The organism is Sorangium sp. So ce1335 (assembly GCF_051521615.1).
Taxonomy (GTDB): domain Bacteria; phylum Myxococcota_A; class Polyangia; order Polyangiales; family Polyangiaceae; genus Sorangium.
In genome coordinates this window covers 4289899-4751271 of the sequence record NZ_CP150363.1, presented here as the reverse complement: position 1 = coordinate 4751271, position 461373 = coordinate 4289899, and the positions used below count along the sequence as shown (strand labels likewise).

Here is a 461373-nt window from a genome sequence, read left to right as displayed (position 1 = left end):
GCGGTATTGCCCGCCGGCAGGCCGAAGAGCCGATCGAGGTTCTCGTCCCAGTCGAGGGCGCTCGTGGCCGGGTCCCACCGGAACGTACCGGTCGCCGAGGCGTCGAGCGCCGCGCGGAGGCGCTCTTCCTTCTCCGCCAGCGCGCGCTCCGCGCGGGCGCGCTCGATGGCGATCGCGGCGAGGCGCGTCGCGATGCGGACGACCTCCTCGTCGGCGGCCGTCGGTGCGCCGGGCGCCGACCTGTACACCGCCCAGGTGCCCAGCACCTCGCCTTTCGAGGAGACGATGGGGGTGGACCAGCAGGCGCGCAGCCCGAGCGGCAGGGCGAGGTGGCGGAAGTCCTCCCAGAGCGGGTCGGCCGCGATGTCCTCCACGACGACCGGCGCGCGGCGGTGGGCGGCGGTGCCGCACGATCCGGCGCGCGGGCCGACGAGCAGCCCGTGCACGGCCCTGTTGTAGGCATCCGGCATGCTCGGCGCCGCGCCGTGGAGCAGGCGGCGGCCGTCGTCGCTCGCGAGCAGGACGCTGAAGCGCCGGCCGGCCGAGTGCTCCTCGGCGTCGCGGCACAGCGTGTCGAGCGTCTCCTCGAGGCTCTGGTGGAGGGCGATCCCCTCGAGCACCTTGCGCTGCCACGCGAGGAGGGTCTGCTGCCGGCGCTGCAGCGTGGCGTCCATCATCGAGCCGAGCATGCGGACGGCCTTCCCGTCGGCGTCGCGCAGCACGAGGCCGCGATCGTAGATGTACGCGTATTCGCCGTCGGCGCGGCGGAAGCGGTACTCGTCGCTCCACGTCGTCGCGGTGCCGTCGATGGCGTCGTGGATGCCGCGGGAGACGCGATCGAGATCGTCCGGGTGGATGCGGCTCGTCCAGCTCTCGGGTCCCGGATCGAGATCGTCGAGCCGGTAGCCGAAGGTGCGCTCGAAGTTCTCGTTCCACCAGACGGTGCCCGCGGTGAAGTCCCAGTCCCAGAGGGTGTCGTTCGTGGCCTTGGCGAGGAGGTGGAAGCGCTGGTCGCTGAGGCGCAGCATGTCCTGCGCCTTCCGGCGCGGCGTCACGTCCTCCAGCGCGCCCTCGTAACGCAGGACGCGCCCGGTCGCGTCGCGGATGGCGCGCGCGGTGATGCTGACCCACACGCGCGTGCCGTCGAGGCGCACGAACTCGACCTCGTGGCCGTAGATGGCGCCCTCGCGATCGAGGATGTCCATGATCTCCTGCCGCCTCCGCGGGTCGGCGTAGAAGCGCGGTACGGGCAGATCGAGGAAGAGCGTCTGGTCGGCGTAGCCGAGGAGCCGCGCGAACGCGCGGTTCGCGTCGATGAAGCGGCCCTCGGGGGTGGTCGTGAACAGGGCGACGGGGCAGCCGGCGTAGAACGAGGCGAGGCGATCCTCGCTCGCGCGCAGGGCGAGCTCCGCCTCCGCGCGCGATCGCTCCGTTGGGTCCTTGGCGTCGGGTGGGGTGATGCGCAGGTCGTGGGTCATTCGGCGGGCTCTCGCGGCAGGCCCCTTCCCTTCTGAGCGCGGGCACCTGCGGTGGCAAGCGCGATGCGGCCGTCCGCGTCGATCGGCGTCCGCCGCGGGACACGGCCGCGCCCGCTGCGCCGCGCCGCCGCCGCCGCCGCCGACCCGGGTCGGTTGGGTTCGACCCGACCCGGGTTGGTCGTCGACCGACCCAGGTTGGTCCCGGTGGTTCGACCCGACCCGGGTTGGTCGTCGACCGACCCGGGTTGGTCCCGGTGGTTCGACCCGACCCGGGTTGGTCGTCGACCCGGCCCGGGTTGGTCCCGGTCGACCCGACCCAGGCTGTAATTACGGGTGAAGTTACGTAGCTTACGCCGCCGATCCGACCCAGGTTGCGGTCCGGCAGCTTACGCCGCCGATCCGACCCAGGTTGCGGTCCGGCTGGGGTCCACCCCACCCGGGTTGGTCGACCCGACCCGGCTTGTGATTACGGGTAAGGCGGCGTAGCTTACCCCGACGATCCGACCCAGGTTGAGGTCCGGGGCGCCGGAGGGTGCTGCCGCCGCCAACAGCGTGCCGCGCGGATTGGGGTGGCGGAGATGGCGGATAAACTGGCGGCCGCCACCCCTGGGCCGGAACAAATCCTCCAAAACAGCGGCCAAAACAGCGGGCACGGCTTTTGATGATGCGTGCGGGCATGAGCCAGCCCCGCGAGATCGTTCCCGGCGCTACCTACATGATCACCCGTCGCGTCCTGCGCCGGCACCTCCTATTTCGCCCCGACGCGGCCATCACCCAGCTCCTCACCTACGCCCTCGCCGTATCGGCCCGCCGATACAGCATCGAAGTCCATGCGCTCTGCGCGATGTCAACCCATCTGCACCTCATCGTGACCGACGTGAGCGGCGTCCTCCCGCGCTTCTTGCAATTTTTCCATCGCATCGTAGCGCTCGGCACAAAGGTGCTCCGGAAGTGGGAGGGCCCCGTGTGGGACCACGAGGCCACGAGCGTCGTGCGGCTCCTCACGCGCGCGGCCGTGGTGGAGAAGACCGCATACGTCCTAGCGAATCCTGTGGCGGCTGGCCTCGTCCCACGTGCGTGCGAGTGGCCGGGAGCCAAGGTAGATGTTGACGATCTCGCTCGCGGCGCACTGAACGCTGCGAGGCCCTCAGTATACCTCGATGCGGCAAACCCACAGTGGCCAGAGGCCGTGACGCTCCCTCTTGCACTGCCGCCGGCCATCGAGCAATCCGGTGCGGAGAGCTATCGCCAAGATGTGGCCGCCGAGCTCGAACGACTCGAAGCGCAGTTCCATGCAGATATACGGCGAAAAAATCTCCGCTTCGTGGGCGCAAAACGCGCCAGCGCAATCTCCCCCTACGAGCGGGCCACGAGCTCCGAGGCGCTGCGCGACCGCAATCCGACGTTCGCGGTCGGCCGCCAGCAGGGTGGAGCGTGGCGAACCGCTGCTGCCGCTGTGCGGACGTTTCGTGCGGCATACCGGGCGGCGCTCGAACGATGGCGGGCCGGCATGCGTAGCGCTACGTTCCCGGTGGGAACGTGGTGGATGCGCACGTTTCACGGCGCCAACGTCAACGACGTCGCACTTACAATGTAGACACCACGCACGTATCCAACACATCGCCTGGGCGATAGTTCACGCGCCGTCAACATGAACGCGCGTCAGAAGGAAGCGATGCGGGCTACAACTCATGTCGCACACACGACGCCATGAGTACGCGTGCGACCTGCTACGCCGAGCGCGAGCGTGGCTGTAGTATAGATTAAGCTATCCGGGCCGCACGCGACCGACTTGCACCGTGCATGCCGGGAGCGCAACCCAATCCACGGCGTAACCGGGGTTACTGGTCAACCAATCAAACGGGGTCGGCTGTGGTCCAAGCGAACTGGGGTGGGTAGCGGGTCGGGTCGCAACCCGAGTCATCTCAGCGGTCAGCGTGGTCGGGTCGCAACCCGAGTCATCTCAGCGGTCAACGTGGGTTGGATCAGCTAACCTAGCTAACCTGGGCGCGTCAGTCCGCCGGGTCAGCTCGGGGTTAACGTGGGTGGGTCGGCCGACCCGCCCAGGTTCAACCCGAGTCGGGTCAACCCGGGTCAACCCGGGTCAGTCCCGGGACGACAACCCGAGTCGGGTCAACCCACAACCCGAGTCGGGTCAACCCACCTGGTCAACCCACCTCGCCGCGCTTACCGCCGGTGCAGCCGCTGGAGCCGCCTCACGAACTCCGGCTTGAACACGCCGTCCACGCGGAGCGAGTATCTGAAGAACGGGTCCGCCTCGACTCCATGGTAATCCATGTCGTTGAACCAGTAGATCGGCGCGCGCACGATCGTGCGCTCCTCCCCTTCCCTGTCGCACACATAGAACCGCTTTCCGCCGCGTGGCGCGAACGAGATGGACTGCGCCGCCCCGAGCGCGCTCCCCGGCTCGGTGTCGCGGTGCGCGGGCGCGTGGTCGTTCGCCTCCAGGCCGAAGATCACGCACCGCCCGATCTCGACGAACGGCAGGCTCCGGATGAACTCGACCGTACGGGGAAACACCGCCCTCGCCTCCTCCGAGAAGTCCTTGCCCGCGCCGGAGTGCTTGTCTTCCCAGCGGTCGTTCTCGAGCAGGTGATAACACACCTTCCACGGGAAATAGACGCCGTAACGGTACTTCAGATACAGCATCTGTGCCCGCGTCAGCGGGTGTTCGGTCTCATCGCCGAACGTGTACTCCCGCCGCCGCTCCAGGTCGAAGGCGGACGGGTCGTCCGAGAGCGCGACGAACTCCCGGAACTCCTCGCGCGAGAAGCCGCCGATGACGTGCCCGTAGTCCACGTACGGGTCCTCCTGCACCCAGGGCGCGACGACGCCCATCCATTTCAGGCTCCCGCCCGTGTACGAGGGCTCCACGCGGCAGAGGCCGAGCACGATCTCGCGATCGAGCGCCGCGAAGCAGGACGTGTCGATCAGCGGCGACAGGTCGATGTACGGCCGGCCCCACAGGCCGCAGAGCTTGCTCACGCCGCCCCCCCGCCGAGCGCAGCGAGGTACCTGCGCGCGACCATGGCATCGAACGCATGCACGCCGTCCTCCACCGTGGCGTACACCGACGGCGCGTACCCCGGCGCGCGCAGCCCGCGCTGCTGCCGCTCGCAGATCGCGCGGTCTTCCCGGTTCACGGTGTCCCAGAACGCGAACACGTCGCCCGGATCGAAGCCCGGGACGAACGCCGCGGGGTGGAAGTACGTATCGGCGACCACGAGGGTCCGGTCCGGCGCGCGCGGGGTGAGCCGGTAGGTGAGCAGGTAATCCGGCTGGAGGCTCGTGAGCAACCCCGGAAAGAGCATGGCGTCGCAGACCCGCCGCCGCTCCGCCTCGGGGACGATGAGCGGCCGCGCGCCGCGCGCCGCGCTCGTCGACACCGTCTCGGCGCCGGGCGCAAGCTCCATGATCCCGCCGAGCCACGGCCCGCCCCCGCCCCACGAGACCGCGTCGTCGCACGGGGTCAGCCGCTCCAGCGCGGGGTGCACGCGCGGGAAGTGGTGGGATTCCTGGAAGTTCTCGGCGCAGAGCTTCCAGTTCGCGGCGACCTCGTACTCCACCCGCCGCCCCCGCCGCAGCGAGCGCAGCCCGGGCCGCGCGAGCCACGGCGGCGCCTCGAAGGCCGCGCGATCGAGCTCCGGCGCCCCGGGGTCGAGCGTCACGAAGAGGAAGCCGAAGCGGGCGCCCGCGCGCGCCCCGAGCAGCCCGTGCGCGCCGCGGTCGAAGCCGGGGGGCGCGTGCGGCGCCGCGCGAAGCGCCCCCGAGAGCTCGTAGGTCCAGCCGTGGTACGGGCACGCGAGGCGATCGACCCGGCCGCACGCGCCGTCCACCAGCGTCGCCGCCCGGTGGCGGCAGACGTTGTGGAACGCGCGGATCTCCAGATCGGCGCCGCGCACGACGAGCACCCCCGCCGGCGTGAGCGGCGCGAGCAGCCACTCCCCCGGGCGGGCGATCTCGTCCTCGCGCCCGACGCAGAGCCAGGAGCGCCCGAAGATCTCGGCCTCATCAAAAGCGAACACGCCCTCGTCCCAGTAGGCGCGGGCGGGCAGCGGGCGGGCGCTGTGGAGCGGCGCGAGCACCGCGCGGAGATCGTCTGGGGAGAGAGGGAGCCCCGGCAAGCGGCGCGATGCTACCAGAACGCGCCCCCGCGGGCCCCCCGCCGCTCAGGGGGCCGGCCGCGCGTCGACGCCGAGGGTCAGGTGCGCCGCGTCGATCTCGACGCCGCGGAACCGCTGCACGTCGACGCACGGCATGTCGATGTGGGGCGGGCACAGGTCCCCCTCGCACACCTCCGTGGTCGTCCGCGTCACGGCGCCGCTGACCGTCGCCCCGTCGACCGTCATGGAGATGGTCACCCGGAGGGTGGAGATCACCCTCGTGTCGCTCACGATCTGCCCGAACCTGTCCTCGTCCCCGTCGTTGTCTGCATCGACGAACGCGTCCTCTTGCTCGCGGTCGTCCCGCGAGTCGCCGTCGGTGTCCACCTCGCGGTCGGTCGAGGTGTCCGTGTCCTCGTCTCCATCCTTGTCGGCGTCGACGAACGGATCGACGTCATCCGAGATGCCGTCTCGATCGGAGTCCGTGACCATGACGCTGAACGGGAACTCGACGTCCTCGATCTCACCCGCGAACGTGTAGGGGTCGTCCTCCGTGGAGCCGCTCAGCACCAGCCCGCCGGTGTCCAGGATGGCCTCCTCGTCGGTCGCGAGATAAAGGAGCAAGGTCTGGCCGTTCCGGAACGTGGTGGCGTCGTACTTCTCCGCGAGCGGCGGCCTGTCGTCCGGGAAGCAGCCAGGCGTCTCGGCGGACGCGTCGAGCGCGATCCGGTACACCGCGTAATCTCCAGCGGAGAGGCCGCCGCACGAGGCGACGCCGGCCAGGGAGACCGCGAGGGCGGCGCGGGCCGGGAGCGCACGAACGTTTCGTCGATCAAGCATGGTCATCTCCTCCGCAGCGCTGGGGTCTGCCGCGGGTCAGCACCCGAATACGCTTTCGCCGCCGCACGAGTAGTAGCACTCATTGCAATTCACGCAGTCGTCGTACAGGAAATACAACGTCGCCCCGGTCGTATGATCGTCCACGCACGCCTCGAGGCAGCTGTCATCCCCGTCCTCGCAGGACACGACACACTGCGTGAAGCCGACGCAATCGTCGTTGCCGGTGCACGCCTCGAGCTCGTCGGCGCAGCTCCCCTCGTTCGCGCACGCGACGCACCCGCTCGTCTCGCTGCCGCAGGTGCGGAGGGCGTCGCAGGTGGCGGCGTCGCGGCAGTCGTTGACGTCGGAGCCCTCGGCGCAGAGCCCGGTGCCCTCGGGCTCGTCGCACTCGCCGTTGTTCGTGTAGAAGCACGGCTCTTCCACCTTGCAGTCGTCGACGTCGGTGCCCTCGGCGCAGAACCCGGTGCCCTCGGGCTCGTCGCAGACGCCGTTGTCGACGTCGGCGCAGGTCCATAGCGCGCAGTCGGCCGCGTCGGAGCCCTCGGCGCAGAACCCGGTGCCCTCGGGCTCGTCGCAGACGCCGTTGTCGACGTCGGGGCAGGTCGACTCCGCGCAGTCCACGACGTCCGTGCCCTTCGCGCACCGGTCCGTGCCCTCTGGCTCATCGCAGACCCCGTCCATCACGTGGTCGCACGGCGGGAGCTTGCAGTCCTTGACGTCGGTGCCCGCCGGGCAGCGGCCGGTGTTCTCGGGCTCGTCGCAGATGCCGTTGCCGGTGAACGGGCAGAACGAGAGGCAGTCGGCGGGGTCGGTCCCTGCCGGGCAATCGCCGGTGCCTCCAGGCTCGTCGCAGATGCCGTCGCCCGCGGTGGGGCAGTGATCGCGGTCGTCCGGCTCGAGGCAGCCGAGGAGCGCCGCCGCCGCCACGTTGCAGACCTCGGCCAGGTGATGCCCGTCCACGCACCGGCCCTCCAGGCGGACGCACTCGATGTACGCCGTGTGCTCCTCCTGGCAGCGCCTCTCGGCCCTCTCCGCGATGGCCTCCTGCTCGGCCTCGCACAGGCCGTCGTTGTCCTCCGAGCAATCCTCGCAGGCACAGCGCGCCTCGCAGACCGTCGCGTACACCGGCTCCCCTGCCTCGCCGCCCCCCGAGCTGGCGCAGGCCGCAAACCAACCGGCGAGAGCTGCTGTGGTCATCACGTGTCTGACACGCATCGTGGTCTCCTCATCCTCTGCTGAAGCGTGAGATCATCCCACCGAGGCGCAGCGCGCCGCCGCGGGGCACACACGGACAAACGGCACGGCCGGCGCCGAAAGCCCAGGTACCCTCCTGTTGCGCACACCGCGCTCGACCGCCTCTCGCCTCTGACGTGGCTGTAAAATTCGGTTAAAAGAAAACAGCTACCCATACCAGCTCGCCGGGCGACCGGTCAATCATCAAGCCGAGTGCGGTCCGACAGCAGCGAAGTGCGCCCCCGATCGGCATCGGGGGTCGGACCAGGTAAGCGCAGGAGGGAACGCGGCGCGGCGAGCGCGCGCCGGAGGGCGGCGCGGGCGTGTGCGGCCGCGCGGCGGAGGGACTTCGAGGACGGCCGGAGCGAGGCCGACGCCGCCTCGGGGAGAGGAGGCCGACGCCGGTGGGGAGAGAGGGTGCCGGCCGGGGCGAGGCGCGCGCATGGCGGGCGCGTCGGTGGGGGGTGCTCGGTGCGACCGGCCGGGAGCCGTGCCACGTGGAAGCGGGGAGCGGCGCGCGCTGATGATGAGGAGCGCGTGGCTTCGGGACGGGGCTCGCGGGACGGACGGAGAAAAGGCCCCTGGGCTCCGCAATGCGTTCTCCGTTATCGCGGATAGCGAGCGCGACACCCGCGCAGCGAGCACGGCAATGAGGCGCGGGGATCGTCGGAAAGCTGCTCTTCTGCGCTTTCGGCTCCGGGAGGGGCGAGCACTGGGGCGGCGAGGTGCGGAATGCGCGGGGCTCCCCGTGCTGGCTCCCCGTGCAAAAGATCCGAGAGGGTATAAAGAGGCGTTGGCTTTCGTGCCGTTTCGGCAGAAGATGTGCGCGCGCGTGTGGACCGCGCGGCGGCGCCGGAGGCCTCGGAGGGGCGGCGCTGCGTCCCTGGACCCTCATCGGCTGGAGAGCTGCGGATGAAGATGCGATCTTTGATGTATCTTTTTGTGTTTGGTTTGCTGACGACCGCAGCGTGCGGCGATGACGAACCAGCGGCGCCTTCCGGCACCGGCGGGGGCGGCGGCGCCACCACGACGAGCGGTACCGGCGGCGACGGCGGGGGCGGCGGTGACGGCGGCACCGGCGGACAGGGCGGCGCCACCACCGGCACTGGCGGCGACGGCGGCACCGGCGGACAGGGCGGCGCCACCACCGGCACCGGCGGCGACGGCGGCACCGGCGGACAGGGCGGCGCCACCACCGGCACTGGCGGTGACGGCGGCACCGGCGGACAGGGCGGCGCCACCGCGGCCAGCACGGGCACCGGCGGCGACGGCGGCGGCACCGCGGCCACCACCGGCACCGGCGGCGACGGCGGCGGCACCACGGCCACCACCGGCACCGGCGGCGACGGCGGCGGCAGCGTCACCTCCACCACGGCCACCACCGGCACCGGCGGCGACGGCGGCGGCGGCGGCAGCGTCACCTCCACCACGGCCACCACCGGCACCGGCGGCGACGGCGGCGGCGGCGGCAGCGTCACCTCCACCACGGCCACCACCGGCACCGGCGGCGACGGCGGCGGCGGCGTCACCTCCACCACGGCCACCACCGGCACCGGCGGCGACGGCGGCGGCGGCGTCACCTCCACCACGGCCACCACCGGCACCGGCGGCGACGGCGGCGCGGGCGGCGGCGAGCCCGGCGCCGACGGCGTTGCCTGCTCGGCGGATGCGGCGTGCGTGGGCGAGGTCTGCATCCCCGAGATCTACGGCTGGCCGTCGGGCTACTGTACAGGGTTCTGCGAGACGGACGCCGACTGTACCGGCGGCGGCAGCTGCGGGTTCACGGACGATGACCTCGGCTTCTGCGTTGTCTCGTGCGAGGAATCGAGCGAGTGCCGCGACGGCTACGGGTGCATCAACGGGTTCTGCCAGCCGAGCTGCACGAGCGACGCGCAGTGCCCGGAGGTGGGCGTGTGCGACGAGGTCTCCGGCTTCTGCGACGCGCCGTCGGACGGGAGCGAAGACGGCGTGTCCTGCTCCGCGGACGACGAGTGTGCGACAGGCACCTGCGCCAACGAGCTCGACTACGGGTGGCCCGGCGGCTACTGCACGGGCCCTTGCAACACGGACAGCGATTGCAACGGCGGCATCTGCGACGGCTGGACCGGCTTCTGCCTGTCCGCCTGCGAGGCATCGAGCGAGTGCCGCGACGGCTACGACTGCATCGACGACGTTTGCTGGCCGAGCTGCACCAGCGACGCGCAGTGCGGAGAGCTCGGCGTCTGCGATATGGCGACGGGCTACTGCAGCCCGCCGCCCGGGGAGAACGCTGACGGTGAGTCGTGCAGCACCTTCACCGACTGCGCCGGCCTCCTCTGCATCACCGAGGAGGGCGACGGCTGGCCCGGCGGCTACTGCACGACCGATTGTACGATGACCGGCGAGTGCGGCGAAGGCACCGTTTGCGAGGTGGCGACGGAAGCGGGCGATGCCTTCTGCTTCGTCATGTGCACCACGTCGGCCGACTGCCGCGACGGCTACGAGTGCAACCTCGGTAGCTGCTGGCCGGAGCAGTGATGAGCCAGCGACGGTGAGCCGCCCGCAGAGGCCCGTGCGTCGTCACGACGGGCCTCTGCGGCGTCATCTCCCGTGCGTCATGGCCCGTGCGTCATGGCCCGTGCGTCATGGCCCGTGCGTCATGGCCCGTGCGTCATGGCCCGTGCGCCCTTCCCGTGCTTCATCTCCCGTGACGCATCATCCGGCCTGCCGCCCGCGAGGGCGGCGGCGGCGCAGGCCCGCGAGCGCCGCCAGCGCGAGCGCCGCCGCTGTCGATCCAGGGCCGGCCCCCCCGGCAGCTCCGCAGTTGCAGCCGCCGCTTCCGCCGGCGCCCGCCGGCGCGGCCCCGCTCCCGGCGCTGCCCGTGGTCGCGGTGGCTGCGCTCGATCCCGCCGTGACGCCTCCTCCCCCCGCGCCGCCCGTGGCGCTCCCGGTCGCGCTGGAGCCGCCCGTGGCGCTGGAGCCGCCCGTGGCGCTGGAGCCGCCCGTGGCGCTGGAGCCGCCCGTGGCGCTGGAGCCGCCCGTGGCGCTGGAGCCGCCCGTGGCGCCCCCGGTCGTGCCGGCCGCGGCGCCTCCCCCCGCGCCCCCGCTCCCGGCGCTGCCCGTGGCCGCCGTGCTCCCGCTCGATCCGGCCGCACCGCCGCCTCCTCCCGCGCTGCTCGTCGACGAGGCGCTCGATGAGCCCGCCTCGCTGGCCATCGCGATGTACGCGTCGGCGAAGCGCTGGCCGAGGACCTGGTATGCGGCGGAGTCGAAGTGGTACGCGTCGTCGGGCCGCCGCACGGCGAAGTCGTCCGTGTCGACCCACGCGACCCGGGGGTCCTCGTCGGCGACGGTCACCTGCGCGGCGCGCACCGCGTCGATGTTCGCCTCCCTGCCGGCGGCGATCGGCCCGCCGTTCGCCGGGTAGAGGTTGTCGCTGACCCGGCCGAGCACGACGGGCAGATCGGGGACGCCGAGATCCTCGCGGACCGCCGCGATGAAGGCGCGCAGCGTGTTCCCGTAGTTGAACGCCGCCGACCAGCCCGCCTCGTTCTCCCCCTGCATCCAGATGAGCGCGGCGATCTCGACGTCGTGCCCCTCCGACTCGAGCCGCGCCAGCGCGTTGTCGAGCCGCGTCGTCTCGTCCGGGTACTGGAGCGCGCGATCGCCGGCGTACGTCGCGGAGTCCAGCTTGCCGAGGAGCGCGTGGTAGAGCTGCGACTTGTAAAGCGACTCGGGGTCGGGCGGGAGCCCGCGCCCCCAGTGGTCGACGAGGTTCGTGCCCCCCTGCGCCACCTTGACGATCGCGATCCGGTGCTCCGGGTACGCCGCGGCGACCGCGCGGCCGAACGTGATCTCGGGCCCGTAGCGCCGGGCCTCGCCCTTCGGCTCGAGCGGGCCCCAGTCGGAGCTCGTCGCCGCGGCGTACGGCCCTCCCTGGCGCGCGTCGGGGTTGAAGTGGTCGTACCAGATGTCCGGCTGGCTCTGGAGCTCGGCCGGGAGATCGGCGCCCACCCCGAAGCCGACCATGTTCGACTGGCCCGCGAGGACGAACACCTTCACCGGCTGCGCCATCGCGGGCGCGGACAGGCACAACACGCCTGCTGCCATGGCGATGCAATACCGCTTCATGGCCCGGTATATCGCGCGCGCGCGCCGTCACGTCAACACGCGCCAGGACAGCGCGATCGCGATCCGCCGTCTGGCGACGTCCGTGTTGACGTCGATGTTGACGTCCGTGTCGGCGTCCGCGTACGTGGCGGGGCGCGGCGAGGACGCGAGAAAGCGCGACGCAGCGATACTGCAGCGCCCGGTGCGTGGTTTGCCAGGCAGCTCGCGAGGCAGCTTGCAGGGCGGTTCGCCGGAGAGACGCGTGAGGCGCGAAAGGAGCGCTTCACGGCAGGCGCCCCGCCGTCGAGCTCGCCTTGCGATCACATCCCTTCGGGCGTCGCCTGATACGCCGCGCTCGACGCCGCGTAGACCCCGTGGGTCGCGTAGGAGTAGCGGTGCGGGCGGATGTGGTGCTCCGCGTGGCGCGCGCACCAGAGCCCCGCGCCGCCGGTCTCCTGGCGGTGCTTCACGCACTCCGGGCAGGGCGGCTCGATCTCGGGGACCCGGCCCGCTGTCGCGTGATCCTTCGGCCGGACGATCCACACGGGGCAGCGAGCGAGCCTGGAGACGCGCTCGGCGACCGAGCCGAGGAGCAGCCGCTCGAGCCCGCGATGGCCGTGCGAGCCGACGACGACGAGGTCGGCGTCGAGGTCCGCGGCGAGCTGGGCGATGTTCTCGGCGGCGGCGCCGCGGCGGAAGTGGACGACGACGCGCTTCAGCCGCCTGCCGTCGAGCTTGCCGCCCATGGCACGGACGCGCTCGCTGGCGCGCTGCTGGAGCTGCTGGAGCGCCACGTCGGGTTTCGTGGCCGCGGCGGGCGCTCGCGCGAGCCCGACGCCGATCCAGCTCTCGGGCTCTACAAGGACCGCGTGCACCTCGGCGTTCTCGCGGCAGCAAGCGAGATCGAGCGCCTGATCCATCGCACGGTTGCTCAGCTCGGAGAAGTCGACCCCGACGACGATGATGAACCGACCCGCTGCGCTCGCGCTCGACATGAAAGCCTCCTCAGCCTCCCTTGCGAGGCCGTACCCGCGGGCGAGCCCGCTCTGCCCAGCACGTCATCGCATACGCCGTGCCATGCCTCCGGATCGGCTGCTTCGCGCAGGGCGCGTGAGCGGGCCTTCGCGCGTGGCGCGCGGAGCGGGGCGCTCGCGCGTGGCGCCCGGAGCGGGCCTTCGCGCGGGCGCCGGGGGCGGGCTCCCCGCGGACGGCGGACGGCCTGCACAGGCTCGTCGCGGCGCAATCTGCGCGCGGAGGCGCAGACGCGGCGCGCCGCCGTTGTCGCGTCGCGCCGGGCCGCGGCGCGCGCCGGAGCGGGCGGCGCCGCGGCGGCGCATGGCACGAACGGTGCTCGACCCGTGACAGGCCTCGAGCGAAGGACGCCGGGGCGAGCGGAGTGAAGACGATGATGAGCCCTGGACCGATCAACGGAGAGCACCCCATCCCGCACCACCCGATCCGCAGCGCGCGCATCGTCGGAGACGACGGCGAGGAGTCGGTCGTGGCGACCGTCCACTGTCCGTTGAAGGAGCGTTCGACCACGGTGCCCGAGTGCGAGTCGTGCCGTCGCTTCCACGCGCTGCACTTCGACGCGGCAGCGCGCACGACGTCCGTGGTCTGCCACAGCGACCCGGCGACCCCGGGCGCGGAGCGCGTCGATCCGCTGCGCGGCGTGGGCAGGCCGCTGGATCCGGAGACGCCGCTCGCCGACATCATGACAAGGAATGTCGTGTGCGTCCGGCCGGAGGTCACCGTCGACGAGATCATGGCCTTGCTCGTTCGCCACGGGATCAGCGGGATGCCGGTGGTCGACGCGGAGGGCAAGCCGGTCGGCCTGGTGTCCCGGGCCGACGTCCTCCGTGCAGCGCAGGAGCGCGGCGACACCGAGGAGTCGGAGCGGGTCACCCTGCGGCCCGACGAGGTGGCGCAGATCGAGATCGAGCAGGGCTTTCACGTGTTCGAGCCGGTCAAGACCACCGCGCGCGACATCATGACGCCGGTGGTGCTGCAGCTGCACGAGAGCGCGAGCATCCGCCAGGCCGCGTCGCTGATGGCCTACGAGGGCGTGCACCGGCTGCCCGTCACCGCGGACGACGGCACGGTCGTCGGTATCCTGTCATCGCTCGACGTGCTGCGGTGGTTCGGGCGGAGCTGCGGCTACCTGATCCCGCCCGCGCGCAAGGGGGCCTGAGGCGCGCGCGCGAAAGAAGAGGCTTGTCCCTCGCGTGGTCCTGACGCGCTCCGCGCCGAGCCCCGGGATGGCCGGCGCGAGGCCCGGGGCCTGCTGGGACACGCTCGGGCGTGGGGAATCATGCAGAGCTGCCTGCGGGGCTGCGTGTGGATGTAGAAAATCATACAGATCAGCGTGCGGAGCCGCACGCTTATGTAACTTGTCATACATGAATGCCTGGTGCGGGAGGCTCCACATGTAGCTCGGCATACACGAATGCCCACCGCGACGCCGGCGGAGGCTCTCCCCCTACGGGGTTCTGCGCTACCCGGACGGGTCGTCGCTGCGCTGCTCGGTCGCGTCACCGCGCTCAAGGTCCATGCTTCTTGCGTGCGCTCGCGGCAGCAGCCGAGGAAGGTGCCTTGGCGAGCAGGAATGGTCTCGCGTTCCAGGGACTACACGCCCGATACGACATCGCACGTCAACCGCTGAGCGTGAGCGCCGGCGCTATCGCCCCGTCCGTGCCGAGCTGGGGCGGAGCGCGTCGCCCTGCCACACGTACCGGCCGCGGGCGCCGCAGACACGCCTGTAGGTGGCGCGCACGCGCTGTCCGGAGGCGCTGTTCCAGTCCGAGGCGCCCGGGAGGGGGGTGCTCGCGGCGATCCACGGATGGTCGCATGCGAGGGTCGCTCCTGCCGCCTCCTCGAACCGGATCGCGTCCCCCTCGGCGCGGAGGTCGAGCGCCACCCTGCAGGGGACCGGGGCGCCCGGCGCGCAGTCGTCGAGCATCGCGCCGGTGGGCACGTCGAGCACCGCCCGGATCGCGCCGCCTCGCGCTGCGTAGAGGACCGTGTGCGTCACGGCGGGTGCCCCTCCGGATTCCGGCTCGCGCGCATGCGAGCACACCATCAGCTCGACCTCGGGGAGGCGGATCGCCCCGCGGCACGAGCACACGTTGAGGCGCCGAGGCGGGCTCGTGGCGAGCGTCGACCAGCACGAGGTGTCGGGCCTCCACGCCGCGCCATGGGCGGCCAGCCAGGCATCCTTCTCGAACGGCCCGCCCGCTGGCGCGCCCGGACTGGCGCCCGTCCCCGGAGCGAGCAAGGCCGCCCCGGCGTTGGCGGCCGGCGGCGGCGATCCCACGAGCGGAGCGCCGGCGGCGCCGGGGCTGACGGCCTGAAGACCGTTCAGGTCCCCGGCTCCCGCCGCGGCGGTCCCGGGGGCCGCCGCCGACGCCGCCGGCGCGCTCGCCGGCGGGCCCAGCGCGCCCGTCGCGGCGTCGCCCTGGGGCGAGCGCTCCCGATGGCATCCCGGCGGGCCTGCCGCGTGCGCCGCCGCGAGCGCAACGGGGACGAGCAAATGGACGGGGCGCCTCACAACAGGGAGTCCTCCAAGCACTGTTGAAGAAGGGTCATGGCGAAGGGACCGGGGAGATTCGCTCGATCACGCTCCCGCGCTCTCCACTTCCCCCGCGCCAATCGCACTATAAGGCCACGATCCGTGGCCGCTTCTTCTTTTCGACGAGGCGCCCGGCCTCGACGAGGGAGGCCGCGCGACGCCGCGCGTGCTCGCAACTTGCCGCGCTGACCTCGCGCTGATACGGCGCTCGGGTTTGCTCGAGAGGGAGGAGACAGATGAACGAGTACAGGACGACCGCGGCGAAGCCGGTGCTGGTGGTGGCGTTCCTGAATCAGGTCTTCGGCGTGGATCCAGCCACGGGACGCGTGCTCTGGGAGCACAAGGAGGACGGGCTGCCGAACTCGTCCACGGCGCTCCTGGTCACACCGGCGGCGATCTACGCAGCGACCTTCAGTCGCATCACCTGCCTGCGTTACCCGACGGGTGAGCTGCTCTGGCAGGCGAAGACCGCCGTGCAGGGTCGCGCCACGCTGCTGCTGGAAGGCGACCGGCTCTTCGTCGCCAGGCTGGGCGAGATCGAGTGTTTCTCGCTCACCGGGCAGAGCCTCTGGCACAACCGGTTCAAGGGCAAGGGCATGGGCCCTGTCGCCCTCGGCGTGCCGGACAATGTGACCCAGTCCGACGACACGGGCTGACGGGCGCGCCGAGCTCTCGAGGTTGAGAGCAGGTGCGCTCGTCGGTCGGGCGGGCGCCCGCAGCGCGTTCGAATCGCGAGCAGGCGCTCGCACTCGACCCCTTCACTTGCGCGCGAGGAGCGGCGTGACGTGGCGCAGGAACGGGTCGTCGGCGCCGCCCGTCGAGAGGCGCCTGGCCGAGGCGCCTGGAAGCCTCGAGGCGTGGCGCTCCGCGCCGCCCGCCGCGAGGGGCGCAGCGGACCCCCGCCCCGCCTCGCACCTTCGTCCCCGCTCCCTCTCGGGCTGCTCGCCGACCTCGCACCTGCTAGGTTCTCCGAAGGGTTCGACCATGGCTACACCGGCAACGGTTCACATCGATGTGGAGCTCCCTTCCGATCTCGCCCAGCTCCGCCTTCCGGAAGGGGTCGATCGCCGACTCCAGGCGCTCCTGGACAAGCAGGATCGCGGGGAGCAACTCTCGGCGGATGAGGCCATCGAAGCCGAGGGGCTCGTCGATCTCGCCGAGCTGCTGAGCCTGCTGCGGCTCCGCGCATCGCGGCAGGAGCCTACGCCGCCGCGATGAGCCGCGACAGCGTGCCCGCTGCGCTCCAGCGCCGCGTCCGCGAGCGAGCTGCCGATCGATGCGAGTACTGCTGGCTTTCCCAGGCCGGCCAGGAGGCCACGTTCCATGTCGATCACATCCATCCGCGGCAGGAAGGTGGCCTGACCACCCTCGAGAACCTGGCGCTCGCCTGTGTATCCTGCTCGCGGCGCAAGGGAGCGCCGCCCCACGCAGAGGATCCGCCCGCGAGCCTCTTCCACCCGCGCTGGGCGCGCTGGGAAGACCACTTCGACGTCACCAGCGAGCTCCTGATCGCCGGGAAGACGCCCACAGGCCGCGCCACCGTCGAGCTGCTCCGGATGAATCGGCCTCTCGTCATCGCGATTCGACGCGAAGAAGCGTTGCGCGGTCGGTTCCCGTAGCGCGCACTTCAGAGGGTCTCCTGGTGCCGACGCGCCCCCCACTGCGATGGGAATGCGCGCTGCCGCCACGTTCGCTCCCCCCTTCCCCCCGCTACGCCGCCCGCGCCTCCCAGTCGATCCGGTACGCGTACGCGCGCTCCTGCGCGGCGGCGCCGAGCCGCAGGAACAGCGGCAGCATCCTGTCGCGGAGCCACTCCGCCACGGGCCCCGCCACCGCCTTGCGGTCGCCGGTCCGCCGCGCCGCCCGGACGATCGCCTCGACGCGCGGCCGCCGCAGGCGCTCGAAGGCCGCGAACGCCTGCTCCGGGTCGGCCTCGTCGCGCAGGCACCTCGCGAGGAGCATCCCGTCTTCCATGGCCAGCGAGGCGCCCTGACCGGCGTGCGGGGTCGTCGCGTGCGCCGCGTCCCCGATGAGGCACACCCGGCCAACGTGCCAGCGCGGCATCGTCAGGATGTCGTGGAGCGGCCACGGCCCGAGCACCTCCGGCGTCGCGCGCACCACGTCGGCGATCCACGCTGAATCGCCCTCGTGCAGCGCCAGGATGCGCTCGCGCACGCTCCCCGCCGCAGCGCCCCTCCCCGCCGCGGCGCCCCTCCCCGCCGCGGCGCCCCTCCCCGCCGCGGCGCCCCTCCCCGGCTCCCCCGGACCGGGCTCGGCGCCGTTGTGGAACCACCAGATCTCGCCGTCCGGCGCCGCGAACGCGCCGAAGAACGCGCGCCGGCCGAACACCATCGCGCTCCAGCCGGGCTCGACCGGCGCGCCGGGGCAGCGCGCGAAGCCGCCGAAATCGAGCAGCCCCGTGTACCCGGGCGCCGGCGCGTCCGGCACCGCGCACACCCGCGTGCGCGAGCGGAACCCGTCGCACCCGATCAACACGTCCCCGCGCGCCTCGCCGCCCTCGCGGAAGCGCGCCACCACCTCGCGCGGATCCGATCGATCCACGTCGGTGAGCCGCGTCCCGTACCGGATCCCGACACCCCGCCGGACGGCCTCCTCGGCGAGCGCCGCGTGCAGCGCGCCGCGCCGGATCATCACGAGCCCCGCCCCGAACCGCCGCGCCGCCTCGCGCTGGTCGATCTCGCCGATGCGCCGGCCGCGCGCGTTCTCGAACCGCATGCCAACGAACGGCGCGCCCCGCGCCGCGACCGCCTCCGCCACGCCCAGATCGGCGAGCACGTTCATCCCGTTCGGCGCGATCCCGAGGAACGCGCCCTCGTTCTCCGCGGGCGCCTCGCGCGCCTCGAAGATCGTCGCCTCCACGCCGATCCGACGCAGGAACATCCCGAGCACCGGGCCCGCGATACCCCCGCCGATCAGGATCGCGCGCCGCACACCCCGCTGTGTCATCCGAAACCTCCTCCCGAGCCTCGATGTCTCGACGGCTCGATGACTCGATGGCTCGATGCGTCGACATCTCGCGACAACCGAGCCCAGCATGGGTGCGACAGGCGCTCATTGCCAGTGACGATTCGTGATGGTAATCGTCACCGCCAGTGAACTTATCCGCGATCGACCTCAACCTGCTGCTCGTCCTCCACGCGGTGCTCGAGGAGCGCAGCGCGGCGCGGGCGGCGCGGCGGCTCCGCGTCACGCCGCCGGCGGTGAGCAACTCGCTCGCGCGGCTGCGCGCGCTGCTCGGCGACCCGCTCGTCGTGCGGAGCGGCCGCGGCCTCGTGCCGACGCCCCGCGCGCTGGAGATCGCGCCGCGCCTCCGGGCGGCCTTCGGGGAGATCGCCGGGGCGCTCGAGGCGGAGCGCTCGTTCGCTCCGAAGACCACGACGCGCGCGTTCGCGATCGCGTGCTCGGACGTCGACCAGATCTGCAGCCTGCCGGCGATCGCGCGGTCGTTCGCGGCGGAGATGCCGCGCGCGACCCTCCGCGTCGTGAGCGTCGACCACCTCGAGGCCGCGGGCGGGCTCGCGGGCGGCGAGATCGACGCGGCCATCTCGCCCGAGCACCCGCTCCCGCCGGGCCACCACGCCGCGGACCTCTTCGAGCAGGACAGCGTGTTCGTCGTTCACCGCGAACACCCGTGCGCCCGCCGCCGGCTGACACGCGAGCGCTTCAACGCGATGCGCCACGTCGACATCCACGTCGCGCTCGGGCGCGGCGGCATCGGCAACCGGGTCGCCCAGGAGCGGCTCGCGGCCCACGGCCTGCGCCGCGAGATCGGCGTCACGGTCCCGACCTTCTTCGCCGCCGCCGTCGTCGCCGCGAGCACCGATCTCGTCGCCGGCATGCCGCGCCGGCTGGCCGAGGCGCTCGCGGCCGTCGCGCCGCTCGCCATCGTCGAGCCGCCAGGGCCCGCGATGGTCTTCCGCATGCAGCTCGTATGGCACGAGCGGACGCACCTCGACGAGGGCGCCCGCTGCTTCCGGGAGATCGTGCTCGCCGCCCTGCGCCCCGCTGCTGGCCCCGCGCGCGGCCAGCAGCGGCGCAAGGGCCTCAGCCCGCCGGGGCCCGGCTCGCCGCCGGCGCGGACATCGCCGCCGGCGCGGACATCGCCGCCGGCGCGGACATCGCCGCCGCCTCGCCAGCCGCCGGCCTCGCCGAGGCGGCGCCCGCCGGCCGCCGGGTGAACAGCCCCGCGACGAACCACACGAAGGCGGCCACGCCGGCGATGAACACGCTGTCACCGACGAGCCGCATCCAGCGCAGCGCCTCGAGGACCGGCTGCTGCAGGAACTCCGCGCTCCGCGCATACCAGAGGCCGCGATCGACGCTGGCCCACGCCTGCGCGAGCCCGATGGGGAGCAGGCTCAGGGCGATCATCAGCGCGAGCCCGCCGTTCATCCCCCAGAACGCGACCCGCAGCCGCGCCTCGCTCCAGACGGCGTGCGGGAACAGGCGGCGCAGCATCACGAGCACGAGGCCGAGCGAGAGCAGCCCGTAGACGCCGAACAGGGCGGCGTGCGCGTGGACGGGCGTCGTGTTGAGGCCCTGCATGTAATAGAGCGCGATCGGCGGGTTGATGAGGAACCCGAACACCCCCGCGCCGACGAAGTTCCAGAAGGCGACGGCGACGAAGAACTGGATGGGCCAGCGGTACGCCTGCATCCACCCGCTCCGGTGCTGCATCTGCCAGGTCTCGTGCGCCTCGATGCCCACGAGGACGAGCGGCACCACCTCGAGGGCGCTGAAGCTCGCGCCCACCGCCATCACCGAGACGGGCGTGCCGCTGAAGTAGAGGTGGTGGAACGTGCCCGGGATGCCCGAGACGAGGAAGATGCACGTCGAGAGGAGCGCCGCGCGCGCCGCGCTCTCGGGGCGCAGGAGGCCGAACCGCGTGAAGAGGAACGCGATCGCCGCCGTGGCGAACACCTCCATGAACCCCTCGACCCAGAGGTGCACCACCCACCAGCGCCAGTACTCCATGACCGACAGGTGCGTCTTCGCGCCGTAGAACAGCCCCACGCCGTAGAACAGCCCGATCGCCACCGTCGCGCCCGTGAAGAGCAGCACGATGTGGCGGCCGAGGTCGCGCCGCGCGAGCGCAGGCCAGAGCGCGCGCAGCATGAGGAAGAGCCACAGCCCGAGCCCGGCGAAGAGCGCGATCTGGAAGGCGCGGCCGAGGTCGACGTACTCGTACCCCTGGTGGCCGAACCAGAACGACGTCTCGAGGGCGAAGCGCTGCTTCACCGACAGCCACTCTCCGGCGAGCGAGCCGAACACGACGAGCACGAGCGCCCCGAAGAGCACGTTGACGCCGAGGCGCTGCCCCCGCGGCTCGCGCCCGCCGACGGCCGGCGCGAGGAACAGCCCGGCCGCGAGGAAGGCCGTCGCGATCCAGAAGACGCCGAGCTGGACGTGCCAGGTGCGCGTGACCGCGTAAGGCAGGTAGTCCGAGACCGGCAGGCCGAAGACCTCGTGCCCCTCGACCGTGTAGTGCGCCGTCAGCGCGCCGAGCGCGACCTGGAGCACGAGCAGCGCGACGACGACGACACAGTATTTCCCGACCGCCCGCATCGACGGCGTGAGCACCCAGCCCCCGAGCGGGTCGCGCGCCGGCGCGGAGGCGGGCGGCTCCTCGGCGCGGCGGAACGCGTGGTACCAGACGAGCGCGCCGATGCCGGCGAGCAGCAGGACGATGCTCACGATCGACCAGATCACGTTGGGGGTCGTGGGGACGTTGCCGACGAGCGGCTCGTGAGGCCAGTTGTTCGTGTAGCTCGCGCCGGTGCCGGGGCGCTCCGCGGCGGTGGCCCACGCCGTCCAGAAGAAGAACGCCGTCAGCTTGTCGCGCCGCCCCGCGTCCGGGACCGCGCCGTTGTGCAGCGCGTAGCTCTCGCGCAGGCCCGTGAGGCCCGGCTCGTCGCCGAACAGCGCGCGGTAGTGCGCCGCCGTCTGCTCGATGGCGATCGCGCGATCGTCGGAGACCGTGAGCGCCCCGGTCGCCGGGTCGAAGCCGTTGTGGCGCATCGCCTTCTGGAGCCGCGCCCTGAGCGCGGCCTGCGCCTCGTCGGGCAGCGCCGCGAACGCCGCGCCGTGCTCTCGACGGCTCCAGAGGTCGAGCTGCGCCTCGGCCTCGCGATGGAGCCAGTCGGCCGACCAGTCCGGCGCCTGGTAAGCGCCGTGCCCCCAGACGCTGCCCACCTGCTGTCCGCCGATGCTCTGGTAGACGAGCTGCCCGTCGAGGATGTCGTCCTTCGTGAGCAGCACCCTTCCGGACGGCGTCTGCACCCGCTCCGGGATCGGCGGGGCCTTGCGGTACACCTCCCGGCCCATGAAGCCGAGGATCAAGAATCCAGCGGTGATGACGGCGGCGAGCGCCAGCCAGAGTCGCCTTAGGCTATGCATATCGACCTCGTTGTTCGCGTGAGCCCCGGGCGCGCCAGCGCCTCCGCGGCGCGGCTCCGGCGGCTTCGGTCGTGACGACGGGGCCTGAAGCACGCAGCGTGCCTCTCCCCGGCTCCCCTCCTCTTCGCGGATCCTTGTGGCCAATGTTGCGCTTTCAGCAACACGCTTCCGTTGTCGAAAACACAACGTAGTTGTACATTCGACAACATGCCGAACCTGGAGGCGCTGCTGTCGGTCGCGCTCGATCTCACGACGTCGCTGGGGGCCGAGGACCGTTACCGGCGCCTGCTCGAGGCGGTGCGGCAGGTGGTGCCGTGCGACGCGGCGTGCCTGATGCGGTACGACGACGGCGTGCTGGTGCCGCTCGCGGCGCACGGGCTCGCGCCGGAGGTGCTGGGGCGCAGGTTCTGCGCGCGGGCGCACCCGCGGCTCGACATCCTCTGTCACGCCGAGGCGCCGGTGCGCTTCCGGCCGGACACCGATCTGCCGGATCCGTTCGATGGGCTGCTCGCGTCGGACGCCACCTCGCTCGCGCACGTCCACGCGTGCCTCGGGTGCCCGCTGCGCGTCGAGGGCGCGCTGATCGGGCTGCTCACCGCGGACGCGCTCGACCCGCGCGCGTTCGAGCGGGTCGACGGGGAGACGCTCTCGTGGCTCGGCGCGCTGGCCGGCGCGGCGGTGCGCACGAGCCAGCTCATCGAGGCGCTCGAGGACAGCGCCGAGCGGCTCGGCCACGTCGCCGACGACCTGCGGCGGGCCGCGGAGCGCGAGCGGGGCGCGGGCCTGCTCGGGACGAGCCCGGCGATGCAGAAGCTGCGCGACGAGATCGCGCTCGTGGGGCCGTCGGATCTCACGGTGCTGATCACGGGCGAGACCGGCGCGGGCAAGGAGCTCGTGGCGCGCGCCGTCCACGCGGCGTCGGCGCGGCGCGGAGAGCCGCTGCTCCACGTGAACTGCGCCGCGCTGCCCGCGTCGGTGGCCGAGAGCGAGCTGTTCGGCCACGTGCGCGGCGCCTTCACCGGGGCGGAGCAGAACCGACCCGGCAAGCTCGAGGTCGCCGACGGGGGCACGCTGCTCCTCGACGAGATCGGCGAGCTGCCGCTGTCGATCCAGCCGAAGCTCCTGCGCGCGCTGCAGGAGGGCGAGGTGCAGCGGGTCGGCGCCGACAGGTCGCTGCGCGTCGACGTCAGGATCATCGCGGCGACGAACCGCGATATCGAGAAGGAGGTCGCCGAGGGGCGCTTCCGGGCCGACCTGTTCCACCGGCTCAACGTCTACCGCCTCGCCGTGCCGCCGCTGCGCGATCGGCGGAGCGACATCCCGCTGCTCGCCGGCCACTTCTGCGACGCGGCGCGCGCCCGGCTCGGCGTCGGCCCGGTGCGGCTCACGCCGGCGGCGCGCGCGCTGCTCCAGCGCGGCGCGTGGCCGGGCAACGTGCGCGAGCTGGAGAACACGGTGTTCCGGATGGTGCTGCAGGCGTCGCGGGGCGCGCCGCGCGGGGCGCCCGTCGTCGTGGAGCCGGGCCACCTCGGCGCGGGCCTTCCCACGGCGGCGGCCCCCGGGGGGCGCGGCGAGAAGGCGCCGGAGGAGGCGCCGCTGCCGGCGGCGGCGCCGCTGCACGCGCAGGTGGACGCGTTCCAGCGCGGCCTCATCCAGAGGGCCGTGGCGCAGCACGACGGCAACTGGGCCGCCGCGGCGCGCTCGCTCGGGATGCACCGCAGCAACCTGCACCACCTCGCGAAGCGGCTCGGGCTGCGGTGAGGCGGCGCGCGGCGCGCGGCGCGCCTGGGCAGACCTCAGGATCGCGGCGGCGTCATGGCGACGTCGCGGAAGGAGACCCGGGCGGGCGCCGGTCCGTCGGGCAACCGCGGCGGCCGCGGCGGCCCCGCCCGGAGCTCGTCACGACTCGAAGGGATGACACACCCCTTCGTAACAAACGCAAAAGTCGGACCAACCGCAATCCGTGCAATCGCTGTGGTCCGTGCACTCCGCGCCGATGCACTGGCCTGCGCCGTCGCACACGGACAGCCCCGCGCTGCACGGGGTGCCCGACTCGGCGGGCTCCTCCACGCAGTCGCCGGCGATGCAGAGGCTGTGCTGGCAGTCCGTCGGCAGGCCGCAATCGAGGTCGTCCACGCACCGCACCGGCCCCGACGACACGCATCTGCCGGTCTCATCGCACTCGCCACCTGGGCAAGACGACCCTGGCTGGGGCGAGTGCCTCGGCGTGGTCCCGACACACTCGTCGACGGTGCACGGATTGCCATCGTCCGGAACCTCGTCCACGGGGACCACGACCCGGGCGCCGTCTCCATCGCAGACGGTGCGCTGACAGTCGCCGTCCTCCGGCTCGATCTCGGTATCTTCCGGCAGCGGCGCCGCGCCACACCTGCCGTCGACGCACGCCGGGATCTGGCATGGCTCGGAAGGAGCAGGACAATCCGACGGCACGGAGCAGCTCCCCCCGGGAGCAGGGTTCTGGGCTCCCTCGCCGCCTGAGCTGCCGATGGAGCCGCCCGCGCCGCCCGCGCCGCCGACACCCTGATCACCGAAGCTGCGTTCCTGGACCTCGCACCCGGCCACGGACGCGGCGAGCGCGGCAACCACGAGAAGCTGAAGAGATGCGGTCACGCTGCGGCGAATACAGTGATACTGTTTATTTCTTGCGACAAAGGACGACAACATGGGTCCCACTGTAATGCAGATGGCTCCCGCAGGCGAAGGGCGTGGCCGCCTCGACCGCGACCCGGGGCGCGCGTCTCCGCAGGTCCTCCGCGGACGCGTGATGGCGAGGCCCCGGCGCTTCGCGCCGCGGAGCGCCCGGCGGCGAGGGCTGCCGCGAGCTACGCGCCCGCTGCCTCGCGGCCGTCTCGTTCCATCACCTCGGCGCACGCCGGGTAGCGCGTGGTCGCTGTCACGCACGCCGGCGTCGTCGGCCGACATCCTCGGGGCGCTGCGCGGCGTCCCGCCCGGCGCGCCGGGAGCCGCTCAGGCCGGGCGACACCCGCCGAGCGCTCGGGAGATACCCGATGAGCCCTTGACCGATCACCGTCGCTGATTGATGCCATGAGCGCGGCGGGCTCATCGGTTGTTCGATGCGGTGGACAGAGGAGGATCCGAATGGCAATCAGAGTCCATGGACAACCGAAGATCAGACCGCCGGCGGGCCCGGCACGCTGTGGTTGCTCAGGTGCTCCTTCTCGGCGCGGGCGCGCTGGTCGCGTGCTCGCCCAGGCGCGCCGAGGTCACACCGCAGCAGCCGGCGCCGACCGACAGGATCCTCACCGGCGCCGACGCGCTGGGCGACTGGACCACGGACGCGCCGGGCGTGAAGCGCAAGATCACCGTGGCCGACCTCCCCCCGCCCAACGAGGACGAGTCGGTGGTCAACAGGCCGAGCAAGGCAGATCGTCCAGCCGGTGTGTTCCCCAAAGTGCCGTCGGGATTCACCGTCACCGAGCTCGCCACGGGCCTGGACGAGCCGCGCGTCGTCCAGGTGGCGCCGAACGGCGACGTGTTCGTGGCCGAGAGCGGGGCGGACCGGGTGACCGTGCTCCGGGACGCGGACGGCGACGGCAAGGCCGAGGTCCGCAGCGCCTTTGCCGAGGATCTCAACCGCCCCTTCGGCATCGCCTTTTATCCGTCCGGCACCGACGCGCCGACGCACGTCTACGTCGCGAACACCGACAGCGTTGTGAGGTTTCCTTACAAGACGGGCGACACGCAGGCGAGCGGCCCGGCCGAGCCGCTGGTCACCAACATCCCTTCGGGCAAGGAGCTGGTGGGCGGCGGCGGCCACTGGACGCGCGATATCGTCTTCAGCAAGGACAACCAGCGGATGTTCGTGTCCGTGGGATCCCGCTCCAACGTGGATGACGACGAGTCCGAGCACCGCCGCGCCTGTATCCTTGCCTTCACCCCGGATGGCAAGAACGAGACGCTCTACGCGTCCGGCATCCGCAACCCGGTCGGCCTGGCCATCGAGCCGGCGACGGGCGCGCTCTGGACCAGCGTGAACGAGCGCGACGAGCTGGGCGACAACCTCGTCCCCGACTACGTGACGCGCGTGCAAGAGGGCGGCTTCTACGGCTGGCCCTGGTACTATCTCGGCCCGCGCCAGGACCCGCGCCACGAGGGCAAGCGCCCCGAGCTGAGGGACAAGGTCATCGTGCCCGACGTGCTGATCCAGTCGCACTCGGCGTCGCTGGACCTCGCCTTCTACACGGGCCAGCAGTTCCCTGCCGACTACCAGGGCCACATCTTCGCCGCGCAGCACGGCTCGTGGAACCGGACGCGGCGCACCGGATACAAGGTGATCCGCATCCCGGTCAAGGACGGAAAGGCGGTGGGCTATTACGAGGACTTCATGACAGGCTTCGTGAACAGCGAGGGCGACGTGTGGGGGCGCCCGGTCGGCGTCGCGGTCGCCAAGGACGGCGCGCTGCTCGTGACCGACGACCAGAGCAACACCGTGTGGCGCGTGGCCTACGGCAAGTAGCGTGCGCGGCGCGGCGCTCGCCGGCGTCGCGACGCTCGCTCGATCTGCCACTCACGTCAGGGCGCCGATCAGCGTGGATGCCCAGAGATCAACGCAAAGGCGCAAAGGCGCAAAGGCGCAAAGGCGCAAAGGCGCAAAATAAAGAGATCTTCATTTTTGTATCTTTGCCTTTTTGCGCCTTTGCGCCTTTGCGTTAAATTCTCGCTCTTCTTCGTCCTTTCAGCCCGTTCGTCGCGCTAGGCTGATGCCGAGCAGCCCCGCTTCTGATCGAGCCATGCAGCCCTGCCTCCTGATCCTCGTGCGCCACGGCCGCACCGCCGGCAACCGGGCCGGCCTCGGGACGCCGATGAGCGGGTGGACCGACACGCCCCTCGACGCGCGCGGCAGGCAGGAGGCCGAGGCGCTGGGCCGCCGCCTCGCCGCGGGCCCGGCGTTCGACGCCGTGTACGCGAGCCCGCTGAGCCGCGCGCTCGAGACGGCGCGGATCGCGGCGGGCGCGTGGGGGCCGGTGCGCCCGCACGACGGGCTGCGCGAGATCGGCTGCGGCGACGTGGACGGCGCGCCGATCGAGGAGGTCAAGGCGCGGTACGCCGCGCTCTGGGAGGCGAACCTGCGCCAGGACGACGACGACTTCCGCTGGCCCGGCGGCGAGAGCTACCGCGAGCTCCGCGCCCGCTGCCTCGCGGCGGTCTGCTCCATCGCCGCGGCACACCCGGGGCAACGCGTGCTCGTCGTCACGCACGCGGGCGTCATCGGCCAGATCCTCGGGGCGCTGCACAGGGTGCCGCCCGCGCGCTGGGAGCCGTTCCGGCCCGGCAACACGAGCCTGACGACGCTCTCATGGCAAGGCGAGCGCGGCGAGCTGCTGCGCTTCGACGACCGCGAGCACCTCGACGACCGCGAGCACCTCGACGACCGCGAGCGCAGCGATGACCGCGAGCGCAGCGATGACCGCGCGCGCGTCAGCGCCAGCACGCGTCGGCCCGGCGGATGACCCGCAGCCAGTCCGCCGCGTTCCGGGCCGCCGCCGCGCGCGCGTCGGGCGACACACCGGGCTCGACCGCAGGGCCCGCGCCCGCGCCGGCGATCCCGAGGTGGTACCCGAGCGCGCCCGCGAGCGCGTTCGACGCGGCCGCGAACCAGTAGGCGTCGCGCAGCGGCCTCGTCAGCGCGGGGGAGAGGCCGCGCGCGGCCAGGTAGCCGGCGAGCAGCGTGTCGTGGCGGCGCCTCGCCTCCGGCTCCCAGTAACCGAGGGCCTGCAGCCACGAGCTCACGTCCTCCAGCGGCGAGCCGATCCGCGCGCGCGCCCAGTCGAGGAGCACCGGCTCCGCCACGCCGTCGCGCCGGCGGATCATCACGTTGCCCGGGTGCACGTCCCCGTGGATCAAGGCGCTGCCAAGCGGCGCGAACGCAAGGAGCTGCCGGCGCATCGCGGGCAGCTCCTCGACGACCCGCCGCAGCGCCGGCAGCGTCCGGGACAGCGCGGGCAGCTCGCCGCGCGGCAGGCGCTCGGCCAGCGCCAGGGTGCCCTGCGCCGCGGCGAGGTGCTCCGCCTCGTGGTCCCACGCCGGCAAGGCGGCGCGCGGCGGCGCCTCGCCGTGGAACCTCGCCAGCAGGTCGAGCACGCGGGCCGTGTGCGCGCTGTCGGCCCAGGGCCAGGGGTGCGCCGGCACGATCCGCTCGAGGTAGAGCAGCCAGCGACGGCGCCCGAGCCGCTGCGCGCCGAGCAGCTCGGGCGAGAAGCGCCGCGCGACCGACCTCGAGAGCCGCCGGTAGACGGCCGCCTCGCGCGCGGGCGCGCCCTGGACGAGCTTGGCAACGAGCGCGACGTCGCGCCGCCCCTCGCCGTCGCGCCGCCCCTCGCCGTCGCGCAGCCCCTCGCCGCCGCGCAGCTGCGCGGTCACCAGCGCGACCTCCGAGCAGAGCCCGCCCTGAAGGCGGCGTATCTCGATGGTCCCGTCGCCGAGCGCATCGCCGTGCTGCGCGAAGAGAAAAGCCTGCACCGCGGCGCGATCGAGAGCACCTCGCGTCATCCGTCACCTCCAGGACCCGAGGATGCATCGCGGTCAGCTCACGTTCCACACGGCGCCTCGGTCCGCGCGTCGCGCAGCAGACGCAGCGACGCACCTGCTCCGGCGAGCCCGTTCACGCTGGATCCGGCCGCTCGGATGGGTATTCTCCCGCGCGGGTGTCGCGGCCGTGGAGCGCCGCGGCAGGTGATCACGGGATGGTCGGGCCGCCTTCCCCGAACGCGCGACGCCGCTCGCAGCTTGGTGGTGCTTTGGATCGATCCCCTTCTCCCCCTTCTCGGCTCGCCCCAGGAACCTGGGCCCCCGCGCGCCGCCTCGCCCAGCGCGTCCTCGGGCCGCTGGAGCGCTTCCTCCACGTCGAGGCGGCCAGCGGGATCGTCCTGCTGATCGCGGCCGTCATCGCGCTCGCGTGGGCGAACTCGCCGTGGGGCGACGCGTACGACCACCTCTGGCACGTCCCGATCACGATCGGCGTCGGCTCGCTCGTGTTCACGCAATCGCTGCATTTCTGGATCAACGAAGGGCTGATGACGATCTTCTTCTTCGTCGTCGGCCTGGAGATCCGGCGGGAGATGTACGAGGGGGAGCTCTCGGATCTGAAGCGCGCGGCGCTGCCGATCGCGGCGGCCGTGGGCGGCATGATCGCGCCCGCGCTGCTCTACCTGTCGCTCAACGCGGCGCCCGTCTCGCGGCACGGGTGGGGCGTCCCGATGGCGACCGACATCGCGTTCGCGGTGGGCGTGCTCGCGCTGCTCGGCAAGCGCGTGCCCCCTGCCCTGCGCGTGCTGCTGCTCGCGCTCGCGATCATCGACGACATCGGCGCCATCATCGTCATCGCGCTGTTCTACTCGTCGGGCGTCGCGTGGAGCGGCCTGCTCGTCGCCGCCGGCGGGGGGCTGGCCGTGCTGGTGCTCCAGCGCTTCGGCGTCCGCCAACCCCTGGCCTACGTGGCCCCCGGCGCGGTGCTCTGGCTGGGCATGCTCCGCGCCGGCGTCCACCCGACCATCGCCGGCGTCGCGGTCGGGCTGCTGACGCCGGTGCGCTCCTGGTTCGGCAGCCACGGGTTCCTCGCGACGGCCCGCGACGTGGTGGACGAGGTCGGAACCATCGCCCAGCGCGAGGACCACAGGATCGACGATCTGCTGACCCCGCTCGGGCGCATCAGGACGGCCCAGCGCGAGGCGCTGCCGCCCGTCGTCCGGCTCCAGGCGGCGCTCCACCCGTGGGTCGCCTACGGCATCATGCCGCTCTTCGCGTTCGCCAACGCCGGCGTCCGCGTGGACGGCTCGTCGCTCGACCACGCCGCCGCGGGGACGATCCTGCTCGGGGTGACCGCCGGCCTCGTCGTCGGCAAGCCGCTCGGCGTCTTCCTCGCGAGCTTCGCGATGGTCCGGCTCGGCGTCTGCGCCCTGCCGCGCGGCGTCGGCTGGAAGGGGGTCGCCGTCGTGGGCTGCGTCGCGGGCATCGGCTTCACGATGGCGATCTTCATCGCGGGCCTCGCCTTCGACGACGCGGCGATGCTCGCCGCCGCCAAGCTCGGCATCCTGCTCGCCTCGGCCGTGGCGGCCATCGTTGGCCTCGTCGTCGGCCGCCTCGTGCTGTCAGGGATCCCGATCCCCGGCGCGGCGCAGACGCTCGAGGAGGCCGAGATGTCGACGGAGCAGTAACCGCCGCTCCGCGGCGCCCGGCGCGGCCATCGCGCCGGCGCCCGCGCGGCCTGCCTCAGCGAGCGCCCTGGTCGGCGCCGGCCCCCGCAGCGGCCGCGGCCCCGGTGCCCGCCGGCGCCGCGGCGGGGGCCGGCGCGCCGCCCGCGGCCGCCGCGGCTGCCGCAGCCTGCGCGGCGTCGGCCCCGGCATCGGCCGCGGCCCCGGACGGCGCGGCCACGGGCGGCGCGCACGGGGCGGCCGAGACGACCGCTCGCCACCGCGCGCCCTCGCCGACATGCACCCGGTCCGCGCGGAGCGCCGGCAGCGACCGGAGCGCCGCGAGCACCGGCGCGATCTCCTCGCCCGCCTTCTCCTCAGGGTCCGAGGGCACCTCGACGCATCCGTACAGCGACTCCACCTCGCCCACCCAGGCGAGCGCGGGCCGGGCCTCCTGGAGCCACGGCCACCCGCCCGCCGGCTCGGCGACGATGGGCTCGGGCGGGATGGCGCGATCCTGCACAGCGATCTCCGCGCCGAGCGCCCGCGTGAGCTCGCGGCCGAGCAGATCGGCCGCCGCGTCGCCGAGCGCCGGGCCGACGTGCACGACCTCCACGACGGCCGGCTCGTTCTCGGGGAACCGGAGCCGCCACGTCACGAGCGGCCCCGCCGCGTGCGGCCACGCGCCCGCGAGCGACGCGGTGAGCTCCTGGCGCAGGAGCACGAGCTCGGGCTCCTTGCGCACCACGTCGATGGGCGCCGCCGCGGTCGACCGGACCGACGCCGCCACCTCCTCCAGCGCGCTCGCGTCGGGCACGGCGATCACGTCCACCTTCGGGGGCATCCCCGCGACCGCGGCGATCTTGTCGCGGAGGTCCTGCTCGATCCGCTCGGCCTCGTCCGCCCGCCCCAGCGTCACGAGGCGCACCGCGACGGCGCCGTGGTCGACCGTGAGGCTCGACCGCACCGTGCTCTGCGGCAGCGTGTCCAGCATGCGCTGGATCGCCGCGCGGACGCGCACCTCCCAGGACACCCGCGCGAGCGCCTCGCGCAGCGGGAAATAGACGGCCCCGAGCAGCGCGAGCGGCATCATCACGCGAAAAATCCACCCGTAGCGGAGCTCGAAGAACACCTGGAGCACGCGCGCGACGCGGCGGATCGCGCCGGGCTTCTGCTTCGCGAGCTCCGCGTGCTCGAGCTCGGCGGTGCTGACGGCGTTGTAGCCGAGGAGCAGGAAGCAGATGACGGCGAACAGGAGGATCGCGCAGAGGTTCGCCGTGAAGAGCAGCGCGGCGCCGCTCGCGATGCTCTGCACCCGCGTGCCGATCCCGTAACCGACGACGCACAGCGGCGGCACGAGCGCGATGCCGATCGCCGTCCCGGCGGCGGTCGATGTGGTGTCCGAGCCGGGCCGCACCGTGGTGTAGGCCGCCGCGATCGCGCAGAAGATCGCGATGAGCAGGTCGAGCGCCGTGGGCGAGGTGCGCGCGGCGATCTCCGCGGTGACCTCGTGGAACGGCAGCATCAAGGTCAGCAGCGCGGCGCCCGTCACGACCACGACGATGCTGAACGCGACGCGGGTGAACGAGCGCAGCGCGAGGAACGGCGAGCCGATCGCGAGGCCCATCCCGAGCTCGACGATGGGCCCCATGAGCGGCGAGATCAGCATCGCGCCGATGACCACCGCCCCGCTGCCGAGCACGAGCCCGAGCGAGGCGATGCCCATGGCGAGCAGGAGCTGGAGCCAGTAGCCGGCCGCCCCCCGGGCGCTCCTGTCGAGCATGGTCCGGACGATGGCCTCGCGGGCCTCGGGCTCGATGCCGAACACCGCCGCGATGCGCTCCTGGAAGGCCGCCCCCGCGTGCGCCGAAGGCGGCCCACCGGCCTGCGGCTCCCGGCCGCGATCCTGGTTCATGGCGCGCCTTATAGCGCGCCCCTCGGCCGAGGCCTCCCCGGCGAGCGCGCGGCGCTCGTGCGCGGCGGCGGCGCCGGGCCGGGGCGTCAGGCATGGCCTCGGGCGCTGCCTAGAACCACGATCACGTGGAGCGAGAAATGAACCGCCAAGACGCCAAGAAGAACACAATGTCTTGGCGTCCTTGGCGTCTTGGCGGTTCCAAGTTCTGCTCGTTTCAGGCGGGTTCAACCCGTTTGTTGCTCTAGGGCATGACCTCAGGCGTGGATCGAGCGCAGGAGGCTGCGCACCGCGCGCGCGTCGGGGAGCCGGTAGACGGCGCAGCTCTTGTCGTTGCCGCCGACGTGGATGGTGCACGCCGACGGCGGGAGCGCCGCGAAGATGTCCTCGTCGGTGCGGTCGTCGCCGATCGCGATCACCTCCGCCTGCGACGAGACGTCGTCCAGGATGAGCGGCACGACGCGCCCCTTGTGGACGCCGCGCGGCCGGATCTCCAGGACCTTCGCGCCGCCGAGGAGCTCGAGGGCGTCGGCGGAGACGCGCTCCGCGAGGCGCGCGCGCAGCTCGCGCACGTGCTCGCCGGCGAGCTCGGGCTCCACGGTGCGGTAGTGCCACGCGAGCGTCACCGTCTTCTCCTCGATGAAGCTGCCCGGGGTGCGCCGGGTGAAGTCCTCGAGGAGCGCCCGGACCTCGCCCTTCCACGCGGCGGCGTCCGCCTCGAGCGGGACCCAGTCGTCGCACGCCTTCGGGCGCGACCAGAAGCCGTGCTCGGCGTGCAGGTGCAGCGGCAGCGCGCCGAACCAGCGCTCGATGTCGGCGCGACGGCGGCCGCTCACGACGTGGACGCGGTCGCGCTCGGACAGCGTCCGGAGCAGCGCGAGCAGCTCCTCGTCGGGCGCGGCGAGGTCGGGCACCGGGGCGAACGGGACCAGCGTGCCGTCGTAGTCGAGGATCCAGACGCGCTGCGGCGCGTTTCGGACGCGGTCGACGACGCTCTCGGGCACCTGCCGGCGCGCGGCCTGCGCCGACTGCGCGGCCGCCGCGGGTCCCGGCGCGGCGCGGTCGAGGTCGTCGAGGAACGACTGCGCCCAGGCGTGGACGTCGTGCGCGTCCACGCGGCGGCGCAGCGCCGCCATCCGCGTCCGCTGCTCGCCGTGCGGCATGGTGAGCGCGCGCTCCACGGCCGCGGCGACCGAGCCGATGTCGTACGGGTTGACGGAGATCGCCTCGGCGAGCTCGGACGCGGCGCCGGCGAACTCGCTGAGGATCAGGGCGCCGTCGTCGTCGATGCGCGCGGCGACGTACTCCTTCGCGACGAGGTTCATGCCGTCGCGGAGCGGGGTGACGAGCATGACGTCGGCCGCGACGTACAGGGCGACGACCTGCTCGAGCGGCAGGGAGCGGTGCATGTAGTGGATCGGCGTCGCGTACGTGGTGCCGTGCTGGCCGTTGATGCGGCCGACCATCTCGTGGACGACCCGCCGGAAGTCGGCGTACGCGCCGGCCATCTCGCGCGTGGGGACGGCGAGCTGGACGAAGCGGACCTCGTCGCGCAGCTCCGGCTCGCGCTCGAGGAAGCGCTCGATCGCGAGCAGGCGGCGCGGGATCCCCTTCGTGTAGTCGAGGCGGTCGATCCCGAGCACGATCTTGCGGCCGCCCGCCTCGGCGCGGATGCGCGCCGCCTCGTCGCGGACGGCGGGGTGGGCCGCGAGCCGCGCGATCTCGGCGGCGTCGATGCTGATCGGGTGGACCCCGAGCCCGACCCTGCGCCCGTCGTGCTCGATCGCCGCCTCGTCCGGATCCAGGCCGAGCACGTGCGCGGCCGAGGCGGCGAAGTTCCGGCGGTAGCCGGCCGTGTGGAAGCCGAGCAGGTCGGCGCCGAGCAGGCCCCGCACGATCTGCTCCCGCCACGGGAGGATGCGGAAGACGTCGGCGGACGGGAACGGGACGTGGAGGAAGAAGCCGATCCGCGCCCCCGGCAGGCGCCGCCGGAGGAGCGCCGGCAGGAGCATGAGCTGGTAGTCGTGGATCCATATCGCGTCGCCCGGCCTGTACTGCGCGGCGACGGCGTCGGCGAAGCGCTCGTTGACGCGCTGGTAGGCCTCCCAGTCGAGCTCGGCGTCGAGGTTCACCTTGTCGAGCAGGTAGTGGAACAGGGGCCAGAGGACGCCGTTCGAGAAGCCGTCGTAGAAGCGGTGCTGCTCGGTGGCGCCGAGGTGCACGGGCACGGCGCGGATGCCGGCGAGCGCCTCGTCGGCGTCCTGCCGCTGCTCCGGGGTGAGGCCCGCGACGCTGCCCGGCCAGCCGATCCAGACCGCGCACATGCGCTCGTGAGGGCCGCGCATCGCGGCGGCGAGGCCCCCCGAGGAGCGCGTGAGGCACAGCGCGCCCCGGTCGATGCGCACGCTGATCGGCAGACGGTTGGAGACGATGAGCAGTCGGGCCATGGAACTCCCCTCCTCTACGGTGCCCGCGGCGCAGCGGCGAAGGCACGGGGCTCGACCGCCTCCACCGGGCGCTCCGCGCTCGGAAAGACGAGGACGAGCCGCGCGCGACGCGCGACGCGCGGCAGCGTGTGCCGTGGCACACGGATGGACAGCGACGCCTGCCCGCGGCTGACCGCGGGCAGGCGTCGCGACACGAATACTTTGAACTCAAACCATATTGCGCAGCGTCGTGCAAGCTGTTCCGTCGCGTGGGACGAGCGCGCACGTCGATCTCGCGCTGGCTCTCGTCGCGCGCCGCGCGCGTCGATCCTCGCCCGGCGCGCCGGTTCGCCGCGCCGCGTCGTCATCCATCTGGACCCGCTTCACGAGCGCGACGAGGGCGGGCGCTTGCCAGTCCGCAGCGGCGGCGGGCGCGCCGTCGCGGCGCGGGTGCGCACGACGGTGACGGCCGTCGACCGCGCTCGGCGAGCGCCGCGCGCCGCGACGGCGGAGGCACGCGAATCGCAACGACGCCCCCGCGTGCCGTGCGGCGGTCGGGTACCCAGCCGCCGGAGGAGCGGTGGCAGCGGGAAGGGAGCGAGCGATGCGAGCGAACAACGGAAGAGCGGCGATGGGCCTGATCCTCGCCGCGGGGGCGACCCTGCTCGTCGCGGCGTGCGATCGCGAGGAGCGGGCGCTCGGGACGACGCGCCCCGCGGAGGGCACCCGGGTCGAGGCGCGGGTGGCGACGGTCAACGCGGTCGACGGCATCGTCCAGGCGCGGTGCGACCGCGAGGCCCGGTGCAACAACGTCGGCTCGGGCCGGGAATACGCGAGCAACGAGGCCTGCGCCGCCAGGATCCGGGCCGAGTGGCGCGAGGACCTCAACCTCGCCGACTGCCCCGGCGGCGTCGATGCCAAGGAGCTGAACGAGTGCCTGGAGGAGATCCGGAACGACGACTGCGGTAATCCCTTCGACACCCTCGGTCGGATCGCCGCGTGCCGTTCGAGCGATCTCTGCAAGGCCACTCCGTAGCTCGCCGCCCGCCACGCGCCGACGGCATCTAGAGCATCGAGCCCACCGGGAAATCGACGTCGACGACGAGCTCGGTGTCCGAGAACACCTCGAGGTCGTAGAGGGGCTTCGTGATGCTCCTCGCGCGGTCCACGGCGTCCACGAGCGTCAGGTCGGCGGTGTAGCTGCCCGGGAGCAGCGCCGCGCTGATCTCGAAATAGTCGCACGGCGCGTACTGCTCGGTAACGAAGTCTCCGCGCCGTGTATAGATGACGAGCTCGGCGTCGGTCACCCCGAAGTCCGAGCACAGGAATGGATCGATCGTGCCGTCGATGGTGTACGCCACGGTCAGCGTCCCCGCCGAGTGCGGCGGGGGTGGGTCATGCCGCGCCTCGATGACACAGCCTGCCGCCGGGGCGGCGAGCGCGGCAAGCAGCGTCAGGCTCGGCAGTCGCGTGAGCTTCATGGTTCCTCCTCTCGCTGTCCTGTCTCGATGGCGGCTCAGTCCGCGTAATAGCGGCGGCGTCGCTCGACCGGCGCCTCGCGGTAAGCGGGGGCACGGCGCTCCTCGTAGTATCGCGGCCGCTCGTGGCGGTGAATCCGCTCGTGATGGTGAGGCCGCTCGTAGGTGCGCCGGACGTGGATCCTGCGCTCCGCCAGCACCCGCGGCTCCGACCGGAAGATCACCCAGCCGCGCGGGCTGTCGTGATACCACCTGTCGCCCACGAGGTAGGCATAGCCGCCGTGGTAGTACACGCGCGGGTACGCGTGGATGTCCGGCGGCAGCGCCTCCACGCGGACGGTGGCATGCCCGTCGACGAGCTCCGCTTCACCGGCGGTCCAGACGCACCCCGAGGCGGTCAGCGCGAGCGAGCAGAGCAGGGCTGCGGCGCCGAGGAGGGGCGCAGCCCTCCCTCGCGCGACGCGGTTGAAGAGATTGAAATGGCGATGCGGGGATAATAACACGATCCATCTACCTCCTCCCGCGACGCAGCGCCGCAACACCGGTGCCAGAGGTGCGGTCCTCGCGAGGAGGCGGAAATGGCAGGGAATGCAATGCGGGAGTGACGATCCGTCGTACAAGAACGCCACAGCCGCACAGCGGGTCCAAGGCGGAATGGGCCGACGCCGATACCGTGAGCAGGTACCTCGTGCGATGGCTGGCGCCGCTCGCCCGGCGCGTCGAGCCCGGTAAAGCAGCGCTGCTCGAAGCGATACGAGCGGGCTGCCGTCCGGTACACGCCGCGCGTCGCTCGCAGCGCTCGGCGCAGAAGACGTCCCTGGAGGGTCTGGCTCGCCCCTACCCGACGGACGTCGGTCCGACGACGACGGCCGATGAAGGAGACTGAGGGCTGCTCTGCCTCTCCACCGTGATGAGCAGCTCGAAGTTGGCGTACGGCACGGTCGTTTCGGCCAGCCTGCCGTTTCGACGGTTGGCGTCGTAGTCGAGCACGCCGACCCTCCGCCACGGGGCCGCGGAGCTCGGTCGCTCCCAGACGACGAAGCGCTCGCTGCCTGCTTCGATCCGCTCGGGCGGCGGGAGATGATCGACGTTCACCGCCACGCGCGTGGTCGCTGCGTCGGAGTCGATGTCGGCGGAGATACGCGCATCGGCGCCGGGCGCGAGCTGCGTGCCCTGGGCCGTGAGCTCGCTCGGGCCGCCGCAGGCGGCGAGCGCCATGCTCGCGAGGAGACCGAGCGTGAGCCCTGTGCGGCGGCCCCCCCGTCGTCTCGTGTCCATGTGTCCCATATCGCCACCCCGATCGCCTTTCTGCTTCACGGCAGCCCCTCCGCACCTCGGGCATCGAATCCGGGCTGGCCGGTCCGGCCGCCACCCAGCCGTGTCGTCGAGGCTCCTCGCCGTGCTCGTTCCTGTGGTTTCAGCAAGCCTTGTGCCGAGGCAGGGTGTGAACCGCGAGGGTCACCCTGGATGCCGCCTTGCCGCGGCCGCTCGAAGGCTCGACGCTGCGCGGTGACGGATGCGCCGCGACTGCCCTGGTGCCGCCCATGCGGGAGCGATCCGATCGAGGTGAGGACTCAGCGGTGCGCCATGTCGTTCGCCATGCCGCGGGACGGCGTCTGCGACGCGCCGGTCGTGCCGGTCGTGGCCGCCGTGCCCGTCGTACCGGCCGTCGCGGTGGTGGTCGTCGTCGCGCCGGCACGCTGGACGCGGATCTGGTTGTGCACGTCATCGACGCCGCGCACGTTCTCGGTGAGCTGCTCGATGATGCGCTTGTGGTGGCGCTCGTTCACCGTGCCCTCGAGCGTGACCTCGCCGTTCTGCACGCGCACGGTCACCTCGCTGGGGTCGATGTCGTCGCGATCCGAGAGCATCTCGCAGATGTCCTCGAGGATGCGGTTGTCGGAGCGCTTGTAGCCCTTGGGCCCACGGCCGAGCGCGCTGCGCACGCGGTCCCCGGCGCTGCTCAGCGCGCCGCTGACGCTCTGCATCGCGGAGCGGCCCGCGTCGCGGACGTCGCGGGCCAGCTCCTGGCCCCACCCGCGGTCCTGCTCTCGGCCCCAGCCGCGCTCCTGACCCGAGCCGTGCTCCTGGCCCCACCCGCGGTCCTGCTCGCGGCCGTAGCCGCTGAATCCACGGTCGACCTCGCGGCCGTGGCCGCCGAACCCGCGCTCCTGGTCGCGGCCGTAGCCGCCGTAGCCGCGCTCCTGGTCGCGGCCGTAGCCGCCGTAGCCGCGCTCCTGGTCGCGGCCGTAGCCGCCGTAGCCGCGCTCCTGGTCGCGGCCGTAGCCGCCGTAGCCGCGCTCCTGGTCGCGGCCGTAGCCGCCGTAGCCGCGCTCCTGGTCGCGGCCGTAGCCGCCGTAGCCGCGCTCCTGGTCGCGGCCGTAGCCGTAGCCACGCTCCTGGTCGCGGCCGTAGCCGCGCTCCTGGTCGCGGCCGTGACCGCCGTAGCCGCGCTCCTGGTCGCGGCCGTAGCCGCTGAATCCACGGTCGTAGTCGCCGTGGCCGCGCTCGCGTCCACCGACGAAGCGCCCCTCGTCCAGCGTGTAGTCGCCGTAGCCGCCCTGCACCGTGCGCCCGTAGTCCCGCCCCGAGGCCCGGCTCTCGTCACGATCCCAGCGATCCCAGTCGCGATCCCCCTGTCCGTGGTTGATGTCCCTGCCGAATCGATCTCGCATGACACCGCTCCTTTCACGCGTTGTTGGTCACGAAAGCACGGCGTGCTCGCGACGGCGCTGCGACAACGAACAGAAGGCTCAGACCATCGCGAGGGACCGCTACGGTGGGGCGCGCCGCCGCGGATCGCAATGCGGGACAGGCCTTATTGCACACCGGGATCGACCCGAGTACGGACGAACACATCGCGAGCGTCGATGAGGTCGTCTGTCGCAGCAAAGGCCGTTGAGGCGCAGCAAAGGCCGTTGAGGCCGTCCCATCCGGCTCCACACGCGAATTGACGCGCACGCGACGCGCGAGGTCTCCGCGCTTCGCGTACGGCGCACCCGTACGATGCAATCCGCATGAGCCTGGGTGTCGGCCACCGCATGACGGGCCCATCTGGCCTGCGTTCCCGGGCCCCGAGCTTCCGCGGCGCGCGGAGGCGGGTCGCGTCCCGGGGCCGCAACGGGACGAGCCACGGAGGAGGATCACGATGAACGTCTTCGACAGGATGCTGCGATCGGTGCTTCCACGCAGGCGGCATGGTCTCGGGGATGCGGCGGCGGTCGCGGCCGCGCTCGGCGTCGGCGCCGGTCTCATGTACACGCTCGATCCCGACCGGGGCGCGCGGCGCCGGGCGGGCGCGCGCGACAAGGCCGTGAGCCTGGCGCGCCGGACGGGCACGTTGCTCGACAAGGGCGCTCGCGACCTCCGGCAGCGGAGCCGGGGCGCGCTCGCGGGCGCCAGGTCGATGTTGCGGCAGGAGCCGGTCTCCGACGTCGTGCTCGCCGACCGGGTCCGCGCCAAGCTCGGGCGCGTCGTGTCGCACCCCCACGCGATAAGCGTGGCGGTCTTCGACGGCTGTGTGACCCTGCGCGGCCCTGTCCTCGCCCACGAGGTGGACGGCCTCCTGGCCGCCGTCTCCGGCGTGAACGGCGTGCGGCTCGTGACCGACCAGCTCGAGGTGCACCGCTCGGCGGAGGGCATCCCGGCGCTCCAGGGCCCTTCGGCCCGGACCGGCGAGCGGTTCGAGCTCATGAAGGCGAGCTGGTCGCCCGCCACGCGCCTGCTGATGGGCGCGCTCGGCGTGGGGCTCGTCGGCTACGCGATCAAGCGCCGCGATCCGATCGGGGCGCTGCTCGGCGCGGTCGGCGCCGCGGTGCTGCTCCGGGACGTCAGCAACCGGCCGGCGAGCCACCTGCTCGGCGTCGGCGCGGGGCGCCGGGCCGTGGACTTCCAGAAGACGATCACGGTGCGCGCGCCGGTCCGGGACGTGTTCCTGGCCTTCATCCAGTTCGAGAGCTTCCCCCGGTTCATGTCGCACCTGCGCGAGGTGGAGACGCTGGGCGACGGCCGCATGCGCTGGACCGCCGTGGGCCCGGCGGGGATCCCCGTCTCCTGGGACGCCGAGATGACGCAGCTCGTGCCGAACGAGCTCATCGCCTGGCGGAGCCTGCCCGGTCAGGCGATCGAGAACGAGGGCGTCGTGCGGCTCGAGGAGTGCCCCGAGGGCACCCGCCTCGACGTCAAGATGTCGTACAACCCGCCCGCGGGCGCGCTCGGCCACGCGGTGGCGTCGCTCTTCGGCGCCGATCCGCAGCACGCGATGAACGAGGACCTCGCGCGCTTCAAGACCCTTGTCGAGCAGGGCACGATCACGGCCGGCGGCAGCGCGGTGATCCTCGAGGAGCTCCAGGTCGTCCGGTAGTGCTCTGATGCTGAGTCGGACGCCGCGCCGGGGATCCGGACAGAGATTTCAACGACGCGAGCATGACGAGTGCCTTCGCGGATGCTGGGTTCTGACAGCCGCTCCGCGCGAAGGCTCCGTCCGCCGGATCAGAACGCGATCCGAGCCGCCAGGCCCGCAGCATCAGGCGACGCGGCGGGCCGAACCTCGAGCTTCACGCCGCCCCGGTCCTCGGTGCGGTAGGCCTCTGGCCTGTTCATGAAGAGCAGGGCCACCCCCGTGATCGCCGTCGCTCCGCCGGCAATGATGGCGCCGATGGCCAGCCGATCCTCGAAGACGCTACCAGCGTAGTCGTAGCGGTCCTCCGGCGGACAGGACGCACCGCATTCGCGCTGGAAGCCCTGATCTACGTCCTCGTGGCGCGCGCTGGCGTGCCACATGAGCCCGCCGCCCACGACGCCCAGGGCAGCACCGGCCCCGAGCGTGGCCCAGGGGATCCAGGCGGGCCACCGCTGTCTCGAGATGACGGTATCGACGCTCATGACGAGCTGGCCTGAAGCTTCTTTGCCGGCGAACACGGCGATGGGCTTGACGACCGTGAAGTAGCCCCGCTTCGTCGCCACGACGGCATGCTCACCCGGCATGACCATCCGGCGTCCGGTGCCTGGACCAACGAACAAAGGCGTGCCGTCGAGCAGCACGGCGGCGCCCGGCTCCTCGCAGCGTATCTCGACGGCGCCGAGCTCCTGCTTCACGAGCTCTCGCAGCTTCTCGCGCGCCTCCTTCTCCTCGTCGGGTTCGAGCCAGCCGGGGCCCCCGCTCAGCGAGCGACGCAGGTGCTCGTAGGCCAGGAGCGGCTGCCCGATGCTCTTGAGCAACCGTCCCAGGTAGAATCGGAGCTGGGGTTGATCCCAGTAGGCCAGCGCTTCTTCGTACTTCGCCCGCGCCTCGACGAGCAACAGCTTCCTGTTCAGTTCCCTCGCCTCCCCGTAAAGCGCCATGGCCCGCTGCTGTCGCTCCTCGGAAACCCCCTGGTACAATGACGGTAGCGGCGTCTGGGCTCGCGCGGGCGCGGCGCACAGGGCAACGAGCGCGATGGGCAGGAGGCGCTGCGCTGTCGAGAGAGCGACGTGAGCGGGTCGTTTGGAGGTCGTCCTCATGATGACCGAGCGCCTCCTTCGGGGCGTCCGTGGATGTCCGCTTGCGCATCCGTGAGCGCGCGGCCCGGCTCGCTGAGTAGAGTGAGCAAACGCAGGCTACGCCCTGGCAGGTCCTCCTGTAAAGTGAGCCGGCGCCGCGGGGGCCCGTCAGCTGCTTGCGCCGCTTGGGGTACGGAGGTCGCCACAAGGCCGCGTGTCAGGGAAGCCGGCAGGGATTCGCCGTACAGCGAGTAGTGTACAGGCGCTCGAGGCACTCAAGGAGTGTACAGGCGCTCGCGGGAGCGGTTATGCTCTCACCAGCGCGCTGGCTGCCGTCATCGTGCACAAGGCGGCGTCGTACATCGTCTGTCTGGCGGGAGGGAACGGGAGATGTCAGCCACGCTGGCCCCACAGGAGCAGCTTCGTCGACCGTCAACGCATCGCCGCGCGATTGCGAGAGGTATCCTGCGATGAGCAGCGATGCCTACGGGGCCACCGTCGCTGCGAACTCGACGGTCGCCGGCGCAGCGCGCTCTCAGGCCGAGCTGCCCGACAGGGCGATTGTCAAGGACGGCGCCGGGGCCGCGGGCGTGCGGGACGTAAGAGGCCAGGCCACGACCGCGACGGCCGCCCCGCGGCCGGCACTCCTGGCATATGCCAAGCCGCCGCCGTCGGCTGGCACCCGCGTCGGTCATTACGAGCTCCTGCGCGAACTCGGCCAGGGCGGAATGGGCGTGGTCTTCCTGGCGCGGGATCTGCGGCTCGCTCGCCTCGTCGCGATCAAGCTGCTCACCCGGCTGAGCAACACGGGAGTGAAGCGTTTCCTCGTCGAGGCGCAGGCCACCGCACGCTGCAAGCACGAGCATATCGTCACGATCCACGAGGTGAACGAGCACGACGGATTCCCGTACATGGTGCTCGAGTACATCGAGGGGCAGAGCTTCCGCGACTGGATGGAGGAGCGCAGGCCCGCCGGTGCGGCCGATGAGGTATCGACGGCGCCGGTCCCGCCTGGCATGGCGATCGAGTTGATGGTCCCCGTCGTGCGCGCGCTCGCCAGCGCGCACGCGGCCGGCATCGTCCATCGCGATCTCAAGCCCGAAAACGTCATGCTGGACGCGTCGGGAACGATCAAGGTGGTCGACTTCGGCATAGCCAAGCTGCGTGATGACGAGGCGAGCCTCGTGGCCGAGGGATCCACCGCCGGGGACACGCGTCTGACCCGTGACGGGGGGATCGTCGGCACGCTGCCGTACATGTCCCCGGAGCAGTGGCGAGGGACGGAAATCGGCCCGGCCAGCGATGTCTGGGCCGTGGGCATCATGCTGCACGAGCTCGTGTTCGGCGCGCACCCGCTCGCGCCATGCAGCCGGATGGACCTCCTCAAGGTGCCGCTCCTCGAAGAGCCGATGCCCGAGGTCAGCGCGAGTCACCCGGAGGTCGGCGCGCTCGGCGCGATCATCGACCGCTGCCTGAAGAAGAGCAAAGCCGAGCGGTTCGCGTCCGCACAGGAGCTCCTGGCCGAGCTCCTGCCCCTCCTGCCCGGGCGCCGGGAGATCCACCTCGGCGCGGACGAGAGCCCGTTCGCGGGCCTGTCGTCATTCCAGGAGGCCGACGCCGATCGCTTCTTCGGCCGCGCGCAGGACCTCGCGGGCGTGGTCGCTCGCCTGCGGAACCAACCGCTGCTCGCGATCGCGGGCGCGTCGGGCGTCGGAAAGTCGTCGCTGGTGCGGGCCGGGGTGATCCCGGCGCTCAAGCGCTCCGGCGAGGGCTGGGAGGCGCTCGTGCTCCGGCCCGGGCGCGAGCCGATGGCGGCGCTCGCGGAGCTCTTTGGGAACCCTGCCGTGCGCCTGAGCGGGGAGCTGGAGGCGCTCGCGCCCGGCAGCGGCGCGTCGACGCGCGCGGCCTTGGTCGAGCGGCTGCGCGCCGAGCCGGGCCTGCTCGGCGCGGCGCTGCGCGGGTGGGCGGGCCGCTCTCAGCGGCGGCTTCTCCTGTTCATCGATCAGTTCGAGGAGCTCATCACGCTCGGCGCATCGACCGGCGAGCGCGCGGCGTTCCTCGCGTGCCTCGAGGGCATCGCCGACGATGCCTCCTCGCCGCTCCGGGTCGTGCTGTCGGTGCGGTCGGACTTCCTCGATCGGATGGCCGAGCACGAGCACTTCATGGCGGCGATGACCCGCGGCCTCGTGTTCCTCCGCCCGATGGGGCGGGAAGGGCTGCGCGAGGCGCTGGTGAAGCCGGTGGAGGCGGCGCGGCACGCGATCGAGGACCCGGCGATGGTCGAGGGCATCCTCGACGCGCTGGAGACGACGCGCGGGGCGCTGCCGCTGCTCCAGTTCACCGCGGCGAGGCTGTGGGAGCTGCGCGACCGGGGGCGCCGGCTGCTGACGCGGGCAAGCTACGAGGCGCTCGGCGGCGTGGCGGGCGCCCTGGCGAGCCACGCGGACACGGTGCTGGCCGGGATGACCGAGCGCCAGGCGAAGCTCGCGCGCGCGGTGCTGGAGCGGCTGGTGACGCCGGAGCGGACGCGCGCCGTGGCGAGCCGGGGCGAGCTCTGCGAGCTGCCCGGCGACCCGGGCGAGATCGAGCGGGTCGTGGGCCTGCTCGCCGATGGACGGCTGCTGGCGATCGAGACCGGAAGCGACCACGCGGGTGGCACGGTGGAGATCGTGCACGAGTCGCTGATCGAGCGGTGGCCGACGCTCAAGCGCTGGCTCGAAGAGAGCCAGGGAGACGCGGTGTTCCTGGACCGGCTGCGCGCGGCGGCGCGGCTGTGGGACACGAGCGGTCGCGCCGCGGACACGCTCTGGCGCGGCAAGGTCGCCGAGGAGGCGCGCGGCTTTCGCCAGCGCTACCACGGCGCGCTGCCGGAGCGGGAGCGGCTCTTCCTGGAGGCGGTGCTGAAGCTGGCCGATCAGACGCAGCGCCGGCAGCGCCGGGTCGTCTCCGGGGTGATCGCGGCGCTGTCGCTGCTGGTGGTCGCGGCGGGGACGGGGGTCGTGACGCTGGCTCGCGCGCTGGAGAGCGAGGAGGCGCAGCGGAGCACGGCCGAGAGCGCGCGGCAGGAAAGCGATGTGCAGCGACGGCGGGCCGAGGCGGCGAGGAATGCGGCGGTGCAGGCGCAGCACGAGAGCGACGCGCAGCGGAGGCTGGCCGAGGCGGAGAGGAATGTGGCGAAGCAGGCGCAGCAGGAAAGCGATGTGCAGCGGCAGCTGGCCGAGCAGATGAAGCGGGAGGCGGAGGAGGCCCGGAAGCGTGCCGAGGAAGAGGCCGAGCGGGCCCGCGTGGCGGCGGCCGAGGCACAGAGGGCGAGAGACGCTGCGCTGCAGAGCAAGCGCGAGTTGGAGCAGCTGATCGAGGTCGCTGCGGGGAGGTTTGCGCCGACGTTGAAACAACGAGCCGTCCACGGGCAGTGAAGCGCGCGGGGCAAGTGCCGTAACGAGCGGGAGCAGAATGCCAGGGCAGCGGCTCAAGTGCCTTATCTGAGGCGCGGCGCGCGGCCCCGGCGTGTTCCCTGAACGGAGCGAACGCGATTAGCGGCGCGGTGCCGTTCGGGTATGACGATAGATGACGCCATCGATATCGCTGCTCTGGCTGGACTCGGTGGAGACTTCGCCGACAACGAAGAAGGATTTACCATTGCCCGACACGGCGTAAAACTGATCACTTGTTCGGGAATTGAGCTCCAGCCAGGAGATTCCATCATAATGCAAAAAGGTACCGTTTATACCGACAACAAATACGTTGTCCGGGCCGGTGCCCCATATATCGTGCAGATCTTGCCGGGTGGGCGGTTCCTCGATCTGCTTCCAGTCCGGGCCGCCATCGTAGTGCAAGATCGTGCCGTTATTGCCGACGACAAAGATATTGTCCGGATCGCTGCCCCACACGCTCCTGAGCGCCTCCTCGGTCGGCGGTTTCCTCGTGACAGGCTGCCACTCCATGCCGCCGTCGTAGTGCAAGATCGTGCCGTTGTCGCCGACAGCAAAGACATTGTCCGCCGCGCTACCCCACACGCTCCTCAGCGCCTTTTCCTTGTTCCACACCGTTGGCGGCCGGTCCAGGCCAGCATAGCGTAGAATCGTGCCCTTGTCTCCGACAATGAAGACATTGTCCGCGGCGCTACCCCACACACTCATCAGCGTTTCAGTTTCATCTACCGGAGAGTTTACTTTTTGAATCGACCGACCGTTACCGTCAAACTGCAAGATCGTGCCGTCACCACCGACAGCAAACACATTGTCTGGCGCGCTGCCCCATACACCGAACAGTGCCACGTCCGACGGCACATCCGGCATCGGTACCCACGGATTGTCACCATTCCCTTCCTTCTTCTTGTATTGCAGCATCGCGCCATTCGATCCAACAGCATAAAAGTGGTCCGGTCCGCTAGCCCATACGTCAAGTATCCGTTCCGTCGTGGGATCTGCAAGCTTCTCCCAGAGCTGGCCGCTAAAACGCAGGATCGTACCAGCCTCACCGACAGCGAACACATTGTCCGGCCCACTGCCCCATACATCCTTCAGGGTTTTCGATGTTACCGGAACCAGTTCTTGCCAGCGCTGACCATCATAGTGCTGAATCTCGCCCGCGCCACCGACAATGAACACATTATTCGGCCCGTCACCCCATGCCTTTTCTGGATTACTCGTAATGGACAGCTCTTCTCCATCGCCATTCAGCGAATACCAGGCACGTCCATCACCGTTGTAGTGCAGAATCGTGCCACGCCGATCGACAGCGAAGACGTCGTCTGGGCCACTCCCCCATATACTAATCAATTGGTTGTCCGACTCCGGCGTGCCCATGGGATGCCAGGCATCGCCGTCACCGTCGTGGCGCAGGATCGTGTTGTTGGCCCCGACAGCGATGACATTACTCGGCCCGGTGCCCCATACATCCCAGAAGATCTCGCTCGAGCTTATCGTGGCCATAGCTTGCCAGCGACTACCATCATAGCGTGCAATCCTGTCCATGCCAACTATGGCAAATATGTTACTCGGCCCACTCCCCCATGCAGACGTGATGCACTTTGGTGGATCTCGGCACATCTCGGAGTCGAACGCGGGCGGTTGGATGGCCTGCCAGCTATGGCCGTCGTAATGCGCGATGGCACCTGTTTCGGCGACAGCAAAGACGTCCCGCGGCCCGCTTCCCCACACGTCAACCAGCGAATCACCAATAGGTGATTCCATAGTCTGCCAGTGCTGGCCATCGTAGTGCCGAATAGTGCCGCCCTCCCCAACGGCAAAGATGTCCTGAGGACCGCTTCCCCATATAGCGTTGAGATTCGCCACCGTGTTCGTCTCTTGAATACGCCAGTTCCAGTCTCCGCACGACGCGGTCCAGAACTCGTAACATGCCGGCGTGCAGCGTGGGCGACCAAAATCATATCGTAGGGCCACGCAGGACGTGGTGATGGGAACCATCTGGTCGCAAGCTTCTCCCTCCGACACTTCTCCGTCACTACAGTGGCCGGGCTTGACGCAGCGATGACTGACCCCTGTACCGCTCCGGTCGCCCTCCGGGATCGCGAAGCACTCACGATCCAACGGGCAGAAACTCTCGCCGCAAGGGACGCCGCCCTCCAGGCATGCTCCTATACTGACGCTCAGCACCGTCACGAACACCGCCGCCATCACGTGACGAATCGCAGCGCCGCTTTGCCGTCGGCCCGAGGCCGTTCCGTCCGGATCTATGCTCCCACGTCGCATCTTCCCTCGCTCCTCCCTCGGTCAACGGCCGCGCGGCTCGCCTAGGCGAACGCCAGGCTGAAGCTGTGCGGGACGAGAGGTATATACCCTACGGCGTTCGACCGACAAGCCATCCGCAGAGCCATCGACTGTCGCGCTAACCATCTCGAAGACGCCCAGCGTCGCCCCGCCGCCCTCGGGGAGGTCGGCGGATCGACGTCCATCACTCCTCGCGCCTTTGAGAAAGAGTTACCTGGTACGCGGCTTGCTTTACTTTAAGGCACTGGCGTCGCTTTCCCGGCCGTCACGCGCCAGAGAGGAGATACAGCATGCCGAAATCAGAGTCCGCGAGCGCCTCTGTACAGTTGGGTCCGCAAGATGCCCCCTCCGGGCCGTCCGAAGCGTCCGTACCTGCTCTGTCTGGCGGGCGCACCGATCGCGGCGATGCCAGCACCGTTGAGCTCGATGAATGCCGGCAAGCGTTCGAGCGCCCCGTTCGCGAGCAGCTCGGGCTCGGCCGCGGCAGGGAGATCACCCCTGTCATCCTCCACAAGCTCGACGCCTTCGAGAACACCTGGTTCGAGCTCACCCCCAAGATCATCCGCAACTTCGTGCCGGAGAAAGTCCACGCCGACGCTATCGAGCACGATCTCTTCCTGGGCCTGGTGAACAGGCCGTGCGGAGTACAGGTGATAGGCTCGTTAAGAACGTACCTCAGCCGCGTCGAGGAGCTCCCGCGGAAATACAAGACCAATCCGAGAGCCAAATACGCGACGGAGGTTCGCGCGCGCCTCAAGAGCGCCGGATTGCCGGCGGAGGTGGTACAGTCGTGGCTCGAGCTGCTCAGAGATTTAGAGGACCGGCCAGTGATAACCCGCCCAGATGATTTGCGGCGGTAGCACCTGCGCTCGCTGCAGCCGCCCTGGGTGTCAGCGATCGTGAGGGGAGGAAGCCCGGAGGGCTTTCACGGGAAGCGCTCCGAGCGCCTGTGCGCGTGCCGCAATGACCGTGCCACGAGACTCCGGCAGGCCCCGCCGGCCGAAGCGCAGATCAGCTCCGCGTCACGACCGGGCTGGCCATGCTGATCATCCGAACACCACCCCCGCGTGCAGGCGCACAGGCGGAAACAGCGCGACGGGACCATCCCTTGCAGCGGTGCTCCGAGGTGTTCCGCGACCGGTTGCTTCCTTCCGCGATGAATTGCGTTGTCCGGCAGCTCGTTGCGCTGCGGGCCCGCAGGCCCCCCGTCTTGCTGGAACGGGCGGATGAGCCGTCGCTTTTCCACCGAATGCTCTGCGGCCGAAGCGGCTAGAGTCTGGAGGACGCAGGCGTCCGGAGGCGACAGCCGTTCATCTTCCCCCCGGAGTTACCTCCTGACCGTGCCACCAGCGACCTGGACAGTTCGGGTGTCTCCGACCAGGACGTCGTCACCCCAACCATCCACAGGCCCTGGAGCCGGGTTCCCGAAGCGCCGGCTCCCGGTCGGCGCGGCTAACGCTACAGTTCAGCACCGATGGGCTCAGGAAGGGTCCACCGCAGGCTCGTCCAGCTCCTGGCCTGCGCAGATGGTTCGTCCTCCGCAATTCCTGCGCCCCAGGACACGCCTCTCCATCGCCCGCGCCCATCGAGTGCGACGTCCACGTGGCGAGCGGTCTGGAGAGCGTTGCGATCAGCGCCTCGCTCCCGGCTCATCCGGATTCGCTTCGCAGCCGCCTTGGTCGGATCGTTGCTTCTGGCTGCCGCCTGCGGCGCGGGATGGCAATTCTTGCCGCACCATCGCCCCGAGGGACCGGCAATCCTTGCCAGGAAGGCAAAGATTGCCACACGGATCCGGGACGCTCGGGTGAGAGCGATCGCGGGGCGGGTGCTCGTCGCGCCGCCCGCCTCGCACCTCCTCCGGCTTAGGTACCGCCGGCTCGCTCGTATACTCGTCGCGGTCCGCGAGCAGGCGGACGTCGACACCAGGGCGGCGTCCGCGGGGATAGTGATGCGCAGCGCGCTGTGGTGGTGCGCGCGCAAGAGGCCGCCGTTGTCGGAGCGGAGCTCCGCGCGAAGGTGAAAGAAGCCGGATTGCTGCGCGATGAAGTGTGACGCGGCGAGCCGAAGCGGCGGTACAGCGAGCCGTGCGACGCCTCGTTGCTGTGTCGAACGAGCGGGTCGAGCGCGGCGCTGTTGCAACCCCAGCGTCGAGCACCCGCGCCGAGCCGCGATGCTGCGCGTCGCCGCGATGGGCGCAAAGCGGCCGCCCGAGCGTGGCTGGCGCACGTGCTCGCGCAACGGCGGCGCTCGCACCGGGTCAGCCGCGGCGTCCGTCCTACGGGCGCGGGCGGCTCCGGAACGCGCTCCTGTAGGCCTGCGGGCTGGTGCCGGCCACGCGGTGGAAGTGCTGGCGGAGCGCGGCCACCGAGCCGAAGCCGACGTCGGACGCGACCCGCTCCACCGAGCGCGCCGTCGTCTCCAGCAGGAGCTGCGCTCTGCGCACGCGGGCGCGCAAGAGCCACTGCAGCGGCGTTGTCCCCGTCTGCTGCTTGAAGTGCCTGTTCAGCGAGCGGACGCTCATCGCCGCCTTCCGGGCGATGTCGCGGAGCGCGACGTCCCTGTGCAGGTTCTCCTCGATCCAGTCGAGGACACGGCGCAGCGAGCAGCCGTCGGCGGTGGGCGGCGCGTGCACGATGAACTGCGCCTGACCGCCGTCGCGCTCGAGCGGCACCACCGAGAGGCGCGCCGCCTCCGCCGCGACGGCCGCCCCGTGGTCGCGCCGGACCATGTGCAGGCACAGATCGAGGCCGGCCGCTGCGCCGGCGGACGTCAGCAGCTGCCCGCAATCGACGTAAAGGACGCTCGGATCGACCTCGACGCGCGGAAACCGCCGCGCGAGCTCCCCGGCGGCGCGCCAGTGCGTCGTCGCCCGCCGCCCGTCCAGGAGCCCGGTCGCGGCGAGCAGGAACGCGCCGGAGCAGATCGAGGCGACGCGGGCCCCGGCGCCGGCCGCCCTCCGCACGGCGCGGAGCAGCCGCTCGGGTACGGGGCGATCGATGTCGGCGATCCCGGGGACGATCACCGTGTCCGCCCTGCGGAGTTCCTCGAGCCCGTGACGGACCCGCATGCGAAAGGCCCCGGCGTCGACCTCCCTCGCGGCGGCGCACACGCGGACCTCGTAGCCAGGGCGTCCGTTCGGGAGCCGCACGCGTCCGAACACCTCGCTCGGGATCGACAGATCGAAGGCCACGACGTCGTCGAAGGCGACGATGGCGACGCGGTGCATGGCCGGATCATACATGCCGGCCATGATCGCGCCAGGTCGGCTCACGCGACGAGCTGCGCGCATTTCACGGCCCTGAAGCGGCCATCGAGCCCGCTGGCCAGAACATGGCGATCTTTGGCGTTTCAGCCGCTCGCGCGGCCGCGGCGCGCGTGAGATGACATCGCCCGTGGTCGGGCAGCAACACGGGGCTTCGGTGAAGCGCCCCCGGGGTGCGAGATGGGTTTGTATCAGCTGGTCCTGACGTTGAAGTTCCTCGGCGCGATGGGGTACGCCGGCGGGCTCGTCGCGAGCTTCGTCGCGGCGGATCCGCACGAGCGGAAGCTCGCCGTACACCGCATCGCCTCTCCGAGCCTGCTCGCGACGTGGTGCGCCGGATACGCCCTGGCAGCCCTCGGCGGTTTTCGGATGTTCGAGCTGTGGGTCGTCGGCGGGCTCGCGCTCTCCGTCGGCTCCAACGTCGCCCTCGTCTACTGCGTCTCGCGTGACAGGCGGGGTCCTGGAGCGTTCTCGTGCGCTGCGCTCCCGCTCGCCGGCGTCGTCGGCCTCATGGTCCTCAAGCCGACGTGGGCGCAGGTGTTCCCGTGAGCTCGCTTCATTCCTTGCGCCTGGCGAGCGTCGTCGAGGGAGCCTCCCTGCTGCTCCTCCTCCTCGTCGCCATGCCGCTGAAGTACGGCCTCGGCCTGGCGATCGCGGTGCGCGTCGCCGGGACCGTTCACGGTCTGCTCTTCCTCGTGCTGCTCTCGGCCGCTTCTCGGGCGTATTTCGAGCGGGCGGTCTCGGCGAGGAGCTTGCTCCGCGTCCTCGGCCTGTCGCTCGTCCCGCTCGGGTTCCTCGCCGCCGATCGGCTGCTCCGGCGCGACGCCGACCGGGGCCACCCGGCTACCGACGGATCGCGGTGACACCGCGGCTCAACACAGCATGGTTGCAAAAGGCGTCGAACCGGAGATGAGCGAGCTGTTTCCGGGCCAGCGGCTCAAGGCGGAAATGGTGCTGTATCCGGGGCTCGCATCGAGGAGAGGAGCGGAACCGACGGCTCTCCGGACTTCGTGTGTGTAGGTGAGGAGGCGCGCCTGTGCTCGCGAAGATGCCGGCGTAGCCAACGCGAACACGACACCAGGCAAACGCGAAAACTTTATGCTGCAAGCGCAGTGAAGAAGCATGAAGCGCGTGTATTCGTCTGGCGTCGAGCCGAGCTGCCCGTATACTCACTTCATGCGTTACCTTATGATTCCATTGCTCGCCATCATGGCTGCTTCCGGTGCGTGCCTGGCCCCGACGGAGACCGCGTCGGAGGGCGCCTGCGAGGGGGAGGAGTGCGGGAGCTCGCTCGACAGGGCTGCTGAGTCGGCCCCCGACGGCGACGCGGCGGTCGAGAGCGGCGACGGTGACACGAGCGCCGCGACGGCGGACTCCGACGGCGCTCCGGCCTTCAGGCATCCCGGTGTCCTCGTGTCGCGCGGGCAGCTCGACTTCGTGAAGGCCAAGATCGCTGCTGGAAAGCAGCCCTGGAAGGGCGACTTCGACAAGGCCAAGGCCACCAGGTACGGGCGGCTCCCGTACACGCCGCAGCCGATCGCGGTGATGAAGTGCGGCAACGGATCGAACCCGCTCGATCAGGGCTGCACCGCGTCGCGCGACGACGCCGTCGCGGCGTACACGCAAACCCTGATCTGGTATTACACCGGGAACCAGGCGTACGCCGACAGCGCCATCTCCATCCTGAACGCCTGGTCGTCGACCTTGAGGGAGATCGTCTTCGATCCGGCCAAGGTTCGCACCGATCCCGGTCAGAACAACGGCCCGCTGCAGGCCGCCTGGCTCGCGGAGCTGTTCCCGCGCTCGGCCGAGATCCTCCGCCACGCCGGCGCTGGCTGGCCGGAGAGCGAGGCCGCGCGGTTCGGGCGGATGCTCAACGACGTCCTCGTCCCCAAGATCTACGACGGATGGGGCTACCAGGCGAACTGGAACCTGTCGATGGCGGACGGGATGATCAACATCGGTATTTACAATGATGACCGCGCGCTGTTCGATCACGGCGTCGCCATGTGGCGCGAGCGCGTGCCCTACAACGTTTACCTGGCGAGCGACGGCCGGCTGCCGAAGCGCCCGCCGGGGTACAGCACCGACGCCAAGCTGATCGAGCTCTGGTACGGCCAGTCCGCTTTCAGTGGGCGATCTGGCCACACGCAGGAGACGTGCCGCGACCTGCCGCACACGCAGATGGGGCTCGCCTCGACCGTCTACGCGGCAGAGACGGCGGGGCTCCAGGGCATCGATCTCTACGGAGAGCAAGAGCAGCGGATCAAGGCGTCCTTCGAGTACGTGGCGGAGCTCCTGAACCGGTCTCCGTCGGCTACCGACATCGAGCTGGCGGTAGAGTCCTCGTTGTGCGGTGGCAAGCTGAAGGCCAAGGACGTCCCCATATGGGAGCTCGTCTACAATCACTACGTTGGACGCGAGGGCCAGACGATGCCCGAGAGCCGGAAGGTGCGCGACCGCATCCGGGGGCAGTCCGGCAATTTCAGGGACGTGACCAACGTGCAGATCACCTGGGAGGCGCTGACCCACGGCGACACCGGCAGCGCGGGGTACCCGTAGCGCACGAGGACCCCGGCCCGGAGACCAGGGCCCCCTCGGCTCGCGCGGCGCCCGGCCCCCTGCCGAGGCGGCCCCGGCCCCGACCGGGGCGGCTCCGGGCCGACGCGCCGTCGTGTCGTGAGGCCGGGCCGCTAGAACAACGACGATGAGGCAGCGAGAAATGAACCGCCAAGACGCCAAAGACGCCAAGAAGAAGACAATGTCTTGGCGTCCTTGACGTCTTGGCGGTTCGACGTTCTGCTCGTTTCAGGCGGGTTCAACCCGGTTGTTGCTCTAGGCGCGCGCCTCCCGCTCGGAGATGGAGCTCAGCAGCCCCGACGAGCTCCCCCCGCCATCCCTGGCGGCGAGGTCGGAGAGGCTGATGACCCCGACGGGGTGCTTCTGGCCGTCGACGCAGATGATCCTCGACTTCTTGTGAGCGCTCATGAGGCGCTCGGCCACGCTCAGATCCTCATCCGGCCCGCAGCAGACGACCTCTCGGGTCATGATGTCGCCTGCCCGCGTCGACGAGGCGCTCCGGTGCTGGGCGAGCACGCGGATCGCGAGGTCTCGATCGGTGAGGGTCCCGACGACGGTACCGTCGTCACCACAGACCGGAACGAAGCCGATGTTCCGCGCCTGCATCAGCTCGGCGATCTTCTCGACGGGCTCGCTCGCCTTGCAGCAAGCCACGTCGGTCTTCATGAGCTCGGAGCAGTTCATGGTCTCTCCTCCTGGCTGGAATCGCTGCCTGAACCGCACTCAGGATGTGCTCGGGACGCCCATCGTCCCTTCCCGGAGTCGCAGCAAATAGCGGGCCATGACGCGGGCGAGGCGCCCTGTCGAGCTCGTTTGCGTCCTGGTCTTTGATCGCTGGACCCGCCGCGCAGCAAGCGGCCGCAACGCGGGTCCGGATCCACGGTCCATGCAACGGCGGTCGCGCGGCAGCGTTCCGACAGCCGCGGCCCCGGAGGCGCTGCAGATCGCGACCATCCCCCGCAGCACGCCGCCGGGCGGCCCGCGCTGCGCGGCGACGCATGCTCCATGTCGCATGCTGCGACTGGAGTCCGTCAACAACGCACGAAGCTCGTCGCTCACCGTGGATCGCCGCCACAGGTGTAACGCTGAGACTGCTGCCATAGTGTGGGGGCCATGACCGCACCTCAGGAGCAACGTTTGGTGTCGCCCGTCCGCATTGGCTTCGCGCTCGCCGCATGCCTGGCGGCCGGCTGCGACGCCGTTCTCGGAATTCATGACGTACAGCGCGACCCCTCGGGCGGAGGAGGCGCCGGTCGCCACCCGGCTGGCGCGTGTGTACCGGACGATCGGCGGTGTTCGGACAACAGGCCCCAGCGATGCAATGACCTGGGCCAGTGGGAGAACGAAGCGCCGTGTCCTGCGGCAGCGCCCGCATGCGACGGAGGGGATTGTGTGCCTCCAAGCTGCGTTGGACTGGCGGAGACCTGCGGCCCAGCGGGCAATGAGAGCTGCTGCGCAAGCGCGGCGGTGCCAGGAGGGAGCTTCACCCGTCGGGAAAACGAGACCGATCTTCCGGCGACGGTGAACGGATTCGTATTGGATCGGTTCGAAGTGACGGTGGGTCGATTCCGGCGGTTCTTGGAGGCGTATCCAGAAGGTCGTCCTGCGGCGGGAGCCGGCGCGCATCCGCTCATTGAAGGGAGCGGGTGGAATGCTGATTGGGACGTCAATCTGCCAGCGACAGCGGCAGCGCTGAGAGCTGCGCTGAAGTGCAATTCGCCACGCCAGACATGGACGGACGTGGCGGGCGACGGCGAGCGACTGCCGATAAACTGTCTGAACTGGTACGAGGCGTTTGCGTTTTGCGCGTGGGACGGTGGCAGACTGGCGACGGAGGCAGAGTGGCACTACGCGGCAGCGGGCGGGGCCGAACAGCAGCCATACCCATGGTCGAGCTCGGCCGTCGACGAGAGGATCGACAGCAGTTATGCGGTATATCACTGCACAGCAGACGGATCTGCAGCCGCCGCCTGTGCGTTCAGTGACATCCAACCGGTTGGGTCCAGGTCGCCGAAGGGCGACGCGAAGTGGGGACACGCGGACCTGGCCGGAAGTATGTTTGAATGGGCCCTGGATCGATATGCAGAATATCCGAGAGAGTGCAATAGATGTGCAAACTTGACCGAAGGCTCGTTGCGGGTGTGCCGGGGCGGGGCCTACAGCAACCTTGCGTCATACCTGCTCTCGTTCAATCGCGAACGCGATGATCCTTCGCACCACATCAGCAACGTCGGGGTCCGGTGCGCGAGGACACCGTAGATACGAGCCAAGGCGGGCACGCCTGTCACGAGGAGACCGTTCCGGTCGCGGCTACCGCGGCGGCCTCGCCGGCGCCGCTCCCGCGCGCGGGGACGCTCCCGCCGCCGTCACGACCGCCCCCACGACCGCGAGCGCCGCCGCCGCGAGCATCGTCCCCTGGAACGCCGCGCCGAACGCCTCACCCCCCGCCGCCTCGCCGGGCCGCCCGCCGCCGAGCGCCGCGAAGATCACCCCGGCCGCGGCCACGCCGCACAGCATGCCCACGTTGCGCGCCTCGGCGAGCAGGCCCGCCGCGGTGCCCTGCTGATCGCGCGGCGCCGCGCCCATGATGCGGCTGTTGTTCGGCGCGGTGAACAGCCCCGAGCCGAGCCCCACCAGCGCGAGCGCGGCGAGCAGGCTCGCGCGCCCGGGGTCGGGGCCGAGCGTGGCCAGGCGCACGAGGCCCACCGCGAGCGCCGTCATGCCCGCGAGCGCCGGCCCGCGCGCGCCGACGCGGTCCGAGAGCCAGCCGCTCGCGGCGGTGGTCGCCGCCATCACCGCCGGCTGGACCGTCATCACGAGGCCCGCGTCCGACGCGCTCATCGCGAGCGGGCCCTGCAGGTAGAACGGCAGCAGGAACAGCATCATGTACGCCGCCCCGTACTGGAGAAAGGCGGCGGCGAGCCCGGTCACGAGCACCGGCTGCGCAAGGAGCGAGGCCGAGAGCAGGGGCGCTGGGCTCCGCCGCTCTGCCCGCACGAAGGCCGCGGCGAGGACCGCGCCGACCGCGAGGAGGCCGACGACCCAGGGGCTCAGGTACCCCCACCGCTGCCCGCGCGTGAGGGCGACCAGGAGCGCGCTCAGCGCCGCGCCGAAGAGGAGCGCGCTCGCCCAGGGGAACGGCCGCGCGCGCGGGTCCTGCGCGGGCCGCGCCGCCGCCGCGCCGCCGGGCGCTCCGCGCCAGACGAGCGACCGGGCGAGGAGCGCGCCCGCGAGCGCGATCGGCACGTTGATCCAGAAGACCGCGTGCCAGCCGGCGCCCTGCGCGAGCCAGCCGCCGATCGACGGCCCCAGGGAGAGGCCCAGGTACGTCGCGGTCGCCTGCATGCCGAGCGCGCGGCCGCGCTGCGACGGCGGGAACGCGGCGGTCGTGAGCGCCGGGCCGTTCGCCATCAGCATGGCCGCCCCGGCGCCCTGGAGGGCGCGCGCCGCGATGAGCGACGCCAGCGTTGGCGCGAGCGCGGAGAGCGCCGACCCGACGCCGAACACGACGAACCCCGCAGTGTACACGCGCCCCTTGCCGTGGCGATCGCCGAGCCGGCCGAACGGCAGGAGCAGCGCGCTCACGGAGAGCGAGTAGGCGGCGAGCACCCAGCTCGCGGCGCCGATGTCGACGCCGAGATCCCGGCGGACGAGCGGCACCGCGACGTTGATGAGGCTGCCGCCGAGCGCGGACATCAGGGTGCCGACGGCGACGACGCCGAGCACGGCGTACGGCCTTGGCGCGGGGGCGGTCGACCCGGGTCCGGAGGGGCTCAACCCGGGTCCGGCGGGGCTCAACCCGGGTCCGGAGGGGCTCAACCCGGGTCCGGAAGGGCTCAACCCGGGTCCGGAGGGGCTCAACCCGGGTCCGGAGGGGCTCAACCCGGGTGCGGGGTCGCTGGAGGCAGGGGGGCTCAACGGGGCATGCTGCGGTAGAGATAGCGAGGCTCGGCCTTCGCCGCGCCCGCACGGAGCCGCGCCTCCTCGACGATCCCGTGCGCCGGCGCGAGCGCGCAGGCCGGGTCCGTCGCGGCGGCGTCGCCGGTGAGGTGGTAGGCCTGGCAGCGGCAGCCGCCGAAGTCGACCCCGCGGCGATCGCACCCCTGGCAGGGCTCGGGCATCCACGCGTCGCCGCGGAAGCGGTTCATGCCCGGCGCCTCGCGCCAGATCCAGGCGAGCGGCCGGTCGCGCACGCTCTCGAAGCGAAGGCCCGGGATCGTGTGCGCCGCGTGGCAGGGCAGCACGAGGCCGTCCGGCGCGACGTGCAGGTAGCGGCGCGCCCAGCCGTCCATGCACGCCCGCGGCCAGGCGGCGTAGTAGTCCGGCGTGACGAAGACCATCTCCATCCGGCCGAGCAGCCGCTGGCGCTCCGCCGAGGCGATGGCGAACGCGCGCTCGAGCTGGTCCCGCCTCGGCAGGAGCGCCTCGCGGTTCGCGAGCGCCCAGCCGAGGTACTGCGTGTTCGCGAGCTCGAGCCGGTCGGCCCCGAGCCGCTCGGCGAACGCGATGATCGCCGGGACGTTCTCGATGTTCGCGCGGTGCAGCACCACGTTGACCGTGAGCGGCAGGCCCTCGGCCTTGACCCACCTGGCCACGTCGAGCTTGTGATCGAAGGCCGCGTAGCCCGCGATGCGGTCGGCGCGCTCCGCCTCGGCGTCCTGGACGCTGAGCTGGACATTGTCGACCCCTGCCGCCCGCAGCGCGGCAAGGCGCTCGCGCGCGAGCGGGACGCCGGAGGTGATGAGGTTCGTGTACAGCCCGAGCTCCCGCGCGCGGCGGACGAGCACCTCGAGGTCGCGCCGGGCGAGCGGCTCGCCCCCCGTGAGGTGGACCTGCATGACACCGAGCTCGGCCGCCTCGGCGAAGACGCGGCACCAGTCCTCCGTCGAGAGCTCGCCGGCGGCGCCCGCGCGCTCCATGGGGTTCGAGCAGTACGGGCACCGCAGCGGGCAGCGGTAGGTGAGCTCCGCGATCAGCGTGTACGGGCGGTGCTCCGCAGCGTCCGCCGCGGCGCCGGCGCCCGGCACCTGGGCGGCCGCGGCGGCGAGCTCGCCCCCGGTCGCCGGGCCGCGCGCGGCGGCGTCGCCGTCGGCCTGCGCCGCTACATCCCCGGTCGCCGGGCCGCGCGCGGCGGCGTCGCCGTCGGCCTGCGCCGCTACATCCCCGGCCGCCGGGCCGCGCGCGGCGGCGTCGCCGTCGGCCTGCGCCGCTACATCGCCGGCCGCCCGCGCGCCATCCCCGGCCGCCTGCGCCCCCTCCCCGGCCGCCCTCGCGTCCCGCCGCTCGAGCAGCCCGCGCGCGGCGAGCTGCTCCAGGAACGCCATCACGTCGCGCTCCACCTCGCCCGGCGGCGCCGCCGCGAACGCCGCCGCGATCTCCGCGGCGATCTCCGCCACGGTCCGCGTGCCGTCGAGCCGCGCCGCGACCGCCGCGGCGACCGGGTTCAGCGCGAGGCCACGCTCCGGATAGAGCAGGATCTCGCGGCCCGAGGCGCGATCCCGCACGAGCCGCGCCTTGCTCGCGAGGGCCAGCCGATCGCCGGACGCGAGCGTCATCTCACGCCTCGGGGCCGTAGGCCGCCGCGATGGCGTCGAGCATCGCCCAGAGGATGTCGCACTTCGTGATGAGCGCCGCGATGCACGCCTCCTGCGCGGCGCGCGTCGTCGCCCGCGACGTCACGTAGTCGATCGCCTCGGTCGAGTCCGCCCGGGCGCGCGTCACCCGGCTGCGGAAATAATCGAGCGTCCCCTGGTCGACCCAGGGATAGTGCTGCTCCCACGCGACGACCCGCCGGGACATGAGATCCGGCGCGAAGAACTCCGTCAGCGACGAGGCCACCGCCTCGAGCAGGCTCCGCTCGCGCACGAGCGTCACGTACGCGTCGCAGGCGAACCGCACCGCGGGGAGCACCCGCGTCAGCCCCGCGACCTCGCCGCGGTCGAGCCCCACGCCCTCCGCCAGCCGCAGCCACAGCGACAGCCCGCCCTCGCCCTCGCGCGCGCCGTCGTGATCGACGATGCGGTGGATCCACAGCCGCCGGAACGCCGGATCCTCGCTCTTCGAGAGGATCAGCGCGTCCTTGATCGGGATCCGCGTCTGGTAATAGTAGCGGTTCAGCACCCAGCCCTGGATCTGGCGGCGCGAGAGCTCGCCGCGGTGCATCCGCTGGTGGAACGCGTGGTTGTCGTGGTAGCGCCGGGCGCCCTCGTCGCGCAGCCGCGCGACGAACGCATCCCGCGAGAGCGGCTCGTCGTTCATAGGTCGATCAGGAGGCCGTCCTCGGCCACCTCCCAGCCCGCGGCCTCGACGGCCCGCCGCTCGGGCGAGCCCTCGACGAGGATCGGGTTCGTGTTGTTGATGTGCGTGTAGATCTTCCGCCGCGCCGAGGCGCCCGCGAGGAGCGAGAGGCTCCCGCCGTCGCCGCCGATGGGCAGGTGCGCCATGTCCTCCGCGCGCGCCTTGCCGAGGCCGAGCCGCACGAGCTCGTCGCTCGACCAGAAGGTGCCGTCGAAGAAGCACACGTCCGCGCCGTCGAGGCGCGACACGTAGTCGCCCGCAGCGCCAACCGCCGTCGCGATGGCGGCGAGGCGCCCGCTCGCGGCGTCCCGGACCCAGAGGCCGATGTTGTCCTCCGGCGACGGCGGCGCGAGGCCCTCCAGGTGCTTCGGCACCTTGCCGGGCAGCGCGACAGGGGTCACCGTCACCCCGGTGGGCGCGCCGTCCGGCCCGGCGAGCTCCGTCGGCTGCTCCAGCTCGAGGCGCCGCCACACGGTCTGCCCGGGAAAGCGCTGGAGCGTGCGGAAGATCGTGTTGCCCTCCGCGAGGCCCCGCCACACCGGCTCGGTCGCGTAGATCGCGAGCGGCGTGTTCTCGCGAAGCGAGAAGAGGCCCAGCGCGTGGTCGAGATCCCCGTTCGTGAGGATCACCCCCGCGATGGGCGTCGCGCGGCCCGCCCGCGGCTGCAGCGGCGGGAAGGCCTCGATCTGGCGGTGGACGTCGGGGGACGCGTTGACGAGGAACCAGCGGCCGTCGCCCGCCTCGAGCGCGAGCGCGTCCTGGGTCCGAGGCCGGACGCGCGGCGAGCCGCGGCGCGCCTCGACGCAGTTCGAGCAGGCACAGTTCCATTGCGGGAGACCGCCGCCCGCAGACGAACCCAGGACGCAGAGGCGCATTCCGGTGCTCTCTCTCCGGTGCTCCTGCCCGGCGCCCCTACTCCGCCTCCCCCGCGGCCTCGACGCGCTCCGCCGGAGCCGGGCGCGTGAAGTTGATGGGATCGAAATCGCTCTGGTACGAGCCGATCTCCGCATCCATCTTGATCTCGACAAACTCGGGCTTCTCGTAGCTCATCGGGTCCTCCTGATCTCGCCATGTCGCGGCGGTCGCCGCCGGCTCGAACGCCGGCGGCGGTTCGCCGCTTCACAACCTGGCAATACGAGATTCTGCACCAGACGGCCAACGTCAAGCCCGAAGTGCAGACAGAACGCATCCGGATCGCCCCGACCGGCGCCGCCCTCGGGGCGATCCCGAGGTGCGGTGAGACCACCCGGAGGCGGAGAGTGTGCGCAACAATCACTTTGATCTCAAACGATCAGCGCGCTAGGAATTCTCGCATGAGCCTGTCTTTCTCGGGACCGAAGGGGTGGATCGAGCAGCGCTGGATCGTCTACGCGCTGCTGCGCGACAGCATCCAGCACCACCTCGAGGACGGGAGGCCCGGCGAGGCGTTCTCGGCGATCCACGGCGCGGCCGGGGCGCTCGGCGGGCAGCGCGTGATGCTCCCGGCGCGCAAGCTCCACGACGAGCTCCGGCGCGCGCAGGCCGCGCTCGCGGGCCGGCCCATCGACGCGCTGGCGATCAGCGGCCGGACGCGCGCCGTCATCAGCCTGAGCTGGCCGCCCCCGGAGGAGCGCGAGACGATGCTCGTCCGCGACTGGGGCGACTCGGTGCCGCTGCTCGGCATGCCGTGGGGCGACAGCCTCGACGACGTGTTCGGCCACCTCGTCGACGGTCTGCTGCGCATCACGGAGGGCGCGTCCGGATCGGATCAGGTCGAGGTCATGGACCTGTGACGGCCCTCTCACGCGGGCTCACTGGATCCGGACGTCGATGGTCATGTCCTTCCCGCCCCGCTGGAGCGCGATCGCGATGTTGTCCGCGGAGCGCAGCCGGGCGTAGGCCTGGAGCGCGCTCTGCGGGTCGGTCATGTCGAACCCGTTGATCGAGCGGATCGTGTCCCCGCTGCGCAGGCCGAGCGCGGGCAGCAGCGAGCCCGGCGTGACGCGCGCGAGGCGGACGCCGATCACCCGCTCTCCTTCCCTCGCGGGCACGATGCGCGCGGAGCGCATGAGCTCGCCCTGCTTCTCCAGGACCAGCTCGATCGCCGACCTGTCGACGATGAACTCGCGATCGCTCACCTTCCGGATCTTCGACGCGATCTCCGGCGGGAGCGCGCCGCGCCGCGGCGGCCTCGGCGCGGGGCTCTGCGCCGGCGCCTTCGCCTTCGCCCGCGCCGGGGCCGGCGCGAGGCGGTTGTCGCCGATGCGGACCTGGCAGCGCGCCCCCGGCTCCGCGAGCCACACGCGATCCCAGCCGATCGCCAGCACCGAGCGGCCCTCCACGGGATCGCCCGCCCGGCGCAGGAGCGGCTCCCCGCGCCCCACGGCGATGGTGGCGAACGACCAGGAAGGGTCCTCCGAGGCGGCGATCAACAGGACGCGCGCGCCCTCGCAGACCGGGTCGAGCAGCGGATCTCCGAGCGCGACGTCGTCGTCGTCCCCCTCCCCCTCTTCCACGGGCCTCGGCGTGAGCGGCCCCGTCACCGAGTCGAACGGGTTCCGCGCGATGATGGCCGCCGCGCTCGTCGCGTGATCGCCGGGATCCACGGGGCGCGGCGGCGCCGCGAGCGGCGGCCGCGAGCTCGGAAGATCGGTGGTCAACACCTCCTCCACGAGGAACGAGATCCCGCGCGCCTGATGATACGCCGCCGTCATGATCATCCCGCCGAGGAGCGCCGGGAAACATCGCTTGATGAGGAGTTCCGGAATCACCGTCATGTCCCGTGGGAGTGCCTTCACGCGCGACGCGGGCGCCTCCGCGCCCCGCGGCGGACGCCCTGGATGCGCGCACAGCGCGTTCATCGCCTCGCTCGCCGCGCAGAGAGCGACCTGTCTCCGCCGTCTCCCCAGGTGGGAGCAGCATCCGTGCCCAGGTGGCTTGGGAGTTGCTGCCACGCCGCTCCATGAAGAGAGCGCCGGTGCCGGGACATGCGCGGCCGCCGATCCGATCCGAGCGACCACGACGATCCCCGGGGGGGCCGATGGAGTGCGACATCGTGTCGCATCTGGGACAATGGATCGCATGAGCACGGCGAACCATGAAGGACGGAGCACCATGGGGCTGACGCTCCGGCTCTGGCTCATGCTGCTCGTGCCGATCGTCCTGGCGGTGACGCTCTACGGGGCGGTGATCCACACGACGCGGCACCAGTTCCTCCGCAGCCAGGCGACGGCCGAGCTGCGCCACCACGCGAGCCTCGTCGAGGCGGCGATCGGCGGGGCCGTGGAGCGCGGCCAGGTCGAGCTGCTCAAGCATCGCATCGAGCGGCTCGCGCAGGCCGAGCGCATCCTCGGGATCGCGGCGTTCGACGAGCGCGGGGGGCCGATCCTCGTGACGGACCCGATCGCGGGCGAGGCGGCCGAGCTCGCGGCGCTCGCGCGCAGGGCGCTCGCGACCGGCGCCGAGATCGAGGAGGAGCAGGCGCTCGGCGGCGGGCCGGCGCTCGTCCGCACGGTCACGTTCTCGCAGCGGGGGCTGTCGGTCGTCGCCGTGATCGTGCGGGATCTGCGCTACCTCGACGCGTTCGCGCAGAGCTCGAACCGCGGCCTCGCGCTCGCCGGGGCCGCGCTGCTCGCCGCCACCGCGCTGATCGCGGCGTTCGCGAGCCGGGCGACGGTCGGGCGCCCGGCGGGCGCGATCGTGGCGGGCGTCGAGCGCGTGGCGCGCGGGGAGCTCGGGGTGACCGTGCCCGAGGCGGGCGCCGAGGAGCTCCGGCGGCTCGCGCGGGCGTTCAACGCGATGACCGCCTCGCTCGCCGAGGCGCGCGCCCACCTGGAGCAGGAGCAGGCCGCGCGGGCGGCCGTCGAGCGCAAGCTGCAGCAGGCGCACGCGCTGTCGGCCGTCGGGCAGGTGGTCGCGTCGATCGGCCACGAGATCGGCTCGCCGCTCAACGTCATCCTGGCGCGCGCCCGCCGCCTCGCCGACCAGCCGGGGTGGTCCGACGCCACGCGCGGCGAGCTGGAGACGATCGCGACGCAGTCCGAGCGCATCTCGCGCGTCGTGGCGCGGCTCCTCTCGGTCGCCCGGCCGCCGAGGCTCCTCGGCCGCGGCAGCGACGTGGCCCAGGTCGCGCGCGAGGTGCTCGCGTTCCTCGGGCCGGAGTGCCGGCAGCGCGGGATCACGACCCGGATCGAGGACGACGGGGCGCCGCTCCAGGTGGTGCTCGACGCGGACCACCTGTTCCAGGTGGTGTTCAACCTGTGCCTGAACGCGGCGCAGGCGCAGCCGCGCGGGGGCGAGATCGCGGTGCGGCTGCGGAAGGTCGACGCCCGCAAGGCGGCGATCGAGATCGAGGATCGCGGGCCGGGTGTCCCCCCGGGCGTCGCCGAGCACATCTTCGAGGCGTTCTTCACGTCGCGGGGCGATCGCGGCGGCACCGGGCTCGGCCTCGCGATCGTCGAGGGGATCGTGCGCGAGGCGGGCGGCTCGGTCGAGCTCGTCCGCACGGACCACGGCGGCGCCTGCTTCCGCGTGAACCTGCCGCGCGGCGCCGCCTCGCCGCTCGGCGCGCGCGGCGCGGAGGCGCGGGCGTGAGCGGCCGCGCGAAGGTGCTCGTCGTCGACGACGAGCTCGAGATGGTGAAGCTCGTGGCCGACATCGCCCGCGACATGGGCCACGACCCGGTGACCCTGACGACCCCGCTGCTCGCGCTGCCGCTGATCGAGGAGCGGGGGTTCGACCTCGTGGTGACCGACGTGCGCATGCCCGAGATGGACGGGATCGAGCTCATCGAGCAGATCGCGCGCTTCGACCCGCGCACGGCGATCATCGCGATGACGGCGTTCGGCTCGATCGACACGGCGGTCCGCGCCATGCGCGCCGGCGCGTTCGACTACCTGCCGAAGCCGTTCCAGCCCGCGGACCTGGCGCTGCGCATGGAGCTCGCGCTGGAGCAGCGGGCGATGACGGTCGAGCTGACCGCGCTCCGCTCGGAGGTGGCGCAGCGGTTCTCGATCGCGGGGATGATCGGGCGCAGCCGGGCGATCGAGGAGGTGATCGCGCTCGTGCGGCGCGTGGCCGACAACCCCGCGACGGTGCTCGTGAGCGGGCCGAGCGGGAGCGGCAAGGAGCTCGTGGCGCGGGCGCTGCACGGCGAGAGCCGGCGCCGCGGGCGGAAGTTCGTGGCGGTCAACTGCGCGGCGATCCCGGAGGCGCTCATCGAGGCGGAGCTGTTCGGGGTGCGCAAGGGCGCATACACCGACGCGCGGAGCGACAGGCCCGGGATGTTCCAGGAGGCGGACGGCGGGACGCTGTTCCTCGACGAGGTGAGCGAGCTCGCGCTGCCGCTCCAGGCGAAGCTCCTGCGCGCGCTCCAGGAGCGGGAGGTCCGCCCCGTGGGCTCGGTGTCGTCGGAGCCCGTGGACGTGCGCGTCATCGCGGCGACGAACCGCGATCTGCGCGCGGCGGTGGCGGAGCGCGCGTTCCGCGAGGACCTCTTCTACCGGCTCGCGGTGATCGAGATCGCGATCCCGCCGCTGAAGCACCGGACGGACGACATCCTGCCGCTGGCCGAGCACTTCCTCGCGCGCGCGGCGGAGCGCGCGGGCAAGCCGATCGCCGGGTTCTCGGGGGCGGCGGTGAAGCGCCTGCTCGCGTACGACTGGCCGGGCAACGTGCGCGAGCTGGAGAACGCGATAGAGCGGGCGGCGGCGCTCTGCGACGGCGGGCGGATCTCCCCGGACGACCTGCCCGAGGGCGTGCGCGCCCGGCGGGAGGCGCCGGAGTTCCTCGAGGCCGCGGCGGATCGGATGATGACGATCGACGAGCTCCAGCGCGAGTACGCGCAGATCGTCCTGCGGCGCGTGGGCGGCAAGAAGCAGCGGGCCGCGTCGCTGCTCGGCGTCGACCGGCGGACGCTGCAGCGGTGGTTCGGCGGGGGGAGCGAGGGGGACGAGGGGGCGTGAGGGAGCGGCGAGCGGGAGGGTGCGCGCCGGCGGTCCGGTGACCCCCTTGCAGGCGGAGGAGCTCAAGATCGCGCGCGGACATCGACTCCCTGGAAGCGAGCCACGCGCGGTCACGCAGCGCGCTGCGTGCGGAACGCACCCCGCTGCCGGAGGCGCGCGAATTCGTTCCTGGCACAGCATACCTTCAGCGACGGACCGATTCCCCCCTTCGATCCCGGTGTCCACCTCGGCTTGACGCTGCGCGTGCCCGGTATCCATACTGTGGCAACGAGCGGCCATGGACTGCCACGCTCTCGTCACGCGGCGAGAGCGTGTTCTCCCCGGCTGACGGAGCGCCGGACATAGCGCTTCGCCCAGGCCGCGGCGGCGATCACGGGAGATCACGAGATCGGCCCTCGGCGGCGGGGACCGGGTGGGGTGAGCGTGACCGCGCAGCGCGGGCGCGCGACGTCCATTCCTCTCGGGAGCGCCCAGCCGCGCCGGCGCGACCCGAGCAGCGCGCCGGCGCTGCACGCGTCTGCAACCGATTCAGGGAACCACGGAGGCATCGTGATGGACGAGCGTCGGAGACAACACGCCGGACGCAGCGGCGCCGAGGACCCGCCTGTCGGGCAAGGGGTCGATCCGGCGCAGGAGCCCGGCGCCGAGAGGCCTGTCCCGGAGGCCCAGGCGAGCCGGAGCGCACCGGCGGAGCGCAGAAGCGAACGGGCGCTCCTGTCAACGTCCGAGCAGTGCGCGCCGCCGCCGTGCCCGGTCCGCGAGGAGATGCGGATCCCGAAGAAGCTGAACCTCGTCTTCGAGGCGGCGGGCGCCCTGGGTATCGCCGAGGTGGGGGCGCTCGCCGCGCTGTCGGAGGCGCTCGTCGGGGAGGAGAAGTACAAGGACACGCACATCTCCTATCTTGCAGGGACGTCCGCCGGGGCGGTCATCGTCGCGCTCATGGGCGCCCGTTATACGTATACCGAGATCGCCGGCCTGCTCAACGTCGACATCACGAAGTTCACCAGGGCCTCCTGGCTCGGCCGCATCCCGGTCGCGGGCACGCATGCCCTCATGGCCTGGGGGCTCCTCACCGGGCGCGGATGGTTCCGGAGCGATTATTTCCTGCATCTCCTTCGGGACGCGCTGCGTGCCAGAGGGATCAGGACCTTCGGTGATCTGGTCATGCCCGGATGCGAGATGGAGAAAGATCCGGCGCGCAGGTACAGGGTGCATGTCATCGCCTCCGACATCACGCGCGGGCGCATGCTCGTCCTGCCCGACGACGTGAACACCGAGGTGTACGGCGTGGAGCCGGACGACCTCGACGTGGCGGAGGCTGTGCTGATGAGCTCGAGCATGCCGTTCTGGTCTCCCCCGATCCGGCGAACGGGCGCGAACGGGGTCGAGAGCTATATCGTGGACGGCGCGCTGACGAGCGGCTTTCCGATCCACCTGTTCGATGTCGGCGCGCCGGAGGCGGAGGACACGCTGACGCTCGGAATACGGGTGAAATCCGAGAGATACAACGAGGTGAAGTTCCCCTCGACCTACCACCTCTTGAAAGCCATGTTCCTCACCGCGTTCACTGCGCGCGACGTGAGCGAGACCGAGAAGCGCGTGGACAAGCTGAAGTGGGCGAGGGCGATCCAGATCAACACGGGCACCGCATCCATCAGCGAGCGCCTGTCGCCGCTGGACAGGGAGATGCTGTACAACGCAGGCTACCTCACCATGAAGCGCGCCATCGATGGAAACATCCTGGAGCGGGCAGCTCCAATCCAGACCGCCGCGGAAGCAGCGCGGCGGAGCGTATCGGGGTTGAGGCAGCCATGATCACGACGCCGCCCGGAGAGAGACCCATGGACCAGCAAGCGCCGACCGCGAACGCGTGCGCGCCGGAGCCCTCGCGGAGCGAGCGCGATCTCCTGTCCAGTGATGAGCCGTGCGCGCCCGACGATCCGTCCGACACGTCCCAGGAGCGGTATCCCCCCAGGAAGCTGAACCTGGTCCTCGAGGGCGGCGGCCTCCGAGGGGTCGCGCTGGTCGGGGCGGTCGCCGCGCTCGCCGAGGCGCTCACCCACAAAGACAAGTACAAGGACACGCACATCTCGTACCTGGCGGGGACCTCGGCGGGCGCCCTCGTGGCGACCCTCCTCGCAGCGCGTTACACCCCCTCGGAGATCGCCGACATCGTCGGTGGCCCCGAGTTCGCCAGGCTCGCCGATCCCGCCGGGCTCGCCTTCATCCCGCTCGTGGGCAAACCCCTCTCGATGGCGTGGGGGGCGCTCAGCGAGCTCGGGATGCTCAAGGGCGATGCCCTGCTCTCCTTGTTCCGGGAGAAGCTCGCCGACAAGGGCATCAGGACCTTCGGCGACCTCGTCATGCCCGGTTGCGAGAACGAGCGAAACCCGGCGCGCCGATACCGGGTGCACCTCGTCGCCTCCGACATCACGAGAGGCCGCATGATCGTCCTCCCGGACGACATCAACGCCGCCCTCTACGGGGTCGAGCCGGACGAGCTGGAGGTGGCTCTCGCCATGCGGATGAGCATGAGCTTCCCCTTCGTGTTCAGGCCGGTGAAGCGCACAGGAACGAACGGCGTGACGAGCTACATCGTCGACGGCGGGCTGCTGAGCAACTTCCCGGTGCACCTGTTCGACACCGGCGCTCCGGCGCCGGAGGAGACGCTGACGCTCGGCATTCGCGTCCTCCGCGCGCGGTACCACTCGATCGGCCGCCCGTTCATCGCGGCCCGTGCGCTCTGGGCCCTGGGATCCACGGTGCAAGAGGCGCGCGACGTCGGCGATACCTCCAAGCTGGTGGACCGGCTGAAGTGGGCGCGGGTGATCGAGGTCAACGCGGAAGCGGTGCCGATCTTCAAGCTCAGCCTGAATCCGCTCGCGCTGTCGCCGGTCGAGAGGGAGCTCCTCTTCAACGGGGGTTATACCGTCACGAAGCGAGCCCTCGACACCGAATTTCTGGAGCGGGGGCGGGCGGTCCACGCCGCAGCGGCCAGGGCTGAACGCGGGGCGCGCGGCACGCCGGGGGCGGCGGTGGTCCGCCCACGGCCCGCGGCGAGGCGGACCGGGGAGCCAGGCGGCCGGTAACCTTTCGCGGCGACAAGGGCCGTGCGGCTTCCTCCGCGCGCTATGTGAGCCCGACTGGCCCGGATCGTCGCCGGGGCGCTCCTCCGCGGCGCCGAGCGACGAGCCGCGGGAGCGCCGTGCTAGGCTCGCCGCTCATGGCGCAGCTCTCGCGCGCGGACCAGGTGGCGGCGCTCGGGCGCATGATCGCGGCGCTCGATCCTCGGCCGGCGCCGCACTTCGACGCCTTCGCGGCCCTGTTTCACGGGAAGAGCCTGCGGAAGGGCGAGGTGTTCGTGCGGGCCGGCGAGACGAGCGACTCGGTGGCGCTCGTCAACTCCGGCATCGCCCGGATGTTTTACACGCGCAGGGACGGCAAGGAGTTCAACAAGGCGTTCGTCTCCGCGCCCGACTTCATGTCGGTGCTGGAGGCGCTGATCACCGGCGAGCCCGCCCGGCTGACGATCCAGGCGCTGACCCCGATGCAGCTCTTCGTCGCGCCGTACGCGCGGCTCGGCGCGTTCTGCGAGCGCGACGCCTACTGGGAGCGGGTGTGCCGGCGGATCGTCGAGCGGGTGTACCTGAAGAAGGTGCGCCGCGAGGCCTCGCTGCTGATGGATACGGCCGCGGATCGCTACCGCGCCTTCATCGCGGAGCACGGCGCCGTGGCGAGCCGCGTGCCCGACTACCACATCGCCGCGTATCTCGGCATCACGCCCGAGGCCCTGAGCCGCCTGAAGCGCGCCGCGACGAGGCCCGCCGCTTCTTGACCTGGATCAAGGCGCGACCGCGACCTCCCTGGTCATGTTGTCCGGCATGACGACGGAACGAACGACGCGAGGCGGCGAGCAGCGAGCAACGGAACCCACGCGCAGCCTGGAGCGGCCCGATCGGGCGCGGGGCGCGCGCCGCGATCGGCCGCGCGGCGTGCCCCGGAAGGCGGCGCTGCTGGCGGGGCTCGCGGCCGTGCTCACCGGCGCGGCGCTGGCCGCCTGCGCCGTGGCGCCGCCGAGGCTCCACCCCGTGTTCCCCGAGGGCCCGGCGGCGGAGAAGCCGAGAGGGAAGATCCTGTTCGTGCTCAGCGCGGCGCGAGAGCAGACGCTCGGCGACCGCTCGAAGCGCGCGACCGGCACCTTCCTCGGCGAGTTCTACGAGCCGTACCTGGCCCTCACCGGCGCGGGGCACGAGGTCGTCTTCGCGACAGAAGGAGGGGCCGCTCCGGCGATCGACCCGGAGAGCCTCGACGAGCGGTACTGGGAAGACGAGGCGCAGCGCGCGGAGGCGCGGCGGTTCGTGGAGCGCGCCCCGCAGGTCCGCGCCCCGCTCAGCCTGAAGCAGGCGCGCGCCGCGGCCGACGCGTTCGACGGCATCGTCGTTCCGGGCGGACAGGGCGTGATGGTCGACCTGCTGGACAACGCGGACCTGCACGCGCTGCTCGCCCACTTCGCCGCCAGGGACCAGCCCGTGGGGCTGATCTGTCACGCGCCGGCGGTGTTGACCCGCATGCGGCAGCCGAACCCGCTCAGCCGCCGGACGGTGACGTCGGTCTCGTCGTTCGAGGAGCTCTACATCGAGACCTTCGTGATGGGGGCCGAGGCCCAGGTCCGGGACATCGGCGAGCAGCTCGAGGACCACGGCTACGAGCACGAGGCCGCCTTCCCCGGGAGCGCCCACGCGCTGCGCGATTGCAACCTCGTGACGAGCCAGAACCCCTTCTCCACGGGCCGGTTCAGCGCGCTGTACCTCGAGGCGCTCGCCGACTACCGGCGCGGCGCTCGTTGCGCGATCGGCGGGCGGCCGTGACGGGCGCTCGCGCTCGACGGCGGGCGAGGCGCGACGGACGGGGGCGCGCTCGCGGCGCGACCGCCCGTACGCCGCTAACACGCATCTGCAGCTCTGGATCGGGCGCGGTCCTTGCGCCCCGGGCAGGCACCACTGAGCCCCGAGGGGCCCTGTCCGGGGAGACATGGAATGTATGTTCTCGTGATCATCGTGCTGCTCGGCGCCAGCGCGGCCCTGGCCCTGCGCGGGGCGCTCGCGCACCGGCGCTCGCTCGTCGCGGCGGGAGCGCTGCTCTTCGCCGCCACGCTCGGGTTCTTCGTGTTCCTGAGCTTCTGGGGCGAGTACCTCTGGTTCGCCGAGCTCGGCTACGCCGCGCGCTTCTGGAAGGAGGTCCTGGCCCGGCTGATCTCGGCGGCCGCGGCCGCGGCGCTCGGCGGGCTCCTCGTCTTCCTGCTGACCCTCCCCGCGCGTTCGCGCGGGGCGCGCCGCGTCCCGACGATCCTCGGGGCGGCGCTCGGCGCCGTGTGGGGCTTCTTCGGCTGGCAGGTGATCCTGCGCTTCATCGAGCGCGTGCCCACCGAGCAGCGCGACCCCATCCTCGGCCACAGCACGTCGTTCTACCTGTTCTCACTGCCGTTCTACGACGCGCTCCACTTCCTGCTTTGGGCGCTCGCCCTCGTCGCGCTGGCCGGGGCGGCGGTCGACGCGGGCCTCGCGTCGGGGGCGCCGAAAATCCGCTATCCGGCCGAGCGCGTCGTCGGTCCTCCCGCCGAGCCCGTCGCGGGGCCCGGCGACGAGCACGTCACGGCGGCCAACGTCGCCGGTCCTCCCGCCGAGCCCGTCGCGGGGCCCGGCGACGAGCACGTCACGGCGGCCAACGTCGCCGGTCCTGCGGCCAGGCACGCCGCGGCGCCGGCCGCCGCGGGGCACGCCGCGGCGCCCGCGCCGGCCGGCGCCGCGCGGCACCGCGCGATCTTCCATTGCCTCGGCGCGATCGCGCTCGTGCTCGGCCTGGGGCGCTGGCTCGCCTCGTATCACCTCATGTACTCGTCATGGGGCGTCGTCGTGGGCCCGGGCTGGACCGACGTCCACGTGCGCCTGCCAGCGAACCGGATCGTCGCCGTCATCGCGGCGCTCGTGGGCATCGCGCTCTTCCTGCCGCCGGTGCAGCGCGCCCTCTCCCGTGCGGCCTCCGGTGAGCGCAGGACGGGACGGCGCGCCCTCGCGGGGCTCGCCGCGCTGCCGGCGCTCCTCATCGGGGTCCCCTGGCTCCTCGGCCTCGTCGTGCTCCCGGCGCTCTTCCAGTGGCTCAAGGTGGTGCCCAACGAGCTCGCCGTCGAGCGGCCCTACCTCGCCCACAACATCGCGTTCACCCGCGCGGGGTTCCGCCTCCACGAGGTCGAGGTCACCGAGTTCCCCGTCTCCGACCGGCTCACGCGCGAGACCCTCAAGGACAACGAGGATCTCCTCTCCGAGGTGCGCCTCTGGGACCCGCGCGCGCTCGACGCCGTGCTCCATCAGTTCCAGGCGATCCGCCTCTATTACGAGATGTCCGGCGTCGACATCGATCGCTACGACATCGACGGCCGCTACCGGCAGGTCATGCTCGCCCCGCGCGAGCTCGACCCGGAGAACCTGCCGCGCGAGCACCAGACGTTCGTCAACCGGCGCTTCAAGTACACGCACGGCCACGGCGTCGCCATGGCGTCGGCGCACGACTTCACGCACGACGGGCAGCCGAACCTGCTCGTGAAGGACATCCCGCCCGTCTCCGCCTCCCCCGAGCTCGCCATCGAGCGGCCCGAGATCTATTATGGAGAGGCCACCCGCGGCTACGTGGTGGCCAACTCCAGGGAGCCGGAGTTCGACTATCCGAGCGGCTCGGAGAACGTCTATACGCGTTACGAGGGCACCGGCGGGATCGAGCTCAAGGGCTTCTTCCGCAAGCTCCTCTTCGGCTGGAAGCTCGGCGGCACGGAGTTCCTCGTCTCCGGCATCCCCATGGACGAGAGCCGGGTGATGTTCCGCCGCGAGATCCGCGAGCGCGTGGCCGCCGTCGCCCCCTTCCTGGCGCTCGACCGCGATCCGTACATCGTCGTCGCCGGCGGCCGGCTCCAGTGGATCGTCGACGCGTACACGACGTCCAGCTACTACCCTTACAGCGAGAGCTTCTTCTCCGCCGAGGGCACCGGGCTGGACGCGATGGGGGACGCGGGCGGCCGGGCGGCGTTCACGCACCACCTCCGCCGCGCGAACTACGTGCGCAACTCGGTCAAGGCGGTGGTCGACGCCTTCGACGGCTCCGTGCGCCTCTACGTCTTCGAGCCGGAGGATCCGATCGTGCAGGTCTACACCCGCATCTTCCCGGGCCTGCTCCGGCCGAGCGAGGAGATGCCGGCGGAGCTCCGCGCGCACGTGCGCTATCCGGAGGACTTCCTCCTCGCGCAGGGGCTCGTCTACGCGAAGTACCACATGAGGGATCCCGAGGTGTTCTACAACCAGGAGGACCTCTGGATGCGAGCGACCGAGAAGTACCATGACGAGGTCCAGCCCGTGGAGCCGTATTACGTGATGTGGAAGCCGCCGGGCGAGGGGCGGCCCGAGTTCACGCTGATCCTGCCGTTCACGCCGAAGAACCGGCAGGTGCTCATCGGCTGGATCGCCGGGATGTCCGACGGCGACAACTACGGGCGCATGCTCGCGTACAAGTTCCCCAAGGAGACGCGCGTGCTCGGCACCCAGCAGATGGACACGAAGATCGATCAGAACCCCGTGCTGTCCGCGCAGCTCTCGCTCTGGAGCCAGCGCGGCCAGAAGGTGATCCGCGGCAACGCGCTCGTCATCCCCGTGGCGGACACGCTCCTCTACGTCGAGCCCATCTTCCTCCAGGCGGACACGGCGGCCTACCCGGAGCTCCGCGTCGTCGTCGTGATGCACGGCGACCGGATGAGCTACGCGAGCTCGCTCGACGCGGCGCTGCGCGGGCTCGTCGAGGGCGGGCCGACCCCGGCGCCGGCCGCGGCGGGCCCGCCCGGCGTGCCCGGGACCACCGTCGGGCTGGCGCAGCAGGCGAACGAGAGCTTCGAGAACACCCTGCGCCTGCTCGGCGAGCGTCGCTTCCACGAGGCGGCGGTAGAGCTCGAGACGCTGAGCCGCACGCTGGAGGAGCTCCAGGACCCGTCCGCCGCGCCCGACGAGCGCTCGCCGGCGGCGCGGCGGCGCGGCGTCCCGGCGGAGTGACGATCGAGCGAGCGATCTCGCCGCGCCTGGGGCATGTTCCCCGGCGGCCGGCCCCGAGCCCCTCACCCCGGGACCCTGCACGGAGATCCCGATGCCGATCGTCGAGCCCACGCCCACCGCACTGCTGCTCCTCGCCGTCGGCGTGCTCGCGGGGATCAGCGTGCTCCTGAGCGCGGTCTCGGGGCGGTTCGGCTTCCCGGTGATGCTGCTCTTCCTCGGCATCGGGATGCTCGCGGGGGACGCGGGCCTCGGCATCCCCTTCGAGGACCACGCCCTCGCCTTCCGCGTCGGCACCATCGCGCTCGTCTTCATCCTCTTCGACGGCGGGCTCAACACGTCCGTGTCCTCGATCCGGTCGGTGCTCGGCCCCGCGGGGCTCCTCGCGACCGCCGGCGTCGCCGCCACCGCCGCGCTCGTCGCCGCGGGCGCGCACTACCTGTTCGATTTCCCCTGGATCGAGGCCATGCTGCTCGGCGCTGTCGTCTCGTCGACCGACGCCGCCGCCGTCTTCTCCGTCCTGCGATCGAGCGGCATCCACCTGGAGCGGCGGGTGGCAGCGACGCTCGAGGTGGAGAGCGGCGCGAACGACCCGATGGCGGTCATCCTCACCCTGGCCATCACCGGGAGCCTCGCCAGCGGCGAGGAGCTCGGCGCGCGCGTGCTCCTCGACGTCGTCGTGCAGCTCGTCGTCGGCGCCGCGCTCGGGATCGGCGGCGCCCGCGCCGGCCGGGCGCTGCTCGCGCGGGCGCGGCTGCCGGCCGCGGGCCTCTACGCGGTGTTCACGATGGCCTTCGCGCTCGTCGTCTTCGCCGCGGTCACGCTGCTGTCGGGCAGCGGCTTCCTCGCCGTGTACATCGCCGGCGTGGTGCTCGGCAACGGGCCGCTCCCTTACCGCGCGGGGCTGCTGCGCGTGCACGACGCCGTCGCCTGGCTGAGCCAGACGGGGATGTTCCTGCTCCTCGGGCTCCTCGTCTTCCCGCGCGAGCTCGCCGCTGTCGCGGTCCCGGGGCTCGGCGTGGCGCTGCTGCTCGCCTTCGTCGCGCGCCCGCTCGCCGTCGTCCCCTTCCTCGTGCCGTTCGGCTACCGCGCGCGGGAGATCGCGTACGTCGCCTGGATGGGGCTGCGCGGGGCGGTGCCGATCATCCTCGCCACCTTCCCCATCCTCGCGCACGCGCCGGGCGCGCACCGCATCTTCAACGTGGTCTTCTTCGTCGTGGTGGTGAGCGGCATCGCGCAGGGGACGAGCGCGCGCGCGGCGACGCGCTGGCTGGGCCTCGAGACGGACGAGCCGCCGCCGCCGCCGGCGAGCATCGACATCACCTCGGCGGAGCCGCTCGCGGGCGAGCCGGCGGCCTTCCACATCGGCCCGCGGTCGCCGGCGCGCGACCGCGCGATCGCCGCCCTCGGGTTCCCGCGCGGGACGGTGGCCATGCTGGTGATCCGCGGGCGGGAGGCGATCGCGCCGCGGGGCGACCTCGTGCTCCAGGAGGGCGACTACATCTACGTCTTCTGCCAGCCGGAGGACCGGCCCGCCGTGGACGCGATCTTCCCGGACGCCGCGAGCGCCTGAGCGGCCGCCGCGAGGCGGCCGAGGGCGACCGGCTCCGGGAACGCCGCTCGCAAGGCCGTGGGCCATGGATCACGGCGGAGAGCGGCAGGTGCAAGGCCCCCCGGCCAGCGGCGCGCCTTCGGTGCGCGCGAGCGTGCTCGCGGTCGCCGGCGGGCTGGTCGCGCTGGGCCTGGCCGTCCACCATCTCTGGTCCGCCGTGCTGTCGTTGCTCATCGGCGGCGCCGTCTACTACCTGCTCGCGCCGCTCGTGTCGCTCCTCCAGCGCTGGCGCGTCCCGCGCATCGCGAGCACCTTCCTGCTCGCCGGCCTGCTCGGAGCCGGGGTGGCGGCGGCCGCGGGGTACCTCGGCCCGCGGGTGTACTCCGAGTTCTCGTCGCTCGTCAGCCAGCTGCCGCACCACCTGGCCCAACTCGAGCAATGGCTCGTGGAGGAGAGCGGCGTGCTCGGCGAGGGCGCCGACGAGCGCGTCCAGGGCGCGATCGACGAGATGCTCCAGCGCTCGGGCGGCGTCGCGATGGATCTCGCCCACCGGATGCTCGGCGTCGCGATGGCCGCCTCCGGATCCGCGTCGTCGGTCCTGTTCGGCCTGATCACGGGATTTTACCTGCTGCTCAGCGGCCACGAGGTCGCCCGCGGCATCCCGCGCTGGATCCCGCCCGCCCACCGCGAGCGCTGGGTGCGCTTCGGCCGCGCGTCGAGCCGCGTCCTCGCCGCCTACGTGCGCGCCCGCGTGATCGCGTCGCTCTTCGTCGGCGTGAGCTACTGGATCGCCTTCGCCCTGCTCGGCCTGCACCAGGCGCTCCTGCTCGCGGTCGTCGGCGGCCTGCTCAACTTCATCCCCGTGGTCGGGCCGCTGCTCGCGGCGATCCCCGCCCTCATCGTCGCCGCGTTCCAGGGGATCGAGCTCGTCCTCGGGGTCGCCCTGGTGATGCTCGCGGCCCAGCAGGTCGAGAGCCTCGTGATCGGGCCGCTCCTCGAGGGGCGCTCCGTGCGCCTCCCGCCGGTCGCGATCGTCCTCGTCGTCGCCGCGGGCGCCGCCGTCGCGGGGATCCCCGGCATGCTCCTGGCGACGCCCACGGCGGGCCTCGCGAGGACGGCGCTCGACATCTTCTACCGAGAGGCGTGGCGCGAGCCGGCCGGGTGATCCGCGCCCGCGCCTCCGCCCCCATCGACGTGTGGGTGAACAACGCGATGGTCCCGGTCTTCTCGCCCGTGATCGAGATGAAGCCCGAGGACTATCGGCGCGTGATGGGGGTGACCTACCTCGGCAACGTGTACGACCCCCTCGCCGCGCTCCGGCGGATGCGGCCGCGCGACCGCATGGACCGACCGCACGGGCTCGCCCACCAGCGCCGCTCAGCGCCTCCGGCCCCCCGTCCCTGTCGCGCGCTCGATCGGCGGCGCCTCGGGCGGTATCGCGTCCGGCTCGCGCGCCACATCTCCCTCGGTCCGGACGTCGGCCTTCTCGCGGCGCACCGTCGCCTGCGCCGTCTCGCGCTCCTGGACCACGTCCTTCCCGATGCGGAGCTCCTCCTTCACCACGGGTCGCGTCGACACCTCCGCGCGCTCCTCGCGGATGGGAACGCTGATCGACCCCTCCTCGAACAGGGCGTCGGACGCGGCGGGCCGCTCCCCGCTCGCGGGGACGCGCTCGACGTGCACCACCTCGCGCGCCACGGGCACGGAGATCTGCTGCTGCTCGGTCACGACCTCCTTCTTGACCTGCACCCGGCCGACCTCGTGCACCGACTTTCCGACCGTGACCTCCTCTTCCACGAGCGGCACGCGGACCTCCTGCCCCTCCCCGAGCGGGGCGCCGGCCTCGCGCGCCCCGGCGCGGCCCGCGGCGAGGTGCTCGCGACCCTGCGTGAGGATGATCTCCCCATCGCGGACGTCGGCCACCTCGTCGTAGCGCACCCGGTATTCCTCCGTGAAGAAGAGCCCCTTCTCGATCTCGAACGAGGCCGGATCGATCCGGGTCACCTTGCCCAGCTTCTCGCCGTCCGCGCTCCGGACGACCATCCCGCGCTTGAGCTCCTGCTGCGTCACCATGATGCACCCCCATCAGGTATGTTCCGGCTCCGGCGCTGCATCGGGGCGGCTCAGCGCCGGCGGACCGGCCCCTCTGCCGGACTCGCCGCCGCGCTCCGTCGTCCGCCTCTCTGGCAGCGCCTCGCGCGCCTGACGCACGCCTGCCGTCGCTCTCCTCGCTGCACCATGCAATCCGCGCACCGGCCGTCGACACGCCGCTCGCGCCAGGAGCGCGTCAGGCCCGGCGCGCCGCCGCGAGGGGCGCCGAGCACCTCCGTGCAGCGAGGAAGCGCTCGAGCGCGCGGGAGGCAGGCCGCGGCGCGCCGCCCTGTGCAGGAGGCGCTCCAGGAGCAGGATCACCCGCGCTCCTGCTCTCGCCACGCCGGGCCGAGCGCGCGCGCGAGGCTCACCCCGCTCGCGATGAGCCCCACGTGGCTGAACGCCTGGGGGAAGTTGCCGACGAAGGCGCCGGTCGCCGGCTCGATCTGCTCCGGCAGCAGGCCGAGGGGGCTCGCGCGCGCGCAGAGACCCCGGTAGAGCGACAGCGCCTCGTCGAGCCGCCCCTGCCCGACCAGGTTGTCGACGAGCCAGAAGCTGCAGAGGAGGAAGGCGCCCTCGTCGGACTCCGCGACGCCGTCGTCGTACTCGCCGGGCAGGTAGCGGTACAGGAGCCCGTCGCCCGCCCGGAGGCCGGTCGCGATCGCCTCCGTTGTCGCGATCATCCGCGGGTGATCGGCGGGGATCACCCTGCGCAGCGGCAGCGCCAGCGCGCTCGCGTCGAGCGGCCCTCCGCCGAGCGCCGCGGTGATCGCCCCGACGCGCGGATCCCACGCCTCCTCCAGGATCGTCCGGCGGATCTCCTCCGCCTGGCGCCGGAGCCCGCCGACGTCCGCGGGCAGCCCGTGCCGCTCGGCGAGCCGCCACCCCCGGTCCAGCGCGACCTGGCACAGCGCCGCGGAGTACGTGAACGGGCGGCCCGCGCTGCGGACCTCCCAGATGCCGTGATCGGGCTGCCTCCACTCGCTGGCCGCGCCCTCGAGGAGCGGCACGAGCCGGGACCACAGGGCCGGGCGGATCTCCCCGCCGCCCGAGGCCCACTGGTAGGCGCAATCGATGATCTCGCCGAAGACGTCGTGCTGCTTCTGGTCCGCGGCGGCGTTGCCCCACCGCACCGGCCGGGAGCCGCGATACCCCTCGAGCTCGCCGCAGATCCGCTCGGGCGGCGGGAGCTCCCCGTCGAGGTCGTACAGCACCTTCGGGCGGCCGTCCCTGTCCACCGCGTCGAGCGCCCAGCCGAGGAAGCCCCACGCCTCCGCCGCGAGCCCGATCCTGCGGAGCGCGTGCACCGAGAACGCGGCGTCGCGGATCCACGCGTAGCGGTAGTCCCAGTTCCGCACCCCGCCGATGACCTCCGGCAGCGACGAGGTCGGCGCGGCGACCATGGCGCCTGACTCGAAGTGATCGAGCAGCTTGAGCGTGATCGCCGAGCGGCGCACGAGCGACCGGGCCGGCCCGTCGTACCGGATGCCCGAGGCCCAGCGGCGCCACGCGTCGGCCGTCGCCTCGAGCCGCCGCTCCGGCGGCGCCGCGCGGCGCCGGTGCGCGCTGCGCAAGAAGAGCTCCGCGTGGAGCCGCTCGCCGGCGCTGAGCCGCACGGTCGTCGTCGGCCCGGTCAGCTCGTGCGACGACGCGAGCCACAGCCCCAGATCGGGCCGGGCCTTGCAGTGAAAGCGCAGGCCGTCCCGCTCCTGGCCCACCTCCGCGCCGCCGTACGGCGCGACGTCGATCCGCACGTCGACGCTCCCCTCCACGACCTCCGCCAGGCGCAGCAGCTCGGCGCGCCCCGCGGGGGCGTCCTCGGTGAGGTCCGCGCCGGAGCGCAGCGTCAGCGCGTCGGTGACCCGGAGCAGGCCTGTCGGGCTCTGCATCTCCGTCACCAGGATGCCCGTGTCCTCGATATAGCGCTGGCCGGACGCCACGACGATGTCCGGGGACACCGTGAAGGCACCCCCGCGCGCCGCGTCGAGGAGCCTGCAGAAGACGGGCGGCGCGTCGAAGCGCGGCGCGCACAGCCAGACGACCGCCCCGTCGCGCCCGACGAGCGCCGCGGTGGCGCCATCCCCGATGAGCCCGTGATCCTCGAGCGGCAGGTACCCGCGGTCCTCGCGGAGCGGTGCGAGCTTCATCGAGGGTCCCTGGGGAGCCTGCGCGGCGATGTCAAAGGGCCCTCGGTCCGGCTCGCTCCCTCGAGCGACTCCCGCGCTCCCTCGGCCGGTGGTTCCACGACCGACTGGCACTCTCCACCCGGAGCACGTCCTCGATCACAAGGTCCCTCCCCCGGCAGGCGCTCTCCCGCCCTCGAGCGCTGTTCTCCTGTCCTCGAGATCTGCCCTCCAGAGCGCACAAAACGGCATGAATCGTGCAGGGCTCTACGGCGTCCGACGTGGGCCATCGCGCATGCTCCTCCTGCGGATCGAGGCATGTGAACCGCGAGCGAGGAGGAGCCCCAAAATGCCCAGGGTCGGATCGCCGCGACCGCGGCAAACTGCCCCAGGAACCCGTGCTTCGCGCGGAGCCACGGAGGAAGGAAATCAAGAGGATGAGCAAGATGCACAAGCCGTCACGACGCGCCGCGTTCGCCGGTGAGATCGCCCGCCCGATCACGCGCGCGAACGGCCGGACGCCGGCCGACAACACACCCGTCGCCGTGCGGACCACGGGCCTCGATATCGACCAGGAGGTGCGCGATTACGCGCGCCAGCGCCTCGGGATCCGGCTCGGCAAGTTCTCCGCCGAGATCCAGCGCGTCAGCGTGCGCCTCGAGGACGTGAACGGCCCGCGCGGCGGCGTGGACACGGTTTGTCGCATCAAGGTGGTGCTGCGCGGGCTCCCCACCGTCGTCGCGCAGGACGTCGCGGAGGGGATCCGCGAGGCGATCGACCGCGCGAGCCACATCGCCGAGCGCTCGGTGCGTCGCGCGCTCGGCCGCTCGCGGCCTGCCGCTGCTGCGCTGCGCGACCGGCGGTGGAGCGCCTCGCCCCTGGCCGCGCGCGGCGCGCGCGCGGCCGAGGGCGAGACGGCCGAGGCCCGGCGGCGCAAGCGCCGGCCGCTGCCCATGCCCGAGGGCGGCAGCCTGATCGGCCGGCGCGTCGGCCGCCGCGCGGACAACCTCGAGCGCGCGGCCGAGCAGCGGCGCGAGCCGAGGGTCGACACGGCGCAACCGGGCTGGAGCTCCACCGACCGCCGCGCGGGCGGCAGCTCGACGGCCGCCCGGAACACGAAGCTGAACACGTCGCGCGCGGCCGCCACGCTCGAGGACTCCGCCGCGGACCGCCCCTCGCGCAAGTCGACGCGCAAGAGCGCCAACCGGCAGAAGCAGGACAACAACCTGCGGCAGCGGCAGACCCGCGCGGCGCGGTCCCCGAAGGCGCGCGCGGCGAGGGCCACGGCGCGTCCGTAGATCGACCAACGGGCTGAACCCGCCTGAAACGAGCAGGACTTCGAACCGCCAAGGCGCCCAGGACGCCAAGACATCGTTTTCTTCCTGGCGTCCTTGGCGCCTTGGCGGTTCACTTCCCGCTCGCTCAACATGATTGTTGTTCTGGAGCGCGCGCGTCACCTCGGCTCGTACGTCGCGACGATGTTGCCGTTGTCGAAGGTGCGCTCGGAGACGCGGCGGAGCGCGATGGCGCGGTCGAGGCCCTCGAAGAGGGTGCGGCCGCCGCCGAGCAGGATCGGCACGATGACGAACGTGTAGCCGTCGATGAGCCCGGCCCGCGCGAGCTGGGCCACGATCGTGCCGCTCCCCATCACGAGGATCGGCTCGCCGCTGCCCTGCTTCATCGCGGCGATCCGCTCCACCAGGTCGCCGCGGAGCAGGGAGGCGTTCGCCCAGCCGACCTGCTCGAGCGTGCGCGAGACGACGAGCTTCTCCAGCCGGGCCATGCCCTCGGCGACCTCAGGCATCTGCTGGCGCGCCGCCTCGGTCGTCCAGAAGCTCGCCATGAGCTCGTAGGTCTTGCGGCCAAAGAGCAGCGTGCCCCGGCCGCCCCTGGCGTTCTCCGCGGTGAAGCGCGCCCACTCGGGATCACCCGCGGAGGACGCGTGGGCCCAGCTCATGTCGCCTCGCGCATCGACGAAGTAGCCGTCCAGCGAGACGTTCTCGAACACCGTCAGCTTTCTCATCGCAACCTCCTCGCGCGACCGCGACGTGAAGTGATAGTCCTGAATTAGGACTGGACGGTCCTGAAGTCAAACTCCATCGTGGATCCCATGCGTAGCTACCAGGATCCGTGCGGGATCGCGCGCGCTCTCGACCGCGTGGGAGAGCGGTGGGCGCTCCTCGTCGTGCGCGAGCTCCTCCTCGGCCCGCGGCGCTTCACCGATCTGCGCGCCGGGCTCCCTTCCGCCAGCCCCAACGTGCTGTCGCAGCGGCTGCGGGAGCTCGAGGACGCCGGCGTCGTGCAGCGGCGCGCGCTCGCGCCGCCCGCCGCGGCGACGGTCTACGAGCTCACGCCCCGGGGGCGCGAGCTCGAGCCGGTGCTCGTGTCGCTCGCTCGCTGGGGGAGCCGGGCGGTCCCTCTGCCCCGGGGCGAGCTCAGCCCGAGCGCGATGATGATCGCGCTCCGCACGACGTTCGACCCCGGCGCGCTCTCGCGCGGAAGGCTCGCTGTCGTCCTCGACGGCGAGCCGTTCTCTGTCGAGATCGCGTGCGGCGCCCTGTCGGTGGCGCGCGGCGAGCCCGAGGCGCCCGACGCGACGATCACCACGACCGCGCGCGCCCTCCGCGCCGTCGTGTTCGCGGGATCCGCGGGACGCGAGCCGCGCGGGGTCGAGATCGCCGGCGACGCCGCCCTCGCGGCGCGCTTCCTCGGCGCGTTCGTGCGCCCGGCGCCATCGGAGAGGAATCCATGACATGCCCTGTCCACGGCTCGAGCGCCTCGATCACGACCTCAGGTGCGTCGCGCCCGGCACCTACGCCATCGCCGCCTGGCTCGACCGGCCTCACCACGGCGCAGCGCGAGGCCCTCGGCCACCTCGGGTAGAGCTCCCGCTCGCGCGCCGCCGCGAGCTGGGGTAAGGAGCGTCCCCGACCGTCCGTGCGGCGTGATGATGAGGTAAGCCATGACATCCCCCTTCTCCGACATTCCGCTCGCCCCCGCCGACCCGATCCTCGGGTTGACCGACGCCTTCCAGAAGGATCAGAACCCGCGCAAGGTCAACCTGGGCGTGGGCGTATACCAGAACGCGCAGGGCAAGGTGCCCGTGCTCAAGGTGATCCGGGAGGCCGAGAAGCGCTGGTACGAGAAGGAAGACTCCAAGTCGTACCTGCCGATCGACGGCGCCCAGGCGTACACGCGGGCTGTCCAGGAGCTGCTCTTCGGCGACGGCTCGGCGCTGGTCAAGGACGGGCGCGTGGTCACCGCGCAGGCGCTCGGCGGCACGGGCGCGCTCAAGCTCGGCGCCGACTTCCTGCGCCGGTTCCTGCCGGACTCGGCGCTCTGGATCAGCGCGCCGAGCTGGGAGAACCACCGCGCGCTGTTCGAGTCCGTCGGCTTCACGGTGAGCGAGTACCCGTACTACGACCCGAGCACGCACGGGCTCGACTTCGCGGGCATGCGCCGCGCGCTGCTCGAGGCGCCGGCTCGCTCGGTTATCCTGCTCCACGCCTGCTGCCACAACCCGACCGGGGTGGACCTCGACGCGCAGCAGTGGGATGAGGTGGTGCGCATCGTGCGCGAGCGCGATCTCGTGCCGTTCATCGATTTCGCCTACCAGGGCTTCGGCGACGGCATCGAGCAGGACGCGGTTGCCGTGCGCGCCTTCGCCCGCGCGGAGCTGCCCTGCGTCATCGCGAGCTCGTTCTCCAAGTCGTTCTCGCTCTACCGCGAGCGCGTGGGCGCGGTCAGCCTGGTCACGACCAGCAGCGATGAGGCGAAGCGCGTCGCCTCCCAGATCAAGCGCGTGATCCGGACCAACTACTCGAGTCCCTCCTCCCACGGCGCGCAGGTGGTTGCCCTGGCGCTGGGCGACCCGGAGCTGCGCCGGCAGTGGGAGGGCGAGCTCGGCGAGATGCGCGATCGCATCCGCGCGATGCGCGGCCACTTCGTGGAGCTCCTCGCGAAGAAGGGCGCGGGTCGCGATTTCTCGTTCATCACGCGGCAGAAGGGCATGTTCTCGTACTCCGGCATCGAGCTCGAGCGCGTGCGCCGGCTGCGCTCGGAGTTCGGGCTGTACATCGTCGACAGCGGGCGGATCTGCGTCGCGGCGATGAACGAGAACAACCTCGAGTACATCACCGACAGCATCGCCGCGGTGCTCTAGCCCTGCTTTCGCAGAATGCACCCGCCGATGCTCAGGCAGGTGCAGGCTCTCCGGGCGCTGCGACCCCCGATCCCAAAGGAGCGCGTCGAGCCGCAGCAGGTCTGCGGCTCGAGAAAGTAGAAGTCCTGCCCCTCGACGTCTTGCCAGCGGCTGCCGATCCGATGTGATGTGTAGAACAGCCGGCAGGGCTTGTTCATGTCGTAGTTGCTGGGCATATCGACGTAATACACGCGATTTTGGCCCGAACTCGAGATCGTATACTCCCTGGTCGTCAACGTGGTTGCCTTGCCGCACCCCGCGCTCGGCACAGGCGCGTTCCCCATGGGAATGGCTCCTTCGGGCCAGCCACCCATGCCAGCACCGCCGCTGCCGGTCGGCTCAGCCCCGCCACTTCCGCCGCTGTTGTCGCCGCCGGTCCCAGCCACGGTGGTGCCGCCAGAGGTCGCAACGCCGCTGCCGCTCGCGCTGCCGCCAGAGGTCGCAACGCCGCTGCCGCTCGCGCTATCAACGGAGCCGGTCGCCGTCGCTCCGCCCCCTCCGTCGTTGTTCGAGTCGGACTCGGCGGGGGCGCACGAAATCGCGACCCAACTCGCAAGGGTGGCGCAAAAGGCGAGTCGGCTGAACGTTTGATCTTGCGTCACAGGTCTCCTACGTTCCGGAATCAGGTGAAAAGGAAACAAAACGATTCGAGCGTATCAAGGGCGACTCGCCACACTCACCTCCGTGGACGGCGCAGAAGGCGGATGGATGCCTGACCGCCGCGTGACGGAGGTGGTGTTGTTGCTCCTGCCCAGGCCAGCGATGCTCATGACGTGTCCGGAGGAGCAGCGGAAGAGGCGACGACGCACGACGGCAGCGGGCGGCGAGCCATCGCAGCCTGACCGCAGCGAGGACCGATGGACAGGTCGACCCCCGAGGCGCGCCACGAGCCAGGGGCGCGCGGCGCCCGCCCGCCAGAGCTCGGCCGGTTTCGACGCTCGGGGTCTGTGCTGCGACGGGCTCCCCGTGTACGCTCTCCCTGGCCTCCTCATGTCGACATGCCCTACGTGCCGAACCGAGCATGCGGACGGCGTCGTCGCTTGCCCGCCGGACGCTGACACGCTCTCGCCAGACCCCGCGCTGCCGGGCGCCGATCCGGATCTCGCGCCAGGCACTCCGGTCGGCGAGTACCGCATCGAGGCGAAGATCGGGGTCGGGGGCTTCGGCACGGTCTACCGCGCCATGCACCCGGTCATCGGCAAGGCGGCGGCCATCAAGGTCCTGAGCCGCCAGTGCTCGGCGAACCCGCAGCTCGTCTCCCGCTTCGTCGCCGAGGCGCGGGCCGTGAACCAGATCCGGCACCGCAACATCATCGACATCTTCTCGTTCGGCGCCCTCGACGACGGCCGGCACTACTACGTGATGGAGCTGCTCGAGGGGATGACCCTCGACGCCTACCTCCGCAAGCGCAGGCGCCTCCCGCCCGCCGAGGCGCTGCCCATCCTCGTCAAGATCGCGCGCGCGCTCGACGCCGCGCACGCCGCGGGCATCGCCCACCGCGACCTCAAGCCCGAGAACGTGTTCCTGGTCTTCGACGAGGACGGGACGATCTTCCCGAAGCTGCTCGACTTCGGCATCGCCAAGCTGCTCGGCGAGCCCTCGACGACAGCGCACAAGACGCGCACGGGGCACCTGATCGGGACGCCGCTCTACATGTCCCCCGAGCAGTGCCGCGGCAGGAACGTCGATCACCGGACGGACATCTACTCGTTCGGGATCCTGGCGCACGAGCTGCTCGCCGGCGCGCCGCCGTTCGACGGCGAGAGCGCGTTCGACCTCCTGACCAAGCACGCGTCGGAGCCGGCTCCCCCCCTGTCGAGCCTGGCCACGCACCTGTCGCCAGCGCTCGACGCGCCGCTCCTTCGGATGCTCGAGAAGGACCCCGCGAGCCGCCCGGCGTCGCTGCTCGAGGCGACCGCGGCGCTCGTGGAGGCCGCGCGGGGCGCAGGTTACGACGTGCCCACGGGCCTGCTGCGGGCGAGCGACGCCGCCGTCGGGCGCGGCGGGAGCGACGCCGCCGGACGCCGCGCGCGCACCGCAGCCGCGGAGCCGCTGGCCGCCGGGCTCGCGCCGACGCAGCCGGGTCCCGTCGCGGACGCGAGCACGGACCGCAACGGGACCGAGACGGTGCTGCAGCGGTCGCTGCCGGGCAAGGTGGAGAGCACGCCGGCCGCGGCGTCGCGGCGGAGGGCAGCGCTCGCCGCGGTCGCCATCCTCGGCGGCGCCGCGGCCGCCTCGCTCACGCTGCGCCTCACGGGGAGCGAGCATCTGGCCGACGCCCCGCGCGCGCCGGCGTTGGCTGCGCCGGCCGAGTCGGCCGCGCTGCTCGCCCCGGTCGCGCCGGCGCCCGCCGCCTCGGCCGCACCCGCGCCCGCCGCCTCGGCCGCACCCGCGCCCGCCGCCTCGGCCGCACCCGCGCCCGCCGCCTCGGCCGCACCCGCGCCCGCGGACGTGCCCACGGCGAGCGCCCGCGGGGCGCCGCCCGAGGTCGAGCTCCAGATCCAGGCGACGCCGAAGGAGATCGAGGTGTGGAGCGAGGGCAAGCTCGTCGGTAAGGCACCGGGGCCGCTGCGCCTGCCGCGCGGGCGCGCCGTGAAGCTCACCTTCAAGTCGCCCGGTTACCAGGAGCAGGCGCGGGAATTCCTGGCCGAAGCGGACGGCGCGCTCACCGTGACGTTGAAGAGGGCGGCGGCGACCTCGAGGGGCGCCGTGAGGAAGGGCGACCTGGAAGATCCGTTCCAGTGAGCATGCGCGCGCGATCCCGCTCCACGCGACACGCGCGGACGGCCGCGGGCGCCGCGGCGCTGCTCGGCGCGGTGGCCGGCTCCGCCGGGTGCGAGGAGCTCGGCGAGATCACCCCGGGCATCTGCGGCAACGGCGTCATCGAGCCGTCGCGCAACGAGGACTGCGACTGCTTCGAGGCCAGCGAGGCGTGCGTCGTCGAGACGAAGAACGCGCAGGGCGCGATCTCGAGCGCCGTGTGCAACCCGCCACGGAGCGAGAACGAGTGCCGCTTCGGATGCGACGACGCCGGCCAGGGGTGCCCGAGCGGGTGGGGCTGCGGGATCGACCGCGTGTGCCGCGTCTCCACGGGCGAGTTCAGGCCGCTCGGCGCCGCGCTGCCGCTCGGCGCGCAGCGGCTGCTCACGGGCGATCTCGACGGCGACGGCCGCGGCGACCTCGTGGGCGTCGGCTCGACGAGCCTCGAGGCGCTCTACTTCGATGCGAACAGCACGGTGGGGACACAGGTGTCGATCCCCTCCGCAGGGGACACGCCCGCGCTCGCGCGCCTGACCGACGACGCGACGACGGACATCGCGCTCAGCGTGGGGCCCGGCGTGGCGATCCTGAGCGGCCAGCCGGGCCGCACGTTCGCGCCGGTCCCCGTGCTCGCGTCGGTGTTTCCCCTGGAGCCGCTGATCGGCGCGAAGCCCGGGATGGTGACCTTGCGCGGGGCGCGCCTCCTGCCGGTCGGCAGCACACCCGAGGACGGGCAGACGTGGGTCGCCCTTGTCGCCGGGACCGTCACGGGCACGGGCGGCGCGGCGCCGGAGGACGTCATCGTCGTCGTGCAGGGGGCGGCGAGCGACGGGCTGTTGCTCCTCGGTCAGCAGCGCGGGCGGCGCGACGTCGCCGGTCCGCTCGTGAGCGCGGACCTCGACGGCGGTGGGCTCCACGAGGTGGTCGTCGCCCTCGCGGACGACTCGGCCGTGCGCGTCTACTCGCCGGACGGCGGCGCGCACACCGCCGTCGAGCTCCCGGCCGGCGCGCGGATCGCGGGCGCGCCCTTCCTCCGGGACGTGACCGGCGACGGCATCCTCGATCTGCTCGTCGGCGCCACGTGCGCGCAGCGCGACCCGGGCCTGCCCGCGCATGCCGCCTGCTACGAGCTCGACGTCGCGGAGGGCGCGGGCGGCGGCGCGTTCGGGGACATGCAGCCTTACGGTGATCTCTCGTACCCGGCCGGCGAGGCGGGCTCCCAGCGCTCGCCCGGCCTCGGGGCCCCCATCGCCGTCGGCGATCTCAACGGCGACGGGGTGCTCGACGTCGTGGACCCCGGCGCCGTGAGGCTCGGAAAGGCCCGGACGTCTCCTCCGTACCGGGTCGAGTTCGACCGGCTCGCGCCGGCGAAAGGCCGGCGCTGGACCAGCGCGGTGATCGCGGACCTGACCGGCAACGGCGTGCCCGACGTGATCACCGGCTCCGCAGACGCGACGGATCTGACGTTCTTCAACGGCGTCCCGGGCGCGCTGCCCTCCGACTTCAAGCTCAACGAGCTCAAGATCCCGACGCTGGGCAACGTCTCGAGCTTCGTCGTGGGCGACTTCGACGGCGATCTCCTGCCGGACCTCTCGTTCGCCGAGAGCGCCGGCAGCTCGCTGTCGAGCGCGGCCCACCCGACGCTCGCCGTCTGCTTCGGCCGGTACATGAAGGCGCCGGAGGCTCCGGTGCGGCTCGGCGCCTTCGAGGGGCTCCTCGATGTCGCTGCGGTGCGGCTGCCCGAGCCGGACGACGCCGTGGACGACGTCAGCGTGCTCTTCTCGCACGGCGGGGACATCGCGTTCAGCCTCATCGAGGGCAGCAGCTCGCGGTCGTTGCTGCCGCCGCTGCCGCTCGTCCGCGAGGGCGACGTCCGGCAGGCAGGCGAGCTGCGCGCCGCGAAGAGCATCGCCGGCCGCTTCACGGGCGCTCGGTCGGAGATCGCCTCGCTGACGATCGTGCCCCCGCGCCCTGGCTCCTCCGCGGGCCTGGCCGATCTCTGGCTGCTGCCGGCGGTCGAGGCGGACGCGATCGCCATGGTCGACAAGAACCAGCAGCGCATCTCGCTTCCCGCGGAGCTCATCCCCTCGCGGGAGCCCGCGTGGGCGCTGGATGGGGTCGCCGTCGACCTCGAAGGCGACGGAGCGGACGAGATCGTCCTCTCGCTGCCGGTGGAGGTCGCGGAGGAGGACGCGGCGGCTGGATCAGGGGCGCCCGCGCTGGAGGGCGCGGTCGTCCTCGTGCGCCGCGGCGCGAGCGGCGCGCTCGGGGTGCCGGAGTCGGCCATCGCGCCGGCGCCTGGCACGCTGTACGGGGGGCTCCGCGCGGGCGACGTGAACGGCGACGAGCGCGCGGACGTCGTGGGCATCGCTTACCGGCTGGAGCCGGGGACGCGCAGGATCGCGGCGAGCCGGCTCGCCGTCTTCTGGAATACGGGCGACGGCGCGCTGGACGCGCCGGTCGAGCTCGAGCCCGCGGACGCCGGTCTGGAGGACCTGGCGAGCGAGGTCACGAGCGTCGACTTCGCCCGCATCGACGAGGGGTCGGGAAGGGCGCTCGTGGTGCTCACGCGCGGCGCGGCCTACGCGCTCGATGCGTGCGGCGATGAGGCGGCGGCTTGCCACGACCTGGGCGGGCACCTGCTCCGCAGCCGCAAGCTGGACGGCATCCCCGGCGGCTCCGCGATCGCGACGTGCGACGTCCTCGGCGACGGGGTCGACGACCTCGGGGTGCTCAGCGACGGCGCGCTCCGCGTCCACGAAGGGGTCCCGATCCGCCGATGAGGACCTCGCTTTGCGTCGTGCTCATGGCCCTCGCGGCGACCGCGCTCGCGCCGCGCGCGGCCTCGGCCGAGGAGGACATCGAGCAGGCGAAGGCCCTCTTCAACGCCGGCGCCCAGGCCTACGCCGCGACGCGGTACCGCGACGCGGTGCAGTCCTTCGAGGCGGCGTACAGGAAGGCGCCGCGCCCTGCTCTGCTCTTCTCGCTCGCTCAGGCCTACCGCCGCCTGTACGTGGTCGAGCAGAGCCCCGAGGCGCTGAGGGCGGCCATCGCGAATTACCGGCGGTACCTGGAGCAGGTCCCGCAGGGCGGGCGCCGCGCGGACGCGACCGAGGCCCTGAGCGAGCTCGGCGTGATCGCTGCGCGCCTCGAGGCGAGCGCTCCGTCGTCGCCCGACGCGCTGGAGGCGGCGCCGCCCGACGCCAGGCCGAGGACCCGCATCAACGTCACCTCGCCGACCGCGGGGGCCCGCGTGTCCATCGATGGCCGCGCGCCGGTCGAGGTGCCGCTGATGGCCGAGGTCCAGCCGGGCAAGCACCGGATCAAGATCACGGCCGACGGCTACATCGACGAGGAGCGCGAGGTGGTCGCGATCGAGGGGGACGTCCTCGGGATCGACAGGGAGCTGCGCGAGCGGCCGGCGCTCCTCCAGGTGAAGGCCCCCGTCGGCGCGCAGGTCACGCTGGACGGGCGCTTCGTCGGCACGACGCCGCTGCCGCTCATCCAGGTCGCTCCCGGCAAGCGCTTCTTCGTCGTCACGAAGAACGGCCACATGCCGTTCTCGCGCGAGCTGTCGCTCCGCCGCGGCGAGCGCCGCGTCATCGAGGTGGGCCTCTCGAGCTCCCTCCAGCGGAAGATGTCCTATGGCCTCGTCGCGGTGGGGGTCCTGTCCGCCGCCGTCGGCGTGCTGACGCTGACCTCGAGCCTCGCGGAAGAGGAGGAGGCGCGCGAGATCGAGGAGAAGCGCGGGCGACAGGGGATCTCCGAGGAGGAGCTGGGCCAGTACCGAGCTCACCTCGACACGCGCGACGAGTTCGCGAACGCCACCACGGCCCTGTTCGGCACAGCCGCGGTGTTCGCCCTCGGCGGCTTCGTGTTCTACGCCTTCGACACGCCGACCCCCCCGCCGCTGCCCGCGCGCACGGACCCCACCCCCGCGCGCACGGGCGGCCCGATGCTCGAGCTCTCCGCCGCGCCGATCCTCGGGCCGGGGCTCGGCGGAGCGGGGCTCGTCGGCCGGTTCTGGTGACGGCGGCGCAGCGCCCTGGGTGGCGCCCCAGCTTGGGCCGGACGTCGAGCCGTCGAGCCCGCCCGCTCGCGTCGACTCGCAGCCGGAGCCTTGCCGCTCGCCAGTGCCCGCAGGCTCTACTGGGATCACTCGCTTTCATCGACCGTACGCCGTGCAATGCCCCGTGTCACCTGGCCGGCAGCTCACCGAGCTGCCAGCTGCGTTCGTCCCACGGCACGGGCCCGGCAACGCTCTCTCCCAGCGCCTCTAGCTTCTTGATGGTCGCAGGCGTCGCGCGAAAGCTCGATCCGTCGAACGGAAAGATCAGGCTCGCGCGCCGCTCGCGCAGCGAGGCGTCACGCCCCTCGCCGCACGCCTGCTGCAGGCGCTGCGCCTCGGCGGGGGTCGGCGTGACGAGCTCGTGGATCGCCAGCACGACATCGGTGCGCCCGTCGCCGTCTGCGTCGCGCAGCTGCACGTTGTCGAGCGTCGAGGCCGGCGCGGACATGCACGGCATGAACGGGGTGAGCGCCGGGCCGAGCATCGCCACCTCCACCTTCTCACGCAAAAAGCGCAGCGCTCTCACCGCGCTCGGGTTCGGCGTGCCAGCGCTGATCCAGGTCGCGACGAAGAGCTCGCGGCCGCCGGCGGCGCGCAAGCGTTGCACGCGGGTCGGCTGCGCGTCCGCTTCGTGAACGTTCACCACCCACCACCGCGACGACCGCTGCTCCAGCAGAAACAGGCGCGTGGCCCAGCCCGTGCCCGGATCGGTGGCGACGACAATCGCCTCATCGGCGCCGGCGCGCGTGAAGTGCCCGCGGGCCGAGGATACCCAGATCGTGCCGATGCCATTGTCGTGACGTCCCGCGCCGGCTATCTCTGCACAGCCGAGCCCTGTTCGCGGATCCTCGATCACGCGGCGGCAGATGGCGCGCAGCTGTTTCACCTCCTCGCTGGCGGCGCGCGGGCCGCTGACGGCGACGTCGCCCAGCGGCTTGAGGCGCAGGTCCTCGACGGGCTCGACGGACCTGGCAGAGGCCCGCGCCGGGGTCGGGGCGGGCGGCGCCGGCGCGGCGAGCACCGCGGCAGACGGCGCCGCTGGAGCTGCCGTCGACAGGGTGGTCGGGCCGGCGATCGAGCTCGCCGCGGACCGCGCCCCTGAACGCAGGACACGTGGCGAGCTCGCCGGCTGCTCCGGCGCGACGCGCGTGGAGGCGCAGGCGACCGCGAGCAGCAGCGCAGAGACCGGAAAAACCACCTTGCGAACCATCCTGAGGCAGGGAACACCACCGCTTCGAGGGCGTCAACCCGGACCTGCTGCGACCGCGTGAGGCGACAAGACACCACGGAAGTGACAGCCCCCTTGCGGGGGTGTTGCTCGTTCATCAACCTCAGACACCGCGCTCCACGCGGTGCATCTGGCCCATCGGCCGGGGCCTTGCGAGCGCGAAGGGCGATGAGCCGGACGCGCACTCAGGAGGGCTGCGCGAGATGCCATGTGCCGACGGGAAGCGCCGTATGTACTCGAGACGATGCGAGCGCCAGGCTCTGCCGGCGCGGCGTCTTCCAGGCGCCCACGCGCTGTGACGCCGCGAGGACGAGCGCCGAGCCAGGTGAGCTCGACGAGCATCTCCTCGAGCGCGGCCAGAGTCATCACGTCGAGATCGTTGGTGGGCTCGTCGAGGATGATCGCGTTGACGCTCTGGGTGAGCATCTTCGCGAGCGCCACGCGCGCCCGCTCCCCGCCGGAGAGCGAGCCGACCGGCTGCCGCGCCTTGCTCGGGTCGAAGAGGAACCGCTCCAGGTGGAAGCGCTCGCGGGAGAACCGCGCGCTCATCTCTCGGCTGAGGGGCCGCCAACCACGTGCAAGGAACGCGATCTCCGAGGATGGATCCTGGTCCCAGCGGTTTCCACAGCAGCTTGGCGTGATCCCGCCATCCAGATTGGAAGCTTTCGTCCTGGACGCCACTTGACATGCGGATCCTCGCTGTGATGCGATGTTCATCAGGTCACGCAAGGACTCGATGTGACCTGTCGCGCCGCATCGCTCCGGGGGGAACAGGCACGTGATGCGCTGGCCGCTTGTCCCGCTGCCGACTCGATCGTGCCGATCCTCCGGACGTGACTCCCCCGTCGGGCTTCACGCTCGCGCACGACCAGCCGTCGTCCACGAGCGACGGGCCCATCCACGCCATGGTCTACACGAAGGTCGTGGGCTCGAGCGAGCCTGCCGAGTACACGTTCGATGTTCCGGCGGGCGTCCCAGGACCGAGCCATCACGACGCTCGCGGTCCCGCCCTTTCGGTTTGCTGCACTACACTTCCTCGCGCTGCAATCCGGCTTTGGCCCCGTACCCCCGCGGCGGGGGGCGCGTTGGCCCGGCGAAGCGGGGTGGCGGCGCAGAGCCGCATTCCGCTGTCACCATAAATGGTCGCAATTTTCTGAATCAAGGTCGGCTCGCGACGGAGCACGCGCTCGATCTCCTCTTGCACGACGCCGACCCGCGCGGTAGACGCTGAACCACATGGTTCAGTATTCGAATGCCCGCCTCGATGCTTCCTTCGCCGCGCTTTCCGACGCGACCCGGCGCGGCGTTCTGGAGCAGCTCGTACGAGCCGACGCTTCGATCACGGACCTCGCCGAGAAGTTTCACATGACCCTCACGGGCATGAAGAAGCACGTCGGCGTCCTCGAGCGGGCCGGGCTCGTCACCACCGAGAAGGTCGGCCGCGTGCGTACCTGCAAGCTCGGCCCGCGCCGGCTCGACGAAGAGACGGCGTGGATCGAGAGGTACCGCCAGCTCTGGGCCGCGCGCTTCGACGAGCTGGACAAGGTCATCGAGGAGCTGAAACGAAAGGAGAACGTCGATGGACGCAAGTAAAGAGAGTGAGCCCCAGTTGACGAGTAATCGCACGACGGTGGAACCGAAGTCCGACCGCGAGATCGTCGTCACACGGACCTTCGATGCCCCGGCGCGCATCGTGTTCCAGGCGTGGACCACGCCGGAGCTGTTCAGGCGGTGGTGGATACCGAAGTCGATGCCCGTGCCTCTACTTTCCTACGAAGCGGATATTCGCACCGGCGGCAGCTACCGCCTGGTCTTTGGTCACGATGCCGCGCAGCCGATGGCGTTCTTCGGCACGTACCTCGAAGTGACACCGCACTCGCGCATCGTGTGGACGAACGACGAAGCGGGCGACGATGGCGCCGTCACGACCGTGACCCTCGAAGAAAAAGGCGGCAAGACGCTGCAGGTGCTGCACGAGCTCTATCGATCCAAGCGAGCGCGCGACGCCGCCCTGGCCTCGGGCGCGTACAGCGGGATGGGCGAGACGTTCGACCAGCTCGATGAGCTCCTCGTCACGCTCGGTACGACGGCGCGATCGTCCTGAAGCCTTCGCGCGGGCGGCGCGCCGGGGAGCGCGACGAGCGCGGTCCTCCTTCTCGGCGCTGCGCATTCACGCGGGCGGCGCGAGGCGCACGAGGGCCGCCGCCCCGGCACGCGCGAGAGCCTCGCGAGCGGACACGGGATTGCCTACGTCAAGCGCGCGAGCACGCGCCGGCCCCGCGCGCTACGGCGAGGGCCGGGCGGCCAGGCGCCACACGAGCGTACGCCACGCGTCGCGCTCGAAGAGCTCCGGCCGGCGCCCGGCGAGGAGCGGCGCATAGCGCGCGACGATCTCCGGAACATCCGTGGACACGAGCCCCGAGAGGACGAGCGTCCCCGAGGGCGAGAGGCGCGCCACGATCCGGGGGGCGAGCGCGGTGAGCACCTCGCGGAGGATGTTGGCCACCACGACGTCGAACGTCCCCTCCGGCCACGTCGTCGCGAAGCGCGCGCGCGCCTCCACCGCGCTCCGCCGCGCGTTGTCCTCGGCGATCGCGATCGCGGCGGCGTCGATGTCGACCCCGAACGCCTCGCCGCCGAGCTTCGCGGCGCCGATCGACAGGATCCCCGTCCCGCTCCCGACGTCGAGGAGGCGGAAGCCGCCCCGCGGCGCGAACGCCGCGAGCGCCTGGAGGCACATCCGCGTGCTCGGGTGCCGCCCGTCGCCGAAGGCGTGACCTGGACCGAGCACGATGGTGCGCTCGTCGACCGCCCCCTCCCACGGGCCGGTGACGACGCGAAAGCGAGGCGGAACTTCGATGATGGTCGGACGGTCGCTCATGCGTCGTGGGAGCTTGCCACCGCGCGGCCGGAGGGTCATCCGGGTCGCGGGGGCTCGCCTCCGAGGCGAGCATCGATGGCTCCTCACGCGCCGGAGCACGTCTCTGGATGTCCCGGGAGGAGGAGCCAACCGATCGCGGAGCTCACGCGACGATCGCGACGCCTCGCTCGGGCGGCCATCCAGGGGAACGGTCGCGCTCGATGTCCTCCCCCGGCCCTCCGCCTCGATCCCCTGGAGGACAAAGGATTTTGTTCATGCGCACCGTCCCATTCCCTGGAACTTTGTAAATATATTTAACTTACGAATTGTGAACGTACACATCGCTGCATCGCCGACCCGCAGGGGCCGCCCAAACAACGATAATTATGCAGGTGTGGTAACACCTGTTGATTCTATTGACCGGGTGCGTATGCCGCTGTTAGCGTGCAATGACCTGCCCGATGCGGGGCTGGACGCGTCTGACGGACTGAGCCTTTCGGCCTGCGAGAGCGATATGCAATTCAACGACCTGCTTCACGCATCTGCAACCGACCACCGTGCACCCCGACGACGCATGGCCACGCTCGTGGCGCTGACCGCGTTGTCGCTGAGCGCGTGCGGCGGTGATGGCGACAACTCGCTGGGTGGCACGTCCGAGGGCGGCGGCGGCGCGCCCGGCGCGACGACGGTCGGCGTCGGCGGCTCGGGCTCGATTTCTAGCTCCAGCGCTGGCCCTGGCCCTGGCTCTGGCTCCGGCGTCGGCCCTGGACCTGGCGCGAGCTCGAGCGCGAGCTCGGGCACCGGCGGCTCACCCGACGCGCCGTATGACCACTGCGTCCAGGGCTACAAGCCCCACCCGAGCGACTCGAGCCCCACGATGAAGGACGGGCCCGCGGAGTTCTTCCCGCCGGGCAACACCGATCCGAACATCGTCGATACGACGGTGCAGCCGGAAGTCCTTGAATGGATGTACGACAACAAGTGGCAGGCGGCGCACGTCGAGTGGCACGCGATCCGCGCCTGCAACATCCCGGGCGGCCGCGGGCTCAGCAAGGTGGATATCTGCAGGTTCACCCAGCTCATCCCGGAGGATCAGAACTGTCAGACCGCCGGCGACGGCTATCAGTTCCTCGTGTTTCACCGCCACATGATCCAGGCGTTGAAGCAGCTCTGGCCCAACCATAGCGAGCAGTTCACGGGCTTCACGAAGTTCCCGACCAAGGCGGAGGACGTGCCGCCCCAGTGGCGCTCCGCGTGGCGCGACTGGGATGCGTCGGCCCTCGAGGCCGGCAGGATCGGCGACGAGATCGACAAGCCCGAGAACCTCGCGAGGTTCCCGGACGAGGGCACGCTCGGCTTCTGGCTCCAGTGCAACGTGGGTCAGCGGCTGCGGGGGGCGACCAACATGCCCTGGGTCGGCCTCCACTTCGTCCTGCACGCCAAGTGGGCGCGGCCGGGCAACACGACGCACGGTGTGAACAACACCGAGGCGAACATCGACAACTACATGTTCTGGAAGCTCCACGGCTGGATCGACAACGTCTGGGAGAAGTACCGCCTGGCCAAGGGGCTGAAGCCGGACGATCAGAAGCTGAAGGACGATCTCGTCGCGCAGTGCCGCGAGATGGACACCGAGATCAGGATCATCAAGGAGAACCTGAATCCGGACGAGGTCGTGAACCCCAACGAGCCTCTGCCGGTGGAATCCGGGTTCTTCCACGAGCGGGTGCGGCCCATCTTCGAGAGCAACACGAACCTGTGCAGCGGCTGCCACGCCGAGACGGGCGCCAACGCGCGGCTGACGCTCGGCGGCCACATCAGCTCCAAGAAGATCGTCGAGGGTCTCGTCAACAAGCCCACCCTCGGCGGCGGCCAGTACAAGCTCGTCGTCCCGGGCGATCCCGACCGGAGCTGGCTCTACCTGAAGGCGGCCGGCAGGGCGGAGCAAGCGGGCTGCATGCAGACCGCCACGGCGCAGTGCATCCCGGGCGTGATGCCGCCCAGCACGACCGGGCCCACCGTGAGCCCGCAGCAGCTCGAGATCCTGCGTCAGTGGATCCAGGACGGCGCGCAGGGCCCGCAGTGATCGTCGCGACACGTTGATCGCCGCCCCGCGCGCCGCACCACGGCTGCGCGGGGCGTCTTCACGTCACGCCCCGCGCGCCCGCGTCACGGCTGCGCGGGGCCGTGGACCGCGCGCCGGATGGCGTCGGGGAACTCGCCTACCATGCCGGCGAAGGCGGTGTTGGTCAGGACGACGACCGTGAGCTTCGCGCCGGGATCGACCCAGAAATGGTGGCCGTAGGCGCCGCTCCACTGCCAGGTGCCCACGGCCGAGGGCGCCGCGCCCTGCTCCGGCTCCGTGAGGACCGCGACGCCGAAGCCGAATCCCCACGCCTCGCCGAGCAGCGGCACCCTCAGCTTGCCGATCTGGTTCGACGTCATGGCCGCGGCCGTCTCCGGCCGCAGGATCTTCCCGCCACCGGTGCGCAGCGCCTCGAGGAACCGGACGTAGTCGGCGGCCGTGCCGACCATGCCGGCGCCGCCCGACGGATACGAGCGCGGATCGAGCGCGCGGGACGGCGAGAACGTGACCTTGGCCGGCCCGAGCGACACGGCCTGCGGATCGGCCATGCGCGCCGGGCGCGGGCTCGCGTCGCCGTAGGGAATGGCCAGCCGTTGCGGGTCGGCCACCGTGAACGCGAGGTCGATGCCCAGCGGCCCGGTCACGAGCCGGCGGACAACGTCCGGCAGGGGCGCGCCGCCCGCCTTTGCCACGACCCCCCCGAGCACGTCGGTGGCCAGCGAGTAGTTCCACGCCGTGCCGGGCTCGAAGAGGAGCGGCGCCTGGGCGATCCGCGCGAGGTTCTCCTCGAGCGAGAGGCCGGGCTGATCGAGGCCGTCCGACACGCGCGCGCGGTGGTACGGCCCGCCCTCGGGCTCCCCGAACGTGTAGTTGAGGCCCGCTGTGTGGGTGAGCAGGTGCCGCACCGTGATGGTCGCGGGACGGCCGTCCGCGAGCCGCGGCGCGAACTCCGGGAGCCACTTCGTCACCGGATCGTCGAGCCCCAGCGCGCCCGCGTCCACGAGCGCGAGGGCGGCCGCCGACACCACCGGCTTGGTCATCGACGCGAGGCGGAAGACCGCGTCCTCGCGCATCCGGATCCCCGCCTCCCGGTCCACGAAGCCGGCAGCGCGCCGGTAGACGACCTCGCCGTCTCGCGCGACGAAGACGACGGTGCCGACGATCCGCCCCTCCGCGGTGGCGGCGTCGATGACCGCATCGAGCCGGCGCTGGAGCGCGTCGTCCCCCCGCGGCGCGGGGGTCGCGGCAGACGGCGCCGGCGGCGCCGTCGCCGGCGCCGCGGCCGGCGACGGGCCCCCGCAGCCTGTAAGGGCGGCCGGCAGCGCGGAGAGGAGCAGGCCCGAGGCGAGCGCCAGGGCCGGGGCACGGAGCATCTTCACAGTCGAACCCATGAACGTCTGACCTCTTCTTCCCTTCTCGTTGTCAGGCCTGGCGCGCGGCGCCCGATGGCTCGTCCGGCGCGTAGCGGACGACCATCACCGTGACATCGTCACGGAGCTGCTGCCCTGCCAGGGGGCCCACGAGGCCCTTCACGATCGCGCCGGGCGACATGCCCTGCGCCGCGAGCGCATGGAACCGCTCCACGAGCCCGCGCGTCTCCAGCATGCTCCCGTCGGGGGTGACGGACTCCGTGATGCCGTCGGTATAGAGCAGCACCGCGTCCCCGGCGTCGAGCCGTATCACGTCGTCCTGGAGAAGCGCCGTGATGTCGTCCTCGATCCCGAGCCACATCCCGCTCGTCTCGACGACCTCCACCGTGTCGGAGCGCGCCCGGTGGATCGCGATGTCCAGGTGAAGCCCGGCGTGGCGGACGGTGCCGCGGCCGAGCTCCAGCGCGACGAGGGTCATGTACTGATCCGGGCTGATGCGGAGCAGGTTCTCGCGGACTGCGCGGTTCACCCGGCTCAGCACGACCGCAGGGGTGAGCGGCTCCCCGTCGCGCGGCGACGTCGTGAGGACGGTGCGCACGGCGGTCTGCACCATCATCATGCTCAGGCCGGCCGTGATCCCGTGGCCCGACACGTCGCCGATGAGGACCCAGCCGCCGCCGTCCGTCGGGACGACGTCGTAGTAGTCCCCTCCGACGCTCTCGGCCGGCATCATGACGGCGGAGAGCTCGTAGCCGTTCAGGCGGGTCTGCTGCGGCAGCAGCACCGTCTGGATCTTTCGCGCGAGATCCATCTCGCTCCACAGCTCCGAAAGCAGGCGCCGGAGCTCCGCCGTCCGCGCCGCGACGAGCCCCTCGAGGTTCTCGTTCGCGCGCCGGAGCTCCTGCGAGGCGGCGTCCAGCCGCCCGTAGAGCATGGCGTTCTCGAGCGCCACGGCGGCCTGCGTCGCGAGGAACTGGAGGAGCCCGCACCGATCGGGGCTGAACGCCTCCGCTGCGATGCTGTTCTCCAGATAAAGGACGCCGGTGACCCGCCCGCCCCGCAGCATCGGGACGCACAGCACCGATCTCGGCTGGACCCGGGCGAAGTACCTGTCCGAGGCGAAGCGCATGTCCCGGTGCGCGTCCGTCAAGACCGTCAGCTCGCGCGTGCGCGCCACGTAGCGCACGAGCGACTCCGGCACCTCGGCGCTGCCTTGCAGCGCGCGGGCGCCCAGGCTCATGGCGTCGGGATCGATGGTCATGCTCGCCTCCAGGACGAGCGCGCCGTCGCGGTCGAGGATCAGGCACCCCCGCTGGGCCCCCGCGTTCTCGAGGAGCGTCCGCATCAGCCGCTCGAGGAGCCGATCGATGACGAGCTCCGCGGAGATCGCCTCCGTGGCGCGGACGGCCGCCGTGAGGTCGAGGCTCTCGCCCGAGCGGACGGTGCTGGCCGTCTGGCTGGAGGCCCGCTGCGGGATCGCGGACTTCCCGTCCGCCGGCCTGAGCGCCGACTGCAGCGGCTCGGCGCTCCGGAGCAGGTGCGCGTACGTCGACCGCAGCGCCGCGACCTTGCACACGGCGCCCCAGCGCTCGTACCCGTAGATCGCCTCGGCCAGGTACGCGCTCGCCACCCTGGACCTTCGCTGGTCCAGGTGGAACCGGCCGGCCAGCTCGTTGCCGAGCGCCACCGCCTGCGCGAAGCCGTGCTCCTGGGCGAGAGCGATCGCGCGATCGTACAGATCCAGCGCGTCGGACGTGCGCCCGTCGATCCGCGCGATCTCCGCCTGCACGAGCGCGGCGCGGTGCGCGTGGTTGTCGGGCGAGGACCGCGCCCAGGCCTCCAGCGTGGCGGCGTCGGCGCGCAGCCGATCCAGCAGCGCGGCCTGCTCTTCCGGCGCCGCGGTGCGGGTCAGCTCGGCCAGGCTCAGGGCCCGGTGGAAGACGTGCTCCGCGTGGTAGAAGTGCCCCGGGACGAGCGTCCAGCGATCGCTCGTCGCCACGGCGTCCCGGAAGCGCCCTGCGAAGTACTCGACGGTCGCCTTGGCGACCCCGTACATCGGCAGCCCCGGCGGCGGCGAAGCGGCCGTGAAGGCGCTCTCCTCGAAGCCTGCGCTCTCCATGCTCGCAGGGTGCCTCGTCTGGCCTGTCAGCGCGCGAATCGCCTGCTGGAGGGCCCTGCTGAAGGCCTGGTTGACGAGGTCGCCCGTCCTGTCCGCGAGCTCGATCGCCGTCGAGAGGCTGTCCTCCAGATCGGCGAGGCTCTCGCCGGCATAGAACCGAAACTGCAGCACGAACGAGGCGCAGTACGCCGCGTAGACCTGATCGCCCATCTCGAGGCTGAGCCTCAGCCCCGACCGCAGCGCCTCCAGGCTGTGCGAGATGTGCTCGCACCAGTGCGAGATGAAGCCGCCGAAGAGGAAGCGGACCTGACCCTGGCTCGCTGGATCGCCGCAGCGGGTCGCCAGGTCCATGCCCAGCCGGCCGAAGCGGAAGGCGTGCTCCCGGTCCCCCGTGGCGACGAGGTGCACGATCGCGTACTGCTCGTAGAAGAACCCCGCGAGCGACGCTGTCCCGCGGCGGAGGAGCTGGACCCCGCTCAGCACGAGCAGGACGTGCAGCTCCGGCACCGCCTGGAACGCCGCCGGGATGCCGGTGGCGAGCGTGTCGAGGAGCGCCAGCTCGCGGGCGTCGCAGAGCTCCGGCACCGCCCCGAGCGACTCGACCTCCGATCCCGCGATCGCGGCCTGGTACGCCCCGAACGCGGCGCCTATCGCGGCGCCGAGCGCCGCCCTGTCCGAGAGGGGCGGCAGGTCCAGGTCGAGGAGGCGCAGCGCGTCGACGACCTTCGCGCACGCGGGCGCGAGCTTGCCGGTGCTCGTGAGCAGCAGCACCTCGAGGTTGCGGCCCTTCACGCGATCCAGCACGGCGCGCGCGTTGCGCTCCACGGCCTGGAGCAGCGCGAAGGCCGAATCCAGGTTTCCGGTGAGGAACTCGCACTCTGCCCGGACCAGGTGAGCGGCGCAGACGACGTCGTACTCCTCGAACCACCCCGCCTCGCCGAGCACGTCGAGCGCCGCCTTCAGGTAGTGGACCGCCGCGTCGGGCGCCGCCGCCGCGCGCGCCTTGCGGCCGGCGGTCAGGTTCAGGCGCGCGAGCTCGCGCCGCTCGGCCGGATCGACGATCAGGCTCGCGCCGCGGTTCAGGTGATCGGCGATGGTGAACAGCTCGCCGTCGCTCCGGCCCGCGTCGCTGCGCTCCAGCAAGAGCCGCCCGAACCGCAGGTGGAGCGCCGCCTGCTCCTCGGGGCCGATCAGCGAGTAGGCCGCCTGCTGGACGCGGTCGTGCTGGAAGCGGAACGCCGCGTCGAGCGCGCCGTCCAGCGCGCCGCCCGGGTCGTGGTCTCCCTCGGCGCTGTAGCGGTATTTGCCGTCCAGCGAGACGATGAACCCCTGGCGCAGCGGCTCCCACAGGTGGTCGGCCACCTCGCCGTGGGAGCGCTGGGACACGACCGCCAGGGTCCCGAGGTCGAAGCTGTGCCCGACGCAGGCGGCGAGGCGCAGCATGTCCTGGCTCGCCTGCGGCAAGCGCCGCAGCTCGGACACCATGAAATCGATCACATTGTCCGTCGCGAGGCGCTGCCCGACCTGCGCCGTGTCCCACGTCCAGGCCAGGCTCTCCGGGTCCAGGCGCAGCAGGCCGTCCCGGTGCAGCGCGGTGAGGAACTGCGCGAGGAAGAAGGGGTTTCCCCCCGTCTTCTCGAAGAGGACCGCCCCGAGCTCGCCCGCGGCCGCGGAGGTGCTCCCGAGCGCGTCGCCGAGCAGCTCGGCGATGTGCGGAAGCTCCAGCGGGCGGAGCGCGATCTCGCGGATCGCGGCGCCGGTTCGGCGCAGGTCCTGGAGCATCAGGTGCAGCGGGTGCGCGGCGTCGATCTCGAGCTCCCGGTAGGCCCCGATCACGAGCACGTGGCGCGCGTCGGCCGCCGTCAGCACGTGCTGGAGGAGCCGGAGCGAGCTGGCGTCCGCCCACTGCAGGTCATCCATGAAGAGCACGAGCGGGTGCTCTGCCGTGGCGAGCGCGCGGAGGAAGCTCAGGAAGACGCGCTCGAAGCGGTGCTGCGACTCGCTCGGCCCCAGCGCCGGGACGGCGGGCTGCGGGCCGATCACGAGCTCGAGCTCGGGGACGAGATCGAGGAGGAGGCCCGCGTTCGGGCCGACAGCGTCGAGGATCTCGCGCCGCCGCCGCTCCAGCACCTCCGGCGGCTCCGCGAGCACGGACCGGACGAGCGAGCGGCAGGCGTGGGCGATGGGGCCGTACGGGACGCTCCGGGCCAGGTAGTCGAACTTCCCTGCCCCGAAGTGCGCTCCACCGAGGAGGTGCTGGTGCAGCTCCTCGACGAGGGCGGACTTTCCGACGCCTGCCTGGCCGGAGACGAGGACGAGCTCGCTCCCGCCCTGCTTCACCCGGCCGAAGCTCTCCAGGAGATCGGCCAGATCGCGCGCGCGGCCGTAGAGCTTCTCGGGGATCGAGAGCTCGTCGGACCTGTCGCGCTGGCCCAGCGTGAAGACCTCCGCCGCGCCGGACCGCCTGACCTGATCCAGGCACCGCTCCAGATCGTGCTCCACGCCGGCCGCGGTCTGGTACCGCTGCTCCACCGTCTTGCTGAGCAGCTTGAGGATCACGTCCGACAGGATCGGCGGCAGGTCCGGCCGGCACGCGGTGAGCGGCCGGGGGCTGCGGGCGATGTGGCAGTGAACGAGCTCCAGCGGATCGCTCGTGTCGAACGGCAGGGCGCCGGCGAACAGCTCGTACAGCGTGACCCCGAGCGAGTACAGATCGGCGCGGCAGTCCACGCTCCGGTTCATCCGGCCCGTCTGTTCGGGGGCGATGTACGCGAGCGTCCCCTCGAGCTGCGCGACCCCCGAGAGCGCGTCGACCTTCTCGGAGAGGCGCGTCGCGAGCCCGAAGTCGACGAGCACGAGCGAGCCGTCGGCCCGGGTGAAGAAGTGATGAGGCTTGATGTCCTTGTGAATGACGCGCTTGCGATGGACGGCCGCGAGCACCCGCGCCATGCCCAGCGAGAGCTCGAGCGAGCGCTGCAGGTCCAGGTAACCCGATCGGATCAGCCTGTCGACGGAGACGTCGCCCGCGTCCTCCATGACGAGGGCGAGGCCGTGCCCGTGGCGCTCCAGCCCCATCGCCCTGACGACCTCGGGCATGTCGAGCCACGCGAGCACCTCGTGCTCGTGGCGGAGGCGCCCCACCTCGAGCGACGTCGGGCGCTCGTTCCTCAGCAGCTTCACCATCACGGGCGTCCCGTCGATGGTGCGGTAGCCGCGGTACACCTCGGAGCTCCCGGTCTCGCGGATCTTCGCGTTGAGCGTGTACCGATTGGACAGGTTGATCATGGTGGGTCCTTGAAGGCTGGCCCCGATCGGACGACCTCGCTCCGGGGCGCGCCGGCGCGCGCCGCCGCTTCAGGTCACTGCACCCTCGTCTTCTTCAGCGTGCGCGCCAGGACCGCCATGCAGTTGCGGTGCGCCCGCTGCCAGTCGTTGTCGCGGAAGACCACGAGCACGAAGCGGCTCGTTTGATCCAGGAGCTTCACCAGATCCAGGAGCGGCTTCACCGTGGCCGAGTTCATGTACTCGAGCCCTGTCAGATCCACCGTGACGTCCGTGTCCTTGAGCTTCGCCGACCAGTCGTCGAGGTACGGGCTGAGGAAGCTGGCCGGGCTGCGGATGTCGCTGACGCCCGACCACTCGATGCGCGAGCGATCGGCCTCCCTCGTGATGCGCACGATCAGCCCGTCATGCTCGAACGTCCACTCAGCCATACACGCTCCTGGAGGCCGTCACGGTCACCACCTCGTCTGCATACGTCGCGTCGAGCGCGAAGCCGCCTTCCAGCGCGATCCTGTAGATCCCGAGGTTGGCGCTCTCGCTCGGACAGGCGAGCAGCTCCTGGAGCCGCTCGACATAGAGGTCTGTCTTGTTCGGCGCGTCTCGCAGGGACTGTATCCGACAAAGCAATCGATTCACCGAGCTCTGATCCGTGCAGCCGTTCACCACGACGATGTCGATCCTCCCCTCGAACAGGCCCAGCGTAAAGAGGATGGTCCGCGCCGCCGGCACCTCCTCGCCGTACTTGATGGCGTTCTCCAGCAGCTCGCAGGCTGTCATCGCGGCCGCGTCCACGAGGGCTCCAGGATAGGGCGCGAGGGCCTCGCGCACCGAGGCCCGCGTCGCCCGGATATTGCTCCACACCGGGCGAATGGAGGTGCTCAAGAGTGGTTGCATCACGCACACCTGTCAAGGCTGTGAGCTGGGCAGCGGGATCACGGTCTGGATGAGGGCGTCATCCGAGGTGACGGGTCGGGGGAGCCTGGATCGAGGGTGTTTCGAAACGAAACAGGGGAGTTCCAGCGCGGTTCGCAACGGCAGATGAGATCCCGAAGGTCACCGGGATGTCAAGGAACCACGGCGCGCCGTGCGCCAGGTCAGCGGCGCCGCGCGCCGTCGATGGGATTGCCGCGCGCCGCGCCGGCCCGCGCAGGAGATGCGATGTTGGCCGGATCGCACTGGCCCGGGCGCGCGCACGGGCATGGCCGCGGCGCGCGCCGGCTTCAACCGCGCGTCACGCGCCGCGGAGGTCCACCTCGGGTGAGGCGGCCCGGGCCGGAGGCTCGGCGCTCCAGGAGATGTCGCTCATCACGAAATGGCTCCTCGGGAGCGCGGGGAGCCGGGTGTCGTCGATCTCGAGATCCTGCGGGGGGACGTCGTACCTGAGCTCGCGGGTGAGGAAGCGGGCCGCGCCCTTCATGAGCTCGATGGCGATCCACTCGCCGGGGCAGCGGTGGTGTGCGTGATGGTCGCCGCCGCCCTGGGGGATCAGGTTGTACATCTCGGGCCTCTCGCGGAGGAAGCGGTCCGGGTCGAAGCGCTCCGGGGCGTCCCACGCCCTGGGGTCGTGGTTCGTGCCGTACAGATCGAGCAGCACGCGGACGCCGGCCGGGAAGCGGTAGCCCTGCCATTCGAAGGCGTGGCTCGTGCGCGCCGCGGCCGCGGGGAAGAACGGATAGAAGCGGCGGACCTCCTGGACGAAGCGCTCGAGATAGGCCTCGTCGCCGGCGGCGATGCGCTGGCGCGACGCGGGGTGGGCGTGGAGGGCGTGGGCGACGAAGGTGATGAACACCGACACGGCGACGGTCGGCCGCAGGAGGTTGTTGAGCTCGACGGCGGCGACCCTGGCGCTCAGGAGCTCGCCGGAGAGGCCGCGGTGGGTGGCGACGGCGTGGACCGGGCTGCCCTCGGGCACGCTGAGCCGGCCGGCGCGGATCTGCTCGACGACGCCGGCGAGCCACGCGTCGGCCTGCTGGCGGGCGAGGAGCGCGCGCCAGTGCCGCGGGCCCACGGCGCCGGCGCCCTCGAAGAGCGCGGCGAGCTGGCGCGTGCGGCGGGGGACCTCGTCCTCGGCCAGCGGGACGCCGGCCCAGGCGCACACGGCGCGGGTCAGGATCTCGTGCGCCTGCTCGTAGAGCGCGACGCGCTCCCCGGCGGCCGCCCAGCGGCGCGCGTGGGCCCGCCACTGGTCCGCGGCGATGTCGACGAGCCGCTGGAGCGCCTCGGGCGCCATCATGGACATGAACATCAGTTTACGGTGGCGATGCGCCTCACCGTCGAGCCCCTGGACGCCGCCGCTGCCGAAGAGCGTCGCCTTGAGGCGGACCGGCGCGGCGCCCTTCCGCTGGAAGTGGGAAGGGTCGTAGAAGAGGCGCGCGGCCTCGGGGCCTGTCATGCAGATCGTCCGCTGGAGGAGGAGCCTTGTCTCGAAGAGGTCGGCGCCGAGCTCCCGGCACCGCCGCTGGATGAGGCCGTAGGGGTCGGCCAGCAGGGCCAGCGTGCTCTCCGGCAGCGGGTCGCGCGGGATCGCGCGGGTGCCGGGCGCGGCCTCCGGCGGCTCGGCGCCGGCCCGCCGCAGCTCGTCGCCGAGGCGGCCCGTCACGGCGAGGCGGAGCATCCGCAGGTCGGCGCGGAGCGACAGGAGCGGGCTGTGGAAGGTGGCCGGGCGGTTCCGCTCGACGAGGAAGTGCCCGATCCAGGCGGGGCCGTAGCCGATGAGCGGCGCGAGCAGCAGCAGGCGGGGCCTGCGGCGGACGACGCCCGCCCCGGCGAGCAGCAGCGCGGCCGCCGTGCCCGTCAGGTGCAGCGCGCGGTTGAGGCCGGTCCGGTGCTGCCGGAGGTAGTGGTCCCAGAAGTCGTCGAACGACGCAGGCGGGGGCGAGGCTGAGGCATTTTTGTCACTCATCGGCGTGCTCCGGTGGTTCTCGTGGTCGGTGGAGCGGCAGCAAGCGAACAGCGTTCCAGCGGGAGACGCGCGAGCCCCTCGCTCGCCGATCCGCTGCCCCCCGGGCTCCCGCGCGCCCGCCTCGGCGCGGATCGGCCAGGACGGCGGCTTGACGCCGCCGGGCGCGGCGGCGTGAATGCTGCGGGTGGATCCCTCGCCCACCCCGTCCTGGCGGCCGAGCGCGCCGCGCACCGAGCCGCCCGGCGCTCCCGAACCGCCCTCCGTGACGCTCGCGACGCTCGCGCGGCCCGCGGTGGCGCCCGCGACGGCCGAAGCGCCGGCAGCGGCAGCGGCGACCGCGGCGCCCCGGCGGCGCGCCGGGTGGATGCGGCCGGCGCCCTTGCTGCTCAGCAGCGCCGTCCTCCTCGGGTTCGACCTCGCCTTGGCGATCACGCCGCGGGCGTCGGCCGCGCTGACCGCGCTGGAGACGGTGCTCGTGCCCGCGTGGGTCGCGGCCGTGGTCTCGCTGGAGCGCGTGCGCAAGGCGCTCGCCGGCGCGCGGGTCGAGGCGAGGAAGCCACGGCTCGCCCTGTTCCTGCTCGCGCTGATGCTGCTGCTCGCGTGCATCGGCGAGAAGTGGCTCCTGCTGCTCGGCCCGCCGGACGAGGACGTGGGGCAGCGGGGCGTCGTGCTCTACCGCTCGTACACGGTGCTCGCGTTCTTCGTGGCGATCGGCGGCCTGCTCGGGCGCCGGCCGCTCGAGCGGCTGCTCGCCACGGCCGCGGAGCACCCGGCCCGGCTCATGGTCCTCTCGTTCGGGGTCGCCACGCTGCTCGGCAGCTTCCTGCTCACGCTGCCGCAGTCGCTCCGGAGCCTCGCGGACGCGTCGTTCGTCGACGGCCTGTTCATGTCGGCGAGCGCCGTGTGCGTGACAGGGCTCAGCCTGCACAGCATCTCCGAGACGTACACGCCGTTCGGCCAGGCCGTCCTGCTGCTCCTCGTCCAGATCGGCGGGCTCGGGATCATGGTCCTGTCGACGTTCTTCGCCATCGTGGCCGGCAGGAAGCTCCGGCTGCGCGACGCGGCGGTGATGGCCGAGATGATCGACGCCGAGTCGTTCGCCCGGCTGCGGCGCAACCTCGCCGCGATCGTCCTGTTCACGCTCGGCATCGAGGCGGTCGGCGCGCTCGCCCTCTTGTTCAGCTTCCTGCCCCACCACGAGATCGCCTCCGGGCCCGTCGCCGGCCTGCCGCTGTCGGGCGCCGGCGATCACCTCTGGGCGGCCGTCTTCCACGCGGTCAGCGCGTACTGCAACGCGGGCTTCTCGCTGTTCACCGGGGGGCTCGTCCCGCTCGTCGGCTCCCCCGCCGTGTCCTTCGTGCTGGCGGGGCTCGTGATCCTCGGCAGCCTGGGCTTCCCCGTGCACGACGAGCTGCTGCGCCGGGCCAGGCTGCGGCTCCGCGGCGAGCGGCCGCCGCGGATGTCGCTGCACAGCCAGGTCGTGCTGATCGGGACCGCGGTGCTGCTCGTCGTCGGGACCGCGGGCTTCCTCGCGCTCGAGTGGCGCCGGTCGATGGGCGAGCTGTCGTGGCCCGTGAAGCTCCTGGCGAGCTTCTTCCAGTCGGCGATGACGCGGTCGGCCGGCCTGAACACCGTCGACTACGGCCTCATGGGGCCGGCGACGTTGATGTGGACCTGCATGCTGATGTTCGTCGGCGGCGCGCCCGGGTCGACGTCGGGCGGGATCAAGATCACGACGGTCGCCGCGCTGTTCGCGGCGCTGCGCGCCGAGATGCGCGGGGACGAGGCGCCGCACGTGCTCGGCCGGGCCATCCCGGCGGCGACGGTGCGCCGCGCCCTCGGGATGGCGTCGCTGATGGTGATGCTCATCTCGGGGTTCTTGCTCGCGTTGCTCACGCTGGAGCCGCACCACCCGATGGGCCTCGCCATGGAGACGGTCAGCGCGCTCGCCACGGCCGGCCTGTCGGCGAACGTCACGCCGACGCTGAGCGCGCCGGGGAAGCTCGTGATGACGCTGGCGATGTTCATCGGCCGCATCGGGCCGCTGACGATCGCGATGGCGCTCGCGAACCAGGCGCGGTCGCGGAGCTACAGGCTGCCGGAGGAGAAGGTGGGGATCGGGTGAGCGGCCGCCTCCGCCCGCCGGAGGCCGAGGCGGGAGAGCCGCGCCGGGGCTTCCCCGGGCGCGGGGTGCCGGATCGCCCCCTCTGCCTCGACCGGCGGCGCGGCCGGCTCGTTGCCGGTGATCTGCTTCAGCCCGTAGAAGCCGTTCATCGTCGCGGAGAGCATCAGGCCGCCGCGGCCCAGCGAGCGCGCCCCGCGCGCGAGCCGCTCGATCACCGCCGCCGGGCCGAAGGCGCGATTCCACATCTTCCTGTGCGCGGCGAGGAGCTCATCGGGGGACATGCGCGCCGGCCGGAACGCCACCCCGTAACCGCTGTAATGGGGCCAGTCGCGCTCCTCGAGGATCCGCCCGTCCCGCAGGTGCTCGTCGTAGAGCGGTGTGCCCCGGAACGGGGTGAGGATGCTCAGGAAAGGCACGTCGACGCCGATCTCGTTCAGCCGATCGGCCGTGGCGGCGATGATCTCCGGCGTCTGGTCGTCGAAGCCCGAGATGAAGCCCGCCATCACGCAGATCCCCCGATCGTGCAGCTTGCGGATGGCCTCGCGGTACTCGTGCGCGCGGTTCTGGCGCTTGTCGACGCGCTTCAGGTCGGCCTCGTCGAGGCTCTCGATGCCGAGGAAGATGCCGATACAGCCGGACCGCTCCATCGAGTCGAGCAGCTCCCTGTCCTTGACGATATCGATGGATGCCTGCGTGAGCCACCAGCGATCGAGCCCGGCGAGCTCGCGCAGGAGCTCCTTCGCCCAGCGGCGCTGGACGAGCAGGTTGTCGTCCCAGAACCAGGCGACCTTCTCCTGCCAGAAGCGGGGGAAGTGCGTCGTGGCGATGTCGCGGATCACCTCGTCGACCGGGCGCACGCGGAAGCCGGGGTTCAGATCGGGCACCGTGCAGAAGCTGCACGTGAAGGGGCAGCCGCGCGTGGCCTGGAGCACGCGCGGGACGAGGAAGCCGTCCTCGAGGAGGTCGTAGCGAGGGGTCGGCAGCCCGGCGAGGGAGGCGGGCTCGCCGTGGTAGACGCGGCGCGCGGCGCCGCGCTCGAGGTCGCGCAGCACCTCGGGCCAGACCGCCTCGGCCTCGCCGGTGACCACCACGTCGACGTGCTGGAGCGCCTCCTCGATCCAGTACGAGACGTGCGGCCCGCCGGCGACGACGCGCACGCCGAGGGCGCGGTAGCGATCGGCGAGCGCGTAGGCGCGGCGCGCGAAGCCGGAGAAGAACGAGAGCGCGACGACATCCGGCGCGGCGTCGACGGGGACGGGGCGCACCTGCTCGTGAAAGAGCTCGACCTCGTGCTCCGGCGGGGTGATCGCCGCCAGGTGAATCCCGGTGACCGGCGGGACGAAATGCCAGCGGTGCCCCCTGCGGTAGCGGGGTACGTAGCTCACGACGATCCTCACCTTCATCGCAGCCTCCTCACGCGCGCATCGCCGCGCCCGGCCGAGCCCGCGACCGCGGGGGCCGGCGGACTCGAGGATACGTTTCCGCCAACGCCGGGGCGTGGAATCGATTCCTTGGTTCCGAGGAGCCGCCGTGGAGAAACGGTGGTCAGCGCGTGCGGGTCGCCGCGCTCTGGACCATCGATCACGTGGAGCGAGCGAGAAATGAACCGCCAAGACGCCAAGGACGCCAAGAAGAAGACAACGTCTTGGCGTCCTTGGCGTCTTGGCGGTTGGAAGCTGTGCTCGTTTCGGGCGGGTTCAACCCGTTTGTCGCTCTAGGGCTTACGAGCGACAGGCGCCTTCGCCTTCCCGCCGCCCTTCGCCCGCGCGGCAGGCGCCTTCGCAGGGCCGGCCTTCTCGAAGCGCACATCGAAGACGCCGGCGTCCTCCTCGACGAAGCGGAGCAGCGCCTCCCCCTCCTCGGCGAGCTGAGCGCGCGCCTCCCTGGAGAGCGCCGCGAACGGCGCGATCACGAGCGTCGCCGAGGCCTTCTTCCGCTCGGTCGTCCACGTGCCGGCCACGAAGCCGTCCACGAGGAACGTCGGCAGGATGCGCAGGTTGGCGGACAGGACGATCCGGCCGCGATGCTCGTCCGCGATGACCCGCGTCCGGTCGTCGTGCCCGAGCAGGAGGTTGTCGTAGTCGGGGAGGAACCGCGCCGGCGCGGCGGTGTCCGCGGGCGGTCGCGGGGCATCCGGGAGGTCGAAGAGCTCCCGCCCTCGCTCGTCGCGGAACGTACAGAGCCGCTCCCGCAGCGACTGGAGCACGTCCTTGATCCGGGTCAGGCCGGACCACGTCTGCACGTCGGCCGCGGTCGCCGGGCCGAACGAGGCGAGGTAACGGAGCACGAGCGCCTGGGGCCCCGCCGCCTCGCGGAACGGTTTGCCGAGCCACGACGCCGCCGGGGCGAAGTCCGCCGTCCCCGGGTACCCCCACGCCGCCTCGGTGGGCACCTGGACGACGGGCAGGTGCATGCGGACCGCCAGCGCCATGGCCCGCACGTCGCCGTCGGGGTGGAGCTGGGCGAGGTGGTCGCGCAGCTCGTCCATCGTCCGCGGCTGCTCGTCGAAGTACGCGCGCGCCTCGGCGACCAAGCTGTCGATGTCGAGGACGTCCGCGCGCGCGCGGAGGATCGACCGCACCGCGGCGTGGAGCACCGGCGCGATGACCGGGTGCAGATCCAGGTAGTCCTTCGCGCTCGCGAGGTGGAGCGTGCCCCGCAGGAACGGCGCCCGGACGACCTCGCGGCGATGGGCGAGCTGGACGAGATCCTCGCGCCGGAACCCTTGGATTCGCGACCAGAGCCCGATGAACGGCGGCCGCGCCAGCTGCGCCTGGAGGGCGATCAGCCGCTCGATCCCCCGCACGGCCGAGGTCCGCTCCCGGGAGAGGAGCATCTGCCGCGCGAGCGTGGCCCGGTTCAGGTCTCGTCGTGTCAGCGTCGTGGTGGGCACGCCGGCGAGCTTACTCGAAACGAGGTTCACCCCCCATCGGCGTCCGGTGGCCTCCAGCGCGGTTGGCCGAGGGCCTCGCGCTGCGTCGTGGTGAGCCGATCGAGCCTGGCGATGATGGCGTAGGCGCCGGGCGCGGTGCGCCGGAGGGCGACGGGATCGGTGACGTTCGGGTGCCGCTCGGCGTCCTGCAGGGCCCTGGCGACGCGGTCCGGGGGCCAGCCCAGCGCGTCGGCCAGCTGCTGCACGGTGAGGGGCGCGCTCGCGTGCACGAGCGCGGCGAGCACCGTCAGCGCGTCACCGAGGGCGGCTTCGATCGGGCCACCGGCCATGTCGTCGCTGAGTTGGGCGAAGAATCGGCCCATGCGGCCCAGCCGGGCTCCGGCGGGCGTGGTGGCCCCGAGGATTTCGGCTCCCTGCCGGGACGTGTCCGCCCACATCGCGTTCGTGCGCGCGCTCGTCCTCCACGACCGCTCCCAGACGTCTTCGTCGATGACGTAGCGTTCGCCCCGCCGGGGACCGCGCTCGCGCCGGACCACCTGCAGCCCTTCCAGATAACCGATGGCCTTGGACACCGACGCAGGGCTGACCCGCAAACGCTCGACCAGCTCGGCGGCGGTCAGGGCGCCGGCGTCGGTGGTGTACAGGGACACGAGCACCCGGGCCGCCATCCGGGGAAGCCCGCCCTGGACCATCATCGCCGCGAACTGCTCGACGAAGCCGCGTACCGCCTCGGGGTCCCGCCCGTCGGCGCCGGCGGCGACCGGTAGCTCCGGGGGCCGATCCTGCCTGCGGCGACGGGCGCGCCAACCGGTGGCCTGGTGGGCGTGGTCCGCCCGGTAGCCTCCGGGCCCGCCGTTGCGGGCGACTTCCCGGCTGATGGTCGACGTCGGTCGGCCGAGCCGCCTGGCGATCTCGGCGTACTTGAGCCCTTCGGCCAGCGCTGACGCGATGTGCCGGCGGTCCTGGTCGCTCAGCCTCCCTCCCGGCATCCTCGCCCGCCTCCTGTCGATCGATGGTCCAGTCGAGTGTGCGTTCGCGCTCAGCACATTGCAACGCTCGATCGCTCGGCCGTTGCGTTCATCGACAAGGCCATTGCAATGGTGATCATGAATCCGCCGGACAGAGGCGAAATCGATTGACGCTCTCTTGACGGCACCTGAACCACACCGTAGCTTTCGCGACCGTTCAAAGCGCCGCTGCGGAGGGCCGCGTGACGGGCCCGGGGTCGAGCGCGGCGCAGCGCAGCGAGAGACCCTGACGCGGGTCGGGTGATGTTCATGGGGCTTGCCATTGACGCTCGGACGCCTGAGGACGTGGCCAGTCGGTCACTGGCGCCAGACCTGGCCCGCGGCTTCGTGCTGCTGCTGATCGCCGTGGCGCACGCGCCGGCGTTCGTCCGTCGCTGGGATCTCGGGCCAGCCGCGCTCAACACCATCGCCGCGTTCATCCGATCACTCATCGCCGAGAACCAGGCCCGCGCCCTCTTCGTGTTCCTCTTCGGCTACGGTCTGGGGCAGCTCGCCCGCCGGCAGCAGGCGCGCGGCAGCGACTGGGCCTCGACCCGCGACCTGCTGCGGCGCCGAAGCCTCTGGCTGATCGTCCTCGGCTTCGCGCACGCGGTCCTGCTCGTGCCGTTCGACATCGTCGCGGTCTACGGGCTGACCTTGCTCGTGCTCACGCCGCTGATCCAGGCCCCGGACTCGGTCCTGTGGAGGACAACCGTGCTGACGCTCGTCCCCGCGACACTCCTGCTCTCCTGGCAGAGCGTGACCGCACAGGCCGCCGCCGCGATGGGCACGCCCATGACCATGGTGCAGTACATGGCGCCCGACTATGGTGCCCACGTCATCGCCGGACTTCCGTTCTGGCCGCTGAAGACGGCCGTCTCCACCCTCGTGGTCGTGCCGGGCATGCTGCCGGGCATCTGGGCCGCCAGGCGCCGGATCCTCGACGAGCCGGAGCGCCATGCGCCGCTCCTGTTGCGCGTCACCGCGCTCTGCATGGCCGTATCGGTCGTCGGTAGGCTTCCCATGGCCCTGCTGGTGACCGGCGCGTGGACGACGTCGATGACCTGGACCGTGGCCGGCGCGCACGCCCTGACCGGATACGCCGGCGGTATCGGCATGGCCGCCGCCGCCGGGCTCGTCGTGATCAGGATCGGACGGGACCATGGGCGCCTCACCACGGCCCTCGCCGCGCTGGGACAGCGGTCGTTGACATTCTACCTGTTCCAGTCGGCGGTATGGGTGGCGCTGTTTTACCCCTTCACCCTCGACCTGCGGGACGACATGGGCTTCGCCGCCAGTTGCGCGGTCGCCGCCGGCATCTGGATCGCCTCGATCCTGCTGGCCGACGGAATGCGTCACGCCGGCTACCGCGGCCCGGCAGAGGCGATGCTGCGACGGCTGCCCCACCGCCGCTCCGAGCCTGCAAGCGCTTCATCGGGTCCCCGGCGCTGACCCGCCACGGCCGCACGGCGTCGGCGAAGTGCCCTTCCGCCTGCGCGCGCCTGCGCTAGGATCAACCCCATGCGAAAATTGCACCTGCTCAGGCCGCTGACAGCGGCGCTGGCCTTGATATCGCTTCACGTAGCCTGCTCCGACGAGCCGCCCGCCCAGAATGGCCCCATGACCGGCGACCCGTCCGGCACCGGCGGCGGCGGGGGGACCGGCGGCGGCGGAGAGACCGGCGCCTGCCAGCCGTCGGGCGGCGGGCCGCACTGGCTGCTCGAGGGCGAGACGGTGACGTTCCCCGTCGCGTGCTCGACAGGCCTCGCGCTCCCCGGCGACGCGTTCGAGCTCGCAGGGCTCCCGGAGGGCGCCGTCTACGATCCGGCCGCGGGCGAGGTGACGTTCTCGCCCGGGCTCGATCAGGCCGCCGTCTACGAGATCGAGATCCGCGTCGCGCAGACCTCCGAGGTCGGTCGCGTCAAGATCGGCGTCGCCGACGACTGGGCCGATCCGTCGAACGTGCCCGTGGTCGATCCGGCCCGCTACCCCGAGGAGTACGGCCTTCCTGTGCTCTTCCTCTCCCCTGCCCCCGAGGCCAAGGAGTACGCCCCGGCCACGGTCGTCTACCGCGGTCGCACGTACCAGGCCGAGGCGGAGCTCCGCGGCGAGAGCTCGCTCTCGTACCCGAAGCAGAGCTACACGCTCAAGTTCCCGAAGAACGACAAGTTCAACGAGCCGGACGAGGCCGGCGGCTTCACCGATCGTCGCAAGGTCGTGCTCTCCAGCACGTTCGACGACAACTCGTACATCCGGCAGCGCCTCGCCTACGACCTCTGGAACCGCCTCGATCCGGAGCACATCCAGATCAAGACCTACAGCGCGGTGCTGTACATCGACGGGGAGTACCGGGGCCTCTACACCGTCGTCGATCACGTGAACGGCTACCTGATGGAGGACCACGGGTATCCGCAGGACGGCAACCTTTACAAGGCGGTCAGCCACGACGCGAACTTCGCGCTCACGCGCCACGCCGGCGAGGGCGAGCCGAAGGAGACGCTGCACGACGGCTTCGAGAAGAAGGAGGGCGAGCCGCCCGATGGCGAGCCGGGGGCGTTCTCGGATCTGGAAGACCTCGTGAACTTCGTCGCCACGTCCGACGCGGAGACGTTCGTCGCCGAGATCGACGCGCGGATCGATCGGCGCGACTACGAGGACTGGTGGATCTTCGTCACGTTCATCAAGGCCGACGACTCGGCCGGGAAGAACAGCTATCATTACCACGACCCCGCGCCCGGCAACGTCTTCCGCTATGCGCCGTGGGACTTCAACGCGAGCTTCGGCCAGGCGTGGGAGACGTCGCGCGAGTCGGCCTCGGAGCGCGCCGAGTACACCAGCATGAACCACCTCTTCCGGCGCTTCCTGGAGGAGCCCTCGATCGGCGACCCGCTGCGGGCCCGCTACGACGAGGTGCTTCACGGCGTGTTCGCCGACGCCGAGATCCAGGCGCTCGTGGACGGCTACATCGAGCGCATCGACGCGAGCGCGCGCCGCGACGAGGCGCGCTGGGGCGAGGCGTACCGCAGCTACGAGGGCTGGAGCGAGCGCGACGACTTCACGACGTACGAGGAGGAGGTCGCGTACGTGAAGGCGTGGATCTCCGAGCGCTGGCAATACCAGGACGAGCTCTATTGACAGCACGCCCGCCGGCGCGCGGCGCGCGCGGTCGGCGGGCTCCCTGGTTCCGTGTTGGTCGTCGCAGTGCGCGGAATCACGTCACCGCTGATCGCGGTGCGCGGAATCACCCCTCGTGCGAATCTCCGTTGACATCGACAGCGGTCTTTCGTCTCTTGCGGCCGCTCGCCGCGCGAGGCCTTCATCCGGGTCGCTTCGTCCCGGCGCATGGGCCTCGACGTCCGCGGTGGGCCGGAAGGTCCGGAGATCGCGTCGATGCGTCATGTCCTTCACCGGCTTGCCTGGGTGGCCTGTCCGGTCTTCTCGTCGCTCGCCGGGTGTGGCGCCGGCGCCACGGAGGCCTCCGCGCCCGCCGCCGGCGACAGCGGCGGTGGGCTCGCGGGGTCGCCGGCGCCGGGGGGCGACGCTGCGGCCTGCGACCGGCTCGCCGGGAGGCTCCAGGCGGCGCTCGACGCCGCCGTCCGCGCGCAGGATCTGCCCGGCGCCGCCGCGGCGGTGGATCTCCGAGGCTGCTCCTTCCGCGGCGCGGCGGGCACGGCGAACATCGAGGCGAGGACGCCGCTCGCGCCGGGAGATCTCTTCCGCGCGGGGAGCATCACGAAGACGTTCGTCTCGACGCTCGTCCTGATGCTCCGCGCCGAAGGTGCGCTGTCGCTCGACGACGCCGTGTCGAAGCACGTGAAGGGTATCCCCGGGGGAGAGCGGATCACGATACGGCAGCTCCTGAACCACACGAGCGGCCTGTTCAACTACACGGAGAGCGACGGCTTCCTGCGCGCCGTCGACGCCGACCCGACCCGCGCGTGGAGGCCCGAGGAGCTCATCGCCTTCTCCGCCGCGGAGCCGCCGCGCTTCGAGCCGGGGCGGGGCTTCTCGTACTCCAACACGAACTACATCGTCGCGGGCTCCATCGTGCAGGCCGTCTCCGGGAGACCCATCGTCGAGCTGCTGCGCAAGCGCATCCTCGCCCCCGTCGGCCTCGCCAGCACGTACCTCGACGGCGCGGAGCCCGCCGTGCCGGGGCTCGTGCACGGCTACGGGTCGTACGACGGCGAGCTCGTCGACACGACGTCGGCGGTGGACCCGTCGACGGCGTGGACGTCGGGTGGCCTCGTGTCGAGCGCGGGCGACCTCACCACCTTCTTCGTCCGGCTCCTCGACGGCGGGCTGCTCGGCCAGGCCGAGCTCGCGGAGATGACCGCCTGGGTCAGCACCGGGTCGGACGACGCGCGGGGCTACGGGCTCGGGCTGGCCCGGCGCACATCGCCGGTCGGCACCACCTACGGTCATGGCGGCAGCGTGTGGGGCTTCGTGTCGGCGTCCTACTGCGCTGTCGACCGCGACGCGACCATCACGGTGCTCGTCAACCACGAGGAAGGCGACGCGGAGAAGATCGTGGAGGATCTGTTCCATGTCCTGAAGGTCCCCTGAGGCGTTCGCCGCGAAGCGCGGCGATGGGGCCGTCGGCCAGGAGATCCATGCGCGCCTGACCGGCCGGATTCGCCCTCGTTGTGGCCTTTCCTTGGTCTCACGTACATCCCTTGAAGGCCGCGCGGCGATCGCCGACCTTTCCCGCCGCCGGGTCGACGATGTCGGGGCTCACCTGGATTGTGACAACGGCGCTGTCACCCCATGTTCCGATCTCATCGGCGTACCGCTTGCATCGCGGCGCTCCGGGCCCCCTTGTCGGGAGCTCGACGTGGAAGGAGCCGACGATGAAGTGTGTGGAGCTGATGGTCGCCTTGGCAGCGTGCGCGGTGGGGCTCGGCGGCGTTCAGCTCGCCGGCGCCGCCGACACGAGGCCTGTCGAGGATCTCGCGCTCGTCGCGGAGGTGCCGGCCCCGATCCTGGCCGATTCGACGCATGATCGCCAATGGCACCACCATCACGGCCATCACCATCACGGCCATCACGGCCATCACGGCCATCACGGCCATCACGGCCACCACGGCCATCACGGCCATCACGGCCATCACGGCCATCACGGCCATCACGGCCATCACGGCCATCACGGCCATCACCATCATGGCCATCATCATCACGGCCACGGGTTCCACGGGCGTTCGTACTCCGGAGCGGCCGCGCACGGGGCGCTGCCGACGCCCGTCGTGCGGCTCGCCGAGGATCGCTCTGGCGCGTCGTAGAGCGACAATCGGGTTGAACCCGCCTGAAACGCGCAGAACTTCGAACCGCCAAGGCGCCAAGGACGCCGAGACATCTTCTCCTTCTTGGCGTCCTTGGCGCCTTGGCGGTTGATCTGTCGCTCGATTGACGTGAGCGTTGTTCCAGGGACGCGGGACGCGGGACCCGGGCGAGCGGCTGTCCTTCCGTCTCCGCGCCCGAGCTCACCGGTCGGCGCGCGCGGCCGTCGGGAGCCGGTGGGAAAGGTGGATCGATGGTAAGAGCGTCGATGGGGCGGTGGCGAGCGCCCGTCGCCCTGGCAGCGGCCGCGGGGCACCTCGGCCTTGTGATCGTCCTTGGAGCGTTTCAGGTCGACCTCCACCACCTCGGTCCGGTGGCGGGCGCTGTCGTCGCCTATGGCACGCTCTCCGGCGCCGACAGCGGGTATGCCTTCTTCGCTCCGGGCGTCGGCTCCCTCCCTGCGGCGGCCTTCGAGATCGCGGACGCCGCCGGGAAAACGACCACCGACAGCCTCAAGCCCGGGACGAACGCCGAGGCGGACCTGCGCGCCGGGAACATCGTCACGAGGTTCTGGCTGGCGCAGGGTCAGGCGCTCAAGCGCTCGATCGCCGCGTCGTGGGCCGGGAAGATGTTCGCCAGGCACCCTGGGGCCGCCAGCGTCGTCGTGCGGGTGGAGGAGTGCGAGCTCGCCTCGATGCAGGAATATCGCGAGGAAGACGGCCTCCGCTGCCGCCTGCATTACCAGGCGAAATTCGTCCCGCAGGAGAGCGCTCGCGCCGCCGAGCCGGCAGGCCGGGGGGCGCCATGAGCGGTCGCGCGGCGCCTCTCCTCGCGGCCCTCGAGCGCGCATGGCGGGCGATCGATCGCTTCGCCTTCGCGCCGGCGTCGGCCATGCCGCTCGCGGCGCTGCGGATCGGGCTCGCGTCGGTCCTCCTCCTCCAGGCCGCGATGGTCGCGCCGGTGTTCCTCGATCTGTACGGGCGGACCGGCATCCTGCAGGGGCCGCTCAACGACATGCTCGCCAGGAGCGACCTGCTCCGCGTCGGCTGGCTCATCGACGGCCTCGCGCCGCTGGGCATCGGCGAGGCGGCCTTCGTCAAGGGCACCGGCGCGCTCTACGCGCTCGCGCTCGTCGCGCTGCTGCTCGGGTGGCGGGCGCGCGCGGCGGCGGCGCTCGCCTGGCTCACCCATCTATTGCTGATGATGACGGCGGACAGCACGAGCTACGGCGCGGACAGCTACGCCCACATCTTTCTCTTCTACCTCATGTGGATGCCCTCGGGCGCCGCGCTGTCGCTGGACCGCCGGCTCGGTCGCGCGCCCGCCGGCCCGCCCCCGACGACGCGGCTCTCGCTGCGCGTCCTCCAGGTGCACCTCTGCGTCTCGTACCTCGCGAGCGGCCTCTCCAAGGCGTCCGGCGCGCAGTGGTGGAACGGCGACGCGGTATGGCGCTCGGTCATGCTGCCCGAGTACCGCCAGCTCGACCTCTCCTGGCTCGCGCAGCACCCGTGGATCCCGACGCTCGCCGGCTGGCTCGTGCTCCTCGTCGAGGCCGGCTATGCGTTCTTCATCTGGCCGCGGCAGACCCGCCGGCTCTGGGTGGCGGCCACGGTGGCGCTCCACCTCGGCATCGCGGTCTTCATGGGGCTCGTCGTGTTCGGCGTCCTCATGGCGGTGCTCACGCTCGCGCTCTTCGGGGTGAGCGCGGAGCCGTGCGGATCGCGCGGATCGCCCCCGACGCGCTTGCAGCGCGGCGGGGTGCCGCCGGCGACCCGGGGCGCCGAGAGGCCGGCCCCCGTGTAGCGGGCAGTCCTCCGGAGGGGCGTGTGCACCTGTTCAGGTTCGGCATGCTCGAACGACCTGACCCGGAGTTGCAACTCCCCCGGCGACCTCGTTCGAGGTCCTGACCGGAGTTGCAACTCCCCCGGCGGCCTCGATCGGGGTCCCGACCGGAGTTGCAACTCCCCCGGCGGCCTCGATCGGGGTCCCGACCGGAGTTGCAACTCCCCCGGCGGCCTCGTTCGAGGTCCTGACCGGAGTTGCAACTCCCCCGGCGGCCTCGTTCGAGGTCGTGTCCTAATCAGGGCGGATGGGTCGCTCACGCCACGATTCTCGTGGGCAATCTCGAGTCGCACAGTGCGCCACGTGGCAACATAGTCTCCTACATCTGGAGCGAGTCTTTCTTGTTGACGGCCGCCTACGAGTGTATATAATGTTCAAGTTTAACAAAAAATCCACGTGGACCTTGATCCGCGCCCGTGGTGAGTTAAGCTCACCCCGACGACAGCGCGGCATCGGTCCTGCGTCAGGACCTGGTGAGTAGTCGCTGCGTTCGCGACGCGCTCGTGCATGGCGCTGGGCCGTGTCCTCGTGTGGACGCGTCCGGGTGCGCGGGCTCGCGCGCGCGGTAGGCAACCGTCGACCTCGGCTGTGGCCGCATGAAACGTGCGCCGTTATGGCGACACGTTGTGGAGATGTGTGCGCAAAACGCCAATACTCTTACACGTACAGATGGTGTGATGGAACCAATTGATGCGCCCGATATCTTCTTTCTTGCAGAGGACCTCGAAAGCACCGTCCATGGCCCGCCGACCCGGGAGGGAGAAGAACGCCTTTTCGAGGTGTCCAGCAGCGTCGAGTTGAACCCGGAAGCAAGGCCCGACGGCGCGATTCCCATCCTGAAGAACATCAAGGCCAAGCTCGTCGCGCGCTGGCTGGTCGACGAGCGCGGCAACCGGTTCCTTGGGTGGGTCTACGCGGGCCCGGCCGACCTGAGCCGGTATGCCGAGGAGAAGTCCGACGGCGAAAGGTTCGACACCTGGATCACCCGCATGCTGGCCCGCAGTGCCATGCGCGTGCGCGTGACGGAGCGGAACGGCGACGCCGCCATGATCGAGGCCGAGCTCCGTGCCACTTCGCCGAACGCGCTCAGCTCGGCCGAGTGCGCGAAAGGAGCCGCGTGATGCGCGTTCTTTGCAGAATCGAGTCCGCCGTCGGCAACCCGACGCCCATGCGCGACAACACGGCCCAGTTCTCGAGGGTGCCAGCGAAGGGGGAGCACGTGTGCGTCTTTTCTGACGCCGACGTGCTGGCCTACTACCTCGTGTCCGAGGTCGTGCATCACGAGCGAGGGGAGCACTACAACGGCGAGTTCGATGCGACGCTGCAGCTGACGGCCGCTATCAAGCTTCCGATCTAAATAGCCGATCCCGAATCGGCAACAGGCGAGCTGAGTACCGGCCGCAGGCTCGCGGGCGACCCCGGGTACGGGGCGAGGGCCTCCAGGCAATCATCCACCTCCTCGACGAGTTGGTCGATGCTCGCGCACCGATGGTTGCAGGTGACGTTGTCGTGGACCTGCTTCCAGACACGTTCGATGCGGTTGTACTGGGGCGCGTACGCCGGCAGGAAGTGCAGCACGAGCTTGCCTCCCGCGGCCTCGACGAATGCTCGGGTCTTCTTGCTCGTGTGGATGCCGAAGTTGTCGACGATGACGTGCAGCCGCCGGTAGCGCCGGTAGCGGCGCAGCAGCGCGGCCAGCGCCGCGATGAACAAGTCGCTGCTCTTGCGAGCGCCGAACGCCCACGTCAGCTTGCCCGAGCCGATCGTCAGCGCGCCAGCGACGTCGCGCTTCTGGTTGTTGCCGGGCGTGAGCACACGCTTCTGCCGACCGCGCCGCATCCAGTCGAGCCCGAGCCGCGGGTTGAGATCGACATCCATCTCATCGGCGTAGAAGGCGATCTCGTCGCGAGGCAGGCTACGGATCAGCGTGCGGATCGCTCCGATCCTGCGGCGCTCGCGCGACTTCGGCCACGGGCAGCGGACGACGGGACGGGGGCGCTTGCGGCGCGCTCCCATCGCTCGCAACAGCCGACCGATGTGGCCGACGCTCAGGCGCAGTCCGGTGTCGCGTTCGAGCTGGAGCGCCAGCAGCTCGCGCATTCACGTCGGCCGTGCCCAGCCGAAGTCCTGCGGGCTCGCGTCGAGCAATCGCTCAAGTCGCCGCCGGTGCGCTGCAGATACCTTGAGGCAAGCTTTCCGTTCAAGCACTTGGAATTGCTGGCGTTCCCGAATCAGGATCGGGAATTTAGACTAGTCCGGAGGCCTGGCCGGCGTTAGACGACGGCGGTCCTGCCCGTGGATGTCCCGGGCCGAAATCACAGCTCACGCACGCGACCTTCACGTTACGCGGTCTCTGACAGGGCGTCGCGGCGGGTCGTGCTCGCTCGTAGCGCTGGCACACGGGCGACGTCGTGCAGTCCAGGGCGCACGGCCGTCCGTACGCTCTCAAGGCTGCGTGGACAGACCGCCGGTGCGAGCAACTTGACGAACCCCGGCGCGCGGACAGGTGCGCACCGGCCGACGCTCTGGACGGTGGGACCCATGTCGCTGTGACGCGCTCCTCCAGGTTGCGTTTGACGCCCAATCCTGCCATCAGAGCGTTTGGTCGCATTGCCACGTTTTCCCGGCGGTGCCAGAGGGGAAAAGCAACCGATGAGAACGGAATGCCGACGGGTCGCATCGGCGGCGATGCTCGCTCTCGTGATCGGTGTCGCTTCGACGCAGGCAGAGGCGTCGGAGCTGAGCGCCGGCGTAAGTCTCGGTTGGATCCAGGCTGGCACCGCCCCGCGCCTCTCGGTGGGCCCGCATGCTGGGATATCGTGGCACATCAAGAAGAATCTACTGTTGAAGCTTCACGATCTATGCAGCCTCGTGCCGCCGATCCAGGTGGGCGGGGCCGGGGTTTACAATCACACCTCCGTTTCCCTTGGTTATGTCTGGAAAGATGGCGACGTTGGTGCGGGCCCATCAGTTGCGATCTACTTCATGCCAGCGTGCGGAAACACCTTATGCGGACAGGTTGCCGGGATGGCAGTAGGTGGACATGCGCAAGCCAGCGCGTACGTGATGGGGCCGCTGGGCATATCGGCGAGCGCCAACGTGGACTGGATCCGCGGAAGAAGTCTCGTGCTCCCCGGCCACGTCTCCGTCGCTGTCGTCGCCGGCCCTGCGATTCGATGGGGCGCCCAATGATTTCAAGAAGAAGTCTATTTTTTATTGCAACCGTCGCGATCTGGGCATTGGCAGCATGCAACTGGACGGTAGGAGAATGTTACCCTCGCGAGGAATGGACCTCGGGAGCAGGTGCTGGTCCAGGCTCGGGGCCAACCCCGGTATTCAGCTCCAGCGCATCGGGTGACTTCGGAGACGCGCCATCGGGAGAACGGCGAGGCGACAGTGAGCACGAGATCCAGTGTAACAAGGCGGACAGCTCAGAGGAGGAAGACGAAGAAGAAGAGCGCCCGAGAGACAGCTCGGAGAGTCCGACAAACAGCGAATGCTCAGGACCCGGTGACATCACCGGAGACGCCCGGACTTATGTGTTCTGTAGCAACGCCTGCATCTCGAAGTGCCCACCGGCCGGAGTAAACGGATTCTCGCCTACCATTTTCAAGTTCACCATGACGATCTCCGACGACGGAACAGGCGAATCGGGAGGCTGGCAACAAGCCTCCGTTCGCCTGAAGATCAAGCGGTGGGTCGAGGTGTATCCAGAGTTCTGGGAATGTCCACAGATGACATTTGGAATGCCACTACGCAACGTGGCCCAGGGGCAGATATCGGCGGAGGAGGCCGCACGCATCAGCGCCGACGTAGCGAGCAAAGCTTCGCGCAAAGTGATGAGAGCGAACCTCACTATTCCGCAAGGGATCTACTGCGTCAGGCTGAAGGATGAGATGGACATGAGCCTCCGCAAGCGCGTGGCTGGATCCAGAGTCACGCAGCCATGACTCATACGGTCGAGGAGCTGCTCGACGTCGTATATCGCCACTACCCTCGGCGGGTTCCGTACGAGGATCCTGGCCGCGTGCAGACAGAAGAGGATCGACGGCTGGTGGACGCCCGTCGTCGAGCCGGCGCCGACTCCGAGCGGTGGCTCGGCATGTTGCGGCGTCTACGCGAACAGTTCCCCGAGAACGAGATCGACAATCTCTCAGTCCATCTCATGACGGGAAGCCACGACGCCTGCTATTCCGGCTCGCTCTATCTTCCGAAGGTCGCCGGAGAAGACCGGCACACAATTGAGTTCAGGGTGAGCTTCCTGGCCCCTTATTACATCGTTTATAGCTCGCGCCTCGTTGATGATCCAGAGGAGCTCGAGCGGGAGAGGACGCTCCGCTCGACGCCACCTCGCGCCGTCACGATCTTCGTCCATGATACGGTCTACATCCTGCCCGCCTGGGTTGGCAAGCTGGTCAGGCTGATCAAGCCCGAGCTCATCGAGTCACCTTCGATCGAAGATAAACCCACCCGACAGGTTGTCTGCTTCGATCCTTCGCCCGGTGAGCAGCCGTACGCTACGGGGATCGCCCAGGAGATCGAGGCAACATGGGGATACGCGCGCATGCCGCCGGAGATCGGCGGCGTGGTCGTGCCGGACGTGGCGACCAATCTACGATGTCCGGGAGAGGCCACGCTATACGACTGCCTGTTTTCAGATGCACGATAAGCCGGTGAGGGTCTCAACCTCGGCGCGTACCGAGACCCCAAACGTCTGGCGCGTGCTCCGGAGCTGGTCAGCCCTCGACGCGGGGCCGCACACACGCGAGGTCTACGCGGCGACGTATCGCCGCTGCAACGCACGACGCTCCTCCTCCGTCGACGCCGCGATGAGCGCGATGTAGGGCTCGAAGGCGAGGGGCATGGGGAGATCGAAGAGCAGGTGCTTCTCGGGATCGACGCTCTTCCCCGCGCCATGGCAGAGGAACAGGCGCTCCTGGAGGAGCGGGAAGACGGCGATGGAGGTGAGCTCGTGCCTCTCGATCGTCTCGATGTCGGCGATCGACGGCTCGAGGATCTCGTCGAACACACCGCTCGGATGCTTGAACGGACCTCCGGCGTGACGGTTCACGTCCTTGCGCACGAGCGCCCCGCCGCGACCGATCGTGATGAACGAGCGCTCGTGAGGCGTGCCCTCCCAGACCGTCACACGCCGGCTCGTCGCGTCGGGGTGGATCCACACGGTCGGGAGGTCGACGTTCAACGGCGCCACGCCCTTGACCCGGCCGATCGTGCTCGACCTGAGGAACCGCCGGGTGACGGCCGTGCAGCAGAGGACGTCCGCCGGAGCGAGCCGTGTCCCCTGCCAGTCGCGATCCCGGCGGAAGTGACGGAAGAAGAGGAGGTAGGGAGACCTGCACATCTGCGCGAGGACGAAGAGCCCCCTGCGGGTCTCGAGGTCGATCACGTTGCCTTCGCCCCAGGTGACGCGCCCCATCGCGCCCGCGACCCTACCCGCTCAGGATCGATCTGGCGAGGCGATCGTCTCCTCGAGCGCCGGCGGCCCGTGACGCTGCGGCGGCTCGGCGGGCTCGCCGGCCCCCGACGACCCCCCGCGCCCGCCGTTCTGTGGCGCTGGGCGCGCATCCGTGAGAGGTTCACGGCGCCGCGCCGAGCCAAGCGGCGCGCGATCCTGAGCACATGAAATCGAAGAGCGTCCTTGTCATCGGGCTCGGCCGGTTCGGTACGTCGATCGTCGAGACCCTCTGGAAGAACCGGGCGGAGGTCATCGCCGTCGACAACAACCCCGAGGCCGTCGACGCGGTGAAGGACAAGACCTCGGCCGCGTTCATCGGCGACGCCACCGTGCACAAGGTGCTCGAGGGGATCGGCGCGCAGTACGTGGAGACCGCCATCGTGACCTTCGGCGAGCACTTCGAGCCGTCGGTGCTCTGCGTGGCCTCCCTCGTGCGGATGGGCGTGCGCGAGGTCATCGCCCGCGCCGCGACCGACCGCCAGGCCGACATCCTGCGCGCCGTGGGCGCCACCCGCGTCATCCAGATCGAGACCGAGATGGGCCGCCGCGTCGGCGCCGACATCACCACGCCGCTCGCCCAGGACCTCCTCGAGCTCGCCAGCCACTACCGCGTCGTCCCCTGGAGCGCGCACGGGCCGCTCGTCGGACAGACGCTCGCCGGCTCGAAGATCCGCCAGCGCTACCGCATCAACGTGCTCGGCGTGCGGCCGCACACGACAAAGCGGCCCGACGACACGCCGCGCCTCGAGGCGCCCACACCGGACTACGTGATACGCGACGGCGACACGCTGCTGCTCGTCGGCGACAGCGACGACGTGAGCCGGTTCGTGGCGGAAGTCGGGGGCTGAGCGCCGCGTGATCACCGCGCCCGCGCGCGCCGCGGCCGCGAACCACGCTACGCTCCCGCGGCGCGCCGGGCCGGAGCACGCTCCAGGCCGCGCGACGCATCTTCTCGCCTCGCGCTCGTCGTGCGAGAGGGGCGGCGCATGCCTTCTTCCAGAGCGTCCACTGCGATGCGCCTCATCGCCTCGGAAGCGCTGCTGCTCGCGGTCGCCCTGACCGGCAGCGCAGCGCGCGCGCAGACCGCCGGCGCGCCCCCGGCGGAGCCCCCGCCCGCCGAGGGCGACCCGGCCGGCGCCTCGGTCCCCCGCGGCGGCGCGGGCGCGGTCGTCGTGCCCGAGCCGGGCACGGCCCAGCCGCCGCCGGCCGCCCCCACCGAGCCGAAGCTCGTCACGTACTCGCCGCCCGCGTACCCCGAGGCGGCCCAGCGCGCCGGCGTCGAGGGGAGCGTCATCCTCAAGCTCGACATCGACAGGACCGGCCGCGTGACGAAGGCCGAGGTCGCGACGCCGGGCGGACACGGGTTCGACGAGGCCGCGCTCGCCGCCGCCCCCGGCCTCGTGTTCGAGCCGGCGCGGCGCCCCGACGGCACGCCGGTGGCGGCCCGCATCCTCTACCGCTACGCGTTCACGCTCACGCCGAAGCCCGCCGACGCGGCCGCGCCCGCGCCCCCGGCGGACGTCGAGACCGTCGTCGGGGCGGTCCTTGCCGCGGGCACCGGCGAGCCGCTCCCGGACGTCGCGGTCAGCCTCCTCCGCCCCGACGGCGGCCGCGAGGAGGCGAAGACCGACCAGCAAGGCAAGTTCCGCTTCAAGAACCTCCCCCCCGGCAAGTACCGCGTCGAGGTCGCCGCCACGGGGTTCGAGCCGTTCGCCGCCGACGAGGAGATCGCGGCCGGCGAGGCGATCGAGGTGCGCTACCGCATCTCGCTCGCGGCGCCGAAGGACGGCAAGGCGCCGGCGGGCCTCGAGGTGACCGTCGAGGGCGAGCGCCCGCCGCGCGAGGTGACCCGGAGGACGCTCGAGCGCCGCGAGATCGACCGCATCCCCGGCACCGGCGGCGACGCGCTGCGCTCGCTGCAAAGCCTGCCCGGCGTCGCGCGCAGCGGCTTCGGGCTGCTCATCGTGCGCGGGTCCGCCCCCCAGGACACGCTCACCTTCATCGACCGCACCCCGGTGCCGATCATCTACCACTTCGGCGGCCTCTCCTCGGTCGTCCCGACCGAGATGCTCGAGAAGATCGACTTCTACCCGGGCAACTTCAGCGCCGTGTACGGCCGCGCCATGGGCGGCATCGTCGACGTCGGGCTCCGCTCGCCGAAGCAGGACGGCAAGTACCACGGCGTCGTCCAGCTCGACCTCATCGACGGGCGCCTGCTCCTGGAGGGGCCCGTCCCGTTCCTGAAGGACTGGACCTTCATCGCGGCAGGCCGGCGGAGCTGGGTCGACGCGTGGCTCGGGCCCGTGCTCAAGGAGGTTGGCTCCACCGTCAGCCAGGCGCCCGTCTACTACGATTACCAGTTCGTCCTCGAGGGCCGCCCCTCCCCGAGCGAGCGCGTGCGCGCGAGCTTCTACGGATCGGACGACGGCTTCGAGATCACCCTGGACAACCCGCCCGAGGACGAGCCGGCGCTGACGGGCGACTTCGGGTTTCACACCGCCTTCCAGCGCCTCCAGCTCAGCTACGAGAACCGCCTGGGGACGCGCGATCGGCTCCTCTGGTCGCTGGCCCTCGGCCGGGACGTCGTCGACTTCGAGGCCTCTCCCCTCAAGTTCAACGTCACCTCGACATCGCTCGACCTCCGGCTGGAGCTGTCGCACCGGTTCGCGCGCTACCTCACGATGAACGTCGGCGCCGACCTCTCCGGCGGCATCGCCACGGTCAACGTGCGCGCGCCGGCGCAGTCGCCCGCCGGCCACCCGTCGAACCAGCCGTTCTCGCTCGCCCCGTTCCAGGACCAGTCGTTCAACGGCGCGTACTCCCGGCCGGCCGCCTACGCGGAGCTCGAGGTCGTCCCCACGCCGCGCGCGCGGATCGTCCCCGGGGTGCGGCTCGACTACGCGCTCGACACGCGCACGTTCGACGTGAGCCCCAGGCTCAACGGCCGCTACGACGTCCGGAGCGAGTTCCCGCGAACGACGGTCAAGGGCGGCGTGGGCCTGTACCACCAGGCGCCCCAGTTCCAGGAGACCATCGAGCCGTTCGGCACCGCGGGGCTCAAGTCGAACCGCGCTGTCCATTACGGCCTCGGCGTGGAGCAGGAGCTCACGAAGCAGGTGAACGTGACGGTCGAGGGGTTCTACAAGGCCCTCGATCGGCTCGTCGTCTTCTCGCCGGAGAAGGAGGGCTATGCGAACGACGGCACCGGCTACGCCGTGGGCGGCGAGGTGCTCCTGAAGTACAAGCCGGACGAGCGCTTCTTCGGCTGGGCGGCGTACACGATCTCGCGGTCGATGCGCACGGACGGCCCCGGCGAGGAGGAGCACCCCATGCCGTTCGATCAGCCCCACGTCCTCACGGTGCTCGGGAGCCTGCGGCTCGGCCGCGGCTGGGAGCTCGGCGCGCGCTTCCGCCTCGTGTCGGGCAACCTGCAGACGCCCTATGTCTGCGATCCGGAGCAGAAGGGGTGCAATCCGAACCGGGTGAACGCCATCTACCACGCGGCCTCCGCGCGGTACTCGCCCATCCCGCTCGGGGGCGAGTACAGCGAGCGGATGCCGCTCTTTCACCAGCTCGACATCCGCGCCGACAAGACGTGGCGATTCAAGACGTGGCAGCTCGGCCTCTACCTCGACGTGCAGAACGTCTACAACCACATGGCCGCGGAGGGCATCACGTACAACTTCAACTACTCGAAGCGGGAGTACGTGACGGGGCTCCCCTTCCTGCCCACGCTCGGGCTGCGAGGAGATTTCTGATGAAACGGACCGCACCGCCGGCGCGCCGCGCGTTGCTCGTCGCGCTCTCGACCCTGGCCCTGGGCATCCCCTGCTGCGCGGGGGGCGACCTCTCGCCGTCGTCCGAGGTGAAGGGGCTCCGCGTCCTCGCGGTGACGGCGGACCTCCCGTATGCGGCCGCGCCGCTCGGCGGCGGCGTGACGTTCGAGATGACCTACGCCGACGCGCCCGAGGGCGGCGCCGGCCCGCGGCCGGTCCAGATCATGTGGCTCGGCGGCTGCGTGAACCCGCCTGTCGGGATCGACGAGCACATCGGGTGTCTGCCGCAGCTCCTCGGCGCGGCGCAGGAGTTCGCCCCCGGGGGCGCGGCGGAGGACGGCGAGAACGAGGAGACGGAGGACGCGCCCCGGCTCTTCGATCGGGACGACATGACCGCGGAGCAGAGCGGCGAGCCGGGCAAGTCGAGGTTCAGGATGGTCCTGCCCGACGACATCTTCGAGGGCGCGCGGCCCACCGAGACCGAGAGCTTCTACGCGTCGGCGTACGTGTTCTTCGCCGTGTGCGCCGGCACGACGCGCGTCGCCTCATCGCCCCTCGAGGCCGGGTTTCCGCTGGAGTGCGTCGGCGAGGACGGGGCCGTGCTCGGCCCGGACAGCTTCGTCGTCGGCTACACGCAGGTCTATGTCTTCGCGGACCGGCGGCTCAACGCGAACCCGCCGGTCACGGGCCTCACGGTGAAGCTCGGCGGGAGCGAGGTCGCGCTCGACGACGACGGGTTGCCCGTCGTGGCGCGGTGCGACCGGCCCGAGGAGGAGCAGGCCCAGGGGTGCAGCCCGCCGGCGCCGGAAGACGACGGGTGCACGGAATACGACATCGAGGCGATCGTGGGGGACGTCGCCGAGCCGGACGTCGAGGCCGCCGGGCTCGGCGGGCCGCCCGCGCGCGAGGCGATCTGGGTCGACTACTACACCGACGGCGGCGGGTTCGACGGCGCCAGGCGGCTCGTGAGCGACGCGACGCGGGGCTTCCTCGGCGGCCACGGGACGACGTGGACGCCGCCCGCGGAGCCGGGCCGCGTGTCGCTGTGGGCCGTGGTCCACGATACGCGGGGCGGCGCGAGCGTCGTCCGGCGCGAGGTGCGGGTGGAGTAGCGCGGCGCCCGAGCGGCCTCTCCGGGAGCCCGGGCCGGCGCCGCGCGCCGGCGCTTGTGCCGGCGAGCGCGCTCCCGTATCGCACCGGCCATGCCGCCCCTCGATCTGCACGTCGCCGTGTTCGGCGCCTCCGGCGCCGGCAAGACGGTCCTCCTCGCGGCCTTCTACCGGGCGCAGACCCAGCCCGCGTTCCAGCAGGAGTACGCGTACAAGATCCAGGCGGTCAACAAGGCGCAGGGGAACCGGCTCCTCGGGCGCTTCTATCGCCTCGAGGAGGGCACGTTCCCGGAGGGCAGCACGCGCTTCGACGAGATCGAGTTCGACTTCTTCCCGCGGGACCTGCCGGAGCCGGCGGTCCGCATCCACTGGTACGATTACCCCGGGCGCTGGTGGGAGGAAGAGCCTGTCGACGCCGACGAGCGCGACGCGATGCGCGAGGGGCTCCTCCGGCTCGGCATGAGCCAGGTGGGCATCCTGCTCGCGGACGGCGCGAAGTACCGGAGCGAGGGCACCGCGTACATCCGGTGGCTGTTCGAGCACTTCGCGGACGAGTGCGACCGGCTGCGCCGCGCGAGCGCCGCCGCGGGCGACGAGGTGAGCTTCCCGCGCGAGTGGATCCTCGCGCTCAGCAAGGCCGACCTGTTCCCGCCGGACTACAGCGCCAGGGACTTCGAGCGCGAGGTCTGCCGCGACGCCGACGAGCAGCTCGCGAAGCTGTGCGCCGTGCTCCGCGCCGAGCGCGCGTTCGGGCACCGCTTCATGCTCCTCTCGTCGGTCGCCGCCCCGCCCGACGCGCAGGTCGACCCGGGGACGTCGCTCGGCGTGCGCACCCTCGCCCCCGCGATCCTCGTGAGCACGGTCGAGGGCGCGGTCCGCGAGGCGCAGGCGGCGCGCAAGGAGAAGTCGGCGAAGGAGACGTTCTTCGAGGGGCTGCGCGATCTCGTGCAGTTCGTCGATTCCGTGGACGACTTCCTTCCGAAGCGATACCAGATCGTGAGCAAGATCCTGAGGTTCGTCTCCCTCAAGGATCTCGCGACCGCGCGGGTCGACAGGCTCAGGAAGGCGCGCGAGGACGCGCTCCGGAAGGGCGACACGTTCAAGGCGGTCCTGACCGGCATGGTGGCGGCCCTGCGCAACGACGAGGGGCTGCGGGCCTACCACCAGAACCAGTAGGGCCGTTATGCTCGCGCCCGTGCACGCCCCCGCCCGCACCGTCGAGACGTCGCGGCTCCTCTGGAGGACGCGCGGGGAGCACTGGGATTACGAGTTCGTCTGCGTGCCCGAGATCCCGGCGCTCCCGGGCTGGCTCACCACGCTCGAGGCCGTGCTCGGCGACGCGGACGCGGGCGCCGGAGAGCTCCGCTATGGCCTGCTCGAGGTCGACGACGCCGCCGCGAGGGCGCCGCGCGCGTTCGCCTACGTGGCGGCGCGGTTCGTCGATCCGGCGCGGCGGGACTGGACCGGGCGGCAGATCCAGCACTTCGCGATCTGGTTCCCGCCGGTCCCGCCGGAGGCCGTCGAGGCGCTGCCCGCCGCCGTCCCTGCCGACTGGCACCTTCGCGTGCTCGCCGGGCTCGCGGCGACGTATGGATCGAGCGAGGTGTTCGGCCTCCCCGAGGAGGCGATCCGCGCCTGGAAGCGGAGCCATCGCGAGAGCCGGGCGGAGGCCGCGCTGGCCATCGTGAAGCGCACGCCGCCGGTGGCGCTGTTCGAGGAAGGCGAGCCGGCGCCGGCGCCCCCCGAGGCGCCGCGGAATCCGTGGAAGAGGATGCCGACGCTAAAAAAAAAGTCGCCTGAGCCGCTGACGACGCCGAGGGAGGTGAGCCTCGTCGTGGCGGGCAGGCGCGGCGGCCTGCGCCGCGTGTTCGGCTGCTTCACGGCCCTCGCGATGATGCTCGTCGCGGTCCATCAGCTCGTGGCGTGCGGGGCGTCGATTCACGCGGGCTGAGCGCTCCGGGCGCCGCTCACCCGGGTCGAGCGCTCCGGGCGCCGCCGCCCACACCCTCCGGGCCCATGTCGTCGGGGCCCGTCGTGTCGTGGAGTACGCGCCGTTTCAGCGGCCGTCCATCGCCTGGCGCAAGCTCTTCGGCCGCATGTCGGTCCACACCCGATCGATGTGAGCGAGGCACTCCGCGCGTGTGCCCTCGGTGCCCTCGGCGCGCCAGCCGGCGGGCAGATCGCGATGTGACGGCCAGATCGAATACTGCTCTTCGTGATTGAGGACCACCCGGAAGGTGGTCTCGTTGTCATCGGGATCCATCATGGTGCACCCTTCGCGGTTCGTCCGCGACACGGATGGTAGGAGCGGTCCCGGTGACGTGCAAGTCGGCCGGGGCGGCCTGCGTCAAGCGGACACCCGCGTCGGAGAAGGTGGCTGACCGCGCGGGCGCCCTTTACACTCGCCGCGACCGTCGCGCCACCACGGCGCGACCGCAACGCAGGACGGAGATCCACGTGAGCAACCATCCCGCATTGACGCCCGGCCGCGTGGCCGTGGTGACCGGCGCGGCGAGCGGCATCGGCCTCGCCGCCGCGACCCGCTTCGCGCGCATGGGCCTGAAGGTCTGCCTCGCCGACCTCGACGGGCCGGCGCTGCACGAGGCCACCGCGGCCGTCGCCGCGGCCGCGGCCGGCGGCAAGGACGACGTGCGGGCGGTGCCCACCGACGTCGCCCGGTTCGAGGACGTGCAGCGCCTGAAGCAGGTCGCCTGCGACGCGTTCGGCGAGGTCGCGGTCCTGATGAACAACGCCGGCATCGGCAACGGCGGCAAGCCGTGGAAGGACCACGACCGCTGGCGGCGGCTCATCGAGGTCAACCTCTGGGGCGTGATCCACGGCGTCCAGGCGTTCACCGAGGCGATGCTGGCGCAGGGCACCCCCTGCGCCATCGTCAACACGGGCTCGAAGCAGGGCATCACGACCCCGCCGGGCGACGCCGCCTACAACGTCAGCAAGGCCGGCGTGAAGGTGGTGACCGAGCAGCTCGCGCACGAGCTGCGCAACGTCGCCGGCTGCAAGATCACCGCCCACCTCCTGATCCCGGGCTACACCTTCACCGGGATGACGGCGCGGGGCCCGGAGAAGCCCGCCGAGGCCTGGACCGCGGATCAGGTGGTCGACATGATGATCGACAGCATGGGCCGGGGCGATTTCTACATCCTCTGTCCCGACAACGCGGTAACGCGCGAGATGGACGAGCGCCGCATTCAGTGGGCCGCCGACGACCTGATCCAGAACCGCCCTGCGCTGTCGCGCTGGCACCCGGACTACACGGAAGCGTTCGCGGCGTTCATGGCCGGCGCGGCGAAGCGCTGACCCTCGGCCCCTGAGCCCGGGCTGCGCGCATAGCCATCATTGCATCGGCGCAGGCGCCGCGTCCGGTGCGGGCGCTGGCGTCGGCGCAGGCGCCGCGTCCGGTGCGGGCGCAGGCGTCGGCGCAGGCGCCGCGTCCGGTGCGGGCGCGGGCGCGGGCGCGGGCGCGGGCTCCGGGGCCGGCGCGGGCGCCGGGGCCGGCGCGGGCTCCGCCTTGGCCGGCGCCGGGGTGCAGGGAACGCAGGGCGGCGGCGCTGGCACCTTCGAGCCCACGGCATAGGAGAGCGTGAGCAGGATGTTGTTCTGCACCTGCCAGGCGTCGATGAGCTGCGGCTGGCGCACGACATGGAGCTGGTAATCGAGGGACGCCCACTCCACGAGCTTGACGGAGAGCCCCCCGACGATGTCGACGTTCATGAGGTCCAGCGCGCCACGATCATCGCCTGCCTCCAGATCCGAATACACGATCGGCAAGAGGGCGGAGATGCCCGCCCTGTACGCGATCTGCTTGTCACGGAGCGCGCCCGAGGCCTCGATGACAGCCTCGGCGCCGAGCTGGCCATAGCTCGAGAGCTCGCCCACCTCGACCTCGGGCGTCCCGTCGTCGTCCCCCAGGGCGAGCACGCCCGACGCGATCACCTCCTGCGCGCCAGCGCCGGCGCGCGCCTCGACGAGGACGGACTCCCGATTGACAGGCTGGACGAAGACGCCGAGCGACTGCTTGAGCGTCACGGGCTGGAATGGATCGCTGAGGTGAAGGCGCGTCCCCGTGATCGCCTCTGTCGTCCCCTCCTCGCGCGTGATCGCGTAGGTCGTCGGCGCCGAGCGCGCGTCGGTGCCAGGGAACATCTGCGTATCGAGCGCAAAGCGACCGAACGGCCCGAACCAGGGCACGACGTGGTAGAGGTAAATGGCCTCGAAGGCGAGCGCGTCGCGCGTCTTGACCCAGGCATCCAGGGCCGGCGTGCGCGTCACGCCAGCGCCAGCCGCGAGCGTCATGCGGAGCTCGTGAGCGGCCTTGTTGAAGTCGAGGGAGCCCTCCAGGATGAAGCCCGCGGATACGCCCGTCCCGTCTGCCTGCCCGACGACGCTGCGATTATCGGCCAGGTTGAACGTGCCGCCGAGGAGCAGCCCCGGCGACCATCCCTCCACGCGCCCCGGATCGGTCGCGGGCGCGTCGACGTACGTGGTCGCCACGGAGGGCGCCGACTGCGCAGAAGCGCCGCGAGCAAGGAGACTGGCCACGACGCACGCTGACGCCACGAGCCCGAACCGTTCTTGATAGAATTTCATGAGATACCCTGAGCGGTTGTGCTGAGTTGGGCGAAAAACACGGGGTCTATAGCACGGAGAGCGTTCGACGAGGGTCAAACGTGAAGGGTCAGCGACTGGCAACGGAACGAAGCGGGGTTGCGGCGGTCCGGCGCGCGCATCGACCGGAAGAGCCCGCCACGTGGGGTGTACCTCGAGGACGGGTTGGCCTGGCCCGTGGTGCACGATCGTGTGGCCCGCCGGGGAGCGCGGCCTGACCGGCGGCGGCCCGTCGCCGCGCGATCAGCCGTTGTCGGCGTCGAGGTGCGGAGAGAGCACCTCGGCGATCCAGCTCATCACCGCGCGGACGCGGCGCGGCGCGCTCCGGCCGTGCGTGTGGAGGAGCGAGACGGGCATGGGCGCGCAGGGGAAGGCGGGCAGGACCTCGACGAGCGCGCCCGCGGCGAGGCTGTCGCGCATCCCTGTCCACGGCGCCTGGATGATGCCGAGGCCCGCCACGCACGCGGCGAGGTAGGCGTCGGCGCTGTTGACCGTCACCACGCTGCGCATCGGCCGCTCGCGGTAGCCGCCTTCGTGGGGGTACTCGAACGACGGCGCCTCGACGCCGAGCGTCGATGAGTAATGCACGACGAGGTGGTCGTCGAGATCCTCGATCCGGCGGGGCGTGCCGTGCTTGCGCAGGTAAGCCGGGCTCGCGCAGTTCACCATGCGCAGGGCGCCGAGCTTGCGGCCGACGAGCTCCGCGTCGCCCGGGGCGCCGATGCGCAGGACGCAATCGAACCCTTCGCGCAGCGGCTCGACGCGCCTGTCGGTCGTGCTGATGACCATCTCGAGCTCGGGGTGGCGCGCGAGCAGCTCGGGCAGGCGCGGGATGAGGATGTTGCGCGCGAAGTTCACCGGCAGGTCGATCCGCACCCGCCCGCGCAGCGCCCTGCCCGCCTGGAACATCGCGCCGATGTCGTCGGCCTCCAGCACGAGGCGCCGCGCCCGCGGCAGGAGCGCCTCCCCGTCCGGCGTGAGGCGCACGACGCGCGTCGAGCGCTGGAAGAGCCGGCTGCCGAGCTCCGCCTCGAGGGCCTTGAGCCGCAGCGAGACGCGCGCCTTGGGCACGCCGAGGTGCTCGCCGGCGCGCGTGAAGCTCCCGAGCTCGGCCACCTTCACGAAGATCTTGAGAGACTCGACGTCGACGCTCATTGTTTCGGATGGCGAAACAGTGTGTCGGATCCCCGCGTCTTTCTCAACCGCGAAGCGCGCGCTAATCAGGATCGCAGACAGCGGCGCGCTGCCGCGTCGCCCACGAAAGGAACCGACCATGAGCACATCGAAGCGCAGCACCGTCGCCCTGATCACCGGTGGAAGCCGCGGGCTGGGAAAGAGCATGGCCCTCCACCTCGCCGATCACGGCGTGGGCGTCCTCATCACGTACCGCGGCGCCGCGGCCGAGGCGGCGGGCGTGGTGAAGCAGATCGAGGAGAAGGGGGGCAAGGCGGCGGCCCTCGCGCTCGACGTCGCCGACGTCCGCAGCTTCGACGCGTTCGCCGGGGCGGTGAAGGCGGAGCTCGCCAGCCGCTTCGGGCGCGATCGCCTCGATTGCCTCGTGAACAACGCGGGCATCGGCGTCCACACGAGCTTCGCCGAGACGACGGAGGAGCAGTTCGACGCGCTGATGAACGTCCACCTGAAGGGGACGTTCTTCCTCACGCAAAAGCTGCTCCCGCTCATCGCGGACGGCGGGCGCATCCTCAACGTCTCGTCGGGGCTCGCGCGGTTCACCTTCCCCGGGTACGCCGCCTACGCCACGATGAAGGGCGGCGTGGAGGTGCTCACCCGCTACCTGGCGAAGGAGCTCGGAGCGCGGAAGATCTCGGTCAACGTGCTCGCGCCGGGCGCCATCGAGACCGATTTCGGGGGCGGCGCCGTGCGCGACAACGCCGAGCTCAACAAGATGATCGCCGGACAGACCGCCCTCGGCCGGGTCGGCCTCCCCGACGACATCGGCGGCGTCGTCGCGCTGCTCCTCTCGCCCGAGGGCGGGTGGATCAACGGCCAGCGCATCGAGGCGTCCGGCGGGATGTTCCTCTGAGGCGCGCTCCGGACCGGACGGCGCGAGCGCCCCGCCCGCGTCGCCCGGTCCGGGCGTGTCGTCTCCGGCGGCTTTGTAAATAGTAGTTAAGAACGAACCCCGGACGTTGAACATGGATCCTCGACCCGCTACACCACCGCCCGCCTGAGGTTGCTCCGGGCATCGCGTGGGCCTTTCCATGGGCGCAGCGTCGCGCGCGCGGCGCGTTCTCGGAGGACGCCGCGCTCGCGATCACGCCGTGGGGAGCGCGTCACGAGGCCGAAGCTGCCGCTCGCGACGGAGGTATTCATTCATGGGACGCTTGAACATGCGGCTATGGTGGGCGTGCGGGGGCGTGCTGGCCCTGTTCGCCGCGGGGTGCGCGGAGGCGGAGGACGTCGCTCCGGATCACCTCGACGCCGTCTCGCAACCTGTCACCCTGGCGGACCGGATCGCCGCGTGCGCGCAGGATCCGCGCGTCGTGGCGGGGCTCGTGTCGCAGGACGTCTGCGCGGGCGCCGGCGTCTTCTTCGAGGAGACGTTCGAAGGCAACGGCCGCACCTGCGGGACGTGCCACCCCGTGGCCAACAGCACGACGATCGACGTGGAGTTCGTCACGGCGCTCGACCAGAACAGCCCCGAGGACCCGCTCTTCGTCTTCAGGACGAATCCGGAGCTCGCGGAGCTCGAGACGTCGGATCTGCTGGAGGACGCGGCCATCCTCGAGAACGTCGACGGCTTCATCGACTCGAGGCACCGGTTCGTCTCGCGCGGGGTGAACCACGTGCTCTCCCTGAGCACCAGCATCCGGGCCGACTCGGGGGACGGCACGACCAACCCGCCCGCGGAGCGGACGGGCTGGGGCGGGGATGGCTCGAGCGACGGCACGCTTCGCGGCTTCCTGAAGGACGCTGTCAAGCAGCACTTCACGAGGAGCCTCGATCGCGTGGAGGGCGTCGACTTCCGCCTGCCGACGCCGGCCGAGGAGGACGTGGCCCTCGCCTTCCAGCTCAGCCTGGGCCGGAAGAACGAGCTCGATCTGGAGCGCGTCCGCATGTTCGACGCGGAGGCCGAGGAGGGCCGGCGCGCGTTCATGGACCCGAACCGCGGTCGCTGCAACGTGTGCCACCACAACGCCGGCGCGAACTTCCAGGACACCGGCAACAACAGGAACTTCGACACCGGCACGCGCAGCCTCGGATCGCCGCTCAACCTGGGCAGCTTCGAGGGCGTCGGCATCTTCGACGGCGGCTTCGGCGGGCGCGACCTGCCGCGGCCCGACTTCGACAGCTTCAACAGCGGCACCCCCGACGCCTTCGGCAATGGCACCTTCAACCCGCCGCCGCTGATCGAGGCCGCGGACACGGCGCCCCACTTCCACAACCACCTGCAGATCCAGTCCAGGGGGCAGCGGAACATCAACGACGCCGTCCAGTTCTACGCGTCGTTCAGCTTCAACAACTCTCCCGCGGCGAGGGAGCTCGAGCAGCGCTTCGGGACGCCGCTCGACCTCGTGCCGCTGGACGCCGCCGCCATCGCTCGCTTCCTGCGCGCGCTGAACGCCACCTTCAACGTCGACATCGCGAAGCAACGGCTGGACGCCGCGCGGGTGCTCATCAACCGGTTCTCGAACACGCGCGCCGACGTACAGCGGAGGCTGATGGAGCTCGCCCAGGTCGAGATCGACGACGCGATCGAGGTGATGAGCGACCCGGGCAACCCGAACACGATGTACCCCTCCGCGCTGAACCAGATAAACCTCGCGCGCGGCGAGATCGACATGGGGCTCGCGGCGAGCTCGGCGAGCGAGCGCTATAACCGCGTCAGGAACGCCCTCGATCGGTTGACGACCGCCCGGGCCCAGTTCGGTGAAGGCATCACGTTCGTGCTCGGCCAGGGCAACCTGATGTACTGAGCGCGGGCGGCCCTCGCCGCCCTCCGCGGCAACACCACCAGCCCGGCTGTCGACGGGCGCCGGGTCGTGGTACATCACGGCTCACGACCCCGGCGCTCGCCCCCTCGCCAGCGCCGCTCGAGCGCCGAACGGGCGATTCCGCGCAGAGAGGAGAACCATGCTGGACACGATCTGGGCTCGTTACCGCGCCGCCGGGCTCGACGCAGCGGCGGCCGCCGTCGCGGCGCCCTCGCCGGAGGACCTCTGCTATCTCGCGATGCTGGCGTTCTCCGAGGAGCGCCATGCGGACGCTGCTGCCTTCGCCGCCCGCGCCGCGGAGGGCTCGCCGGGGGACCTGCTGTTCCAGGCGGCCGCCGCTCACCTCGATCGAGTCGCCCGGGAGGGGAAGCGCAACGTCTATGTGTCCGCCGAGGGATTCGCCGCCTTCATCCGCGGCGGCGGCAACGTGCCGCTCTACCGCGAGACGAGCGCGGCGCTGGCCGGCCAGTACCCGGAGGCTCCGTTCGACCTGCTCGACATCGGCGCCGGCGATGGAAGGGCGTTGCTGCCCGCGCTGACGCCGGCGGTGCGGCGAGTCACGGTGGTGGAGCCAGCGGCGCCGCTGCTCGACCGATGCGCCGCGGCGCTCTCGGCGCGAGGCGTCGCCTTCGAGGCGTTCGGCGGGCGGCTCCAGGAGCTGGCCGCGGACCGCGGCATGTCGTCGCGGCGCTGGGCGGTGGCGCAGGCGACGTTCTGCCTGCATGCGATCGCTCCGGCCGAGCGGCCGGCGTTGCTCCGCTGGGCGCGCGCGCACAGCGATCGGCTGCTCGTCGCCGAGTTCGACGCGCCGCGCATGGACGAGCCGCTCGCGCCGGACATCGCGCGGCACGTGCTCGCGCGCTACCGCGAGGGGCTGGCCGAGTACGCGGGCGCCGATCTCGACACCGTGGCGCAGGGCTTCCTGATGCCGGTGCTCTTCGGCTACGCGGATCGCGGCGCCGCCCGCACCACGTTCGAGCACCCGATCGACGACTGGGCGGCGCTGCTGCAGGAGGCCGGCTTCGCGCGCGTCGAGCGCCGGCTGCTCCACGACTACTGGTGGGCGCCGGCATGGATGCTGGCGGCGCGCTGAGGATCGCGGCGCGGATCACGCCCCGAGCGCGCCGCCCTCCGCGGTGATGCTGTTCAGGTCCGGGCTCGTCGTGTCCGGCCAGTAGTCCGTGTTGCCCCGCACGAGGAAGCGATACGCCATCGCGCTCGAGACGAGCGTCACGAGGAACCCGGCGAGCGCCGCCGGGGCATACGCCACCTTCTTCGGCCCGGGCACCTTCATCAGCCGCTGGAAGCGGTAGCCGAGAAGGTTCGGAAAGAGCTCCCAGAAATGGCGGGTCCCCCGGACGTGCGCGCCGATCAGCCGCTTGAGCCACAGCGGGTCCGCGCGGTCCATCTCCCGCAGCGTCTCGGCCATCCGTTCCCGCTCGGCCGGGGAGAGCCGGCGGAGGTGGCCGTCGAGCACGTGGAGCGCCGTCTGGCCGATCATCTGCCGCTTCTGGTTGCGGAGGACGTCGAGGACCGTCGCGTACGACGCAAAGACGTGCGCGGCCCCGGGCGCGCGGATCACCCGCCGGGTGTCCGTCTCGTGGCTCAGGAAACCGGTGCACACGAGCGCCTTGATGAAGCCGTCCTCGCAGGCGGGGAGCCCGCGCGGGAGCCAGATGTTCCGCGCGACAGCGGCGCGGATGCAGTAGAGCTGCCCCGACACCTGCGCTCCGCCGCGCGCCATGGCCGATGTCGCGAGCGAGATGCGATCGAAGATCGACTTCCTCGGCTTCAGCGCGATATCCTTGATCGGCTCGTCCGTCGAGATGCTCGCCTCGGGGTGATCGAGCAGCGCCTGGCAGAGGCGCCACAGCGTCCCCTCCCCGTGAAGGACGATGTCGCCGTCCAGGAGGACGAGCAGCTCGGCCTCGGGCGCGGAGCGCTCGTGGACGAAGACGTTCCATGCGTTGAGCTTGCCGCGCTCAGGGAGGTCGAGCGCCCGCGCGACGAGCGCCTCACGGGCCGGGTGCTCCCGCGCCGCGGCGCCGAGGACCTCGGCCGCGATCTGCGGCGTCGCGTCGGTGCAGCCGTTGGCGATGCAGACGAGCTCGCACCGCTGCCCGCGCCGGGAGAGCTCGGCGAAGATCGACTGCCGAAGGATGGAGTCGAGCGTCTTGCGGATGACGTCCGCCTCGTTCCACGCGAGCACCCCGATGGACACGAGCACCGGACGCGAGCTCGGCGCGCGTCCTTCCAGCACGCTTTGCATGGCGCCTCATCGTGGCTCGAACGGGACAGATGTCAAAGACATCGACGAGAGACAATGACCGGAAACACGAATGACATCACGTGGGAATCCCACGGCAGATCGCGAAGACACGCGCGCACGAACAGGCCGGTAGGGATAGCTGTCGCTTGACGAGAGCGCGCCGGCGCCGACACACTCGGACGGATGCGTCTCTGGCGCTCCGCCGCACCGCCCGCGCCGCGCGTGGCCCACGTCCTCCGCAAGTACGATCCAGCGGAGTGGGGCGGGACCGAGACGCACGTGGCGGCCATCACGCGGGAGCTCGCGGCGCGCGGGTGGGGCGTCGAGGTCCACGCGCCAGCGGGCCCGACCGCGGCGGACAACGCCCTCGCGCCCGGCGTCGCGCTCCGTCGGTTCGGCGCCTTCTGCCCCTACGTCGGCGACAGGACGTCGCTGCGGGCGCTCCGCGCCGCCGGGGGAAACATCGTGTCGATCGACGAGCCGCTCCGGCTCCTCGGCGACAGGGGCCTCGCGCTGGCGCACGTCCACACGAGCGGCCGTATCGCGGGCGGCGTGCGCACGGCGATGCGGCTCACGGGGCGGCCGTACGTGATCTCGGCGCACGGGCCGGTCATGGTGGACACGGAGATCCTCGCCGAGGAGTCGGCCCGACGGCAGCGCGGCGTGTGGGACCTCGGCAGCCCCTTCGGGCTGCTCCTCGGCGCGCGGCGCGTGCTCGAGGACGCCGCGCGCATCCTCGTCTTCAACGAGCGGGAGCGCGAGGCGCTCGCGGCGCACCACGGCGATCGCGCCGTGTGCATGGACCACGGCGTCGACGCGGCCCGCTTCGCCGGCGGCGACGCCGCGCGGGCGCGCGCCCGCTGGCCGGAGCTCGGCGAGGGCCCGGTCGTCGCGCTCGTCGGGCGCATGGCGGCGCAGAAGAACCAGGCGCTCGCCGTCGCCGCGTTCGCGCGCGGCGCCCCCGCGGACCACCGGCTCGCGCTCGCCGGCGCGGAGACCGACCCCGGATACCGCGCCGCGGTCGAGCGCGAGGCGCGCGCGCTCGGCGTGGCCGATCGCGTGCGCTTCCTCGGCAACGTGCGCCCCGCCGACGTGCCCGACCTCCTCGCGCGCGCCTCGCTCGTCCTCGTGCCCTCGACGCACGAGACGTTCGGGCTCGCCGTGCTCGAGGGCTGGGCCGCCGAGCGGCCCGTCCTCTTCGCGCGCCGGAGCGCGCTCGCCGGCCTCGCGCAGGCGCTCGGCGACGACGGCGGGGTCGCCGTGCCGACGCTCGACACGGGCGCGTGGGCCGCGGCGATGGGCCGGGTGCTCGCGAGCGAGCCCGAACGCCGCGCGGCGGCCGCCGCGGGCGCGGCGCTCGTGCGCGCCCGCTTCTGCTGGACCCGCGTCGCGGCGCGGCTCGTCGCGCTCTACGCCGAGGTGCTCGAGGAGGCGCAGCGCTCCCCTGCCCCTCACGCGGCGCGACGGCGCGCCGCCGAGGGCCGCACGGGGTAGAGCGCCGCGGCCGCGCCGAGCAGGATGTACAGCGTGAAGAGCAGCGGCGTCTGGCGGTACGCCCACTCCGTGAAGCTCTGGGAGAAGGCGCCCAGCAGGCCGAAGAAGGCGCCGACCCCGAAGCGCGAGCGGAGCGACCGATCGCGCCGGAAGAGGAAGCTGCCGGTCATGTGGTACCAGCGCAGCCAGAGCAGCGCGAACAGCGCGACGCCCACCCAGCCGGTCTCCCCGAGGGTGATCGCATACAGGCTGTGCGCGGGCGCGGCCTGCGGGTCGTCGACGTGGGCGTCCCTGCGGAGCGGCCGCCTCGGCGGCCGCGAGTCGGTGTCGACGTAGGGGAGGAAATACTGCTGCAGCATGGGCCCGTAGCGGTTCGAGACGCACCACGACCAGTTGTTGAGCCCGCAGCCGCCGGGCTCGTGCTGCACGATGAGGTCCGCCAGGTGGAGGTACGCCCCGCGGCCCTCGTAGACCTCGCCGCCGTACTCCGCGCCCGCCTCGGTGAACCGCCGCTCGAAGTCGCCCGAGGTCTTGTAGGCCGCCACGCCGGCGAGCGCGAGCACGACCGCCGCGCCGGCGACCTTGCGCGCGGTGATCCTGAACGAGCCGCACAGCGCGCCGACGCCGAGGAGCAGCGCCAGCAAGGTGACGATGCCGGTGCGCGAGATCGTGAACACGACCGAGAGCGAGCCGAGCAGGGCGCCGGCCGCGCACAGCCGCCGGAGGCGCCGGTCCTCGTCCGAGAGCGCCACGGCGAGGAGCGGCGGGACGACCATGAGGTTGTACATGGACAGGCTGTTCGGGTGCGCGAACGTCCCGTCGGCGCGCGCGTGCTTGAGGACGACGCGGCTGTGGAGGGTGGCGAAGAACTCGTAGACCGCCGCGGCGCCGAGCGCCGAGACGACGATGCGGAGCTCGCGATCTCCCCGGATGTACCCGGCCATCGCGACGAAGAGCAGGATGGCCCGCAGCATCTTCGACAGCTCGAAGAGCCCGAAGAGCTGGGGGGCCGACGCGGCCACGTTCAGCGCGTTGAACGCGAAGAACAGGAGCATGAGCGAGAGGCTCGCCGGGACGGGCGCGGCGCGGCCGGGCCGGCGGGGCTCGCTCGCGAGCAGGATCATCCAGAGGACGTCGAGCCAGCACAGCTCGAAGCCGCGCGTCGTGCCGCGGTACCACGCCCGGCTGACGAAGTTGATGTCCAGGAGCTCGGGGTCGATCGTCCCCATCGTGAGGACGAAGGCGCACGCGTCGCGCAGCCACTGTCTGCGCGACGCGAGCCACGCGCCGACGGGGACCACCGTGAGCAGCCCGGCCAGGAAGACGATGTGCTTCGCGTCCACGCGGCCTGGCGCTCCCGGAGGCGTCAATCTCTCGGCCGGCGAGGGGCCATCATGGGACCTCGACGGCGGGCGCGCGCCGCGCCGGCGCGGCGGCGGGGCCGCGGCCGAGCGCGCAGCCGACGCAGCGGAGCACGAGCGCCGCGTCGACGAGCCAGCCCTTCTCGCGCGCGTACCAGAGGCGGGCGCGCAGCCTCGTCTCCGCGTCGGCGTCGGGGTGCGCGAGGCCGGCGTCGATCGCGAGGAAGCCGTGAGGCACGGCGAGCGCGTCGGCGAGGAGCGCGTCCGAGGCGCCGTCCGGCCGGCCCTCCTTCCAGGGCGACAGGCCGACGAGGAACCGGCGGCCGAGCACGACGTCCCAGAGCCGCAGGACGGCGTCGAGGGGCGCGACGCCTGTCGCGCCCTCGACGAGCGTGATCGGGGCGGAGGCCGTGGGCACGTCGATGCGCGCCGCGGCGCCGCGCCCGAGCAGGTACGAGACGAGCGAGCCCAGCGCGCCGACCGGCGCGAGCAGCACGAGGAGGAGGAGCGCGAGGGCGCGCGCGAGGAGCCCCGGCGCGGGCGGGCCGCCGCGGTGACCGAGCACGAGCGCGTCGTGCACGTCGAGGCGCGCCCGGTCGGCGAGGCGCACGGCCCGGTGCGGCGCGAGCTCCACGTGCGAGAACGAGACCCCGACGCCGACGATCGTCTCGTCGTGCACGACCGCGTGGGAGAGCGCGGCCCCGGTCTCGACGACCGCCTCGCGGCCGATGACCACCGAGGGGCCGACGCGCGCGCCCGAGCACACGACGGCGCGCGCGCCGACGAAGACCGGGGGCGTGAGCTCCGCGGCCTGCGAGATCAGCGCGCCGCGCCCGGCCCACACGCCCGGCGAGCGCTCCGCGGCGTGCACGAGGATCGCCCGCGGGCCGTCGGCCGGATCCGACGAGATGCGCCCGGAGAGCACCGCGGCGCTCAGCGCGAGCGCGTCGGCCGGGGACCGGATGAGCGCGCCCCAGCTCGGGCCGACGACCTCGTCGAGGCGCGGGTCGGACGCGCCGCGATCGTCGCCCGCCTCGTCGAGGCCGAGCACGCGCACGACGCCCGGCGCGGCGCGCGCGGCGACGGCCTCGGGCGGATCGAGCCGGATCGACAGGCCGCGGGGGGGCGCGGCGGCGACCATCGGCGCGAGATCGCCCCCGCCGAGGACCGTCGCGGGGACGACGAGCAGCGGGACGCCCTCGGGGAAGCCGGCGCGCCGCGCGACGCCGCGGGGCGACAGCGGGGGCGCGGCGAGCACGAGCGCGACGTCGGCGCCGAGCGCGTCGTGCTCGGACAGCCACGCGGCCACCGCCATGCTGGCGGCGTCGGTCCCGATCTGCACGGCGACGCGGCGACACTGGAGCTCGCGGAGCCACTGGAGCTGCCGCGACACGAGCGGACGGCCGGCGATGGAGAAGAGCCCGGCGTCGGGGCTCTCCGCGTCGCGCGCGATGATCGCGTACATGCCCCCTCCCCGTCAGTAGGCGCCGCGGCCCGAGATCACCGCGAGCACGGTCTTCGACAGGACGAGCACGTTGTCGATCAGGGTCGTGCGATCGATGTACTCGATGTCGAGCTCGACCTGCCGGACGAACGGGAGATCGCTGCGGCCTCGCACCTGCCAGAGGCACGTGAGGCCAGGCCGCATCTCGAGCCGCCGGAGCGCATAGGCGCTGTACCGCTCGACCTCGGACCGGATCGGCGGCCGCGGGCCGACGAGCGTCATGTCGCCGAGGAGCACGTTCCAGAGCTGGGGGAGCTCGTCGACGCTGTACTTGCGGAAGACCCGCCCGACGGGGGTGACGCGCGGATCGCGGCGCATCTTGAAGCGGATGTCCTCGCCCGCGTCCGCGGTGAGCTGGGCCTTCACCGCCTCGGCGTCGGTGCGCATCGTCCGCAGCTTGAACATCTGGAACGGCTGACCGTGCTTGCCGATGCGCTCCTGGGCGAAGAAGACAGGCCCCCGGCTCGTGAGCTTGATGGCGGCGGCCGCGAGCGCGAGCACGGGCAGCGCGGCGACGAGCGCGGCGACGGCCACCACGATGTCCACGGCGCGGCGGACGCGCGGCCGCTGGACGTGGAGCCGGAGGCAGAGGAGGAGCGCCGCGCGCCGCAGCCACGCGACGACCCGCTGCGCTCTGCGCTTCGGGGCTGGCATCGCGAAGTCCCACGCCGTCATCTCGATCGTCATCGCCAGTCCTCCGGTGAAATGGCAAAAGGCGCCGAATTCGCCGAGGTAACGTGGCAAACAGCGCGCCAAGCAGCGCGGCGCAGCGCTTTGCGGGATCGTCGCGGGGCGCGGCGGCCCGACGATCTCAAGTCGAGACGGCGTCCAGCCATGCTGCTCGATTCGCGCCTCTCTCCGTGAGACGAGCGCCCGGCGACAGCGAGGCCCGCGGCCTGGAGCGACAGAGAGGCCGGCGATTGAACGCGCGGAGGCCCGCGCCTCCCGGGGGGTCAGAGGCCAGTAAAATCGATAATATTCGACTATTTACAAAGAATAACAGGTTTCATTCTCACACATCGACCGACGTCCGGTCAGGTGGTTTTGCCGGTGGCGCGAGGCGCGCCGTCGTTCGTCTCAAATTGAGACGAAGCACGGAGACGCGATACGCGCGCTGACGGGCGCAAGACGGCGACCGGAATGGGAGCGAGGGTGTAAGCTACATCCACCACCCGACCGACTCGATGAACCGCAACCCGCTATCGAAGCTCAAGGAGCGCCTGCAACCGGCGCTCGATCCGGAGGCGCCCACGGGCGTCCTCTCCGACGCGCAGCACGAGACCGTGTACGCGCTGTTCCAGGCGCTCGCCGCGGACGAGGCGTTCCCGCGGGAGCAGGTCCGGCGGCACGTCGACGCGCGGACCCGCGCCGAGCCCGGCTATCTCCGCGAATACGAGGACGCCGTTGCGCTGCTCGAGGCGAGGGCCGCGCAGCGTCACCCGGGCAGGGCGTTCGCCGCCCTCTCGATGGAGGAGCGAGACGCCGTGCTGCGCTCGATCCTGCGGCCCTATCCGAGCTCGCGGCGCGAGCCCGCGTGGCGCCGCCGCCTCAAGCTGACGTCGGAGAACCTCGATGTCGCGCGAGGCGCCCTGATCGGCGGGAGGCCGGCGCGGCGCTTCCGGCTCCACGTCGTGCGCGATCTGCTCGTGTACTACTACACGACCGCGGCGGGCTGGGCCGTCGTGGGCTACGACGCCTTCCCCGGGCGCTCGCGCGCGGAGCTCGAGCCGTGCGAGGTCCGGTCCGTCTCGATGGAGCGCGGCCGGCTGATCCTCGCGCTCTCCGACGGGTCTGTCGAGGAGCTCGCGCCGCAGGCTTTCCGCGTCGAGGGCCGCGCCGAGGGCGACGACGGGCTGTCGATCCTCGTCAAGGCGGGGCGGCAGCGGGCCTCGTTCTCGCGCGCGGCCCTGCTCGCGCTGGGCGAACACCTCGACGACGAGGGGGGCGCGCTGGTCCTCCGCGTCGGCGACCGCGCCCACGAGATCGCGCGTTGAGCGCGCGAAAGGCCGAGGTCATCGTCGTCGGCTCCGGCCCCGCCGGGGCGGCGGCCGCGCACGCGCTCGTCGGGCGCGGGGCGGACGTCGTCATGCTCGAGGCGGGGCAGCCGCCCCCGGGCGACCGCTTCGCGGTCATGGAGCGCGCGTTCACCGGCGCGATCCCGTGGACGTTCGATCCGGTGCCGTACGAGATGATCGGCGACGATCTCGAGCTGAACGTCTTCGCGATCCGCAAGCTCGGCGGGAGCAGCCTCGCGTGGGGCGCCGTCACCCCGCGCTACCAGCCGAACGACTTCCGGATGCGGTCGCTGTACGGCGTCGCCCGCGACTGGCCGCTCTCGTACGACGAGCTCGAGCCGTATTACTGCCGGGCCGAGCGCTTCATGGGCGTCGCGGGCGCGGCGGACAGCCCGTGGACCCCGCCGCGCAGCGAGCCGTACCCGATGGGGCCGTTCCCCATGAACGACACCGACCAGCTCGTGAAGGGCGCGTGCGCGCGGCTCGGGATCCCGCTGCACTCGGTGCCCGTCGCGCGCAACTCCGAGCCGTACGACGGGCGCTCGGTGTGCACGTACTACGGGGTCTGCCGCGCGTGCCCGATCGGGGCGATGTACACATCGGACCGCACGGTGAACCGCCTCGCGGAGCGGCCGAACTTCCGCCTCGTTACCGAGGCGGTGGCGCAGCGGGTCGAGGTGGACAGCGCGGGCCGCGTGAGGCGCGTCGTGTACCTCGACGCCGCCGGGCGCGAGCAGAGCGTCGACGCGCCGCGCGTGGTGCTCGCCGCCCAGTGCGTCGAGAACGTCCGCATCCTCCTCGCCTCGCGGACGGGCGCGTTCCCGCACGGGCTCGCGAACAACAACGGGCGCCTCGGGCTCGAGCTGATGGAGCACCCGAAGTTCTACATGACGGGGCGGGTCAAGCAGCGGCTCAGCCCGTACCGGCAGGGGTTCGAGACGGCGACGACGTTCATGTTCCACGACCACGCGCGGCGCGGCGAGCACAGCGGCGGGCGCCTGCTCGTCCGCGAGAACGCGGGGCCGTCGCCGGCGCGGCTCGCGCTCGAGAGCGGGCTGTGGGGGCGCGCGCTCAAGGAGGAGATCCGCGAGCTCGTCGGCCACTACGTCACCCTCGGCGCGTTCCTCGAGCAGCTCCCGTACGAGGACAACCGGATCGCGCTCTCCTCGAAGGTCCGCCAGCGCGGCGGCGCGCCGGCGGCGCGCGTGGAGTTCGAGCTCGTGCGCGAGTACGAGCGGCGCGGCTACCTCGAGATGAAGCGGACGATGGAGCGCGTCTTCGACGCGCTCGGCGCCGAGGAGGTCGAGGTCACGCTGCCGCCGTGCAACAGCGGCCACTACATGGGCGGCCACGCGATGGGCGACGATCCAGCGACCTCGGTGACCGACGCGGACCTGGAGGCGCACGAGGTGAAGGGCCTCTACCTCGCGAGCGGCGGCGCGTTCCCGTCGAGCGGCGTGAGCAACCCGACCCTCACCACGGTGGCGCTCGCCCTGCGCATGGCCGACCGGATGCTCGCGCCGGCGCCGTGAGCGCGCTCGCCGGGCGGCGCGGCGCGCGGCGGCGCCGGCGCCGCGCGGCGTGCGATCGTCAGCGGAGCGCCCTGCGGACGAGATCCTTCGCCCGCGACCTCAGCCCGTCGAGCGCGAGCCGGGGCGCGAGGCGCCGCACCTTCTCGAACGCGGCGGCGAGGTCGTCCATGTCGCCCGGCGGGCCGAGGAAGACCTCGTGCGGGATCACCAGCGACTCCTCGGCGGCGATGCGCTCGGCCACCGGGCAGCGGGCGTCGAGGCCGAGCCGCCCGCGCGCGGAGACGCCCGGGCCGAAGGCGCGGTGCCGCTCGCCGCCGATCCACAGCGGCGAGCGGTACACGACGTCGTAGGCGACCCCGACCGGGATGCCCTCGGCCCGGAGCGCGGCGAGCACGGTGTCGCGCGGCAGGCCGTCGAAGCGCTCCGCGTCGAAGCGGAGCAGGAGGCCGTAGAGGCCGAGGCGGGTGACCTGCGGCTTGATCGGCAGCACGTCGACGCCCTGCACGCCCGCGAGCTGGCGCGCGAGCCGCGCGACGTTCTCGGCCTTCGTGCGGAGCTGGCCCTCGAGGCGGCCGAGCTGGGCGAGGAGGATCGCCGCCTGCATCTCGGTGATGCGGTGGTTGCCGCCGAACGTCGCCGGCGCCCCGGGCTTCCACGGGCGGCCGCAGTTCTTGCCGCCGAAGATGCGGTGGGCGAGCGCCTCGTCGCTCGTGACGAGCGCGCCGCCCTCGCCCGAGGTCATGCCCTTGCTCTGCTGGAAGCTGAACGATCCTATCGCGCCGACCGTCCCGACGCCGCGGTCGCCCCACCGCGCCCCGACGACGTGCGCGCAGTCCTCGACGAGCGCGACGCCGTGCCGCGCGGCGATCGCGGCGAGCGCGTCGAGGTCGGCGAGCTGGCTGTAGAGGTGCACGGGGATGACGGCGCGCGTGCGCGGCGTGATGAGCCGGCGCACCGCCTCGGGATCGACGCACGCGTCGTCGCGGCGCGCGTCGGCGAAGACGGGCGTGGCGCCGACGTTGACGACGGCGAGCGCCGTCGCCATCCACGTGAGCGCGGGGACGATGACCTCGTCGCCGGGGCCGACGCCGAGCGCGTGCAGGGCGATCTCGAGGCTCACGGTGCCGTTGGCGACGCAGAACGCCTCCTTCGCGCCGCAGAAGCGCGCGAAGGCGCGCGAGAAGGCCTCCTCCTTGGGGCCATTGAAGGACCAGCGGCCGCTCTCGACGACCTCGATCACGGCCCGGCGCTCCTCCTCGCCGTGGACAGGCCAGCCGTGGAACGGCCTCGCGCGGACCGGCGCCCCGCCCTTGATGGCCAGCGTGTCGCTCATGAAAGAAGGCGCCTCCCGTTCGACGAGCGTCGCATGATCCCTCCCTCGCCCTGGCGCGGGCTCCCGTTCGCGGCGCCGTGCGCGCACCGGGCGCCGCGCCCGAGGGCGGCGGCCTCGAGGATCGGCTCGATCTCGGCGACGAGCCGCGCGTGCGGGAAGCGTGCGGCCGCGGCGGCGTGCGCCCGGGCGCCGGCGCCGGCGTCGGCGAGCAGCGCGCGCGCCGCGGCGGCGAGGCTCTCCGGCGAGCCCGGCGTGAAGAGGAGCCCGCCCGCGCCGTGCTCGAGCCACTCGGGGATGCCGCCGTGATCGGCGCCCGCGACGGGGCGCGCGCGGCGCATCGCCTCGATGCCGGTCATGCCGAACGGCTCGGGCCAGCGCGCGGGGACGACGGCGACCGAGGCGGCGTCGTAGCGCGCGCGCAGGCCCTCGGGGGCCACGTGGCCGTGGAAGCGCACGCGCCCCGGCGCGGCGCGCGCGGCGAGCGCCTCGAGCTCGCCGCGGGACGGGCCGTCGCCGACGACGGCAAGGGTCGCGTCCGCGGGCAGGGACGAGAGCGCCCGGATGGCGATGTCGACGCCCTTGCCGCGCAGGAGCTGGCCGACGACGACGAGGCGCGGCGCCGCGGGGCGCGGGGCGAGCGGCGCGGGGTCGTCGGGCGGGATCGGGTGGACGACGCGCACGCGGGCGGGGTCGGCGCCGGCGCGCAGGAGGTTCGAGGCGACGTAGCGGCTGCACGCGACGATCGGCGCGCGGGCGGAGAGCCCGGCGAGCCGGGAGCGCAGGGCGAGCGGGTTCTCGACGCGCACGGGGACGCGCGCCGCGGGGCGCCTGTCGCGGACGACGCAGCAGCCGTGGGCGACGCAGGCGAGGCCCGGCGCGCGGTCGCAGGGGGCGAGCGTGAGCGGCAGGTAGCGGTACGTGCGCGCGCACGTGAGCTCGTGATCGTGGGAGGCGATCACGAGCGGCGTGTCGCCGAACGGCGCGAGCTCCTCGACGCGACGCGCGCGCTGGACGTAGACGACGTCGAGGTCGCGCGCGCAGCCGGGGCGATCGATCGGCGCGGCGCGGCGGAAGCCGCGCGCGTAGCCCTCGGGGTCGCCGCCGCGGAGGGCGCCGTGGAGGAGGACGACCTCGTGCCCGCGCGCCGCGAGCGCCGCGGCGAGATCGCGGGCGTGGCGCTCGACGCCGCCCGCGTAGCCGAGCGTGGGGACGGCGAGGCCGATGCGCATGCGCCCCCTCACGCGGCGAGCCCGAGGCGCTCGCGGACGAGCGGCGCGACGTCGGCGATGGAGGAGACGCCGGCCGGGAGCGGGGCGTCGGAGGCGAGCGCCGCGCGCGACGAGGGCGTGCCCAGGTCGTAGCCGTGCATGCCGCTCACGCGGCCGCCGACGTAGCTCGGCGCGAAGATCGCGCCCTCGTCGAGGACGAACATGGCGCGGCCGTGGGCGGCGCCGCGCGTCGGGGCCTGCCGCGCCTCGAGCGCGGCGAGGTCGAGGAAGCGGCCGGGGAAGCCGGCGCCCTCGACGGCGCGGCGCGCGCGCTCGAGGGCGGCGTCGTCGCCCCAGAGCCGGAGCAGGGTGCTGTCGACGAAGACGCGGAGCGGCGCGAGGCGCGCGAGGCGGGCCACGACGCCGCGCGGGTCGATGGAGGTGTGGACGTCGGCCATGCCGTGGTCGCCGACGACGATCGTCGTGACGCGCGCGCCGCCGCGGCCCATCTCCTCGCGCGCGCGCTCGATGTGGGCGCCGATGCGGCGCATGACCGCGCCGGCGGCGTCGCTGCCGCTGCCGCCCGCGTGGAGGGTCGCGTCGAGCTCGGCCGCGTAGAGGAACGCGAGGTCGGGGCGCTGGCGCCGGAGGGCGTCGTGCGCGTGCTCCCACCGGGCGGGCTCGGGGAGCTGCCAGGGCGCCGCGTAGACGGAGACGCCGGCGGCGCGGGCGTCGGAGAGGAACGTCCGCGCGCCGCCGACGTCGCGCGCCTGGAAGAGGTCGTCGCGCTCGGGCAGGTCGAGCCAGCGGAAGGCCTCGGGCGGGACGCGGTGGAGCGCGACGTAGCCGGTGAGGCCGGCGGCGCGGGCGAACGCCCTCGACAGCCAGCGGCGCACGGCGGCGCGCTCGTGGACGACCCGCGGGAGCAGGCCGAGCCACCGGAGCGGGTCGAGGAGGCCCGGCGCGCCCGGCGCGCGCGCCGTGAAGAGGCACATCCGCCCGTGCACAGCCGGGGGCGCGCCGGTGAGCACCGTGGCGAGCGCGCCCGACGAGTAGCCGAGGACGCCCTCGAGCGCGCGCCGGTGCGCGAGCGACGGGAGCGCGCCCTCGAAGCGCGCGAGCTGCGACGGGCCGAGCGCGTCGACGAAGGCAACGAGCACCTTGTCCCGGGGCGCTGACAATCAGCCTCCTCGCTGGACGAGCGACAGCAGGCGCTCGCGGAGCACGGCGTCGGGGGCGCCCGCGGCCGCGCCGAGGAGGCGCTCGGCGGCCGCGCGCGAGGCGGGATCGTCGGGCGCGTAGGCGAGCGCGACGGCGACGCGCGCGAGGCGCTCGCGCGGGTGGCCGACGTACGGGAGCAGCGGGGCGGCGCCGCTCCACGCCGCGCGCGCGGCGGCGAGCGGGGCCGCCCAGGGGCGCACGTCGGGCAGCGCGCGGAAGAGGCGCCCGCGGAAGGCCGCGTACGCCCGGGGGTCGGCCGGCGCGCCGGCGCGCCACGCCTCGTGGTCGAGGTGCCACCGCGCGACGAGGGCGCGGAGGCGCGCGTACCACGCGGCGAGGTCGCCGCCGGGCGGGCGCCACCGATCGGGGCGCGCCCGGAACGCGACGGCGTCGCGGTACGCCGCGACGAGCTCGGCGCCCACGGCCGGGCTGCGCTCGAGCCGCTCGAGCTCGGCGAGCTTCTCGACGTGGCTCGGGCGGTAGCGGCCGCACGCGAGCAGGCGCACGTCGCCGCACGCGAAGGCGGCCTTGTGGCCGTGGCGCGCGATCCGGTCCTCGTTGCCGGCTCGGGGCTCGAGGTTCGAGAGGGCGAGGCCTGCGGCCCGGTTCATGAGCAGCCGGCCGCACTCGTCGAGCGGCACGCGGCGGGGGGAGAGCCGTGGCAGCCGGCCGGCGAGCGCCCCGGGGCCCATGACGACGCGCACGCCGCCGAGCGCGGCGTCGAGCCAGAAGAGCGTCGGCGGGAGGCGGGGAAGGGCGGCCTCGGAGAGCGGCAGCAGGTCGACGTCGACGCCGAGGCGCTGCGTCAAGGCGTGCCCGTGGGCGCGCAGCCGGACGCGCTCGTGGACGCCGGCGGCGCGCCCGCGCACCACGGCGACGAGGTCGTAGTCGTTGAAGGGCCCGAGCTCCCCTGCCCGCTCGACGACGCCGCCCTCGCCGCGCGCGTAGCCGCCGAGGAGGAGGAGGCCGCAGAGCCGCGGTCCGAGCAGCTCCTCGGTGGAGGCGGCGATCGACGCGAGGTCGCGCGCGACGACCATCTCGGCGCGGGGATCGCCGCAGAGGGTGTACCGCGGCCGGCCCGGGCGGGGCGGCGCCGGCGCGGCGGCCGACGTGAGGGCGGGCGCGGCGGCCGCCGCGATCATGCCCTGCCCTCGCATGCGTCGGCGCGCGCGGCCCGCCGCCTGCCGGCGAAGTACCCCGTCGCCTGGGCCACCCGGGTGGCGACCCCGCGCGGAGAGGAGGCGCCGGCGAGGGCGTCGCGGGCAAGGCTGCCGGCCAGAGGGCGCGCGAGATCGGAGAGCCACGAGGGCGCGCCGAGCCTGTGGATCAGCGTGTCGGCGGCGCCCTCGCCGCGGCGGCGCTGGAAGCTGCCGCGGACGTCGTAGTCGTGCGAGTGCTCGAACGCCGCGTCGGGGGCGTACGCCGTGGTCCACCCGAGCGCCGCCGCCCGGCGGACCCAGTCGACGTCCTCCGAGTAGCGGAGGCCCTCGTCGAACGGGAGGAGCTCCCAGACGTCCCTGCGGATCGCGGAGGCGGCCATCGAGAAGAACGTCCCCCTCCGGAGGGCGAGCGTGCCCGAGGCCGGGAACGCCCGCGCGTGGTCGAGCTGCGTGAGCACGTCCGCGCCCGGGCGAGGAACCTGGCGCCCGTAGGCGGCCGCCGCCGGGCCGCCGCCGCACAGCGGAGCGATGAGCCTCCGGAGCGCGTCCGGCCCGCGTGGGACCGCGTCGGCGTTGATGAAGGCCACCACCGCCGACCGGGTGCGCGCCATGCCGGCGTTGATGACGGCGCCGGGCATGTACGTGCCCGGCGGCCAGTCGAGGAGCTCCACGCGCGCCTCCAGCGCGGCCTCGCGCGAGCCGTCGGTGGAGCCGGAGTCGATGAAGAGGACCCGCGCCCGGGGGGATTCCTGGCGAGCGAGCGCGGTGAGCGTGCGCCGCGTGTGGGGCATCTCGTCACGACAGCGGACGACCACGTCGACGATGTCGGGAATGACGTTGGAATCGGTCTTTCGCGCGTCGTTCATGGCGATTCGTTCGTGGCACGCGATCGCTCAGCGCCGGGGCTCTCGCCCCCCCTTCCCCCTAAGGAAGAGCTCCAATCCGCAAACACTTCACGGTGGTACATCGTTCATGACGCACCATTGATGTCGGACAGGTTTCGCTCGCATTTCACCCATACACCGAAGCAAATAATCACGCCTCCGTGCGAGATCCCTCTGTTCCTCGCACCGCGAGCACAACAGGGCCACCGCGCTCTCACGCATTCATTTACCCCCTCTGTCCTTGGCGACGTCCGACACCGTGCTAGAATACAATCACGCCGAGCGGGCGAGAAAATGAACCGCCAAGGCGCCAAGGACGCCAAGAAAGAGACAATCTCTTGGCGTCCTTGGCGTCTTGGCGGTTCGAAGCTCTGCTCGTTTCAGGCGGCTCAACCAGACATGCCAGACGCTCGCATGATGAAGCTCGCGATCGCGACGGGCGGCACGGATCAGGGCCGCTCCGGCTTGAGTGCCTATCTGAACGCCGTGCTCCCCCGGCTCAGGCTCCGGGTCGAGCAGGCCGGAGGAGCGACGGTCGCCCTCGGGCGGCGCGCGGATCTCGACGCCTACTCCGCCCACCTCGGCGGCGCGGCGCGGATCGTGACGCGCGACGCGTGGCGCCCGGCGGCGCTCAACGCGCTCTGGCACCTCGGCGCCGCCGGCCGCGCCGCCGCGCGCGCGGGCGCCGACGTCCTGCTCCTCCCCGCGGCGAACCGGAGGGCCACCATGCGCTCTCCGATCCCCACCGTCGCCGTCGTCCACGACCTCGCGCCGCTGCGCGTGAACCGCCGGTACGACCCGCTCCGCATGGCGTACGGCCGGCACGTCGTCGTCCGCGCGCTGGCCACGGCGGACGTCCTCGTCGCCGTGAGCGACGCCACGCGCGCCGACGTGGAACGCGCGCTCGGCCTCCCTCCCGGCTCGGTGCGCGTCATCCCGAACGGCGTCGACAACGAGCGCTTCACCCCGGCCGCGGACGACGACCTGCGCGTGCGCGAGGCGCGCCGCCGGGTCGGCACGGACCGCCCGTACGTCCTCTACCTCGGGCGCCTCGAGCACCCCGGCAAGAACCTCCTCCGCCTGCTCAACGCCTTCGCCAGAAGCCCGGCGCGCGCCTCGCACGCGCTCGCGCTCGCCGGCGCCGACTGGGGCGCCGAGGCGCTGCTCCGGGCCGAGATCGCGCGGCTCGGGCTCGATCGCGAGGCCAGGCTCCTCGGCTATCTCCCCGACGACGCGGTGCCAGGCCTCGTCGCCGGCGCCGACGCCGTGGCGATGGTCGGCCTCTACGAGGGCTTCGGCCTGCCGGCGCTCGAGGCCCTCGCCGCGGGGCGGCCGGTCGTCGCCTCGCGGACCGGCGCGCTGCCCGAGGTGGTCGGCGACCTCGGCGCGCTGTGCGATCCGCTCGACGAGCGCTCGATCGCCGAGGCGCTCGCGCGCGCGCTCGGCGACGCGGCGCACCGCGACCGCGCGCGGCGCGAGGGGCCCGCGCGCGCCGCCGCGCGGAGCTGGGACACGGCGGCCGACGGGCTCCTCGAGGCCTGCCGCGAGGCGATGGCGAGGCGCCGGCGCTCATGAGCGCGGCGCGCTGCACGGGAGGATCGGACATGGCAGGCGACGCGGCGCGGGCCCGGACGCGCGTGCGCTTCGGTCGGGTGTGGGTCGACGCGATCACGGCCGAGCGCGCGCTCGACGAGATCGAGCGGCTCGTCGACGCCGGCGAGGGCGGCGCCGTGTTCACGCCCAACGTCGACCACGTCGTGATCGCCGAGCGGAACCCCGCGTTCCGCGAGGCCTACGCGAGCGCCAGCCTCTCGCTCGTCGACGGCCAGCCGCTCGTGTGGACCTCGCCGCTCGTCGGGTCGAAGCTGCCCGAGAAGGTCTCGGGCTCCGACCTCATCTGGCCGCTGCTCCGGCGCGCGGCGGCGCGGCGCTACCGCGTCTACTTCCTCGGCGGCCGCCCGGGCGCGGCGCGCGCCGTCGCCGACAGGGCCGAGCGCGAGCTCGGCGCCGTCGTCGCGGGCGCCGAGGCGCCGAGGATCTCGATCGCGCCGTCGCCGGAGGACGACGCCCTCTGGGCGCGGATCCGCGCGGCCGGGCCGCACCTCCTCTTCGTCGCCCTCGGCGCGCCCAAGGGCGAGCTGTGGATCCACCGCGCCGCCGCGCACATCCGCCCGGCGGTGGCGCTGAGCATCGGGGCCGGGCTCGACTTCCTTGCGGGCCAGGTGCCGCGCGCGCCGCGCTGGGTCTCGCGTGCGGGGCTCGAGTGGCTCTTCCGCCTCGCGCTGGAGCCGCGCCGGCTCGCGCGCCGGTACCTCGTCGACGACCCGCGGTTCGCGGGGATCCTCTACCGCACCTGCCGCGACGCGCGCGAGGCGCGCGTGCGCGTGTTCACGCCGCCGCCGCGGCCCCGCGATCCCCTGACGACGTAGCGAAGGACGACCCGAGACACCCACGAGAAAGACGCGAGGTACCCAGCCTGTACGACCCGGAGGACACCCACGTGAGCGCGGCCAGGGCGCCGTCCGCGGGCGGCGCCGCCCCGGACCCGGCGAGGCCCGGAACGCCGGTCGAGCCGGCCCGCATCCTGCGGGCGCTGCGGCGGAGCGCGCGCGCGGTGGCGCTCGCCGCCGCCCTGTCCGGCGTGGCCGGCGCGGCGATCGCGGCGACGCTCGTGAAGCGGGAGTTCGAGGCCGGCGTCGTGCTCGTGTGGGAGCAGGCGGTGGGCCGCGACGAGGTCGCGCACGAGCTCCAGACGGTGCTCGACAGCGTGAAGATCCCGAAGAACCTCGAGGAGGTCCGCGAGCGCCTGCGCCTCGCGACGCCGATCGAGGTCCTCGGGCAGCGCGTGTCCACGGTGTCGTCGAGCGAGTCGAAGGTCGTCACCATCAAGGCGAGGGCCGAGGACCCGGCCCTCGCCGCGAAGCTCACCGACACGGTGGTCGAGGTGTTCTTCGACAGCCGCCTCGAGCACGCGCGCGAGCGCCTGCTCGAGCAGGCGCAGCACCAGCAGGTGGCGGTCGTCGCGGCCCGCGACGCGGTCGCGGCGGCGCGCAAGGCGTACGACGAGCTCCGCGCCGCGCACGGCATCGCCGACCTGCCGGGCGAGACGCAGGCGGCGATCGAGCAGGCGGCGCGCATCCGCACCGAGGGCGAGCTCGCGCGCGTCGAGATGGAGGCCGAGGAGGCGCGGCTGGAGTCGCTGCGCAAGGTCGCCAGCAAGGAGCCGCCGACGGCGGTGCTGTCCGAGAGCGAGATCCTGCCGGACTCGCAGAAGCTCGCGCAGGCGCGGGCCGATCTCGTCGCGATGAGGGCGCAGCTCGCGCCGGAGCACCCGCGCGTCCGGGCGCTGGAGGCGCAGGTGGCCTCGCTGGAGCAGCGCGTGGCCGAGTCGCCAGCGCCCATGACCGCGGGGCGCATCGTCGGCCGCAACCCGCAGTGGGAGACCGCGCGCGAGGGGCTCACCCACGCGGCGGCGCAGCGGGACGCGGCGCTGAAGAAGCGGCAGACGTACGCGGAGCTGGCGGCGGCGGCCGAGTCGTCCGTCGCGAGGCTGTCGAAGATCGAGGGCGAGGCGTCCGCGCTCCTCTCGGCGCTGCACCTCGCCGAGCAGCAGCTCGCCGAGCGCAAGGAGCGGCTCGCGCGGACGGAGGACGCGATCCGCGCGCCGAGCGTGGGCTTCCGCGTGCTCTCGCCGGCGCGCGCGCCGACCTTCCCGGTGAAGTCGCGGCGCGGCCTCGTGGCGATCGCGATCCCGCTGCTCGGCCTGCTCGGCGCGACGCTCGCGGTGCTGGCGCGCGCGGTGTGGGGCCTCCGCGCGCACGTGGGCTCGGAGCTCGCGTTCTGGGGGCGCGCGCCCGTCGTCGCGACGTCGACGTGGCCGCGCGATCCCGAGGCGCTCGACGACCTGGCGGCCGACCTCGGCGACGCCTTTCGTGGCTCGTCCGGCGCGACGCTCGTCGCCGGCTTCGGCGACGCGGAGGCGCCGCACGTCGCCCCGCTGCTGGAGCGGCTCGCGCGCGGCGCGGCGGAGACCGGCGCGCCGCCGGGGCCGCAGATCCGCGCGCTCGCGCTCGACAAGGGGCTGCCCGCGCTGCGCCGCGCGGCGCGCCGGGCCGCGCGCGTGCTCGTGCTCGTCGAGGCGGGCAAGCGATCCGGGCCGGATCTCGGCGGGATCGCGGCGCGCCTCGGCCGGAGCGACGGCATCGGCTTCGTGCTGCTCGGCGTCGCCCCGGACCTGGCGGCGCTCCCGGATCACGTCGGCGACACGCGCGCGTTCTGGCGCGCCGGCGCCGGCGCGGCGGCCGCCCCGGCCCTCGCGGAGGGGCCTCCGCCCGCGCCGCCGGCGCGGCTCATGACGCGGGCGCGCCCGCCGGCGCCCCCGCGGGCGCGGCGCCGGGGCGGAGGCTGAGCCACCAGAGGAGCGCCCCGCAGACCGCCGCGCCGACCAGGGCCGCGCCGGCGCAGGACGCCGCGCTCGCGAGGGCGCCACCGCGCGCCGGCCCGCGCAGCGCGCACGACGTCGCCAGCGAGGCGAGCCCGCCGGCCAAGGGCGGCGCGAACGCGCGCGCGACGTCGCGGGCGCCGTAGCCGAGCAGCTTGCTCGCGTTGATCCACGCGAGCGTCGTCTTCACGAGGCTCCCCACCACGGTGCTCCCGGCGACCGCCCAGATCCCGTACCGCGGCGAGCCGAGGACCGAGATCGACAGGTTGACCGCCGCGCCGATCGCGGCCGGCACCGCCGTCGCCCACGCCGTGCGCCCGCTCAGCGTGAGCGTGGCCCCGGCCATCTCCTCGCTCGCGGTGACGATCGAGGCGAGCGCGAGGATCGCGAGCACGGTCGCGGTCACGTCGTTGTCGGCGACGGCGCCGACCCAGGCCACGAGCAGCGGCTGCGCGTTGAGCGCGATCGAGCCCATGCTCACGGCGATCACGCCGCAGAAGACGCCGGTGCCGACGCGCACCGCGCCCTCGCGCCGCCCGGGGTCGCCGAGGCGCGGCTGGAGCACGGCGGTCGCCTGCTTCGTCAGCATGTAGATCATCTCGACGGCGCGGCTCGCGACGCCGTACGAGGCGACGACGGCGAGCGGCGCCACGCGCGAGAGGACGATGGCGTCGACGCGGACCGCGAGCATCGTCGAGGCGCTGATCACGAGCGACGCCGAGCCCTCGCGGAGCGCGCCCCACACCTCGCCGCGGTCGCGCGGGATGCCCGGCCGGAGCGGCAGGAGCGGGTCGATCGACAGCGCCACCCGCAGCGTGATCGCGAGCTCGATCACGCTCGCGAGGAGCAGGCCCGCCGAGGGCACCATCAGCGTGCGCCCGGCGACCGCGAAGCCCAGGGCGACGACGGCGAGGTGCGTGAACGCCTGCGCCGTGCGCGCGTACGCGACAGCGTTCGCGCGGCCGCGGGCCATGATGTAGCCGCGGTAAGGCGTGCCGAGCGCGGAGACGACGCCGCCGAGGAGCACGAGCACGGCCGCGCGCGAGATGTCCGCCCGGAGCTCCGCCGACTCGCCGCCGACGCCCAGGAACCAGAGGTACGACGCGCCCGCCGCGAGCGGGCCGAGCGTGCAGAGCGGGACGAGCGCGAGCGCGACGGCGCGGCGCGCGCGCGCCTCGTCGGCGGCGACGGCGGCGCGCTGGACGGCGGTCGTGAGCCCGAGGTCGGCGATCGCGAGCTGGAAGCTGATCGTGCCGAGCAGCGACCAGGCCCCGAGCTTCTCGGCCTTCAGCCAGCGGGCCATCACCGTGTAGACGACGAGGCCCGCGACCATCGCCGCGACCTGCCTGCCGCCGCCGGCGAGCAGCTCGACGAGCACCCGCTTCTCGCCCGCGCGGCCTCTGGCCGGCGCCGTCAAGGCGACCACCGTTCCGGCCCGGAGCCACGCGGCGAGCGACGCATCACGCCCTCACCGGTGGAGCAGCGTCACGGGGACGGCGATGGCGGCGAGCGCCGGGGCGAGGCGGTTCACCACGTCGGTCGTCGTGGCGAACCAGTGCTCGGTGACGAAGACGATGTCGCCCGCGGCGAGCTCGACGTCGCCCCCGCGGCCCGCGACGAGGGCCTTCAGGTCGGCGACGTAGACCCTGGGGCTCGACAGCGGGCCGCGGATGACGCGGATGTCGCCGTTGTCGGCGTCCTCCGTCGTGCCGCCCGCGAGCGCCAACGCCTCGGTGAGGCGCATCCCGGCCCGGAACGGCGCGAGCCGCGGCGTGCGCACGTCGCCGAGCACCGTCACGCGGCGGCTGCGCGCGTGGGGCACGAACACGAGGTCGCCGGCGCGGAGCCGCACGTTGTGGCGCGCGTCGCCCTGCATCGCGCGGCCCAGGCTGATCGGCAGCGCCACGCCGTCGCGGACGACGCGGGCCGCGTCGAGGTCGGCGGCGTCGTACGCCTCGCCCCCCTCGTCGAACGTCGTGAACCCCCCGGCCGTCACGACGATCTCGGCGACGCGCGCGCCGGGCCTGAGCTCGTACGCGCCCGGCCTGTCCACCGCGCCGACGACGGTCACGCGGTGCCCCGTGGCGCGGACCACCTGGAGGCTGGCGCGCGCGAACTGGTCGTACGCCATGAGCGCGCGCTCCACGCGCCGCTCCGCCGCCTCGAAATCGAGCCCGCCCACCTCCACGTCGCCCGCGAGGGGCACGTGGATGCGCCCCGTCTCGTCCACGGTCAGCTCAGGCACGTCCAGCGGATCGACCGAGGTCGTCCGCAGGTGGAGCACGTCGCCCGGGAGCAACACATAAGGAGTCGGCGGCGCGTCGGGCACGCCGCTCGGCTCGACCCGCGCCGGCGGCGCGAAATGGGGATCTTCCGCGAGCAGGTTGGGCGCGGGCTGCGTGCGGCTGCACCCCGAGACGACGAGGAGCCCCAGGAGGACGCCCAGCGCCTCGATGAGAAGAACGCTGCCCGGCCGGCGCCGGACCTGGCGCGCTGGGGCGCTGTCCCTGCGCCGCCGGCGGACAGGCGATCGAGCGACCCTGGCCATCTCGCGCTGCGGCGCCACAATACCGGCGTCTTCAAGCATCTTCGCCAACGCTCCTTGCAACCTGATCCAGGAGGACGCGATGCGCTGCCCTCGGTTGATGATGTCCGGGTCCCTCCGCGAGCGCTCGGCGCGGCGCGCGCGCAGGAGGGTGGTTTGATGGACGGCGCCGCTGATATCGGGGTGCACGCCGTCAGCGCGACGTCCCGCCTCCTCGATCGCGCCGCCGCCGAGCGGCTGCGCGACGATCTGCTCGGCGCCGCGGCGCGGGGCGCGCGCGCGTTCGTCATCGATCTCGGCGCCGTGGAGGCCTTTGACCCGATCGGCCTCTCGGTGCTCCTCATGACCCGGCGGGAGGTGCCGGCCGGCGCGCGGATCGCGCTCGCCGCCCTCCGCCGGGAGGGTCAGGCCGTCGCGAGGACGATGCGCCTCCACGAGGTCTTCGACATCTACGCGGACGTCCGCGCCGCCACGGCGGATCTCTCGCGTTGACCAACGATCCGACATGCCGATGTCGCTTAGCACGGCGCTCGACACGGCCCTTTGCGCCCCCGTTTCATGCCTGTTTCCAGGGGGATTCCCCGCGTGCTCTCCCCGCCGGTCCATGGCAGGTGCCGTATCGCCACGCACGCGCAATGGCCTCCGGAAGGTCGATTTTCGCTGGCCCGCGCAACTCGCCGTACCGGAAGTGTCGAGCGCAGCTATAGTCACATTCAGATGACGTGAGCGTGGAGTCGCATCGACACGGCCGGGTCGACAGCGGGGCTCGGTCGTGCGGAGGGGGGCGCGCTTCCGGCGGGTACGACGGTGGCGGCACGGCGGGCGCGGCCCGGGTCCGGTCGCCGAGGAGGCTTGCTCGACAATGGCTCGCACACAGACAGATTCCGAGCTGGGACAGCACGACGCGGACGAGCCCCGGACGCCGGCTCGGGCGGTGTCGCCCTCGGGGACGGCCGAGCCGCAGGTCGAGCTCATCGGGGAGAGCGCGCCGATGCGGGCGCTCGCGCGGCAGATCGATCGGGTGGCGCGGAGCGACGTGACCGTGGCGATCTTCGGGGAGAGCGGCACGGGCAAGGAGCTCGTGGCGCGGGCCATCCACCAGCGCGGCCCGCGCGCGGGCGGCCCGTTCGTGGCCATCAACTGCGCCGCCATCGCCGAGTCGCTGCAGGAGGCGGAGCTGTTCGGCCACGAGCGCGGCTCCTTCACCGGGGCGACGCACGCGCGCCCCGGCTGCTTCGAGCAGGCGAACCACGGGACGCTGCTGCTCGACGAGCTCGGCGAGATGAGCCTCTCGACGCAGACGTGCCTCCTGCGCGCCCTCCAGCAGCGCGCGATCCGGCGCGTCGGCGGGTCGACCGAGATCCCGCTCGACGTACGCGTCGTGTGCGCGACCCAGCGGGACCTGCGCGCCGAGGTGGAGAGCGGCCGCTTCCGCGAGGATCTCTATTTCCGGCTCGTCGTGTTCCCGATCGAGGTCGTGCCGCTGCGCGACCGGCGGGAGGACGTCGCGTTGCTCGTCGATCACGCGCTCGGCGTGCTCGAGGGCGGCCGGCGCGTGCGGGTGCGGCGCGACGCGCTCGACGCGCTGGAGGCGTATTCATGGCCGGGCAACGTGCGCGAGCTGTTCAACGTCGTGCACCGGAGCATCCTCTCGTGCGAGGGCGGCGAGATCACCGCGGCGGATCTCCCCGCGTACGTCCGGCAGGCGCCGGCGTCCGCCGTGGTGACGCCGCTCGCCCAGATCGAGCGGGCGGCCATCGAGCGCGCGCTCGCCGCGTGCGGCCAGAGCGTCACGAAGGCGGCGGAGATGCTCGGGATCAGCCGGGCGACCCTGTACCGGCGCGTGGCGCAGTTCCGGGCCGAGGGCGGCGAGGCGCCGCCCTCGGTGCAGCGGCGCCCGCGCGTGCTGCTCCCGAGCGACGCGCCCAAGGGGCAGACGTCGCCGGGCCGCATTCGCCGCCCGTCGGCGTCGCGCCGCCGCGATTACCGCGCGCAGCAGCACCGGCCCGAATGATCTGAGCGAGGAGAGAGCTCGGCGCTTCCCTGGAGGGGATCTCGGATGAGAATCACGGCCTTCGCCCCATTCCTCGCCGCCGCGTCCCTGTGTGCCGGGGTCTCCCGCGCCGCGCCCGCGCACGTAATTTGCGACGATCTCGGTCCAGCGCTGGGCGTCGGCGTATCCAATTTCTCCGCCGCCGGCGACTGGCCTGTGGCCGCCGCGCGGGAGCACGGGGTCGACTGGAGGTTCATCTACATCTACGTCCTCCCGACCGACGACCCGAGGCCCGACGTGCAGAGCTATCTGCTCTCGAAGATCGCTTTCGCGAGGTCGCTCGGGGCGATGCCCGTGTTCACCTTCTATCAGCTCCTCCAGATCGGCCAGCGCGCCGGTATCGCCGGGAGCGAGCCGGAGGTCGTGCGGGAGGTGCTGGAGGACCGGGATCGGATGCGCGAGTACTTCGAGAGCTTCGTCTTCGTGCTCCAGACCTCGGCGATGGCGGACGCGCCCGTGCTCGTGCACGTCGAGCCGGACTCGTGGGGTTTCATGATGTGGGCGATGGGCGTCGAGGGGAACGCCGACGCGACGTCGGTGCCTGTCGCCGTGGCGAGCTCGGGGCACCCCGACGTGGCCGGGTTTCCGGATCACGCGGGCGGCCTGGGGCAGGCGCTGGTGAAGCTCCGGGATCAGCACGCGCCCTCGGTGCGGCTCGGGTGGCACGCGTCGAACTTCCGCGTGGGCCAGCGTCCCGAGGTCGTGACCGGATTTTATTCGTCGATGGGAGAATGGGACGTGCTCGTCGGCGAGAACTTCCACCTCAACGTCGACGACGCCGTGTGGTGGGAGCCGTGGGACGAGGCGCTCCTGCAGGCGAACCTGGGCTGGCTCGCGGCGGTCACGTCGAGCGCGGGCGTCCCGCTCCTCACGTGGCAGGAGCGGATCGGGACCACGGACTTTCACCTCTTCGAGGGGGACACGACGGTGCTCGAGCGCTTCGCCGCGGCGGGGCTCGGCGGCGTGATGTTCGAGCTGCTCGGGAGCGGGGATCCCGATGATTTCCGGGCTTCCGGGCCGTACGGCGCCGTGCCGCCGGCCGGGTCGACGGCCGGCGGCACGGCGGCGGACCTGCGCGCGCGGCTCGCTGCGTACTCGGCGAACCCGCTCGCGTTGCCCGCGGGCTCCCCGTGCGGGCGGGGCGGCGCGGGGAGCAGCGGCGCGACGGCCGGCGGCGGCGCGCCGGCCGGCGGCGCAGGCGGCGGCGCGACGGCCGGCGCGGGCGGCGCCGGCGCGACGGCCGACGATGGGGGCTGCCAGGTGCAGCCCGGCGCGGGAGGCTCCCGCGTGGCGCTCTCTGCCGGCCTCGGCGCGCTCGCGGCAGGGCTCTTGCGCCGGCGTCGTTCACCGCGGTGAGCGGCCATGGCGCCCGCGACAGGAAGCCTCATGGCTGGATCGCGGGGTTCGCGCCCATGAGAGCGCGCGCGGCATCACGGCCGCGCGTGACGGCGACAGACAACAACAGTTGTTAACACTCCTTCACATCCAACACACATGGCCTTGACACGCCATTGGACTCCGCTGGCGCGGTCTTGACGGCCTGCGGGACGATACCTATCGAGCGGTCGTGAGCCAGGGCGCCTGTCGCGCCTGGCCAACTCGTCTTGAGGAGGATTCGAATGCGTTATCTGTACGCAGCGGCGGCGGTGTGCGTTGGTGTCCTTGGTCCGGGCTGCGCGTTCGAGGGAGCGGCCACGGAGGACGCGGCCACGTGCGAGGAGTGCGGTGAGGATGCCTCGGCGCTCAGCGCCGCGGCGGCCGCGGCGCTCGGGTTCGAGACGCTGAGCGGCTGGACGGCCAGCGCGGGCACGCTGTCGCTGAGCTCCACGCGGAGCGAGGGAAGTCACGCGCTGTCGGTCGCGAGCGCGGCGTTCGCGAACATCCAGAGCGCGCCGCTCGACATCGACGAGCCGATCAAGAGCGCGGTCTCGCTCGACGTGCGCGTGCCGGCGCAGCAGCCGAACCCCTGGTGGGCCGGCGAGGTCACGCTCTCGGTGCAGGCGCCGTCGTTGAACGTGTGGCAGAACCTCGGGACCAGGTCGCTGACCGGCCTCGCCCAGGGCACGTTCCACCGGCTCGTCTTCAACGTTCCGCCGGCCCTCCAGCAGACGCTGTCCAGCGGAGCGTCGGATCTGTCGTTCTCCATCGCCCTCAACGTGCCGTCCGGCAGCGGGCCGCACCTCCTGGATCGGCTGGACGCCTTCGACGTCGCGCCGCAGATCCAGGCCGATGTGACGGCCGCGGTCGTGACCAACGCGTCGAACGCGGCGCCGGTGAAGGGAGATCCGCTGAAGATCACGCTCACGGTGACCAACCCCGGCACCACGTCGGGCACGGTCACGCTCCGGCCGCTGCTCACGAGCGCCCGGTTCAACGACTTCACGAACGTCTCGGCCGGCACCGTCAGCGCGGTGCTCGCCGCCGGGACGACGCAGCAGGTGACGCTCACGGTGGGGCCGATCCTCGTCGATACGGCGCAGAACAAGCGGTTCGCCCTCGGCCGCGGCGATTACACCCTCTCCGGCGTGAGCATCGAGCCCGCGGGCGGCCCGGCGGTCGTCGACAGCGCCTTCACCGGCAAGAACTTCTCGATCGGCGCGAGCAACGTGATCTTCAACGCGGTCGTCTATGATCAGGCGTACCTGAACGCCATCGGCTACGCGGGCACGGCCGAGGCGTATCTGGTCGAGTCGTTCACGCGGCCGAGCGAGCTGTTCACGCCGTCGAGCCCCGGATCGAGCACCGGGACCTACGTGCTTCATCCGGGCGGCTTCGATCAGATGATGGGCGTCCATCAGATCTTCCACACGATCGGCGGGCTCCCCTCCAACCCCTCGACCGGCGGCTTCTGCGAGCACGTCGGCGCCTACGCGCGAACGGCCCTCGGCCTGACGCGCGACTGGGACATCGACGAGGCCGGCGGCAACTATACAGATCCCGATCACCACGGGTTCGACATCCTGATCGGCCTCACGCCGGAGCTTGGCGGCGGCGGCGCGTGCGGCTGGCTCGGCGTGCAGGTGAGCGGGCTGTTCGGCTTCGACCTGTCGCTGAACCGCAGCCAGGTCATCGCCGTCCACGAGACTGGCCACCTCTTCGGCGCCCCGCACTGCGACCCGCTCCAGGGCTACGTGATGTGCGGCGCCGAGCTGCACGAGCACTACATCGAGGACGATCTCTTCGTGTGGCACGTGGACTCGCTCAACGCCATGCAGAACCTCTGGCAGTGAGCCTGCCCCGGTGAGCCTCGCCGCGCGCCGGTTGCCCGACTGGCGCGCCGCGCGGTGCCCTCCTCCGCAGCGGCCACGGGCGGCTCGTGACGGCGAGCCTTGACGATCCCCGCGCGGCGCTCGACATGAGCGGGACCGGAGCGAGGAGGACGCATGCAAGAGAACGTCGGCACGCTGGATCGAACGGCACGCTTCGTCGCCGGCCCGCTGCTCATGGGCCTGGGCGCCACCGCGCTCGGCGGGCTTCGGGGTCGGCCAGGTGGGATCATCGCGCTCGTCGCCGGTGCGCTGATCGTCGAGAGCGCCATCACCCGCGTGTGCCCCGTCAACCGGATGCTCGGGCTCGACACACGAGAGAGGGAGCTCCGGACGATTCCCCTCTGAAGCCCTCGAGCCGGGGGCGTCACGGCGTCTGACGACGCGCGACGAGGACAGGAGGAGCGGCCGGCCCGCGCCCCGCTGGGCGCGGTGCGGTCGTGCCACCCGTGCGCCGCTGGGCGCCGCGCCAGCCGCGGCATACCGCGCGCCGCTGGGCGCCGCGCCAGCCGCGGCATACCGCGCGCCGCTGGGCGCGGCGCCGTGCTATGTCGCGCCGCATGACGACGCCGCGCATCGCCGTTGTGGGCCATGTCGAGCACGTGACGCTCGGCCGCACCGAGGGCGTCCCGAGGCCTGGCGACATCATCCACCTGCAGGACACGCGATTCCTGCCCGCCGGGGGCGGCGGCCTCGCCTTCGCGCAGCTCTGCCGGAGCGACGCCGAGGTCCACCTGTTCACGGCGCTCGGGCGCGACGAGGCGGCGCGGGCCGTCGAGGAGCGCATCCGGGCCACGACCGAGCGCGTCCACATCCACGCGGCGAGGCGCGCCGTGGACCACCCGCGCGTTGTCATCGTCGTCGACGGCGACGGGCGGCGCACGATCATCGTCACGGGCAGCCCGCTCCAGCCCGCGGCGACAGATCCCCTCCCCTGGTCGATCCTCGCCGACTGCGACGCCGTGTACTTCACGGGCGCCGATCCCGACAGCCTGCGCCTCGCGCGCGCCGCGCGCCGGCTCGTCGTGACGGCCAGGAGGAGCGCGGCGCTCCGGGCCGCGGCGGTCGCGCCCGACGTTGTCATCGGCAGCGTCGCCGATCCGCGCGAGAACGCCCCGCTCGAGGCCTACGATCCGCGCCCCGGCGCGCTCGTGCTGACCGATGGGCCGCGCCCGGTGCGCGTGCTCCGCGACGGGGGCACCGCGCTCGTGGACGCGCCGCCAGCGCCCGACAGGGTCGTCGGCGACTACGGCGCCGGCGACAGCTTCGCCGGCGCGCTCACGTTCTTTCTCGCCCACGGCCTCTCGGTCGAGGAAGGCTGCCGCCGCGCCGGCCCGCACGGGGCCGCGGTGCTGCGCGGGATCGATCCGCTAAAGACGCAGGCCCCCCTTGTCGCGCCCGGATCGCGCGCCGGGTGATGCGCGCGCTCACGGGCGTCCCGGCGGCAGACGGCGATGCGCGCGCTCATGGGCGTCCCTCATGTGTCCGCCCCTCGGGAGCGCGTTAGCCGGTACTCCCGCTCGACGATCGCCGCCGCGCTCGGTCCTCGCCAGTACGGCTTGATCCATCGCGGGCTCGCGTCCTTCCAGCTCCGCCCCGCGCGGCGCCAGTGGCCCCGGACCATGCAGCGCCGGATGGCCTGCACCTCGGAGGCGCCGCGGCGCACGCGCTTGAGCTGCTTCAGGGAGGTGACGTCGATCTTGCCGGGGAGGCGGAAGATGCCGTTCGTTGGCGGGATCGCGCCATCGCGACGGCGGCGGCGCGGCGGGGGCGCGTCGGCGCCGCGCGGATCGCCGGGAACGGCCTCCGCGTCGGCGCTCGTCGCGTAGAGGATCGCGTTGATCACGAGGCCGACGAGGCCTCTGAGCGGCGGTGAGCCGATGAGGGTCTCGACCTCCTCGCCGGGCTCGTCGCCGGGCGAGAGCGTCCTCAGGAGGTCGACGATCCGGGCGTCCTGTCGCACCGAGAGCTCGCGCACGACGAGCTCGGGCCATCCGCCGTCGCGGGCGTCGGCGGCGAACGCGAGGCGCAGGTCCCTGGGCCCCGCGCCATCGGCGGTGGCTGTGACGTACACGGTGAGCACCGAGAGGATCCGGCCGCGGAGGCGCGCCGACGGGTCCTCCGCGAGCAGGCGCTCCGCGAGCCCGAGGGCGTAACGGTCGGTGAAGACGAGCGCGAAGCTCGCGAACGGCGGGCGCAGCGCCTCGCCGGTGACGTCGAGCGCCGTGGCGCCGAGCATCCAGGAGAGCCCCTCGTCGACCCAGAAGACCTTGCGCAGGTGGAGCTCGAAATTCGAGAGGCTCTCGACCCACGAGGCGAGGCTCGCGCGCCCGGCCGCGGCATCGGGCTCCGGGGCGGCGCCGCCCTCCGCGGCTTGAACCGAGCCGCGCACGAGGCGACGGAAGCCGAGATCGCCCTCGACCTCCTGGCGATCGATCGTGCGCGTCAGATCCTCGCGCGACGTCCTCCGCGCTCGCTCGCCGATGTCCGCGGCGACCTCCACGAGATCGGGCGCGAGTTCCTCGATGACCTCGTGGGGCAACCGCTGCACCGCCTGCTTGCGCGACCGGCCACGCGCGAGGTCCTCGAGCCCCAGCTCTTCCCACATCCAAGTCGGGTCGAACGCGGCTGCCCCCTCCGCCAGGGCGCGCTCGTACAGGCGCTCGAGCCCCTCGATGAGCGCGGCGACGCGCGGCCGCATCCCGTCCACCGACGCGGCTGCGTGTGGCGTGAGCCCGTCGAGCGCCGGCACCGGCTCATCGAGCCACTTCTCGTAATGCTGCTGGAGCATCTGCACCGCCGCCTGGCGCAGCGCTTCCGGCGCCGGCGCGGGCGCGCCGCCTGCTTCGCCTCGCGGGTGCGCGAGCATCGCCTGCTCGAGGTCCTGGTGCTCGGTGATGCGGTAGGTCGCCGCGGCCCCGGCGAGCCGCTCGACGAGCGCCCGCGCGGCCTCGCCGCGCTCGCGGGAGTTGGTCTCGATCTCCAGGCGCCCCTGTTCGATGCGCAGGAAGGCGCGGCAGACCGCCTCGCTGCGCTGCGCGCCCTTGCCCACCCAGGACCAGACCTGCGCCCCGCTGTCGCGACAGAGATCGCGCGCGCCGTCGAGCGCTGCCACGAGCTTGCCCTCGTCGGTCACGTCGAAGCGGACGTGCGTCAAGATCATGGGGTCGCCGTCGTAGTTCACGAGCTGCGGGAGACCGGGGCTGATCCAGGCGTCGAAGAACGCCGGCACGCGCGCCTCGCGCAGCGCGGCCTCATCGAGCTCGGCGCTCAGGGCCGTGAGGAGCTGTACCAGCCGATCGCGAAGGCGGCTCTGGATCGGGAAGAGGCCGCCGTCGATCTCCGGCTCTCCGGAGGCGCCCTTCGGCATCACGCGCGCGGCGACGAGATCCCAGGCATGGAGGGCGCGCGAAGCGGACCGCTCGCGCACGCGCACCTCGCCGCCGTGGAGCACGTCGCGCAGCGTGACGCTCGCTCCCGGCACGACGTGGACCACCTCGTAGAGCCGCATGGAGGTCGCGCGGCCCATCTCCAGGTACCTGCGCTCGCCCTGGCCGAGATCGGGGTCGTTCTGGAGGGTCTCCTCGGCGAGGGTGACCCCTTCGCGGAACGCGTCGAAGTCGAAGATGAGCCAGAACTGGAATGCGACCTCGGCCATCTCCAGGGCAACGTCGTCCGTCCACCGATCGCGGAGCGGGGAGTGCTTGCCCCAGAACCTCTCCCTGGCATGGTCGATGTCGTCCGGATGCGACGACAGGAGGACCCTTTGCAGCGCGGCCTGGCGATCGGCGCTCGTGTACGGCGCGCCGCCTCCGTTCGCGAGACAGCATCTCTTGTGCTTGCGCCCGCTGCCGCACGGGCAGGGCTCGTTGCGACCGACCTTTCTCATCGCGGCGCAGGGTACGCGATCCGCGCTGCGCTACGACAAGGCGATGAGCCGTCGACGTACGAAAGCCAGCGACGGCTCAACCCCTTACGATGAGCAAGTTGAATTTATCAGGATATACAAAAATTCGTTCGGCACACGAAACACTTCGGCAAGAAGCTTGGCAAATCATGATGTCTGATCAGAATGCAGAGACGCTGGATGGCGCGGAGGGTTGTGTGAGATGACTGCCCGCGATGCCGGGATGGGCGCGCGCGAAGCGGGCGCTCGAGGCCGCCTTCTCGGGCCGCGGCAGGCTCCGGATCGACCGCGTGTGCTGGGTGGGTCACGGCCTCTCGAACGAGGTCTATGCGGCGCACGTCGAGCTGGTTCCGGATCCAGAGGGCCGCTCCGGGAGGTCGTCGCGCGCGTCGCCGCAGCGGTGCACGCCGTGGACGCGGGCGACATCCTCGGCCTCGGGGGGCACGCCACGCGGCGGGCGCACGCCCTGTCGGAGATCGCGGCCCTCGACGGGGTGCCCGAGCTCCGCGAGGCGGAGCGGTGGGCGCGCGATCACCTGCCGGAGGACGAGCCCTCGACGCTCCTCCACGGCGATCTCCTGGGGCAGAACATCCTTCTACACTGGGAGGAGCCGTACGCCGTCATCGACTGGGAGCACGCCATGCGCGGCGACCCCGCCTACGAGATGGCCGTCGTCACGCGCGGGGCGAGGAGGCCCTTCCAGATCGATCACGGGCTCACGCGGCTCCTGGACGCGTACGCCGCGCAGGGGCGGCCGCGCATCGAGGCGCCGGCCGTGTACCTGTACGAGCTGTGCCTGCTGGGGCGCTGGTACCGCGAGGCGCTCGAGGGCGGGGGCGAAGGAGAGCCGCCGGACCAGAGCTTGCGGCACCTCGAGAACGCCCTCCGGCGAGCGCGGGCGGCGAGCGGAGGGCGGATGACCGAGGTGAGCGGCTGAGCTGCTTTGGAGCGTGGGGGGCTGCGGCTGAGGCGGCAAACTTCCGTTCACGGATTCGCTCTCCCGATGCGCAGCTCCATCAAGGTCGTGTCGCTCCACCGCGCCATGACCGGGGTGCTGCCCTCGGCCCACGTCGAGACCGAGTGTGCCTTCGAAGACGCTGCGCGCGGGCGCAACGTCGCTCCGGGTCGTCCCGTCGCCTGCGCAAGGAGCCGCTGAAGGCCCTCTTCGCTGCCTTGAAGAGACCGCGTGCCCGGCGCCGCACCCACCACGTAAAGCCCGGAACAGACGCCTCCAACCTTCGCAGCGTACACGGACACGCCCTTCAGCTCGGGCCACCCCGTGCTTCCCGCGCCCGCATCGCGCTCGAGGAGCTCATCGACGACCGCCACGGGCGCGCCGATCAACGCCACCTTGCCGAGCTCGCCGCGCGCCCATACCGACGCTGCGTTCGCCCTCTGCTGAATGTCGTTGTCCCCGTCGGCGAATCCTTGCGCCGTCGAGGCGAGCTTCGACAAGGATCGGAGCCACCGTACCCGGGACAGCAAGTCGCCCGCGGGAACGGTCCGGACGTCGAGCCCTTCGATCACCCTTCGTCGCGCGGCGTCGAGCGATGCCTCGCGCTCGGGAGAGCTGCGGGCCGCCTTGGCCAGTCGCGCCGCGCCGAACCGGCACGCGTCGTCGGTACATGCGGCCCCCTGCGCCTCGACGGCGCGCGCCTTGAGCTCGCCGACATCCGGGGCATCGGAGAGCTCCGACGACCAGCGTTTGAGCAGGCCGACTGCTTCCGCAGAGCGATTTGCCTTCAGGGCCGCTTCGATCGCTTCGACGCGTGTCCGCTGCGCGCTCATCTTGGCTCGCCCCGCATGGCTGCCGCTCCGCGCAGCGATCGCGTCCAGCTTGGCGAGGCGCGCGTCTGCTGAGAGCCGATCTGCTTCGGCGAGCTCAAGCTCGTCGATGGCGTCTGACGCCTCCTCCGAAGGCTCCGTTGCTCGCAGCGCCTCGGCGACGAGCCGCGCATGATTGAGATCTCCCCCAGCGACCGCTGTCTGCAGCTCCGCCGCGCTCGGCCTGCCGAGGTGACCGACCACGGGGCAGATCAGAAACGCCGCGACGCTCATCGCTGTGGCGACCTGCGTAGGACGCCCCAGCGGCCAGAAGCGGAAGCCGGGGCGAAGCGCGCGGAGGAGACCTCCGACGGCCACGATGGCCACGATCATGCCGATCACGGACGAGAACGCGATGATCCTGTTGGCGGAACGAAAGTAACTGGTCGGGCCGAGGAGCGCCGACATGTACCAGGTACCGCCGGCGAGCAACACGAGCGACGCGAGCCCCCAGAGCACCAGCCGGCGACGGATAGGGCCCACCGCCTTGGACGTCGAAGCCCCGGCAAGGCTCGCGCCGGACAGGACGACCGTCCCTTCGGCGCCACACATCTCGTAGTGTACGTCGCGACGGAGGACATTGAATCGGAGAAGTTGCTGCGCCTGGATGCGCTCGAGCTGAGGATGCAGCGCGGGCGTGTACCTTCGTACCAGGGCGTCATCTTCCGGCGAGAGTCGCCCTCCCGCGATGCTGCCCGAGCCCTCTACCGAGGTGAGCAGCATGAACGATTCAAGGTCCGGCGGCCCAAGGAACCGCTCCTCCAGGAGCTGCGGGTGGGTTTTGACCACAGGGCTGTCCGTGGAGATCTGTACGACAACGCGCACACTCTCCCTGTATGTCCACCAGACGAGCTGCTGACCGCTGCCCGAGCAGCCGGCACACGTGATCGTCCCCCGGGACAAACATCCGCCGCAGTCCACGGTGCCGCCACCACGGCAAACCGAGCAGTTGATGAACTTGCTCGATTTCTTGTAGTGCTTCACAACCTTCCCGCTGCCGGAGCAGTTCCCGCAGCGCTGCCTGCGGCTACCCCCGCATGCGGGGCACGGACCGATGCCGCTGCCATTGCAGGGCCCGCACCGGTCGACGTGCTCGGTGCGCGTACGCAGATCCTCCAGGGTTCCGCTGAACGGATCGAGCGACGCCGGGTTCACCGGGCCCGCGGTGCGGCTCCTGCGCTCGTGGGTGGGGACGCGCTCCTGCACGAGGTCGCGTCGGATCACCGTCGTCGCAACGCGCGCGATCAGCTCGTCGCGCTCGCTGATCGACGAGATCAAGGCGTCGAGCCGCCGGGGAGCGCCAAACTCGGTGCGAGCCCACGACCGAAGCGCGGCCCGCACGTCGACGCTCGCGCTTGGGTTGCCTTCTTCCTCGTCCCGGTACGGCGTTGGAGCCATCGCTCGGGAGCGTACCTTGGTCCAGGCGATCGGTGTAGAGCTCACGAGCGGCCGACGCCACGCATCCTACCCGAACTCATCCGTTCTTGCGGTTGCCCGTCGAGCACGCGATCTTGACGCACGCCCCGCGTCGGAACGAGAATACATCGTGGCTCCTCGTTCTCCTCTCGTCGCCCTCGGAACGGCCGTCATGGCGATCTTCCAGGGGGCAATGTCTTCCGACGCGCTCGTTCCGAGCGCGCTCGCGCAGGCGCCTCGAAAACCAGACGACGACGTGGATGACGAGGACCCGCTGCTGCTCACCGCGCCCGCCATGGAGCAGCCGATGTACCTCGCCCACCGGTCCCATCGGTCGCACAGCTCGCACCGGTCACACAGCAGCCACTACTCCGGCGGCTACAGGTCGGGATCGAGGGGCTCTTACGAGGAACCTGCGCCCGAGCCGCCGCCGCCGCCTCCGAAGCCGGCCACCGTGTCGCTCGTGGCCTACCCCGGCGGCCGGATTTTCGTTGACGGGAGGCTCGTGGGCACGGACTCCACGGCGACGCTCACGCTGAAGCCGGGCTCGCACGAGGTTCGCGTGGAGAACCAGTTCCTAGGTGACACGAACACGAGCATCTCCGTATCCGAGGGGCAAACCGGCATGATCGTGGTCCAGTGGTAGTGGTATGACGACCGAGGGTCTGGACCCGGCCGCTCCGTTTGTCTTCCGAGAGGGACGCGTCGCGCTCAGCATCGACCTCCGTACCTACCGCCTCACCGCCGTACAAAAGACCGCGTATCGGATGGCTGCACAGTGCACCGCCGTGATCCGCGAGGTCCGCGACCACTTGCTCGAGGTGACGCTCACCTTCCCGCCAACGACGAGCGAACGGGCAGCGCTCGAGGCAGCGAGGCTCTTCTTTCAGGAGCTCCTCGACCAGGAGCTCCGAGAGAAGGTCGGGGAAGAGACGGCGTCGCTCCGCGCGCTCATCCTCGCGCATGCCTTCTCTCGCGCGGCCGTACCACGTCGAGGGTGACATGGCGCACGCGGTGTTCCAACCGAGGAGCGCCTACGCATCAGGCGCAGGATACCGCCTGCTGCCTCTCAGGTTCGGTCGGCTCGATGGAAGCAGCACTTACATCGTGACGAACGACGTCGGCGAGTACGTTCGTCTCGAGCGCGACGAGCTCGTCGCCTTTGTCGAGCGGAGGCTGGCACCGGACACGAGCGCCTACAAGGCGCTGAAGTCGCGACACTTCCTCTACGAAGACACCTCCTCTGTCGCCTTCGAACTGCTGGCGCTGAAGTACCGGAGCCGCGCCGAGCGCATCGCCGAGTTCACGGGGCTCCACATCTTCGTCGTTACGCTGAGATGCGACCACTCGTGCCAGTACTGTCAGGTTTCGAGGCGTTCGGAGGAGAGTGCCCAGTACGATATGACGGCGGCGCACGCCGACAAGGCGCTCGATCTCGTGTTTCGCAGCCCAAACGAGCGCATCAAGATCGAGCTCCAGGGTGGCGAGCCGCTCCTCAATTTTCCGCTCGTCCGCCACATCGTGGAGCGCGCGCAGGCGATGAACCAGATCCATCGGCGCGATCTCCAGTTCGTGATCACCTCCAATCTCTCGCGCCTGTCCGACGACGTGTTGTTGTTCTGCAAGGAGCACGACGTGCACCTGTCGACCTCCCTGGACGGCCCCGCCGACCTGCACGACGCGCAGCGGCCGACCCGCGGGGGTAGCAGCCATCAGACGACGATCCAGGGGATTCACAGGGCTCGTGAGGTCCTCGGTCCGGATCGGATCTCGGCGCTCATGACGACAACGCCAAGGAGCTTGCAGCGCGTTGACGACATCGTCGACGAGTACGTGCGGCTCGGATTCGATGGTATTTTCCTCCGGAGCCTCAGCCCTTACGGGTTCGCTACGCGGAGCCTGATCAAGCGGTACGGCGTCGAGGACTGGCTCGACTTCTACAAGCGCGGGCTCTCCCATATTCTGCGGGTCAACGCAGGCGGGTACTTCTTGCGCGAGGACTTCACGACGATCCTGCTTCAGAAAATGTTCTCTCCGCTCGGCTCAGCGTACGTCGACCTGCAGTCCCCAGCGGGCATCGGGATCGGGGCGCTCGTCTACAACTACGACGGGGCGGTCTATGCCTCGGATGAGGGTCGCATGCTGGCCGAGATGGGGGACGAGACCTTCCGCCTGGGGCACCTCGATCACGACAGCTACGAGGCCCTGATGACGTCCGACGCGCTCCTCTCCCCGCTGGGCGATACGATCCTCGAAGGCATGCCCATGTGCTCCGACTGTCCCTTCCTCCCCTACTGCGGTGCCGATCCCGTGTTCCACCGGGCTACCCAGGGCGACGCGGTGGGGCACAAGGCGTTCAGTGCGTTCTGCGCGAAGCAGATGGGCGTGCTGCGGCACGTCATCGGGCTCCTCGAGACCGACACCGAGGCGCGTGAGATTCTTCTGCGATGGATATGAGCTCATGCTCGTGAAGCTGTCCGCGCGAGGCCTACGGGCGTTATCAGCGACGTCGAGCGCGCCGTTCATCGCGCGAATCTCGGAAGATCCTTCGCTTCCCGAGGCGGAGCGAGCGACCGGCCTGCTCCTGGTTCCCGAGGAGGCTCCCGACCTCCCTCAGGGATTCCGAGGGTACCTCCTGCGGAGGGCGAGACCAATCTCGGACCGTGAGGACGTGTACCTCCTCGGCTCGGATCACCACTATCTACGATCCGGCGACGTCGTGCGGATCGATGCTGCGAGGCGCTCGGTTTCGGCGCTTTACCGAGCGGCGTCTCGTTCAAACACGTTCCTCGTGACGGAGCGCTGCGACAATTTCTGCGTGATGTGCTCCCAACCGCCGAAGGACCACAACGACGACTGGCTCGTGGACGACCTTGAGCGGGCCATCCCGTTGATCTCCCCTGAAGCCACGGAGATCGGCATCACAGGAGGCGAGCCAGCTCTCCTCGGGGAGCGTCTTGTCCATCTTCTCGTGTTACTCCGACAGCACCTGCCACGCACGAGCGTGCATGTGCTCTCGAACGGCCGGAGGTTCTCCGACGTCAGCTTCGCGCGTGCTGTAGGCAACGTGAAGCATCCTGACCTGATGTTCGGGATCCCTCTCTACTCGGACCTGCCCGACGAGCATGATTATGTCGTCCAGGCGAGAGGGGCCTTCGACGAAGCGGTTCGGGGGATCTTGAACCTGAAGCGCCGGCATGTTCGTGTGGAGCTACGGTTCGTGATTCATCGGGAGACGGTCGGGCGGATGCCCGAGTTCGCTCGGTTCGTCGCGAGGAATTTGACCTTCGTCGATCACGTCGCGCTCATGGGCCTCGAGCCCGTGGGGTTCGCGAAGGCCAATCTCGAAGCGCTGTGGATCGATCCGGTGGACTACCAAGGCCCCCTCCGCGAGGCCGTCATGACGCTGGAACGCGCGGGGATGGCGGTGTCGATCTATAACCATCAGCTCTGCGTGCTCGATCCGGCGCTGCATCGGTTCGCGCGCAAGAGCATCTCAGACTGGAAGAACATCTACGTCGAGGCGTGCGAGGGGTGCCGTCGAAGGGACGATTGCGGTGGATTCTTTGCGTCGGCGACGTCGAAGCGCAGCAGGGGCATCGTTGCTACCACGTGAGGCGCGGGCTCGCCGGCAAATGCCTCCCCGGCCACGCGCATGCTCACGACAATTGCGTGGCGTTGTCGCTCAGGGGGAGAGCGCAGGGGGTTGAAGGGGCAAACGTCACGCTTCCGCAGGCCCAGCGTCGCTCGCCACCAAGGACTTCGCGCAGGCGAAGGCGTCGCGCATGCCAGCGACGGAGTGCGCGAAGAACCTGTCCTCCGCGTGCTTGCCGTCCCTGTAGACGACGAGCTTGACTGGCCCCGTCTCCGCGCCCCACTCGAGGTCGATCGTGTACGGGCTCGGACCTCGCGTCACGATACGACGGGTGATGCGCCGCTCCTGCGCCTTGAAGTCAGGACACCACCCGTCGTAGGTGACCCCGATCCCGTCGTGGTCCTCCGGACAGAAGGCGGGATCGTTCAGCGCCTCGACGAACGTGCGGTAGAGCGGGTCTTTTGCGCGGAAGTCTGCGAGCCACGCCTCGTACCGCTTCCGCGCTTCCTCGTGGGCCCGGCGCCTCGCCTGCTCGTCCTCGGAGATCCACTCGCCCTGGAGGACGAGCTTCAGGCCGTCGCGCCGGAACGTCCGCGTCGCGGCGATCGGCGCATCGGCATCGTCGCCGCTGACCTCGCCCTCGGGCGCCGACTGGTAGCAGACGATCGTCGCATCGGCGTTGAAGGCCGGCGGGCGCCGATCGGCGTCAATCGCCGTGTCCGCCTCGATCTCGGGCCATCCTGACATCGGGTCCGAGAAGTCGAAGAAGCGGAATTCGTACGGGCACGCCCAGATGCACCCCTCGACGACGAGCATCGCGGCCGACGGCACGAAGCGCATGTCCACCCAGCAGAAGCCGACCCCTTCCCTCGCCTCGTCCGGCAGGTGGTCGCGCCGCTTCCCGGTGTCGAGCTCCACCACGGTTTGACCCTGGTAATCCTCGCCGCATACCAGGTAGTCGTGGCCGTTCGGGTGCGCCTCGACGAAGAGGAACGGGAACAATCCGAAGTTCCGCTGCACGACGGCGATGGGGTCGGCCGCGCCGGTCCTGTAGACCTCGCCCTGGGTGTAGTCCCAGGTGCCTTTTCCGGTGGAATAGCTCGACACGACGAGCCTGTACTTCCCCGTGGGGCTCGAGCTCTCGCAGCGCGAGCCCTCTTCCTCGTTCTCCGGTCGGAAGAACGCCGCTTTCTCCGCCGCGCGCGCCGCTGCGTCGTCCGTCATGTCTCCTCCGCGCCCATGGCCTCGTCGGGCGGCGCTGCGCCGAGGATAGCAGGAACGCGCCGGGATCGGCGCTGTACCGGTCTCGCGACTGACACAGCTCTTCCGCGCGGCGCGCCCCCTGTGCCTACCCCGGCGGTCGGCGGCTTCCTACGCTCCGGGCCACACCTGACCGGAGCCTCCCCCCATGACCGAGCTGCTGCCGCTGGCGACCTATTGCTTCGTGATGTCCAGCACCCCGGGGCCGAACAACATGATGCTCACCGCCTCGGGCGCGAACTTCGGCTACCGCGGCTCGCTCCCGCACGTGCTGGGCATCAGCGTGGGCGGCGCTGTGCAGACCTTCGTCGCGTGCCTGGGCCTCGGCGCGCTGTTCACCGCCTACCCGGTGCTCCACGGCGCGCTGCGCGTGGCCGGCGCGCTGTACCTGCTCGTGCTCGCGTGGAGGCTCACCGGCGGCGCCGCGCTGAAGGGCGCCGAGGTGCCGCGGCCGCTGTCGTTCGCGCAGGGGGCGCTGTTCCAGGTCGTCAACCCGAAGAGCTGGGTCAAGGCGATCACGCTCGCCTCGGTGTTCATGCCGGCGGACATGGGCGTGGCGAGCGGCGCGCTGCTCGTGTCCGCCATCAGCCTCGTCATCACCTTCCCGTGCATCTCGGCGTGGGCGCTGTTCGGCGTGGCGATCCGGCGTCTTCTGACCGACCCGCGACGGCAGCGGCTGTTCAATGGCATCATGGCCGGCGCGCTGGCGGTGCTGGCGCTGCTCTTCCTGCGCTGACCCATGTTCTCGCTCGACCGCGACTCCGCCGTCCCCCTGGCCGACCAGATCGAGGCGCGGCTGCGCGCGCTGATCGAGGGCGCGCGGCTGCCGCCGGGCGCGCGGCTCACGTCCATCCGCCAGCTCGCGGGCCAGCTCGGCGTCAGCCCCAACACCGTGGTGACGGCCTACGACCGGCTCGTCGCGGCCGGGCTCCTCGAGTCGCGCGGCACGGCGGGGTTCTTCGTGTGCGAGGCGGCGTCGGCCATGCCGAACGAGGCGTGGCTCGAGGCCGGCGAGGAGCAGGAGCCCGTGTGGCTGGCGCAGCAGTCCAACGACCAGCGCGCCGGCGTGCTGCTGGCCAGCAGCGGCGCGCTGCCGGCGACCTGGCTGAGCGACGCCATCCCCGCCGCGGTGCTGCAGCGGGCGCTCGCCCGGAGCGACGCCGGGATGGCGGCGCGCTGCCCGCCGCAGGGCCTGCCCGCGCTGCGCGAGCGGATCGCCATGCTGCTGCGCTCGCAGGGCATCGCCGCCGACGCGGGGCGGCTGCTCACGACGTGGGGCAGCACGCACGCGATCGATCTGATCTGCCGGACCTTCCTCCAGCCGGGCGACGCGGTGCTCGTCGAAAACCCCGGCTATTTCCTGATGTTCGGCCGCCTGCGCCAGGCGGGCTACCGCATCGTGCCGGTGGCGCGGAGGCCGGACGGGGTCGATCTCGGGGAGATGGAGGCCGCGTGCCGCGAGCACCGGCCCAGGCTGATGTTCCTCCAGACCGTGCTTCACAACCCGACCGGCTGGGGCTCGAGCGCCGCCAACCTGCACCGGGTGCTGACGATCGCGCACCAGCACGGCGTGCTGATCGCCGAGGACGACGTGCACGGCCACTTCCACCCCGGGCACCCGACGCGGCTTGCGCAGCTCTCGGGGCTGGAGGGGGTCGTCTATTACTCGAGCTTCTGCAAGGCGCTCAGCCCGGCGCTGCGGCTGGGGTACATCGCCGCCGAGCCGGCGCGGTTGAAGCCGCTCTTGCGCGAGAAGATCTACTCGGTGCTGACGACAGGCGCGCTGAACGAGCTCGTGCTGCTGGAGGTGCTGTCGGCCGGCAGGTGGCGCAAGCACATCGACCGGCTGCAGCAGAAGCTCGGGGCGGCGCGGAGCGCGACGGCGCGGCGGCTGCGCGACGCGGGGGTGCTGCTCGACCATCCGGGCGAAGGGGGGTTGTTCCTCTGGGGAACGGTGCCGCGCGGCGTGGACGTGGACGAGCTCGTGAAGGACGCGTACCTGAACAAGATCCTGCTGGCGCGCGGGGCGACGTTCATGGCGGATGGGGCGGCCGATCCGCACATCCGGTTCAACGTCGTGTTCAGCCAGCACCTGCGGATGGCGGAGTACCTGGCAGAGCGGTTTGCGGCGGTGGCGAGCGCGCGGGGGGCGATGGCGAGGGCGGGGGCGGGGGTGTAGCGCGCAGGGAGGGGCAGCGAACGAGAACGCCAGCCGCGCGGGCGCCGGGGTGGTGCCGGGTGCTCGCTGCGAGCCGCCGGAGCACGCTCGGCCCGCCATCCCGACGCACGCTGACTTCGCTCAGGAGAGCACGTCGGCAGCGGTCTTCGCCCCGAGCACGTTCTCCGCCCACCGATCCAGGGTAGCGCCGTCCTCACACGCCAGGATGCGGTTGCGCTGCTCGTCCGAGAGCGCGATCCCCGCCCGCGCGAGGAGCCGGAACAGCACGTCGTGCTTCCCCTTGAGCTCCCCGTCGTGGAAGCCCTTCCGTTCGCCGTCGTGGAAGCCCTTCCGTTCGCCGTCACGGAAGCCCTCGCTGATGCCGCGCTCGAAGATCTTCTGCGCGAACGGGGGGAACGTCGCCTTGCCTTGAGTCTGCCGCTCCATGACCAGTGCCTCCAGAGCCCGCCTCATGGGCTCGCGCAGCGCGTCGTAGATGATCTGAAAATACACCGCCGCATGGTCCAGGTCGAGCCGCGCCAGCGCGTGGACGGCCGCCAGCACCACGGCCATGCCGCTGGGGCCATTGCCGTGCGTCACCGCCGCGAGCACGGCGAGCTCGACCTCTCTCTCCGCCTCGGCCGGATCGGTGATCTCCGGCATGACCGTCGGACCGAGCACCAGCGGCTTGACGTGCCCGAGCCCCAGCCCGAGATCGATGTCCTCGGCCGCCCAGGCGGCCACAACCGCGTCGGTCGCGACCACGAGGACGGCCGTGTCGCAGCGCTTCCTGGCGCGCACGACGGCGACGTACACCGGCCAGGAGTACTTCTTGTCTCGATCCTCCTCGCGCTGGACTTCGACGACGATCGCCAGCACGAGCGCACCGGCGGCGTCCCGCAGCTCGAGCACCAGGTCGGCGCGGTACTCGACCGGGAGGAGCTGATCGAGCGAGGACTCGACCACCACCGCGGAGGTGTGCGGCAGCACCTCCACATGGAACAGAGTCGCCATGAAATGGGGTGCGAGCTCGGGGTTCTCGCGGAACATCTCGACGATGCCATTGTGCTCGAGCGTCGGCATGCGGAGCTCTATCGGCGGTAGACGCCGTGGCCAGAGGGGGCTGGTGCACGCGAGCTGCCCATCGCCGGCCGGTCGCGGCGGGGCGCTCGCGCGGCATGAACGTATCGATACAGATGGATGGTGCCAGCGCAAAATCCGCCGCAATAGCTGATTTTGTGCACGCCGTTCGCGCGGTTGCACGTAATGCCGTCGCGCGCACGCAGAGAGATAGTTCCCGGCCGTCGTGTACGGTGTTGGGGGTCTGCCCTGCACTCGATGACTCCTGGCCTCGTGGTCCCCGCGCCAACGTGGTCCTGAGATCGAGGAGCGGAACCGCGAAACACCAGCGACGAAGTGTGACCGCCAGTCGGCCCCGGGCAGGACCGGCGACCCGAGCTGCGATACCCCGGGCCCCGGTGGAGCGCCGTGCGCGCGGAGCCGGGCTCTGCGGCAAGCTTCTGGAGCTTCCGCGGAGGGGGCAGCGCGCCAGCCAGGCCGGCGCTACGGCGGGAGCACGGCGATGATCCGGAGCGGGCCGCCCGAGCCGCCGCGGATCTTCATGGGCAGCGCGAACACGAGCGCGCCGCGCGCTGGCAGCGCGTCGAGCGAGGCGACGTTCTCGAAGGCGGGGATGTCGGCGCCGAGGAGCACCCGGTGCGCGATGAAGTCTCTCGACGGCCCGTTGTCGATGCTCGCCGTGTCGATGCCGACCGAGGCCACCTTCCGCGCGACGAGGGCGCGCGCGGCGTCCTCGCCGATGCCGGGGAAGTGCAGGTTCGACGCGTCGCCGGGCCTGTCGTCGCCGAGGTAGCGCTTCCGATCGGGCCAGCGGCTCCCCCACCCGGTGCGGATCAGCACGATCGTCCCGGGCGCGATGGCGCCGTGCTCCCGCTCGAACGCCTCGATATCGGCCCTCGTCACGCGGTAATCGACGTCCCTGGCAGCGGCTGTCGACACGTCGACGACGGCGGCCGGCCCGACGAGGCGCGACATCGGCACGGCCTCGGCGGTGCTCTTGCCCTCGGCGAAGTGGATGGGCGCGTCGAGGTGCGTGCCGCCGTGCTCTGGCGCGCAGAAGTCGTTCGCCGCGTAGAAGAAGCCAGCCTCGGTGGGTCCGTGGTGGACCTGATTCAGCACGAAGCCGGTAGCGGCTGTTGGCCAGTAGATCGTCTTGCCGTCAAAGGGGTACGTGAGATCCACGAGCCTCGCCCCCTCGGGCAGGCGCACCGCGCCCTGGGTCGATGCCGCCCTGGGCGTCGCGGCCTCGTTGCCGGCGGCGCACCCGATCGCGAGCATCCCTGCGGTGAAGAGCGCACTGAACATCGCACGTGCCATGGTTCCCTCCCGGATCCCGACGGGAGGCCCTGGACGCCGCGCCCCCGCGCCGTGTGAGGGCCAAGGCTACGCCCCGGCGGGGCGCCTGCCACCGCGAACCGCGGGGCGCGCGCCCTCGCGCGAAGCGTCCGCCCGCGCGATCAGCGTGGCACCTGCTTCGTCATCGCCGCATGTGGAGCTCCGCGCTCCTGAGCAGCCCGCTCACCCGACCCGCTCTCACGTTCCGACGACCATCGACGTCACCCAGAAGGCGCCCGGCTCCTTCGCTGCGGCGCCCCGCAGCAGCCGGTCACGCAGGCGTGCCTCGGTGATCCAACCCCGGCCATTCGCTTCCACCGTGAGGTTGACGGGGGACTCCAATCCGGAGGCGAGCACCTCGATGGCCCTGGGCCCGGGTGCCGCCCCGAGCACGTCGATGCGGACGACGCGCCCGTCGCCGCTGCTCGTCGCCCCCTCCAGCACGAGGAGCGGTCCGTCGGGCGCGAAGCGCATCCCGTCCGGGTTCTCCAGCCGGCGCGACAGCGGGACCTCGCTCACGGCGGGGGCCGCGCCCGCCGCACCCGCGCGCACGAGGAAGAGCCGCCCGGGTCCGTAGGTGTTGATGGCCAGCGCCCGCCCGTCCGGCGAGAGGGCGATGCCGGCCGGTCCGACGCTGGCCATCCCTGCCCCCTCGGCCTTGAAGCGCGCGTCGGACACGTACGTCTCCCATCGCTCACCTCCGGGACGCAGGTAGAGCACCGAGGCCCGGGCGCTGTCCGTTACATACAGCCCGCCGTCCGGTGCGATGGCGATGTCGTTGGGCATGGCCCCCTCCGGCAGGCGGACGACCCGCCGCACCGCGCCGGTGCGCGCATCCAGCGCGAAGAGGCGCGGAGCGCGCCGCCCCAGCGAGCCATCCGGGCGCAGCAAGCCCATGACGTCAGGAGACGTGCCCCACAGGAGCCCGCGTGGCGCATCCAGGCGAAGGCTGGTGGCGGCGAAGATCTCCTCGGAGCCGGGAAACAGCGCCGACCATTCGCGCCCCGGGGCCTGGCGCAGGATGCGGCCGCTCGCGATCGAGCCGACGAAGAGCGTCCCATCCTCCGCGTGGGCGATGCCGTTCGGGAACGTGAAGCCCGCGGGCAGGGGCACGCGCTCGCGGTGAGCCTTCGCCTGGGAGAGGGGCGCGATCGCGATCCGGAAGGGGCCGGGGGCCTCCCCCTTGCGCGCGCCGAACAGCCGGGCGACGGCGAAGAGGAGCCCGAGGAGGGCTCCGAGGAGGAGCAGCGTGCGCATGAAGCGGGTCGTACCCGGGTGAAGGCGGCTCATCGGTCCGACGCCGCGCCGGGGGTGGACGTGGCCGCTTGAGCGCCCGAGGGACGGTGGCCAGCGATGGCGTATGCGCCGTCGACGAGGATGTTCTGTCCGGTGACGAAGCGCGCCCCGTCGGAGCACAACCAGAGCACCACGTCGGCCACCTCCTCCGGGCTGCCGAGCCGGCGCGCAGGCGAGTGCGCAAGCAAGGGCCCGAGCGCCTCATCCGTCAGGAGGCGGCGCAGCATGGGCGTGTCGATGATGCCGGGGTTGACGTTGTTGACGCGCACGCCCCGGGCCATTCCCTCCAGCGCGACCGCGCGGATCATCCCGTCGAGCGCCGCCTTGCTCGCCGAGTAGATGGACGCCCCCGGGAGGGCGCCGTGCGCGAGCCATGAAGAGTTGTTGACGATGGCCCCGCCGCGGCCCGAGCGCAGCATGGCGTCCATTTCGTACTTCATGCACAGCCACACGCCTCGAACATTGATGTTGAAGGTGTGATCGAAGTCCTCGGGCGCGAGCTCGTGAATGGGGGCGAAGGCGCCCTCTACCCCCGCGTTGTTGAAGGCCGCGTCCAGCCGATCGAAGCGCTCGAGCGTCGCCCGCACGAGCCGCTCGACCTCCTCGACCTTCGAGACGTCCGTGGGCACGGCGAGCGCCCGCGCGCCGGCGGCTTCCACCTCCGCGGCGACCGACTCGAGCTCCGCCCGCCGCCGCCCGGCGAGGACGACCGCGGCCCCCGCGCGCGCGAACGTCACGGCCGCGGCGCGCGCCTATTCCGCTCCCGGCCCCCGTGACAAGGGCGACCTTCCCCCCAAATGTCGTGGAGACACTCGTATCCGCCATGGTGTGTCGAGCTCCCGAAGTGAAGGGGGACGCGCGTGGCCCGGATGGCCGTCGCGTCCCCGGTGCGTGGTGGCACTCGTAACCCGCGCGTTGCGCCTCATCATCGCGGGGCGCTGCACTAGACTCTTGCGCCGCGTGCAACGATCGGGAGGCGCATGGATCGAGCGGCGGTGCGGGATCGGCTGGAGGACATGCTCTGCTTCACCGCCGTGGCGCGGGCCTTGAGCTTCGCGGTCGCGGCGCAGGAGCTCGGCATCAGCGCCTCCGCGTTGAGCCGGCGCGTCGCCCGGCTGGAGGCCGCGCTGGGCACGGCGCTCCTCAGGCGCACCACCCGCCGCGTGTCGCTCACGGAGGCCGGGGCGCTCTACCTGGAGCGGTGCACGGACGTGCTCACCCGCGTCGAGGACGCCGATGCGCTCGTCTCTGGCCTGGCCGCCGAGCCGCGGGGCAGGCTGCGCGTGGCGGTGCCCAACCTGTTCGGGCAGTCCCAGGTGGCTCCGCTGCTGCCGGACTTCCTGCGCCGTTACCCGCGCATCGGGCTGGAGTGCTCGTTCACGGACCGCTACGTGGACCTGGTCCAGGAGGGCTTCGATGTCGCCATCCGGATCGGCGCCTTGACGGACTCAAGCCTCGTGGTCCGCCGGCTCGCCACGAACCGTCGCATCCTCTGCGCGGCCCCGTCGTACCTCCGCGGCCGGAAGCACGTGACGAAGCCCGAGGACCTGGCCCAGCACGCGTGCCTCTACTTCAGCTTCTCCGCGGAGGGAGCGCAGTGGACGCTCCAGCGGGGCAAGGAGCAGGTGCAGGCGCGCGGCCGCCCGGCGCTCGTCGCGGACAACGCCGAGGCGCTGCGGCTGGCCGCGGTGGGGGGCTCTGGCGTCACCGTGCTGGCCACGTTCCTGATCGCGGAGGACCTGCGCGCCGGGCGGCTCGTCCGGCTGCTCGACGACTGGTCGGTACCCGATACGGGCATCTTCGCCGTACATCCGCCGGGGCGCCTCGTCCCGTCGAAGGTGAAGGCGTTCGTCTCGTTCCTCGCAGAGCGTTATGCGGGCACGCCGTGGGAGCGGGCCGTAGAGCACCGACGATGAGGCAGCCCCGAGGTCAAAGGCATTAGCGCTCTCTTTACGCGGCAGGCCGGTGACGCCGCGCGCCCGCACCGTGTGAGGGCAAAGGCTACGTCCTGGCGGGCGGTCTGCCACCCCGAACCGTTCACGCTCCGGCAGGTCTACCCACCATGGCGAGGATGACGTTCGCCAAGGCGAGGTCCGGCGGCTCCCCCGGCGTCAGCCGCCTGGCGCCGATTCCGAACCGCTCGCGGAACTCGTCGGCGAACCAGGGCTGACATTCCGGCTCGATCGCTGGAACGAGGAGCAGCCCGCCGCGGCATGGGCCGCCGAACGTCTCCCACCGCAGCGCATCGCAGTAGAGGTGAAGCGAGGTGAAGGAATCCGCGAGCGCATCCCGCCGTACCCGGTACTTGGCGTCCAGGCAGATCCACGAACGCGGCCCATCGGGTGACTCGAACGAGATCACAATGTCGGGTCGGCGCTCACGGGAGATGCTGTATCGATCCGACGTCCCCCGGGCGAGGTATCCGCGAAACGTCATGTTGTAGTGGATCTCGATCCGCGCCCCGTCCTTCGGATGTCTCGCGGTGAACGCCGCCCCCGCCCCGAAGCCGGCGAGCAGCTCGTTCCCCGTCCCCTGCTTCCAGGTCCACGTCCACCCGTCGAGGACGCCGGCGAGCGCTCGCTGCACGGCGAGCAACGTCCACAGCTCGTAGAGCTCGAAGCTCGGGCGCACCGGGGCTTCACCGCCACCCAGCGACTCGCGCAGGCGGAATCGCGGCCATAGAAAGGGCCGAGCCAGCGCGTGGGCGCGGGCGTAGACGGGATCGTCCTGCACCGCGAGGAGCGCGGCCTCGGTGGCGGGCATGGGCGTCAGCGACCCGAGGAACGTCCGGCGCAGCATGGTCGACAGCTCGTCCGCCGCGCCTCGGGCCGCGCGAGCTCGCGCACGGCACCATTGCGCCGTGTCCGGCTGCAGGCGTCCCTTCGCCGCGGCGTCGTCGAGCACGGCGCTCAGCTCGCCGAGCACGCGGGCGACCCGCCCGACGAGCCAGGCAACATAGCGGTTCACCGGGTGATCGACCGTCTCGCGCGTCGTGTCCTGCGGCACGTACGGGTCCTGCTCGCCCGCGCGCGCTGCCAACCAGGGATCCACCGCGCGCGCGGCCGCCGGGTGCCTCGCCAGCCAATGGAGCGTCTCCCGGTCCGCGCGACGCACGGCGCGCAGCGGCACGTCCTCGCGCGTGGACGTCGCGAGCTCCCGCGGCGCCGCGGCGATGGCCTGAACGGCGCGGACGAGCGCTGGCACCAGCGGCAGCAGCGCAGTGGCGAGGACCGTCGCCGTCGTGCCCTCCGACTGGACGGCGCCGACGCCACCGCCCTCGAGGCCGATGGCCAGGCCCGGCGACCAGGCCTCCAGGTCGGCGAGGAGCGCGAGCCATGCCCCGTCGGAGAGCTTCTCGTTGCGCGGGGCCACCTGGACGGCGACCTCCGTCTCCTGGGCGCCGTGCGCCACCTTGAGCACGGCCGAGCCGACCCAGTGGCCCACCTCGAGCGTGAACGCCCCGCGCTCCTGGCTCCAGGGCAGCTCCAGCGGCCCGAGCCACGCCCGCGGCGCGCCGGCGCCAGGAGGCGCGTCGACGTGGTAGGTCCTCGCCTCTTCGAGGTGCAGGACGCCGTCGACGAGGTGCTGGTCCAGGCCGTCCGCGTCGCGGACTTGTAGGCTCATGCCCAGAACCGGGTCACGCCCGTGCGCTTGAGCAGCTCCATCATGCTCCCGAGCTTGGCCTCGCACAGAGTGAGGCCGCGGCGTTTGCAGATCCCCAGGAGCGTCTCGAGCGCGCCCTTAAACGCTGGCGTATCCTCGCCGCGCAGGCGCGGCAGCACCTTCGAGAACACGGCCTGATCGAGGAACGTCTCCTGCGCCGCGCCGCCCAGCTCCGGGACGGCGTGCATGAACGCGAGCACCTCGCCGGCCGTGCGGTAGCCGAAGTGACGGCGGACCGCGCGCATGGCGTCGTGCAGCTCGAGCAGCGTCGCCTCCACGTCCGGGAGCCGCTTGCCCTGGCTCCTGGCCGCGGCGCGCTCGAAGAAGCGCTTGAGATCCACGTCCCAGAACTCGAGCGTGAAGGCCCGGTCCAGCACCTTGTCGCTGAACGGATGGGTCGTCTCGTCCATGTTGACGGTGCCCGCGATGTGGAGGTTCGTCGGCCACGGGACGCGCGGTGGGACGTCGTTGACCTCGGCGCCGTTGGCGTGGAGCACGAGCTCCTTGCCCGTCTCCATGGCCGAGAGGAACGGCGCGAAATAGCGCTCGACGCGGGCGAGGTTCATCTCGTCGAGGATGAGGAAATAGGGGCGCCCCGGGTCGGCGGCGGCGCGCAGGATGAGGCGGAGCGCCGGCTCGGCCTGAAACGTGGGGTTGGCGTGCAGGGCGTTGAAATAGCCGAGCAGCCCCGACGGGTCCCGCCAGTCGGGCGAGACGGGCACGATCTCCCGGTGTGCGCCGGGGGCGAGCCCCATCAGGTCGCAGACCGCGCGCGAGTAGCAGAGCGTGACAGCCGTCTTGCCGGTGCCCGAGAGGCCGGAGAGGAGCACGAAGCGCTTGCGTGGATTGCTGCGCCATGCGGCGTGGAGGCTGGCGAGCTGGCGATCGTCGAAGACGAAGTCGGCGATCTCCGGATCGGACTTGAAGCGCGCGAGGATCGCGTCGAAGGCGGGATACGGGATCTCCCTCGATGAGGCGGTGTTCGTGTCTTCGGGCGGGTTTGTATCGAAGATCTCCTCGGGCGGAGGCTTCGGGAGCTCCTTCGGAAGCCGGGCGGCCCAGGCGGCGCCATACCCCGTGAGGTGGAGGCCGCCGTTCTCGTCGCGCTCGAGCAAGCCGAGATAGAGGCTCCAGTTCCGGAGGTCGTTGGGAACCCCCGCGGTGGTCCAGGTGGGATAGAGCTTCTGCAGGGCCTCGACAACGGCCGCGTCCGTCGCCCCTCGGTGCTCGTCGACGTACCGGAGGAGGTGGGCGAAGCCGAAAACGCGCTCGAGGAAGCGCTCGATGAGGATGTCCGGTTGCCCGCTGCCCAGCAGCTCGTCGCCGTCCTTCGTGGCGTGGAGCAGGCCGTCGCGCTGCTCGATGAACCCGAGGCCCTTGGCGCGGATGATGAGCTGGCGCAGCGTCGGCGTCGGGACCTTGTCGAAGCTCCCGCTCGCCTGAAGCACGCCCACGAGGTCGTCTTGCGAGAGCCCCGGGAGCGCCGCTTGCACCACGGCGCGGTAGGCGCCGGCGAAGTTGCGAACCGCGAGATAGCCCACGTACTGCTTGGCGAAGGGCCAGACGACGAGCGGAGGCAGCTTGTCCTCGGGCGGGGGCTTCGCTGCGCCGTCGGCGGGCGCGTCGCCTTTCCAGGGCGGCATCTGCCCAGCCGCCAGCTGATCGTAGTTCTCGTAAAGCCACCAGCAGAAGGTCGAGCGCTGCACGTGCTCGGGCAGGGACTTCTCCTCCCCGAGCACGGCCCGGAGCCGCGCGCGCATCTTCACTTGGGCCACGATCGGGGGATCGCTCGCGTCCCCCAGGAGGAGCTTCGCGATACTCCGAACGGCATCGTAGGTGAGCACGCAGCTCAGCTCGGCTGGCACGAGCGCGCCGACCAGCCGCTGGAGCTTGGCGTGCGGCCTGGGCTTGACCTGGCGCGCCACGGCCATGCCGAGGAGACGCTCGTACTCGCCGTGGATCGCAGCTGCCCGGGCGGCGACATCGGACGGCCAGGCGCGCCCACGGAGGCCGACGATGGCGTCCACGAACTCGGGGTCGGCGAGGAGCGCGTCGATGTTGATGGCGTCGCCGTAGCCGGCGGGGGTGATCGCGCGGGCGTTCCAGAGCTTCCTCTGCGCTGCCTCGGTGCGCAGCTCGGACTCGGAGGCGTTGCGCACCCAGGAGAGGAAGTCGAGGTAGTCTTTTTGCCACCTCGCCCACCCGGCAGGTGGGGTGAAGCCCTTCCAGACGATGGTGAGCTGTTCGTCGGTCAGCATGAGGATGCGCCGCGACGGTAGCGGACCGTGGAGAGGTCACGCAAGATCCCGGACGTGTCCGAGACGCTGGCGCTTGTCGTCGCCTGCCCATGCGCTCGTGACCTGCACCGCGAGGACCGCGTCGAGCATCTCGTCAGGGACCAGATCGTCATGCAAATAGTCGACATTACGATCATGCCGCGGGTCCGATCAAGATTCGTCTGCACCAGCCTCATGCCACCTCGTCACCAACGACCAAGCGGCTGATCTGAGCATCGATGACCGAGGCCGCGAGACGGCCAGGGCTCCGTCTGGCGAGGATGCGTCGGTAGGATAAGCGCGGGGAGTTTCCCACCTGCCGCCAGCTCACTGCGCGCGAAGGTCGAGAAGGCATTGCGGAAAGACCCTCAGTGCGTATCAACTACTCGAGGGCGAGAAGCTGTTGGAGGAGGCGCACGGCCACCGCCGACGGGACTGCTGATCATCCGGGCGCGCGCGGATGCCGCGCCGGTCGGCCGTCGTGCCCGCTGGCCGGGACGTGCTCGTAAGGAGGTTGTCTGATGGATCCGATGCCAGTTAAGCGCCCCGTGCCCTCGAAGAGGAAGGCAGCCGCCGATCGGCTGGAATCGCTCGCGGGAAGGGGCGCGCCGCGCCGGCGAGCGAACGTCCGCGAGCTCGCGCGGTATGCAGCGACCAGCAGCTGCAACCTCGCGGCGGCTGGCTTCGCGGCCCGCGTGGACTTCGACCAGCTGCTCCAGGGCACGCGCCTCGCGGCGCCCTTCGGCCAGTCGCCCTTCGGCTTCCGCCGCGGGAACCGCTTCGAGGAGCTGCTGCGGCGGGACGGGCACGCGCCGCTCCTGGCGTTGCTCCAGGAGAACCTCGGTTACGACACGGCGGGCGCGAAGGTCGCGAACCTCCGGGAGGGGCAGCCGCGCAGCAAGGCGGGTCTGGAGGAGCGCGCCAAGACGACGGCCGAGCTCGTGAAGAGCATCATGACCGGCGCGAAGTCCGCGCCGAACCTCATCGACGGAGCCGTGTTCCAGAGGGAGGTCGGGGGCTCGGTCGCGCATTTCGAGGCGGACGCGGTCGCCGCGCGGTTCGAGCAGCCCGTCCACGTCGGCGAGATCAAGTCGTTCCCGACGGTGGACGGCCAGGCCGATCCCGACAAGCTGGGCGCGGCCGTCTCGCAGGTATCCATCTACATTCTCTTGCTCCGAGAGCTCGTGGAGCGCATGGGCGGCAAGCCGGAGATCGTCTCCACCGACGCGCTCCTCATCACCGCGAAGAACACGGGTCTGCAGCCGACAATGTGCGTGAAGCCAGTCGGTCGCGAGGTCGATCGCGCCGCGCGCATCCTCGACCGAGCGCCCGCGGCCCACGAGGTCGCGGCGTCGATCCCGGCGGGCACGCCGGCGTTCGCGGCTGCGGCGACCGGCGATGAAGCAGCGCGGCTCGATGCCCTCGCGAAGATCGCCGACGTCGTAGGCACCGAGTACCGGCCGGGGTGCCTCGCATCCTGCGGGCTCTCTCGGTTCTGCCGCGAGCGCGCTCACGAGGCCGGCGCGCCGAGCCGGGTGGGTGGGAACGTCGTTCGGCTCTTGCCCGGCATCGCCTCCCTGGATCGCGCCGCGGAGCTCAGCCGCGGCGCGCCGGCAGCGGCGGAGGAAGCGGCGGTGGCCGAGCAGCTCGTGCGCGCAGCCCGGCTGCGCGACCGCCTGGGGCCCCCAGCGGCGGCGCCCGCGCCCGCGCGAGGAGCGCGCCGATGAGCTACCTGCAAGCCCTGCTCGTCGCGGATGCGCGGCGCCTCCGGCGCGCGCAGCGCTCGGCGGCCGTCCGGCACCGGCACCTCACCAGCCGCCCGCTCGGCATGCTCCTGTACCAGCTCGGCGCGGAGCCGTTCACCGCCGCGGCCGTCGCGTGGGGGTTCGGTCCGAAGGACCGGAAGCTCGCCGTCCCCGGCGAGCCCCGCGACCGCGAGCTCGCGTTCCGCGCGCTCACGATCGTCGCGCGCGAGTTCAACGCCTGGTTCGAGGGGACCGGGCGCGACGAGCCGCCGCAGGTCGTCGTCGCGAACCGAGCGACGCTCGCGCTGCTCGCCCGACTCGGCCGGCGCCTCGCGTACCTGCCGACGACGGGCGCGCTGCCCGCCGATCCCGAGCTCGTGCGGTTCGGACGCCACCTTCGGTTCCTCGCCGACCGGGCGCGCTACCCGGGTCAGCAGCTCGTGGTGGTGCTGACCGAGCTGCTCTCGTCCCACTGGGTCACGGAGCTGTCGGGTCTCGAGGTGCAGCACCTCCCGGCCCTCGACGCGGCGATCGACCCTCCGCGCGGCAAGGGCGCGCACGAGGCGGCGCGGGACGCCGAGCAACTCGAGATCGGGCCCATGCCCGCCGCCGGAGACGACGCGGAGGTGGACGTCCTGCTGTCGGCGTTCAACGCGGAGCGGGGGCGGCGGACGGAGGAGAAGGTCGTCGCCCGGCTCCGGAAGCCCATCGAGGCGCATTACAGCGCGCTCGTCGATCGCGGGTGGCCCCTCCTCTGGCGCTGCCTCGACCGCGAGAGGGGCTATCCGGAGGCCGCTCACGTCGAGCGGCGGTGGAACGAGGATGTCGACGCGCTGGATCGGCATATCGACTGGGTCGTCACGAAGGGACTGCCGTACAGGACACGCCAGACGAGCGCACAGGCGGCACGGACGCTGCGCGCGGCGGAGGAGGCGCAGCGGCTGCTCACGGCGGAGGAAGCCATCGACGACCCGCTGCGGATGATCCCGACCCTCCTCGCAACCCAGGGTCTCGTGGGCACCGTGCGGCGCGTCGACGGCGAGCACTACGAACAGGGCCCGAAGAATCGAGTTAGGCGGCCGCTGGTCGAGCTCGAGACGGCCGAGCGCTGCGCGCTCCCCGTCGGGAAGGAGCTCTGGTGGACCCGGACGGCGGAGAAGCGGGAGTACGTGATCACCGACGTGCGGCACGCCGCCAAGGGAGGCACGTCGATCGTGACGCTGCGGCTCGAGACCGGCTCCGAGCAGGAGCTCCCGAAGAAGGGCGAGACAGCTATCTTCTCGGTTCACAACCTGAGCCGCAATGGCTTCTTCATATTGCCCGACAAGGCGCCGTGGACTCACCGGGATCCTGATCTCGACGCGGCGCCGCCCCCGCTCGACGGCGCGACCGACGACGGGAGGTGGGAATGAGCGCGTACAACGAGGCCGTCGTCGAGCAGGCGCAGACCACGGTCGACGCCGCGATCAAGGCGGTGCTCACGGCGCCCGCGAACACCGCGGTCGTCGGGGCTGCCCCGGCGGGCGCGGGGAAGTCGTATGCGATCGGGACGGCCGTGCAGGCCGTGCGCAAGGCGGGCCTGCGGGTCGCGGTGGCGACGCCGACGAACGACCAGGCGTTCGCGCTCGTGTCCGCCATCGCGGAGCGCATGCCGAAGGAGACGATCGCGTTCGTGCCGGCGAGCTCCGTCAGCCTGCCAGCGGAGCACCGGCGAGCGAACGTGGTCGAGCGCAAGGCCCGCGACACGAGCTCGGACAAGATCCTCATCGGCACGCTCAACAAGCTCGGAGACGCCCACGCGCGAGGGGATCTCACGCCGGTCGACGTCCTCCTGATCGACGAGGCGTACCAGGCGAACGCCGTGCACTATTACCTCGTCGGAGACCTCGCGCCTCGCCACCTGCTGATGGGCGACAGCGGACAGCTCGCGCCGTTCACGACCGCGCCCGGCGCGGATCGATGGCGCGGCCTCCGCGAGGATCCCCTGCTCACGGCGGTGGAGGTCGTGCGGCGGAACCACCCCTCGACGCCGGTGCATCGGTTGCCGATCACGCGGCGCCTCGACCCGCGCGCCGTCCCCGTGGCCTGCGCGTTCTACCCGGATCATCGGTTCGAGGCCGCCGTGCTGCCCGGCGTGCGGCGCATGGACCTCCAGGCGGCGCCCGGGCGCCGGTCAAGCGCGGTGGAGGATGCTGCGCTCGAGCGGGCCGCCAGGTCGGGATGGGCCCACGTCGAGCTGCCGAGCAGCGCGGTCGTCACGGCCGATCCTGCGACCGCATCGCTCCTGGTTCGGCTCGTCGCTCGCCTCTTCGCGCGGTCCCCGACCGTGAAATGCGAGGCGACGAAGCGCGCCCGCGGCCTCGGGCAGGCCGATGTCGCGATCGCGGTGAGCCACAACGATCAGAAGGACCTGCTCCGGGCCGAGCTGTCCGCCGCCGGCCTGGATGGAGTCCGTGTCGACACCGCGAACAAGCTGCAGGGCCTCACGTTCGAGGTCGTGTTCGCCTGGCACCCCTTGGCGGGCCTGACGGAGGTGGACGAGTTCCACCTGGACCCAGGTCGCCTCTGCGTGATGCTCACGCGGCACCGCCACGCTTGCATCGTCGTGGGTCGCGCAGCCGACCGCGAGCTGGTGCAGGGCATCCCGCCGGCCACACCGTCCTATGTCGGCTGGGACGTGAACCCCGCGCTCGACGGCTGGTACGTGCACGAGGCCGTATTCCACCAGCTCGAAGCGCATCGGATCGACGCGCGCTGATCGGCTGTATGTCTCTGACGCCCACGAGCGCTCCGGCGGATCCGCCACGCCGCCCGCCTGTCCGTGGACGCGCACGCGGGGGAATTGGTAGGATCCGCGTCGCGCGTGGCGCGATCGTCGTGGCCTGGGAGTCGGCGGCGTCCCCGATGGGAGCGCGACAGGCGACGCCATGTGAGTCTGTTTACAAATTCCGACCCTGCGAGCCGGCCTTGCCAGGGCCTCGCCGGGCCGGAAGGTGCCCTCTCCATCGCGGAGATGGGTGCCACCCATCTTTTCTTGGACCCACGTCCACCGGGAGACGGGTGCCACCCATCTTTTCTTGGCCCCGCGTCCATCGCGGAGACGGGTGCGATCCATCTTTTCTTGGACCCACGTCCACCGGGAGATGGGTGCCACCCATCTCCCGCGTGGACGCGCCACCTCACCCGGATGGGTTCATGGCGTCCCGGTGACCCCGAACGGGGGCGCCGGGACGGCCTCGGGCTTCCTGGCGGGGGCCTTCCGGCGGGACCTCGCCACATCGTCGGCCATCTCGACGTACGGCGCCAGCAGGAACGCGGCGAGCTCCCTCGGTTGGTCCTCCAGGGCGCGGTGCCGCGGGGGTGGGCGTGGGCGTGGACGCGGATGAGCCTGTGAAGCATGCGCGCCGCGACAAGATTCTGCTCGTGCGCGGGGCGACGTTCATGCCGGATGGACGGGTGAGCCATCTCACTCTGAAACCACCACCAGCAGCTGCGGCAGCGCCGGAGTCGCCTCCACACGCTCGTGTCGCAGGCGCGCCCTGGCAGATCCAGGACCAGCACCTGGAGGTCCGGACGCCAGCGGGGAAGCAGCGTCGCCAGCGCGCCCGTGCCCCCGCCCGCATCCAGCACGACCCGGGCGTCTCCCAGGGGAAGCTGCTTCACCAGAGGCTGCGCAACGTGGTCCGCAGCACGGTCACCGTGCGCCCATCCTCGTCGATGACCTCCAGCGATCCGTCGAAGCGCTCCACGCGCGCCTGCCCGTTGTAGAACGGCTCCACCATCGCGAACCGTTGCGCATATACGGGCTGCCCGCAGCCATCCACGTGCATCCAGCCCTGGTCGTCGCGGGCGCGCGCAAAGCCTTTGTGAAACACGTCCAGGTCCCGAAACCAGCGACCATGGACGAGCTCTCCCCCCGCATCGATGTGTGTGGAGCGGCCATCCTCGCCCTGCGCGACCGCGATGCCGTCGCGGTAGTCGCCCGCGTAGCGCCACCGCGCCGCGTACACGGGGCGCCCGGCCTCATCGATGTGGCCATAGCGTCCGTCGCTGTCGCGGACCACGCACCGACTGTCCTGGTAGTTGCCGCACCAGGAGTACCGAGCTGGATAGAGCTCGGCGCCGTCCGCCACGATGTGATGCCAGCCCTCGGCGCTCGAGACAGCAGCGCGCCCTTCGTAGAACCCGAAGGTCCTCTGGAATCTCCGCGCGTAGGCGGGCTCCCCGCGGGCATCGATGTGCCACGCCGCGCTGCCGCACCGCACCGGCGCAAGGCCCGGGGCGTGGAACGCGAGCACCTCGTCGAAGCGCGCCGCGTACAGCGGCTCGCCCTCCACGAGGTGGTGCGTCCGCTCCGGGGCAACCCGGGCACGCCGCCAGTCGTTCATGGCTCACCCGCCGGCCGCCGCATGTTGCACCCCAGGCAGAGGGCGCGACTCCGGTACGTCGTGAGCATCCGCTGGTACGATTCGCCGTTCCATATCTCCATCAGCCCCGCCTCGTGGAGATTGCCGAAATCGCCGAGCGTCCTGCGCTGCGCATCGGGCGCGCAGCACGGGTCGAAGCGCCCCTCGGCGCTGATCCACACCTCCTGACCAAGGAACGGGCAGCGGCCTCCCGGGGCCAGGTCCTCGGGCGCGGACTCGTCGAGCAGGAAGATGTTCTCCAGCAGCACGTGCTTGCCGTTCGGCAATGTGCGCTCCGACGCCGCCTCTCGGGCGGCCAGCACCGCCTCGTTCCAGCGCCGGATCGCGCCGGCGTCGCGTCGCATGGAGAGCGGCTTGATCTCCTCGAAGTGCGCCCACAGGTGGTGTCCCTTGATGCGGTCCACGCCGAGGCGGACGGCGAGGCGCACGATATCGGCGAGCTCGGCGACGTTCGTCTCCAGGAACGTGAGCTGGAACGTGACCCTGCAGCGGTTCCCGCCCGCGGCGGCGTGCGCGTCGCGGACAGCGATGAACTCCTTCACGTTCTCGAGCACGGCCTCCCAGCGGGAGCCGAGCATGATCAGCTCGTGCGTCTGCCGGGTGGCGCCGTTCCACGAGATCTTCACGTCGGAGGTGATCGGCACGAGCCGTTCGGCCCAGTCCCGGGCCCCCCGCCGCGGGAAGGTGCCGTTCGTGGTCAGGTTGAGCTTGACCCCGTGCTCCCGGCACAGGTCGACGATCTCGTCGAAATGGTCGTACAGGAGCGGCTCGCCCATGGTCGAAGGGATCACCTCGCGGAGGCCATGGCCGGCCGCCTGGGCGATCACGCGACGCACGAGCTCGATCGGCATGAGCCGACGCGGCTTTCCTGCCGCCTTCCGGGCCTCCTGAAGAGGGCTGTACGGCGAGTGCTCCTCGCACATGATGCAGCGGAGATTGCAGGTGTCCGGGTTCGTGTCGAACGTGATGCGCCATGGCCCCCGGCCGGGCTCGATCCGGGCGGCGTCGCGGCGGGCGATGACCTCGGCGTAGATGCGCTCCATCGCCTCGATGTGGCCCGCGAGGTCGGGCACGTGCCCCGACGCGGACTGCGCGTATCCTCGCTGGCCGAGGCGGCGCGCGAGCGCGGGATCGTCGGCGAGGCGCTGCATCTGGCGCGCCATCGAGGCAGGATCGCGGTGCTCGAAGAGGAGGCCGTTGACCTCGTGGTGCACGTACTCGGCCATGCCGCCGGCGTTCGCGGTGATCACCGGCACGCGCGCCTCCAGCGCCTCGTGGATGACGAGCGGCGAGTTCTCGACCCAGATCGAGGGCACCACGATGCAATCGACCCTATCGAAGACGTCGCGCACGATGTCCTCGTTGCGGTACTCGGGAAGCCACTCCACGCGCGCGGCCGCGTCCCCCGGCAGCCGCTGCGCGATCGCGCGCAGCGCCTCGGTGTCCTGCCCGCGCGGTCGGCCCCAGATGCGGAGCCGCGCGCCTCCCCTCACCTGGCCGAAGGCCTCGAGGAGCTGGTGAATGCCTTTCGCGGGGATATGCGTCCCGATGTACCCGAAGGTGAACGGCTCCCCCGGGGCTCGCGCGCGCCCGCCGAGGCGGGAGAGGTCGAAGCCGTAGTCCAGGTAGACCACCTTGCGCTCGGGCAGGCCGAACGCCTGCCGGTACCGGCGCTCCAGGTAGCGCGCGGGCGCGATGAACAGGTCCACGAGATCCGTCATCTCGCGCACGTGGCGCATCCGGCGCGCGACCCAGCCGGTCCAGTAGGCGACGTCTTCCTCGCGCTCGTCCGGCGCCCCCGAGAAGAAGCGCGCATAGCAGCGCTCGGCGCACTTCCGGTCCTCCTGGCCGTCGCACGCCGCCCACAGATCGCTCGGATCGGCCGGGTGCGTCTGCATGAACTGCCCGCGCGGGCACATCACCCAGTAGTCGTGCAGCGTGTACACGATCGGGATCCCTCGCCCGGCGGCCTCGGCGACGAGCGACGTCGAGAGGTGGTTGAGGTGACCGATGTGGACAACGTCCGGCCGGAGCCGGTCGCAGAGCTCGGCGAAGCGCTGATCGACCCCCGCATGCCGGTAGCCGTCCCGGGCGCGCGGCGTGTTGACGAGGTGCAGCGAGATGCGCGGATCGCCGCTGTCCTTCTCGTGGCGGACCGCGTAGTCCGGCGCGAACGGGTCCTCCTCGCGCGTGAAGACGTGGACCTCGTGGCGCTCGGCGAGGCCGCGGGAGAGGGTCTGCGTGTAGACCTCGGAGCCCGCGTTGTAGCGCATCGGGTAGCCGTGGATGACCTGCAGGATCTTCATGAGCAATTCTCCGCATCACCGCGAAACGAGACGCAGCGTGGAAGCTTCTTGCAAGTAGAACTTGCCTGAAAGCACCAGGTCAATAGACGTCGGGGTGCCCGCGAGGTGAGCAACCGCAACCAGCTCGCCCGTGGACGTGCTCAGCCCGACGCGCACGTCGATCAGAGCGAGGAGGTGACGAGCAGAGGGAGGAGGCGACCCCAGACCGCGGCGCTGTCACGGCGACAAAGTTGCCGTGGAGCAACCCGTCACGCAAGGCCCCAAACCCGTCCTCGGCGTCACAGCACGGCGGCGACCGGATGGCCGTCAGCCTACGAGCGCAATCCGCACAGCCTCAGCCAGCGACTGAACTGGCCGGATATCCAGCCGTGCTGCGATATCCTGCAGCCGCGCGAGCTCTGGCGCATTGGCGGCCGGCATCATCACCGTCCTTCGGCCGTGCTGAAGAGCAGCACTGAGCTTCTCCGGAATGCCACCCACCGGATTCACATTCCCATGGATGGACAGCTCACCAGTGACCGCGAGCGCCTTCGCCACCCGGCGGCCGGTCGCTGCCGACAGCATCGCCAGCGCGAAAGCGAGGCCCGCGCTCGGCCCGTCCTTCGGCTGGGCGATGTTCACGAGGTGCACGGACATCCTCTTCGACCGGAGCCGCTCTGGAGACAGGCCGAGCTCGTGGCCGAGGTTCAACAAGGCGTCGTAGGCCGCTCGCACCGAGTGCTCCAACACCGCCCCTCGCAGACCTGTAACCGAGAGCCCGGAGCCCTCCACATGTGCGCATTCCACAAAGCCGACGTCTCCACCGCCGCGCTCCGACACGAGCAAGATCGTGATCTTGCCGACGAGCTCTCGCTGGTTTGCTTCGACGTCCTGCTCCATGAGCAGGTGCGCTTGCGTGACGTCCGGCGCGTCGTGGGGTCGCATCCCTGGGAAGACGATCATCTTGGGGCGATACTCGCCCGGAGCCATCTTCACGAGCTGCTCGTGAACGCGCTGCCGCAGCTCGACCGCCACCTGGAGCACCTCCTGCCGTCCAGCCCCCTCGATGCGGCCGTCAGGGTAGATCATCTTGAGCAGCCCCGCGGCGACCCGATGGATCGCGGTCTGATCGCGGATCGTCGCGCCGTCCAGGGTGACGTGCTGCTTCACGTGGTCCTGGAAGCGCACGTCCCCGCGGAGCTCGCCCAAGACCTCGCCGAAATAATCCGACACGAGGCCCATGCCGTCGGCGAGCACATCGTCGGAGATCTTGGGCAGCTCCCAGCCAGGTATGAATCCATGGATCCGGTCAGCGATCGCTGTATCGCATAGGTCTCGCGGGAGCTCTTCGAACAGGTGCGTGTACTCGCGGCTCGGAGACCGGCCGTCGGCGTCTAGGTCGAGGTTGCCGGTGAACAAGAAGCTACAGTCCCCGACGAGCGAGCGCCCGCCTCGGGAGATGTTCCCAGACTCCATGTAGTCCTTCAAGGACGCGATCAGCGACTTGTCGGGAAACGCCGTGGCGCCGATCTCATCGAAGATCACCACCTTCTTCGTGCCCACGATGCCCACTCGCCGACGCATGAGATCGTAGAGGAGCACGGCCGGTGTGGCGCGGGCGCCGGCGAGCAAGTACACGCGAGCGCTGAGATTCCGCAGGAGATAGCTCTTCCCCGTGCCCCGGGGGCCCATCTCGATGAGGTTCACGTTCGCCTGGACCAACGGCACGAGCCGACTCAGAGCGATCAACCGCAGGCGCGTCGTAGGGAACGCCTCGGGACGGTAACCCGCGCTCGTGATGAGCAGCTCGATCCACTCCTCGAACGAGAACGAAGCGCGTGCCCGGCGGAAGAGGTCCATGTCCGGGCGCGTGAGCTGGTACGGCGTGAAATCCTCGACGAATATGCGCGGCTTCGGGCCCTGGGTGTCGTAGCGGAGCGCCGTGCTTCCCCACAGACCTCCATAGAGCAGCTCAGGAAATTTCTCGACGAGAGACGCTGGGATCTGGAGATCCTGACCGTCGAGCTGGGCGATGCGCGCGACGTGCTCATTGCGCTCGGGTTTCGGCTCGACATCGAGCAATGCGATGAGCTTCGCCTGTCCCTCTCGCATCAGCCGCGAGATGAACTCCCCCTTCCGATCGGCGTCGACGCTGAAGCGGCGGATGCGATCTCGTACCTCGCCGACGCTGAGCGCCGCGTTCTGCGACCGGGCTGTGGCTAACAGGAACTCGGTAACGAACCGAGGCATGAGCTCGAAGCCGGCTTGAAGCGCCTGGCGCTTGTCGACGACCAAGGTTCCGAAGACGCCTTCGATTTTTTCGCGCAGCGCTATGTCCATGGATTGCTCGTCGTTCCTCGCATCATCGGTCTATTTGAAAATATCGTCGAGCGCCCCGAGGCTGCGCTCGTTCACCGGTGTCTCGGTACGTCCGGTCCGCTCGTGCACGTCTACGGAACGCACCGCAGGGGCGCCGGCCGTGATGGACGGCGGAGCGGTGTGATGCGTTACGGGTGTAGCAGCGGTGGCCGCTACCGCGGCGCGCGCATACCCCGGTGGTGCCGGCGTGTACGTCGCACGAGCTGGGGTGACATGCGCCGACACGCCATTCAACAGATCGAACACGTGGCGCACGATCATCTCCACCGCCTCGGCGACGTCGTCGTCGGCACCGGCTGCCTCCAGGTTGAGGCGCCGGAATTCTACGAGGAGCTCATCCCATTCGTGCGGGGAGAGCGTCTTCATCAGGCTTGCGATGGTCGCTTCGGGGCTCGAGCTGCTGCGGGACCAGCCGCGCAGCCTGAGCGCTAGCATGTTCGCCTCGAGGGGACCGACGCTGAGCCCCCGCATCGCCGCCTGCAGATACGTCTCAGGCCAGCCAGGCGACCGCTCTCGGTAGACCGACGGTGCCGCGGTCAGGAACTGGAGCCTCAACGCCGCGAGCTCGTAGTCCGAGATGCGGAGGCGCGGCGTGGCCACCGGGGTAGGCTGCGGCGCGCTCGGCACGAAGATGATCGGCGCCAGCACGTCCCGAGCGGGAGACGCCGGGACGGCGCCGGTGCGATCCGACGATCTACTGCCGGCGCGCGGAGGCGTGGCCCGGGCCGGGAGGGTCGCAGGCGGCGCCGAGGCGAGCCGGAGACGAACCGCGGTATGGATGCCAGGGCTATCGTCATCGAGCGTGAGCGGCTCCTCGGAGCCATCCAATGCCATCTCCAGGCCGACCTCGTTCAGCGCAGAGACCAGCGCATGGAAGCGCGTGGTACGGAGGCGCTGCGGGACGTCGAAGCCGAGGCGTTCCAGTACGTACGCCATTGAGCGCGGGCGGCTCCAAACGCCATGCCCTAGCCGATGGATGCGGAGTTGCCAGCGTGCGCGCGCCGCGGCGTCGCTCGCGCCTGACGCGCCGTCGTCCTCGTCTTCATCGGCCTCATCCTCGTCGGCCTCGTCCTCATCGGCCTCGTCCTCATCGGCCTCGTCCTCATCGGCCTCATCGGCCTCGTCCTCGTCCTCATCGGCCTCCTCGTCCTCATCCTCCTCGTCCTCATCGGCCTCCTCGTCCTCATCCTCCTCGTCCTCGTCGTCTTCGCTCTCGTCGTCTTCCGACGCCTCGTCCTCACCTTCGTCGGGCGGTGCGACCTCTACTCCACGAAACGGCTTAGGGATGCAGTCGAGCGCCAGAACCTGGTAAACCAGGTGCTCCAGCCGGTCCTTGTCGCTGCCTGTGTGCCCCTTGATATAGACCCACTCGCCCTCCACTTGGACCGGCTGAGCGAGGACGGCTAGGAGGTCCTCCCGCCGCAAATGGCCCAGAAACATATCCAGGTCGCCACGGTAGGAGCGAGAGATCGAGGAGCGACGGTCGTCGAGCGCGCGGGGGCACCGTAGGCCACGCATTTCGCAGAGCCTGGTGAGAGCCTTGCCATCCAGCCGATCGAGACAGAAGCGGATCGCAGACGCCATATCCTTCTTTCCGCGTCGGCACAGCCGTAGGTTCGCGCGACGCTGCCCAGCAACCCAGGGGCTTCCTGCCGACACCCGTCAGCCGGCCGCACCTGGGGCAGCATACGCGAACCACATCGTTCGGGTGAAGGGAGGACTGCGGCAGCGACGCATGGCCGCGCCCAGTACCCAGGGTGACTGGTTGGCGTCGTCGCCGGAGCGCTCCTGCCGTCCTAGACTCCAACGGAGGTCGATCACCTCCACCTGAGCACCTCTCCACCCAAGCTCCGCGGAGTAGCACTGTGCGACGGGGTGGCCCGCTATCGCGGTAACAGAGTGCCAAACAAGAGGTCTTCTGAGCTAGGCAGCGTCCGGCCGGTCGCGTTCCTCGCCTGGGGACGTGGTCGTCCCTGTTGTTCCGCAGGGTTTCGCCCTGGTAGCCTCCCGACAACGCGGCGGCGGACATCCCCCGGGGGTCGACTCCGGGGCCGAGCTGCCGCTTCCCCCTGGTCCAGCCATGTCCCTCCGCCTCAGCCCTGCCCATCTTGACGAGATCCTCGCGCTTCAGCTCACGGTAGCGTGGGCGGGGGAAGCTGCCGGTGAGCCGCCTCGCCTCGGGTGGTGGAGGTCCGACCTCGTCGATCCCGAAGCCGGGGGCGATCTGTTCGTTCGACTCCTCCCGAAGACCGCGGCCTGGGCGAGCCTCGTGCTGGTCCGTGAGGCCGCGCGACGCGTGGACGAGGCCGCGCGTGAGAAGCTCGCGCGCGGAGACGTGGTCTGGAGCCTGTTCCACCTCGGCTTCGCGGTGGACGAGCAGCTCGCCGACCGGCTCGCGCATCATCGGCACCAGCGGCGCCCGCCCGCCGACGTGCTCGGCACGAGGTTCCTCGTCGGCCGGCCCTGGTCGAAGACCACCTTCGAATCGACGCTCGCGAGCTTGGGCCAGCCGAAGGTGCAGGTCACACCGGCAGGGCGGAAGCTCGAGGTGACCGCGGCCTCGCCCGTCGAGGCCGCGGCGCTCCTCGCCGCGGCCTTGCTGCCGCTCTCGACCAGCTACCCCCTGCCCTTCCTGGAGGCGGTGGCTTGAGCGCTGCGTCGGTCGAGCTCCCGGTCCCTTCGGGAGCGCCTCCAGCGAGCTCGACCCCGGATCTGGCGCCGGCCAGCGCGCCCCCGGCGGAAGCGACGGACGTCCACACGCGGATCCTGCGCTGCATGTTGGCGGTCGACGACTGCTACGCCTACTGGCAGCACGCCGATGAGGCAGTCCCGCTCGCCGACCGCGCACACGTCGCGTTCGAGCGCCGCTGGTTCGGCACGAAGAGCGAGGCGCGCGTACGCACGATCATGACGGACATGGTCGAGCGGTTCGACGCCTACCCCGAGGCGCTCGCGCTGTTCCGCCAGCTCGGGACGGTGCCGTCGAACCTGCGGCCCTTCCTGTGCCACGTTCATACGCAGCTCGCCGACCCCATCTACCGCCGCTTCACCGGGGAGCTGCTCCCGACGCGCCGCGAGCAGGGCCTCACGACCATCGACCGCGACACGGTCGCCCGCTGGGTCGACGGGCTCCAGGCGGGGCGCTGGGGGGCGAGCACCTGCATCAAGTTCGCCTCGAACCTCCTCGCGACGGCGCTCGATGTGGGGCTCGTCGGCGGGCGGCGCGATCCGCGCAAGCTGCCCCCGATCCCGGTGCCCGACGTGATCCTCGGCTACGTGCTGTACCTCCTGCGCGGCGTCCGCATCGACGGCACGCTCACCGACAATCCTTACCTCCGTTCCCTGGGCGTCATGAAAGCCACGTTCCGCTCGTTCGCGGCGCACATCCCTGGCATTCGGTTCGACGAGCTCGGTGGCGTGATCGACCTCACGTGGCTCGAACCGAGCCTGACCGCCTGGGGGCTCCGCTACCTCGGGGCGAACGCGTGAGCAGTTACAGGCCCCGGCCCGAGCTCGTTCAAGCGCTCGAGGCGCTGCGAAAAGACCTCTTGAGCGAGGACGGCCCGCAGATCAGCACCGTTCGCAACTACAACTTCGCCATCCTCCCGTACGATCCCGAGGACGAGTTCAAGCTGCGCCAGGCCATCCGCGAGCTCTCGGACATCCTGCGCGACGCGGGCTGGAACGCGGGCACCATCCCGCTGAATGCGCTGCTGCTCGCGCGGCTGCGCGCCCAGGGCAGCGAGTTTCTGGAGGCGATGATCCAGCGGGAGAAGCGCCTGGCTGTGGGCAGCGACCCATGGCGAGGCCTGCGCACGCTCAAGGAGCGCGTCGCGACGCTCCTCGAGGGCCCCGAGGGGCTCGCGCAGGACGTGCTCCGCGAGGTCGACGGCATCCTCGAACGCTCGGACAACCCCGAGCGGACCGTGATTTTCCTCGGGCGCGCCGGGGCCCTCTATCCGTTCTTCCGCACCTCCGCGCTGCTCAAGCACGTCGCCGGGCGCACGCGGAACGTGCCGGTCGTGCTGCTCTATCCCGGCAAGGTCATCGGCGAGACGGGGCTCTCCTTCATGGGCGTGCTCCCGGCCGATCGCGACTACCGCCCAAGGATCTATCGGTGATCAAATGCTGATCGGAGATCTGTTCGAGAAAGACGTCACCCGCGCCATCCCCCCGGTCGTGTACTTCCACGAGCAGGAGCCGGCCGAGCTGAAGCGCGAGGTCGAGGAGTACATCATCACCGGCGGCTACCCGGCCACGGATCCGCGCGCCACGGAGGGGGGCATCCACGAGCAGTTCGTGCGTCTCCTGTCCGCCATGCACCGCGAGCTCCAGAAGACCGGCGGACCGGAGCTCCCCGCGTGCTGGATCTCCGGGTTCTACGGCTCCGGCAAGTCGAGCTTCGCGAAGCTCCTCGGCCTGTCGCTGGACGGCCGCAAGCTCCCGGGCGGCAAGCCGCTCGCCGAGGCGCTTCTCGCTCAGGACCACTCCCCCGGCGCGGCCGATCTCCGCGCCGCCTGGCAGCGCATGGTGAGCGGGGTCCAGCCGATCGCGGTCGTGTTCGACGTCGGCAGCAAGGCCCGCGACGACGAGCACATCCACGCGGTCGTGGTGCGCCAGCTCCAGCACCGGCTCGGCTACTCCACGACCAGCAATCTCGTCGCCGAGTACGAGCTGAAGCTCGAGCTCGAGGGGCTGCACGCCGCCTTCATGGACAAGGTGCTCGCGGTGCACCAGAAGCCCTGGGGTCAGCTCAAGGACAGCCAGCTCGTGGAAGACTACTTCTCCGCGGCGCTGCACGCGCTCCAGCCGGACCTCTTCACGCACGAGATGGCGTGGGTGGACAGCCGCACCGGATCTCGCTTCGAGGGCAAGCGGTCCGCGGACGAGGCGGTCCTGGCGATCCAGCAGATGGTGGGCCAGCGCTGCCCGGGGCGGACGCTCTTCTTCGTCGTCGACGAGGTGAGCCAGTACGTGCACGACGACGACGATCGCATGCTCGCGCTCCAGTCCTTCGTGGCTGCGCTCGGGCAGCGCATGAAGGGCAAGGCCTGGCTGCTCGCGACCGGGCAGCAGAAGCTCGAGGAAGGCACCGGCGTCGCCATGGCCATCCTCAAGCTGAAGGACCGCTTTCCGCCGTCCTTGCGCGTGCACCTCGGCAGCTCGAACATCCGCGACGTCGTCCACAAGCGCCTGCTCCGGAAGAAGAAGCTCCTCGAGCCGGACCTGAAGGCGCTCTTCCACGCCCACCGCTCCGAGCTCGCGCTGTACGCGTACCGCGGCGACGAGATCTCCGAGACGGACTTCGTCGAGGTCTACCCGATGCTCCCCGGGCACATCGACCTGCTCCTCGACATCACCACCGGCCTACGGTCGCGCTCGAACAGAACGCAGGGCGACGCCGGCGCGATCCGCGGCCTGCTCCAGCTCCTCGGCGATCTCTTCCGCGAGCGGGATCTCGCGCGCTACGAGGTGGGCCGCCTCATCACCCTCGATCTCATCTACGACGTGCTCCACAGCGCGATCAATCCCGACGTGCAGATGACGCTCTCGCGCGCGCTGGATCTCTGCGCGAGGCGCGAGAGCGCGCTGATGGCGCGCGTGGTGAAGGCCGTCGCGCTGCTCGAGCTGGTGCACGACCGGCAGAAGACCTCCGCCGAGCTCATCGCGCGTTGCCTTTACGAGCGCGTGGGGCAAGGCAACGTGCTGCCGGAGGTCCAGAAGGCGCTCGACGTCCTCGTCGGCGAGAGCCTGCTCGGCTACTCCGAGCAGACCGGCTACAAGATCGAGAGCTCGGCGGGCCAGGAGTGGCAGCGCGAGCGCGACGGCTACGCGCCGGGCGCCGAGCAGCTCTCCGAGAAGGTCATCAAGACGCTCGAGCAGCTCCTCGTCGGCGCGGACAAGCCGTCGCTCCAGGGCGTTTCTCTCCCGTGGCTCGCGCTCTTTTCGGACAGCGTGCGGGCCAAGGACGTCCACATCAAGGACGAGCGCAAGTACACGGTGGTCACCGTGGATTTCCAGTACACGAAGGGAGAAGGCGCCGAGCAATGGGTGCCCCGCAGCGACACCCAGGCGTACCGGGATCGCATCGTGTGGGTCGTGGGGAGCATGGACGCGGTGCGACACGCCGCCACGAAGCTGGTGCGGTCGGAGCGCATGATCGAGCTCAACGGCCACCGCCAGGGCTCGCCGGGGGACGAACGACAGCGCCTGCTCATGGATGAGCGCCACCGGTTCGACTCGGCCCAGCGGGAGCTCACGGAGGCCGTGAAGGCCGGGTTCATGGCGGGTCAGCTCTACTTCCGCGGTCGGGAGCGGTCGCCCCGTGACGCGGGCGCCACCTTCCCCACGGCGCTCACCGCCTTCGCCAACCAGATCGCCGGCGAGCTCTACCCGCACCCGATGATGTTCTCGGTCTCCGAGAAGGAGATCCTCTACCTCATCGAGAACACGGAGCTCACGGCGCCGCCCCCGGTGCTCGGCCAGGACCGCCTCGGCATCCTCAGCCTGGACGCTGGGCGCTACGAGGTCACCTGCACGGGCCGCGTCCCCACGGACGTCCTGGCCTACGTGAAGGAGCATGGCGGCGTCACCGGCTCCACGCTCCTCGCGCACTTCGGCTCGCCCCCGCACGGCGTGGCGCCGGACGTGGTGCGCGCCGCCGTCGTCGGCCTGCTGCGCGCAAGGAAGGTGCGCATCGAGATCGCGGGGGTCGGCGAGATCACGAGCCCGCGGGACGAGGGGGCGCGGGAGCTGCTCAAGGACACGGGGCTCCGCAAGGCGAAGCTCACCGAGAACACGGTCGAGGCGCTCTCCCCGCGCGACCGCAACGCGATCTGCGCCCTGTTCCGCGACCTGCTCGGCAAGGACGTCGCGCGCGACAACGACGCGGTCGCCGACGCCGTGGCCGACCGGTTCGCCCGCGTGCGCGAGCGGCTGACGGAGCTCGGAGAGCGCTTCCGTCGCCTGCCGAAGAGCGCTGCCTATCCGGAGGCCCTCACCAAGCTCGAGCGCGCGCTCGAGACGTGTCGCCGCGACCGGCGGGTGGAGCCGACCGTGCTCGCCGTGAAGCGCTCGCTGAACGTGCTGCGCGACGGCATCACGCTGCTCCGCCGGATGGAGACGGACCTCACGGACCAGGCGATCGACGTGCTCCGCCAGGCCGAGGAGACGCTGAACCACACCTGGCCCGGGCTCGCGGCGCTGGTCCCGTCCGAGGAAGCCCGCGCGGCCGCGGGCGCGATCGAGGCGCACCTCCGCACCGAGCGGCCCTGGGAAGACACGGCGGAGCTCCTGCCGCGCGTGGAGCTCCTGCGCGGCGAGTACCGCGCCCGCCGCCGCGCGATGCTCGACGCGCACGCGAAGGAGGTCGACCTCGCGGTGGAGCGCCTGAAGCGACGGAGCGGCTTCGAGCGCCTGGACCCGGACCAGCGGCACCAGGTCCTCCGCCCGCTGCGCGAGGGCGCCGCGCCGAACACGGACGAGCGCGCCGTCGCCCCCGCCCTCGAGATCCTCGAGGGTCAGCTCGCGACGCGCCGCCAGGCCGCGGAGGCGAAGGCCCTCGCCGAGCTCGATACCCTGCTCGAGGTCTTGGAAGACACGCGGGTCGTCGAGGTGGCGCTCGACCTCAGCGGTCGTGAGATCGACACCGCCGCCGAGCTGGAGCGCCTGCTCGACGAGGTCCGCCGCCGCATCCTCCACGAGCTCACCGCGCGCCACCGCGTGCGGTTGCGGTGAGCGCCGAAGGCCTCCGCGCGCTCACCCCTCCATCTCGCCCTGCTCGTTGATCTCCGGTGTGCGGGAGACCTTGTCGCCCCAGCTCGTGTAGAGCTTCGCGAGCTTGCCCGCCTTGGTGAGGATGCCGGCGCGCTTCAGCAGAGCGATGTCCTCGTCGACCGAGGTCGCGGTGAGAGCCCGGGTCAAGGCCTCGACCGTCCACTCCGGCTCCTCTGCCACGGGGGTGGCGGCCGGCCTCCGCGATGTGCTCGTCGTTGCCGCCTTCTTGGCCTTACGGGTCTTTGCCATAACGACCATCCTTTCGCACCGACCAGACTGCCAGGATATTCCTGGGCTCCCGTATGCTGATCTGGATATGCCCACCTTCGAACACGCCGCTCCGCTTCCAGAGCCTCGGCATCCCCTTGCGCGGTTGTAGCGGGACGAACACCGCCCGGACACTCTCGTACCGGTAGCGGTCGTCGAGGAGAGCGAACATGTAGTTGAAAACGGCGCAATCCAGGTATTTATGGGTGTTCGCGTTCTCCGGTGGCTTCTGTCCGACGGCGGCGAGCGCGGCAAGAAGTTTCGTGTGCGCCGTCCCGAGGAGCCGGGCGTTCACCGGATCGAGCAGGTCGAGGCATCTCCCGAGGTGGATCATGGCGCCCACGACGGCCGCGTCATCCTCCCCGTAGCGCCGGCGCGCCCACCACCATGCCTGCTGCGGTGCGTACTCCCAGAAGTAGATCCCGTGCCCCAGCCAGTCGTCGTCGTTGGTGCTGGCGGCGAAGGATGCGCCGCTGACGAGAGCCTGCGCCGTGGCTCGACGCGTGCCGTGATAGCCGATGACGGTCCGGTGGTAGTCGAAGAAGGTCTGCGGCGTCGCAGGCGCGGGAGGTGCGGGGGGTGACGCCGGAGTAGTCGTCATGCGGCTGGCAGTTTAGTCTCTCGCGGACGACGTTCCCAGCCGATCGGGCGGGAAGGCTCGCACAGCCCCCCACCAGTACTTGGCGACGTTCGTCCACCGCTCATCGCCTCCGCGGACGTATCCTCCCGAGCTCTGCACGCACCGCCGCGTGCACCCCGTCGACCATGACCCCGACCCTCCTGACCAGCGACGCGAAGGAAGCCCTTCGCAAGACCGTCCGCGGGCTCCGCGGCCGCCTCATCGACCAGCTCACCGAGGCCGCGCGAGGCGAGTATCGCCTCGACGTCGCGGCCGCCAAGGCCCAGCTCCCCGAGGCCCGCCGCTGCCGGCGGGAGCGCCTCGAAGCGTGGATCGACGAGCAGGCGCGAGCCGCCCGCAGGCCGAAGGACAAGAAGGCCGGCAAGGGCGCCGACGCCGAGCTCCGCCAGCGGTTCCTGCAGCAGGCCGCGAAGGAGGCGGCGCACACGCTGCTCAACCGCCTCGTGCTCGTGCGCATCCTGGAGCACCACGGCGTGCTCCGCCCCGCCGTGGTCACCGGCGGCTGGAGCAGCCCGGCCTACGAGCAGGAGTTCGTCCACTACGCCGGCCCGCTCGCGACCGACGACACGCGCGGCTACCGCGCGCTGCTCGACGCCGTCTTCGCCGAGCTCGCCGTCGATCTGCCCGGGCTCTTCGGCCCCGTGGGCCTCACGCCGCTCTTCCCGGTGCCCGCCGCCGTGCTGCGGGAGGTGGTCACCGCGCTCAACGACCCCGCGCTCGCGTCCGCCTGGGGCGACGACACAACCCTCGGCTGGGTCTACCAGTACTGGAACGACCCGGAGCGCGAACAGCTCGACGCCAAGATCGCCGGCGGCGGCAAGATCGAACCGCACGAGATCGCCAGCAAGACCCAGATGTTCACCGAGCGCTACATGGTCGAGTGGCTGCTCCAGAACAGCCTCGGCCTGACCTGGCTCGCGATCTGCAGGAAGAACGGTTGGACGCCGGAGGCCGAGGCCGTGCTGCCGGTGCTTGAGGAGCGCCGCGCCGCGTGGCGGGCGAAGCGCGAGGCCGGCGAGGTGGCCCTCGACGCGCTGATGCCGGTCGAGCCGGGGCTCGAGAGCGCGTGGAAGTACTACGTCCAGCAGCCGATCCCGGAGGACGCGGTCGACAAGGCGCCGGCGTCGATCCGGGAGGTGAGGCTGCTCGATCCCGCGTGCGGCTCCGGGCACTTCCTGGTCATCGCCTTCGGCTACTTCGCCGAGCTGTACCGTGAGGAGGCGCGGCACCGGGGCAAATCGTGGACGGATGCGGACATCGCGGAGAGCATCCTCGCGAACAACCTGCACGGCATCGACATCGATCCGCGGGCGATCCAGATCGCGGCGGCGGCGCTCGCGCTCAGGGCGAGGTTGTTCGCCCCCGCGGCACGGCTCAGCTGGATGAACCTGGTCGCGCCGAGCTTGCGGCTAGGCGACCTGCCGGACGACGATCCGGCGCTCCTGGAGCTCTGCCGTGGGCTCGAGCGGGAGGCGGGGATATCCGAGGCGCTCACGCGCAAGCTGGTCAAGGGAATCGCGGGCGTCGACTACCTGGGATCGCTGCTCAAGGTCGACGAGGCGATACGAGAGGCGCTGAACGAGGCCACGCGGCAGATCGAGCGCGGAAAGCCGGGACAGGGCGACCTGTTCCAGGGCTTCGCGATGCAGCAGGTGGAGATGTCGTTCGAGGCGGCCAGGGAGACGGTCGTCGAGAAGCTGGAGCGCTTCCTGGAGGCGCACTCGGCGTCCGAGGACCTGGGGCTGCGGCTGCACGGCGAGCAGGTGGCCGCGGGGGTGAGGTTCGTGCGGCTGGCGAAGGAGGGGACTTACGACGTAGTCGTAGGTAATCCGCCGTACCAAGGATTGAGCAAGACGACGCAGTTCGATTATGTGGTGAAGCACTACCCGCGGAGCAAGGCGGATCTCTATACGGCGTTTTTAGAGCGGGGTGTGGCGCTGTGCAGATCTGGCGGATTGTCTGCAATGGTCACGATGCAGGGCTGGATGTTTTTAGGTCAGTACACAGCACTGCGGCGCTGGATTCTCGACGATAACAGCCTTCGCTCTATGGGCGATCTCATGTGGTGCGCATTCGAGAACATGCGCCATGCGACCGTTGCAATGTCTGTGGTCGCAGCGGGGCGGTCGAGCACGGACAGCGCCGTGGCCATCATGCCCACGGAACGATCGGAACGTGAGGAGTCTATTCCAGCTCTTGCCCGCAAGCGGGCGGCGCTCCTCGCGCAGGTGGGGCGCTACGAGTTCGACCCGAAGAGTTGCGAGGTCATCGAGGGCGAACCCATCGTATACTGGTGGACGAAGAGCTTTCTCCATGAATACGCAAAAACGCAAAAGCTCGGAGATATTGCACGTGCGCGCGGTGGAGCAAACACTGGAGCCAACACCAGACTTGCGCGATTTTGGTGGGAGGTCAGCCTTCGGAACATTGCTCTCGCTCAGTTACCAAACAGCGCAAAGACCCTTGAGCTCCCTTGGAGTCCATATATTCTCGGTGGCAAGGATCGCGCCTGGCTAGAACCACTCCTGACCATCATCCGCTGGAGCCCACATGGACTACAGGCCAAAACCAACGTTATCAACCGCTTCGGCGACGGAGGACTCCGCTGGAAAATCTGCAACGAAAATGCGTATTTCACACCTGGAACAGCATTCAGTGCGATTGGAGCAAATTTCCGAGCTAGAGCCCATCGCTACAGCAGCATTATTGACATGATGGGGCAATCAGTTTATGGAATCTCCAGCACTGCAACAACCTGCCTTCTCAATTCACGCATCGCAAAGACTGTTCTGGAGAGCCTTAATCCATCCGTACATTTTCAGGTTGCCGATGTCCATCGGCTCCCCGTCTTTCCCATCGCCAACACCGACGAGATCTTCGCCACCACCGAACGCGCCTTCATCGAGCACGAGTTCCATCGCGAGCCCTCCGTCGAGTTCCGCCGGCCCGGCCCGTCCCCCTGGCGCTACGCCCAGGACTGGGCCCAGCGCGCCGTCGATCGCCCGGAGGGCGCCCCCCTCCCGCCCTACGAGCCCGTCCACGACCCGCCCGCCCCGGAGGCCCACGTCTCCTTCGCCCTCGGCGTCGCCCTCGGCCGCTTCGGCGCCGGTGGGGAGGGCATCCTCGACGCTGCGCCCCCGGACGCCCTCCCCGCCGGCATCCTCTTCGTCGGCCCGAACGACCACCTCCCCGACTCCCTCCCCCACCCTGCGGCTGCACCCCTCCTTCGCGCGTGGGACGAGCACCAGCACGCCAGCGGCACCGGCAAGAAGCAGCCCCTGCGCGACTGGCTCCGCAAGGACTTTTTCACCTACCACAAGGCCCTCTACGAGAATCGCCCCATCTACTTCCCGCTCAGCAGCGAAAAACGCAACTTCGTCGCCTGGGTGAGCATCCACCGCTGGGCGGACAACACCCTACAAACCCTGCTCGCCGATCACCTACACCCGGTCCTGCGCAAGCTCGACGGCGAGATCGCCGACCTCTCCCAGGCCCGCGCCAGCAGCGACAAGAAGACCGCCATCGCCGCCGAGAAACAGTATGCCTCCGTCAAGCGCCTGCGCGACGAGCTCGCCGACTTCATCGAGGCCGTCAGCCAGTGCGCCGAGCGCGGCGCCCCGCCCACCGACCCGGCCTGCCCTCCCCGCGCGGCGGACGCAACCTTCCGCATGGACCTCGACGACGGCGTGATGGTCAACAGCGCCGCCCTCTGGCCCCTGCTTGCACCGCAGTGGAGCGACCCCAAGAAGTGGTGGAAGCAGCTCTGCCTCGCCGACGGCCGCAAGGACTACGATTGGTCCCACCTCGCGGCCCGCTACTTCCCCGCACGCGTCGACGAGAAGTGCCAGAAGGACCCGAGCCTCGCCGTCGCCCACGGCTGCTTCTGGAAGTACCACCCCGCCAAGGCCTACGCCTGGGAGCTCCGCCTCAAGGACGAGATCCGGCCCGACTTCACCCTCGACGAGCTCGGCTCCGACGGCCACCGCAAGCGCTTCCTCTTCGAACACGCCGCCGAGGCGCGCGTCATCGAGGCCGCCGAGCAGAAGCGCCGCGAGCGCAAGGCCGCCAAGGCGGAGGCCGATGAGTCCGAAGAGCTCGATGTGGGCGAGGACGACGAGGACGACGGCTGAAGGTGCCAGCGCCCGCTCCGGAGCGAGGAGGCCGGAGCGAGACCCGGATCCGGTCCGATGGAGTGCTCGAGCTCGGTGCCTGTCGCAGAGCTCGCCTGCCGCCGTGCTGGCCTGCCGCCGTGCTGTCACGAGCTCAGGCGGCGCCTCAACGACGAAGTGCACGAGCTCCGCGGAGCCATGGCGGAGGGAGCGCTGCGTCCGGTAGGCACGCCACGTGCGTCGCGCGCCGATGGTGCGATGGAACGTGGAGCACCCGCGTAAGCGGGCGCGGGCCCAGAGAACCGTGTCCTAGCTCCAGCGCGGTGACGCCAACCTCCCCGTGCTCCCGTGCCTCCGTGATAGCTTCTCCTCACGACATGCCCACCGCGGATCCCCACGCAGGCGCGGCGAGCCGGGCGCTCGCCGCGGAGGTCAACAAGAAGGTCCGCGAGCGCGGCCTCGTCGTGTGGGTCGACGCGGACCAGCAGTACACCCCGCTCGTCGACGCCCTCCGCGAGGGCGCCTTCGGGTTCTCGTATCCCGTGGTGGCGTACCGCGGCAGCTACCTCGAGATGATGCTCGCGCTCGATCAGCACGGCAACGCGCTCCACCCCGATCACGTCCTCGTCCACCTCCCCGGCGTGAACAAGGACACCGTCAAGGAGACGCCCGTGTTCGAGCTCTACAAGGCGGGCGTGGTGTTCGAGAAGAGCCTGGGTACGCTCGTCCGCGAGGCGGCCGTGGGGACGGCGACGCTGGAGCAGACCGACGCCTTCGTCCGCGCGCCGGGGCTCAGCCTCGACAAGGCCGATCGCTGGCTCGAGGAGCTGCACGCGCAGCCCAAGGAAGGGATCACGCTGCTCCTCGAGAGCCGGGGGCTCGACGATGTCGTCCTCGGGCTCGTGGCCGACGATCCGCGCCTCCGCGCCCACCTGCCCGAGCACGGGGAGCAAGTCCTCGCGTTCCTGGAGAAGGGCCTCGGGCTCGGCGCCGCCTGGCGGAAGTACCGCATCGGCCAGGCGGAGCTCACCGCGGCCGCGCTGGCCACCCTGGTCGCGAGCTGGCTCATGGCCGTGGAGTTCGTCCACGACCTGAAGGAGGCCCCGGTCACGCCCGAGCTCCAGGCGCTCACCAAGCTCGGTCCGCTCGTGAAGGACTGCCGCCGCCTCGCCGCGCGCTTCCGGGAGCAGCACGCCGACGCCTACGAGCTCTTCGCCAACGAGCTCCAGGAGCACCTGCAGCAGGAGCGCACCAGCCACCACGCCGGCGCGCTCGGCGCCATCGATACGTTCCGCTTCGAGGAGGCCACGATGCGCGCCGCGGCGCTCGGCGCGCTGTGCCGCGGCGAGTGGGACGGCGCCGAGGAGATGGCCGGGACGCGGACGCCGGAGACGTGCTTCTGGGTCCGGCGCTCGCCGGCGTTGCAGCGCACCTGGGAGATCCTCCGCCTGGCGGCGAGCACGGGCCGCGCCCTCGCGGCGACGCGCAAGGGGCTCGACCGGTGCGGCTCGCTCGACGAGGCGGTCGAGCGCTACGCGGAGAAGCTCGCCCCTGTCGACCGGCAGCACCGGCTGTTCGAGCAACGCGCCCACGCCCTGCTCGCGTCCGACCTCGACGACTACGACGCGCTGCTGGAGGTCCGCAAGGCCGTGCGCCGCGCGTACCGCGACTGGGCCGACGCGATCAACCGGACCTTCTTCCAGCTCTGCGTGGCGCACGGGCCGCTGCCCGGGCGCAGCCTGCGGCAGCGGACCGTCTACGAGGAGGTCGTCCACCCCCTGGTGCAGCAAGGGGGACGCGTGGCGTTCGTCCTCGTCGACGCGTTGCGCTTCGAGATGGCCCAGGGCCTCGCCGAGGAGCTCCGGCGCGAGAAGTACCGCGCGAGCCTCGGCGCGCGGCTCGCCGAGCTACCGACCGAGACCTCGATCGGCATGAACGCGCTCGCCCCGGTCGAGCGGAACGGCCGGCTCCGCCCGGCGATGAGAGACCACAAGATCGAGGGGTTCATCGCGGGAGAGTCCAGCGTGTGCAACCCGCCCGAGCGCGTGCGGGCGATGAGCCAGCGGAGCCTCTCCGGCCCGGCGCAGAGCGCCGAGGATATCGAGTTCGAGGAGTTCCAGGACCTGACCCTCGCGCAGCTCAAGCGCCGCCTCAGCGGGAAGCCTCCCCTCGTCGTGGTGCGCAGCCGGGAGCTCGACACCGCGGGCGAGCACGGGCTCCACCTCGGCACCTTCGATCACACGCTCGCGCTGCTGAAATCCTCGATTTCGCTTCTGTCGCAGGCCGGCGTCGAGCGCTTCGTCATCGCCTCCGATCACGGGTTTCTGCTGCAAGACGCGACGGCGGACAACATCCCCTTCGGCGCCAGCAAGCGGGTGCCCGAGCGACGGCACGCGCTCCTGTCCGAGCCCTCCGGGATGCCGGACGTGCTCGAGGTCCGGCTCTCCGCGCTCGACTACGACGTCGAGCAGGACCTCTACCTGGTGCTGCGACCGGACACGGCGCTCTGGCAGACCAAGGGCAAGATCGCGCCGTTCGTGCACGGCGGCAACAGCCTGCAGGAGCGCGTGATCCCGGTCCTTGTCCTCGACCGGCAGATCGTTCGCGGCAAGACGACGTCCCGGTACGAGGTCGTCGCGCACCCCGAGCCGGCGCACCTGGGCCGCCAGCGGCTTCGCGTGGCCGTGCGGCTGCAGAGCCGCGAGAACGCGTCGCTCGGCTTCCTGGCGCCGAAGAGCATCAGCCTGGCGCTGCGCGTACCGGGACGATCGGACGTGAGCATCGGGCTGCTCGACGCAGGGCCGCCGGCCACGCTGTCGGACGGGCGCGTCCTGGTCCCACCGAACCGCGATGAGGCGGTCGTCGAGTTCGAGATCGAGGGGCAGGCCGACGAGAAGATCCGCGTCGAGGTGTACCACCCGGACGCCGTCGAGGAGGTGGCGTCGAAGGTGGTCGAGGGCTTCTTCGACGTCGCGCGCAGCCGGCACCTGCCGAGGCCTCGTGGCGCCGGGGCCAGCGCGCCTCCGGGGCGCGGGAGCAGCGCGCCTCCGCCCGCGTCGTTCGGGGCTCCGCCCGTGCGGGTCCCTCCGCTGGGGCAGCCACGGCCGCCCAGCGAGCCCTCTCCGGCACAGACTCGGCCGCCCGGCGCGCCCGCTCCGGCGCAAGCTCGGCCGCCCAGCGAGCCCGCTCCGGCGCAGCCCCCTCCAGCGCCCCCCGCGCCCGCCATGCCAGCCTGGGGCGAGCTCATCGCGGACGACGGCTACCGGCGCGTGCTCGAGATCATCGCGGAGCGACGCACGATCAACGAGGCCGAGCTCACGCAGGTGCTCGGGTCGCCGCGGCGTGTTCGCGCCTTCGCCCGGCACTACGACGACCTGGTCCGGCGGCTGCCCTTCGAGGTGGAGGTGCTCACGGTGAATGGCATGAAGGCGTACGCGAGGAAGGACTGACCCATGGCATTCCGCGACGCGGCCCACATCTTTCAGCGCCTCCGCAATGGCACCGTGCCCGACCGGGGCCTGGAGGCGTTCGCCGTCGGGATCGAGCGGCACAGGAAGGAGCTCCAGCGGAAGCTGGACGAGGTGAAGAACGGCGAGGGTGACGTGAAGTTCCTCCGCGGCGGCTACGGCTGCGGCAAGACGTTCATGGCAAACCTCGTCGTCCACGACGCGCAGAAGAGCGGCTTCGCGACGAGCTTCGTCGTGGTGTCCGACAACGATCTGCACTTCCACAAATTCGACGAGCTCTACCGCAAGGTCGTCAGCGGCCTGAGCACACCGGCCTGCGCTCAGGGCGCGCTGGGGGATGTGCTGGACCGCTGGATCGGCGGCATCGAGGAGGGCCTCGTCAAGCTCGGTCTGAGCGAGGACGATCCGACCTTCGACGAGCGGGTGCTCGCGAAGCTGGACGAGCAGCTCGTGGCCCTGACCGGCGGTCGGGCGCCAGCGGACATGATCCGCGTGATCCGGAAGGTGTTCGAGCTGAAGCAGTCAGGCCGCGTCCAGGAGGCGTCGGCGCTCGTGTCGTGGCTCTCCGGCAGCTCGAACGTCGCTGCGAGCCTCAAGAGCATCGCCGGCGTGAAGGGCGACATTTCGAGCAGCGACGCCATGGCGTACCTCCGCGGTATCCTGGAAATCATCAAGAGCGCCGGATACACCGGGCTCATCATCGTCATCGACGAGGCGGAGACGATCTTGCGCATGCGTGGCGACGTGCGCGGTAAGTCGCTGAACGCGATCCGTCAGATCGTGGACGCCGCGAGCAGCTACCCGGGGCTGCTCTGGGTGTTCACGGGCACACCTACGTTTTTTGACGATCGGCAGGGCGTGAAGGGCGTCGAGGCGCTCTATGCCCGGATCAAATACGAGGAGTTCAACGGGGTCCCGAGCCTGCGGCAGCCGCAGCTCGCCCTCCGGCCGTTCGACCGCGAGCGCCTGCTGAAGGTGGCACTCAAGCTCCGGTCGCTGCACCCCGACCTCGCGCCCGAGGAGGCTGAGCGCCGCCTGCCGCGAGAGCTCGTCGAGCAGCTCGTCGACACGGTCACGGCGGGCTTCCGGGGGGACGTGGGCGTGGTGCCGCGCCAGTTCCTGCGGACGTTCGTGAACGTGCTCGACGTGCTCGCGGACGACCCGGATCAAGACGCGCAGGGACTGCTCGGGTTCGAGCCAGCAGGGCTGACCCCCGAGGAAGAGGCCGTGCTGGCCGGACGCAAGCTCGAGGAGCCGCCACCGGACGACGCCTTCGGCGGCGCCGGTGTGGCGATGTGAGGCGTCGATGAGCGTGTTCTCCCGCTTCCCGGAGCGCCTGCAGCACGCTATCGCGCACCACCTTGGCTTCACGTCCCTCCGTTCAGTCCAGGAGCTCGCGGGCGAAACGATCCTCGACGGCAACAATGCCGTAATCCTCGCGCCGACGGCGGGCGGCAAGACCGAAGCCGCGGTATTTCCCGTCCTTGCCGGGCTGCTGGCCGTGCCGCCGTCGGGTGTGGGAGCCCTCTACGTCGCGCCGATCAAGGCGCTCCTGAACAACCAGGAGGTTCGCCTCGGCGAGTACACCCAGATGGTCGGCATGCGCCGGTTCGTCTGGCACGGCGACGCCCCGCAGAGCCAGAAGGAGGCCTTCTGCCGGGAGCCCGCAGAGCTCCTGATGACGACGCCGGAGTCGCTCGAGGTGATGCTCATGTCATCCCGGGTGCCGGTGCGCCGGCTCTTCGAGCATCTGCGCTACGTCGTCGTGGACGAAATCCATGCCTTCGCCGGGACGGATCGGGGTGCGCACCTGATGAGCGTCCTGGAGCGCCTCGCTGCGCTCTCGCGGCACGACGTGCAGCGCATCGGCCTCAGCGCCACCGTCGGGAACCCCGAGCAGATCGGCCGCTGGCTGGCCGGGAGCTCCGCACGGCCGAGCGTCGTCGTCGATCCCCCCAGGCCGAAGGCGCAGCGCCTCATCAAGGTGTACCTTCGAGAGGAAACGAGCGACTTCGCGCGCGAGGCCGTGCGGGAGGGACGCGGCAAGAAGAGCCTGTTCTTCTGTCAATCCCGGGCGCTCACCGAAGCTGTCGCCGATGACATGCGCGACGACTCGATCGAGGTGTTCGTACATCACGGGTCGGTCTCGAAGGAGGAGCGCTACGCCGCCGAGGAGCGTTTCGCCCGTGGCACGAACGCCTGCATCGTCGCCACGTCCACGCTCGAGCTCGGCATCGACGTGGGAGGCCTCGATCTCACGTTCCAGGCGAACGCCCCGAGCACGGTGTCATCGTTCCTGCAGCGGATGGGTCGCACGGGTCGGCGGCCAGGCACCGTGGCCAACATGACCTTCTTGTGCGAGGACGCGGTGTCCGTGGTGCAGAGCACGGCGCTGGTCCTGCTCGCCGCGCGCGGTTGGGTGGAGAACGTCAAGGACGAGACGCGCTCCTGGCCGGTTCTGGTGCACCAGGTGCTGGCGATGACCCAGCAACATGGCGGGATCAGCGCGGAGCGGTGCTGGCAGACGCTCGAGCGGGTGCCGGACTTCCGGGGTATCCGGCGGGAGGAGTACCTCGATCTCATCGAGCACATGAAGCGCGAGGGGTACCTGTTCGAGTCCGGAGGGCTGCTCGGCATGGGGATGACCGCCGAACGCGTCTTCGGCAGGAAGAACTTCCTCGAGCTCTATGCGGTGTTCTCGAGCCCGGTCCTCTACAAGGTGCAGACCGAGTCGAAGCGCGACCTCGGCAGCCTGGAGCAGGCGTTCGTGGACCGCCTCGTGGAGGAAATGAGCACGTTCCTGCTCGGCGGGCGCGCGTGGCTCGTCGTGTCGATCAACCACGAGGAACGTCTCGTGCGCGTCCGCGGCGCTCCGCGCGGCAAGAAGCCGAGCTGGGGAGGGTTTGTCCCCCAGTTCCTCGGGTTCGAGGTGTGCCAGGCGATGAAGGACGTCCTTACCAGCGACGAGGAGTACCCGTTCCTCGACGCGAAGGCCAAGGCCGCGCTCGGCGAGTGGCGCGGCGACCTCGGCCAGCTCCTCCGGCGCAGCGGGGACGCGCTGCAGTTCGACGGCACGACGGTCACCTGGTGGACCTTCGCGGGCGGGCGGATCAACCAGACGCTGAAGTACGCGCTCGAGTGGAAAGGCGGCTGGAAGGTCGTACCCGACAATTTTTCCGTAAAAGTCCAGGGTGACGGCGTGAACTTCGAGACGGTGAGTGAACTCTTCGATGAGTTGCGCTCACCGGGCTTCTGGGAAGCCACCGAGACCCGCCGCCGGCTTCTCGCTCTCGTGCCCGAGTACCGCCTCAGCAAGTTCCAGCGTGTTCTGCCGGATCTTTGGCAGGTCGAGATGGTGGGCGGGTACCTGCTCGACTTCGAGGCGACGGCGCGGTTTCTGGCACGTGAAACGGGCGCGATCGGCAATGCTGGTGATGTCCGAACGTAGCCAGCCGTGGCTGGGTTACGAAGCGGGGCCGGCGTGCGACACACGTCCGGGAACGCCATGCACACTGGACCGGCGGCAGGCACGCCAAAGCCGCGATCTGTGATAACGACGAGCGGCTCGCGTAGCACAGACAACTTGGGATCCACGTGCTCGCGGAAGCAGCGTGCACGGCTGACGCTGACTTCCGCGACCGATTTCGCTATCTGCTCAGCCACTCCCATAGGAGCCCCCAATGAGACACTACATGCAATATCACAACACGGAGAGGATGGGGTACGGCTGTGGCGATCTCAATAGAGAACGAATCGGCATTGTGACCCAGAAGCGCATCCCCGATGTACTGGGAGACGTCGTATGGATCATCTGCGGGGAAGGCAAGCCGAGGAGGTATGGGCTGTGCGCCCGCTTCATCGCAGAGGAAGTCAATTCTGAGGACGAGGAGCCTGAGACGACCGTACGTGGGAAGGGAGCGCTGTTCACGCCCGACATCCCCCTATCCGACGAGCCCTGGTTCAAGAGCTTCCTGTCCGATTACCAGAATTTTAGCCTTGGATTCCGAGAGATCAAGGAGCGAAAGTACATCGATCACCTGGAAGCCCTGGCCAGACGCCAACATCACGCGGGCGTGGGCCCCGTTGAGACGGCACTGCGACGCAGCACGAGGAAGGCCAGTGAGGGCGGCGGGGGGTTCGGGGAGCCAGAGGTCAACGCGGAGGTCGAGCGCCGCGCCATGCGGCACGCCGCTGAGCTCTATCAGAAGGCCGGCTGGACGGTCGTGGACGTCTCGAAGGAGAAGCTCGGATACGACCTCAAGTGCTCCAAGCAACGCGCGGAGGCCCACGTGGAAGTCAAGGGCGTCAGCGGGGGACGGGAGTCCTTCATCATCACCAGAGGAGAGGTGGAACAGGCCAATGACGATCCGGCGTTCGTGCTAGTGATTGTGACGAGCGCGCTCTCGGAGTGTCCGACGCTGCGGCGTTACTCTGGCCGTGAAATGCTCGACAGATTCGAGCTAAAACCGATCGCATTCCAGGCGAGCCTGCGCCCTTCTTGATTTCGGTACGCTGTCCGGACAGATCGAGGGTGCCCGCTGCACGAGGTCGACGCGGACAGCGAGCATGCCCGTCACCTCGACGAGCTCCGCGCGCACCTGTTATTGCCGCCCAGTCTCGTTGATGCTCCAGCCCCTTGCATCGAGCATGCTGCTTGATGGTGAGGAGTTCTACACAGCGAAGATGGTCATCATGGACGGTGCTCGCTTCGCGTACGCAACGAGGAAGGGCGACGCCGACGGAGTCGCGGCGCCTGCATTCCGGCAATCTGCCACGGATTGCCACCGAAGGAGCTGTCGGCACATATTCGGTACCCCTTCCGATCATCGGATAAAAATTACCACGCATCGTTGGTCCCACGCCCACCTCATGACGGGGTAGGTCCACAAGAGGAGCGGAGCAGCGGCGCGGTGCCGGCCACAAAATAGGCGACGAGGAGACCTGATCTTGGCGGACAGCCTCCTCGTCGTGCTCCGGTTCTCTTGCTCAGGAATCGAAGCGGCCGCAGTGTTATCCAGAGCGCCATCGACATCAAGCGCTGGCAGCAGCAGCCCCCCTCGGTCGTCGAAGCGCGCCCAGCTCGCTGCCCCGCCTGCGGCGCCGCGAGCTGTCCGCTCGGGGGCGCCATCCAGCTCCAAGGCCACGGCCGGCGCGAGCGGCAGGTCTGGGGCCCTGCCAATCCGGACCAGCCCCCGGAGGTGATCTCGGTGACGGCCCGCCGCTACCGCTGCCTCTGCTGCAGCGCCGTGCTGCTCGTCGTTCCGCGCGGAGTGCTCGGCCGGCGCGTCTACAGCGCCGCCGCGATCGGCTTCGCCCTCGCGCTCTGGGGTCTTGCGCTCGCGGCGGCGGCCGAGGTCCGGCGGCGTGTAGGCCCGGCGAGGATCGTCGGCCAGAGCGCCGTCGCCGGCTGGGCCACGCTGCGTCGCTGGGCGCGTGACGTCGCCCAGCGACGGCTCTTTGCTCAAGCTCCTGACCCAGGCCCGGCCGCGTCGCTCCGCCAGAGCGCGGCCGTCGCGGCGGCCTCGCTCGCGGCGAGCGCCGACCCGACGACTCGGGCGCTGCCGCTCGAGCACCGTGCCTTCTTCGGCGCCGCGCACGCGGCGTGAGGGCCCCGCCCCTTCGAAGCCCGAATCGCACAGCCCACCTGAGAGGATCCCTGCCGAAAACGCCGCCGATCCCGGACAAGGACCGCGCGCCAGTAAGGCGCAGAAAGGACCTCCTGCATGGCCCTTGGCCCCCTTGACCACGCCGAGGCCGTGGCGATCTATCGCGCCACGGTCATCGGCCCCCTCATGCACCGCGTGCTCACCCACGGCCAGCTCGCTGCCGAGCTGCGCGCCCTCAGTGAGCAGCGGTTTCGACCGCCGGGCGCGCACAGCACGCGCACCTATTCGGTGCCCACGCTCGAGCGCTGGCTGTACGCCTATCGCTCCGCCGGCCTCGACGGCCTGCGTCCGCAGCCACGCAGCGATCGTGGCTTCGCGCAGGACATCTCGGACGAGCTGCGCACGCTGCTGCTCGACATCCGGCGCGAGCATCCCGACGCCTCGGTGCCGCTCATCCTCAAGACGCTCGTCGACGAGGGGCGCCTCGACGAGGGCAAGGTCTCCGAGCCCACCGTGCGGCGACTGTACGCAGCGCACGGTCTTCGCCGCCGCGCCGCGCGCGCCGATGGCGAATCGAGGACGCGGCTGCGCTGGCAAGCCGAGCGCCCAGGCGCGCTCTGGCACGGCGACGTCTGCCACGTGACCGGCTGCACCGTCGGTGGCAGAGCGATGCCGATCCGCATCCACGGGTTACTCGACGACGCATCTCGCTACGGCGTCGCGCTCGAAGCGCACGCCACCGAGAAGGAAGCCGAGATGCTCGGTATGACAGCCGATGCCATACGCCGGCATGGCAAGCCGGACGCGCTCTACTTCGACAACGGCGCCACCTACCGCGGCGAGCTCCTCAAGATCGCGTGCGCCAGGCTCGGCATCACGCTCCTGCACGCCAGGCCCTACGACCCGCAGGCACGTGGCAAGATGGAGCGTTTCTGGCGCACGCTGCGCGAAGGGTGCCTGAATTACGTCGGCGCCGTGGCCTCGCTCGAAGAGCTCAACGCCACGCTCCGCGCCTTCCTCGACAGGCGCTATCACCCCGCACCGCACGCGGGCCTGCTCGGCAAGAGCCCGGCGAAGGTGTACGCGGCCCGCCCTGCCGGCGAGCGCGTTGTCGACGAGAAGGCGCTGCGCGCCGCGCTCACCGACCGCACCCGACGCCGCGTCTCGGGCGACAACGTCGTCTCTGTCGACGGCGTCGCCTGGCAGCTCGATCAGGGCTACCTCGCTGGTCAGGTCGTCTCGGTCGCCCGGTGCTTCGTCGCGCCCGATGAGCCGCCGTGGGTCGAGCACGAGGGCAAGCGCCTGGTGCTGCATCCAGTCGACCCGCAGCGCAACGCGCGGCGCAAGCGGCTGCCGTGCGGCGGCCCTGCGGCGGATCAGCCGACGCGCCCGGTGGACTTCAACCCCGCGCGGACGCTCGGGCGCCGGGCGGGCTCTGGCGAGGACACCAGCGACAGTGGAGGTGCCGCGTGAGCGAGTCCTACGTCCGCTCCTTCACCCTGTCCGCCGCGCCCTTCTCCAAGGAGATCCAGGACGGCGACCTCTGGCTGCCTCCCTCCAAGGAGCAGCTCGTCGAGGAGGTGTGCGAGGCCGTGCACGAGCGCGCCCAAGTGCTGCTGGTCGGCGAGCCCGGCGCCGGCAAGACGTGTGTGCTGCGAGCCGTGCGTCATCGGTTGCCTCAGGCAGGCTTCCGGCTGACCTACTGCCACAACGCCACGCTCGGCCGACGCGACTTCTATCGCCAGCTCTGCCATGCGCTCGGCCTCACCCCGGCTGCGACCGCGGCGGCCGTCTTCTATGCCGTCAGCGCCCATGTCGAGACGCTCGGCCGCGAGCGAATCCACCCAGTTTTTCTGCTGGACGAAGCGCACCTGCTCCACCAGGATACGCTCGATCATCTCCACATCCTGCTCAACTATGAATGGGACAGCCGCTCGCTGCTGTCACTGATCCTGGTAGGGCTTTGTGACCTTCAAGACCGTCTCGAGCTGCGCAAGAACCGCTCGCTGTACTCGCGAATCGAGCGGCGTCTCTCGATTGGTCCCATGGTCCCCGATGACACCGGCGAGTACGTGCGGCTTCGGATGCGCCGCGCCGGCGCCGACCGCGAGATCTTCACCGCCGACGCACTCGCCCTGCTGCACGAGGCGGCCGGCTCGAGCCTGCGCGAGATCGACCGCATCGCCACCGCCGCGCTGCGAGAAGCGGCGCGGCGCAAGAAGAAACTCGTCGAGCGCGAGGTGATGGCGCACATCGTCGGCGAGCTGGGGACTGACGGCGGCTGACGCCAACCGAGATGACGGATGCACCTTCGGCGTCGGCGCAGCAACTCCTTGCTCGCGCCGGCGTCGACGGCCACGAACGAGGATGACCAAGAGGAGGCGTGGCTGCGGCGCACGCCTGGGGGATGGCCATCGCGCTCCTTGACCGTGGCCGAGCACGCCCGCGATGGCCATCGAACAACCTGCTCGGCCGACCATCAGCCAGCCTGAGCGTCAATACCTGTCAGTGCGCCTCGACGAGAGCGCATGCCTGCGTAAGCCCCGCATCAGGTCGTCTTGTGCCGCCTCGCCCACCCGTCAACCACGGCCGCCATAACCCGGATGAGCGCACAAAGCCTCGCACGAAAATCTTCGACACGAGTAAACCTCGGGAACTTGTGGCTCGCCAGCATGTTATAGCCGCGCCTGAACGTCCACCCTGCGGTCTCAAGGGCCCTCCTTCGTCGCTCGAGGTCTGCAAAAAGCTCATCCTGGACCGTTGTGTGCCGCCTCAACGCGGGATCGCCGTGCTGGGCCCGCAGGTCGCTCTTGGACAAGTAGGGGTTTGTCTCACAGTGAAGGTAGAGTGCGAGCGCGTCTGTCGTCGTGTTCCACTGGAATTCGAAGTGGACCGATGTGCCGGGCTGGCCTCGTTTGCGCCGCTCCCATAACGGTTTGCTCCACTGACAGAGCGGGATGTAGCCGCACCCGGGATTGGCCGTGTGTGCGATGTTGCTATCGAATCCCTCGTCCTGCATCCGAACCGTGTCGAGCAAGCGATGGAACACGACAGCACGGGTGACGAGGCGTGGCCGCCGAAGCAGGTAGCAAAGCACGGGTGTCCTCGGCCCGGGAGAGGGCCAGGCGTCGTACTCTCGTACCCGAGCTGCGAGCTCACGCAGCAGCAGGCCGACCGTGTCCGGGTGGGTCGATGCCTCGGCGGCCTCGGCCACCACGGTCCAACGGATAGGCGTAAACCACGAGGCGCGCCTGGGCGGTGAACCGTCCAGCGTCAGGAAGAAGCCTCGCTGGTTCTCCTCAGGAGCATCGAGACCCAACTGCGAGCATAGCTTCGCCCGCGCCTCGGACTCGGAGTACCGCTTCAACTGTCCCTCGCCCTCGCCGGCGCTGATCTTCGCCTCGACGATGACGAGCTCGCGCGCCTCACGGGAGAAGAAGACCAGGTCGGGTACGCTCTTCTCCCCGGCCCCGGAGGTCACGCCCACGCGCAGGCGGCAGGTCCAATCGGCGGCTATAGCTGACACACCGAAGGCGCCCAGCAGCGCCGATCGGAATTCCGCGTCTTGCGTGAAGGCGTGTCCGATGAGGGTCGTGTAACTGTCCTCCCGATGGGAGACGCCGAGGAGGTCGAACGCGTCGAGCGCCACGGACGACGCTTTCGGGACCGAGAAGCTGGCCACGAAGGCGAAGGGATGAACCTTCATCCCCTTCATGGGCTCACCCGCCTCGAGCGTGACGTCGAGGCCATCGAAGAGAACCGAGAGGGCGCCGCGGAGTTCGTTCTTCACCTCATCTGTGACCGTGCCGGGGGGATCGAAGAGCAGCCGGAGCACCTCGCCGTCTCGTAGCGGGAGTTGCCAGACACCGGTATTCTCCCCGAGCCCGAGATCGTTGGCGATCTCGTAGCTCGCGTCGGTGGCATCCGTGTTCTCTGCAGGTGTCACGATGTCTGATTTTTTCCACCATCTCGAATCGTGCACCGCCGGTCCAGTGCCGTGCTGGGCCTCCTTCCACGCGACAAACCGAGCGCGCATGCAGTTTCCGCACGGCCGGTAGCCAGCGGCGATGGCGGCGTCCTCGTCGGCAAAGAAGACCCGGTGCCTTGTATAGGACTCTCCATAATCTCGGATGGAAGCGAGGGCAGACCCACAATTGAGGCGGCCGTAAATCTTCGCCTTCGCGTTACCGCCCAGCGTGCCGGGCGTCATGCTCTCGTACCTGTGCCCGTCGGGACCGAGGAGCCAGTACGCCTTACGAACACCGTCTCCGGCGGGAGGGACCATGCCCATGACTGTACCGGAGTTCGCAGCCCCCGGCACGACCTCCCCTCCAACCAGGGCCGAGCCGGGGCGCCGCGGTCACTAGCGCGATCGGCCGATCCGCGCGCCGAAATACGTGGGGCCCCACGCAGCCGCGCCCGGGTCGAGCTCTGGCGGCGCGAGATCCGAGAACGCGACGTCCGCGCACACGAGCCATATCGACGGCGGCCTCTCGGCCGTGAGCCGGCGCGCCACCGCAAGGGTCTCGATCAGGTTGTGCATCGGAACGACGCCGGCCGCGACCGGGGCCTCCTCCTGATCGAACGGCAGCCGCACCAGGTACGCGTCCCTGTCCCCCCACGGCACCTCCGCGCGCGCCACCTCCGCGCTGGCCGCGATGGCCCCGCCGCGCTCGTCGCTGGCAAGCCGCGCGCAGAGCCACGCGAGCACAGCGTCCTTCCGTGGATCGCCGTCCAGACATGGCTCCGACTGCGAGGGAATCGGCGCGTCGTGAAGCCTGCCCCCCGTCGCGAGCCGCATCTCGTCCACGACATCGACGAGCGCGACCCCCCGATCCGTGGGCGCGCGGCGTCTCAGGGCGGCAGCAGCGGCGGCGCGCACGCGCGCGTCGCTGTCGCGCAACCGCGCCCGGACGAGGTCGACGGCGCTCGCGTCGTCGCCGAGGAGCTCCAGCACCGCGGCGCGGAGCGCGGGGCTGTGATCGTCCATCCGGGCGATGATCGCGCCACGGTGCTGCCCCTCGGCCCAGAGGAGCCTCGCGGCCGGGATCCGCAGCGCATCGAGCTCCTGGACATCGTCCAGCATCCCGAGGAGGGCCTCCGCGGGCGCGGCCGCGGGCGCCAGCGACTCCAGCGCCACCCGGGTCACCTCGGCGGCGTAGTCGCCTCGCTCGACGACGGCGCGCAGCCGGCCCGCGAGCTCCGGCCGGCCAGCGATCGCCCGCGCCGCCGCGAGCTGCGCCGGATCGCCGTCCATGTCCGAAGGCTCATCCAGGATGGCGGCGATCCGCTCCACGGAGCCAGCGTCCCGCGTGAGCGCCGTGATCGCCGCGGCGCGAACCGCGGCGGAGGCGTCGTCGAGCAGCTCCCGGATGCGCGGCTCCGCCCCCTCGTCCCCCGAAAGCGCCTCGGCCGCCGCGGCGCGCACGGCGCTGTCGCCGTCCCCGAACCGCCACAGGAGCGCTTCCCGCGCATCCGCCTTCCCGGCGACGGCCCGCGCCGCGACCGCGCGCCACCACGGGTCTGGATCGTCGAGCCGGCGGGCGATGGCCTCATCTCCAACATCGCCGAGCGCGCTGGCCGCATCGGCCCGGACGAGCCCATCGGGATCGTCGAGCAGCGCGCGCACCCCCGCGACCGAGGAGGAATCCCGGGCCAGGTCGCGCAGCCTGCGCCGCCGCTCCACGCGCTGCGCCGGACGGAGGCGCGCGCGCAGCATCGGGAGCGACCCCGGGTCGTCGCGCAGCGCCTGCACCGCGGCGGGTCCGACCGGGGAGGGCGCGTCGATGTACTGCCGGAGCAGCGGAGTCGCCGGCGGGTATCGACGGAGGACCTCGATGGCGGCCCGGCGGACGTGGGGATCCGGATCGCCCAGGCAGGGCATCAGGCTGTCGAACAGCGCCTCCTGGCGCGCGAGGCTGCTCACGGCGCGCGCCCGCACGAACGGCTCGGCATCGTCGAGAAGGGCCCGACGTGCCGCGACGGACGCCGCGTCGTCCCGCAGAGCGGACGCGGCCACCCCGCGGAGCGTCGGGCTCGCATCGGACAGCAGCGCTCGGACCATGTCCTCCTCGCCGGCGCGCAGGGTCTCCACGATCGCCACGCGCACGGACGTGTGTTCGCTCGCGTCCGCGAGCCGCGCCGCCCTCACCCGCTCCGCCGCCGCATCGAGGCCGAGGACGGACACCGCCGCCGCCCGGACGAGCGGCGAGGGATCGCGGGTCAGGTCGAGCAGCACGCCCGCCGCCTCCGGATCGCGACGCAGCGCCCGCGCTGCCGACGCGCGGACCAGGGCGACCTCGTGCGCGAGCAGGGAGCGCACATAGGGGCGCTGCTCCGGGCGTGCCCAGACGTCCTCGAGAACGAAATCGCGGACATCGCTCGCCAGCGCGGGGAGCCGGCCTTTCACCTGCTCCATGACCGTCGGCTCTCTGACCAGCGCACGCACCAGCGCGCCCTCGAGCCGAGGCGCCTCCGGATCCACCCCGGGGCTCGGCAGCGGGGCCTCGAACGCCCGGCGCAGGGCGGGCGTGTACCTGGAATCGCCGGCGAGCAACGCCGCCGCCGCCGCGCGCACGCCGCACGCCGGGTCGCTCGCCAGGAGGTGCGCCGCCAGCGGTCGAGCCAGAGGGTCGGCGCGCAAGCCGGTGACCGAGGCGGCGCGCACCTCGCGTTGCGCCGCGGTCGCGCCCTGGCGCAGCACCGGCAGATGGCCCGGCGCGAGCGCCACGGCGAGGAGGGCCGCCTCGCGTATCACGACAGGCTCCCCGGCGAGCGCGAGCTCCCGCAGCCGGTCCTGAGAAGCCCAGTCGTCCCTGAGCGCATGGATGGCCGCCACGCCGACCGCCACGTCGGCCCAGCCCGAGGTCTCCAAGACAGCGATCATCGCATCCGACATGGCGGTCAACATGGCCTCCCGTCAGCGAAAGCCGAGGTGGACGACCGGCCCCTGGTGCTGGCTCGCCCAGCCCCGGTCCGGCGGGCTGAAGTTCTGGCCGTTCACGGGCGGCACCTGATGGCTTTGCACCCCCAGGTTGGCCAGCATCTGGCTACAGTTGGGGCAAGGGATCCTGCTCGTCTGCCCCTGCTGAGCGGTGATGGACTGGATGGAACCGATGCAGTCGTTCCAGCTCGGGTGCTGGGGGTTCATCGTATCCGGAGGGATGCCGTTTGCGTGCTCGTAGTTTCGGATGTAGTTGGTCATCGCCCACGGCTCCGCGCAGTAGTGCGGCAGCGCGTCGGCTTGGCCTCTGGCCGAGACACCGTTGTACACGGGCACCAGCGCGTCCTGGACGGCGGGGTGAAGCTGGTTTGGCAGGCGCTCTCCGCCGCCGTAATGCCGCTGCCCCGACCGCACGTCCGTGGACGAGCCGAAGGGCCCGTTCGAGTACGGCCCCTGGACGCTCGCGCGCACCGGCGCGAGCCCGTCGGGATCGATCATCGCGAGGGGCCGGTTGCTCGCATACCCGAACGGGCGAAGCCCGCCTGCGAGCCCGAGCGGATCGGGGCTGATGTACCGGCCTGTCTCGGGGTCATAATACCGGTAGCGGTTGTAGACGACGCCGGTCTCGTCGTCCGCGTACTGTCCCGGGAAACGGAGGGGCGTCGTCGCCTGGTCGTGCTCTCCAGCATCGACCTGCCCCCAGACGTTGCGGCGGACGCGGCACAGCACCTCGCCTTGGCCCGACACCAGAGCTCGAGGGTGCCCGACCGGGTCGTTGATGTAGTGAACCCAGCCGCCGTCCACGCGCTCGCCCGACGCGCGCACCAGCGCATCGCGGTGGGCGAGCGGCGCGCGGCTGCGCGGTAGGAAGCTGTACGTGCGCTCGTGGACGACCGTGTTGCCGTGCGTGTCCGCGGCATCCCGCACCTCGTGCACCAAGGTGTCGCCGTCCCATACGAACCGGGTGGCGCGCGCCGCCTCGCCGCAGCCCGGGTGGCCTGGGTCCGACCCAGGCAGGTTCGGCTGCGCGTGCGGCTCGATTTCCCAGGCGAGCGAGTGCGCCCAGCCCCGACCGAGACCGACGTCGCGATCGCGCGCGCTGCTGCTGTACGCTCGTTTGATCACGAGCGGAAGCGGCCCCGGGAGCGCGAGATCGACCGCAGGGACCGTGTAGACCCGGCCCGTCACGGGGTCGATAGGGTCGCCGGCGTGTGTGCCGCCGCCGCCGCCGTGGGACGGGTTCGGACAGCCGGCGCCGGTGCCTGGACCGCACGAGCCAGCGCCCTTGCCGCCTCCCTGCGCGTCGTTCCCTCCATTGCCGCCTCCGGCGCCTTGCCCGTCGCCGCTGCCGTTCCCGCCGCGGCCATTGCCCCCAGCGCCTCCTCCGCCGCCGCCCATGATCCACACACCGGGGTTCATGCCAGGGATTGCGGGGATGTTCGGGACCGGAGCGGTGCGCGCCATGGGCAAATTCTCGACAGCCGCCAGGCGATGTCAACTGTCCGGCGTTGGCGCTGAAAGCTGCTCGCGCCGCCTCGTGCTCCCGAGTCAGGCCAGCGGGAGCATCCCCCGGCCGCCAGCGCGCGCTGACTTCAAGCGCCTCCCGCCGTGTGACCTCTCCGTTGTGGACCGGTGGCCCTCGCGCAGAACGAGGCATGGCCCCAACCCAGGCCCAACCGCCGGTGCCTGGGCCTGGGGAGCTGGCGTCGGGTGACTCCGCCTGTCCACCGCACCACGGGGCTCTCGGCGACTTCGATCTTCCCTGTCGCGTGCGACGAAACACATCGCGAGATCCCATCCCAGGTGGCGCACCTGGGATTCGGGAGACCGCGTCGGCGGCTTCCCCCACGTGCGCTGGTCGTCAAAGCAGCGGTGAGGCCCCACGCAGCGCGTGCAGCGTGTCTGTCCGGTGGGACGGCCGCTTCGATGAGCTTGGCTTTCAGCCGGCGTCTGCATCTCCTTCCATGAAGCGCAGCGTCAACACAGATCCCTCCCCAGCGCCGGCCGTGCTCGTCTCTCACGGAGGCGTCCGCCCCCGGCCGGCATGTGCGGCGCGGCTTGCCCGGGCGCGGCTTGCCCGGGCACAGCGGCGAGCCGAGGCGGCGCGCTCGTCGACGAGGGCAACATCGACCCAGGTCCGATCCATCATCCGGGGAAGCACGACCGCCACAAGAGAAGGAGCGAGCGCTGCGAGCGAGAAGCCCCCCGCCAGCCGATCACGGCGTCTCCTGCGACCGAGGCGCTGGTCCGCCTGGATGACAGGAGCCTGGACGACAGGAGATCACACACGAGATTCCGCTGCTGATTCGCGAGCTGTCGAGTTGACGAAGAGTGGCTGTGAGCCATTAAGTTGTGGGGGGACCAGAACTGGAGGTTCAGCCATGGCGAACGTAGAAATCACGAACAATCTGCCGAAGGATCTGGACATTGCGATCGAGGAGATTCACAACGCCGTCGACGATCTGTCGGGCAGGCTGGACAGCGCGGGAGCAATGGATCCGGCCAGCGCCCACTGTTTCTGCGGCCACTGTCACTGCGGCCACTGCCACTGCGGTCACTGTCACTGCGGCCACTGTCACTGCCACTGCGCCCGCAGCTAGCCCCGGGTAGCCGGGCGAACGAGCGCGCCCCGGGGAGTCGAGGAGCGTGCACAGCAGCTCCCCGTCTTCCCGGAGCGCCGCGGGTGCGCCGGCTCGACGCCGGTCGCCGCGAGGCGGTGCTCCCGCTGGCTCTCGGCGGTGCTCCCGTCGGCTCTCGGAGCATCCCTCGTCCGGCGCCGGCATCAAACCTGCTGCATACCGAATACCGGCACCGGCGGCCCGGCGCGACGCAGGTCGGCACCTCGTCGCGCTGCCTTCTCTCTGGAGATCTCGCGTGGCCATCCAACGACCCAGCTCATCGACCTCCGCTTCACCGCTCGAGGGGGGCGCCCCGCCTGCTCCGGACGAGGCGCGCGAGCGGCTCGCGCGGTCGCGCGTCCTCGTCGTCGGCCTCGAGCCGTGGGGCGCTGTCGCGGCCCTCGAGCTCGCGGCCTCGGGCGTCGGCGCGCTCCAGGTCCTCGACGACCGGACGGTCACGGTGGACGACCTCGGCCCGTTTCTCGGCCCGTTTACCGAGGCGGACCTCGGCAGAGAGCGCGCCCCAGCGCTCGCCCTCGCGCTGTCGCGCGTCGCCCCCCGGTGCGCGGTCTCGTCCGGCGCGCTGGTCGCGCGCGCAGGGCGCCCGCTCGTCCAGGAGGACACCGGCTGGGACCTGATCCTCGCCTGCGTCTCGAGCGCCGATCTCCTCGTCCTTCAGAGCGTCGCCCGCTTCGCCCACGGCGCGTCGATCCCGTCGCTCAGCGCCTACCTCGACGGGCTCGACGCGGTGATCGGCCCGGCCGTCGTGCCCGGCGAGACCGCGTGCTGGGAGTGCTGCCGTCTCCGACAGCTCGCGACGAGCGACAACGCCGAGGCCGATCACGCGCTCCAGGCCTCGCTCCTCGCCGAGCGCCCGGGCCCCCGGGCGCGCACCTACCTCGCGCCCGTGCCGGCGTTCCTCGGCCACGCTGTCGCGCTCGCGGCCTTCGACCTGCTCGTCCGCCGGGGCGCGTCGCCGCTCTCGGGCGGGCTCCTTGTGCAGAACCTGGTCGACCCGGAGGCGTCGTTCCACGCCGTCGTTCAGATGCCCTGGTGCCCTGTCTGCGGCGGCGCCGCCGGCGCCCGGCGGGAGGGGACCTGTCGAGAGGCCCCGCGCGTGCGCCTCTCCGGCGCGCGCGACACAGCGGAGCTCCGCCGGCTGCTCGCTGGCATCGTCGACACGCGGACGGGTATCGTCAGGCACCTCAGGCTGGACATGAAGAGCCCGGCGCTCGCGCTCGAATCGCCGCTCACCGCCACGGCCGTGCTCAGCGATTACACCGACGGCGCGGGGCCCGCCCACCGCTGCGGGGAGCCGGAGGCCGGCACCGGAAAGGGCACGACCGCCGTCGACGCCATGATCAGGGCGGTGGGCGAGGCGATCGAGCGCTACGCCTCCGCGCGCGTCGACACGGCAGAGTTCCTCCGCGCCTCCATCGTCGAGGTGAAGGGCGACTTCATCGCTCCGGAGCGGCTGGGTCGCTACGACGAAGCGCAGTACGCCCGCCCCGGGTTCCCCTACGTCCCCGTCTCTCCGACAACGCCGATCGACTGGGTCCGCGGGCGCTGGCTGGACACCGGCGCGCCCGTGCACGTCCCGGCGCTCGCGGCCTACTACAGCTACTGCGCTCCACCCGAGGCCCGCTTCTTCGACGTGACCTCGAACGGGCTCGCCGCGGGCGCGACGCTCGACGACGCGTCGATGGCGGCCGCGCTCGAGCTCATCGAGCGTGACGCGTTCATGATCTCCTGGCTCGCTCGCAGGCCGGGGCGGCGGATCGTGCTCGACGGATCGATCGACCCCGACGCGCGCGAGGTCGCCCGCCAGCTCGCGGCGTGCGGCGCACGGGTCGAGCTGTATCTCCTGGACGCGGGCATCGCGGTCCCCGCGGTCATGTGCGTGGGTTACGGCGATGGCAAGCGCTGGCCCGGCGCCGTGGTCTCGCTCGCCGCCCACCTGAGCCCCCGCGCGGCCATCAGGAAAGCCATCCTGGAGCAGGGCCAGATCGTGGGTTGCGTCATCCGCTTCGTCACCGGCCAGGAGGTCGCCATCCCCGAGCGGCCGGAGGACGTGCGCACGCTCAGCGATCACGCGGCCTACTACTTTCCCGCGGAGCGCGCCGTCGCCTTCGCGTTCCTCCGCGAGGGCGGCGCGGTGGCCGCCTCGCAGCTCGAAGAGCCCGGGGAGGTCTCGCTGTCCGAGCTCGCCCGGCGCGTGACGGCGGCGGGGCTCCGCGTCGCGATCGTCGACGTGACGTCGCCCGATCTCGCGCCGACCCCGTTCCGCGTCGCGCGGGCCGTCGGGCCCGAGCTCCAGCAGATCCACTTCGGCCATGGGCTCGCGCAGCTCGGGAACCCGCGCCTCCGCTCGATGGCGCCGCACGGAACCAACCCCGATCCCCACCCGATGGCCTGAGAGAGGACACCATGGCAAGGAGCAAAGAGACGGACGTCGCGCGGCTCTATCACCTCCAGTCCTCGCACGTGAGATCGCGGCCGCTGGAGCGGACGTTCGACGCAGATCTCCAGCCGCGCCGCTTCCGCACCTACGCGGGCTCGGCGCGCACGGCGCTGCCCGGGCGCGACTTCGCTGTCGACGCCCCGCTCGGCGCGGTGCTGGAGCGGCGGCAGTCGGTCCGCGATTTCGCGCTCAGGCCGATGCCGCTGGAGACGCTCGGTCGGCTCCTTCACGCGAGCTACGGCGTCCAGACGCTGCGCAAGGGCGATGGGGAGTGGAGCAACCAGCGCCCCGCGCCCTCGGCGGGCGGCCGGTACCCGCTCGAGATCTACGTGGCGACGCAGGCCGTGGAGGGGGTAGCGGACGGCCTTCACCACTACGACGCCCGGGCGCACGAGCTCGAGCTCCGGCGGGAATGCGCCGCGCACGCCGCGCTCGCCGATCTGGCGCTCGGTCAGGACATGCTCGTGAACACCAACGTCGTTGTCATCGTCACGGCGATCGCGTTCCGCACGATGTGGAAGTACGGCCAGCGCGGCTACCGCTACGTGTGGCTGGACGCCGGGCACCTCGGCCAGAACCTCTATCTCGTCGCGACGGCCATGGGCCTCGGCCCGGTGGCCATCGGCGGCTTCTATGACCAGGAGCTCAGCGCGTTCCTCGATCTCCCGGCCGACGAGGAGGCCATCTACGTCGTCTGCATAGGTCATCCCGGGCCGGCGGGGGGCCGGACAGAGACCGAGCACGCCTGAACGACGACCGTCGGAGAGCACCATGCCAGGCATTCGACTCAGCCGCTCGGCCAGCATCACGCCCACCGGCGTTGGCGTCATCCTCCAGTCCGACCTGGGCGCCTTCCAGCTCACCGGCTCGGACCAGAGCGCGTTCGTCGAGCGCATCGTGCCGCTGCTCGACGGGTCGCGCGACCGCGAGGCGGTCGTCGAGGCGCTCCCCGGCTACTCGTCGGCGAGCGTGATCCGGTTCCTCGACCTGCTCGAGGCGCGCGGGTTCATCGAGGCGGCGCTTGACGCGGCGGCGCCCCTCGATCGCGAGCGTCTCCGCGGCCAGGACGAGTTCCTCCGGCGGTGGCCCGCGGCCGCCGCCGGGGCGCAGCAGCGGCTCGCGGGCGCGCGCGTGCTCGTCGCGGGGCTCGAGCCCTGGGGCGCCACGGCGGCGCTCGCGCTCGCGGCGGCGGGGGTCGCGGCGCTCCACCTCGTCGACGACGGCGTCGTCGGGCCGGGCGACGCCGCGGTGCTCCGGGAGCGCGGCGAGGCGGCGCTCGGCGCGCCCCGCCGCGCCGCCGTGGCCGCGCTGATCCGCGGGCGCGCGCCGCGGTGCCGGGTGGACGAGAGCTCCGCCGCCGCGCTCGAGGCGGGCGATCTCCGCGCGCCCGAGGGGCCGGGCGATCTCCGCGCGCCCGAGGGGCGGGCCGATCTCCGCGCGCCCGAGGGGCGGGCCGATCTCCACTCGCCTGAAGGGCGCCCCCACCTGATCGTCGCGGCGGTGGGCGCGGACGATGGGCCGCTCCTGGAGCGCGTCGCGCGGTTCGCCCATCGCGCGCGCATCGTGTCGCTCTGGTCGCACCTCGCCGGCGCGGCGGCGGTCGTCGGCCCCCTGGTTTTCCCGGGCGAGACCGCGTGCCGGATCTGCGCCGAGGCGGGGGCGCTGAACCCTGCGCCCGCCGCGCGCCCGGGCGGCGCGCCGGCTCCGCCCGCCGCCGCGATGGGCCAGCTCCTCGGCCAGCTCGCGGCGATGGAGGCGCTCAAGGCGATCACGGCGTACACGCCCCCCCGGCTCGCGGGCCGGCTCCTCGTCCAGGACCTTTGCACCTTCGAGACGTCGCACCACATGCTCGTGCGGCTGCCCTGGTGCACGGTGTGCGGGGAGGGCTAGCCTCGGCGCCGCGAAGAGGCTCTCGCTTGCATCCAAGCGCCCGGCGAGGCGGGCCGCCCAAGGGCTCGCCGGGCCAGAGGGCGGCCTCTCCAGCTCACGCTGTAACTACGACCAGCACCGCGTGCGCCTGCGGTGATCACACCAGGGCGATGAACAGCGCCATCGGTGGGGGCGTGCGCCAGAGCTTCCAGGCCATACGATCGATCACGGGGAGGCTCCATGCGTCCGCCGGGCTCGCGGGCAGCGGCTGATTGAACTCCGAGAAATCCGCGACGAGACCGGCAACGCCTCGCGAGACATCGAACACCTGCACATGACCGCGGTACTCGATCGATTGTGCGAACCATTCGGTAGCGGCATCTGCTGGAGGCATCCAGGATTGAAGGTGGACGGAGCGGCCCTGATGGTCGCCTGCCCCGTTGTCCGACGACTCGACCTGGCCGGGCTCAGCCAGCGCCTGGAGCCTCGCATCGTGGATTCGACCGCCGGTGTGAGCGAGGTAGACGGCGAGCGGCGCTAACGTGCTGCCACCGTCCTCGAAGGCCGGCGGCGCGGCTCGGCGACCGCGGAGGTATGTCTCCGACAGCGTCTGCGCGTGCTCGTCCTTCATCGGCACGCGGGCGCGCTGATAGAGCGCAGGCAGAGGCAGATCGAGCGCCTTCCGAAGAAAGAGCCGCTCCAGCAACCCGCCCGCGGTTTCGGCGACCTCAGCGCGCATCCCTGCACGGAGCCAGAGCTCCCAGATCAAACCGAGCTCGATGAGCTGGTCGTCGGTCACAGGATTGGCAAATCCGCCCTCGTTGTGCGTCCAGAGATCGTGCAGGATCTCGGCGATCCGGCGCGCGCGCTCGGGTTGTGGCGTCACCGGATCGGACAGCAGCCATAACCCGGTGGTCGCGAGATAGCCACCCAAGCGGAGAGCGCGCAGCGGATAGTCCACGGGCTCGCTCGGGGACCCGATGGCGAGACCGCGGGGCACGGCCCGGAGCAGCTCCAGGCGCACGATCAAGGTCTCCGCCTGGGCGACGTACTGCAGGACGAGCCCCCGGAGCAGCTCGTCTACCGCCTTCAGGTGTGCGCCAAAGGCTGCGCGCGAGGTACGCCGCACGTGCTCCATGGCCCGGCACAGGATTCGCTCGATCGTGTCGAACACCGGCAAGGTCGACCCCTTCGCGACACGAGAGCACTCCACCTCGACCATCTTCGCGAAGAGCGCGAGCTCGCTGAGCAGCCGGCGCAAAACGCGGGGCGCGAGGGCGCCCCCATCTCCGAGACGCTCGCCCGGACCAGAGCCGACGAGCTCCCGCCCGAGCGGTAGCACCTCATCGAGCAGGCGATCGACGGCTTCGAGATCGAAGCCGCGCCCCCCCGTGCGACCGAGCGAGTCCAGCGCGCCGCGCACGAACGGACGGACCCCGGGGGGAAAGAGCGAGGCGTCGGCCCTGAGCTCGACGGAGGGGATCTCGTGGCCATAGGCAGGCGTCAACGAGAGCTCGACCAACCGGCCAGCGTCCCACCACTCGAGCCCGATGCCCCGCTCGTCGAGCTCGTCTCGGAGCTGCGCGACATGAGCCGACAGGCTCTCCCGATCGAGGTCGCCATTGTGCACGGCGACGACCGTGAAGCGCTTGAACCGAATGTCCTCGAGCGTGTACCAGCCATCCTGCCCGCGGTGCCTCCCCGCCGCGCGCCAGATGTCATGGACCATCGACTTCTGCTCTCCTCCGGCGGCCCACTCGGCACTCTCAATCTTGCCCTCCTTGAGGACGAAGCGGTAGAGGCGGGGCTCCCCGTCGGGGTCCGGCTTGCTGGCAAGGATATCGACCCCGTGCTGGAGCTTGCCCGCGTTCTTCTCGCGTGCCGTGCCCTCGTGCTTGTAGGTGCGCAGGTGGATGGTGAAGTCTTGCCGTTCGAGCAGCCAGTCGACGAAGGTGCCGAGGTCCTGACGGCGCTCCGGGGCGTCCTTGGCCTGCTCCTGCTCGGCCAGCGACCGGATGTAGCGGCTCAGGGCCTCCCTCACGTGCTCCCCTCCCCCTGGGCGAGCAGCGCCGCAGCGCGCTCGCGATGGCGGATGCGCGACAGCACCGGAGCCACGCGATCGATGTTGTCCCGGAACGGAAGCTCGACGCTCCCCGAATGGGTCTGAAGCGGCACGATCTCCGGGTCTTGGCGCGACATGCGCGTTCCCTCCCCTCGAGCGAGCGGGATCCGCACGGCGAGCTCCAGCAACGGGTGGCGCCCGGACCTCTGTTCGGCGCGAATGGTCTCCTGGAAGATACGGTTCTGAAGCACGAGCCAGTGAGGTCGCGCCGGCGACATGACCCAGAGCTCGGGGATCGCCGCTTGCGCCCCATGGCGGCCCTCGCGCTGATCGAGGCGCGCAGTGAGCTCTGCCCGCAACGACGCGAGCGCAGGATCACCGGGTCCACCGTCCTCGTCCCAGCGTGCAAGCACCTCGTGGCACCCCCCGGGGTAGTCCTCCACAGCGTCTTCGATCAGGATTGCTCGAACGGTCTCGCGGACGTCGGCCCTCGCCTTCGCCAGGCGCACGAGCAGGGGAATATAGATGTTTCCGGGCACGCCGGTCCCGACGAGCTCGTGAGCGAACGCCTCGGCCTGGCGCGACGACAGCGCCATGAACGCGTCCTCACGGACGGCGTAACCGCGCTTGCGCGCGACGAGAAAGGCAGCAGCGAGGCGAGCCTCCGGCCGCGGATCCACCAGGGTCCTGACCAAAAAGGCTCCCGCGGCCTCGGGGCCCAGCCGATGCGTGAACGAGGGCAGGACCTCCTGGAGGCCCACCGGAACCTCACGCAAGCTGGCGACGTGTCGACCGAGCCACTGCACCGCGACGGCTTCCGCCAAGCCGAGCTCCCGCTTCGCCAGCTCCGCGAGCAACATATCAAGCGTCCGGAACCCTGCACGGAGCGGGACATCGAGGACATGCGGCAAGAGCTCTCGAATGGCCGGCAGATTCATGCCCCTGTCGCCGGCGCCGAGCAACGCGCGAAAGCCGATCTCCGCGATGTCGCTCGCCCTGCTCTGTAGCTGCACCGGGTCCTGGTCCCCTGCGGAGCCCATGCTCACGAGGCGCAGCGCCGTCGATATCGAGGCAGCCGGATGAGCTCGCGCGTCGCGGGCAACCGCCCTCAGGCCGACGGCAACGAGCCGGCCAGGAAGCCGGTCGACGTGCGTCAGCAGCGCCTCGTGGCGCGCTTCGACCGGAGGCTCGGGATCGGGCCACGCAAAGCAGGCAAGCGTCGCCGCGAGCGCCCAGCGCCACTCGTCGTTCGCTTGGAGCAAGCGTCCGATCACGGCGTCTCGCCACGCGACGCCGTCCGGTTGGCCCAGGACGGCCCCCTCGACCAACACCTGCACGGCCGACAGCCCGAGTCCCTTTGCCCATTCCTGATCGTCCAGCCATGCATCGACCACGCGCCGGGCGGTCTCGGCGTGAGCGGCAGCCCACCGCTTGACCGCGCCCATCGGCGTGCCGCGCGCCATATCGTTGGCGGTGAACGCATCGATACGACCCACGAGGGCGACCGCCTCCCTCGGGTCGAGCTCCAGAGACGGAAGGACGGGCTCGAGCGCGTTCAAGACGTTCCACTCGTCGATGCGCTGAAAGAAGACGTACCGACCGGCCGCGTTCGCCATCAGCAACGCCCGCAGCAGGCTCGACGAGAGCAGAAGCTGGTCGGATCGCGCGCCGCGCCGGTCCTCATCGAGGTAGATGACGGTGAGGTTCACCGCCTCGCCCCACGCCTCCGGGGAGGCGGCGAGCCCATCAACGACCGGCCGGATCACCGCCTCCAGCGCCGTCGTGCGCTCCTGTTCCCCCGCGAGCAGTGAGGCCTCGATCTCGTCCTGGATCTCCCTCGCGAGGGGGATGTCCCGATCGGGGTCGCGCTGCTCGATCGCGTCCCTCAGGAACGAGAGCACGCGTCTGCCGGTCGCCATGCGCCCTGCGTCGCTCACACCAGGATTGGAGGTGGTTCCACCGCTACGGTGACGTCGAACGTGTCGTTCGCCGTCGCACGTGCGATGGAACGCGCGAGGAGTTGATATTGCAACGCCAGGGGGGCACCTGAATCGCCGACGAGCACGTCCCCGAGCGGTACCCACGGGTCGTACTCCAGCATATGCAGGAGATCCTGCCGCTCGAGCCGAGGGAATCGCTGCTGAATTCGAGGCAGCTCCTGAACCAAAGGCGCGAGCAGGCGCGCCTGAGCTTCATGGAGTCTCGCGCCGAGCGGATGCCGCCGCATCGCGTCGGCGAGCTCGATGGGCTGATCGCGGAGGCTCAGGAAGACATTCCTCACGGGCTCGATCACCCCGCCGCGCCGCGCGAGGTCGGGTTCTCGTGGTACGGGGCTGAGCACCAGCAACGTCGCGACCTGGCGCGACACGGCCGACCAATGTTCACGCATCTGGGCCAGCGCTCCCTCCATCCCGCCGATGTTCTGCTCATTCAGACCACAGACGGCGACGACCACATCGGGCAACTCCATCGTGCAGACGCCGGCGACATCCGCCAGGCCCGTGCGGCTGTCGAAGAAGACATAGTCCGGGGCGATGAAGGCCTCGATCTCGGCGAGCAGGAGCATGAAGAGGTGCGCGGCATCCCCCTGCGGCTCGCGAAAGAGCTCCTCGACGTTCCTCGATACCTCGCCAGCGCGCGTCCCCGCCGGCATGACGTGGAATCTGTCGCCGAACCGCTCTGTCAGCGCGGGGTAGACGTACGCGCTTACCGGAGTCGCGCTCGATGCCCAGCGGTCCAAGAGGAAGTCCGAGACCCCCGCACGCGCCCGCTCGATCTGAGCGGTCTTGGCCCGTGTCAAAGCGGAGAGACCCAGGCCGGGCGCCTCGAGATCGAGGTCCACGACGAGCACGCGGCATCCCTGCTCGGCCATGAGCGCCGCGACGTTGAGCATCGCCAGTGTCCGCCCGACGCCCCCTTTGTAGCTATAGAACGTCACCTTGAGCATCATGGCCTCGCGTCGCGGAATAGCGGGCTGCGCGGGTGGCGAGCCCTGGGGAAGCCGAGCATCCCAGGTCCTCGGCGCGCGCCACCGCCACGAGGTTCATCTGGCTCTCCAGGCAAACGAGGGCGACCGCGTACGCGCCATCGCAGGTCGCATCACGCTGGTTCGCGTTCGCGTTGCGCTCCGTCTGCGTGGGCTCCGACCAGGCGAGTTCAGGCTCCGCGGCCGGCTCCTCATCGCGGGTCACGCTGAGCTTCGTGGGGGACTTGTGGTGGCGATCCATGCAGACGCGCGCGGACGCGCACAGCGCGTTCGCCCTTGCCTCGTCCAGGCCAGGATGCATCGCCGAGCGGAGATGTAATTGCCAGACCGCCATTCCGCTCGCTGCGCTCCCCACCAGCAACCGAGCGGAGCGTTACCCGCCCGTGGTTTGAATCACCAAGCATGCCCTAGTACGCGGCGTCTCGGCGCCTGTCAAGGTGGGCACACTGCCGGTGCGGCTCGGCTCCCCGCAGGGGGCATGAGGTATGCTCCTGGAGCGTCAGGATTCGATTCGCCCGGGGAGCACCGACCGCGGCATGGGGCGCCCGCAAGCTGAGGGACAGGAAGGTCGCGGGGATGTTCGGAACCGGAGCCGTGCGCGCCATGGCACCATGGTCACCGCCTGCCGCGCAGGGTGTCAATTTCTGCAACGCACGGGCCTGGAATGTGCCAGGCCGGCTCTGTCGTGTGCCAAGTGAGGGGGATCTGGCACCGGCGGGCCCCGGCCAGGCGGCGTAGAGTGAGATTGCTTACATCAGAGAGCCGGCGAGTCGGCCTTGCCAAGGGCCCTCCCCGGGCCGGAAGGTGCCCTCTCCATCGCGGAGACGGGTGCCACCCATCTTTTCCTGGAGCCACGTCCACCGGGAGACGGGTGCCACCCATCTTTTCTGGGATGCACCTCCATCGCGGAGACGGGTGCCACCCATCTTTTCTTGGACCCACGTCCACCGGGAGATGGGTGCCACCCATCTCCCGCGTGGACGCGCCACCTCACCCGGATGGGTTCATGGCGTCCCGGTGACCCCGACCGGGGGCGCCGGGACGGCCTCGGGCCTGGGTGCCGGGGCGGCCTCGGGCTTGGCCGCCGGGACGGCCTCGGGCCTGGGTGCCGGGGCGGTCTCGGGCTTGGCCGCCGGGGCGGCCTCGGGCTTCTTCGCCGGGGCCTTCCGACGCGCCCTCGCCAGGTCGTCGACCATCTCGACGTACGGCGCCAGCAGGAACGCCGCCAGCGCCTCGCTCCCCGGGATCTCCGGGTCGGCGTGGCTCTCGATCTTCTGGATCAGGCTCCGCAGCGCATCCCTGGCGGCGCTCCACTGCGGCCGGCCGTCGGTCGGCGCGCCCTCCCTGGCGAGGACCACGTTCGTGAAGCCGTACGCCTCGCCGAAGCGCGCGTGGGCGGCCACGAGCTGCTGGTAGTGCCGGGCCCCGCCGAACCCCTCGATCACCGCCTGCGCGCGCTCCTCCTCCAGCATCTTCATCCGCTGCACCATCGCGGCCCACTGGACGCGGGGCCGGCGGGTGATGAAGCGAAGCCCCTCGGGCGCGGGGAAGAGCTGGCCATACAGCCAGCGCGCCTCGGTCGGCGACGGCGTCTCCCCATCGTCGGAGAGCCCCGCGGCGCCCGCGTTCCACTGCTCGAACGCGCGCCATCGGTCGTCGCTGTCGGTGTTCGCCGCGCTCTGCTCGGCTTCGGTCGGCGCCCCGTGGCGCTGGTCGGCCTGCGCGCTCGCCCGCAGGCCGCGGAAGCCCTGGAGCTCCGTCGCGGCCGCGTCGAACCGCCTCCACGGCCTGTCGATGTGCGGCGGCAGCGCCGCGAGGGGCTCGACCCCCCTGGGCAGCGTCGCGTCGCCCTCCTTGCGTTTACCGCCCTTCGGCCGGAGCACCGCCGCGACGCGCGCGCTCATCTGATCTCGGAGACCGATCACGTCGTCCGCGACGAGCTCCGGGGGCAGGACCACTGTCGAAAACATCGGGGATTCACTCACGGGGAAAACCTCCTGTGCTATCCGATGGAATCCGGCGTGCCGCCGCGGCGGCACGCCGTGGTTGCGTTGCGGCGTGGCGGCACGGCAATCGACGTGCCAGCGCGAGATTCGCGCGTATGTCAGCGCAGCGACTGGCGACGAAGAGGCGGCTCGGGGCGCAATACCCGGTCATGTTCCGCAACGGATTGCGCTGTTGCGCAACGCTCCTGCCAGCGCCTCACGACCGCTCGTGTGTCGAGCTACGCAGGGGCGCGTGGCAGGGTCCGGGACGCCTCATCCGGCACGTCGTGCCGCGCGGGTGTCCTCCTCCGGCATCGCGAGAAGGGCCTCCCGGCGCGCCGCCCCATGCCGTACGCTGCCGGTCATGGCCTCCTCTACCCCCTCTACCCCCACGACGACGCTCTACCGCCCCGTGGGCCAGGCCGAGCTCGATCTCATCGAGGCGAGCGGCCGCCGCCGTTTCCCGCCGCGCCTCCCCGAGCAGCCCATCTTCTACCCGGTCTGCAACGAGGAGTACGCGACGCAGATCGCGAGCCGCTGGAACACCGCCGAAGGCAAGGTCGGTTATGTGACGCGCTTCGCCGTGCGCTCGGACTTCCTGGCCAGGTACGACGTCAAGATCGTTGGCTCGCGCGTTCACGCAGAGTACTGGATCCCGGCGGAGGACCTCGAGGCGTTCAACGACGCGATCGTCGGCGCCATCGAGGTGATCGGCGAGCACCGGGCCGAGGGGCACGACGCGACGAAGGACACGACCGCGCGATGAGCGTCGCCCACCTCGCCGACACGGGACTCCCCTTCAACCGGAAGGAGCGGTACTTCACGGGCACCGTGCTCCCGATGCTCGTGTGTGCCGACGACTTCGCGCACTTCGGCCGCCTCACCGAGCTGGTGGGGCTTGGCCGCATCGACGTCGACGCGCGGCCTGCCTCCGCCGACGTGCAGTTCTTCACCGAGTACGGCTTCGCGGAGTCGGTCGTCGGCGATGCGAAGGCCCGCTTCCCGGGCGCGCCGGTGAAGAAGGACACGCCCGACGTGCTGATCTACATCGCCGGGCCCTGGCGAGCGCTGATCGCGATCGAGGCCAAGCTGTACGACCGGCCCACGACCGCGGCGCTGAACGAGCAGCTCGCGGCGCAGGCGGAGCTCATCCGCTACATCGCGGGGCGGCTCGACGTCGACGCTGCGAGCGTCGCGCACGTCGCGTTGCTGCCGGCGGCGCTCGCCTCCGAGGTCGGCGAGCTCTCGGTGGCGACGGTGACGTGGGAGCGGCTCCTGGAGACGTATGCCGACGTCGCACCGCCGTACTTCCTCGAGGTGCTGCGTGTCGCCCTTGCGCGATACGACCAGCTCGTGTCGCCGCGCATGGCCTTTGGCGCGAACTCCGAGACGAAGCTGACCGGGGCCGAGCTCCACGAACATCATCACGCGGGCTCGCTCACGGCCCTGTGGATGGGACGGCAGGGCGGCCTGGACGGCGCCGAGCTCACGGAAGACATCGTGTCGGGGACATGGCGCAGCCGGCTGTACGAGTGCAGCTCGAAGGCCGTATCGAACCGGAACTGGTTCACCGTCGCCGCGTTCGTCGCGCGCATCGATGCCGCCAGACCCTGAATCGCGGGCGGCTGCGGGAGAGGCTCGGCACGCCGCTCTACCCCGTGATCCTGATGGCCAGGGAGGCCACGCACGAGCTGCTTTCTTGCTCGGCGCCGGGCCCGACCTCGCCGAGCACGCGTGCTCGGCGCCGGGCCCGAGCTCGCCGAGCACGCGCAGCGACCCTTCCCGCGGCGCGCCGCCGCGCGGCCCACGCTACGCGGCCGCGCAGAGGGTGCCGATCTCCTCGAACTCGCCGATCATCCGCGCGAGCCTGCCCTCGTCGACCCGCAGGCCGAGGGCCGCCGCGGCGTGGGCGAGGAGCTTCCGCTCCCGCAGCGACGCGACCTTGTCCATGGCCGCCGCGATCTCGAGCGCGCACAGCAGCGGGGCGCGCGCGCCCTCCGGCACGGCGCGGAGGCGCTCGATCCAGGCGATGTCGTCGGCGAGCCGCTCGTTCTGGCAAGCGCGCGCCGAGGCAGGGAGCTGCCGCAGCACGGCCGCGAGCAGCGCTGTCTCCTCCGGCTTGAGCCGACCGTCGGCGGTGAAGATGAACCAGAGCCCCTCGAACAGCCGATCGACGTGCGGGCGAAGCGCCTCGTCGCCGAGCGCCCCGTCGAGCGCGCGCCGGTAACGCAGGTACCGGCGCGCTGTATCCCCGAGGCGCCGGGTGACAACCCAGCTCGTGATCGACGACGAGGCGACCGAGAGCACGGGCACCAGGTTGCGCGCCACGCTCTCGCCGGCGAGCCGCGCCGCGAGCTGCTTCGCCACGTCCGAGCCGCGCTCGCGCGCCGAACGCACGAGCGCGCCCGCTGGATCGTCCTTCTCCTGGGGGTGCTCCACGACGCCGAACGTGAGGGCGAGCAGCGCCCACACGTCGGCCGGCTCGTCCGGATCGAACCGGAGCCCGAAGAGGTCCGCGAGCTCGCAGAGCATCTGCACGTGAAGGAGCAGCCGGAGCACCGTCTCGCCGCCGATCGCCAGCGCGGCGGCAGGGATCGCGACGAGCCCGCCGAGCCCGTGCGTCTCGGCCGTGGCCGCCGCCGCGCCGGTCGAGAGCGCCCCTGTCGCGCCGCCCGCGAGCGCCGAGCGGAGGCAGGCGCGCCGGATGACCGCGCGCGCGTCGGTCGGCTCGGTCACGCCGGTCGACGCCGCGATGCTCGCTGGGCGAGGCCGCCGGTTGTAGCGGCGGACCGCGCGGGACAGGACCTCTTCGAGCCACGCGTCGACAGGGCGCACGCGCGCGCCCGCTTCGCCTGGCGCCCCGGTCAGCGGGAGCGCCGCGGCCCCCGCGGCGTCACAAGGATGCGCAGCCTCGTCGCTCATGCATCAGCGCGGTTCAAGATGCATTCCGCGCCCGGCGGGCGGTGAGGCCGAGGCCGCTCGCGGCCCGTCGCCCTCCCGCGTCGACCCGCCGCGCCCCCTCGCCTTCACGCCTCACCGTCGCGGCCGTGCCAGCAGGAGATCTCCAGCCTGTCCCCCAGCGGGAGCTCCACCGACCCGTAGCCGCTGCCCGCGCCGCGCACGTGGTCGAGATAGGGCCGCAGATCCTCGGGCGCGAGGTCGAGATCGTCGGCGACGACGATCGCGCCCCTCCGCAGCCTGGGCTCGAGCATCCGGAGCACCGGCAAATAGAGATGCTTCCAGCCGTCCAGCAGCACGAAGTCGATAGGCCCCTCGACGTCCCGCAGCGTCACCAGCGCGTCCCCCTCGCGGATCTCGACGAGCTCCCCGAGCCCGCTCTCCTCGAGGTTGTGCCGCGCCCGCCGCACCTTCTCCGGGTGCATCTCGCTGCCGATCACCCGCCCGCCGCCGCCGTCGCGCACGGCCGCGGCCAGGAACAACGTCGAGATCCCGAACGACGTGCCGAACTCCACCACCGTGCGCGCCCTCGCCGCGAAGGCGAGGAGGTGGAGCAGCCTCCCGACCTCGCGGGAGACCGGCAGATAGGCGTCGGCGAACATGTGGGCGAGACGCTCGGGGTCGGGGTTCGCCCCGCGGCGCTCCCAGTCGCCGCGGACGCGGGCGATGATGCGCGGATCGCCGCTCTCGGCGTCCTGGAAGAGGCGGTCGAGGGTCCCTTGAACGCGCGGCGAAGCAAGCGTGGTGCTCATGATGTCATGTCTCCTCCGGGCAGCCTGACGGCGCTGAGCGCGCCGGCGCGCTGCTGCCCTGTTCGACAGGGAACCTGCACCCGCCGAGAGATGACTTCCAGTGCATGCACGGTAAGGTATAGTTGCGTCCCGTGCACTCCATGGATCTGAACCTCCTCGTCGCGCTCGACGTGCTCCTCGAGGAGGAGAGCGTCCTTCTCGCCGCGAAGCGGATGCACCTCAGCCCCTCGGCGATGAGCCGCACGCTCGCGCGCGTCCGCGAGGCGGTGGGCGACCCGATCCTCGTGCGTGCCGGCCGGCGGCTCGTGCCCACGCCCCGCGCCGCGGAGCTCCGCCCGCGCGTGCGCGCGGCGGTCGCCTCGGCCAGCGCGATCCTCCGCGAGCGGGGCGCGCTCGACGTCTCCGCGCTCACCCGCACCTTCGCCATCCGGACCAGCGACGGCATGATCGGGCTCCTCGGCGCCCCGCTCCTCGACGCGCTGAGGGTCGAGGCCCCGCGCGTCGCCGTCCGCTTCCTCCCCGAGGGCGACGAGGACGTGGCCGCGCTCCGCGAGGGCCGGATCGATATCGACGTCGGCATCATCGGCGACATGGGCCCGGAGATCCGCGTGCAGGCGCTCGCCAGAGACCGCTTCGTCGGTGTGGTGCGCCGCGGCAGCCCGCTCGCGTCCGGCAAGGTGACGCTGCAGCGGTTCGTCGAGCACCCCCACCTCGGCGTCTCCCGGCTGGGCAAGACCTGGGGCCCCATCGACGACGCCCTCCAGAAGAAAGGGCTCGCCCGGACCACCGCGGCCGTGGCGTCAGGCCATTACGCGGCGCTGCTCCTCCTCGCCAGCTCCGACCTCGTCGGCGCGTTCCCGTCGAAGTGGCTCGCGCACGCCGCGCCGCGCTTCGATCTCGTCACGTTCCCGCTGCCCGTGACCACGCCGCCCATCACCATCGCGCAGGCGTGGCACCCCCGCTTCGACGCCGATCCCGCGCACCGGTGGCTGCGCGACCGGCTCCGCCGCGTCTGCCGGTCGATCGCGGAGCTCGCGGCGTAGCCACGCCCGGTCCAGGACGCCAGGCCAGCGCCACCTCCACGCGCTTCGTGGCGCCCGCTCCCTGGTCCAGCCCAGGGAAATGCGCTCCGTCGCGCCCGCTCCCCGGTCCTGCTGCGATGACCTATCAGCCCAGGCTCCGTCGCTTTCCTTCACGGAACGGGCGCGCTCCGGAGACACTCACGGGTATGAAACGCTCATCGTTCCTCGTGCGGGCCGCCCTCGTCCTCCTCGCATGCGCCTGCGGTGGCGGAGGCGACGTCGGAGGAGGCGGCGCAGGCGGCGAGGCAAGCGAGGGCCCGTCCGCCAGCGCCACGGGCGCCGGCGGGAGCCCGTCCGCCAGCGCCACGGGCGCCGGCGGGAGCCCGTCCACCAGCGCCACGGGTGCCGGCGGGGGCCCGTCCACCAGCGCCACCGGCGCCGGCGGAGGTCTCGGCCCCCACGTCGCCGAGCCGAGCACGCCGACGCGCGGCGGGACGATGACCTTCACGAACATCGGCGCGCCCGGCTGGTGGCCCCGTCGCATCGACCGCGAGCCCGGCGATCCGGCGTGCGACCACAAGGACGGCGACGACACCTGGGGCGGGCACTGCTGCATGGCGGAGCACCACACGACGAGCGACAGGCTCGCTCCGTTCGACGAGGAGATGACCCTGATCATGAAGGCCATCCGCGTGAAGCAGCTCGCCGTCTACCAGCCCGGCGGCGACCCGGCCGCCTGGCAGATGGTCTCGTCGTGGGACGCGAGGAGCGGCGTGGGCTCCAACCTGCTCGTCACGCAGGGGCAGACAACGTCCGCCGACTTCACGGGCGACCTCACGAAGACGGACTGCGTCACGTACTTCACGCAGGACAGGCCCTTCGCGTGCGGCGACGGCAGGGACTATTACTGTCCCGAGGATCCGGGCGTCATGCACCTCGGCTGGGCGGGCTCGAAGCTCGTCGTCTTTCTCGCGTCGATGACGTTCGACGACGCGGACGTCGCGAAGTGCGACGGCGATGGGCAGGGCCACCCCGGCCCGTGGGTCGCGTTCGTCGCGTCCGAGCTCATTCGCGACGGCGGCCGCAAGTGGAACGGGCTCTGCAACTGCTATTCGAAGACGGGCACCGTCGGCGACGGCTGCGGCGAGATCAACGTGTTCGAGGTCGTGATGGACAGCAATGACTACAGCAACCGCGAGTTCATGAGCACCGGCGTCCGCTCGTACCAGGAAGGGCACATCGGCGGCAGCGTCTGCGGGAGCGGCTGTGATCGCGACGCGTTCGCCGATGACGTGGAGGTCGTCGACGCGTGCGCGAAGGAGGCCTACGAGGAGGGGCCCGTCATCGAGGCCGGCGGGCGCTCGGACGGCTGCCCGACATGGCGCCGGCCCATCGGAGATCGCTATTTCATGATCCTGCTCGACGAGGCGCAGCGCACGATCCAGGTCGCGGTCATCCACCCCGAGAGGATCCCCGCCGCCGCGGCCGAGATGCTCCCCGATCTGCCGGGCAGGCTCTCGCGCGGCGCCATCGACGCCATGATCTCGATGCGCCTGCCTGAGTGAGCCGCTGGCACGGTGAGGTGGAATCGTGGAATCGAACAGCGCCATGAAACGCAGGGACGAGCGGCGAGGCCCGCGCCCGCTCGGAGCGCTCGGCCGACGTGGACGGCGCGTCGGAAGGTTTGCTAGCGTGGGCGCTCATTGGGCGCTCGATAGCGAGGGTGGGTTCATGGCTCTTGGATCGTTCCCTGGCGGCACACAATCGCGGCTTCAGCGCTGCTGGCTCGCGCTCGGTGTGCTCCTCGCGGCGTGCGACGGGAAGGTGTCGCTCACCGACGACAAGCCCGGCGCGGCGGGCAGCACCGGCTCGGAGGCGTCCGGGGGCGGATCGAGCCCGACAGGCGGCGACGCGAGCCCGGACGGGCGCTGCGCGCTCTCCGTCACAAGCGGCGCGGCGCACGCGTGCGCGCTGTTCGCCGGGGGTAGCGTGTGGTGCTGGGGCGACAACACGTACGGACAGCTCGGAGACGGCACCTTCGAGCGGCGCGACAGGCCCGTGGAGGTCCGGATCCCCGGCGCCGAGAAGGTCGTCGCCGGCGGCAGGCACACGTGTGCGCTCGCCGGCGGCGAGCTGTGGTGCTGGGGAGACAACGCGGAAGGGCAGCTCGCCGGGGTGGCGGAGGCGCGCTCGAGCCTCCCCGTCGTGATCCGGGCGGCAGGCATCTCCGACGCGATCTTCGATGTGGCGCTCGCCGATCGGCAAACCTGCGTCCTCGACACGCTCACGCACGCCACGTGCTGGGGCACGGACGCTTCCGGCGTCCGGCGCGATCCGACGCTCGCGGCGGTCTCGGACGCGCAGCCTGTCTTCGGGCTGTTCGGCGGCTTCGACCGCATGGCAGCGCTCGTCCCGGAGGGGAAGCTCGTCGACATCTCGACCTGGGACCGCGCCGCGCCGCTGCGCGACGGCGCGGACTCTCCGGCAGCCGGCGCCGCGCTCGGCTCGGCGCACCGCTGCGTGCTCAAGCGGAGCGGGCTCGTCTGGTGCTCGCCCTGGCTCGGGCCGCTCTCGGAAGAGGCGCCGGGCGTCGTGATGGAGATGGGCAGCGACGTTGTCGAGATCGGCGCTGGCGCCTCGAGCACGTGCGCGCGCAGGGCGGACGGCGGCGTGTGGTGCCACGGCTGGTCGGACGGCGGGCAGCTCGGCGACGGTCGCAACGGCACGCCGGACGATCGCGCCTTCGGCAGCGGGCCGGTCGTCGGCCTCGACGGCGCCATCGACCTTTCCGTGGGCGGGCATCACGCCTGCGCCGTCCGCAACGACGGGAGCGTGTTGTGCTGGGGCGACCTCGATCCCCGGGCGGCGGCCGCGCCGTACCTCGTGAGCCGGGGGCCGGGAGCCGACGCGTGCCGCGCTCCGGAGCCGGCGCCGCGACCTGCCGCCCGGGATCGCCATGTCGATGCGGTCCGCGCCTACGCCGAGACGATGTGCCGCTGTGCACTCGGCGTCGATGCCGACCTCGACGGCTGCATCGCCGAGGAGGGGAGCATGAACGCCGCCTGCCTCGCGGCGCTCCCCGCGGACGAGACGTATCTCGACTGCATGACCGACGCCCTGTACCTGACCCGAGCGTCGTGCTGGGCCGCTTGCGCGAAGACGCCGGACGAGGTCCTGCCGAGCTGCCCGGTGGACGCCGCGTGCGCGCGGCCGTCCGGGGTCGAGGCATCGTATCTCTGCCACATGTCCTGGTATCCTTGCGATAACGAGCAGGGCGGCGTGATGAACGAGGCGCTCTGCGACGGGATCCGCGACTGCGACGACGGCGCCGACGAGGCCAACTGCTCTCGGGATCAGGGAGCGTTCTTCTGCGCCGAAGGGGAACCGCTTCCGTTCGAGCGCGTCTGCGACGACGTGATCGACTGCGAGAACGAGATCGACGAGCTCTGCCTCTGACCGTGAGGGCTGCCGGGCGCGCAGCAGTCGCGTCCGGGCGGCGCCCTCCCCTCACGCCACCGCCGCCGCGAACGACGCGAACAGGTCCCCTGGCAGCGCGTGGTCCAGCCGCCACGTGATCGCCATCGGCAGCTCGCCCTCGTGCCGCACGTAGCGCGCCGGCCCAAGGAACCAGAACGCCCGATCGTCGCTGCGCAGCCGCGCGAACAGCATCACCGCCGTGCCGAGCGCCTCGTGCTGCTTGTAGCGCCGCCCGGTGTCGCTCTCGGCGCGCGTTGTCGACTGGCTCTCCCAGTGGATGAGCTGCCGGCTGACGGCGTGGTCGCGGTAGCGCGTCGTCGGCGAGAACTGCCCGCTCGTCTTGTCGAGCGTGAACGCGAGCAGGTCGGCCCTGGCGTCCTTCGCCCAGTACACGCCCGTCTGCCACGGCGCGACCTTCGCGCTGCCCCCGACCCCGAACGCCGCGAGGACCTCGATGCGGGAGTAGCGCGCGTGCACCTCGAGCGGCACGTCCGGATGCGTCGCGAGCGCCCGGTGAACGTGGTCGACGCGCCCGGCGAGCACGTCCATCACCTCGACGAGCTCCGCGCGCACCTGCGGGTGGGCCCAGACGAGCGCGCACGCCTGCGCGAGCGTGGTTGTCTTGCCGATCGCGCGATCGGCCACGGTGGCGACGAGCATGCGCAACAGCCGTCGCTCGCGGGCGCTCATCGCGTCGGGATCCGGACACGCCTCGGACGCGAGCAGCCGGCGATACGCCTCGATCCGCGCGACATCGTCCACGTGCAGCAGCCGCCCGCACGCGCGCCGCAGCGCCTGCTCGTGCGGTCCGGCGCCCAGCAACGGAAGCCCCGCCTCGCCGCGGAGGTCCGACCACGATCGCTGGCCGGCAAACACGTCCTCGAGCTCGAGCCCTGTCTCCTCGAGGAACCGCGCCAGGCTCACGTCGCCGCCGCGGGCGAGCCGCCGCAGCTCCTCGACCCTGGCCGTCCACCCCGACGGCACGGCTTGCCGGATGTTCTCGAGCACGAGCTCCGACGCCTTCTCGTCGAGCTCCATGTGGCAGCCCGCTGGCAGGAACGGGAACCCGCTCTCGATCTGCTGCATCACCTCCCTTCGACTCCCGCCGAGCAGGGCTCCGAACCGGCGATCGAAGCGGAACTCGCGGCGATGGTGCCCGACGAAGTCGAGCACGGTGCACACGGTCTTGCCGGCGCTGCGCCGCAGACCGCGCCCGAGCTGCTGCAAGAACAGCGTCGGGCTGTCGGTCGGCCGCAGGAGGATCAGCGTATCGACCGCCGGGACGTCGAGCCCCTCGTTGAACAGATCGACCGAGAAGACGACGTTCACCTCCCGCGCCCCCAGCATCGCCAGGGCCGCGCGCCGCTCGCCGTCCGGGCTGTCCCCCCACACGGCTGCCGCCGCGATGCCCGCCTCGCGGAAGACGCGCGCCATGAACCGCGCGTGCTCGATGCTGACGCAGAACCCGAGCGCCCGCATCGTCCGCGGGTCGTCGACGTGCGCGACGAGCTGCGCCACCACCTGCCGGGCCCAGACGTCGTTGGCCGTGAGCAGGTTGGAGAGCCCCTCGATGTCGTAGCCCCGCCCGCGACGCCACGGCACCTCGCGCAGGTCCAGGCCGTCGTGGATGCCGAAGTAGACAAAGGGCACCAGCCGGTGCTGGTCAATTGCGTCCCATAGCCGCAGCTCCGCGGCGATCCGGTCATCGAACCACCCGAGCAGCGGCAGTCCATCGCTCCTCTCGGGCGTGGCCGTGAGGCCGAGGAGCTCCACGGGCCTCACGTGCTCCAGCAACGCGCGATACGACGGCGCCGCGGCGTGGTGGAACTCGTCGACGATCACCACGTCGAAGTGGCGCGGATCGAGATCGTCGAGCCCTACGGCGGCGAGGCTCTGGATCGACGCGAACACATGGTCGAAGCGCCGCGGGCGCCGGCCGCCGACCCACAGCTCGCCGAACGCGTGATCTCGCAGGCCGTGACGGAACGTCGCCAGGCTCTGCTCCAGGATCTCCTCACGGTGCGCGACGAAGAGCAGCCGCGCGCGGGGCAGCGCCTCCCGCAGCCGGGCGTAGTCGATCGCCGCCATCACCGTCTTGCCGGTGCCGGTCGCCGACACGAGCAGGTTGCGGTGATGCCCGCGCGCGCGGGAGAGCGCGATCTGCTCGAGCAGGCGCTCCTGGAACGGCTCGGCGCGGAGCTCGACAGGGCTGAGCATCACCGACGGCGCCCCGCTCGCTGCCTGATCGACGCGCGCGAGGAACGCCTCGCGGTCGTACGGCACGAAGTCGCCGCTGTTCCAGTAGCTCTCGAAGACGGCGGCGACCTTGGCGACGACATCCGGGTTGCGCGCCCCGGACACGCGAACGTTCCACTCGAGTCCGCTCGTCTGCGCTGTGTGCGTCAGGTTGGAGGAGCCGATATAGGCTGTCGAGAAGCCCGACGCGCGATGAAAGAGCCAGGCCTTCGCGTGCAGGCGCGTCGTACCGATGTCGTACGAGACGCACACGTCGGCGCCGGCCTTGAGGAGCGCGTCGAGCGCCCGCGCCTCGGTCGAGCCCGTGTACGTTGTCGTCAGCACGCGCAGCGCCCGGCCCGCCTGGCAATGCACGCGGAGGGCCTCGAGGAGCGGGGCAATGCCGCTGTGGCGGACGAACGCCATGACGACATCGATGCGGTCCGCCGACCGGACCTCGGTCAGGAGCTGGTGACCCACCCTGGGCTCGCCGGGCGCGTTGGTGAGCAGCGTCGTGTCGAGCAGCGGGATGAGCGGCTCGGCGATCGTCTCTGGCCTGCCGTCCGGCTGCCGCCCGACGATGGCCCGGAGCACCGTCCCCGGCTCGACAGGCGCGTCCGGCTGGACGTCGGCGCCGGCGATCACCGCCTCGATCTGCGCGACGAGCCTCCGCGCCAGCCCCACGCCCACGCTCACGCGCGCTGCGTCGGGCACGCCGGCGATGGCGCGCTGCACGACGCGACCCAGGTGCAGCGCGATGCGGTCGGCGGCCTCGGCGGCGCGGAGCCCCCCGGTGCGGGCCTCCTGGCCGGGATCGAGCTCGCGCAGGCCAGACGCCAGCGCCTCCGTCACGAGGATCTCGTAAAGACCGCGCCGGGTCGACTTCATCGGCCGCGAGTCTACTGCAGGCGAGCGCGCCTCCGGGCGGCATCGACCATCGCCGGCATCCCCCCGCAAGGCGACACAGCCCCCTCACCCGGGCCAGGTCGGGCCCCGTCGTGCGCGCCCTCATTCATCGCCCCGGAAGAGCTCACGGAAGAACCGGTCCCTGTGCAGCAGGAAGTCGCGCGTGAGCGCGAAATGCTCTGTCTCCTCGTAGGCCACCTGCGCGATGCCGTCCTCCGAGAGCCGGTAGATGGTCGCCGCCGGATAGGCCAGCACGATGGGCGAGTGGGTTGCGATGATGAACTGCGATCGCCCGCGCTCGATGAGCTCGTGCATGCGCGCGAGCAGCGTGAGCTGCCTGGCCGGCGACAGCGCCGCCTCCGGCTCGTCGAGGATGAAGAGGCTGTCCGGCGCGAACCGGTGCTTCACGAGGGCCAGGAACGACTCGCCGTGCGACTGCTCGTGCAGCGACGTGCCGCCATACCCCGGGGTGACCCCCAGCTCGTCCACCTGGGTCGCGACGTTGAAGAAGCTCTCGGCGCGGAGGAAGAAGCCGTTCTTCTCGCGGCGCGGCCCGCGCACGAGCCGCATCGCCGTGTGCAGCTCCGACTCGGAGCGCCGGGTCGAGAAGTTGAAGCCCTTCGAGCCGCCCTCTGCGTTGAAGCCCGCGAGCAGCGCGATCGCCTCGATGAGGGTCGACTTGCCGGAGCCGTTCTCGCCGACGAGGAAGGTCACCTTCGGGTGCAGCGCGAGCTCCTCGAGGCCGCGCACGGCGGGGATGCTGAACGGGTACCGGGAGAGGTCGGCGACCCGCTCGCGCAGGAGCTGGACGGAGCGGATGAAGCCGGGCTGGAGGAGGGCGCGCGTCATGGGGGTGCGAGGCCGTGGCGTACGAGCGTACGCGGGTTCTCAGGGCGATAGCACGTCGTACGCGGCATGGAGCAATCTGGTATGATCCTCTGTTGCGCACTGACGCGTTCCCGCGGGGGACGGCTCCACCCTCCCCCGGCACCTGACGAGGTCCTACCATGTCTTCCACCGATCGCTGCGATCGTGGTCTTGTCGCCTTGCTGTCCCTCGCCGCGCTCGCGGTCGCCGGGTGCGGCGCTGGGTCTGAGCCCACGCCGCTCGCGGAGGGCGCGCTCGCGGAGGGCGCGCTCGCGGAGGGCGCGCTCGAGGCGCGTGCGGCGTCTCTGGCCGACCGTCGCCCGGCGAAGCTGTGCCGCCGTCACGTCGGTGCCCACGCGGCGTGGTCGTCCGTGGCGCCGCTGCCTGAGGCGCGACAGCGGCACATCGCCCTGCTCATGCCGGATGGCCAGGTGATGGTCGCCGGCGGCAGCGGCGCCTTCCCCTACCCGACGGCTGTCGACTTCTACAATCCTGCCACGGACGCGTGGACGACCGGCGGCGCGCTTCCCTACCCGATGTACCCCGTGGGCGCCGCGCTCCTGCAGGACGGCAGGGTGCTCTTCAGCCCCGGCGGGCTCGTCTATGATCCGAGCACGGGCGCGACGACGAGCGTTCCGCTCACGCCCGCCGAGGCGGCGCGTGGGTGGGAGTTCGCTCAGACGGCGCTCACGGTCTTGCCGAACGGGCTGGTGTTGCGCACGGGCGGCAGCGACGACGATAGCGTCCTCAGGGAGGCCGCGCTCTACGATCCCGCCACGAACACCTGGTCCAGCGCAGGGACGATGTCGGTGACCCGCCACCTGCACACGGCGACGCTGCTCCAGGATGGGCGCGTGCTCGTCGTCGGCGGGTACACGTTGAACCGCGACGAGCGGCCGGCAGGTCGCACGAGCGTCGAGATCTACGACCCGGCCACGGGCGGCTGGACGGCGGCGGCGCCGACGAACCTGCCTCGCATGCAGCACACGGCCACGCTGCTGCCGAGCGGACGCGTGCTGGTGGTCGGTGGCGGCGGCAAGATCTACGGCGGCACGGAAGAGGAGGTCGTGGTCCTCGTCGACGCCGGCGAGACCGCCGAGATCTACGACCCCGCGAGCGACACGTGGACGCCGACCGCGCCGCCGAATTTCTGGCACACCTGGGCGTCCGCGGTGGCGCCCATGTCTCACGGCCGCGTGATGGCCGTCGGCACCGAGGGCGCCGAGATCTACAAGGAGTCGAACGATACCTGGACCGTGATCGACGACCCGACCCCGAGGGGCTTTCACACCGCGACGGCCCTGCAAGACGGCTCGGTCCTCATCACGGGCGGGTACGACGCGACGTACTTCACCAATCCGCCGGCCATGACGAGCGTGGAGCGCTACGGAGGCTGCAAGCCGAAGCGTTGATGCGTTCACGCCTGCCGGGAGCGAGACGGTCGACCTCTTCGGAGTCATGGAACAGATCTGGAACAGGTCTTCGGTCGGGGGTGATGTGGTGGGAGCGTGCTGAGCGCGGGCGGGCGAGCTTTGCCCGCCCAGGGCGGCGCCCGAGCGGACGACCAAGCGGAGCACCGCCCGGCGGCGATCGTGACGGGCCACCGATGATTTTTTCGGGCGCGGGCAGTCAGTGCTCTCGGCAGGGGCAGGCGCCCCCGCTCGGAGAGGCATCGACGGTCATGAGAAGGCGAGAGTTCATGGGAGCTTTGATCAGCGTCGCGGCGCCGGGGTGCGCGTTGGGCGGGACCGAGGAGGGGCAGCCAGGGCAGGACGCGGGGGCCGGCGCGCTGGCGCCCGCGCGCGAGGTGATGGAGGCGGAGGTAGCGGCGGGGCAGATGCCGGGAGCGGTCTGGCTGGTCGCGCGCGACGACGACGTGTACGTGGACGCGGCGGGCGTTACCGAGCTCGGCGGCAGCACGCCCATGCGGCGGGACACGATTTTCCGGATCGCCTCGATGACGAAGGCGGTCACCGCGACGGCGGTGATGATGCTCGTCGAGGAAGGCAAGCTCGACCTCGACTCCCCCGTCGACCGATGGTTGCCGGAGCTCGCGAACCGGAAGGTGCTGGCGCGCATCGATGGTCCGCTCGACGAGACCGTGCCCGCGGAGCGGCCGATCACGGTGCGCGACCTGATGACGTTCACGATGGGCTTTGGAATCCTGTTCGACGCATCGTTGCCGATCCAGCGGGCCATCGACGAGCTGGAGCTCGTCAACGCGCAGCCGGTGCCGATGACGCCGCACGGGCCAGACGAGTGGATCCGGCGGCTCGGGACGCTGCCGCTCATGCATCAGCCGGGCGCGCAGTGGATGTACAACACGGGGAGCCTGGTGCAGGGGGTGCTCGTGGGGCGCGTAGCCGACCAGGGCTTCGATGCGTTCGTGCGCGAGCGCATCCTCGCGCCGCTCGGGATGCGGGACACCGACTTTCACGTCCCGGCGGACAAGCTCGCTCGGTTCGCGGGCTGCGGTTACTACACGGACGAGCAGACGGGAGAGAAGACGCGCATGGATCGCGACGGGGCCGAGAGCGCCTATGCCAGCCCGCCGGCGTTCCCTTCGGGCGCCGCCGGGCTCGTGTCGACGGTGGACGACTACCTCCTGTTCGCGCGCATGCTCATGAACGGCGGTGTGCACGAGGGCCGGCGGATCTTGAGCGCCGCCTCGGTGCGCGAGATGACGACCGATCACCTCACACCGGCCCAGAAGGCGGCGTCCTCGTTCTTCCCGGGCTTCTTCGAGATGCACGGCTGGGGCTATGGGCTGGCCGTGGTCACGGCGCCGGACGCGGTCTCGGAGGTGCCCGGGCGCTATGGCTGGGACGGCGGGTTCGGGACGTCCTGGATCAATGATCCGGGCCGCGCGCTGATCGGGATCGTGATGACACAATCCGCCGGCTTTCTGTTCTCGGGGTCTCTCGAGCGTTTCTGGCGCAGCGTCTACGCCGCCACCGAATCGGCATGAGACGCGGCCCACCAGCGGCGGCTCGCCGCGTGGGCAGGGTGCAGATCAGGCGAGCTCGTCCTCCGCGACCACGCGCACCGCATCCCCCACCCGCGCTCGGCCCCCGCGCAGCACGCGCGCCGTGATCCCGCCGTGCCCGCGCATCGCCTGGAAACCGCCCTCGCCGAGCGCCTCATCCATCTTCGAGCACGGCTCGCACGGCCCGGTCCCCTCGAGCACCGCCTCGTGGCCGATCGCGAAGCGGAGCCCCTTCAACGCGACGAGGTTGCTCCCCGCGACCACGAGGTTGCGCCGGACGAGCTCGGGCGTGACCGCGTCGCGCCCGACGAGCGACGCGACGACCGGCAGGTGCTCGTGCTGGATCAGCGTGACCTGCCGCTTGCCGCCCGCCCTGGCCGCGCGATCGCCCGCGACGCCGCGCCCTTCGACGAGCTCGACCTCGGGGAGCACGATCATCGGCGCGCCGTACGCGGGGCGGACGCCGATCCAGACCAGGCGGCCCGCCTGCGGCACGTGAGCGAGCCGCTCGCGCAGGGTCATCGACGACGTGTCCTTCGGCGCCATGGGCGGTAGCATGCCACGCGCGGTGCGGGGCCCGGCACTGATCCAGCCGCGGAGAGGAGCAGGTCGGACCCGACGAGGTTGACGCCTGCCCCTGCCCGGCGACACTCGAGCCGACCTGCCGGAATGACCCGAGCAACCGCGTCACACAACCGAACCGCCCGGGAGTCAATTCGCAATGACCACACGGCACGAGCTCGAGGGCACCCTGGCGCGCTGGTTTGCTGTGGACGCCGACTCGCACCTTGGCGTCTTCACTGGCGCCTACGCTGCGTGGCCGAGCGCTGTCTTCGAAGACTACGTCGCGGTGCGTGCTGCCGATGAGTTCCTGGACTCCGCCCCCGTCGTCACCGAAGGGATGCTCAGCGCGGCCTATCGAGCTTCCAAGGCGGATCCCACAATCCCTCTACGTGAGGCTTCGCGCGGTCTTTACTCCTTCGATGCCGATCTTGGTTACGGCGGATCGACCATCTACTTTCTGGGTGCGTCGCCGGTCCGGCCTCTCATCGCTCGTGCCGCTCCCGAATTGCTGTCGCGTGCTGCGAGTCTCGTCCGGTTCGCCAGCCTGCGTTTCGCAGACGTCACCCAACTTGACCTGGCCCACCTGGTGCCGTTCGTTGTTCGTGACGGCTGAGGAGCGCCAGCAGCTCGCGCGTCCACGTCGTCCGTGCCCAGCCGAAGTCCTGCGGGCTTGCGTCGAGCAGTTGCTCGCGTCGCCGCCGGTGCGCTGCAGAAACCTTGCGCTGACCGTTTGGTCCGACGTAGATCGCGCCCAGGGGTTCCTCGTTGTCCGGCTGAGCCGCTCGAAGGGGTAGCTGTCGGCCCCCAGCAGCGGCCACGAGCGCGTCGTCCCCCTCGCTGCGCAGCTCCTCACGGTCCTCCAGGGCGTGAAGCGTGAAGAAGAAGGCCGGGCTCGTCTCCACCACGAGGCGGGGCCAGCCCTGGGCCGAGTGTTCGCTGAACCAGGCCCTCAAGCAGGCCACGAGGAAGGCCGGCATCGCGGCACCGTTCCGGTTCCACGACCTCCGGCACTTCCTCGTGACCCAGCTCTTCCGCCGTGGCGGCGGAGCTCCGGCCGTCCAGGCCCTCGCCGGCCTCCTGCACCTGGCGACCACCCAGAACTACGCCCACGTCGTCCGCGAGGACCTCGTGGCCACGATCGGCCTGCTCGGCGTCGACGGCAACAGGACGGTCGCGGCCTCTCCGACCACTCGCTGAGGCGCTCATCTCAGCGGGCGAAAGCCTCAACGATTTCGCGATGGTGGGTCGACAGGGACTCGAACCCTGGACCTACGGATTAAAAGAGGCTGGGGGTGCTGAGGGAAATCGCGGGGTTAGGTGGCAAAGTGGGCAGGAAGGTGGGCAGACGGGAGGTGGGGGTGGAGACGGAGGCCAGGCGCGGGAGCTGGCGGTGGCGGCGCTGAAGGCGGTGGCGGCGGGGGAGGCGGTGGGGGTGGATATGCTGGTGCGGTTGGCGGAGCAGGTGGCCGCCGGTGGTAGTAGCGTGGGTGCGGGGGTCGGGGCGGCGCCCTCCCCTGCCCTGTCGCCGCGAGCGGCGCTGGTTGCGCAGCTCGGGGAGGGGCTGGGTGCCGCGGCGGCGGCCGGGGACGTTGAAGCCGTGCGCGTTGCGCACGAGGCGATCGGGCGGCTACTGGGGCTGCCATGCCAGAACGCGGCGGCCAGCGTCCAAGCTCCCGTGGTCGACCTCACGGCCGAACGCGGGAAGCGCGGAATGCCACGTCGCAGGGTCATGGGGCCACCCCTTTGCAGGGTCATGGGGCCAGGGGGAGACGACGTGATCGGTCTCGACCATGCCCGAGACCGCGAAGCGTGTCGAGGTCCCCGGAGCCGGGCGCGAAGCGACCGGCGACGTCCCTCTTTTTTGCAGGGTCATGGGGCCACCCGGGCCCCCTGGTAGGTCCGGCGCAGGGGTCACGACGCTCAGGAGCAGGAACGTCCACCCCGCCCCCGGCGCCCCTCGCGGCCATGCTGACGAGGGTGGGCGAGGCGCGCCGAGTGGAGCGAGGGGGTCAGCGGCGCGGCCCCGGGATCGACGTCCTCGCCGGGGCCGCAGCGGTCATCGCCGCTTGCTGCGTGGATGGGTGGGCGGCTTGCTGCGCGCGGGCACTGGCGCGGCCGTGTTGCTCTCGTCGAGCTTCGGCTTGAGCCGTGGCCTGTACGACTCGCCCTCGACGATGAAGTCGAACGCCGCGTTCTTGAACCGATCGACGGCGCTCTGCGCGAGCAGCACGTCGTCGAACATCGCGAGCCACTCGGCCGTGTCGCGATTGCTCGTGACGATCATCGACGCGTGACCCGTGCGCTCGAGGAAGAGCTGGTAGACGTCGCGGCTCTCTTCCTTGCTCATCGCCTCGAGCGCGAAGTCGTCGAGGATGAGCAGGTCGACGGTCGTGAGCGCGACCATCTCGGCGTCGCGTGAGTTGTCGAGCCTGCTCTGGCGCAGCCTGCGCAGCATCGCGTCGGCGCGCAGGAAACGCACGCTGTAGCCGTGCTGGCACGCGAGGTGTCCGAGCGCGTTCGCGAGGAAGGTCTTGCCCACGCCGACCGAGCCGAGGATGACGATGTGCTTGTGCTCTTCGAGGAAGCGCAGGCTCGTGAACCCACCGAGCAGACGCTTGTCGAAGCTGACCTTCGCGGTCTTGTCCCAGAGCTCCAGGCGCATGTTGGGATCGAGCCCGGCGTCGCGTACGCGGCTCTCCGTCGCGCTCGCCTCGCGGCGCGCGATCTCGTCGGTGAGCAGCATGAGCAACATCTCCTCGTGCCCCATCGACTGCTTCTCGGCCAGCAGCAGCCGCTCACGCAACGTCGCTGCGATGCGGCCGAGGCGCAGGCGCTTGAGCGCCGTGACGAGCGCGGGGTCGACTTCGCTCGAGCTCATCACGCCTCCTCCTTCGTCGCGGCAGCCGCCAGCGTGCGTGTCGCGAAGTGCTCGGTGCTGCGCGCGAACCGCGGCGTGGGGAGCGCAACGACCTTGCGCTCATCCGTGGGCGGTGACGCGGGCGTCTTCGCCGTCTCGAGCATGCGCGTCACGCGCTGCACGTCGACGACATCGAACGCGAGCGCGCTCTGGCAGATCGCCTCGACGCGCCCGTTGCCGAACTTGTTGCACAGCCGCAGCAGCGCATAGACGAGCCGCATGCGCGTCCACGGTAGCGGCACATCGAGCAGCCGCTCGGCGTAGATGCCGACGTGCACGCCGCACTTCTTCGCGCTCGCGATGAGCGAAGCCACATCGCGCTCGGCCGCGATGTCCTTGCCCACGGGGTAGTCGCTCGGGTCGGTGGAGCGCTTGCCCGGCGCAACGCGCGCGTGCACCTTCACGAGCTGCGTGCCGGCGTAGATCCTCACGGACACGCTGTCGGCGCGAACGCGCACCGTGCTGCCGACGTAGCGCGTTGGCACGCTGTAGAGCGACCGGAGGACCTGCACGTGATGGTCCGGGTGCACCTTTGCATCAGTCCAGTGCGGTACGTCGAACGGAGCTGTCGGCGCCGGCTTCATGGCGCTCCTCTCGCGTGCCTCGAACACCTCGCGCGGCACTTCGCGCGTCGTGCCGTGGACGCGCGCACCGGCGACGTGGCGACACCATCGCTCAGCGGACGCGCGCGCCTCGTCGAGGCTGGTGAACGACTCGCCGTCGAACCAGCTCTCGCGCACGTACGCGACCTGATTCTCGACACGCGCCTTGTCTTTGGGCGACCTGACTCGCGCGGCATCCACCAACACCCCGCGCGTCTGCGCGTAGTCGAGGAACGCCGGCACGAGCACGGGGGCGAGCTCGTCAGCGCGCAGCACGATGGCCTTCATGTTGTCCGGGAGGATCACGCGCGCCATCGCGCCGAAGAACCTCCACGCCGCATCCAGCCCCGCGCACACCGCCGCCGTGGTCTGCTCGAACGACGGCCACACGAACTGGTAGCGGCTGTACGCGAGCGTCACCACGAGCACCCACAGATTTCGAACCCGCTGCGTCGCTGGATCGAACAGCTTACCCATCAGGCCGAAGTCGATCTGCGCGACCTCGCCGGGCTCGGTGTCAGCGACGCGAACCGTCGGCGTCTTCTTGCGCCACGCGAGCTCCTCCATGACGAAGCGCCGGAGCGTGTCGTAGCTCGCGCTGACGCCGTGGTCGCGCTTGAGCAGCGTGTGGATCTTCGTCAGCTTCAGCGGCCGAGGCTGGGCGAGCCAGGCCTCGATACGTGCGCGATGCGCGCCGATCTCTTTCCACTCTTCGCTCGCGTCGGGCACCGGGCGCGCCTGCACGCGCTGGGCGATTGCGTGGATCTCCTCGTCCGTCGGCTCGCGATCGGGCGGCAGTGGCAATGTCGCAGCGGCCTCGAAGTACCTGCCGACCGTCTTGCGATCGAACCCTGTCTCGCGCGCCACGTGACGCGCGCTCTGCCCCGCCGCACGACGGCGGAGCATTTCCTTGATGTCAACCATGATCAGCTCTCGGTAGGGCATCGGCCTCCTTCCGACGGCGACCCGCGCCGTCGTCGGAAGGAGCCCGTCTCAGATCCCGACCGCGGCGTCCCGAGCTGGCCCCATGAGGCTGCAAAAAACCTCGGAAGCCGGCCCCATGACCCTGCAAAAAACTGGGTCACGCCCCCGCGCGGGTGGCCCCATCCTCCTGCGTTTGGGGTGGCCCCATGACCCTGCAAAAAACGCCGTCAGGTGGCCCCATGAGGCTGCAAACCGGCACGCGGAAGGTAGCGAGCCGTGCGAACCGCACCTATCTGCCGGGCAGCCGACCTGAATGGCGGCGATGAGGCGAGCCACGTCCGCTCCCGTTTCATCGGGTGGCACTCACTCTTCCTTCACCACGACGTAGCTCTCCCGCGTCACCCGCGCCCCTTGCCGCCTGTCGAACGCGATGAAGTCGAGACCGCGCTCAAGCAGCACCACGAAACGCGAACCGTCCTCCCGCGTGCCCGTAATGGCCCGCTGATGGACGCGCGCCAGCGGGTCGCTCGGCAGCACCAGCGGTCTCCATCCCGGGTTCCCCGCGACGCGCGCGATCCGCGCCTTTTGGTCGACAGCGCTCAGCGTCCGATGATGCCCGTGCCCTTGGTTCTCCTTCTCGGGATGGGGCGCGTAGGTTTCGACCTCCAGGCTCTGGCAGCTACGCGCCCTGAAGAACGCCGCTGCCTCTCCGAGCAGCGTGAGCTGCCACTCGGTCTGCAGGTAAGGATCGACGATCCGAAGCGCGCGGATGGGTCGATGGTTGAGTGGTTCACCCGAGGCGTTGACGAACCAGCGGGCGAAGGTCGCGTCCGCGCCCTGCTTGCGCGCGGGCACGGTGTGGACGATGATGCTCGGGGCCGCCTCGTCCGGCTCGAAGTCCGATGCGGTGCACACCCGCGCGGCAGCGACAAGCGCCGCCACGCGCTCCCGGGCTGCCTGCCCGGCCGCGCGTCCCACGGTTCGGAACACCCGGCATTTCTCGCGCAGCCACCCAGGACCGAGCGCGTCCGCGTCATGCGGTTGCTCCACGAGGAACACGTCTTCGGAATCGGGCGCACCGGACGACATCTTCCAGGCAAAATCCGCTGCCGCGCTCGGCGACACCTTCCGCACCTCCACCTTGCCCATCTCGATCGCCAACCGCAGCCGGAGCGCAGTGATTCGCTCCTCGTCTGAGTTCGGATCCGGCAGGCGACCGAGCACCACACGTGCGCGCCCTGGGCCGTCGGCGTGCCGCACTATCCAGCGCAGCCAGCCATCGTCCGCCATCGCCTGCCGACCGACGCTGGGCGCCACGACGGTGATCTCCACGGTCGGCAGCCGCGCAAGACGCTCCCGGACCTCGACGCCGCCCCGGAACACCGGCTCGACCAAGAGCCCGTCTCGCTCAGCCCGCTTATCCAGGAGCGCCCAGCCGGGATCGAGACGGTCGAGCAGCTTGCGGCGCCGCAGGAGCGGCTCGTAACGCTGCGTCTCGAACGCGAGCAGGCACCGGTGACATGCCGTCGTGCAAGCAGGGTTTGAGCACCGCAGCCGCTGTCGCGCCGTGTTCATCAGCTCCTGCCAGCGCTCCCGCAGCGCCCGGCAGTGGCCCACCCCGCCGGCCACCTGATCGTACAGGATGACGTCGTACACGAAGCCTTGACCGACACCACGCGGCGAGAGCAACCCGCTGACCTCGCGCGAATCGACCCCCAGCACCTCGCCCGCTGCGAGCTGGAGCGCCACCATCCACGTCGTGGCGAGGCGCAGCCCATCCTCCCCGCCGGGGAGCGCGAGCGCCCCCTTCAGCTCGATCCGGAGCGTCTCCGTGCGCAGGTCGCCGGCGAGCACCATGTGGCGCCAATAGTTCCCCTTGTTTTCGCAGCGCCCCTTGCCACGTAGGCGTTGATGCTGCTCGAGCGCCTTGGGCAGCGGATCGACTTTGTTGCCCTTCTTGTCGGTCCCTGGCAGCTCCGTCTCGGGCTCGGCGCGGCCGCAGAGATAGCAGATGGCGTAGCCGTATCCCTGCCGCTGCGCGCCCACCGCGGCCGAGCTCGCGCTCGCTCCGCTTCGGTCCGATTCCACGAGCGACCCCTCGGTGCGCACCAGGATCGACCCCTCCTCGTCGTACGCCAGCGCAAGACCGGCGCTCACCTCTGCCGTCGGGCCTCCTTCGCGGGTTGCGTAGACGGCCTCCGTCACCGGGCGCAGGGCGGTCCTGGCCCCGCCGGCCCAGCGTTGCGGCCGCCGCCCCCACTGCACGGCGAACCCTAGCTTCGGCTGGATGACCGGGATCTCCCGCAACCCCGGCTGCTGGCAGGTCTTGCACGCCTTCTCCAGGCCACCTTGGTTGCGAGCGAAGTGGAACTGTCCGCAGTTCGGGCACAGGCCGATGACCCGCTGCGCGATCACGCCGGGCGCGTCCGTACCGGTCCAGTGCCGGAGGAGACCGCGGGAGACATGCACGTGCTTGCCCGCGATGACTTCGGCCCCCGGCGCGTACTCGCTCAGCGCGAGCGCCACGTCGCGCTCGAGGCGGAGGCGCGGCTGCGAGGAGGACCGGCTCTCCCCGCGGCTCTCCTCCCAGCGCTCGACGAGAGGCACCACCTGCACCGGGAACCCGTACCGCGGCAGGAACTGCGCGACGGCCAGGTAACTGAGCAACGACTCGCTCGCCAGGTCGTCCCGCTGGTACTCCAGCGCGCGAATCATCCCGCGATCCTGCGCCGCCTCCGGCTTGGCCCGCTCGGCGTCGAGCTGCATGTTCAGGATGCGAAGCTGGTGGCGCACTTCAGCGGCGATCTTCTCGATGTGCGTCCAGCAGCGGTCGGCGATGTCGTCCATCGACATGCTCGCCAGCGCGGTGCGCGCCGTCAGCGCCCGCACCTGCGCGACGAGCGCGGTGTCGGCGACCGCCATGTCCACCAGCCAGGCGACGAACGCGTGACACATCGTCTCCTGCTTGACGTCCACCCCGAGCGTCTTCCCGATCTGATCGCCGACCGCGGCGTCGAGGTGCTCGACCGCGGCGATGGCGTCCTCGAAGAACGCCTTCACCGAGCCGAAGACGGTGAGCGGATTCTGAGCGCTCACGCCGGCGTCGAAGCGCTGGAAGAACCGCGCCAGAAGGTGCGCGTACACGTGGCGCCGGCAGATCCGGGGGCTGTCGAGCTTGACCGCGGGGGGCGTGATCGGGAGCTTGAAGGGGCGCTCCGGATCGGCGAAGGCCGCCTGATCGAACGGCCGCGGTCGCGCGAAGGTCAGCACCAGCGCCGTGCCCTCCGCGCGGCGGCCGGCGCGGCCAGCGCGCTGCAGGTAGTTCGACGGACCGGGCGGCACGTTGGTGAGGAACGTGGCGCTGAGACCGCCGATGTCGACGCCGAGCTCCATCGTGGTCGAGCACACGAGCGCGTTGCGCTCGCCCTCCTTGAAGCGAGCCTCGCTCTGCTCCAGGTCCTCCGGGAGGATCTGGGCGGTGTGTTCCTCGGAGTTCAGCCCGAGGAGCTCCGTCCGGCCTTCGCCCACCGCACGCGCCACGATCCGGTCCCGGTCATCAAGCTCCTGCCCCGGCGGGATGCGGGCGAGCGTGCCCTCGCAGTGACTTGTCGGGCAAACGTCTGCCACCGCGCGCGCCCACGAGGTCCGGCACAGACGACAACGGTAGAGCGGCCCCGCGCTCGACCGCCGGAAGCGGAGCAGGTGGAACACGATCTCCAAGCGCCCCGCCTCGTTCCGGCGCCGGACGGGCGACACCGACTGAGATTGCTGCTGCCCCACCGGCGCGACGCGGTCGAGCGCGTCCCAGACCTCTTCGAGGACCAGCACCGGCGTCACTGCAGCGGGCGCGCCCAGCTCCGCCAGCACCCGCGCCACGTAAGCCAGCCGGCGGTTTTCGTTCGCGGTCACCCCGGCGCCGGATGGCATGAGCGGGACCGGCGTCTTCTCCCACGCGCCGTCGGCCGCGTCGTCGTTGGTGTCTGCGCCGGCCTTGCCCTTCGGATGCTCCTTGACCATCGGGCGGTCGATGAGACGGCGCGGGAGAAAGTCATCATGGATCCCGACGCGAAGGACCGTGCATGCACCATCGGCGCGCATCGTGTCCAGCAGGGTGGCAACGAGCGCGCTCCACACGTCGTCGGGGAACAGCCGGCGCACGTCCGGATGCTTGGGCGCGGGAAAAGCGATCCCGTAATCGACTACCACGACGCCGTTCGCCTCCAGGTTGCCGAGCCGTCCAGGGCGGCGCGAGAGCTCGCGGGCAACGAGCATGCGAGCCAGATCCAGCGCGCTGGCGGCGTCGTGGTTGCTGAGCTCTCGGAGGTCAGCGTGGTCGCGAATGGCCGAGGCCAAGCATTCAAAGTCGACGCCCTCGGCGGCGGCGGCGGCGCGGGCCGCAGCAAGCTTGACCTTGAGGCGGGCCGCCTCCTCGAAGTCGTCGCGCTCCACGGCGGCCACGATCTCCCGCTGGAGGGCAGAGGCACGGCCCGACTCCCCCCGGCCGGCGCAAGCGTCGAGCGCTTCGACGAGGATCCGGCGGGCGAGCAGCGTATCATGCGACTCCTCCACCTTCGCCGCCAGCGACGCGGCCACCTGGCGGTTGTCGGCGAACAGCAGGAGGCGTCTCCCCTCACCGCGCAACCAACGACCGGCGGCGGCGCGGTGTCGCGGGAGCGACGGATACACCCCATCGATCAATACCTGCAGCGCCGCGTCGGTGCCGACCTGAACGCGCCGGATGACGGGCAGCGCAGGTCGCTGGGAATCGCAGCGGGGGCAAGCCACGCCGGCGAGCGTCCGCTCGGGCCCCTTGAAGTTCCCGCCCGGGAATCGCCACAGGCGCCGGCCGTCCGCGGCGCCGAGGCGGCAGGGTGCCGAGCTGGTGTCGACCCACCGCTGTTCCGGCGCTCCGTCCGCCGTGGGCAAAGGGCTGCCGTCGTCCCAACGATCCCTGAAGCAGAACAGGGCCACGTCGCTCTTGTCCTCTTTCCGCTTCCCGCCGCCGGAGCCCGCCTGCCCGTGCACCCGCTGCGGCACCAGCGCCGGGAGACCATCATCGCCAGCCCCTTCAAGCCCGAGCACGAAGGACTGACCGCAGGATTCGCACACGCGCAGCTCGTAGACGCCGCAGCCGCACCCGCACCGGCCCACCGGCTCGGTGTACAGCGTGCCGAGCGCGCCCCGAATCACCGCCTCGGGGCACTGGCCATTGAGGCAGGCGTAGACGCCGTGCGGTCCGCGCGCCGTCGCATGGATGCGCACGGGCAGGAGCGGGATCTCGCTCGCCGCGCTGCGGGCCAGCGCGAGCACCTCGAGGACGCGGTGAGCAGCCCGCCGGCGCACGCCCAGATCACCGTCCTTGCCGAACAGTGCGTCGGCCAGCCGATCGATGCGGGTGGGGGCGTCGTTCAGATCGCTACGCAGCTTGCGTACCCAGGTGAGCGGCTCCAACGCATCATGGAGCAGGCGCGCGGCCGGGAGGTCATCGCGCGTCCGGAAGCCGGGGCGGAGCACGTCGACCACCTGTTGCGCCCGCTCACGGGAGACCTTCGAGCCGTCGAGGTTGACCTCGACCTCGCCGTCCACCACCTCGTCCACGAGCGTCGCGAAGTCGGTGTCGAGCGCCGCCACCGCGGCGGGCGCAGGGAGGGCCAGCTTGACAGGCGAGGTCTTCGCCTGGGGGACGACGCGCCGCCCCTCGATAGGCTCGACGTCGGAAGGGGCCTTGGAGAGCAAGCTCGCGGCGAAGGAGCGGAGGCGCTCCCGGCCGTCCGAGATCCCCTGGTGCATCGTCGCCGACGTGGCGATCCCCTGGACCGCGCTCGGCTCCGTGATCCCCCAGCGAAGCCAGGCGCGCCGCATGAGGAGCGTGAGTTCGGCCGCCATCGCGCCGGCATAGACGTGCGCCTCATCGATGACGACCATCTCCGGGCGCGCGAACCGGTCGTTGAAGATGGGCGCGTCGGCCGGCCGAACGAGCGCGTACTCCAGCATCGAATAGTTCGTCACCAGGATGTGCGGCGGCCGCTCGCGGAGTTGCTCGCGCGAGATGAGCTCCGCGCGCGGCACGGGCAACCCGAGCTTCTTGAGCTTCCGTTCGGCCTCCTTCGTCGTCTCCGGCAGGCGGCTCGTGTAAAGGCTGAAGCGGATGGTCGGATGGTCGCCGAGAATCGCCCGCAGCCGATCCATCTGGTTGTTCACCAGCGCGTTCAGGGGATAGAGGAGGAGCACGCGTACGCCGGGGCGCTTCAGGTCCGGATCGCGAAGGAGCTTGTCCAGCGCGGGGAAGAGGAAGCACTCGGTCTTGCCGCTACCCGTGCCCGACGCGACGACGAGCGATTTCCCCTTCCGGTAGTTCTCGATCGCCTCGACCTGGTGCCGGTAGAGCGGGCGGTCGGCCGGCCATTGTGCCTCGCCGCGCGCGGCCTGGAGCAGCGCCGGGAGATCGCGGTGCACGATCCCTGCTTTCGCCAGCTCGCCGGTCGTCTTCGGGCCGAGGCTGGGCAGCTCGAAGGGAAAGTTCGCCTCCACGACGGGGGGCGCGACGAGCCCGAAGTCCGTGATCGCCTTGTGGACCGCATCGTCGAGCGTCGGATCGCGGAAGCGAAACGAGGACCGAACGAAGCTTGTCATCTCTGCCAGCGCCCGCTCATTGGCGGCATAGGCGTCCAGTTGATACCGGCTCATTGCTTCACCTCTTCCCCATCGACGCGAGCAACCAGGCATCCAGAAGGTCGGGTACGATCTGGTCGAGCACCGCGATGGCGTTCCACGCGTCCTTCCTGATCCGCAGGCCCTGCTCACGATACGCCGTCAAAAGTTGCGCCGCCTCGGCCACGCGCAGCTCGGCGTCGACGACCGTGCGGCCGTGGCCGACCGAGAGCTCGCGCTTCGCCTTCGCCTCCGCCTCGATCAACGTCGCCGTGACGCTCGGCGCAGCGCCGGGCGTACCGAAGACCCAGGCCCGCGGGAGCTCTTCGAGAAGCTGCTGGCTTGCCCCTTGGCGGAGCTTCAGCAACGCCGCCGCCCGGCGTCCGCGCAGGCTGTCCTGCGTCGCGACCTCGGTCAGGTCCGACATCCGGAGTGCGAGGCGCCCCTCCCAGTCGCAGGGAAGCTCTATGGGACCGCCCTCGCCGAACACCTCCGCCTTCATGGATTCGAGGAGCAGCGGGGCCTCCGGCCGCCCACCTAGCGCCTCCTGATACAGCGTCAGCTCGACGGCGCGCGGCATGGCGCGCGCCTGTTTGGCCGTCTCGATCAGCTCGGTGATCTCGTGGACCTCCGTGCGCCGCAGTGCCCGCGCGAGGGGTCGTCGCTCCGAGCGGGTCACGCCGAGCCAGGTGAAGCCGCGGCACTCGGTGCGGTACAGATCAAGCCACGCGAACCGGGCGCGCGCGGGGAGCCGCGCCGCCGCGGCGAGCAGGACCCAGGGCGCGCGTGCGGCGACGAGATCGAAGAGGTAGAACCACTCGAGCCCGAAGGCTGCGCGGGCCCGCACCGCGCCCACGAAGCGGTCAAGCCACACGTCGAATGTCGGCGGATCCGCCGTCATGTCCTCCAGCGCGCGAAGGATCTGCGGCTCGTTCTTGGACCACAACCCCTCGTCAAGCGCCGACAGTGCGCGCGGCGGGACCGCCTCCACGTCCAGGGGGATCTCCACCAGCACGCCGCCCGAATGGCTCCTCACGGGCGACCGCGCCGCGTCCGCCAGGAACACGATCCACCGGCCGCGCGACGTCGGCAGCGCGCTCGCGGCCGCTGCTGCCTCGAAGCGCTGGGGCCCGACCTTCTCAAGCCCGCAGGCGACGATCGCCGGCTCGTCGAATGGTCGCAGGACATCGAAGCAGGCCAGCGCGGGTTTCTCCGGCAGGTCGCGTTCGTCAAGCAGCAGCTTGAGCACGAACTGCCCCGGGCGCGCGACACGCGAGGGGTGGTGCATCCGGGGGACGACTACCTGGAAGCGGTAGGCCGCCGGATCGCCGTCGACGCGGGCGGCGACGACGATCGAGCTCTTGTCCGGCCGGAGCTTCTGCCGCACCACGTCGCGCAGCGGGACCAGCGCGCGCCCGAAGCGATCGGTGCGGCTCGTGACGAGGCGCGCCCCGCCCTCGTCCTCCAGCCACACCTCGCGATCGGGCTCGGAGCGCACCTCGACGCAGGCGTGCGTGAAGACCATGCGCTCCGTGAGGATCGCCGTCCCGTCGAGCGGCGCCTCCTCCCTGGACACGACGTCTTTCCACAAGCGCACGTAGCGCCGCGCGAGCGGCACGCAGGCACGGAGGATCTCCCCCGAGTTGAGCCCCAGCGCCGCCGCGATCTCCTGCGCGTCCGCGGGGGCCTGGACCTCGAAGCGGCCTGGGCCGAGCGCCGTGACCACGCCGTGCGGGCTGATCACATGGGCCAGGAGCTTCGATCCGAATACGACCCGCCGCGCCTCGACGAGCTCCACGAGCTGCGGCGGGATCACCGTCCATCGGGCGCAGAAGCTCCGCCCGTCGCGCGCCGTGAGGCGCACCCGCACGGTGCCGCATGCGCCACGGAACTGCGAGAGCCCGCTGAGCCGGATACGTCCCGTCACATCGCGCGCCACTGTCTCGAAGGGCGCGTGCGGCCCGGCGCTTACGACCACGTCGACCCCATCCGGGGCGTCGAGCACGGTCAGATCGGGCAAGCGCTCGAAGGCGCTGGTTGCGCGCGAGAACTGGGACGGCAAGCCTCCCTCGATGCTCACGGAGAGGACCCGCTGCCGGCACTCGAGCACCGTGATCTCGCCTCCCGCGGTGAGTACGCGGGCCTCCCCTTCCGTGGCGGCGTCGATCGCCCAGGCGGCGGCTGCTCCCCCAGACAGCTCCGCAGCGGTGACGCCTCCCGAGGTCTCGATCACGATCTCTTCGCGCGCCAAGAGGAGGCGGCGCTCACCGGCAGCGATGAGCTCCTGATCCGCGCGGAGCATCCGGCCCTCCCCGTCGAACCACCACAGCGCCTGGTCCGGGAGCACCAGCGTCTCGATGGGCACCACCTGCGCCGAGCCGCCCCTCGCCGCGTAGCGCGCCACCACCATCGCAGTCGGGCTCCCTACGCCGAGGTGCCACTCCAGACGTCCCTTGACGGCGTCGTCGCTCTCGAACCGCTTCTCCCCTTCCGACCACGCGATCAAGCGCGGCCCGTGCGTCCCGGGCTCCAGGGCAACGGTCGCATACGTCACGTCCCCGGGGATGCGCCCCCGGAGCGCCGGATGCGCCAGATCCAAGCTCGCGCGGAGTTCGATTCGGCGATCCGGTAGCAGGATCGCGCGCAGCTCCAGTGCCGCGCCCAGGGACGCCGCCAGCGCTCCGCGCGACGACTGCGCCGCGTCCCGGAACGAGGCCAGCATGGCCGTTAGCAAGCGGGAGTTCCTCGTCCCCGGCAGCTCGATCCCGTGTTGTTCCAGCGCGCGCCGGACATCATCCGCGCCGCCGAGCGAGGTCGGATCCACCCCGCACCGCGCCAGCCGCTCGCGCGTCGCCGCGGCGTCTGCGAGGATATCTTCCAGCGCCTCCGCGGCCTCGCTCGCGTCGAGCAACTCTCGGAGCCGCCCCTGCGCCAGCAACTTGATACGAGCCACGGCGAAGCGCCGGGCGGCCATGCCGTCCTGTCCTGCGAGCGCCTCCCAACCGATCTCCCGGCCCAGCGCCCCCACCAGCTCGGGGAGATTGCCGATGTGAACGGGGAGCCCGCCTTCCCGGAGCAACGTCGCGAGAAAGCGCCTGCGGCCCTGGCGCGTCACGACCTGCCGATCGAAAGAGCGCAGTGCGTCGACCACGGCCTCGTACAGCTCGGGATACCGCGGCGCCTCCTCGGCGCTTACCCCGATCGAGCCGAGGATGGGCCGCCACTCCAGCGCGTGCCCCTCCTGGCAGAGGAACTCGGCGGCGTAGGCCACGAACATTCGAGCGCGGTCCGGTGCCCGCAACGCCGCGATCCCCGTGCTTCGGATGCAATCCGCAAGCTCCCCCCGCAGTGCGGAGAGCTCGGCCGCCGACATGTTGAGCGTGAAGAGCGGGCGCCCGCCGTGGTGCCGGCGCAGCGCAGCGTTCACCGTCTGTCCTCGCGCGCTCACCAACGCACCTCGCGCAGGAAGTACCGGACCGCGGTTCGCTTCATCGCGACCTCCCCCTTTCATCGGATTTGGGCACGTGGATGATTTTGCGAGGTGGTCAACCTTTCCCACCACGACGACGCGAGCCCCATCCTCGCGCCAAGGCGCGCTCATGTAAACGCCGCCCCGGAAGGAGCTTCAGAACAGATCCGCGTACATCACCCGCAGCTTCAGCGGCGAGCGCCACCGACGGCGTAGGTCCCCACGCCACCATGAAGGGAGATGTCCGTCGGCCCAGCGCTCGCTCCGGCGCGCGTTCCGCCTGCCGCTGAGCGGCGCGGAGCCCATCACCCCGTCTACCCGGCACCCGCGCAATCATGTACGCTGACGCCTTCCATTCGTAGGCAGCGCCCGTCGAGAAGCCGGGAGAGCTCCTAGAGGGTTCCAAAGTACGAAGCGCCGCTTCTTCTCGAGATGCGGTACCATCGCCCGGATCGAGCAACGCACGCGATGACAACTCACTACCTTCAGCTGACCGGAAACGCCGTCCGCAGTGAGCCCGAGTTCCGCGGCACCAAAGGCCTCCGCCCCGGCCAGCACGTCTTCGACGAGCTGACCCACCGGTGGGCCAAGTCGGGGGGGAAGAACTACGTCATCGTGGCGCGGGGGACGGAGGCACAAGAGCTGGTCTTGTTCTCCGATCTCTGCAGGGCTACGGCGAGGATCTCACCGCGCGGTGATGCGCTGCTCATCACGGACCTCCTCGCGCCCGCTCCGGTACCGCCAGAGGCCGTCCGCTTTCAGGCGTCGTTCAAGCCCGCCGCTCCGAATGCAGGTCCACCGCCCGCTGATCAGCTAGACGGCTTGCTACTCCTCCTCGCCGCGCCGGCGGCGCGCGTCGCGTCCACGTCGCTGCATGCGGAGGCTGTCGCGCCCCCGCCGCCGAAGCCGGAGGCGCCCACGCTCCCGTCGCGCCGCCACATCGCCGACGAGGGTCTCCTCGTGCCCGCGCAGGCCCTCGGCGATGCGCCGCTACATGCAAAGCCTGTCGCGCCCCCGCCGTCGAAGCCGGAGACGCCCACGCTCCCGCCGCGCCGCCGCATCGCCGACGAGGATCTCTTGGTGACCGCGCAGGCCCTCAGCGAAGACGTGAGGCGCCGGCTGTCGGGGGTTCCCCCCGCCACGCGGAGACGCTTCTTGCCACGGAAGGCCCCCCCCGCAACGGACGTCCTCACACCCGCTCGCGAGTTCCTGCACGTGCACGGCGTCCGGACGCGCGCGTTTCTGCCCGAAAAGCTCCGGGCACTCGTGGCTGGCCCTCTGCCTGGTGATGTCGAGATAGACGAGCGCGTACACCAGGCCCTGCGGCGCGCGCTCGGCGTGCCGCTGCTGAACACCGTGTGCAACCCCGCGTCGTTCGGCAACCAGAAGCTCCAAGCGTTCCTCGCAGCGCTCTCTCATCTGCCATTGTTCGACGAGGATCGCGCGCAGGTCTGGCTGGCCATGGCGAGCGGGGTCGGAGCTCGGGACCGACTGGCCGAGCTCGAGGAGAGCGCGAAGGACCTGAGCCACGCGGCCACCGGCCCAGAGGCTGCCTTCGCCTGGCGTCGTGCGGTTCTCACGTGGCTACGCGAAGGCCTCGGCGATCTGACCGACGACGACGCGTTCCTGGCGTCGCACGTGAAGCACCTGTTGGCCGCGGAGCACGACGCGAACGCCGCCGCAGTCCTCCTCCGCTGGAGGGACTACCGTGCACCGACCCCAAAACGCCGTGCCGCCGCGTCGGTGCTCGCGCCGTCGGGGGAGATGCCGACGGATACCGCACCGCGTCCGCGACCGGGGCCAGTGACGAGCCTTGCCACCGTCCTGTCCACGCCGCCCATCGGGCCGCTGAGCGTCAGGATCAAGGCGAAGGGTAGCGGGACCGCGCAAGAGGCTGGCGAAGCCGCACCATGCGCTCGCGAAACTGCGCTGGGCGCCAGCGAGGAGGAACGTGGCACTGGCGTGGATGCCGTGGATGCCAGCACGGACTCGCCAGGCACCGGCGAGGATGCGCCGGGGGTCGGCGACGCTGCGCATGGTTCCAGCGAGGCTGCGCAGGGTACCCTCCAATCCACGCAGCGGGTCGATGCCAACAGCAACCTGCCGCCCGGCGTGCCAAGTCCTTCGGAGCCGCGCGTGGGCCAGGCGCCGTCACCGCCACCGTGTGTCAGCACCCTTTTGGACGCAGCGCGCGCGCGCCTTTGTTTGGACGTGAGCGAGGTCCTCCGCATGCTGGATTCCCTGCGCGAGGCCGAGGAAGGGTGGCTCGGGGCGCCCCTCGACCCGGCGCGTCCACTCCAACTAGCGGCCACGCTGAGCCAGGCCATCGCCGCCCTCAACGCCCAGGTCGCACGGCTGCCCGAGCAGAACGAAGTCGCCGCCGTCGCGACCTCGGTCGACGAGATCGCAGCCTGGCTCGGTACCAGCATCGAAGCCCCCCTTGCCGACAGCCTCGTGGGCCTGCTCGGGCGGCCCGACAGCCTCGATCAGCTCCAGAGCGCGCGCGCCCTCGCGACCCGCATCGAGGCACTTCTCCCCGACTGGATCTGGCAAGGGATGACGGACCGCGCCGCGCGCGCCAGCCAGCTCATCGATGCCAGTGCCTTCCGCGACGAGGTCCAGGCCTGTCTGCGCTGGGTGGAGGATCTCCCGGCGACGGAGCAGGAGCACGTCCGCGATCTCCCCGACCTGGGTGCCGGCACGCTCGCGGAGCGACTCCGGCGGGCGTTCGAAGAGCGGGCCGCACGGGACGAACGTGAGGGCCGACTCATGCAAATCGCCGAGATCACCACCGAGCAGGATCGTGACCGCCTCTCGGCTGGGTGGCCTGGCACCGAGGCAGAGGTCCTCGAGCGCGAAAAAATCCTGCAGCGGTTGAGGGAGCTGTCGGACTCGCTCGGTACGGCGACGCTCGACGCCGTCCGGGAGCACCTGCGAACAGCATCCCTCGACGACTGCAGCAGCACGCTGCGCGACATCGACGTGGTCCGCGCTCTGCTCAACACGATCTCCAACCTCACTTTCCAGCAAATCCGGGAGATCGCCCGGCGTTTCTCGCCCACGTCTACTGACGTGCCCTCGGTCCCCGCGTTCTGGTTCGATCCCCCGCTGTCCTCGAAGAGCGACGGCAGCGCCAGCGCCGCGGTGCACCATGCGCGAGGCGTCTACAAGCAAATCGACACGCTCGACTACGGGACCGTCTGCCTCCCGGTGCAGGTGCGCTTCAAGTCGCCGCTCGCAGCGGCGATCCTGCTCCCCGTCAAGCTCACGAAGCTGTCCGTGAGCTTCGTGACCCCGCAAGCGCATGCGTACCGCGAAGAGATCGAGCCGCTCAAGCTCCCGGCGGGAACCATCCAGTACGACTTCGAGATCACGGTGGTCCTGTCCCGGCGCTTCGCCGAGGACATGGCGGCGCGCAAGAGGGAGCTGCAAGTATCGATCACGGGCACCGGGCCGGACGGCAAGAGCGAGAAGACCACGCTGACCTGGAAGGTGCTGGAGTTGACCATGCCGGATCTGCGCGATCCCATTCCCCAGAACGTGGAGCCGGAGGATATGCTGCGCTGCCGGCTCGGCGTCGAGCGCCGCTACGACGCCTTGCTGAGCATCTTGCGCCAGGGGGCCTCGTCCTTTTTCGTCTACGGACCCCGGAGGTTCGGTAAGACGAGCTTGCTTCGTGGCGTACAGAAGTTCATCGCAGCCGACGACGTCGTCCTGCTGAACCGCGTCGCGGCCAGCCAGCGCCCGCTGCCGAGGCTGTGGGAGGAAGTCGCGAAGCAGTTCGAAGCCAAGTTCAGCCCCAGGAAAGTCTACGGGGATCTGGAGGATGGGCTCCTGCCCGTGGCGCACGCCTATGACTCCGTCCGCGAGGAGGCGGCAGAGCGCGGGATTCGCTCCATCTACGTCCTCGTGGACGAGGCGCAGGCGATGTTCGCGCATCCCCGGCGCGAGCAGCTCGCGGAGCGGCTCAAAGAGCGGATGGAGGACTCGTGGGCGATGGTCAAGCGCGACGGGAAGGTGCAGCGCGCAGCGGTGCTCTTCGGGTTCGTCGGCCAGGGCCATCTGCCGAAGCTGATCAGCACCAACTTGCGCGCCTCGCTCAAGGAGTTCCACCGGTTCGAGTTCAGCGATGACGAGATCATCGACCTGCTCCAGCGCACCACCGCCGCCAGCAGCGGTGGCCTGCAAAGCTCCCGCGAGGCGCGCGAGCACCTCGCGAAGCTCTCCGGGAACCTGTTCATCCTCGGCAAGCTCCTGGCTGAGATTCTCACGCTCTGCCGGGAATCGCATCGAACGTGGTTCATTCGCGCCGACGTCGACCGGGCGAGCGAGAAGATCGAGGCGGACTTCCGCAACGGCGACACCGCAATCTGGGACTGGGTACGTGATCCGCTCAACGAGAGCGACAACCTCAACGACTGGAAGCCGAGCACCGCCTATCCGCTGGCTCTCGCCTGGGCCGGTGCGCGCGCGCAGAGATCAGCCGGAGGGAGCGCCGGCCGTGCCGAAGCCAGGGCGCTGCTCCGCAAGCTCTGCCCCGACGCGGAGCCGCTCGATGAGCGGCTCAACGAAGCGGAGGCAGAGCTCGAAAACCTCCGCGTGCTCAACGAACACGGCGAGTTCAAGCTGCCGATGTTGGAGCGCCTGCTCGAGATTCGTGCGCTCAGCCCGCGCCCGCTCCATGACGATGCCGAGCGCGAAGCCGCGCAGCGCCTCGGGCTCCACCGGGTGCGACGGCCGCCGCGCGTGAGCAGCAGCGACGCCGACGAGGCTCCCGATTTCGAGGGTAGCCAGGCCCGGATCTGGCGCGCAGAATGGAACAACCGCGCTGTCGCGGTGAGGGCCATCTCCCTCCGCGAGACACGGGCGAGGGCGCGGTTCATCCACGAGGTCGCGCTCCTCCGTAAGATCGGCGAAGCGGGCGACCAGCGGGTTCGGGAGCATCTGCCCCGTATCCTGCAGATGGGCATCGCGGACGATGACCCTCAGCAGGGGCTCGTGGTCTACGAGTGGATCCCGGGCTACCCGCTCCCCGAGGCCAGCATGACGGAGCCCACGGTCGCCGAAGTGGGCCTGCAGATGGCGGAGGTCCTGGCGGTGCTGGAGCGTTCGGGCGTGGTTCACCGCGACATCCGGCCCGCGAATGTCCTCCTTCGCGTCCCGCAAGACGACGAGGCTCGCAAAGTAGAGATCAACGTCGTCCTGATCGACTTCGGGCTGGCGCGTGCGGTCGAGCAGCTCCGTGGCGGTCCACGTTCCATCGTCGAAGGCGTGGCGGAGTTCGTTCCTCCCGAGGTGCTCAACACGAGCGACTCGTCGGCCTGGTCGACGGCCGGCGACGTGTACTCCACCGGCACCATGCTGCGGAAGCTCCTGAAGACGGACCTGGGCGCCGCCACGAACTCGTCCGCAGCCTCCCACCAGCTCAAGGATCTCCTGAACCGGATGGTGGGACCTCGATCCGAGGATCGCCCGCGGGCCGGAGAGCTTCGAGAGCGCTTTCGCGCCATCGTGCAGGGCATGCGGGACGAGCAACGATCGACTGGACTGGCGGATATCGCGGGGGCGCTCAAAAAGCGGATCGTCGGCCTCCCGGACCCGGTGCAACAGGCGGCCCATGACTCGATCCGGAGCCTGACCTTCATCCGTGCCGGGATGCTCCAAGGCACGCGCCGCTACGCAGCCGTGGCCGCCATGCTCGAGGTCGCCTTCCGGAGGATCGTGAAGGCGCGGCTCCCGCGCGGCTATGACGCCCCCACGAGCGTGTACCTGCGGAGCGCCCGTTCACTGATCGACAATGCGAGACTTCGAGCTCCCGCGTGGCTCGACGACACGCTGATGGACGTTGCGGGCAGACTGCGCAACGCCGAGCATCACCCCGACGCGTTCAACGAGATCGTCGATCGTGCTCTCCAGATGGTGGGCACGACGCTCGCGGCGCGGGATGCGGACACCAAGCTGCTCGACGCGCTGGACCACGCCGCGAAACTTCTCGATGAGCTCACGCAGAGCAAGGCGGTCGCCCCTTTCATTAAAGAGACCCTCCACGCCGGCGCGCCCAACGGCGGCCCGGAGCGCGCATCCTGGATGCGCCATCCTTGAGGCGGAGGCCGGGGCCGAGTGGTTATCGTGTACGCGTCCGACCGTCGGGTCCAACGGCCCGGACCTCGGAGGAGGGTCCCCGGTGAGAAGCGAGCGACTGTCGACGCACAGAACGCGAGCGACTCTTCGGCAGAAGTGGCTTCTTGACCGCACGCACCAGCAGAGGACCGTGAGCACGGCACGAGCCCATGGGCCATAGGCAATCTCCCGTCACGCGAGGATCAATCCGCTGGCAAGACCCAATAAACAGATTCACGTATAGCTTGTGCCGGATGGCGCCGGGTGGAACCGTGGCTGAGCGGCGGGCGTACCGCTGCTACTTAAAGACTGAAACAAGAATTCCGGGTACGTGACGCAGGTAGGGATCTACGAATTGGGCCGCTTCGTCCAGGAGCAACCCCTCGGGATTGTCCTTGTCCCTTGTCCGCATCCATTGCCTCACCTGGCGGCCCGTGAGCACGACCGATACGGCCTGACCGATGCGAACGGCGTGGTCACGGGGAGCCTTCACCTCGAGCAGGTAGGGCACCATCGCGAGCATCAGCGTCGCCAGATCCTTGGAGGCGTTCACCGGGGACGCGAAGATGCGTCGTAGCTTGGGCAGCTTCCGAAATAGGACCGTTGCCGCTGGCCACCTCCCGGCTTGGCAGGCCACGAGCATGAGCCGCCTCGGCTCGAACGGCTTGAGGTAGCTCGCGAACGCGTCCCACGGGGCGAACCTGTCGCTTGCGATCCGAATGCCGGTCTCGTTCGAGTGCCCGATCGCCACGACGACGTCAAACCTTCGATCATCCTGAAGGAGAGCGGCAAGTTGATCGAGCAGTTCCCGTTCGCTCGTCGTCTCCCGGATCGTGACGGTAGCATCGCTCGCTACGGTCCCGATGACAGACACGAGGCGGGTGACGTCTCCCATGTGAAGGCCGTCAGCCAGAAGCCGAGCCGTGTCGAGCTGCAAGATCAGCAGGGACGGAGCGGACGTGCCTGTGCGGCGGGTGAGCGAAGAAGCGGCGCGGGACGGCATGGGGCACAAATGTTCACGCCTGAGCGGCCTGTCAACCCGGCGGTCAGCGCGCGAGGCGGACGACCTACGGCCAAGCTGCCGGCGCGCTCGTCGTCGGCCTCGTGCCTACCGCCCGAGCGCCTTCCTGGCCACCGAGATTACCTCGCCGGACCACGCGTCGATGATGTCGGCGAAGATGCCGGTCCACACGAAGTCCTTGTTCCCCAGCGACTCGGCACCAGCACGCAGAGCTCCCGTGAGGCCGGTCTTGAGTCCGTCCACCTGGATCAGGTCCGTTGTGCGCTACTCTGGCCGGCCAGCTTGCTCTAGTCCACCCCATCCCACTCGCCGTGGTGCTTGAAGTAGTTGGCAACGGCGTCCATAAACTGGATGAGGGTGACCGGCGAGTCAGTAAATGTGGGGCCTATCTCAGGCCCGAGTTCAAGCCGATAGATGCGCGCTCAACAGGGAGCACCTGCGATGCCACGGGAACAAATGCTAAGGCCAGGGTCGGCTCAGATGGGGCCGCGATGAGTTGCCGGACGCCGCCTCTTGGTGAGGAACTGCTCGCTCGCCTCTGGGAGAATCGCGTTGCGATCATCATCTCGAACTTGAAGATGGGCGAGCGGCAGCATCGCGAGATAGCGAACGCCGCGTCCCACATGCGCGCAGATTACCACGGGCGCTTCCTCATCGAGCTGCTCCAGAATGCAAGCGATCAGGCGGCCAAGGCAGACCGCGGCGTGTCCACCGTCGTCGTCGTCCGTACGCGCGGCTTTCTGGCGCTTCTCAACGAGGGCGCGCCGTTCGACGAACGCGGGGTGAGAGCCATTACGTCGCTCGCGCTCAGCCCCAAGAACGCGGAAGAGAGCCTGGGTAACAAGGGTATCGGTTTCAAGTCGGTCTTCCAGGTGAGCGACGGGCCGGAGATCTACAGTGCGGCGCGTGCCGACCAAGGGCTCGCCGACGGTGTGTCGCACGCGTTCCGCCTGGACCGCGAGCCCGTCGCCCAGCCCATCTTCCGCGATCGAATCCGGCAGATCGTCGATCGCTTCTTCGCCGAGCACCCCGATACGCGCGAGGAGATCGCCACGGTGGCGCCCGACCGTGACGCGACGGCCCTTGTGATGCGCGAGATCGCGGCGGCTCCGCCCTGGAAATTCCCCCTGCCGCGCAGCGCCGACGACGTCTCGGCGCACGCTCGTGCACTGGAAATTGAGGACGCCTGGCTCGCCACCATGCAGACGCTCATCGTGCTACCGTTGCTCGCCGACGACCGGACGCAGCAGATTGTTGACCAGGCGCTCGACGAGGTGCGCACCCTGACGACCCACCTCTTCTTGCCACACGTCCGCGAGCTGATCGTCTGTGACCGAGTCCGCGGCCGGAACGAGCGCGTGCACAAGCGCCCCCTGCACCAACACCCCGAGCGCCTCGCCCACGGGGCGCTCTTCCGCGAGTGGGAGATGGCCCTGTGGCGGGACGGGCAGCCCGTCGGACCGGCGCACAGATTCTGGATAGTCTCCCGCGTCATGGGTGATCCCGGCGGTGAGGTCGAAGTCGCCGCCGCTGAGCGCAGGGCCATCGCCGAGGCGGCAAGCCACCTGCCCGGTGAGGGATGGTCGCAGGTCGAGCGTGCAACGGTATCCGTGGCCCTTCCCCGCCCCGACGCTTCGGGGCGGATGCCCAACGCCGACGGCCTCTTCTGCATCGGCCTGCCGACGCACGACCGCACCGGGCTGCCGTTGTGGGTCGATGCGCACTTCCACGGCACCGTAGCGCGGACGGGGATCATTTTCGCGGAGCCGTACAATAAGCTCCTGCTAAACGAGGCCGTCCGCCTCGTGGAGGCCCTCATCGAGCGGCTCAAGCAGGCGCTGTAGATGGCCTCGAAAATCCGCAGGAATCTGACCGCGACAATCCGCGGAAACGTGACCCTCGCGTCCGCAGAGAAATGACCGCGGCGCCCGCGGGAATCTCACCCTGGGCGCCGCGGAAATCTGACCCGATCTCGCCCGGGTCAGCGCCGCTTCGTTGCCGCGGGCGCAGGCGGCTCTGCGGCCTCCGCCCTCGGCCTGGAGCGCGCCTCGCTCATGGCCAGCGACTCCTTCTGCCGCCACGAGTCGGCATCGATGTCGAGGATGTGGCAGTGCTGGACGAAGCGGTCGATCAGCGCCGAGACGCACGCCGCGCCTGGAAACACCGTGCTCCACTGCTTGAATGGCAAGTTCGTCGTCAGCACGAGCGAGCGGCTCTCGTGCCTGCGGCTGATGATGTTGTAGAGCAGGTCGGCGGACTGACGGCTGCACGGCAGGTAGCCGATCTCGTCCAGGATCAGCAGCGACGGGGCCGTGTATTTCCGCAGCCGCCGCTCCAGGGCCGGCAGCGACTCCTGCTTGAGCAGATCGGCGAGCGCGGCCGACAGCGTCGTGAAGCGCACGGTGTAGCCGCGCTGGAGCGCGAGCATGCCGAGGTTCTGGGCGAGCATGGTCTTGCCGACGCCGCTCGGACCTCGGAGCAGGACGTTGTGCCCCTTGGCGATGAAGTCGAGGGTCATCAGCTCCTCGACGAGCTCACGCTGGATCGTGCGCGGGTGGTTCCAGTCGAAGCGTTCAAGGGGCTTGAAGGCGCCGAGGGTCGCCGCCTTGGCGCGCGCGGCGAGGTTGCGCTCCGCGCGCTCGCGGCGGGCGATGGCGGCGAGCTCCTCGAAGGTCTGCACCGGCGACAGGCGCGCCGTGGTGGCGTGCGCGATGAGCGCGAGCAGCGCCTCGCGCGACACGCGTACGCCGAGAGAGCGAATCAGCTCGGCGACGTCATCGTTGGGCATCGTAGGACTCCAGGTCGTGGGGGATCACGTCGCGATCGGGGACGTGGGCTCCGAGATCGATGTCGATGGGGACGGGGCCGTCGGCGGCGCGGCGGCGCTCCTCGCAGAGCACGGCGAGGGCGCCGGGATCGTGGGTGCCGCGGGCGATGGCCTCGCGCGCCGCAGCGCCCAGGATCTCGACGCCGTACAGGTCGAGAAGGCGCAGGGCCTTGGCGGTCATGAAGCCGACGTTGCGACCGGCCTCGACCCAGCGCGCTTGCAGGATCTCGAAGCCGGGGATCGCGGCGCCGAGCCGATCTCGCCCCTTGGCCTCGCGCGCGGCGCGCTTGTGGTCGAGCAGCTCGGCACGATGCTCGGGCGCCTCGATGATCTGGCGTCGTCCCCAGCAGCGCGCGTGCCGCGCTACCTCGGTGCTGCCGTCCGAGAGCCGCACGGTCCTGTCACTGGCGACGAGCGTCAGCGTCTTGCCGTGGTGGATCGACGGCGCCGAATAGCGGTTTCCGTCGAAGTGCACGAAGGCGGTCTTGTCGACGGACACGGGCTCGACGAGGTCGGTCTCCGGCAGCGGGTCGGGCAGCGCGAGCAGCCGCGTCCTTTCCTCCGCGAGCACCTGGTCGACGCGCCGCTCAGGCCACCGCGGGTGCGGGCGCACGTTGGCGATCTCGTCGAGGAAGGCGAGCAGCTCGGCGTTGCCCTGATCGAGGTCACGAATCGTCCGCGCGGCGAAGAAGCGGTCGCGCAGGAAGCGGATCGCTCGCTCAACCTTGCCCTTGTGCTGCGGCTTGCGCACGGCGCAGAGCCGCGGCGCGACGCAGAGCTGCCCGGCGAGCGAGAGCAGGTCCGGGTGGAAGCGCACCGCGTCGCCGTGGCGCTCGATGACAACGGTCTTGGGGTTGTCGAAGAGCCACTGTCTGGTCGCGCCGCCGAAGTAGCAGCACGCGCGCACGAGCGAGCGGCGGAGCGAGCTCGCGGACAGATCGAGCACGAGCTCGCCCCAGATCGCGCGCGAGTACGACAGGACCATGACGAAGGCCCAGAGCTGACGCGTGCCTCCCGCGACGCACAGCTTGCCGATATAGGCCCAGTCGATCTGGGCCTGCTCGGCGATGAGCGGCTCGACGCGGAGGAAGGCCTCGCTCTGAGGCGCCGGGCGCACGAGCCGGACATGCCGTCGCACCGTGCGGATGCTGCCCTCGTAGCCGCGCTCCACCAGCATGTCGTACAGGCGCGTGGCGCGGAGCCGGGGATACTGCGTCAGCGTCTCGATGACGAAGGCCTCGTAGCCGCGCAGCGGCAAAGGCACCTCGCTCATCGCGGCCTCCGCGTCGCGAACGATGGGCAGCGAGCGCGCCCCCTTGCCGAGGCCGAGCACGCGCTCGACGGTGTCGTGGTGCAGACCGAGCTGCGTCGCGATGGTGCCGACCTTCCAGTGCTCGGCGAAGTGCAGGCGGCGGATCTCCGCCTCCTTGGCCTGGTCGATCGTCATCGACCGAGGCTCCTGCGAAGGCGATGCTCGCCACGGAAGTTACCGATCCCCGGCAGCCGTTGACCACGGCGGGGCGGGGCGTCCATGAACAGAGGCTCGACAACGTAGTGAAGCGTCGCGCGCGCGACGCCGAGGCCGTCGCACAAACCCAGGGCGAACAAGACGTCCTCGGACTCCGCAGAAACGACAGCGCGGACCCTCTGATCGTGCCAGAGCGCCATCGACTCGCACAGCATGGGTCCGGCGAACCGATGCGCCGGCGTGGCCACCGACCGCAGCCGGGCCTTCATCACCTCGTCGGGCCCCTGCGTCAGCAACACCCGCGTCTCCCGCGGCGTCGCGGAGATCGTCATCACCAGCTCGTCCATCCCTCGACTCCTGCGGGCCGGCGACGGCCACGTCGTCCCTCGACGTCGGCGCGCCGGCCCGCGGGCACACGCTGGCGGACGGGGGCAAGTTATCGGAACCCGTATCCATCACGCGCCGGCCTTGTCGGGCGCGGTAGGCACGCTGGTGATCGCGGTGATCGAGGCGCCCCTCGGGGGAGCGCTGGTGCCGCAGCCGCGCCGCGCGCTGGGCCCGCTGGCGAGCCGCGTCGCGGCAACCGCTGCCGCAGTACATCTGCCCTCGATCACACCGCCCGCAGACGAAGAAGATGGCGGCGCAGAGCCCACAACGGGCGAGCCGGAAGCTGCCTTGCACGAGTCCCCGGACGAGCGCGCCGAGAAGTTGCCCTCGGCGGCTGGGTCGTGCGAGACAGGCCGAACATCGGTCTGTCGCCGATCCCCGGAAGGCCCTGGTCGCTACCCAGGGCCTTCGTCTTTTCGGCGCGCTGCTTGGGCGCGATCTCTACCGCCGCCCCTCGCGCTGGCGAACTTCCCGGCCGCCGGCGCTCGCCCCAGGCGTAACGACGCGAGGGTCACAAATCTGCGGATCGGGGTGGCCGTCTACAAGGCGCCTCTGCTGGAGGAGCGCCGCGCCGTGACACTCGCGATGGAGGGCACGGGCGGAGCCCTCTTCAGCGAGCTCCGGGAGCCGCAGGGACTGGCATGGAAGGAGGTTGTGCTCGCGGCGGACGGAGCGTCCTTCCTGGCAGGCGCTGCGCTCGCCATGCCACACGTGGAGGACGTCTCCATGTATCGCAGGCTCACGGCCGGCTTCGAGGAGGAAGGCCAGACCGCCGGCTTCGTGCTGCCGGAGGCCGTGCTCCTCGACTCCGCGCGGACGTTGCTGAATGCCCTGGCCGGTCACAAGCCCTTTGCCGTCGTGCCCGACAAGCGATTCCTCTCCCGCACCGTACAGGGACAATCGCTGCTTGAGCGCGCCGCGCAGCGCAACCGCGCCGCCGGCTCCGCCTTCTGGGAACCGTTCCTCGACTGGGTGCTCCGGCGTTTCCCCATCGAGACGCTCGCGGACCAGAAGATCCTGCCCGTGGCCGCCGACCAGCTCGCGTGCGCGGCCGACCGGGTCTTCCTTGAGCCGATGCGGCGTGCGGAGAGCACGGAGGCCGCCGAGGATGAGGAGATCGAGGTCGAAGCTCTTCACGAGGACGTCCAAAGCGCGCTCCGATTTCTCGACTCAAACGCCATCCCCGTCCGGACGGGGACGCGGAAGGACGTGACGCCGCTCGTGCTGAAGCTCTCCCCGCTAGCGGGCGCCGGGCTCGTGGCGCGCCCGCGCGTGGAGGATCTGGTCCGCCACGCGATCGTCCCCCGGCTCGCCGAGATCACGCAGGACGCCGGGCGCCGCGAGGTCGCCGTTGAGCTCCTTCGGTTCACGATCCGGCTCGTACAACGCCTCAAGCCGCAAATGCGGACGCGCGTCGACGTCTCCCGGCTCGTTGTGCCGGCCGGGCGTGCCGGCGAACCGTGGGCGTGGGTGGCTCCAGACACGGTCTACCTGGGCCCGGGCTGGCTCGAAGGGAAATCGGACGAGATGCTGTCGCGCGCGTACGGAAGCCGCCCTCGCGGTCGCCTCGTCCCGTGGGAAGATTTCTCCGCCTGCACCCGCGATGACGGTGCAGACGCGAGGGCCTGGTGGCGCATGGGCATGGAGATGCTCGGGGTCGCCGCGCGGCCGCGCCTGCTCACCTCCGAGCGCTCCTGCCCGGCGTTCAAGAGCTACTCGAACGAGCGCCTCGCACCTCAGACGGTCTCCTGCCCGATCACCGGTGCCAAACGCTTCTGGGAAGACTACCTCCACGTCATTGCAGAGCGTCCGAACTGTGTGAAGTCGGGGCAACCGTACGAAGTTGCCAAGGTGCAGTGGATCGACGGCCTCGAGCACGACCACGCGCGCGCCTCTGTGATCGAGCTGGTGCTCGCCCAGCCGGGCGAGTACCAGGCGGCGACGACTACTGAGATCCGTCGCCCCGACATGAGCGATTCGTCCTCCGCTCCGGCCTTTTGGGTGCACGTGATCCGCACGAAGGACTGGCCTATAGTGCCGACCGAGAGCGACGTCTACCCGGACTTCGTCCCGCCTTCACGCGCCTTCTGGCTCACCTCCGACGACCGTCGCAAGGACAGCACGCGGCTCCTCGCCGCGGTGCCGGCGCGTTTTACCGAGGCGGTTTCTCTCCTCCGGCAGCTCGGCATCACCACGCTCGGGGAAGCCAACCTGGAGCGGGTCATCGACGCTCTCCACGAATTTTCAGCCCTCCCCGTCGACGCGCGGGACCGGCGTCCGCTCGCCGCCCGCGCACTCCTTGGCGAGTTGTGGAACGCGATCCGCGCTCATAGCGCCAGAACCCGCGACGATGCGCCGGCGCGGCTCGAGCGGCTCCCGCTGCGGCCGGTGCTCCTCCTGCGTGGAGGGTCGATGATCGCGGTCGACCTCCGCACGGTTGACGTCGTCTTTATAAACGACGATCCGACGCGCGCGGTGTTCGTGGGTGATCTGAACAGCGCCACGCAGCTCCCGGCGATGCGCGACGTCCAAGCGCTCATCATCGGGTTGCGCGCCCTGCTCGGCGTCCACCGCGTCGTGACTACGAGTGAGGCACCCATCGACACGGGCTTCGTCGCGGCCCCCAGCGTGGAGCCTAGACCGCTCTTCGAGGTGCTCGACGAAGCGTTCCGGGACCGCGACGTCCCCACCGATCTCGGCATGCTCCTGGTCTTCGCTCCGGGCCGCCGGGACGTGGATCCTCGAAAAAGGGACTTCACAGACTTCTGGGCTGCGCTGGAGCGGACCCGCGTCCAGCGCGGGTCCTTCGCTCCGGGAGACGGGAAGCCCCCGACCGTTCGCGCCTATTGTGATAAAAAGGCAGGTACACTCCATGTTGTGAGCGATGCGAGGCCCGCGGACATCGCCGAGGCGACCTGGCCGCTCGCGGGCGTCGCCTATCGCGAGTTGTGGTCCTCGTACGCCAGAGCGCTCGGGGAAGGAGACGTGGAGGTGTTCTTCGCCGAGCGTCAGATCGGGCACGCCGATCGCGAGACCATCCAAGCCTTCACCCGGCGCGGGCAAGCCGCCAAGCTTAAGCCTCTGCGGAGCGCTGCGTTCGCCGTCCGCACAGCACGCGGCCAGGACGATCTCGCCGAGTTCCACGCCGGCTGGGAAGAGCACGTCGGTAGCGTGGACGACCTCGACGCGTGGTTGGGCGGCGGCCTTCGTACCGCCTTGCTCCGCGCCGTCGAGGCGAACGGCGAGGAGGAGGCCTCGCTCGTGGTGCTGGATGCGGCCGCCGTCCCGGTGGATGCCTGGCAACGCGCCCGCGCGGTACTTACCCTGCCCCCATGGTCCTTCGCGTCCACGCGCGCGTCCTGGAACGAAGCCGCCGACGCGCTTGTCCAGGGACTGAAATCCGAAGCCGCACACCGCGCCGGCGTCGATCTCGTTGCCGCGCAGTGTGCGCTCGAAGAGATCGCGGGCACGGCGCCCGGTGACGAGGTCTGTGGACTGCGTCTAGCGGCCGATGAGGTGCTGGCTCGTCTGCTCGCTGTGGCGGATTCGGCGTTCCGGCGTGCGGGAGGTCCCGATGCGCTCGGGGCGCTCCACCATCGCACAATGGATCTCCTCGCCGCATCGCCCGGCTCTCGGTGCGCGCTGCTGAACGGGCTGGGTACGGCCAGAGAAAAGGAGATCTACAGGCGCGATCCGGAAGCGAGACGCACGCACGAAGCGAGCACCACGCGCGACGAGTTGCTCACTGTCGCCGTACCTCTCGCCCCACATCACGGCGAGGCGATCGACCGATCATCGATCACCGCGGATGCACGGGTTGCCGCCTTCTCGGCGGGGTTCTGGGCCAACCGCTTCGGCGTGCTCGCCACCCTTCAGCGAACCCTTCATGCCGCTGCGCCCAAGACGGCAAAGACGCTGTCGGACAAGCGCGCATTCCACGAACATATCAACTGGCGCCAACTTTGGGTTCTCCTGCCCGAACTCGGCCCGTTGCCGGGCTCCGGCGCACCTCCGAAACCTCCGCCGCGCTTCGTCGAGATCTTTGGAGCCAAGGAGCAAGAAGACGCGATCGGAAAATGTCTCGCCCTGGGAACCGCGGGAGCGCTCGGCACCCGTATCCGCAGCTTCGTCGACGGTGGTCTCGACCTCTTGTCCCTCGGCCGCGGTCCACGCGCGCCCATCAGTGCCATCCCGCCAGGCAAGGGATCCCGTAGTCACTGGGCGTCCAGCGGGAGTTCCTCCGGCGAGCCGAAGGCAGAGCGGGACCTGAACGGCGCACTGGGGGAGATCTTCGTCTACGAGCAGTTTCGCGCCAAACTCGCGGATTTCGACGAGCTAGCATGGGTATCGAACAACCGCACCGTCTACGGCTTCTCGGCCGGCGACGACGAGGCCGGCTACGATTTTCGCTACATCGACGTGGCCGGAATGCTCTCGGGCTGTGCTACGCCGGTAGAGTGTCAGATCGAGGTGAAGGCAACCTCCGGCGACGGCGCAGCACCGTTCCCGCTCACAATGAACGAGTGGCTTCGCGCGCAGGCTTGCCATGAAAGCCGCAGCACCCACTGCTATCTCATCGTGCGGGTCGCCTTCGTGCGATCCAGCCCGATCATCTTCGACATCATCCGCGATCCGGTCGGGCTCGCTTCCCAGGGACAGCTCTCGATGGTCTCCAAGGACCTCTGGGTGCGTACGGCTCGTCCGGGTGCTGCGGGGGCTACGTGACCACGGCGCTCGTGATCGCCGTCACCGAAGGTAGCGCCCACCCGCTCGCGTAACCAGGACCGCGCCGTACTCCAGCCGAGGCGGCGTACGTCGCATGCGTATCCAACGAGTTGGGAACGCGGGTCCACTCACGTGCCGTGCGGTGATGATCAGCTGTCAAGCGACAGCAAACATTACTGTCGATCTACACAAGCTGTGTGTCCAGGCGCTCTCGTCGGAGTTCCGAGATGATCGCAAAAATCGCCGACGGCTAGCTTCGCGAGTTCTTCCGGAAGCGCCTCCTCCGAGATCAGTTCATCTGCCGATGATTTTTGGGCCAAACGGACGAGCGGCGCCCGCGAAAGGAGGCTTTCGGGCTGGGGCGCGGACTCCCACGCATACACCCCGCCGCGGGCCGCGAGCCTCTCGGGAACGAACCCAACCTGCGCCAGCGCCGTCTCGACCCCTACGTCGAGGATCGGGGCGCTCACGACGTGACGGCCGCTGGAGTTGCCGTAGAAGCGGCCCGAGGGATCGATGATGGCGTACGAGTCAGTCATAGCCTCGTTGTCCTCCGCGATCGGACCCAGCCCCTCTGCTTCCAGTTGGCGGTGGCGCGACACGAACGCGCGGAACTGGTCGCCATCGATGAGGAGATCCTCGACGGAGCCGTCGTTCTGCCCCGCCACAGGCAGCACCTGGAACACCTTCCACCGCGCCGGACGCACGCGCCGGACGAGCTCGGACATGTCCTCCTCCCAGGTGAGCCTTGTGACGACGGTGTTGAGCTTGATGCGCACGCCCCGGCTCCGCGCCTCATGGACCAGGGCCTGAGTCTTCTGTACATAGTCCCCTGAGCCTCGCCCGAGCGCGGCCTGCACCTCCTCCCTCGCCGAGTCGATCGAGAACCCCAGCCAGTCGAGGTCGGAGGCTTGGCCCTCGAGAATGTTCGCCAGGCGGGCGCCGTTCGTGACGGCGCAGGTCACGAAGCCGAGGCGGCGCGCCTCGGCCAGGATCTCGCCGAAGCGCGGGTGGAGCGTCGGCTCCCCGCCAGCGAAGGTCAGCTTCTCGCATCCGGCGTCGCGCAGGAGGCGCAGCAGCCGGAGGGCGTCTGCGACCGCGAGGCTCTCGTGGACATCGCGGAAGGTCGCGAAGCAGAAGCGGCAGCGCAGGTTGCAGGGTTTGTAGAGGTGGTAGTTGACAGCGACGATTCTCATTGGTGGCTCCTCGGCAGGCCCGGCGGATCGCTCCGGGCACGCCGATAGCCCCGTTCACGTGGAAGTTTCCCCGCTTGCTGGTGCCTCCAGCAGGAGGACCCCCGCGATCGCCGTGGCCTGCTCGAGCGCCTCGCGCAGGGTGGTCCCAGTCCGCGCGCCGACGAGCGCGAGGAGCAGCACCGGCGCCTCGTCGGCCTCGAGCATCCAGGTCCGCTCCGGGAGCGACCCCTCTTGATCCCTGCACAGGTAACGCACGTCGATGGCACCCTGCCCCTCGACCGCGTGCAGCGTCACGCGTTCGCCGCGCGGCAGGTGGACCGGAACGATCCGCCCCCACGCCGGTCGCAGCACCTCGACCGCTTCCCGCTCCTCTGCCGGTCCGAGCATGGGGTTGACCAAGGGCTGGAGCTGCGCGTCAGGAAAATCTAGCGAGAGCTCGACGTCGAGCGGCGTGCGCGCGCGGCGGGAGAGCGCCGTGACCTGCCGCATCGCACGGGCGAGCCACGCTCTTCCGCGGACCGCACCGGCGATCGCATCGAGACGCCGCCTTCGCGCGACCGCCGCACGCCACGCCTCGGCGCCGCCGGGCTGCATTACCAAGCCCTCCCATGCATGCTCATCGGCGGCCTCGGACAGGCCGAGGACCAGCGCGTCCAGGGTGCCGGCATCCGGAAGATGGCTCATGTGTATTCCTCCTGGTCCGCCCCGCTGCGCACCTCGTCGATGCGCGCGCGGAGCGCCATATCTCCCTCGATTTCCAGCGCGTGCAGTGTCGTCGGGCTCAGCGATTTCCTGATGAGCGCCGAGGCGAGCCGGCCGGGCGCCGTGTCGATGTCGGCGCGCGCCCGATCGAGGCAGCGGTGCAGGAACGAGCGCGCCCCCTGCTTCCGGAGCGCGCCGACCTGACGCGGACCACTCACGCCGAAGCGGGCGAGCTTGCCGCAGACATCCCGGTCCGGCACCCGGTAAGGCGGCCTGTCCGGGCAGCCCGACAAGCTGGTGAGCTCCAGCGCGAGGTCCTCCGCCGCGCTGGACGCGCCGGGGACGAGTTGGAGAAAGCAGCACAGGAACCGGAACATCGCGTCGTGGGTGTGGATGCTGCGCTGCTTCTTCGAGCGACGCTCCGCGACCTCGGAGAGCTCACCGCGCTCGTGCCAGCCGAACCAGTCGCGCCGGAGCCGCTTGGTGCCCTCCAGCCAATAGCCGAGGAGGTCGGCGCAGGTGCGAGCCCGAAATGAGGGGAGAGCATCGGCGAGCGCCCGGACGAAGGCGAGCACCTCCAGATCGGGATCCGCTTCTGCCGCGGGCATCTCCTCCAGAAGCGCTGGGCTTCGGGGACGCTTCGCCGCGGCTAGGATGCGCTGGTAGCCCTGCTGTCCGGCCTTCTGGCTGAGCCAGAAACGGACCTCGGTGAAGAGGCGGAAGCTGCGCGAGCCATTCGACAGCTCCGCAGGATCGACATGGCCGTCCGCAAAGCGCGTGACCGCCCACTCGACGGCCTCGGAGACCGGATCGTCGCCGCGGAAGCCGAAGGCCGCGAGGCTGACATCGGGCTCCGCGTCGAGGAAGTCAGTGAACGCCTTATCCAGCAGGAAACGAATCTCCTCGCCCCGCTCCGCAACGAGCCGCTGGCGCCCTTCGCGGGTGAAATCTTCGATCGGTTGGTACTTCACGTCCGGTTTCATTGCTCAGCCTTCAAGCCAACCCCACCAGCGGAATGCGGCGAGATGCGCAGGGCAACAAGCCTCATCGAGGATCTCTGGGACGGAGAGGCCCGCGAGCGAGGGAGCGTCCGCGCGCGCCGCGAACGCGACAACCGACTCGGAGCGCAGCCCGGCGTCCCGCGCCGCGGCGCGGCGGGCCTCGTCGAGCCACCGGAGCGCGTCGCCGGGGCCCCACGCGCCGGAGGCGGCGCCGCGCCACTGCTGGAGGGTCTCGGCGGACCACGCGAGCGCGGCGGCGAGCGCGGCGGGGCCGGTCATGCCTTCCGCCCTCCGCGCGACGCCGAAACGCTCGCAAACAAGGGCTTTGACCAGATCGGGCACCGGCCATGCGAGATCGAGCGCCCCCACGGCCCCGGAGAGCAGGAAGCTCCGGGCCAGCCCGGGGATCTGATCGCGGTCATCGCGCAGGATCGCCTCCACCGGCCCGCTCCCGGAAGTCGCGCCCCAGATTTCCACCTCGCACCGCGGGAGAAAGAGCCCCCGGGTGCTGTTCTCGCTGAAGTGTCGCTGTCCTTCGAGGGTCAGGCACGCCAGCGCCGGGCTCGTGGTCACGGCACTGCCCGCGCCGTAGAGGCGCAGCGAGCGCAGCGTGCGGGCGATGGGCTCGAGCTGATCCACCTCGACGATCATCGTGGTCACTTCGCGCGGCGGGCGGAGGATCCTGGGCTCGAACCACCGGCGAAGCGTCTCGATCGCGCTCTCGCCGAATGACGTGTCTCCCGCGGCGCGCTGCCGGCCAAGCAAGCACGCATCTCGGCTCCCCTCCTCGCGCACGCGCGCAAACCCGAGCGACGGCAGGTGCAGCACGGCCGCACGTTCGAAGAGCGGGCGGCCACCGACCACGACGCCCAGCAGGGGCAGCGGGCGCAAGGCGCCGGGCGCGAGCACGGCGACCCGCCGGGCGCCCCCATCGAGCGCCGGCTCGAGCACGTCATTGAGCACGGGACCGAGCCGCTCCTGCAATGCGCCCCAGCGCTCGCGCCGCTCGCCAGCAGCGCCGCGAGCCGGCGTCGCCTCGGCAGCGGCCAAGACGTGCATTTCGGCGAGGAGGTAGCGCACCTGCCAGCCCGCCTCGGCATCCGCAAGGTGCACCCGCTGCTGCGTGCGACCGTCCGCGCTCCAGACCGCCGCCGCGATCAGGCGCCCCTCGGGGCCGAGCGCCATGCCAAGGACCACCGTCCCCGGCGGGAGGCGGCGGAGGAGGAGCTCTCCGTCGTCCAGGCGGATACCCGGATCAATCGCCTGTGCGATCGGCACGTCGGGGAGCGGGGCTCCGGAGGCGCGCATCGTCTCCTCGTGCTCGCGGAAGGTCCTCCAGAGGTCCTCGACCGCGCGGGTGAGCTCTTCCGCGTTGCTCGCCGCACCGAAGGCGGCGGTCTTCGCGTCGCGGTGCGCAGTGAGGTCGGCGAGCGACCAGGGCAGCAGATCGATGCCTCCCGCGGATCTGCGCACGATCTCCTCCGACGAGCACCGGAAAGGATCGAGATTGTGCGGTTGGACGCGCGGCGGGGAGCTGTGGATCCGCTTTAGATCCGGAAAGACCGCGGCTTGGTCCAGGTGCTCGAGCAGCATCTCCCGGTCACGGACATACTCCCAGAGACCAGCGAGCGGACTGCCCGGCGCGGGCTCGAACAGGCGGACCCAGCGCGAGAGCGCCACGAGTCGTAGATCGGACGCGAAGTTCAACATGGCGATGAGCTGCGTGGCGAGTTCCTCCGACGGCGCCCGGCGCACATACGACTCGAGGACCAGGCCGGAGAGGCGCCGGTAGGCAGATCCGAGCGTCCCGCTCGACCGCCAGAGCGACGAACGGTCGTCATCGCAATAGCCCCATAGGTTTCCTTCGAGCGCGTCGAAGCAGCGGTGCACGTGCTGCTCGGAGGAGGCGGCCTCGTGTACTTCAGCTCGCTCGTGCTCTAGGGCGGCGGTGAATGCCTCGCGCGCGAGCTCCCGCGGAGTGAGCAGCCCCGGCCCGGCAAGCGGAAGCGCAATGCGCTCGCGCGCGCGCCGACTGAGCAGGGCGACGGCGCTGCGCAGGCGGAAGCCGCAGGCCGCGAGGCCAGGCTTCCACTTGGGGGACTCGACGCGAGGGCGCGCGCGGGCGAGGCAGACCTCGACCGCGTCGGGCAGCAACGTCGGCGCGATGAGCGCCAGCTCACACACGGCGGCCAGCGTTCGCAGGCCCTCGTAGCCGTCCGGCACCTCCCCGCGGATCACCGGCGCCAACTGTTCCCAGGCGCAGCGAAGCGCCGCCTCGAACCCGTCCGCTGTCGGGACGCCGCCGTCGCCAGCGTCGAGGAAATCGACCCAGGCGCGGGCGGCGCGCGCATGAACGCTGTCCGGCGCGCCTTCGAGCATCCGGCGCGCGCGGACCACGGCGACAGGCGGCGGCCGCACCAGGGCGAGTTCCATCCCGTTCAGGGCCTCGCCACGCGCGACGTCGATCCAGAGCCACGCCGCCTCCAGCGACAGCCGCTGGCGCGCCAGCTTCTGCTGCTTCGCACCTTTGGTCGTTTGCTCCAGGGACGCGATCGCCTCGTGCAGCCAGGCAAGCCCGCAGAGCAGGTTGAGACGGTGCGACGAGACCACCCGGTCGCGGTAGAGGCGCGCCACACGGATCGCCTGGTCCGGGGTTGGCCGCGCGCCGCGCTCCAGCGACGTGGCCTCCGCGTGCTGCTTCTCCTGCCAGTCGTCGTAGCTCAAGGGCTCTGCGCCGGCCTCATCCGGCCTCTCCGAGAGCAGCCGCTCGACTTCCTCCCGCTCCGCCGGGGTGAGCAGCCGTCCATGGTCCGCGGTCCACGGCGCGCTCGGGCGCCGCTCGGCCACCCCGACGAAGCGGAACCCGGCCCACGAGAGCGGGTTGGCGAGCCTTGCGAGGACGCGCTCGACCTTCTCCTCCGAGCGCCCGCCCGCGGGCGCAGGCCCGAGGAGCGCGTCCACATGGGCCTCGTCGATGGTCGTCCCGAGCCCGAGCTGCTGGGCGAAATCCCGGAGCGCCTCCCGAGGCGGCATGCAGCGCAGGCGCTGTCCCAGTGCGCGCACGCCCTCGTCACGCCACCAGCGCTGGGCGTCTGCGAGGGCGCGCGGCGCCGCGCGGCCTTCGAGGAGACCACGACGGTAGCGATGCACGAGACACGCGGTGACCAGGTCCGGCACGCGCCACAGCGTCCCGATCGCGCTGCGCACGCCGACGTTCAGGAGCTCGTTGTCCAGCCCGAACGTCTCGTCGACGGGCGGCGTCAAGAAATCATAGGGCAGGTTCACGCCGGACTGGCAGGCCCAGAGTTCGACGCGCTCCATGCCGATCCAGCGCGCGTCGAGCCGGGAGCGATCGAGGGCTCCGTCGTGAAGCTGGATCTCTGGGCCGAGCTCTCCCTCGTGGCAACCATGGGTGTAGAAGCAGACCACGTCCGCCTCGCGCGCCGCCTCCAGCACCCGATCGACGGTCGCCGCAGCATCCGTGAGCTGTCGCTCGCCCGGGAGCGCGACGTCGAGCGCGATGCCGTGGTGACATGTCTGCCCGGGCGCGACCGTGAGCAACCCGGCGCGCGGCGGGTGGGGTGACTGCCGATCGAACAGCGGCGTCAGGCAGGGCATGCAGGTGACGGCGTCGAAACGGTCGAGCAGGGTACCGCCCGCCGGTCCGATCGCGGCGAGCGGGAGAAACGAGGCCATGAACGACGGCAGGACCACGGCATGCGCCATGGGCTGAGGCGGCAGCGCGGGGCTGAGGTCGAGCGCGAGCAGATCCGCAGCGATATCCTGGGCAGGCGCCTGCTCCGGATCCCGCTGGTGCAGCGCGAGGCGGCTGTGCAGGTGCTCCGGGACGCGCACACGATGGGACCGCGCCACGAGCTCGTCTCCCTCGAGCCAGACGGCGAGTACGAGTAGGTCCGCGGTGAGGCTCAGCCGGATCAGCGCGTGATCGCGGTGCTCCCGCAGCAGATCGCGCAGCAAGTCGGCGGTCAGCCGGTAGACCCACGGCCGTCTGTACGGGTTGGCCTCGGGCGCGATCTCGATGAGCCGGCGCTCGATGCGCACGGCCTCCGCCTTGACCTGCTCCGCGCGCCGCCGCAGGTACCCCGCCGGGTCTGAGCGCTGCGCGGCGCGGTCGAGCTCGGCCATCACGGCGTCCGTGTTGCATGTCATCCCGCCGAGGTCGAAGCCCCGCGCCTCGGCGTCCGCCCGAGCCTCGCGGAGCGATGCTCGCACGAACTGCACGTACTTACGGCGGTGCTCGTCCGGCACGAGCGCCAGCTGGTCGCTCAGGGTCTCGAGCTCCACGGCGAGCGCGCCGGTACTCGCGTGCCGGTCCTTCAGCGCGCGCCCGACGGCGCTTGCGGGGCGCAGACAGTACATGTCGGAGGCCTCGCTGAACCGGGTTCCGGACGTGTACTCGAGCGTGATGAACGCCTCGAGCACATCGCCCTCCTCGATGTACAACCGGGCGGCGAGGTGCGCGGCCTCCTGCGCCTCCGACACCCGCATGTACGCGGAGTGCGTGGCCATGGCCTCATGCCACTCGCCCATGGCGTCTTGGACGAGGCGGTGGAGCACCCGCAGCGCCTCCTGGCGGAGACCCGCACGCTGGTAGACGTCCGCCAGCTCGCGGAGCCCCTCGGAGGTGAGGCGCGCCGCGCGCACGCCGCGGAGCTCGACGAGGGCCTCGTCGCGCCGGGCAGGCCCCGCCCCCAGGAGCGCGGCGGCGAGCGCGAGGCGCGCCCGGTCGATCCATCCCGGGTGCGCGATTTCGACCGCCTCCCGGAGCTGCGCGATCGCTCGCTCCCGATCGCCGTTCGCGTCGCGGCGGAGACGCTTCTGCGCAGCGTGCACGAGGATGCGGGAGAGTACATCGTCGCCGCTCCGGGGCTCCTCGGGGATCGTGATGCGCCGCGCGTACTCCTCGGCCTGATCCATGCGCAGGATGGCGTCGTTCCAGCGCTCTCGCTGGGCCTCCAGATTCGCCCAGTTGTGGAGATAGCTGGCCACGGCCTGCCACTCGATGACGCCGCCCTGCCGTGCGATGCTAACGGCCTCTTCGAACAGCCGCGCCGCCTCGTCCAGGAGTTGCGTCTCACGCGGCTCGCCCAGCTGTTCCTTCGCGATGTGACGGAGACAGGACGCCAGGCCATTGCGCACCTTAGCCGCGCGATGGGGATCCCGCTCCACAGCCGGCGAGGCGAGCCCCCTCCGGTAGAAGCCCTCGGCGGCAGCCAAATTCGCGAGCCGCACCCCAACGCGGCGTCGCGTGTAAGACTCCGCCAGATCGTACCAGCACATCGCGGCCGCAGGGCTTCGGTCACCTTCGGCGTGCAAGGAGGCTGCCTGTTCGTAGAGCTTGAAGGCGCTCTCTTCCTGGCCGCGGTGGATGAGCTCCAGCGCCTTCTGACGCAGCGCCCAGGACCTCCGGCCGAGCGGAGTGGAACACACCTCCTCCTCGAAGGCGATCCTTCTGTCCAGAGTGGTCCGGGAAGCGAGCAAATCCTGACGAGAGGGGCGGTGCGGCATGGGGCGTCCTTCAGCTTGGGCTCTCCGAGATAGCGCTCGCCGCCAGGAAGTTTCCCCGAATGCGCCAGCGCCGATCGACGCTGCACCGGTGCGCGCCTGCAGGCACCCTACATCTCAGCACAGGTACCCAGCACGCGTCTGCACCCGTACGAGGACCGCTCGCCGGTCATGTACCATGGCGCTCGCCCGCACCCCTGACCATGGTCTCGCTCACCCCGCTCCCGCGCCTCGAAACCGCCCTCTACTGGTCCGCCCGCCCCGCCGCCGACTCCGAGTTCACCCCCGAGGATCCGCTCGCCCTCGACTACCTCGCCCAGCAGGTCGGTCTCTGGCTCTTCCCTGCGCTGACGACGCGCACCAACCGCCCGCAGAATTACGCCGTGGTGCTCTACGGCCTGCACCTCGCGGAGCGCGCCATGGCGCAACACGAGCTACCCCCGGATGACGACACCCGCACGCGGCTCTTCGAGCAGTGGGAGCGCTTCTGGGCGCTCGCGGTCACGGAGTTCCGGGACGGGGCGCTCGAGCGCGGCGATCCCGACGCCATGCGCGGCGTGCTGGGCGTGAAGCGCGCCTGGACGCGCGGAGAGCGGCCGCTGCGGCTCGACTACGCCCTCATCTCCCGCCAGTCCGAGCTGGGCGGGCTCGGCGCGTACCTGTCCTCGCTCCGCGCGACCGGGCTCGTGCTCCCAGGCACCCTTCGCCCGTCGCCGGTCGCGCGCGGCATCCTCGAGGCCTTCTGGGACGAGCCCGACTCCGGCGCGCGCATCGGCAGCTACGAGGCCTACGCGATCGCCGCGCTCCACCCGGACCGGCGCACCATCGAGCGCAAGCACGCGGGCATCACGCTCGCGTCGCTCGGCGAGCGCTCGCGCCTGTCCTGCCTGTGCGAGCGCCACCGCGGCCCCCAGCAAGCGCGGCTCTACGACGTGCTCTTCGGGCAGGCGCGCGATCCGATCACCCTCCCCCTCTCGGAGCTCATCCGCCGCGCCGCCGACGACGGCGTGCTCGACCCCGAGGCCGTCCTCGACACGGCGCTGGCGGGCCGCTGGGGCGAGCTCTCCTCGACCCTCCTCGACCACCTCGTCCTCGCCAGGGCGTTTGGCCGCGCCTCCCGCGAGGTCCTCTCGCGCTTGAACGCCGCCTACGACGCCGCCACCAGCGCCGGCTGGATCGCGCCCCGCCAGCGCGTCGCCGAGGCCGCCTTCCCCGCCGCCGCATCCTCCTCGCTGCAGCGGGCCTGCGCCGAGCTGCTCGACGCGCCCCTCGCCCCGCGCCTCCGCAGCTTGCCGATGCACGGCGGCGCGTTCCTCCAGCTCGTGACCCGGCTCCGGGATGCCTCGACCGACGACGCGCTCGCCCATCTCCTCGCCTATCACCGCCGCGTCCAGCACGACCGCCACCACGGGGGCGGCTGGCTGCGAGAGGACGGCGGCAAGATCGTCGTCGATCTGACGACGTACACCGGCCACCGCGCCCAGGTGCCCTTCCCGCCCCTGAAGATCCCGGTCGTGCAGCGCCTCCTTGCCGACCTCGGGAGGCTCGCGTGAAGCTCGGATCCGCCCGCCCCCTGGATCGCCTCGTCGCCGAGGAGCCCTGCTACGGCGCCGTCTTCTGCTCCTACACGTTCGATCCCGCGTTCTTCGAGGAGCAGGTGCTGCGCGCCGTCCTGCGCCTCACCTCGGATCCGCAGGAGCAGGCGCCGCGCTTCCACGACGAAGCGATCCGCGCCCTCCAGGCCACGCCGGTCGCATGCATCGTCGACGCCGGCATGCGCCAGCCCGGCCGCCGGCTCCCCTACGATCTCCTCGAGGTGCACACGCGCGTCTTCCACCCGAAGCTCGTGCTCCTCCTGTTCGAGGAGTTCGCGCGCGTGCAGATCGGCTCGGGCAACCTGACCCGCGGCGGCTACGGCGAGCGCACCGAGCTCTTCTTCCTGCGCGACCTGCGCTACGAAGCGCCGGAGGACGCCGCGCTCCTGCGCGACCTGGAGCGCTTCCTCGCGGACATCGCCGGCCTCGCGCGCACTCCCGGCACCCAGCTCGGTCTCGTGCGCGACGAACTCGCGCGCCGCCTCGGCACGGCCACGGCAGCGGCGCCGAGCGCGCCCTCCTTGCAGATCCTCCACTCGACCCGCCACCCCATCCTCCCGCGCTTCCTGGCTCTCCTCCCGGCCGACGCGCGGCTCACGCGGGTGGGCGTCCTCGCGCCTTTCTTCGAGCGCGACGACGCCGACGCGGCCGACGTCGACGAGATCTCGTCGGTGCTCGACGCGCTCATGAGGGCGCGCCCCGCGCGGTCTCCGGCCCTCGATCTCGGGCTCCTGTGGGATGACGATCCGGCCGCCGCGCCATCGGCACCGGTAAACGTCGCGCTGGAGCGGGAGATCGGCCGGCTCTGGCGGTGGGATACGGCCGGAGGCGCCGGCAAGGAGCCCTCGGTCGACTACCTGACCCTGACCGCGGTGACAGCGGCACAGATCCAGTTCGAAGATCGCCACGGCGTGGCGCGCCGCCGCCCGCGCGGCGAGCTCGAGGCCGCGATCGCCGAGGGGCGCGCCCGGCCGGTCCAGGGCGTAGTCGCCTTCGCGCCGCGCCGGATCGTCGAGCGCCTCCGTAAGGATGGCGCCGACGTCCACGTCTGGCTCCACCCGGCGCGGCGGCGCGAGGACGGCCTCTGGGTGAACCGGCCACTCCACGCCAAGCTGTTCACCGTCACCGTCGAGCGCCGCCGCCAGGTGCTCACCTACGTGCTCGTCGGCTCCCCGAACGCCTCGCGCCGCGCGCTGCTCCAGGACGTCGAGCAGGGCGGCAACGTGGAGCTCGCCGTCGCCTTCGTGCTCGAGGGCGAGCACGCGCTGGCCGACTTCGCGCCCGCGCTCGTCCACGGCCGCGTCGAGACGGTCGAGTTCGCCGAGCGCGTCTTCCCGGAGAGCCAGTCCAACCTCGCCGTCTGGATCGAGTCCGCAATCCACGACGCCGAGCAGCGGACCCTCACCGTGACCTGGGCAAACGAAGGCCCGGCGCCGCTCGGGCCGTTCCTGCTCACGTATGCGGGGCAGCTACTCGCCTCCGGAGATGGGCCGCCGGGCGAGCCGACGCGCGTCGAGGGCTTCACGCTGGCCAATGCGCCCTGCGAGCTTGTGCTCGCGGCGTGCGGGCGGGAGTTCACGATCCCCATCCTCGTGCGCGACTTGGCCATGCTCCCGGCCAGCGCAGCGCTGCACGATCTCGACCTGCGCGAGTTGCTCGCGCTGCTCGGGCGTCGCATCGGGGTCGAGCGCCTCGCGGGCCTGCGGAGCGATCCCTCCAGCGTGGGCATGGAGTCGGTGCTCGAGACCATCTTCGGCGACGGCTTCGGGCCGGTGGACGTCTTCAAGGCCTGGTGGGGCATCGCGCACGATCTCGCGGAGCCCGGCCTCTCTGCCCCCGCGCTCCGCGCGATGCTACTCGGCCCGCTCGGCGCTGCGGCGGTGTGGAAGCGCATGCGAGAGGCCGTGGGTGTCCCCGACGGGCTCACCCGCGACGAGGCCTGGCTCTACGGCGCCGAGCTCCTCCGCACGCTCGCCGAGGTGGAGCTCCCCGAGGACGCCACCGCGCCGAGGAAGCGAGAGATCCTCGCCGAGCTGACCGGCGGGCTCCACGCCGACCTCGCCGCGCTCCAGCCTGCGGACGATGGCCGCCCCTGGGTCCAGCGGATCCTCAACTACTACGGGGTCGCATCATGATCGAGATGATTGAACGGGACCGCGCCTGGCTGCAGCGCTTTCTCCGCCTCGACGCGCACGCCGGCGCGGACGGCATCTCCCGGCGCGACATCGAGAGGCAGGAGGACACCGTGCTGCGCGCGCTCGCGCTCCTCGACCGCCAGCCCGGCGTCGTCCTTGCCGACGAGGTCGGCATGGGCAAGACCTTCGAGGCCCTCGGCGTCGTCGCCGCCTTCCGCCACGCGGATCCGAAGAGCCGGATCCTCGTCCTCACCCCGGGTCCTGATCTGAACACCAAATGGGAGAACGAGTTCAAGAGGTTCAGGGAGGGACCAAACAAGATCTACAATTTCGCCGACGAGGTGATCGCCGTCCGCGCAATGGGCGATCTCGTCGCCGCCTTCAGGAAGAAGCGCATCGCCATCGCCCCGATTACCGCCTTCAACAGCGTGCGGGGCGGCCGCGACCAAGCCTATCTCCTGTCGCTCTACTGCTTTTGGAAGGAGCTGCACGGGAACACCACCAACGCGATCCTGCGCAGCTTCAGCGACGGCGCGCTCGAGCGCGTCGATGTGCGCCAGGAGCGGTTCCTCGGCGTCGCGGGCCTGGACGAGCTCCTCCCCCACTTGAAGGCGGTCTTCCGCGGCACGGGCGACGAGGACCAAGGAAAGGCGCTGGACGCCATGTACCGCGACGAGGGCACCGCCGCGTTCGCTCGGCGCGACGTCATACGCCGCGCGCTCGATCTCGCCCGGTTCCGCCTCGTGCGCGCGCTGCTGCCGGCCGTGGACCTCCTGGTCCTCGACGAGGCCCACAAGCTCAAGAATGCCGACACCGTGCGGTCCGTGGCCGTGACCACCACCTTCCAGCGCAAGTTCCGGAAGGCGCTCTTCCTCACGGCAACGCCGTTCCAGCTCGACATCGGGGAGCTGCGCCAGGTCTTCGCGCTGTTCGCCCTCGCCGACGGTGCGCCGGCCGATATCCTCGATCGCGCGGACGCGCTCTTCGCCGACATTTGCGAGTACCAGCGGGCCTACGACGCGTTCCAGCAGGCGTGGGCGCGGCTCGATCCGGGGGCGGCGGCCGAGTTCGGGCGGCTTTTTGCCGCCGATCCCGGGCTCGCCGGGACCGTCGACGACCCGACGTTGCGCGCGGTGGCGAGCGCGGCGCGCGAACTCCTTGCGCTCAAGCGGGACAGGATCGAGCCGGGGTTCCGCACGTGGATGATCCGCAGCCTGCGCGAGGACAAGCGCGTGTACCGCGAGCACAGGCGGAGCCGGCGCGTCCCCGAGGGGTCAAATGTCCTGCCCTTCCTCGTCTACGAGCGCTTCATCGCCGAGCTGTTCCGGCAGCAGGCGCGCACCCATAAGGCGGCCGTCGAGATCAACATGGTCTCGTCCTACGGGGCGGCGCGGAAGGGCGCGCTGCTCGCTGATGAGGTGCGGGAGAGCCTCCCGGCGCCGGCCGAGGGCTACCGCCGCCTGATGCGCGACGTGCTCGACGCGCTCGGCGAGCGCTCGGCCGTGCATCCGAAGCTGAGCTTCGTCCTCGAGGACGCGCTGGACGCGGCCGAGCGCGGCGAGAAGACGCTGGTGTTCTGCTCGCGCGTCGAGACCCGCACCGAGCTCGCCAGAGAGCTCACCGCCGCCTGGGAGGCCCGCCTCCTCGACCGGTGGCGCCGCGCCTACCCGGGCGCCGCGCACAGCGACATCTTCGACGTGAGCGGAGGCGACGACCGCGCGCGGGGGCGCCATACGCGCTTTCAATCCCGGTTCCACAGGTCGCAGGACGCGCTCTACCTCGCGCTGCGCGAGCGTTACCTGCAGTCGCTCGTCGCGCTCGGCGACTGGGCCGAGCAGCACCTCGACGCGATCGTGGCCGCCGCGAACGCGCGGCGGGCCGGCTTGCGCACCGGCCGCACGAGCGCCTCGCGGCTCGACTACCGCCTCCTCAAGCGCTGCGTGGAGCAGGCGGCCGCCGACCTATGGCGCTCGTCCTGTCCGGACGGCGCCGCTACCTACGACGACGCCCTCCGCGCCCTCACCGCCCCCGAGTTCCTCACGCTCGGCCTCGACCTTCAGCCCGACGATCTGGAGAACGACGAGTCCGGCGGCGAGACGCCGGACTGGACGATCGGCGAGGACGCCGCGGCGCTCGTGGCGCAGCACCGGCCGCACCTCTGGGGCTATCTCAGCAGCGAGCTGGAGGGCCTCGATTTCGAGATGCGCGTGCACGTCATCGAGCGGCTCGCCCGCTTCCTGACGTACCGCCAGGTCCCCTTCCTGGCCGATGTGCTCGCGTCGGCGCGCGCCAGTGGGCTCAACATCGAGAGCATCGAATCCCGTCCCCTCCTGGATTTCATCGACGGCTTCTGGCTCACGCCGGCGGGCCGCCCATGGCTCGAGCGCCTGCGCGCCTTCCTGCGCTACTTCCGCGGACGCGACGGCTCCCAGCAGTGCGATATCCTCGATGGTCCCATGTCGACGGGCGAGCTCGTGCGTCAGACCGGGGAGAGCGAGAGCCGCGAGCGGCTGCGGGAGGCGTTCAACACGCCGCTTTACCCCATGATCCTCATCGCCAACGAGGTCATGCAGGAGGGGCTCGACCTGCACCGCCATTGCCGTCGCATCGTGCACCACGACCTATCGTGGAACCCGGCGCAGCTCGAGCAGCGGGTCGGGCGCATCGATCGCCTGGGCTCGCTCACGCTCAAGCTCCGCGAAAAGGATCCGGCCGCGACGCTCGATATCCTGTACCCGCTGGTGCACCGCACCATCGACGACCGCCTGTACCGCACGGTAAAAAGCCGGGAAAAGTGGCTCGAGTTCCTGCTCGGCGCCAGGCCCGACTTCGCCGAGTACACGCTCGGGGACGAGGAGCCACCGGAGCTGCCGGCGGAGTTCGCGATGGAGCTGCGGATTGATCTCCAACCGAGGGTCGACACCGCCATGTGAAGCCACGCGTCTCCGGACGCCCTCGCAGTGCCGAGCTCGCCCAAATCGGTGTGACGCTCAACCGGAAGACACGGGATGCGGCCGGATTGCTCCGGCCTCTCCCCAATCAGTCGCCGCCGTTCCCACCGCATGCTCCCGTCACGTCTCTCACCACCCAATCCCCCTGTAGCGATGCCCCCCACCGAACGGCCATGGATCCGAGGCTCGCTCGTTCTGGCATCTCACCGTAGTACGCCTCGATGCGCCGCTGCACCGCGTCGATGCTGACGCGGCCACCTGCTTCCTCCAGGCATTGCTGCAACAGCTCGGTGCGCGTCGGCACACGCACGCTCTCCCAGCTCGAGAGCCCCACGGCGCCTGCCTGGGAGAGGCGGAAGCGCGAGTCGCCGCGCAGCACGGAGAGGCACATCTCCGCGTTCCAATGCGCATGCGCTGGCGAGAGCCGTGTCAGCTCGACCAGAAGCTGCGCCGATCCGAGCCCCCGCTGCCGACGTTCGAGCAGCGCCGCGGCGTGCTCCACGGCTTCCGCCAGTGCCTCCGCTCCCCCGGGGAGGTCCCGATCGATCAGACCGACCCGCCCCTCGCCGCACTTCAAGAACTGCGGGCGTGCAAGGCACTGAGTCAACGTGAGCTCGTTCACACTCGTCTTCCTGCGCAGCGCCGTGGCCAGTTCCTCACGCGACATAGGCGCCCCGCGTTCGCGGAGGATTCGCACGAGCTCGTCGTGGAAGAGGAGACGTCCTTGCCCTTCAGGCGCCACCGGCAGCGCGACACGAAGCCGGCCGAGGTAGCGAACACGATCGCTCCGGCGCAAGAGCGAGCCCAGATGCCACTGAGTAAGCCATTCTGGGATATCGAGCTCCTCCCGGAGCTCTTCGAGCAGCTCGCTGGCAAGCCACTGCCGCTCGGGCGCCTCGCGCTCCATGATGCGAATCGCGGCCGGGACCAGCCGATCCATCCAGACACCGAAGTCCGGAAAGTGACGTTCTAGCCCGACCAGACCGCGCCCGAAGAACAGGACTTCGTCAGGTATGTGGCAACGTCCAAGCCGCGTCCACAGCTCGTCAATGTGCACAGGCGTCGGCGACGCGCGAAGAAGCGCGAGGATAGCGGCCGCATGCGTGCCGCCGAAGCCGGTGACGCGCCGCCCGTCCGCCGCCTCCTCGACGTGAAGCAATCCGACGAGCTGCTCCCAGAGCACGTCGCAGAGTACGCTGCCGATACGGAGCCGAAGCGGAGCCAAGAGGTCGCGGAAGGCCGTGATCTCCGCGGGCAATGCCACCTGCCCTGCGCTGCGTCGCAGGTCGTTCCACGCCTTGTCGAGCGCCTCCTGCGGACAGCGGGCGAGGTACAGACGCTCCTCGAACTCGACGACGCGCGCCGCGCCTTCGAGTATCCGTTCACCGAAGTAGTCGAGCGCCTCCGGCCGTGCGACGATCGCGCCCCACCACGGATCCGCGGCGAGCGCCTCGAGCGAGATGGCCCCGTCGCGCAGCGCGAGATCGATGCGGCGCCTCGCCTCGCTCAGCCAAGCCCGCTCCCGGGCCAGCTCGCCGAGCACCCGAGACTCGATCTGGCGTATGCGCTCGCGAGACACCCCCAGGATCTCCCCAATGGCGTGGAGCTTTTCCGCGCGACCACCGAGCCCCGCGCGCAGCGTCAGGACCATGCGAGGTACGGAGTCTTGCTCTTGCAGGAGGGCCTTCCACGACTCGAGCAGACCAGCCGCCAGCAGCTGGTGACGCGCTTCCATACGTTCGAGATGACCACGTACCGCCTCGAAGATCAGTCGCACCGAGCGCCTCCCGAGGTTGGTTGCTGCGTCCAGCTCAGCCTCGGACCGCTGCGCCAGGTCGGCCAGCGTCTTCAATCCCTCACGTTCTGCGTAAGACCGCACGCGGGTCGGAAAATCAACCTCATCGATGCACACGGTTCTCAACGTGTCGGGCAGCGCGATGCGGAGCTCGTCCCAGCGGGTCGGTGGAGTGGCTCCGCCGGGCCCGCTCGTTTCCGGCGACGAGGTCAGGTCCGTGCGGGAATGCTCCGCGGATGCGGCCTCCCAGTTCTTGCCGAGCAGCGTCTCGAGCACCGCGCGCGTCTGCGCGAGCGTGGTCCGGCCCAGGTTGGGCTCGGCGAGCAGCTTGCTCGGCGGAATGCGTGCGAGTTGCCCGAGCGTCGTGATGCCGTTCTTTGCTGCCCAGGTGAGCAGGCGTGATGGAAGCACGAGCGAGTCGAGCGGTGGATCGGTCGCCTCTAGAACGACGGGCGATACCGCTTCGCCGGCACCGTCGAACTGCGATGCCGGCATGAGCTGTACCTGCGGACCTGGAGAGGGCTCGGGCGCTGTCCCTTCCGACGTGCCCGGACGACGTGCCGGCGCGCCCATGGCCTTCAGGTAGGGGCTCGGCGCGCCGGACGCGCTCACATAGAGCGCATCGCGAGCGCGGCTCGCGGCGACATAGAGCAGGCAGCGCTCGGCGAGCTCTGTCTGGTGCGCGACCACGGGATCACTCGATGTGAGCGCAGGGCTTCGGTACGGCACCTCGTCGTCGTTCACGCCGACAACAAAGACGACCGGAAACTCGAGCCCTTTGATACGGTGCATGGTCGCGAGCCGCACGCTCGGGTGGCGAGGCTCTTCGCGTTCGAGCAGATCGGCGGGAATGCCTTCGCGTGTGAGGGCATCCAGGAAGCGATCGCGGAGCGCGAACATGCGCCGCGCGGCAATGCAGATCCCTTCGGGGGGCGTGCCCGCAGCGAGCATGCGTTTCACCTCGTCGACGACGAAGCGCACCTCGTCGGCCGGGTACTCGAAGCACTGGACCAGCGGTGGCTGCCCCTCGCGGAGCGATACGTAACCGCGGCGGCTCGCGATTCCATCGTCGAGATCGTCCATCTCCTCGGCGCCGAGCGCGCCGAGCGACCACCGGCAAATCGCCGCTGTGGTGCGGTAGTTGAGCCGCAGCTCCTGCGACCGCCGGCCACGGACGTTGATGCCCACGCTCCCCAGCGACACCGGGCGCCCATAGATACGCTGATGCGCATCGCCGACAAGAAAGAGATCGTCCGGGTGCTCCTGTCCGGCGATCGCGCGCACCAGGCGAAGAGCCTCCGCGGATAGGTCCTGCGTCTCGTCCACCACGACGGCGCGGTAGGGCGGCGATGCCCCGTCGGCCTCGATGCGCTGCCGCGCACGGCGCAAGATCTCGACGGGCTCCAGGATCCCGCTGGCCGAGAGCTCCTGACGGTAGGCCTGGAACAACGGCCAGAGCTGCCGGCGCTCGCGCCGGCCCAGGGGCAGACCGCGATGGAGCCGCACCGCGCGTACATACGCCTCGTCCTCCCGGAGATCCTGCGCCTGGATAACGTCACGCCACTCCGTCTTGCAGAACTCCGCGCTGTAGCCATCGACCGCATAGACATCGAGCACGCGCGTCCACGCCTCTTCCTGTGCTTCCGTCGTCGCGAGGCGCACCGGCTCACCGCGGCTGCGCAGGTACTCGGACGCCCAGGCATCGAGGTTCTTCACGTCGATGCGCGCGAGCTCCCGTGGCTCCAGGAGCTTCTCGAGCTGGCGCCGGACGTCGTGCGCCAGGTTCACCGTGAACGTCGTGAAGAGCACGCGCTCGTCCGGCTTCGTGAAGACCTCGCGGACCAGAAACGCTGCGCGGTGCAGAGCCACCACGGTCTTGCCGGTCCCCGCCCCTCCGGTCACGCGCATCGGCCCCTTGGTCCGCGCCCTGGCAATGGCGCGCTGCTTCGGGTGCAGGTACACGCGCCACACGTCGAGCGGATTCGCCAGGGCCGCGTCGAGGTTGAACTCCTCGTCGACGAGGCGGAATTGCTGCTGCGTGCTCGGCCGCCCGAGCGCCGCGACGACGTCGCCTGGGTCGACCGGCTTCTCGACCTGAGCTGGAAGCGCGGGACGACCGAGGAGCTCTTCGAGCAACGCGTTGAGCGTGAAGCCCGCAGCGAGCCCCGTGAGCACCTCGGCCGCATCCGCCGGCAGGTGCGGGAGGAGCTGCTCGAGCTCCGCCTCGGTTGTGACCGCGCGCACCGCCGGAATGAGCACGCGCGGCACGCCGCCGTGGAAGAGATCGTCATCGGTGAAGGCCGCGAAGAGCCCCTGCCCCTCGTCGCCACTCTTCTCGCGTGTCCGCCCCTTATGCTGCGGTTCTGCGGTCCCGGTCGCGCGGTCGCCGCCGTCGCTGCTGTCTGGCGAGGTGAGCGCGCGCGCCGCCGCAGCTTCGTCGAAGAGCTGCAGCGTCCCCGTCGCCGGATGCACCTCGGTGCGCTTCGACGCTGCCCAGCGATAGGCCTCGTCGTGGTGGTCGATCCAGAGGAGCAGGAAGACGTCGCCGGCCTCCGGCTCCCTCACGATGGCGCGGTAGTCATCGCCGATGCGCGCCGAGCGGAGCTGCGGATCGCGGGCGCCGCGAATGGGTTCGTAGTGGATCGACGGCTGTCGAGGATCCGCGGTGAACTTGCGGAGAAACTCGTCCGCCTTGCGCTGCACCTTGCGCGGCAGCCGTGCGTAGGCGGGGAAGTACTCTCGTGCGATGGCGACCTGCATCTCGGCTCAGCCCTCCTCGATCCCCAGGGCCCTGGCGAGCTCCACCTCGGTGAGCCCGCGCTCGATGGGAAAGAGCGTCCAGCCGTCGGCGCGCAGGCGCTCGGCGGTCTCTCGCTGGTGGTCGAGGTACGCTCCGACGCGCCGGGCGGCCCAGCCGATCTCGACGTCTCCGACCGCCCCCCGCTTCGGCAGGCGCAGCTCGTAGGGGATCTCGGGCACCACGGCGCCCCGGCGGACGACCGCACGCACCGCCTCGCGCGCCCGCTCATCGCCGATCTCGGCGATGCGCTCGTCCACATCATCTGGCAGCGCGCCGCGCCGCCCGTTCACACGCTCGGCGGCGCGGAGCAACCCCCCCACCGAAGGCGCGTGCTCCGGGTAAAGCCGCACAACCGGGGCAGCGGCGTCCTCGATCTGCTCGAAGCTCGTGATGAACGTGCCGGGCAGCGCCTGCAGCAAGTTCCAGGCGCGGAGCAGCTGGCGCCATGCCGTCTGGAACTGCGGCCGCGAGCGCTGCTCCGCCCCGTCCTCCAGCCGGAGCGTGAGCGTCGCCCTCTCGGGCTGCGCGCGAAGCGTGCCGAGCACCTCGCGCGGCACGCTCACGACGAGCATCGCCTCGTTTTCGGCACCCATGACGATCTTCGCGAACGCCGTGTCTCCGCCCGTCGTGGCCTCGGAACGGCTCATATCGAGGCGCTCCGCCGTCCGCACGCGGTGGTGCTGCTGCGCGGCCTCCACGGCCGTGATCTGCTGCCCGCGCAGGTGGATCAACGTCACGACGGCGACCGCCGCGAGTTCCCCCAGCTTCCGGGGTTCCCGGAGGTGCGCCAGCAGCCCGGTGAGCGGATCGCGATCGAGCACGGGGAGCAGCCCCTCGATCCCGAGCTTCTGCGCCAGGATCTTCGCCCGCGCGAGCGTCTCCGCGTCCGGCAGCCAGGGCGGTACGCCCTCGCCGATCGCGCCTGTCTCGTGCTCGTTCAGGTCGCGCCACGTGATCGACCAGGTGAGAAAGCGCCCAGGCCGGACGAGCCCGTGCCGCTTGCGCAGGTCGTCCTCGATGCGAGAACGCGGTTTGTCTGGCTGCACGTGGTAGGCGACACCGTCGGCGAACACCGCCACAGGCAGCACGCCCCTGTCCTGCCCCTCGGGGTAAAATAGCAGGTCAGGCCGGCAGGCGTACTGGGCCGTCGTCTCGTCCACGTCGACCTGCGCTCGCACGAGCCACCGCCGGTCCCCGAGCGAGAGGCGCCAGCGTCCCATGTCGAGCCGCGCGAGGCTCGTCCCGGGCTGCTCGCGCGTCCAGGCGTCGAGTCGGGCGATGAGGCGCCGCTCGAGCTCGCTCTCGAGCACATGCTCCTGGTTCAGTGTGCCCACCCCCGCGGCTTGCTCGAGGCCATCGAAGGCCCCGAGCAGGGCCGTGAGCTCGGCGAGCGCCACCTCGCGGTCGAGCACCACCGCAGCCGGCTCTTCGTCGCGCCGGCTGAGCTCGCGGTAGGCCAGGAGACAGAGATGACAGGCGCGCACCTCACGGTCACGCTGATTGCACGGGCAGCGCAGCAGGGCGTCCCTGGCGCGCTGCAGAACCTGCTGGAGGTTTCTGCCCTTGTCCTGCGCCAGGTCGACGAGCATGCCTGTACCGCCCGGCACGAGATCGAGCACGACCACATAGCGCCGCCTCCCCTCGCCTCCCGGCAGCGGCTCGTCGTAGCTGTCGACCATCAGGAAGTCGGGATCGCCGCCGAAGTGGAGCCGCAGCCCGAGCCGCAGCGCGGCGCGCAGGTTGGGCAGGCGGCGGCTCCACTCGTGCTCGGAGATGGGGACCACGAGCCGCAGCGCTTCGCTTTCCAGCTGGCGGAAGAGGTGCATCTCGCGGATCGATTGCTTCTCTTTCGGCTGCTTGCGCTGCGCGCAACTCGGCCAGTGCGCTGCCCAGCCGGGCGTCGGCTCCGACGGCTGCACCTGCCCACACTCGGCACATACGAGGAACCGCACCTCGGGCAGCATGCGCCCCGCGACGCGCACCGAGTTGGCCTGCGCATCACGCCGGCCGAAGTTGATGCGCCGGAGCGTGATGCGCGGCAGTAGCTCGAACCCCATGCCCTTCGATGGGTTCACCCAGACCGGGCTCGGTGTGCTCCCGGCCGCATCGTAGAAATTGTCCGCCTCGTAGAAGGCTCGCTCGCGGTCCTCTCGCTCGTCCCCCACAAGCGCGTCGCGGTGCCGGGCGTACGCCCGCACGTGCATCATCGGCGCGAGCCACCGCCTCCGGCCCACCTCACCCCAGCCGCTCGCGCCGCACGCAGGGCACGTCGGAGGCGGCGGGTCGGACAGCTTTGCGACCTCCTGCATGTGGTGGCACTCGGAGCAAAGCTGCCACTCCGCCGGTGCTCCCCCATGCCGCAGATCGATGTTCTGCACGACCACCTGTCGGCCGCTCCCGTAGAAGGTGTTAAAGGGCGCGAGCTCCGCGATGGCCGCCGCTGGCGGCCGCACCCATTGACGGTGCTCGGGTTCGGCCACGATGCCGTTCTTCATCCCCTCACGCCGTACGAAGGCGTCGAGCCGCACGCCCGCCTCGGGGAAGGCGAAGTTGGGCAACAGGCTCCGATCGCAGAAAAATCCCCAGAGATCTTGATCGAGAAACGCCTTGAGCTCCGCGAGCGCATAGCGCCGCTCGAAGCCGAGATCGGCGAGCTCCTGCTCGGGGTTCTCGAGCTTCTTTCGCTCCGCCTCGTCTTTCTGGATCTTCTCGATGCGCCCGTCGAGCCGCTTGACTTGCCGGCGCAGCTCCTCGCGGCGCTCGCGGGCGTGCGCAACCTCGGTGGCCAGCCGGCTCTCGATTGGCGAGAGTCCGTCGCCGCCCGGTTCGAAGAAGGCCTCCAGCCGCTTTCGCGATTCGCCTGCTAGCTGGCGAGCAAAGAGCTCCAGGAAGCCCCGGCGGAGCTCCGTCCGCCGCTCGGCGATCGCCTCGAGCGCCGCCTGCGGGAAGCGCGACTCTGCGCTCTCCGCGAGCGCCTCGCGCAGTCTTCCTGGCATCTTGTAACCTTCGCGGGCCAGCCGATCGAAGCAGAACGCCAGCGCCTGTCGTTTCAGCACCTCCGGCGCATCGAGGTAGCACCCCGGGGGGTGGATCGCGCCCGCCATGAGCGCGAGCGGATCCTCGAAATAATAAAGATCGTGCGGGCGGCTCGCCGCGAAACTAAGGATGAGCGCGTTACCCGTCTCGCGCCCTGCGCGCCCGACGCGCTGCACGTAGCTGGCCGGCCCTGGGGGCACCGAGCAGAGCAGCGTCGCCGAGAGATCGCCAATATCGATGCCCATCTCGAGCGTCGGCGTACACGAAAGGAGATTCGGCGAGTTGGGACGCGGCCGCTCCTTGAACTCGATCTCGAGATCCTCCCGCTCCTCGCGCGGCAAGAGGCCCGTGTGTTCGCGCGGCCACACGCGGCCGAGGGCGCCGCGCTCGTAGTAACGCCGGTAGTACGTCGCGGTGCGGCTCGCGTCCTCGGCAACCACCTCGAAGCGCCCCTCGCAGCGGTAGCGCAGGCACGGCGCCCCGATCGGATCCGTTGGCGACTCCGGCACGGCCGAGATCTCGTAACCGCATGCCGCGCACCTTCGCCACGCGTGCGTGCGGCTCACGACGAGCGCTTCGGGATCGAGGCCCCAGACACGATACTTCGGGCCGGACGCCCGCTCGCCGAAGAGGCCTGCCTCGACGAGCACCGGCAGGAGCGCCATACCGACGTCGCGGGCCTCGGGGAGCCCGAGCTCGAGACCGAGCACCCGTCCGATCCAGTCGGTGAACCACGTGCGTCGCTCGGCCGGCTGCACGCTGTCGAAGCGGCGGGGCTTCGGCTCGCTCGTGAGGAAAACGGGCCGCGTCGTGAACCGACCGAACGGCGACAGCAGCGGCGCTTGCTCCTTGCTCAGCATGTAACCGGTTCCGCCGCTCGCCACGTACTTCTCCAAGAACGGGTCGAGGATGCCGCCGCGCAGACGCACGCGCGTCACGAGGCCGGCGATGAGCGCCGCGAAGGCCGCTCTCCCGACGCCGTGGAGCACGCCGAGCCGCTCCGGCAGCGTGACGGCCGCGCGGTCGACGGCGCGCTGGAAGCGGGCGGGGTCCAGCGTCACGGCGAGGCAACCGGACTGCTCCAGTGTGCGCCCGATGCGCGCGGCCACGCCCAGCTCGCGCGCGACCTCCCAGCGCAGGCGTGATGCGACGTCCTCGACGAGCGCCGGCGACGGCACGGGCAGCGGCTCGCCGAACGTCTCGCCCCGCGTCTCCGTCTCGCGCTTCTTCGCCTGGTGCTCGGCGAGCGCGGCTTCCCAGTCGACGTACGCCGCGAGGAACTCGAGATCCTGCGGGAGGAACGCGCCCACGAATGCCACGTCCGGATCCCACCGTCCGGCCGCAAGGCGCGACGGCCAGTGCGCGCGCATGGCCGGCCCGATCGCGGCGAGCGGCATTCCGCCCTCGGGCGGTACCACGGCGAGCATCGCGCTGCGCAGCGCGAAGCGGTACGTGCGGCCACCGAAGAAGCCGGCGCGGTGCGAGGCATCCTGCACGCTATCGCTGAAAGCGAGGAGCTTCCGGTCCGTGTTGAGCGGTGTCGTGAAGAGGTGCCCGACCGCGACGCTCGTGAGGCTGGCGTTCCGCGAAGCTAGAAAGCGCATGGCGTCGTCCGCGCCGCAGGCGGGGCAGCGCTGGCGCCCCCGGCCGGAAGACCCGGCTCGCGCGTCCTGCTGGACATAGACGGCGATGCGTCCCTCGCGCAGCTCCCTGGCCGGGAGCAGCTCGGCGGTCCTCGGATCGAAGACGAGCCTGGGCGGCGCGGTGCCGTCGTCGCCGCGCACGCTCCCGTCTTGATGCACGTAGGCGACGTCGGCGTCGCGCTGGTCCACGGCACGCGCGATGTCCGCGTACTCGAGCGAGACGCGATCGCCTAGCCCCTGGCGCGCAGTGACCCAGCCGGCGTGCCCGCACTCGCGGCAGTACACCATCGGGAGCGCCGCCGTGCCCTCGGGCCCGGGACCGTCGTCGAGCCAGCGGAAGCGCGGCACGTCGCTCACCTCACGCAGGAGCCGCCGCGCCTCGCGTACCCAGAGCTGCACCTGCACCGAGACGAGCGGCACGTGCCGCGACCCGACCTTCCGCTTGGACCAGGAGAGCAGCGTGACCAGGCTCGTCAACGCGCGCTCTGCCTCGGCTGGTGCCCGATCGGCAAGGAGGGCCTCGCCCTGTCGCATCTCGGCAACGATCGCTTCCCACGATGCGAGCCGCTGCGCGGTCACGCGGACGAGCGATCGCGCGAGGGGGTGCCGCAGGACAGCCTCGCCGAGGCGCACCCGGAAGTCGTTACCTGGCGCCGCCGTCGCGACGACGGACGGGAACCAGGCGTGCGCCACCGCGCGGACGTGGGCCTCGGCCTCCTCCTGCGGCTCGGGCTCCAGGGCAGCAAGGCTCGTCGGGAGCATCGCCTCACCCTCCGGTCCGAACGCCTCGAACAGCTGCTCGGCCGAGAGGCGCGACTCGCCGACGAGCGCGTCATCGACGAACGGATGGTCGAAAATCCGCCTCGCGAAGGCCAGCAGCTCGCCCGCTGTGTCGCCGGTGCTGCTCGTGACGGTGGCGCTCGTCCCCACCGGGCAGATCGCGTCGGCCCCGCCGAGCCGCGCGCCCAGCCGCCGCACGAGGCAGGCCACGTCGGTCCCCTGGGCACCGTCGTAGGTGTGCAGCTCGTCGAGCACGAGATACCGCAGGCGGCCCGGGACGTTCTGGGCCCAGAGGCCGGCGTCGCGCGGCCGCTGCAGGAGCAGGTCGAGCATGCGGTAGTTGGTGAGGAGGATGTCGGGCGGGTGCCGGCGCAGGTGGTCGTTGTCGTCGATGACGTGGGACGGTCCCATCTCGCGGTTCCGGCCGTTGCCGCCGACGAACATGCCGATGCGCAGCCGCCCGCGCAGGCGGTCGTCTCCGTGGACGACCGCCGCCATGCGCCGGGCCTGATCGGCAGCGAGGGCGTTCATGGGGTAGAGGACGAGCGCCTTGATGCCCTTCTCTCCGCGGCTCAGGGCGCGAGCGGCGTGATCGAGGATGGGATAGAGAAAGCACTCGGTCTTGCCGGAGCCGGTGCCCGTCGTGACGATCGTCGCCTCGGGTTCGTGACCGGCCCGCGAGGAGAGGCGCTGCCAGGCGAGGAGCTGGTGCAGGTAGGGCCGGTAGGGCGGCCGGATATCGAGAGGGATGGGGGCGTCCTCCGGCGCGAGGGCGAACGGAAGGGCGATGCGCACCCAGGGGCCCTTGAACATGCCGTGCTCGCCCGCGAGGAACGCGAGGAGCGCCTTTTCGAGGTGGCGATCGGCGAGCTGCCAGGTGCTGCGGAGGTAGTCGAGCAGGGTGTCCCGCACCTCGCGGGCGGCAAGCAGCGGGATCATGACGCGGATCTCTTGCCGAGCTTGTCAGCGAAGAAGGCGTACGCGGTGCGCATGTCGGCCTCGCGGTCGCGGATTTCGAAGGGCGGTTCGAGGCCCTGGGTGTCGAAGCCCTTAGGGAGGGGTTTGCCTTCTTTCAGGCAGTGTTGCCAGAGCAGCATCGCCTCGCGATCCAGCCCAACATTCAGGCCTTGGTTTCTCGTGAATGCGATGCGGCCACGCTGATCGTACAGAGTAGTTCTCTCGTATTCGCGAAGCACACCAAATTGCGTCTGATAGATAGTACAGAGCTGTCCGATCGATATGCCCATTTCCAGAGCAGCGAGCGCATCGATTTCGACGAGGGCCCAACGACGCTCAAAATGGTTCCTCAAGGCACAAGCACGATGCCAATGATCCCCGGGCTGCGGCCATGACGCAAGCCGCCGATCACGAATTGACCAAACCGAGCCCCTAATCTGTGGCCACACATCGTTCCACATCGCCGAGTAGTGGGACGTAAGACAGTTCAGCCGCAAGGCGCGCGCAACAAGTGACTCGATCATAGCGCTTCCTTTTGTCGGGATCGGAAGCGAGTATATCGTCCTACCACTCAGGTGAGATTTGCCGGTACATCGCAAAAAAAAGTCGGCCACAATTGATGACCAAAAAGCACTACATTCAACCAGTGTGCGATTGCTTGCAAAACAAACAGAGTGAACAGCGTCAACATGACCAGCCCCAGGAGGCACGATGGCAGGTATCAGCGTCCTCTCACCAGAGATTGCCAACATAGAACGATTAACATGACGATAATAAGCCGTTACTGGCTTACCTCGAAATTTTGGAGCTCGCCTCTCATACTCTTGCGGATGACACGCCGGCACAAATAGCGTCCGCGGGAGATACTCATCATGTATTTTTGTCAGATCGATTACGTCATAGTCACGGTTACTGCGACAATTCTCACGAGGACTTTTCTGAAACGGCGTTCCGATGTGGAAGTGTGATCCACCAACGATCCAGTCTTCGGTTCGCTGAAGCGAAGTCTCCTGGCGCCGAATTGTTCCTCTGGATTGATCGTCTCGCTCATGCCACATGCGTGTTCCCATCGCATGAGGGCGGAGACTCTGAAGCCGTCGCAGTGAGGCGAAAGGCCGGAGCACTTCCAGAACATCTTGACTATGTAGCAACGGAAGGATCGGCGCGTCAAAGGCTCTGCTACTCATCGAAAAGACCGTCGCAAAGAGATCCATCTCCGCACTCGTAACAACAGCGATCCGGTTCCGATGACCTCGAACCTCGAATTGGTTGTCGTCACTCTTTATGCTTGGCACTGCGCCACAACCATCGTGTACCAAAGACCGATCGAAAGTACTCGGATGAAAGAGATTGCACGCATAATCAAAGCGTATGCCACCTTTGACCTGCGCCCTAGAGACCGTCAACGCGAAGGTTACCTGGTTGTCCACATCGGGGAATAGTTGAAACTGGTTCTTGAAGCGCAGAACAATGGAAAGCCGTCGATAAATGGCCCAGCGAAGTCCTTGGCTCAGTGGGTCATCGAAGAGACCGTCCTGATGGACCAGCGCAACCACGCTTTTCGGAGAGCCGATTCGCCATGCCGCAGCAAGAAAGCACTTGTACAAGTTAAGCGAACACCCGATAAGCAGTGGATTGTAGATCGGCGAGCCGATAAATGACTTGTAGCCGCGCACATGCCCAACGTCTCCCAGGTACAACCAGAGTCTAACAGAGCTCGTGAGCAGGGCCGACCGGCGCTGCTCCACCTCGATTGCACTGCAATTGTCTAGAACAAGGCGTGCATCCAGCTCGCTCAGAACGCCTGTCTCATCAAAGCTGAGCTGCATCCACGGCGGGTTTCCCACCAACAAGTCAAATCCGCAACATTCGACAAACACCTCAGGAAACGCCAGATCCCAGTGCAGCGGCCGCAGTCGCGCACACGCCTCCTCCGCCGCGGTCCACAAATTCGCCGCGTCTTTTGGCTTCTCCTCAACCTCGTCGTCATCATCGGTCTTCGGCCAGATCGAGATCTGCTTTTTGCCTTCCGGGGCCCGGGTCTCAACCGCCAGCAACTCCTCTAGCGCCCGCAGCCACCCCTCCCGCGTCGGCAGCAAATCTGCGTGCTCAATGGGAAATGCCCACAGCGCCGCCCAGAGGTCCATCACCTGCTTGAGCCACGCGTACGCGCTCCCCGGAACCCGGATCGCCTTGAGTCGCCTCTCGCGATCCTCGATCGACGGCAACCCGCGAGGCGCCACGTCCTGTCCCCACACCGAGGGCGTCGGCGTTACATCGGCGAGCGCCTGCATGCGCGCCTCCACATACTCGCGGTAGAGCTTGTCGACGCGGTTGGAGAGCTCCTGCAGCCGCCCGATATCCCGCGCGTTCCACGGCTCCTCGACCGACTTCCGCCACTCCTTGAGGCGCCGCACCGCCTCCGGCGCTAGCTCGGCCACCACCTTATCCCCCTCGAAGGGCGACATCCCCGCGTCCGGCACCAGGAAGTGCCAGACGCTGCCCACCGGCCGCTCTCCCGCGACCACAGCCTTCGCCTCCACCTTGCGCGGCGGTCGCCGATGGTGGCGCGGCAGCTTCAGCTCGGCGGCAAGCTTCTTCAGCGCCTTCCCTACCTCCTTGCGCTGCGCCTCGGCCTGCTGTGCCTCGTTCTCCTCGGCGCTGTCACCCTCGCTGCCCTCGTCCTCGCCCTCGGCCGGCACCCCCGCCAGGCGCCTCGCCCGCTCCACCCGCGCCCGCACCTCGGCGACTGCCTCCGCGTACCGCGGCTCGTGCGCGGCGAGCACCCGTTCGAGCTCGCCCTCGAGATCCCCCTTGTCCCCCGTCTTCTTGAGCACCGTCGAGACCGCCTTGGCCAGCGCCTCATCGGTATCGAAGTCGTCCGCGGCCCAGACCTCGAGCCGCGCCCCGACGAGGCTATTTCCCACCGCGAGCCGCGCCCCGAACCACGGTGTCCGCTGCCCCTTGTGCAGCGTCGCGAGCCAGAGCGACACGCCCGCGAGCTTCGCCGCCATGGGGTTTAGGTCGACGCCGTAGCAGCGCGCCTCGGCCAGGTACGTCTTCACCCGCTGCTTCTCGAGGGCGTACTCGGCCGGCGGCACCCGGCGGCCCAGCTCCTGCTGCCGCCGCTCCAGGTACGCATCCGCGAGCTGGTCGATGGCCTCGACGAGGAACGCGCCGCTGCCCATCGCGGGCTCGCAGATGTTGAGCTCGAGGATGTCGCTCGCGCTCTTCCCCTCTAGGAGCTCGCGGAGCGCGTACTTGACCAGGCAGCGCGTCAGCACCTCGGGCGTGTAGTACGAAGCGCTCGACTCACGGTCGCGGCCGGCCAGCCGGTAGATGAACGTCCCCGGCTCATATTTGCGGTGCCGCTTCTGCCCGCCCTCCTCGAACAGCAGCTCTTCCTCGCGGTAGCGCACGATGTCGCGCTCGGGGACGAACCACGCCTGCTGCGTCGCGTCCTGCGCTTTCTCCCCCGCGCGATGGACCTCGTAGAGCGTCTCGCGCGCAAAGAACCCGGTATACGAGAGCAGCCCCTCGTAGACCGCGCCGAGCTGGTTGATACCGAGCTGCGCGTAGCTGATACGCCCGCGGCCCCAAGAACGACCACCCCTGGCCCGCCGCGCCTCGGGCGTGAGGCTGAGCAGCCGGACGACCTTCTGCAGCACCTCGTTCCGGAAGCGCACCTTGGAAAGGCGCGGCGTCGACCGCTCGTCGAACAACGGGCTCTTCAGGCCGTCGATCAGGAACCCGCGCTCGTCGATGCCCTCGCGCGCGCCCGCGCTCGCGAGCGGGAGCTGCCCGCTCCCCGCGTAGCCGTCGTTCACCAGCCTGAAGAGGGTGCGCAGGCTCTCATCAAAGAAGAACCCATAACGCGTCTCGGGGCCGAGATTGACCTGCTCGAGATCGCGGAGCGCCTCGAGGCTGTAGCCGAGCGCGTACTCGGGGCTATTCATCGGCAGAACGCCCAGCTCCCCGGCACGCGCCTCGACGTAGAAGAGGACGAGGAGGCGGTAGAGATAGACGAGGCACTCCTCGGTCAGCTCGCGCGCCACGCGCTCGCCGTGAATGGCCTTCTTCGCCACCGTGCGCTGGTAGTACACCCACTCGTTGGCGATGAGCTCCACGGCCTCGCGCGCCGCGTACTTGAGATCGGCGCTGACGCCCTGCGCGTGGCGGTGCGATTTCTCGTCGAGGCTATCGTGCAGGAGCGCGCCGCCATCGGGAACGAGGCTCTCCCGGCAGAGGAGCGCGGCGGTCAGGCGCAGCGCGCCCGCGTCCCTGCGACCGAGCAGCTCGGAGAGGTCGAAGCGGAGGTACTGCCCGCGGCCCCAGCGCGGCCGCTCGGCGAGGAGGAGCTCGGCGCCAGCGACAAGGACGATCCAGCGCGGCGGCCTCTCCCGCGCGAACGCAGCCGCCATCACGTCTCCGAGCGTGTCCTCGCGCGCGGGTGCCTTGAGGCCCTCGCTGTACGCGCTCGCGGGGAGTGGCGCGATCCACGGCACGTCGAGCAGCGCCTCATCCTCGGCCCGGAAGCGCCCCTCCAGAACGACGAGGTAGGGTTCGCCATGCCGCTCGACGACATGAAGCGCCGGCGCCGCGCGCCCGTCGTCCAGCGGAAAGAACGCTCCGCTCTGGTACGAGAAGCCCAGGGCCTCGGCCACCTGTACCTGGAATCGTCGTCCGTCTCCGGTACCCAGCTCGTACAGCGCGCGGGCGCGCTGGTCCCGGATGCGAGCGGTCTGCGCGTCGGCGGCGACGGGCGATGGGTGAAGGCGCGCCTCGCCGAGCAGGCGAAGCAGGTCGCGCCCGAGCGCCGTGAGCGCCTTCTGCACCTTCTCGACAGCCAGCGCCAGATTCGCGGTCTGGTCCGCAAGGTCCTTCTCGAGGAGCTCGGTGAAGTAATGCTGGCTGAAGAACTCGCCAACGTTGTCGATACCGGTGAGATCTGCTGCCATGGCTCACTCCGCGGAGAAGACAGTCACCAGCCGGATGTAAGGCGGGCCGGCGGCCTGGAGCTGCTTCAAGAACTGCTCGTGGTTCTCGCGCGCTCGCCGGATGTCGGCCTCTTCCTGCTGCAGCCGCTTTTCGAGCAGCGGCGGAAGGCGTTTCGGCTCCTGCGCGTCGAGCGGGAGCGGCATCTGCCCGTCAGGGCCCTTGATGCGCCTGCGCTTCGCCGCCACGGTGGCGAGGGCCTTCGCCTCCCACGCCACGATCCGCCTCGTCTCGGCGCGCACGCGCGCGCGGACCCGCTTCAAGCTCGCCTCCCGCTGCTCGATCGCGACCTCCTTCGCCCTGGCGATGACCGCCGGCACGAGCGCACGCAGGGCGTCCAGGCGCGCGGACGCCGCCCCCGGGTTGACGAGATCGCCGAAGAGGCCGACGCGCGCGGCCAGCTCGCGGAAGGGAATGGCCTCGTCCGCGAGGCGTTTGCCCCGCGTCTCCACGGCGAACCAGCTCGCGAAGATGGGCTCGGACTCGTGATTGTACTGCTGTGCATTCAGGAGAAAGAGGGCCGAATCACGCGGCATTGAGGGGATGCGCAGCACGGGCGCCTCGTGGCGCGCGTAGGAAGCGGCGAGGGCGTCGAGCAGCCAGTCGACAAGGGGATGCTGCTCCCAGAGCAGGTGCCATTCGGGCCAGCTCCCATCGCCTTCGAGCGCGCGGCGCAGGCGCTTCGCGACCTCCTCGCGGCTCTGCACGAGCTGGTAGGGCGCGTCCTCTCGCACGGCCTCGGCGGGGAGAAAGGGCTCGCGGTGCGTGCAGAAGGGCCTGGGTGCCGAGATCTTCAGCGTCCGATGGGCGTCGTCCGCCTCCCACTTCAGCCCTGCGTCCCCGATGACGGGGTGCTTCTCCAGATGCCGCAGCGCGGCGACGACAAAGGTATAATCATCCGGGTAGAGCGTGCTCTCGCTCACGATGAGCTGCTCCAGCGGGGGCGTCCTGGCTTCTGCGGCCTCCGCCTGGTCGAGCAGCGCGAGGAGATCGATCCCTACCTCCGGCTCGGCTGTGGTGCCCGGCTGGACGGTCGCCACCGCGGCCGGCGCGGTCGCCGGGAGCATGGGCTCCTCGCCGTTCGCGATCGCGTCGAGCATGGCCACGAGGTCCACATCGTCAGGCGGGGCGGCCTGTGCCGCGGCGGGCGCCTCGGCTTCTGCATCTTCCTCGGAGGATTCAGCCTCCGCGCTCGCTTCGAGCCACGCCTCGGCCTCACCGGCGCGGAGCGGCTCGTCCGGCAGGAGCTCCTCGGCGCTCTGCCCCTTGGCGATCCCCTCGGTGATGTACGCGTCCTCTGCGTCGGGATCGTACAGACCGAGCAGCGTGCCGACGTCGCCGAGTTGCTGATTCGCTGAATCCTCCTTCTCGATGAGCCGGGCTGCGACGTGCTGATCGGCGGTCGCGGCCTCCGTGCGCGTCATCAAGTAATGCAGTTGGGGCTCGTGCTTCTGCCCGAAGCGGTCGATGCGGCCGTTGCGCTGCGTGAGGCGGATGAGCGACCAGGGGATATCGAAGTGGAAGAGCTGGGCGCAGTGGTAGTGGAGGTTGACGCCCTCGCTCGCCGCATCCGAGGCGAGCAGCACGCGCATGGGGCTGCTCTCCCGTCCGAACGACTCGACGACCTGGCGCTGCTGGATGTCCGTCAGGTCCGAGGCATCGAAGCGGCCGATGACCTCGCCCGGGCTCGCGATGGCGAACTCCCTGGCGATCACGTCGCGGAGGAGGTCGAGCGTGGCGATGCGCTCGGAGAAGATGACGACGCGCGGAGAGTCCGGCCTGCCAGTGAAGCCGATGGCGCGCAGCTCGTCGACCAGGCGGCGCAACTTGGAGAAGGCGCGCGGCGCGGTGGCCGCCGCGACCTTCGCACGCGCCGCGCGGAGGCGCCCAAGGTCCGTCTGCAGCAGAACCTCGTAGGGGTGGGGGCCCAGGTCGGTGCGATCCAGCGCCCTCTCGGTGTTCTTCATGCGCTCATCGAGGCTCTCCAGCGCGGCGTGAGGGCTCGAGAGGAAAGCTTTGACGAGGGCCCAGCGAAGGAGCCGGTCGACCGCGTGGCGCTTCCGGCCAAGGTTGCGCAGCTCAAGGGCGTGTAAAGCGGCGAGGGCTGCCTCTTCCTCCCGGCTTGCGCGTGCCTCGTGCACGTGCACGCGCCGATCGCGCAGCGCGGTGCCGGCCTGCGCCTCGACGTCCTTCTTGAAGCGGCGGACGAACAGGTGCTGCACGTCCTCGCGAGCGAAGTGACGCTCGTCCGCCACAGCCGTGGGGTCGAGCATGCGCATGAGGTTGGCGAAGCTCTCCGGCCGGCCGTTGTGCGGCGTCGCACTGGTCAGGATGAGCGCGTCGCACTGCGCGGCGAGCAGGCGCGCGAGCTGCTCGCGCTGGCTGCCGCGGTTCGCGACGTTGTGACACTCGTCTACCACGATGACGTCCCAGCGGATGTGCTCGAGCCAGGCGCGGTAGCGTGGGTTGTTCTTGAGGGTGTCGACCGAGATGATACAGCGGTCGTAGTAGGAGAAGGGATTGCGATTGGATGGAATCTTCTGCTCAACGCGACGGAGTCCCTCGGAGTCGAGCCGGACGAGGGGGATGGTGAAGCGCGCCCAGAGCTCGCGCTGGAGCTGCGCTAGCATGCTCTTGATGGCAACGACGAGGATGCGCCGTGCACGCCCGCGCTTGATGAGCTCCGCGAGAAGGATACCGACCTCGACGGTCTTGCCGAGGCCGGTTCCGTCAGCGATGAGCAGCCGCGGCCTGAGCGCGTCGAGCGCCTTGTAGGCCGGGAAGAGCTGGTACTGCATGAGATCGAGCGCGGCGCGGTGGGCGACGTGGACGCGCGGATCTGTGGGCGGAGTGCGCCGCAAGAGCGTCTCGAGGAAGAGGCGCGTCCGCCTGTAGCTCGGCGAATCGTCTGCGACGAGCTTCGTGTCCTCGGGACGCAGGACTTCGACGCGGTCGAGGCCTGTGATAAAGACTGCTTTGTGATGCCGGACGAGGTCACTGAGCCCCTGTACGTGCACCGCAACGCCACCGTGGGGCAGCGGCAGGCTCTTCTCAACCGCCCACTCCTCTCCGCGCACGCGCACGCGTGAGCCGGGCGGAAACTCCCCGACTGTACTCATTCGTCGATCTCCAGATCCGCGCGCCCGATGCGGCGAACCATCGCGTTGAACACGGCCATGTCATCATCCAGGCCGAGTACGCCACTGGTGTCAGGAACAGCATCCGTGTTTGCAACAAAGTAGCGAGCGGCCCCAACAATGAGCATCTGCGCATAAGTCGCGAAGGCAGCTTGCCCCGCAAGAAGACCGTCGAGCCTGCGGCCAAGTTCCTCAGCGACATCGACGGGCAACAGTTCGTTATACCGTGCTGCGTGGCGGAGCTCTTCCACGTGGCGCGAGACCGCGCGACGGAGTGCAACGACCTCTTCCGGCGTGGCGGGTCCACACAGGCGTTCGAAGATGGCGGTCTCCTTGAAGGATGGTGCTCGCATGAGTCACCGTTGTACTGGGTGAGGCCCAGGAATACTAGATCCACGCTGTCGGTGGCTACTACCCGTCCCGGACCTTCCTCCAGGTCTCCAGCTCGATACGGTCGCGTCCGCACGGTAGGCACGAGCAAACCTGCGGTCACTTAGAAGTGACGTGCCCCAATTGGGGCCCAGCCGGTAGGACATTCAGCACCGTAGACACACACCGGCACCCGTACCCAAGCCTGACGCTATCATAGCGGCGGTATGTACCGCGCCATGCGGAACGCTGCAATCAAAGACATTCGGGTCGCACGGGGCGCGCCATCGAATGGTGAGAAGCGACAATAACTCTTTTCTGACACTCTACAGTCCAGCCAGATCGCGAGCGCTCGATGCACGTGTTCGATGCGAGCAGGTCCATCAACTCATGAGCTTCGAGCGAACCTGTCGGTGCGCCCAGACGCCAGCGAGTGCCCTGCGCAAGCCTCCGCGTCAGGTCGTAGCTCGTCGCTTCGCCCACCCGTCAACGACGGCCACCATGAACCCGGATCAGCTCACGCAGTCCTCACGTAGAAATCTTACACGGATGCACCTCGGGAACATGTGGCTGGCCAGCATGTTATAGGCGCGCCTGATGGCTTCATGTCGACGGGCGAGCTCGTGCTTCAAACCGGGGAGAGCGAGAGTCGTGAGCGGCTGCGCGAGGCGTTCAACACGCCGCTTTACCCGGTGTTCCTCATCGTCAACGAGGTCATGCAGGAGACGTTCGACTTGCACCGCCATTGCCGTCGCATCATCGTGCACAAGATCTGTCATGGAACCCGGCGCATCTCGGGCAACGGGTCGGGCGCATCGATCGCCTAGGCTCGCTTACGCTCCAGCTCCGCGAGAGGGACTCTTCTGCGACGCTCGACATGCGGTACCCGCTGGTGCACCGCACCATCGATGATCGTCTCTATCGCCCGGTGAAGAACCACGAGGAGTGGCTGGAGTTCCTGCTCGGCGCCAGGCCCGACTCCGCCGAATACACGCTTCGGGGACGAGGAGCCGCAGGAGCTCCCGGCGGACTTCGTGCTTGAGCTGCGGATCGACCTTCAGCCGAGGGCCGGCGGCCTCTCGTGAGCTCATGGCATCGAGCAGCCCGACCGTTCCACGCCGCCGAGTTCCGGTCCATGCTGAGCCGCTTGCCCGGCGAGCACCGTAGCGTCACCCCACCTGGTTCAGAACGTCGCGGTGCCCGGGATCTGCGTGGACCGCCAGGATCAGGGAGCTCCGGGAGAGCTCCAGACGTCGCGCCGGACGTCTCTCCGCGGACGCTCACGGGAGCCACCGCGCGACGTCGGCGATCTCCCGGGCCACCTCGGTGACGCCCCGCGGTCCAGCGATACGGGCGAACAACGGCGCCAGGTGCCCAAGGTCGTCCTTCGTCCAGTCGTCGAGGAGATCCGGCCGCCCCTTCCAATCGAGGTAGCGCAGGAGGCGCTGGCAGAGGCGACGCGCCTGCGGCTCGGTCATCGAGGCCGCCAGCGGGACCAGCGCGAAGAGCGCCTCGTCCTCGTCGCTCGGCAGCTCCAGGGCGCGCTCGACCAGATCGCGCGTGATCGCCGGCGCGTGCTCCGGCGAGGCCCCGGCGATCGCGACCAGGGCTGGCCACGTGGCGCCGATCTCGCGTGACAGGTCGAGGACCGCATCCGCCCCGAGAGCCCGGGTCCACGCAGCGGCGTTCCGCTCGAGGAGCGTGCGCGCGCCGTCGCCCGCCCGCAGATCGCCCGACAGCTCGGCCCAGGCGGCCTCGCGGACCGCGGCGGGGAGGTGCGCGAGCAGCGCGGACCGTACATCAATCCGGTCCGACGCGTCGGGCAGCGTCGCCACGAGCGCGAGCGCATCCTCCACGCGGCCCAGATCGCAGAGGCGCGCGGCCACGGCCGTCACCATCGGGCGCCGGAAGCTGGCCGCAGCCGCGCACGCCTGGATCAGCGCGGACGCGGCGCCGGCAGGTGCGTGCGGCGCGAGCGCGCAGATGCTCCAGCACGCGTCCGGCGGCAGCGCGCCGTCCTCCAGCAGCGACAGCGCAAGCCCCAGCGCCTCCGACGCGCCTGCTTCCCGCTCCGCCTCGGGCAGGCCCGAAGCGAGGCGCGCGAGGACCAGATGCCGCTCCGAGGGGGGCAGCGCCTCGGACCATGACCAGAGCCCGCGAACCGCCGCGGGAGACCATCGCGCGGCGGCCTCCGAGAGCCGAGGCAGCTCATCGCTCCTCGCGTCGGCCGGGACCTCGGCGAACGCGTGGCAACCGAGGTCGAGCGCCTCGGCCTCGGGCAGCATCGCCGCCAGGGACACGCGCGCGAGCCGGCTCTCCTTGGTCCGCTCGCGACCGAGCCGCGCCGCCGCCTCGCGCGCAGCCGTCACCCGTGCCTGCCCGTCGAGCGCGGCCGCAGCGGCGGCGAGCGCGGCCCCGCCGGCGTGCTCCTCGCGGGCGGCCTCTAGCGCCCAGCCGAGCACAACGGCGCGCTCGGCGTCGGGTAGCTCGTGCGCCAGCCGGATCAGGGCGCCGGCGCGCTCCGCGGCGTCGGCGATCGGCCGCCCGGCGTCGAGGATGTCCTCGCCCACGCGCGGCATCTCGATGTGTGGTCCGGCGGAGCCTTCGCCGCCCTCGGCCCTCTCCTCTTCCTCCTCTTCGTCCTGCGCGGCCAGCGCGCGCCGCGCCTCCTCGAAGCCAAGGATCTCCCTCACAGAGCTCGTGACGAGCAGGCAGCGTACCTGCGCGGCCAGCGCTGCCATGACACCCTCTCTGGCCGCGACATCGACCAGAAGGCGCGCCGCGCAGGCCGCCGTCGCGTCCACGTCGGCGATGAACCCGGACCAGCCATCCGGGCGCGTCCTCCACACGTCGAGCCACGCCCTCGAGACCAGCTCGAGCCGCTCTGCGAGGCTCGCGTCGTCGAGCTCACGCGTGGGTGACAGGTCCGCCAGCGGCGCGCGCCGGACCATGGGAGCCGCGCGAAGCGCATCGAGCGCGCGATCGGACCAACGAATTTTCAGAGCGTTCGCCATCCGCCCTCGTGGTAGTGCCACTTCCCTAGAGCATCGGTTGGATGCTGCTCCCTGAGCCGCAGGAGCCGGCGTTCTTGCTGCCGCCCTGCGCTCCCTGGCCACCGCCCTTGCCGTCGGCTCCGTGCCCGCTGCCGTTTCCCCGGTCACCACGCCCGCCGGCGCCTCCGCCACCGGCCCTCGCCACCCAGGATCCACGTCCCCGGGTTCATGCCAGGAATCGCGGGGATGTTCGGAACCGGAGCCGTGCGCCATCGGACCATGCTCACCGGCTGCCACGCGGTATGTCAATTTCGGCGACGCATCGGTCTGGGAGGACTCAGGGCCTCCTACGAACCGCAATCCGTGTCGCGCTCGAGGGGTCGTCCCCCCTCGGGACCGCGGTCCACTGTGCTCGTGGGTCCTCGTTCCATTGCCGGCTCACAATCCGGCGGTCTGCGCCACGGCACCTGGTCCTCGCGCGCCTCGCTGTAGCCCCAGAGCCCGCGCGCCACCGAGGGAGGCAATCGCGCGGCGGCCTCCGAGAGCCGAGGCAGATCGTCCCTCCTCGCGTCGGCCGGGACCTCGGCGAACGCGTCGCGACCGAGGTCGAGCGCCTCGGCGTCGGGCAGCAGCGCCACGGATGCGCGCGCGATCGGGCTCGTCCCGGTCCGCTCGCGACCGAGCCGCGCCGCCGCCTCGCGCGCGGTCCTCACGCGCGCCGGCCCGTCGAGCGCGTGCGTCGTCCGCACGGAGCTCGTGACGAGCAGGCAGCGGCCTCGCGCCGACAGCGCCACCGCGACATCACCGCCGGCCGCGACATCGACCAGAAGGATCGCCGCGGAGACCGCCGTTGCGTCCACGTCGGCGATGACGCCGGACGATCCATCCGGGCTCCTCCTCCACGCGCCGCGCCACGGACTCGCGCTTGAGGACCTCGTCGTCAGCGTGGCGGCCGAGACGTCGACCAGGTGGTGGACGTCAGCAGCGCTCAGCTCTCGATCTCGCCAACGTCCGCCTCGACCTCCGCGGCTGCGTCGCTGTCGGGCTCCGCGCCGAACTCTCTCCCACCACGCTCGGCAGCGGCGAGCGCATCAAGCCCCGCACGCCGTCGCAGTCTGCGGCGCCGGTTTCGCCGCAGCCGCTTGATCTCCTGCCCCATCGCCGGTGTGCGCGAATGGCGCTCGTGTGGCTGGAGCTCTCGCGGCGGACGCTCGCCGTGGAGCATCAGCAGGCACCGCCGCTCTTGCTCGATCTGTCCTTCACCATACGCAACGAAGCGGAGCGCGTAGAAGGGCACGCCGGCGGCGTCGAGCTGCTCTCCCATCTGCACCGGCAAGCGAGCAACCCGCCGGTACTGGCTGCGCCGCTGGCGTGACACCTGCGCCCGCACCTGGCTCGGCGCGAGGCTGAACAGCACGCACCAGTGATAGGTGATGCGCTCGGGAACGATGAGCTTGGGCCCGTCGTCGTCCGTGGTCCATATGGGGTATGGGCAGGGAGGCGGCGCGACGCCTGCGGCGCGGCGCTCGAACCGGCGGCGCGTCGCAGGTGCCGCGCGCGCCGCTGTGCGCGATGCCTCCTCGGCCATCTGACGCCGCACACGCTCGAGCTCCGCCTCCCTGCTCCGGAGCGCCGCTTCCCTGCGCCTGAGCTCCGCCTCCCGGCGATCGAGCTCCGCGGCCCTGCGATGCTGCTCTTCGGCACCGTCGCGGAGGGTGTCCACGAGCAGGGTCACGCCAGCCACCACGCCAGGAGCGGCATCAGAAACGAGCGGTAGGAGCTTGTCGAGCTTCGATCCCATCGATGGAGTGTACTGCCGCGCCGGCCCGTTATTTGGCCTCCTGTATACGATGACGTGTACAGGGGGCCCACGGGCGCAGAAGCCTGAGAAATTTCGCGATCATAGACGCGTCCATCGAGCGGGGCCGCGGCAGGGTCCGGAGGGGTTCTGGAGCGCTCCGGGCCAGGTGCCCCGCGAGGCGCTCTCCCCTGACCGTACGACACGCTCTCACCCGGAAGAGCGGCCCGGATGCGTTCCCCCCCACCCGGCCATGCCGGCCGGCGCCGGCCGAGCGAGCGGAGCGCCTCCTCAGCGCTGGGCGCCCGTCGGCCGCTGGACGCGCGCGCTCGTCGGGATCGTGCGACGCGACGTCACCTTCGCAGGCGTGGCACCCCGCTTCGACGCCGACCCCGCGCACCGGTGGCTGCGCGACCGGCTCCGCCGCGTCTGCCGGTCGCTCGCGGAGTTCGGGGCGTAGCCACGCCCGGTCCAGCGCCCGCATCAGGACGCTCGGGCACGGCAGAACCCGGCAATTTGCCGGGCTTGTGCCGTGGGCTCTAATCTTGGCGCCGAGATCATGCCGAACCTCTCCCTCTCGTTCGCCTCGAAGGAAGCGTCGCTCTCCGTGCGCCGCTTTTCGGTCCGGGAGCGGATATCATCGCTCTTCGAGGTCTGCGTTCTGGCCGCCTCCGAGCGTGACGATCTCGACCTTGACAGTATCGTCGGCAAACCCGCTGCCTTCAGGGTCGACTCGGGTACGCCGCACCCCTTCTCGCCAGCGCGGGTCTGGGCTGGCCTGTGCGCTGACATGGAGCAGGTGAAAGCCGAGCCGACGGGGCTCTCCACCTACCGGCTGCGTATCGTGCCCTGGCTGTTTCGAACGACGCTCCGGAGCAGCAGCCGCATTTTTCAGCACCTCACGATCCCCGACATCGTGCTTCGCATCCTTGGTGAGTGGGAGATCCAGCCGGAGGTGCTCCTCGGGGCGAGATATCCGGCGTACGAGTACCGCGTTCAGTACGGCGAGACCGACTTCGCCTTCCTGAGCCGCCTGCTCGAAGAGGCCGGCATCTCGTTTTACTTCACGCACGGCGAAGGGAGCGGGGGCGCAGTAGCCGAGCTCAGTCGGCTCGTCCTGAGCGATGCGCCTCAGAACAACGGACCCCGCCGAGGGCCTCCCATCCCGTACGCTGACAACCCCAACGAGGCCGCCGGGCGCGAGTTCGTGACCGAGGTCGTCGTACGCCACGAGGTTCGGCCCGGTCGTGTCATCGTCCGCGATGTCGACTTCCGGACCCGGCCAGACGTGCGGCTGTTCGCGGACGCCCAGGTGGGCGCCAGTGACGAGCTCCGCTACGAGCAGTTTCCTGTCCTTCCAGCGGCGTTCGTCGTCGAGCCTGGCAAGGGCGGCGAGACACCGGTCGCTGACGACCGAGGCATCGCGCGGGTCGATCTCGCGGAGGCGAAGGCGCTGGCGGCGCGGAGCCTGGAGCGCGAGCGGTGCGGCCGGCGGTCGGTCCGGTTCCGCACGAACGTGCTCGATCTTGCGCCCGGCGCCATCTTCTCGATGACGCATCATCCGCGCGAACACCTCGCGCCCGACCGGGGGTTGCTCGTCGTGGCCTCTACCTTCGAGGGCGACCATGACGGCGAATGGACAGTGCACGGCGACGCCGTGTTCACGACCGAACCGTACCGACCCGCGCGGCTGACGGCGAAGCCGTGCGTCGCTGGCGTGCAGAGCGCGATCGTGGTCGGTCCTCCGGGCGACGAGATCCACACCGATGAGTTCGGCCGCGTGCGCGTCCAGTTCCCCTGGGACCGGGAGGGGCGCTTCGACGACGCGAGCTCGTGCTGGATCCGCGTGAGCCAGGGGTGGGCTGGAGGCGGTTACGGGATGATGGCGATCCCGCGCGTCGGACAGGAGGTCCTGGTCGAGTTCTGCCACGGCGATCCCGACCGCCCGGTGATCGTGGGCCGCGTCTACAACAGCACGGCGCGCGTGCCCTACCCGCTGCCCGCCGAGAAGACGAAAAGCGGCTGGAAGACCGCCTCATCCCCCGGCGTGGATGGATACAACGAGCTTTCGTTCGATGACGCCAAGGGGCGCGAGCTTCTCCACCTCCACGCGCAGCGCGATTACACCGAGGTGATCCGGCGCGATCAGCGCTCGACCGTGCTCGGGAACCGATCGGCGAGCGTGACCGGCGGCGACGCGGTGACCATCGGGGGCAGCCAGAGCACGAGCATCGGGAAAAGCCAGGTCCACACGGTCGGCCAGGACCAGACGAGCACCGTTGGCAAGAGCCGCACGTCGATCGTCGGGACATCGGATGCGATCGACGCCGGCGATAGCCAGAGTGTCACGGTCGGCGGCGGCGTGGGCTACACGATCACCAAGGACCAGAACGTGCACATCACGAACGGCGTCGCGTCGATCCGGATCACGCCTTCCGGCATCTTCATCGATGCGCAGGGTGACCTCGAGATCTCTGCGGGTGGCGTGCTCAAGCTCTCCGGCAAGGAGGTGCAGATCGACGGCACGCCGAACGTGTTCATCAACAGCACGGGGGCGAAGGCGCCTTCCGTGGTCACGATCGGCGAGGCCAGGAAGCCGGGAGGTCCTGGCGGCGACGTGCCGGCCGGCAAGGCCGAGGGCGGCGGCACGCAGGGATGACGCGCGCCACGCCTGCCCCTCTCTTCCCTTCGCAGTGTAGCGCGGCTCTAACCGAGCCAGCGTCTTGACGCCGGACGTGCATGATGGTGGAGCGTGAGCGCCGCTCGTTCAGCGAGCGCGTAGCGCCAGCGTGGAGCCCGAGACGATGCCGCGTTACGAGAACTCCGAAGTATCCTTCGACGTGCCGCGCGACTGGGAGGACCGCTCCGTCGTCGCCTTCGCGGCTCCGACCGAGCCGGGTCAGGTGGCCGCCGCGAGCGTGGTGATGACGCGCGACAGGCTCGCGGCGGGCGAGGATCTCCGCAGGTATGCCGACCGGCAGCTCCTGGAGCTGGCCAAGCGGCTCGAAGGATTCCAGCTGCTCGCGCGTCACGACGCCCCGGCCGGCGACCGACCGGGGCTGGAGCTTCGCTTCGCGTGGCGTGGCCACACCGGGCCGCTCGAGCAGCGGCTCCTGTTCCTGGCGGCGCGCCGGCCCGTGGTGCTGAGCTTCACGGCGACCATCCCGAGGGATGAGGCCGCACGGCTCAACCCGGTGTTCGATCGCATCTTTGCGAGCATCAGGGTTGCTGGCTCGCCTGAGGGCTGACGCTCTCGCCTTCCCCTGGAGACCGCCCACGGAGCACCTGCAATCCAAGGATCCAAGGGTGAGGTGCGGGTCAGCTCACGGCCTGCCGCCCTGGATCTCGTCCAGCGTGGCAACCCTGCCGAGCGCGAGCGCCTTGAGGGCATACCGGCTGCTTTCGGCCTGGTCCTGCCTGAGGTGCGCCTCCGCGACGAGGCGCACGCGCAACCTCGGCAGCATCGGCAGCCACGGCGCGAGACGCTTTGGCAGGTACACCGGCAGCGCATCCTGTCCGCTCGCCCCGAGCAGCGCGCGGATCCACGGTTCGCCCAGCAGTGTGCGGGTCTGATACCGCCGCTGCTCGAGCAGCAGCCGCTCCGCCTGGGCCTCGATGCGCGCGGCGGCCGGCAAACGGGCTGGCGGCGGGAGTCGCTCCTTGATGTGCTCAGTCAACGTGGCGGCGGCGCCGCTCGCGCCGTCCGGGTAGGGCGACCTCAAGAGCTCACAGGCCAAGTCCACGGCCTCCTTGAGACTCCTGTCCGTGCCTGCGAGCGGGGAGACCACGGCGAGGGTGGCCTTGAGCGCCTCGATCTCGTCAAAGACGAACCGGAGCTCGCCCTCCACGAGCACGAGCGGCGGCGTGAAGCCGCCCTTTTCGCTGATGGACGCGAGGATGGCCTGGCGCACGCCGCTCGGCTCGATTCGTGGGCCACCGGTGAGCACGCCGGCGAGGTGGTGGTGATCCTTGGCGGAGCCCGCGTCGCTCGGCGGCGGGTCGTGGCGCGGATCGAGCGCCTCGAAATCGAGATCGAGGATCAGGTCGCTCCACGAGGCGCGGATGCGCGGGAGCGCCTTGGCGTCGAACCAGAGGAGCTCGACGATCTCGGCGGGGCTCGCGGGAGCGGGCGCCCGCGCTGGTGCCGGCGACCGCGGCCCGGGTACGGCGAGGCCCGTGCCCGGTGTCGCGTCGCGGCCCGCGTGCTCGACGGGCCCGGCGCGCTGCCCGACGGTAAGCGCGGGCGCGGTGACGCGCGTGGCCCACGGGCTCACCTCCGCGGCCGGGGCGATAGCGTCGCGCGTCATCGAAGGCGGCGGTGAGGAAGGCAGCGGTTCGGTCAAGCAGACCGCTGGGGGCGCCGTCGAGGGCACGAGCGGCAGAAGCAGCGGCGACAAGACGGCGCGCCGTGCCGCGGAGAGGTCACGGACGAGAGGCCCACGCGATGGCGGCGCTGGCGTCGAGCGGCTCACGGATCCAGCGCTGTCCGGCCCGCGTTCCGCCGCCGCCCACGGCAGCACCGGGGCTTGAGCGAGCAGCTCGGAGCTCACCGGCTCGATCTCCTCCGTCTGCGCAACCTGTGCGGCTGGAGCAGGAGGGCCGCGATCACCGGAACCGGGGGGCATGGCCGCTCGATCTAGCAGGAAGATTGCGTTGCAGGCGACGGTGTCGGGGCGCCGGCAGGGGTAGCGGGAACCCCTGCGGAGACCCGGCAGGGCTAGCGGGAACCCCTGCGGAGACCCGGCAGGGCTAGCGGGAACCCCTGCCGAGACCCGGCAGCGGTAGCGGGAACCCCTGCCGAGACCCGGCAGCGGTAGCGGGAACCCCTGCCGAGACCCGGCAGGGGTGGCGGGAACCGCTGAGGAGACCCGGCAGCGGTAGCGGGAATCCCTGCCGAGACCCGGCAGCGGTAGCGGGAACCCCTGCCGAGACCCGGCAGCGGTAGCGGGAACCCCTGCCGAGACCCGGCAGGGACGAGCCGGATCCCGACGGCTTCTCCTCTTGACGCGCAGGGTCATCAGGGGGCATGGCGCCGGACTCTGGCCCGGCGGGCGACGTGCTGACCCGGACGGGCCTCGTGCGCTGCACGCACGTGGGGAGTCGGGGATGGAGCGCCGTGACGATCGGCTCGGCGAGAGCGGCCGCTGCCACAAGTACCGCCTGGTGAAGCTCATCGCCGAGGGCGGGATGGGGCGCGTGTACGAGGCCGTCGACGAGTACCTCGACCGAACCGTCGCACTCAAGGTCGTCCGGCCGGAGCGGATGAGCGACGCCGACTTCCTCCGCGGGCACCGCAAGGAGGCGCGCGTGCTCGCCGACCTCAACCACCCGAACATCGTCCGCCTCTACGACGCGGGGGTCACCGGCGACGGCGTCATGTACATCGCGATGGAGCACGTCGACGGCGTCTCGCTGCGGCAGATGCTCCACGCGATGCGCCGCTTCGACACGCGCGTCGCGCTGTCGATCGCGATCCAGGTGGTGGACGCGATCCGGGTGGCGCACGAGGGCGGCATCGTGCACCGCGACCTCAAGCCGGAGAACGTGCTCGTCATGCAGAGCGGCCTGGTCAAGGTCGTCGACTTCGGCCTCGCGCGGCGCGTCGGGGGGCTCGCGTCGAGCGACGTGTTCTCGGATCTCGGGACGGTGCACTACATGGCGCCGGAGCAGGCGCTCCGGCGGCCGGTCGGGCGGCCGGCGGACATCTATGCCGCGGGGCTCATCCTGTACGAGATGCTCGCCGGCAAGCACGCGTTCGCCGAGAGGACCGGCGAGCTGCCGCCCCGGCAAGAGGTCTGGGCGAACCATGTCCACGCCGTACCGGCGCCGCTCGCCGACGCGATCCCGGAGGGCGCCCCGAGGAGCCTGAGCGATCTCGTGGCGCGCATGCTGGCGAAGTCGCCCGACGAGCGGCCCAGCGCGAACGAGGCGTTCGACGCGCTTACACGGGAGTTCGACGGCTGCTCCGAACAACCTCCGCAGGCCGAGGGGCAGCTCGTGCTCGATCCCAAGGTGCGCGCCTCGATCCCGTCGCTGCGCCTGGTACCAGCGGCAGAGGCCGTCCACATCGCGACGGCACCGCTCGACGCAGCGTACCGGCCCCCCGGGGCGGTGCTGCCGTTCTTGCCGCCGACCCCGGCTCCTGCGGAGCGGCACGGGCAGGAGCCGCTCACGGCAGGAGCCGGGACGACTGCGCCCGGCGCGGCCCCGGATGCCGCGGCGGTGCAAGCTCCGCGCTGGCTGACGACCGAGCGGATGCCGTCCGCGCCGCCGGCACCTCCTGCAGCGGCGCCGAGTGAGCCGCCCGTCGCCTGGCTAGCAGCGCCGCTCGCAGTAAGCTCGCCGCAGCCGTTGACGGGGCCGCTGCCTCCAGAGAAGAGCGCGGCGGCGCCGAGTGAGCGGGACGCCGTCGCCCCGACGGGCGCAAGCGAGGCAGCGCCGACCGAGGCCGTGGGCGGGCCCTTGAGGGCCGTAGCGCTGGCGGTTGCGTCGGCGCCGGCCGCACGAGCCATGCGACCCGAGCGCGAGACTCCACCAGCAGCCAGGCGTTCGTCGCCGCGGGAGGGCGGCGCAGGCGGTGCGTCGAGCCAGGTGGCGGCCGAGACGCGGCGCAAGCGTCGCGTCGGTCTCGCGGTAGGTGCGGGCGCGCTGTGCTGCGCGCTTTCCGCCTTGTGGGTGGTCCCTCGACGGACGCCGCTGGTCGAAACGCCACGCGGCAGTGCCGTGCTCTCCCCGTCGGCCACCGAGGATGCACCGCCGTCGCCGGTGGGCTCGCCGGTGCCGCCAGGCGCGCCGTCGCTCGTCGGTGTCCTGGGAGCGCCTACGCCCGTCGACGGAGCGCTCGATCCCGCAGCACGGCCCCCGGAAGCGGCGGAGACTGCCGTGTCGCAGCCGGTGGCGTTCGACGCGGCGCCTCGCCCCACCGCGCAGCCACCCGCCGCGCGGGCGGAGCTGGGCGCCGCGGGGCCGGCGAAGGTGCTCTCCAAGGCACAGGCGGGGATCGCGCCGCGCGGCGCCGCATCGGCGGCGAGGCCGACGACGAAGGCATCGCGCGCGGCGAGGATGCCGCAGGAGAACGATCCATGGGCATGGGCGGAGGAGGAGGAGAAGCTCATGAAGGGAAAGCTGCATTCGAAGACGGCACCCCCGACCCGGCCCCCTGCTTCATCGGCGCCGCGACGTGCGCCGGCGCCGCCCCGCCCGTTCTAGAGAAGGTCCGACCGGAATGAGCGACGAGGATCTGAAGAAGTACCTGCCCACCGAGGAGACGTTCCGCCGCGTCGCGGATCGGGCCGCCTCGGACGAGAACATGCGGCGGGCGCTCTCGCGCGTGGAGGCGGCGCGCGCGAGCGCCGCGGCGCCGCTCGGTCCAGCCGCGCGCGTCCCGCTCGTGCGCGCCGAGGCACGCCCGGAGGTGCGCCGGAAGGCGCCCGGCCGGCCGGGTCGATGGCGGCTCCTCGGATGGATCGCCGGCGCCGCCGTCGCGGTGAGCGCGCCCGCGCTGCTCATCTACTGGCTGTTCGTGCCGCGCGACGCGCCGCCCGGCACCGTCGAGGCCAGCGCCACGTCGGCGCCCGGCGCGCCGCTGGTGCCGTCGAGCGCGGCGGAATTGGCGGCGCCGCCGCTGCCATCGGGCGCGGCGGAATCGGCTGCGCCGCCGCTGCCATCGAGCGCGCCGGCGTCCGCTGCGCCGCTGCCATCATCGAGCGCGCCGGTGCCCTTGCCCGTGGCCGGAGCTTCCGGCGCGCCATCCGAGAGCAGCGCCGCGACCCGCGCGATCGCGGCGCCAGCGCCGTCTGCTGCACCCGCGCCGAGCGGCGGCTCTACGCCTTCAGGCGCGCGCCGCGCGCCGGCGCGCGGTGCGAACGCCGTTGCGGCACCCGGCGATCCAGGGCAGAGGATGCCGCCGCCGCGGACGACCGCGGCAGCGCCAGCGACATCGATGCCGGGGCCCTTCGCGGGACCGCCGAGGTACTGAACGATGCTTCGAAAGATCATCGCACCGATCGCGATCGCGAGCGCGCTCGTCACGGCTGCGCCGGCGCTCGCGCTGGCGGCGCCGGGAAGCGCGCGGGACGAGGTGATGACCGAGAAGGTGCGCGAGCTGCACAAGGAGGGGAACGCGCACTACGCGCGCGGCGACTACGAGCGGGCACGCGTTTCGTACCTCGCGGCGTGGGCGCTGCAGAAGCGCCTGCAGGTCGCGGGCAACCTCGCCGAGGCCGAGATGAAGCTCGGGCGCTTCCGCGAGGCGGCCGAGCACCTCGCCTACTACCTGCGCGAGGCGCCGAAGGAGCAACCGCCGCCGCCGCCGGCCGAGATCAAGGCGGCGGAGGCGCTGTACGCGGCGGCGCGCGCGGAGGTGGGCGCGCTGTCGATCGCGACGCTCGAGAACGGCGCCGAGATCCTGGTCGACGGCGAGGTGGTGGGGGTCGCGCCGCTGCCGGGCCCGGTGTTCGTGGAGCCCGGGATGCACACGGTCTCGGCGCGGCGAGGCAAGCGGTTCGGGGCGCGCCAGGCGCGGGTCGAGAAGGGCGGCGAAGCGTCGGTCGAGCTGGAGCTCGCGGACGGGAACCTGGGCGCGTCGACGACGCTGCTGCGCACGGAGCCGCAGGAGAGCGCTGCTCTGGAGTCACCGGCAAGCACGGCACCGGAGCGGCCGGCGGGCGGGACGCGCGTGCCGGTCGTGCCCGTCGTGATCGGCGGAGCGCTCGGGGTGGTGGGCCTCGGCGTGGGCGTCGGGTTCACGCTGGCGGCGAACGCGAAGGGAACGGAGATCGACGGGCCGCTGCGCGTCGGCGACGGCAGCCGGTCGGCTTGCTACCAGAGCCGGAGCGCGGCGTGCGCGAGGCTCGCGGAGGCGGTCGACGACCTGGATGCGCTCACGAGCGCGGCGGTGGTCGGGTACGTCGTGGGGGGCGCTGCGCTCGCGGCGACCGCGGGGTACGTGCTGTGGTCGAGGTCCGCGGGAGACAGCGAGGGCAGGGCGCAGGTGACGGCGGCGCCGTGGCTTGCGCCCGGCGGCGGAGGGGTCGGCGTGGCGGGGCGCTTCTGACGTGTGGGAACAGCGGCAGGTGAAGCGTTGGAGGCGGTGAGGAAGCCGATGCGAGGCAGGCCGAAGGCGAGGGGCTGGCAGGTCGCGGTGGCGAGCGCGGCGCTGGGGATGGCGGCGGCGGCAGGGAGCAGCCTGGCCGGGGGCTGCAGCTCGCCGTGCGAGCGGTCGCAGACCTGTCCGCCGGAGGCGTCGGGCGCGACTGGGGGCGGCGGCGTGCCGTCGACGTGCGTGCCGAGCGAGAGCGGAGCGCCGGTCGACGACGCGTGCGGCGTGTTCGTGGCGGCGGCCGGCGACGACGGCGCGGAGGGGACGAAGGCGGCGCCGCTCGGGACGCTGGGGGCGGCGATCGCTCGGGCGCGGGAGAACGGGACGGGGCGGGTGTATGCGTGCGCCGAGACGTTCGAGGTCGAGGCGGCGGTGGAGATGCCGGCGGGGGTGACGCTCTACGGCGGGCTCGACTGCGCGAAGGGGTGGGCCTACGCGGGAGCGGGCGGAGGAGAGAGCGACGGCGCGAGGACGACGCTGACGGCGAGAGCGGGCGTGATCCCGCTGGTGATGCGGGGCGGCGAGGGGGTGGCGCGGATCGAGGATGTGGCGGTCGTCGCGAAGGGGATCGACGCGGGCGATCCGGAGAAGCGCGGGCTGTCGTCGATCGCCGCCGTGGCGGACGCGGTGGCGGTGGAGCTGGTGCGCTGCGCGCTGGAGGCGGGCGACGCGGCGCCGGGGCAAGACGGCGCGGCGCACGCGGAGGCGGCGCAGCGAGGGGGCGACGGGAGCGCGGGGAACGCGGCGTGCTCGGCGGACATCGTCGTGCCGGCGAACGCACCGGTGAATGCGTGCGGTGCGCCGGAAGATCCGAGTGACGATTCGTTTGGCGGCAGTGGCGGCGTGGGATTCCAGAGCAGCGGCGGTGCAGGAAGCCCCGGCGGTCCTGGCGATGTGACGAACGGCGGCGCCGGCGAGTTCGCTGCGGCGTGCATGCCCGGCACCGCGGGCGACAACGGTGCCGACGGCGAGCCCGGCGCGGGCGCGCAGGGCCTCGGAGAGATCGCGGCCAGTGGCTACACGGGCGTCGCGGGCAACGGCGGCGCGCCCGGGACCACCGCGCAGGGCGGCGGCGGTGGGGGGGGCGCCAAGGGCGGCGTCGCCGCCGGCCAGTGCACGGCCGGCTCGGCGGGAGGCGCCAGCGGCGGCTCCGGCGGTGCGGGAGGCTGCGGGGGCGCGGGCGGAAGGGGTGGCGGCGCGGGCGGGTCCAGCATCGCGCTGGTGAGCCTCGATGCGACGCTCCTGTTCGAGGACGTGACGATCGCCACGGGACGCGGCGGCGACGGTGGCGCTGGCGGTCCTGGTCAGGACGGCGGCGCGGCAGGCGCGGGCGGTCCTGGTGGCGGCGTGCCGGAGGACGCCGCGGGGCTACGGCCAGGCTGCGCCGGAGGTCCCGGCGGCACCGGCGGGCGTGGCGGCATCGGAGGCGGCGGGCTCGGTGGGCATGCGCTCGGCATCGCGCACGTGGGCGCGGCGCCACCGACAGACGGCGTCACGTTCGCGGTGGGCGAGGCCGGCGCGGGCGGCGTCGGCGCGGACGAGGAGCACAGCGGCGCGCCGGGGCTCAAGGCCGACGCCATGGCGTTCGCGCAGGGCGAGAGGCGCTGAGCGCGCTTGGCCGAAGGCTGAGCGGAGCTGACGGCGCGGCTCACGATGACGGCGCTCGAGGCGGCTCGGCTCGGCGACTCGATCGCACATAGCAGCGCGTGGTCAGGTCTGTTGACCGGCGCCGTCGTAGGCGTCGCGATGGCAGCGACGGTCGTGGCTGTCGTCGGCACCGGCGGCGTGGCCGCGGTGTTCATCGGGGCGGGCATCGCGGCGGCGGGCGCGGGCGGCGGGCTCGCGGGCGCGTACATCGGCGAGCTCATTCCTGGCGACGTCAAGGGCACAGTGGCCACGGGCTCGCCCGACACATTCTTCGGCAAGGAGCGCCGCAGCGCGGTGCGCGCCGGGCTCGACATCGTCGCGTGCGCCGACCACGGCGTGGTGCGCGTCGCGCAGGGCAGCGCGACGACGTTCGTCAACGGCAAGCCGCTGGCGCGCAGCACCGAGAAGACCGAGTGCGGCGCGATCCTGCGCGAGGGGATCGCGACGGTGATCATCGGCGGCGACACGGCGCTGGCGCCGGGCATGGCGGTGGCGGACGAGGTGCCGCCATGGGCGAAGACAACGCTCACCGTGGTGATGTGGGGCGGCGCGATCGTCGCCACGGGTGGCGCCGCCGCCGCGGTCGGCTGGGGCGCTGCGCTCGCAGGGCTCGGCGGTTCGGTCGCGGGCGGCGCGGGGCTTGGATGGGCCGGCGGCAAGGTCGGCCGGCACTACGGCGGCGAGCTCGGCGCGCGCATCGGCGAGGTGATCGGCGGAACGGTGGGTGGCATCGCGGGCGGGCTCGTCGGGGCGCGCATCGGTGAGCTGGTGCTCCGCGGCGGAGGCCCCTCAGTCGAGACTACCAGAACGGCGCCCGCAAAAAAGAGCGAGCCGGTGAGACCGGCTGATGCTGGAGAGCAGCCAACGGTGGCAGAGTATGCGGAAGCCGCGACGCCGGATGTTCTCGCCAGTCCAGCGACATCTGCAACAAAGCCTTCTGGAAGGAATTCGACAGAACCCAAAGGAGATGGAAAAGTTTCCCCAGCCGGACGTACGGCAGAACATGATCCTGCCGCGAGAGTGGAGCCGACGAAAGCTCAACCGCCGAGGGAGGCCTCCAGCGATCCAGTCGCGGCGAGGCGAGCCGAACTCTCTGTAGAGAGAGGAAAGATCACATCGAAGACCCGGGCGGAAGCGGACTCAATCTTGCAGGCCGAGCAAGAGGGCCTAGTCAGTGGGACAGCGCGCCGGACGGACGCTCGCCTGGGTGAACCCGATCACGACTTTGTCTTGGAAGGCGAGACCACTGGGAAGAAAGTCTACGTGGATATCAAGACGCCTGTCGATCCGAAGTACCGTCCACTGTCGCAGCAGGCATCAGACATCGCAGGTCATGTAAAAGGATACGGCACAGACGTCGAGGTCATCGTTGATCTTAAGAACTTGACCCCATCGCAGAAAGAGCAGTTCCTCGCGGATCTTCAAGGAACCGGCGCCGGACCCCCAAGAACAAAGATTCTGAATCGATAGCCAGCCTACGCCAGCCCACGACAGGTATCCAATCTGTGCAGGTGCCGACATGTCATACACCCGGATTGAATGTGCAGCATTACAGCGCATGCTCGCCATGCACCGGAAGTGGCTCATGGAAGTCTCTTCCGGTGCGACGGAAGAACAAGGAGCTCGATTGGTACTGTACGAACACGAGATTTCCGAATGTGTGATAGAGAACGAGACGCTCTCGGACGCTGAGCTCGTGCGGTGCGCATTTCGAGAGCTTGTTGCCAAGAGGTGCGATTTTTCATACGTAAACATGATCGACGCCGTGCTTGAGCGCGCCTCTATGCTCGATTGTGACTTCAGGAAGGCGGACATGCGATCCGCACGCTGTGCAGGCGCCATGTTTTACGGGAGCGACCTTGCTCGTGCAGATTTTACCGACGCCGATCTCCGTGGCACGATCTTACGTAATTGTAATCTTGGTGGCGCATGGCTCATCAATGCTGATCTGAGGGATGCCGAACTGGAGAATGTAAGCCTGAGCGAGACGAGGTTCGTTGGAACCAAGCTGGGCGGCGTCAAGCATTGGCGCGTAGACGAGCTCGAAAAAGCACACTTCGATAGTGTAGACATTGGCGACGCGCACGTTTCAGGAGACGTTGCCATGAACTACATACGTGACCTGTGCCTGCGGAACAGCTAGGGTCCTTGATGGTGCGGAAGTCACTGAGGTTGAGTCAGGCTTTGGCAGAGCACGGTCCCGCGGATGGTATGACCGTGCGATGATGGGGCGACACAGCTGACAATACGTAGTCTTCGGAGCCCGGCATCGGACCCCTCATCCGTCATATCGAAGTCCGCCAGAGGATCGAAGCACATCCCGTCCGGCTAGGCGCTACCGGGTACGGATTGGTCGACGCTCGGCTCAGCGTCACAAAGCAAAGGCCGGAAGGACTGAATTTGACTTCGGAGACGTCTGGGATCACGTCGGAGATGGGCTCTCGTGACTCGAAGCCCCAGAGCTGAACGCCGAACTCGGCCACCGCCGCGAACAAGCCAGCTTCACCTCCGTGCTCCAAGGCGAGAACCTCTCCGGCCCGCACGTGACGAGTGTCGACTCGATGAAGCGGATCGAGCTCCCACCATTCAATCCGATCCGGATGGCGGTATGCCGCGACGAGTCGTTCCCCTGTGGCGTCGATGACGATGCCCACGACGTCATCATCCCACTGCGTGGGGTCGAGCGCGCCCGCCGACCAAGTTCGGGGATTGTCCATGTCCTGCAGGTCCGACCAGCGAAGTTTCCCGGTGGTCGGTTCGAGACCAAGCAGCCATGGCTCCCGCGGATGCCATGCGCAGATGTTCGCGTCTCCTTGCATTTTGTACCAGCGCCACGAGCCCGTATCGAAGATGACCAAAGCATCGGCACAGACCATGAGCCGAGATGCGTCGGGAGAGAACGCCATGCGAGGGTAATACTGGCCCCAGCCATACGACACGAGCCGTGGGCCGCCCTCGCCCTGCAGCGGGCATGCGAGGAGGACCATGTCGTGAGTGTTGACCGCGGCCACCCCGGCCTCGCGCGAGACCGCCAGCCGCGGATACCCGCCGCTTGCCGGGCTCGCCACCGCCGTACCGAGCGCACGCGATGCAGGACCCAAAATCTGGTCAGCAGCAAACACCAGCTCGGCCTTTTGTATCCGCGGTTCCACCGCGACACGCCACAGCTCGGCCGACGGCGTGGTCACGAGAAGGGTATCGTCGTCCCAGAACGCCACGTCCACCGCATCTACCTCGAAGGACAGGGCTCGCACGCGCTCGATCTTCATCGTCGGTGCTCCTCCGCCGGCCCAACGGCTGGGGTTGCGGCCGCGCGCGGGTGCGCCGAGCGCACCCACGCGTCGGTCGGCAAACCCTTGATATGCGGATTCATGCGCGCTGCTCCTATTCAGGGAAGCGAAGTGTCTCGACGGCGATGCCGTCTGCTCCCGACGTCGTGCTGCCGTCATGGTTCCAGCTCATGCCGCCCTTGCCCGGCGGCCCCATCTCGAAGGTGACCCCCTCCAGCGTGAGCTGGTCCTCGTCGCGGTAGGCGATGCCGATCGAGTCGCCGCCGCGCCCCGGGCCACCGAAACCGCCCTCGCCGCCGTAGCCGCCCGACCCCCCGCCACACGACCAGGTGCCGTCCCCGACGGCGCCCCCCGGCGCTCCTCGACCGCCTGGCCCACCGCGCTCCGGCGGGCCCCCGTCGCCCCCCGGTCCCCCGTCGCGCGTCGCGATCACGCTGTCGCGCACCGTGAGCTTCGCCCCGTGGAGCGCGACGATCCCGATGCTCGGGTGCCCGTTCGCTCCCCCTCGACCGCCTCGTCCGCCGCAGCCGCCGGCGCCTCCGGAGCCACCGCCGGCGCCGCCCTTCGAGGCCACGCCGCACACGGCGAGCCCGCCGCGACGGCCACCGCCGCCGCCGCCACCTTGACCGGGCATGCCCCTGCCGCCCTCGCCGGCCGTGTCGCCCTCCCAGCCCTTCTCGCTGATGCGCCCGATGCCCTCACCTCCCGGCCCCACCGTGCCCAGGGCCCCAGAGCTCCCGGGAGACCCGCCGTGGCAGCCGGCGTTCTCCCGGTCCGCATGGCCGCCGCGCCCTGAGCTCGTGGGGTTCGGCGTCGGGGCCGGGGCGCCGGCTTCGCCATCCTCGGCACCGTCGGGCAACCCGTCGCCGCCCTTGCCGCCAGTGCTCGGCGCGCCGCCCTCACAGGGGGTCACCACCGCCGGCCCCCCGGCGACGGTGGCGGCGGTACACGCGTCCCCGCCGTACAGCCCGTCGGGGCCGGTCGCAGCTCGGTTCGGCCAGGGCCACTCCTCGCCATCAGCGCCACGCCATCCATAGTAGGCCTCAATCTTGCTTCGGATGATCTCCACGGCCGTGTTCGGCTCGATGATCATCGAGATCGGCCCATCCCCGTCCAGGAACATGCCGGCGATCGTCGATACGCCGTCCACGGCCCCCGTATCGCTCGGGCTCGCCGGCTCGACGACCAACATCGGACCGGCGTAGTGTGTGCCTGCGCTGTCCAGCCCGGATACCTTCTTATTATCGTCGCGCCCCCAATGTCGACAGTGGAAGCCTCCCAGCAGATCGACGCCCGAAGGCAAGCGCACGTTCTCGCTGAAGTTATCGTTGCAGACGAAGACGCGCCCTCGTCCGGTGCGCGCCATGTTGATGGCGCGCTGAACGGAGAATACAGGTTTCTCCTTCGTTCCGGGGTTGCTGTCGTCGCCGAGCCCGTAGAACCCGGCGACGAACACGCCGCAACCATCGTCGAGGATATCGGCGGCGATATGCTCCAGGCAGACCGCTTCCGGCGGCGAATCGCCTTGGCACGAGCCTCCACCGCAGGGCGATTCCCCAGCATCGCCCGGGCCGGGGGCGGTCCCGCAGCCGATCGCCCACGGTGATAACATGAGGGAGAGGGCTGCAACAGTCGTCTTTCTCATGGGCGTCTCCTGTCGCGAGGTACCCGCACCGGGCGGTTCATTGCGGAACTTCCGGCTCGGGTGCGTCGAACCGATACCAGAATCGGGCACCCCCCCGAACTCCCTGGCCCCTCTTGTCCTCCGAGGCTGCGTTGCCGGCGAGCCCCCCCTCGCCGCCGCTGCCGTGGGTGACGATCGCGTCCGAGGCAAGCGTCACCGTGGCGGCTACCGACGCAATCCCGAACGAGTGGCCGCCGAGGCCGCCACCGGCATCGCCCCCGCGGCCGCCGTCGCCGCCATTGCCACCGCCGCACGCGTGCCACATTTCGGTTCCAGCGTAACCAAGCCCGCCGGGGGCCCCGGACCGCCCAACCCCGCCCAGTTGGCCCGTTCCGCCGACGCCACCGCGGCCACCATCGCCCGTGACGACCTCGCTGTCCTCGATGGTCAGGACGCTCCCCTGCAAGGCAATGAACCCGATGCTCGCGCCGCCGTAGCCGCCCCCCTTGCCTCCGAGGCCACCGCAGCCGCCGCCGCCGCCGGAGCCGCCGGCCGCGCCGCCCTGTGGCAGACCTGCGCGACAGGCCGTCATGGGACCGCGCGACTTGCTGCCGCCTCCACCGCCCCCGCCCTGGCCGATGCCACCCTTCTTTCCGTCCCCGCCCCGAACGCCGATCCAGCCGTCAACGTCGAGGTACCCCACGCCCGTCGCGCCGGCAGCACGGGCGCTGTCGTCGCCCTTGGCTCCATCCTCACCCAGCTTGCATCTCTCACTCGCGGCGCCGGCCCCCCCAAGGCCGTGGCCTTCCGGATTCTCCGCGGGCGCTGGCTGTCCCGTAGTGCCATCGCCGCCCGCATCCATCCTGCCATCACCCCCATACCCGCCCGTCGACTCGGTGCCATCGCCACAAACGGTCACGACCGGTCGGGCCCCCTTCACGACATCCGCCGTGCAGGCGTCCGCGCCGTCGTTGCCCAGCGCGCCGTCCTCGGCACGGTCCGCGGGCGCGTCCTCTCCCGCTTCCCCGTCCTTGCCGTCGGCGGCCTGCACCTCGCTCGATCGCACGACGGCCCTCGCACCGGAGCTCAAGATCACCGCGATCGACGACTTGCCATCCCTCGCGGAGGCAGGGGCCGCCACGACGCGCACGCCGAAGATCATGGACGTCGCGCCCGTGGCGTCCTCCTCGGCCCCGAGGACGCGCAGCGGGATCCCTGCCGGCGGCGCGATGGTGGTCAACGCATCAGGCCCCCCGAACGACCCTCCGTACGACCAATCGCCGCCATCGCAGCGACGGCCGCCCCAGAGGTCGACGCCCGAGGGCAGCGTGATCGCCTCCTCGAACGCCCCGCCGCAAGCGTACACCCGCCGGGTCGGCGCCTCGCCGTTGCCTCGCCCGCTCGCGGCGAGCCCGACGGCGTGCTGCAACGTCCTCACCGGCGCATCCTTCGTGCCGGGGTTGTCGTCCTTGCCCTGCTCGCTGACGAACACCCCGCACTTGTCGAGCGCCGGCGCGCTCTGGGGGTGCCCCTCGCACGGTCCAGGCGGCGGCTCCGGATCGGGCGCGCACGCATACACGTCCCAGCAAACGTCGGCGTACGTGCACGCCGTCAATGAGCTGGCGCTCCACGCGCAGAGCGCGAGCGCCAGGACCGACGTCCTCGTGCTTCGGCCTTCCCGCGAACGCGTCTCCACGGCTCCCTGTGTCCTCACCACAGCCCCCCGATGTTCACGGCCATCCCGTGCCCGGTCGCGACGGGCGAGACGTGGATCCGCTCCTGAGCCGGCGTGCGTCCCAGGAAGGAGAAGTCCGTGAAGAAGGACGCCGCGGTCGCCGCCCCAACGACGCCCCCTGCGATGACCAGGACCGTGCCCGCGACGCCGGAGAGGTTGCGCTCGTCCCGCAGACTGCGCAGCTCGGCACACGCGGAGCGCTGCGGCGCTTGCCAGCACATCGACACGCTCGTCGTCGGATCGCGGGCGAGCCCGTCCCGCCGCTCGCTCAGGTCGCCGTCAAGCCTGCTGGCCCGGATCATGAGGAGGCTGCCCGCCGACACGGTGGCCGTCGTGACGGCGATCCCCGCGATGCGCAGCGTCCCCGGCCACGAGGCCCACGGGCTGGGGGCCTGCGTCCGAAGAGCCGGCGTAGAGCGCAACGCCTTGGGTGTCTCCTTCGGTGCTGCCTCCGCCACCTCCTTGGTACTGCCCGAGGAGCGAGCCAACTGCATCACCATCTTGTGCTCCTGTCCCGGGATGGCGGTGAACATCTGGAGCGACTCCTCACGTCCCGGCGCGCCGGCCCGCACCATGCGTTCCCCGGCCTCGACGAACAGCGTGTGGGTCCGCGACTTCCTGCCGACGAGTTTGCCGTCGACGATCACCTCGGCGTCCGGCGGATCGACCGCGAGCAACAGCGTCGCGACGTGCGCCGTTGCCTTCCGCAACCCGGCCTCGAAGCGGAGCTGGAGGGCTACAGGGAGCGCCTCGCGTTGCTCGAGGCTCCAGGCGAGGTGCTCGGCCGCGTCGCGGTAGCTGCGCAACCTCAGCGCGCAGAGCCCGAGCTCCCCGGCGATCTCCGCGCGCTCTCTCTCCATTGTCGACGATGGCTCTGCTGCCTCCAGGGCTCTCTTGTAGGCATCATAGGCCTCGGTCCACTTTCCCGCTGCACGCGCCCTCTGCCCGGCGCGCACAAGGTCTTTCACTGTCGACCCATCGCTTCGTCGCGGCGTCCCGGCGATGTTCTGAGCGCTGGCCGGGCTCATAAGGCCGGTGGCGGCAACCAGCATCCAACAGATTGACAGTGAACGTAGAGCGCACCGCATGGTGCGCGACGGTACTGACGCCGTCGTCGCGGCGTCAACCCGTGGGGATGTCCGTCAAATGAACCACACATGAGAAAGAACAGAACCATCCAGGAATGCGTTGGTCCGTCTCGCCGCGACGGAACTGCAGGAGGGGGCACACGGCTCTACCACAATGACATACATTATCCGACCGAAGTTGACCGCCGCTTCATTTTCTTGAAGCCTTCAGGGCTGCTCAGGTGTGCTACCCGCCGTGGCCAAGCCAGCGCTCACCTCCATCGGCTTCGACCTCTTCCGGCGCCTGGTCGTCCGTCAGGGGGTCCCGGTGCGAGACGCGGAGGACGTCGCGCAGGAGGCACTACTGCGGGGCTTGGAGGCGGACCAGCGCATCGAGCAGGGCGGGGATTCGGCGCCGTACCGCATCACGATCGCGCTCAATCAGGCGCGCAACCATGTGCGCGACGCGGGCCGCCGCGGCGAGGTCCTGACGTCCTTCGACGAGCGCGACCTCCATGGAGGGGGCCCCACGCCGGAAGACCTGCTCCGCCTGCGGCAGCGGGCAGAGCTCATGCGACGCCTGATGGCTCAGGTCGACCCCAAGTACCGGGACATCCTCATCAGGCACGAGCTGGAGGAGACACCGCTGGTCGAGATCGCGGCCGAGCTCGGGCTCAACATCCGGACGGTGAAGACGCAGTACCGGCGGGCGCGCGAGGAGCTGAACGCGCAGATGCGCCGGTGGCAGGCGCATCAGGATTCTCGCGGCTGGGGAAAGGACGCCTGCGTTGCGGCACCGCTCACCTTCGGGTTCCGCGATCGCGCCTCGTGGGTGGCGACCCTGCGCCGTTTCGGGATGAGGTTGCTCGTGCAGGGGGCGTTCGTCGTTCTGGCGGGCGCTCTCGTCTCCGGCGCGGCGCCCCTGCCCGGCCTGACATCGTGGCTGCGCCCGTCGGCCGTGCGGGCGGTTGAGCCCGCGCCCACCGCAGAGGACGTCGTGGCGCCCGCCCTGGCAGACGGCGCCGTCATCGCCGCGCACGCCGCCTCGTCGCCGGTCGGAGATAGCAACGCCGGCGTTGGGGTCGTCGTGAGCAGCACGGCCGCTCCCGCGGTGACGACGGCTCCTCGTCCCGCCTCGCCGGCGGGCGCCGTGCGCCCCGCCGTCAGCCAGCGGGAGAGGAGCCTGGTCAACAAGGCCCGGAGGGCAATCGAGGCCCATACCGCCCTCGGTTACCTCGAGGCGCGCTGGCTGCTCGAGGCTCACGCGCGAGAGTTCCCGCGCGGGCCGTTCGCTGCGGAGCGCGAAGCGCTACTCAGACAGATCCGCTGAATCGTCGGCTGCTCACTGGCGATAACTCCGATGCTGTCGTCGGCAGCAGAAGGCCGAGATCCGTCTCGCGTCGGGCAAGAAGACGCACGTCCAGGAGGAGGAACACATGGAGGAAGTGCTGGGTGCGATGTGGCTCGTCTCGCCGCTCGGGCTCGCGATGATCGCCTGCGTCGCGATCGGTTTCGCGGTCACGGCGCGCGAGGCGATGGGACGCGAACGCGGGCTGCGCGAGGCGCGTGAGCAGGCGCATGACGACGAGGAGTCTACCCTCGCCGAGGCGAAGGTGGAGCGGGAGCTCGGGCGATACCAGCGCCTGCTGGACTGCCATGTGGATGCGCTGATCGCCGCGACGACCGGCGCCGGGGCACGTCCGGTCCCCTGGCCGGGCAGGGTCATCGAATCGTTCTGCGCGACCATCCCCGCATGGCAGCGAAAGCTGGCCGAGAACACCGGGCTAGAACCAAGGGACGTGGAGCGGCTGCTGCACAGCGAGCTTCCGATCACCCCCGGCCTCGCGCGCCAGCTTGAGACGTTCACGGGCGCGCCAGCTCGGTACTGGGAGCGCCTATGGCGCCTGCACGACGCCTACCGCACCGACGCGGAGGACACCGTGGTGATCGCGCTCGGGGGGCCCATCACCAGGCGGGAGAGCTCGACGGCTACCGCGATGGCGCCAACGCCAAGGTCGGTGCCACCGCCCGGGCCGCCCACCGTGCCCGCTCCCGCGCTCGACGTACCTCCGCCCGTGGTGCCGCCGCTTGAGGGCGTGTCCAGGAGCCCACAGGCGAAGCTCCCGCCACCTCCACGGCCGCGGCTGAGGCCGCCGCTCCCCGCTCGCACAATGTCGGGGGCTGAGTTCGCGTGTCGCGCTGCCGAGCTCACGAGCTTTCCGGTACAGCAAGACGACGGCGGATCCATGCCCGCACGAGGCGCCGATTGGGAGGACGTTGAGCGTTCGCCACTGGGCATGACCCTACCGGGCGTAGGAAGCCAGGGAGCAGACTAGCTGCGACAGTCCGTCGATGTAAACGGCCGTTCGAGTGGGAAATGCACGCCTCGCCTGGCGCGATCGCGCGGTGTCCGAACGCCACGGGTCGCAAGGAACAACCCGACGAATGCCGAGCCACAAGCGTCCGTTCGGCCTCAGTCAAGGACAGAGGCCCAGATGCTGTCCCGAGATGAAGGTCATCGGAGTTCTGGGAGGTCCAGATCCGTCGGCATATCAAAAGAGGACAAATGGGAGCCGAAAGTAAAGGAGCGAACCTCAAGCAGTTGACCGAGCGAATGGAATGGCGCATTGTTCCGCTGAGCAAGAGCCATGTGCAGGCGCTCATCGAAGAGGGCTTCAACGCGTACTACAGCGCTCCAGCGGGCAAGGTAGCGACAGCGCTGCTGACGTTGGCTCGCTTGGTCCTGGACGAGGCGACCCCTGGAGATCGAAACGATCCTGAAGCTACTGAAGCCCATGTGCCGATCTGTCGCATCTCACCGCTCGAGGAGGTGCTGACCCGTTGGGCTGAGATCGGCGAAGAAGAGCAAAAACGAGTAGTTACAATCCTGGACGCCATGGGCGCCAAGGACCCCGTTGCCCGTGCCGCCCACGCGGTTCTGGTCTGGGCCGCGCAGGTGTACAAACTCGCCACGAGAACCGATGTAAATAGTTGATTTGCGGCGATGTCTCAGCGCCGCCTGCTCGGGCCAGCCTCTGTAGCTGCCCGCGTCGAATCACTCGGTACAACCCCGAGGGATCCCCTTATCTTCTGGAGCTTTTGGCCGTTTCTGTCACCATAGAGCACGCCTCCGACAACCACCCCGAAGAGCCGGCACGCCGACCGCAGGCGGGTATTGCGCATCAACAGCGTAATATTGTAACGTACGTCGACACGCAAGCGTTACGCGGACCACAGGCGGCCTCCGTAGCCCGCTACGTCCGCCGCGGAAGGCCCACAACGGCAGGAGATATCGCGCATGAGTGACGTCCATGGTTTCGTCGCGGAGGGCTGGGAAACGGTGGCTGACACCTTCCGCGCCAACATCAAAGATGGCACCGACCTGGGCGCGGCATTTTGCGTCTACGTCGACGGCCGTGCGGTGGTCGATCTGTGGGGCGGGCTGGCCGACCGCGAGCAGAATCGCCCCTGGGACAGGGACACGATCGCGCTCGTCGCGTCGACTACCAAGGGTGCGGTCGCAATCTGCGCCCACCTGCTCGTCGAGCGGGGTGAGCTCGATCTCGATGCCCCCGTGGTTCGGTACTGGCCGGAGTTCGGCACGGCGGGGAAAGAGGACGTCCCGGTGCGGTGGTTGCTCTCCCACCAGGCCGGCCTGCCGGTTGTCGATTCGCCGCTGACGTTCGAGGAGGCGTGCGCCTGGGCCCCGGTCATCCGAGCGCTCGAGTCGCAGAAGCCCCTGTGGAAGCCCGGGACCGAGCACCTCTACCACGCGCAGACGTTCGGGTTCCTCGTCGGAGAAGTCGTCAAGCGGATCACCGGTAAGTCCCTGGGCAGGTTCTTCGCCGACGAGGTCGCCGGACCGCTCGGGCTGTCCGCATGGATCGGGCTGCCGGAAGAATGCGAGAGCCGGGTTGCCCGGCTCGAGCACGCCCCCTTCCCCTTCGACTCGGTCGAGGGGCTGGCGAACGACTTCGCCGCCCAGATCGGGATCGATCCCGCCATGGCGTTGGAGTGGTTGCAAACCATGTACGGACCGGACTCGGTCAACATCAAGGCTGGGACAATGGGCGGCATCACCTCAGAGACCATGAATCGACGGGCGTTTCGGGCGGCGGAGTTTCCCGGCGGGAACATGTTCAGCGACGCCCACTCCATCGCCCGCATGTATGCGGCCACGGTGAGCGACGTGGACGGCATCCGTCTCCTCCACCCCGAGACGGTGGCAGCGATGACGCAAGTCCAGACCGACCGTACTGTTACCGCGCCCTCTCAAAAGTGGAGTTCGCCCCGATCTCGATCCCTATTCGTGATGGGAATCCCCTGATCGGCCGCTGCCCGCCCATCAGCGAGCCGGTGTGGGCCCGAGAGAGGAAGCCAGGGTGGAGGCTGATGCCCCGCCGTCGGCCGGCGTTCGCTGTGCATTCCTAAAACCAACCAAAAAATCTCACACAAACGTCAAGTCGCGCGACTTCGCCGCGCTGAGCGCCCTTGCATTCCCGTTCCACGACCCCAATTACCACTACACTTTGCGACACGTCAGCCCCTCGCTGACGTAAGGCCGGGGCCGAGGGAGCGGAGCATCGGCGCGAGGCCGGCCACAAAATAGGCGACGAGGGGATGCGTGTTGTGGCGACCCGTCTTCCCCTCGTCGTGCTCCGAGCACCGTGCAGGAGCGGAGCTCATGCAGGATCGTTCAAGCCGACGTCGACATCAAGCGCTGGATGACGGTGCTGCCAACGGTTGACCTCGTGCGGCCCGCGCGCTGCCCCTGCTGCGACGCGGCCGGCCGCCCCGTCAACGGCCCGCTGGTGATGCGCGGCCACGGCCTGCGCGAGCGGCTGGTGTGCGGCCCGCTCGAGCCCGGCGGCGCTCCCCAGCAGGTCACGATCCAAGCTCGACGCTACCGCTGCAGCGCCTGCGGCGCGATCGTGGTCGTAGTGCCTCGCGGGTTGCTGCACCGCCGGCGCTACTCCGCGGCGGCGATCGGCTGGGTGCTTGCTCGCATCGGGCTCGACGGCGTGAGCACGCCTGTCGCCCGCGCCGAGGTGTGCCCCTGCGCGACCCTGGGCGTCGCAGCGGCCGAGCGGTGGCTCGCGCCGTCTCGCTGGATCGAGGCCAGCCGCCGTGGACAGCTGTTCCCTCGGCTCGGGCGCCATGGCGCGGAAAGCCCCCGCGCGCAGATCGCCGAGCGCACCGCGATGCAGCTCGTGGGGCTGTCACCTCAGGGCAGCACGCGGGAGCCGGCGCCGCACCTGGCGTTCCGCGGCGCCGTGCTCGCAGCGTGATGCCCATCCGCAGGCCAACGCAAGCTCCGGCGACTCCACCACGCAGGATCGGGCACGGCGGTGCAGGAATGAGGCACTGGGTCCACATGGGTCGTCGAAGACGGACCCGTGGAAAGGACCGCTCGTGGACATCCTCAAACCCAGAGACCACGCGGAGGAGATCGCCATCTTCCGCCACGGCATGATCGGGCAGCTCTGCGCTCGCGATCTCGAGCATGGCGACCTCGTCGAAGCGCTACGCGCCCTCTCGAAGGAGCGCGTGCGACCGCCCGGGAGCTCGTGTACACGCACCTTCGCGGTGCCGACACTCGAGCGCTGGCTCTATGCCTACCGCCAGCGCGGGCTCGAAGGGCTCTGCCCTCGCGCCCGTCGCGACCGCGGGCGCGGCCGCGAGCTCGACCCGGTGCTGAGAAGGCTGCTGTGCGACATCCGCCGGGAGCACCCGGACGCTTCGGTGCCACTCATCCTGCGCACGCTCCGCGCAGACGGACGCCTGAGCGCCACGGTCAGCGCGTCGACCGTGCGTCGCCTCTTCCGTCAAGAGGGGCTCGACAAGATCCCGCAGCGCGACGGGAAAGGGCCGACGACTCGGCTCAAGTGGCAAGCCGAGCGCCCTGATGCGCTCTGGCATGGTGACGTGTGTCACGGCCCGACACTTCATCTCGACGGCCGAAGGGTCACGGTGCGGATCCACGCCCTGCTCGACGATGCCTCGCGCTTCATCGTCATCCTCTCGGTCGAGAGCGACGAGAAGGAAGACACCCTGCTGCGGCTGCTCGTCCGTGCCCTCCGGCTCTACGGAGTCCCCGATGCGCTCTACCTCGACAACGGTGCAACCTACCGTGGCGACGCCTTGCGCCTCTTCTGCTCGCGCCTCGGGATCACCCTGCTTCACGCGCGCCCCTACGACCCGCAGGCGCGTGGTAAGATGGAGCGATTCTGGCGGACGCTTCGAGAGAACGTGCTCGACCACCTGGGCTCGGTCACGTCGCTGCAGGACATCTCCTCTCGCATCCAGGCCTTCCTCGACGTCCACTACCACCCGTCGCCGCACGCCGGGCTGATGGGGCGCGCGCCGGGGCTTGTGTACGCGCCCGGGCAGCGCCAGATCGACGCCCTCTCCGAGGCTCGCCTGCGCGAGGCGCTCACGCTCCGGCAGCGTCGGCGCGTGCGCCGCGACACGACCGTCGCCCTCCGAGGACAGCTCTTCGAGCTTGATCACGGCTACCTCGCCGGCCGTGTCGTGACGGTCGCCTATTGCGTGCTCGACGAGCCTCTCGCCCCGGTCGTCGAGCTGGAGGGGCAGCGGATCCCGCTTCGCCCTGTCGACCCGGTACACAACGCGCACGTCAAGCGGCCAGCGCGCCGAGCCACGAGCGGCGGCGCGTCGGCCGCGGGGCAGCCTGTTGCCTTCGACCCGGGCGGCGCCCTGCTCGTCAAGAGCGCGCGCGACGCGGCCCTGGCGACCGGCGCGGACGAGGCCGATGGGGAGGAGGACCTCGATGCGATCTTCTGAGCTCGGCTTCTTCGGCCTTCGCACGGCCCCCTTCTCCAAGGAGCTCGACGATGCCGAGCTGTGGTTGCCCACGTCCAAGCAGGTGCTCGTCGACGATCTCGAAGCGGCGCTCCTCGAGCGTGCCAGTGTGCTCCTCGTCGGTGAGCCGGGCGTCGGCAAGACGTGTGTGCTACGGGCCTTGCGGCATCGGCTACCCCAGGCCGGATTCCGCCTGACCTACTGCCACAATGCGACGCTCGGCCGGCGCGACTTCTACCGCTATCTCTGCCACGCGCTCGGCCTGCAGCCGACCTCGAGCGCCGCGAACCTGTTCCTCGCCGTCGAGCGGCATGTCCACGAGTTGCGCAGAGATCAGATCCACCCGGTGTTTCTGCTCGACGAGGCCCATCTGCTGCACCCGGACATGATGGCGCACTTGCATATCCTCTTGAATCACGAGTGGGACAGCCGTGCTCTTCTGTCGATCGTCCTTGTTGGCCTCCCGGAGCTCGAGGGCCGCATGGCGCTGCGCTCCCATCGCTCGCTCCTCACGCGCATCCACCACCGCTTCATGATCGAGCCGGCCACGGTGGAGGACACGGCGGAGTACGTGGCCTTCCGACTGAAGGGCGCCGGTGTGGAACACGAGCTCTTCTCGCGCGAGTCGCTCGCCGCGCTGCATGAGCTCGCGTCGGGCTCGCTGCGCGAGATCGACCGCCTCGCCTCGGCGGCGATGCGGGAATCGGCGCGCCGCAAGCGCAAGCTGGTCGACCGCGAAGCGGTGGCCCGCGTCGCCGAGACGCTCACGCTCGCCTCGTCTCTCGGCTGAACGGCGGCGCACAGCCCGCGAGGCTCGTCGGCCTCGCGGGCCGAGGCGCGTCTGATCCAGGATGGCCATCGCCTCGCCGCGAGGGACCGTGGCCGGCACGATGCCCATCGCCGTACAGCGCCGGCGCGACACGCCCGCGATGGGCATCGGCGGCTGGGGAGACCTACCGAGCTGCGGCAAGATGGCCATCATTCAGGCGGGGCGCAGTGCCATCAGCCAGCCGGCTCGGCAACACCGTACCCGCATGCACGGCGTTCCACCGGCACTGACGCCGGTCGCAGAGCGCTTGTTCACCATGTCGCTCGGCTTTTGGCGGCCTAGCCCCCCCACGATGCCCCTGCTCGGCCCGACGTCGTTCGGTCATCCCGGCAGCGGAGGGTCGCTGGGATTTGCCGACGCCGAAGCCCGCGTCGGCTTCGGCTACGTGCCGAATCTCTGGCCGGTCACCATGGTCGATCCGCGTGCCATCAAGCTAACGTCCGCGGTAGCACAGCGCCTCGAGTAAGCGGGTTACCTCGTCGCGGACGGGAATCGGGCGCGACCGGCTCCCTGGCGGCGAGGAGCTGGCAGAGCTGGCGGTCGCGGTTCGCCGGAGTCTGCCGGGCGCCCTGGGCGACGTCGACGTCATCGCGGTATGCGTCACTGCATCGTGGTCGAGGACGAGCATGGTGAACAGAAGGCGGCTTCTGAATGGGTGGGGCGGCACCCCTCGCGCTCGTGCGCCTGTTCTCCTAGAGCCGGCTTCGAGCTCGGATCCGGTGCCATGCCCACGGCTCAGTATCCTCAGGAGCCGGCCGAGCAGCCTGGATTTCGTGCGTTGCGACCGGGAGTTTTTCTCCCCGCTCGTTCCTGGTCATGACGACCTCAGGGAATCTGACATCGACGATGAGGACGCGGTGCGCTCGCCACCACGGATCGGCCCAGCCCGGAGCCACCCCCACCACCAGGTCGACGACCGCGTCCTTCTCGTAGGCGCTCTTCAGCCGCTGGTGGAGGCTCACGTCGCCGGGCAGAGCCCAGTCGGTGGCCAGCATCTCGTCGACGAAGCCCCAGCGAAGGCGAAGGGCGCCATGGAGGACACCGTACTGGTAGAACGCGTGAAGCGCCTTGGCGTCGCTCTCGATCCGGCGCGCAAGCCGCCAATGGTCGCCTTCGGAGAGGTAGCGCCCCACCCTCTCAGGCTCGCCCAGCGGGCGGCGGATGCGGGTGGTCCCGGCGATGAGGAGCTCCGGCGTGATCTGCAGCATGCGACCCGCTCGGTTCAGCCGTCTCGACTTCTGCGGCGGCTCGAGGTCCACGACCTGGCAGTGGTCGACGTCGAACCCCGGCGCGCGCAGCGTGTCGCGGATGTGGAGGCCCGCGATCACGTCGAAGCGCTCGAGCAGTCCGGCGAGCTTGGCGACGTCGCGACCGAGGAAGGTCTGGATCGATCGCCGGCCGACGTCGAGCACCGCCACGGCGTGGGGATCCGCTGCGGAAGGCACCACGCGAAGGACGGCGCGGCGGGCCGTGCGCGCGCTCTCCTCGATCTCCGCGTTGCGTCTCGCCTCCGCGTCGGGTTCCGGCTCCACGCGACGGACCGCGCAGCCCTCCTCCCACGCCGTGGGCTGTGACCGGGACCGCTGAACGAGCACCGCTGGCGGCAGCCCTCGGACCGCCCGCCGCATCGCGACCAGGCCCGGCGCGACAGGGTTCAGCGTGAGCCGGCCGTCCTCATCCGTGAGGAAGAGATCGCTCGGCCCTGGCCTGTTGCGCGGGCCGAGTTTTTCTCGGTGCGTCGTGAGCCCGGCGAGGAAGGTCTCAATCTCCTCGGCGGTCATCGGCGTCCTCCGTGCATCCAGCACGGCCGCGGCCTGTTGGATCCAGGGCAAGCTCGCCACGGAACGATCGCGGAAGGCCGCCTCTACCTCCTCGGTCGACAGCGGCACGTCGTCAGGCCCAAGAAGCACGGGCTTCGGGAGCTGTGGCGCCGGGTGTTCGTCGAGGAGCGTGGCGGCTCCCACGGCCAGGACATCGCGCTCGAAACCGAGGTCGACGACCTTGCGGTACATCAAGTCCCGCAGGACAGGGCGCGCCTTTGGAACGATTGGGCGGAACTCAGGATCCCTCGAGACTCGGGGACTCGGGTTTGCCATGGTGTGCACACCCTACCGCAAGGTGCGTTCCGATGCAGCACCGCCGGCGGGGCTGTGGAACACTCGAGCTTGCATGGAAGGTGGCCACTCGCGGGATCAGAACTCGGCCGAGAAGATCACGAACCCGGTCGGAATGGCGCCCAATGACTTTACGGACAGCCGCACGGATTTTCCGCGTGACCCGTCGCCATGGCGACCGATCGCGGGCGTCGGCTGGCGAACATGTTTCTGTCCCTGGGCAAGAGCGTGCGAGGGGTTGGGACAGCAGGATCACGGCGGTGCGACCGGATGCGAGGTGCGGACCGGTCAACGCGACGCCGCCGCTCGCGCAACTGCTTCGAGCCCAACGACGGGCGGCTGGCTGCCCGTCCGCTCGCGCGCTCCGAGATACAAAATTCAGTCCCTCAAGACCGCCCCCGGCGGCTGATCTGCACGCGCGCAAGTTCCCGTTCCAATTCGATTTTTCGCGTTCGTGGACAAGGACGTCTCGCGCCGAGATGCCTCCTGCCAGAGATACCTTTTTGTGCACCTCGGCGGGCCCTGCATCAGGCTCGCCTCGAACGGATGCACAGCGGGCCATCCCGATCCCCCTCGCACGAGCTGCCGGCGGCGAAGGGCCGCCCATGCGGGCTTCCGATGGCCACGCGCGCACGAACCCAAGGGAACGACGATGAAAGGCGATGCAGCAAGAAAGGACCTGATCGGGCATGAGGATCGGCCCCTCACGCCCCGCGAACTCGCGCGTCTCCTCCGCGCCTTCGCGCACATGATCGAGGCCGCTGCGAACGATCCCGGGCCGGAGCTCCCTCGCCCGGTCCGCCGGCCCTCTCGCGCCGCGGCTCTGCCCGCAGCATCTCCGCTGACGCAGGCCCGGGCCGCGGCCGCGCTGAAGAAGCTCGGCGTGCTACCCTGAGGGCCGCATGGGCGAGCAACGCAAAGGTCGGCACCTGGTCCGCGTCACCATCAACGGCGAGCGCCGCCGGATAGGCTCTTGCGCGACCGGGGAGGAAGCCGAAGAGCTGCGCGCCGCCGTCTATTCGCGCGCCAGCGACGTCGCCGGCATTACCCTCCGAGCCTGGGGCGAGCAATGGCTCGACCGCCGAGAGCGCCTCGACGGCATCCGCAGCATCTCGACCGACCGTGGCCGATGGCGGACGCATATCGAGAATTCACCTCTCGCGAACATGGCACTCGTCATGATCACGCCGGGCGACGTCGACGCCTGGATATGCGCCCTCCAGAAGAAGCTGACCGCAACACCCTATCGCGCGCCCAAGCCGATCTCCCCCTCCACGGTCAAGCAGGTCATCGGGCTGCTCCGGCAGATGCTCGACGACGCGATGCCCCAGCACATCACCACGAATCCCGTGGCCGCCCTGAAGAAGCGCGTCCAGAAGGCCACCAAGCGCCGCGCCCGCGACGCCACCGTCGAGCCCTGGACCTACCTGGAGCCGGACGAGCAGCACCGCATTCGCACCAGCAGCGCCATTCCCGAGGCCGACCGCCTGATCATCCTCTTCGCCCTCCTCACCGGCCTCCGCCAGGGCGAGCAGTTCAACCTGGAGCTCGCCGATCTTCGCCTCGACGCCGACGCCCCGCACGTCGTGGTCCGCTTCGGCTCGAAGAACCAGCCCCCCAAAAACGGCAAGATCCGCCGCGTCTACCTCTCCGCCGACGCCGTCGACGTCTGCCGCCGCTGGCTCGCGCTCCTCCCGAGCTACGCCCCGCACAACCCCGAGGCCCTCGTCTTCCCCGGCGCCCGGGGCGGCCGCGTCTCCAAGGGCAAGACCCCGCTCATCCGCAGCGAGATGGTGACCCTCCCGACCGGCACCGGCCGCCGGAACCGGAAGCAGAAGAAGGTCGACCTCTTCGACCGCCACCTCGCCGCCGCCGGCATCACCCGCCCGGTCCGCTGGCACGACCTCCGCCACAGCTGCGCCAGCTCGCTCGTCGCTGGCTGGTGGGGCCGTCGCTGGACGCTCGAGGAGGTCCGCGAGCACCTCGGCCACACGTCGATCGCCTCGACGCACCGCTACGCGCACCTGAGCGAGACGGCCATCAAGGGCGCCGTCCGCCAGACGCCCGGGTGGGCAGCGCCGCTGCCCACCTCCGCCTCGATTCCACCTGAGGTTTCGCGTCTAACCCCTCGGAATCATTCAGTGGGTCGACAGGGACTCGAACCCTGGACCTACGGATTAAAAGTCCGCAGCTCTACCGACTGAGCTATCGACCCGGTTCAGCGGCCGGCGAAGCTAGCAGAAGGTTCAGGCAGGTTCCACCTTTCCTTTCCCGTCCCAGCCGCCCGCCTCCCTCCGCCGCCCGCCCACCTCTCCTCCCCCTCCCGCCCGCGTCCCCCGTCCCGCCCGCCTCTCCCTCCGCTCCCGTCCCTCCCCCTCCCTCGCTTCTCCCTCACGCCCGCCTTCCTCACGCCCTCGCCTCGCGCTATGAGGTCGCGCCATGTCGCCGTCGCGCCCTTCCGCAGCCTCCAAGGAATCGTTCGCTTCGCTCTTCGAGCAGTCCGAGGGGGCTGGCAAGCAGCGTCGCCGCCAGTACCAGACCGGCGAGACCGTCGAGGTCACCGTGGTCGCGATCGCGCGCGAGGCGGTCTTCGCGGATCTCGGCGGCAAGCAGGAGGGCATGTTCGAGCGCCCTGCGCTGAGCGACGGCGAGGGCAAGCTCCGGGTCTCGGTTGGCTCGCGCGTCTCGGCGGTCGTCTCCGGCGTCGACTTTGCGACCGGCCAGGTGCGCCTCACGCCGGTCGTCGTGCGCGCGAGCGACGACGGCGACAGCGCCGCGCCGCTCGCGGTCTCCTCTCCGGCGGCCGGTGGTGCGCCGCTGCTCGTCGAGGGGGCGCGCGTCAAGGGCAAGGTGACGGGCATCGAGCGGTACGGCGTCTTCGTCCAGATCGCGGGCACGTCGGGCCGCTCCGGTCGCGGGCTCGTTCCCACGGCCGAGACGGCGACGCCTCGCGCGGCGGACCTGAAGAAGCACTTCACCGTGGGCCAGGAGGTCGAGGCGAAGATCCTCAACGTCGACGAATCCGGCAAGATCCGCCTGTCGATCGCCGCGCTTCGCGCCGACGAGGAGCGCGGTCAGTTCGAGTCGTACGCGAAGGCCGAGCGCTCCGGCGGTGGCAACGACAAGGCTGCCAAGCCTGCCCCGCGCAACTTCGGCACGCTCGGCGACCTGCTCGCGAAGAAGGTCAAGCGCTAGGCCGGCGCCGGGCTGGCGCGCGGTCTCGCCGCCCTGCCCGCCGCTCCCACCGCGCCCCGTCCGCCCGCTCCCACCGCGCCCCGTCCGCCCTCCCACCGCGCCCCGTCCACCCGCTCCCTCGGCGCTCCGCCCGCGCCGCGCGGCAGGAGATTGCATCGCCCCCGCCGCTCGGCGTACACCTCGCCCGCTCGGCTCCTCGGCTCGCGCGCCCCAGCCGCTGGTGGCCGCTGGTCGCGTCCTCGCACACGCCCGTCCAGGCGCCTGCGGCACTGCTCCTCCGTCTCCGCCTTCGCCTTTCGCCCTCGCGTCGTCGATGCCTTCCCTCGCTCGTACCGCCGCCCCCGCCATCGCCTTCCTGGCCGCCGCCTGCTCGCCGGCCCAGGATCCGCCCGGCCGTGCGACCGACGATGGCCGCCCCGGTTCTCCTGCGGCGACCGCGTCCCTCGCTCCCCCGCCGCTCGTCCACGCCGCCGCCTCGCCTGCCATCTCCGTCTCGGCGGGCTCTCCCTCTCCCGGCTCTCCCGGCGCTGCCTCGCTCGCGCCCGTCGCCGCCGCCGCCTCTGCTCCGAAGGAGGCCACCCTCCCGGGCCAGGGCGCCAAGATCGCCAGCATCGCGATGCGCACCTGGATCTACGTCTCCCCCGACGAGCGCTCCACGAAGCTCGGCTACCTGCGCGCCGGCGCGGTCGTCGATCGGGCCGAGCTCCCTGCGGGCACGAACGGTTGCGCTGGCGGCTGGTACCGGATCGCGCCGCGCGGCTACGTCTGCGTCGGCAAGGGCGCTTCGCTCGCGCTCGAGCACCAGGTTGTCGCCGCCGCGGTGCGCGGCCCGCGCCGTGGGGCGCCCGTGCCGTACCACTACGTCATGTCGGGCTCGCCCCCGCCGCACCTCTATTTCCGCCTCCCGACGGCCGAGGATCAGCGCCGCGTCGAGGGCGCGAAGCTGAGCGCCCACCTCGCCCGCGCCGCCATCGCGCCCTCGTCCTTGCCGCTCGACGAGGTGCCGGCCTTCCTGCTGGCCGGCCGGGATCTCCCAAAGCCGTATGGCGCCGAGGAGAAGCTCCACTACTCCGTGCACACGGGTCGCGCCAAGGAGAGCTCCGCCTTCGGCCTCATCACCACGTTCGAGTGGACGAACCGCCGCTTCGGCCTGACGACGGAGCTCGACCTCATCCCGCTCGATCGCACGCGTCCGGCGCGCATCAGCGCGCTTCGCGGCATCGTCATCAAGGACCTCGACGGCGAGGGCGCCGAAGGCGCCGAGGTCCCCGCGAGCGCCCCGGACCCCGCGTCCCCTGTCGGCACGGTATCCCTGACGGACACGGCATCTCCGACCGGCACGGCATCTCCGACCGGCACGGCATCTCCGACCGGCGCTGCCGCTCCCGCCGACCCCGCGCCGTCGCCGTCCTCTCCCGCGCCTGCGGGCGCTTCCCCCGCCGACGTCGCGACCGCATCGTTCTCGATCACCGAGCCCCCCGCGGACGACCTCCCCCCCGCGCCGCCCGGCACCGATCCGCGCATCGAGCCCAGCCTGAAGGGCGCCCCGGCCTTCGTCCGCGCCCACGGCACCACGAAGCACCGCCCCTCGGCGTCCGGCCGCTCGCTCGTCGGCGCGGGCCTCGCGCCGTTCCGCTCGGGCTGGGTGCTCACCGGCCGCACGCGTGGCGGCGTGAAGGGGCTGCTCGAGACGACCGAGGGCTCATGGCTCGCCGGCGACCACCTCGTCATCGCCGAGCTGCGCAAGGACCCGCAGGGGTTCGCGCGCGACGGCAAGAAGTGGATCGACATCTCGATCCGCCGTCAGATGCTCGTCGCCTACGAGGGCACGCGCCCCGTGTTCGCGGCGCTCATCTCCAGCGGGCGCAGCGGCATGGCGGATCCCGAGGAGACCGACGCCACGGTCCGCGGCTCGTTCTACATCCACGCGAAGCACGTCTCGACCACGATGGACGGCGACGACGAGGCGGCCGAGGCGTTCGATCTGCGCGACGTGCCCTACACGCAGTACTTCCATGAGGGGTACGCGCTGCACGGCGCCTACTGGCACGACGAGTTCGGCAAGGCGCGCAGCCACGGCTGCATCAACCTGGCGCCCGCCGACGCGGCCTGGCTCTTCGAGTGGACCGAGCCCGCCGTCCCGCCCGAGTGGCACGGCGCCCTGAACATCGAGGGCGGCGGCACGCTCGTCTACGTGCACGGCTGAGGCTGCGTGCACCGCCGAGGCTGCGTGCACCGCCGAGACTGCGTGCACCGCCGAGGCTGCGTGCACGGATGAGGCTGCGTGCACCGCCGAGCTTGCGCGCATCCCGCCTCGGCGACGCGCCGCCGAGGCTGCGTGCACGGCCGCGGCGGTCTCAGCAGGCACGGCACCAACGCCGCCGTGCCACCTCGGCCCGCTCCGCCAGCCTGCCCGGCGGAGCGGCCGTCGCTCTTCTTCCGCTGCCGTTCCGCTGCTGCCGTGCCGCCCGCCTCGACGTTACTGGCAGGACGCCGGCATCTGCGCGCCGAGCAGGATGCCACGCAGCGTCGAGAGCGCCTGGCGGCCCTGCGGCGAGTTCGCCAGGCCGTCGCACGCCGAGGCCGCCGCGAGGTAAGCGCCCTGCTGCTCGGGCGGCGCCGACTTCGCGTTCTGGCGCAGCGCCGCGCAGCACTTGCGGATGCCGCTCGGGTCGCCGGTTCCGACCACCTTCTTGCCGGCGTCTGCGTCCGCGACGTCGGCGTCGGCCGCGTCCGCCCCGGCGTCCTCCTCGGGCACGATCTGCGTGGTGGGGGTCGGCGTCGGGGCCGGCGTCGGCACGGCCGGCGCGGAGGGCACCGGCGGTAGTTCCTCCTCCTCCTTCTTGCACCCGTTGCTGACAAGAGCGACCGCGAGGGGGAACGTCAGCGCCCCCAGAACCGTGAAGAGCCGTGTAGGTTTCATCTCACCTCAAGTATCCGATCCGCGTTTGCGTGGGAACTTCTGTTCGACGAGGAACGCCCCGATCGCAACCAACTTCCCCGAGCGCACGCGGTCATGAGCCCCGCCGACTGCACGCCCCCGGCGATCCGAGCGGGCGAAGTATGGGCGTCGCAGGTCCGCTCGCAAGATGGCGAACGCCGCTGACGTCCGTCGCCTCGGGTGCGCCCCGATCTCGTCTACGGGCACCTCCGTCGCAGCGTACGACGTCGCGCGCAGCGCCGCGTGGCGCGAGGCGACGCGCGACGGCGCTCCATGGCGCGCGAGCCGACGCGCGCCCCCTGGCCCAAGCACCTGCGCGTGCGCATGTCCAAATCACGAAAGGACACGCCGACCGGCCGTCTGTTGGCCCACGACTCCAGCGTTCGACCGATACGGCTGAAGCAGAAGCAACCATGAAGAGCACGCAGCACAAGGAGTGGAGGAACGAACATCGATCCGCCGTCACAAGCCCCGGAACCAACCCGGGAAGCAACCCGGGAGACGACACATCGGTCGCGTTCTCGGTGGACGCCGAGCCGGCCACGGAGAGCGCCGCCGCCACGACCTCGCCCGCGGCGCATGTCGCGGACGATCGCGACCCGTCCTCGGGCGTCGTCGACCTGAGCGCGCTGGGGGCCGCCGAGCACGGCGCTCCTCAGGTCCTCGACATCCTGCCGATCTTCCCGTTCGGGGAGCCGCCGTCGTCCACCAGCGCGCCCGCGTCCACGCGCGCTGACGCCGCGCCCGCGTCCACGCGCGCTGACGCCGCGCCCGCGCAGGGCGGCGCGCGGCGCGCGTGGCGCGCCCGCCCGGTGGCCGCCCTGCTCGCGGCCGCCGTCGCCGTCGCCGCCCTCACCGTGGGCTTCGCTGCCCCGCGCGCCGCCGCGCCCGGGCCTCCCGCGGCGGCCGGGCTCGCGGCCGCGGCGCGCGCGATCGAGGCGCGGCTCCCGCCCGTCGAGGCGCCTACCGCCGAGCCCGCCGCCAAGCCCGCCGCCGAGCCCGCCGGCCGCGCGCAGGCCGCGCCCGGCTCAGCTCAGGCCGAGCGCCCTGTCGCCGGCGCCGCCGGGGACGAGCCCGGCACCGTCGTCGCCTCGCGCCGCGCCTCCGAGGGCCGCGCGCGGGTCACCGGTACGGCCGCGCCGCAGCCCGAAAGGCCCGGCCCCGCGGCCACGGACGCCGCCGGCCGCCGCCCGCCCGCCGACCCTTGCCGCGGCGATCTCCTGTGCGCCATGCGCCGCGCGACGGGCGGCTGAACCACACCGCACCGCGGCGGCTCCTCCGCCGCCGCGGTGCGACCCTCTCCACGCCAGCCGCGCCCCCTCCTCCGCCGCTGCGCGGCGCCCCATCGCCGAGCGCCGTCCCGCCGCCGCGCAGCGCCCCTCCCACAGCCCTCCGGCGCGGGCCGGGCGCGCGCCCGGCCCGCGCCGTTCACGCGGAGGCCGGGCTCGATCCCGCCGCCGAGCCCGCGTGCACGGCGATCGAGTCGAGCAGGCGGTTCAGGTCGAACGGCTTCGCGACCGACGCGCACGCGCCGACCTCGCGCGCCCAGGTGCCGGCGTCCACCGCCGCCGTCATGACGAGGATCGGCGCGCGCGGACCGGGGCACGACGCGTACGCGCGCGCGAACCCCCAGCCGTCCATCACCGGCATGCGCATATCGAGCAGGATGAGGTTCGGCCTGTTGCGCTCGAGCAGCGCGAGCGCGGCCTCGCCGTCGCTCGCGGAGAGGACGTCGTAGCCCTCCTCCATCAGCGTGATCTCGAGCATCTCCCGGATCTCCTGGTCGTCGTCCACGATCAGGATCTGCTTGCGCCGTGTCACGCGGCTCCTTTCGGTTTGCAGCCTGGCTCGGGGCTCGGCGTTCGCCGCCCCTTCCACCCCGGTTTCGCAGTACCCATCTGCCACGATATCCCCCCACCGGACCGCTCGCCCGCGATCGTCACCCCAGGCAAACGATGTCACGCGCGCCTCCCCCGTCGCACGCAACAAGCGCAATCTCGACCGGACGCACGTTCGGGTCACACGCTCAGGCGCGTGGACGCGCGCCTGCTCGCGTGGACGACGCGACCGCGCCCGCAGGCTCCATCCTGGGCAGAAGCGAGGGGTCGAGCTCCGTGCCTGCCGTGCCCCCTTCGCCCGCGCGCCGCTCGATCGCGCTCGCCGCGCGGAGGACGTCGTCCGAGAGCCGCCCGATCGCCAGCCCTCCCGTGCCTTCCGGCACGCCCGCGAGCCGGGCGTGCGCCTTCCGGAGCAGGCGCACCGCGCCGGATGGGCTCTTCATCCGCGTCAGCTTGTGCATGGCCGCGGCCACGAGGATGAGCCCCTGGAGGAACGCCTTCCGCACCGGGTCCGGCTCGTCGCGCCACCCCACCTCCCACCGCTCGTGCGCCTCGAAGAACAGCCCGGCGCTGTAGGCTCCGAGCCCGCTCTGGACGATCGCTTCGAGCTCGGCGTCGGGGCATCTCATGGCGCGCGGCGGCGGGACGGGTCGGAGGGGAACGTAGCACGCGAGCGAGCGCGCCCCGCGCTCCGTCCCCGCGGTGCTACGCTCCGCGCGTGCAACGGTGGATCCTCGTCGCGGTGATCGCTGGGCTCCACCTGCTCGCCTTCGCCATCGGCCTGTTCCTGCGCCGCCGCAGGCGCCGCCGCGCCGCGCTCAGCGCGCGAGCAGGCTGCGCAGCCGATCGAGCGCCGCGGGGTGCGCCCGCACCGAGAGCCGGCCGCCGTCGTCGCCGTACTCCTCCGAGAGCACGCGCGCATTCTCGTAGATCTCGCCGATGAGGCTCTGCTTCGCGTACGGCAGCAAGAGCTCGGCCTCCACCATCGACGCCTCGAAGTAGGCGATGATCGCCTCCCGCAGCGCCGCCACGTCGGCCGGGGTCTTCGCCGAGAGCAGCGTCGCCTCGGGGAACTCCAGGCGCAGCGCGTCCCGCTCGTCCTCCGACAGCCGGTCCACCTTGTTGAGCAGGAGCCGGCTCGGCACCTCGCTCGCCCCGATCTCGGAGAGCACGCTGCGCGTCACCCCGAGCTGATCGCGGAACGTCGGGTCCGACGCGTCGGCCACGTAGAGCAGGAGCGACGCCTCGAGCGCCTCGTCCAGCGTCGAGCGGAAGCTCGCCACGAGATCGTGCGGCAGCTTCTTGATGAAGCCGACCGTGTCCGAGACGAGCACCCGGGGGCGCACCTCCGGGTGGAGCGCGCGCACCGTCGTGTCGAGCGTCGCGAACAGCTTGTCCGCGACGAGCACCTCGCTGCCCGTCAGCGCCCGCATCAGCGACGACTTGCCGGCGTTCGTGTAGCCGACGAGCGCGACGCGGCGCTGCCCCTGCCGGAGCGCGCGGCGCGTCGACTGCTCGCGCTGGATCGACGCGAGCTCCTGCTTCAGCTCCGCGATCCGGTCGCGGATCTTGCGGCGATCGAGCTCGAGCGCGCTCTCGCCGGCGCCCTTGCCGCCGATGCCGCCGCGCTGCCGGTCCCCGCCCCCGCCCGTCTCGCGGAGCCGCGGCGCGACGTAGTTGAGCCGGGCGATCTCGACCTCGAGCTTCGCCTCGCGGCTCCGCGCGTGGCGGTGGAAGATCTCGATGATCACGCCCGCCCGGTCGAGCACCTGCGCGCCCGTCGCGCGCTCCAGGTTGCGCGCCTGGCTCGGCGAGATGTCGTGGTCGACCGCGACGACGGTCGCCCTGCGCGCCGCCCGCTGCTCCGCGCCGTCCGAGGCCGCGCCGCCGTCGTCCTCCTCGTCGCCTTCGTCCCCGAGGAGCTCGCCGTCGTCCTCGTCCTCGCCGCCCTCCGCGGCGCGGCGCGCGCGCGCCTTGTTCTTCCGCTCCGGCGCGCCCGACGGCACGACGCCGCTGCCGCCCGTGATCTCCGCGAGCTCCTTCAGCTTCCCTTCCCCGAGCACCGCGGCCGCCGCGAGCGCGCTGCGCCGCTGCGACACGGTCGCGATCACCTCGAAGCCGAGCGTGTGGACGAGGCGGCCGAGCTCGGCGAGATCGGCGGCGTGCTCGACGTCATCGACGCCGGGGAGCTGCACTCCGACGAGCACAGCGAGGGGACGTTCCTGGTGGGCGGTGGTCATGGGATGGCGTGCGAGGGCGGGAGCTTCGCCTCATCCGCCGCCGGGACGCAAGGGGCCGGGCGACCCCGGCGGCTCACCGCGAGCGCGCCGCCTCGCGGTGGAGCCGCGCGAGCTCGATCGCCAGCGACGCGAGGCGCCCGAGCTCGGCCGCGGCGTCCAGGTCGTCCTGGCGGAGGTCGCGCTCGACCGTCCAGAGGCTCATCAGGCCCAGCTTGCGGCCGCGCGCCGCGAGCGGCACGACGATCGCCGAGCGGGCGCCGAGCTCCCGCAGCGCCGACAGGTGCTCCGGCCCGCGCGCGACGCGCTGGAGCCACGGATCGGTGACCAGCGGGACCAGGGTGATCTCCCTGCGGGACGTCGCCTCGGCCAGCGGGCCGGTCTCGCCGAGGAGCAGCGGCGGGTGCTTGAGCAGCCTCGGCAGGAGCGCCCTCGCCTCGGGCGGGCGCGCGGCCGCGAGGAGCCGCGGCAGGCCGCCGACGTCGTCGAGGTCGAGCGCGCAGAGGTCCGCGAAGCGCTCGCCGGCGACCCGCACCACCTGCTCGACCGTCGCGTCGTGGTCGAGCGACTGCGTCATCAGCGCGCGCGCCTCGGCGAGCAGCTCGCGCGCGTGCTCCGCCTTCCGCGACTCCGTCACGTCCTCGACGAGCATCACGGCCGCGGTGACCCGCCCCTCCACGTCGCGCACCGGCGTGACGGTGAAGCTCCCGCGCCGGCGCTCCCCGTCGGCCCGGAGGAACTCGAGCTCCTCGCGGGCGACCGTCTCGCCGTGGAGCGCCCGGGAGAGCAGCCAGCGCGCGCGCTGGTCGTCGTCGGTCTCGCTGAGCAGCGTCCGCCGCGGGGCGTTGCTCGGGGTCTCCTCGGGGCCGCGGACGATCTCCGCGAACCGCCGGTTCGTGAGCGCGAGGGTGCCCGACGGCCCCTCCGCGACGGCCACGCCGAACGGCAGCCGCTGGATCGCCGCCTCGAGCCGGCTGCGCTCCGAGGCGAGCTGCTCGCGGAGCTGGGCCTGGGTCGCGAGCGCGGCCGCGCGCTCGGCCGCCTTCCTGAAGAGCAGCCGGTCGCCCTCGGAGAACTCCGCCACGCGGCGCGAGCTCACGACCGCGACGCCGACGAGGCGCCCCTCCGAGAGCATCGGCACGCCGTAGAGCGCGTGGAGCGCGTCGCTCGGGCGCTCGCCCTGCGGGCCCGACTCGGGCCCGGCGGCGCCGCCGCCCGCGTCGGTGGCCAGGGGGTCCGGCGCCGCCGAGCGCAGCGCCACCGGCCGGCGCTCGCGCACCACGCGGCCGATGAAGCCCTCGGCGAGCCGGTAGGCGCGCAGCCCCCACATCGCCTCGTCGACGCCGATCGTCGCGCGCATCCGCAGCACCTCGCCCTCGAGGAGCAGCATCACCGCCCAGTCGACCGAGCGCGCCGACTCGAGGAGCACCTCGAGCAGCCGCCGGAGGAGCCGGTCGACGTGCGCGTTGCCCATGCCCTCGGCCGAGACGCGATCGAGCGCGCCGAGCGCGCGCTCGCGCGACGCCGCGCTCCGGGTGGCCGGATCGATGATCACCTGATCGAGCGCCTCGTGAAGGACGGTCATCTCGAGCCACGACGGCTGCGTGCCTGTCCGCTCGAGGGCGCGGAGCACGCAGCGGCGCAGCACCGAGTACTGCGCGGTCACGTCCTCGAGGTCGAACCCGTCGCGCAGCCGGTCGAGCATGCGGAAGCCGAGCAGCGGCTCGAACTCGGCCGCCACGGACTCGACGCCGGTCCACGAGTCGCGCGCCTCGTCGCCCTGCGGCACCACCGCCGTCGACACGGCCGCGTCGAGGCGCTCGGCGATGCGCTCGAAGACGGAGGGCAGCTCCTCGCGCAGCGCGAGGTATCCGGGGGACTGCTCGCCCGGCGCGCGGCGTCGCTCGGCGCGCTCCCACGCCTCGAGGATCTCCGCGCCGTGGGCGCGGAGGAAAGCGGCGAGCAGCGACTTGGGAAGGTCTCTAGTGGCCATTCACGCGCTGGCCGGAGCCGAGGCACCTTCAGTCTACGCCACCCCGCGATGACGTAGATCCAGAAACGAACGGGATCGCGCCCAGCCCGCCGGCTCGCTGGCTCGCGTGGGGACGGCGCCGCGGCGGTCCCCAGCGCTCCGTCCGATCGCCCGGCGAACGCTCTTCCATAAGCGGTTATGAAGCGCTCCTCGCGAGGCACTTGGGAAGGACTCCTGCCGAAGTGTCATGAAGCGCACCTCCCGTCGAGCGCGCTCCGGCGCGCCGCGCGTCGACCGCTCGCGCGGCAGCGGACACCGATCGGTCGCACCGGCGCGAGCGACCGATCGCTAGCGCCGGCGCGGGCGCGCTCGCCTGAGCGCGAGCGCGCCCGCGGCGGGGATCGCGAGCCAGGTCGCGCCGCCGCCGGACCGCCCCGCGGCCCGGGCCCCTGCCGCGCCGATCTTGCACCCGCACCCGTCCGGCTCGCTCGCCGGCGGCGGCACGGATCCGCCGCCGCCGTCGCCGCCGGCCCCGGCGTCGCCGCCGCATTGCCTCGAGTCGACGACGAGCTCCGTCGCGCCCCAGAGGTCGGTGCACACCGACGCCGCGCCGCTCTCGGGCGCGCACTCGATCGGGCCGCACAGCCCGTTGAGGTGCAAGAGGGCGGTGAAGGTCTCCCCCTCGTCGGTCGACCGGCCCACGGTGAAGCCGTCGGTGAACTCGTCGCCGCAGGCGAAGATGCCCTCGGCGGTCCAGGTCAGGCACCGCGCGCCGACGTCCGAGACCTTCGTGAACTCGAGCGAGCTGGCCGGCGCGCGCCAGATCCCGTCCCTGGGTCCGCCCACGACCAGGCTCCCTCCGTCCGGCGACAGCGCGAAGCCGAGGAGGTTGCCCTGGCCCTCGAAGATCGTGGTGAAGGTCTCCCCGCCGTCGTGCGACACGATCAGCGTGTCGGCCGGCTCGCCGTCGAGCCGCACGTAGAGGGTGTCCGGGTCGGCGGGATCGATCGCGCCGATGTACGGCAGGCGCCTGTCGTCGCTCCCCGGGATGTCGAGCCGCGTCCACGTCGCGCCGCGATCGTCGGTCCGCTCGAGCGCCCCGGCGTAGTCGGGCGCGCCGAAGCGGCCGCTCAGGTACACGCGCTCGCGGCGCGAGGGGGCCGCGTCGACGGTGTGCGCGAGGAAGTCCTCGGGCAGGTCGGCGCCCGCCTTGGTCCAGCGCTCCGCGTTGTCGCTCGTCTCCCAGAGCTGGGTCAGGAAGCGCCCAGCGCCGAGCCCGATGCTGACGACGAGCACGGCCCGGGACGGGTCCTCGCGATCGGCCGACAGGTCGATCACGTAGCGGTCCTTGAGGTCGCCCGGAGCGAACGACCAGTCACAGCCGCCGTTCTTCGACGCGCTGAGCCCGTCGAACACGCCGGCGACGATCGTCCCGTCCGCGAGGAAGGCCACCATCGGGTCCTCGTTGTCGCCGAAGCCGACGACCGGCTCGCAGATCCAGCGCCACTCCTCGCCGCCGTCGTGCGTGGCGAGCAGGCCGAAGGTCGCGCGCACGAGCATGCGCGACGGATCGCTCGGGTGGACGGCGATCTGCCCCGCGGCCGGGAAGCGACCGTTGGCCGAGGCGGGCGCGGCGACCGCCGCGATCGACAGAAGCGCGGCGGCGGAGGCCGCCACGGCGCCTCGCCGCGGGGCGCTCGTCGCTCGGGTCGCGCTCGTCGCGCGGCGATCGCGACGCGCGCAGCAGGTCTCTGAGAATTTTCGCACGAGGCGAGAGCCTAGTGCACCTCGTACTCGAATTCCGCCTCGTCGATGAGGGACGCGTCCACGGCGCGGACCTGCACGTCCCAGAGGCCGCCCATCGTGAACGCGACGTCGGTCACCTCGTAGAGCCCGGGCTCGATCTCCCGGCCGTCGTGGATCGACGCGCCGTGGGCCATGCCCAGCATCATGGCGTGGACGCGGAGCCTGATCCGCTTCACCGGGTTCCCCGAGTCGGCCCAGGTGAGCCGCACGTGGAAGGTGTTCCGGCCTTGCTCGATCGGCCTTGTCGGCTCCACCGCGAACTCGATGCGCCCGTTCCTGCCGATCCCCATCCGGCTCCCGGAGTCCTCGCCCGCGGGCGGCGCTCCGCAGCCCTGCAGCGCGACCAGGGCGAGCGCCGCGAGCGCCGCCCTCCGTGTCTGAGCCCCGCGGCGCGCTGCGCCTGCCGATGGACGATCGCGACGTTCAGTCATGTCTTCCCCACACGTGACGGAGGCCGGCGGACAGCGCGACGAAGGCGCCCTCGTTGCGGCCGATCCCGGAGATGGGCAGGTCCGCCTGGACGTTGCCCACGGCCGTCCAGCGCGGGCTCATGTCGTACGCCAGCACGGCGAGCAGCGCGGTCCGCTCGCGCGCCATGCCATCGATGAGGTGGCGGCCGACGCGCGGCGCCCCCTCGCGCTCGTACAGGGCGCCTGCGGCGAGCGAGGCCCCGGAGGACCACACGGGCCCTGCGGCCGCGAGGATCTGCACACGCTCTGCGGGCGCGATCCGCTCGCCCGTCGACAGGCGGTAGTTGGTGCGAATGCCGACCGAGCCGGCGAGCAGCGCCTGGAACGACCCCCACGACTTCTCGAACAGCATGCCCGGCCGGATCTCGGCGACGCCGAGGCCCGTCGTGTCGACGCCGAGCGGATCGACCGCGGGGTCCTGGAGGGTGCCGGTCGGGATGGACGCGGCGAGCGTGAACGCGGCGGCCGGCAGCCACGGCAACAGGTGCTCCTCGACCACCGTGACCCGTCCCACGACGCTGATGTCGCCCGGCCCGCCGCCCGAGGACGACGCGCCGCCGGGGGACCCGCCCCACGCCGCGATCAGCGGGACGGCGACGCCGAGCTGGACGCGTTCCCGGATCCGCACCGTCCACCCGGCCTCGGCCCTCAGCTCGCGGCGGTAGGCGCCCTCGCCGGACGGCGCGAAGTCGCGCCCCACCGACCACGCCCCGATCTGCTCGGTGAGCCGGAGGGAGAAGCTCGCGGCGGCGCGCTCCGAGGGGGCGAGCCACTGCGCCGACCCGTGGCCCGTCCCGCAGCAGGCCGACGCGCGCGCCACCGTCGGGGACGCCGTGAGCGACAGCAGCACCGCGGCGCAAGCGATGGTTCTGGGCAGCACGGCGCTGCACTATGCGACGCCGCTGCCTCACGACAATGCGTCATGTTGTCGCGCGGGCGACGCCCGGTGCAGATCGCCCCCTCGCGCGCCGTTCCGGCGAGCCCGCTGTTCGTTCCAGCGAGCCCGTTCGTTCCGGCGAGGCCGTTCGTTCCGGCGAGCCCGTTCGTTCCGGCGAGGCCGTTCGTTCCGGTCGCGCCGCGCTCAGCTCGCGAGGGCTTGCCGGTAGACCTGGACGTAGCGGCGCGCGGGCCGATCCCAGCCGAGGTCGAGGCGCATGATCCGGCGCTGGACTGCGGGCCAGCGCGGCGAGGTCAGGGCGCCGAGCGCCCGCTGCACGCCGCCGAGGAGCGACGTGGCGGTCGGCTTGTCGAACAGGAACCCCGTGCCCGTCTCCAGGGCGGCGTCGAGGTCGACGATCGTGTCGATGAGGCCCCCGGTCCGGCACGCGATCGGCGCGGCGCCGTAGCGCTGCGCGTAGAGCTGCACGAGGCCGCACGGCTCGAAGCGCGACGGCACGACGACGAGGTCGGCCGCGGCCATGAGGCGGTGGACGACGGCCTCGCTCACGCCGCCGAGGAACTTCGCGCGCTCGGGCGCCTTGGCCGCGGCGGCGGCGAGCTTCTCCATGAGCTCGGGGTCGCCCTCGCCGGCCACGACGACGCTGACGTCGCCCTTCAGGATCTTCGGCAGGGCGCTCGCGAGAAGGTCGCTCCCCTTCTGCGCGACGACCCGACCGACGGACACGAGCAGCGGGCGCTCCGGCCGGATCTCGAGCCCGATCTCCTGGAGGAGCGCGCTCTTGCAGCGGCCCTTGTTGCTCACGTCCTCGGCGTCGTAGCGCGCGATGATCGCCGGGTCGGTCATCGGGTTCCACACGGCGTAGTCGATGCCGTTCACGATGCCGGTGAGCTGCTTCGACCGGGTGCGGAGCACGCCGTCGAGCTTCTCTCCCTGCTTCGGCGTGAGGATCTCGTTCGCGTAGGTGTTCGAGACGGTGGTGAGCGCGTCGACGGAGAGGATGCCGCCCTTCAGGAAGTTGAGCTGGCCGTAGAACTCGAGCCGGTCTGGCCGGAAGTGGTCGTCGTCGAGGCCGAGGTACGCGAGCGCGTCCTTCGGGAAGAGGCCCTGGTGGGCCACGTTGTGGAGGGTGAGCACGGTCCGGCCGGGCACGGACTGCTGGTGCCGGAGCAGGTAGGCCACCATGGCGGTGGGCCAGTCGTGGACGTGGACGATATCGAACGGCGACCCCGACCGGGCTCGCTGGCGGACGAGCTCGACGACGGCGCGGGAGAACAGCGAGAACCGGCGCGCGTTGTCCTCGTAGTCGCGCCCATCCTCGCCGTAGATGCCGGTCCGATCGTGGAAGCCTGGCACATCGAGGACGACGAGCTCCACGCCCGTGCTGAGCCGCCCGTCGAAGAGCGTCACCGGGATCGGCCCTGGCGCGATCTGCGGGTCGACCTCGAGCGGCATCGGGTTGAGGCGCCGCGCCATCATCAGCCCGCTCGACTCGAGCGCCCGGTAGCGCGGCAGCGCGATCGTCACCTTGTGGCCGAGCAGCCGGAGCGCCTTCGAGAGCGACGACACGACGTCAGCCAGCCCGCCGACCTTGACGATGGGCGCGATCTCGGAAGCAGCGAAGAGGATGTCCATGCGGGCGCCGTGTGTAGCACGAACCGGGGGGCGCACGGGGCGGCTTCCGCACATCGGGGGCGGGGATCCGGGGTGGGAAATCCGGGCCGCCTGGGTCCGCCGGCCGGAGGGGCGAGAGCGCGCTGCACCTGCCGCCACAGCGCGCTCGGGGCTCGCCGTCCGCGCCATGGTGTACTCGGCCGCGCCCTCGCGTGCCGGTTCAGCGTGCTGCGCCCGCGCTCGTTCCCGCTGACCGGACGGCTTCGTAAAGTCTTTTCACCAACGGCCGGAACACCGTCTCCTGGAACTCCGGGTCGTTCAGGTACCGGGTGACGATGTCCTGGTTCTGGTCCATGCGGTCGATCATCAAGTCCTCGACCTTCTGCTTCATCGACAGCGCAAAGTTGTCGAGCGGGTTCGCCATCGCCCGCTGCACGACCTCGGCGTCCGCCTTCGCGGCCTCGATGAACTGGTCGAACAGGAGCTCGTCGGCCTTGGTGAACTCGGTGCCGAAGCGCTCGTTGAGCACCTCGATGATCTCCGAGAGCTTCGCCTCGTCTTCGTTCGCCTTCCGCGTCCCCACCTCGACGGGGCTCCGCAGCCCCACGCGCTCGGCGACGCGGAGCTGGATCGCTCCCTCGCTGATCTTGTCGAGGCGGTAGTACTTCAGCGCGACCTCGCCATCGAGCTTGAGCGGCGATCTCTTCGCGTCGTGCGGCAGCTTCATCTCGAAGTAGCGGCAGAAGGTGTAGAGCTTCTCGAGATCCGGATCCTGGAACGGCATGATCTGCGAGAGGAAGGCGTACAGCCGGACGAACGCGCCGAGGGCGTTCCGGAACTCGTCCTGCTTCTCGTCGTCGAGCGCCTTGAAGCGATCGACGCCCGGGCCGAGGTGCCGGTACATCTCCGCGTGGTCGTGGGTGGTCTGCTTGTCGCGCGGCGCGAAGAAGACCTTGCAGAACGCCTCCTTCTCCGACTCCCAGAAGACCTGCGCCGCCTCCAGCTTGTGCGCGAGATCGTAGAGCTGCTGCGGGTCGGCCGTCTCGGAGACCGTGGTCTGCTCGTAGTAAGGCTGGAAGCTCCGCTGGATCTCCTCGACCTCGTTCACGAAATCGAGGACGAAGGTGTCCTCCTTGCCCTTGCAGGTGCGGTTCAAGCGGGAGAGCGTCTGGACCGCCTGCACGCCCGCGAGCCGCTTGTCGACGTACATCGTGTGGAGCAGCGGCTGGTCGAAGCCGGTCTGGTACTTGTTCGCGGCGAGGAGGATCTGGAAGTCGTCGGTCTCGAAGGCGGCGGGCAGCCCCGCCTCGGAGATGCGCTTCCCGTCCTTGCCGACGTTCATCTCGGGCTCGGAGAACCTGAGGCCCGTCTCCGGGTCCTCCACCTTGCCCGAGAACGCGACGAGGACACCGACGTCCTTGTAGCCCTTCTCCTTGATGTACTTGTCGAACGCCTGCTTGTACCGGAGGGCATGGAGGCGCGAGCTCGTCACGAGCATCGCCTTCGCCTTGCCGCCGATCTTGTGGCGCACCTTCGCCCGGAAGTGCTCGACCATCACCTCGGTCTTCTGGGCGACGTTGTGCGGGTGGAGGCTCATGAAGCGCGCGAGCTGCCGCGTCGCTTCCTTCTTCGGCACGCGCGGGCCGTCCTCGGTGGCCTTCACCAGCCGGTAGTACGCCTTGTACGTCGTGTAGCTCTTCAGGACGTCGAGGATGAAGCCCTCCTCGATCGCCTGGCGCATCGAGTAGATGTGGAAGGGCCTTGGCTTGCCCTCCGCATCGCGAACACCGAAGACCTCCAGCGTCTTCGCCTTCGGCGTCGCCGTGAACGCGAAGAAGGAGAGGTTCTTCTGCCGGCCGCGCGACATCATGACCTTGAGCAGGCGGTCTTCCTCGTCCTCTTGATCCCCCTCCGCGTCCTGCCGCTCGGCCTCCTGGAGCGACCCCGCGGACAGGACCTCCTTCATCTTCTGCGCGCCCTCGCCGCTCTGGGAGCTGTGCGCCTCGTCGACGATGATGGCGTACTTCCTCCGCGGCAGCTTCGCGATTTTCCCGGTAACGAAGGGGAACTTCTGGAGGGTCGTGATGATGATCGGCGTACCGGACGCGAGGGCCTTCGCGAGCTGCTCGGAGTCCTCGTTGATCTTCTCGACCACGCCCTGCTTGTGCTCGAACTGGTAGATGTTGTCCTGGAGCTGCTGGTCGAGGACGCGCCGGTCGGTGATGACGACGACCGAATCGAAGACCTTCCGGTCCTTGTCGTCGTGCAAGCTCGCCAGCCGGTGGGCGAGCCAGGCGATGGAGTTGGACTTGCCCGAGCCAGCCGAGTGCTGGATCAGGTAGCTGTTGCCCGCGCCGTCCTTCCGCGCCGCAGCTTCGAGCTTCCGGACGGCGTCGAGCTGGTGGTAGCGCGGGAAGACGACGACCTCGCGCTCGACCTTCTTCCCATCGGCGGCTTTCTCCTCCTTCTTGAGCACGTGGAGGAACCGGCCCACGATGTCCAGGAACGAGTCCCGCTGCCAGACCTCCTGCCAGAGGTACGCCGTGCGATGGCCGCCCGGGTGGTCGGGGTTGCCGGCGCCGTCGTGATGGCCTCGGTTGAACGGGAGGAACCGCGTGTCCGCGCCGGCGAGCTGCGTCGTCGTGTAGACGAGGTCCGGGTCGACCGCGAAGTGCACGAGCGCGCGCTTCTTGAACTGGAACAGCCGGTGCCGCGGGTCCCGCGCCCGGTACTGCTGGATGGCATGCTGGACGCTCTGCCTCGTGAGGTGGTTCTTCAACTCGGCGGTCGCGATCGGCAGGCCGTTGAGCGAGAGGAGCAGGTCGACGCAGTCCTTTGCATCTGCGTCGGCGATGAAGCGAGCCTGCCTCGTCACGACGAGGCGGTTCTTGGTGTACTTCGCGAGGATCTCCGGGTTGAGACCATGGGCCGGCCGGAAGGCCGCGCAGTCGATCCTCTTGCCGAAGAACTTGAGCCCGTGGCGGAGCACGTCGAGGGTGCCGCGGGTCTCGAGCGACTTCACCAGGGTGTCGAGGACGCCGTCTTCGAGTCCGGCGCCGTGCTGCTTCTTCAGGTCGGCCCAGAGCTCGGGCTGCGTAGCCTCGACGAAGGCGAAGAAGTCGGCCCGGTGAAGCGCGCGCTCGGGGTCGAAGGTCTTCGGGTCGCCCTTCACCCAGCCGCCCAGGCCGAGGAGGCTCGCCTCGATGGCATCTTCGAGGGCCTTTTCGTCGTGCTTACCGGGCATCGTCGTCGTCCTCCTTGTCCCTGGAGGCTGCCGGATCGTCTTTGCGGGCGCGGTACGCCTGCTCGGGGTGCCGCAGGTTCTCGGGGTGGGTCCGCTCGAGGAGCCCCTCAGTGACCATGGGCGAGAGGTGCCGCTCGACGAGCTTCGCCGCATCGGCGAGGCCGAGCAGGCCGGCGAGCTCCGGCGGCTTCCAAGCGCGAAGCTCTGTCAAGCGGAGAATTGCTTGCCGAAGGCGGTCCCTTCTGGGCCTTGGACCGAGCGAACCCAGGAATTCCCGTACGGACGGCGGTACATCCTCGAGGTCCCCCCTATCGGCCGCGAGCTCCCCCCTATCCGCGCCGCTGCCTCCAGTTAGCTCCCCCCTATCCGGCGTGAGCTCCCCCCTATCCGGCGTGAGCTCCCCCCTATCCGGCGTGAGCTCCCCCCTATCCGGCGTGAGCTCTCCCCTGTCCGCGGCGCTGCTCTCGGTCAGCTCCCCCCTCTCAGCGACCTCCTCGGTGGGTAGCTCCAGCTGTTCCTCGGCAGGCAGACCGGCCAGCGGGCGAGCACGGCTCTTGGAGCGGCTGCGCACCGTGGGGCCGAGCTCGTAGAAGCTGGCTGAGCCGGCGGGGTGCAGAGTGAGGAGCTCTCGGTCCCGCAGGCGCCGCAGGAGCTGGCTCGCGCCCAAGGTATCGAGGCCGGAGATCTGCCGCATGCGAGCGTTGTCGATCCGGCCGTGCCGGTGCGCTTCGAGCAGCGCCCGGAAATCCAGGTCTGTGAGCTCCTCGTCACCGAGTGAGGCGACGAACGACCGGTCCTCCGCCGTCAACGTCGGTGTGTTGCGGAGCGTGATCCGGAACTCTCGCGGCGACGGGTCCAGTACGGGCGCTGGCAAGAATAGACCCTCCATCTCCGCGAACATGCGCGGGATGCCCTCTCCCTGATCGCGCATGAAGCCGAGGTCGACCAGCGCGCGCACGGTGCGCGGGTTCCTGCTCACGTGGACGCGACGGAGGCTGAGCAGATCCTCAAGGGCGACGTCGGGAACGAGCCCCCCTGGGTTGGTCACCTCGAGCCGGTCGTCGAAGAACCACACCTCCGTCGTACGCCCCTCCGTGGTGTAGTCCCGGTGAGCGACCGCGTTGAGGATCGCTTCCTTCCAGGAGAACTCCGGGTACTCCGGCACCGCTCGAAAGCGGTTGCCGACGAGGCGCGAGGGCCGCCGGACCAGCCCATCGACGGCCGCGAAGACCGCCGGGAGAACCTGACCGAGGTTCCCTTCGATCCGGGGGCGCTCCTCGACGTTGTGCTCGGCGCCGAGCCGCCGCTCGGCACCGACCACCCGGAAGATCCGCACGCCCGCGTTCGGGTGATCCGGCCCGTCGCTCGCGAAGAGCAGCTCGGCCCCTCGGCGCAGCGCGACGTCGCGGCCCCGGCGATCCGCGAGCTTACGCTTGAGGAGGTACTCCTCGTCCGAGATGGTCCCGAGGCCGCTGCCCGCCTTTGCGCGAGCGAGCAGCGCGGGATCGAGATCGGCCAGCGCCATGCGCGAGGGGCGGGACTCCCAGCTCTCGACGAGCCCGCGGAACTTGAGGCTCTGGATCTGTGACTCGCTGGCCTGCACCGTCTTGTCGCCGATGCGCAGGGGGAACCCGTCGCCATCGACCTGGACCGGGACGTCGGAGATCGGGACGTCGAAGACCAGGAGCTCGACCCCCGCATGTTCGACGAGGAAGCCTTCGGGCTGGGGCGGGCGAAGTCGCGCACGCGGCGTGTCGAGAATCGCGCGCACCGCGTCGGCCGGGTAGCGATGACCGGTCGCGCTTCCGTCGTCCTCGATGCCGAGGAGGAGGACGCCGCCCTCCGCGTTGGCGAACGCGGCGACGTACTCGGCTACCTGATCGCGGACGCTCCGCCGGTCACGAGGGCGCTTCTGCCCCTCCGGGCCTTCGAAGAGCGATTTCCGGTCGAAGTGCTGCCCTTCGTCCTGGCCGATGAACGGTCCGACCTCGAAGGGGGCGCGGATCACGATGGCGGGTCCTTCGTGACATCAAGCTTGCCCACCACGGCGGCAGAGATGAGAGCTTGGCGGTATTCGAGAAGAATTGACATGGACTGGCGGACGGAGCTCAATGCCATATCCAGCCCCCTCACCTTTTCATCCAGCAAATCAGCAATCCGTCGCTGCTCTTCGAGCGGCGGCACCGGAACCAGAAAGTTAACCGCATCCGTAATATTAATTTGCTCTTGTGCTGCACCGTATTGAACCAGTTCGATCTGCGAGCGAACGACGGGACTATTCATAACATAAGCAAGCCATCTAGAATCGAACGCCTCAGAACGACGAACAATCATGAGAGAGCCACAATTCAGCCCATCCGCCTCCCGTGGAACCACACAGGTCACACCAGGCGCACCAACGCGCACCGTAACAACGTCTCCCTCTCGAAGTGCATGGCGAGCAAAGCGCTCGTTAACCTCAACCGGAATTCGCCTCACGTCGGCCCAATCGATACCGCGCTCTGTGACATTGTTGCCCATTAGGAATGGCACACCTTCATCGGCGAAGTACTGAGCCGGCTGATAGACGAGGCGTCCGCTGATACGAGGCGATATATGCTTTAGGCGAAGCAGCGGCCAGTGCTTAGGACATTTCCCAAGAAACACCAACCCAGAATCCTGAAAGGGAACTTCGGGAGCAAGACCATTTGTCACAACCTGCGCAATAAGCGCCTTCCGATTTTCCCGCAGCAGACCAAGGAGCCGCTCCTTCTTGGCGATGAGTTCATCTACTGGTTCGAGGCTGCGATCAAGAAAATCAACAATACGAATCTGCTGTTCGAGACGAGGGATCGGAACGGGTAGCGAACCGAGTTCGTCCGCGTTCACCGCCGGATAGCTCACGCCTACCGATCTCGCACAGATCTCATCTACAACAGGCTCAGAACGAAGCCAATAATATAGATATTTCGAGCAGATGCGGCGTCCTGGTGTAACAACGGCAAAGCCAGTTGAGCAAACGAACCCGGGCGGCGGGCGCTCGATGTACGCTATGGCTCGTAGATAAGTTCGAACAGTCGACACGATGGTGTCACCGTCCACAGGAACGCGTCGCGCTCTGGACGGAGACTGTCCGAACCTAACCTCTTCGACACCAACAATACCTTGGACAGAATCAACGTTTCCGATGTCCGCATAAGACAGCAACACATCAGAATCGGTCGTCTCGGGCAGGACTCGCGCATTTAGCGTAGCAACGTACTTCAGCGGGATCCGTTCCAAATTCGCGGACAGATCGTTCACCCAGGGGACAGAGCGATCGCAGCGGACAACCGCCTTCACTGCAGCACCTTACCGAGCAACGCTTGAATCTCCCTCTCGGCCTGCCGAATCTCCGATTCGATCTCGCTAAGCGGGCGCAAAAACTTATATCTGTAAAAATGCCGGGTTATTGGGATCTCATACCCGACCCGCACGTTACCTTCGTTGACAACATTTGCTTTACCATTACTTATCTCGACACCAGCGATCCATGCATCCGGCACATGCGGCTTCACCTCGCGCTTGAAGTACGCAGCAACGTCCTCTTTGAGCGGCACGTTCTCGTAATCCCGCAGTTCGCTGTCCGGCTCCGGCCGTCCCTTCCCATCCCGGCAGATCTCCGCCGACTCGTCCCGCTCCGATAGAGCCGAGAGGATCGCCTTCCGCACGGGCGCCCCCACATCGACGCCGGCGCCGCTCAGCACCCCCGCGAGTTCTTCCTCGAACAGGCCCCGGCTCTTATATACCTGCCCCGGGTTGAGCCGCCGCAGCGCGCGCAGGATCGCATCCTGCTGCTCCCGCCCCGTCTCGATCTCCTTCTCCGCCGCAGGTCCCTTCTTCTTCGACCTCGCCAAATTCTGGAACGCCGTCTCCTCCCGCAGCCGCTCGATGCGCTCCGGGCTCGCTTGGAAATTCAATCGAAGCGGCCGCTCCACGATGATGCGCCGGTATCCGAAGTCCTCGTTGTCGAAGATCTTCGAGATTTCGCTCTCGGTGAACTCCCCGAACGTCTTGGCGATGACGTCGATATGCTGCTTCTTGTCGAGCTCGTTCCGCTTGTTGCCGAGTGACTTCCGCATCTTCTGGTACAGATCGGTCGCGTTGATGAGCTGCACCTTCCCCTTCCGGTGCTTCGATTTGCGGTTGGTGATCACCCAGATGTATGTCGAGATCCCCGTGTTATAGAATAGCTGATCCGGCAGGGCGACGATCGCTTCGAGGAGGTCATTCTCGAGAATCCACCGCCGGATCTCGCTCTCGCCCGAGCCAGCGTCTCCGGTGAACAGCGGCGACCCGTTGAACACGATCGCGATCCGGCTGCCGCCCTCTCCGGTCTTCGGGTCGACCGGCTTCATCTTGGCGATCATGTGCTGTAAAAAGAGCAATGCCCCGTCATTGATCCGGGGCAGCCCCGCCCCGAAGCGCCCGGCGAAGCCCTTCTCCTTGTGCTCCTTCTCGACGACCGCTTGAACGTTCTTCCAGTCCACACCGAAGGGCGGGTTCGACAACATGTAGTCGAACGTCTGGCCGACATGACCGTCCTCCGAGAACGAGTTCGCGCGGACGATGTTCTCCGGGTTCTGCCCCTTGATGATCATGTCCGACTTGCAGATCGCGTACGACTCCGGATTGAGCTCCTGCCCGAACACCTCGAGCCTCGCCTCCGGGTTCAGCTCGCGCAGGTACTCCTCGGCGACCGAGAGCATGCCACCTGTGCCGCACGCGGGGTCGAACAGGCTGCGGACGATCCCCGGCCTGCGGAGGGCGTCATCATCTTCCACGAAGAGCAGGTCGACCATCAGCCGGATGATCTCGCGCGGCGTGTAGTGATCGCCGGCCTCCTCGTTCTTCTTCTCGTTGAACTTCCGGATCAGCTCCTCGAAGATGCTTCCCATCACGTGGTTCGGCACCGCGTCGGGATGTACGTTCACTCCAGCAAATAGCTCGACAACTTGGTACAGCAGGTTGGCGTCATCGAGACGGTTGATCTGCTCGTCGAACTTGAACTGCTCGACGATGTCGCGCGCGTTGGCCGAGAAACCATTGAGGTAAGCGCGCAGGTTCTGGGCGATGTGGCTCGAGTCGTCCTTGAGCCTCACGAAATCGAGCTTGTGGACATTGTAGAACGGCACGCCCGAAACCTTGCGCAGCGTCTTGTCGACGGCGGGGTCGCTCGGCTTCATGCCACGGGCCATGAGGTCGGCGAGGCGCGCCAGCACCTTCTGCTTCGTCGGCTCCAGCACGCAGTCGAGCCGGCGAATGACGAGCAGCGGCAGGATAACTTTGTCGTACTCGTTCGGCTTGTATGCCCCGCGGAGCCGCTCCGCGTTTTGCCAGAGGAAATCGGTGATCTCACGGAAGCTCGCGAAGCTACGGGGCGAGGGCGGCGGCGGGGTCGGCGTGCTGGTCGTCATCGTCGATGCAGGAGCGGTAGCGGCATGGGATCCGCCGGAGAGCGGCAAGGTCATCTGTCCGGCGTGGCCGTTGGCTCTCGCCTGACGGGACAGGAGTCGATCGACAAGGGCCGCCTTCTCGCGTCCGGAGTCGTCGAGTGAAAGGTCGCGGCAGAGCTGCTTGAGGCGGTCGCGTGAGAGACGGCCGAGGGCGTCGGCGAGATCGGCGTGCGGGGAGCGGACGAGCGCGTCGGCGAGCGCGGCCTTGGCGCGGCGATCGGCGACCTCGATCTGATAGAGGTCGACGGCTGCGACGAGCTCGTCCCGCGTGAGCCGCTCGAGGACCTGTCGGATGCTCGGGCTGGAGGCCGCGGTCACGGCGTCGCTCCCTCCGGGGCGAGCGTACGCGAGGTCGGGGAGGTCGCGGAGGAATGTCGAGCGTGCGGGCTGATCATCGGAAGCGCCTTCGGGTGCGGGGCCCTTCGTGGTCCTCGCCGTGTGCGCTTCTACCGGAAGTCCCCACCCGCGGCCAAGACGCGGGCCGGAGCCGCAGGTGCTCGGACGGCGGCGCGCGGCGGTGGGCTCTGCAGGACCGCCGCGACGCTGGGGAACGAAGTCGCCGTCGTGTCAGGGCGTCGCGCCCTGACCGTCGTCAGCCGTCGTCCTCGCTCTCGTCCTCCTCGCCTTCCTCGCCCTCGCCTTCTTCCTCGCTCTCGTCCTCCCCGCCATTCCCCTCCTCATCCTCACTGTCCTCGTCCTCTCCCTCCTCGGGCTCCTCGCTCGCCTCTTCGCCGGACCGACCCGGCTTCACCCGCGACAGGAGCCGCGGCGTGACCTGCTCGAAGTCGTCGCCGTGGAAGTAGTACCCGATCTTCCGGACGTGCCCGTACCGCTGCACGATCAGCGTCCACAGCCGGTCTCGCGCGTCCTCGGCGGGCCCCTTTTCCCTCCGCTTCGCCTCGGCCCGCGCCCCGGCCGGGGTCAGGTTCTCGAGGAGCCACTCGCTCGTCCGCCGGAGCTTCTCGATCTCCTCCCGCGTGAACGGGTGCAGCCCCTTCAGCGCCTCCGCGTGCTGGGTGAACAGCGCCGCGAGCTCCATGCCGTCCCGGGCCGTGTCGTACTTGCCGGATCCGGCCCGGATCTGCGCCACCCGCTCCTTGTCGAGCAGCCCGCGCCTGGCGAAGAGCTCCGCCTGCGTGAGCAGCTCCTCGCGCGGCCCGCTGATCTCCTGCAATGCCTTCTCGATCTCCTTCGGGCTCGCCGCCCGGGAGAGCGCCTCGCGCGAGGCGAACAGCAGCGCACGCGCGATGTCCGGCAGCTCCTGCGCCGGCTTCACCGGGATCTTCGGCAGGTGCTCGCGCACGGCCTGCACCTGCTCCTTCGTGCCGAGCACCGCCGCCACCCCGCGCTTCACATTGACCAGCACGAGCCGCGGGTCGGCGCGACACACCTGCACCTCGAAAGACGGGACGTCCGCCGCGACGCGCTGGTACTGCCTGTACAGGGCCTGGTAGCTCCGGGCCCCCTCCTCTCCCGCGGCGCGCGCCGGCGGGGCTTTCTCGGGTCGGTTTGTAGGTTTCGCCATGGTCACCGAACCTATCAGGGCCCCTCATCTCACCAGCGCGCCGGCACGAGTCGGACGCCGCGTCCGGCGACAGACGCACGTCTCCGACGCGGGACATGCGGGACCGGCGCCACAGACAGATCTGTATGCTGCACCGCTTTCCGGAGACCCTGGCGGACATACTTCTGCATGGTGGCTTACTTTCAGAAGCACCTCCGCACACAGATTTGTATGAATTTTTACTGAAGAGTCGGCCCGCGCAGACGCTCCTGCATGCTGCGCTACGCCCGGGTGCTCTTGCGGACCCGCGCCTGCGCGGCGGCGGCCTCCGGACCGTGGCCGCACAGGCGCCGCTGTATGCCGGCCGGCGCCCTGTGTCACCGCGGAGGTAGCGCAGCATGGCCCGGGCGAGCGCCGCTCCGCGCCACATCCGCAGCGAGGCCCGGCCGGCCAAGACACGCCGGCCCGGCCTGTGTATCTTTCTATCGTGAGAACCACGCTTATCTTTCCCAGGCTCTCTCTGTTCCTCCCCCTCCTCGCCGCCGGCATCGCCGTGAGCTGCGGCGGCGGCGGCGACGGCAACGCCTCCTCGTCCCAGGGCTCCGGCGCGTCCGGCGGCTCCGGCGGCAGCGGCGGCGGCGCCGCGACCGTCGGCAGCGGCGACAACACCGGCGGCTCCGAGCCGATCTTCGTCGGCAGCGGCGGCAGCTTCGTCGTCGCCAGCGGCGCCGGCGGCGACGGCGGCGGGTGTCAGCAGCTCGACATCGCGTTCGAGCCGCAGACGCCGACCGTCATGATCGTCGTCGATCGCTCGGGCAGCATGTACGACAGCGGGTACTGGGATCCGCTGAAGACCGCCGTGCTCAACGTCGTCGAGGCCCTGCAAGACAAGGTGCGCTTCGGCTTCCTCACCTTCACGGGGGTCGCGCCCGCGCAGTGCCCGCTGCTCACCGGGGCCGACGTCATCGCGCTCAACAACCACGCCGACATCGTGGCCGCGTACGACGAGGCCACGATGAGGCCGGGCCAGAAGCTCGAGACGCCCACCGGCATGACGTTCAACGAGACGGTCATCCCCGAGCTCGTCGCGTTCGGAGAGCCCGGCCCCAAGTACATCCTCTTCGTGACCGACGGCGAGCCCGACCGCTGCGACGACGGCCCCGCCGCGTGCGCGCGCGACGACGTCGTAGGCGCGGTGCAGTCCGCATACACGCAGGGCATCGGCACGTTCGTCTTCGGCCTCGGCGAGGGCTCGTTCGCGGAGCACCTCCAGGACCTGGCGAACGCCGGCGCCGGGCAGCCGGTCCGGCGGCCCCAGGACACCCAGCAATCCTGCTTCACCGGCGCGGGCACCTACGCCGACGTCGGCGGCGCCGCGATGGTCTACACGCCGGACCCGACCAACGCGACCGCCCTGGAAAACGAGCTCAACGCCGCCATCTCCGGCGCGAAGAGCTGCACCTTCGACCTCCAGGGATCGATCGAGGTCGACCTCGCGCACGCGTCCGAAGGCCAGGTGCTGATCGACGGCGCGCCCGTGCCCTACGACGAGCAGAACGGCTGGCACATGGAGAGCTCCACCCAGCTCGTGCTCGCCGGCGACGCCTGCGAGCGCCTCAAGACCGCGACGCAGGGCATCTCGTTCGACTTCCCCTGCGAGATCATCGATCCCCTGTGAACGGCGCGCAGGCGCGCGCGGAAGACACGCGCGCCCGCGCGCGGAAAACACGCGCCGGCACGCGCGTTTTCCGCGCGCGCGGCCGGCGCTTTTGCTAAAGGCGTACGGCAAGCTCGACCCATGACGAGGATCAGCGCGCGGGAGCTCGCCGGCACGAGCGGCCCCTTCGGCCGCGGCACACCGGTGGTGCGGCCGGCGGAGGTGCCGGAGGGGTCGGTCGTCACGGTGCTGCGCGTGCCGCCCGAGTCGGCGGGCATGCGGCTCGACCGGTTCGTCCAGAGTCAGCTCAAGCGGACCAGCCGCACGCGCGCCGCCGAGATCGTCGCCCGCGGCGCCTACTCGCCCGACGCGCGGCGCCTGCGCGGCAGCGACCGCGTGCGGCCGGAGCAGTGCATCCTCCTCTGGCGCGAGCCGTGGGACGAGCAGGCGCCCGACACGCCGATCCCGGTCCTCCACGAGGACGACGCGCTGCTCGCCGTCAACAAGCCCCCGTGCCTGCCGGTGCACCCCACGGCGCGGTACCACAAGAGCACCGTCATCAAGATGATGGAGGCGGCGCGGCCCGGCGAGCGGCTGTTCCTCGCCCACCGGCTCGACCGCGAGACGAGCGGCGTGCTCCTCCTCTGCCGCACCCCCGAGGCCGATCGGACGGTGAAGGCGCAGTTCGAGGAGCGCACGGGCGTCCTCAAGCGCTACGCCGCGATCACGTGGGGCTGGCCCGAGCGCGACGCCTTCCGCGTCGAGCTGCCGCTCGAGCTCGACACGTCGAGCCGCTACAAGGTCAAGATGCGCGTCGCGCCGCCGGGCCGCGGCCTCGCCTCGGCCACCGCGTGCGAGGTGCTGGGCCGCCGCGCCGATCCCCTCACCGGCCGCCGCTACGCGCTGGTCCAGTGCACGCTGGAGACCGGCCGGCAGCACCAGATCCGCGTCCACCTCGCGTCGAGCGGCCTGCCGCTCGTCGGCGACAAGCTCTACGGCCCGGACGAAGGCATGTTCGCGCGCGGCGCCGACGGCGTGCTCACCGACGAGGACCGCCGCGCGCTCGAGCTCGACCGACACGCCCTCCACGCCGCGCTGCTGGAGCTCACGCACCCGATGACAGGCGAGCGCGTGCGCGTCGAGGCGCCGCTCTCGGACGATCTGCGCACCTTCTGGGACGCGCTCCACGCCTGAGCGTGCACAGGGGCGGAGCAGAACCCGCGCGTGATGAGCGAAACCGCGCGAAATGGCGCGGCACAACGCGGAACAACGCGGAACAACGCGGAACAACGGCCAGACTGCGCGGAACAACGCGGAACAACGGCCAGACTGCGCGGAACGAGCGCGGAACGAGCGCGGGACCACGCGGCGACCGGACGACGGCAGCGCTCGCCAGCGGCTCCGGATCTTGTGCCGTCGCGCCGACTTACGTACGATGATCGGGATGACGCGTGCGCGAGACGACCTCGAGGCGCTGCGGGATCCAGCGCTTCGGTCCACACCGCTCGAGGCCGAGAGCTCCGCCCAGGGCGCGGCATCCGGGCCGGTGGAGCCCGGTGCGGGAGAGCTGAGGAGCGCCGCCGAAGCGCCCGCTCCGTCGGCGCGCTCCGGCGCGGACGAGCCACAGCCGTCGGCCGCCGAGCGGCCGGCGTCGACCGGGGTGGCCGTGCCGTCGACCGCGGCGCCGCCGCAGGTGGACCCGCGCGCTCGGGGCGACGAGAGCCTGGATCGCGAGCGGTACGAGCGGTACGCGATGCCGGCGAGCGATCTCCCCGCGGCCAACGTGCTGGCCTTCCGCGGGGACGCGAGCGGGGTGCTCGCGATCGTCCGGCGCGCCGTGCAGTCGGTCACGCGCGATCCGGCGCGCCACCGGCGCCGCCTGCCGAAGTCGCGCTTCGACGCGATCCGCAGCTTGCCGGAGCTCGCCATGGCGCTCGACTACGCGGTCACGCGCATGCAGCCCGAGAGCGCGCCGCCGCCCGAGGTGACCGAGCGGCTCGACCAGCTCCACGAGGCGCTGCGCCCGACGATCGCCGCGGCCGAGGTGTGCTTCCCGCGCGGCATCGTCCCGGAGACCTACGGCATCGTCCGGCGCGCGCTCGTCGCCGGCGATCCCGCGAGCGCGGCGGCCACGATCACGAACCTCATCCTGGACCGGTGGGGTCACGTGCAGAACCGGTTCCCGATCACCAAGGACGAGGTGACCCGGGTGAACGCCACCGCCAAGTGGCTGCTCGCCAACACCCGCCCCTCCGAGCGGCTGGATTCGAGGGACATCCGCGATCGGCTCTGGTCCCTCCTGCGCGAGCGCTACGAGCAGCTCCGGGCCATCGCCCAGGAGGTCTCCGGCGACGACTCGCGCGAGTACGCCCCCGAGCGCCTCGCCGATTAGCTCGCTCGACGGGGGCCGGGCAGCTCGCGCTCACCGCCTCGCGCGCGCCTGGTCTAGGCTGCCGCCATGCAGGAGACCCGCAAGACCGTCTGCAACCGCGACTGCCCTGACGCCTGCAGCATCGTGGCCACCGTGGAGGACGGCCGCGTCGTGCGCCTCGCCGGCGACCCGGCGCACCCGATAACGCGCGGCTTCCTCTGCTACCGCACGTCGCACTTCCTGGAGACGCAGTACTCGCCCGAGCGCCTGACGACGCCGCTGCTCCGCAAGGGCGGCGAGCTCACGCCCGTCTCGTGGGACGAGGCGCTCGACACCGCGGCCGAGCGGCTGCTGCGGATCCGCGCCGAGTCGGGCCCCGCCGCGATCTTCCACTACCGGAGCGGCGGCTCGCTCGGGATGCTCACGGCGATGACCGACGCCTTCTTCGCGCGGTTCGGGCCGGTCACGGTCAAGCGCGGCGACATCTGCTCCGGCGCGGGCGACGCCGCGCAGCTCGCCGACTTCGGCGAGGAGGACAGCCACGATCTCGCCGACCTGAAGAACGCCCGGCACATCCTGCTCTGGGGCAAGAACGTCTTCACCTCGAGCCCGCACACCCTCCCGGTGCTGCGCGAGGCCAGGGCGCGCGGCGCGGAGCTCGTGCTCATCGATCCGGTGCACCACAAGACCGCCTCCCTGTGCGCCGCGTTCTACCAGCCCCGCCCGGGCGGCGACTTCGCGCTCGCCATGGCCGTCGCCCGCGTGCTCTTCGACGAGGGGTGGACCGACCCGGGCGCCGCGGGCTACTGCGATCACCTGGGCGCCTTCCGCGCGCTCGCCGAGCGCCGCTCCGTCGCGGCGTGGTGCGGCGACGCCGACGTGCCCGAGCGCGCCGCGCACGATCTCGCGCGCCGCCTCGGCGCCGAGCGGCCCACGGCCATCCTCGTGGGCTGGGGCATGGGCCGCCGCACCTCGGGGGGCGCGATCGTGCGCGCCCTCGACGCGCTCGCGGCCGTGAGCGGGAACCTCGGCGTCCCCGGCGGCGGCGTCTCGTTCTACTTCAAGCGGCGCGGCGCGTTCGATCTCTCTCCGATCGAGGGCGATCGCCCCGCGCCCCGCACCGTCTGCGAGCCCCTGTTCGGGCAGGAGGTGCTCCGGATGAGCGACCCGCCCCTCCGCGCCGTCTGGGTCACCGCCGGCAACCCGGTCGCGATGCTGCCCGACTCCCGCGCCGTCGCGGAGGCGCTCGCGACGCGCGAGTTCGTCGTCGTCGCCGACGCCTTCCTCACGGACACCGCGCGGCTCGCCCACCTCGTGCTGCCGACGACGACGCTCCTCGAAGCGGACGACGTGCTGGGCGCCTACGGCCACCACTACCTCGGCGTCGCCACGCCCGTCGTCCCGCCCCCGGACGGGGTGAAGAGCGACCTCGAGATCGTGCAGGGGCTCGCGCGCCGCGTGGGCCTCGGCGGCGCGCTCGACGGCAGCGCCCGCGACTGGAAGCGGCGGATCGCCGAGCCGAGGCTCGCGCCGTTCGGGGTCACCCTCGAGACGCTGGAGCGCGAGCCGGTGCGCAACCCGCTGGCGCCGAAGGTGCTGTTCGCGGACCGGAAGTTCCCGACCCCGAGCGGGCGGGTCAACCTGATCACCGAGGCGCCGGAGGAGCGCGACGACCCCGACGCGGCCGAGTTCCCGCTGCTGCTCATGGCGCTCTCGACCGAGAAGTCGCAGTGCTCGCAGTGGGCGCGTCCCCAGCAGGGCCCCGCCGTCGTGACGGTCCACCCCGACGCGGCGCGCGGCGTGCCCGACGGCGGCGTCTGTCGGCTCGCGTCGCGCGTCGGCGAGATGACCGTGCGGCTCCGCCACGATCCCGCGCAGCGCCGCGACGTCGCGCTCGTCCCGAAGGGAGGCCACCTCCGCGACGGCCGCTGCGCGAACGCGCTGATCCGCGCCCGCACAACGGACATCGGCGAGGGCGGCGCGCTCTACGAAGAGCGGGTGCGCGTCGTGCCGATCGCGCCGGACGGCCCGGCGGCGCCCCTCGCGTAGCCCGCGCCGGCCTCCTCGAAGTTCGCGGCGGCGCCCGGGCCGGATAACGTGTCCGGCATGGGACGCCATCGCCTCGCGCTCGCCTGCTCCCTGGGCGCCGTGACGCTCGCCGCGCCGGTCCACGCGCAGGATGTGGCGTCGGCGGAGGCGCTGTTCCAGCGCGGGCTCGCGGCGATGCAGGCGGGCCGGTACGAGACGGGCTGCCCCGCCCTGAACGAGAGCTACCGGCTGGACCCGCGCCCCGGGACGCTGTTCACGGTCGCGGAGTGCGAGGCGAGGAGCGGGCGGATCGCGACCGCGGCGACCCGGTACGGCGAGTACCTGGCGCTCTTCGCGCGGCTCTCGCCGGACGCCCAGGCGAAGCAGCACGGGCGCGAGAAGGTCGCGAGGCGGCGGCGGGCGGCGCTGTTGCCGGACATCCCCGAGCTCACGCTCTCGCTCCCGCCAGACGCGCCGGAGGGCACGATCGTGCGGCGCGGCGAGATCACGCTGGGCGCGCCCATGCTGGGCGTTCCGCTGCCGATCGATCCTGGCGAGCACGTGGTGACGACGCAGGCGCCGGGGGCGCCGCCGCTCGAGCAGCGGATCTCGATCGCGAAGGGCGAGAAGAGGCAGGTGACGCTCGAGGTGAAGGCCGCGCGGCCTGCGGGCGCGGGGGCTGCGCCGCCGGCCGGCGGCGAGATCGCGCGGCCGGCTGGGCCGGAGGGTGGCCGCCCTGCGGCGTCGGGGCCCGCGCCGCGCGCGCAGGCGCCCGGCCCTGCCCCGCAGCCCGGCGCGCCGGCGCGCCACGGGAGCTGGCACCGCACCGGCGCGATCGTCGCGGGCAGCGTCGGGGCCGCGGGGCTCGCGGCCGGCGGGGTCACGGGCGCGCTCGCGTTCGTCGAGAAGGCGACGGTCGACGAGCGCTGCGTCGGCACGCGCTGCGACCCGGAGGGCATGCGCGCCGTGGAGAGAGGCAGGGCGTTCGCGCTGGCGAGCACGATCGGCCTCGGCGTCGGCGCCGTGGGGATCGGCGCCGCGGTGGCGCTGCTGCTCACGGCGCCGCCGTCGCAGGACGACGCCGCGCGCGCGGGCCTGCCCGGCGCTGCACCAGCGCCGCGGGTGAGCGCGGGCGCGTGGCCGGCAGCGGACGGCGGGGCGATGATCGGGGTTCGAGGGGCATGGTGGTGAGGACGACGCTCGCTGGAGAGGATCTCCTTGCGTTGTCCGTCACAGGCGAAGGCCCAGGGGCGGTGGCAGATCCACCGGCGGCGCCCGTACGACCGCGGACGGGCGGAACGGCCCCGCCGGCTTGACACCGCCGCACCCGTCCAGGAAGTTTGTTGTCGATGTGCTCGATGCCGGCGATGACCCCGATGCTGGCGAGCTCCGCCACGGCCCTGGCCGAGGTGGTGGCGCCGGACGTGTCCGCGATCGTCACCGAGGACGATGCCCCCTTGGACAATTTCCCCTCGGAGAAGCAGCAGCGTCTCCTCACGGAGTCGCTCTACAGCTCGTGGTCCGGGCCGCCGCCGGCGCAGGAAGGCGAGCGGCGGAGCTTCCTCGCTGCGGCCAACGTCGGCCTCTTTGCCACGCCCAAGGAGCCGCCCCTCGTCCCGGACGTGCTCCTCAGCCTGGACGTCGAGCTGCACGAGGCGTGGTGGCAGAAGGAGCACCGCTCCTATTTTCTCTGGGAGTTCGGCAAGCCGCCCGACGTGGTGATCGAGATCGTCTCGAACCGTGAAGGCGACGAGCTCGGCCTGAAGCGGCGCCGCTACGCCTGGATGCGCGTCGCTTACTACGTCGTCTGGGATCCGGCGGGCCACCTCGGGGGCCCGGCGCTGCGCGCCTTCGAGATGCGCGGACACACCTACGTGCCCATGGATCGGGCGTGGTTCGAGGCGACCGGGCTGGGGCTGTGCGCCTGGGAAGGCGTCCACGAAGGCCGGCACGATCGCTGGCTGCGCTGGCATACGGCCGACGGCGGCGTGGTGCCCACGGGCGCGGAGCGAGCCGAACGCGAGCGCGCCCGCGCCGAGCGCCTCGCGGCGCAGCTCCGGGCGCTGGGGATCGAGCCGGACGAGACCGGCCCCTGATCGGAGCAGCCCCGCCTCCGGGCCTCGCTCGGGGAGCGCCGCACTCGCCGCTCAGTCCTCCTGGGCCGGCGCCCGCATCGGCTCCCTCGGCGTGCTTCGCGCGGGCGGCGCGGCGGCCGAGCCCTCCACGGCCTCGCCGATCTCGCGCGCCACGCTCTCCACGGTGCGCAGGCTGATCCGGCCGGCGAGCACCAGGGTCGCGCCGAGCTCGCGGCTGTCGATCGGGTCGAGCCGCACGGGGGACGCGAAGGTATTGGCCGCCGCCATCTGCCCCGCGGCGTGATCGAAGCGCGCGCCGAGCACGAGATCGCCGTACCGCGTATAGGACACCATGCCGAGCGACGCGTGCACGCCGCTCATCCGCTCCAGGAAGAGCCTCGACTCGATCGACAGAGGGCCTCGCAGGCGGGACAGCGCGTTGAAATCGGTGACGACGCCGCCCAGCACGCTGAGGTCGCGCGTGAGGAACACCTCGGCGCCTAGCCCCACGTTGAAGATGGGCGACGCCGCCTCGACGACGCCGAGCCGGCTCTTCCGGCGGCTCGTCACCGCGCCCCCCTCGATCGCGATCTCCTCTCGATCGGCGGCGATCCGCGCGAACTCCGGCTGGCCAACGTAGAAGAAGCCGTCGAGCTCCAGCCGCAGCCGGCTCCACTCCGCGCTCGCGCCCACGGCCAGGCGCGCCGGTGAGGGCGCCACGAACTCGCCCTTACCGGACCAGTGGCGCACCGCCGCCGTCTCGGTGGCGAGCGTGTCCTGGTAGCTCGCATCGAAGGAGTCGAAGAGATGGACGCTGGGCGTCCGCAGGCTGATCCCGGCCGAGAACACGCGGCTCAGCCGGTACGTGGCCCCGACGTGCGCGAGCAGGTCCCACGAGTCTCCCGAGAGCGCCGTCTGGTACGTCACGCTGCTCGCCGCGCCCGAGCCGGCGTCCTCGACGATGCTCGAGACGCTGAGCGCGCTCGTGTAGCGCGTCCGCACCACCGGGAGCGAGACGCCCACGGCGAGCCGGTCGCTGACGCTGTAGCTCCACGAGGGGCCGGCGCTGTAGCGCCCCCACGCGTAGCGGAGCGTCTGCGCCTGGTCCACGCGGCGCGCCGCCGACTCCCCCGAGAACCCGAGCGCGTCGAACCCGAACTCGCTCTCTTCCGTCTTCGCGAGGCACGCGGCGAGGGTCTGGCGGCCGACCGACGGCCGCGCCGGCCCCCCGTCTCGCTCGCCGCCCTTCAGGTCGAAGAAATAACAGGTGGCGTCCGGGAGGGTGCTCAGGCCGTCATCGGTCACCGTCGTCCGATCGAGCCGGAGCTCCCCGTACCGATCGGCGTCGACAGGGCCGGGCTGGTGCCACGCCCCGAGCGTTCGGTGCGCGTAGCGAAAGAACGCCGACGAGAACGCGATGTCCCGATCCTCGATGCGGACGAGCGTCGCCGGGTTCAGGAAGGGCGCAGCGCCGTCGACGCCCAGCACGACCCCGGTGCTCCCCATGAGCGCGGATCGCCCGCCGAGCATCGCGGACTCGTACCTTCCCTGCGCGCGCGCCGGGGAGGCGCCCAGGATGCCGGCGAGCGCGCCGGCCATGCCGACCAGAGCGCCGCGCTTTCCGGAGCAGCGGAGCGGAGCGCGCGGCCTCAGCGGCATGACGGGCGCCAGCATGGATCGCGGCGCCGTGACCGCAACGGCAGCGGCGCCCCGCTGTGGCAGGACGCGACGTGCGCGCGCGCGGCACGCTCCCCGGGGGCCCTGGAGCGCATGCCCCGTCCTAGCGGCGCGCCGCCAGCGCTCCCAGACCGAAGGCGACGGCGTCCTCGATCATGGCTCCGACCGGGGCGGGAACGCTCGTCCGTCGGTCGAGCCACGCGCGGGCGCGGTTGCCGACGAAGGCCCCCACCGCGGCTGCCACCGCGCCGACGACGGCGCCGGCGACGCGCAGGCTCTTCTCGGGGCTCTGGGCGCCGACCGCGGCGCCGAGGAGCGCTCCGATGACGAGGCGCCCGCCCAGCGGACCTGTCGAGAGGCGGCTCGGCGCGGAGGGCAGCTTGTCCATCAGGAGCTCTCCCCCCGCGAGCACGCTCATCGCGCGCTGCGCGGCCGGCGAGCGAAGCGCGCGCCAGAAGGCCCCGCGCTGCCCGTCGAACGCGCCACGCCGGGCGCTGGACGCGAGGATCCTCACCCCCAGCATCGAGCGCATTCCTGTCACGAGCCCGAGCCCTGCGGCCTGCCCGAGGAGGACGATCTCCGAGGAGCGGGGCCGCCGGGCGCCTCCAAACGTTGCTGTCGCCATGGGGATCGGCACTAGCAACGCATATGCCCGGTGGCCGCGCGCGATCTCCGTCCCCGGGACGGAGCGCTCCCGAACCACCTCCGCCAGCGGGCACGCCCCCGCGGCCCGCGGACCCGTCCTCCCCGCCCGCGGCCTCGCCCCCGGCGCGCGACGGGTCGGGGGATCGCCGACCCACGAGCGGAGCACGCCTGCGTCCGTCCGCCTTTTCGCCATGTCCGGAGATGCCGGAACCCGGGCGACGGGCCCGTCCCGCAGGACGGCATCGTGGTTGAATGGGCGCGAGAGCTGCACTACCTGAGGAGCCCCCCCGAGGGCCCCCCCCCTCATCCCCGGAGAGAACGGTCCGCCATGCCCGTGACGCCGACCACCACGTTGAAGACCGTCGATGTCGAGGAGGAGCGGCTGAGGCGCCTGAACGCGCTCGGGCAGTTTCTGGACAACGCCATTCGCATCCCGGGCGTCGGCTACCGGGTCGGTTACGACGCGGTGATCGGCCTGATCCCTGGCGTCGGAGATCTCATCGGCTTCGCGCTCTCGATCTACATCGTCCTCGCCGCGACGCGGTATCGCCTCCCCGTCTCGACGTTGCTGCGCATGGTGCTCAACGTGGGCCTGGAGGCGCTGATCGGCATGGTCCCCCTCCTCGGCGATCTCTTCGACGCGGCGTACAAGGCGAACGTGCGCAACCTCGACCTCCTGCGGGCGCACCTCGCCGCGCGCGGTCGGGGCCTCGCGCGCCCCTCCGACGCCCGCTTCTACGCGGGCCTGTTCGTCGCCGTGGCCGGCCTCCTCGCCTTGGCGGGCCTGCTGATCTTCTCGCTCGTGCGCGCCCTGCAAGCCCTGCTCGGCCCCTGACGCCCGCAGCCCGCTGCCGCGTCCGTCGACCGTGGCCCGAGCGGCGCGCACCCGCACAGGAGACGGGCCCAGATCGGCGTTTTCGGCGCGGAGGCGCACTCCTGTGCGCTGAGCACCGAAAACGTCGAGGTGGGCCCGTATCCGCAGCGGGTGCGTGCCGCTCGCCCAGATCGGCGTTTTCGGCGCGGAGGCGCACTCCTGTGCGCTGAGCACCGAAAACGTCGAGGTGGGCCCGTATCCGCAGCGGGTGCGTGCCGCTCAGTCGCGGGAGGAGATGAAGAGGCGGAGGATGTACCAGAACAGCATGGCGACGGACGCGAAGAGCTCGAGCGCGGCGCCGACATACCGGTCCTCGGGGAAGTGGTGGAGGACGTTGGACGTGTCGTAGAGGATCGCAGCGCCGGCGAACGCGACCATGGCGACGCTGAAGAACGTGCCGAGCTGGAAGCCGAACAGCGCGCCGGCCGCGATGAGGACGAGCGCGCAGATGCCGCCCCAGCGAAGGAGCGCGCCCAGGAAGGAGAAATCCTTGCGGGTCACGAACGCTATCGCGGTGAGCCCGGCAAAGCCGGCCATCGTCGCGAGACCGGCGCTCTGGATCGCGCCGGGGGCGACCATGTCCGCGATGTAGAGGAGCGGCACGAAGATGATCGCCTGGGCGAGCACGTAGCCGAACAGCGCGAGGTACTGCACCGGCTTCGAAGCGGCGGTGTGCGCCGCGCGGCTGGCCAGCCAGCTCACGAGCATGAACGCGCCGAGCACCAGCAGCCAGCTCGTGCCCATCATCGCCCGGGCGATGACCGAGGCCACGCCGGTCTTGAACAGCGCGATCTCGATCCCCGCGAAGAGGACGATCGCCCCGAACAGGTGATTGTACGTTCGAACGATGAAGCGCTCGCGCGAATCGGCGGCGGCACGGCTCACCGAGGACCGGGCGCCGTATCCTACGTAGTTCTGGTCCATGTTCCCTCTCGTCGGTAAGGCCTCGACGCCTGCGATCCTAGCACCTTAGCACGCCGCGTGCCCACGACGCCGTTGCCGGGGCGAGACGCGCTGCACCACGAACGTCCGTGAGCGGCCTTTCCGCCGCGCGCCGGATCGAGAGGAGCCGGGCTGGCTCCACCACCGTACCGCCGCCGGAGCGCCGCCAGGGGGACTCTGCGGCGCTCCCGGCTGATGCTGGAAAAGCCGGCGTGAACTTCGTATGGGATGTCGAGGAGGTCCCCCTGAAAATCTGACTTAGATCCCCTTCGGGATCTTGTCGAGGTCCACCTGGGAAAGGGCGTGTCGGATCAGCGCGCTCCGGTTGGCCTTCGTCATCCCGCGCGCCTTGAGCGCGCTGACCATCTCGTCCAGCCTCTCGAGATCCTCGGTGTACATCGAGATGCAGATGACCTTGTAGTGCTGCGGTCTCTCGGGCGGCGCAGCCGCCGGCTCGGACGCGGCACCGGCGCCGTTCGTCCGGGTCTTCGCACGCGAACGAGGCGCTTCCGCGGGCGTATAGAATGCCCCCGACAGAACTCCCTCCACCTCGTCGCGATCGAGCAGCGCCCGCGCGGCGCCCCCGAGATCGCCTTCGCTCTTCATTGCTTCCTCCAGCTCCCTGCCCGCTCCATCCCCGGTCGAGACCCCGCGTCGGCGGGTCCCTTCATCTCCAGGACCCCGCGTTCGCGGGTCCCTTCACCTTGCGGGACCCCGCGTTCGCGGGTCCCATCACCCTGCGGGACCCCGCGTTCGCGGGTCCCTTCTTGCGGGACCCAGCCGTCGCGGGTCCCTCATGCGCCCGCAGCCGCAGCGCCCGGCCGCTCCGTCGCCGCGCTCGCTCGATCGGCGCTCCACGACCCCGGCTCGCGCGCCGCCCCTGCCTCGGAGCCGACCGCGCCGCGCTCGCGGCTCTCGACGATGCGGTCGACCACCGCGAGGTAGTCGTCCGCCGCCGGCGTCCCCGGCGCATACTCGAAGATCGTCTGCCCCTGCGCGGGCGCCTCCTTCACCTTGATCGCCTGGCGGATCGGCGGGAGGCAGCGCTCCCCGAAGTGCTGCGTCATCGTGCTCACCGCCTCGCGCGCGATCTTCGCGCGACCGTCGAAGAACGTGGGGAGGACGCCCCATATCTGCACCGGATGGTGCAGGAGCGCGTTCACGTTCTTCACCGTCTTGATCACCTGCCGGACACCGACCAGCGACAGGTAATCGCACGCGACCGGGACGAGCACGCTGTCCGCGAACACCAGGGCGTTCTGGTTCATCAGCGAGAGGCTCGGTGAGCAGTCCAGGACCACGTAGTCGTAGTCGGCCGCCGCGGCGGCGAGCCGATCCGACAGCACGCGGTCGCGGTTCTGGCGCCCCGCCAGGTAGAGCTCGGCCGCGGCCAGCGTCTCGTTGGACGGCAGGAGGTCCAGGTTCGGGCGCACCGTCTTGATCGCGTCCGCGACACGGAGGCCCATCACGAGCACGTGGTACAGCGATCGCTCGGCGCCGGCGCCGAGCGACACGGAGACGTTCCCCTGCGCGTCGGTGTCCACGAGGAGCACCCGCTTGCCGCGCGCCGCGAGCCCGGCCGCGACGCTCACGGCCGTTGTCGTCTTGCCCGTGCCGCCCTTGTGGTTGAACACGGCCAGGCACCGGGGCACCCCGGCCGGACGCTGCGGCGGCTGCGCCGCCCGCCTGGCCCCACCGGCCGGCGACAGGTCCACCGCGCCCCCGCCCTGCTGCCCCCGCGCCTCCCCCGGACGGCCCGCAGACGACGCCGCCGCGGTCGGGGCGCCGACCGGCGCGGCCGGCGCCGCGGCCTTCCCCGGGGCGCCCGCCCCATCGGCCCGCTCCGGGGACACCGGCTCGCTCGCCTCCGCAGCAACGCGGGCGCCGGCGCGCGCCGCCGGCGCGTCGCGGCGCGTCGACGGCAGCCCCTCGGACGGCGCCGCGGCCGCCGCCGCGATGTCGCCGAGCCGGACGCCCTTCGCCTCACGCACGAGCTGTGCCCGGCACCCGAGCGAGCACGCGTAGTGCCGCCGCCCGGCGACGTAGAGCACCTGCGACACGAGATCCGGGGTGAAGCGCTTCGCGCACGCGTCGCACGTCGCGAGCGCGGCGCCGGCCTCCCCGCCGAGCTGGCTCTTCTCCAGGCACTTCTGCGAGCAGAAGAAGGAGAAGCCGCCGTCCTTCTCCTCCATCTGATACCGGAACTGGACGTCGAATCCGGTCCCGCACACGCTGCACGTCTCGCTGATTCCGCCCACAGCTCGCTCCTTCACGCCACGCACAGCGCTTGCCCAGGCGCAGCGTCGACCATCATCACAGTCAAGGACCAAAGGTCAACTTTTCTGCGAGCGTGGACGCGCGGTGCGTGACGCGCGCGCCGGGCCCCTTCCCGGCCCGGGGAGCGCGCCCCGGGGGCGGTGATGGCACGGCGCCGGGCGGGCTCAGTGACGGAAGTGCCGTGTCCCGGTGAACACCATCGCGACCCCCGCCGCGTCGGCAGCCGCAATGACCTCCGCGTCCCTCACGCTGCCGCCGGGCTGCGCGACCGCGGTGATCCCGTGCTCGGCGGCGACCTGGAGCCCGTCCGGGAACGGGAAGTAGGCGTCCGACGCGAGGACGCTCCCGCGGGCCCGCTCGCCCGCCTTGCTGCAGGCGATGCGCACGCTCTCGACCCGGGACATCTGCCCGGCCCCGACGCCGACCGTGCTCCCGGGGACCGCGAGCACGATCGCGTTGGATTTCACGTGCTTGCACACGCGCCAGCCGAGCTCGAGCGCCTCGATCTCCCGCTCCGTGGGCGCCCGCTTCGTCACGACCTTGCCGCCGCGGACCTCACCGGCCGCTGTCGCGTCCCGGTCCTGGACCACGAGGCCCCCGCCGACGCGCTTGAACGTCAGCTCCCGGTGGTCGGCGGGCAGGAGCGCGCCGGTCGCGAGCACCCGGAGGTTCTTCTTTGTCCGGAGCACCTCGAGCGCGTCCGCGGTGTAGGCGGGGGCGATCACGCACTCGAGGAACGTCTCGATCAGCACCTCGGCGGCCGCGCGGTCGACCTCGCGGTTCAGCGCGACGATCCCGCCGAAGGCGCTCACGGCGTCGGCCTCGCGCGCCGTCCGGTAGGCGGTCGCGAGGTCGTCGGCCGTCGCGACGCCGCACGGGTTCGTGTGCTTCACGACGACCGCGGCCGGCTGGGTGAACTCGCGCACGGCCTCGAACGCGGCGTCCACGTCGACGAGGTTGTTGAACGACAGCTCCTTGCCGCCCGCGCCGAGCGACTCCGCCAGCGCGAGCGACCCCGCGGCCGCGCCCCGCTCGCGGTAGAAGGCGCCCGACTGGTGCGGGTTCTCGCCGTACCGGAGCGAATAGGCCCGCTCGAGGGCGATCGTCAGGAAGCGCGGATACGCCTCGCGCTCCGCCGCGCTCGGCTCGCCCTCCTCCGGCAGCGAGGAGAGGTAGCCGGACACCATCCCGTCGTAGGCCGCCGTGTGCGCGAACGCCTTGGTCGCGAGCCGGCGGCGCGTGGCGCTCGACACCTCACCCTCGCTGTCGATCTCGGCGAGCACAGCGCCGTAGTCGGCCGGATCGACCACCACCGCCACGCGCGCGTGGTTCTTCGCGGCGCTCCGCACCATCGACGGACCGCCGATATCGATGTTCTCGATGATCTCGGCGTGCGTGACCCCGGGCTTCCTGACCGTCGCCTCGAAGGGGTAGAGGTTGCAGACCACGAGATCGATCGGCGCGCCCCCGAGCCGCGCGAGGTCCTCGTCGTCGACGGCCCCGCGCATCAGGATGCCGCCGTGCACCCTGGGGTGGAGCGTCTTCACCCGGCCATCCATCACCTCCGGAGAGCCGGTATACGCCTCCACGCCGACGACCGGCACGTTGGCCTCCTGGAGCGCCCGCTGCGTCCCCCCGGTCGAGAGGATCTCCACGCCCTTGTCCGCGAGCCGCCTGGCCAGCGGGAGCAATCCCGTCTTGTCGGATACCGAAATCAGTGCGCGTCGAATCATCGCGACGCCAGCTAGTGCGTCTCGACGCCCGCCGCCAGCCCATCCGTCCACGGTCGGGCTCGTGCGGCGCGCTCAGCGGCCATGGCGCGCTCCGGCGCGCCGCGGCTGCCGCGCGCCGCTCAGGCGGGGGGCGGCGCGGCCGGCGTGGGCTCGCCCGCCGGGGCCGGCGGCGCCTTGGCCGGCGCCTCCTCGGTGACGAGCTCGCCGTCCCGGTACTCGAGGACGTCCTTCGGCGCCCCGAAGACCGCCCTGGGATCGGGCAGGACGAGCGCTTCCCGGAGCACGTCATCCACGTGCTCCACGAGCACGAGCCGCAGCGACTTGAGCACCCGCCGCGGTACGTCCCGGAGATCCTTCCGGTTCTCCTTCGGCAGGATCACGGTCTTGATGCCCCCGCGGTGGGCGGCGAGCAGCTTCTCCTTGAGCCCGCCGATCGGCATCACGCGGCCGCGCAGGGTGATCTCGCCGGTCATCGCGAGATCGCGCCGGACGGGCACCTTCATCAGCGCGCTCACGAGCGCGGTCACCATCGTCACGCCGGCGCTCGGCCCGTCCTTCCGGACGAAGTCGGGGAAGTGAATGTGAACGTCGACCTTCTGGTAGACGTCCGCCTCGAGGCCGAGCCGATCGAGGCGCGAGCGCACGTAGCTCATCGCCGCGTGACCGCTCTCCTCCATGCCCTTCTCGAGCAGCCCCGTGATCACGAGCTTGCCCTTGCCGGGGACGACCGTCGCCTCGGCCGGGAGCAGGTCGCCGCCGACGTTCGTCACGGCCAGGCCGTTCACGAGCCCCACCTCGTCGCGCTCCTCGCGCCGGCCGAGCCGGTACTTGGGGACCCCGAGGTACTTCGGGATGCTCTTCGCCACGACCTCGATCGGCTTGTCCTTGCCGTCGGACACGACCTTCCGGGCCACCTTGCGGCACACGCTGGCGATCTCGCGCTCCAGCGAGCGCACGCCGCTCTCCTTCGTGTAGTGGTGGATGATCGTCCGGAGCGCGCCCTCGGTGAAGTCGAGCGACACGTCCTCGAGGCCGCACTCCTTCCGCTGCCTCGGAACGAGGTACTTCACCGCGATGTTCAGCTTCTCGAACTCCGTGTAGCCCGAGAGCTGGATGACCTCCATGCGGTCCTGGAGCGGCACCGGGATGCCAGACAGCGTGTTCGCCGTCGTGATGAACATCACGTCGGAGAGGTCGTAATCGAGATCCAGGTAGTGATCGTTGAACGTGTGGTTCTGCTCCGGATCGAGCACCTCGAGCAGCGCCGCCGCCGGATCGCCGCGGAAGTCCGTCGACATCTTGTCGACCTCGTCGAGCAGGAAGACGGGGTTGTTCGTCCCGACCTTCTTGAGCGACTGGATCAGCTTGCCAGGGAGCGCGCCGATGTACGTCCGCCGGTGGCCGCGGATCTCCGCCTCGTCGCGCACGCCGCCGAGCGACAGCCGCACGAACTTACGCCCCGTCGCGCGTGCGATCGACTTCGCCAGGCTCGTCTTGCCGACGCCGGGCGGTCCAACGAAGCAGAGCACCGGGCCCTTGAGCTTCTTCGTGAGCGCCTGGACCGCCAGGTACTCGAGGATCCGCTCCTTGATCTTCTTCAGACCGTAATGATCCTCGTCGAGGATCTTCTCGGCCTCCACGAGATCATAACGCTCCTCGCTCTTGTCGTACCAGGGGAGCTCGAGGATCCAGTCGATGTAGTTGCGCACCACGGTCGCCTCGGCGCTCGTGGGGTGCATCATCTTCAGCTTCTTGAGCTCCTTCTTGACCTTCGCGGCGGCCTCCTTGCTCATCCGCTTGGTCTTGAGGGCCTCTTCGATCTCCTGGATCTCGTTCTTGAATTCGTCGCGCTCGCCGCCGCCCAGCTCCTTCTGGATGGCCTGCATCTGCTCGTTGAGATAGTACTCCTTCTGCGTCTTCTCCATCTGCTTCTTGACGCGACTCCGGATCTTCTTCTCCACCTGGAGAATCTCGATCTCGGCCTGCATCAGCTCGATGAGACGCTCGAGCCGCTTCTGCGGCTCCTCCATCTCGAGCAGCGCCTGCCGGTCCGTCAGCTTGATGGTCGGCAGGTTGGCGATGATGGTGTCGGCGAGCCGCGAGGCCTCGTCGATGGCCTGCACCGCCATCAGGACCTCGGGCTGGATCTTCTTGTTGAGCTTGACGTACATCTCGAACGTCGACTGGACCGAGCGCATCAGCGCCTCGACCTCGACGCTCGAGACCGAGCTCTCGACGATCTCGTCGTACTCGATCAGGAAGTACGCATCGCTCTGGACGTAGCGGCGGATGCGCGCCCGGCGCTTGCCCTCGATGAGGACCTTCACCGTCCCGTCCGGCAGGCGGAGGAGCTGCATGATCGCGCCGACCGAGCCGACGCCGAAGATGTCGTCCGGCGTCGGGTCGTTCGTCTTCGCGTTCCGCTGCGCCGCGAGGAAGATCTCCTTGCCGCGGTTCATCGCCTCGTCGAGCGCGGCGATGCTGCGCTCGCGCCCGACGAAGAGCTGGGAGACCATGTGTGGAAAGACGATGATGTCGCGCAGTGGGAGCAACGGGACGATTCCGCGCTCGGGTGCGTTCTTGCCGCGATCACTGTCGTTCTTGAAGAACATCCGCCGTCTTTCCGGGAGTGTCAGGAGGCCGGGGCAGCCCCGGCGCGGTTGTCACAGGTCTTCTGGTCTACTGCTGAACTTCGCCGGACGGGCCCGCGCCCCACGAGGGGCGCGCGACGCCGGCATGCTGGAAGGGGGCTCTGGAGCGATGCCGCGCTCCGGTGCGGGCGCGGGCCGCTCGGCGCGCGCCCTCGCCCACGCCCCTGGGGCCGCGCGCTACGCGAGCTCCGCCTCCTTCGTGTACACGATGAGCGGCGGCTCGTGCTTGACGATCACGTCCTCGCTCACGACCACCTCCTTGATCCCGGTGCGGGACGGGACGTCGTACATGATATCGAGCATCGCCGACTCGAGGATGGCGCGCAGACCGCGGGCTCCGCTGTTCCTCTCGAGCGCCTGGCGGGCCACCGCCACGAGCGCGCCGCGGGTGAACTTGATCTTCACCCCGTCCATCTCGAAGAGCTTCTGGTACTGCTTGACCAGGCTGTTCTTCGGCTTCGTGAGGATGTCGATGAGCGCCTCCTCGTTGAGCTCGTGGAGCGTCGCCACGACCGGCAGACGCCCGATGAACTCCGGGATGAGCCCGAACTTGAGGAGGTCCTCCGGCTGGACGACGCTGAGCAGGTCGCCCAGCTTGAAGTCGCGCTTCGCCTTGATGTCCGCGCCGAAGCCGAGGGTGTTCTGGCCGATGCGCCGCTGGATGATCTGGTCGAGCCCGACGAACGCGCCGCCGCAGATGAACAGGATGTTCGTCGTGTCGACCTGGAGGAAGTCCTGCTGCGGGTGCTTGCGGCCGCCCTTCGGGGGAACGTTGGCGATCGTCCCCTCGATGATCTTCAGCAGCGCCTGCTGCACGCCCTCGCCCGAGACGTCGCGCGTGATGCTCGGGTTGTCGCTCTTCCGGCTGATCTTGTCGATCTCGTCGATGTAGACGATGCCGCGCTGCGCGCGCTCGACGTCGTGATCCGCGTTCTGGAGGAGCTGGACGATGATGTTCTCGACGTCCTCGCCGACGTAGCCGGCCTCGGTCAGCGTCGTCGCGTCCGCGATCGCGAAGGGGACGTTGATGATCTTGGCGAGCGTCTGCGCGAGGAGCGTCTTGCCCGAGCCGGTCGGCCCGAGCAGGAGGATGTTCGACTTGGACAGCTCCACGTCGTCGGAGGAGACCCGGCTGTCGATGCGCTTGTAGTGGTTGTGCACCGCGACGGCGAGGATCTTCTTGGCGCGGTTCTGGCCGACGACGTACTCATCCAGCGTCGCCTTGATGTCGGCGGGCTTGGGCACCGGGGTCGACCCCGCGTACGGCTCGTCCTTCTCGACCTCCTCCGCGATGATGTCATTGCAGAGCCCGATGCACTCATCACAGATGTACACCGTGGGGCCCGCGATGAGCTTCTTCACCTCTTTCTGCGACTTGCCGCAGAAAGAGCAGCTTAAATTGCCATTCGAGTGATCGTCCCGCCTTCGCTCCACTTCGACCCTCAGTGCGGTCTGCCGACGCTTCCGCTTCAACGAGAGGTGGGGTTCCGCCGTCGCGGCCCCACCAACTTGAGAGGGGCACGGCTTCCACCGTCCCCAGGATTTTCAGCGATGCGCAGCCAAACGCCGCGCTCGGATTCTAGTCCGGTGCCCGTACCGTCGCAAGCTAACGGGGGTGGTCTCCAGCCTGTGGCCGAAGTCAGGGAATCGCCCGATGGCGCCCCGGCGCGAGGACCCGGATGAGACCGTGCGCCGCGCGGAAAGCAGCGGATCGCGCGAGAGCCGCAGCGCGCCTCGCCTGCCGATGCCGCGCGCGCTGCGACCGCGCTCGACCGCGCAGCGCCCGCCGCCCGCGACCCGTGAAGCACCTGCCGCGCTCGACCGCGCAGCGCCTGGTACGGGCGCGACCATGGTGCGCCCGGCAGCGCTGCGCGCGTGCGCGTCGCGGACGGCGCAACGTCGCGCCGCGCGGCGCGACGCCGCCACGCAGGGCGACGTTGCGCCGCGACGCCGCTCCGCGCCGGCCCTCCGCCAGAGCACGCCCGCCAGCCGGGGGGGCGCGGGCACCTACTTGTTCCGCTTCGGGAAGACCTCGTCGATCAGGCCGTACTCCTTGGCCTGCGTCGCGCTCAGGTAGAAGTCGCGCTCGATGTCCTTCGCCAGCTCGTCCCGGTTCTTGCCGGTCGCGTCGACGAGGATGTCGATCAGCGTCTCCTTGATCTTCTTGATCTCGCGCGCCTGGATCTCGATGTCCGTCGCCTGGCCGCGCGCGCCGCCGAGCGGCTGGTGGATCATCATCCGCGCGTGCGGCAGCGCGAAGCGGCGGCCCTTGCGGCCCGCGCCGAGCAGCACCGCGCCCATCGACGCAGCCTGACCGATGCACATCGTCGACACCGGGCAACGCACGTACTGCATCGTGTCGTACATCGCGAGCCCCGACGTCACCACGCCGCCCGGGCTGTTGATGTAGACCTGGATCTCCTTCTCGGGATCCTCGCTCTCGAGGAAGAGGAACTGCGCGATCACGGCGTTCGCGACGAAGTCGTCGATCTCCGTGCCGATGAAGACGATGCGATCCTTGAGGAGGCGGCTGAAGATGTTCCACTCCCGCTCGCCGCGGTGGGTCACCTCCGTGACCGTCGGGAGGATGTAGGCCTTCTCGCGTTCGAGAAACTCGATGGCTTGGGTGCGGGTTTCGACTCGTCGGGTCATCCGGTGCTCCGGGGGGTTTCCTGCCGCGCGGCAGGGGCTCTACTCCTGGGCCAGACTGCGTCCGATCGCAAGACCGAACGCGCCCGAGATTACCGGAATCGTCGGCCGCTCGCCGGGCGACGCACGGAAGGCGCGCCGCCTCGGCGCGCAGCGCGCTGGACGTGATCGATGTCGTCGGGGGAAGCGGCCGCGCGGCGGGACGAGCGCGGTGCGACGCGGGCGGCGCGGCGAGCGCGGTGCGACGCCCGCGAGCGCGCCGCGGGCCCAGATCAGCCGGCGCGGCCGGGCAGGTCAGGTGCCGCTGGGCTGCGACGGGTCCGCGTCGGTGACCTTCGCCGCCGCCTCGATGATGTCGAGGATCTTGTCCTCGAGGATCATCCCGGCAAAGAGCTCGCGCTTCTGCGGCTCGCGGTACTCCGCCTTGATCTTCGCCACGTTCTTGCCCGTCTGCTCGGCGAGCTCCTCGTAGCCCTTCTCGAGGTCGGCCTCGGTGATCTTGACCTCCTTCGCCTTCGCGATCTCGGCCATCACGAGGCCCGCGCGCACCTTCATCTCGGCGTCGAGCCGCACGCGCGCGCGGAACTCCGGCGTCGGATCGATCCGCTGCCCCTGCCGGCGCGCCGTCGCGAGCAGCTCGCGCTCGGCGAGCTGCGCCTGCTGATCGACCAGCGACGGCGGGACCGGGATCGGGTTCGCCTTGCACAGCTCGATCACGAGCTGCTCGGCGACCGCGTCGCTCGCGCGCTGCGTGAGCTCCTTCTCGAGCTTCTTGCGGACCGACTCGCGGAGCGCCGCGAGGTTCTCCTCGCCGCAGTCCTTCGCGAACTCGTCGTCGACCTCCGGGAAGATGCGCTCCCGCAGGTCCTTCAGCGTGATGTGGAAGACGGCCTCCTTGCCCCGGAGGTCCGCGTTCGAGTGCTGCGCGGAGAACGTGACCGGGACGTCCTTCGACTGGCCCGGCGTCATCCCGAGGAGGGCGTCCTCGATCTCCTTGAAGATCTGGCCGCTGCCGAGCTCGGTCTCGATCTCCTGCTCCTTCGTGTCGCGCAGGGCGCCGCCGATCTCCAGCGTGAAGGAGATCGTCGCGATGTCGCCCTTCACCGCGGGGCGCTCCGCCTCCGGCGCCTGCAGCGTCGAGTGCTCGCGCCGCAGGGCGGTGATCTCGGCGTCGATCATCTCCTCCGACGGCTTCGTCGAGGGGCGCTTCACCTCGAAGCCCTCCCACTTCACCTCGGCGATATCGGGGCGGACCTCGAAGCGCGCCTTGTAGGAGAACGTGTCGTCGGGGCGGAGCTCGGTGGGCGCGATCGCCGGCTGGGACAGGGGCTGCACCTGCTTGTCGGCGAGCGCCTGGTTCAGCGTGGCGTCGACGAGCCGCTGGGCGACATCGGCGTGGATGCGGCCGCCGTAGAGGTGCGCGAGCACCTGGCGCGGCGCCTTGCCAGGCCGGTAGCCCCGGACCCGGGCCGTCCGCTGGAGCGCCGTATAGGCCTTGTCGACCTCGCTCCGGACGCGGTCCGCGGGGACCTCCACCTGAAACTCCATCAGCACGGGAGAAAGCTTTTCGACGTTGACTTGCATGGCGTTCTTTTCGAAGGGCGGCACTCGTGCCACGCGTCGCCGAGGGGGTCAAGACGAGCGTCAGGACGCGGTCTGAAAAAAAAGGAGCCCCGGCGGAGAGGCGGCCGCCGGGGCTCGGGGATCCCGGGAGGGATCGTGCAAGCTGATGTGCAGCGCCGGCGCTGCGGCGCGGCGGCGCGGGGCGCGTGGGCGGGAGCGACGAAGCTCGTCCGCGACGCGCCGGCCGCGCTCAGTCGTCGTCCGAGACGTCGAAGGGGTCCTTCTCGAAGTCGAGCTCAGCGTCGAAGGAGCCCTCCTCCTCGACGATGTCCTCGAGCGAGAAGCCCACGCGGCTCGGGCGAAGAATCTCCCGCTCGAACTCGGCATAGTTCTGATACGACCTGGGAAGCGGCATCTGTCCTCCTCACATGTGCCGAGGCGACGTCGGGTCGTCGGTCCGCTCGGCGAAGCTGGGCGTCACGTCGGTGAATCCAGGGGGGCGGTCAGCGCTGCCCCTCGACGCGCGTCGAGGGCAGCCGACGGGTCGAGCCGGTCGCCGACCTGCGTTGAAGCGAAGGCGAAAGCACGAGGACTCGCGCGGGCGCGAGCGGCGCAGCCTCGCGCCCGTCGCACCAGAACGCGCGGGCAAGGACGCGATCGACCGGGCCGGGGTCGCCGCCAGCCAGCAGCGCACCGCCGAGGCCAAAGCTCCGGCCCCGCCTCGAGGCGCGCGCGCGGCGCGACGGCCCCGTCGCACGTTCACCCTTGCCTACATCAAGCGACATGTGGGTCACTGTATACGCCGCCGCCGTTCAGGCCAACAATCCGGCGAGCGAACGGTGCGCGGGACAGGACCCGACCGTCCGGCCGAACGTGCAGCCCGGGGCGCCGCATCTCTCGACGTGCCGGTGGGGGTCGTGTAAGCAGCCGGGTCGGACGCGACACAGCACGATGCCATCGCCCAACGAGGGGGGCGCGCCCGGCAAGCCGGGCTCAGCCTCCAAGCCTTCGCCTGTCGTCTTTGCAGTCGCCAACCAGAAGGGAGGCGTCGGCAAGACCACGACCTCGGTCAACCTGGCCGCGAGCTTCGCCGCGGCGGAGCGCCGGACCCTGCTCGTCGACTGCGATCCGCAGGGGAACGCGTCGAGCGGCGTCGGCGTGCGGCGCGGGAGCTTCGAGCTGTCCCTCTACGACGTGCTGATCGGGCGAGCGACGCTGAAGGAGGCGGTCGTCGCGACCGAGGTGCCGCTGCTCGACGTGGTGCCCGCGACCCAGGACCTCGTCGCGGCGGAGCTCGAGCTCGTCGACGCGGACGATCGCGCGGTGCGGCTGCGGCACGCGCTGCGGCCGCACCTCGAGGGGTACTCCTTCGTCGTGCTCGACTGCCCGCCGTCGCTCGGCCTGCTGACGCTGAACGCGCTCACGGCGGCGCACCGGGTGCTCGTGCCGCTCCAGTGCGAGTACTACGCGCTCGAGGGGCTCACGCACCTCATGGCGACCATCGACCGGGTGCGCAGCGCCTTCAACCCGGAGCTCACGGTCGAGGGCGTCGTCCTCACGATGTTCGACGGGCGCAACTCGCTCACCCACCAGGTGGCCGACGAGGTGAAGGCGCACTTCCGCGTGTTCGACGCGATCATCCCGCGCAACGTGAAGCTCAGCGAGGCGCCGTCCCACGGCAAGCCGGCGCTGCTCTACGACGCGCAGTCGAAGGGGGCGCAGGGCTACCTGAGCCTCGCGCGCGAGATCCTGGAAGGCGCGCCGGTCGAGGCGGCGGAGCCGAAGAAGCGGCAGCGCGGGGACGCCGCCCAGGCGGAGCCGCAGGCCGAGCCCTCCCCCACGCCCACCACCGCAGCGCGCGCGAGGGACGCACGACCCAGATCATGAATGCCGATCAGAAAGGGGCGCGGCGCGCGCTCGGACGGGGGCTCGACGCCCTGCTCCCGGCGGCGCCGCCGGCGACATCGACGGCGCCCGAGGGGCGCAGCGTGTTCGTGTGCGCGATCGAGAAGATCGTCCCGCAGAAGGGGCAGCCACGGCAGCACTTCGACGAGGCCGAGCTGGAGGAGCTGACCGGCAGCATCCGCGAGCACGGGCTCATCGAGCCGCTCATCGTGCGCAGGACGCAGGCGTCGAGCGACACCTTCGAGCTCATCGCGGGCGAGCGGCGGTGGCGCGCCGCGCAGCGCGCGGGGCTCCGGGAGGTGCTCGTCGTCGTCAAGGACGTCTCGCCCAGGGAGGCGTTCGAGCTGGCGCTCGTCGAGAACGTGCAGCGGGCCGACCTCAACCCGATCGAGATCGCCGAGGCGTTCGACCGGCTGCTGCGCGAGCACAACTACACGCACCAGACGCTCGCGGAGCGCGTGGGCAAGGACCGCACGACGATCGTCAACTCGCTCCGGCTCCTCCGGCTGCCGCCGCGCATCCGCACCATGGTGATCTCGCGCGAGCTCAGCGAGGGCCACGCGCGGGCGCTGCTCGGGGCGCCCAGCGACAAGGTGATGGCCGACGTCGCCGAGCGGACCGTCCACGGCAAGCTGCCGGTCCGCAAGGTCGAGGCGCTGATCAAGGCGGCCAAGGAGAAGGAAGCCCGGACGGGCGCGGACGGCGAGGAGGACGGCGAGAAGAAGCGCACGGGGAAGTCGCCGGCCATCAAGGACCTGGAGGCGCGCCTCGCGCGCCGGCTCGGGACCCGCGTCGAGGTGCGCGATCAGGGCGGCCGCGGCGAGCTCGGCATCGTGTACGCCTCGCTCGACGAGCTCGACAGGATCATCTCGCTGCTCGGCGCGTGAGCCGCGCCGGCGCGCCGGCGCCGCGCGGCGAGCGCGGCAGCCCCGCGCGCCCGGCCGGGCGCCCCGGCGCGCGCTCTCGGCGGGCCAGCGCTACTTGAGCCGGGCGCTGAGCTGCTTCACCTTGGCGCGGGCGCGCTTGCCGATCTCCGTGTCGCCGCCGTGCTTCCCGGCCTCCGTGAGCGCCGCGAGCGCGCTCTGCGGCTTGCGGTCGGCCAGGAACGACAGGCCCAGGTAGTAGTGCGCGGCCGCGAACCGCGGGTCCACCTTGATCGCCGCCTGGTAGTCCGCGCGGGCCCCCGCCTCGTCGCCGAGCTCGTGGCGGCACGTCCCGCGGCGCACGTGGAACTCGGCCTCCGGCTTCAGCTTGATGGCGCGATCGAAGGCCGCCACGCAGTCCGCGTACGCCTTCGCCGGCCCGAGCATCCGCCCGATCGTCGCGATCGTCGCCACGTCGTCGCCGGTCGCGGCGAGCGCCTTCCTGAGCTCCGCGGCGGCCCTGTCGAGCTCCTTCGCCTCGAACAGCATCGCGCCGTAGGCGAAGCGCGTCGCCGCCGCGTCCTCGGCCTTCAGCGCCGCCTCGTAGTGCTTGCTGGCGTTCGCGACGTCCTTCTTCAGGCCGTACGCGTAGCCGAGGTTCTGGTGGAGCGCGGGCCGGTCCGGCGCCTGCTCGATCGCCTTCGTGAGCACCGCGATCGCCTCGTCGGGGCGCGGCGGCTCGTCCAGGTAGAGCGCCGCCAGGTTCAGCGCGGCGGCCTCGAGCTTCGGGTCGCTCTCGAGCGCCTTCTTGTACGACCCCTCGGCGCCGGCGCGGTCGTTCGTCTTCTCGCGCGCGAGCCCGAGGTAGTAGTGCGCCTCGGCGCTCCCCGGATCGTGCTCGATCGCCTGGAGGAGGTGCTGCTTCGCCTCCTCGTACCGCTCGTTCTTGATGTACGCGACGCCCCGGTCGAGCGCCGTCGACGACGCGCCCCTCGAGGTCGCCTCCTCGCTGCCCTCGGGCGGGTCAGCGAAGAGCTGCTCGCGCGGGGGCTCCTGCGCGCCGCCACACGCGGTGGCGCACGCCGCGAGCGCCGCGACCGCCGCCGCCTTCACGACCCGATGAGCGGCGGGCCTCGCCCACGCCGCGCGCGACAACCACCTCTCGTTCATCCGACACTCCCTTCGCCGTCCAGGCCCTGGAGCACCGCATGGAGCCGCTCCTCGACCTCTTGCATCCGCTTGCCGTTCGAGATCTTCGTCCCGTCCGCCTCGCTCACATAGAACACGTCGGCCACGCGCGTCCCCTCCGTGTTGATCTTGGCGACCGAGATCGAGAGGCCGAGCTGGTAGAGCGCGTCCGAGATCGCGAACAGGAGGCCGGGGCGGTCGCGCGTGAGGACCTCGATCACCGTGTGGTGGGAGGCGCGGTCGTCGATGGAGATCTGCGTCGGGACCTTCGGCGTCGGGCGCTCGCGCAGCGCGCCGCCCCGCCGCTTCTTGGCGAGCTCCGCGCCGGAGATCTGGCCCGAGAGCACCGCCCCGATGTCGGTCATGAGCTTCGGGATCGCGCGGGCCACCCCCCCTACCCCCTCGCCGCGGTCGCGCACCCAGAACAGGTCGACCGCCTGGAGGCGCACGCCCGCCGGCGGGGACGAGCTCGACCGCGCGCGGATCGCGCCGCCGTCGAAGCCCTGGTCGTCGCACGCGCGCGAGTGGATCTGCGCGGCGTGGACCTCGAGGCGCGAGGCGGCGAGCGCCGCCGTGATCGCCGCGAGCAGGCCGGGGCGATCCGGCGAGACGACGCAGAGCTCGGCGGCCTCCGGGTGGCGCGACGGTACGAGCGCGACGAGGACGCTGCTCCCGCCGTGCTCCTGCTTCCGCGCGAGCTCGGCGTGCGCGGCGATCGCGGCCGGGCTGTTCGCGAGGAGGTAGCGCTCGGGCATCGACGCGAGGTAGCGGGCCAAAAAATCCCGCTGCGCGCGCCGCTCGTCCTCGCTCGCGGCCGGCATGTCCTCGAGGGCGCCCACCGTGCCGCTGATGGCGCGGGCCATGCGCTGGTCGTCCATGCCGAGCGGCCCGCCGTCCTCCCGCGCGCCGCGCAGGGCCGCGTCCGCCGAGAGGTACAGCTCGTCGAGCATCCGCGCCTTCCACGACGTCATCGCCGTGGGGCTCGTCGTCGACAGATCGGCGACCGTGAGCAGGTAGAGATCGCGCAGCCCCTCGCGGCCGTGCACCTCCTGGCAGAACTCCGAGATCGTCGCGGGGTCGTCGAGATCGCGCCGCGTGGCGATGAGGTACATGACAAGGTGCTTGAGGATGAGGTGGCACGCCTCGTCGATGTCCTCCGGAGGGAAGCCGAGCCGCTCCAGGATCGTCCGCGCCATCTCGGCGCCGCGGCGGCTGTGATCCTTGCCGCCGATCGCCTTGCCCACGTCGTGCAGGAGCGTGGCGAAGAACAGCATCGTCGGCCGCGTCGCCTCGGCGGCGAGCCGGCACGGGAGCCCGAACTCGCCCGCGAGCTCGCCGCGCACGAGCGCCGCGAGCCGATCGACGGCGGCCACCGAGTGCACGTCGACCGTGTACACGTGGTAGACGTCGTGGTGGACGCGCCCGACGACCGGCGAGAACTCGGGGATCATCGCGAGCAAGAGGCCGAGATCGTGCAGCTCGCGCACGACCGAGCCGCTCTGGAGCGCCGTCTCCTTGCACGTCGCGACGAGGGTCCTGAACCGCTCGGCGGCCTCGGGGCTCTCGCGGAGCGCCGCGCAGAACGCCGGATCGCCGGCGGCGCGGACGATCGCCCCGCGGGCGTAAGGCAGGAGCGGGACGCCGCGCTCGACGGCCTCGGAGATGAGCCGCAGCGCGATCGCCGGATCGGTCCGGAGCAGATCCGGGTCGCTCATCGTGATGCAGCCGTCGAAGAGCCGGACGCCGCGGCCGAGGTCCTCGTCGCGGCGGCGGCGCCGCGTGAGCGTCGGCATGGCGCGCGAGACGATGACGTCGAGGGCGCGCGAGATCGTCCTCGCGCTCCGGTAGTACTCGCTCATCATCCGCTCGATCGCCTCGGGGGACACGGCGGGCTCGTCGGGCGACGGCGCGCGCTTCTCGCCGTTTTCGGCGGGCCGCGCGGGCGCCGCGGGCCCCGCGGTGTCTTCGGCGGGCCGCGCGGGCCCCGCGGTCTTGTTGTAGCCGAGCGCGCCCGCGCACAGCTCCTGCTCGTCGAACGAGAGCCGGTCGGTCCTCCGCCCGGAGTGGGCGTGGAGGAGGTTGCGGAGGCGCCAGAGCATCTCCGCGGCGCCGCGGATCTCCTCCGCCTCGCGGGCGACGAGCGCGCCGAAGCGGACGAGCGCGTCGAACTCGCCGACGCCGTAGCGCGCCTTCGCCGCCCAGCGGGCGACGTCGAGATCGCGAAGCCCTCCGGCGCCGTTCTTCACGTCCGGCTCCAGCAGGTAAACCGAGCCGCCGAAGCGCTCGTGGCGCTGCGAGATCTCCTTGCCGAGCCGCTCGATGAAGCGGGGCAGCTCCGAGTGCGCGAAGATGCCCGTGACGGCGCGCTGCCAGAGCGCCTCGGACAGCGACGCGTCGCCGACGACGTGACGCCAGTCGAGCAGGCTCGTCGCCGTCGGCAGGTCCTCGCGCGCGCCCTCGACGAGGTCGTCGATGGTGACGACCTGGTGCCCCACGGTGACCCCCATGTCCCAGAGCGGGTACAGGAGCGCGTCCGCGATGGCGCCGGCGCGCTGGGCGTCGCGGGCGAGGATGCGCACGTCGAGGTCGCTCCGCAGCGCGGCGGCGCCGCGCCCGTAACCGCCGACCCCGGCGATCGCCACCGAGTCCCACGCGGCGCGGCTCGGGGTGCCGGACTCGCGCAGCAGGTGGAACAGGCGCACCAGCAGGTCGTCGAGCAGCTTCGCGTGGCGCCGCCCGAGGGCGACCCCGAGCGCGGACGGATCCGCGGCCGGCGTGGGGCCGCTCGGCACCGTGCGATCGAGCGCGGCGCGCTCGCGCGCGTACGCGGCGCGGAGCTCGGCGAGCCCGCTGGGCCTGGACGTGGGGGAGAGGTCGAAGCTCATTCGGTGGGGTCTAGCTCTCTCAGGAGCCCGGGGCGCGGAAGGCGGTGACGTGTGCGTTCACCCTGACCGGGGTGAGGCCGGCGCTGCAGAGCCGCGGCGCCTCGCTCGCGGCCGAGAAGAGCAGCCCACCCCGACCGAGCTCGGCCGCGAGGCGGCGGGCCACCGCGTCGCCAGCGGGCTCGGCAAGATACAGGAGCACGTTCTTGAAGAAGATGATCTGGAAGCCGCCGCTCGGTACGGCGTGCACAAGATCGCAGACCTCGAAGGATACGACGTCGCGGAGCTTCTGGCAGACGTGGAGCGCTCCGCCCTTCTGCTCACAGTAGCGCTGAACGAGGGCCGGGGGGAGCTGCTCGGCGGCCTCGGGGGAGTAGACGGCCTCGCGCGCCGCCTCGATCGCCGCGGGGGCGCGGTCGACGCCGAGCACGCTGAAGCGGCGGCCGGCGCTGGCGAGGATCATCCCCAGCGTGTAGGCCTCCTCGCCCGTGCTGCAGCCGGCCGAGAGGCCGGCGATGGGGACGTCGGGCGGGATCCTGGGCAGCACCGAGGAGACGATGGCCTCCCAGATGATGGGATCGCGGTAGAACCGGGTCTCGCCGACGCGGAGCGCGCCCGCGATCTCCTCGGCGACCTGCCGGTCGTCGTGGAGCCGCTCGGCGGCCGCGAGCGGGGAGACGCCGTGGCGCTCGGCCACGGCGCTCAGGACGCCGAGGACGCGCTCGCGCACCCAGCCGGGGGCGGCGAGGCTGCGGCCGAGGCCGAACCGGCGCTCCAGCTCGGCGAGCGCCAGGTCGACGGCGCGCTCGGCGGCCCGTCCCCCAGGACCTCCCCCCGCTCTCGGCGATCTGGGCATACGGAGGCGCCGCGATCAGCCCAGGAAGCCGGCCTTCCTCGCCTGCGCTCCCTTGCCGCCGCCGTCGAGGGCGATGGCGAACACGTCCTTCAGCGCGAGCACGAAGGTCTCGCCCTTCGTGCTGCGGGCCCTGAGGAGCCCGCCCGCGCTCGACACCGCCTCGATCTTCGTCACCGGGAGCGACACGCCATCGTGGGCGGCGTAGAGGGTGAGCACCCGCCCTTCGGGGAGCTCGGCCCAGCCATCCTTGTCGATCTTGGCCTCGGCCGTGTCGAGGGCTGCCTTGAGTAGGTCGTCGGTCATGAGCAACGTTTCCGCCCCACGCCCGGCCGCGTCAAGCGCGTGCTGAGCCTTACGGAAATGCAAGGCGATCGCCGTCCTGCGGGGTCCCCCTCCGTGGTACCGTGATGGGCCGATGTGGAGAAGGCAGCGCAGCCAGCCCCCCCGGGACGGGCAGCCCTCCCCGGACGGGCAGCCGCCCGGGGACGGGGCCGGCGCGGCGCCGGGGGGCGCGGAGCACGCGCGCGAGATGCCGCCGGGGTGGCTGCCTGGGGACCACCTCTTCGTCGATGACATCAAGAAATCGTTCGGTGCGACGAAGGTGCTGCACGGGATCACGATGCACCTGCGGCGCAACGAGACGGCGGTGATCATCGGCGGGTCTGGCGCGGGCAAGACGACGCTGCTGCGGCTGCTCATCGGCCTGGAGCGGCCCACCACCGGGCACATCTGGGTCGACGGCGTCGATATGGGCGCGCTGGACGACTACGAGATGAACCGGATGCGCCAGAAGTTCGGCATGGTGTTCCAGTACGCGGCGCTCCTCGACTCGCTCACGATCTTCGACAACGTGGCGTTCCCGCTGCGCGAGCACCGGAAGCACATGTCGAAGAAGGACATCCGCGACAAGGTCGTTGGCATGCTCAACTCGCTCGGCCTCGAGAACAAGGAGGACCGGATGCCCTCGGAGCTGTCGGGCGGGCAGCGAAAGCGCGTGGGGCTGGCGCGGGCGCTGATGCTCGAGCCGGAGATCCTCATCTACGACGAGCCGACGAGCGGGCTCGATCCGCTGACGAGCCGGATGGTCGACGACCTGATCGAGGAGACGCGGGCGCGCTACAAGGTGACGAGCGTCGTGATCTCGCACGACATGGCGAGCACGTTCCGGATCGCGCACCAGGCGTTCCTCGTGATCCAGGGGCGGGTCGTGGCGTCGGGGACGCCGGACGAGCTGGCATCCGGCGACAACGAGCAGGCGAGGCAGTTCATCGCGGCGGCCGGGGTGGCGCCGGAGAAGGTCTCCCGGGTGGACCGGCCGGCGCTCGCGGACAGCGGCAACGGCGAGGGCGGCGGGGTGATCGAGTTCCGGAAGGCGGCGGAGTAGGCGGCTGTCTACAGGCGGAGCACCGCGACGCGGCGGCCTCGCGGCGTCGTCGCCTCGGAGAAGCGGGGCGCGGTCTGGGCCAGGCGGCCGCGGGCGTCAAAGGTCACGAGCGTCCCGCGGCGCAGGCGGAGGCGCGCCAGGTACTCGTCGAGCTGCGCGAGGCCCTCGCGGAGCGGGTCCTTCTGGCCCTTGCGCCACACCTTGAGCTCGAGGGCGCGGCGCTGGACGGCCCGGGTGCCGTCGGGCTTGCGGTAGGGGAAGCGGACGAGAAGATCGATGCGCCCCCGGCCGACGCCGTACTCGCGATCGATGAAGCCGCCGCCGTTGATCACCCGCTGAAGGAAGGCCATCAGGACGAGCTGCGGGGCGACCTCGGGGTACGGCATGCCGGAGGCGAGCACCTCGCCGTGCTCGTGCCAGAAGGCCGCGAACGCGCGGAGCAGGCGCCGGAAGGCGAGGCGGCCGTCGGGCAGGAGGAAGCGCTCGCGCGGCGCGTCGAGACGCTCCTCGGCCGGCGACGAGAGGACGCGGGCAATGACCTCGCGGTAGATCGGATTCGCGATGCGCAGCGGCTTCCCCTGCGCCACGAGGCCGAGATCGCGGACGTAGGAGGCGTCATCGTCGTAGGTGTCGCCGCCGCCCTCGTACGTTCCCGCCAGCATGGGCTCGAGCACGCGGCGGACGCGCGGCTCCGCGAGCTTGCTGACCAGCGAGTCGAGGTGGGTGGCGCGGGCCAGGATGAGGCGCTCCTTGGCCTGCTCGACGTGCGCCCAGGTGATGGGCTCGCCGGGCGGCACGGCCATCTTCTCGACGATCTCGCGGCCGAGCGCGTTGACGAGCCAGGGCTGGCCGGCCGTGAGCTCGAAGGCTCGGGCCAGCGCCTCCTCGAGAAAGACCTGGCCGGTATCCTCGGTGTGCTGGGCATAGAGCGCGCGGAGCTCTTCCTCGGAGAAGTCCCCGAGCCGGAGGGACTCGAGCGTGATGTTGAACGGGCTCGCGGTGCCGAGGCGCTCGGGGTCGCCGCCGCTCGCAGCCTTGTCGTCGCGCACGTCGCGCAGGCCGCAGAGGATGACCGAGGCGGGGTAATGCTCGGGACGGCTCGGGAAGCCGGCGCGGAGCTGGCGCAGGATGCTGAGGAGGCCCTGGCCACGCAGGGAGTCGATCTCGTCGAAGATGAGGGCGAGCGGGCGCGGGCACACGCGCGCCCAGGCGGTGAGCGCCGCGGAGAGGAGGCCCTCGTCGCCCTCGAGCGAGAACGGGGGCGGCTGGAGCTCGGGCGGCAGCGCGATCTCGGCCGCGCGCGCGAGCTCGCGCAGCACCGCGCGCTGGGCGGAGCCGTAGTCGTCGCCGGCGGCGCTGCCCTCCTCGCAGGAGAAGAGCACGGCGGCGTGGCGGCCCGAGGCGGTGAGCCGCTCGGCGACGGCGCGCAGGGCCGTTGTCTTGCCGGTCTGCCGGGGGGCGTGGACGACGAAGTAGCCCATCTGCTCGACGAGGCGCGGGGCCTCGGGGAGCCGGCTGTCGGCCGGAATCATGTAGTGCAGATCGGCGCGGCAGGGGCCGGTCGTGTTGAAGCGGCGCTTCACCAGAGCGAGCCTTGAGCCAGCGACGGGGCGGAAGCAAAGCAGGCTGCCGCCGAGCGCGACGATCGCGATCTGCGCGACAAGGTGAAACGGATGGATAGGTGGTTCTGGATCGGCCTCGGCGGCGCGGTGGGCACCCTCGCCCGCTATGGGCTATCGACATGGTGCCAGCAGCGCTTCGGCGCTGGTTTTCCGTACGGAACGCTCGCCGTCAACGTGCTTGGCTCGTTCCTGCTCGGCGCCATCGGGGAGATCGCCGCGACGACGGAGCTCCTGTCGCCAACGCTCCGCCTCAGCCTGAGCACCGGGGTGATGGGCGGCTTCACGACGTACTCGAGCTTCAACAACGAGACGATCAGGCTCATCGAGCACAAATCGTGGGCCGCGGGGCTCACCAACATCGGGATCACGCTGGTCGGCTGCCTGCTCGCGGGCGTGCTCGGGATGGCCGTCGCGAGGCGGCTCATCGCGAGCTGACGCGGTGGGGGCGGGCGCTGAGGAGGGCTGGTTCGGGGGCCGGGCTCAGCCGCCAGCGCCGGGACTCGGTGTGGCCTCCGGCGTCGGCGCGCTGCCGCTCGGCGCGCTGCCGCTCGGCGCGCTGCCGCTCGGCGCGCTGCCGCTCGGCGCGCTGCCGCTCGGCGCGCTGCCGCTCGCTGCGTTGCCGCTCGCTGCGTTGCCGCTCGGCGCGCTGCCGCTCGCTGCGTTGCCGCTCGGCGCCTCGCCGCCGCCGGACGGGGCCTTCTTGGCCGAATTGCCGGAGCGGGTCTCGAACATCCACGCGGCCTTGTTCAGCTCGGGGACCAGGATGGTCCCATCGACCCGGCGCGCGGCCCGGAATGCGCGGAGGATCTTCTCGATCACGATCGCGACCCTGCCGTCCTGGAGATCGAGCGCCCGCTGGGTCACCCGGCGCCCCGCGGTGACCTGGACGCTGGCAGTCCCGCGCACCCGCTGCGCCGTGGTCCGGAGCGCGGCCGCGCACTCGGCGCCGACGTCATAGTCCTCGAGGAGCTGCGCGTCCTGCGGGTCGGCCCGCCGGGTCTCGTCGATGAAGGCCGCGAGCGCCTCGAGGCCCCTGGCGAGGTTCTCGGGGGAATCCGCGCGCCCGACGATGGCGTCGACCCGCGCCATGCGGCGCGGGCCGAGCGCGTTGCGCAGGCCGTCGTAGCAGAGGTCGCGCTCGGCGATACCGTCGCGCATCGCGCTCCGCCCCTGCACCTCGAGCGCGGCCCGGGCGCCGGCGACCTCGGTCGCCGCCGCGTCGTGCGACCGCTTCATCGCCTGGAGCCTGCCCGCCTCGGCGACGAGCAACGGCAGGAGCGCCTCGGGCATGCGCACCTTGCTGCGCTGCGCCCCGGACAGCGAGCCGAGGATGCGCCGCGCCGAGGCGACGAACTGAGGAACGTCATCGATGAGGCTCTGCGAATCGATGCGCGTCCCCTCCGCGACGAGGTCCTCCTCGGGAATGCCCGCGTACGTCCGCGCAGCGAAGGCGCCGTCCGCGGGGCCGAACTCCCGCGCGAGCGCGTCGAGGGTGGTGGTGGAAACGACAGGTGCCTCGGCCGGCGAGGTCGCCGGCGCGGGCTTCTTGGTCTTGGAAGTCGCCATGAGAGGGGAAGCTACGGGAAAGCGTCAAGGAACGGAGAGCGAACACCTCGCTCCGCAAGATCACGTCGCGGCGATCCAGTCCGAACGAATGCACGGGGCGGGGAAAGCGGCGCAGGGTGGGTCGCTGGGGCGCGCTCGGCGGGACACGACGCGCGCACCAGGCGAGATCGACGGCGCCACGACGGCGGGCGGCGCGCGCGCGACCGGCGAGGGAACGCGCGCAACCCCTGTCGCGCCGGCGCACCACAGACGCGGGGCGCGCGCACCGCGCGGGGCGACGCGCGCGCAGGCGGCTCGGACGCGCGCACGACGCGCAGGGAACACGCGCACGGTGGCCGGGAACGCGCGCACGACGCGCCAGGAACGCGCGCACGACGCGCAGGGGACGCGCACACAACGCATCGCGTCACACGCCTTCCGCTTCCGCGGCCGGTGAGCGCCGCGCAGCAGGCTCGCCGCGTCGAGTACGGCGGGATGAGATCTCCTGCAGGGGATCTGCCTCGCGAGAGAAAAGAGAATTCAACGCAAAGGCGCGAAGGCGCGAAGGCGCGAATAAAAATTTCATTCATTTTTGCGTCTTTGCGCCTTTGCGCCTTTGCGTTGAATTCTCTCTCCCGATCCCTGGCCGGACCCCTGGTGAGTGGAACCAGGGAAACTCAGGACGGTCGCGCTGCAGCGCAGAGCAGCTCGTCCCACGCGGGCGCGCCGAGGCCCCCGAGGGGTTGGGCGAGCGCCGCGGCGCGCTGCGCGGCGGAGCGGGCGTCACCGGCGCCGGCGCTCGCGAGGCGCCGCGCGAGCTCGCGGTGCGCCGCCACGGCGAGCACGCGGCTCACGTGATCCTCGGCCGTGTCGCCCAGCAGCGCCTCGGCCTGGCCGGCGAGATCGCGCGCTGCTGCCTCGGTCTGATCGCCGTCAGGCCAGAGCGCGGTCCGAAGCAGCTCCACGACGAGCCGCGCGCGCAGGCGCGATCGCCGGTCCAGGCCGAGGCGACCCCAGGCGTCGATGAAGCCGCGTGCGCTCTCGAACCACACGCTGGCGCGTGCAAGATCCCCCGTGACCATCGCGAGGAGCCCGGATGTCATCGCGTGAAAGGCCTCTGCGCGGAAACCGCCCTCCGGCTCGGGCTCCCTCCAGCGCGAGAGGACCTGTGGGTCCCTCGGACGCCCGAGCAGCTTCGTGGCTCGCTCTTCGTTTCCACGAGCGATCTCGACGAGCGCCGTGGCGACCTCGCAGCGGCGAGGGAGGCTCGCGTGCTCTTCCGGCCAGGCTGTGCCCTCGACGCGAGCTCGATCGAGCTCGCGAGCCGACGCGTCGAGGTCGCCGGAGAGAAAGTCGAGATCCGCGATGATGATGCGCGCGATCGCCTCCTCTGCCACAGGCTCGTTCCCGGGCGATCCCGTGCGCTGCCCGGAATCGAGCAGCGCGCGGACCTGCTCTCGCGCCGCGGCGATCTGGCCGCGCTCGGCGAGCCGGAGAAGCCGCGATCGAGCGACGAGGGGCCGGTAATATTGCCCGACGGCCTCGGCAGGCGCCTCGATACCGGCGGCCAGCGTCCGGTCGAGCTGCTCCGCGACCTCGAGATGACCTAGGCACCAGCGCACGAGCGCGTTGGCCCGCAGCACCCACGCGGTCACGTACGGCGATACGGCCGCCCAGGCACCCCCTCCGCCGGGGACGACGCCGGCGAGCGAGAGCGCCCGGCTCGCATGGACCGCGGCGGCGTCCGCGCGATCCTGCGCGGCGACCGCAACGGCAAGCTCCGAGAGCGCGACGGCCGTCAGCTCCGTCTGGTCGTCCGCGGCGCGCTCCAGGAGATGGGCGAGGAGCTCCTCTGCATCATCGAAACTCCGCACGGCGAGCAACTCGTCGGCCCGGCGCAAATCTCGCTGCGCCAGGGCGGACGGCGCAGCGCCCCATAGCCCGGGCTGCTGGCTCGCATCGCTGTTCATCGGATCGGCGGCCCAGCGCGCGGCAAGGATGTCGTCGATCCAGGGCCTGACCACGATATCGCCGCCGAAGAGCGAGAGCGGTGAGGCGGCACGCAGGAGCAGCAGCGCGTCGTCAACGCGCCCTCTCACGCCGCCCGGCACCGTCGCAGGCAGTGACGGAGAGGTCCCGCGCGCGACACCCACGAAGGAGATGGATCCCTGCGCGTGGGCCTCCAGGCCGCCACGGGTCGCGCTCGCGCCCTCCTCGATGACGTACTCCCCGCTCCGGATCGACCAGACGTCCGGCGCAGCGGCCGCGAACACGGGCGCGAGCGCGGCCGGCAGCATCACCACGACCTCGCCGCGGGATGGGCCGAGGACGTTGCGCTTCTCGTTCCAGAGCGAGAAGAAGCGCGCCCACGCCTCGGTGTCCGCGTAGGTCGCGCGCGACGCGTCCACGAGGTGGATCGCGCCGCGCAGCTCCTCCGGCGGGTCGAGGAGCGGGACCAGGACACGATCGGCGAGCTCGCCGTCGGTGAGCGGCGTGTCCTCTGTCCGCGCGCTATACGGCTCCAGCCGCACGAAGCGGGCGCCGGTCCGCCCGAGCCGCGGGAGCTCGTCGGAGAGCGCCGCGACCAGCCCGTCCGCCGCGCGAGGGCTCGCGCACCGCGCGAGGTAGAGGTGGAACCGCCGCGAGAGCGCGAGCGCCCGGACCAGCCGCGAGCGCTCCCCGCCCGCGGCCCCCGTCATGCGCCCTTCTCCGCGGCGGCGTCCTTCGTCGCGTCGGGCGTCGCGTCGGACGAGGGCGCGGCGAGCTCCTGCATGCCGGCGACGGACGGGTGGACGTCGACCCACTCGTCGTCGTTGAGGTACCGCAGGATCACGTTGTTCTGGAGCAGGTGATCGGCCGCCTCGCGCTCCTGATCGTTGCTCGTGATGAGCCGCTTGGTGCGGTTCACCGTGGCGAGCCACGGGATCGCGCCGCTGTCGTAGACGATGCTCCGGTAGGCGTTCCCCGCCCGGTGGAGCTCCCGCTCCAGCGTCTTGGCGTCGACGGGGAACGTCTCCAGCTCGAGCAGCGTCTGGAGGAGCCGCACGATCTCGCGCGGATAGCCGCCCGACCAGAGCGCGATGTCGCGGATGCGATTCCTGAGCGCCGCCTGACCGAAGATCTCGTCGAGCGCGGCCTCGTCGATGCGCTTCTTCACGAGCTCCGTGATGACCTCGACGCCCTCGGGGTGGAGCCTGCCCTCGGCGTCCCGGACCTTGATCATGGGCAGGAACGACACCGGCGGCTCGACCATGCGGCGCGCGAGCGCCGGCGGGATCGTGTAGAGCACGTGCACAGGGAGCTGGAGGTAAGGCGCGCCGGTCGAGAAGATGCGCTCGGCGCTCTCGAGCACCGGCTTCCACGTGAGGCTCGTGCCCCGGAGCTTCTCCAGCGAATCGAAGAGGATCACGACGCCGGAGTACCCGAGCTTGCGCGCACGCCAGTCGAGCTCGCGGAGCTCGTCGTGCACGAAGCGGACGAAGGTGGACAGGTGCCGGGCGACGATCTCGCGGACCCGGTGGCGCACGGTCGGGTTCGTCTTCAGGTTGAGCTCGACCCCCGCCTTCGCGCCCGCCCCGACGCCCGCCGTCAGCTTGCCGATCTCCACGTCGGTCCGCGAGAGCCAGGCCCAGAGCCGCCGGTGAGGCCCGTCCGTCAATGCGTCGGCCGCGTCGCCTCCCTCCGCAGCCAGGACGGTGCGCTCGGCGTGAAGCAGCACGAGCGCGAGGACGTCCGAGATGTCGATCTCCACGGTGAGATCGAGGACATCGTCCGCGTCGATCAGGACCGTGAGGAGGTTGCGCCGCTTCGGATCGGAGAGCCTGGCCGCGAGGCGCTGGATCTCCGTGCTCTTCCCCGTGCCGCGGAGGCCGGTGAAGAGCTGGCAGACGGGCGTCCTGGAGAGCTCGATCTGACGCGCGAGCTTGTTCGTCCAGTGAGCCCCACGCACGCCCCGGTGGTCGATGTCCACGTTGCGCGCGTCGCCCGGCGACAGCGGTTCGTCGGGGTTGCAACGGTTGTAGAGCTCCTGGAGGCGCTCGAACTCCATCGCCGGGAAGGTACCCGACGGCCCCGTGCTCGTCAGGGAATTCGCGCTGGCCGTCGACGCCGGCCCCTCGTCACGCCACGAGCGCGCGCTCCCCCGCCGCCTCATCCAGCCGCACGAACCGCGCGCCCCGCCGCGCGGTCTCCTCCACGAACGCCCCGAGCGCCTCGAGCCGCCTGCCCCGCGGGACGCGCAGCTCCGGCTGGTACGGCGCGAGCGCCTCGAGGCCGTCGCTCCGGTCGAGGAAGTCCATGCCGTGCAGCTCCAGGTTCACGAGCGCCTCGCCGGCGCAGGCGCGCGCGAGCCACCGCGCCCCCGCCGCGCCCGCGAGCGCCACGCTGGTGCCGATGACCGGCAGCCGGAGCCCAGGCGTCACCTGGATCGGCAGCTCGACGAAACGCCGGCCCCCGCGCCGGTACCACGGCCGCCCCGGCCGGTACGGACGGCGCGGCGCCGCGAGCACCCGCGGCGTGTCCAGGATCGCCGCCGATCCCCTCCCCTGCGCCCGCTGGACGCCCATCACGACAGCCTTCGCGGCGTAATACGGCGGGCACGGGAACACCGAGGAGTCGAACGCGACGCCGACCGCGTCGAGCGCGTCGAACAGCGCGTCGCTCACCGTGTACCCCGGCGCGCGGAAGCCCGTCGGACGGCGCCCGACCGCCTCCGCGATCGCCTCGGCGCCCAGGAGGACGTCGGCCGCGATCGCGGCGCGCGGGAGCCGCGACAGGTCGTAGCGGTGGCTGTACGAGTGGTTCTCGACCGCGTGGCCCGCGTCGCTCAGCGCGCGCAGCGCCGCCCCGCTCGCAGGGCGCGCGAGGTCGCGGCCGATCGCGAACAGCGTGACGGGGATGCCGTGGGATGCAGCGAAATCCGCGATGCGCGGCAGCGCCGCGTCATAGACCGCGTGCAGCGCGGCCGCCGCCCCGGGGGCTTCCGGGGCGGCGAGGCCGTGGAGGGCGAGGTAGTTCGGGACCTCGTCGAGGTCGATCGAGACGGCGGCGAGGCGCCCCCCCATCGGACCGCGTCAGCTCGCGGCCATCTTCGCCACCTCGGCGGCGAAGTCGTCCTCTTTCTTCGCGATGCCCTCGCCGCGCTCGTACCGGACGAAGCGCGTGACCGTGAGCTCGCCGCCGGCCGCCTTGGCCGCCGCCTCGCGGAGCTTGTCGATCGTCATGCCCGACACGCCGCGCGACGCCGCCTCGACCGACTCCTGCTCGATCAGCGCGACCTCCGAGTACCACTTGTTGAACTTGCCCTCAATGATCTTCGGCCACGCCGCCTCCGGCTTCGGCTTCGGATCCTCGCGGAGCTGCGCCTCGAAGATCTCCTTCTGCTTCGCCTTCAGCTCCTCGGTGATCTCCTCCCGGCGGAGGACGAGCGGGCTCATCGCGGCGGCCTGCATCGCCGTGTCCTCGATGAACTTCTGCACCTCGGGGTGCTCCGCCACCGCCTGGCTCGAGGCCTCGACCGCCACGAGCACGCCGATCTTGCCGCCGAGGTGCACGTAGGCGTGCGCGACGCCGTGCTTGCCCTCGGAGATCGACACGCGATCCCAGCGGCGCACCGCGACCTTCTCGCCGATGCGCGCGGTCAGCTCCGTCGCGACGTCGGCGACCGGCTTGCCGCCGATCGAGAGCTGCGCGACGTCCGCACCCGCGGGCGCCTTCTCGGCCGCGGCGAGCACGTCGCCGACGAACTGCCGGAACGCGTCGTTGCGCGCAGCGAAGTCGGTCTGGATGTTGACCTCGACCATCGTCGCGCTCCGCCGATCGGCCGCGACGACCGCGCGGACCTCACCCTCGGTGGCGGACGCACCGGCCCGCTTGGCGCTCTTCGCGAGACCCTTCTTGAGGATGATCTCGACCGCCTTCTCCATGTCGCCCTCGGCCTCCGTGAGGGCGCTCTTGCAGTCGCTCATCCCCGCCTGGGTACGCTCACGAAGCTCCTTGATCGCCTGCGCATTGATGCCGGCCATGGCTCTTTCTCCTTCAACCTAGATTAGGTAGGAGCCGCGCCCAGCGGCCCCTCTTCATCGCACTTCAGACCTGTGTCAACGAACGCCCGCGCGACGCGCTGGTCGGACCGCAAAGGCAAAGAGGGCGCAGAGAGGTGAAATTTGCATTTCTGTCCCTGCGCCCTCCGTGCGCCGCGGTCTCCGATCCCGCCGGGCGGGAGGCGACATCGTCGCCCACCACCCGGACCGCCGGGCCGCTCCGATGCGGCTCGCGCCGCCGCTACGACGCCTGCTGCTGACGCGGACCACCGCGGCCGCCGCGGCCGCCCTGGTACACGTTGATCTCGTCGCGGCCGCGACCGCCGCCCGCCGGGGGCTGCGAGCCGTGCGCGCCCTCGCCGTGATCCTTGCGGCGCTGCGCGCCCTCGACGCACGCGTCCGCGACGCGGGCCGTGATCAGCCGGATCGAGCGGATGGCGTCGTCGTTGCCAGGGATCACGAAGTCGACGAGATCCGGGTCGCAGTTCGTGTCCGTGATGGCCACGACCGGGACGTTCAGCTTGCGCGCCTCGCTGATCGCGATCGACTCCTGGTGCGGATCGATCACGAAGATCGCCGCGGGCAGGCCGCCCATGCCCTTGAGGCCGCCGAGGTACTTCTCGAGCCGCTCGCGCTCCTTCTCGAGGCGGACGACCTCCTTCTTCAGGAGCTGCTCGTACGTCCCGTCCTCCTTCATGCGCTCGAGGGTGCGCAGGCGATCGAGGCCCTGCTTGATCGTGCGGAAGTTGGTCAGCGTGCCGCCGAGCCAGCGGTTCGTGACGAAGTACATGCCCGCCCGGCGGGCCTCCTCCTGCACGATGTCCTGCGCCTGGCGCTTCGTGCCGACGAACAGCACGTGGCCGCCGCGGCTCACGGCGTCGGTCAGGAAGTCGTACGCGCGCTTGAAGAGGCGCGTCGTCTGATCGAGATCGATGATGTGGATGCCGTTGCGCGCGCCGTAGATGAACGGCCGCATCTTCGGGTTCCAGCGCTTCGTCTGGTGGCCGAAGTGTACGCCCGCGTCGAGCAGCGAGCGCAGCGGGAGCGGGAAATCCCCCGGCTGGGGGGCAACGGCCTGCATGGTGTCGGCCGCGGGAGCGGATGCGGAATAGCTTGTGTCAGTCACGGCAGTGTCCTTTCGGTTGGTCCGCCGCTCCCCCTCCCGCGACCAACCCCACGCGCGGACAGGAGCGTCCGTGTCCGTGGGGCACCGGGTCGCGGAATGCCGTGGTGCCAGGAGAGCGTGTGGATTCACGCGCAGCGACAGCGAGGGCGAGGATTCAACCCCAGCTGTCCCCCTCGTCACGAGACCGCACGAAGGGGGCGGTTTGCTACCCCGATGGGCTCCGCTTGTCAAGCGGCGGCGCGGCCGCGTCTGCGGCTGGTTTCCCGCGTGATTCCCGCGCGGTTGCCGCCGCTTCGCCCCGGGCTCGGCGCGATGAAACCGCGGGCGGAGGCGCGCCGCGCAGAACGGGAGCGCCGAGGCGCGCCGTGTCCCGGCCCCCACGATGACGTACACTCCGCCCGTGCGACCCGCCTTCCTTGCAGCACGCTTCGCCTCGATCCGCGCAAGTTACGCGCGCGGCGCGGCACGCTGGACACGCTTCGCTGCCTGCGCCGGCCTCGCCGTCGTGTCCGCCTGCATCGCCACGGCGCCCGAGGGCATTCGCCGGCAGACCGACGGAGACGGAGGCGGCGGCAGCGACTTCGGGGTGGACCCGCAGGCCACGGCGTCGTCCACGAGCGCCGGGCTGCCGAGCGCCGATCCGCACGCGCTGCTCGGCGCAGACCCGACGCACGGGCCGTTCAACGGGGGCCAGCGCGTCCTCCTCCACGGCAACGGCTTCAGCTCCAGGATCCGGGTCTGGTTCGGCGACGTCGAGGTCGATCCGTCCGCGATCGTGGCCGTCGATCCAAGCCGGGTCCAGGTGGTGGCGCCGCCGGGCGCTGCCGGGCCGGTCGAGCTCGTCGTGCAGAACGGCGACGACGCGTCGACCCGGAGGGCGCTGCCGGGCGGGTACGTCTACGACGCGCTGTACGCGTCCCCGTCGAGCGGGCCGATCTCCGGCGGGACGACCGTCGAGCTCATCGGGCAAGGGACGCGCTGGGACGCGACGACCGTCGCCAGGATCGGTCAGAAGCCGTGCACGGCGCTCGCGGTGGAGGGGCCGACGCGGCTCGTCTGCACCGTGCCCAAGGGCACGCCGGGGGCGAAGACGATCGCGGTGACGACCGGCGATGAGACGATCCTCGTGCTGGACGGCTACACCTACGAGGACAGCACGAACGGCTACAAGGGCGGGCTCAGCGGGGCGCCGCTCGCCGGGCGGCTCCGGGTGCTCGTCTACAACAACTTCACCGGGGACCCGATCCCGGGGGCGCGCGTCGTCGTGGGCAGCAGCCTGGACGCCGCGCTCACCCGCGAGGCGGACGCGTCCGGCGTCGCCGTGTTCGAGGACGCCTCGCTCGACGCCCCGCGGACCGTCACCGTCGCCGCGACGTGCCACAGCCCGATCTCGCTCGTCGATGTGCCTGTCGACACGGCGACCGTGTACCTGGATCCGGTGCTCACGCCGGCCTGCGGCGCGTCCGGCGATCCGCCGCCGCCGGTCGGCGGCAAGGTGGGCACGGCCGGGGTGCTCGACGGCGAGCTCGTCTGGGACAACGAGTCGCTGGACCCCGGCGGCGCGACGTGGAGCAACGTCCCTGGCCCGCGGCGCGAGACAGAGCGCCAGGTGGCGTACGTGTTCACGGCCGGGAGCGATCCGCTCGCGACCTTCAGGCTGCCGCCCGCGATCCAGGCGCTCACCCCCGGGACGCCGGGCGACGTTGGCCACGGGTTCACGATGTACCTCGCGCCCGGGAGCCGCACGCTCTACGCGCTGGCGGGGATCGAGGACCGGTCGGTGGACCCGCCGCGGTTCACGGCGTACGCGATGGGCGTCGTCCGCGGGGTCCCGGTGCTCCCGGGCGAGGTGACGAGGGACGTGTTCGTGCGGATGAACCAGCCGCTCGACCACGCCCTCGAGATGGACGTGACAGCGCCAGCGAAGGGGCCGAAGGGGCCGGACCGCATCCAGGCGAACGTGTCGGTGATGATCGGCAACGACGGGTTCGCCACGCTGCCGATCGGCGCCCAGAGCCCGCTGATCCCGTTCGACGGGAGGCTGACGTTCGTGGGCGTCCCGCCGCTCGACCGCGATCTGCTCGGCGCGCGCTACCACTCCTCGGCGCGCGCCGTCACCGGCAAGGCAGGGCTCGCGCCGATGTCCGTCGTCGGGCGGGTCCTCTCGACGACGACGAGCGAGCCCGTGCGCATCGGCGACTTCGTCGGCGTGCCGACCCTGGAGACGCCGGCGCAGAGCCGCGCGTGGGACGGCGCGCACCTCGCGACGTCGTTCGGCGCAGGCGCGCCCGTGGACCTCAGCGTCTACGACATCGCGAGCGGGAACGGGCTCATCCGGTGGACGATCGCCGTGCCGGCGGGGTCGCACGCGATCGAGGTGCCGGACCTCCGGCAGCTCGGGGTCGAGAACGGGTCGATCCCGCCGGGGCCGATCACCATCGGGGTGTACGGGGCGCGGATCGACGGCTTCGACTACGGCAAGCTCGTCTACCGGCAGCTCACGCCGCAAGGGATGACGGCCTACTCCCTCGACAGCTTCAGCGCGCACCTGTGATGAGCAAGCCGCCCCACCCGACGCACGCTCGCCGGAGGCCCCGCAGCGCCGGGCGATCCGCGGCGGCCGCGGCCCTCACCGGCGCGGCGTCGCTCGGGCTCGCGCTCTCGCCGAGCTGCTTCGACAGCGGCACGCGGTGGGCCGAGCTCCCCGAACAGCCGCCGCCCCCGCCGCCCTGCGCGGCCGGCGAGCTCCGGTGCGGCGCAGAGCTCGCGCGCTGCGAGGAGACCGACGCGGGGCCGGCCTGGGTGACGGTCGACGACTGCGCGGCCCAGGGGCTCGTGTGCGCGTCGGTGGAGCTCGGCTGCAGGGCGTGCGTGCCCGGCACGACCTCGTGCCGGGGGCAGGACGTCGTGGCCTGCGCGCCGGACGGCAGCCTCGGCGACGTGCTCGACACGTGCGACACGGGCGCCGGCGAGGCGTGCCGGGACGGGGGCTGCCCGCAGCTCTGCGACGTCGCCGAGATCGAGCGGAGCAACGTGGGGTGCGAGTACTGGGCGGTCGATCTCGACAACGCGCGGATCGACGCGACGAGCAACGCGGCGGCGCAGCAGTTCGCCGTCGTGATCTCGAACCCGCAGCCCGACGTGCCGAACGAGGTCCACATCTTCCAGGACGACGGCGCGCCGGGCGATGCGCCCGCGCCCGTGGAGATCGCGAGCGCGATCATCGCGCCGCTCTACCTCCAGGTGTTCAAGCTCGGGCCGCGCGAGGTCGACGGGAGCCCCGAGGGGGAGTTCAACACGGGCACGCACACGGCGCTCACGCGCCACGCGTACAAGATCACGTCGAAGTTCCCCGTCGTCGCGTATCAGTTCAACCCGCTGGAGAACGTCAACGTGTTCTCCAACGACGCCTCGCTCCTGAAGCCGCGCGAGGCGCTCACGTACAGCCCGGGCGTCATGTCGACGGCGTACGTCGTGACGGGGTGGCCGCAGACCATCGCGAGCACCGATGATCCGGACACGAACTTCGATCCGCTGAACCCGATCGATCTGCGGGCGTTCCTTACGATCGTCGGGACGCGCGACGGGACGACGGTCGAGGTGAAGACGACGGCGCGGGTGGTCGGCGGCGGGCCCGTGCCGGAGACGCCGGCGAGCGGGTCGATCGAGGTGAAGCTCGGCGCGTTCGACGTGCTCAACCTGGAGACCGGCGGGTTCAACGCGGACTTCACCGGATCGGTCATCAAGGCGGACCAGCCGATCGCGGTGTTCACCGGCAGCGAGGCGTCGGACGCGCCGCACTTCAGGACGCTCGCGGACCGGCGCTGCTGCGCGGACCACCTGGAGGACCAGCTCGACCCGCTCCGGGCGACCGGCAAGCGGTTCGCCGTGCCGCACACGCCGAACCGGTCGCAGACGGTGAAGCAGGCCGGCGCGCGCATCGAGGTCGTGCCCGAGCCGGAGTACGTCAGGATCATGGCCGCGACCGGCAGGGGCGCCGAGATCACGACGACGCTGCCGCCGCCGGACGACCGGATCACGCTGTCGTCGCTGGGCCAGTTCCACGACGTGACGGCGTGGGGCGACTTCCTTATCGACAGCTCCGAGCCGGTCATCGTGTCGCAGATCATGGCCAGCCAGAACGCGACCGGCGTGAGGCAGGGCCTGCCGGGCGGGGACCCGAGCCTCGTCATCCTGCCGCCGATCGAGCAGTTCCGGCAGGACTACGTGTTCCTGACGCCGGACAAGTACGCGTTCGACTTCATCTCGGTGATCGCGCCGCCGTCCGCCGTCGTGCAGCTCGACGGCGTGACGCTCGGGCCGGAGGAGTGCGAGATCGCGCCGGCGGACGGGCTCACGGAGGAGCAGCGCGGGCGCGGCGCGCCGCCGCTCGTCGTCTACCGGTGCCAGCTCAGCTTCGCGACGATCGATCCGGAGAAGCCGGCGCCCGACAACGTGCTGCCCGGGCGGCAGCGCGACGGCGTGCACCGGATCGCGGCCTCGGCGCCCGTGGGGCTGCTCGTCACGGGGTTCGACTCGTTCGTGAGCTACGCGTACGCGGGCGGCACCGAGCTGCGGGAGATCGCGGCGCCGGACTGAGCCGGCGGGCGGCCGCCGCCCGCTGCCAGGCGTCGCCGCGCGCCGCGTCGCGGCCGCCTGGCGCCGGCCGCGCCCGCGCCGCGGGTCACTTCGCGCCGGCGCCGAGCAGCCCCTTCAGCTTCACGACGAGCTTCAGCGCGTCGAGCGGCGCGAGCCGGTCGACGTCCACGGAGCGCAGCGTCTCGACGACCGCCGCCTGCTCCGGCGGCACCGCCGCCTGCGCCGGGGCGAACAGGTCGAGCTGCGCGGCGCCCGAGCGCGAGCGGCCCCGCAGCGAGGCGTGCTTGCCGCCCGGCAGCGCGGCGCCCGACTCCAGGGTCGAGAGGATGGCGCGGGCGCGCGCGAGCACCCCCTCGGGGACGCCCGCGAGCCGCGCGACGGCCACGCCGTAGCTGCGGCTCGCGGGGCCCGCCTCGAGCTTGTGCAGGAAGATCACGTCGTCGCCGTGCTCGCGCGCGGCGACGGAGTAGTTCGCGATGCCCGGCGCGCGCGCGGAGAGCTCCGTCAGCTCGTGGTAGTGCGTCGCGAACAGGGCGCGGCAGCCGATCGCCTCGAACAGGTGCTCGGCGACCGCCCAGGCGATCGCGAGGCCGTCGTACGTGCTCGTGCCGCGGCCGATCTCGTCGAGGATCACGAGCGATCTCCGCGTCGCGTCGCGGAGGATCTCCGCTGTCTCGCGCATCTCCACCATGAACGTGCTCTCGCCGCGCGCGACGTTGTCGCTCGCGCCGACGCGCGAGAGGATCCGGTCGACGAGGCCGATCTCCGCCTCGCGCGCCGGCACGAAGCTGCCCATCTGCGCGAGCACGACGATGAGCGCGACCTGGCGCATGAGCGTCGACTTGCCCGCCATGTTGGGGCCCGTGATCAGCCAGAGCCGCTCGCCCGCGAGGTCGAGGCGGGTGTCGTTCGGCACGAAGTTCCCCGCGGCCGCGAAGCGCTCGACGACGGGGTGGCGGCCGTCGCGGATCGCGATCGCGTCGCCCGCGGTGACGTGCGGCCTCACGTAGTCGTTGCGGTGGGCGACGTCGGCGAGGGCGGCGGCGACGTCCCACGCCGCGAGCCGGCGCGCGAGGGCGCGGAGCCGGCCCTCGCCCTTCGCGACGAGGGTCCGGAGGCGCTCGAACAGCGCGGTCTCCCGCTCCAGCGCGCGCGCCCCGGCGTGCTCGATCTTGTCGGCGAGCTCGTCGAGCTCGTCGCTCGTGTAGCGCTCGCCGGTCGCGACGGTCTGCTTGCGGCGGAAGGTGTCCGGGACCTTGCCGAGGTGCGCGCGCGTGACCTCGATGTACCAGCCGAACACGCGCGTGTACTTGACCCGGAGCGACGGCGCGCCCGTCTGCGAGCGCAGCTTCGCCTCGAGCGCGAGGATGAGCTCCGTCGCGTTCTTCTCCACGGCGCGCGCCTCGTCGAGCTCCTTGTCGTACCCCTCGCGGAAGACGCCGCCCTCGCGCGCGTTCGGCGGCGGCCGTTCGACGAGCGCGGCGGTCAGCTCGGCGCCCACGTCGGCGACGACGTCGAGCGCCGCCGCCTCGGCGAGCAGCGGCTCCGAGAGGTCGGGGATCGACCGGACCGCGGCGACCGCCGCCGGGGCGGCCGTGAGGCCGTCGCGAAGGCAGCCGAGGTCGCGCGGCGTGGCCTCGCCGAGGAGCGCGCGGACGCTGAGGCGCTCGAGGTCGCCGACGCCGCCGAGCGCCTCCCGCAGCTCGCCCCGGGCGCGCGGGTGCGAGACGAAGAGCTCCACCTCGTCGAGGCGGCGGCGGATCGCCGCGACGTCGGCGAGGGGCGTGAGCAGGCGGCGGCGCAGCAGGCGGGCGCCGCCCGGGGTGACCGTGCAGTCGATGACGTCGAGCAGCGAGCCGCGACGCCCGCCGTCCGCGGCGCGCACGAGCTCGAGGTGCGACTGCGCCGTCTCGTCGATGCGCAGCGTGCCCGAGGTGTCGTGCGGGGCGATGCGGCGCACGGGGATGCGCGCGCCGGGGCTGCAGCGGCGCGCGAAGCGCAGCGCCCGCGCCGCCGCGCGCACCGCCGGGAGCGGGTGCTCGGCCAGCGCCGCCGCCGAGATCGGCTCGATCGCGGCGTCGTCGAGGATCGACGCGACGAGCGCGCTGTCGAGCTCGTCGTCGTCGCGCAGCGCCGCGCGGCAGGAGAGCGACGCCGCGGCGGCGCGGACGTCGGGCAGATCCCGGGCGATCAGCGCCTCGCGCGGGTCGGCCCGGGCGAGCTCCGCGAGCAAGCTCGCGGCGTCCGGGATGGAGGTGGCGGAGAGCTCGCCCGTGGAGAGATCGAGCAGCGAGAGGCCGTACGGCCCGCCCGTCGCGCCGGCGTCGCCGCGGCTCACGCCGCCCCCGTCGACGGCCGCCAGGTAATGGTTGGCGCGCGCGTCGAGCTGCTCGGTCTCCGTCACGAGCCCCGGCGTGACGACGCGCACGACCTGCCGCGGCACGAGCCCCTTGATCTTCGAGGGATCCCCGCACTGCTCGCAGATCGCCACCTTGTGGCCGAGCGCGAGGAGGCGCGCGATGTAGCCGTGCGCCGCGTGGTGCGGGACGCCGGCCATCGGCACCTCGTCGGGCTCACCCTTGTTGCGGGCCGTGAGCGTCAGGTTCAGCGCGCGCGATACGAGGACCGCATCGTCGTTGAACATCTCGTAGAAGTCGCCCATCCGGAAGAAGAGGATCGCGTCAGGGTGAAGCGCCTTCGCTTCCTCGTACTGGCGCATCACCGGCGTCAGCTTCTTCCGGGCCGCAGGCTGCTCGGACGGATGCATCGCCGGCGTTCTAATCGCGACGACCGGTGAGGTCTACGCGGGACGCGCGCGTTTACCCCGCGGTTTTCGTGGAAATTTCGGCTTTGGATCCGGAATGCCCGGGCCGGCCGGCGCGTGGAGGACGCGCGCGTTCGGCGCGCGGGCCCGACGAGCGGCTCAGTTGAACCGGCGCGTCGCGCCGACGCTGCGCGCGTTCAGCAGGATCAGGCCTTCGAACGAGCCGTCGGTGATCGCGAGCTCCCCCGTCGCGGGGACGAGCCGGATGGCCTGCGGCTGGATCTCCGCCTGGTCGCTGAGCTGCACGAGCAGCGGCCTGAACGCCCCCTGCGTGATGAAGCGGAACTGCATGTCCTGCTCGGGCACGCCGCCCGTGACCGCGAAGCGGAACATCGGGTTGACGAACGCGCCGAGGTCGCCGTCGGTGACGCGGCCGTCGTCGCGCGTGTGCACGACGCGCCCGTTGAGCCGCGCGAGGCGCTCGTCGCAGGCGTTGCGGCACCTGCCCGTGTCCGGGTCGGCGACGACGTGGTGCAGGAAGCCTGCGCCGCCGCTCTGGACCACCCACTGGCCCGCGGCGCGGACGCCGAGCTGCACCTCACCGCCGAAGCAGCACGCGGCGAACGCGACCTCGTCGACCGCGGGGTCGCGCGACTCGAGCGTGAGGTGGTCCTCGTACGCCTCGACGACGCGGAGCCCCGGGCGCGACGTGATGACGCTGCCGTATTTCGCGTTGCAGCTCTCGAACGAGCAGACCGACGACTCGAGGTTCTCCCAGTAGTCGGCGTCCTCGGCGGGGAGCGCGGACGTGATCTGCACGAAGTCGGCGAGCTGCGCGGCCCGGGCCGCGGCCTCGCGCTCCTCGACGCCAGCGGCGAGGAGCTGCTCCTCGACGCTCGCCCGGCTCTGCACGCCGCGGCGGCAGAAGCGCGCGTCGGCGCTCCTCACCGCGCCGTCCTCCTCGTCGAAGCGGACGAACGTGCGAGCGAACCCGGGGAGCACGCCCTCGTAGGTCACCGTCCACGTCTCGTTGGCGAGGTGCACCCGCGGATCCTCGAGGTTCATCGACAGCGCGTGCTGCGGCTCGCCGGCCCTCAGCACGAGCCCCTGCTCGTCGACGAGGGTCTGGCCGCTGTCGGCCGCCTCGATCGTCTCGCGATCGGCGCCCACCGCGAGGGTGAGCGGGGGCGCGTCCCCGGGCGGGAACGTGGCGCGCATCTTCGGGCTCTCCGCGGAGAACGGGACGACCGAGCCGGCGCGGTCGAAGAGGATCGGCAGGCCCTGGACGCCGGGCTCGAGCTGGCCGGCGCCGTCGCTCGTCGCGATGTAGTTCGCCGAGCGGAGCGTGTGCGGGGAGACGACGTTGCACGAGACCTCGCCGCTCGTCGCGAGCGGCGTGTCCCCGTCCGACGCGCCCTCGGCGCAGCCCGCGCGCGCGCCGCCGATCGCGGGCCCGCGGCAGGCCGCGTCGAGGTCGTCGACGTCGACGAGCGCGACGTCGCCGTTCGTGAGCACGAGGTAGGCGAACGAGCCGCGGAGCTTCAGCGGGCCGGCGCCGGCGTCGCGAGCGGCCGACGTACGGTACAGCGTCTCGATGTCGCACGAGGCGACGCTGCTGTCGCACGTCCTGAGGCGCGGATCGGGGTCGCACCGGATCCCCTCCGGCGCGACGCCGGTCGCGGGGAGGCTGGCGGGGGCCTCGCGCTGGACGACCGCGAGGTCGCGGACGGGCGCCGGGAGGCGGATCCGGTCGGGCGGCTGGAACGGGTTCCACTCCGGGTGGGGGCGCGAGAGCGGCGCGCGGCTCTCGGCGCCGTCGCTCACGTCGAAGACCATGACGCTGCCGTCGCCAGCGTCGACCGCGTAGAGGAAGCGGCGGAAATCGGGCGGCAACGCCGGGCTGACGGCGATGCGGCTCGTCGTGACGACGCGCTCGGGGTCGAGCGTCGACGCGGGCAGGAGCGGCGGCAGCTCGATCGGGTCGCAGGGCGACGGGAGGTCGACGACGTGGATCACCGGCGCGTCGAGGTCGGCGACGAACAGCCGATCACCCGCCAGCGCGAGCCCCGCGGGCCGCGGCGCCTCGACCGACTGCGCCGGACCGGCAGAGGCCGACGGCGCGACGCACTCCGGGCCGTGCGGCGCGACGTCGGGCGGCGCGGCCGGCGGGAGCGAGACCTGGAGGGGGACCCATCGCTCCACCTCGCACGGCGCGAACCCGCCCTCGGCGTACCGCTCGTCCTCGAGGAGCGTCTGCGCGTCGATCACGGCGAAGCCGCCGAGCTCGGGCAGGGTCACGAGGAGCTTCTGCCGGCCGAGCCCTTCGCGGCTCAGGTCGCCGCTCGAGCTGCCGCACGCGTCGTCGCTGGCTTCGGCCTCGCCGGGGCTCGCCGGGTCGATGTCGTAGTCGCTCGAGCAAGAGCTCCGCAGCTTGCCGTCCGGCGCCGCGGGATCGGAGACGAGCAGGATCTCGCCCGGCGGGGAGCCGAGCGAGCAGGACGGCCACGAGCTGAGCGCCGGGACCGGGCAGCCCTCGCGCGGCAGCACCCGCGCCGACGGGAGCGCGAAGATCCCCTCGCGACCCGGCTCGGCGACGGCGACGAAGGACGCGGTGCCGCCCCGCGACGCGACGATGTCGACCGGCTGCGCGCCCACGGGGAGGAAGCTCGCGCCGGGCGTGCCGGGGTCGAGATCGAGGATCGGCGAGCGCTCGCTGGTCATGTCGATGACCGCGACCTCGCCGCGCGACGTCTGCGTCACGAGGGCGTAGAGGTGCGGCAGCTTGGCCCTGCCGCCCTCGGCCTCGTCGACCTCGAAGTCGGTGGGCGTGTCCGCGGTGCGGTACGAGCAGTCCGTGATCGGGAGCGAGCGCAGCACGCCCGGCTTCTCCGGATCGGGCCGGTCGATGGCGAGGCAGACGAAGGCGCTCCGGCCAGACTGCGCGAGGGCCTCGACGTCGACCGGCGTGGCCTCGCCGGCGCACCCGACGAGCGCCAGGACGGAGGTGGGGGCGAGGAGCGCGGCGCGCGGCTTCATTGGGACTCCCGGGGCGGGACCGGCTTGCCCACCGTGAGGATCATCGATCCGAACGTGTTCGCCTTGCGCATGTCGAGGTCGACAGCGCCGAGGTACGAGTCGGTGAAATGCGCGATGTACATGAGGGAGTAGGGTTCACAGACGCCGTCGCCCGGCGCGCAGTCGCAGCGCGCCTTGTCGTCGCCGCACGTGTGGCCCGTGTCGAACGCGATCGCCTGGGGGCCGCGCCCCGTGCGGATGACGGCGTCGATGCGGCGCGCCTCCGGGTCGTAGGAGAACGCGAGCCCCGAGTCGAACGCGACCGCGATGACCCTGCGGTGGCGGGCGCCGTCGGCGCCGATCACGTCGCCCACCTCGACGCGGGACGGGTAGGCCGCGAGCGGCACGGCGTCGCGGATCGCGATCGTCTCGTACGCGGCGGCCCAGCGGCCTTCGGGCTCGTCCGACGCCTGCTCGACCAGCGTCGTGGTGAGCTCCCCGATGAGCAGCGAGTTCGGGAAGCGGTGCGCCACGAAGACGCGCACCGGGATCGCCGTGCAGCGCGCGAGGCACTCGAGGTCGTCCCCGCAGGCCGCCTCGCACGCCTGCCGCTCGCCCGCGTCGACCGCGATGCCGCGGGAGTCGGTGCCGCTCGCGACCGCGCTGATCCGGGTCGTGGTCGACTGGAACAGGAGCGCCGGCGCGGACTGCTGGATCTCCTGGTACCGGAGCAGGTCGAGCTGCGGCGCCGCGACGTACGTGAGCGCGAAGGTGGGCTCGTAGTCGATCTCCCTGTCCAGCTGCCTCAGCCGGCTGACGAGGCGCGGGGGCGGCACGGCCGCGAGCTCCGTCGGCCCGGCGGCGAGATCGGTGAGGACCGCGGCGAGCTGCGGCCGCGTGGCGCCGCCCGCCGGCGCTGGCACCCACGGGTTCACGATGGCGCTCACGATGTTCTCCGTCTGGTGCGAGACGATGACGCTCGCCCCGTCGGGGCCCGCGGCGATGCCGAACGGCTCGAGCGGGAGCTTCCGCCGGATGAGCTCCTGGCCCGGGTCCTCGCCGATGCGGTGGTCCCTCGCGCAGCGCCCGCCCGTCGAGGCCGCGCCGCAGTCGAGCCGAAAGCAGGCGTCGCCCTCGCAGCGCTGCGCCGCGGGGGCGTCGATCCGGTCGTCGGCGACGTCGAAGAAGGTGATGGATGGGTCGCCGCGGACGGGCACGAAGAGCCGCGCGACCGGGCCTCCGGCCGCGGCCGGCTCGGCGTCGGGCCCGGGGAGCGGCCTGTGCACGAGGACGGCGTTGGACGCGAACGCGCCGATCACGGCCGAGCTGCGGACGATCTCCTCGTCGCCGTCAAGGGCGGAGACGTCGAGCGGCCCGCACGGGCCCGGATAAAGGAGCGGCGCGGCGTTGGGGCCGAGGCCCGCCGCCTCACACGCCGCGCTCACGCTGGCGCCGGCGCCCGCCTCGCCGGGGTTGAGCGACGCCTGGAGGCCGAGCGCCCGCCGGCGCAGCCGCTGGAGATCCAGCGCCTGGACCGTGCCGCCGTTGAACTGGAGATCGAAGTCCGAGTTCGCGACGTAGAGGACCCGCCCGCCGGGGGACGCCGCGATGCCCGCCGGGAAATAGAACGCGTCGACCGGCGGCGGGAGGCCCTCGCTGTCCACGAAGCAGCCGGCCACCCCGAGCCCGCCCACGATCGAGGCCGCGAGGCCTGCACCAAGAATGCGAGGTGTCCGGAGAAGTGCGCAGGCGAGCGTCATGCGGGCGCGGAGACTAGTCAGCACCACGAGCACTGGCAACCCGCTCCAGGAGTTCGTTTGCGGCGGACGCGCGTCGAACACGCCGGAACCAGCGCCGCCGCGACGTTGGGCGCCCGACGACGGCGGGCGCGCTGCGCGCGGGGCGCAGGCCGGGCCCGGCGCACGCGCACGGCTCGGCAGACGCGACCTCCCCGCGGCGCTCGCTGTGGCGTCCGCCCGCCCCCCGTCTCTCTCTACAACTGCGGCAGGACGCGCAGGCGCCCTCCTGCGCCGGCAGGCGCCGAGGTGCGCCCTCGAAGCGCCGCTGTGCCGGCCGAGGACCAGGAACGAGCGCCGTCGTCCGTCCCCCTGCATGTTGATCTCGGAGACGCGGCGCGCCTTTGCTACGTTGGTCGCCGGGACATGGCCGATCTCGCAGCCGCCCTTGTCATGGGAATCGCCCTTCTCGGGCTGATCTATTGGTATTTTCGTTCAAACAACGGCGACCGGGCCCGGCCCCGCGCGGCGATCGCGCCGTCGCAGGGTGGCCCAGGAGCCCATGCCCTCGACGAGGGGGAGGCAGATCTCGAAGGTTCGACGACGGGGGCGGGCGCTGTCGGCGCCCAGGACGGGACGCGCGTGCCCGCGAGCGAGAGCTCGCACGCGAAGGCCGCCGGGGCACAGGGCCGCGCAGAGCGGGTCTCCGGCGCCGACTGGAAGCGCACCACCGGGTCGTCGCGCCGCGACGACGACGATGACGCCTTCGATGACGACGACGACCTCACGCTGATCACGCTGGCGCCGCCGGAGGTGCTGCAGAGCGCGATCAAGCGCCCGAGCGCCCCGTCCTACGGTGGCGACGACGACGACGACGACGACGAGCACGAGCGCGAGGAGCCCTCGGCCGTCCCCATCATCTACGACGACGAGGCCGCGGTCGACGAGCCGACCAGCTCGTCGCCGCTCCTGCTGATCAGCGCCGTCGGACAGACCGATCCCGGCCAGAAGCGCAAGAAGAACGAGGACTGCTATCTCTGCCTGGACGAGCACTACCTGTTCGCCGTGGCGGACGGCATGGGCGGGCACGCGGGCGGCGACGTCGCCAGCCGCCTCGCCGTCGACACGATCGCGCGGGCGTTCCGGGACCAGTCGTTCGTGGACGGCGAGGCGGAGCGCGCCTACCCCGATGTCCCGCGGCGCGGCAGCGAGCTCGCGGTCGCGATCCAGCGGGCGAACCAGGCCATCTACGAGCGAGCCCACGCCGAGCGGAGCCTCACCGGCATGGGCACGACCCTGGTCAGCGCGCGCTTCTCCCCGAACAAGCAGCGCCTCTACATCGGCCACGTCGGCGACAGCCGGTGCTACCGCCTCCGCGACAACGAGCTGACGCAGCTCACCACCGATCACACCATGGGCGCCGCCGGGATCACCGGGCCGATGGCGAACCACCTGAGCCGGGCCATCGGGATCTCTCCCGCGGTCAAGGTCGACCTGATCATCGCGCGCCCCCACCCCGGCGACGTCTACCTCCTCTGCTCCGACGGCCTCTCGAAGATGGCGACGCACGAGGCCATCCGCGACATCCTCCTCGCCGAGCCCGATCCCGAGAAGGCGTCCCAGGCGCTGATCGAGAAGGCGAACGCGGGCGGCGGGCGCGACAACATCACCGTCATCCTCGTCCGGGTCAGCGATCCAAAGGACCTCGCCCGCCTCGCCTCGCGCGCCGGCGCCGGCGCCGGCTGAGCGCTCGCCCGGCCCCTCCTTACTCTCCCCCCTCGCACCGTCCCGACCGATCCCCGCGCGGCGCCAACGCGCGTCGCGCACGCGCGGCGGAACGCGGCCGCGCGCTCCTGCTCAGCGCGTGATCGGCGCGCGTTCATCCCGGTTTGCAGTCTCTTACGGACAACGTCCCTCGTTTGCCAGGAAGGCAGATGCGGCGGCGCGGCGGGCCACGGAGCGGCCATATATGGGCGCCGGCGCGAATCGTCACGAATAACGCTCACGCGCATTCACAATCGCATTGCGATCTCATTACGTCATAGCGCGCTCGATTCTCACGCATACGACGCCTGCCCGGGCTCGAGATCGCTTAAAAAGAAGCGTCATGCGCTCTTGACGCGCTGCGATTCGAGCGCTCTGAATGGCGGCCATCAACGAACGACTCGCTCAGTGGAGCCATCGACCCGGGAATGCGACGAGCCCTTCTCTTCAACATCGTTTTCATGTCTCTCCTGCTCGGCGCGCCCGCGCTCGCCGCGGAGCCGGCGCGCCGCGTCCTGCGATTGCAGTACAGCGAGGATGGGCGAGCGGCGTCGTGCCCTGGAGAAGCCGCGCTGCGCGAGCAGATCCAGGCGCGCACGGGGTACGACCCCTTCCGGGAGGATGCGCCCGAGGAGGTCGGCGTCGAGATCGTCTCGCGCGGCGCCGACCTCGTGGCGAAGATCAGGTACCGGGACGCGGGCGGGAAGGTCTCCTCGGAGCGCGAGTTCGACGCTCCGAACGACGATGCCGCGTGCAGGTTGCTCACGAGCTACACCGCGCTCTCGATCGCCTTCACCCTGACGCCGTTCGGCCTCGACGAGCGCGCCCCCGCGGCGACAGCGCCTCCCCCCGAGGTCGCGCCGCCGGCCCCGCCGCGGGCGAGGCGGCCGGCGCCGCCGCGCCCGGAGCCCGCGATCGACCCCGACACACTCCCGCACCAGACGCAGCTCGGCGCCGGCGGGTACGTGCGGTTCGGAGCCACCAGCGAGGTGCTCGGCGGCGTCTCCTGCATTGCCCGGTCGCGCATGTCGCGGCGCGTGACCCTGGCGATCGAGATCCGGAAACTGATGCCCTTCGTGGCGCCTCTCGGCCGCGAGGGCGCGGATCAGGATCCATCGAGCCCCGGGAGCTCGGGGGAGCCGTCGCCGTACACGGAGTCGCTCCTCTCCGGCGCCCTCGTCTCGTGCTTCCATGCGCGCGCCCCGTTCGTCGGCTGCGGCATCATGGAGGTCAGCATGCTGCTGCTCGCCGGTCAGCCCGGCGCGGACCCCGATGCGGCCCTGCTGATGATGACGCTCGGGCTCCGTGGCGGGGTCGAGGTCCCGCTGACCGACTGGCTCGGGGTCTATGGCCACGCCGAGCTGCTCCTCACCGCGTTCCGGCTCCGGGACACCCCCGCCGTCGGCGCCCCGAGGACCCCTCGCCTGGCCGCATCGCTCGGCGCCGGGCTGCTCACGGGCTTCTGAGCGCGGAGGCGCACGGCGCGGAGCTCGGCCCAGGCCGCCCGGCGGCGCACGTCCGCGCCGCGCGGTTGGAACCAACGGCAACCGACGGCAACCGACGGCAACCGACGGCAACCGACGGCGACCGACGGCGCGGAACGCCTTCTCTCTGGCACGAGGCTGCGAAATTCGCGTAGCCTTCCCTGACGGTGCTCCGGGAGTTCACCGATCCGACCGACCGCTTCATGATCGAAGCCCGCAGCCGAAGCGGCGGCATGGGCGATATTTTCAAGGGCACCGACCAGACGACCGGCGCCCCGGTCGCGATCAAGATCCTTCGCGCCGCCGCGTCGCCCCAGGAGCGCGCCCGCTTCGCGCGCGAGATCGCGATCCTCGCCGATCTCCGGCACCCCAACATCGTCCAGTACATCGCCCACGGCACCTGGCTCGACGGGCGCCTGTTCTTCGCGATGGAGTGGCTCGACGGCGAGGACCTCGGGCAGCGCCAGCGCCGCGCGCCGCTCGGGCTGCGCGACTCGGTGGAGGTCGTCCGTCGCAGCGCGGCCGCCATGGCCGCCATCCACGCCCGCGGCGTCGTCCACCGCGACCTCAAGCTCTCCAACATCTTCCTCGTCCGGGGCAAGGGCACCGCGATCAAGCTGATTGACTTCGGGGTCGTGAAGCTCGCGACCCCGGACGACTGTCCCACGGAGCGCGGCACGATCATCGGCACCCCGCACTTCATGGCGCCCGAGCAGGCGCGCGGCGAGCCGGTGGACGCGCGGGCCGACGTGTACTCGCTGGGCTCCGTCCTGTTCCGCCTGGTCACGGGCAGGAACGTGTTCGAGACCGAGCACGCGATCGCCCTGCTCGGCCGCCTCGTGCTCGAGGATCCGCCCCGCGCGCAGCAGATCCGCTTCGACGTGCCGGAGGCGCTCGACGAGGTGATCACCCGCGCCATCGCCCGCGATCGCGAGAAGCGGTACGAGAACGGCGGGGAGCTGGCGCGCGCGCTCGCGCGGGTCGGGGAGCTCAACAACGACCCGCCCGCGACAGACAGGTCGGCCTCGGCGGTGCGGCGGGCGGCCGCGCCGGAGATCAGGGCGACCCCGGCGAGCCCGGCTGGATCGGGCGACGAGCGGCCGCAGACGCGGCTCGCCACGAGCGAGCGGCGCGTCGTCGCCTGCGTGCTCTTCGAGCTGGGCGCCGGCCCGCTCCGCCCCGAGGTGGACGCCGCGCTGCGCGAGGTCCTCGGCGACGACGCGCGGCTCGAGCCGCTCCTCAGCGGGAAGATGGTCGCGGTCCTCGGCGTCGAGCGCTCGCGCGGCGACGAGGCGATGCGCGCCGCGCGGGCGGCGCTGACCGTGGCGCGGTCGACGCCTGGCGCGCGGGTCTCGGTCGCCGTCGGGCACGCGGTCCGCGGCCGCGCGAACCTCGCCGGCGAGGCGCTCGAGCGCGCGGCGCAGCAGCTCGAGTCCGCCGTGCCCGGCGCGGTGCGGATCGACGCGTACGCGACCGCGGCGCTCGAGGGGCGGTTCGTGGTCCAGGAGGACGCGCGGGGCGGCGTGCTCCTGCACGAGGACGCGACCGGCTTCGACGCGCGCAAGCTGCTCGGGCGCCCCTCGCCGACCATCGGGCGGGAGCACGAGATCGCGAGGCTCCAGGGCATCTTCAACGACCTCGCCGAGGACGGCGTCCCGCGCGCCGCGCTCGTGACCGGCCCCGCGGGCATCGGCAAGAGCCGCGTCCGCGCCGAGCTGATCCAGCGCCTCGACATGGCGCCGCACGCGCCCGTCATCCTGCTCTGCCGCGGCGATCCGATGAGCCAGGGCTCGGGCCTCTCGGGGCTCGGCCGCGCGCTGCGGGCGCTCATGGGCATCCACGACGGCGAGCGCCGCGAGGACCAGGTGCAGAAGGTGAGCGCCCACGTGGCGACGCGCCTGGCCCGCCCGCTGCGCTTCCTCGCCGCCTTCATCGGCGAGCTCACCGGCGTGCCGTTCCCCGACGACGGCAACGAGCCGCTGCGCGCCGCGCGCGAGAGCCCGCAGCTCATGGAGTCGCGCATGCGGATGGCGATCGAGGCGTTCTTCCGCTCGAAGTCCGAGGACACGCCGCAGATCCTCGTCATCGAGGACATGCACTGGGCCGATGGCACCACCATCGCGCTCGTCGACTGGCTGCTCGGCTGCCCCGACCTCCGCTTCGGCGTCTTCGGCTTCGCGCGCTCCGAGCTCTTCAGCCGGTTCCCGGCGCTGTGGGCGCAGCGCAACGTGACCCGGCTGCCGCTCTCGCCGCTGTCGCCGCAGGCCGCGGACCGGCTCGTGGCGACCGCCCTGCCCCAGGCCGATCCGGCCATGCGGGGCGCGATCGTCCAGCGCGCCGGCGGCTACGCGCTCTTCCTCGAGGAGCTCATCCGCCACGCCGCCGAGGGGCGCGACGACGTGCCGCTCAGCGTGCAGGCGCTCGTGCAGCTCCGCGTCGACCGCATGTCGAAGGGGGTGCGCGAGGCGCTGCGCGCCGCGTCCGTCTTCGGCCAGGTCTTCTGGACCGGGGGCGTCGAGGCGCTCCTCGAGCGCCCCGTGGGCGCGGAGCTCGCCGAGCTCGAGGCGGGCGAGATCATCGCGCGCCAGATCGAGCCCCGCGTCGCCGGTCAGGCGCAGTGGACGTTCCGCCAGGCGCTCGTGCGTGACGCGGCGTACGCGTCGATCCTCGAGGAGGATCGCGCCGCGCTCCACCTCGCCGCGGCGGCCTGGCTCGAGTCCGCGGGGGACGTCGACCCGGGGCTCGTCGCGCGGCACGCCGAGGCCGGCGGCGACAAGGCGCGGGCCGCGCTGCTCTATGCGCGGGCGACGCGGGGCGCGGTGGCGCGGGGCGCGGCGCTCGACGCGGCGCTCGATCTCGCGACGCGCGGGCTCGCCTGCGGGGCCGAGGGGACCACGCGCGCGATGCTCCTCGTCCACAAGGGGACGATCTGCGCGCTGATGGGCCGCGTCCCCGAAGGGCTCGACGCGGCGGAGGAGGCGGCGCGCCTCGCGCTGCCCGGCTCGGATCTGTGGGGCGAGGCACAGGTGCTCGCGGCGACGTGCCTCGTCGAGGCGGGCCGCAGCGCCGAGGGCGACGCGCGCGCCGCCTCCGCGCTGTCGCCGCAGTTCGCGGCGGCGCTCTCGCCGTCGATCCGCGCCATGCTGCTCGCGTCGCGCGTCCGCGGCCTCGCGGACATGAGCCGGCCCGCCGAGGCGCTCCGCGCGGCGGAGGCGTCGGTCGAGCTCGCGCGCTCGAGCGGCGCGACCGACGCCATCCTCCACACCCAGGAGGCCCGCCTGGCCGCGCTCATCCACGTCGGCGACCTGTCCGCCGCGGTGCAGGCGGGCGCGGCGCTCGTCGCGGAGGCCGATCGCGAAGGCGACGCCGTCGTCGCGACGAAGGCCCGCCTGAACACCGGCTCGACGCTGAACACCCTCGGCCTGTTCGAGGAGGCGCAGACGCTGCTCGAGCGCGCGCTCGTCGACGCGCGGAGCCGGCACCTCCGGGTGCTCGAGGGCTTCGCGCTCCACAACGTGGGCATGTCGTACGCGCGGCTCGGCAACCTCGAGGAGGGCATCGCGTGCCAGCGCCAGGCGGACCGGCTCGCCGACGCGTGCCAGGTCGCGCGGCTCAAGATCGTCGCCCGGCTGTACGAGGCGGTCTTCCTCGTCTGGCGCGGCGCGCCCGGCGACTACGGGACCGCGCACTCCATCGCGCGCTGGCTCTGCGAGGAGACGGCGCGCCACGCGGCCGCGCTGCAGGCGATGGCGAGCTTCGCGCTGGCCCGCGTCCAGCTCGCGCGCCGCGAGGTGAAGGAGGCGGTCGCCGCGGCGCGCGAGGCCGCTCGCCACCTGGACGGCGGGCCCATCGAGGAGTGGAACGACGCGATCCGCCTCACGCTCGTGGAGGCCCTGCTCGCGACAGGGGACGAGGCGGGGGCGAACGCCGCGCTGGACGCCGCGTTCACGGCCCTCGGCGCGCGCGTCGCGGCCCTCCGGGATCCACGCCACCGCGAGGCGTTCGTGCGCGGGAGCGACGACGTCGGGCGGCTCATCGCCCTCGCCCGCGAGCGCCTCGGCCGGTCGCTGCCCGCGCTCTCCGCGCCGGAGGCGCTGCGGGAGGCGGCCTTCAAGCCGCCCGCGGCGGCGCCGTCGCGCAGCAAGATCACGAAGACCGCCGGCGGCGATCCGGCGGCGCAGCGCGGCGGAGGCCCTGCGCAGGGCAAGGAGGCTCACGCCGAGGGCGCGGCGGCTCCGGCGCGCGAGAAGGGCGCGCCACGTTCTTGACGTTGGATGGCCGGGTAGCTAAGGCCATCCGCGATGCAAAACAACGTCTCTGCGCGGCCCTTCGCGCGCTGCTCCACGCTCTCCAGCCCCGCGCGTCCGGCCGGCGCGAGCCCGGGCGCCGCGCTCCCGGCCCGCCCGACCGCGGGCCGCCGGCTCGCGGCGCGCGTCCTGCCGCTGCTCGCCGCCGCGGCGCTGGGCGGCGCGGCGCTCCTGTCGTCCGCGCCCGCGTCGGCGCAGTCGAAGATCGCCGTCGTCGACGTGCGCCGCGCCATGCTGGAGACCGAGGAGGGGCTCCGCGTGCAGGCGACGCTCAAGAAGCTGTTCGACAGCCGCCAGGTGGAGCTCGACACGAAGCAGCGCGTGCTCGCCGACGAGCGCGACAAGCTCGACAAGGAGGCGCAGGCCGGCAAGACGCCGAAGGACGCGCTCCAGCGCCGGTTCGAGACCTGGCAGCGTCAGGCCGCCGAGCTCCAGGCGACGATGGTCGACTACCAGCGCGAGATGCAGCGCAAGGAGAGCGAGCTGACGACGCCGATCCTGCAGAAGGTGCTCGGCTTGCTCCGCCGCCTCGCCGCGCAGGAGGGCTACGACCTCATCCTCGACAAGTCGGCCGCCCCCTACTACCGCGCGGACCTCGAGCTCACCGACCGCGCCATCCAGATGTACAACAGCGGGCAGACCGGCGACGCGGCGCCCGCGAAGGCTGCGCCGCCCGGCAAGGGCGCGCCGCAGGCGGCCCCGGCGAAGCCGGCCGGCCCGGCGCCCAGGCCGGCCGCGCCCGCCACGCCCGCCAGGAAGTAGCCGGATCCACAGCACGGCGGCGCGGCGCGGGGGCGCTGCGCCGCGGCGGCCCTGGCGCGGAGGTGACGCGGTGAGCTCTTGTCGTGTCGGCCGGGGCTCGCGCCTCTTGGCCTGGATCGGGCTCTGTGCTGCCGGCGCCCTCGCGGCGCCCGCGGCGTGCCTCTACCCCGACTACACATTCGACGAGCCCGAGCCTTCGGGAGGCGGCAGCTCGAGCGGGCCCGGGTCGGAGGATTGCTCGAACGGCGCCGACGACGACGAGAACGGCCTCGTCGACTGCGCCGATCCGGCCTGCGGCGACTTCGTGTGCACGACGGCAGTGCCGGAGGGCTGGAGCGGCTACTTCGCGCTGTTCGACGGGGCGCCCGCGATGGACCCGGGCTGCCCTGCCCCGTTCGCCGCGGGGCAGCCGTTCGTCGGGAACCGGGGCCTGTCCGCGCCGCCGGCGAGCTGCACGTGCTCGTGCGGCCCTGTGCAGGGGCAGCGATGCGACCTGGAGAGCATCCAGATCAGCGTCAGCGACGCGCCGTGTGGATCGCCCTGGGTGTGCGCGTGGGATCTGAAGCCGATCCCCGACTGGATGCCCAACGCGTGCGCGGGGCCCGATGGCGTCTTCGGCGGCGGGATGGCCTGCGAGCCGGGCGGCGAGTGCAAGGCGGACCGGGAAGCGCACCCGTGCGTCGCGTCCGTCTCCGCGGCCCCGCTCGAGGCGACCGGCGGGAGCTGCGCGCCGAGCCCCGTGCAGATCGAGGTGCCGGCGCCCCGGTGGACGGGGCTCGGGCGCGCGTGCCCCGCGCCGCCGGCGGGCCAGGGCTGCAACGTCGGCCGGGTCTGCGTGCCCAGGCCGGGCGCGCCGTTCGAGGGCGGGCTCTGCATCGCGAGGGACGGCGACAACGCCTGCCCGCCCGGCGCGTACACAGAGAAGCACGTGTTCTTCACCGAGATCGAGGACGACCGCGGCTGCGAGGACGACTGCGCGTGCGGCGAGCCGTCGAACGGGACGTGCCGGACGACGATCGCCCTTTACGCCGACGCCGAGACGAACACGTGCGAGACGCCGCTGGTCGAGGTCCTCGCTGGAGCGTGCGAGGACGTCGAGGGAAACCCCACGATCGTCGGCCGCAAGGTGACGTCGGCCACGCCCACCGGCGGCGCGTGCGCCCCGAGCGGCGGCACCGCGACAGGATCGGCGCGGGGCGCCGCCCCGAGGACGTTCTGCTGCCAGAGCCAGGGCTGACGGGCCTGCGCGCGCCCGTGCCCCGCGCGGGCGCGCGGCCTCAGAAGCTGCCGGCGACGCTGAGGCCCGCGAGGTCGGCGCCGGGCGCCTGCAGCACGACCGCCGCGCGACCGGCGCCCTCGCCGGCAGCCCGGCGGATCGCGGCCCCGCCGGCGCGCGGCGCCGCCGGGGCGGGGCCGCTGCTCGTCACGAGCAGCGCGATCCCCGCGGCCACCCCGACGACGCCGAGCCCTATCGCGACCTCGGCGACGCCCGTGTAGAGCCGGCCGCGGTCGGCGGTGGGCCGGGCCGAGGGAGGGCAGCTCGTGTCGCCGCCGCACAGCGCGTCGAGATCGCTCAGCGTGCCGGCGCGGAGGCCGAGGAATACACCGCCCACCGCGCCGCTCGCGACGCTGGCGCCGAGCACGACGAGGCCCGGCACCCTCGACGGCCGCGCCGGCGGCGGCCGTGGACCCGCCGCCGGCGGAGCTGCGTCCCGCGGCGAGGCCACGGCCGCCGGCGCCGTGGGCGGCTCGGTGATCGCGACCTCCACGGTCTTCGCGTCGCCCTCCTCGAGCGTCACCGTCTCCCGCACCACCTCGCGGTCGCCGATCCTGGCCGAGACGACGTGCGGCCCGGGGTCGACGGGGATGTCGGCGCTCATCTGCGCGGCGCCGAGCGCCGATCCGTCGAGCAGGATCGTCGCCGTGAGCGCCCCCTGGCCGCGGCGGATCGCGAGCTTCGGGATGCGCAGCTCCAGGCCCTCGATGCGCGCGCCGACGTTGGCCGTGACGTCCTTCGCCCTGGGGTCGCCCTCGGCCGCGGCCGCGGCGATGCGGTAGTTGCCGAGCGCCGAGACGAGCCTCCCGAGCCGCTCCTCGCACTCGGCGATGTTGAACAGCACCTGCGGCGTGCGCCGCACGCTCGCGACCGCGTGGAACCTCGCGAGCGCCGCGGCGCAGTTGTTCGCCGCGCTCAGCGCGACGCCCTCCTGGAAGAGCGCCCGCGCCTCCGCGAGCTCCTCCCTGGTCTGGGCCCCCGAAGGAGGCGCCGCGAGCACCGCGGCGCCGAGCGCCGCGGCCGCGAGGATCTGCCTGCCGCTCTTCCGAAGTCCGCGCTGATCCATGCTCCCCCTCGGCGGGCGCCGCGCCCGGCCCAGGCCATGCGTCAGCCGCCGCGGCGCGGCAAGGCCGCCAGCGCGGCGCGGAGGCGGCTTCACGCGGCCGGCAGCAGCGCTCCGCGCGCGGCGCGCGACGCGGGCGGCGGGGCCGCCGCGCGGCGCACCGCCGCTGTCGCCGAGCTCACCCTGCGCGCCGGCGCGGCCGCGTCCAGCGGCCCGGGGCGCCCGAGGCGCGCGACGCGATCGGCCGCCAGGCCGCGATCGCCTCCTCCTGGTCCACGACGAAGTCGTGCGGATCGAAGCGCACGAAGTTCCCGGTGCGGGCGATGAGCTCGCGCTGCAGCGACCGGCGCTCGCCCGGCGTGACGCGGCCCGCGTCGAGCTCGTCGAGCACGACGTCGGGCGTGTACGGGAGCCCGCGCCGGTACCGCGCGCCCATGTCCCAGCCCTGGCAGCGCTCGATCCAGAAGGCCCGCCAGCGCGCGGCGTCCACCGTGGGCTGCTCCACGAGCTCCGGCGCCGGCGCCGCGGGCAGGTCGCGCGGGTCGCTGACGATCTGCGCCAGCTTCACCTCGCGCGGCTCGCCCACGTCGGGGTCGGGCGGCTCGGCGACGACGATCTCCTCGTCCTCCACCGCGACCTCCTCCCACAGGTCCGCGCCGGTGATCCGCTCCAGCGCGTAGGCCGCGGCGAGCTTCATCGCCTTGTCCCCGTCGCGCTCGAGCAGGTCGATGAGCAGGGGCACCGACGAGGCCGCGCCCGCCCAGCCCGCGGCGACGATGAGGCCGCGGCGCGGCGCCTCGAAGGCCCGCGCGACGAGGTGCCGCGCGTCCGCCTCGTCGCCCGCGAGCGCGAGCAGGAGCGCCGCCGCGTCACCGCCCTCGGGCGCCTCCATCGCGGCGCGCAGCGTGATCGACGCGTGCGGGTGATCCGAGAGCGCCATGGCCGTCCAGGCGGCCTCGCGGAGCTCGGGATCCGCCGCCGCGGAGGGCGCGAGCGCCCGCTGGATCAGCTCGGGCAAGCGCTGGCTCGGCGCGCAGCCGAGGTGGTACAGCGCGCGCGCCGCGACGGGCGCCGCCTCGTCCGAGGCCGCCGCGATGAGCTCGTCCTCGGTCGCGAGGCCCCGGTACGCGAGGACGTCGATCGCCATCGCGCGGACGAGCGGCTCGGGCTCGCGGAGCAGGCTGCGGAGCGCGAGCGGCAGCAGCTCGTGCGGGACGAGCTTCAGCGCGGCGCCTAGCTCGTCGATGAACGCCCGGTCCCGCTCGCTCCGGAGCAGCGCGTGCTCGGCCGCGGCGAGCGCGTCGCGGCCCGCGAAGCAGCCGAGCACCATCGCGCTCGCGAAGGCGAGGCTCGGATCCTTCACGGGGGCCTCGGCGACGAGCCGCGGCAGGTGCTCGAGCGCGGGCGCCCCGATCGCCGCGATCACGTCGATCGCCGCGAGCATGCGCCGCTCGAGCACCAGCGCGCCGCGGAACGGATCGCCGAGGAGCGGCGCCCGCTGCATGCCGACCATCGCGACCTCCTCGAAGCACTCGCGGGTGCGGGCGCGGAGGAACGCGACGTCGTCGATGGCGGCGCCGATCTCCCGCGCGAAGCCCGGCGGCGGCGCCGGGCGCGCGGCGGGCTCGTCCCCGCGCGGCGCGAGCGGCTGCGCGCCCGCCGCGGCCGGGATCGCGCCGGGCGCGGGCGCGCGCTGCTTCAGCGCCGCGACGGCGGCCTTGAGCTCCTCGAACGTCGTCGGCCGCGGGATCGGCGGCGGCGGCTTCGCCACGAGCTCGGCCGGGGGCGGCTCCGGGACCTTGAGCCTCGTCACGAGCGACGCGCGCGCGACGGCGTGGAGCCGCGGCCGATCGCGGCTCGCCAGGATCGGCGGCGGATCCAGCGGCGGCGCGGGCGGGGCGGCCGCGAGCCGCGCCTCGGCGCGCTCGAGCCAGCCGCGCGCGTCCCGGAGCAGCCCGCCCACGGTCGCGAGGCCCGCGTCGAGCCCCGCCGCGTTGCCGATCGGGATAGCAGCGCTGTCAATTTCCACCATGGCGGCGCGCACGGCGGCGAGGCGGTCGGCGCGGCCGTCGAAGGCGTCGTAGATCGCGCCGAAGGCGCGTTCCAGGGCGCGCGCGGGCCCGGTCAGGTCGATCACGGGCTCGACGTCGTGCTCCAGCGCTCGCGCGGCGCGGCGGAGCGCTGCGTGCCCGCGCTCGAGCGGGTCGAGGGCGGGCGGGGCCATCCCGGCGGGCGCGGAGGGCTGCCCCTCCTGACCGCCGGGCGCGACGAAGGGCAGGTAGGTGAAGGACACGCGCCATGGATACACCTGCGCGGAAGAGGCCCCAAGCTGCGCGCTGAGGTAGCCTGGCGGCGCGATGAAAGATCCCTCGGAGGACGTCGAGGCGTACGCGACGCTGGCCGCCCAGCTCGCGGACCCGGGCGCCGATCGCGCGGCGCTCCTCGCCGCGCACGGGCTGGACGAGGAGCGCTGGGAGGCGCTCGACGACGCCTGGCAGGCGCGCCTCTCCGAGGCGGACGACGACGACGGCGAGGACGTGGGCGTGCCGCCGCTCGTCGCCGCCTTCGCCGAGACGTTCGCGCGGGCCCAGCGCGCCCGCGCGCGGAGCGAGCTGTCGTTCGACCGCTTCCTCGAGGCCGCGCGCGCGTTGAGGCGGGGCACCGACATGGCGACGGTGCTGAGCCGGCTCGACCTGACGCTCGAGGACTACCTGAGCGCGCAGCAGCGATGGACAGCGGCGATGCTCGAGGACGAGGAGCTCATGGCGCGGTTCCAGCGGGCCATGAGGTAGCGGGACGGCCGCGCCGCGGGATCGGCCGGCGCGGCGGGCGCCCTGCTGCGCGGCGGCGGGGGTATGCTGGGGGAGGCATGGTGGAGAGCGAGGGGAACAGCCGATCGATCACGCTCGAGGAGCTCGCCGCGATCGCCGGGGCCCTGGAGGCGGGCGTGCCGCGGGACGAGGCGCTCGCCGGGGCGGGGCTCTCGGTCGAGGCGTGGGAGGCGGGGCGGGAGCGCTGGCTGGCGAAGCTGGCGGGGCAGGCCGCGCGGGGGCAGCTCCGCCCGAGCCAGCGCTACCTGGAGCTCCTCGCGGAGCAGAAGCGCCGCGCCCAGGCCAGGGTGCGCGAGGCGCGCAGGAAGCTGGAGGGGCCGATCCCGGTGGCGCCCGAGGCGCACCTCCCGGCCCTGGGCGGGGCGCAGCCGGAGGGCGCGACGCCGGTGGCCGCCGCGGGGGCGAGCGACGAGGAGATCGCGCGCTCGCCGTGGGCGAGGCCGAGCGCGAACGCGCCGTCGGCGCCCCCGCTCGTGGCTCGGCCGGCGCTGGCCGCGAGCGCGCCGTCGCCGCTGCCTTCGGCGATGCCGTCGCCGGTGCCCGCGGTCACGCCGACACCGTGGCCCCTGTCGATCGAGGAGCCGCCGCCGACGGCGCCGCCGGACCTCGTGGCGCGCCTCGGCGCGCGGGCCGTCCCGCTCCAGGACGCGTTGCCCTTCGTTCACGACGCGGCGAACGCCGCCCCTGGCGAGATGAACGCGGAGCAGGCCGCACCCAGGCTGGACACCACGGTCGCCGGCGCGGTGAGCCCGTTCCGCGCCGACAAGGCGCTGCCCTTCTCGCGCACGGCTCCCGCGGCGCCGAACGACGGCGCCCTGCCCTTCTCGCGCACGGCCCCCGTGATGCCGGCCGACAAGGCCCTGCCCTTCTCGCGCACGGCCCCCGTGATGCCGGCCGACAAGGCCCTGCCCTTCTCTCAACCGAGCTCTCCGCCGCCGACCGACAAGGCCCTGCCCTTCTCTCAACCGAGCTCTCCGCCGCCGACCGACAAGGCCCTGCCCTTCTCGCGCCCTGTCTCTCCTCCGGTGGCCGATGGCGGGCTGCCCTTCTCACGCAAGAGCGCCACTTCCACGGCCGACATCGCGTTGCCCTTCTCGCGCAAGAGCCCTTCGCCGCCGGCCGACAAGGCGCTGCCCTTCTCTCCACCGAGCCCTCCGCCGCCGGCCGACAAGGTGCTGCCCTTCTCTCAACCGAGCCCTCCGCCCGCCCCCCCGCGCACGTCGAGGGACGAGGCCGTGCCACGACCGCCGCCGCTCCCGTCCGCGAGCTGGGCCCTGCCGTTCCAGCAGCCGAGCTCCGGCGACGGGCCGCCCGCGAAAGCGTCGCCCTCCCCGTCCGCCACGGGGGCGCAGGCCGCGGTGGACGCGGCGATGAATCGACGCGTGGAGCGCATCTCGCTCGCGCAGTACGCGCGCATCTGCGCCGACGTGCGGGAGCATCCAGCGCACGTCCAGGAGATCCAGAGCCATTACGGGCTGGATGCGCAGAGCTGGACGGCGCTCCATGCGAGGTGGCACGAGCGCTTTCAGGCCGATCCGGCGCTCAAGGCGCGGTGGCAGGCGCTCGTCGAGCAGAGCGCCGCGCGGCGCTGAGCCGCCCCGCGCGAGCGTCGCGCGCGCCCCCTCGAGCCGCGCGCGCGACGAGCCCCGCCGGCGCCGCGTCAGTTCAGCCGGAGCAGCCGCCCCACGATCCGGAACAGCCCCCGCGACGCGGCGCTGATGCGGCTGCCCACCACCTCGATGTCGCCGTCCTCGCGGATGCGGACCGCGCCCCGGCCCGAGCGCAGCAGCAGCTCCTGCTCGCCCTCCAGGGTGATCGTCGCCGCCTTGAGGTGAAGCGCCCTGGGCCGCTGCGTCGTCAGCGCCCCGACGATGAGCGGCAGCGCGCCCTCGCAGAGCTCGACGAGGACGGCGTCGCCGCGGGCGTGCGCGTCGGCGATCACCTCGGGATCGACCTCGGGCGCGATCTCGGCCTCGACAGGCCCCTCCGCGCCCCGCAGGAGGATCCGCGCGGCCCGCCCGGCGACCGCCGCGACGCGCGCGGTCCGCATCGCGGCGCCGAGCGGCTGCGCCGGCCGCGCCGGGAGCGGCGCCACGGCCGGCGCGGCAGGCTCGGCGAGCACGTCGTCCAGGGTGACGCGCCGGGTCTCGACCGCCTCCTCGGCGCCGGCGTCGGCCTCCAGCTCCTCCACCGCGGGCGACGCGCCAGCCAGCCCGGGACCACCGTCGAGAGGCGCCGCCATCAGACCTCCGAGACCTTCTTCGGGAGCTGGATCTTCGGGGCCAGGAAGGCGACGAGCGGCGAGGTGATCGTGACGCCGCCGCCGTCGACCACCACCTCGCTGGCGCCGCACTTGAAGACGATGGCGCCCTTCGCCTCCACCTTGTGGAAGGCCCCGATGAACGTCGCGGGCCCGACGGCCTGCACCACGTGGGACCCCTTGAGCTTGTCGACGACCGCGCCGCCGACCATCGCGGTGCGCGAGCCGGTGACCGTCTCGCTCTCCCCCGCGCTGCTGAGCACGACGAGCCCCGTCGCCTTCTCGCTCTTCGAGCCTGTGACGCTCTCCGAGTAGGTGCCGAACGCGACTTGCACCGTCGCGGCGCCGACGTCGATCGTCTTCTTGCCGGTCACGTTGTTGTCGATGTCCTGGACCGCGCCGAGCACCTTCATCGACCCGACGTCCTCCTTGTGCGTGCCCGCGACCTTCGCGATCGAGTGCCCCGGCCCCTTCTCGCGGTCTGTCGCGTCGACGCCGTCGACGTTGCCCTCCGGCCCGGCGGCGTTCGCCATCGACTGCCCGCCGCCGCCGCCCGAGTCCATGCCGAGCGCGGAGGCGAGCGCCTCGGGCTGGACGAAGATCCCGCCGGCGAGCGCGTTTCGCGCCGCGTTCGAGGCGATCGCCGCGAGCATGTTCGGCGGGCCGCCGCCGCCCCCTGCGCCGCCGCCGCCCCCTGCGCCGCCGCCGCCCCCCATCGAGGCCGCGAGCTGGCTCGCGCCGGGGATGCCCGAGGCGCCCGCGATCATCCCGGGCATGCGGCTCATGTCGCCGCCCGCGACCGCGCCCATCGCGCCGGCGAGCCCCTGCACCTGCTGCGTCAGCCCGTTGATCGGCGCCATCACCTGGTTGATCGCGCCGTCGACCTGCCCCTGGATCGCCGAGATCGCGTTGTTCGCCATCACGCTCGCGAACTGCACCGCCGCCTGCGCCGCGAGCGCGAGCATCGCCTCGAGCGGGTTGCCGTCCATCTCGAACTGGTTCCCGCCCACCGTCGTCGTCGCGTTGCCCTTCGCCGTGAGCGCCGACACAGCGTTCACCTCGAGGGTGCGGTTGCCGCCCACGCTGACCTTCTGATCGGCGCCGATCGTGTTCGAGGAGCCCTTCGTGATCTTCGTCGTCTGGTTGCCGCCGACCTCGAGCGACGCGTTGTTCCCGATCACCGTCGTCTCGTTGTTGCCGATGTTCTTCTTCGCGTTGTTGGCGGCGGCCGTCTTCATGTCGTGCTGGGCGTGCATCATGATCTCCTCGGCGCCCGCCTTGTCCTCGAAGCGGACCTCGTTGACGCCGCCGCCGCCCGGCGTGCTCGCCGTCCGGATCGCCGTGCGCGTCTTGCCCTCGGGCAGCGCGTACGGCGGCATGAAGACGCCGTTGTACAGGCGGCCCGTGACGATCGGTCGATCGGGGTTGCCCTCGAGGAACTCGACGATCACCTCCCAGTCGACGCGGGGGAGCATCATCGAGCCCGACGTCTGGAGCTGCGCGACCCGCATCCAGCACGAGGCCTTGTCGTCGGTCACGTCGGTCCGGTCCCAGTGGAACTTGACCTTGCACCGGCCGTGCTCGTCGGTGTGGATCGCCTCGGCCTGCGCGCCGGCCGGCGCCACCACCGTCGCGGTCTGCGGCCCCTCGATGAGCGGGATCGGCGTGATGCGCCGCGGCCGGTACTTCACGTCGGCAGGCACGAGGCGCGCCCGCGCCCTGGAGCGCGGCGCGGCGCCCTCGCGCTCGTCGTCGTGGACGAAGGTGTGCGTCACCGAGAAGAGGAAGTACTCGCCGTCGAGCTCGCCGGCGTCCGTGACCGTGAGCTTGTGGCCGACGGCGAGGCGCGGGCACACCGCGTCGATCTCGATGGTGCGCCGCTCGACCTGCTCCTCCTCCAGGCGGATCTGCGCGAGCCGCTCGCCCTCGCTCGGCTCGAAATAGCCGCCCGGGTAGTCGTACCGCTCGAGCTCCGGGCGCTCGCTCGCGGCCGCCGTCACCGTGAGGTCGAGCTGCGGCCGCTCGAAGTCGAAGTCGCGGAGGACGAACTTGCCGGACCGCACCCGCTCCTGCTCGCGGATCGCGTAGATCGCGTCGCGCTCGTCGGCGGCGCTCAGGCCGGTGCGCCGCCGGTACGGCAGCGCGGGATCGCCCGCGATCGGCCCGGCGGCGGTGCTGTCGTCGTCGAAGACGAGGAGCTCCCCCTCGGCGTCCACCTCGACGAAGCTGTAGACGCCCTCGTGCTCCATGAGCCGCGAGATGAACGCGAGCGCGCTCTCCTGGTACTGCACGCAGTACTCGCGCTTCGGGCACTCGCCGCTGAGCCGCCACGCGACGCGGGAGACCCCGTGCTCCTCGAGGACCTGCGCGACGATCTCCTTGGCGCTCATGTCCTGGAAGATGCGCGAGTCGACGCTGCGCGCGAGCAGCGCGAGCGAGGAGACGACGCGCACGGCGTAGCGCGCGCCGATGCTCTCCATGCCGAGCTCGGTCGAGCCGATCGAGGTCGCGGCCTCCACGGTGCCGGCGATGACGCGCGGCTCCTCGCCGGGCGCGCCGAAGGAGAGCACCGCCCCCTTCCCGATCATCGCGTCGAGCTCCTGGTACGTGTGGAGGACCACCTCGACGTCGAGCACGAGCGGCCTGCCCGCCTCGTGGATCGACTCGAAGCGGAGCACCCGGGCCGCCGGGACATCATCGATCGTGAAGTGCGCTACCGTCTGGCGTGCCACGTTCGCCTCCTCCTCAGTTGTCGATCACCAGCGCCGCGGCGTCGGCGACGTCGCCGTCGAGCTTCGCGGACAGGCCGAGGATCGCGACGCTCGCGGGCGTCAGCGAGACGATCGACGCGCCCATGACCAGCGTGAGCGCGCCGGCCGCCTCGAAGACGACGTTGTTCGCCTTGACGATCTGCGCGCCGCCGGCGAGCTCTGTGTAGGCGCCGAGCGAGCTCTCCACGCGATCGCCGTTCGCGACGTTGACGATCGCGCCGCCGACCTTCACGTTCATCGATCCGCCGACCTCGACGCCGCGCCCGGACCGGACCGCGATCACCTTCGCGCCGGTGGCCGTCTCGCTCCGGTCGCCCTGGACCGTCACGGTGCGGTGCCCCAGCGCGAGCTCGACCAGCGCCGCGCCGACCTCGTGGTTGAAGGAGGCCAGGGTCTCGTCCGTGACCGAGCCGACGACGAGATCGATCTGGTTGCCGGACACCGTGAGCGCGCTGTCGCCGGCGACGTCGCGCTTGTGATCGCCGCCTACCTTCATGTCGCGGTTGCCGCCGATCGAGAGCGCGTGGTCGCCGCCGATGTCGTCCACGTGGAAGGTCTCGACCTTCATCGCCTGGTTGCCGGAGACGGTGATCTTCTGGTTCGCGCCGACGCTCGTCGTCATGCTGTTCGTGACGTTCGTCGACTGGTCCGCGCCGATCTTCTTCGCGTGGTTGTTGCCGATCGACTCGGTCGCGTTGTTCTTCACCTCGGTGGACATGTCCCTCGAGGCGTTGATGAACATCTCCTCGGCGCCCTTCGCGTCGGACATCCTGAGCTCGTTGGAGCTGCCCCCGCCCGGCGTCGTCGCTGTCTGGAGGGAGCTCTTGCCGGCCTCCTTCGGCAGGGCGTAGGGCGGCGGCGTGAGCGCGTTGTACAGGCGGCCCAGCACGAACGGCCGGTCGGCGTCGCCCTCGAGGTGGCGCACCGTGACCTCCCAGCCGACGCGCGGCAGCAGCATGGATCCGCCGGTCGGCACCTGGCTCGTGCGGATCCAGCGGCTCGACGTGTCGTCCTTCTTGCCGGAGCGATCCCAGTGGAACGACACCTTCACCTGGCCGCTCGCGTCCGTGTGGATCTCCTGCCCCGAGGCCCCGGTGGTGATCGCCGTCTGGGTGCCCGGGATGACCTGCCCGCGGGCGCGCCGCGGCGGCCGGTAGCGCGTGGTCCCCGTGGGCACGCCCCAGAACTCGCAGCGCATGCGGAGGTCGCGCGCGCCGTCGCCGTCGCCCGCGCGGCCCGAGAGCTCGAAGTTCCGCGGGCGGCTGCCGGAAATGCGCGAGCGGACGACGAGGTACTCCTGGTTGAGCGGGTCGTACGGGTGGCCCTCCACCGAGAAGCGCCGGCCCGGGAGCAGCGCGAGCGAGCCGGTCTCGCCGTGAACGACGTCGCGCTCGGCCTGAACGGAGTCGAGCAGCACCTTGGCGAGCCGCTCCGCCACGCCCACGTCGGCGGTGCGCGCGGGGTACTCGTAGATCTCGAGCACGTGCGACCCGGGATCGCTCCCCTCGGCCGACGCCTCCAGCTTGAGCGAGGGCTTCTCGGGGTTGTAGTCGCGGACGAACACCTTGTCGCTCCGCACCGAGACCTCCCGGGAGAGGCGCACGACGCGATCGGCGAAGCCGTCGACGCCAAAGTCCTGGTAGAACGGGAGCGTCGTCGTGCCCTCGATGTCCTCGAGGCCCGTCGGCGAGTCGCCGAAGACGAGCACGTCCTGCTCGTCCTTCGTGTGGATCGCGAAGTAGATGCCCTCCTCGGCGAGGAGGCGGTGGACGAAGTCGAGGTCCCGCTCCCGGTACTGGACGGTGTAGACGCGCGCGGGGTGGGGCTCTGTCACGCGCCAGTCCTGCTGGCCCGCCGGCACGCCCGCGGCCTCGAGGACCTCCTTCACGATGTCGACAGCGCTCTTCTCCTGGAAGATGCGGCAGTCGGCGCGCTGGCCGAGGTTCCAGAGCGCCGGCGCGATCTGGACCCGCAGCGTGGGCACGTCGTCGCCGTCGGGCAGGAGCTCGGCGGCCACGATGGTGCCCGCGAAGGTGCGGGTCTGCGTGTCGTCGCTGCGCGTGAGCGTGAACACCGCGCGCCGGTCGAGGACGTCCTTCGGCCGCGGCAGCGCCGCCTCGTCGTCGAGCAGGTCGCACTCGAGGCGCGTGAGCTCCGAGAGCTGCTCGGCGAGATCGAAGCGCAGCACCCGGTAGACCTTGCCCTCCACGCTGACGGAGGGAATCGCGAGGACATGATGTTCAGCCACTTCTCACCTCACAAGCGCCCGTGGACCTCATGATCCGAGCTTCATCGACGCGCCCATCTTGACGACGAGCGCGCCCTTCACCGTGATCTTGGTCCCCTTGATCACGACGGGCCCGCCGCCGAGCTTGAGCTCGCTGCCGCCGCCCTTGAACGAGCCGACGGCGCCGAGGAGCGTGATGAGCGGCGCCTGCACGACGAGGTCGCCGTTCAGCTTCTGGTAATGGAGGCCGCCCACCAGGTTGGTGACGCCGCCCGCCACCTGGGAGATGGAGCCCTTGGTGAGGTGGAGCTCGGCCGCGAGGGAGGTCTGGTCCTTGTTCGCGGTGATCTGCTCTCCATGGCTGCCATTGATGATCTGCGCCTTCACGGCGCCGACCGTCTCGGTCATCCCGCCGAGGACGTTGTCGTTGATCGAGGCGAGGCTGCCGGCGATCTGCACCGCGCCGACCTTGCGGCTCATGTCGCCGGTGATCGACTGCCGGACGCCGTTCGATATCGTGGTCTGATTGCCGCTCACCGTGTAAGAGCGGTTTCCGGTGATCTTCTCGACGTGATTGCTGATGGCGTTCGTCGTGTCGTTGCCGCCGATCGAGATGCTCTGGTTGCCGGAGATCTTGTGCGACAGCACCGCGCCGACGTCGAGCGATTGATTGCCCGACACGGTGAT

General features: G+C 71.3%; 308 protein-coding genes, 1 tRNA gene and 5 pseudogenes (2 of these 314 cut by a window edge). 151 read left to right on the top strand and 163 right to left on the bottom strand.

The window, feature by feature from the left end; translation table 11 throughout:
* Window positions 1–1478: the 5' portion of a PAS domain-containing sensor histidine kinase gene (locus tag WMF24_RS17405; RefSeq protein ID WP_437737538.1), read on the bottom strand. It extends 970 nt beyond the left edge of the window; the window shows 1478 of its 2448 coding nt (coding positions 1–1478); its start codon is at window positions 1476–1478; the stop codon falls past the left edge of the window.
* A 676-nt stretch (window positions 1479–2154) separates the two neighbouring features.
* Here WMF24_RS17405 and WMF24_RS17400 point away from each other — a divergent pair.
* Window positions 2155–3075 (top strand): transposase, encoded by a 921-nt coding sequence (locus tag WMF24_RS17400; protein ID WP_437737537.1) that lies wholly within the window; start codon window positions 2155–2157, stop codon window positions 3073–3075.
* Window positions 3076–3665: 590 nt separating this feature from the next.
* Here WMF24_RS17400 and WMF24_RS17395 read toward each other — a convergent pair.
* From WMF24_RS17395 to WMF24_RS17380, 4 genes are read right to left on the bottom strand one after another with little or no spacing between them, the layout of a single operon-like run.
* Window positions 3666–4484, bottom strand: a complete 819-nt coding sequence (locus WMF24_RS17395) for a hypothetical protein (protein WP_437737536.1) — start codon at window positions 4482–4484, stop codon at window positions 3666–3668.
* Window positions 4481–5623 (bottom strand): aromatic ring-hydroxylating oxygenase subunit alpha, encoded by a 1143-nt coding sequence (locus WMF24_RS17390; RefSeq protein WP_437737535.1) that lies wholly within the window; start codon window positions 5621–5623, stop codon window positions 4481–4483. The genes WMF24_RS17395 and WMF24_RS17390 overlap by 4 nt, the downstream gene beginning before the upstream one ends.
* Before the next feature lie 45 nt (window positions 5624–5668).
* The gene (locus tag WMF24_RS17385; protein WP_437737534.1) at window positions 5669–6442 is read right to left on the bottom strand and encodes a hypothetical protein; all 774 of its coding nucleotides are present in this window, start codon (window positions 6440–6442) and stop codon (window positions 5669–5671) included.
* A 36-nt stretch (window positions 6443–6478) separates the two neighbouring features.
* A complete protein-coding gene (locus WMF24_RS17380; RefSeq protein WP_437737533.1) occupies window positions 6479–7639 on the bottom strand; it encodes a latent transforming growth factor beta-binding protein in 1161 nt (386 codons plus the stop codon).
* Window positions 7640–8587: 948 nt separating this feature from the next.
* Between WMF24_RS17380 and WMF24_RS17375 the strand changes: the two genes are divergently transcribed.
* Window positions 8588–10192: a hypothetical protein gene (locus tag WMF24_RS17375; protein ID WP_437737532.1), complete on the top strand. Its 1605-nt coding sequence runs from the start codon at window positions 8588–8590 to the stop codon at window positions 10190–10192.
* A gap of 177 nt (window positions 10193–10369) precedes the next feature.
* Here WMF24_RS17375 and WMF24_RS17370 read toward each other — a convergent pair whose 3' ends face one another.
* Together WMF24_RS17370 and WMF24_RS17365 are read right to left on the bottom strand one after the other, a co-directional pair.
* Complete coding sequence (locus tag WMF24_RS17370) at window positions 10370–11764, bottom strand: sialate O-acetylesterase (RefSeq protein WP_437737531.1); 1395 nt, start codon at window positions 11762–11764, stop codon at window positions 10370–10372.
* A gap of 320 nt (window positions 11765–12084) precedes the next feature.
* A complete protein-coding gene (locus WMF24_RS17365) occupies window positions 12085–12759 on the bottom strand; it encodes a universal stress protein (protein ID WP_437737530.1) in 675 nt (224 codons plus the stop codon).
* Window positions 12760–13169: 410 nt separating this feature from the next.
* On the opposite strand from WMF24_RS17365, the gene WMF24_RS17360 reads away from it, so the two are divergent.
* Window positions 13170–13955, top strand: a complete 786-nt coding sequence (locus tag WMF24_RS17360) for a CBS domain-containing protein (protein WP_437737529.1) — start codon at window positions 13170–13172, stop codon at window positions 13953–13955.
* Window positions 13956–14441: 486 nt separating this feature from the next.
* On the opposite strand, the gene WMF24_RS17355 is transcribed toward WMF24_RS17360, so the two are convergent.
* Window positions 14442–15311, bottom strand: coding sequence for a hypothetical protein (locus tag WMF24_RS17355; RefSeq protein ID WP_437737528.1), 870 nt, complete (start codon window positions 15309–15311; stop codon window positions 14442–14444).
* A 257-nt stretch (window positions 15312–15568) separates the two neighbouring features.
* Between WMF24_RS17355 and WMF24_RS17350 the strand changes: the two genes are divergently transcribed.
* The 3 genes from WMF24_RS17350 to WMF24_RS17340 all read left to right on the top strand — a co-directional run bounded on the left by WMF24_RS17350 (window position 15569) and on the right by WMF24_RS17340 (window position 16951).
* On the top strand, window positions 15569–15988 hold the full coding sequence (locus tag WMF24_RS17350; RefSeq protein ID WP_437737527.1) for an outer membrane protein assembly factor BamB family protein: 420 nt from the start codon (window positions 15569–15571) through the stop codon (window positions 15986–15988).
* Between the two features lie 328 nt (window positions 15989–16316).
* Window positions 16317–16550: a hypothetical protein gene (locus WMF24_RS17345; protein ID WP_437737526.1), complete on the top strand. Its 234-nt coding sequence runs from the start codon at window positions 16317–16319 to the stop codon at window positions 16548–16550.
* Entirely contained in the window at window positions 16547–16951 is a 405-nt protein-coding gene (locus tag WMF24_RS17340) for an HNH endonuclease (protein WP_437737525.1), read from the top strand. Before WMF24_RS17345 ends, WMF24_RS17340 begins: the two co-directional genes overlap by 4 nt.
* Before the next feature lie 91 nt (window positions 16952–17042).
* Here the strand turns inward: WMF24_RS17340 and WMF24_RS17335 are convergent, their stop codons facing one another.
* Window positions 17043–18299, bottom strand: coding sequence for an FAD-dependent oxidoreductase (locus WMF24_RS17335; RefSeq protein WP_437737524.1), 1257 nt, complete (start codon window positions 18297–18299; stop codon window positions 17043–17045).
* Window positions 18300–18445: 146 nt separating this feature from the next.
* Between WMF24_RS17335 and WMF24_RS17330 the strand changes: the two are divergent.
* Window positions 18446–19339 (top strand): annotated as a pseudogene (locus WMF24_RS17330) (LysR family transcriptional regulator); the annotation flags it as partial.
* 58 nt (window positions 19340–19397) lie between these two features.
* Here the strand turns inward: WMF24_RS17330 and WMF24_RS17325 are convergent.
* On the bottom strand, window positions 19398–21749 hold the full coding sequence (locus tag WMF24_RS17325) for a nitric-oxide reductase large subunit (RefSeq protein WP_437737523.1): 2352 nt from the start codon (window positions 21747–21749) through the stop codon (window positions 19398–19400).
* A 207-nt stretch (window positions 21750–21956) separates the two neighbouring features.
* On the opposite strand from WMF24_RS17325, the gene norR reads away from it, so the two are divergent.
* Complete coding sequence (gene norR / locus WMF24_RS17320; protein WP_437737522.1) at window positions 21957–23510, top strand: nitric oxide reductase transcriptional regulator NorR; 1554 nt, start codon at window positions 21957–21959, stop codon at window positions 23508–23510.
* 138 nt (window positions 23511–23648) lie between these two features.
* On the opposite strand, the gene WMF24_RS17315 is transcribed toward norR, so the two are convergent.
* Window positions 23649–24380, bottom strand: coding sequence for a hypothetical protein (locus WMF24_RS17315; protein WP_437737521.1), 732 nt, complete (start codon window positions 24378–24380; stop codon window positions 23649–23651).
* A 559-nt stretch (window positions 24381–24939) separates the two neighbouring features.
* Between WMF24_RS17315 and WMF24_RS17310 the strand changes: the two genes are divergently transcribed.
* Window positions 24940–26247 carry a PQQ-dependent sugar dehydrogenase gene (locus tag WMF24_RS17310; RefSeq protein WP_437737520.1) on the top strand — a complete coding sequence of 436 codons (1308 nt, stop codon included), beginning with the start codon at window positions 24940–24942 and terminating at the stop codon, window positions 26245–26247.
* A 274-nt stretch (window positions 26248–26521) separates the two neighbouring features.
* The gene (locus WMF24_RS17305) at window positions 26522–27241 is read left to right on the top strand and encodes a histidine phosphatase family protein (protein ID WP_437737519.1); all 720 of its coding nucleotides are present in this window, start codon (window positions 26522–26524) and stop codon (window positions 27239–27241) included.
* Here the strand turns inward: WMF24_RS17305 and WMF24_RS17300 are convergent.
* Window positions 27210–28280, bottom strand: coding sequence for a phosphotransferase family protein (locus WMF24_RS17300; protein WP_437737518.1), 1071 nt, complete (start codon window positions 28278–28280; stop codon window positions 27210–27212). The two genes, WMF24_RS17305 and WMF24_RS17300, sit on opposite strands and share 32 nt — an antisense overlap.
* 248 nt (window positions 28281–28528) lie before the next feature.
* On the opposite strand from WMF24_RS17300, the gene nhaA reads away from it, so the two are divergent.
* Window positions 28529–29944: a Na+/H+ antiporter NhaA gene (gene nhaA, locus WMF24_RS17295; protein ID WP_437737517.1), complete on the top strand. Its 1416-nt coding sequence runs from the start codon at window positions 28529–28531 to the stop codon at window positions 29942–29944.
* Between the two features lie 55 nt (window positions 29945–29999).
* On the opposite strand, the gene WMF24_RS17290 is transcribed toward nhaA, so the two are convergent.
* Both WMF24_RS17290 and WMF24_RS17285 read right to left on the bottom strand, forming a co-directional pair.
* Window positions 30000–31835 (bottom strand): DUF389 domain-containing protein, encoded by a 1836-nt coding sequence (locus WMF24_RS17290; RefSeq protein ID WP_437737516.1) that lies wholly within the window; start codon window positions 31833–31835, stop codon window positions 30000–30002.
* 254 nt (window positions 31836–32089) lie between these two features.
* Entirely contained in the window at window positions 32090–34279 is a 2190-nt protein-coding gene (locus WMF24_RS17285) for a bifunctional alpha,alpha-trehalose-phosphate synthase (UDP-forming)/trehalose-phosphatase (protein ID WP_437737515.1), read from the bottom strand.
* A 583-nt stretch (window positions 34280–34862) separates the two neighbouring features.
* Here WMF24_RS17285 and WMF24_RS17280 point away from each other — a divergent pair.
* A complete protein-coding gene (locus WMF24_RS17280; protein ID WP_437737514.1) occupies window positions 34863–35294 on the top strand; it encodes a DUF6184 family natural product biosynthesis lipoprotein in 432 nt (143 codons plus the stop codon).
* A 28-nt stretch (window positions 35295–35322) separates the two neighbouring features.
* On the opposite strand, the gene WMF24_RS17275 is transcribed toward WMF24_RS17280, so the two are convergent.
* The 4 genes from WMF24_RS17275 to WMF24_RS17260 all read right to left on the bottom strand — a co-directional run bounded on the left by WMF24_RS17275 (window position 35323) and on the right by WMF24_RS17260 (window position 38411).
* A complete protein-coding gene (locus tag WMF24_RS17275; RefSeq protein ID WP_437737513.1) occupies window positions 35323–35739 on the bottom strand; it encodes a hypothetical protein in 417 nt (138 codons plus the stop codon).
* Between the two features lie 35 nt (window positions 35740–35774).
* The gene (locus tag WMF24_RS17270) at window positions 35775–36239 is read right to left on the bottom strand and encodes a hypothetical protein (protein ID WP_437737512.1); all 465 of its coding nucleotides are present in this window, start codon (window positions 36237–36239) and stop codon (window positions 35775–35777) included.
* Window positions 36240–36573: 334 nt separating this feature from the next.
* Window positions 36574–37014, bottom strand: coding sequence for a hypothetical protein (locus tag WMF24_RS17265; RefSeq protein WP_437737511.1), 441 nt, complete (start codon window positions 37012–37014; stop codon window positions 36574–36576).
* 296 nt (window positions 37015–37310) lie between these two features.
* A complete protein-coding gene (locus WMF24_RS17260) occupies window positions 37311–38411 on the bottom strand; it encodes a BON domain-containing protein (protein ID WP_437737510.1) in 1101 nt (366 codons plus the stop codon).
* A gap of 473 nt (window positions 38412–38884) precedes the next feature.
* On the opposite strand from WMF24_RS17260, the gene WMF24_RS17255 reads away from it, so the two are divergent.
* On the top strand, window positions 38885–40099 hold the full coding sequence (locus WMF24_RS17255) for an SRPBCC family protein (RefSeq protein ID WP_437737509.1): 1215 nt from the start codon (window positions 38885–38887) through the stop codon (window positions 40097–40099).
* Window positions 40100–40227: 128 nt separating this feature from the next.
* On the opposite strand, the gene WMF24_RS17250 is transcribed toward WMF24_RS17255, so the two are convergent.
* The gene (locus WMF24_RS17250) at window positions 40228–41079 is read right to left on the bottom strand and encodes a hypothetical protein (protein ID WP_437737508.1); all 852 of its coding nucleotides are present in this window, start codon (window positions 41077–41079) and stop codon (window positions 40228–40230) included.
* Between the two features lie 608 nt (window positions 41080–41687).
* Here WMF24_RS17250 and WMF24_RS17245 point away from each other — a divergent pair.
* A complete protein-coding gene (locus WMF24_RS17245; RefSeq protein WP_437737507.1) occupies window positions 41688–44633 on the top strand; it encodes an nSTAND1 domain-containing NTPase in 2946 nt (981 codons plus the stop codon).
* A 117-nt stretch (window positions 44634–44750) separates the two neighbouring features.
* On the opposite strand, the gene WMF24_RS17240 is transcribed toward WMF24_RS17245, so the two are convergent.
* The gene (locus WMF24_RS17240; RefSeq protein WP_437737506.1) at window positions 44751–46646 is read right to left on the bottom strand and encodes a WD40/YVTN/BNR-like repeat-containing protein; all 1896 of its coding nucleotides are present in this window, start codon (window positions 46644–46646) and stop codon (window positions 44751–44753) included.
* 593 nt (window positions 46647–47239) lie between these two features.
* Here WMF24_RS17240 and WMF24_RS17235 point away from each other — a divergent pair.
* A complete protein-coding gene (locus WMF24_RS17235; RefSeq protein ID WP_437737505.1) occupies window positions 47240–47809 on the top strand; it encodes a hypothetical protein in 570 nt (189 codons plus the stop codon).
* Window positions 47810–49224: 1415 nt separating this feature from the next.
* Here WMF24_RS17235 and WMF24_RS17230 read toward each other — a convergent pair.
* On the bottom strand, window positions 49225–50175 hold the full coding sequence (locus tag WMF24_RS17230) for a GlxA family transcriptional regulator (protein ID WP_437737504.1): 951 nt from the start codon (window positions 50173–50175) through the stop codon (window positions 49225–49227).
* A gap of 216 nt (window positions 50176–50391) precedes the next feature.
* On the opposite strand from WMF24_RS17230, the gene WMF24_RS17225 reads away from it, so the two are divergent.
* From WMF24_RS17225 to WMF24_RS17215, 3 genes are all read left to right on the top strand, one after another.
* Entirely contained in the window at window positions 50392–50760 is a 369-nt protein-coding gene (locus WMF24_RS17225) for a hypothetical protein (protein WP_437737503.1), read from the top strand.
* Complete coding sequence (locus tag WMF24_RS17220) at window positions 50757–51074, top strand: DUF3817 domain-containing protein (RefSeq protein WP_437737502.1); 318 nt, start codon at window positions 50757–50759, stop codon at window positions 51072–51074. Before WMF24_RS17225 ends, WMF24_RS17220 begins: the two co-directional genes overlap by 4 nt.
* A gap of 313 nt (window positions 51075–51387) precedes the next feature.
* Complete coding sequence (locus tag WMF24_RS17215; protein ID WP_437737501.1) at window positions 51388–52773, top strand: alginate lyase family protein; 1386 nt, start codon at window positions 51388–51390, stop codon at window positions 52771–52773.
* A gap of 273 nt (window positions 52774–53046) precedes the next feature.
* Here WMF24_RS17215 and WMF24_RS17210 read toward each other — a convergent pair whose 3' ends face one another.
* Window positions 53047–53475 (bottom strand): CBS domain-containing protein, encoded by a 429-nt coding sequence (locus tag WMF24_RS17210; protein WP_437737500.1) that lies wholly within the window; start codon window positions 53473–53475, stop codon window positions 53047–53049.
* 429 nt (window positions 53476–53904) lie between these two features.
* Here WMF24_RS17210 and WMF24_RS17205 point away from each other — a divergent pair, with 429 nt between their 5' ends.
* Window positions 53905–55050, top strand: coding sequence for a formylglycine-generating enzyme family protein (locus tag WMF24_RS17205; protein ID WP_437737499.1), 1146 nt, complete (start codon window positions 53905–53907; stop codon window positions 55048–55050).
* A gap of 51 nt (window positions 55051–55101) precedes the next feature.
* Here the strand turns inward: WMF24_RS17205 and WMF24_RS17200 are convergent, their stop codons facing one another.
* The 5 genes from WMF24_RS17200 to WMF24_RS17180 form a co-directional block, all read right to left on the bottom strand.
* Complete coding sequence (locus tag WMF24_RS17200) at window positions 55102–56568, bottom strand: MFS transporter (protein WP_437737498.1); 1467 nt, start codon at window positions 56566–56568, stop codon at window positions 55102–55104.
* 137 nt (window positions 56569–56705) lie between these two features.
* Window positions 56706–58346 (bottom strand): pyrroloquinoline quinone biosynthesis protein PqqE, encoded by a 1641-nt coding sequence (pqqE, locus tag WMF24_RS17195; protein WP_437737497.1) that lies wholly within the window; start codon window positions 58344–58346, stop codon window positions 56706–56708.
* 1 nt (window position 58347) lies between these two features.
* The gene (gene pqqC, locus WMF24_RS17190; protein WP_437737496.1) at window positions 58348–59049 is read right to left on the bottom strand and encodes a pyrroloquinoline-quinone synthase PqqC; all 702 of its coding nucleotides are present in this window, start codon (window positions 59047–59049) and stop codon (window positions 58348–58350) included.
* On the bottom strand, window positions 59046–59963 hold the full coding sequence (gene pqqB / locus WMF24_RS17185; protein ID WP_437737495.1) for a pyrroloquinoline quinone biosynthesis protein PqqB: 918 nt from the start codon (window positions 59961–59963) through the stop codon (window positions 59046–59048). Before pqqB ends, pqqC begins: the two co-directional genes overlap by 4 nt.
* A 37-nt stretch (window positions 59964–60000) precedes the next feature.
* A complete protein-coding gene (locus WMF24_RS17180) occupies window positions 60001–60138 on the bottom strand; it encodes a hypothetical protein (RefSeq protein ID WP_437737494.1) in 138 nt (45 codons plus the stop codon).
* A 263-nt stretch (window positions 60139–60401) separates the two neighbouring features.
* Here WMF24_RS17180 and WMF24_RS17175 point away from each other — a divergent pair, with 263 nt between their 5' ends.
* Window positions 60402–60860 (top strand): hypothetical protein, encoded by a 459-nt coding sequence (locus tag WMF24_RS17175; RefSeq protein ID WP_437737493.1) that lies wholly within the window; start codon window positions 60402–60404, stop codon window positions 60858–60860.
* Between the two features lie 18 nt (window positions 60861–60878).
* Here WMF24_RS17175 and gspC read toward each other — a convergent pair whose 3' ends face one another.
* The gene (gene gspC / locus WMF24_RS17170) at window positions 60879–61844 is read right to left on the bottom strand and encodes a type II secretion system protein GspC (protein WP_437737492.1); all 966 of its coding nucleotides are present in this window, start codon (window positions 61842–61844) and stop codon (window positions 60879–60881) included.
* Window positions 61845–62148: 304 nt separating this feature from the next.
* Here gspC and WMF24_RS17165 point away from each other — a divergent pair, with 304 nt between their 5' ends.
* The 9 genes from WMF24_RS17165 (at window position 62149) to WMF24_RS17125 (ending at window position 75831) form a co-directional block, all read left to right on the top strand.
* A complete protein-coding gene (locus WMF24_RS17165) occupies window positions 62149–63660 on the top strand; it encodes a sensor histidine kinase (RefSeq protein WP_437737491.1) in 1512 nt (503 codons plus the stop codon).
* Complete coding sequence (locus WMF24_RS17160) at window positions 63657–65030, top strand: sigma-54-dependent transcriptional regulator (RefSeq protein ID WP_437737490.1); 1374 nt, start codon at window positions 63657–63659, stop codon at window positions 65028–65030. Before WMF24_RS17165 ends, WMF24_RS17160 begins: the two co-directional genes overlap by 4 nt.
* A 552-nt stretch (window positions 65031–65582) precedes the next feature.
* Complete coding sequence (locus WMF24_RS17155; RefSeq protein WP_437737489.1) at window positions 65583–66845, top strand: patatin-like phospholipase family protein; 1263 nt, start codon at window positions 65583–65585, stop codon at window positions 66843–66845.
* A 26-nt stretch (window positions 66846–66871) separates the two neighbouring features.
* A complete protein-coding gene (locus WMF24_RS17150; protein WP_437737488.1) occupies window positions 66872–68119 on the top strand; it encodes a patatin-like phospholipase family protein in 1248 nt (415 codons plus the stop codon).
* Window positions 68120–68253: 134 nt separating this feature from the next.
* Window positions 68254–68865: a Crp/Fnr family transcriptional regulator gene (locus WMF24_RS17145; protein ID WP_437737487.1), complete on the top strand. Its 612-nt coding sequence runs from the start codon at window positions 68254–68256 to the stop codon at window positions 68863–68865.
* Window positions 68866–68911: 46 nt separating this feature from the next.
* A complete protein-coding gene (locus WMF24_RS17140) occupies window positions 68912–69898 on the top strand; it encodes a type 1 glutamine amidotransferase domain-containing protein (RefSeq protein WP_437737486.1) in 987 nt (328 codons plus the stop codon).
* A gap of 168 nt (window positions 69899–70066) precedes the next feature.
* Window positions 70067–73117, top strand: coding sequence for a UPF0182 family protein (locus WMF24_RS17135; RefSeq protein ID WP_437737485.1), 3051 nt, complete (start codon window positions 70067–70069; stop codon window positions 73115–73117).
* Window positions 73118–73208: 91 nt separating this feature from the next.
* A complete protein-coding gene (locus WMF24_RS17130) occupies window positions 73209–74687 on the top strand; it encodes a potassium/proton antiporter (RefSeq protein ID WP_437737484.1) in 1479 nt (492 codons plus the stop codon).
* A 64-nt stretch (window positions 74688–74751) separates the two neighbouring features.
* A complete protein-coding gene (locus WMF24_RS17125; protein ID WP_437737483.1) occupies window positions 74752–75831 on the top strand; it encodes an AI-2E family transporter in 1080 nt (359 codons plus the stop codon).
* Window positions 75832–76043: 212 nt separating this feature from the next.
* Here WMF24_RS17125 and WMF24_RS17120 read toward each other — a convergent pair whose 3' ends face one another.
* Together WMF24_RS17120 and WMF24_RS17115 are read right to left on the bottom strand one after the other, a co-directional pair.
* Window positions 76044–76739: a YsnF/AvaK domain-containing protein gene (locus WMF24_RS17120; protein WP_437737482.1), complete on the bottom strand. Its 696-nt coding sequence runs from the start codon at window positions 76737–76739 to the stop codon at window positions 76044–76046.
* A 335-nt stretch (window positions 76740–77074) separates the two neighbouring features.
* Window positions 77075–78904 (bottom strand): glycoside hydrolase family 15 protein, encoded by a 1830-nt coding sequence (locus WMF24_RS17115; RefSeq protein WP_437737481.1) that lies wholly within the window; start codon window positions 78902–78904, stop codon window positions 77075–77077.
* Window positions 78905–79317: 413 nt separating this feature from the next.
* Here WMF24_RS17115 and WMF24_RS17110 point away from each other — a divergent pair, with 413 nt between their 5' ends.
* Entirely contained in the window at window positions 79318–80178 is an 861-nt protein-coding gene (locus WMF24_RS17110) for an HPF/RaiA family ribosome-associated protein (protein WP_437737480.1), read from the top strand.
* Between the two features lie 155 nt (window positions 80179–80333).
* On the opposite strand, the gene WMF24_RS17105 is transcribed toward WMF24_RS17110, so the two are convergent.
* Window positions 80334–80903 (bottom strand): dihydrofolate reductase family protein, encoded by a 570-nt coding sequence (locus WMF24_RS17105; protein WP_437737479.1) that lies wholly within the window; start codon window positions 80901–80903, stop codon window positions 80334–80336.
* A gap of 87 nt (window positions 80904–80990) precedes the next feature.
* Here WMF24_RS17105 and WMF24_RS17100 point away from each other — a divergent pair, with 87 nt between their 5' ends.
* Together WMF24_RS17100 and WMF24_RS17095 are read left to right on the top strand one after the other, a co-directional pair.
* Window positions 80991–81632 carry a winged helix-turn-helix transcriptional regulator gene (locus WMF24_RS17100; RefSeq protein WP_437737478.1) on the top strand — a complete coding sequence of 214 codons (642 nt, stop codon included), beginning with the start codon at window positions 80991–80993 and terminating at the stop codon, window positions 81630–81632.
* Window positions 81633–81842: 210 nt separating this feature from the next.
* Window positions 81843–83042, top strand: a complete 1200-nt coding sequence (locus WMF24_RS17095; protein ID WP_437737477.1) for an aromatic amino acid transaminase — start codon at window positions 81843–81845, stop codon at window positions 83040–83042.
* Here the strand turns inward: WMF24_RS17095 and WMF24_RS17090 are convergent.
* Complete coding sequence (locus WMF24_RS17090) at window positions 83039–83683, bottom strand: hypothetical protein (RefSeq protein ID WP_437737476.1); 645 nt, start codon at window positions 83681–83683, stop codon at window positions 83039–83041. The two genes, WMF24_RS17095 and WMF24_RS17090, sit on opposite strands and share 4 nt — an antisense overlap.
* Before the next feature lie 388 nt (window positions 83684–84071).
* Here WMF24_RS17090 and WMF24_RS17085 point away from each other — a divergent pair, with 388 nt between their 5' ends.
* From WMF24_RS17085 to WMF24_RS17075, 3 genes are read left to right on the top strand one after another with little or no spacing between them, the layout of a single operon-like run.
* Window positions 84072–85826, top strand: coding sequence for a serine/threonine-protein kinase (locus WMF24_RS17085; protein WP_437737475.1), 1755 nt, complete (start codon window positions 84072–84074; stop codon window positions 85824–85826).
* A 2-nt stretch (window positions 85827–85828) separates the two neighbouring features.
* Window positions 85829–88624, top strand: a complete 2796-nt coding sequence (locus tag WMF24_RS17080; protein WP_437737474.1) for a hypothetical protein — start codon at window positions 85829–85831, stop codon at window positions 88622–88624.
* Window positions 88621–89871: a PEGA domain-containing protein gene (locus WMF24_RS17075; protein ID WP_437737473.1), complete on the top strand. Its 1251-nt coding sequence runs from the start codon at window positions 88621–88623 to the stop codon at window positions 89869–89871. Before WMF24_RS17080 ends, WMF24_RS17075 begins: the two co-directional genes overlap by 4 nt.
* Window positions 89872–90037: 166 nt before the next feature.
* Here WMF24_RS17075 and WMF24_RS17070 read toward each other — a convergent pair whose 3' ends face one another.
* Both WMF24_RS17070 and WMF24_RS17065 read right to left on the bottom strand, forming a co-directional pair.
* Complete coding sequence (locus WMF24_RS17070; protein ID WP_437737472.1) at window positions 90038–90931, bottom strand: hypothetical protein; 894 nt, start codon at window positions 90929–90931, stop codon at window positions 90038–90040.
* Window positions 90932–91462: 531 nt separating this feature from the next.
* Window positions 91463–91855, bottom strand: a pseudogene (locus tag WMF24_RS17065) (ATP-binding cassette domain-containing protein); the annotation flags it as partial.
* A gap of 519 nt (window positions 91856–92374) precedes the next feature.
* Here WMF24_RS17065 and WMF24_RS17060 point away from each other — a divergent pair.
* Entirely contained in the window at window positions 92375–92731 is a 357-nt protein-coding gene (locus WMF24_RS17060) for an ArsR/SmtB family transcription factor (RefSeq protein ID WP_437737471.1), read from the top strand.
* Window positions 92718–93242, top strand: a complete 525-nt coding sequence (locus WMF24_RS17055; protein ID WP_437737470.1) for an SRPBCC family protein — start codon at window positions 92718–92720, stop codon at window positions 93240–93242. Before WMF24_RS17060 ends, WMF24_RS17055 begins: the two co-directional genes overlap by 14 nt.
* 180 nt (window positions 93243–93422) lie before the next feature.
* On the opposite strand, the gene WMF24_RS17050 is transcribed toward WMF24_RS17055, so the two are convergent.
* The gene (locus WMF24_RS17050; RefSeq protein WP_437737469.1) at window positions 93423–94019 is read right to left on the bottom strand and encodes a 50S ribosomal protein L11 methyltransferase; all 597 of its coding nucleotides are present in this window, start codon (window positions 94017–94019) and stop codon (window positions 93423–93425) included.
* 856 nt (window positions 94020–94875) lie between these two features.
* Here WMF24_RS17050 and WMF24_RS17045 point away from each other — a divergent pair.
* Window positions 94876–96084 (top strand): hypothetical protein, encoded by a 1209-nt coding sequence (locus tag WMF24_RS17045; RefSeq protein WP_437737468.1) that lies wholly within the window; start codon window positions 94876–94878, stop codon window positions 96082–96084.
* A gap of 83 nt (window positions 96085–96167) precedes the next feature.
* On the opposite strand, the gene WMF24_RS17040 is transcribed toward WMF24_RS17045, so the two are convergent.
* The 5 genes from WMF24_RS17040 to WMF24_RS17020 all read right to left on the bottom strand — a co-directional run bounded on the left by WMF24_RS17040 (window position 96168) and on the right by WMF24_RS17020 (window position 106189).
* The gene (locus tag WMF24_RS17040) at window positions 96168–97475 is read right to left on the bottom strand and encodes a serine hydrolase domain-containing protein (protein ID WP_437737467.1); all 1308 of its coding nucleotides are present in this window, start codon (window positions 97473–97475) and stop codon (window positions 96168–96170) included.
* Window positions 97476–97506: 31 nt separating this feature from the next.
* A complete protein-coding gene (locus WMF24_RS17035) occupies window positions 97507–102858 on the bottom strand; it encodes an AAA family ATPase (RefSeq protein WP_437737466.1) in 5352 nt (1783 codons plus the stop codon).
* Window positions 102859–102932: 74 nt separating this feature from the next.
* Window positions 102933–103286, bottom strand: a complete 354-nt coding sequence (locus WMF24_RS17030; protein WP_437737465.1) for a hypothetical protein — start codon at window positions 103284–103286, stop codon at window positions 102933–102935.
* The gene (locus WMF24_RS17025) at window positions 103279–103749 is read right to left on the bottom strand and encodes a hypothetical protein (protein ID WP_437737464.1); all 471 of its coding nucleotides are present in this window, start codon (window positions 103747–103749) and stop codon (window positions 103279–103281) included. The genes WMF24_RS17030 and WMF24_RS17025 overlap by 8 nt, the downstream gene beginning before the upstream one ends.
* 337 nt (window positions 103750–104086) lie before the next feature.
* Window positions 104087–106189, bottom strand: a complete 2103-nt coding sequence (locus WMF24_RS17020) for a cytochrome P450 (RefSeq protein WP_437737463.1) — start codon at window positions 106187–106189, stop codon at window positions 104087–104089.
* Here WMF24_RS17020 and WMF24_RS17015 point away from each other — a divergent pair.
* Window positions 106137–107882: a TrkH family potassium uptake protein gene (locus tag WMF24_RS17015; protein WP_437737462.1), complete on the top strand. Its 1746-nt coding sequence runs from the start codon at window positions 106137–106139 to the stop codon at window positions 107880–107882. The genes WMF24_RS17020 and WMF24_RS17015 overlap by 53 nt on opposite strands.
* Here the strand turns inward: WMF24_RS17015 and WMF24_RS17010 are convergent.
* The 3 genes from WMF24_RS17010 to WMF24_RS17000 all read right to left on the bottom strand — a co-directional run bounded on the left by WMF24_RS17010 (window position 107846) and on the right by WMF24_RS17000 (window position 111764).
* Window positions 107846–109285 (bottom strand): B12-binding domain-containing radical SAM protein, encoded by a 1440-nt coding sequence (locus tag WMF24_RS17010; protein ID WP_437737461.1) that lies wholly within the window; start codon window positions 109283–109285, stop codon window positions 107846–107848. The genes WMF24_RS17015 and WMF24_RS17010 overlap by 37 nt on opposite strands.
* 311 nt (window positions 109286–109596) lie before the next feature.
* Complete coding sequence (locus tag WMF24_RS17005) at window positions 109597–110775, bottom strand: winged helix DNA-binding domain-containing protein (protein ID WP_437737460.1); 1179 nt, start codon at window positions 110773–110775, stop codon at window positions 109597–109599.
* Window positions 110776–110801: 26 nt separating this feature from the next.
* On the bottom strand, window positions 110802–111764 hold the full coding sequence (locus tag WMF24_RS17000; RefSeq protein WP_437737459.1) for a MarR family transcriptional regulator: 963 nt from the start codon (window positions 111762–111764) through the stop codon (window positions 110802–110804).
* A gap of 282 nt (window positions 111765–112046) precedes the next feature.
* Here WMF24_RS17000 and WMF24_RS16995 point away from each other — a divergent pair, with 282 nt between their 5' ends.
* The 3 genes from WMF24_RS16995 (at window position 112047) to WMF24_RS16985 (ending at window position 116348) form a co-directional block, all read left to right on the top strand.
* Window positions 112047–113234, top strand: a complete 1188-nt coding sequence (locus WMF24_RS16995; RefSeq protein ID WP_437737458.1) for a DUF418 domain-containing protein — start codon at window positions 112047–112049, stop codon at window positions 113232–113234.
* 69 nt (window positions 113235–113303) lie between these two features.
* Entirely contained in the window at window positions 113304–114917 is a 1614-nt protein-coding gene (locus WMF24_RS16990) for a CotH kinase family protein (RefSeq protein WP_437737457.1), read from the top strand.
* Between the two features lie 255 nt (window positions 114918–115172).
* A complete protein-coding gene (locus WMF24_RS16985) occupies window positions 115173–116348 on the top strand; it encodes a serine hydrolase domain-containing protein (protein WP_437737456.1) in 1176 nt (391 codons plus the stop codon).
* Between the two features lie 212 nt (window positions 116349–116560).
* Here WMF24_RS16985 and WMF24_RS16980 read toward each other — a convergent pair whose 3' ends face one another.
* Window positions 116561–116974, bottom strand: a complete 414-nt coding sequence (locus tag WMF24_RS16980) for a hypothetical protein (RefSeq protein WP_437737455.1) — start codon at window positions 116972–116974, stop codon at window positions 116561–116563.
* A 338-nt stretch (window positions 116975–117312) separates the two neighbouring features.
* Here WMF24_RS16980 and WMF24_RS16975 point away from each other — a divergent pair, with 338 nt between their 5' ends.
* The 4 genes from WMF24_RS16975 to WMF24_RS16960 all read left to right on the top strand — a co-directional run bounded on the left by WMF24_RS16975 (window position 117313) and on the right by WMF24_RS16960 (window position 120258).
* Window positions 117313–117867: a hypothetical protein gene (locus WMF24_RS16975; protein WP_437737454.1), complete on the top strand. Its 555-nt coding sequence runs from the start codon at window positions 117313–117315 to the stop codon at window positions 117865–117867.
* Complete coding sequence (locus WMF24_RS16970) at window positions 117864–118862, top strand: hypothetical protein (RefSeq protein WP_437737453.1); 999 nt, start codon at window positions 117864–117866, stop codon at window positions 118860–118862. Before WMF24_RS16975 ends, WMF24_RS16970 begins: the two co-directional genes overlap by 4 nt.
* A gap of 716 nt (window positions 118863–119578) precedes the next feature.
* On the top strand, window positions 119579–120022 hold the full coding sequence (locus WMF24_RS16965; RefSeq protein ID WP_437737452.1) for a hypothetical protein: 444 nt from the start codon (window positions 119579–119581) through the stop codon (window positions 120020–120022).
* On the top strand, window positions 120022–120258 hold the full coding sequence (locus WMF24_RS16960) for a hypothetical protein (RefSeq protein ID WP_437737451.1): 237 nt from the start codon (window positions 120022–120024) through the stop codon (window positions 120256–120258). The genes WMF24_RS16965 and WMF24_RS16960 overlap by 1 nt, the downstream gene beginning before the upstream one ends.
* Here WMF24_RS16960 and WMF24_RS16955 read toward each other — a convergent pair.
* Window positions 120255–121001 (bottom strand): IS630 family transposase, encoded by a 747-nt coding sequence (locus WMF24_RS16955; RefSeq protein ID WP_437737450.1) that lies wholly within the window; start codon window positions 120999–121001, stop codon window positions 120255–120257. The genes WMF24_RS16960 and WMF24_RS16955 overlap by 4 nt on opposite strands.
* A 1520-nt stretch (window positions 121002–122521) precedes the next feature.
* Between WMF24_RS16955 and WMF24_RS16950 the strand changes: the two genes are divergently transcribed.
* Window positions 122522–122851 carry a hypothetical protein gene (locus WMF24_RS16950; protein ID WP_437737449.1) on the top strand — a complete coding sequence of 110 codons (330 nt, stop codon included), beginning with the start codon at window positions 122522–122524 and terminating at the stop codon, window positions 122849–122851.
* Entirely contained in the window at window positions 122848–123570 is a 723-nt protein-coding gene (locus tag WMF24_RS16945) for a hypothetical protein (protein ID WP_437737448.1), read from the top strand. The genes WMF24_RS16950 and WMF24_RS16945 overlap by 4 nt, the downstream gene beginning before the upstream one ends.
* 102 nt (window positions 123571–123672) lie before the next feature.
* Here WMF24_RS16945 and WMF24_RS16940 read toward each other — a convergent pair whose 3' ends face one another.
* Window positions 123673–124338 (bottom strand): hypothetical protein, encoded by a 666-nt coding sequence (locus tag WMF24_RS16940; RefSeq protein WP_437737447.1) that lies wholly within the window; start codon window positions 124336–124338, stop codon window positions 123673–123675.
* 203 nt (window positions 124339–124541) lie between these two features.
* On the opposite strand from WMF24_RS16940, the gene WMF24_RS16935 reads away from it, so the two are divergent.
* The 5 genes from WMF24_RS16935 (at window position 124542) to WMF24_RS16915 (ending at window position 131213) form a co-directional block, all read left to right on the top strand.
* Complete coding sequence (locus tag WMF24_RS16935; RefSeq protein WP_437737446.1) at window positions 124542–125225, top strand: potassium channel family protein; 684 nt, start codon at window positions 124542–124544, stop codon at window positions 125223–125225.
* A 138-nt stretch (window positions 125226–125363) separates the two neighbouring features.
* Window positions 125364–128135, top strand: a complete 2772-nt coding sequence (locus WMF24_RS16930; protein ID WP_437737445.1) for a TonB-dependent receptor domain-containing protein — start codon at window positions 125364–125366, stop codon at window positions 128133–128135.
* Window positions 128135–129265: a hypothetical protein gene (locus WMF24_RS16925; protein WP_437737444.1), complete on the top strand. Its 1131-nt coding sequence runs from the start codon at window positions 128135–128137 to the stop codon at window positions 129263–129265. The genes WMF24_RS16930 and WMF24_RS16925 overlap by 1 nt, the downstream gene beginning before the upstream one ends.
* A 90-nt stretch (window positions 129266–129355) precedes the next feature.
* Window positions 129356–130438: a hypothetical protein gene (locus WMF24_RS16920; RefSeq protein WP_437737443.1), complete on the top strand. Its 1083-nt coding sequence runs from the start codon at window positions 129356–129358 to the stop codon at window positions 130436–130438.
* Between the two features lie 19 nt (window positions 130439–130457).
* Window positions 130458–131213 carry a hypothetical protein gene (locus WMF24_RS16915; RefSeq protein WP_437737442.1) on the top strand — a complete coding sequence of 252 codons (756 nt, stop codon included), beginning with the start codon at window positions 130458–130460 and terminating at the stop codon, window positions 131211–131213.
* A gap of 105 nt (window positions 131214–131318) precedes the next feature.
* Here the strand turns inward: WMF24_RS16915 and WMF24_RS16910 are convergent, their stop codons facing one another.
* Window positions 131319–131525 carry an MbtH family protein gene (locus WMF24_RS16910; protein WP_437738815.1) on the bottom strand — a complete coding sequence of 69 codons (207 nt, stop codon included), beginning with the start codon at window positions 131523–131525 and terminating at the stop codon, window positions 131319–131321.
* A gap of 194 nt (window positions 131526–131719) precedes the next feature.
* On the opposite strand from WMF24_RS16910, the gene WMF24_RS16905 reads away from it, so the two are divergent.
* The gene (locus WMF24_RS16905; protein WP_437737441.1) at window positions 131720–132580 is read left to right on the top strand and encodes an SDR family NAD(P)-dependent oxidoreductase; all 861 of its coding nucleotides are present in this window, start codon (window positions 131720–131722) and stop codon (window positions 132578–132580) included.
* A gap of 36 nt (window positions 132581–132616) precedes the next feature.
* On the opposite strand, the gene WMF24_RS16900 is transcribed toward WMF24_RS16905, so the two are convergent.
* Window positions 132617–133870 (bottom strand): hypothetical protein, encoded by a 1254-nt coding sequence (locus tag WMF24_RS16900; RefSeq protein ID WP_437737440.1) that lies wholly within the window; start codon window positions 133868–133870, stop codon window positions 132617–132619.
* A gap of 261 nt (window positions 133871–134131) precedes the next feature.
* A complete protein-coding gene (locus WMF24_RS16895; protein WP_437737439.1) occupies window positions 134132–135043 on the bottom strand; it encodes a LysR family transcriptional regulator in 912 nt (303 codons plus the stop codon).
* A 118-nt stretch (window positions 135044–135161) separates the two neighbouring features.
* Here WMF24_RS16895 and WMF24_RS16890 point away from each other — a divergent pair, with 118 nt between their 5' ends.
* The 3 genes from WMF24_RS16890 (at window position 135162) to WMF24_RS16880 (ending at window position 138937) form a co-directional block, all read left to right on the top strand.
* A complete protein-coding gene (locus tag WMF24_RS16890) occupies window positions 135162–135932 on the top strand; it encodes an SDR family NAD(P)-dependent oxidoreductase (RefSeq protein WP_437737438.1) in 771 nt (256 codons plus the stop codon).
* A gap of 292 nt (window positions 135933–136224) precedes the next feature.
* Complete coding sequence (locus WMF24_RS16885) at window positions 136225–137826, top strand: hypothetical protein (protein ID WP_437737437.1); 1602 nt, start codon at window positions 136225–136227, stop codon at window positions 137824–137826.
* 157 nt (window positions 137827–137983) lie between these two features.
* Entirely contained in the window at window positions 137984–138937 is a 954-nt protein-coding gene (locus WMF24_RS16880) for a class I SAM-dependent methyltransferase (protein WP_437737436.1), read from the top strand.
* Window positions 138938–138952: 15 nt separating this feature from the next.
* On the opposite strand, the gene WMF24_RS16875 is transcribed toward WMF24_RS16880, so the two are convergent.
* Entirely contained in the window at window positions 138953–140113 is a 1161-nt protein-coding gene (locus WMF24_RS16875; RefSeq protein ID WP_437737435.1) for a glycosyltransferase family 2 protein, read from the bottom strand.
* Between the two features lie 183 nt (window positions 140114–140296).
* Between WMF24_RS16875 and WMF24_RS16870 the strand changes: the two genes are divergently transcribed.
* Entirely contained in the window at window positions 140297–141607 is a 1311-nt protein-coding gene (locus WMF24_RS16870) for a glycosyltransferase family 4 protein (protein ID WP_437737434.1), read from the top strand.
* Here the strand turns inward: WMF24_RS16870 and WMF24_RS16865 are convergent.
* From WMF24_RS16865 to WMF24_RS16855, 3 genes are read right to left on the bottom strand one after another with little or no spacing between them, the layout of a single operon-like run.
* Entirely contained in the window at window positions 141565–142950 is a 1386-nt protein-coding gene (locus WMF24_RS16865; protein WP_437737433.1) for an O-antigen ligase family protein, read from the bottom strand. The genes WMF24_RS16870 and WMF24_RS16865 overlap by 43 nt on opposite strands.
* A gap of 49 nt (window positions 142951–142999) precedes the next feature.
* Window positions 143000–144433 carry a hypothetical protein gene (locus tag WMF24_RS16860; RefSeq protein ID WP_437737432.1) on the bottom strand — a complete coding sequence of 478 codons (1434 nt, stop codon included), beginning with the start codon at window positions 144431–144433 and terminating at the stop codon, window positions 143000–143002.
* Window positions 144434–144445: 12 nt separating this feature from the next.
* Window positions 144446–145159: a sugar transferase gene (locus WMF24_RS16855; protein WP_437737431.1), complete on the bottom strand. Its 714-nt coding sequence runs from the start codon at window positions 145157–145159 to the stop codon at window positions 144446–144448.
* Window positions 145160–145656: 497 nt separating this feature from the next.
* On the opposite strand from WMF24_RS16855, the gene WMF24_RS16850 reads away from it, so the two are divergent.
* Window positions 145657–146466, top strand: coding sequence for a hypothetical protein (locus WMF24_RS16850; protein WP_437737430.1), 810 nt, complete (start codon window positions 145657–145659; stop codon window positions 146464–146466).
* Window positions 146463–148019, top strand: a complete 1557-nt coding sequence (locus tag WMF24_RS16845) for a GMC family oxidoreductase (RefSeq protein WP_437737429.1) — start codon at window positions 146463–146465, stop codon at window positions 148017–148019. Before WMF24_RS16850 ends, WMF24_RS16845 begins: the two co-directional genes overlap by 4 nt.
* A gap of 58 nt (window positions 148020–148077) precedes the next feature.
* Here the strand turns inward: WMF24_RS16845 and WMF24_RS16840 are convergent, their stop codons facing one another.
* The 5 genes from WMF24_RS16840 to WMF24_RS16820 are packed head-to-tail and all read right to left on the bottom strand — an operon-like array spanning window position 148078 to window position 153807.
* Entirely contained in the window at window positions 148078–149352 is a 1275-nt protein-coding gene (locus WMF24_RS16840; RefSeq protein WP_437737428.1) for a DegT/DnrJ/EryC1/StrS family aminotransferase, read from the bottom strand.
* Window positions 149349–150581 carry a glycosyltransferase gene (locus WMF24_RS16835; RefSeq protein ID WP_437737427.1) on the bottom strand — a complete coding sequence of 411 codons (1233 nt, stop codon included), beginning with the start codon at window positions 150579–150581 and terminating at the stop codon, window positions 149349–149351. The genes WMF24_RS16840 and WMF24_RS16835 overlap by 4 nt, the downstream gene beginning before the upstream one ends.
* Before the next feature lie 8 nt (window positions 150582–150589).
* Window positions 150590–151741, bottom strand: a complete 1152-nt coding sequence (locus tag WMF24_RS16830) for an alkaline phosphatase family protein (RefSeq protein ID WP_437737426.1) — start codon at window positions 151739–151741, stop codon at window positions 150590–150592.
* Window positions 151742–152923, bottom strand: a complete 1182-nt coding sequence (locus WMF24_RS16825) for a hypothetical protein (protein ID WP_437737425.1) — start codon at window positions 152921–152923, stop codon at window positions 151742–151744.
* Window positions 152920–153807, bottom strand: a complete 888-nt coding sequence (locus tag WMF24_RS16820) for a glycosyltransferase family 2 protein (protein ID WP_437737424.1) — start codon at window positions 153805–153807, stop codon at window positions 152920–152922. The genes WMF24_RS16825 and WMF24_RS16820 overlap by 4 nt, the downstream gene beginning before the upstream one ends.
* A gap of 432 nt (window positions 153808–154239) precedes the next feature.
* Between WMF24_RS16820 and WMF24_RS16815 the strand changes: the two genes are divergently transcribed.
* The 3 genes from WMF24_RS16815 (at window position 154240) to WMF24_RS16805 (ending at window position 158233) form a co-directional block, all read left to right on the top strand.
* Window positions 154240–155400 (top strand): glycosyltransferase family 4 protein, encoded by a 1161-nt coding sequence (locus WMF24_RS16815; RefSeq protein WP_437737423.1) that lies wholly within the window; start codon window positions 154240–154242, stop codon window positions 155398–155400.
* 29 nt (window positions 155401–155429) lie between these two features.
* Window positions 155430–156254, top strand: coding sequence for a WecB/TagA/CpsF family glycosyltransferase (locus tag WMF24_RS16810; protein ID WP_437737422.1), 825 nt, complete (start codon window positions 155430–155432; stop codon window positions 156252–156254).
* A gap of 71 nt (window positions 156255–156325) precedes the next feature.
* Window positions 156326–158233: a hypothetical protein gene (locus WMF24_RS16805; protein ID WP_437737421.1), complete on the top strand. Its 1908-nt coding sequence runs from the start codon at window positions 156326–156328 to the stop codon at window positions 158231–158233.
* Here the strand turns inward: WMF24_RS16805 and WMF24_RS16800 are convergent.
* Together WMF24_RS16800 and WMF24_RS16795 are read right to left on the bottom strand one after the other, a co-directional pair.
* Window positions 158175–159692 (bottom strand): lipopolysaccharide biosynthesis protein, encoded by a 1518-nt coding sequence (locus tag WMF24_RS16800; RefSeq protein ID WP_437737420.1) that lies wholly within the window; start codon window positions 159690–159692, stop codon window positions 158175–158177. The two genes, WMF24_RS16805 and WMF24_RS16800, sit on opposite strands and share 59 nt — an antisense overlap.
* Before the next feature lie 42 nt (window positions 159693–159734).
* Window positions 159735–160853, bottom strand: a complete 1119-nt coding sequence (locus WMF24_RS16795) for an SLBB domain-containing protein (RefSeq protein WP_437737419.1) — start codon at window positions 160851–160853, stop codon at window positions 159735–159737.
* A 117-nt stretch (window positions 160854–160970) separates the two neighbouring features.
* On the opposite strand from WMF24_RS16795, the gene WMF24_RS16790 reads away from it, so the two are divergent.
* From WMF24_RS16790 to WMF24_RS16765, 6 genes are all read left to right on the top strand, one after another.
* Entirely contained in the window at window positions 160971–161303 is a 333-nt protein-coding gene (locus WMF24_RS16790; protein WP_437737418.1) for an STAS domain-containing protein, read from the top strand.
* A gap of 370 nt (window positions 161304–161673) precedes the next feature.
* Window positions 161674–162825, top strand: a complete 1152-nt coding sequence (locus WMF24_RS16785) for a sigma 54-interacting transcriptional regulator (protein WP_437737417.1) — start codon at window positions 161674–161676, stop codon at window positions 162823–162825.
* A 45-nt stretch (window positions 162826–162870) separates the two neighbouring features.
* Window positions 162871–164220 carry a hypothetical protein gene (locus WMF24_RS16780; RefSeq protein ID WP_437737416.1) on the top strand — a complete coding sequence of 450 codons (1350 nt, stop codon included), beginning with the start codon at window positions 162871–162873 and terminating at the stop codon, window positions 164218–164220.
* A gap of 263 nt (window positions 164221–164483) precedes the next feature.
* Entirely contained in the window at window positions 164484–166094 is a 1611-nt protein-coding gene (locus tag WMF24_RS16775; protein WP_437737415.1) for a hypothetical protein, read from the top strand.
* A gap of 153 nt (window positions 166095–166247) precedes the next feature.
* Window positions 166248–166478 carry a YgaP family membrane protein gene (locus WMF24_RS16770; protein ID WP_437737414.1) on the top strand — a complete coding sequence of 77 codons (231 nt, stop codon included), beginning with the start codon at window positions 166248–166250 and terminating at the stop codon, window positions 166476–166478.
* Between the two features lie 212 nt (window positions 166479–166690).
* Window positions 166691–167548, top strand: coding sequence for a PfkB family carbohydrate kinase (locus WMF24_RS16765; RefSeq protein ID WP_437737413.1), 858 nt, complete (start codon window positions 166691–166693; stop codon window positions 167546–167548).
* Window positions 167549–167607: 59 nt separating this feature from the next.
* Here WMF24_RS16765 and WMF24_RS16760 read toward each other — a convergent pair whose 3' ends face one another.
* The gene (locus tag WMF24_RS16760) at window positions 167608–170019 is read right to left on the bottom strand and encodes an SEC-C metal-binding domain-containing protein (RefSeq protein ID WP_437737412.1); all 2412 of its coding nucleotides are present in this window, start codon (window positions 170017–170019) and stop codon (window positions 167608–167610) included.
* A gap of 220 nt (window positions 170020–170239) precedes the next feature.
* Between WMF24_RS16760 and WMF24_RS16755 the strand changes: the two genes are divergently transcribed.
* Entirely contained in the window at window positions 170240–170974 is a 735-nt protein-coding gene (locus tag WMF24_RS16755) for a phosphotransferase family protein (RefSeq protein WP_437737411.1), read from the top strand.
* A gap of 47 nt (window positions 170975–171021) precedes the next feature.
* Here the strand turns inward: WMF24_RS16755 and WMF24_RS16750 are convergent, their stop codons facing one another.
* Window positions 171022–173259 (bottom strand): hypothetical protein, encoded by a 2238-nt coding sequence (locus WMF24_RS16750; protein WP_437737410.1) that lies wholly within the window; start codon window positions 173257–173259, stop codon window positions 171022–171024.
* Between the two features lie 148 nt (window positions 173260–173407).
* Here WMF24_RS16750 and WMF24_RS16745 point away from each other — a divergent pair, with 148 nt between their 5' ends.
* Genes WMF24_RS16745 through hxsC form a run of 4 tightly spaced genes read left to right on the top strand, consistent with a single transcriptional unit; the run spans window position 173408 to window position 176893 of the window.
* On the top strand, window positions 173408–173923 hold the full coding sequence (locus tag WMF24_RS16745; protein WP_437737409.1) for a PEGA domain-containing protein: 516 nt from the start codon (window positions 173408–173410) through the stop codon (window positions 173921–173923).
* A gap of 4 nt (window positions 173924–173927) precedes the next feature.
* Window positions 173928–174278, top strand: coding sequence for a His-Xaa-Ser system protein HxsD (gene hxsD, locus WMF24_RS16740; RefSeq protein WP_437737408.1), 351 nt, complete (start codon window positions 173928–173930; stop codon window positions 174276–174278).
* Between the two features lies 1 nt (window position 174279).
* Window positions 174280–175734, top strand: coding sequence for a His-Xaa-Ser system radical SAM maturase HxsB (gene hxsB, locus WMF24_RS16735; RefSeq protein ID WP_437737407.1), 1455 nt, complete (start codon window positions 174280–174282; stop codon window positions 175732–175734).
* 4 nt (window positions 175735–175738) lie between these two features.
* Window positions 175739–176893: a His-Xaa-Ser system radical SAM maturase HxsC gene (gene hxsC / locus WMF24_RS16730; RefSeq protein WP_437737406.1), complete on the top strand. Its 1155-nt coding sequence runs from the start codon at window positions 175739–175741 to the stop codon at window positions 176891–176893.
* A gap of 105 nt (window positions 176894–176998) precedes the next feature.
* On the opposite strand, the gene WMF24_RS16725 is transcribed toward hxsC, so the two are convergent.
* Window positions 176999–178096, bottom strand: coding sequence for a hypothetical protein (locus WMF24_RS16725; protein WP_437737405.1), 1098 nt, complete (start codon window positions 178094–178096; stop codon window positions 176999–177001).
* Between the two features lie 184 nt (window positions 178097–178280).
* On the opposite strand from WMF24_RS16725, the gene WMF24_RS16720 reads away from it, so the two are divergent.
* Both WMF24_RS16720 and WMF24_RS16715 read left to right on the top strand, forming a co-directional pair.
* Entirely contained in the window at window positions 178281–178868 is a 588-nt protein-coding gene (locus WMF24_RS16720) for a LysE family translocator (RefSeq protein WP_437737404.1), read from the top strand.
* A 3-nt stretch (window positions 178869–178871) separates the two neighbouring features.
* Complete coding sequence (locus WMF24_RS16715; protein ID WP_437737403.1) at window positions 178872–180311, top strand: PLP-dependent aminotransferase family protein; 1440 nt, start codon at window positions 178872–178874, stop codon at window positions 180309–180311.
* A gap of 120 nt (window positions 180312–180431) precedes the next feature.
* Here WMF24_RS16715 and WMF24_RS16710 read toward each other — a convergent pair whose 3' ends face one another.
* From WMF24_RS16710 to WMF24_RS16695, 4 genes and pseudogenes are all read right to left on the bottom strand, one after another.
* Entirely contained in the window at window positions 180432–181373 is a 942-nt protein-coding gene (locus tag WMF24_RS16710) for a hypothetical protein (protein ID WP_437737402.1), read from the bottom strand.
* Window positions 181374–181853: 480 nt separating this feature from the next.
* Complete coding sequence (locus tag WMF24_RS16705) at window positions 181854–182687, bottom strand: cyclase family protein (RefSeq protein WP_437737401.1); 834 nt, start codon at window positions 182685–182687, stop codon at window positions 181854–181856.
* A 216-nt stretch (window positions 182688–182903) separates the two neighbouring features.
* On the bottom strand, window positions 182904–183962 hold the full coding sequence (locus WMF24_RS16700; RefSeq protein ID WP_437737400.1) for an SMP-30/gluconolactonase/LRE family protein: 1059 nt from the start codon (window positions 183960–183962) through the stop codon (window positions 182904–182906).
* Window positions 183963–183991: 29 nt separating this feature from the next.
* Window positions 183992–184826: pseudogene (locus WMF24_RS16695) on the bottom strand (SDR family NAD(P)-dependent oxidoreductase).
* A gap of 155 nt (window positions 184827–184981) precedes the next feature.
* Between WMF24_RS16695 and WMF24_RS16690 the strand changes: the two are divergent.
* The gene (locus WMF24_RS16690) at window positions 184982–185917 is read left to right on the top strand and encodes a LysR family transcriptional regulator (protein WP_437737399.1); all 936 of its coding nucleotides are present in this window, start codon (window positions 184982–184984) and stop codon (window positions 185915–185917) included.
* A gap of 121 nt (window positions 185918–186038) precedes the next feature.
* Here WMF24_RS16690 and WMF24_RS16685 read toward each other — a convergent pair whose 3' ends face one another.
* Entirely contained in the window at window positions 186039–187625 is a 1587-nt protein-coding gene (locus WMF24_RS16685; protein WP_437737398.1) for a DUF2357 domain-containing protein, read from the bottom strand.
* Window positions 187622–189922 (bottom strand): McrB family protein, encoded by a 2301-nt coding sequence (locus tag WMF24_RS16680; RefSeq protein WP_437737397.1) that lies wholly within the window; start codon window positions 189920–189922, stop codon window positions 187622–187624. The genes WMF24_RS16685 and WMF24_RS16680 overlap by 4 nt, the downstream gene beginning before the upstream one ends.
* 539 nt (window positions 189923–190461) lie before the next feature.
* Between WMF24_RS16680 and WMF24_RS16675 the strand changes: the two genes are divergently transcribed.
* The 3 genes from WMF24_RS16675 to WMF24_RS16665 are packed head-to-tail and all read left to right on the top strand — an operon-like array spanning window position 190462 to window position 194443.
* On the top strand, window positions 190462–191667 hold the full coding sequence (locus WMF24_RS16675; RefSeq protein WP_437737396.1) for a hypothetical protein: 1206 nt from the start codon (window positions 190462–190464) through the stop codon (window positions 191665–191667).
* Window positions 191664–193097: a hypothetical protein gene (locus tag WMF24_RS16670; protein WP_437737395.1), complete on the top strand. Its 1434-nt coding sequence runs from the start codon at window positions 191664–191666 to the stop codon at window positions 193095–193097. Before WMF24_RS16675 ends, WMF24_RS16670 begins: the two co-directional genes overlap by 4 nt.
* Entirely contained in the window at window positions 193094–194443 is a 1350-nt protein-coding gene (locus WMF24_RS16665; protein WP_437737394.1) for an AAA family ATPase, read from the top strand. Before WMF24_RS16670 ends, WMF24_RS16665 begins: the two co-directional genes overlap by 4 nt.
* A gap of 901 nt (window positions 194444–195344) precedes the next feature.
* Here WMF24_RS16665 and WMF24_RS16660 read toward each other — a convergent pair.
* From WMF24_RS16660 to WMF24_RS16645, 4 genes are all read right to left on the bottom strand, one after another.
* Complete coding sequence (locus WMF24_RS16660) at window positions 195345–196073, bottom strand: WG repeat-containing protein (protein ID WP_437737393.1); 729 nt, start codon at window positions 196071–196073, stop codon at window positions 195345–195347.
* The gene (locus WMF24_RS16655) at window positions 196070–198418 is read right to left on the bottom strand and encodes a glycosyltransferase (protein ID WP_437737392.1); all 2349 of its coding nucleotides are present in this window, start codon (window positions 198416–198418) and stop codon (window positions 196070–196072) included. Before WMF24_RS16655 ends, WMF24_RS16660 begins: the two co-directional genes overlap by 4 nt.
* A gap of 306 nt (window positions 198419–198724) precedes the next feature.
* Complete coding sequence (brxL, locus tag WMF24_RS16650) at window positions 198725–200737, bottom strand: BREX system Lon protease-like protein BrxL (protein ID WP_437737391.1); 2013 nt, start codon at window positions 200735–200737, stop codon at window positions 198725–198727.
* A gap of 30 nt (window positions 200738–200767) precedes the next feature.
* Window positions 200768–202360 (bottom strand): hypothetical protein, encoded by a 1593-nt coding sequence (locus WMF24_RS16645; RefSeq protein WP_437737390.1) that lies wholly within the window; start codon window positions 202358–202360, stop codon window positions 200768–200770.
* A 496-nt stretch (window positions 202361–202856) separates the two neighbouring features.
* On the opposite strand from WMF24_RS16645, the gene brxE reads away from it, so the two are divergent.
* The 4 genes from brxE to brxC are packed head-to-tail and all read left to right on the top strand — an operon-like array spanning window position 202857 to window position 208513.
* The gene (brxE, locus tag WMF24_RS16640) at window positions 202857–203426 is read left to right on the top strand and encodes a BREX-6 system BrxE protein (RefSeq protein WP_437737389.1); all 570 of its coding nucleotides are present in this window, start codon (window positions 202857–202859) and stop codon (window positions 203424–203426) included.
* Window positions 203423–204265, top strand: coding sequence for a DUF1819 domain-containing protein (locus tag WMF24_RS16635; protein ID WP_437737388.1), 843 nt, complete (start codon window positions 203423–203425; stop codon window positions 204263–204265). Before brxE ends, WMF24_RS16635 begins: the two co-directional genes overlap by 4 nt.
* Entirely contained in the window at window positions 204262–204897 is a 636-nt protein-coding gene (locus WMF24_RS16630; protein ID WP_437737387.1) for a BREX protein BrxB domain-containing protein, read from the top strand. Before WMF24_RS16635 ends, WMF24_RS16630 begins: the two co-directional genes overlap by 4 nt.
* Before the next feature lie 4 nt (window positions 204898–204901).
* The gene (gene brxC / locus WMF24_RS16625) at window positions 204902–208513 is read left to right on the top strand and encodes a BREX system P-loop protein BrxC (protein ID WP_437737386.1); all 3612 of its coding nucleotides are present in this window, start codon (window positions 204902–204904) and stop codon (window positions 208511–208513) included.
* A 21-nt stretch (window positions 208514–208534) separates the two neighbouring features.
* On the opposite strand, the gene WMF24_RS16620 is transcribed toward brxC, so the two are convergent.
* Together WMF24_RS16620 and WMF24_RS16615 are read right to left on the bottom strand one after the other, a co-directional pair.
* Complete coding sequence (locus WMF24_RS16620) at window positions 208535–208801, bottom strand: hypothetical protein (protein WP_437737385.1); 267 nt, start codon at window positions 208799–208801, stop codon at window positions 208535–208537.
* Entirely contained in the window at window positions 208785–209420 is a 636-nt protein-coding gene (locus WMF24_RS16615; RefSeq protein ID WP_437737384.1) for a hypothetical protein, read from the bottom strand. Before WMF24_RS16615 ends, WMF24_RS16620 begins: the two co-directional genes overlap by 17 nt.
* 164 nt (window positions 209421–209584) lie before the next feature.
* Between WMF24_RS16615 and pglX the strand changes: the two genes are divergently transcribed.
* The 8 genes from pglX to WMF24_RS16575 all read left to right on the top strand — a co-directional run bounded on the left by pglX (window position 209585) and on the right by WMF24_RS16575 (window position 224926).
* Window positions 209585–213589, top strand: a complete 4005-nt coding sequence (gene pglX / locus WMF24_RS16610; protein ID WP_437737383.1) for a BREX-6 system adenine-specific DNA-methyltransferase PglX — start codon at window positions 209585–209587, stop codon at window positions 213587–213589.
* A 356-nt stretch (window positions 213590–213945) separates the two neighbouring features.
* Window positions 213946–217017, top strand: coding sequence for a BREX-6 system phosphatase PglZ (gene pglZ, locus WMF24_RS16605; RefSeq protein ID WP_437737382.1), 3072 nt, complete (start codon window positions 213946–213948; stop codon window positions 217015–217017).
* A 3-nt stretch (window positions 217018–217020) separates the two neighbouring features.
* On the top strand, window positions 217021–218334 hold the full coding sequence (gene brxD / locus WMF24_RS16600; RefSeq protein ID WP_437737381.1) for a BREX system ATP-binding protein BrxD: 1314 nt from the start codon (window positions 217021–217023) through the stop codon (window positions 218332–218334).
* A 7-nt stretch (window positions 218335–218341) separates the two neighbouring features.
* Window positions 218342–220483 (top strand): DEAD/DEAH box helicase, encoded by a 2142-nt coding sequence (locus tag WMF24_RS16595; protein ID WP_437737380.1) that lies wholly within the window; start codon window positions 218342–218344, stop codon window positions 220481–220483.
* A 244-nt stretch (window positions 220484–220727) separates the two neighbouring features.
* Window positions 220728–221537: a DUF3883 domain-containing protein gene (locus WMF24_RS16590; RefSeq protein ID WP_437737379.1), complete on the top strand. Its 810-nt coding sequence runs from the start codon at window positions 220728–220730 to the stop codon at window positions 221535–221537.
* 480 nt (window positions 221538–222017) lie between these two features.
* Window positions 222018–222641 carry a hypothetical protein gene (locus WMF24_RS16585; RefSeq protein ID WP_437737378.1) on the top strand — a complete coding sequence of 208 codons (624 nt, stop codon included), beginning with the start codon at window positions 222018–222020 and terminating at the stop codon, window positions 222639–222641.
* 117 nt (window positions 222642–222758) lie between these two features.
* Window positions 222759–224114, top strand: a complete 1356-nt coding sequence (locus WMF24_RS16580) for a helix-turn-helix domain-containing protein (RefSeq protein WP_437737377.1) — start codon at window positions 222759–222761, stop codon at window positions 224112–224114.
* Window positions 224111–224926: an ExeA family protein gene (locus WMF24_RS16575; RefSeq protein ID WP_437737376.1), complete on the top strand. Its 816-nt coding sequence runs from the start codon at window positions 224111–224113 to the stop codon at window positions 224924–224926. The genes WMF24_RS16580 and WMF24_RS16575 overlap by 4 nt, the downstream gene beginning before the upstream one ends.
* Before the next feature lie 263 nt (window positions 224927–225189).
* Here WMF24_RS16575 and WMF24_RS16570 read toward each other — a convergent pair whose 3' ends face one another.
* From WMF24_RS16570 to WMF24_RS16560, 3 genes are all read right to left on the bottom strand, one after another.
* Complete coding sequence (locus tag WMF24_RS16570; protein WP_437737375.1) at window positions 225190–226932, bottom strand: PD-(D/E)XK nuclease family protein; 1743 nt, start codon at window positions 226930–226932, stop codon at window positions 225190–225192.
* Window positions 226933–227004: 72 nt separating this feature from the next.
* Entirely contained in the window at window positions 227005–229527 is a 2523-nt protein-coding gene (locus tag WMF24_RS16565) for a HEAT repeat domain-containing protein (RefSeq protein ID WP_437737374.1), read from the bottom strand.
* Between the two features lie 33 nt (window positions 229528–229560).
* On the bottom strand, window positions 229561–231048 hold the full coding sequence (locus WMF24_RS16560) for an RHS repeat-associated core domain-containing protein (protein ID WP_437737373.1): 1488 nt from the start codon (window positions 231046–231048) through the stop codon (window positions 229561–229563).
* 917 nt (window positions 231049–231965) lie between these two features.
* Between WMF24_RS16560 and WMF24_RS16555 the strand changes: the two genes are divergently transcribed.
* From WMF24_RS16555 to WMF24_RS16540, 4 genes are all read left to right on the top strand, one after another.
* A complete protein-coding gene (locus WMF24_RS16555; RefSeq protein WP_437737372.1) occupies window positions 231966–232184 on the top strand; it encodes a hypothetical protein in 219 nt (72 codons plus the stop codon).
* Between the two features lie 274 nt (window positions 232185–232458).
* On the top strand, window positions 232459–234618 hold the full coding sequence (locus WMF24_RS16550) for a TOMM precursor leader peptide-binding protein (RefSeq protein WP_437737371.1): 2160 nt from the start codon (window positions 232459–232461) through the stop codon (window positions 234616–234618).
* Between the two features lie 11 nt (window positions 234619–234629).
* Entirely contained in the window at window positions 234630–235412 is a 783-nt protein-coding gene (locus WMF24_RS16545) for a SagB/ThcOx family dehydrogenase (protein ID WP_437737370.1), read from the top strand.
* A 22-nt stretch (window positions 235413–235434) separates the two neighbouring features.
* Window positions 235435–236553 carry a TOMM precursor leader peptide-binding protein gene (locus WMF24_RS16540; protein WP_437737369.1) on the top strand — a complete coding sequence of 373 codons (1119 nt, stop codon included), beginning with the start codon at window positions 235435–235437 and terminating at the stop codon, window positions 236551–236553.
* A gap of 136 nt (window positions 236554–236689) precedes the next feature.
* On the opposite strand, the gene WMF24_RS16535 is transcribed toward WMF24_RS16540, so the two are convergent.
* The 5 genes from WMF24_RS16535 to WMF24_RS16515 form a co-directional block, all read right to left on the bottom strand.
* Window positions 236690–238573: a hypothetical protein gene (locus tag WMF24_RS16535; RefSeq protein WP_437737368.1), complete on the bottom strand. Its 1884-nt coding sequence runs from the start codon at window positions 238571–238573 to the stop codon at window positions 236690–236692.
* Entirely contained in the window at window positions 238570–240513 is a 1944-nt protein-coding gene (locus tag WMF24_RS16530; protein WP_437737367.1) for a hypothetical protein, read from the bottom strand. Before WMF24_RS16530 ends, WMF24_RS16535 begins: the two co-directional genes overlap by 4 nt.
* A 14-nt stretch (window positions 240514–240527) precedes the next feature.
* Window positions 240528–241544, bottom strand: coding sequence for a KGGVGR-motif variant AAA ATPase (locus WMF24_RS16525; RefSeq protein WP_437737366.1), 1017 nt, complete (start codon window positions 241542–241544; stop codon window positions 240528–240530).
* The gene (locus tag WMF24_RS16520) at window positions 241519–241914 is read right to left on the bottom strand and encodes a hypothetical protein (RefSeq protein ID WP_437737365.1); all 396 of its coding nucleotides are present in this window, start codon (window positions 241912–241914) and stop codon (window positions 241519–241521) included. The genes WMF24_RS16525 and WMF24_RS16520 overlap by 26 nt, the downstream gene beginning before the upstream one ends.
* Before the next feature lie 670 nt (window positions 241915–242584).
* Window positions 242585–243550, bottom strand: a complete 966-nt coding sequence (locus WMF24_RS16515) for a hypothetical protein (protein WP_437737364.1) — start codon at window positions 243548–243550, stop codon at window positions 242585–242587.
* A gap of 379 nt (window positions 243551–243929) precedes the next feature.
* On the opposite strand from WMF24_RS16515, the gene WMF24_RS16510 reads away from it, so the two are divergent.
* Together WMF24_RS16510 and WMF24_RS16505 are read left to right on the top strand one after the other, a co-directional pair.
* Window positions 243930–244331 (top strand): hypothetical protein, encoded by a 402-nt coding sequence (locus tag WMF24_RS16510; protein ID WP_437737363.1) that lies wholly within the window; start codon window positions 243930–243932, stop codon window positions 244329–244331.
* Window positions 244328–245179: a hypothetical protein gene (locus tag WMF24_RS16505; protein ID WP_437737362.1), complete on the top strand. Its 852-nt coding sequence runs from the start codon at window positions 244328–244330 to the stop codon at window positions 245177–245179. Before WMF24_RS16510 ends, WMF24_RS16505 begins: the two co-directional genes overlap by 4 nt.
* Window positions 245180–245374: 195 nt before the next feature.
* Here WMF24_RS16505 and WMF24_RS16500 read toward each other — a convergent pair whose 3' ends face one another.
* Window positions 245375–246487 carry a hypothetical protein gene (locus tag WMF24_RS16500; protein WP_437737361.1) on the bottom strand — a complete coding sequence of 371 codons (1113 nt, stop codon included), beginning with the start codon at window positions 246485–246487 and terminating at the stop codon, window positions 245375–245377.
* Window positions 246488–246591: 104 nt separating this feature from the next.
* Entirely contained in the window at window positions 246592–247275 is a 684-nt protein-coding gene (locus WMF24_RS16495) for an O-methyltransferase (RefSeq protein WP_437737360.1), read from the bottom strand.
* A gap of 140 nt (window positions 247276–247415) precedes the next feature.
* On the opposite strand from WMF24_RS16495, the gene WMF24_RS16490 reads away from it, so the two are divergent.
* From WMF24_RS16490 to WMF24_RS16480, 3 genes are all read left to right on the top strand, one after another.
* Window positions 247416–248318: a LysR family transcriptional regulator gene (locus WMF24_RS16490; RefSeq protein WP_437738814.1), complete on the top strand. Its 903-nt coding sequence runs from the start codon at window positions 247416–247418 to the stop codon at window positions 248316–248318.
* 185 nt (window positions 248319–248503) lie between these two features.
* Complete coding sequence (locus tag WMF24_RS16485; protein WP_437737359.1) at window positions 248504–249862, top strand: DUF2403 domain-containing lipoprotein; 1359 nt, start codon at window positions 248504–248506, stop codon at window positions 249860–249862.
* Window positions 249863–250028: 166 nt separating this feature from the next.
* Window positions 250029–251753 carry an RCC1 domain-containing protein gene (locus tag WMF24_RS16480; RefSeq protein ID WP_437737358.1) on the top strand — a complete coding sequence of 575 codons (1725 nt, stop codon included), beginning with the start codon at window positions 250029–250031 and terminating at the stop codon, window positions 251751–251753.
* A gap of 51 nt (window positions 251754–251804) precedes the next feature.
* Here WMF24_RS16480 and WMF24_RS16475 read toward each other — a convergent pair whose 3' ends face one another.
* On the bottom strand, window positions 251805–254897 hold the full coding sequence (locus tag WMF24_RS16475) for a DUF3427 domain-containing protein (RefSeq protein ID WP_437737357.1): 3093 nt from the start codon (window positions 254895–254897) through the stop codon (window positions 251805–251807).
* Window positions 254898–255017: 120 nt separating this feature from the next.
* Window positions 255018–255764, bottom strand: coding sequence for an AAA family ATPase (locus tag WMF24_RS16470; protein ID WP_437737356.1), 747 nt, complete (start codon window positions 255762–255764; stop codon window positions 255018–255020).
* A 158-nt stretch (window positions 255765–255922) separates the two neighbouring features.
* On the opposite strand from WMF24_RS16470, the gene WMF24_RS16465 reads away from it, so the two are divergent.
* On the top strand, window positions 255923–257194 hold the full coding sequence (locus WMF24_RS16465) for a Kelch repeat-containing protein (protein ID WP_437737355.1): 1272 nt from the start codon (window positions 255923–255925) through the stop codon (window positions 257192–257194).
* A 287-nt stretch (window positions 257195–257481) separates the two neighbouring features.
* On the top strand, window positions 257482–258750 hold the full coding sequence (locus WMF24_RS16460; protein WP_437737354.1) for a serine hydrolase domain-containing protein: 1269 nt from the start codon (window positions 257482–257484) through the stop codon (window positions 258748–258750).
* Between the two features lie 45 nt (window positions 258751–258795).
* On the opposite strand, the gene WMF24_RS16455 is transcribed toward WMF24_RS16460, so the two are convergent.
* Complete coding sequence (locus tag WMF24_RS16455) at window positions 258796–259314, bottom strand: MOSC domain-containing protein (RefSeq protein WP_437737353.1); 519 nt, start codon at window positions 259312–259314, stop codon at window positions 258796–258798.
* Between the two features lie 175 nt (window positions 259315–259489).
* Here WMF24_RS16455 and WMF24_RS16450 point away from each other — a divergent pair, with 175 nt between their 5' ends.
* Entirely contained in the window at window positions 259490–259945 is a 456-nt protein-coding gene (locus WMF24_RS16450; RefSeq protein WP_437737352.1) for a hypothetical protein, read from the top strand.
* A gap of 260 nt (window positions 259946–260205) precedes the next feature.
* Entirely contained in the window at window positions 260206–260529 is a 324-nt protein-coding gene (locus WMF24_RS16445) for a tyrosine-type recombinase/integrase (protein WP_437737351.1), read from the top strand.
* A gap of 859 nt (window positions 260530–261388) precedes the next feature.
* Here the strand turns inward: WMF24_RS16445 and WMF24_RS16440 are convergent.
* The 5 genes and pseudogenes from WMF24_RS16440 to WMF24_RS16420 form a co-directional block, all read right to left on the bottom strand.
* Window positions 261389–262210 (bottom strand): ATP-binding protein, encoded by an 822-nt coding sequence (locus tag WMF24_RS16440; protein WP_437730028.1) that lies wholly within the window; start codon window positions 262208–262210, stop codon window positions 261389–261391.
* Complete coding sequence (gene istA, locus WMF24_RS16435) at window positions 262210–263775, bottom strand: IS21 family transposase (protein ID WP_437730029.1); 1566 nt, start codon at window positions 263773–263775, stop codon at window positions 262210–262212. The genes WMF24_RS16440 and istA (WMF24_RS16435) overlap by 1 nt, the downstream gene beginning before the upstream one ends.
* 363 nt (window positions 263776–264138) lie before the next feature.
* The gene (locus WMF24_RS16430) at window positions 264139–269406 is read right to left on the bottom strand and encodes a helicase-related protein (protein ID WP_437738813.1); all 5268 of its coding nucleotides are present in this window, start codon (window positions 269404–269406) and stop codon (window positions 264139–264141) included.
* Window positions 269407–269613: 207 nt separating this feature from the next.
* Window positions 269614–270408: pseudogene (locus tag WMF24_RS16425) on the bottom strand (DEAD/DEAH box helicase); the annotation flags it as partial.
* A 58-nt stretch (window positions 270409–270466) separates the two neighbouring features.
* Window positions 270467–274027, bottom strand: a complete 3561-nt coding sequence (locus WMF24_RS16420; RefSeq protein ID WP_437737350.1) for a hypothetical protein — start codon at window positions 274025–274027, stop codon at window positions 270467–270469.
* 336 nt (window positions 274028–274363) lie between these two features.
* Here WMF24_RS16420 and WMF24_RS16415 point away from each other — a divergent pair, with 336 nt between their 5' ends.
* Window positions 274364–279997: a protein kinase domain-containing protein gene (locus WMF24_RS16415; protein ID WP_437737349.1), complete on the top strand. Its 5634-nt coding sequence runs from the start codon at window positions 274364–274366 to the stop codon at window positions 279995–279997.
* 316 nt (window positions 279998–280313) lie between these two features.
* Here the strand turns inward: WMF24_RS16415 and WMF24_RS16410 are convergent, their stop codons facing one another.
* Together WMF24_RS16410 and WMF24_RS16405 are read right to left on the bottom strand one after the other, a co-directional pair.
* Window positions 280314–280910, bottom strand: a complete 597-nt coding sequence (locus WMF24_RS16410; protein ID WP_437737348.1) for a hypothetical protein — start codon at window positions 280908–280910, stop codon at window positions 280314–280316.
* 213 nt (window positions 280911–281123) lie between these two features.
* A complete protein-coding gene (locus WMF24_RS16405; protein ID WP_437737347.1) occupies window positions 281124–281279 on the bottom strand; it encodes a hypothetical protein in 156 nt (51 codons plus the stop codon).
* Window positions 281280–281527: 248 nt separating this feature from the next.
* Between WMF24_RS16405 and WMF24_RS16400 the strand changes: the two genes are divergently transcribed.
* Entirely contained in the window at window positions 281528–282880 is a 1353-nt protein-coding gene (locus tag WMF24_RS16400; RefSeq protein WP_437737346.1) for a sacsin N-terminal ATP-binding-like domain-containing protein, read from the top strand.
* Window positions 282881–283017: 137 nt separating this feature from the next.
* On the opposite strand, the gene istB is transcribed toward WMF24_RS16400, so the two are convergent.
* Genes istB through WMF24_RS16385 form a run of 3 tightly spaced genes read right to left on the bottom strand, consistent with a single transcriptional unit; the run spans window position 283018 to window position 285678 of the window.
* Window positions 283018–283824 (bottom strand): IS21-like element helper ATPase IstB, encoded by an 807-nt coding sequence (gene istB, locus WMF24_RS16395; protein ID WP_437730019.1) that lies wholly within the window; start codon window positions 283822–283824, stop codon window positions 283018–283020.
* Window positions 283811–285310, bottom strand: coding sequence for an IS21 family transposase (gene istA, locus WMF24_RS16390; RefSeq protein WP_437730020.1), 1500 nt, complete (start codon window positions 285308–285310; stop codon window positions 283811–283813). Before istA (WMF24_RS16390) ends, istB begins: the two co-directional genes overlap by 14 nt.
* A complete protein-coding gene (locus WMF24_RS16385; protein ID WP_437730021.1) occupies window positions 285307–285678 on the bottom strand; it encodes a hypothetical protein in 372 nt (123 codons plus the stop codon). Before WMF24_RS16385 ends, istA (WMF24_RS16390) begins: the two co-directional genes overlap by 4 nt.
* Window positions 285679–286249: 571 nt before the next feature.
* Between WMF24_RS16385 and WMF24_RS16380 the strand changes: the two genes are divergently transcribed.
* Window positions 286250–290443 carry a protein NO VEIN domain-containing protein gene (locus tag WMF24_RS16380; protein ID WP_437737345.1) on the top strand — a complete coding sequence of 1398 codons (4194 nt, stop codon included), beginning with the start codon at window positions 286250–286252 and terminating at the stop codon, window positions 290441–290443.
* A 173-nt stretch (window positions 290444–290616) separates the two neighbouring features.
* Here WMF24_RS16380 and WMF24_RS16375 read toward each other — a convergent pair whose 3' ends face one another.
* The 4 genes from WMF24_RS16375 to WMF24_RS16360 are packed head-to-tail and all read right to left on the bottom strand — an operon-like array spanning window position 290617 to window position 298871.
* The gene (locus WMF24_RS16375) at window positions 290617–291639 is read right to left on the bottom strand and encodes a viperin family antiviral radical SAM protein (protein WP_437737344.1); all 1023 of its coding nucleotides are present in this window, start codon (window positions 291637–291639) and stop codon (window positions 290617–290619) included.
* Between the two features lie 54 nt (window positions 291640–291693).
* Window positions 291694–292323 (bottom strand): hypothetical protein, encoded by a 630-nt coding sequence (locus WMF24_RS16370; protein WP_437737343.1) that lies wholly within the window; start codon window positions 292321–292323, stop codon window positions 291694–291696.
* On the bottom strand, window positions 292320–293312 hold the full coding sequence (locus tag WMF24_RS16365) for a hypothetical protein (RefSeq protein WP_437737342.1): 993 nt from the start codon (window positions 293310–293312) through the stop codon (window positions 292320–292322). The genes WMF24_RS16370 and WMF24_RS16365 overlap by 4 nt, the downstream gene beginning before the upstream one ends.
* 15 nt (window positions 293313–293327) lie before the next feature.
* The gene (locus tag WMF24_RS16360) at window positions 293328–298871 is read right to left on the bottom strand and encodes a CHAT domain-containing protein (protein ID WP_437737341.1); all 5544 of its coding nucleotides are present in this window, start codon (window positions 298869–298871) and stop codon (window positions 293328–293330) included.
* A 200-nt stretch (window positions 298872–299071) separates the two neighbouring features.
* Here WMF24_RS16360 and WMF24_RS16355 point away from each other — a divergent pair, with 200 nt between their 5' ends.
* From WMF24_RS16355 to WMF24_RS16345, 3 genes are read left to right on the top strand one after another with little or no spacing between them, the layout of a single operon-like run.
* On the top strand, window positions 299072–300421 hold the full coding sequence (locus tag WMF24_RS16355) for a hypothetical protein (protein ID WP_437737340.1): 1350 nt from the start codon (window positions 299072–299074) through the stop codon (window positions 300419–300421).
* Window positions 300418–302598 (top strand): phospholipase D family protein, encoded by a 2181-nt coding sequence (locus WMF24_RS16350; protein ID WP_437737339.1) that lies wholly within the window; start codon window positions 300418–300420, stop codon window positions 302596–302598. The genes WMF24_RS16355 and WMF24_RS16350 overlap by 4 nt, the downstream gene beginning before the upstream one ends.
* Entirely contained in the window at window positions 302595–305531 is a 2937-nt protein-coding gene (locus WMF24_RS16345) for an SNF2-related protein (protein ID WP_437737338.1), read from the top strand. The genes WMF24_RS16350 and WMF24_RS16345 overlap by 4 nt, the downstream gene beginning before the upstream one ends.
* 106 nt (window positions 305532–305637) lie before the next feature.
* Here the strand turns inward: WMF24_RS16345 and WMF24_RS16340 are convergent, their stop codons facing one another.
* The 5 genes from WMF24_RS16340 to WMF24_RS16320 all read right to left on the bottom strand — a co-directional run bounded on the left by WMF24_RS16340 (window position 305638) and on the right by WMF24_RS16320 (window position 325045).
* Window positions 305638–310104, bottom strand: coding sequence for a UvrD-helicase domain-containing protein (locus tag WMF24_RS16340; RefSeq protein ID WP_437737337.1), 4467 nt, complete (start codon window positions 310102–310104; stop codon window positions 305638–305640).
* Window positions 310105–310110: 6 nt separating this feature from the next.
* Window positions 310111–316542: a DEAD/DEAH box helicase gene (locus WMF24_RS16335; RefSeq protein ID WP_437737336.1), complete on the bottom strand. Its 6432-nt coding sequence runs from the start codon at window positions 316540–316542 to the stop codon at window positions 310111–310113.
* Entirely contained in the window at window positions 316539–321518 is a 4980-nt protein-coding gene (locus tag WMF24_RS16330; protein ID WP_437737335.1) for an N-6 DNA methylase, read from the bottom strand. Before WMF24_RS16330 ends, WMF24_RS16335 begins: the two co-directional genes overlap by 4 nt.
* A 3-nt stretch (window positions 321519–321521) precedes the next feature.
* The gene (locus WMF24_RS16325; RefSeq protein ID WP_437737334.1) at window positions 321522–324416 is read right to left on the bottom strand and encodes an SNF2-related protein; all 2895 of its coding nucleotides are present in this window, start codon (window positions 324414–324416) and stop codon (window positions 321522–321524) included.
* A gap of 254 nt (window positions 324417–324670) precedes the next feature.
* A complete protein-coding gene (locus WMF24_RS16320; RefSeq protein WP_437737333.1) occupies window positions 324671–325045 on the bottom strand; it encodes a YkvA family protein in 375 nt (124 codons plus the stop codon).
* A 621-nt stretch (window positions 325046–325666) separates the two neighbouring features.
* Here WMF24_RS16320 and WMF24_RS16315 point away from each other — a divergent pair.
* On the top strand, window positions 325667–325888 hold the full coding sequence (locus tag WMF24_RS16315; protein WP_437737332.1) for a hypothetical protein: 222 nt from the start codon (window positions 325667–325669) through the stop codon (window positions 325886–325888).
* 453 nt (window positions 325889–326341) lie between these two features.
* On the opposite strand, the gene WMF24_RS16310 is transcribed toward WMF24_RS16315, so the two are convergent.
* The 3 genes from WMF24_RS16310 to WMF24_RS16300 all read right to left on the bottom strand — a co-directional run bounded on the left by WMF24_RS16310 (window position 326342) and on the right by WMF24_RS16300 (window position 329855).
* Window positions 326342–328246 carry a hypothetical protein gene (locus WMF24_RS16310; RefSeq protein WP_437737331.1) on the bottom strand — a complete coding sequence of 635 codons (1905 nt, stop codon included), beginning with the start codon at window positions 328244–328246 and terminating at the stop codon, window positions 326342–326344.
* Window positions 328247–328401: 155 nt separating this feature from the next.
* Window positions 328402–328914 carry a hypothetical protein gene (locus tag WMF24_RS16305; protein ID WP_437737330.1) on the bottom strand — a complete coding sequence of 171 codons (513 nt, stop codon included), beginning with the start codon at window positions 328912–328914 and terminating at the stop codon, window positions 328402–328404.
* A 128-nt stretch (window positions 328915–329042) separates the two neighbouring features.
* Window positions 329043–329855 (bottom strand): hypothetical protein, encoded by an 813-nt coding sequence (locus tag WMF24_RS16300; protein WP_437737329.1) that lies wholly within the window; start codon window positions 329853–329855, stop codon window positions 329043–329045.
* Between the two features lie 556 nt (window positions 329856–330411).
* Between WMF24_RS16300 and WMF24_RS16295 the strand changes: the two genes are divergently transcribed.
* Together WMF24_RS16295 and WMF24_RS16290 are read left to right on the top strand one after the other, a co-directional pair.
* Window positions 330412–332511 carry a type VI secretion system Vgr family protein gene (locus WMF24_RS16295; protein ID WP_437737328.1) on the top strand — a complete coding sequence of 700 codons (2100 nt, stop codon included), beginning with the start codon at window positions 330412–330414 and terminating at the stop codon, window positions 332509–332511.
* A 145-nt stretch (window positions 332512–332656) separates the two neighbouring features.
* On the top strand, window positions 332657–333100 hold the full coding sequence (locus WMF24_RS16290) for a DcrB-related protein (protein ID WP_437737327.1): 444 nt from the start codon (window positions 332657–332659) through the stop codon (window positions 333098–333100).
* A gap of 75 nt (window positions 333101–333175) precedes the next feature.
* Here the strand turns inward: WMF24_RS16290 and WMF24_RS16285 are convergent, their stop codons facing one another.
* Entirely contained in the window at window positions 333176–334159 is a 984-nt protein-coding gene (locus WMF24_RS16285) for a hypothetical protein (RefSeq protein WP_437737326.1), read from the bottom strand.
* Window positions 334160–334958: 799 nt separating this feature from the next.
* Here WMF24_RS16285 and WMF24_RS16280 point away from each other — a divergent pair.
* Window positions 334959–337061 carry a protein kinase domain-containing protein gene (locus WMF24_RS16280; protein WP_437737325.1) on the top strand — a complete coding sequence of 701 codons (2103 nt, stop codon included), beginning with the start codon at window positions 334959–334961 and terminating at the stop codon, window positions 337059–337061.
* A gap of 300 nt (window positions 337062–337361) precedes the next feature.
* On the opposite strand, the gene WMF24_RS16275 is transcribed toward WMF24_RS16280, so the two are convergent.
* On the bottom strand, window positions 337362–337850 hold the full coding sequence (locus tag WMF24_RS16275) for a hypothetical protein (protein ID WP_437737324.1): 489 nt from the start codon (window positions 337848–337850) through the stop codon (window positions 337362–337364).
* On the opposite strand from WMF24_RS16275, the gene WMF24_RS16270 reads away from it, so the two are divergent.
* The 4 genes from WMF24_RS16270 (at window position 337834) to WMF24_RS16255 (ending at window position 342742) form a co-directional block, all read left to right on the top strand.
* Window positions 337834–338907: a hypothetical protein gene (locus WMF24_RS16270; RefSeq protein WP_437737323.1), complete on the top strand. Its 1074-nt coding sequence runs from the start codon at window positions 337834–337836 to the stop codon at window positions 338905–338907. The genes WMF24_RS16275 and WMF24_RS16270 overlap by 17 nt on opposite strands.
* A 48-nt stretch (window positions 338908–338955) precedes the next feature.
* On the top strand, window positions 338956–340560 hold the full coding sequence (locus WMF24_RS16265) for a PGRS family protein (RefSeq protein ID WP_437737322.1): 1605 nt from the start codon (window positions 338956–338958) through the stop codon (window positions 340558–340560).
* Between the two features lie 45 nt (window positions 340561–340605).
* Window positions 340606–342069, top strand: coding sequence for a PAAR domain-containing protein (locus WMF24_RS16260; protein WP_437737321.1), 1464 nt, complete (start codon window positions 340606–340608; stop codon window positions 342067–342069).
* An 88-nt stretch (window positions 342070–342157) separates the two neighbouring features.
* Window positions 342158–342742, top strand: a complete 585-nt coding sequence (locus WMF24_RS16255) for a pentapeptide repeat-containing protein (protein WP_437737320.1) — start codon at window positions 342158–342160, stop codon at window positions 342740–342742.
* Window positions 342743–342884: 142 nt separating this feature from the next.
* Here WMF24_RS16255 and WMF24_RS16250 read toward each other — a convergent pair whose 3' ends face one another.
* From WMF24_RS16250 to WMF24_RS16235, 4 genes are all read right to left on the bottom strand, one after another.
* Window positions 342885–343868: a hypothetical protein gene (locus WMF24_RS16250; protein WP_437737319.1), complete on the bottom strand. Its 984-nt coding sequence runs from the start codon at window positions 343866–343868 to the stop codon at window positions 342885–342887.
* A gap of 115 nt (window positions 343869–343983) precedes the next feature.
* Window positions 343984–345081, bottom strand: a complete 1098-nt coding sequence (locus WMF24_RS16245) for a hypothetical protein (RefSeq protein ID WP_437737318.1) — start codon at window positions 345079–345081, stop codon at window positions 343984–343986.
* A gap of 490 nt (window positions 345082–345571) precedes the next feature.
* Window positions 345572–347209, bottom strand: a complete 1638-nt coding sequence (locus WMF24_RS16240; RefSeq protein WP_437737317.1) for a hypothetical protein — start codon at window positions 347207–347209, stop codon at window positions 345572–345574.
* Window positions 347210–347223: 14 nt separating this feature from the next.
* The gene (locus tag WMF24_RS16235) at window positions 347224–348300 is read right to left on the bottom strand and encodes a tetratricopeptide repeat protein (RefSeq protein ID WP_437737316.1); all 1077 of its coding nucleotides are present in this window, start codon (window positions 348298–348300) and stop codon (window positions 347224–347226) included.
* A 271-nt stretch (window positions 348301–348571) separates the two neighbouring features.
* Here WMF24_RS16235 and WMF24_RS16230 point away from each other — a divergent pair, with 271 nt between their 5' ends.
* The 8 genes from WMF24_RS16230 to WMF24_RS16195 all read left to right on the top strand — a co-directional run bounded on the left by WMF24_RS16230 (window position 348572) and on the right by WMF24_RS16195 (window position 356432).
* On the top strand, window positions 348572–349645 hold the full coding sequence (locus WMF24_RS16230) for a sigma-70 family RNA polymerase sigma factor (protein WP_437737315.1): 1074 nt from the start codon (window positions 348572–348574) through the stop codon (window positions 349643–349645).
* Window positions 349646–349751: 106 nt separating this feature from the next.
* Window positions 349752–350651, top strand: coding sequence for a helix-turn-helix transcriptional regulator (locus WMF24_RS16225; RefSeq protein WP_437737314.1), 900 nt, complete (start codon window positions 349752–349754; stop codon window positions 350649–350651).
* Window positions 350652–350881: 230 nt separating this feature from the next.
* On the top strand, window positions 350882–351310 hold the full coding sequence (locus tag WMF24_RS16220) for a hypothetical protein (RefSeq protein WP_437737313.1): 429 nt from the start codon (window positions 350882–350884) through the stop codon (window positions 351308–351310).
* Between the two features lie 303 nt (window positions 351311–351613).
* The gene (locus WMF24_RS16215) at window positions 351614–352642 is read left to right on the top strand and encodes a serine hydrolase domain-containing protein (protein WP_437737312.1); all 1029 of its coding nucleotides are present in this window, start codon (window positions 351614–351616) and stop codon (window positions 352640–352642) included.
* A gap of 340 nt (window positions 352643–352982) precedes the next feature.
* Window positions 352983–353603 carry a hypothetical protein gene (locus tag WMF24_RS16210; protein ID WP_437730027.1) on the top strand — a complete coding sequence of 207 codons (621 nt, stop codon included), beginning with the start codon at window positions 352983–352985 and terminating at the stop codon, window positions 353601–353603.
* Window positions 353604–353727: 124 nt separating this feature from the next.
* The gene (locus tag WMF24_RS16205; protein WP_437731296.1) at window positions 353728–355119 is read left to right on the top strand and encodes a DDE-type integrase/transposase/recombinase; all 1392 of its coding nucleotides are present in this window, start codon (window positions 353728–353730) and stop codon (window positions 355117–355119) included.
* Window positions 355106–355927, top strand: a complete 822-nt coding sequence (locus WMF24_RS16200) for an ExeA family protein (RefSeq protein WP_437731295.1) — start codon at window positions 355106–355108, stop codon at window positions 355925–355927. Before WMF24_RS16205 ends, WMF24_RS16200 begins: the two co-directional genes overlap by 14 nt.
* Before the next feature lie 61 nt (window positions 355928–355988).
* Entirely contained in the window at window positions 355989–356432 is a 444-nt protein-coding gene (locus tag WMF24_RS16195) for a hypothetical protein (RefSeq protein WP_437737311.1), read from the top strand.
* 226 nt (window positions 356433–356658) lie between these two features.
* On the opposite strand, the gene WMF24_RS16190 is transcribed toward WMF24_RS16195, so the two are convergent.
* The gene (locus WMF24_RS16190) at window positions 356659–357978 is read right to left on the bottom strand and encodes a hypothetical protein (protein ID WP_437737310.1); all 1320 of its coding nucleotides are present in this window, start codon (window positions 357976–357978) and stop codon (window positions 356659–356661) included.
* Between the two features lie 1004 nt (window positions 357979–358982).
* Here WMF24_RS16190 and WMF24_RS16185 point away from each other — a divergent pair.
* Window positions 358983–360053: pseudogene (locus WMF24_RS16185) on the top strand (tyrosine-type recombinase/integrase); the annotation flags it as partial.
* Window positions 360054–360222: 169 nt separating this feature from the next.
* Here the strand turns inward: WMF24_RS16185 and WMF24_RS16180 are convergent.
* Window positions 360223–360295 (bottom strand) — tRNA-Lys (locus WMF24_RS16180).
* Window positions 360296–360519: 224 nt separating this feature from the next.
* Here WMF24_RS16180 and WMF24_RS16175 point away from each other — a divergent pair.
* Together WMF24_RS16175 and WMF24_RS16170 are read left to right on the top strand one after the other, a co-directional pair.
* On the top strand, window positions 360520–361275 hold the full coding sequence (locus WMF24_RS16175) for a S1 RNA-binding domain-containing protein (protein ID WP_437737309.1): 756 nt from the start codon (window positions 360520–360522) through the stop codon (window positions 361273–361275).
* A 313-nt stretch (window positions 361276–361588) separates the two neighbouring features.
* Window positions 361589–363481 (top strand): L,D-transpeptidase, encoded by a 1893-nt coding sequence (locus WMF24_RS16170; protein ID WP_437737308.1) that lies wholly within the window; start codon window positions 361589–361591, stop codon window positions 363479–363481.
* A 273-nt stretch (window positions 363482–363754) separates the two neighbouring features.
* Here WMF24_RS16170 and WMF24_RS16165 read toward each other — a convergent pair whose 3' ends face one another.
* A complete protein-coding gene (locus WMF24_RS16165; protein WP_437737307.1) occupies window positions 363755–364198 on the bottom strand; it encodes an acyltransferase in 444 nt (147 codons plus the stop codon).
* 431 nt (window positions 364199–364629) lie between these two features.
* Between WMF24_RS16165 and WMF24_RS16160 the strand changes: the two genes are divergently transcribed.
* Window positions 364630–365469 (top strand): hypothetical protein, encoded by an 840-nt coding sequence (locus WMF24_RS16160; protein WP_437737306.1) that lies wholly within the window; start codon window positions 364630–364632, stop codon window positions 365467–365469.
* A gap of 175 nt (window positions 365470–365644) precedes the next feature.
* Here the strand turns inward: WMF24_RS16160 and WMF24_RS16155 are convergent, their stop codons facing one another.
* The 13 genes from WMF24_RS16155 to WMF24_RS16095 all read right to left on the bottom strand — a co-directional run bounded on the left by WMF24_RS16155 (window position 365645) and on the right by WMF24_RS16095 (window position 385294).
* Entirely contained in the window at window positions 365645–366037 is a 393-nt protein-coding gene (locus WMF24_RS16155) for a response regulator (protein WP_437737305.1), read from the bottom strand.
* A 205-nt stretch (window positions 366038–366242) separates the two neighbouring features.
* Window positions 366243–366683 (bottom strand): DUF309 domain-containing protein, encoded by a 441-nt coding sequence (locus tag WMF24_RS16150; protein ID WP_437737304.1) that lies wholly within the window; start codon window positions 366681–366683, stop codon window positions 366243–366245.
* A gap of 189 nt (window positions 366684–366872) precedes the next feature.
* Window positions 366873–368294 carry a GTPase HflX gene (hflX, locus tag WMF24_RS16145; protein ID WP_437737303.1) on the bottom strand — a complete coding sequence of 474 codons (1422 nt, stop codon included), beginning with the start codon at window positions 368292–368294 and terminating at the stop codon, window positions 366873–366875.
* Window positions 368295–368367: 73 nt separating this feature from the next.
* Window positions 368368–370284 carry a GAF domain-containing protein gene (locus WMF24_RS16140; RefSeq protein ID WP_437737302.1) on the bottom strand — a complete coding sequence of 639 codons (1917 nt, stop codon included), beginning with the start codon at window positions 370282–370284 and terminating at the stop codon, window positions 368368–368370.
* Between the two features lie 327 nt (window positions 370285–370611).
* Window positions 370612–372030 (bottom strand): WD40/YVTN/BNR-like repeat-containing protein, encoded by a 1419-nt coding sequence (locus WMF24_RS16135; RefSeq protein ID WP_437737301.1) that lies wholly within the window; start codon window positions 372028–372030, stop codon window positions 370612–370614.
* An 11-nt stretch (window positions 372031–372041) separates the two neighbouring features.
* On the bottom strand, window positions 372042–372500 hold the full coding sequence (locus tag WMF24_RS16130; RefSeq protein WP_437737300.1) for a FixH family protein: 459 nt from the start codon (window positions 372498–372500) through the stop codon (window positions 372042–372044).
* The gene (locus WMF24_RS16125) at window positions 372493–373419 is read right to left on the bottom strand and encodes a hypothetical protein (protein ID WP_437737299.1); all 927 of its coding nucleotides are present in this window, start codon (window positions 373417–373419) and stop codon (window positions 372493–372495) included. The genes WMF24_RS16130 and WMF24_RS16125 overlap by 8 nt, the downstream gene beginning before the upstream one ends.
* A gap of 201 nt (window positions 373420–373620) precedes the next feature.
* On the bottom strand, window positions 373621–375072 hold the full coding sequence (glgA, locus tag WMF24_RS16120; RefSeq protein ID WP_437737298.1) for a glycogen synthase GlgA: 1452 nt from the start codon (window positions 375070–375072) through the stop codon (window positions 373621–373623).
* Between the two features lie 199 nt (window positions 375073–375271).
* Window positions 375272–378295 carry a type I restriction endonuclease subunit R gene (locus WMF24_RS16115; protein WP_437737297.1) on the bottom strand — a complete coding sequence of 1008 codons (3024 nt, stop codon included), beginning with the start codon at window positions 378293–378295 and terminating at the stop codon, window positions 375272–375274.
* Window positions 378285–380303, bottom strand: a complete 2019-nt coding sequence (locus tag WMF24_RS16110) for an ATP-binding protein (RefSeq protein WP_437737296.1) — start codon at window positions 380301–380303, stop codon at window positions 378285–378287. The genes WMF24_RS16115 and WMF24_RS16110 overlap by 11 nt, the downstream gene beginning before the upstream one ends.
* Window positions 380300–381376: a restriction endonuclease subunit S gene (locus tag WMF24_RS16105; RefSeq protein WP_437738812.1), complete on the bottom strand. Its 1077-nt coding sequence runs from the start codon at window positions 381374–381376 to the stop codon at window positions 380300–380302. Before WMF24_RS16105 ends, WMF24_RS16110 begins: the two co-directional genes overlap by 4 nt.
* A 236-nt stretch (window positions 381377–381612) precedes the next feature.
* Complete coding sequence (locus WMF24_RS16100) at window positions 381613–384087, bottom strand: N-6 DNA methylase (RefSeq protein ID WP_437737295.1); 2475 nt, start codon at window positions 384085–384087, stop codon at window positions 381613–381615.
* Window positions 384088–384361: 274 nt separating this feature from the next.
* Window positions 384362–385294 (bottom strand): hypothetical protein, encoded by a 933-nt coding sequence (locus WMF24_RS16095; protein WP_437737294.1) that lies wholly within the window; start codon window positions 385292–385294, stop codon window positions 384362–384364.
* A 466-nt stretch (window positions 385295–385760) separates the two neighbouring features.
* On the opposite strand from WMF24_RS16095, the gene WMF24_RS16090 reads away from it, so the two are divergent.
* From WMF24_RS16090 to WMF24_RS16065, 6 genes are all read left to right on the top strand, one after another.
* Window positions 385761–386951, top strand: coding sequence for a vWA domain-containing protein (locus tag WMF24_RS16090; RefSeq protein WP_437737293.1), 1191 nt, complete (start codon window positions 385761–385763; stop codon window positions 386949–386951).
* 120 nt (window positions 386952–387071) lie between these two features.
* Complete coding sequence (locus WMF24_RS16085) at window positions 387072–388124, top strand: RluA family pseudouridine synthase (protein WP_437737292.1); 1053 nt, start codon at window positions 387072–387074, stop codon at window positions 388122–388124.
* A gap of 250 nt (window positions 388125–388374) precedes the next feature.
* Window positions 388375–389322, top strand: coding sequence for a hypothetical protein (locus WMF24_RS16080; RefSeq protein ID WP_437737291.1), 948 nt, complete (start codon window positions 388375–388377; stop codon window positions 389320–389322).
* Between the two features lie 66 nt (window positions 389323–389388).
* Window positions 389389–391350: a molybdopterin-containing oxidoreductase family protein gene (locus tag WMF24_RS16075; RefSeq protein WP_437737290.1), complete on the top strand. Its 1962-nt coding sequence runs from the start codon at window positions 389389–389391 to the stop codon at window positions 391348–391350.
* A gap of 57 nt (window positions 391351–391407) precedes the next feature.
* Window positions 391408–392520 carry a hypothetical protein gene (locus WMF24_RS16070; protein WP_437737289.1) on the top strand — a complete coding sequence of 371 codons (1113 nt, stop codon included), beginning with the start codon at window positions 391408–391410 and terminating at the stop codon, window positions 392518–392520.
* Window positions 392521–392696: 176 nt separating this feature from the next.
* A complete protein-coding gene (locus WMF24_RS16065; RefSeq protein WP_437737288.1) occupies window positions 392697–393425 on the top strand; it encodes a Uma2 family endonuclease in 729 nt (242 codons plus the stop codon).
* A 51-nt stretch (window positions 393426–393476) separates the two neighbouring features.
* On the opposite strand, the gene WMF24_RS16060 is transcribed toward WMF24_RS16065, so the two are convergent.
* Together WMF24_RS16060 and WMF24_RS16055 are read right to left on the bottom strand one after the other, a co-directional pair.
* Window positions 393477–395063, bottom strand: coding sequence for a hypothetical protein (locus tag WMF24_RS16060; protein ID WP_437737287.1), 1587 nt, complete (start codon window positions 395061–395063; stop codon window positions 393477–393479).
* Window positions 395064–395184: 121 nt separating this feature from the next.
* The gene (locus WMF24_RS16055) at window positions 395185–395706 is read right to left on the bottom strand and encodes a DUF4126 family protein (protein ID WP_437737286.1); all 522 of its coding nucleotides are present in this window, start codon (window positions 395704–395706) and stop codon (window positions 395185–395187) included.
* A 348-nt stretch (window positions 395707–396054) separates the two neighbouring features.
* On the opposite strand from WMF24_RS16055, the gene WMF24_RS16050 reads away from it, so the two are divergent.
* Window positions 396055–396561, top strand: coding sequence for a DUF4112 domain-containing protein (locus WMF24_RS16050; RefSeq protein ID WP_437737285.1), 507 nt, complete (start codon window positions 396055–396057; stop codon window positions 396559–396561).
* Window positions 396562–396819: 258 nt separating this feature from the next.
* Here the strand turns inward: WMF24_RS16050 and WMF24_RS16045 are convergent, their stop codons facing one another.
* The 9 genes from WMF24_RS16045 to WMF24_RS16005 form a co-directional block, all read right to left on the bottom strand.
* Window positions 396820–397524, bottom strand: a complete 705-nt coding sequence (locus WMF24_RS16045; protein WP_437737284.1) for a Bax inhibitor-1/YccA family protein — start codon at window positions 397522–397524, stop codon at window positions 396820–396822.
* Between the two features lie 276 nt (window positions 397525–397800).
* Entirely contained in the window at window positions 397801–398148 is a 348-nt protein-coding gene (locus WMF24_RS16040; protein ID WP_437737283.1) for a hypothetical protein, read from the bottom strand.
* Window positions 398149–398336: 188 nt separating this feature from the next.
* Complete coding sequence (locus WMF24_RS16035; protein WP_437737282.1) at window positions 398337–399800, bottom strand: ParA family protein; 1464 nt, start codon at window positions 399798–399800, stop codon at window positions 398337–398339.
* 183 nt (window positions 399801–399983) lie between these two features.
* A complete protein-coding gene (purH, locus tag WMF24_RS16030; protein ID WP_437737281.1) occupies window positions 399984–401552 on the bottom strand; it encodes a bifunctional phosphoribosylaminoimidazolecarboxamide formyltransferase/IMP cyclohydrolase in 1569 nt (522 codons plus the stop codon).
* 119 nt (window positions 401553–401671) lie between these two features.
* Window positions 401672–404164 carry an endopeptidase La gene (gene lon / locus WMF24_RS16025; RefSeq protein ID WP_437737280.1) on the bottom strand — a complete coding sequence of 831 codons (2493 nt, stop codon included), beginning with the start codon at window positions 404162–404164 and terminating at the stop codon, window positions 401672–401674.
* A gap of 216 nt (window positions 404165–404380) precedes the next feature.
* Complete coding sequence (clpX, locus tag WMF24_RS16020; protein WP_437737279.1) at window positions 404381–405637, bottom strand: ATP-dependent Clp protease ATP-binding subunit ClpX; 1257 nt, start codon at window positions 405635–405637, stop codon at window positions 404381–404383.
* Window positions 405638–406210: 573 nt separating this feature from the next.
* A complete protein-coding gene (locus WMF24_RS16015) occupies window positions 406211–406855 on the bottom strand; it encodes an ATP-dependent Clp protease proteolytic subunit (RefSeq protein ID WP_012235778.1) in 645 nt (214 codons plus the stop codon).
* 291 nt (window positions 406856–407146) lie between these two features.
* On the bottom strand, window positions 407147–408436 hold the full coding sequence (tig, locus tag WMF24_RS16010) for a trigger factor (protein ID WP_437737278.1): 1290 nt from the start codon (window positions 408434–408436) through the stop codon (window positions 407147–407149).
* Between the two features lie 229 nt (window positions 408437–408665).
* Window positions 408666–408830, bottom strand: coding sequence for a transcriptional regulator (locus WMF24_RS16005; protein WP_437737277.1), 165 nt, complete (start codon window positions 408828–408830; stop codon window positions 408666–408668).
* A gap of 536 nt (window positions 408831–409366) precedes the next feature.
* Here WMF24_RS16005 and WMF24_RS16000 point away from each other — a divergent pair.
* Window positions 409367–410302, top strand: coding sequence for a ParA family protein (locus tag WMF24_RS16000; protein ID WP_437737276.1), 936 nt, complete (start codon window positions 409367–409369; stop codon window positions 410300–410302).
* On the top strand, window positions 410299–411207 hold the full coding sequence (locus tag WMF24_RS15995) for a ParB/RepB/Spo0J family partition protein (protein WP_437737275.1): 909 nt from the start codon (window positions 410299–410301) through the stop codon (window positions 411205–411207). Before WMF24_RS16000 ends, WMF24_RS15995 begins: the two co-directional genes overlap by 4 nt.
* Before the next feature lie 90 nt (window positions 411208–411297).
* On the opposite strand, the gene WMF24_RS15990 is transcribed toward WMF24_RS15995, so the two are convergent.
* Genes WMF24_RS15990 through WMF24_RS15975 form a run of 4 tightly spaced genes read right to left on the bottom strand, consistent with a single transcriptional unit; the run spans window position 411298 to window position 416412 of the window.
* On the bottom strand, window positions 411298–412353 hold the full coding sequence (locus tag WMF24_RS15990) for a tetratricopeptide repeat protein (RefSeq protein ID WP_437737274.1): 1056 nt from the start codon (window positions 412351–412353) through the stop codon (window positions 411298–411300).
* Window positions 412350–415256 (bottom strand): bifunctional uridylyltransferase/uridylyl-removing protein GlnD, encoded by a 2907-nt coding sequence (locus WMF24_RS15985; protein WP_437737273.1) that lies wholly within the window; start codon window positions 415254–415256, stop codon window positions 412350–412352. Before WMF24_RS15985 ends, WMF24_RS15990 begins: the two co-directional genes overlap by 4 nt.
* 19 nt (window positions 415257–415275) lie before the next feature.
* The gene (locus WMF24_RS15980) at window positions 415276–416109 is read right to left on the bottom strand and encodes a CheR family methyltransferase (RefSeq protein ID WP_437737272.1); all 834 of its coding nucleotides are present in this window, start codon (window positions 416107–416109) and stop codon (window positions 415276–415278) included.
* Window positions 416110–416124: 15 nt separating this feature from the next.
* A complete protein-coding gene (locus WMF24_RS15975) occupies window positions 416125–416412 on the bottom strand; it encodes a hypothetical protein (protein ID WP_437737271.1) in 288 nt (95 codons plus the stop codon).
* 112 nt (window positions 416413–416524) lie between these two features.
* Here WMF24_RS15975 and WMF24_RS15970 point away from each other — a divergent pair, with 112 nt between their 5' ends.
* Window positions 416525–417493 (top strand): ABC transporter ATP-binding protein, encoded by a 969-nt coding sequence (locus WMF24_RS15970; RefSeq protein ID WP_437737270.1) that lies wholly within the window; start codon window positions 416525–416527, stop codon window positions 417491–417493.
* Window positions 417494–417501: 8 nt separating this feature from the next.
* Here WMF24_RS15970 and WMF24_RS15965 read toward each other — a convergent pair whose 3' ends face one another.
* The gene (locus WMF24_RS15965) at window positions 417502–419076 is read right to left on the bottom strand and encodes an ATP-binding protein (protein ID WP_437737269.1); all 1575 of its coding nucleotides are present in this window, start codon (window positions 419074–419076) and stop codon (window positions 417502–417504) included.
* Window positions 419077–419166: 90 nt separating this feature from the next.
* Between WMF24_RS15965 and crcB the strand changes: the two genes are divergently transcribed.
* On the top strand, window positions 419167–419550 hold the full coding sequence (gene crcB, locus WMF24_RS15960) for a fluoride efflux transporter CrcB (RefSeq protein ID WP_437737268.1): 384 nt from the start codon (window positions 419167–419169) through the stop codon (window positions 419548–419550).
* Window positions 419551–419595: 45 nt separating this feature from the next.
* On the opposite strand, the gene WMF24_RS15955 is transcribed toward crcB, so the two are convergent.
* From WMF24_RS15955 to rpsB, 6 genes are all read right to left on the bottom strand, one after another.
* The gene (locus tag WMF24_RS15955; RefSeq protein WP_437737267.1) at window positions 419596–420681 is read right to left on the bottom strand and encodes a hypothetical protein; all 1086 of its coding nucleotides are present in this window, start codon (window positions 420679–420681) and stop codon (window positions 419596–419598) included.
* A gap of 656 nt (window positions 420682–421337) precedes the next feature.
* Window positions 421338–423359 carry a hypothetical protein gene (locus WMF24_RS15950; protein WP_437737266.1) on the bottom strand — a complete coding sequence of 674 codons (2022 nt, stop codon included), beginning with the start codon at window positions 423357–423359 and terminating at the stop codon, window positions 421338–421340.
* Window positions 423356–424708: a hypothetical protein gene (locus WMF24_RS15945; protein ID WP_437737265.1), complete on the bottom strand. Its 1353-nt coding sequence runs from the start codon at window positions 424706–424708 to the stop codon at window positions 423356–423358. The genes WMF24_RS15950 and WMF24_RS15945 overlap by 4 nt, the downstream gene beginning before the upstream one ends.
* Before the next feature lie 70 nt (window positions 424709–424778).
* A complete protein-coding gene (locus WMF24_RS15940; RefSeq protein WP_437737264.1) occupies window positions 424779–425723 on the bottom strand; it encodes a polysaccharide deacetylase family protein in 945 nt (314 codons plus the stop codon).
* Window positions 425724–425732: 9 nt separating this feature from the next.
* Window positions 425733–426683 (bottom strand): translation elongation factor Ts, encoded by a 951-nt coding sequence (tsf, locus tag WMF24_RS15935; protein ID WP_437737263.1) that lies wholly within the window; start codon window positions 426681–426683, stop codon window positions 425733–425735.
* 259 nt (window positions 426684–426942) lie between these two features.
* Entirely contained in the window at window positions 426943–427827 is an 885-nt protein-coding gene (gene rpsB, locus WMF24_RS15930) for a 30S ribosomal protein S2 (protein ID WP_437737262.1), read from the bottom strand.
* A 505-nt stretch (window positions 427828–428332) separates the two neighbouring features.
* Between rpsB and WMF24_RS15925 the strand changes: the two genes are divergently transcribed.
* Both WMF24_RS15925 and WMF24_RS15920 read left to right on the top strand, forming a co-directional pair.
* Window positions 428333–430381, top strand: a complete 2049-nt coding sequence (locus tag WMF24_RS15925; RefSeq protein WP_437737261.1) for an IPT/TIG domain-containing protein — start codon at window positions 428333–428335, stop codon at window positions 430379–430381.
* On the top strand, window positions 430381–432426 hold the full coding sequence (locus tag WMF24_RS15920; protein WP_437737260.1) for an IgGFc-binding protein: 2046 nt from the start codon (window positions 430381–430383) through the stop codon (window positions 432424–432426). The genes WMF24_RS15925 and WMF24_RS15920 overlap by 1 nt, the downstream gene beginning before the upstream one ends.
* A gap of 85 nt (window positions 432427–432511) precedes the next feature.
* On the opposite strand, the gene mutS is transcribed toward WMF24_RS15920, so the two are convergent.
* From mutS to WMF24_RS15905, 3 genes are all read right to left on the bottom strand, one after another.
* Window positions 432512–435193: a DNA mismatch repair protein MutS gene (mutS, locus tag WMF24_RS15915; RefSeq protein ID WP_437737259.1), complete on the bottom strand. Its 2682-nt coding sequence runs from the start codon at window positions 435191–435193 to the stop codon at window positions 432512–432514.
* 156 nt (window positions 435194–435349) lie between these two features.
* Entirely contained in the window at window positions 435350–438226 is a 2877-nt protein-coding gene (locus WMF24_RS15910; protein ID WP_437737258.1) for a hypothetical protein, read from the bottom strand.
* Window positions 438223–439965: a hypothetical protein gene (locus WMF24_RS15905; RefSeq protein WP_437737257.1), complete on the bottom strand. Its 1743-nt coding sequence runs from the start codon at window positions 439963–439965 to the stop codon at window positions 438223–438225. The genes WMF24_RS15910 and WMF24_RS15905 overlap by 4 nt, the downstream gene beginning before the upstream one ends.
* A gap of 429 nt (window positions 439966–440394) precedes the next feature.
* Here WMF24_RS15905 and WMF24_RS15900 point away from each other — a divergent pair, with 429 nt between their 5' ends.
* The 5 genes from WMF24_RS15900 (at window position 440395) to WMF24_RS15880 (ending at window position 449495) form a co-directional block, all read left to right on the top strand.
* Entirely contained in the window at window positions 440395–441687 is a 1293-nt protein-coding gene (locus WMF24_RS15900; protein ID WP_437737256.1) for a PP2C family protein-serine/threonine phosphatase, read from the top strand.
* 446 nt (window positions 441688–442133) lie between these two features.
* Window positions 442134–443171, top strand: coding sequence for a hypothetical protein (locus tag WMF24_RS15895; protein ID WP_437737255.1), 1038 nt, complete (start codon window positions 442134–442136; stop codon window positions 443169–443171).
* A gap of 185 nt (window positions 443172–443356) precedes the next feature.
* Window positions 443357–447457: a serine/threonine-protein kinase gene (locus WMF24_RS15890; RefSeq protein WP_437737254.1), complete on the top strand. Its 4101-nt coding sequence runs from the start codon at window positions 443357–443359 to the stop codon at window positions 447455–447457.
* 33 nt (window positions 447458–447490) lie between these two features.
* Window positions 447491–448258: an OmpH family outer membrane protein gene (locus tag WMF24_RS15885; RefSeq protein WP_437737253.1), complete on the top strand. Its 768-nt coding sequence runs from the start codon at window positions 447491–447493 to the stop codon at window positions 448256–448258.
* Window positions 448259–448328: 70 nt separating this feature from the next.
* Window positions 448329–449495 (top strand): hypothetical protein, encoded by a 1167-nt coding sequence (locus WMF24_RS15880; protein WP_437737252.1) that lies wholly within the window; start codon window positions 448329–448331, stop codon window positions 449493–449495.
* A gap of 40 nt (window positions 449496–449535) precedes the next feature.
* On the opposite strand, the gene WMF24_RS15875 is transcribed toward WMF24_RS15880, so the two are convergent.
* Both WMF24_RS15875 and WMF24_RS15870 read right to left on the bottom strand, forming a co-directional pair.
* The gene (locus tag WMF24_RS15875; RefSeq protein WP_437737251.1) at window positions 449536–450600 is read right to left on the bottom strand and encodes a PEGA domain-containing protein; all 1065 of its coding nucleotides are present in this window, start codon (window positions 450598–450600) and stop codon (window positions 449536–449538) included.
* Between the two features lie 175 nt (window positions 450601–450775).
* Window positions 450776–452890 (bottom strand): hypothetical protein, encoded by a 2115-nt coding sequence (locus WMF24_RS15870; RefSeq protein WP_437737250.1) that lies wholly within the window; start codon window positions 452888–452890, stop codon window positions 450776–450778.
* A 64-nt stretch (window positions 452891–452954) separates the two neighbouring features.
* Between WMF24_RS15870 and WMF24_RS15865 the strand changes: the two genes are divergently transcribed.
* Both WMF24_RS15865 and WMF24_RS15860 read left to right on the top strand, forming a co-directional pair.
* Entirely contained in the window at window positions 452955–453389 is a 435-nt protein-coding gene (locus tag WMF24_RS15865; protein ID WP_437737249.1) for a hypothetical protein, read from the top strand.
* 77 nt (window positions 453390–453466) lie between these two features.
* Window positions 453467–455020: a hypothetical protein gene (locus tag WMF24_RS15860; protein WP_437737248.1), complete on the top strand. Its 1554-nt coding sequence runs from the start codon at window positions 453467–453469 to the stop codon at window positions 455018–455020.
* Between the two features lie 68 nt (window positions 455021–455088).
* On the opposite strand, the gene WMF24_RS15855 is transcribed toward WMF24_RS15860, so the two are convergent.
* The 4 genes in view from WMF24_RS15855 to WMF24_RS15840 are tightly spaced (at most 27 nt apart) and all read right to left on the bottom strand, a layout consistent with a single transcriptional unit that may run on beyond the window.
* Window positions 455089–455670 carry a hypothetical protein gene (locus tag WMF24_RS15855; RefSeq protein WP_437737247.1) on the bottom strand — a complete coding sequence of 194 codons (582 nt, stop codon included), beginning with the start codon at window positions 455668–455670 and terminating at the stop codon, window positions 455089–455091.
* Window positions 455670–458420 (bottom strand): type VI secretion system Vgr family protein, encoded by a 2751-nt coding sequence (locus WMF24_RS15850; RefSeq protein WP_437737246.1) that lies wholly within the window; start codon window positions 458418–458420, stop codon window positions 455670–455672. The genes WMF24_RS15855 and WMF24_RS15850 overlap by 1 nt, the downstream gene beginning before the upstream one ends.
* Before the next feature lie 13 nt (window positions 458421–458433).
* Window positions 458434–460707 (bottom strand): type VI secretion system Vgr family protein, encoded by a 2274-nt coding sequence (locus WMF24_RS15845; RefSeq protein WP_437737245.1) that lies wholly within the window; start codon window positions 460705–460707, stop codon window positions 458434–458436.
* Between the two features lie 27 nt (window positions 460708–460734).
* Window positions 460735–461373, bottom strand: the final stretch of a protein-coding gene (locus WMF24_RS15840) for a type VI secretion system Vgr family protein (RefSeq protein ID WP_437737244.1). 1587 nt of this gene lie beyond the right edge of the window; the window shows 639 of its 2226 coding nt (coding positions 1588–2226); its start codon lies beyond the right edge, outside the window — the gene reads right to left on this strand; it ends in the stop codon at window positions 460735–460737.

Coding starts and splice junctions, on each gene's coding strand:
- WMF24_RS17400 (WP_437737537.1), top strand. CDS start 2,155: ATGAGCCAGCCCCGCGAGATCGTTCCCGGCGCTACCTACATGATCACC.
- WMF24_RS17385 (WP_437737534.1), bottom strand. CDS start 6,442: ATGCTTGATCGACGAAACGTTCGTGCGCTCCCGGCCCGCGCCGCCCTC.
- WMF24_RS17380 (WP_437737533.1), bottom strand. CDS start 7,639: ATGACCACAGCAGCTCTCGCCGGTTGGTTTGCGGCCTGCGCCAGCTCG.
- WMF24_RS17375 (WP_437737532.1), top strand. CDS start 8,588: ATGAAGATGCGATCTTTGATGTATCTTTTTGTGTTTGGTTTGCTGACG.
- WMF24_RS17370 (WP_437737531.1), bottom strand. CDS start 11,764: ATGGCAGCAGGCGTGTTGTGCCTGTCCGCGCCCGCGATGGCGCAGCCG.
- WMF24_RS17365 (WP_437737530.1), bottom strand. CDS start 12,759: ATGTCGAGCGCGAGCGCAGCGGGTCGGTTCATCATCGTCGTCGGGGTC.
- WMF24_RS17360 (WP_437737529.1), top strand. CDS start 13,170: ATGATGAGCCCTGGACCGATCAACGGAGAGCACCCCATCCCGCACCAC.
- WMF24_RS17350 (WP_437737527.1), top strand. CDS start 15,569: ATGAACGAGTACAGGACGACCGCGGCGAAGCCGGTGCTGGTGGTGGCG.
- WMF24_RS17345 (WP_437737526.1), top strand. CDS start 16,317: ATGGCTACACCGGCAACGGTTCACATCGATGTGGAGCTCCCTTCCGAT.
- WMF24_RS17340 (WP_437737525.1), top strand. CDS start 16,547: ATGAGCCGCGACAGCGTGCCCGCTGCGCTCCAGCGCCGCGTCCGCGAG.
- WMF24_RS17335 (WP_437737524.1), bottom strand. CDS start 18,299: ATGACACAGCGGGGTGTGCGGCGCGCGATCCTGATCGGCGGGGGTATC.
- WMF24_RS17325 (WP_437737523.1), bottom strand. CDS start 21,749: ATGCATAGCCTAAGGCGACTCTGGCTGGCGCTCGCCGCCGTCATCACC.
- norR (WP_437737522.1), top strand. CDS start 21,957: ATGCCGAACCTGGAGGCGCTGCTGTCGGTCGCGCTCGATCTCACGACG.
- WMF24_RS17305 (WP_437737519.1), top strand. CDS start 26,522: ATGCAGCCCTGCCTCCTGATCCTCGTGCGCCACGGCCGCACCGCCGGC.
- WMF24_RS17300 (WP_437737518.1), bottom strand. CDS start 28,280: ATGACGCGAGGTGCTCTCGATCGCGCCGCGGTGCAGGCTTTTCTCTTC.
- WMF24_RS17290 (WP_437737516.1), bottom strand. CDS start 31,835: ATGAACCAGGATCGCGGCCGGGAGCCGCAGGCCGGTGGGCCGCCTTCG.
- WMF24_RS17285 (WP_437737515.1), bottom strand. CDS start 34,279: ATGGCCCGACTGCTCATCGTCTCCAACCGTCTGCCGATCAGCGTGCGC.
- WMF24_RS17280 (WP_437737514.1), top strand. CDS start 34,863: ATGCGAGCGAACAACGGAAGAGCGGCGATGGGCCTGATCCTCGCCGCG.
- WMF24_RS17275 (WP_437737513.1), bottom strand. CDS start 35,739: ATGAAGCTCACGCGACTGCCGAGCCTGACGCTGCTTGCCGCGCTCGCC.
- WMF24_RS17265 (WP_437737511.1), bottom strand. CDS start 37,014: ATGGACACGAGACGACGGGGGGGCCGCCGCACAGGGCTCACGCTCGGT.
- WMF24_RS17260 (WP_437737510.1), bottom strand. CDS start 38,411: ATGCGAGATCGATTCGGCAGGGACATCAACCACGGACAGGGGGATCGC.
- WMF24_RS17255 (WP_437737509.1), top strand. CDS start 38,885: ATGAACGTCTTCGACAGGATGCTGCGATCGGTGCTTCCACGCAGGCGG.
- WMF24_RS17250 (WP_437737508.1), bottom strand. CDS start 41,079: ATGGCGCTTTACGGGGAGGCGAGGGAACTGAACAGGAAGCTGTTGCTC.
- WMF24_RS17245 (WP_437737507.1), top strand. CDS start 41,688: ATGAGCAGCGATGCCTACGGGGCCACCGTCGCTGCGAACTCGACGGTC.
- WMF24_RS17240 (WP_437737506.1), bottom strand. CDS start 46,646: ATGGTTCCCATCACCACGTCCTGCGTGGCCCTACGATATGATTTTGGT.
- WMF24_RS17235 (WP_437737505.1), top strand. CDS start 47,240: ATGCCGAAATCAGAGTCCGCGAGCGCCTCTGTACAGTTGGGTCCGCAA.
- WMF24_RS17230 (WP_437737504.1), bottom strand. CDS start 50,175: ATGCACCGCGTCGCCATCGTCGCCTTCGACGACGTCGTGGCCTTCGAT.
- WMF24_RS17225 (WP_437737503.1), top strand. CDS start 50,392: ATGGGTTTGTATCAGCTGGTCCTGACGTTGAAGTTCCTCGGCGCGATG.
- WMF24_RS17215 (WP_437737501.1), top strand. CDS start 51,388: ATGCGTTACCTTATGATTCCATTGCTCGCCATCATGGCTGCTTCCGGT.
- WMF24_RS17210 (WP_437737500.1), bottom strand. CDS start 53,475: ATGAACTGCTCCGAGCTCATGAAGACCGACGTGGCTTGCTGCAAGGCG.
- WMF24_RS17205 (WP_437737499.1), top strand. CDS start 53,905: ATGACCGCACCTCAGGAGCAACGTTTGGTGTCGCCCGTCCGCATTGGC.
- pqqE (WP_437737497.1), bottom strand. CDS start 58,346: ATGACGCTCGCGTCCGGCGATCGGCTGGCCCTCGCGAGCAAGGCGCGG.
- pqqC (WP_437737496.1), bottom strand. CDS start 59,049: ATGAACGACGAGCCGCTCTCGCGGGATGCGTTCGTCGCGCGGCTGCGC.
- pqqB (WP_437737495.1), bottom strand. CDS start 59,963: ATGCGCCTCTGCGTCCTGGGTTCGTCTGCGGGCGGCGGTCTCCCGCAA.
- WMF24_RS17180 (WP_437737494.1), bottom strand. CDS start 60,138: ATGAGCTACGAGAAGCCCGAGTTTGTCGAGATCAAGATGGATGCGGAG.
- WMF24_RS17175 (WP_437737493.1), top strand. CDS start 60,402: ATGAGCCTGTCTTTCTCGGGACCGAAGGGGTGGATCGAGCAGCGCTGG.
- gspC (WP_437737492.1), bottom strand. CDS start 61,844: ATGACGGTGATTCCGGAACTCCTCATCAAGCGATGTTTCCCGGCGCTC.
- WMF24_RS17165 (WP_437737491.1), top strand. CDS start 62,149: ATGAGCACGGCGAACCATGAAGGACGGAGCACCATGGGGCTGACGCTC.
- WMF24_RS17155 (WP_437737489.1), top strand. CDS start 65,583: ATGGACGAGCGTCGGAGACAACACGCCGGACGCAGCGGCGCCGAGGAC.
- WMF24_RS17150 (WP_437737488.1), top strand. CDS start 66,872: ATGGACCAGCAAGCGCCGACCGCGAACGCGTGCGCGCCGGAGCCCTCG.
- WMF24_RS17145 (WP_437737487.1), top strand. CDS start 68,254: ATGGCGCAGCTCTCGCGCGCGGACCAGGTGGCGGCGCTCGGGCGCATG.
- WMF24_RS17140 (WP_437737486.1), top strand. CDS start 68,912: ATGACGACGGAACGAACGACGCGAGGCGGCGAGCAGCGAGCAACGGAA.
- WMF24_RS17135 (WP_437737485.1), top strand. CDS start 70,067: ATGTATGTTCTCGTGATCATCGTGCTGCTCGGCGCCAGCGCGGCCCTG.
- WMF24_RS17130 (WP_437737484.1), top strand. CDS start 73,209: ATGCCGATCGTCGAGCCCACGCCCACCGCACTGCTGCTCCTCGCCGTC.
- WMF24_RS17125 (WP_437737483.1), top strand. CDS start 74,752: ATGGATCACGGCGGAGAGCGGCAGGTGCAAGGCCCCCCGGCCAGCGGC.
- WMF24_RS17120 (WP_437737482.1), bottom strand. CDS start 76,739: ATGGTGACGCAGCAGGAGCTCAAGCGCGGGATGGTCGTCCGGAGCGCG.
- WMF24_RS17115 (WP_437737481.1), bottom strand. CDS start 78,904: ATGAAGCTCGCACCGCTCCGCGAGGACCGCGGGTACCTGCCGCTCGAG.
- WMF24_RS17110 (WP_437737480.1), top strand. CDS start 79,318: ATGAGCAAGATGCACAAGCCGTCACGACGCGCCGCGTTCGCCGGTGAG.
- WMF24_RS17105 (WP_437737479.1), bottom strand. CDS start 80,903: ATGAGAAAGCTGACGGTGTTCGAGAACGTCTCGCTGGACGGCTACTTC.
- WMF24_RS17100 (WP_437737478.1), top strand. CDS start 80,991: ATGCGTAGCTACCAGGATCCGTGCGGGATCGCGCGCGCTCTCGACCGC.
- WMF24_RS17095 (WP_437737477.1), top strand. CDS start 81,843: ATGACATCCCCCTTCTCCGACATTCCGCTCGCCCCCGCCGACCCGATC.
- WMF24_RS17085 (WP_437737475.1), top strand. CDS start 84,072: ATGTCGACATGCCCTACGTGCCGAACCGAGCATGCGGACGGCGTCGTC.
- WMF24_RS17080 (WP_437737474.1), top strand. CDS start 85,829: ATGCGCGCGCGATCCCGCTCCACGCGACACGCGCGGACGGCCGCGGGC.
- WMF24_RS17075 (WP_437737473.1), top strand. CDS start 88,621: ATGAGGACCTCGCTTTGCGTCGTGCTCATGGCCCTCGCGGCGACCGCG.
- WMF24_RS17060 (WP_437737471.1), top strand. CDS start 92,375: ATGGTTCAGTATTCGAATGCCCGCCTCGATGCTTCCTTCGCCGCGCTT.
- WMF24_RS17055 (WP_437737470.1), top strand. CDS start 92,718: ATGGACGCAAGTAAAGAGAGTGAGCCCCAGTTGACGAGTAATCGCACG.
- WMF24_RS17050 (WP_437737469.1), bottom strand. CDS start 94,019: ATGAGCGACCGTCCGACCATCATCGAAGTTCCGCCTCGCTTTCGCGTC.
- WMF24_RS17045 (WP_437737468.1), top strand. CDS start 94,876: ATGAAGGACGGGCCCGCGGAGTTCTTCCCGCCGGGCAACACCGATCCG.
- WMF24_RS17040 (WP_437737467.1), bottom strand. CDS start 97,475: ATGGGTTCGACTGTGAAGATGCTCCGTGCCCCGGCCCTGGCGCTCGCC.
- WMF24_RS17035 (WP_437737466.1), bottom strand. CDS start 102,858: ATGATCAACCTGTCCAATCGGTACACGCTCAACGCGAAGATCCGCGAG.
- WMF24_RS17030 (WP_437737465.1), bottom strand. CDS start 103,286: ATGGCTGAGTGGACGTTCGAGCATGACGGGCTGATCGTGCGCATCACG.
- WMF24_RS17025 (WP_437737464.1), bottom strand. CDS start 103,749: ATGCAACCACTCTTGAGCACCTCCATTCGCCCGGTGTGGAGCAATATC.
- WMF24_RS17010 (WP_437737461.1), bottom strand. CDS start 109,285: ATGAAGGTGAGGATCGTCGTGAGCTACGTACCCCGCTACCGCAGGGGG.
- WMF24_RS17000 (WP_437737459.1), bottom strand. CDS start 111,764: ATGCCGGGAGGGAGGCTGAGCGACCAGGACCGCCGGCACATCGCGTCA.
- WMF24_RS16995 (WP_437737458.1), top strand. CDS start 112,047: ATGTTCATGGGGCTTGCCATTGACGCTCGGACGCCTGAGGACGTGGCC.
- WMF24_RS16990 (WP_437737457.1), top strand. CDS start 113,304: ATGCGAAAATTGCACCTGCTCAGGCCGCTGACAGCGGCGCTGGCCTTG.
- WMF24_RS16985 (WP_437737456.1), top strand. CDS start 115,173: ATGCGTCATGTCCTTCACCGGCTTGCCTGGGTGGCCTGTCCGGTCTTC.
- WMF24_RS16975 (WP_437737454.1), top strand. CDS start 117,313: ATGGTAAGAGCGTCGATGGGGCGGTGGCGAGCGCCCGTCGCCCTGGCA.
- WMF24_RS16970 (WP_437737453.1), top strand. CDS start 117,864: ATGAGCGGTCGCGCGGCGCCTCTCCTCGCGGCCCTCGAGCGCGCATGG.
- WMF24_RS16965 (WP_437737452.1), top strand. CDS start 119,579: ATGGAACCAATTGATGCGCCCGATATCTTCTTTCTTGCAGAGGACCTC.
- WMF24_RS16960 (WP_437737451.1), top strand. CDS start 120,022: ATGCGCGTTCTTTGCAGAATCGAGTCCGCCGTCGGCAACCCGACGCCC.
- WMF24_RS16955 (WP_437737450.1), bottom strand. CDS start 121,001: ATGCGCGAGCTGCTGGCGCTCCAGCTCGAACGCGACACCGGACTGCGC.
- WMF24_RS16950 (WP_437737449.1), top strand. CDS start 122,522: ATGACGATCTCCGACGACGGAACAGGCGAATCGGGAGGCTGGCAACAA.
- WMF24_RS16945 (WP_437737448.1), top strand. CDS start 122,848: ATGACTCATACGGTCGAGGAGCTGCTCGACGTCGTATATCGCCACTAC.
- WMF24_RS16940 (WP_437737447.1), bottom strand. CDS start 124,338: ATGGGGCGCGTCACCTGGGGCGAAGGCAACGTGATCGACCTCGAGACC.
- WMF24_RS16935 (WP_437737446.1), top strand. CDS start 124,542: ATGAAATCGAAGAGCGTCCTTGTCATCGGGCTCGGCCGGTTCGGTACG.
- WMF24_RS16930 (WP_437737445.1), top strand. CDS start 125,364: ATGCCTTCTTCCAGAGCGTCCACTGCGATGCGCCTCATCGCCTCGGAA.
- WMF24_RS16925 (WP_437737444.1), top strand. CDS start 128,135: ATGAAACGGACCGCACCGCCGGCGCGCCGCGCGTTGCTCGTCGCGCTC.
- WMF24_RS16920 (WP_437737443.1), top strand. CDS start 129,356: ATGCCGCCCCTCGATCTGCACGTCGCCGTGTTCGGCGCCTCCGGCGCC.
- WMF24_RS16910 (WP_437738815.1), bottom strand. CDS start 131,525: ATGGATCCCGATGACAACGAGACCACCTTCCGGGTGGTCCTCAATCAC.
- WMF24_RS16900 (WP_437737440.1), bottom strand. CDS start 133,870: ATGAAATTCTATCAAGAACGGTTCGGGCTCGTGGCGTCAGCGTGCGTC.
- WMF24_RS16895 (WP_437737439.1), bottom strand. CDS start 135,043: ATGAGCGTCGACGTCGAGTCTCTCAAGATCTTCGTGAAGGTGGCCGAG.
- WMF24_RS16890 (WP_437737438.1), top strand. CDS start 135,162: ATGAGCACATCGAAGCGCAGCACCGTCGCCCTGATCACCGGTGGAAGC.
- WMF24_RS16885 (WP_437737437.1), top strand. CDS start 136,225: ATGGGACGCTTGAACATGCGGCTATGGTGGGCGTGCGGGGGCGTGCTG.
- WMF24_RS16880 (WP_437737436.1), top strand. CDS start 137,984: ATGCTGGACACGATCTGGGCTCGTTACCGCGCCGCCGGGCTCGACGCA.
- WMF24_RS16875 (WP_437737435.1), bottom strand. CDS start 140,113: ATGCAAAGCGTGCTGGAAGGACGCGCGCCGAGCTCGCGTCCGGTGCTC.
- WMF24_RS16870 (WP_437737434.1), top strand. CDS start 140,297: ATGCGTCTCTGGCGCTCCGCCGCACCGCCCGCGCCGCGCGTGGCCCAC.
- WMF24_RS16860 (WP_437737432.1), bottom strand. CDS start 144,433: ATGTACGCGATCATCGCGCGCGACGCGGAGAGCCCCGACGCCGGGCTC.
- WMF24_RS16855 (WP_437737431.1), bottom strand. CDS start 145,159: ATGACGATCGAGATGACGGCGTGGGACTTCGCGATGCCAGCCCCGAAG.
- WMF24_RS16850 (WP_437737430.1), top strand. CDS start 145,657: ATGAACCGCAACCCGCTATCGAAGCTCAAGGAGCGCCTGCAACCGGCG.
- WMF24_RS16840 (WP_437737428.1), bottom strand. CDS start 149,352: ATGAGCGACACGCTGGCCATCAAGGGCGGGGCGCCGGTCCGCGCGAGG.
- WMF24_RS16835 (WP_437737427.1), bottom strand. CDS start 150,581: ATGCGCATCGGCCTCGCCGTCCCCACGCTCGGCTACGCGGGCGGCGTC.
- WMF24_RS16825 (WP_437737425.1), bottom strand. CDS start 152,923: ATGATCGCGGCGGCCGCCGCGCCCGCCCTCACGTCGGCCGCCGCGCCG.
- WMF24_RS16820 (WP_437737424.1), bottom strand. CDS start 153,807: ATGAACGACGCGCGAAAGACCGATTCCAACGTCATTCCCGACATCGTC.
- WMF24_RS16815 (WP_437737423.1), top strand. CDS start 154,240: ATGATGAAGCTCGCGATCGCGACGGGCGGCACGGATCAGGGCCGCTCC.
- WMF24_RS16810 (WP_437737422.1), top strand. CDS start 155,430: ATGGCAGGCGACGCGGCGCGGGCCCGGACGCGCGTGCGCTTCGGTCGG.
- WMF24_RS16795 (WP_437737419.1), bottom strand. CDS start 160,853: ATGCTTGAAGACGCCGGTATTGTGGCGCCGCAGCGCGAGATGGCCAGG.
- WMF24_RS16790 (WP_437737418.1), top strand. CDS start 160,971: ATGGACGGCGCCGCTGATATCGGGGTGCACGCCGTCAGCGCGACGTCC.
- WMF24_RS16785 (WP_437737417.1), top strand. CDS start 161,674: ATGGCTCGCACACAGACAGATTCCGAGCTGGGACAGCACGACGCGGAC.
- WMF24_RS16780 (WP_437737416.1), top strand. CDS start 162,871: ATGAGAATCACGGCCTTCGCCCCATTCCTCGCCGCCGCGTCCCTGTGT.
- WMF24_RS16775 (WP_437737415.1), top strand. CDS start 164,484: ATGCGTTATCTGTACGCAGCGGCGGCGGTGTGCGTTGGTGTCCTTGGT.
- WMF24_RS16770 (WP_437737414.1), top strand. CDS start 166,248: ATGCAAGAGAACGTCGGCACGCTGGATCGAACGGCACGCTTCGTCGCC.
- WMF24_RS16765 (WP_437737413.1), top strand. CDS start 166,691: ATGACGACGCCGCGCATCGCCGTTGTGGGCCATGTCGAGCACGTGACG.
- WMF24_RS16760 (WP_437737412.1), bottom strand. CDS start 170,019: ATGAGAAAGGTCGGTCGCAACGAGCCCTGCCCGTGCGGCAGCGGGCGC.
- WMF24_RS16755 (WP_437737411.1), top strand. CDS start 170,240: ATGACTGCCCGCGATGCCGGGATGGGCGCGCGCGAAGCGGGCGCTCGA.
- WMF24_RS16750 (WP_437737410.1), bottom strand. CDS start 173,259: ATGGCTCCAACGCCGTACCGGGACGAGGAAGAAGGCAACCCAAGCGCG.
- hxsD (WP_437737408.1), top strand. CDS start 173,928: ATGACGACCGAGGGTCTGGACCCGGCCGCTCCGTTTGTCTTCCGAGAG.
- hxsB (WP_437737407.1), top strand. CDS start 174,280: ATGGCGCACGCGGTGTTCCAACCGAGGAGCGCCTACGCATCAGGCGCA.
- hxsC (WP_437737406.1), top strand. CDS start 175,739: ATGCTCGTGAAGCTGTCCGCGCGAGGCCTACGGGCGTTATCAGCGACG.
- WMF24_RS16725 (WP_437737405.1), bottom strand. CDS start 178,096: ATGACGGACGACGCAGCGGCGCGCGCGGCGGAGAAAGCGGCGTTCTTC.
- WMF24_RS16720 (WP_437737404.1), top strand. CDS start 178,281: ATGACCGAGCTGCTGCCGCTGGCGACCTATTGCTTCGTGATGTCCAGC.
- WMF24_RS16715 (WP_437737403.1), top strand. CDS start 178,872: ATGTTCTCGCTCGACCGCGACTCCGCCGTCCCCCTGGCCGACCAGATC.
- WMF24_RS16710 (WP_437737402.1), bottom strand. CDS start 181,373: ATGCCGACGCTCGAGCACAATGGCATCGTCGAGATGTTCCGCGAGAAC.
- WMF24_RS16705 (WP_437737401.1), bottom strand. CDS start 182,687: ATGGCACGTGCGATGTTCAGTGCGCTCTTCACCGCAGGGATGCTCGCG.
- WMF24_RS16700 (WP_437737400.1), bottom strand. CDS start 183,962: ATGCGCACGCTGCTCCTCCTCGGAGCCCTCCTCGGGCTCCTCTTCGCC.
- WMF24_RS16690 (WP_437737399.1), top strand. CDS start 184,982: ATGGATCGAGCGGCGGTGCGGGATCGGCTGGAGGACATGCTCTGCTTC.
- WMF24_RS16685 (WP_437737398.1), bottom strand. CDS start 187,625: ATGAGCCTACAAGTCCGCGACGCGGACGGCCTGGACCAGCACCTCGTC.
- WMF24_RS16680 (WP_437737397.1), bottom strand. CDS start 189,922: ATGCTGACCGACGAACAGCTCACCATCGTCTGGAAGGGCTTCACCCCA.
- WMF24_RS16675 (WP_437737396.1), top strand. CDS start 190,462: ATGGATCCGATGCCAGTTAAGCGCCCCGTGCCCTCGAAGAGGAAGGCA.
- WMF24_RS16670 (WP_437737395.1), top strand. CDS start 191,664: ATGAGCTACCTGCAAGCCCTGCTCGTCGCGGATGCGCGGCGCCTCCGG.
- WMF24_RS16665 (WP_437737394.1), top strand. CDS start 193,094: ATGAGCGCGTACAACGAGGCCGTCGTCGAGCAGGCGCAGACCACGGTC.
- WMF24_RS16660 (WP_437737393.1), bottom strand. CDS start 196,073: ATGAACGACTGGCGGCGTGCCCGGGTTGCCCCGGAGCGGACGCACCAC.
- WMF24_RS16655 (WP_437737392.1), bottom strand. CDS start 198,418: ATGAAGATCCTGCAGGTCATCCACGGCTACCCGATGCGCTACAACGCG.
- brxL (WP_437737391.1), bottom strand. CDS start 200,737: ATGGACATAGCGCTGCGCGAAAAAATCGAAGGCGTCTTCGGAACCTTG.
- WMF24_RS16645 (WP_437737390.1), bottom strand. CDS start 202,360: ATGGCGTCTGCGATCCGCTTCTGTCTCGATCGGCTGGATGGCAAGGCT.
- brxE (WP_437737389.1), top strand. CDS start 202,857: ATGTCCCTCCGCCTCAGCCCTGCCCATCTTGACGAGATCCTCGCGCTT.
- brxC (WP_437737386.1), top strand. CDS start 204,902: ATGCTGATCGGAGATCTGTTCGAGAAAGACGTCACCCGCGCCATCCCC.
- WMF24_RS16620 (WP_437737385.1), bottom strand. CDS start 208,801: ATGGCAAAGACCCGTAAGGCCAAGAAGGCGGCAACGACGAGCACATCG.
- WMF24_RS16615 (WP_437737384.1), bottom strand. CDS start 209,420: ATGACGACTACTCCGGCGTCACCCCCCGCACCTCCCGCGCCTGCGACG.
- pglX (WP_437737383.1), top strand. CDS start 209,585: ATGACCCCGACCCTCCTGACCAGCGACGCGAAGGAAGCCCTTCGCAAG.
- pglZ (WP_437737382.1), top strand. CDS start 213,946: ATGCCCACCGCGGATCCCCACGCAGGCGCGGCGAGCCGGGCGCTCGCC.
- brxD (WP_437737381.1), top strand. CDS start 217,021: ATGGCATTCCGCGACGCGGCCCACATCTTTCAGCGCCTCCGCAATGGC.
- WMF24_RS16595 (WP_437737380.1), top strand. CDS start 218,342: ATGAGCGTGTTCTCCCGCTTCCCGGAGCGCCTGCAGCACGCTATCGCG.
- WMF24_RS16590 (WP_437737379.1), top strand. CDS start 220,728: ATGCAATATCACAACACGGAGAGGATGGGGTACGGCTGTGGCGATCTC.
- WMF24_RS16580 (WP_437737377.1), top strand. CDS start 222,759: ATGGCCCTTGGCCCCCTTGACCACGCCGAGGCCGTGGCGATCTATCGC.
- WMF24_RS16570 (WP_437737375.1), bottom strand. CDS start 226,932: ATGGGCATGGTCCCTCCCGCCGGAGACGGTGTTCGTAAGGCGTACTGG.
- WMF24_RS16565 (WP_437737374.1), bottom strand. CDS start 229,527: ATGATCGCTGTCTTGGAGACCTCGGGCTGGGCCGACGTGGCGGTCGGC.
- WMF24_RS16560 (WP_437737373.1), bottom strand. CDS start 231,048: ATGGCGCGCACCGCTCCGGTCCCGAACATCCCCGCAATCCCTGGCATG.
- WMF24_RS16555 (WP_437737372.1), top strand. CDS start 231,966: ATGGCGAACGTAGAAATCACGAACAATCTGCCGAAGGATCTGGACATT.
- WMF24_RS16545 (WP_437737370.1), top strand. CDS start 234,630: ATGGCAAGGAGCAAAGAGACGGACGTCGCGCGGCTCTATCACCTCCAG.
- WMF24_RS16540 (WP_437737369.1), top strand. CDS start 235,435: ATGCCAGGCATTCGACTCAGCCGCTCGGCCAGCATCACGCCCACCGGC.
- WMF24_RS16530 (WP_437737367.1), bottom strand. CDS start 240,513: ATGGCGACCGGCAGACGCGTGCTCTCGTTCCTGAGGGACGCGATCGAG.
- WMF24_RS16525 (WP_437737366.1), bottom strand. CDS start 241,544: ATGATGCTCAAGGTGACGTTCTATAGCTACAAAGGGGGCGTCGGGCGG.
- WMF24_RS16520 (WP_437737365.1), bottom strand. CDS start 241,914: ATGGCGGTCTGGCAATTACATCTCCGCTCGGCGATGCATCCTGGCCTG.
- WMF24_RS16515 (WP_437737364.1), bottom strand. CDS start 243,550: ATGTTTTCGACAGTGGTCCTGCCCCCGGAGCTCGTCGCGGACGACGTG.
- WMF24_RS16510 (WP_437737363.1), top strand. CDS start 243,930: ATGGCCTCCTCTACCCCCTCTACCCCCACGACGACGCTCTACCGCCCC.
- WMF24_RS16505 (WP_437737362.1), top strand. CDS start 244,328: ATGAGCGTCGCCCACCTCGCCGACACGGGACTCCCCTTCAACCGGAAG.
- WMF24_RS16500 (WP_437737361.1), bottom strand. CDS start 246,487: ATGAGCGACGAGGCTGCGCATCCTTGTGACGCCGCGGGGGCCGCGGCG.
- WMF24_RS16495 (WP_437737360.1), bottom strand. CDS start 247,275: ATGAGCACCACGCTTGCTTCGCCGCGCGTTCAAGGGACCCTCGACCGC.
- WMF24_RS16490 (WP_437738814.1), top strand. CDS start 247,416: ATGGATCTGAACCTCCTCGTCGCGCTCGACGTGCTCCTCGAGGAGGAG.
- WMF24_RS16485 (WP_437737359.1), top strand. CDS start 248,504: ATGAAACGCTCATCGTTCCTCGTGCGGGCCGCCCTCGTCCTCCTCGCA.
- WMF24_RS16480 (WP_437737358.1), top strand. CDS start 250,029: ATGGCTCTTGGATCGTTCCCTGGCGGCACACAATCGCGGCTTCAGCGC.
- WMF24_RS16475 (WP_437737357.1), bottom strand. CDS start 254,897: ATGAAGTCGACCCGGCGCGGTCTTTACGAGATCCTCGTGACGGAGGCG.
- WMF24_RS16470 (WP_437737356.1), bottom strand. CDS start 255,764: ATGACGCGCGCCCTCCTCCAGCCCGGCTTCATCCGCTCCGTCCAGCTC.
- WMF24_RS16465 (WP_437737355.1), top strand. CDS start 255,923: ATGTCTTCCACCGATCGCTGCGATCGTGGTCTTGTCGCCTTGCTGTCC.
- WMF24_RS16460 (WP_437737354.1), top strand. CDS start 257,482: ATGGGAGCTTTGATCAGCGTCGCGGCGCCGGGGTGCGCGTTGGGCGGG.
- WMF24_RS16455 (WP_437737353.1), bottom strand. CDS start 259,314: ATGGCGCCGAAGGACACGTCGTCGATGACCCTGCGCGAGCGGCTCGCT.
- WMF24_RS16450 (WP_437737352.1), top strand. CDS start 259,490: ATGACCACACGGCACGAGCTCGAGGGCACCCTGGCGCGCTGGTTTGCT.
- WMF24_RS16440 (WP_437730028.1), bottom strand. CDS start 262,210: ATGAGCTCGAGCGAAGTCGACCCCGCGCTCGTCACGGCGCTCAAGCGC.
- istA (WP_437730029.1), bottom strand. CDS start 263,775: ATGGTTGACATCAAGGAAATGCTCCGCCGTCGTGCGGCGGGGCAGAGC.
- WMF24_RS16420 (WP_437737350.1), bottom strand. CDS start 274,027: ATGAGCGCGCCTTGGCGCGAGGATGGGGCTCGCGTCGTCGTGGTGGGA.
- WMF24_RS16415 (WP_437737349.1), top strand. CDS start 274,364: ATGACAACTCACTACCTTCAGCTGACCGGAAACGCCGTCCGCAGTGAG.
- WMF24_RS16410 (WP_437737348.1), bottom strand. CDS start 280,910: ATGGGAGACGTCACCCGCCTCGTGTCTGTCATCGGGACCGTAGCGAGC.
- WMF24_RS16400 (WP_437737346.1), top strand. CDS start 281,528: ATGAGTTGCCGGACGCCGCCTCTTGGTGAGGAACTGCTCGCTCGCCTC.
- istB (WP_437730019.1), bottom strand. CDS start 283,824: ATGCCCAACGATGACGTCGCCGAGCTGATTCGCTCTCTCGGCGTACGC.
- istA (WP_437730020.1), bottom strand. CDS start 285,310: ATGACGATCGACCAGGCCAAGGAGGCGGAGATCCGCCGCCTGCACTTC.
- WMF24_RS16385 (WP_437730021.1), bottom strand. CDS start 285,678: ATGGACGAGCTGGTGATGACGATCTCCGCGACGCCGCGGGAGACGCGG.
- WMF24_RS16375 (WP_437737344.1), bottom strand. CDS start 291,639: ATGAGAATCGTCGCTGTCAACTACCACCTCTACAAACCCTGCAACCTG.
- WMF24_RS16370 (WP_437737343.1), bottom strand. CDS start 292,323: ATGAGCCATCTTCCGGATGCCGGCACCCTGGACGCGCTGGTCCTCGGC.
- WMF24_RS16360 (WP_437737341.1), bottom strand. CDS start 298,871: ATGCCGCACCGCCCCTCTCGTCAGGATTTGCTCGCTTCCCGGACCACT.
- WMF24_RS16355 (WP_437737340.1), top strand. CDS start 299,072: ATGGTCTCGCTCACCCCGCTCCCGCGCCTCGAAACCGCCCTCTACTGG.
- WMF24_RS16345 (WP_437737338.1), top strand. CDS start 302,595: ATGATCGAGATGATTGAACGGGACCGCGCCTGGCTGCAGCGCTTTCTC.
- WMF24_RS16340 (WP_437737337.1), bottom strand. CDS start 310,104: ATGCAGGTCGCCATCGCACGAGAGTACTTCCCCGCCTACGCACGGCTG.
- WMF24_RS16335 (WP_437737336.1), bottom strand. CDS start 316,542: ATGATCCCGCTGCTTGCCGCCCGCGAGGTGCGGGACACCCTGCTCGAC.
- WMF24_RS16330 (WP_437737335.1), bottom strand. CDS start 321,518: ATGGCAGCAGATCTCACCGGTATCGACAACGTTGGCGAGTTCTTCAGC.
- WMF24_RS16320 (WP_437737333.1), bottom strand. CDS start 325,045: ATGCGAGCACCATCCTTCAAGGAGACCGCCATCTTCGAACGCCTGTGT.
- WMF24_RS16315 (WP_437737332.1), top strand. CDS start 325,667: ATGTCGACGGGCGAGCTCGTGCTTCAAACCGGGGAGAGCGAGAGTCGT.
- WMF24_RS16300 (WP_437737329.1), bottom strand. CDS start 329,855: ATGGGATCGAAGCTCGACAAGCTCCTACCGCTCGTTTCTGATGCCGCT.
- WMF24_RS16295 (WP_437737328.1), top strand. CDS start 330,412: ATGCCGAACCTCTCCCTCTCGTTCGCCTCGAAGGAAGCGTCGCTCTCC.
- WMF24_RS16290 (WP_437737327.1), top strand. CDS start 332,657: ATGCCGCGTTACGAGAACTCCGAAGTATCCTTCGACGTGCCGCGCGAC.
- WMF24_RS16285 (WP_437737326.1), bottom strand. CDS start 334,159: ATGACGCGCGACGCTATCGCCCCGGCCGCGGAGGTGAGCCCGTGGGCC.
- WMF24_RS16280 (WP_437737325.1), top strand. CDS start 334,959: ATGGAGCGCCGTGACGATCGGCTCGGCGAGAGCGGCCGCTGCCACAAG.
- WMF24_RS16270 (WP_437737323.1), top strand. CDS start 337,834: ATGCTTCGAAAGATCATCGCACCGATCGCGATCGCGAGCGCGCTCGTC.
- WMF24_RS16275 (WP_437737324.1), bottom strand. CDS start 337,850: ATGATCTTTCGAAGCATCGTTCAGTACCTCGGCGGTCCCGCGAAGGGC.
- WMF24_RS16265 (WP_437737322.1), top strand. CDS start 338,956: ATGCGAGGCAGGCCGAAGGCGAGGGGCTGGCAGGTCGCGGTGGCGAGC.
- WMF24_RS16260 (WP_437737321.1), top strand. CDS start 340,606: ATGACGGCGCTCGAGGCGGCTCGGCTCGGCGACTCGATCGCACATAGC.
- WMF24_RS16255 (WP_437737320.1), top strand. CDS start 342,158: ATGCTCGCCATGCACCGGAAGTGGCTCATGGAAGTCTCTTCCGGTGCG.
- WMF24_RS16250 (WP_437737319.1), bottom strand. CDS start 343,868: ATGAAGATCGAGCGCGTGCGAGCCCTGTCCTTCGAGGTAGATGCGGTG.
- WMF24_RS16245 (WP_437737318.1), bottom strand. CDS start 345,081: ATGTTGGTCGTCGAGCCGGCGAGCCCGAGCGATACGGGGGCCGTGGAC.
- WMF24_RS16235 (WP_437737316.1), bottom strand. CDS start 348,300: ATGCTGGTTGCCGCCACCGGCCTTATGAGCCCGGCCAGCGCTCAGAAC.
- WMF24_RS16225 (WP_437737314.1), top strand. CDS start 349,752: ATGGAGGAAGTGCTGGGTGCGATGTGGCTCGTCTCGCCGCTCGGGCTC.
- WMF24_RS16220 (WP_437737313.1), top strand. CDS start 350,882: ATGGGAGCCGAAAGTAAAGGAGCGAACCTCAAGCAGTTGACCGAGCGA.
- WMF24_RS16215 (WP_437737312.1), top strand. CDS start 351,614: ATGAGTGACGTCCATGGTTTCGTCGCGGAGGGCTGGGAAACGGTGGCT.
- WMF24_RS16200 (WP_437731295.1), top strand. CDS start 355,106: ATGCGATCTTCTGAGCTCGGCTTCTTCGGCCTTCGCACGGCCCCCTTC.
- WMF24_RS16195 (WP_437737311.1), top strand. CDS start 355,989: ATGGCCATCGCCTCGCCGCGAGGGACCGTGGCCGGCACGATGCCCATC.
- WMF24_RS16190 (WP_437737310.1), bottom strand. CDS start 357,978: ATGTACCGCAAGGTCGTCGACCTCGGTTTCGAGCGCGATGTCCTGGCC.
- WMF24_RS16175 (WP_437737309.1), top strand. CDS start 360,520: ATGTCGCCGTCGCGCCCTTCCGCAGCCTCCAAGGAATCGTTCGCTTCG.
- WMF24_RS16170 (WP_437737308.1), top strand. CDS start 361,589: ATGCCTTCCCTCGCTCGTACCGCCGCCCCCGCCATCGCCTTCCTGGCC.
- WMF24_RS16165 (WP_437737307.1), bottom strand. CDS start 364,198: ATGAAACCTACACGGCTCTTCACGGTTCTGGGGGCGCTGACGTTCCCC.
- WMF24_RS16160 (WP_437737306.1), top strand. CDS start 364,630: ATGAAGAGCACGCAGCACAAGGAGTGGAGGAACGAACATCGATCCGCC.
- WMF24_RS16150 (WP_437737304.1), bottom strand. CDS start 366,683: ATGAGATGCCCCGACGCCGAGCTCGAAGCGATCGTCCAGAGCGGGCTC.
- hflX (WP_437737303.1), bottom strand. CDS start 368,294: ATGACCACCGCCCACCAGGAACGTCCCCTCGCTGTGCTCGTCGGAGTG.
- WMF24_RS16140 (WP_437737302.1), bottom strand. CDS start 370,284: ATGGCCACTAGAGACCTTCCCAAGTCGCTGCTCGCCGCTTTCCTCCGC.
- WMF24_RS16130 (WP_437737300.1), bottom strand. CDS start 372,500: ATGACTGAACGTCGCGATCGTCCATCGGCAGGCGCAGCGCGCCGCGGG.
- glgA (WP_437737298.1), bottom strand. CDS start 375,072: ATGGACATCCTCTTCGCTGCTTCCGAGATCGCGCCCATCGTCAAGGTC.
- WMF24_RS16115 (WP_437737297.1), bottom strand. CDS start 378,295: ATGCCCGGTAAGCACGACGAAAAGGCCCTCGAAGATGCCATCGAGGCG.
- WMF24_RS16095 (WP_437737294.1), bottom strand. CDS start 385,294: ATGGCGAAACCTACAAACCGACCCGAGAAAGCCCCGCCGGCGCGCGCC.
- WMF24_RS16085 (WP_437737292.1), top strand. CDS start 387,072: ATGACGAGGATCAGCGCGCGGGAGCTCGCCGGCACGAGCGGCCCCTTC.
- WMF24_RS16080 (WP_437737291.1), top strand. CDS start 388,375: ATGACGCGTGCGCGAGACGACCTCGAGGCGCTGCGGGATCCAGCGCTT.
- WMF24_RS16075 (WP_437737290.1), top strand. CDS start 389,389: ATGCAGGAGACCCGCAAGACCGTCTGCAACCGCGACTGCCCTGACGCC.
- WMF24_RS16070 (WP_437737289.1), top strand. CDS start 391,408: ATGGGACGCCATCGCCTCGCGCTCGCCTGCTCCCTGGGCGCCGTGACG.
- WMF24_RS16065 (WP_437737288.1), top strand. CDS start 392,697: ATGACCCCGATGCTGGCGAGCTCCGCCACGGCCCTGGCCGAGGTGGTG.
- WMF24_RS16060 (WP_437737287.1), bottom strand. CDS start 395,063: ATGCCGCTGAGGCCGCGCGCTCCGCTCCGCTGCTCCGGAAAGCGCGGC.
- WMF24_RS16055 (WP_437737286.1), bottom strand. CDS start 395,706: ATGGCGACAGCAACGTTTGGAGGCGCCCGGCGGCCCCGCTCCTCGGAG.
- WMF24_RS16050 (WP_437737285.1), top strand. CDS start 396,055: ATGCCCGTGACGCCGACCACCACGTTGAAGACCGTCGATGTCGAGGAG.
- WMF24_RS16045 (WP_437737284.1), bottom strand. CDS start 397,524: ATGGACCAGAACTACGTAGGATACGGCGCCCGGTCCTCGGTGAGCCGT.
- WMF24_RS16040 (WP_437737283.1), bottom strand. CDS start 398,148: ATGAAGAGCGAAGGCGATCTCGGGGGCGCCGCGCGGGCGCTGCTCGAT.
- purH (WP_437737281.1), bottom strand. CDS start 401,552: ATGATTCGACGCGCACTGATTTCGGTATCCGACAAGACGGGATTGCTC.
- lon (WP_437737280.1), bottom strand. CDS start 404,164: ATGTTCTTCAAGAACGACAGTGATCGCGGCAAGAACGCACCCGAGCGC.
- WMF24_RS16015 (WP_012235778.1), bottom strand. CDS start 406,855: ATGACCCGACGAGTCGAAACCCGCACCCAAGCCATCGAGTTTCTCGAA.
- tig (WP_437737278.1), bottom strand. CDS start 408,436: ATGCAAGTCAACGTCGAAAAGCTTTCTCCCGTGCTGATGGAGTTTCAG.
- WMF24_RS16005 (WP_437737277.1), bottom strand. CDS start 408,830: ATGCCGCTTCCCAGGTCGTATCAGAACTATGCCGAGTTCGAGCGGGAG.
- WMF24_RS16000 (WP_437737276.1), top strand. CDS start 409,367: ATGCCATCGCCCAACGAGGGGGGCGCGCCCGGCAAGCCGGGCTCAGCC.
- WMF24_RS15995 (WP_437737275.1), top strand. CDS start 410,299: ATGAATGCCGATCAGAAAGGGGCGCGGCGCGCGCTCGGACGGGGGCTC.
- WMF24_RS15990 (WP_437737274.1), bottom strand. CDS start 412,353: ATGAACGAGAGGTGGTTGTCGCGCGCGGCGTGGGCGAGGCCCGCCGCT.
- WMF24_RS15985 (WP_437737273.1), bottom strand. CDS start 415,256: ATGAGCTTCGACCTCTCCCCCACGTCCAGGCCCAGCGGGCTCGCCGAG.
- WMF24_RS15980 (WP_437737272.1), bottom strand. CDS start 416,109: ATGCCCAGATCGCCGAGAGCGGGGGGAGGTCCTGGGGGACGGGCCGCC.
- WMF24_RS15975 (WP_437737271.1), bottom strand. CDS start 416,412: ATGACCGACGACCTACTCAAGGCAGCCCTCGACACGGCCGAGGCCAAG.
- WMF24_RS15970 (WP_437737270.1), top strand. CDS start 416,525: ATGTGGAGAAGGCAGCGCAGCCAGCCCCCCCGGGACGGGCAGCCCTCC.
- crcB (WP_437737268.1), top strand. CDS start 419,167: ATGGATAGGTGGTTCTGGATCGGCCTCGGCGGCGCGGTGGGCACCCTC.
- WMF24_RS15955 (WP_437737267.1), bottom strand. CDS start 420,681: ATGGCGACTTCCAAGACCAAGAAGCCCGCGCCGGCGACCTCGCCGGCC.
- WMF24_RS15950 (WP_437737266.1), bottom strand. CDS start 423,359: ATGACGGGGGCCGCGGGCGGGGAGCGCTCGCGGCTGGTCCGGGCGCTC.
- WMF24_RS15945 (WP_437737265.1), bottom strand. CDS start 424,708: ATGGAGTTCGAGCGCCTCCAGGAGCTCTACAACCGTTGCAACCCCGAC.
- WMF24_RS15940 (WP_437737264.1), bottom strand. CDS start 425,723: ATGGGGGGGCGCCTCGCCGCCGTCTCGATCGACCTCGACGAGGTCCCG.
- tsf (WP_437737263.1), bottom strand. CDS start 426,683: ATGGCCGGCATCAATGCGCAGGCGATCAAGGAGCTTCGTGAGCGTACC.
- WMF24_RS15920 (WP_437737260.1), top strand. CDS start 430,381: ATGAGCAAGCCGCCCCACCCGACGCACGCTCGCCGGAGGCCCCGCAGC.
- mutS (WP_437737259.1), bottom strand. CDS start 435,193: ATGCATCCGTCCGAGCAGCCTGCGGCCCGGAAGAAGCTGACGCCGGTG.
- WMF24_RS15910 (WP_437737258.1), bottom strand. CDS start 438,226: ATGAAGCCGCGCGCCGCGCTCCTCGCCCCCACCTCCGTCCTGGCGCTC.
- WMF24_RS15905 (WP_437737257.1), bottom strand. CDS start 439,965: ATGACGCTCGCCTGCGCACTTCTCCGGACACCTCGCATTCTTGGTGCA.
- WMF24_RS15900 (WP_437737256.1), top strand. CDS start 440,395: ATGGGAATCGCCCTTCTCGGGCTGATCTATTGGTATTTTCGTTCAAAC.
- WMF24_RS15895 (WP_437737255.1), top strand. CDS start 442,134: ATGCGACGAGCCCTTCTCTTCAACATCGTTTTCATGTCTCTCCTGCTC.
- WMF24_RS15885 (WP_437737253.1), top strand. CDS start 447,491: ATGCAAAACAACGTCTCTGCGCGGCCCTTCGCGCGCTGCTCCACGCTC.
- WMF24_RS15875 (WP_437737251.1), bottom strand. CDS start 450,600: ATGGATCAGCGCGGACTTCGGAAGAGCGGCAGGCAGATCCTCGCGGCC.
- WMF24_RS15865 (WP_437737249.1), top strand. CDS start 452,955: ATGAAAGATCCCTCGGAGGACGTCGAGGCGTACGCGACGCTGGCCGCC.
- WMF24_RS15860 (WP_437737248.1), top strand. CDS start 453,467: ATGGTGGAGAGCGAGGGGAACAGCCGATCGATCACGCTCGAGGAGCTC.
- WMF24_RS15855 (WP_437737247.1), bottom strand. CDS start 455,670: ATGGCGGCGCCTCTCGACGGTGGTCCCGGGCTGGCTGGCGCGTCGCCC.